General features: G+C 64.6%; 426 protein-coding genes, 9 tRNA genes and 3 pseudogenes (2 of these 438 running past the window's edge). 177 read left to right on the forward strand and 261 right to left on the reverse strand.

Going from position 1 to position 451442, the window contains the following annotated elements:
- Nucleotides 1-175, forward strand: partial view of a saccharopine dehydrogenase C-terminal domain-containing protein gene (locus LDZ27_RS06950; RefSeq protein WP_244815946.1) — the final stretch only. 959 nt of this gene lie to the left of the window's left edge; only the last 175 of its 1134 coding nucleotides appear in the window; its start codon lies beyond the left edge, outside the window; its stop codon occupies nt 173-175.
- Nucleotides 176-181: 6 nt separating this feature from the next.
- Here LDZ27_RS06950 and LDZ27_RS06955 read toward each other — a convergent pair whose 3' ends face one another.
- Nucleotides 182-775, reverse strand: coding sequence for an ATP-binding protein (locus LDZ27_RS06955; protein WP_244815947.1), 594 nt, complete (start codon nt 773-775; stop codon nt 182-184).
- A 52-nt stretch (nt 776-827) separates the two neighbouring features.
- Complete coding sequence (locus tag LDZ27_RS06960) at nt 828-2141, reverse strand: sodium:proton antiporter (RefSeq protein ID WP_244815948.1); 1314 nt, start codon at nt 2139-2141, stop codon at nt 828-830.
- A 185-nt stretch (nt 2142-2326) separates the two neighbouring features.
- Here LDZ27_RS06960 and LDZ27_RS06965 point away from each other — a divergent pair, with 185 nt between their 5' ends.
- Nucleotides 2327-3727, forward strand: a complete 1401-nt coding sequence (locus tag LDZ27_RS06965; RefSeq protein ID WP_244815949.1) for an FAD-containing oxidoreductase — start codon at nt 2327-2329, stop codon at nt 3725-3727.
- 5 nt (nt 3728-3732) lie between these two features.
- Here LDZ27_RS06965 and LDZ27_RS06970 read toward each other — a convergent pair whose 3' ends face one another.
- From LDZ27_RS06970 to LDZ27_RS06980, 3 genes are all read right to left on the reverse strand, one after another.
- Entirely contained in the window at nt 3733-4971 is a 1239-nt protein-coding gene (locus tag LDZ27_RS06970; RefSeq protein ID WP_244815950.1) for an MFS transporter, read from the reverse strand.
- Between the two features lie 32 nt (nt 4972-5003).
- Entirely contained in the window at nt 5004-6197 is a 1194-nt protein-coding gene (locus LDZ27_RS06975) for a hypothetical protein (RefSeq protein WP_244815951.1), read from the reverse strand.
- Nucleotides 6198-6324: 127 nt separating this feature from the next.
- On the reverse strand, nt 6325-6891 hold the full coding sequence (locus LDZ27_RS06980; protein ID WP_244815952.1) for an ankyrin repeat domain-containing protein: 567 nt from the start codon (nt 6889-6891) through the stop codon (nt 6325-6327).
- Nucleotides 6892-7198: 307 nt separating this feature from the next.
- Here LDZ27_RS06980 and LDZ27_RS06985 point away from each other — a divergent pair, with 307 nt between their 5' ends.
- The 4 genes from LDZ27_RS06985 (at nt 7199) to LDZ27_RS07000 (ending at nt 11206) form a co-directional block, all read left to right on the forward strand.
- The gene (locus tag LDZ27_RS06985; RefSeq protein WP_244815953.1) at nt 7199-7834 is read left to right on the forward strand and encodes a DUF938 domain-containing protein; all 636 of its coding nucleotides are present in this window, start codon (nt 7199-7201) and stop codon (nt 7832-7834) included.
- Between the two features lie 154 nt (nt 7835-7988).
- Entirely contained in the window at nt 7989-9167 is a 1179-nt protein-coding gene (locus LDZ27_RS06990) for an aromatic ring-hydroxylating dioxygenase subunit alpha (RefSeq protein WP_244815954.1), read from the forward strand.
- Between the two features lie 118 nt (nt 9168-9285).
- Nucleotides 9286-9567, forward strand: coding sequence for a hypothetical protein (locus LDZ27_RS06995; RefSeq protein ID WP_244815955.1), 282 nt, complete (start codon nt 9286-9288; stop codon nt 9565-9567).
- Nucleotides 9568-9952: 385 nt separating this feature from the next.
- A complete protein-coding gene (locus LDZ27_RS07000; RefSeq protein ID WP_244815956.1) occupies nt 9953-11206 on the forward strand; it encodes a porin in 1254 nt (417 codons plus the stop codon).
- A 102-nt stretch (nt 11207-11308) separates the two neighbouring features.
- Here the strand turns inward: LDZ27_RS07000 and LDZ27_RS07005 are convergent, their stop codons facing one another.
- Entirely contained in the window at nt 11309-12067 is a 759-nt protein-coding gene (locus LDZ27_RS07005; RefSeq protein WP_244815957.1) for an SDR family NAD(P)-dependent oxidoreductase, read from the reverse strand.
- Nucleotides 12068-12252: 185 nt separating this feature from the next.
- On the opposite strand from LDZ27_RS07005, the gene LDZ27_RS07010 reads away from it, so the two are divergent.
- A complete protein-coding gene (locus LDZ27_RS07010; RefSeq protein WP_244815958.1) occupies nt 12253-12660 on the forward strand; it encodes a hypothetical protein in 408 nt (135 codons plus the stop codon).
- A gap of 10 nt (nt 12661-12670) precedes the next feature.
- Here the strand turns inward: LDZ27_RS07010 and LDZ27_RS07015 are convergent, their stop codons facing one another.
- Nucleotides 12671-13714, reverse strand: coding sequence for a DUF2235 domain-containing protein (locus LDZ27_RS07015; protein ID WP_244815959.1), 1044 nt, complete (start codon nt 13712-13714; stop codon nt 12671-12673).
- Nucleotides 13715-13984: 270 nt separating this feature from the next.
- Between LDZ27_RS07015 and LDZ27_RS07020 the strand changes: the two genes are divergently transcribed.
- The 5 genes from LDZ27_RS07020 to LDZ27_RS07040 all read left to right on the forward strand — a co-directional run bounded on the left by LDZ27_RS07020 (nt 13985) and on the right by LDZ27_RS07040 (nt 21611).
- The gene (locus tag LDZ27_RS07020) at nt 13985-14173 is read left to right on the forward strand and encodes a hypothetical protein (RefSeq protein ID WP_244815960.1); all 189 of its coding nucleotides are present in this window, start codon (nt 13985-13987) and stop codon (nt 14171-14173) included.
- A 167-nt stretch (nt 14174-14340) separates the two neighbouring features.
- Complete coding sequence (locus LDZ27_RS07025) at nt 14341-15432, forward strand: hypothetical protein (RefSeq protein WP_244815961.1); 1092 nt, start codon at nt 14341-14343, stop codon at nt 15430-15432.
- A 273-nt stretch (nt 15433-15705) separates the two neighbouring features.
- Entirely contained in the window at nt 15706-18882 is a 3177-nt protein-coding gene (locus LDZ27_RS07030) for an efflux RND transporter permease subunit (RefSeq protein ID WP_244815962.1), read from the forward strand.
- Between the two features lie 15 nt (nt 18883-18897).
- Entirely contained in the window at nt 18898-20100 is a 1203-nt protein-coding gene (locus LDZ27_RS07035) for an efflux RND transporter periplasmic adaptor subunit (protein ID WP_244815963.1), read from the forward strand.
- A gap of 5 nt (nt 20101-20105) precedes the next feature.
- On the forward strand, nt 20106-21611 hold the full coding sequence (locus LDZ27_RS07040; RefSeq protein ID WP_244816064.1) for an efflux transporter outer membrane subunit: 1506 nt from the start codon (nt 20106-20108) through the stop codon (nt 21609-21611).
- 49 nt (nt 21612-21660) lie between these two features.
- Here LDZ27_RS07040 and LDZ27_RS07045 read toward each other — a convergent pair whose 3' ends face one another.
- From LDZ27_RS07045 to LDZ27_RS07055, 3 genes are all read right to left on the reverse strand, one after another.
- Nucleotides 21661-22347 carry a bifunctional 2-polyprenyl-6-hydroxyphenol methylase/3-demethylubiquinol 3-O-methyltransferase UbiG gene (locus LDZ27_RS07045; protein WP_244815964.1) on the reverse strand — a complete coding sequence of 229 codons (687 nt, stop codon included), beginning with the start codon at nt 22345-22347 and terminating at the stop codon, nt 21661-21663.
- Between the two features lie 229 nt (nt 22348-22576).
- Nucleotides 22577-23206 carry a hypothetical protein gene (locus LDZ27_RS07050; protein WP_244816065.1) on the reverse strand — a complete coding sequence of 210 codons (630 nt, stop codon included), beginning with the start codon at nt 23204-23206 and terminating at the stop codon, nt 22577-22579.
- A gap of 11 nt (nt 23207-23217) precedes the next feature.
- Complete coding sequence (locus tag LDZ27_RS07055) at nt 23218-24612, reverse strand: selenium-binding family protein (protein ID WP_244815965.1); 1395 nt, start codon at nt 24610-24612, stop codon at nt 23218-23220.
- Nucleotides 24613-24765: 153 nt separating this feature from the next.
- On the opposite strand from LDZ27_RS07055, the gene LDZ27_RS07060 reads away from it, so the two are divergent.
- Nucleotides 24766-25593, forward strand: a complete 828-nt coding sequence (locus LDZ27_RS07060) for a DMT family transporter (RefSeq protein ID WP_244815966.1) — start codon at nt 24766-24768, stop codon at nt 25591-25593.
- 69 nt (nt 25594-25662) lie between these two features.
- Nucleotides 25663-25821 carry a hypothetical protein gene (locus LDZ27_RS07065; protein WP_244815967.1) on the forward strand — a complete coding sequence of 53 codons (159 nt, stop codon included), beginning with the start codon at nt 25663-25665 and terminating at the stop codon, nt 25819-25821.
- Nucleotides 25822-25858: 37 nt separating this feature from the next.
- Here LDZ27_RS07065 and LDZ27_RS07070 read toward each other — a convergent pair whose 3' ends face one another.
- Nucleotides 25859-26176 carry a hypothetical protein gene (locus LDZ27_RS07070; RefSeq protein ID WP_244815968.1) on the reverse strand — a complete coding sequence of 106 codons (318 nt, stop codon included), beginning with the start codon at nt 26174-26176 and terminating at the stop codon, nt 25859-25861.
- A gap of 66 nt (nt 26177-26242) precedes the next feature.
- A pseudogene (locus LDZ27_RS07075) lies at nt 26243-26595 on the reverse strand (Lrp/AsnC family transcriptional regulator); the annotation flags it as partial.
- A gap of 58 nt (nt 26596-26653) precedes the next feature.
- Between LDZ27_RS07075 and LDZ27_RS07080 the strand changes: the two are divergent.
- A complete protein-coding gene (locus tag LDZ27_RS07080) occupies nt 26654-27565 on the forward strand; it encodes a recombination-associated protein RdgC (RefSeq protein ID WP_244815969.1) in 912 nt (303 codons plus the stop codon).
- Between the two features lie 117 nt (nt 27566-27682).
- On the opposite strand, the gene LDZ27_RS07085 is transcribed toward LDZ27_RS07080, so the two are convergent.
- From LDZ27_RS07085 to LDZ27_RS07100, 4 genes are all read right to left on the reverse strand, one after another.
- Nucleotides 27683-28747 (reverse strand): GGDEF domain-containing protein, encoded by a 1065-nt coding sequence (locus LDZ27_RS07085; RefSeq protein ID WP_244816066.1) that lies wholly within the window; start codon nt 28745-28747, stop codon nt 27683-27685.
- Nucleotides 28748-28844: 97 nt separating this feature from the next.
- Nucleotides 28845-29564: a hypothetical protein gene (locus tag LDZ27_RS07090; protein ID WP_244815970.1), complete on the reverse strand. Its 720-nt coding sequence runs from the start codon at nt 29562-29564 to the stop codon at nt 28845-28847.
- A gap of 657 nt (nt 29565-30221) precedes the next feature.
- Entirely contained in the window at nt 30222-31133 is a 912-nt protein-coding gene (locus tag LDZ27_RS07095) for a YihY/virulence factor BrkB family protein (protein ID WP_244815971.1), read from the reverse strand.
- A gap of 116 nt (nt 31134-31249) precedes the next feature.
- Nucleotides 31250-31453: a hypothetical protein gene (locus tag LDZ27_RS07100; RefSeq protein WP_244815972.1), complete on the reverse strand. Its 204-nt coding sequence runs from the start codon at nt 31451-31453 to the stop codon at nt 31250-31252.
- Nucleotides 31454-31682: 229 nt separating this feature from the next.
- Here LDZ27_RS07100 and LDZ27_RS07105 point away from each other — a divergent pair, with 229 nt between their 5' ends.
- Nucleotides 31683-33161 (forward strand): NCS1 family nucleobase:cation symporter-1, encoded by a 1479-nt coding sequence (locus LDZ27_RS07105; RefSeq protein ID WP_244815973.1) that lies wholly within the window; start codon nt 31683-31685, stop codon nt 33159-33161.
- A 16-nt stretch (nt 33162-33177) separates the two neighbouring features.
- Here LDZ27_RS07105 and LDZ27_RS07110 read toward each other — a convergent pair whose 3' ends face one another.
- Nucleotides 33178-33498: a hypothetical protein gene (locus tag LDZ27_RS07110; protein WP_244815974.1), complete on the reverse strand. Its 321-nt coding sequence runs from the start codon at nt 33496-33498 to the stop codon at nt 33178-33180.
- 223 nt (nt 33499-33721) lie between these two features.
- Here LDZ27_RS07110 and tehA point away from each other — a divergent pair, with 223 nt between their 5' ends.
- The gene (gene tehA, locus LDZ27_RS07115; RefSeq protein ID WP_244815975.1) at nt 33722-34711 is read left to right on the forward strand and encodes a dicarboxylate transporter/tellurite-resistance protein TehA; all 990 of its coding nucleotides are present in this window, start codon (nt 33722-33724) and stop codon (nt 34709-34711) included.
- A gap of 61 nt (nt 34712-34772) precedes the next feature.
- Here the strand turns inward: tehA and LDZ27_RS07120 are convergent, their stop codons facing one another.
- Complete coding sequence (locus tag LDZ27_RS07120) at nt 34773-35690, reverse strand: LysR family transcriptional regulator (protein WP_244815976.1); 918 nt, start codon at nt 35688-35690, stop codon at nt 34773-34775.
- Nucleotides 35691-35938: 248 nt separating this feature from the next.
- On the opposite strand from LDZ27_RS07120, the gene LDZ27_RS07125 reads away from it, so the two are divergent.
- The 3 genes from LDZ27_RS07125 (at nt 35939) to LDZ27_RS07135 (ending at nt 37232) form a co-directional block, all read left to right on the forward strand.
- Nucleotides 35939-36292, forward strand: coding sequence for a hypothetical protein (locus LDZ27_RS07125; protein ID WP_244816067.1), 354 nt, complete (start codon nt 35939-35941; stop codon nt 36290-36292).
- Between the two features lie 27 nt (nt 36293-36319).
- The gene (locus LDZ27_RS07130) at nt 36320-36580 is read left to right on the forward strand and encodes a hypothetical protein (protein ID WP_244815977.1); all 261 of its coding nucleotides are present in this window, start codon (nt 36320-36322) and stop codon (nt 36578-36580) included.
- Between the two features lie 118 nt (nt 36581-36698).
- A complete protein-coding gene (locus tag LDZ27_RS07135) occupies nt 36699-37232 on the forward strand; it encodes a cupin domain-containing protein (protein ID WP_244815978.1) in 534 nt (177 codons plus the stop codon).
- Between the two features lie 23 nt (nt 37233-37255).
- Here LDZ27_RS07135 and LDZ27_RS07140 read toward each other — a convergent pair whose 3' ends face one another.
- Nucleotides 37256-38203 (reverse strand): DMT family transporter, encoded by a 948-nt coding sequence (locus LDZ27_RS07140; RefSeq protein ID WP_244815979.1) that lies wholly within the window; start codon nt 38201-38203, stop codon nt 37256-37258.
- 362 nt (nt 38204-38565) lie between these two features.
- Between LDZ27_RS07140 and LDZ27_RS07145 the strand changes: the two genes are divergently transcribed.
- Nucleotides 38566-39108, forward strand: a complete 543-nt coding sequence (locus LDZ27_RS07145) for a YqjD family protein (RefSeq protein WP_244815980.1) — start codon at nt 38566-38568, stop codon at nt 39106-39108.
- A 399-nt stretch (nt 39109-39507) separates the two neighbouring features.
- On the opposite strand, the gene LDZ27_RS07150 is transcribed toward LDZ27_RS07145, so the two are convergent.
- Complete coding sequence (locus LDZ27_RS07150) at nt 39508-39777, reverse strand: DUF1488 domain-containing protein (protein ID WP_244815981.1); 270 nt, start codon at nt 39775-39777, stop codon at nt 39508-39510.
- Nucleotides 39778-39941: 164 nt separating this feature from the next.
- The gene (locus tag LDZ27_RS07155) at nt 39942-40166 is read right to left on the reverse strand and encodes a zinc ribbon domain-containing protein (protein ID WP_244815982.1); all 225 of its coding nucleotides are present in this window, start codon (nt 40164-40166) and stop codon (nt 39942-39944) included.
- Nucleotides 40167-40298: 132 nt separating this feature from the next.
- On the opposite strand from LDZ27_RS07155, the gene LDZ27_RS07160 reads away from it, so the two are divergent.
- Nucleotides 40299-40844 carry a DUF4142 domain-containing protein gene (locus tag LDZ27_RS07160; protein WP_244815983.1) on the forward strand — a complete coding sequence of 182 codons (546 nt, stop codon included), beginning with the start codon at nt 40299-40301 and terminating at the stop codon, nt 40842-40844.
- Nucleotides 40845-40916: 72 nt separating this feature from the next.
- On the opposite strand, the gene LDZ27_RS07165 is transcribed toward LDZ27_RS07160, so the two are convergent.
- Together LDZ27_RS07165 and LDZ27_RS07170 are read right to left on the reverse strand one after the other, a co-directional pair.
- A complete protein-coding gene (locus LDZ27_RS07165) occupies nt 40917-41609 on the reverse strand; it encodes a carbonic anhydrase (protein WP_244815984.1) in 693 nt (230 codons plus the stop codon).
- A 157-nt stretch (nt 41610-41766) separates the two neighbouring features.
- Nucleotides 41767-42543, reverse strand: coding sequence for a hypothetical protein (locus tag LDZ27_RS07170; RefSeq protein WP_244815985.1), 777 nt, complete (start codon nt 42541-42543; stop codon nt 41767-41769).
- A gap of 753 nt (nt 42544-43296) precedes the next feature.
- Here LDZ27_RS07170 and LDZ27_RS07175 point away from each other — a divergent pair.
- The 3 genes from LDZ27_RS07175 (at nt 43297) to LDZ27_RS07185 (ending at nt 48436) form a co-directional block, all read left to right on the forward strand.
- Complete coding sequence (locus LDZ27_RS07175; RefSeq protein ID WP_244815986.1) at nt 43297-44646, forward strand: hypothetical protein; 1350 nt, start codon at nt 43297-43299, stop codon at nt 44644-44646.
- A 1-nt stretch (nt 44647) separates the two neighbouring features.
- Nucleotides 44648-45961 carry a cellulase family glycosylhydrolase gene (locus tag LDZ27_RS07180; RefSeq protein WP_370653377.1) on the forward strand — a complete coding sequence of 438 codons (1314 nt, stop codon included), beginning with the start codon at nt 44648-44650 and terminating at the stop codon, nt 45959-45961.
- A gap of 135 nt (nt 45962-46096) precedes the next feature.
- Nucleotides 46097-48436: a polysaccharide biosynthesis tyrosine autokinase gene (locus LDZ27_RS07185; protein WP_244815987.1), complete on the forward strand. Its 2340-nt coding sequence runs from the start codon at nt 46097-46099 to the stop codon at nt 48434-48436.
- On the opposite strand, the gene LDZ27_RS07190 is transcribed toward LDZ27_RS07185, so the two are convergent.
- From LDZ27_RS07190 to LDZ27_RS07200, 3 genes are all read right to left on the reverse strand, one after another.
- Nucleotides 48417-49832 carry a glycosyltransferase family 9 protein gene (locus LDZ27_RS07190; protein WP_244815988.1) on the reverse strand — a complete coding sequence of 472 codons (1416 nt, stop codon included), beginning with the start codon at nt 49830-49832 and terminating at the stop codon, nt 48417-48419. The genes LDZ27_RS07185 and LDZ27_RS07190 overlap by 20 nt on opposite strands.
- 205 nt (nt 49833-50037) lie before the next feature.
- Nucleotides 50038-50520 carry a hypothetical protein gene (locus LDZ27_RS07195; protein WP_244815989.1) on the reverse strand — a complete coding sequence of 161 codons (483 nt, stop codon included), beginning with the start codon at nt 50518-50520 and terminating at the stop codon, nt 50038-50040.
- Nucleotides 50521-50840: 320 nt separating this feature from the next.
- On the reverse strand, nt 50841-51035 hold the full coding sequence (locus LDZ27_RS07200; protein ID WP_244815990.1) for a hypothetical protein: 195 nt from the start codon (nt 51033-51035) through the stop codon (nt 50841-50843).
- A 151-nt stretch (nt 51036-51186) separates the two neighbouring features.
- Between LDZ27_RS07200 and LDZ27_RS07205 the strand changes: the two genes are divergently transcribed.
- Nucleotides 51187-51345 (forward strand): hypothetical protein, encoded by a 159-nt coding sequence (locus LDZ27_RS07205; RefSeq protein WP_244815991.1) that lies wholly within the window; start codon nt 51187-51189, stop codon nt 51343-51345.
- A 96-nt stretch (nt 51346-51441) separates the two neighbouring features.
- On the opposite strand, the gene LDZ27_RS07210 is transcribed toward LDZ27_RS07205, so the two are convergent.
- The 4 genes from LDZ27_RS07210 to LDZ27_RS07225 all read right to left on the reverse strand — a co-directional run bounded on the left by LDZ27_RS07210 (nt 51442) and on the right by LDZ27_RS07225 (nt 55181).
- Nucleotides 51442-52917 carry an ISNCY family transposase gene (locus LDZ27_RS07210; protein ID WP_370653378.1) on the reverse strand — a complete coding sequence of 492 codons (1476 nt, stop codon included), beginning with the start codon at nt 52915-52917 and terminating at the stop codon, nt 51442-51444.
- Between the two features lie 151 nt (nt 52918-53068).
- A complete protein-coding gene (locus LDZ27_RS07215) occupies nt 53069-54295 on the reverse strand; it encodes an RNA polymerase sigma factor (protein WP_244816070.1) in 1227 nt (408 codons plus the stop codon).
- Nucleotides 54296-54354: 59 nt separating this feature from the next.
- Nucleotides 54355-54753: a VOC family protein gene (locus tag LDZ27_RS07220; protein WP_244815992.1), complete on the reverse strand. Its 399-nt coding sequence runs from the start codon at nt 54751-54753 to the stop codon at nt 54355-54357.
- Between the two features lie 74 nt (nt 54754-54827).
- Nucleotides 54828-55181 carry a YciI family protein gene (locus LDZ27_RS07225; RefSeq protein ID WP_244815993.1) on the reverse strand — a complete coding sequence of 118 codons (354 nt, stop codon included), beginning with the start codon at nt 55179-55181 and terminating at the stop codon, nt 54828-54830.
- 313 nt (nt 55182-55494) lie between these two features.
- On the opposite strand from LDZ27_RS07225, the gene LDZ27_RS07230 reads away from it, so the two are divergent.
- Nucleotides 55495-57420, forward strand: coding sequence for a hypothetical protein (locus LDZ27_RS07230; RefSeq protein WP_244815994.1), 1926 nt, complete (start codon nt 55495-55497; stop codon nt 57418-57420).
- Nucleotides 57421-57453: 33 nt separating this feature from the next.
- On the opposite strand, the gene LDZ27_RS07235 is transcribed toward LDZ27_RS07230, so the two are convergent.
- Complete coding sequence (locus LDZ27_RS07235; protein ID WP_370653379.1) at nt 57454-59193, reverse strand: tannase/feruloyl esterase family alpha/beta hydrolase; 1740 nt, start codon at nt 59191-59193, stop codon at nt 57454-57456.
- Nucleotides 59194-59260: 67 nt separating this feature from the next.
- A complete protein-coding gene (locus LDZ27_RS07240; protein ID WP_244815995.1) occupies nt 59261-60145 on the reverse strand; it encodes a LysR family transcriptional regulator in 885 nt (294 codons plus the stop codon).
- Between the two features lie 130 nt (nt 60146-60275).
- Between LDZ27_RS07240 and LDZ27_RS07245 the strand changes: the two genes are divergently transcribed.
- A complete protein-coding gene (locus LDZ27_RS07245) occupies nt 60276-61661 on the forward strand; it encodes a DHA2 family efflux MFS transporter permease subunit (protein WP_244815996.1) in 1386 nt (461 codons plus the stop codon).
- 82 nt (nt 61662-61743) lie between these two features.
- On the forward strand, nt 61744-62739 hold the full coding sequence (locus LDZ27_RS07250; protein WP_244815997.1) for an aldo/keto reductase: 996 nt from the start codon (nt 61744-61746) through the stop codon (nt 62737-62739).
- Nucleotides 62740-62746: 7 nt separating this feature from the next.
- On the opposite strand, the gene rarD is transcribed toward LDZ27_RS07250, so the two are convergent.
- The gene (rarD, locus tag LDZ27_RS07255) at nt 62747-63625 is read right to left on the reverse strand and encodes an EamA family transporter RarD (RefSeq protein WP_244815998.1); all 879 of its coding nucleotides are present in this window, start codon (nt 63623-63625) and stop codon (nt 62747-62749) included.
- A gap of 224 nt (nt 63626-63849) precedes the next feature.
- Here rarD and LDZ27_RS07260 point away from each other — a divergent pair, with 224 nt between their 5' ends.
- Entirely contained in the window at nt 63850-64905 is a 1056-nt protein-coding gene (locus LDZ27_RS07260; RefSeq protein ID WP_244815999.1) for an AI-2E family transporter, read from the forward strand.
- A gap of 55 nt (nt 64906-64960) precedes the next feature.
- Here LDZ27_RS07260 and LDZ27_RS07265 read toward each other — a convergent pair whose 3' ends face one another.
- From LDZ27_RS07265 to LDZ27_RS07315, 11 genes are all read right to left on the reverse strand, one after another.
- On the reverse strand, nt 64961-66616 hold the full coding sequence (locus LDZ27_RS07265; protein WP_244816000.1) for a SpoVR family protein: 1656 nt from the start codon (nt 66614-66616) through the stop codon (nt 64961-64963).
- Nucleotides 66613-67878: a YeaH/YhbH family protein gene (locus tag LDZ27_RS07270; RefSeq protein ID WP_244816001.1), complete on the reverse strand. Its 1266-nt coding sequence runs from the start codon at nt 67876-67878 to the stop codon at nt 66613-66615. Before LDZ27_RS07270 ends, LDZ27_RS07265 begins: the two co-directional genes overlap by 4 nt.
- Nucleotides 67879-68065: 187 nt before the next feature.
- Entirely contained in the window at nt 68066-69988 is a 1923-nt protein-coding gene (locus LDZ27_RS07275) for a PrkA family serine protein kinase (RefSeq protein WP_244813468.1), read from the reverse strand.
- A gap of 348 nt (nt 69989-70336) precedes the next feature.
- Nucleotides 70337-71098 (reverse strand): 2-keto-4-pentenoate hydratase, encoded by a 762-nt coding sequence (locus tag LDZ27_RS07280; protein WP_244813469.1) that lies wholly within the window; start codon nt 71096-71098, stop codon nt 70337-70339.
- A 144-nt stretch (nt 71099-71242) separates the two neighbouring features.
- Nucleotides 71243-72967: a methyl-accepting chemotaxis protein gene (locus LDZ27_RS07285; protein ID WP_244813470.1), complete on the reverse strand. Its 1725-nt coding sequence runs from the start codon at nt 72965-72967 to the stop codon at nt 71243-71245.
- Nucleotides 72968-73153: 186 nt separating this feature from the next.
- The gene (gene rbsK, locus LDZ27_RS07290; protein ID WP_244813471.1) at nt 73154-74098 is read right to left on the reverse strand and encodes a ribokinase; all 945 of its coding nucleotides are present in this window, start codon (nt 74096-74098) and stop codon (nt 73154-73156) included.
- A 25-nt stretch (nt 74099-74123) separates the two neighbouring features.
- Nucleotides 74124-75170: a LacI family DNA-binding transcriptional regulator gene (locus LDZ27_RS07295; RefSeq protein ID WP_244813472.1), complete on the reverse strand. Its 1047-nt coding sequence runs from the start codon at nt 75168-75170 to the stop codon at nt 74124-74126.
- A 214-nt stretch (nt 75171-75384) separates the two neighbouring features.
- Nucleotides 75385-76392, reverse strand: a complete 1008-nt coding sequence (locus tag LDZ27_RS07300) for an ABC transporter permease (RefSeq protein ID WP_244813473.1) — start codon at nt 76390-76392, stop codon at nt 75385-75387.
- Nucleotides 76393-78009: a sugar ABC transporter ATP-binding protein gene (locus LDZ27_RS07305; RefSeq protein ID WP_244813474.1), complete on the reverse strand. Its 1617-nt coding sequence runs from the start codon at nt 78007-78009 to the stop codon at nt 76393-76395.
- Between the two features lie 260 nt (nt 78010-78269).
- On the reverse strand, nt 78270-79232 hold the full coding sequence (locus tag LDZ27_RS07310) for a sugar ABC transporter substrate-binding protein (protein WP_244813475.1): 963 nt from the start codon (nt 79230-79232) through the stop codon (nt 78270-78272).
- 191 nt (nt 79233-79423) lie between these two features.
- Nucleotides 79424-79705, reverse strand: a complete 282-nt coding sequence (locus LDZ27_RS07315; RefSeq protein ID WP_244813476.1) for a hypothetical protein — start codon at nt 79703-79705, stop codon at nt 79424-79426.
- Nucleotides 79706-79857: 152 nt separating this feature from the next.
- Between LDZ27_RS07315 and LDZ27_RS07320 the strand changes: the two genes are divergently transcribed.
- The 3 genes from LDZ27_RS07320 (at nt 79858) to LDZ27_RS07330 (ending at nt 81755) form a co-directional block, all read left to right on the forward strand.
- The gene (locus LDZ27_RS07320) at nt 79858-80160 is read left to right on the forward strand and encodes a PsiF family protein (protein ID WP_244813477.1); all 303 of its coding nucleotides are present in this window, start codon (nt 79858-79860) and stop codon (nt 80158-80160) included.
- A 235-nt stretch (nt 80161-80395) separates the two neighbouring features.
- On the forward strand, nt 80396-80866 hold the full coding sequence (locus LDZ27_RS07325) for a hypothetical protein (protein ID WP_244813478.1): 471 nt from the start codon (nt 80396-80398) through the stop codon (nt 80864-80866).
- Nucleotides 80867-81164: 298 nt separating this feature from the next.
- The gene (locus LDZ27_RS07330) at nt 81165-81755 is read left to right on the forward strand and encodes a YSC84-related protein (protein ID WP_244816072.1); all 591 of its coding nucleotides are present in this window, start codon (nt 81165-81167) and stop codon (nt 81753-81755) included.
- Nucleotides 81756-81842: 87 nt separating this feature from the next.
- Here the strand turns inward: LDZ27_RS07330 and LDZ27_RS07335 are convergent, their stop codons facing one another.
- From LDZ27_RS07335 to mltG, 9 genes are all read right to left on the reverse strand, one after another.
- Complete coding sequence (locus tag LDZ27_RS07335) at nt 81843-82910, reverse strand: glycosyltransferase family 4 protein (RefSeq protein WP_244813479.1); 1068 nt, start codon at nt 82908-82910, stop codon at nt 81843-81845.
- 239 nt (nt 82911-83149) lie between these two features.
- A complete protein-coding gene (gene otsA, locus LDZ27_RS07340) occupies nt 83150-84535 on the reverse strand; it encodes an alpha,alpha-trehalose-phosphate synthase (UDP-forming) (protein ID WP_244813480.1) in 1386 nt (461 codons plus the stop codon).
- 149 nt (nt 84536-84684) lie between these two features.
- On the reverse strand, nt 84685-85041 hold the full coding sequence (locus tag LDZ27_RS07345) for a Rap1a/Tai family immunity protein (RefSeq protein WP_244813481.1): 357 nt from the start codon (nt 85039-85041) through the stop codon (nt 84685-84687).
- Nucleotides 85042-85127: 86 nt separating this feature from the next.
- The gene (locus LDZ27_RS07350; protein WP_244813482.1) at nt 85128-85865 is read right to left on the reverse strand and encodes an ankyrin repeat domain-containing protein; all 738 of its coding nucleotides are present in this window, start codon (nt 85863-85865) and stop codon (nt 85128-85130) included.
- Between the two features lie 46 nt (nt 85866-85911).
- Nucleotides 85912-86712 carry a TatD family hydrolase gene (locus LDZ27_RS07355; protein WP_244813483.1) on the reverse strand — a complete coding sequence of 267 codons (801 nt, stop codon included), beginning with the start codon at nt 86710-86712 and terminating at the stop codon, nt 85912-85914.
- A 45-nt stretch (nt 86713-86757) separates the two neighbouring features.
- Nucleotides 86758-87288 carry a GNAT family N-acetyltransferase gene (locus tag LDZ27_RS07360; protein ID WP_244813484.1) on the reverse strand — a complete coding sequence of 177 codons (531 nt, stop codon included), beginning with the start codon at nt 87286-87288 and terminating at the stop codon, nt 86758-86760.
- 19 nt (nt 87289-87307) lie between these two features.
- Nucleotides 87308-88345 carry a DNA polymerase III subunit delta' gene (locus LDZ27_RS07365; protein WP_244813485.1) on the reverse strand — a complete coding sequence of 346 codons (1038 nt, stop codon included), beginning with the start codon at nt 88343-88345 and terminating at the stop codon, nt 87308-87310.
- A gap of 30 nt (nt 88346-88375) precedes the next feature.
- A complete protein-coding gene (tmk, locus tag LDZ27_RS07370) occupies nt 88376-88996 on the reverse strand; it encodes a dTMP kinase (RefSeq protein WP_244813486.1) in 621 nt (206 codons plus the stop codon).
- Nucleotides 88997-90007 (reverse strand): endolytic transglycosylase MltG, encoded by a 1011-nt coding sequence (gene mltG / locus LDZ27_RS07375; protein WP_244813487.1) that lies wholly within the window; start codon nt 90005-90007, stop codon nt 88997-88999.
- A gap of 160 nt (nt 90008-90167) precedes the next feature.
- On the opposite strand from mltG, the gene LDZ27_RS07380 reads away from it, so the two are divergent.
- Together LDZ27_RS07380 and LDZ27_RS07385 are read left to right on the forward strand one after the other, a co-directional pair.
- Nucleotides 90168-91154: a folate-binding protein YgfZ gene (locus LDZ27_RS07380; protein WP_244813488.1), complete on the forward strand. Its 987-nt coding sequence runs from the start codon at nt 90168-90170 to the stop codon at nt 91152-91154.
- Between the two features lie 6 nt (nt 91155-91160).
- Complete coding sequence (locus tag LDZ27_RS07385) at nt 91161-91991, forward strand: NRDE family protein (RefSeq protein ID WP_244813489.1); 831 nt, start codon at nt 91161-91163, stop codon at nt 91989-91991.
- Nucleotides 91992-92009: 18 nt separating this feature from the next.
- On the opposite strand, the gene LDZ27_RS07390 is transcribed toward LDZ27_RS07385, so the two are convergent.
- The 8 genes from LDZ27_RS07390 to LDZ27_RS07425 form a co-directional block, all read right to left on the reverse strand.
- Nucleotides 92010-92966, reverse strand: a complete 957-nt coding sequence (locus tag LDZ27_RS07390; protein WP_244813490.1) for an alpha/beta hydrolase — start codon at nt 92964-92966, stop codon at nt 92010-92012.
- A 50-nt stretch (nt 92967-93016) separates the two neighbouring features.
- Nucleotides 93017-93874 (reverse strand): SDR family oxidoreductase, encoded by an 858-nt coding sequence (locus LDZ27_RS07395; protein ID WP_244813491.1) that lies wholly within the window; start codon nt 93872-93874, stop codon nt 93017-93019.
- A gap of 26 nt (nt 93875-93900) precedes the next feature.
- The gene (locus LDZ27_RS07400) at nt 93901-94905 is read right to left on the reverse strand and encodes an NADP-dependent oxidoreductase (protein WP_244813492.1); all 1005 of its coding nucleotides are present in this window, start codon (nt 94903-94905) and stop codon (nt 93901-93903) included.
- A gap of 27 nt (nt 94906-94932) precedes the next feature.
- Nucleotides 94933-95415 (reverse strand): PaaI family thioesterase, encoded by a 483-nt coding sequence (locus LDZ27_RS07405; protein WP_244816073.1) that lies wholly within the window; start codon nt 95413-95415, stop codon nt 94933-94935.
- 14 nt (nt 95416-95429) lie between these two features.
- On the reverse strand, nt 95430-95732 hold the full coding sequence (locus LDZ27_RS07410) for a Dabb family protein (protein ID WP_244813493.1): 303 nt from the start codon (nt 95730-95732) through the stop codon (nt 95430-95432).
- 39 nt (nt 95733-95771) lie between these two features.
- Nucleotides 95772-96413: a bifunctional nicotinamidase/pyrazinamidase gene (gene pncA, locus LDZ27_RS07415; protein ID WP_244816074.1), complete on the reverse strand. Its 642-nt coding sequence runs from the start codon at nt 96411-96413 to the stop codon at nt 95772-95774.
- Between the two features lie 7 nt (nt 96414-96420).
- A complete protein-coding gene (locus tag LDZ27_RS07420) occupies nt 96421-98505 on the reverse strand; it encodes a 3-hydroxyacyl-CoA dehydrogenase NAD-binding domain-containing protein (RefSeq protein WP_244813494.1) in 2085 nt (694 codons plus the stop codon).
- A 133-nt stretch (nt 98506-98638) separates the two neighbouring features.
- Nucleotides 98639-100297: a 3-(methylthio)propionyl-CoA ligase gene (locus LDZ27_RS07425; RefSeq protein WP_244813495.1), complete on the reverse strand. Its 1659-nt coding sequence runs from the start codon at nt 100295-100297 to the stop codon at nt 98639-98641.
- Between the two features lie 222 nt (nt 100298-100519).
- Here LDZ27_RS07425 and LDZ27_RS07430 point away from each other — a divergent pair, with 222 nt between their 5' ends.
- From LDZ27_RS07430 to LDZ27_RS07450, 5 genes are all read left to right on the forward strand, one after another.
- On the forward strand, nt 100520-102046 hold the full coding sequence (locus LDZ27_RS07430) for a YdiU family protein (protein ID WP_244816075.1): 1527 nt from the start codon (nt 100520-100522) through the stop codon (nt 102044-102046).
- A 43-nt stretch (nt 102047-102089) separates the two neighbouring features.
- Nucleotides 102090-102512, forward strand: coding sequence for a peptide-methionine (R)-S-oxide reductase MsrB (gene msrB, locus LDZ27_RS07435; protein ID WP_244813496.1), 423 nt, complete (start codon nt 102090-102092; stop codon nt 102510-102512).
- A 142-nt stretch (nt 102513-102654) separates the two neighbouring features.
- On the forward strand, nt 102655-103191 hold the full coding sequence (locus LDZ27_RS07440; protein ID WP_244813497.1) for a septation protein A: 537 nt from the start codon (nt 102655-102657) through the stop codon (nt 103189-103191).
- Nucleotides 103188-103502, forward strand: a complete 315-nt coding sequence (locus tag LDZ27_RS07445) for a BolA family transcriptional regulator (RefSeq protein WP_244813498.1) — start codon at nt 103188-103190, stop codon at nt 103500-103502. The genes LDZ27_RS07440 and LDZ27_RS07445 overlap by 4 nt, the downstream gene beginning before the upstream one ends.
- 98 nt (nt 103503-103600) lie before the next feature.
- The gene (locus LDZ27_RS07450; protein ID WP_244813499.1) at nt 103601-104383 is read left to right on the forward strand and encodes a peptidylprolyl isomerase; all 783 of its coding nucleotides are present in this window, start codon (nt 103601-103603) and stop codon (nt 104381-104383) included.
- A 90-nt stretch (nt 104384-104473) separates the two neighbouring features.
- Here LDZ27_RS07450 and purL read toward each other — a convergent pair whose 3' ends face one another.
- A complete protein-coding gene (gene purL / locus LDZ27_RS07455) occupies nt 104474-108508 on the reverse strand; it encodes a phosphoribosylformylglycinamidine synthase (protein WP_244813500.1) in 4035 nt (1344 codons plus the stop codon).
- A 407-nt stretch (nt 108509-108915) separates the two neighbouring features.
- Between purL and LDZ27_RS07460 the strand changes: the two genes are divergently transcribed.
- From LDZ27_RS07460 to pgi, 3 genes are all read left to right on the forward strand, one after another.
- Nucleotides 108916-110214, forward strand: coding sequence for an FAD-dependent oxidoreductase (locus tag LDZ27_RS07460; RefSeq protein ID WP_244813501.1), 1299 nt, complete (start codon nt 108916-108918; stop codon nt 110212-110214).
- A gap of 80 nt (nt 110215-110294) precedes the next feature.
- Entirely contained in the window at nt 110295-111863 is a 1569-nt protein-coding gene (locus LDZ27_RS07465; RefSeq protein WP_244813502.1) for an NAD(P)H-hydrate dehydratase, read from the forward strand.
- Between the two features lie 195 nt (nt 111864-112058).
- Nucleotides 112059-113681, forward strand: coding sequence for a glucose-6-phosphate isomerase (pgi, locus tag LDZ27_RS07470; protein ID WP_244813503.1), 1623 nt, complete (start codon nt 112059-112061; stop codon nt 113679-113681).
- A gap of 50 nt (nt 113682-113731) precedes the next feature.
- Here the strand turns inward: pgi and LDZ27_RS07475 are convergent, their stop codons facing one another.
- The gene (locus tag LDZ27_RS07475) at nt 113732-114433 is read right to left on the reverse strand and encodes an ABC transporter ATP-binding protein (RefSeq protein WP_244813504.1); all 702 of its coding nucleotides are present in this window, start codon (nt 114431-114433) and stop codon (nt 113732-113734) included.
- Between LDZ27_RS07475 and LDZ27_RS07480 the strand changes: the two genes are divergently transcribed.
- Entirely contained in the window at nt 114432-115136 is a 705-nt protein-coding gene (locus LDZ27_RS07480) for an arylesterase (protein ID WP_244813505.1), read from the forward strand. The genes LDZ27_RS07475 and LDZ27_RS07480 overlap by 2 nt on opposite strands.
- Nucleotides 115137-115243: 107 nt before the next feature.
- The gene (locus tag LDZ27_RS07485) at nt 115244-115585 is read left to right on the forward strand and encodes a hypothetical protein (RefSeq protein WP_244813506.1); all 342 of its coding nucleotides are present in this window, start codon (nt 115244-115246) and stop codon (nt 115583-115585) included.
- A 130-nt stretch (nt 115586-115715) separates the two neighbouring features.
- Here LDZ27_RS07485 and LDZ27_RS07490 read toward each other — a convergent pair whose 3' ends face one another.
- From LDZ27_RS07490 to LDZ27_RS07530, 9 genes are all read right to left on the reverse strand, one after another.
- Nucleotides 115716-117638 (reverse strand): SurA N-terminal domain-containing protein, encoded by a 1923-nt coding sequence (locus tag LDZ27_RS07490; RefSeq protein ID WP_244816076.1) that lies wholly within the window; start codon nt 117636-117638, stop codon nt 115716-115718.
- Between the two features lie 231 nt (nt 117639-117869).
- A tRNA-Asp gene (locus LDZ27_RS07495) sits at nt 117870-117946 on the reverse strand.
- A 26-nt stretch (nt 117947-117972) separates the two neighbouring features.
- Nucleotides 117973-118048, reverse strand: a tRNA-Val gene (locus LDZ27_RS07500).
- A gap of 54 nt (nt 118049-118102) precedes the next feature.
- Nucleotides 118103-118375, reverse strand: a complete 273-nt coding sequence (locus LDZ27_RS07505) for an HU family DNA-binding protein (RefSeq protein ID WP_244813507.1) — start codon at nt 118373-118375, stop codon at nt 118103-118105.
- A 217-nt stretch (nt 118376-118592) separates the two neighbouring features.
- Nucleotides 118593-121016, reverse strand: coding sequence for an endopeptidase La (gene lon / locus LDZ27_RS07510; RefSeq protein WP_244813508.1), 2424 nt, complete (start codon nt 121014-121016; stop codon nt 118593-118595).
- A 184-nt stretch (nt 121017-121200) separates the two neighbouring features.
- Nucleotides 121201-122472 (reverse strand): ATP-dependent Clp protease ATP-binding subunit ClpX, encoded by a 1272-nt coding sequence (clpX, locus tag LDZ27_RS07515; RefSeq protein WP_244813509.1) that lies wholly within the window; start codon nt 122470-122472, stop codon nt 121201-121203.
- Between the two features lie 168 nt (nt 122473-122640).
- Nucleotides 122641-123294, reverse strand: a complete 654-nt coding sequence (gene clpP / locus LDZ27_RS07520; RefSeq protein WP_014191278.1) for an ATP-dependent Clp endopeptidase proteolytic subunit ClpP — start codon at nt 123292-123294, stop codon at nt 122641-122643.
- A 138-nt stretch (nt 123295-123432) separates the two neighbouring features.
- A complete protein-coding gene (tig, locus tag LDZ27_RS07525) occupies nt 123433-124779 on the reverse strand; it encodes a trigger factor (protein ID WP_244813510.1) in 1347 nt (448 codons plus the stop codon).
- 195 nt (nt 124780-124974) lie between these two features.
- A complete protein-coding gene (locus LDZ27_RS07530) occupies nt 124975-125208 on the reverse strand; it encodes a hypothetical protein (RefSeq protein WP_244813511.1) in 234 nt (77 codons plus the stop codon).
- Between the two features lie 56 nt (nt 125209-125264).
- Here LDZ27_RS07530 and LDZ27_RS07535 point away from each other — a divergent pair, with 56 nt between their 5' ends.
- On the forward strand, nt 125265-126410 hold the full coding sequence (locus LDZ27_RS07535) for a glycerate kinase (protein ID WP_244813512.1): 1146 nt from the start codon (nt 125265-125267) through the stop codon (nt 126408-126410).
- Nucleotides 126411-126690: 280 nt separating this feature from the next.
- Here the strand turns inward: LDZ27_RS07535 and LDZ27_RS07540 are convergent, their stop codons facing one another.
- The 3 genes from LDZ27_RS07540 to LDZ27_RS07550 form a co-directional block, all read right to left on the reverse strand.
- Nucleotides 126691-128139, reverse strand: a complete 1449-nt coding sequence (locus LDZ27_RS07540) for a PepSY domain-containing protein (RefSeq protein WP_244813513.1) — start codon at nt 128137-128139, stop codon at nt 126691-126693.
- A gap of 54 nt (nt 128140-128193) precedes the next feature.
- Entirely contained in the window at nt 128194-130551 is a 2358-nt protein-coding gene (locus tag LDZ27_RS07545) for a TonB-dependent receptor (protein ID WP_244813514.1), read from the reverse strand.
- Nucleotides 130552-130644: 93 nt separating this feature from the next.
- The gene (locus tag LDZ27_RS07550; RefSeq protein ID WP_244813515.1) at nt 130645-131058 is read right to left on the reverse strand and encodes a DUF2946 domain-containing protein; all 414 of its coding nucleotides are present in this window, start codon (nt 131056-131058) and stop codon (nt 130645-130647) included.
- 232 nt (nt 131059-131290) lie between these two features.
- On the opposite strand from LDZ27_RS07550, the gene LDZ27_RS07555 reads away from it, so the two are divergent.
- Nucleotides 131291-131377 (forward strand) — tRNA-Leu (locus LDZ27_RS07555).
- A gap of 70 nt (nt 131378-131447) precedes the next feature.
- Here the strand turns inward: LDZ27_RS07555 and LDZ27_RS07560 are convergent.
- Nucleotides 131448-131834, reverse strand: a complete 387-nt coding sequence (locus LDZ27_RS07560; protein ID WP_244813516.1) for a hypothetical protein — start codon at nt 131832-131834, stop codon at nt 131448-131450.
- A 229-nt stretch (nt 131835-132063) separates the two neighbouring features.
- On the opposite strand from LDZ27_RS07560, the gene LDZ27_RS07565 reads away from it, so the two are divergent.
- A complete protein-coding gene (locus LDZ27_RS07565) occupies nt 132064-132900 on the forward strand; it encodes a squalene/phytoene synthase family protein (RefSeq protein WP_244813517.1) in 837 nt (278 codons plus the stop codon).
- A gap of 9 nt (nt 132901-132909) precedes the next feature.
- On the opposite strand, the gene LDZ27_RS07570 is transcribed toward LDZ27_RS07565, so the two are convergent.
- Entirely contained in the window at nt 132910-133863 is a 954-nt protein-coding gene (locus tag LDZ27_RS07570; RefSeq protein WP_244813518.1) for a DUF1501 domain-containing protein, read from the reverse strand.
- Between the two features lie 20 nt (nt 133864-133883).
- Nucleotides 133884-134294 (reverse strand): hypothetical protein, encoded by a 411-nt coding sequence (locus LDZ27_RS07575; RefSeq protein WP_244813519.1) that lies wholly within the window; start codon nt 134292-134294, stop codon nt 133884-133886.
- A 241-nt stretch (nt 134295-134535) separates the two neighbouring features.
- Between LDZ27_RS07575 and ompR the strand changes: the two genes are divergently transcribed.
- The 4 genes from ompR (at nt 134536) to LDZ27_RS07595 (ending at nt 138066) form a co-directional block, all read left to right on the forward strand.
- Nucleotides 134536-135261, forward strand: a complete 726-nt coding sequence (ompR, locus tag LDZ27_RS07580; protein ID WP_008349770.1) for a two-component system response regulator OmpR — start codon at nt 134536-134538, stop codon at nt 135259-135261.
- Between the two features lie 84 nt (nt 135262-135345).
- Nucleotides 135346-136716, forward strand: a complete 1371-nt coding sequence (locus LDZ27_RS07585; RefSeq protein WP_244813520.1) for an ATP-binding protein — start codon at nt 135346-135348, stop codon at nt 136714-136716.
- Between the two features lie 179 nt (nt 136717-136895).
- Nucleotides 136896-137444 (forward strand): peroxiredoxin, encoded by a 549-nt coding sequence (locus LDZ27_RS07590; RefSeq protein WP_175940269.1) that lies wholly within the window; start codon nt 136896-136898, stop codon nt 137442-137444.
- A gap of 97 nt (nt 137445-137541) precedes the next feature.
- Nucleotides 137542-138066: a carboxymuconolactone decarboxylase family protein gene (locus LDZ27_RS07595; RefSeq protein ID WP_244813521.1), complete on the forward strand. Its 525-nt coding sequence runs from the start codon at nt 137542-137544 to the stop codon at nt 138064-138066.
- Nucleotides 138067-138113: 47 nt separating this feature from the next.
- Here LDZ27_RS07595 and ispF read toward each other — a convergent pair whose 3' ends face one another.
- The gene (gene ispF / locus LDZ27_RS07600) at nt 138114-138605 is read right to left on the reverse strand and encodes a 2-C-methyl-D-erythritol 2,4-cyclodiphosphate synthase (RefSeq protein ID WP_244813522.1); all 492 of its coding nucleotides are present in this window, start codon (nt 138603-138605) and stop codon (nt 138114-138116) included.
- Between the two features lie 32 nt (nt 138606-138637).
- The gene (gene ispD / locus LDZ27_RS07605; RefSeq protein WP_244813523.1) at nt 138638-139387 is read right to left on the reverse strand and encodes a 2-C-methyl-D-erythritol 4-phosphate cytidylyltransferase; all 750 of its coding nucleotides are present in this window, start codon (nt 139385-139387) and stop codon (nt 138638-138640) included.
- Between the two features lie 114 nt (nt 139388-139501).
- On the opposite strand from ispD, the gene mfd reads away from it, so the two are divergent.
- From mfd to LDZ27_RS07620, 3 genes are all read left to right on the forward strand, one after another.
- Nucleotides 139502-142984: a transcription-repair coupling factor gene (mfd, locus tag LDZ27_RS07610; RefSeq protein WP_244813524.1), complete on the forward strand. Its 3483-nt coding sequence runs from the start codon at nt 139502-139504 to the stop codon at nt 142982-142984.
- Between the two features lie 805 nt (nt 142985-143789).
- The gene (argE, locus tag LDZ27_RS07615; protein ID WP_244813525.1) at nt 143790-145016 is read left to right on the forward strand and encodes an acetylornithine deacetylase; all 1227 of its coding nucleotides are present in this window, start codon (nt 143790-143792) and stop codon (nt 145014-145016) included.
- Nucleotides 145017-145044: 28 nt separating this feature from the next.
- The gene (locus LDZ27_RS07620; RefSeq protein WP_244813526.1) at nt 145045-146046 is read left to right on the forward strand and encodes a threonine/serine dehydratase; all 1002 of its coding nucleotides are present in this window, start codon (nt 145045-145047) and stop codon (nt 146044-146046) included.
- Between the two features lie 55 nt (nt 146047-146101).
- Here LDZ27_RS07620 and LDZ27_RS07625 read toward each other — a convergent pair whose 3' ends face one another.
- The 4 genes from LDZ27_RS07625 to LDZ27_RS07640 all read right to left on the reverse strand — a co-directional run bounded on the left by LDZ27_RS07625 (nt 146102) and on the right by LDZ27_RS07640 (nt 150221).
- The gene (locus LDZ27_RS07625; protein ID WP_244816077.1) at nt 146102-146920 is read right to left on the reverse strand and encodes an ABC transporter permease subunit; all 819 of its coding nucleotides are present in this window, start codon (nt 146918-146920) and stop codon (nt 146102-146104) included.
- On the reverse strand, nt 146920-147828 hold the full coding sequence (locus LDZ27_RS07630) for an ABC transporter permease subunit (protein WP_244813527.1): 909 nt from the start codon (nt 147826-147828) through the stop codon (nt 146920-146922). The genes LDZ27_RS07625 and LDZ27_RS07630 overlap by 1 nt, the downstream gene beginning before the upstream one ends.
- Nucleotides 147825-148997 (reverse strand): ABC transporter ATP-binding protein, encoded by a 1173-nt coding sequence (locus LDZ27_RS07635; protein WP_244813528.1) that lies wholly within the window; start codon nt 148995-148997, stop codon nt 147825-147827. The genes LDZ27_RS07630 and LDZ27_RS07635 overlap by 4 nt, the downstream gene beginning before the upstream one ends.
- A 120-nt stretch (nt 148998-149117) precedes the next feature.
- On the reverse strand, nt 149118-150221 hold the full coding sequence (locus LDZ27_RS07640) for a polyamine ABC transporter substrate-binding protein (RefSeq protein WP_244813529.1): 1104 nt from the start codon (nt 150219-150221) through the stop codon (nt 149118-149120).
- Between the two features lie 515 nt (nt 150222-150736).
- On the opposite strand from LDZ27_RS07640, the gene LDZ27_RS07645 reads away from it, so the two are divergent.
- The 3 genes from LDZ27_RS07645 (at nt 150737) to LDZ27_RS07655 (ending at nt 153730) form a co-directional block, all read left to right on the forward strand.
- A complete protein-coding gene (locus tag LDZ27_RS07645; protein WP_244813530.1) occupies nt 150737-152071 on the forward strand; it encodes an Nramp family divalent metal transporter in 1335 nt (444 codons plus the stop codon).
- A gap of 200 nt (nt 152072-152271) precedes the next feature.
- Entirely contained in the window at nt 152272-153474 is a 1203-nt protein-coding gene (locus LDZ27_RS07650) for a phospholipase A (RefSeq protein ID WP_244816078.1), read from the forward strand.
- Between the two features lie 52 nt (nt 153475-153526).
- Nucleotides 153527-153730, forward strand: a complete 204-nt coding sequence (locus tag LDZ27_RS07655) for a DUF1289 domain-containing protein (protein ID WP_244813531.1) — start codon at nt 153527-153529, stop codon at nt 153728-153730.
- Nucleotides 153731-153802: 72 nt separating this feature from the next.
- Here the strand turns inward: LDZ27_RS07655 and LDZ27_RS07660 are convergent, their stop codons facing one another.
- The 4 genes from LDZ27_RS07660 to LDZ27_RS07675 all read right to left on the reverse strand — a co-directional run bounded on the left by LDZ27_RS07660 (nt 153803) and on the right by LDZ27_RS07675 (nt 159650).
- Nucleotides 153803-155395, reverse strand: a complete 1593-nt coding sequence (locus tag LDZ27_RS07660) for an ABC-F family ATPase (protein WP_244813532.1) — start codon at nt 155393-155395, stop codon at nt 153803-153805.
- Nucleotides 155396-155609: 214 nt separating this feature from the next.
- Entirely contained in the window at nt 155610-157055 is a 1446-nt protein-coding gene (thrC, locus tag LDZ27_RS07665; RefSeq protein ID WP_244813533.1) for a threonine synthase, read from the reverse strand.
- Between the two features lie 15 nt (nt 157056-157070).
- Nucleotides 157071-158387 (reverse strand): homoserine dehydrogenase, encoded by a 1317-nt coding sequence (locus LDZ27_RS07670; protein WP_244813534.1) that lies wholly within the window; start codon nt 158385-158387, stop codon nt 157071-157073.
- A 24-nt stretch (nt 158388-158411) separates the two neighbouring features.
- Complete coding sequence (locus LDZ27_RS07675) at nt 158412-159650, reverse strand: pyridoxal phosphate-dependent aminotransferase (protein WP_244813535.1); 1239 nt, start codon at nt 159648-159650, stop codon at nt 158412-158414.
- 522 nt (nt 159651-160172) lie between these two features.
- On the opposite strand from LDZ27_RS07675, the gene LDZ27_RS07680 reads away from it, so the two are divergent.
- From LDZ27_RS07680 to LDZ27_RS07735, 12 genes are all read left to right on the forward strand, one after another.
- Nucleotides 160173-160547: an Mth938-like domain-containing protein gene (locus LDZ27_RS07680; RefSeq protein ID WP_244813536.1), complete on the forward strand. Its 375-nt coding sequence runs from the start codon at nt 160173-160175 to the stop codon at nt 160545-160547.
- A 366-nt stretch (nt 160548-160913) separates the two neighbouring features.
- Nucleotides 160914-162587, forward strand: a complete 1674-nt coding sequence (locus LDZ27_RS07685; RefSeq protein ID WP_244813537.1) for a glycosyltransferase family 39 protein — start codon at nt 160914-160916, stop codon at nt 162585-162587.
- 100 nt (nt 162588-162687) lie between these two features.
- Nucleotides 162688-163059 carry an SMR family transporter gene (locus tag LDZ27_RS07690; protein WP_244813538.1) on the forward strand — a complete coding sequence of 124 codons (372 nt, stop codon included), beginning with the start codon at nt 162688-162690 and terminating at the stop codon, nt 163057-163059.
- A gap of 34 nt (nt 163060-163093) precedes the next feature.
- Nucleotides 163094-164263 carry a DegT/DnrJ/EryC1/StrS aminotransferase family protein gene (locus LDZ27_RS07695; RefSeq protein ID WP_244813539.1) on the forward strand — a complete coding sequence of 390 codons (1170 nt, stop codon included), beginning with the start codon at nt 163094-163096 and terminating at the stop codon, nt 164261-164263.
- Nucleotides 164264-164279: 16 nt separating this feature from the next.
- A complete protein-coding gene (locus LDZ27_RS07700; RefSeq protein WP_244813540.1) occupies nt 164280-165320 on the forward strand; it encodes a glycosyltransferase in 1041 nt (346 codons plus the stop codon).
- Nucleotides 165317-166303 carry a formyltransferase gene (locus LDZ27_RS07705; protein WP_244813541.1) on the forward strand — a complete coding sequence of 329 codons (987 nt, stop codon included), beginning with the start codon at nt 165317-165319 and terminating at the stop codon, nt 166301-166303. The genes LDZ27_RS07700 and LDZ27_RS07705 overlap by 4 nt, the downstream gene beginning before the upstream one ends.
- Nucleotides 166300-167355: a bifunctional UDP-4-keto-pentose/UDP-xylose synthase gene (locus tag LDZ27_RS07710; protein ID WP_244813542.1), complete on the forward strand. Its 1056-nt coding sequence runs from the start codon at nt 166300-166302 to the stop codon at nt 167353-167355. Before LDZ27_RS07705 ends, LDZ27_RS07710 begins: the two co-directional genes overlap by 4 nt.
- A 9-nt stretch (nt 167356-167364) precedes the next feature.
- Nucleotides 167365-168261, forward strand: a complete 897-nt coding sequence (locus LDZ27_RS07715; RefSeq protein WP_244813543.1) for a polysaccharide deacetylase family protein — start codon at nt 167365-167367, stop codon at nt 168259-168261.
- Nucleotides 168262-168322: 61 nt separating this feature from the next.
- Entirely contained in the window at nt 168323-168784 is a 462-nt protein-coding gene (locus LDZ27_RS07720; protein WP_244813544.1) for a peroxiredoxin, read from the forward strand.
- Nucleotides 168785-169185: 401 nt separating this feature from the next.
- A complete protein-coding gene (locus LDZ27_RS07725; protein WP_244813545.1) occupies nt 169186-171090 on the forward strand; it encodes a PhoH family protein in 1905 nt (634 codons plus the stop codon).
- Nucleotides 171091-171280: 190 nt separating this feature from the next.
- A complete protein-coding gene (locus LDZ27_RS07730) occupies nt 171281-172567 on the forward strand; it encodes an NlpC/P60 family protein (RefSeq protein ID WP_244813546.1) in 1287 nt (428 codons plus the stop codon).
- A 116-nt stretch (nt 172568-172683) separates the two neighbouring features.
- Nucleotides 172684-173490, forward strand: coding sequence for an SDR family oxidoreductase (locus LDZ27_RS07735; RefSeq protein ID WP_244813547.1), 807 nt, complete (start codon nt 172684-172686; stop codon nt 173488-173490).
- 48 nt (nt 173491-173538) lie between these two features.
- Here LDZ27_RS07735 and LDZ27_RS07740 read toward each other — a convergent pair whose 3' ends face one another.
- From LDZ27_RS07740 to LDZ27_RS07775, 8 genes are all read right to left on the reverse strand, one after another.
- A complete protein-coding gene (locus tag LDZ27_RS07740; RefSeq protein WP_244813548.1) occupies nt 173539-174549 on the reverse strand; it encodes an inorganic phosphate transporter in 1011 nt (336 codons plus the stop codon).
- Nucleotides 174550-174652: 103 nt separating this feature from the next.
- Nucleotides 174653-175279: a DUF47 domain-containing protein gene (locus tag LDZ27_RS07745; protein WP_244813549.1), complete on the reverse strand. Its 627-nt coding sequence runs from the start codon at nt 175277-175279 to the stop codon at nt 174653-174655.
- A 136-nt stretch (nt 175280-175415) separates the two neighbouring features.
- Nucleotides 175416-176807: a replicative DNA helicase gene (locus LDZ27_RS07750; RefSeq protein ID WP_244813550.1), complete on the reverse strand. Its 1392-nt coding sequence runs from the start codon at nt 176805-176807 to the stop codon at nt 175416-175418.
- A 112-nt stretch (nt 176808-176919) separates the two neighbouring features.
- A complete protein-coding gene (gene rplI, locus LDZ27_RS07755) occupies nt 176920-177375 on the reverse strand; it encodes a 50S ribosomal protein L9 (protein ID WP_244813551.1) in 456 nt (151 codons plus the stop codon).
- A 29-nt stretch (nt 177376-177404) separates the two neighbouring features.
- Nucleotides 177405-177680, reverse strand: a complete 276-nt coding sequence (rpsR, locus tag LDZ27_RS07760) for a 30S ribosomal protein S18 (protein ID WP_007000150.1) — start codon at nt 177678-177680, stop codon at nt 177405-177407.
- Nucleotides 177681-177682: 2 nt separating this feature from the next.
- The gene (gene priB, locus LDZ27_RS07765) at nt 177683-177982 is read right to left on the reverse strand and encodes a primosomal replication protein N (protein ID WP_244813552.1); all 300 of its coding nucleotides are present in this window, start codon (nt 177980-177982) and stop codon (nt 177683-177685) included.
- A 31-nt stretch (nt 177983-178013) separates the two neighbouring features.
- Nucleotides 178014-178385: a 30S ribosomal protein S6 gene (gene rpsF, locus LDZ27_RS07770; RefSeq protein ID WP_244813553.1), complete on the reverse strand. Its 372-nt coding sequence runs from the start codon at nt 178383-178385 to the stop codon at nt 178014-178016.
- A 114-nt stretch (nt 178386-178499) separates the two neighbouring features.
- Nucleotides 178500-179462 carry a LysR family transcriptional regulator gene (locus LDZ27_RS07775; RefSeq protein ID WP_244813554.1) on the reverse strand — a complete coding sequence of 321 codons (963 nt, stop codon included), beginning with the start codon at nt 179460-179462 and terminating at the stop codon, nt 178500-178502.
- Between the two features lie 155 nt (nt 179463-179617).
- On the opposite strand from LDZ27_RS07775, the gene gcl reads away from it, so the two are divergent.
- Genes gcl through LDZ27_RS07790 form a run of 3 tightly spaced genes read left to right on the forward strand, consistent with a single transcriptional unit; the run spans nt 179618 to nt 183172 of the window.
- Nucleotides 179618-181393, forward strand: coding sequence for a glyoxylate carboligase (gene gcl, locus LDZ27_RS07780; protein ID WP_244813555.1), 1776 nt, complete (start codon nt 179618-179620; stop codon nt 181391-181393).
- A gap of 42 nt (nt 181394-181435) precedes the next feature.
- A complete protein-coding gene (gene hyi / locus LDZ27_RS07785) occupies nt 181436-182236 on the forward strand; it encodes a hydroxypyruvate isomerase (protein WP_244813556.1) in 801 nt (266 codons plus the stop codon).
- Nucleotides 182237-182263: 27 nt separating this feature from the next.
- Complete coding sequence (locus LDZ27_RS07790) at nt 182264-183172, forward strand: 2-hydroxy-3-oxopropionate reductase (protein ID WP_244813557.1); 909 nt, start codon at nt 182264-182266, stop codon at nt 183170-183172.
- A gap of 196 nt (nt 183173-183368) precedes the next feature.
- On the opposite strand, the gene LDZ27_RS07795 is transcribed toward LDZ27_RS07790, so the two are convergent.
- From LDZ27_RS07795 to LDZ27_RS07820, 6 genes are all read right to left on the reverse strand, one after another.
- A complete protein-coding gene (locus LDZ27_RS07795; RefSeq protein ID WP_244813558.1) occupies nt 183369-184376 on the reverse strand; it encodes an asparaginase in 1008 nt (335 codons plus the stop codon).
- A gap of 43 nt (nt 184377-184419) precedes the next feature.
- Complete coding sequence (locus LDZ27_RS07800; RefSeq protein WP_244813559.1) at nt 184420-185346, reverse strand: CysB family HTH-type transcriptional regulator; 927 nt, start codon at nt 185344-185346, stop codon at nt 184420-184422.
- Between the two features lie 37 nt (nt 185347-185383).
- Nucleotides 185384-186463, reverse strand: a complete 1080-nt coding sequence (locus tag LDZ27_RS07805; protein WP_244813560.1) for a sulfate/molybdate ABC transporter ATP-binding protein — start codon at nt 186461-186463, stop codon at nt 185384-185386.
- Nucleotides 186460-187371 carry a sulfate ABC transporter permease subunit CysW gene (gene cysW / locus LDZ27_RS07810; protein WP_244813561.1) on the reverse strand — a complete coding sequence of 304 codons (912 nt, stop codon included), beginning with the start codon at nt 187369-187371 and terminating at the stop codon, nt 186460-186462. Before cysW ends, LDZ27_RS07805 begins: the two co-directional genes overlap by 4 nt.
- On the reverse strand, nt 187368-188258 hold the full coding sequence (cysT, locus tag LDZ27_RS07815; protein WP_244813562.1) for a sulfate ABC transporter permease subunit CysT: 891 nt from the start codon (nt 188256-188258) through the stop codon (nt 187368-187370). The genes cysW and cysT overlap by 4 nt, the downstream gene beginning before the upstream one ends.
- 104 nt (nt 188259-188362) lie before the next feature.
- Nucleotides 188363-189409 (reverse strand): sulfate ABC transporter substrate-binding protein, encoded by a 1047-nt coding sequence (locus LDZ27_RS07820; protein WP_244813563.1) that lies wholly within the window; start codon nt 189407-189409, stop codon nt 188363-188365.
- A gap of 245 nt (nt 189410-189654) precedes the next feature.
- Here LDZ27_RS07820 and lexA point away from each other — a divergent pair, with 245 nt between their 5' ends.
- The 3 genes from lexA (at nt 189655) to LDZ27_RS07835 (ending at nt 191476) form a co-directional block, all read left to right on the forward strand.
- Nucleotides 189655-190323 (forward strand): transcriptional repressor LexA, encoded by a 669-nt coding sequence (gene lexA / locus LDZ27_RS07825; protein ID WP_244813564.1) that lies wholly within the window; start codon nt 189655-189657, stop codon nt 190321-190323.
- Between the two features lie 149 nt (nt 190324-190472).
- Nucleotides 190473-190808, forward strand: coding sequence for a hypothetical protein (locus LDZ27_RS07830; protein WP_244816079.1), 336 nt, complete (start codon nt 190473-190475; stop codon nt 190806-190808).
- A gap of 86 nt (nt 190809-190894) precedes the next feature.
- On the forward strand, nt 190895-191476 hold the full coding sequence (locus tag LDZ27_RS07835) for a DUF2939 domain-containing protein (RefSeq protein WP_244813565.1): 582 nt from the start codon (nt 190895-190897) through the stop codon (nt 191474-191476).
- Between the two features lie 28 nt (nt 191477-191504).
- Here LDZ27_RS07835 and LDZ27_RS07840 read toward each other — a convergent pair whose 3' ends face one another.
- Complete coding sequence (locus LDZ27_RS07840; RefSeq protein WP_244816080.1) at nt 191505-192014, reverse strand: universal stress protein; 510 nt, start codon at nt 192012-192014, stop codon at nt 191505-191507.
- 318 nt (nt 192015-192332) lie between these two features.
- Between LDZ27_RS07840 and nodI the strand changes: the two genes are divergently transcribed.
- A complete protein-coding gene (gene nodI / locus LDZ27_RS07845) occupies nt 192333-193283 on the forward strand; it encodes a nodulation factor ABC transporter ATP-binding protein NodI (protein ID WP_244813566.1) in 951 nt (316 codons plus the stop codon).
- 87 nt (nt 193284-193370) lie between these two features.
- Nucleotides 193371-194174, forward strand: a complete 804-nt coding sequence (locus tag LDZ27_RS07850) for an ABC transporter permease (RefSeq protein ID WP_244816081.1) — start codon at nt 193371-193373, stop codon at nt 194172-194174.
- A gap of 54 nt (nt 194175-194228) precedes the next feature.
- Here LDZ27_RS07850 and gnd read toward each other — a convergent pair whose 3' ends face one another.
- From gnd to LDZ27_RS07865, 3 genes are all read right to left on the reverse strand, one after another.
- Entirely contained in the window at nt 194229-195209 is a 981-nt protein-coding gene (gene gnd, locus LDZ27_RS07855) for a phosphogluconate dehydrogenase (NAD(+)-dependent, decarboxylating) (protein ID WP_244813567.1), read from the reverse strand.
- A 6-nt stretch (nt 195210-195215) separates the two neighbouring features.
- Nucleotides 195216-197309, reverse strand: a complete 2094-nt coding sequence (gene tkt / locus LDZ27_RS07860; protein ID WP_244813568.1) for a transketolase — start codon at nt 197307-197309, stop codon at nt 195216-195218.
- 311 nt (nt 197310-197620) lie between these two features.
- Entirely contained in the window at nt 197621-198673 is a 1053-nt protein-coding gene (locus tag LDZ27_RS07865; protein ID WP_244813569.1) for an NADP(H)-dependent aldo-keto reductase, read from the reverse strand.
- 175 nt (nt 198674-198848) lie between these two features.
- Here LDZ27_RS07865 and LDZ27_RS07870 point away from each other — a divergent pair, with 175 nt between their 5' ends.
- Together LDZ27_RS07870 and LDZ27_RS07875 are read left to right on the forward strand one after the other, a co-directional pair.
- Complete coding sequence (locus LDZ27_RS07870) at nt 198849-200291, forward strand: MFS transporter (RefSeq protein WP_244813570.1); 1443 nt, start codon at nt 198849-198851, stop codon at nt 200289-200291.
- Between the two features lie 31 nt (nt 200292-200322).
- The gene (locus tag LDZ27_RS07875) at nt 200323-200520 is read left to right on the forward strand and encodes a hypothetical protein (RefSeq protein ID WP_244813571.1); all 198 of its coding nucleotides are present in this window, start codon (nt 200323-200325) and stop codon (nt 200518-200520) included.
- Nucleotides 200521-200541: 21 nt separating this feature from the next.
- Here LDZ27_RS07875 and LDZ27_RS07880 read toward each other — a convergent pair whose 3' ends face one another.
- The 7 genes from LDZ27_RS07880 to dusA all read right to left on the reverse strand — a co-directional run bounded on the left by LDZ27_RS07880 (nt 200542) and on the right by dusA (nt 204183).
- Complete coding sequence (locus tag LDZ27_RS07880; RefSeq protein WP_244813572.1) at nt 200542-200871, reverse strand: hypothetical protein; 330 nt, start codon at nt 200869-200871, stop codon at nt 200542-200544.
- 117 nt (nt 200872-200988) lie between these two features.
- Complete coding sequence (locus LDZ27_RS07885) at nt 200989-201726, reverse strand: SDR family oxidoreductase (protein WP_244813573.1); 738 nt, start codon at nt 201724-201726, stop codon at nt 200989-200991.
- A gap of 124 nt (nt 201727-201850) precedes the next feature.
- The gene (locus tag LDZ27_RS07890; RefSeq protein WP_244813574.1) at nt 201851-202054 is read right to left on the reverse strand and encodes a hypothetical protein; all 204 of its coding nucleotides are present in this window, start codon (nt 202052-202054) and stop codon (nt 201851-201853) included.
- A 55-nt stretch (nt 202055-202109) separates the two neighbouring features.
- On the reverse strand, nt 202110-202499 hold the full coding sequence (locus LDZ27_RS07895) for a DUF5594 family protein (RefSeq protein WP_244813575.1): 390 nt from the start codon (nt 202497-202499) through the stop codon (nt 202110-202112).
- 21 nt (nt 202500-202520) lie between these two features.
- Nucleotides 202521-202823 carry a hypothetical protein gene (locus LDZ27_RS07900; RefSeq protein ID WP_244813576.1) on the reverse strand — a complete coding sequence of 101 codons (303 nt, stop codon included), beginning with the start codon at nt 202821-202823 and terminating at the stop codon, nt 202521-202523.
- Between the two features lie 136 nt (nt 202824-202959).
- Nucleotides 202960-203035: transfer RNA gene (locus LDZ27_RS07905), tRNA-His, on the reverse strand.
- Nucleotides 203036-203178: 143 nt separating this feature from the next.
- Nucleotides 203179-204183: a tRNA dihydrouridine(20/20a) synthase DusA gene (gene dusA, locus LDZ27_RS07910; protein WP_244813577.1), complete on the reverse strand. Its 1005-nt coding sequence runs from the start codon at nt 204181-204183 to the stop codon at nt 203179-203181.
- A gap of 171 nt (nt 204184-204354) precedes the next feature.
- On the opposite strand from dusA, the gene LDZ27_RS07915 reads away from it, so the two are divergent.
- Together LDZ27_RS07915 and LDZ27_RS07920 are read left to right on the forward strand one after the other, a co-directional pair.
- Nucleotides 204355-204597: a hypothetical protein gene (locus tag LDZ27_RS07915; protein WP_244813578.1), complete on the forward strand. Its 243-nt coding sequence runs from the start codon at nt 204355-204357 to the stop codon at nt 204595-204597.
- Nucleotides 204598-204705: 108 nt separating this feature from the next.
- Nucleotides 204706-205131, forward strand: coding sequence for a hypothetical protein (locus tag LDZ27_RS07920; protein WP_244813579.1), 426 nt, complete (start codon nt 204706-204708; stop codon nt 205129-205131).
- Nucleotides 205132-205162: 31 nt separating this feature from the next.
- On the opposite strand, the gene LDZ27_RS07925 is transcribed toward LDZ27_RS07920, so the two are convergent.
- From LDZ27_RS07925 to LDZ27_RS07950, 6 genes are all read right to left on the reverse strand, one after another.
- Nucleotides 205163-206275: an enoyl-CoA hydratase/isomerase family protein gene (locus LDZ27_RS07925; protein ID WP_244813580.1), complete on the reverse strand. Its 1113-nt coding sequence runs from the start codon at nt 206273-206275 to the stop codon at nt 205163-205165.
- A gap of 27 nt (nt 206276-206302) precedes the next feature.
- Nucleotides 206303-206884, reverse strand: a complete 582-nt coding sequence (locus tag LDZ27_RS07930) for a TetR/AcrR family transcriptional regulator (RefSeq protein WP_244813581.1) — start codon at nt 206882-206884, stop codon at nt 206303-206305.
- 130 nt (nt 206885-207014) lie between these two features.
- Nucleotides 207015-207203, reverse strand: a complete 189-nt coding sequence (locus LDZ27_RS07935; protein ID WP_244813582.1) for a hypothetical protein — start codon at nt 207201-207203, stop codon at nt 207015-207017.
- A 223-nt stretch (nt 207204-207426) separates the two neighbouring features.
- On the reverse strand, nt 207427-207714 hold the full coding sequence (locus tag LDZ27_RS07940; RefSeq protein ID WP_244813583.1) for a DUF1488 domain-containing protein: 288 nt from the start codon (nt 207712-207714) through the stop codon (nt 207427-207429).
- Between the two features lie 129 nt (nt 207715-207843).
- Nucleotides 207844-208200: a hypothetical protein gene (locus LDZ27_RS07945; RefSeq protein ID WP_244813584.1), complete on the reverse strand. Its 357-nt coding sequence runs from the start codon at nt 208198-208200 to the stop codon at nt 207844-207846.
- Nucleotides 208197-208457, reverse strand: coding sequence for a hypothetical protein (locus LDZ27_RS07950; protein WP_244813585.1), 261 nt, complete (start codon nt 208455-208457; stop codon nt 208197-208199). The genes LDZ27_RS07945 and LDZ27_RS07950 overlap by 4 nt, the downstream gene beginning before the upstream one ends.
- 367 nt (nt 208458-208824) lie before the next feature.
- Between LDZ27_RS07950 and LDZ27_RS07955 the strand changes: the two genes are divergently transcribed.
- Nucleotides 208825-209181 (forward strand): hypothetical protein, encoded by a 357-nt coding sequence (locus LDZ27_RS07955; RefSeq protein ID WP_244816082.1) that lies wholly within the window; start codon nt 208825-208827, stop codon nt 209179-209181.
- A gap of 52 nt (nt 209182-209233) precedes the next feature.
- On the opposite strand, the gene LDZ27_RS07960 is transcribed toward LDZ27_RS07955, so the two are convergent.
- Complete coding sequence (locus tag LDZ27_RS07960) at nt 209234-209731, reverse strand: heme-degrading domain-containing protein (RefSeq protein WP_244813586.1); 498 nt, start codon at nt 209729-209731, stop codon at nt 209234-209236.
- Between the two features lie 269 nt (nt 209732-210000).
- On the opposite strand from LDZ27_RS07960, the gene LDZ27_RS07965 reads away from it, so the two are divergent.
- Nucleotides 210001-210993 (forward strand): hypothetical protein, encoded by a 993-nt coding sequence (locus tag LDZ27_RS07965; RefSeq protein WP_370653275.1) that lies wholly within the window; start codon nt 210001-210003, stop codon nt 210991-210993.
- A 270-nt stretch (nt 210994-211263) separates the two neighbouring features.
- On the opposite strand, the gene LDZ27_RS07970 is transcribed toward LDZ27_RS07965, so the two are convergent.
- A tRNA-Met gene (locus tag LDZ27_RS07970) sits at nt 211264-211340 on the reverse strand.
- 207 nt (nt 211341-211547) lie between these two features.
- Here LDZ27_RS07970 and LDZ27_RS07975 point away from each other — a divergent pair.
- The 3 genes from LDZ27_RS07975 to LDZ27_RS07985 all read left to right on the forward strand — a co-directional run bounded on the left by LDZ27_RS07975 (nt 211548) and on the right by LDZ27_RS07985 (nt 212849).
- On the forward strand, nt 211548-211928 hold the full coding sequence (locus LDZ27_RS07975) for a DUF2946 domain-containing protein (protein ID WP_244813587.1): 381 nt from the start codon (nt 211548-211550) through the stop codon (nt 211926-211928).
- Nucleotides 211929-212035: 107 nt separating this feature from the next.
- On the forward strand, nt 212036-212398 hold the full coding sequence (locus LDZ27_RS07980; RefSeq protein WP_244813588.1) for a copper resistance protein CopC: 363 nt from the start codon (nt 212036-212038) through the stop codon (nt 212396-212398).
- A 7-nt stretch (nt 212399-212405) separates the two neighbouring features.
- The gene (locus LDZ27_RS07985) at nt 212406-212849 is read left to right on the forward strand and encodes a copper chaperone PCu(A)C (RefSeq protein WP_244813589.1); all 444 of its coding nucleotides are present in this window, start codon (nt 212406-212408) and stop codon (nt 212847-212849) included.
- Nucleotides 212850-212926: 77 nt separating this feature from the next.
- On the opposite strand, the gene LDZ27_RS07990 is transcribed toward LDZ27_RS07985, so the two are convergent.
- A complete protein-coding gene (locus LDZ27_RS07990) occupies nt 212927-215500 on the reverse strand; it encodes a penicillin-binding protein 1A (RefSeq protein WP_244813590.1) in 2574 nt (857 codons plus the stop codon).
- Between the two features lie 536 nt (nt 215501-216036).
- Here LDZ27_RS07990 and LDZ27_RS07995 point away from each other — a divergent pair.
- The 3 genes from LDZ27_RS07995 (at nt 216037) to LDZ27_RS08005 (ending at nt 218733) form a co-directional block, all read left to right on the forward strand.
- Entirely contained in the window at nt 216037-216438 is a 402-nt protein-coding gene (locus LDZ27_RS07995; RefSeq protein WP_244813591.1) for a hypothetical protein, read from the forward strand.
- Nucleotides 216439-216701: 263 nt separating this feature from the next.
- Nucleotides 216702-217382 (forward strand): PspA/IM30 family protein, encoded by a 681-nt coding sequence (locus tag LDZ27_RS08000; RefSeq protein ID WP_244813592.1) that lies wholly within the window; start codon nt 216702-216704, stop codon nt 217380-217382.
- Nucleotides 217383-217497: 115 nt separating this feature from the next.
- Entirely contained in the window at nt 217498-218733 is a 1236-nt protein-coding gene (locus LDZ27_RS08005) for a M48 family metallopeptidase (protein ID WP_244813593.1), read from the forward strand.
- A gap of 341 nt (nt 218734-219074) precedes the next feature.
- On the opposite strand, the gene glgX is transcribed toward LDZ27_RS08005, so the two are convergent.
- Nucleotides 219075-221288: a glycogen debranching protein GlgX gene (gene glgX, locus LDZ27_RS08010; RefSeq protein WP_244816084.1), complete on the reverse strand. Its 2214-nt coding sequence runs from the start codon at nt 221286-221288 to the stop codon at nt 219075-219077.
- Between the two features lie 220 nt (nt 221289-221508).
- Between glgX and LDZ27_RS08015 the strand changes: the two genes are divergently transcribed.
- The 4 genes from LDZ27_RS08015 to LDZ27_RS08030 all read left to right on the forward strand — a co-directional run bounded on the left by LDZ27_RS08015 (nt 221509) and on the right by LDZ27_RS08030 (nt 224762).
- Nucleotides 221509-222894 carry a DUF2252 domain-containing protein gene (locus LDZ27_RS08015; RefSeq protein ID WP_244813594.1) on the forward strand — a complete coding sequence of 462 codons (1386 nt, stop codon included), beginning with the start codon at nt 221509-221511 and terminating at the stop codon, nt 222892-222894.
- Between the two features lie 185 nt (nt 222895-223079).
- Entirely contained in the window at nt 223080-223523 is a 444-nt protein-coding gene (mscL, locus tag LDZ27_RS08020) for a large conductance mechanosensitive channel protein MscL (RefSeq protein ID WP_244813595.1), read from the forward strand.
- Between the two features lie 348 nt (nt 223524-223871).
- Nucleotides 223872-224363 carry a hypothetical protein gene (locus LDZ27_RS08025; RefSeq protein WP_244813596.1) on the forward strand — a complete coding sequence of 164 codons (492 nt, stop codon included), beginning with the start codon at nt 223872-223874 and terminating at the stop codon, nt 224361-224363.
- A 189-nt stretch (nt 224364-224552) separates the two neighbouring features.
- Nucleotides 224553-224762: a dodecin gene (locus tag LDZ27_RS08030; protein ID WP_244813597.1), complete on the forward strand. Its 210-nt coding sequence runs from the start codon at nt 224553-224555 to the stop codon at nt 224760-224762.
- Nucleotides 224763-224839: 77 nt separating this feature from the next.
- Here LDZ27_RS08030 and LDZ27_RS08035 read toward each other — a convergent pair whose 3' ends face one another.
- From LDZ27_RS08035 to LDZ27_RS08050, 4 genes are all read right to left on the reverse strand, one after another.
- Nucleotides 224840-225925, reverse strand: coding sequence for a BMP family ABC transporter substrate-binding protein (locus LDZ27_RS08035; protein ID WP_244813598.1), 1086 nt, complete (start codon nt 225923-225925; stop codon nt 224840-224842).
- Between the two features lie 99 nt (nt 225926-226024).
- Nucleotides 226025-226954 carry an ABC transporter permease gene (locus tag LDZ27_RS08040; RefSeq protein WP_244813599.1) on the reverse strand — a complete coding sequence of 310 codons (930 nt, stop codon included), beginning with the start codon at nt 226952-226954 and terminating at the stop codon, nt 226025-226027.
- A 13-nt stretch (nt 226955-226967) separates the two neighbouring features.
- Nucleotides 226968-228074 (reverse strand): ABC transporter permease, encoded by a 1107-nt coding sequence (locus LDZ27_RS08045; protein WP_244813600.1) that lies wholly within the window; start codon nt 228072-228074, stop codon nt 226968-226970.
- A gap of 2 nt (nt 228075-228076) precedes the next feature.
- On the reverse strand, nt 228077-229648 hold the full coding sequence (locus tag LDZ27_RS08050; RefSeq protein WP_244813601.1) for an ABC transporter ATP-binding protein: 1572 nt from the start codon (nt 229646-229648) through the stop codon (nt 228077-228079).
- 284 nt (nt 229649-229932) lie between these two features.
- Between LDZ27_RS08050 and LDZ27_RS08055 the strand changes: the two genes are divergently transcribed.
- Complete coding sequence (locus tag LDZ27_RS08055; protein WP_244813602.1) at nt 229933-230865, forward strand: LysR substrate-binding domain-containing protein; 933 nt, start codon at nt 229933-229935, stop codon at nt 230863-230865.
- A gap of 24 nt (nt 230866-230889) precedes the next feature.
- Here LDZ27_RS08055 and LDZ27_RS08060 read toward each other — a convergent pair whose 3' ends face one another.
- A complete protein-coding gene (locus LDZ27_RS08060) occupies nt 230890-232260 on the reverse strand; it encodes an 8-oxoguanine deaminase (RefSeq protein WP_244813603.1) in 1371 nt (456 codons plus the stop codon).
- Nucleotides 232261-232714: 454 nt separating this feature from the next.
- Between LDZ27_RS08060 and uraH the strand changes: the two genes are divergently transcribed.
- A complete protein-coding gene (gene uraH, locus LDZ27_RS08065; RefSeq protein ID WP_244813604.1) occupies nt 232715-233068 on the forward strand; it encodes a hydroxyisourate hydrolase in 354 nt (117 codons plus the stop codon).
- 49 nt (nt 233069-233117) lie between these two features.
- On the forward strand, nt 233118-234311 hold the full coding sequence (locus tag LDZ27_RS08070; protein WP_244813605.1) for a urate hydroxylase PuuD: 1194 nt from the start codon (nt 233118-233120) through the stop codon (nt 234309-234311).
- A 55-nt stretch (nt 234312-234366) separates the two neighbouring features.
- Here the strand turns inward: LDZ27_RS08070 and ltaE are convergent, their stop codons facing one another.
- A complete protein-coding gene (gene ltaE, locus LDZ27_RS08075) occupies nt 234367-235374 on the reverse strand; it encodes a low-specificity L-threonine aldolase (RefSeq protein ID WP_244816085.1) in 1008 nt (335 codons plus the stop codon).
- 153 nt (nt 235375-235527) lie between these two features.
- Here ltaE and LDZ27_RS08080 point away from each other — a divergent pair, with 153 nt between their 5' ends.
- Nucleotides 235528-236658 carry a hypothetical protein gene (locus LDZ27_RS08080; protein ID WP_244813606.1) on the forward strand — a complete coding sequence of 377 codons (1131 nt, stop codon included), beginning with the start codon at nt 235528-235530 and terminating at the stop codon, nt 236656-236658.
- Between the two features lie 5 nt (nt 236659-236663).
- Nucleotides 236664-237131 carry an Imm50 family immunity protein gene (locus LDZ27_RS08085; protein ID WP_244813607.1) on the forward strand — a complete coding sequence of 156 codons (468 nt, stop codon included), beginning with the start codon at nt 236664-236666 and terminating at the stop codon, nt 237129-237131.
- A gap of 62 nt (nt 237132-237193) precedes the next feature.
- Here LDZ27_RS08085 and LDZ27_RS08090 read toward each other — a convergent pair whose 3' ends face one another.
- The 20 genes from LDZ27_RS08090 to guaB form a co-directional block, all read right to left on the reverse strand.
- Nucleotides 237194-237694, reverse strand: a complete 501-nt coding sequence (locus LDZ27_RS08090; protein ID WP_244816086.1) for an ureidoglycolate lyase — start codon at nt 237692-237694, stop codon at nt 237194-237196.
- Nucleotides 237694-238704 (reverse strand): allantoicase, encoded by a 1011-nt coding sequence (alc, locus tag LDZ27_RS08095; RefSeq protein WP_244813608.1) that lies wholly within the window; start codon nt 238702-238704, stop codon nt 237694-237696. The genes LDZ27_RS08090 and alc overlap by 1 nt, the downstream gene beginning before the upstream one ends.
- A 34-nt stretch (nt 238705-238738) precedes the next feature.
- Nucleotides 238739-239260, reverse strand: coding sequence for a 2-oxo-4-hydroxy-4-carboxy-5-ureidoimidazoline decarboxylase (gene uraD / locus LDZ27_RS08100; protein ID WP_244813609.1), 522 nt, complete (start codon nt 239258-239260; stop codon nt 238739-238741).
- A complete protein-coding gene (puuE, locus tag LDZ27_RS08105) occupies nt 239257-240216 on the reverse strand; it encodes an allantoinase PuuE (RefSeq protein ID WP_244813610.1) in 960 nt (319 codons plus the stop codon). The genes uraD and puuE overlap by 4 nt, the downstream gene beginning before the upstream one ends.
- A 123-nt stretch (nt 240217-240339) precedes the next feature.
- The gene (locus tag LDZ27_RS08110) at nt 240340-241074 is read right to left on the reverse strand and encodes an aspartate/glutamate racemase family protein (protein WP_244813611.1); all 735 of its coding nucleotides are present in this window, start codon (nt 241072-241074) and stop codon (nt 240340-240342) included.
- An 89-nt stretch (nt 241075-241163) separates the two neighbouring features.
- A complete protein-coding gene (locus LDZ27_RS08115) occupies nt 241164-242672 on the reverse strand; it encodes an NCS1 family nucleobase:cation symporter-1 (RefSeq protein ID WP_244813612.1) in 1509 nt (502 codons plus the stop codon).
- 356 nt (nt 242673-243028) lie between these two features.
- Entirely contained in the window at nt 243029-243754 is a 726-nt protein-coding gene (locus tag LDZ27_RS08120) for a GntR family transcriptional regulator (RefSeq protein WP_244813613.1), read from the reverse strand.
- A gap of 298 nt (nt 243755-244052) precedes the next feature.
- The gene (ldcA, locus tag LDZ27_RS08125; RefSeq protein ID WP_244816087.1) at nt 244053-244976 is read right to left on the reverse strand and encodes a muramoyltetrapeptide carboxypeptidase; all 924 of its coding nucleotides are present in this window, start codon (nt 244974-244976) and stop codon (nt 244053-244055) included.
- A 2-nt stretch (nt 244977-244978) separates the two neighbouring features.
- Nucleotides 244979-245578: a tRNA adenosine(34) deaminase TadA gene (tadA, locus tag LDZ27_RS08130; protein ID WP_370653394.1), complete on the reverse strand. Its 600-nt coding sequence runs from the start codon at nt 245576-245578 to the stop codon at nt 244979-244981.
- A complete protein-coding gene (locus LDZ27_RS08135) occupies nt 245572-245970 on the reverse strand; it encodes a DnaJ family domain-containing protein (protein WP_244813615.1) in 399 nt (132 codons plus the stop codon). Before LDZ27_RS08135 ends, tadA begins: the two co-directional genes overlap by 7 nt.
- Nucleotides 245971-246222: 252 nt before the next feature.
- Nucleotides 246223-246960 (reverse strand): ABC transporter ATP-binding protein, encoded by a 738-nt coding sequence (locus tag LDZ27_RS08140; protein ID WP_244813616.1) that lies wholly within the window; start codon nt 246958-246960, stop codon nt 246223-246225.
- Nucleotides 246957-247838 (reverse strand): ABC transporter ATP-binding protein, encoded by an 882-nt coding sequence (locus tag LDZ27_RS08145; RefSeq protein ID WP_244813617.1) that lies wholly within the window; start codon nt 247836-247838, stop codon nt 246957-246959. Before LDZ27_RS08145 ends, LDZ27_RS08140 begins: the two co-directional genes overlap by 4 nt.
- Nucleotide 247839: 1 nt before the next feature.
- The gene (gene nikC, locus LDZ27_RS08150; protein WP_244813618.1) at nt 247840-248751 is read right to left on the reverse strand and encodes a nickel transporter permease; all 912 of its coding nucleotides are present in this window, start codon (nt 248749-248751) and stop codon (nt 247840-247842) included.
- A 30-nt stretch (nt 248752-248781) separates the two neighbouring features.
- Nucleotides 248782-249849: an ABC transporter permease gene (locus LDZ27_RS08155; protein WP_244813619.1), complete on the reverse strand. Its 1068-nt coding sequence runs from the start codon at nt 249847-249849 to the stop codon at nt 248782-248784.
- Nucleotides 249846-251390 carry an ABC transporter substrate-binding protein gene (locus LDZ27_RS08160; protein WP_370653277.1) on the reverse strand — a complete coding sequence of 515 codons (1545 nt, stop codon included), beginning with the start codon at nt 251388-251390 and terminating at the stop codon, nt 249846-249848. The genes LDZ27_RS08155 and LDZ27_RS08160 overlap by 4 nt, the downstream gene beginning before the upstream one ends.
- Nucleotides 251391-251460: 70 nt before the next feature.
- Nucleotides 251461-252024, reverse strand: coding sequence for a D-alanyl-D-alanine dipeptidase (gene ddpX / locus LDZ27_RS08165; protein WP_244813621.1), 564 nt, complete (start codon nt 252022-252024; stop codon nt 251461-251463).
- Nucleotides 252025-252184: 160 nt separating this feature from the next.
- Nucleotides 252185-252745 carry an RNA 2',3'-cyclic phosphodiesterase gene (gene thpR, locus LDZ27_RS08170; RefSeq protein ID WP_244813622.1) on the reverse strand — a complete coding sequence of 187 codons (561 nt, stop codon included), beginning with the start codon at nt 252743-252745 and terminating at the stop codon, nt 252185-252187.
- 35 nt (nt 252746-252780) lie between these two features.
- Complete coding sequence (gene guaA / locus LDZ27_RS08175; protein ID WP_244813623.1) at nt 252781-254364, reverse strand: glutamine-hydrolyzing GMP synthase; 1584 nt, start codon at nt 254362-254364, stop codon at nt 252781-252783.
- Nucleotides 254365-254532: 168 nt separating this feature from the next.
- Nucleotides 254533-255378 carry a hypothetical protein gene (locus LDZ27_RS08180; RefSeq protein ID WP_244813624.1) on the reverse strand — a complete coding sequence of 282 codons (846 nt, stop codon included), beginning with the start codon at nt 255376-255378 and terminating at the stop codon, nt 254533-254535.
- Between the two features lie 28 nt (nt 255379-255406).
- A complete protein-coding gene (guaB, locus tag LDZ27_RS08185) occupies nt 255407-256867 on the reverse strand; it encodes an IMP dehydrogenase (RefSeq protein ID WP_244813625.1) in 1461 nt (486 codons plus the stop codon).
- A gap of 196 nt (nt 256868-257063) precedes the next feature.
- On the opposite strand from guaB, the gene LDZ27_RS08190 reads away from it, so the two are divergent.
- A complete protein-coding gene (locus LDZ27_RS08190) occupies nt 257064-258038 on the forward strand; it encodes a DMT family transporter (RefSeq protein ID WP_244813626.1) in 975 nt (324 codons plus the stop codon).
- 12 nt (nt 258039-258050) lie between these two features.
- Here LDZ27_RS08190 and LDZ27_RS08195 read toward each other — a convergent pair whose 3' ends face one another.
- Both LDZ27_RS08195 and LDZ27_RS08200 read right to left on the reverse strand, forming a co-directional pair.
- Complete coding sequence (locus LDZ27_RS08195) at nt 258051-258380, reverse strand: RnfH family protein (RefSeq protein ID WP_244813627.1); 330 nt, start codon at nt 258378-258380, stop codon at nt 258051-258053.
- Complete coding sequence (locus LDZ27_RS08200; RefSeq protein ID WP_244813628.1) at nt 258377-258814, reverse strand: type II toxin-antitoxin system RatA family toxin; 438 nt, start codon at nt 258812-258814, stop codon at nt 258377-258379. Before LDZ27_RS08200 ends, LDZ27_RS08195 begins: the two co-directional genes overlap by 4 nt.
- A gap of 118 nt (nt 258815-258932) precedes the next feature.
- On the opposite strand from LDZ27_RS08200, the gene smpB reads away from it, so the two are divergent.
- A complete protein-coding gene (gene smpB, locus LDZ27_RS08205) occupies nt 258933-259382 on the forward strand; it encodes an SsrA-binding protein SmpB (RefSeq protein WP_244813629.1) in 450 nt (149 codons plus the stop codon).
- A 43-nt stretch (nt 259383-259425) separates the two neighbouring features.
- Here the strand turns inward: smpB and LDZ27_RS08210 are convergent, their stop codons facing one another.
- The 3 genes from LDZ27_RS08210 to ppsA form a co-directional block, all read right to left on the reverse strand.
- Nucleotides 259426-260352 (reverse strand): SPFH domain-containing protein, encoded by a 927-nt coding sequence (locus tag LDZ27_RS08210; protein WP_244813630.1) that lies wholly within the window; start codon nt 260350-260352, stop codon nt 259426-259428.
- Nucleotides 260353-260389: 37 nt separating this feature from the next.
- A complete protein-coding gene (locus LDZ27_RS08215; RefSeq protein ID WP_244813631.1) occupies nt 260390-260818 on the reverse strand; it encodes an NfeD family protein in 429 nt (142 codons plus the stop codon).
- A 93-nt stretch (nt 260819-260911) separates the two neighbouring features.
- Entirely contained in the window at nt 260912-263329 is a 2418-nt protein-coding gene (gene ppsA / locus LDZ27_RS08220) for a phosphoenolpyruvate synthase (RefSeq protein ID WP_244813632.1), read from the reverse strand.
- A 439-nt stretch (nt 263330-263768) separates the two neighbouring features.
- Here ppsA and LDZ27_RS08225 point away from each other — a divergent pair, with 439 nt between their 5' ends.
- Nucleotides 263769-264587, forward strand: coding sequence for a pyruvate, water dikinase regulatory protein (locus LDZ27_RS08225; protein WP_244813633.1), 819 nt, complete (start codon nt 263769-263771; stop codon nt 264585-264587).
- A 13-nt stretch (nt 264588-264600) separates the two neighbouring features.
- Here the strand turns inward: LDZ27_RS08225 and LDZ27_RS08230 are convergent, their stop codons facing one another.
- The 16 genes from LDZ27_RS08230 to rpsB all read right to left on the reverse strand — a co-directional run bounded on the left by LDZ27_RS08230 (nt 264601) and on the right by rpsB (nt 280507).
- Complete coding sequence (locus tag LDZ27_RS08230) at nt 264601-265389, reverse strand: RNA methyltransferase (protein ID WP_244813634.1); 789 nt, start codon at nt 265387-265389, stop codon at nt 264601-264603.
- 24 nt (nt 265390-265413) lie between these two features.
- The gene (rnhB, locus tag LDZ27_RS08235) at nt 265414-266118 is read right to left on the reverse strand and encodes a ribonuclease HII (RefSeq protein ID WP_244813635.1); all 705 of its coding nucleotides are present in this window, start codon (nt 266116-266118) and stop codon (nt 265414-265416) included.
- On the reverse strand, nt 266115-267281 hold the full coding sequence (gene lpxB, locus LDZ27_RS08240) for a lipid-A-disaccharide synthase (protein ID WP_244813636.1): 1167 nt from the start codon (nt 267279-267281) through the stop codon (nt 266115-266117). The genes rnhB and lpxB overlap by 4 nt, the downstream gene beginning before the upstream one ends.
- 13 nt (nt 267282-267294) lie before the next feature.
- Nucleotides 267295-268083, reverse strand: coding sequence for an acyl-ACP--UDP-N-acetylglucosamine O-acyltransferase (lpxA, locus tag LDZ27_RS08245; protein WP_244813637.1), 789 nt, complete (start codon nt 268081-268083; stop codon nt 267295-267297).
- Nucleotides 268084-268139: 56 nt separating this feature from the next.
- Nucleotides 268140-268604 carry a 3-hydroxyacyl-ACP dehydratase FabZ gene (gene fabZ, locus LDZ27_RS08250; protein ID WP_244813638.1) on the reverse strand — a complete coding sequence of 155 codons (465 nt, stop codon included), beginning with the start codon at nt 268602-268604 and terminating at the stop codon, nt 268140-268142.
- Nucleotides 268605-268724: 120 nt separating this feature from the next.
- Nucleotides 268725-269804, reverse strand: coding sequence for a UDP-3-O-(3-hydroxymyristoyl)glucosamine N-acyltransferase (gene lpxD / locus LDZ27_RS08255; protein WP_244816088.1), 1080 nt, complete (start codon nt 269802-269804; stop codon nt 268725-268727).
- A 30-nt stretch (nt 269805-269834) separates the two neighbouring features.
- Entirely contained in the window at nt 269835-270335 is a 501-nt protein-coding gene (locus tag LDZ27_RS08260; protein WP_244816089.1) for an OmpH family outer membrane protein, read from the reverse strand.
- A 105-nt stretch (nt 270336-270440) separates the two neighbouring features.
- Entirely contained in the window at nt 270441-272753 is a 2313-nt protein-coding gene (bamA, locus tag LDZ27_RS08265) for an outer membrane protein assembly factor BamA (RefSeq protein WP_244813639.1), read from the reverse strand.
- 76 nt (nt 272754-272829) lie between these two features.
- Entirely contained in the window at nt 272830-274212 is a 1383-nt protein-coding gene (gene rseP / locus LDZ27_RS08270; RefSeq protein ID WP_244813640.1) for an RIP metalloprotease RseP, read from the reverse strand.
- 7 nt (nt 274213-274219) lie between these two features.
- Nucleotides 274220-275437, reverse strand: a complete 1218-nt coding sequence (locus tag LDZ27_RS08275; RefSeq protein ID WP_244813641.1) for a 1-deoxy-D-xylulose-5-phosphate reductoisomerase — start codon at nt 275435-275437, stop codon at nt 274220-274222.
- 19 nt (nt 275438-275456) lie between these two features.
- Complete coding sequence (locus tag LDZ27_RS08280; RefSeq protein ID WP_244813642.1) at nt 275457-276269, reverse strand: phosphatidate cytidylyltransferase; 813 nt, start codon at nt 276267-276269, stop codon at nt 275457-275459.
- Complete coding sequence (gene uppS / locus LDZ27_RS08285; RefSeq protein ID WP_244813643.1) at nt 276263-277045, reverse strand: polyprenyl diphosphate synthase; 783 nt, start codon at nt 277043-277045, stop codon at nt 276263-276265. Before uppS ends, LDZ27_RS08280 begins: the two co-directional genes overlap by 7 nt.
- 82 nt (nt 277046-277127) lie before the next feature.
- Nucleotides 277128-277688 carry a ribosome recycling factor gene (frr, locus tag LDZ27_RS08290; protein ID WP_035969503.1) on the reverse strand — a complete coding sequence of 187 codons (561 nt, stop codon included), beginning with the start codon at nt 277686-277688 and terminating at the stop codon, nt 277128-277130.
- 90 nt (nt 277689-277778) lie between these two features.
- A complete protein-coding gene (pyrH, locus tag LDZ27_RS08295; protein WP_244813644.1) occupies nt 277779-278492 on the reverse strand; it encodes a UMP kinase in 714 nt (237 codons plus the stop codon).
- A 239-nt stretch (nt 278493-278731) separates the two neighbouring features.
- A complete protein-coding gene (gene tsf, locus LDZ27_RS08300) occupies nt 278732-279613 on the reverse strand; it encodes a translation elongation factor Ts (RefSeq protein WP_244816090.1) in 882 nt (293 codons plus the stop codon).
- 141 nt (nt 279614-279754) lie between these two features.
- A complete protein-coding gene (gene rpsB, locus LDZ27_RS08305) occupies nt 279755-280507 on the reverse strand; it encodes a 30S ribosomal protein S2 (RefSeq protein ID WP_008350088.1) in 753 nt (250 codons plus the stop codon).
- 409 nt (nt 280508-280916) lie between these two features.
- Here rpsB and map point away from each other — a divergent pair, with 409 nt between their 5' ends.
- From map to LDZ27_RS08325, 4 genes are all read left to right on the forward strand, one after another.
- Nucleotides 280917-281726, forward strand: a complete 810-nt coding sequence (gene map / locus LDZ27_RS08310; protein WP_244813645.1) for a type I methionyl aminopeptidase — start codon at nt 280917-280919, stop codon at nt 281724-281726.
- A gap of 85 nt (nt 281727-281811) precedes the next feature.
- Nucleotides 281812-284400 carry a [protein-PII] uridylyltransferase gene (locus LDZ27_RS08315; protein WP_244813646.1) on the forward strand — a complete coding sequence of 863 codons (2589 nt, stop codon included), beginning with the start codon at nt 281812-281814 and terminating at the stop codon, nt 284398-284400.
- A gap of 6 nt (nt 284401-284406) precedes the next feature.
- Nucleotides 284407-286332, forward strand: a complete 1926-nt coding sequence (locus LDZ27_RS08320) for a pseudouridine synthase (RefSeq protein WP_244813647.1) — start codon at nt 284407-284409, stop codon at nt 286330-286332.
- 245 nt (nt 286333-286577) lie between these two features.
- Complete coding sequence (locus LDZ27_RS08325; RefSeq protein ID WP_244813648.1) at nt 286578-286814, forward strand: hypothetical protein; 237 nt, start codon at nt 286578-286580, stop codon at nt 286812-286814.
- Between the two features lie 62 nt (nt 286815-286876).
- Here LDZ27_RS08325 and def read toward each other — a convergent pair whose 3' ends face one another.
- The 5 genes from def to LDZ27_RS08350 all read right to left on the reverse strand — a co-directional run bounded on the left by def (nt 286877) and on the right by LDZ27_RS08350 (nt 295708).
- Entirely contained in the window at nt 286877-287410 is a 534-nt protein-coding gene (def, locus tag LDZ27_RS08330) for a peptide deformylase (RefSeq protein WP_244813649.1), read from the reverse strand.
- Nucleotides 287407-289485, reverse strand: a complete 2079-nt coding sequence (gene ligA / locus LDZ27_RS08335; protein WP_244813650.1) for an NAD-dependent DNA ligase LigA — start codon at nt 289483-289485, stop codon at nt 287407-287409. The genes def and ligA overlap by 4 nt, the downstream gene beginning before the upstream one ends.
- A gap of 203 nt (nt 289486-289688) precedes the next feature.
- Nucleotides 289689-290951 (reverse strand): cell division protein ZipA C-terminal FtsZ-binding domain-containing protein, encoded by a 1263-nt coding sequence (locus LDZ27_RS08340; protein ID WP_244813651.1) that lies wholly within the window; start codon nt 290949-290951, stop codon nt 289689-289691.
- 161 nt (nt 290952-291112) lie between these two features.
- Nucleotides 291113-294628 carry a chromosome segregation protein SMC gene (smc, locus tag LDZ27_RS08345; protein ID WP_244813652.1) on the reverse strand — a complete coding sequence of 1172 codons (3516 nt, stop codon included), beginning with the start codon at nt 294626-294628 and terminating at the stop codon, nt 291113-291115.
- Nucleotides 294629-294751: 123 nt separating this feature from the next.
- Nucleotides 294752-295708: a DMT family transporter gene (locus LDZ27_RS08350; protein WP_244813653.1), complete on the reverse strand. Its 957-nt coding sequence runs from the start codon at nt 295706-295708 to the stop codon at nt 294752-294754.
- A gap of 241 nt (nt 295709-295949) precedes the next feature.
- Between LDZ27_RS08350 and dapC the strand changes: the two genes are divergently transcribed.
- The 6 genes from dapC to cls all read left to right on the forward strand — a co-directional run bounded on the left by dapC (nt 295950) and on the right by cls (nt 302208).
- Nucleotides 295950-297176, forward strand: a complete 1227-nt coding sequence (gene dapC / locus LDZ27_RS08355; protein WP_244813654.1) for a succinyldiaminopimelate transaminase — start codon at nt 295950-295952, stop codon at nt 297174-297176.
- A 37-nt stretch (nt 297177-297213) separates the two neighbouring features.
- Complete coding sequence (gene dapD / locus LDZ27_RS08360; RefSeq protein ID WP_244813655.1) at nt 297214-298041, forward strand: 2,3,4,5-tetrahydropyridine-2,6-dicarboxylate N-succinyltransferase; 828 nt, start codon at nt 297214-297216, stop codon at nt 298039-298041.
- Nucleotides 298042-298043: 2 nt separating this feature from the next.
- A complete protein-coding gene (locus LDZ27_RS08365; protein WP_244813656.1) occupies nt 298044-298412 on the forward strand; it encodes an ArsC family reductase in 369 nt (122 codons plus the stop codon).
- 113 nt (nt 298413-298525) lie between these two features.
- Nucleotides 298526-299665 carry a succinyl-diaminopimelate desuccinylase gene (dapE, locus tag LDZ27_RS08370; protein WP_244813657.1) on the forward strand — a complete coding sequence of 380 codons (1140 nt, stop codon included), beginning with the start codon at nt 298526-298528 and terminating at the stop codon, nt 299663-299665.
- A gap of 32 nt (nt 299666-299697) precedes the next feature.
- Nucleotides 299698-300582, forward strand: coding sequence for a 50S ribosomal protein L3 N(5)-glutamine methyltransferase (gene prmB, locus LDZ27_RS08375; protein WP_244813658.1), 885 nt, complete (start codon nt 299698-299700; stop codon nt 300580-300582).
- A 132-nt stretch (nt 300583-300714) separates the two neighbouring features.
- Nucleotides 300715-302208 carry a cardiolipin synthase gene (cls, locus tag LDZ27_RS08380; RefSeq protein ID WP_244813659.1) on the forward strand — a complete coding sequence of 498 codons (1494 nt, stop codon included), beginning with the start codon at nt 300715-300717 and terminating at the stop codon, nt 302206-302208.
- 5 nt (nt 302209-302213) lie between these two features.
- Here the strand turns inward: cls and LDZ27_RS08385 are convergent, their stop codons facing one another.
- Entirely contained in the window at nt 302214-302705 is a 492-nt protein-coding gene (locus tag LDZ27_RS08385; protein ID WP_244813660.1) for a glutathione peroxidase, read from the reverse strand.
- 154 nt (nt 302706-302859) lie between these two features.
- Between LDZ27_RS08385 and LDZ27_RS08390 the strand changes: the two genes are divergently transcribed.
- Together LDZ27_RS08390 and LDZ27_RS08395 are read left to right on the forward strand one after the other, a co-directional pair.
- Entirely contained in the window at nt 302860-304806 is a 1947-nt protein-coding gene (locus tag LDZ27_RS08390) for an ATP-binding cassette domain-containing protein (RefSeq protein WP_244813661.1), read from the forward strand.
- A gap of 21 nt (nt 304807-304827) precedes the next feature.
- Nucleotides 304828-305859 carry a CaiB/BaiF CoA-transferase family protein gene (locus LDZ27_RS08395; protein WP_244813662.1) on the forward strand — a complete coding sequence of 344 codons (1032 nt, stop codon included), beginning with the start codon at nt 304828-304830 and terminating at the stop codon, nt 305857-305859.
- Here LDZ27_RS08395 and LDZ27_RS08400 read toward each other — a convergent pair.
- The 3 genes from LDZ27_RS08400 to alr all read right to left on the reverse strand — a co-directional run bounded on the left by LDZ27_RS08400 (nt 305856) and on the right by alr (nt 308785).
- Nucleotides 305856-306119, reverse strand: coding sequence for a DUF2866 domain-containing protein (locus LDZ27_RS08400; RefSeq protein WP_244813663.1), 264 nt, complete (start codon nt 306117-306119; stop codon nt 305856-305858). The two genes, LDZ27_RS08395 and LDZ27_RS08400, sit on opposite strands and share 4 nt — an antisense overlap.
- Nucleotides 306120-306274: 155 nt before the next feature.
- Entirely contained in the window at nt 306275-307663 is a 1389-nt protein-coding gene (gene radA / locus LDZ27_RS08405; protein ID WP_244813664.1) for a DNA repair protein RadA, read from the reverse strand.
- Between the two features lie 51 nt (nt 307664-307714).
- Nucleotides 307715-308785: an alanine racemase gene (gene alr, locus LDZ27_RS08410; RefSeq protein ID WP_244813665.1), complete on the reverse strand. Its 1071-nt coding sequence runs from the start codon at nt 308783-308785 to the stop codon at nt 307715-307717.
- Between the two features lie 290 nt (nt 308786-309075).
- On the opposite strand from alr, the gene lplT reads away from it, so the two are divergent.
- From lplT to thiD, 4 genes are read left to right on the forward strand one after another with little or no spacing between them, the layout of a single operon-like run.
- Complete coding sequence (lplT, locus tag LDZ27_RS08415; protein ID WP_244813666.1) at nt 309076-310383, forward strand: lysophospholipid transporter LplT; 1308 nt, start codon at nt 309076-309078, stop codon at nt 310381-310383.
- 45 nt (nt 310384-310428) lie between these two features.
- A complete protein-coding gene (gene thiM / locus LDZ27_RS08420) occupies nt 310429-311244 on the forward strand; it encodes a hydroxyethylthiazole kinase (protein ID WP_244813667.1) in 816 nt (271 codons plus the stop codon).
- A gap of 12 nt (nt 311245-311256) precedes the next feature.
- The gene (thiE, locus tag LDZ27_RS08425; protein ID WP_244813668.1) at nt 311257-311904 is read left to right on the forward strand and encodes a thiamine phosphate synthase; all 648 of its coding nucleotides are present in this window, start codon (nt 311257-311259) and stop codon (nt 311902-311904) included.
- Nucleotides 311905-311912: 8 nt separating this feature from the next.
- Nucleotides 311913-312725 carry a bifunctional hydroxymethylpyrimidine kinase/phosphomethylpyrimidine kinase gene (gene thiD, locus LDZ27_RS08430; RefSeq protein WP_244813669.1) on the forward strand — a complete coding sequence of 271 codons (813 nt, stop codon included), beginning with the start codon at nt 311913-311915 and terminating at the stop codon, nt 312723-312725.
- Here the strand turns inward: thiD and LDZ27_RS08435 are convergent, their stop codons facing one another.
- The 4 genes from LDZ27_RS08435 to tsaB are packed head-to-tail and all read right to left on the reverse strand — an operon-like array spanning nt 312726 to nt 315898.
- Complete coding sequence (locus LDZ27_RS08435; RefSeq protein ID WP_244813670.1) at nt 312726-313700, reverse strand: DUF1853 family protein; 975 nt, start codon at nt 313698-313700, stop codon at nt 312726-312728.
- Nucleotides 313697-314599 carry a uracil-DNA glycosylase gene (locus tag LDZ27_RS08440; protein ID WP_244813671.1) on the reverse strand — a complete coding sequence of 301 codons (903 nt, stop codon included), beginning with the start codon at nt 314597-314599 and terminating at the stop codon, nt 313697-313699. The genes LDZ27_RS08435 and LDZ27_RS08440 overlap by 4 nt, the downstream gene beginning before the upstream one ends.
- A complete protein-coding gene (gene rimI / locus LDZ27_RS08445) occupies nt 314586-315077 on the reverse strand; it encodes a ribosomal protein S18-alanine N-acetyltransferase (protein WP_244813672.1) in 492 nt (163 codons plus the stop codon). Before rimI ends, LDZ27_RS08440 begins: the two co-directional genes overlap by 14 nt.
- Complete coding sequence (gene tsaB / locus LDZ27_RS08450; protein WP_244813673.1) at nt 315074-315898, reverse strand: tRNA (adenosine(37)-N6)-threonylcarbamoyltransferase complex dimerization subunit type 1 TsaB; 825 nt, start codon at nt 315896-315898, stop codon at nt 315074-315076. Before tsaB ends, rimI begins: the two co-directional genes overlap by 4 nt.
- Nucleotides 315899-316054: 156 nt before the next feature.
- Here tsaB and LDZ27_RS08455 point away from each other — a divergent pair, with 156 nt between their 5' ends.
- The 3 genes from LDZ27_RS08455 to aceA all read left to right on the forward strand — a co-directional run bounded on the left by LDZ27_RS08455 (nt 316055) and on the right by aceA (nt 320118).
- Nucleotides 316055-316324, forward strand: coding sequence for an acyl-CoA-binding protein (locus LDZ27_RS08455; protein WP_244813674.1), 270 nt, complete (start codon nt 316055-316057; stop codon nt 316322-316324).
- 429 nt (nt 316325-316753) lie between these two features.
- A complete protein-coding gene (locus LDZ27_RS08460) occupies nt 316754-318406 on the forward strand; it encodes a DEAD/DEAH box helicase (protein ID WP_244813675.1) in 1653 nt (550 codons plus the stop codon).
- Between the two features lie 404 nt (nt 318407-318810).
- Complete coding sequence (gene aceA, locus LDZ27_RS08465; protein ID WP_244813676.1) at nt 318811-320118, forward strand: isocitrate lyase; 1308 nt, start codon at nt 318811-318813, stop codon at nt 320116-320118.
- An 87-nt stretch (nt 320119-320205) separates the two neighbouring features.
- Here the strand turns inward: aceA and LDZ27_RS08470 are convergent, their stop codons facing one another.
- Together LDZ27_RS08470 and LDZ27_RS08475 are read right to left on the reverse strand one after the other, a co-directional pair.
- The gene (locus tag LDZ27_RS08470) at nt 320206-320640 is read right to left on the reverse strand and encodes a universal stress protein (protein WP_244813677.1); all 435 of its coding nucleotides are present in this window, start codon (nt 320638-320640) and stop codon (nt 320206-320208) included.
- A 105-nt stretch (nt 320641-320745) separates the two neighbouring features.
- Complete coding sequence (locus tag LDZ27_RS08475) at nt 320746-321660, reverse strand: LysR family transcriptional regulator (RefSeq protein WP_244813678.1); 915 nt, start codon at nt 321658-321660, stop codon at nt 320746-320748.
- A 138-nt stretch (nt 321661-321798) separates the two neighbouring features.
- On the opposite strand from LDZ27_RS08475, the gene LDZ27_RS08480 reads away from it, so the two are divergent.
- From LDZ27_RS08480 to LDZ27_RS08490, 3 genes are all read left to right on the forward strand, one after another.
- Nucleotides 321799-322578 (forward strand): haloacid dehalogenase type II, encoded by a 780-nt coding sequence (locus LDZ27_RS08480; protein ID WP_244813679.1) that lies wholly within the window; start codon nt 321799-321801, stop codon nt 322576-322578.
- A 43-nt stretch (nt 322579-322621) separates the two neighbouring features.
- Nucleotides 322622-324232: a malate synthase A gene (gene aceB / locus LDZ27_RS08485; protein ID WP_244813680.1), complete on the forward strand. Its 1611-nt coding sequence runs from the start codon at nt 322622-322624 to the stop codon at nt 324230-324232.
- Between the two features lie 164 nt (nt 324233-324396).
- Nucleotides 324397-324657, forward strand: coding sequence for a DNA-binding protein (locus LDZ27_RS08490; protein WP_244813681.1), 261 nt, complete (start codon nt 324397-324399; stop codon nt 324655-324657).
- A gap of 19 nt (nt 324658-324676) precedes the next feature.
- Here the strand turns inward: LDZ27_RS08490 and LDZ27_RS08495 are convergent, their stop codons facing one another.
- Both LDZ27_RS08495 and bamC read right to left on the reverse strand, forming a co-directional pair.
- Nucleotides 324677-324967 carry a putative quinol monooxygenase gene (locus LDZ27_RS08495; protein WP_244813682.1) on the reverse strand — a complete coding sequence of 97 codons (291 nt, stop codon included), beginning with the start codon at nt 324965-324967 and terminating at the stop codon, nt 324677-324679.
- Nucleotides 324968-325462: 495 nt separating this feature from the next.
- Nucleotides 325463-326692 carry an outer membrane protein assembly factor BamC gene (gene bamC / locus LDZ27_RS08500; protein WP_244813683.1) on the reverse strand — a complete coding sequence of 410 codons (1230 nt, stop codon included), beginning with the start codon at nt 326690-326692 and terminating at the stop codon, nt 325463-325465.
- 428 nt (nt 326693-327120) lie between these two features.
- Between bamC and LDZ27_RS08505 the strand changes: the two genes are divergently transcribed.
- Both LDZ27_RS08505 and LDZ27_RS08510 read left to right on the forward strand, forming a co-directional pair.
- The gene (locus tag LDZ27_RS08505; RefSeq protein ID WP_244813684.1) at nt 327121-327579 is read left to right on the forward strand and encodes a DUF2844 domain-containing protein; all 459 of its coding nucleotides are present in this window, start codon (nt 327121-327123) and stop codon (nt 327577-327579) included.
- 16 nt (nt 327580-327595) lie between these two features.
- Nucleotides 327596-328867, forward strand: a complete 1272-nt coding sequence (locus LDZ27_RS08510) for a DUF3443 domain-containing protein (RefSeq protein WP_244813685.1) — start codon at nt 327596-327598, stop codon at nt 328865-328867.
- A 70-nt stretch (nt 328868-328937) separates the two neighbouring features.
- Here LDZ27_RS08510 and pcaC read toward each other — a convergent pair whose 3' ends face one another.
- From pcaC to LDZ27_RS08540, 6 genes are read right to left on the reverse strand one after another with little or no spacing between them, the layout of a single operon-like run.
- Nucleotides 328938-329330 (reverse strand): 4-carboxymuconolactone decarboxylase, encoded by a 393-nt coding sequence (gene pcaC / locus LDZ27_RS08515; protein WP_244813686.1) that lies wholly within the window; start codon nt 329328-329330, stop codon nt 328938-328940.
- Nucleotides 329327-330121, reverse strand: coding sequence for a 3-oxoadipate enol-lactonase (pcaD, locus tag LDZ27_RS08520; RefSeq protein ID WP_244813687.1), 795 nt, complete (start codon nt 330119-330121; stop codon nt 329327-329329). The genes pcaC and pcaD overlap by 4 nt, the downstream gene beginning before the upstream one ends.
- A gap of 4 nt (nt 330122-330125) precedes the next feature.
- Nucleotides 330126-331496 carry a 3-carboxy-cis,cis-muconate cycloisomerase gene (locus tag LDZ27_RS08525; RefSeq protein WP_244813688.1) on the reverse strand — a complete coding sequence of 457 codons (1371 nt, stop codon included), beginning with the start codon at nt 331494-331496 and terminating at the stop codon, nt 330126-330128.
- Nucleotides 331497-331499: 3 nt separating this feature from the next.
- On the reverse strand, nt 331500-332702 hold the full coding sequence (pcaF, locus tag LDZ27_RS08530; protein WP_244813689.1) for a 3-oxoadipyl-CoA thiolase: 1203 nt from the start codon (nt 332700-332702) through the stop codon (nt 331500-331502).
- A gap of 25 nt (nt 332703-332727) precedes the next feature.
- A complete protein-coding gene (locus LDZ27_RS08535) occupies nt 332728-333384 on the reverse strand; it encodes a 3-oxoacid CoA-transferase subunit B (protein WP_244813690.1) in 657 nt (218 codons plus the stop codon).
- Between the two features lie 12 nt (nt 333385-333396).
- On the reverse strand, nt 333397-334089 hold the full coding sequence (locus LDZ27_RS08540; protein WP_244813691.1) for a 3-oxoacid CoA-transferase subunit A: 693 nt from the start codon (nt 334087-334089) through the stop codon (nt 333397-333399).
- A gap of 215 nt (nt 334090-334304) precedes the next feature.
- Here LDZ27_RS08540 and LDZ27_RS08545 point away from each other — a divergent pair, with 215 nt between their 5' ends.
- The 7 genes from LDZ27_RS08545 (at nt 334305) to LDZ27_RS08575 (ending at nt 339894) form a co-directional block, all read left to right on the forward strand.
- A complete protein-coding gene (locus LDZ27_RS08545; RefSeq protein ID WP_244813692.1) occupies nt 334305-335141 on the forward strand; it encodes an IclR family transcriptional regulator in 837 nt (278 codons plus the stop codon).
- A gap of 22 nt (nt 335142-335163) precedes the next feature.
- On the forward strand, nt 335164-336087 hold the full coding sequence (locus tag LDZ27_RS08550) for a LysR family transcriptional regulator (RefSeq protein ID WP_244813693.1): 924 nt from the start codon (nt 335164-335166) through the stop codon (nt 336085-336087).
- A 58-nt stretch (nt 336088-336145) separates the two neighbouring features.
- Nucleotides 336146-337045 (forward strand): LysR family transcriptional regulator, encoded by a 900-nt coding sequence (locus LDZ27_RS08555; protein ID WP_244813694.1) that lies wholly within the window; start codon nt 336146-336148, stop codon nt 337043-337045.
- Between the two features lie 103 nt (nt 337046-337148).
- Nucleotides 337149-337529: a hypothetical protein gene (locus LDZ27_RS08560; RefSeq protein ID WP_244813695.1), complete on the forward strand. Its 381-nt coding sequence runs from the start codon at nt 337149-337151 to the stop codon at nt 337527-337529.
- Between the two features lie 96 nt (nt 337530-337625).
- A tRNA-Pro gene (locus LDZ27_RS08565) sits at nt 337626-337702 on the forward strand.
- A 462-nt stretch (nt 337703-338164) separates the two neighbouring features.
- Nucleotides 338165-339220 (forward strand): acyltransferase, encoded by a 1056-nt coding sequence (locus tag LDZ27_RS08570; protein ID WP_244813696.1) that lies wholly within the window; start codon nt 338165-338167, stop codon nt 339218-339220.
- A gap of 209 nt (nt 339221-339429) precedes the next feature.
- Nucleotides 339430-339894, forward strand: coding sequence for a hypothetical protein (locus LDZ27_RS08575; protein WP_244813697.1), 465 nt, complete (start codon nt 339430-339432; stop codon nt 339892-339894).
- 568 nt (nt 339895-340462) lie between these two features.
- Here the strand turns inward: LDZ27_RS08575 and LDZ27_RS08580 are convergent.
- The 15 genes from LDZ27_RS08580 to LDZ27_RS08650 form a co-directional block, all read right to left on the reverse strand.
- Nucleotides 340463-341062 (reverse strand): short chain dehydrogenase, encoded by a 600-nt coding sequence (locus LDZ27_RS08580; RefSeq protein WP_244813698.1) that lies wholly within the window; start codon nt 341060-341062, stop codon nt 340463-340465.
- 145 nt (nt 341063-341207) lie between these two features.
- Nucleotides 341208-341591: a MerR family transcriptional regulator gene (locus LDZ27_RS08585; RefSeq protein ID WP_244813699.1), complete on the reverse strand. Its 384-nt coding sequence runs from the start codon at nt 341589-341591 to the stop codon at nt 341208-341210.
- Nucleotides 341592-341676: 85 nt separating this feature from the next.
- Nucleotides 341677-342084 carry an integration host factor subunit alpha gene (locus tag LDZ27_RS08590; protein ID WP_244813700.1) on the reverse strand — a complete coding sequence of 136 codons (408 nt, stop codon included), beginning with the start codon at nt 342082-342084 and terminating at the stop codon, nt 341677-341679.
- 62 nt (nt 342085-342146) lie between these two features.
- Nucleotides 342147-344579, reverse strand: a complete 2433-nt coding sequence (gene pheT / locus LDZ27_RS08595; protein WP_244813701.1) for a phenylalanine--tRNA ligase subunit beta — start codon at nt 344577-344579, stop codon at nt 342147-342149.
- 77 nt (nt 344580-344656) lie between these two features.
- Nucleotides 344657-345670, reverse strand: a complete 1014-nt coding sequence (gene pheS, locus LDZ27_RS08600; RefSeq protein WP_244813702.1) for a phenylalanine--tRNA ligase subunit alpha — start codon at nt 345668-345670, stop codon at nt 344657-344659.
- A 183-nt stretch (nt 345671-345853) separates the two neighbouring features.
- Nucleotides 345854-346213: a 50S ribosomal protein L20 gene (gene rplT / locus LDZ27_RS08605; protein WP_008350196.1), complete on the reverse strand. Its 360-nt coding sequence runs from the start codon at nt 346211-346213 to the stop codon at nt 345854-345856.
- 28 nt (nt 346214-346241) lie between these two features.
- Entirely contained in the window at nt 346242-346439 is a 198-nt protein-coding gene (rpmI, locus tag LDZ27_RS08610; RefSeq protein WP_004191477.1) for a 50S ribosomal protein L35, read from the reverse strand.
- 224 nt (nt 346440-346663) lie between these two features.
- On the reverse strand, nt 346664-347191 hold the full coding sequence (gene infC, locus LDZ27_RS08615) for a translation initiation factor IF-3 (RefSeq protein ID WP_244816091.1): 528 nt from the start codon (nt 347189-347191) through the stop codon (nt 346664-346666).
- A 47-nt stretch (nt 347192-347238) separates the two neighbouring features.
- Nucleotides 347239-349146 carry a threonine--tRNA ligase gene (gene thrS / locus LDZ27_RS08620; protein WP_244813703.1) on the reverse strand — a complete coding sequence of 636 codons (1908 nt, stop codon included), beginning with the start codon at nt 349144-349146 and terminating at the stop codon, nt 347239-347241.
- A 289-nt stretch (nt 349147-349435) separates the two neighbouring features.
- Nucleotides 349436-349512 (reverse strand) — tRNA-Val (locus LDZ27_RS08625).
- A gap of 104 nt (nt 349513-349616) precedes the next feature.
- Nucleotides 349617-351839: a bifunctional (p)ppGpp synthetase/guanosine-3',5'-bis(diphosphate) 3'-pyrophosphohydrolase gene (locus LDZ27_RS08630; protein ID WP_244813704.1), complete on the reverse strand. Its 2223-nt coding sequence runs from the start codon at nt 351837-351839 to the stop codon at nt 349617-349619.
- 28 nt (nt 351840-351867) lie between these two features.
- The gene (locus tag LDZ27_RS08635) at nt 351868-352221 is read right to left on the reverse strand and encodes a RidA family protein (RefSeq protein WP_244813705.1); all 354 of its coding nucleotides are present in this window, start codon (nt 352219-352221) and stop codon (nt 351868-351870) included.
- A 77-nt stretch (nt 352222-352298) separates the two neighbouring features.
- Entirely contained in the window at nt 352299-353219 is a 921-nt protein-coding gene (locus tag LDZ27_RS08640; RefSeq protein WP_244813706.1) for an alpha/beta fold hydrolase, read from the reverse strand.
- Between the two features lie 147 nt (nt 353220-353366).
- Entirely contained in the window at nt 353367-354008 is a 642-nt protein-coding gene (locus LDZ27_RS08645) for a CoA transferase subunit B (RefSeq protein ID WP_244816092.1), read from the reverse strand.
- A 2-nt stretch (nt 354009-354010) separates the two neighbouring features.
- Nucleotides 354011-354715 carry a CoA transferase subunit A gene (locus LDZ27_RS08650; RefSeq protein ID WP_244813707.1) on the reverse strand — a complete coding sequence of 235 codons (705 nt, stop codon included), beginning with the start codon at nt 354713-354715 and terminating at the stop codon, nt 354011-354013.
- A gap of 190 nt (nt 354716-354905) precedes the next feature.
- Between LDZ27_RS08650 and LDZ27_RS08655 the strand changes: the two genes are divergently transcribed.
- Nucleotides 354906-355451: a LuxR C-terminal-related transcriptional regulator gene (locus LDZ27_RS08655; protein ID WP_244813708.1), complete on the forward strand. Its 546-nt coding sequence runs from the start codon at nt 354906-354908 to the stop codon at nt 355449-355451.
- 7 nt (nt 355452-355458) lie between these two features.
- On the opposite strand, the gene LDZ27_RS08660 is transcribed toward LDZ27_RS08655, so the two are convergent.
- Together LDZ27_RS08660 and LDZ27_RS08665 are read right to left on the reverse strand one after the other, a co-directional pair.
- Nucleotides 355459-355923: a thioesterase family protein gene (locus LDZ27_RS08660; protein ID WP_244813709.1), complete on the reverse strand. Its 465-nt coding sequence runs from the start codon at nt 355921-355923 to the stop codon at nt 355459-355461.
- A 64-nt stretch (nt 355924-355987) separates the two neighbouring features.
- Nucleotides 355988-356761 carry an SDR family oxidoreductase gene (locus LDZ27_RS08665; RefSeq protein ID WP_244813710.1) on the reverse strand — a complete coding sequence of 258 codons (774 nt, stop codon included), beginning with the start codon at nt 356759-356761 and terminating at the stop codon, nt 355988-355990.
- Between the two features lie 213 nt (nt 356762-356974).
- Here LDZ27_RS08665 and LDZ27_RS08670 point away from each other — a divergent pair, with 213 nt between their 5' ends.
- Nucleotides 356975-358648: an electron transfer flavoprotein-ubiquinone oxidoreductase gene (locus LDZ27_RS08670; RefSeq protein ID WP_244813711.1), complete on the forward strand. Its 1674-nt coding sequence runs from the start codon at nt 356975-356977 to the stop codon at nt 358646-358648.
- 65 nt (nt 358649-358713) lie between these two features.
- Here LDZ27_RS08670 and aroC read toward each other — a convergent pair whose 3' ends face one another.
- The 3 genes from aroC to LDZ27_RS08685 form a co-directional block, all read right to left on the reverse strand.
- The gene (gene aroC / locus LDZ27_RS08675; RefSeq protein ID WP_244813712.1) at nt 358714-359820 is read right to left on the reverse strand and encodes a chorismate synthase; all 1107 of its coding nucleotides are present in this window, start codon (nt 359818-359820) and stop codon (nt 358714-358716) included.
- Nucleotides 359821-359884: 64 nt separating this feature from the next.
- Nucleotides 359885-361837: an MFS transporter gene (locus tag LDZ27_RS08680; protein ID WP_244813713.1), complete on the reverse strand. Its 1953-nt coding sequence runs from the start codon at nt 361835-361837 to the stop codon at nt 359885-359887.
- A 222-nt stretch (nt 361838-362059) separates the two neighbouring features.
- Nucleotides 362060-362527 carry a CBS domain-containing protein gene (locus LDZ27_RS08685; RefSeq protein WP_244813714.1) on the reverse strand — a complete coding sequence of 156 codons (468 nt, stop codon included), beginning with the start codon at nt 362525-362527 and terminating at the stop codon, nt 362060-362062.
- 242 nt (nt 362528-362769) lie between these two features.
- Here LDZ27_RS08685 and LDZ27_RS08690 point away from each other — a divergent pair, with 242 nt between their 5' ends.
- The 3 genes from LDZ27_RS08690 (at nt 362770) to LDZ27_RS08700 (ending at nt 365360) form a co-directional block, all read left to right on the forward strand.
- Complete coding sequence (locus tag LDZ27_RS08690) at nt 362770-364107, forward strand: O-acetylhomoserine aminocarboxypropyltransferase (protein ID WP_244813715.1); 1338 nt, start codon at nt 362770-362772, stop codon at nt 364105-364107.
- The gene (locus LDZ27_RS08695) at nt 364104-364934 is read left to right on the forward strand and encodes an alpha/beta fold hydrolase (protein ID WP_244813716.1); all 831 of its coding nucleotides are present in this window, start codon (nt 364104-364106) and stop codon (nt 364932-364934) included. Before LDZ27_RS08690 ends, LDZ27_RS08695 begins: the two co-directional genes overlap by 4 nt.
- Before the next feature lie 105 nt (nt 364935-365039).
- Nucleotides 365040-365360, forward strand: a complete 321-nt coding sequence (locus LDZ27_RS08700) for an Mpo1-like protein (protein WP_244813717.1) — start codon at nt 365040-365042, stop codon at nt 365358-365360.
- Nucleotides 365361-365369: 9 nt separating this feature from the next.
- Here the strand turns inward: LDZ27_RS08700 and LDZ27_RS08705 are convergent, their stop codons facing one another.
- The gene (locus tag LDZ27_RS08705; protein ID WP_244813718.1) at nt 365370-366683 is read right to left on the reverse strand and encodes a YihY family inner membrane protein; all 1314 of its coding nucleotides are present in this window, start codon (nt 366681-366683) and stop codon (nt 365370-365372) included.
- A 77-nt stretch (nt 366684-366760) separates the two neighbouring features.
- Here LDZ27_RS08705 and wrbA point away from each other — a divergent pair, with 77 nt between their 5' ends.
- From wrbA to LDZ27_RS08730, 5 genes are all read left to right on the forward strand, one after another.
- On the forward strand, nt 366761-367378 hold the full coding sequence (wrbA, locus tag LDZ27_RS08710; protein WP_244813719.1) for an NAD(P)H:quinone oxidoreductase: 618 nt from the start codon (nt 366761-366763) through the stop codon (nt 367376-367378).
- Nucleotides 367379-367385: 7 nt separating this feature from the next.
- Nucleotides 367386-367781, forward strand: coding sequence for a DUF2069 domain-containing protein (locus tag LDZ27_RS08715; RefSeq protein WP_244813720.1), 396 nt, complete (start codon nt 367386-367388; stop codon nt 367779-367781).
- A 169-nt stretch (nt 367782-367950) separates the two neighbouring features.
- Nucleotides 367951-369408: an FAD-binding oxidoreductase gene (locus LDZ27_RS08720; protein WP_244813721.1), complete on the forward strand. Its 1458-nt coding sequence runs from the start codon at nt 367951-367953 to the stop codon at nt 369406-369408.
- Nucleotides 369405-370208: a metallophosphoesterase gene (locus tag LDZ27_RS08725; RefSeq protein WP_244813722.1), complete on the forward strand. Its 804-nt coding sequence runs from the start codon at nt 369405-369407 to the stop codon at nt 370206-370208. The genes LDZ27_RS08720 and LDZ27_RS08725 overlap by 4 nt, the downstream gene beginning before the upstream one ends.
- Nucleotides 370209-370228: 20 nt before the next feature.
- Nucleotides 370229-370939 carry an SOS response-associated peptidase gene (locus LDZ27_RS08730; RefSeq protein ID WP_244813723.1) on the forward strand — a complete coding sequence of 237 codons (711 nt, stop codon included), beginning with the start codon at nt 370229-370231 and terminating at the stop codon, nt 370937-370939.
- Here the strand turns inward: LDZ27_RS08730 and LDZ27_RS08735 are convergent, their stop codons facing one another.
- Together LDZ27_RS08735 and LDZ27_RS08740 are read right to left on the reverse strand one after the other, a co-directional pair.
- Nucleotides 370940-371104, reverse strand: a complete 165-nt coding sequence (locus LDZ27_RS08735) for a hypothetical protein (RefSeq protein ID WP_244813724.1) — start codon at nt 371102-371104, stop codon at nt 370940-370942.
- A 136-nt stretch (nt 371105-371240) separates the two neighbouring features.
- A complete protein-coding gene (locus LDZ27_RS08740; RefSeq protein WP_244813725.1) occupies nt 371241-372179 on the reverse strand; it encodes a LysR family transcriptional regulator in 939 nt (312 codons plus the stop codon).
- A gap of 232 nt (nt 372180-372411) precedes the next feature.
- Here LDZ27_RS08740 and LDZ27_RS08745 point away from each other — a divergent pair, with 232 nt between their 5' ends.
- From LDZ27_RS08745 to LDZ27_RS08760, 4 genes are read left to right on the forward strand one after another with little or no spacing between them, the layout of a single operon-like run.
- Nucleotides 372412-373878, forward strand: coding sequence for an efflux transporter outer membrane subunit (locus tag LDZ27_RS08745; RefSeq protein ID WP_244813726.1), 1467 nt, complete (start codon nt 372412-372414; stop codon nt 373876-373878).
- 10 nt (nt 373879-373888) lie between these two features.
- The gene (locus LDZ27_RS08750) at nt 373889-376084 is read left to right on the forward strand and encodes an FUSC family protein (RefSeq protein ID WP_244813727.1); all 2196 of its coding nucleotides are present in this window, start codon (nt 373889-373891) and stop codon (nt 376082-376084) included.
- The gene (locus tag LDZ27_RS08755) at nt 376074-376274 is read left to right on the forward strand and encodes a DUF1656 domain-containing protein (protein ID WP_244813728.1); all 201 of its coding nucleotides are present in this window, start codon (nt 376074-376076) and stop codon (nt 376272-376274) included. The genes LDZ27_RS08750 and LDZ27_RS08755 overlap by 11 nt, the downstream gene beginning before the upstream one ends.
- Before the next feature lie 59 nt (nt 376275-376333).
- Entirely contained in the window at nt 376334-377197 is an 864-nt protein-coding gene (locus LDZ27_RS08760; protein ID WP_244813729.1) for an HlyD family secretion protein, read from the forward strand.
- Nucleotides 377198-377280: 83 nt separating this feature from the next.
- Here the strand turns inward: LDZ27_RS08760 and LDZ27_RS08765 are convergent, their stop codons facing one another.
- The 13 genes from LDZ27_RS08765 to LDZ27_RS08825 all read right to left on the reverse strand — a co-directional run bounded on the left by LDZ27_RS08765 (nt 377281) and on the right by LDZ27_RS08825 (nt 391286).
- The gene (locus LDZ27_RS08765; protein ID WP_370653280.1) at nt 377281-378093 is read right to left on the reverse strand and encodes an ABC transporter substrate-binding protein; all 813 of its coding nucleotides are present in this window, start codon (nt 378091-378093) and stop codon (nt 377281-377283) included.
- 273 nt (nt 378094-378366) lie between these two features.
- Entirely contained in the window at nt 378367-379380 is a 1014-nt protein-coding gene (gene astE / locus LDZ27_RS08770) for a succinylglutamate desuccinylase (protein ID WP_244813730.1), read from the reverse strand.
- On the reverse strand, nt 379364-380704 hold the full coding sequence (gene astB / locus LDZ27_RS08775) for an N-succinylarginine dihydrolase (protein WP_244813731.1): 1341 nt from the start codon (nt 380702-380704) through the stop codon (nt 379364-379366). Before astB ends, astE begins: the two co-directional genes overlap by 17 nt.
- A 15-nt stretch (nt 380705-380719) precedes the next feature.
- On the reverse strand, nt 380720-382192 hold the full coding sequence (astD, locus tag LDZ27_RS08780; protein WP_244813732.1) for a succinylglutamate-semialdehyde dehydrogenase: 1473 nt from the start codon (nt 382190-382192) through the stop codon (nt 380720-380722).
- A 22-nt stretch (nt 382193-382214) separates the two neighbouring features.
- Complete coding sequence (gene astA, locus LDZ27_RS08785; RefSeq protein ID WP_244813733.1) at nt 382215-383243, reverse strand: arginine N-succinyltransferase; 1029 nt, start codon at nt 383241-383243, stop codon at nt 382215-382217.
- Entirely contained in the window at nt 383240-384295 is a 1056-nt protein-coding gene (gene aruF / locus LDZ27_RS08790; protein ID WP_244813734.1) for an arginine/ornithine succinyltransferase subunit alpha, read from the reverse strand. Before aruF ends, astA begins: the two co-directional genes overlap by 4 nt.
- Before the next feature lie 24 nt (nt 384296-384319).
- A complete protein-coding gene (locus LDZ27_RS08795; protein ID WP_244813735.1) occupies nt 384320-385549 on the reverse strand; it encodes an aspartate aminotransferase family protein in 1230 nt (409 codons plus the stop codon).
- 128 nt (nt 385550-385677) lie between these two features.
- Complete coding sequence (locus LDZ27_RS08800; RefSeq protein WP_244816094.1) at nt 385678-386646, reverse strand: GlxA family transcriptional regulator; 969 nt, start codon at nt 386644-386646, stop codon at nt 385678-385680.
- Nucleotides 386647-386728: 82 nt separating this feature from the next.
- Nucleotides 386729-387529 carry an ABC transporter ATP-binding protein gene (locus tag LDZ27_RS08805; protein WP_244813736.1) on the reverse strand — a complete coding sequence of 267 codons (801 nt, stop codon included), beginning with the start codon at nt 387527-387529 and terminating at the stop codon, nt 386729-386731.
- A 57-nt stretch (nt 387530-387586) separates the two neighbouring features.
- Nucleotides 387587-388300 carry an ABC transporter permease gene (locus tag LDZ27_RS08810; RefSeq protein WP_244813737.1) on the reverse strand — a complete coding sequence of 238 codons (714 nt, stop codon included), beginning with the start codon at nt 388298-388300 and terminating at the stop codon, nt 387587-387589.
- A 16-nt stretch (nt 388301-388316) separates the two neighbouring features.
- The gene (locus LDZ27_RS08815) at nt 388317-389006 is read right to left on the reverse strand and encodes an ABC transporter permease (RefSeq protein ID WP_244813738.1); all 690 of its coding nucleotides are present in this window, start codon (nt 389004-389006) and stop codon (nt 388317-388319) included.
- Nucleotides 389007-389281: 275 nt separating this feature from the next.
- Nucleotides 389282-389680 carry a hypothetical protein gene (locus tag LDZ27_RS08820; protein WP_244813739.1) on the reverse strand — a complete coding sequence of 133 codons (399 nt, stop codon included), beginning with the start codon at nt 389678-389680 and terminating at the stop codon, nt 389282-389284.
- Between the two features lie 19 nt (nt 389681-389699).
- Nucleotides 389700-391286 carry an EAL domain-containing protein gene (locus LDZ27_RS08825; protein ID WP_244813740.1) on the reverse strand — a complete coding sequence of 529 codons (1587 nt, stop codon included), beginning with the start codon at nt 391284-391286 and terminating at the stop codon, nt 389700-389702.
- Nucleotides 391287-391630: 344 nt separating this feature from the next.
- Here LDZ27_RS08825 and LDZ27_RS08830 point away from each other — a divergent pair, with 344 nt between their 5' ends.
- The 4 genes from LDZ27_RS08830 to rpsU all read left to right on the forward strand — a co-directional run bounded on the left by LDZ27_RS08830 (nt 391631) and on the right by rpsU (nt 393497).
- Nucleotides 391631-392158 (forward strand): GNAT family N-acetyltransferase, encoded by a 528-nt coding sequence (locus LDZ27_RS08830; protein WP_244813741.1) that lies wholly within the window; start codon nt 391631-391633, stop codon nt 392156-392158.
- 36 nt (nt 392159-392194) lie between these two features.
- Complete coding sequence (locus tag LDZ27_RS08835) at nt 392195-392788, forward strand: YigZ family protein (RefSeq protein ID WP_244813742.1); 594 nt, start codon at nt 392195-392197, stop codon at nt 392786-392788.
- Nucleotides 392785-393117, forward strand: coding sequence for a 2Fe-2S iron-sulfur cluster-binding protein (locus LDZ27_RS08840; RefSeq protein WP_244813743.1), 333 nt, complete (start codon nt 392785-392787; stop codon nt 393115-393117). Before LDZ27_RS08835 ends, LDZ27_RS08840 begins: the two co-directional genes overlap by 4 nt.
- 167 nt (nt 393118-393284) lie before the next feature.
- Nucleotides 393285-393497 (forward strand): 30S ribosomal protein S21, encoded by a 213-nt coding sequence (gene rpsU / locus LDZ27_RS08845; protein WP_006999077.1) that lies wholly within the window; start codon nt 393285-393287, stop codon nt 393495-393497.
- 313 nt (nt 393498-393810) lie between these two features.
- Here the strand turns inward: rpsU and LDZ27_RS08850 are convergent, their stop codons facing one another.
- The gene (locus LDZ27_RS08850) at nt 393811-395607 is read right to left on the reverse strand and encodes a ShlB/FhaC/HecB family hemolysin secretion/activation protein (RefSeq protein WP_244813744.1); all 1797 of its coding nucleotides are present in this window, start codon (nt 395605-395607) and stop codon (nt 393811-393813) included.
- A gap of 209 nt (nt 395608-395816) precedes the next feature.
- Nucleotides 395817-396920 (reverse strand): annotated as a pseudogene (locus LDZ27_RS08855) (IS256 family transposase); the annotation flags it as partial.
- A gap of 529 nt (nt 396921-397449) precedes the next feature.
- On the opposite strand from LDZ27_RS08855, the gene LDZ27_RS08860 reads away from it, so the two are divergent.
- Nucleotides 397450-398718 carry an IS256 family transposase gene (locus LDZ27_RS08860; protein ID WP_244813746.1) on the forward strand — a complete coding sequence of 423 codons (1269 nt, stop codon included), beginning with the start codon at nt 397450-397452 and terminating at the stop codon, nt 398716-398718.
- 196 nt (nt 398719-398914) lie between these two features.
- Here the strand turns inward: LDZ27_RS08860 and LDZ27_RS08865 are convergent, their stop codons facing one another.
- Genes LDZ27_RS08865 through LDZ27_RS08870 form a run of 3 tightly spaced genes read right to left on the reverse strand, consistent with a single transcriptional unit; the run spans nt 398915 to nt 404668 of the window.
- On the reverse strand, nt 398915-399163 hold the full coding sequence (locus tag LDZ27_RS08865) for a hypothetical protein (RefSeq protein ID WP_244813747.1): 249 nt from the start codon (nt 399161-399163) through the stop codon (nt 398915-398917).
- 1 nt (nt 399164) lies between these two features.
- Nucleotides 399165-400280, reverse strand: coding sequence for a hypothetical protein (locus LDZ27_RS28995; protein WP_370653404.1), 1116 nt, complete (start codon nt 400278-400280; stop codon nt 399165-399167).
- Complete coding sequence (locus LDZ27_RS08870) at nt 400193-404668, reverse strand: hemagglutinin repeat-containing protein (RefSeq protein ID WP_370653281.1); 4476 nt, start codon at nt 404666-404668, stop codon at nt 400193-400195. Before LDZ27_RS08870 ends, LDZ27_RS28995 begins: the two co-directional genes overlap by 88 nt.
- A gap of 334 nt (nt 404669-405002) precedes the next feature.
- Between LDZ27_RS08870 and LDZ27_RS08875 the strand changes: the two are divergent.
- Nucleotides 405003-406106 (forward strand): annotated as a pseudogene (locus tag LDZ27_RS08875) (IS256 family transposase); the annotation flags it as partial.
- Here the strand turns inward: LDZ27_RS08875 and LDZ27_RS29000 are convergent.
- From LDZ27_RS29000 to LDZ27_RS08885, 3 genes are all read right to left on the reverse strand, one after another.
- Nucleotides 405997-406272, reverse strand: a complete 276-nt coding sequence (locus LDZ27_RS29000) for an ESPR-type extended signal peptide-containing protein (RefSeq protein WP_370653283.1) — start codon at nt 406270-406272, stop codon at nt 405997-405999. The pseudogene LDZ27_RS08875 and the gene LDZ27_RS29000 sit on opposite strands and share 110 nt — an antisense overlap.
- A 621-nt stretch (nt 406273-406893) precedes the next feature.
- A tRNA-Met gene (locus tag LDZ27_RS08880) sits at nt 406894-406970 on the reverse strand.
- Nucleotides 406971-407009: 39 nt separating this feature from the next.
- On the reverse strand, nt 407010-408533 hold the full coding sequence (locus LDZ27_RS08885) for a peptide MFS transporter (RefSeq protein ID WP_244813748.1): 1524 nt from the start codon (nt 408531-408533) through the stop codon (nt 407010-407012).
- 11 nt (nt 408534-408544) lie between these two features.
- Here LDZ27_RS08885 and LDZ27_RS08890 point away from each other — a divergent pair, with 11 nt between their 5' ends.
- On the forward strand, nt 408545-408796 hold the full coding sequence (locus LDZ27_RS08890; RefSeq protein WP_244813749.1) for a hypothetical protein: 252 nt from the start codon (nt 408545-408547) through the stop codon (nt 408794-408796).
- A gap of 74 nt (nt 408797-408870) precedes the next feature.
- Here LDZ27_RS08890 and LDZ27_RS08895 read toward each other — a convergent pair whose 3' ends face one another.
- Complete coding sequence (locus tag LDZ27_RS08895) at nt 408871-409512, reverse strand: LysE family translocator (protein ID WP_244813750.1); 642 nt, start codon at nt 409510-409512, stop codon at nt 408871-408873.
- A gap of 21 nt (nt 409513-409533) precedes the next feature.
- Entirely contained in the window at nt 409534-410730 is a 1197-nt protein-coding gene (locus LDZ27_RS08900) for a porin (protein ID WP_244813751.1), read from the reverse strand.
- Nucleotides 410731-410951: 221 nt separating this feature from the next.
- On the opposite strand from LDZ27_RS08900, the gene LDZ27_RS08905 reads away from it, so the two are divergent.
- The gene (locus LDZ27_RS08905; RefSeq protein ID WP_244813752.1) at nt 410952-411701 is read left to right on the forward strand and encodes an SDR family oxidoreductase; all 750 of its coding nucleotides are present in this window, start codon (nt 410952-410954) and stop codon (nt 411699-411701) included.
- A 215-nt stretch (nt 411702-411916) separates the two neighbouring features.
- On the opposite strand, the gene LDZ27_RS08910 is transcribed toward LDZ27_RS08905, so the two are convergent.
- Nucleotides 411917-412621, reverse strand: a complete 705-nt coding sequence (locus LDZ27_RS08910; RefSeq protein WP_244813753.1) for a ribonuclease HI family protein — start codon at nt 412619-412621, stop codon at nt 411917-411919.
- Nucleotides 412622-412779: 158 nt separating this feature from the next.
- On the opposite strand from LDZ27_RS08910, the gene LDZ27_RS08915 reads away from it, so the two are divergent.
- Entirely contained in the window at nt 412780-413289 is a 510-nt protein-coding gene (locus tag LDZ27_RS08915) for a PRC-barrel domain-containing protein (protein ID WP_244813754.1), read from the forward strand.
- A 40-nt stretch (nt 413290-413329) separates the two neighbouring features.
- Here the strand turns inward: LDZ27_RS08915 and LDZ27_RS08920 are convergent, their stop codons facing one another.
- Nucleotides 413330-413575, reverse strand: coding sequence for a hypothetical protein (locus LDZ27_RS08920; protein WP_244813755.1), 246 nt, complete (start codon nt 413573-413575; stop codon nt 413330-413332).
- Nucleotides 413576-413725: 150 nt separating this feature from the next.
- Here LDZ27_RS08920 and LDZ27_RS08925 point away from each other — a divergent pair, with 150 nt between their 5' ends.
- A complete protein-coding gene (locus LDZ27_RS08925; protein ID WP_244813756.1) occupies nt 413726-413950 on the forward strand; it encodes a hypothetical protein in 225 nt (74 codons plus the stop codon).
- 84 nt (nt 413951-414034) lie between these two features.
- On the opposite strand, the gene LDZ27_RS08930 is transcribed toward LDZ27_RS08925, so the two are convergent.
- Nucleotides 414035-414766 (reverse strand): DUF2968 domain-containing protein, encoded by a 732-nt coding sequence (locus tag LDZ27_RS08930; RefSeq protein ID WP_244813757.1) that lies wholly within the window; start codon nt 414764-414766, stop codon nt 414035-414037.
- 1 nt (nt 414767) lies between these two features.
- Here LDZ27_RS08930 and LDZ27_RS08935 point away from each other — a divergent pair, with 1 nt between their 5' ends.
- Entirely contained in the window at nt 414768-414926 is a 159-nt protein-coding gene (locus tag LDZ27_RS08935; protein ID WP_244813758.1) for a hypothetical protein, read from the forward strand.
- Nucleotides 414927-415091: 165 nt separating this feature from the next.
- Here the strand turns inward: LDZ27_RS08935 and LDZ27_RS08940 are convergent, their stop codons facing one another.
- On the reverse strand, nt 415092-415673 hold the full coding sequence (locus LDZ27_RS08940) for a hypothetical protein (protein WP_244813759.1): 582 nt from the start codon (nt 415671-415673) through the stop codon (nt 415092-415094).
- A gap of 214 nt (nt 415674-415887) precedes the next feature.
- Here LDZ27_RS08940 and LDZ27_RS08945 point away from each other — a divergent pair, with 214 nt between their 5' ends.
- Nucleotides 415888-416172, forward strand: a complete 285-nt coding sequence (locus LDZ27_RS08945; protein ID WP_244813760.1) for a hypothetical protein — start codon at nt 415888-415890, stop codon at nt 416170-416172.
- Nucleotides 416173-416377: 205 nt separating this feature from the next.
- Nucleotides 416378-416752, forward strand: coding sequence for a hypothetical protein (locus tag LDZ27_RS08950; RefSeq protein WP_244813761.1), 375 nt, complete (start codon nt 416378-416380; stop codon nt 416750-416752).
- Between the two features lie 688 nt (nt 416753-417440).
- Here LDZ27_RS08950 and LDZ27_RS08955 read toward each other — a convergent pair.
- The 5 genes from LDZ27_RS08955 to acs all read right to left on the reverse strand — a co-directional run bounded on the left by LDZ27_RS08955 (nt 417441) and on the right by acs (nt 422751).
- A complete protein-coding gene (locus LDZ27_RS08955; RefSeq protein WP_244813762.1) occupies nt 417441-417827 on the reverse strand; it encodes a DUF3597 domain-containing protein in 387 nt (128 codons plus the stop codon).
- A gap of 343 nt (nt 417828-418170) precedes the next feature.
- Nucleotides 418171-418260 (reverse strand) — tRNA-Ser (locus tag LDZ27_RS08960).
- A gap of 43 nt (nt 418261-418303) precedes the next feature.
- On the reverse strand, nt 418304-420328 hold the full coding sequence (locus LDZ27_RS08965) for a sodium:solute symporter family protein (RefSeq protein WP_244813763.1): 2025 nt from the start codon (nt 420326-420328) through the stop codon (nt 418304-418306).
- Nucleotides 420325-420687, reverse strand: a complete 363-nt coding sequence (locus LDZ27_RS08970) for a DUF4212 domain-containing protein (RefSeq protein WP_244813764.1) — start codon at nt 420685-420687, stop codon at nt 420325-420327. The genes LDZ27_RS08965 and LDZ27_RS08970 overlap by 4 nt, the downstream gene beginning before the upstream one ends.
- 81 nt (nt 420688-420768) lie before the next feature.
- Complete coding sequence (gene acs / locus LDZ27_RS08975; RefSeq protein WP_244813765.1) at nt 420769-422751, reverse strand: acetate--CoA ligase; 1983 nt, start codon at nt 422749-422751, stop codon at nt 420769-420771.
- A 328-nt stretch (nt 422752-423079) separates the two neighbouring features.
- Between acs and LDZ27_RS08980 the strand changes: the two genes are divergently transcribed.
- From LDZ27_RS08980 to LDZ27_RS09020, 9 genes are all read left to right on the forward strand, one after another.
- Nucleotides 423080-424003 carry a DMT family transporter gene (locus LDZ27_RS08980; protein WP_244813766.1) on the forward strand — a complete coding sequence of 308 codons (924 nt, stop codon included), beginning with the start codon at nt 423080-423082 and terminating at the stop codon, nt 424001-424003.
- A 180-nt stretch (nt 424004-424183) separates the two neighbouring features.
- Nucleotides 424184-424771: a TIGR00645 family protein gene (locus LDZ27_RS08985; RefSeq protein WP_244813767.1), complete on the forward strand. Its 588-nt coding sequence runs from the start codon at nt 424184-424186 to the stop codon at nt 424769-424771.
- A 45-nt stretch (nt 424772-424816) separates the two neighbouring features.
- Nucleotides 424817-426340, forward strand: a complete 1524-nt coding sequence (locus tag LDZ27_RS08990; RefSeq protein WP_244813768.1) for a fumarate hydratase — start codon at nt 424817-424819, stop codon at nt 426338-426340.
- Nucleotides 426341-426543: 203 nt separating this feature from the next.
- A complete protein-coding gene (gene bfr, locus LDZ27_RS08995) occupies nt 426544-427017 on the forward strand; it encodes a bacterioferritin (RefSeq protein ID WP_244813769.1) in 474 nt (157 codons plus the stop codon).
- Nucleotides 427018-427030: 13 nt separating this feature from the next.
- Complete coding sequence (gene murI / locus LDZ27_RS09000) at nt 427031-427906, forward strand: glutamate racemase (protein WP_244813770.1); 876 nt, start codon at nt 427031-427033, stop codon at nt 427904-427906.
- A 176-nt stretch (nt 427907-428082) separates the two neighbouring features.
- A complete protein-coding gene (locus LDZ27_RS09005; protein WP_244813771.1) occupies nt 428083-428325 on the forward strand; it encodes a bacterioferritin-associated ferredoxin in 243 nt (80 codons plus the stop codon).
- Between the two features lie 254 nt (nt 428326-428579).
- Nucleotides 428580-429323 (forward strand): energy transducer TonB, encoded by a 744-nt coding sequence (locus tag LDZ27_RS09010; protein ID WP_244813772.1) that lies wholly within the window; start codon nt 428580-428582, stop codon nt 429321-429323.
- A 28-nt stretch (nt 429324-429351) separates the two neighbouring features.
- On the forward strand, nt 429352-430098 hold the full coding sequence (locus LDZ27_RS09015) for a MotA/TolQ/ExbB proton channel family protein (RefSeq protein WP_244813773.1): 747 nt from the start codon (nt 429352-429354) through the stop codon (nt 430096-430098).
- Nucleotides 430099-430110: 12 nt separating this feature from the next.
- Nucleotides 430111-430533, forward strand: a complete 423-nt coding sequence (locus LDZ27_RS09020; RefSeq protein WP_244813774.1) for a biopolymer transporter ExbD — start codon at nt 430111-430113, stop codon at nt 430531-430533.
- A 348-nt stretch (nt 430534-430881) separates the two neighbouring features.
- On the opposite strand, the gene LDZ27_RS09025 is transcribed toward LDZ27_RS09020, so the two are convergent.
- The gene (locus LDZ27_RS09025; RefSeq protein ID WP_244813775.1) at nt 430882-431844 is read right to left on the reverse strand and encodes a LysR family transcriptional regulator; all 963 of its coding nucleotides are present in this window, start codon (nt 431842-431844) and stop codon (nt 430882-430884) included.
- Nucleotides 431845-431991: 147 nt separating this feature from the next.
- Between LDZ27_RS09025 and LDZ27_RS09030 the strand changes: the two genes are divergently transcribed.
- From LDZ27_RS09030 to hemP, 4 genes are all read left to right on the forward strand, one after another.
- A complete protein-coding gene (locus LDZ27_RS09030; RefSeq protein WP_244813776.1) occupies nt 431992-432858 on the forward strand; it encodes a pirin family protein in 867 nt (288 codons plus the stop codon).
- A gap of 150 nt (nt 432859-433008) precedes the next feature.
- Nucleotides 433009-433407, forward strand: a complete 399-nt coding sequence (locus tag LDZ27_RS09035; protein ID WP_244813777.1) for an OsmC family protein — start codon at nt 433009-433011, stop codon at nt 433405-433407.
- A gap of 50 nt (nt 433408-433457) precedes the next feature.
- The gene (locus LDZ27_RS09040) at nt 433458-433946 is read left to right on the forward strand and encodes an SRPBCC family protein (protein WP_244813778.1); all 489 of its coding nucleotides are present in this window, start codon (nt 433458-433460) and stop codon (nt 433944-433946) included.
- 115 nt (nt 433947-434061) lie between these two features.
- Nucleotides 434062-434304, forward strand: coding sequence for a hemin uptake protein HemP (gene hemP, locus LDZ27_RS09045; protein ID WP_244813779.1), 243 nt, complete (start codon nt 434062-434064; stop codon nt 434302-434304).
- 274 nt (nt 434305-434578) lie between these two features.
- On the opposite strand, the gene LDZ27_RS09050 is transcribed toward hemP, so the two are convergent.
- The 6 genes from LDZ27_RS09050 to uvrB form a co-directional block, all read right to left on the reverse strand.
- On the reverse strand, nt 434579-434992 hold the full coding sequence (locus LDZ27_RS09050) for a heme-binding protein (protein ID WP_244813780.1): 414 nt from the start codon (nt 434990-434992) through the stop codon (nt 434579-434581).
- Between the two features lie 24 nt (nt 434993-435016).
- Nucleotides 435017-436369 carry a 4Fe-4S binding protein gene (locus LDZ27_RS09055; RefSeq protein ID WP_370653395.1) on the reverse strand — a complete coding sequence of 451 codons (1353 nt, stop codon included), beginning with the start codon at nt 436367-436369 and terminating at the stop codon, nt 435017-435019.
- Nucleotides 436370-436434: 65 nt separating this feature from the next.
- Entirely contained in the window at nt 436435-437286 is an 852-nt protein-coding gene (locus tag LDZ27_RS09060) for an FTR1 family protein (protein ID WP_244813782.1), read from the reverse strand.
- A gap of 36 nt (nt 437287-437322) precedes the next feature.
- The gene (locus tag LDZ27_RS09065; protein WP_244813783.1) at nt 437323-437667 is read right to left on the reverse strand and encodes a cupredoxin domain-containing protein; all 345 of its coding nucleotides are present in this window, start codon (nt 437665-437667) and stop codon (nt 437323-437325) included.
- A 32-nt stretch (nt 437668-437699) separates the two neighbouring features.
- Nucleotides 437700-438245 carry an iron transporter gene (locus LDZ27_RS09070; RefSeq protein WP_370653285.1) on the reverse strand — a complete coding sequence of 182 codons (546 nt, stop codon included), beginning with the start codon at nt 438243-438245 and terminating at the stop codon, nt 437700-437702.
- A gap of 301 nt (nt 438246-438546) precedes the next feature.
- The gene (gene uvrB / locus LDZ27_RS09075; RefSeq protein WP_244813784.1) at nt 438547-440643 is read right to left on the reverse strand and encodes an excinuclease ABC subunit UvrB; all 2097 of its coding nucleotides are present in this window, start codon (nt 440641-440643) and stop codon (nt 438547-438549) included.
- A gap of 352 nt (nt 440644-440995) precedes the next feature.
- Here uvrB and LDZ27_RS09080 point away from each other — a divergent pair, with 352 nt between their 5' ends.
- Nucleotides 440996-442195, forward strand: a complete 1200-nt coding sequence (locus LDZ27_RS09080) for an amino acid aminotransferase (protein ID WP_244813785.1) — start codon at nt 440996-440998, stop codon at nt 442193-442195.
- A 91-nt stretch (nt 442196-442286) separates the two neighbouring features.
- Here LDZ27_RS09080 and LDZ27_RS09085 read toward each other — a convergent pair whose 3' ends face one another.
- A complete protein-coding gene (locus LDZ27_RS09085; RefSeq protein WP_244813786.1) occupies nt 442287-442502 on the reverse strand; it encodes a hypothetical protein in 216 nt (71 codons plus the stop codon).
- A 259-nt stretch (nt 442503-442761) separates the two neighbouring features.
- Here LDZ27_RS09085 and LDZ27_RS09090 point away from each other — a divergent pair, with 259 nt between their 5' ends.
- Nucleotides 442762-443259 (forward strand): hypothetical protein, encoded by a 498-nt coding sequence (locus tag LDZ27_RS09090; protein ID WP_244813787.1) that lies wholly within the window; start codon nt 442762-442764, stop codon nt 443257-443259.
- Between the two features lie 74 nt (nt 443260-443333).
- Here the strand turns inward: LDZ27_RS09090 and LDZ27_RS09095 are convergent, their stop codons facing one another.
- Together LDZ27_RS09095 and LDZ27_RS09100 are read right to left on the reverse strand one after the other, a co-directional pair.
- Nucleotides 443334-444746 (reverse strand): lactate utilization protein B, encoded by a 1413-nt coding sequence (locus LDZ27_RS09095; protein ID WP_244813788.1) that lies wholly within the window; start codon nt 444744-444746, stop codon nt 443334-443336.
- A gap of 13 nt (nt 444747-444759) precedes the next feature.
- Nucleotides 444760-445494, reverse strand: a complete 735-nt coding sequence (locus tag LDZ27_RS09100) for a (Fe-S)-binding protein (protein WP_244813789.1) — start codon at nt 445492-445494, stop codon at nt 444760-444762.
- Nucleotides 445495-445642: 148 nt separating this feature from the next.
- On the opposite strand from LDZ27_RS09100, the gene LDZ27_RS09105 reads away from it, so the two are divergent.
- The gene (locus tag LDZ27_RS09105; protein ID WP_244813790.1) at nt 445643-446440 is read left to right on the forward strand and encodes an IclR family transcriptional regulator; all 798 of its coding nucleotides are present in this window, start codon (nt 445643-445645) and stop codon (nt 446438-446440) included.
- Nucleotides 446441-446513: 73 nt separating this feature from the next.
- Here the strand turns inward: LDZ27_RS09105 and pbpG are convergent, their stop codons facing one another.
- Nucleotides 446514-447698: a D-alanyl-D-alanine endopeptidase gene (gene pbpG, locus LDZ27_RS09110; protein ID WP_244813791.1), complete on the reverse strand. Its 1185-nt coding sequence runs from the start codon at nt 447696-447698 to the stop codon at nt 446514-446516.
- A 722-nt stretch (nt 447699-448420) separates the two neighbouring features.
- On the opposite strand from pbpG, the gene LDZ27_RS09115 reads away from it, so the two are divergent.
- A complete protein-coding gene (locus LDZ27_RS09115) occupies nt 448421-448999 on the forward strand; it encodes a phasin family protein (protein WP_244813792.1) in 579 nt (192 codons plus the stop codon).
- 129 nt (nt 449000-449128) lie between these two features.
- On the opposite strand, the gene lpdA is transcribed toward LDZ27_RS09115, so the two are convergent.
- Both lpdA and aceF read right to left on the reverse strand, forming a co-directional pair.
- Nucleotides 449129-451204: a dihydrolipoyl dehydrogenase gene (lpdA, locus tag LDZ27_RS09120; RefSeq protein WP_244813793.1), complete on the reverse strand. Its 2076-nt coding sequence runs from the start codon at nt 451202-451204 to the stop codon at nt 449129-449131.
- Between the two features lie 111 nt (nt 451205-451315).
- Nucleotides 451316-451442: the end of a dihydrolipoyllysine-residue acetyltransferase gene (aceF, locus tag LDZ27_RS09125; RefSeq protein WP_244813794.1), read on the reverse strand. It continues 1529 nt past the right edge of the window; the window shows 127 of its 1656 coding nt (coding positions 1530-1656); its start codon lies beyond the right edge, outside the window; it ends in the stop codon at nt 451316-451318.

The following is a 451442-nucleotide window of genomic DNA, read 5'->3' on the forward strand; positions in this document are numbered from 1 at the left end:
GACAGCAGGCGCGGTCTGCGCGGAACTCGATCTTTTCCGCGAAGGCGTCCTGCCGCAAAGCGGCTTCGTGCGGCAGGAACAGGTTCCGCTCGATGCATTCCTGAACAATCGATTCGGCAAGCTGTACGAAGGCGCCAACGCGCTCACGACGACGCGGCGGCTCGCGGTCGCATGAATCGGCTCACGTAAGTCGCGAGGGCGCAAGGAGCCGCGCGAGAAGGTCCGCGTCGCTCTCTGGCGACGGCGCGCCGTTGTCGACGATCACGAAATCGGCGGCGAGCGCGTCGTCGGGAACGAAGAGACGCTGCCGATACTGTTCCCAGTGCGCGAGCTTGTACGCATCGTTCGGATCGCCGCGCGCGACGATACGTTCGCGCGCCACATCCTCGCTCACCTGCACCCAGACCACGCGAATCGCGACGTCATCGCCGATGCCGAGCCACGCGCGGTCGAAGAGCCGCCGCTCGCGCACTTCGCGCGTCAGCGGCGCGACCACGACCACACTCACGCCCAGCGCGAGATTCTCGGCGGCGGTATCGATGAGACTGCGATATTCCGGGTCGCGCAGCCGGCTCAGGAAAAGCGGGCTGTCGCGGTCGTGCGGATCGCCGGTGAGCGCGCCGATGGCCGCCGCGCTGTACGCGCCGTAGACCGTGTCCTTGTCGAGCAGGCAGAAAGGCTCGCCCGTCGCGCGCATGAGCGGCTTGAAAAGGCGCCTCGCGAGCGTCGTCTTGCCCGCGCCCGCGTGACCGCAAAAGAAGAGCAGATGCTTCATGCGCTGGCCTCCGTGCGCGCGCGTCGTTCGCCGCAAGCGCGGCGCGGCGGCATCACTCGTTATCGAGCGATCGTTGATACCGGTTCATGAGCGGCGTCGACGTCACGCCATGCACGATCACCGATGCCGCAATCGCCGCGACCACGAGCGGCACGAGCGGCGACGCCGCCTGTTTCGGCGCGTTTTCGAGCGCGTAGAGCAGATAGTAGAACGAGCCGACGCCGCGAATGCCGAACCAGCTCATCAGACGCCGCTGCGCGCCCGTCGCGCACGAGCCGACGAGCGAGGCCTCCACCGCGAGCGGACGGATCACGACGAACAGCCCGCCGATCAGCACGGCCGCGCGCCAAGTAAAAAGCTCGCGCCAGAGCGTCGCGAGCACCGCGCCGACGATCAGCATGGTCGCGACTTCGGCGATGCGTTCGAGCTCGATCGTGAAGCCGTGCACGCGCTCGGCCATGAACGCATGCGCGCGATCGGGATCGGATGCGGTCGCGGTGACATCGTCGGCGTCGATGGTGCCGACCGCTTCGCGCGCCGACTTGTCGCCGCTTCGTTTCTGTTCCGCGCGACGCATCGCGAGGCCTGCGGCGAACACCGCGAGGAACGCATACGTGTGCAGCAGTTGCGCGACGCCGTACGACAGCGCGATCAGCCCGAGCGCATAGAAGCCTTCGGAGCCGAGCGCTTCGCCGCGGCGCGTGCGCAGATACGCGACGAGGCGCACCGTGAGCCCGCCGAGCGCCCAGCCGCTCGCGAGCGCGCCCAAGGTTCCCCAGGCGGCCTGCGCGATGAAGCTCAGATGCAGCGCATCGTCGGGCGAGGCTTCGTAGCGGCACACCGCGATGCCGAGCAGCGCGAAGGGCAGCGCGATGCCGTCGTTCAGGCCGCCTTCGCCGGTCAGCGAGAAACGCAGCAGATCGGTGTCGCCGGGCTGTTCCACCTGCACGTCGTGGGCGAGGACGGGATCGGTCGGCGCGAGCATCGCCGCGAGCAGGAGCGACGGCCCCCACGCCATGCCGAGCGCATAGCCGCAAAGCAGCGTCAGGGCGACGATGGTCAGCGCCATCGCGACGAAGCCCAAGCGCAGCGGCAGGAGCCAGCGGCGGTCCGTCGGCGGCACGCGCAGGCGCAGGCCGATCGCGAAGAGCGACACCAGCATGCCGACTTCGGTGACGAGGCGCAGGACGGCCGTGTCGCCGTCGAGCCGGATATGCAGCAGATTCGCGGCGCCCGGCCCGAGCGCGAAGCCGATGGCCAAATAGCACATCGCGGTGCTGATGGGCAGGCGCTTGAACGTCGAACTGGCAAGGCCCATGAAAATGAGCACGCCGCCGACGACGAGAAACCAGATCGTTTCGGTCATGGAAGCCTTTCGGCAGTGAGTAGGCGGGCGATGCGAACGGCCATTCGGTACGCGGCAGCACGCACCATGCCCATCGCCGGCATTGGGCGTAACATGGCCCGGCATCGGCTGGCGCGTCCGGGCGGGTTTCCCGAGTGCCCAGGCATCGTTCGGACGATTCACGCGGACAACCCGGAGGCATACGCATGTCACAGCATTTCGACGCGGTCGTCATCGGCACGGGGCAGGGCGGCTCGCCGCTCGCGGTGCGGCTCGCGCAAAGCGGCAAGCACACGGCCGTCATCGAGCGGCATCTTTTCGGCGGGACGTGCGTGAACGTGGGCTGCACGCCGACCAAGACCTATGTCGCGAGCGCGCGCGCCGCGCACGTCGCGCGCACGGCGGCCCGGTACGGTGTCGTCATCGAAGGCGAAATCAAGGTTGACATGGCGCGCGTGAAGGCGCGCAAGGACGAAGTCATCGGCGCGTCGCGCGAGGGCGTCGAACAATGGCTGCGCGCGACGCCGAACGTCACCGTGTTCAAGGGACACGCGCGGTTCACGGCGCCGCATTCGCTGCGCATCGATGGAACCGACGGCGCCGCGCACGACATCGACGCCGGCATGATCTTCATCAACACGGGCACGCGCGCGGCGGTGCCGGCCATCGACGGCCTGCGCGACGTTCCGTATCTCACGAACGCCACGATCCTCGAACTGACCGAGGTGCCCGCGCATCTCGTGATCGTCGGGGCGAGTTACATCGCGCTCGAATTCGGGCAGATGTTCCGGCGCTTCGGCAGCCGCGTCACGCTGCTCGTGCGCGGTGAGCGCATCCTGAGCCGCGAAGACGCTGATATCGCGCGCGCGATGCAGGACGTGCTCACGCGCGAAGGCATCGAATTCCGCTTCGGAGCCGAGCCGCGCCGCGTCGAGCGGACGAACGACGGCGTGCGTGTTTCGCTCGCGGACGGCAACGGTCACAGCGGCGCGTCCATCGACGCATCGCATCTGCTCTTTGCGACCGGGCGCACGCCGAATACCGACGATCTCGGGCTCGACCGCGCGGGTATCGCGCTGAACCGGCACGGCCTGATCGACGTGGACGGCGAACTGCGCACGAACGTGGACGGCGTGTGGGCGATCGGCGACGTGAACGGGCGCGGCGCGTTCACGCATACGTCGTGGAACGACTACGAGATCGTGGCGGCAAATCTTCTGGATGGCGAATCGCGCAGCGTCGACACGCGCATCATGGCCTACGCGGTGTTCGTCGATCCGCCGTTCGCGCGCGTCGGACTGAGCGAGGAAGAACTGAGAAAGGATGGCCGCGACGCCCTGATCGCGACGATGCCGATGTCGCGCGTGGGCCGTGCGCGCGAACGCGGCGAGACGGACGGCTTCATGAAAGCGCTCGTCGACGCGAACACGAAGCGCATTCTGGGCGCGGCGATTTTCGGCATCGAGGGCGACGAAGTGATTCACACGTTCGTCGACATCATGAATGCGGACGCGCCGTACACGACGCTGCAGCGCGCGATGCACATTCACCCGACCGTGAGCGAACTCGTGCCGACGCTGCTCGGCGACCTGAAGCCGCTCGAGTAGCCGTATCAGGCCTCGACCGGCGGCTTCTCCACTTTTGCCGCGACGTGCGGGCCGCGCGTTTCGGGCATCGCGAACCAGACGAGCGCAACCGCGAGCGCGCCCGCGGCGGCCAGCCCGAAGAAGCTCATCGCCGTGCCGAAGCGGTCGGCGGCGAAACCTGCCGCCGCCGTCGATAGCGTCGCGCCGACGCCCGCCGCCAGCCCGAAGAAGCCGATCGTGAGGTTGTAGTGGCCGCGCCCGCCCGCGACATCGGCGGCGATCAGTGGCAGCATCACGCCGAACACGGCCGCGCTGATGCCGTCGAGCATCTGCACCGGAACCAGCAGATACGGGCTGCTCACGCCCGCGAACAGCAGCGCGCGCAGCGGCAGCGCGCAGAAGCCGAGAATCAGCACCGGACGGCGTCCCCAGTTTTGCGCCTGCCGTCCGACCCACGGCGAAAGCACCGCGACGATGAACTGCGGCACGATGATGCACGCCGCGATCACCAGTTGAACGTTGTCGCCCATGTGCGCCGTGACCTCGCCGGCGGCGAGATTGAGCATCGCCGCATTCGACAGGTGGAAAAGCACGACGCACGCGGCGAAGATCAGCAGCCGCCTGTCCTTCAGCAGTTCGCGCAGCGACTCGCGCTCCTCGCCCTCCGGCGTCAGCTTCGGCTTGCCGGCCGGCGCGCGCGGACGGCTGGGCGGCGCATCGTAGTGGATCATGCGCAGCGCGAAAATTGCCGGCAGCGCGAGCGCGGCGGTCAGGAAGAACACCGAGCGCAACGACAGATATTCCCCGAACGCGCCCATCAGCGCGGCGGTCAGCGCACTGCCGATGGACGCCCAGCGCGCGTTGCGCCCGAGCCGGTCGCCGAGATCGGCGCGCGAGACGAGCGCGAGCGAAATCGCGGCCATCGCGGGGACGAGCATGCAGCTCGCGAAGCCGTGCAGCACTTCGGCCGCGAAAACGGGGATGATCGTCGGGCTCGCGGCGAGCAGCAGCGCGCTCGCGATGATCGCGACGATCGCGGACAGCGCGGCGAACTTCTTGTTGCGCATGGCGTCGACGAGCGCGCCCGCGGGAAGCTGGCTCGCCATCGCGCTGATGGTGCCGACGGACAGCATCAGGCCGATCTCGCCCTGCGTCCATTTGTTGGCCGCAAGGTACGAAGCGATGAACGGGCCGAAGCCAGTCTGCACGTTGGCGACGAAGAAGTTCAGCCAGTCGAGCGCGCGCAGACTTCGTGCAATTACCATGTCGTGAATCGGTTATCCATGTCGTGAGTCTCTCATCGTGCGGGACGCGCGCTCGCGCCCGTTGCCTGCGCCGCGACCGCGCCCGACGCGCTGGTGCCGGATGCGGTGCCGGATGCGGTGCCGGATGTCGTGCCGGACGCGCCCGTTGCGCCCGCCGCCGACGAAACCGGCGCGGGCACGACGGGCGAGACGATCTTGATCGGCTGCTCGGGCGCGTAGGTCGGCGATGCCTTCAGTTGCGCGTCGTCGAAATCCATTTGCAGCGCGAGCTGCTTGTTGCGCGAGACGACGTGCAGATCGCCCCAGTTTGCCGCGACGTGGCGCTTTTCCGCCGCGAGCGAACTGGACAGATCGACGACGAGCGCCTGCGGCTGCGCCTGCGAATCCACGAGGACATCGACTACACGGCCGATGCGCGCGCCGTTTTTCTGCGTCACGGTCGAGTCGACGAGCTGCACGACGTTCGGCGGCGCCTCGTTGACGGGCTGCGGCTTCGGCACCGGCTCCGGCGCCTTGCCTTTCACGGGCGGCGGCGGAGGAACGAAGGTGATCGGCGCGGTCTTCGAGTTCGGCGTGAAACGGAACGCGGTCCACGGAAAATTGACCTTGCGGTCGCCGATACCCATGAAGCCCGAGAGATTCACCATGAGCAGCTTCGGTTTGGCGGCCGCATCGACGTACATGTCGACCGCGCGGCCCACGACCTTGCCGTCGGGACGTTGCACTTCCGCGTCGAGCAGGCCGTGAAGCTGGTCGTGCTGCACGAGACGCGTCGAGATGATCTGCGGCGGCGGCGGCGGCTCGGGCGGCTCCTGCGGCGGCGTCGCGACCGGCTCGGGCGGCTTCGGCCTGACGACGCGGCGCTTCGGCTTGGGCGCGGGCAGGGGCTTCGCCGCCGACGCCGGCTCGGGCACCGCGACGGCCGACGCCGGTTCTTCCGGCTCGGCGCTTTCCGTTTCGTTCGGCGCGGGAATGTACGAATGCTCGACGATGGGCGCGGGCGTCTGCTGAAAGACCCCGCATGCGGAGAGCGCGCAGGCGGCGAGCATGACGAGCGCGGTCGAAAGCCGCGCGCGCGCAAAAGCGACGAGCACCGGCAACAGGGCGATCGCGCGCAATGTGGCGTTCAAAGCCGCGCGCCGCGCGCGTCCTATCGATGACGCGTTCGCGAGTCCAGCCATGCCGATCAGCGACGCATCGCCCGGATGCGGGATACCGCCTGTCATCACAAACGCTCCATGTGTGGGGCCACCTTCCTGAGTCTGCCGATGTCGTCCAGTCGTCTCGACGCCCGCGCCGGCAAGCGCGGTGTCGCGGGATCGTTCGAAGCCATGCGGCGCGTGCGCGAAGCCATCACGCGCCGGAAGCCGGGCCGCGCGCACCCGGCACCTTTGCCAGAAGCGCGGCAGTATCCGCCGCGCCCATTTTCGCGGCCGCTTCCCGCGCGGACAAGCCGCCCGCATCGCGCGCGTCGGGATTCGCGCCGCGCGCAAGCAGCAATTCGACGATGCCGACGCGGTTGAACATCGCGGCGATCATCAGCGCGGTGCGGCCATCGGGCGACGCGCCTTCCACGTCCGCGCCGCGATCGAGCAGCGTTTCGACGACATCCGCGAAGCCCTTGAAAGCCGCGCCGGCAATCGGCGTCTGGCCGTTGTCGTTACGCAGGCCGGGATCGGCGTTGTGTTTGAGCAGCACGCGTACGGCGTCCGCGTGGCCGTGGTAGCTCGAGAGCATCACGAGGCTGTCGCCCTTGTCGTTGCGCAGGTTCGGCGGCAGGCCCTTGTGCAGCCACACGTCGAGCAGCGCGGCATCGCCCCGGCGCGCGGCGTTGAAGACTTCCTGCGCGAAGGCGATGGTTTCCTCGTCCGGCCCTTCGCGGACGGGTTCGCGGGAATCGATGTTCGGGTCCTGCTGCATGTTTCGCTCCGCAACGTTGGGACATCCGACGCGCTCGCGCGGCCGGCTCGTCGTGATGCATCGGACGATGCGCGCCTCGGGAAACGATGAGGCGAGCGGGCGCGGAATCATCGGCAGCATACACAGGTTTGACGACGAGGTTCGACGACGAGGGTTGACGTCACTTCGCGCTTCGCCCCGGCACGCGGGGGACGGGCAGCAGCACGTTCTGCGCCCGCTGGCATGCGCTCGATGCATCGCGCGCCGCTTGACGCGCCGACGCGCGCGCCCTTAGTCTCGATGCCACTTTCTTCCAGGCGCGCCATCCATGACGCAAGTTCCATCCCAAAGCAGTGCCGATGCGCGCCGCCGCGCGAGCGCCGCCGAACGCAATCGCGATGCGATTCTAGCCGTCCTCGCACGCGTGCTGCCGCAAAGCGGCGTCGTGCTCGAAATCGCGAGCGGCACCGGGCAGCATGCGGTGCATTGCGCGGCGGCCTTGGCCGGCATCGTCTGGCAGCCGAGCGACGCGGACCCGGCCGCGCGGAATTCGATCGCTGCGTGGCGCGCGCATGCGGGCCTCGCGAACCTGAGCGCGCCGCTTTCGATCGACGTCACGCAAGGCGACTGGGGCATCGGCGAAGTGGCGGCTGTCGTCTGCATCAACATGATCCACATTGCGCCGTGGCAGGCGGCCGAGGCGCTTGTTCGCGGCGCCGGCGCGCGGCTCGCGCCGGGGGGCGTACTGTACCTGTACGGGCCTTATCGACGCAACGGCGCGCACACCGCGCCGAGCAACGAGGCCTTCGATGCGCAGTTGCGCGCGACCGATCCGCGCTGGGGCGTGCGCGACATGGAGGCGGTCGAGGCGCTCGCGCGCGGCGCAGGATTCGCCCTCGCCGATGTCGTGGCGATGCCGGCGAATAATTTCAGCGTGATCTTCGTGAAAGGCGAGGGACGCTAGGCTCGCGTGCCCGTTGCCGCCGATCGGGAAGCGCCGAAACGCGCACCGCCGTGTAGACTGCGGAAGGTCGTCACCGTAGCCCGTTCATAGCGCCGCAATCGAGCCGCAATCGAGCCGGCGCGTCATCCGATCTCCAGTCACGGAGGCGTTCTACATGCACGCAGCGTTGCCGCAAGGCGCTCAGGAATCCGGTCCGGTCGATGCCCCGCAAGGCCCGCGCGATCTGCGGCGCATCGACATTCATCCCGATCACTGGTATCCGCTCGCATGGTCGCGCGAAGTGAAGCGCGGGCGCGCGCACGGCGTGCGCTTCGCGGGCGATCCCATCGTGCTCGTGCGCACCGGCTCGGGCAAGGTCTTCGCGCTGGAAGACCGCTGCGCGCATCGGCAGGTGCCGCTGTCGGCGGGCGTCGTCGATGGCGAATCGATCCGCTGCTGCTATCACGGCTGGACTTACGACTGCACCGGCCGCTGCACCGACATCCCCTATCTCGGCCGCGAACGGCTGCCCAACGGCGTGCGCGCCTATCCGTGCCGCGAGGAAGCGGGGCTTGTCTTCGTGTTCACGGGCGATCCGCTTGCAGCAGAGCACGCGAAGTTCCCATCGCTCGTCTCCGCCGCCGACAAGGCTTACAAGACGCGGCGCTTCGGCCAGGAAGTGAAGTGCCACTACACCTTCATGCACGAGAATCTGATGGATATGAACCATCAGTTCCTGCATCGGCGGCAGATGGGCAGCATGCGCGCGCGTTCGCTCGGGCGACGCACGGGCGAGGACTGGATCGAAGTGGACTACACCTTCGCGCGCGAAGCGGGCAAGCAGCCGATCGGCGAGGCGCTCGTTTTCGGTCAGAAGCGTGGTGAGAAGCGCGGCGAGAAGCCGGACGAGTCGCAAAAAGACGTGATGACGATTCGCACCGAGTATCCGTACCAGACGCTCAAGATTCGCACGAAGGACGAGACGATGGTCATGGATCTCTGGATCGCCTACGTGCCGCTCGATGCGGAGCAGCGCACGAACCGCACCTTCGGCCTCTTGTCGATCCGCCGCCCGAAGATTGCAGGCCTGCTCGATGCCGCATGGCCGCTGCTCGTGTGGTTCACCGAGCGCATCTTCAAGGAAGACCGGTGGATCGTCGAGCGCGAACAGGAAGCGCATGACCGGCAGGGCGCCGATCACAATCACGAAGTCTTTCCGGTCATCAACGAACTGCGCGCGCTTCTGATGGAGCAGGGCGTGCCGCATCGCACCGCTCAGACGGCGGAGGCGCGCGAGGCCGACGGCCGGCGCGTGCACCGGATCGTGCCGGTCGAGGAACTGCCCGCGTCGTGAGGCCGCGACACCGGGCGCGACACCGGCCGCGACACTGCGGCGCGGCATGACCGGATTGCAGGCGCCGCGCGGCGGCGTTATACAGAAAGCGTGGACCAGCTACCGGAGGCAGACCATCATGAACAGCGACCCGACCGAGCCGCGCGATTCACGCCCGCTTTCGCCGAACGTCGACGAAGCGCATCCCGAGATCGAGCATTTCGATGCAGCCATCACGCACGTCGACGAATCGGTCGCCGCCGGGCGCATGGCGGCGGGCGCGGCGAAGGGCATTCTGTACAGCATCATCGAGACGCTCGGTACGCTCGTCGGCGATCCCGACCTGCCTTCGCACGCGCGCTCGGGCTACGAAGGGCTGCTCGAAACGGCGCGCGAACTGCGGGCGAGAATCGAGCCGTAAAACCGCATTGCGATTGACCTCACGCTGGCGTGGCGCGTGACGGGCGCGCGCCGCGTCGCCGGCGCGCTTCGTAGCCGCCGCAGCCTTCCTTCTATTTCCTCCTCACGACGAGATCACGCGCGCTGCCGCGTCCGGCTCCCGTCGGTTTTCTGTCAGTTTCGCGCCCGGTTGCCCAATATTTGCCGCCCAGCAAATACTGGTTAACCACACGGTGAAAAAAAACGACACCAGTATTCGCGATTCTTTCGAATTCCATCGGCAAGCCATACACTTGCCAGCGACCAAAAGCTACGTTCGACAGCTACCGCGCGCGCGCCACGCCGCCCGACTGCGATGTCGACGACGATCAGTTCGCCCATACCGCACGATGCAAGAGGAGAAAAAAATGAAGGGTTTCAAGATGACCAAGGCCGCCGTCATCGCGGCGACCGCGTTCGCCGCAGCCGCGGCCGCACCGGCGTTTGCCCAAAGCAGCGTCACGCTCTACGGTATCGTCGACGATTCGATCGTCTATCAGAACAGCCAGACGAACCTCGCGCGCACGGCGCCGGGCCGCTCGAACGTCAAGATGGCGTCGGGCATCTGGGCAGGCAGCCGCTTCGGCCTGAAAGGTTCCGAAGATCTGGGCGGCGGCAACAAGGCCATCTTCCAGTTGGAGTCGGGCTTCGACATCAACAACGGCACCGCGCAGTTCACGAACGCCATGTTCGCCCGTCAGGCATGGGTGGGTCTGACGAACGCAGGCTACGGTACGCTGACGCTGGGTCGCCAGTACACGTCCTACTACACGCTCCTGTCGCCGTATAGCCCGACGAACTGGCTGACCGGCTACTTCGGCGCGCACCCGGGCGATATCGACAACATGGACACGATCTACCGGGCGAACAACTCGGTGGTCTATACGTCGCCGAAGCTGTACGGCTTCACGGTGAGCGGCTCGTATTCGTTCGCGGGCGTTCCGGGCAGCGCGTATCAGGGTTCGGCATGGTCGGCTGCGGTGCAGTATGCGCAAGGTCCGGTCGGCCTGACGGTCGCGTTCGAGCGCTTCAACAACGCGCAAAACGGCGGCGGCATCTACAGCGGCAGCTCGGCGATCGTCAACAATGGCGCGGCGACCGACGGTTCGGGCCAGCCGGGTGTCTCCGCGCTGACGGCGGGCTACCAGCGCGCGCAGGCGCAGAACCGCTTTGCGGTCGGCGGCGGCTACGCGTTCAACAGCGCGTGGGACATCTCGGTTACGTACTCGAACGTCCAGTACATTCCGGGCGTCAACTCGCTCTTCACCGACGAAGCCATCTTCAACACGGCGGGCACGGTGCTGCACTGGAAGGCAACGTCGGCATGGGATTTCGCGGGCGGCTACAGCTACACGTGGGCGAGCAAGGCCAACGGCATCACGAGCGCGGCGTCGTACCATCAGTTCAACCTGTCCCAGTACTACTCGCTCTCGAAGCGCACGGGCCTGTATGCGCTGGAAGCATATCAGCGCGCGAACGGCAACACGCTGAGCGCACCGGGCGCGACCACGCCGGGTCGTCAAGTGACCGCGAACGCGACGCTCGGCGACGGCTTCCAGGGCGCGCCGTCGGCTACGCGCAATATGTTCGCAGCGGGCGTGGGCATCATCCACCGCTTCTAAGCGAGCAGTCGTTTTGCGACAAAACTGGACGCCTCGGCGTCCGGTTTTTTTTTGCGCGCGCCCCGGCTCGTGTCAGATCAGGGCAGATCAGGGCAGATCATGTCAGATGAACATCCCGCCCGAAGCCTCCACGCGCTGCGCCGTCATCCAGCGATTTCCCTCCGACAGCATCGCCGCGATCGCGCCGCCGATGTCGTCCGGCTGGCCCACGCGCCCGAGCGCCGTGTTCTGGGCGACGAATTCGTTCACATCGTGGTCGTCGCGCACGACGCCGCCGCCGAAGTCCGTCGCGATCGCTCCCGGCGCGATCGTGTTGACCGTGATGCCATGCGGTCCGAGTTCCTTCGCGAGATAGCGCGTGAGCACTTCGACGCCGCCTTTCATCACCGCATACGCGGCGAAGCCCGGCAGCGCGAACCGCGTGAGCCCGCTCGATACGTTCACGATGCTGCCTTCCTCGTGCAGGAACGGCAGCAGCGCCTGCGTGAGAAAGAACGGTCCCTTGAGATGAATGTCGACCAACTGGTCGAACTGTTCGGGCGTCGTTTCGGCGAAAGCGGCGTGAATGCCTATGCCCGCGTTGTTCACGAGGAAGTCGAAGTTGGTGCGATCGAACGACTGTTCGAGCGCCTTGCAGACTTCGTCCGCGAATGCGCCGAAGGTGTCGCACCCGGCGACGTCGAGCTTGAGCATCGCGCACTTGCAGCCGAGTTCCTCGATCTCGCCTGCGACTTCCTCGGCCGCCGCCGCGTCGCGATTCCAGGTGCCGATGATCCCGACGCCCTGTTGCGCGAGCTTCAGCGCCGTGCTGCGCCCGAGGCCGCGGCCCGCGCCCGTGATGACTGCCACTTTTGCGCTCATGTATCCGTCCACTGGGTGCTCCTTTGCGTTGGGTTTGCGTTGGGCTTGCATTGGGTTGAGCGATCTAGCCACTGTAGGACGGCGCGGCGCGCAAGGGAAACCTTCGCGCGATGCTGCGCCGCACGCGCGGCGGGCGCGGGCCTTGCTGCATCGTCGCGAGGAAAAGCATCGAAGGAGAATGAGCGATGGCAACGCAATCCCAAACGAATCAGGGCGGCAGCGGCGCCCAGGACAGTTCGGGCGACACGCCCGGGCTGGAACGCCCGTTCCGGCTCTTTGCGGTGGAAGAGCGCGTGCTCGCGCAAAACGTCGATGGCAAGGTGATCGACATCGGCGCGATGGAGTCGAAGGGCGGCGAATTCTGCGCGCGTCTCGATGTGGACGATATCGCCGTCGAGCCGAAGCGCAGCCCCGAGCTTGCGCTCAAGGCGCTCGTCGACAAGCTGACCTTCGACTATCTCGATGGCCTTTTTACGAGCGAGGGCGAAGCCGAAGTCAACGGCCGCCTTCAGGACTTCCCGAGCGTCGAATTCGAACTGGAAGAGAAGCTGCCGCGCGACATGGTGGACCGCGCGCCGCCGCACATCTTCTAAGCCGACTGAGTCAACTGCCGCGAGAAAGCGCGCCCAACTGGTCGCGGAAAGTCGGGAAGGCGTCGAGAAAGCCGGGCGCCATGAGCCGCTTCGCGAGACTGTCGTCGATGGTTTCGTTCAGCGCCATGCCCGCGACGCGCGGCTCCTTCCGGCATACGTCCTCGAGGACGGGGTTCGTCTTTGTGAATTCTGAATACGAATCGATGGGTTCACATCCATAGGCCTCTTTCGGAATCTCGATCGGCCTGTCGAACTGCAAACCGTGCGATTGCGCCTTCTGACGCAGCCATTCGGCGGGAATCAGCGGCAGCAGGTCGGCGGGATCGCGCGGCGGACTCAGATAGCCGCCGCCGACGTTGGCATGCGCGCCCGCGAACCAGCGTTGTTCGAGCGGCAACGCGCCGCGATCCTCGGCGCCCGGCGTCCATAGCGTCGGCTTGTAGAGCGAGCGGAATTCGTTGGCGGCGATCGCGTGGTAGGCGGCCTTCGTGCTGTTCGAAAGCGTGGTGTCGTGAAAGCGGTAATAGCTCGAGAACCCGGGCACGGGAAGCCCGTCGATCGGGATGCCGAGTTCGCCGACGGTGTCCCACACGCCGATGAATGCAATATCCACTTCGCGCGAGAACTGCTTGCGATACGCCTGAACGGAATCGTCCGTTGCGCCGACGCTCTGATCGCGGTAGATGCCGTAGGCCTGATCGATGGATGCATCGCTCCAGTCGTTCGCGAGCCCGCATTTGCGGATCAACCCGGCGAGACTGCGAGCGGAATACGCGCCGCGCGAAAAGCCGAAGATGTAGATCGAGGCGCCCGGCTGGTAGCGCTGACACAGCCACGCATAACCGGTCTTGATGTTCGCGGAGAGGCCATCGCCGAATGCGCCGCCGAGAAACTTGTTCGCGAGCGCGAAGAGACCGTTGCCCTGCGTGCCGACGCCCTGAACGTAGAGCGTTTCCTGATCGTCGGTTTCGGGCGCGAGCTTGTAGAGCAGATAGGCGTTGGTGCGATCGTTCGGCTCGTTCCAGGTGCCGTCGAAGAAGAGGGCGAGTTTCATGGCCGTGGTCTCCCGGATGTCTTTGCTGGCCTCGTGCCTAGAAATAGGAAATAGGAAATCGACGCGGGGCCTGCAACCGCTTAACGCGGGCTCCGATGCCGACGGCGCGGCCATGCTCGATTTTGGCGAAAGTCGACGGATCGAATCTTGTGTGCAGAACGCAAAACTCAAAATGCAAAAGGCGCGTCGAGCATCGTTTACGCCGATGTGCGATGCTCGGCATGTCGTCCGGCGGTTGCAGCGGGCGCAGCTCGGCCTCGGAGGTGGGACATGAAAAGCAGGCGCTTTGCCACGGTTGTTTTCATTGCGGCCGCATCGATGGCGGCGACCGCTCATGCACGCGACGATGGTCCGCGCTTCGCGAAAGACCGTCTCGATGCGCTCGTCGCGCATCACGCCGAAGCGAGCCGGCACATCGCGCGTGCCCGCAGCGACGCACCGCCGCCCGAGCGCCGGTAACGCATCCTGAAGGCGCGTGATGATCGCGCGCTGCACTGCCTTCCGTGGCAGCGAAGGCCGGCAAAGTGCGCCCATCGATCAGTGAACGGTATGAGTATTGCTTACGCGGTCCCGCTGTTTCGCGGGCCTTTGCGCCGACGATCCTCCGCTGACCTTACTCCGAGCCTATGAACTGGACGACATCGACGAAGACTTCAAGAAGAGCCTTATCCATCGCGGTACTCAGTGCGTCGTTTCTCGCGGCCGGCTGCTCGGGCATCGGTCCGTCGCGGCTCAAGGCCGATCAGGTCGATTACGCGCGCGCGCTCGGCGACGCGCAAAAGCGTGAAATCCTTGCCGCCATCGTCGGCCTGCGCTTCGCGGATGCGCCGTCGTTCCTGACCGTGAGCAGCATCATCGCGGCTTATACGTTCGATGCCACGGGCGGCGGAATTTTGAATGCAGGATCGGGCGCGCAGCCGAACTATGCGCAGGCGTCGGGCAGCGTGTCGTATTCGAATCATCCGACCTTCACGTTCACGCCGACGACCGGCGACGCCTACGCGAGCGCCTATATCCGCCCGCTCGCGCCGACGCTCGTCCTGCCGCTTGCGGAAAGCGGCATTCCGATCGATCTGCTGTTGCGCATCACCGCGCAGTCCATCGCGGGCCTGCAAAACGGCAATGCGCTCGGCGGCCCGAACGCATCCGGCGCGCCCGAGTTCTTTCTGCTGATTCAGGCATTGCGCCGCTTGCAGCTCGCGGGCGAGCTCAACGTCGAGATGCGCAACGAGGACCATCAAGCGCGCATCTTCATGACGCTCGCCGCCACGCGCAGCGGCGCGAACAGGGAAACCACCGACGATCTCACGCTGGTGCGCAAGCTCCTGCATCTCTCGCCGAAGAGGAAGACTTACGAGATCGTGTACGGCCAGTCCGCGGACCGGAACCGCATTCCAATGGTGACGCGCTCCGTGCTCGGCATCCTGACCGATCTCGGCGCGCAGATTCCGGTGCCCGATCAGCAGGTCGGCAGCGGCGCGACCAAGCCGACGATCGGATTGATCGGCGGCGAGACACGGCCGACGATCGTCGTGAGGGTCGGCGAGAAGGCGCCGCCCGATGCCTACGTGAGCGTGCTCTACGACAAGTCGCAATACTGGATCGACCGCGCGGACTTCGATTCGAAGTATGCGTTCACGGTCGTGCAGAACCTGATGGCGCTGGGCGAAGTCACCGATACCTCGAAGGCGCCCGTCGTGACCATTCCGGCGAACTGAAGCGCGTTTTGCATTCTGCATGCGGCCGAATGCATGCCGCATGCAGAACGCCATCGCGCCCTGGAGTCCACCGCCCGATCCTGATTCAAAGACGGCCAAGACACACTTGGCGCGTTCCTCTGAAGAAAAGCTTCCGCATAAACCCTCGCAACCGTTTGCGCGATTTGTTTTGTAAGCTGCAGTTGTGTCATCGTAGCGGGGCCTTTTCGGCGGCAGCCGGACAGCATCGAAACAGCATCGAACAACGAACAACACGGGGCAGGCGGAACTTAGATGTGGATCGTCAGACTCGCGCTCAGGCGCCCGTACACGTTCATCGTTCTGTCGCTGCTGCTGCTGATCATCGGCCCGCTCGTCATCCTGCGCACGCCGACGGACATCTTCCCGAACATCGATATTCCGGTCGTCAGCGTCATCTGGAGTTATACGGGCCTGCCGCCCGATCAGATGGAGCGCCGCATCACGCTCAACTACGAGCGCGGCCTGTCGGTGGCGGTCAATGACATCGAGCATATCGAGTCCGAGTCGCTGCCCGGCATTGCGGTCGTGCGCATCTATTTCCAGCCGAACGCGAATGTCGATGAAGCCATCGCCGAGATAACCGCGCTCTCGCAGACGCAGTTGCGCTCGCTTCCGCCCGGCATCACGCCGCCCAATATCCTGCGCTTCAATGCGTCGACCGTGCCGATACTGCGGCTCGCGCTTTCATCGGCCGAGCTTACGGAGCAGCAGCTTTACGACTTCGGCAACAGCTTTCTCAAGACGCAACTCGCGACGGTGCAGGGCGCCTCGGTGCCGCTGCCTTATGGCGGCAAGCAGCGGCAGATCATGGTCGATATCGACTCGCGCAAGCTGCAGGCGAAGAACCTCGCGCCGACCGACGTGGTCAACGCGATCAGCGCGCAGAATCTGATTCTGCCGACCGGCACCACGAAAATCGGCTCGACCGAATATTCGGTGGGACTGAACGCGAGCCCGGGCAGCATCGAAGGGCTCAACGACATTCCGATTCGCACCGGTCCCGGCGGCACCATCTACATCAAGGACGTGGCGCACGTGCGCGATGGCTTCCAGCCGCAGACGAACATCGTGCGCGTCGATGGCACGCGTGCATCGCTACTCACCATCAACAAGAGCGGCAATGCCTCGACGCTCGATATCGTCGCGCGCGTGAAGAAGCTCCTGCCGACCTTGCGCGGCATGGTGCCCGAGTCGCTCAAGATAGAACCCGTCGCGGATCAGTCGCTCTTCGTGCGCGCATCGGTGTCGGGCGTGTTGCGCGAAGCGGTCATCGCAGCGGGCCTCACCGCGTTGATGGTCCTGCTCTTTCTCGGCAGTTGGCGCGCGACGCTCATCATCGCGATCTCGATTCCGCTCTCCATGCTCACGTCGATCGTCGCGCTCTCCGCGATCGGCCAGACCATCAACATCATGACGCTCGGCGGTCTTGCGCTTGCCGTCGGCATTCTCGTCGACGATGCGACCGTCGCCATCGAGAACATCAGCCAGAACCTCGAGCAAGGCAAGGAACTGGAGCAGGCGATTCTCGACGGCGCGCAGCAGATTGCCGTGCCGACGCTCGTCTCGACGCTGTCCATCTGCATCGTGTTCATTCCGATGTTCCTGCTCACGGGCGTCGCGCATTATCTCTTCGTGCCGATGGCGGAAGCCGTCGTGTTCGCCATGCTCGCGTCGTACTTCTTTTCGCGCACGCTCATTCCGACGCTCGCGAAATACCTTTTGCGTCATCACGAGCATATGGGCGGCGACGTCGAATCGATGAAGGGTTCGAAGAACATTTTCGTGCGCATTCATCTCGGCTTCGAGCGGCGCTTCGAAGCCGTGCGCGGGCGTTATCGCGCGTTTCTCGAAGCGCAACTCGCGCATCCGGGGCGCTTCGCGTCGCTGTTTCTCGTCTGCTGTCTGTTCTCGCTCGCGCTCGCGCCGTTCCTCGGACGCGACTTCTTTCCATCCGTCGATTCGGGCGTGATCGCGCTGCACATGCGCACGAAAACCGGCACGCGCATCGAGGAGACGGCGGTGCTGACCGATCGCGTCGACAAGCGCATACGCGAACTGATTCCGCGCGGCGAGCTTCGTTCGATCATCGACAACATGGGCTTGCCGGTATCGGGCATCAACCTCTCGTATAACAACACGGGGACGGTGAGCACCGCCGATGCCGATGTGCTCATCAGTCTCGGCGAAGACCACGCGCCGACGGACGACTATGTACGCGAACTGAGAAAGCGCTTGCCGCAGGAGTTTCCCGGCGTGACGTTCTCGTTCTTGCCCGCCGATATCGTGAGTCAGATTCTCAACTTCGGCGTGCCTGCGCCGATCGATATCGCGATCACGGGACGCGACGTGCGCGGCAATCGCGCGTTCGCCAATCAACTGCTCGAGAAGATTCGCCGCGTGCCGGGTCTCGTCGATGCGCGCATCCAGCAGCCGTCCGACCTGCCTGCGATCAACGTCGAAGTGGATCGCACGAAGGCGCTGCAAGCGGGCTTCACGCAGCGCGACGTGGCGAACAACCTGCTCATCACGCTGTCGGGCAGCCAGCAGACGACGCCTACGTTCTGGCTCAATCCGGTGAACGGCGTGAGCTACAACGTCATTACGTCCGCGCCGCAATACGACATGAATTCGCTTCAGTCGGTGGCGAACATTCCGGTGACATCGGCGAGCGGCAAGACCAATATTCTCGGCGCACTCGCGTCGCTATCGCGCGGCTCGCGCGACGCGGTCGTGTATCACTACAACGCGCAGACCACCATCAATCTCTATGCGGGCACCGAGCGCCGGGATCTCGGCGCGGTGTCGGACGATGTCGAGCGCATCATCGACGACGCGCGCGCCCAGTTGCCCAAAGGCTCGACCATCGACATACGCGGTCAGGTCGAAACCATGAACGGCTCGTTCTCGGGCCTGGCGTTCGGGCTGATTCTCGCGGTGGTGCTGGTCTATCTGCTGATCGTCGTGAACTTCCAGTCGTGGCTCGATCCGTTCATCATCATCACCGCGCTGCCGGGTGCGCTCGCGGGCATCGTGTGGATGCTGTTTCTCACGCACACGACGCTCTCCATTCCCGCGCTCACCGGCGCGATCATGTGCATCGGCATCGCGACGGCCAACAGCATTCTCGTCGTGAGCTTCGCGCGCTCGGCGCTCGCCGAACATGGCGATGCCGTGCGTTCCGCGCTCGAAGCCGGCTATACGCGCTTTCGCCCGGTGCTGATGACCGCGCTCGCGATGATGATCGGCATGGTGCCGATGGCGATCGGCCTCGGCGAAGGCGGCGAGCAGAACGCGCCGCTTGGCCGCGCGGTGATCGGCGGGCTGATGGTCGGCACCATCGCGACGCTGTTCTTCGTGCCGGTCGTCTTCTCGATGATCTACAAGCGCATCGAGGCGCGCAGCGCGCGAATGAAGGAAGCACGGTCCTGAAATGACGGAGCCTGAATGGAAGAGCAGTTGACGCAGCGCCCGGTGAGCAGCAAGCGCGGCCGGATAGGAATGGCGATAGCGGTACTCATCGTTGCCGGCATCGTCGCGCAAGGCATCTGGTCGCGCCACGCCGCGCATGCCGAACTGGAACGCGACGCGGCCGAGCACGGCGTGCAGACCGTCGAAGTGATTCAGCCGCTGCGCATGAAAGCGACGCAGGATCTCGTGCTCGCGGGCGATATCCGCGCATTCTCCGACGCGCCGATTTTTGCGCGCACCAATGGCTATCTGAAGCGCTGGACTGTCGATATCGGCAGTCCGGTGAAGAAGGGACAGTTGCTCGCGGAAATCGACGCGCCCGAGATCAACGACCAACTGCGCCAGGCGCGCGCCGATGCGCAGACCGCGCGCGCGAATTATCTGCTCGCGAAAACCACGGCCGAGCGCTGGCAGCAGATGGCGAAGAACAATTCGGTGTCGCGTCAGGAGACCGACGAGAAGAACGGCGACATGCTCGCGAAGGAAGCCGCGTTCAACGCGGCGCAGGCAAACGTCTCGCGGCTGGAACAACTCGTGTCGTTCCAGAAGATCTATGCGCCTTTCGATGGCGTCGTCACCGCGCGAAACACCGATGTCGGCCAGTTGATCGATGCGGGCAGCGGCGCGGCCGGGCGCGAGCTTTTTCACGTTCAGGACGCGAGCACGCTGCGCGTGTTCGTCGATGTTCCGCAGGCGTACGCGCGCATGGTGACGGTCGGCCTGCCCGCCGAACTGCTGCTCAACGAAGAGCGCAATCGCAAGTTCGATGGCGTGACGGTGCGCACCGCGGGCGCCGTCGATCCCGTCGCGCGCACGATGCGCGTCGAAATCGACGTGAAGAATCCGACCGGCGAACTGCTGGCGGGCGCGTATGCGCAAGTGCGCTTTCGCCTGACGAGCGCGAGCCCGTCGTACACGTTGCCGGGCAACGCGTTGCTTTTCAGGCCCGATGGCGTGCATGCGGCATCGGTGGACGCGAACAATCGCGTGAAGCTCCTGCCGATCACGCTCGGCACCGACTACGGCACGCGCGTGTCCATCGTGTCGGGACTGAGCGGCAACGAGCGCGTGATCGTCAATCCGCCCGATTCGATCGTCGATGGCGCGGCCGTGCGAATCGAGCGCGCGAAGGCGGGTGCATCGCCGGGTGCGCCGAAAGCAGGCGGCGAGGCGTCATGAGCGCGATGCGTGCGCGCTACGCGGCGTTGCTTTTGCCACTGTTGCCGCTGTTGCCGCTGATGATCGCCGGCTGCACGGCGGGTCCGGACTACGTGCGTCCCGACGTCGCGATGCCCGCCGCGTATAAATCGACCGTGCCGCAGGGTGCGGCGGCATCGTCGCAAGACTGGAAGTCCGCGCAACCCGCCGACGCCACGCCACGCGCGCCGTGGTGGCAGGTCTACGGCGATCCGCAACTCGATGCGCTCGAGGAACGCGTGGCGGCGTCGAATCAGAACGTGGCGGCCGCAGCCGCGCGTTTTCGCGGCGCGCGCGCAGCCGTGGCGCAGGCGCGTTCGGCCTTCTTCCCGACCGTCACCGCGAACGCGGCGTTCAATCAGTCGCGCGTATCGTCGAACGTGCTGTACAAGTCGAGCGCAGGCGTGACCGTGCCCGACTACGTGATCGATGCGCAAGTCTCGTGGGAGCCGGACCTGTGGGGCCGCATCGCGCGGGCCGTCGAAGGCGGGCGCGCAGAAGCGCAGGCGAGCGCGGCGGACCTGCAGAGCGCGATCCTTGCGATGCAGGCCGAACTCGCGACGAACTACTTCGACTTGCGCGGCACGGTGGAAGAAGAGCGCCTGCTGCAGGAGACGCTGCAAGCCTACGAAAAGGCGCTCGCACTCACGCGCGACCGTTTCGCGGGCGGTGCGGCGGCGGAATCGGATGTCGCGCAGGCCGAGGAGCAGTTGCGCGCGACGCAGGCGCAATTGATCGACCTCGAAACCACGCGCACGAGCCTCGTCAATGCGATTGCGATTCTCGTCGGCGAGGCGCCTTCGAGCTTCACGCTCGATGTCGCGCCGCTCAACGGCGAACACGCGCCGCGCCCATCGGCGGCGCTCGATGCGTTGCCGCTTTCGGTGCCTTCCGCGCTGCTCGAGCGCCGTCCGGACATCGCGGCGGCGGAGCGGCGCGTGGCCGAGGCGAATGCGCGCGTCGGCGTGACGACGGCCGCGTTCTTCCCGAACCTGCTGCTGGCCGCGACGGGCGGCCTCGAAGCGACGCACTTCAGTTCGTGGCTGATGGCGCCGAGCCGCTTCTGGTCGCTCGGTCCGCAACTCGCGTTCACCGCGCTCGACTTCGGCGCGCGCGCGGCGGCCCGCGATGCGGCGCGCGCGGCGTATGACGAAAGCGTCGCCGATTATCGGCAGACGGTGCTGAGCGCGTTCGGCCAAGTGGAAGACAACCTGAACGCGCTCGACGTGCTGCGCCGCGAGAGCGCCGCGCAGCGCGATGCCGTCGATGCCGCGAAGCGCGCGCTCGGCAAGGTCGGCAATCGCTACGAAAACGGGGCGATCACGTATCTCAACGTCGTGGTGACGCAGGCCATCGTGCTGTCCGACGAGCGCGCGGCGGTTCGCATCGAGCGCCGCCGCATGGCCGCGAGCGTCGCGCTCGTCAAGGCGCTGGGCGGCGGATGGACGGCGGCGCAACTGCCTTCGGCGGAAGCCGTGTCGGCGAGGGAATAGGGCGGCGGCATCGCCCCGATGTCAGCCGATGCCGCCGATGCCGCCAGTATCAGCAGCCGCGCGCGCGGCACACCATGAAGTATTGCGAACTCATCCACCACGGCGCATGCGGCACGGGACTCATCTTCTCGGCATCGATATCGAAGCGTTCGCGCACGGTATCGCGTAGTTCGCGGAAATCGAAGCCCTTGTGCGTCGTGCGCGGGTTCGGCGGACGGCTCACGCGAATGCCGGCCATCGCCTTCAGAAGCTCGGTGGCCGAATACTCGGACTTCAGCGTGCGGCTGCGAATCATCGCGTTCGATACCTTCGGGCCGACCGCGAGTCCGTACATGATCGGCACCGAGATGACGAGCGCGCCGCCGGGCTTCAGGATGCGCGCGGCGTCGTCGAGAAGCGCGTCGAGTTCGTTGTCGTAGAGATGCTCGCAGACTTCGAATGCAGTCAGCACGTCGACGCTTTTGGCGGCCACGCTGCCGAGCGATTCCGCATACTTGATCTCGGGGAACGCGGAGGCCATGAACATGTCGTGCCCGATCAGCGTGATGTCCGGCCGCGCCTGCCCGAGCGCATGCAGAAAGAGCCCCGGCCCCGCGCCGAAATCGGCCACCGTGCCGCGTCGCGCGCACAGTCCGGTGACGAGTTCGATCGCCATCGACATGCGGCTTCGATGCGCGAAACGCGCGAGCGGATTGCCTGAGTTGACGGTCTGTTCTTCGTAAGAAATCTCGCGCATTTCGCAATCCCCCGTTGGTATCCGGCTTGTTATCGCTTCGTTCCTGGCTTCACGGACCCTTGCGGTCCGAATGCTTTTTTCTGGCCCCGGCGACTATTCTTTCTATTGGGTTTCGGCTGATATTGCCGGGCTGCCGCGCCGCGTGCAATTGCGCTCGGTAGGCGTTACGCGCCTAAGTTCTGCCGGCTTCCGCCATGTCCAAGCCGGCTGGGTAAGCGCTGCAACGACGCTACACGAGAAGCCACGCGCCGCATGCGACGAGCGCCACACTCCAGAGCCAGTCGACGTTGATCCAGCCGGTGCGCAGGAACGCGAGACCCGTGCGTTCGTGCAGGGACATCGCGAAAAGCGAGATGGCGGCGATGACGGCGAGCATCGCGGCGGTATGAACCGTGAGCGCGAGCGCGCCCGCCTCGAACGCCGTTGCCGACGATGCGCCCGGCGCCTGGCTCCGAATCCCGCCGGATGCGCCCGCGCACAGCGGCAGCAACGCGGGCACGAGCATGAGTCCCGCGCCGTGCGCGCTCGACATCACGAAGGACCAGAGCGCGAGTCCCGCGAGTCCGGTGCGCATGCCGACCGCGGGACGCCCGCGATGCCCCCGCCACGCGCGCCACATGCCCCAGCCGATCAAAAGCGCGCCGCAGCCGCGCGCGAGCGTTCGATGATCGACGAGGGCGCCGAGCGACAGCACGCCGGCCAGCACCAGCGCGACGGATGCCGCGTGCCCGAGCGCGATCGGCACGAGCGACACGAGCACCACGCGCCGGCTATGCGCGTAGAGGCCGAGCGCGAGCGCGAAAAGCCAGCCCATCGCGGGATTCGCGCCATGAAACGCGCCGAGCGCCGCCGCCGTCATCGAAAGCGAGATCACGGATAGCAGTACGAATCCGACGAACAGTCGCCGCCTTGCAGGCGGATCTGATGCGGACGATGCCCCTTCGGCCAGTCGATGAAAAACTTCTCGTCGACGGCAAGGCCGCCGTTCGGATCGGCGTCGAGCTTGACCATCCAGCCGTCGATGCCTTCGGGATAGAACTGCGCATCGACCGCGCCGTACAGCGAATTCGTGAAGTAGACGCGCCTTCCGTCGCGGCTCACTTCGACCATTTGCGGACCGCCGTTCAGCGCGCCGTTCTTCGCGCCCGCATGCGTCGCGCGCGCCACGATGCCGCCGATACGCACCTTGCCCGCGAGCTTCGGCGCGAAAGGATCGGAGACGTCGTATTGCAGCATGTCGCCCGTGCCCCAGCATGAGACGTAGAGGAAGCGGTCATCCATCGAGAGGTCGATGTCGGAGACGAGCGGCGGCACCGCGCCGAACCCTTGAAGAAGCGGCGGCAACACCGAGGCATCGGCGGGCTCGGCGGGAATGTCGATGATCTTCTTCACGGCCCAGCGGTCCTTGTCGCGATACCACGTCCATATGGACGACGACAGGTCCTTCAGGCTGATCACGCAATTGACGAAGCCATACGCCTTCGTCGGATCGTGCGCGGGGCGCAGTTCGAAGACGAGCTGGTATTCGTCGCCGAAGTCGATTTCCTGCACATGCCTGCGCTTAGTGAAGTCCCAGAAATGCAGCTTGCGCCCATACTTCGCGCCGAGCAGCAGTTCCGGCACAAGACCTTCCTCGAAGGTGTCGGGCGTGCCCCATTCGCTCGTGACCATCGTGTCGTAGCCGAGGTGCCACCAGCCGTCGTAGGCGAGCTGTTGCGGCCCGCGATCCACTTCCCAGCGGCCGAGCGGATCGAAGCTCTGCTGATCGAGCAGCAGCACGCCGCCGGGCGCCTGTCCTTGCGCGTTGCCGAGCGCCGTGACATAGATGCCGCCCGGCCCGCAATGCACGGTATGCGGGCGCGTATAGCCGGTTTTCTCGGCGAGTTCTTCCGGCTCGATCGTCTTCACGATGACAGGCCGCCTCGGGTCCGGCTTCGTATCGACGATATGAATGCGCGACGAGCGCAGCCCCGGCACGACGAGATAGCGCCGTTCCATATGCGGATGCGGCGCGTTCGGGCAGAGACACGACGAGCACGCGTTCCAGCCGAAGTGATGCAGTTCGTCGCCGGCATCGGGCATCGGCAATTCGCCGACGATCTGCGCATAGTCCGGCGATTCGGGATCGACGTCGACGACGGCGAGCTTGTCGGGCGTCTTGCGTTCGGGATCGAACGTCGCGACATACGCGAGCGTTTCGCGCGGCGCCTTGGCGGCAAGACGCGGTGAAGGATAGAAGCTCGGATCAGGTTTCCATGTCGCCATGTCGCGTCTCCGTTGAGCGGTCCATCTGCACTATAGGACACGCGTGCGGCGTGCGTGGGAGCGCGCTTATAAGGGATTGCGCAATACAAAGCAGTCGCGTCACGCGCGTGACACGCTTAGACTGAACGCTTCACGCGCGAGGGATATTCGACAATGTTCAGCTACGTAGGCGCTTGCGTGCTTTTCGCGGCGCTGTTGCACGCGACCTGGAACGCGATGCTGCACGGCAATGCCGACCGCTTCCTCTCGATGACGTGGATGAGCATCTGCATCGGCATCGTGTCGGTGGCGGGCATTGCGTTCCTGCCGATGCCCGCGTCGGGCGCATGGCCGTGCATCGTCGCGTCGGGGCTCGTGCACATCGTCTACAACATGGCGCTCGTGCGGGCGTATCAGAGCGGCGACCTCGGCGCCACGTATCCCATCGCGCGCGGTTCCTCGCCGATGCTCGTCGCCCTCGGCGCCGCGCTTTTCGCGCGCGAGCATCCCGGCGTGCTGCCGCTCATCGGCATCGCGCTCGTGTCGGCGGGCATCGTCTGGCTCGCGTTGCAGCGCGGCAATGTCTCGCGAAAAGGCGCGCTCGCCGCGCTCGCCACCGGCGCGACCATCGCCGTCTATACCGTCATCGACGGCATCGGCGTGCGCGCTTCGGGCAACGCTATCGCTTATACGGCGTGGATGTTCGCGTTCTATCTGCTGATGCCGCTTCTTTTCATCGCGATGCGCAGCGTCGATGCGCTGCGCGCGCCCATCGGCGTGATCGGGCGGGGCATCGCCGGCGGGCTGGTTTCGGTGGCGGCGTATGGCATCGTCATCTGGGCGATGCAGTTCGGCGCGATGGGCGCGGTGTCCGCCCTGCGCGAGACGGGCGTCGTGTTCGCGGCGCTCATCGGACGCATGTTTCTGAACGAGCAGTTGACCGTGCGGCGCATGCTCGCGTGCTGCGTGATCGCGGCGGGCGCGGTGTGCATCGGGGCGTGATTCGCTGCGCGCATCCTACAATGTAAGCGTCGCCCCTTGAGCCACGATCGAGCCCCGAAGGAGGTTGCGATGACCGAGCCGATGATCACCCTGATGGTGGGCGTCGTGGTGGTGCTATGCGCCATCGTGATTCTCGTCATGCATCACAAGCACCCGCACATCGATCCGCCCAAAGCGCGCTGGCTGGATACGCATCCGCCGCGCGACTGGATGCATCACAGGCACTGACAGGCGGCGCCGGCTTCGGCCGGCGCTCTTCTGCGCATCAACGGCGCGGGCCTTTCATCGCTTCCGCTTCCATCGCCGCGTGCCATTCCTCGCTGTTCTCGATCGGGTCCATGCCTTCGTCCACGAAGGCCGATGCGCGTTCGGCCGCCGAGCGTGTGTCGTCGCCGGTGTTTTCGTCGGCAGCGTCGTCGTCGCCTGGCGGCTCCAGCATGTCCTGCAGCATCGCGCTCAGTTCCGGCGTATCCCACGGCTCGCCGCGCTGTTTCTTCTTTTTGATGTAGTGCCTGACTTCGGCATCCTGCTCGGTCGTGAGCGGTAGTCCGCGAAACGTGCGGCTTGCGTCGAACTCGATCATGGCGTGCTCCTTGCCTGATACACAGCGCCTTCAGTGTAACGCCGTTGCCGCGTATCGACGATCGCGTCAAAGCGGCGGCAGCCTGCGCGCGACGGGCGTCGTCTTGACGATGGCCGTGCTCGTCGCCGCGCGATCCGTCACGTTGGCGAGGATGTCGTCGAGATGTTCGATGGAGCGCACCCATAGGCGGCAGACGAAGCAGTCGTCGCCCGTCACTTTCACGCATTCGACGCATTCGACGCATTCGGGAATGCGCCTGAGCGCTTCCTCGACGAGATGCAACTGGCCCGGCAGCGGCTGCACGCGCACGATGCCTGCAACGCAAACCCACGCGCGCGCGGAGCGATCTCGATGGTGAAGCCGCGTATGACGCCTTGCGCTTCGAGCCGGCGCATGCGCCCGGCGGATGACGCTGCAGCCGCGCCTGGGTGTCGTATAGAATGGCCCGCTTTTCCGAACAACATCGAAAGCGCCGCCATGTGGTTCAAGAACCTTCAGCTTCATCGCCTTCCCGCTCACTGGAGCGTCACGCCCGATCAGATGCACACATGGCTCGCGCCGCTCGCGTTCAGCGCGGCGTCGAGCGTCGAGAACGAGCGGCGCGGCTGGGTGTCGCCGCGCGGCGACGATGCGCTCGTCTACACGGTGAACCGTCAGTTGCTCATCACGTATCGCGCGGAGAAGAAGCTCTTGCCCGCGTCGGTCATCACGCAATTCACGAAGGAACGCGCGGCCGAACTCGAAGAGCAACAGGGCTTCAAGCCGGGCCGCAAGCAGATGCGCGAGCTGAAAGAGCAAGTGACCGATGAACTCTTGCCGCGCGCCTTCAGCATTCGCCGCGATACGCGCGTGTGGATCGATCCGGTGCACGGCTGGCTCGCGATCGATGCCGCATCGGCGACGCTCGCGGACGACATCATCGGCTTGCTGGTGAAGTCGGTGACGGACCTGCCGCTTGCAAGCGTGCGGACCGCGCGCTCGCCCGTCTCCGCGATGACCGAGTGGCTCCTGAGCGGCGACGCGCCCGCTGGCTTCACGCTCGATCGCGATACCGAGCTGCGTTCGGCGGGCGAGGGCAATGCGACCGTGCGCTACGTCGGTCACGCGCTGGAAGCCGAGGACATGCGCCGCCATATCGAGGCGGGCAAGCAGTGCATGCGGCTTGCGATGACGTGGGACGACCGCGTGTCGTTCGTGCTGACGCCGTCGCTCACGCTCAAGCGCGTGAGTGCGCTCGACGTCATCAAGGAAGCCGCCGATCCGACCGCCGCCAACGACGACGAGCGCTTCGAATCGGATTTCCTGCTGATGACCGGCGAACTCGCGCGCCTGTTCGCCGCGCTGACGGAAGTGCTCGGCGGCGAAGAAGACCTGCGCGCGGCGGCGTAACAGGAAGCGGAGAGCGGGAAGCGGAAAGCAGAAAGCGGAAAGCGGAAAGCGGAAAGCGGAAAGCGGCAAGCCGAAAGCCGAAAGCCGAAAGCCGAAAGCCGAAAGCCGAAAGCGCCTTCAGCCCGCCGCCGCCGACGCGAATGCGTAGCCGTTCTTGCCGTTGCGCTTGACGGCGTACATCGTGTCGTCGGCGGCGGCGACGAGCCGCCAGTAGTCCGTCACGCGGTCCGGGAAGCTCGCAATGCCGACGCTCGCGCGCACGAGCGACAAGCCCATGCGCGCATCGGTTTCCGCGACGCACGCGATGATGCGCTGCGCGATCGCGGCAAGCTCCATGTCGCTCGAAAACTCCCGCACCAGCACCGCGAACTCGTCGCCGCCGATGCGCGCGACCACGTCGCTGTTGCGCACCGTCTGCCGGAAGCGCCGCGACACAGCGATCAGAAATTCATCGCCGATGCGGTGGCCGTGCGTATCGTTCACGCGCTTGAAGCCGTCGAGATCGACATACAGCACCGCGATGCGCCTCGCGTCCGCGCCGCCGCCCAGTCCCTCCGCCGATTCCTCCAGCGCCGCAAAGAGCCTGCGGCGATTGGGCAGTCCGGTCATCGCGTCATGCAGCGACGCATGCTCGAACTCGCTGGAAATGCCGACGAGCTGCCGGTTGCGCTTCGCATACATGCCGAGTGCCGTGATGAGCACGCCGAACACGATGGCCGACAGCGCGATCAGCGTATGCGACACGCTCACGATGCGCGTGCGCACGTCGCTGCTCGCGCGGTCGCGTTCGATGCGCCAGTAGGCATCGGCGGAATCGAGCGCGGCGCTCGCCTGGTCGATATCGGCTGCCGGCGACAGCGCGGCCGGCGGCAGCGTCGGCGCGGGCGTCGGGCTCGACGCGATCAGCGCATGGAGACTCGCGAGGCGCGCGGCGAATTCGATCCGCGCCTCGCGATACGCGGTGCGATGCGGCGCGTCGCCCGTCGATGCATCGCCGCGCAGCGCCAGCGCCGACGCGCGGGCAGTATCCGCGCGCTGCACGGCCTGCTGCACGAGTCCGACATATTCCTGCTGCAGTTGCGCCGAGAAGATCGCGCGCACCTGATACGCGAGAAAGAGCAGGCCGATCAGAAGGCACAGGAGCGCGGCGGCCGCGATCGGCGCGGGGCCGGGCACGCGCAGACGCCGCGCGTGGGCACGCGCCGCGCCAAGGGCGTTGGCCGCGCGCGCGGCCCATGTGTCCGTCGCCGACAGATAGGCGACGGCGTGATGCTCGCCGTCACGGACGGGAATATTCGTCTCGCTGGCCGGATGTGGCATTGCGTCGATAGCTCACTCGATGAAAGAACGCGCCCACGCGGGCAAAGAGTCCCGGCTCGGCTTTCCCGCGCGCCGCGCGGCGGCGGGCCGCCTGAGCGTTTTGCGCCGTGCGGACCGGCTGGGCCGCTGGCGATGACCGGCCCGGGCGGCTTGCCGCGACCTGCTGCGAGCGGGCGCGAGCCTGCGCGGCGGCATCGGGCGGAGCGTCGGCGGCCTGTGCGCCTGCAACGGGACCGAGACGCATCGTGTCGGGCGCATCGGCGGGCGGGTTGTCCGCGAGCGTCGTCGTATCGGCGCGGGCGGCTTGCGCGGTGACGGCGGTGGTCGTCGGCGCTTCGACGACACCCGACGAAAGCGTCTGCGAGGGCTGCGCGCTTCCGATCACGGGCTCGTCGATGCCGAGCGAGCGGCGCGCGCTCGTCATCGCTTCGGCGTAGACGCGCTGGTCGTGGTTGAACCACATGCTGTACGCGACGGTGCCGAGCACGCCGATGCCGAGCGCGCTCGCCGACGCCATCCAGAGCGCGAGCCGCCCGAAGCGCAGCGGCGCGCGCACGGAACCGGCGTCGTCGTCGTAGTCCAGCAGCGGATCGGGCGGACCGACAGGAACGGACGGATCGTTCGCGGGCGACAGGGCGTCCGCGAACGGCTCTTCGGGTAGCTCAGCGTGGTGAGGCATGACAGCGCTCTCCAGAACATATTCGTCGACGGCGGCGGGGCGTTTGCAAGAGCGCGCATCGCTTGCTGTCGCATGCTTGTCGCTTGCCTATCTCTTGCGTACCGCGCGGCCGCCGCAGGAAGCCGGATCAGGCGCCAGCCGAAAACGGCCGTGGGACCGTCTCGCTATGCGCGTCCATTCGAAGGAATGGCCAAACCGATGAATGTGCCGGCACAGCGGCCGGAAGCTGCAAGGCGCTCGGACTTCGCGCGCAACGCGGCTAGGGGGCCGACCGTGAGTGGCAATACTGTAACTCTCGCCGCCAGCCGGAAAAAGCTGCCGTGGCCGCGGCGATGGATGCTGCAAGACAATTTGGCACGCCGCCCGATGCAACGTTGGGCGCCACACAACGCTTGGGTCTCGCGATGGGCTGCCGTGCAAAACTCAGATACTACCCTAGCATCGAGCAGGCCAGCCGCCCGCCCGGACCATTCGTCAGATCAGTGATGCGGCGTTGGTTGCATCGCGCACATACATTCTTTGACGTTTATAGCAGAGCGCGCGGTGTTTAGCGCGCCGCGGACCGATGCACGGCGCAGCGGGCCGGATGGCCTGCTCACATCCGACATCCGGGAAGCGCGTGTCGCCGCGCGCCCAACAACTGAGACGCGCGCCGCTTCACTCGGTCGTGAACGAGGGCGGCGTTTGAGGCTGCGGCAGGCCGAAGCGTTCGAACTCGGAGATGACCTGCGCGCCGAAGAGCAGCAGCGTGGCGAGCGCTTCGAGGCTGAACAGGACGACGATCGACGTGGTGAGCGACCCGTAGACCACGCTCACCTGCGAGAGCGTCGCGAAATACCACACGAGGAAGTGCCGCGTGATTTCCCAGAGCAGCGCCGCCGTGATGCTGCCCAGCAGCGCGAGCCTGAGCGACGGCCGTCCGACCGGCATCACGAGATAGATGGACGTCAGCACGAAAATCTCGCCTGCCAAGCCGAGCAGATACAGCAGAAGCCGCGACGCGCCCTTGAGCGACACGGCGATGCCGAGCAGCTTCACGCTGTTGTCGCCCATCGCCTGAAGGCCGTTGGAGACGAGCGTGACGATCAGCATGCCGACGCCGAGAAACAGGATGTAGCAGTACGGCAGCAGCGCGGAGAGCAGAAAATGCCGCCGCCGGATGGCGACGCGATGCACGAAAATCACCGACATCGCGTTTTCGAGCACGGTGAAGGCGAGCGAGCTGAAGAAGATCATCGTCACGAGCAGCAGCCAGCCGATGACCGCGCGATGCGTCAGAAAATTGGCGAGTTCGCGCACGATCGCGCGCGCCTGCCCCGGCACGAGCCATTCCAGCAGATGCGCGAGCGTCTCCAGCAACTCCTGCTGGCCGACGAACTTCGACAGCACGATCACGATCAGGATCAGAAGCGGCACGATCGACAGCAGCGCGTAATACGCGACCGCGCCCGCGAGCAGCATGCCCTGATTGGCGCGGAAAGACTTGACCGTGCGCAGGAAGAAACCGAAGGGATCGCGCGCGACGCCCCGGATCTGAGGCCCGAGCACCGGGCCGAGAATCTTCGACATGGAACCTCCGCGACGCGCGTGCGTGCGGCAATGGCGCGACGGCCAGCCACATGCCCTGGAGAAAGGTTAGTCGCCGCGAAGCAACTTGTACGCCCGGCGCGCGGTCCGCTCCAGCGTCAGCTTGCGCGATGCGCCTTCGCGCGGCGCGCCGCGGCTTGCTGCGCTGCTTCTTCGAAGGCGATGTCGAGCAGTGTATCGACATCCCGCGCGGGCAGGTCGGCTACGTTGATGTTGCGCAGGCGGCAGAAGAGCGCGAGCGCTTCGGCGGCGGCGGCGAAGGCGTCGCTCAGATTGCGGGCGGGCAGGCGTTTTTTTCTCATGGCACACATATCGGCAAGCGTGCCGTTTTACTTTAATCTGTCTCCAACGGCTGACGCGAGCAAGACGCGGCGTGCAAAAAAAGCACGCCGACAGCGGGCCGTCGCGGCCGGGCCTGCGTTCGGCGTGGGTCCGGTCATTCGCCTGTAGATCGCGGCTTCTTTTGTCTGCCGAACATCGCGCGGGCCATTCATCACACGACGCCCCCGCGCTTCGGTCAAGGAGACGGTCATGCCCGCTTCTCACGTAGCCGATTCTTCCACGCTGCCGCCAGGCGCCGATGTCGAAGTCGTCAACGCGGACGAACGCCTCTACAACCACGACCTCGCGCCCGTGCCGCGCGCGCGGCGCACATGGACCGGCTACAGCATCTTCGCGATGTGGATGTCGGACGTGCACAGCGTCGGCGGCTACACCTTCGCGGCGAGTCTCTTTCTGCTGGGCATTTCGGGCTGGCAAGTGCTGCTCGCCATGACGATCGGCATTCTCGTCGTCTATGTGCTGATGAACTGGGTCGGCAAGCCGAGTCTCGTGCACGGCATTCCGTTTCCGGTGATGGCGCGCGTGTCGATGGGCGTGATGGGCGCGAATCTCGCCGCGCTGATTCGCGGCGTGGTCGGCATCGTGTGGTACGGCGTGCAGACCTATTTCGCGTCGAAGGCGGTGGCGACGCTGCTGCTGCTTTTCGTGCCATCGGCCGCCGCGCTGCGCGATACGAGCTTCCTGCGGCTCGACGCGCTCGGCTGGGTCAGCTTCCTCTTCATGTGGCTGCTGCAGCTCATCATCTTCCAGCGCGGCATGGAGATCATCCGCAAGTTCATCGACTTTTGCGGGCCGGCGGTGTACGTCGTGATGTTCTTCCTGATGGGCTGGATTCTCTATCGCGCGGGGCTCGGCAGTCTCGACCTGACGCTCTCGGGCAAAGTGCTTTCAGGCGACGAGCAACTGCACGCGATGGTCAACGCGATCCTCCTCGTCGTCAGCTACTTCGCCGCGCTGCTGCTCAACTTCGGCGACTTCTCGCGCTTTGCGAAGAGCGAGCGGCAGATGAAAGTCGGCAATTTCCTCGGGCTGCCGTTCAACTTCATTGCGTTCGCGATCATCACGGTCATCGTGACGGCGGGCAGCGAGAAGGTCTTCGGCACGATGATCATGGACCCGGTCGAGATCGTCTCGCGCATCGACAACAAGATCGCGGTGGCGATCGGCAGCATCACGTTCATCGTCGCGACGATGGGCATCAATATCGTCGCGAACTTCGTTTCGCCGGCGTATGACATCGCCAATCTCTTTCCGAAGCACGTCGACTTCAAGAAGGGCGGGCTGATCGCGTCGATTCTCGCGGTGGTCGTGTGTCCGTGGATCTTCGTCGACAGCCCGAAGGCGATCACCATTTTCGTGTCGGTGTTCGGCGCCGTGCTCGCGCCGCTGTACGGCGTGATGATCGCCGACTATTACCTCGTCAAGCACCAGCAAGTGAACGCCGCCGAGCTCTACACCATGCAGCCCGGCTCGCGCTTCTATTACGACGGCGGCTGGAACAAGGTCGGGCTCGCGGCGCTCGTCGTGGCGGGCGTGATCTCGGTCGGCTGGGAACTCTCGACGCAACTGCTCAAGATTCTTCCCGCCAACAATCTGGGCTGGCTCATCGGCGCGGCGGCGGGCGCGTTGCTCTACGTCATGATGATGCGTCTCGCGCGGCGCACGTAGGCGCTGTCTCGAGTCTTCATTTCAGCCAGCGGCGCGCGTCCTGCTCCCACTCGGGCTGGCCGCAGTTGGGCGGATTCTCGGGGCCGAGCACGGTGATGTAGCCCTGCGTCTTCATGCACGCTTCGTAAGCGCGGACCTGCGTGCATCGGCCCGGGCCGGCTTTGCGGGAAGCGGCCTTGCAGCCGTCCATCGCGCGGTCCATGCCGCTGAAGTCGGCGTCGACGGATTCGGTGGCGGGCGGCGGATTCGCGCTCGCCGAGAATTCGACGGGACCGGTGCAAGACGCCAGCGCGAGCGTGGCCGATGCAAGCAGGATGCGGGCGGGGCGATGGCTCATCGTGCGGGTCTCCTTTCTCGTGGCGCGCGCAGGCAATGATGCACCGTGTCTCGCCCGCGCGCTCTTTTTTATCGCGTCTGGCGCGGCGGTTCAACTTGAGACGATCGAGCAGCCGAACGAGACGCTGCCGCATTCGCGCCGCGCCCGCGCGCCACTAAGCTCTCTTCAACGACGACGAACGCATCCGCGTTGGTCCGGTTTCCGAAAGGAATGGAGAAGGCTCATGAACAACGACGAATCCGCAAATCGCCGCGCCCCGATGCCGGTGGCGTTCTTCGGCATAGCCGTGGGCGCGCTCGCGCTCGCAGGCGCGTGGCGTGCCGCCGCGCAGGTGTGGCGCATTCCGCAGCAGCTTCCGGCGCTCCTGACGGCGCTCGCGCTCGTCGTGTGGATCGCGCTTCTCGTCGCCTACGCGCACAAGTGGCTCACGCAGCGCGACGACGCGCTTGGCGAGTTGCGGCATCCGGTGCAATCGTCGTTCGCGGCGCTCATTCCCGTCTCGACGATGCTCGCCGCGCAAGCCGTGCAGACGTACTCGCGCGACGCCGCGATCGCGCTCTACGTCGCGGGCGTCGCGAGTCAGCTTGCGCTCGGCGCCTATCTGCACGGACGCTTCTGGCAAGGCGGCCGCAATCCCGAACTGACGACGCCCGCCGTCTATCTGCCGACGGTCGCGCCCAGCTTCGTCGCGGGCACCGCTGCGGCGGGCCTCGGCTGGACACAACTCGGCGCGCTTTTCTTCGGCGCGGGCGTGTTTTCGTGGCTCGCGATCGAATCCATCGTTCTGCATCGCGCGGCAGTGCACGAGCCGCTTCCCGAAGCGCTGCGCCCGAGCCTCGGCATCCAGCTCGCGCCGCCGGTGGTGGGCGGTGTGTCGTATCTCGCGATCACGCATGGCGTGCCCGATCTCTTCGCCTATATGCTGCTCGGCTACGGGCTGTATCAGGCGATCATGCTCGCGCGCCTCGTTCCGTGGATTCGCCAGCGCGCGTTCTCGCCTTCGTACTGGGCGTTCAGCTTCGGCGTGGGCGCGCTGCCGACGATGGCCATCCGCATGCTCGAGCGCGGCGCGCAGGGTCCGGTGGAGTGGATCGCGCCGGCGGCGTTCGTCGCGGCGAACGCGATCATCGCGATGCTCGTCTTCGGGACGCTCAAGGCGGCAGCGAGCGGCCAGCTGATGCCGGTCGTCCCGAACCGGACGAAGGCAGCTTGAATGTGGGCGCGCCGTGAGCCGTTCGCTTCTTCGATCGAATCCGCATCGGGCAGCGACGCGCTCACGCGCGCTGTTCCGCCAGCGTCCCTTCGACGAACTCCTTCAGGAACGCGAGCCACGTCTTGATCTTCGCGTCGAGATACTGGCGCGACGCGTACATCGCGTAGATCGTCATGGTTTGCAGTTCCCACTCCGGCAGCACGCGCACGAGTTCGCCGCTTCTGATGGACGGCAGCGCGGAGAGCGCGGGCAGCGGCGCGATGCCGAGACCATCGGCGACCGCGACGGCGAGCGCATCGGCCGAGTTCACGCGCAGGCGGCCCGGCGGAAGATCGATTTCGACGTTCCCGTTCGGGCCTTCGAACGCCCAGCGGTCCACCGGAAAGAACGTCGTGACGAGTTGCAGACACGTATGTTCGGACAACGCCTCGATGCTTTGCGGCACGCCGTGGCGCTCCAGATAGCGCGGCGACGCGCACAGAATGCTCGGCATCGTGCAGATGCGCGTGGAGACGAGCGCCGAGTCGGGCAGCGCGGAGGTCGTCACCTGCACAAAGACGTCGTAGCCTTCGTCGAGCATGTCGGGGACGTTCTGCGACAGCGTGAGTTCGACGCGCACTTGCGGATGCGCGTCCAGATAGCGGGTGAGCGCGGGCACCACGTAGTGATGCCCGAACGTGATCGGCGCGTGCATGCGCAGCACGCCGCTCGGTGAGATTTTCGCGTCGCTCGCCTCCGCCTCGGATTCGTCGACGAGCGCGATCACCTGCTTGCAGCGCGCGAGGTATCGGTTGCCGGCGTCCGTCAGCGCGACGCGCCGTGTCGTGCGATTCAGAAGCCGCGTGCGCAAATGCGTTTCGAGATCGGTGACGGCACGCGACGCCTGCGCCGTCGTGATGTCGAGTTGCTGCGCCGCCAGCGTGAAGCTCGACGCTTCCGCCACGCGCGAGAAGATCCGCATGCTCCGCAACAAGTCCATTCGCCCGCTTTCCTATTTTGACGAAGCCCGCACTATCCCATGTGCGCCTCCGTACCCGCAACCGGCGCGCCACCCTGCGAAGGGGCGCGCGAGCGGGGCGCGCGGAGGGCCGGGCGTTCGTTTCAGCGTTCACATCTGTTACAGGCGTTGTAACGCAAGCGCGGACGGGCGTGCTTAACATGTCCTCATGGCCGCGATGCGCTTGTTTCGGCCGAACCAAGATTGTTTCGCCAGAGGAGCACATGAAGATCAAGAGTGTCATCGGAGTGGGATTGGCCGCATGCGCGGGGCTTGCATGCGAGGCGGCGCTGGCAGGCGTGAGCGTCGGGGTCAATCTCGGCGTGCCCGTGTACGCCGCGCCGCAGCCGGTGTATGCAGCGCCCGCGCCGGTCTACGCCGAGCCGCCGCCACCGCCGCCGCCCGTCGTGTATCAGCCCGCGCCGCCGCCGCCGGTCGTGTATCAGCAGGCGCCGGTCGTCGTGGCGCCCGCGCCGGCCATCGCGATCGGCTGGTACGGCGACCGCTACTGGGACGGTTATCGCTACTGGGATCGCCGCGACTGGTACGCGCATCACGGCGGCTATGGTCATCGTCACTGGTAACGCGGTGCATCACGGGGAGCGGTTCTCATGAAAGCACGAACGCAAACGACACGCACCGGGCGCCGGGCGAAGGTATCGCGCTGGCTGGTTCTGCCAGTCACGCTGGCTATCGCGGCTACGCTCACCGGCTGCGTCTATGCGCCGCCTTACGGCTATGCGCCCGCTCCGGCCTACGGGTACGCGCCGGCTCCAGCCTACGGCTATGCGTATGGACCGGGGTATTACGCGGCGCCGTCGGTGTCCGTGGGCGTCGGCTTCGGCGGCTACGGGCATTGGCACGGGCGTTGAGTCGTCCGGGGAGCAAACGCGGCGGCGGGTGAACGCCCGCCGCCGTGAAAGCGGCCTCGCGCTTCGGCCACTGGAACGGCCGTTGCTGCGCTCTTCGGAACTTCCTGGAGATACGCATATGGCCGAGCACAGCGTAACCGAACAGGCAGCCGATGCGCGCTGCGAATCTTTCGTCCTTGGGGCGAACGGCTGGGTGCCGAACAATGCCCGCTTGCCGGTGCTTCTCTGGCACGGCGCGATCGACCCTCAGGGAAGCGACTGCGGCAGCCGCTTCGAGGCGCTTTTCGCTCAGAACGGCTGGCCGCCGCAATGGCGCGACAGCGTCTTCGACTATCACCATTTCCATTCGACGGCGCATGAAGTGCTCGGCGTAGCGTCGGGTGAAGCGGAGCTCATCATCGGCGGACCCAAGGGGCGCGTGATCGCCGTGCGCGCCGGCGATGCAATCCTGTTGCCCGCGGGCACGGGTCATTGCCTCCTTACGAGCGGCCGGCGCTTTCAGGTGATCGGCGCGTATCCGCCTAACCAGCAATGGGACATCCGGCGCGATGCGCTTACCGACGACGAGCGCCGCGCGATGGAAGCGCTGCCGTTCCCGAAGAGCGACCCCGTCGGCGGCGAAGACGGACCGCTCACGCGATTGTGGCGCTGACGGCGCCGCCTGGCGCGATGACGTTATTGCTTCGCCGCCTGCGCGCGGCGCGCACGCAGGCTCGGCAGGCGCTTCACGGCGCCCGTGGCGAGCGCGGTTCCGGCTAGCACGACCGCGCACGCCGCCGCCATCCCCACGGATACACGCTCCGACAGGAACATCGCGCCCCACAGGATGCCGAAAATCGGAATTACGAAGGTCACGGTGATTGCCCGCGCCGGTCCCGCCACCGCGATCAAGTGAAAGAACAGCATGTACGCGACGCCCGTGCACGCGACGCCCAGCCCTAGCACCGCGCCCCACGCGTTGAACGACACCGGTCCCGCAGGCCAGGCGACGAGCGCGAAAGGCAGCAGCACGAGGGTCGCGGCGCTCATCGTGCCGGCCGCGACCGTCAGCGAATCGACGCCCATCAGATGCCGCTTCGTGTAGCTCGCGGCGATGCCGTAGCAGAGCGTCGCGAGAAGCGCGGCGAGCGCCGCGAGCGCGGTGGCCGCCGGCGTGATGTGCGATGCGAGCGCGCTCGCGTCGTGCGCGAACATCTGATCCCAGACGAGCGCCAGCACGCCCGCGAAACCGATCGCGAGGCCCGCGACGCGCAGCCGGTTCAACCGGTCGCCGAGCCACAGGAACGCGACGAGCGCGCCCCAGAGCGGCGTCGTCGCGTTGATGACGGACGTGACGCCCGCCGACAGCGTCAGTTCGGCATACGCGAATAGACAGAACGGCGCCGCCGAATTGAACACACCGACGACGAGCAGCGGCCACGCGCGCTCGCGCATCGTCGAAAACGCCCGACGCGCCGAGCCGCGCAAGACCAGCACGATTAGCAGAAACAACGCGCCGATCCCCACGCGCAGCGCCATGAGCGGGGCCACGCCGAGATCGCTCACGCCGACGCGGATGAACAGAAACGAGCCGCCCCATAGCGCGGCGAGCAGCAGCAGTTGAGCCAGATTGACGGGGTTCATGGCCGGTATCGAGAAAGAGTCGGGAGGAAAGTCATCGTATCGGCGCGCACGCGCGCAATGCTTCGGCGCGGCATGAAACGAACGATGCGGCCTCAACGGGACTTCCCTGACGGAAAAACATCGTAGGCGCGCGGACGGCAACGCGGCAAACGAGCAATTCTCACCGGTATGTGAAAGAAATTGCGATATGCCGAATGGCCGATGCTTGCGCAATGCTCCGCGATGCCATACATGGTTGCAATCCGCCGAAAGGCCTAGTCCGAACGGCCGAGTTGCCGGCGTCGCGCTTCGGTGCGAGTCTTGCGTATGGAACGTGGCAGCGACGAGTGGACTGTCATCAACGGAGCGAAAGGGAGAACGCGATGAACAACGCGATGAACAACGCAAACGGGAACGCGTCCGCATCGAATGCGGGCGACGCATCGGGCAGGGCAACGGCGCCGGGCGGCGAGCCGCCGCTGTCGCGCAGCGCCGTGACGAGCGCGATGGAAGCCGCGCTCGGACCGGGGATGGAGCACGGCAACGAGGGCAATGCCGTGCCGCTTGCGCCCGGCGCGGCGCACAAGCCCCCGCAGAACGCCCAAAGCACGCGCGGCACGCAGAACGCGCCGTATCCGGCGCCCTACCACGCACACGGCAGCGCGCTGGAGGGCGGCGACAGCCCGGCCGTGCTCGCGCAGCCGGCGTCCGCTGCCGCCGAAGGGCAGGGCAGCCGCTTTCACCCGGACCGCGTATCGACGGGCAAGCGCGCGAAGCGCGTGATGGCGGGCGCGCAGGATGTCGCCGTGGCGCGCTACCGGCGCGTGAGCGAGGGCACCGATGACTTCGTGCACGACAACCCGTGGAAGTCCATCGCGCTTGCGGCGATCGGCGGGCTGATCGTGGGCTTGCTCGTGTCGCGTTGATCGGTGAACAAGGCGCGGTGTTCAACCAGCAAGGCACGCGTTCGCCGCGCTAGACCGACGGCTGCAGTTCGCATGCGCGGTTTCTTGGATGCGCCGCGCCAGGCGTTATCCGTCGATGTCGTCGAACTTCGGCTTTGTCGACGGCACGATCACGCGCGGCGTCGCGCTGTCGAAAAATGGGGGCAAGCTGACGCAATCGAAACTCGCTGCCCGGCGCAGATGCGCTTCGCGACGCCCGCGCGCAGTATCCGGCTGAACAGTCAGCGATCGCCTTCGCGCAATGCGCTTTCGAGTTTATGTGGGTGGATTTGGGAAAGCACTTCAACGCACGAAAAGCGGCTCGGCGTCGACACCGGACGCCGCTCTTTGCAAGCGCGCGCCAGCGTCGACTGCCCAGTGTCAGGCGGTTTTCTTGAAGTCGTTCGTTTCCAGTTCGACCGATTGACCGCCATTGCGCTCGAGCGCACGGCGCGCGGCTTCCTCGATTTGCAGGCGTCCTCCCTCGAACGCGCTCAGAATGGCGTGCGACGACGTGCCGGTGTTGCCGAAGTGGTCATTCAGCGCATCGAGCGAAACGCTGCACCAGACTTCGCGTCCGTCCACGGTGGACTCGAATGCGACACGCGCTGCCGCAACCACATGACGTCGCCCGCTGAACTCTATCGTCATCCTGATTACCTCCAGTTATTCGTTTGAGAAACGCTGACCGCGACGGTTGCGGCGAAGGCGCGGGCCGCCTCGAAGCGGCGGGCGCTGTCGTCTGCATCATACGCCGCGCGGCGCGTCCGGGCGACGTTGCAACGCCTATGCCCGCCGCGCGCGACCGTGACGTATCAGCCGCAGCACAGACAGCCGCCGCGGTGCCGCATGCCGTAACTGCCGGCGTCCTCCGCCATCGCGGGCGCGCCTGCGCCGCTGCCGACGGACGGCGCACCGATCGTCACGCGCTGGGCCGTCGCGCCGCACGCGGGACAGGCGGCCGGATCGTCGCGCTCAGCGATGCGGCGCACTGCTTCGAACGCGCCGCATTCGGCGCACGCGTAGTCGTAGACAGGCATGGTTGGGTCGAGAGGAGGTGGACCTAAGAGCGTAGCAAGGCGCGTTCCGGTACGCGCGGAGGACTCGTGCGAAGCGCTTGGCACCGCCATTGCTATAGTGGGGGAGCTATCACACCGCCAAAGGAGGCCTCAATGAAACGCAATGCAGTTCTGCTCACCGCGCTGGCATCGGCGCTCTTCGCCGCTGCGCCGGCAGTCGCGCTCGCGCAGACGCAGGCGGCCAGCACCACGATGGCCAACGACTTGCCCTCGCCCGACAAGGAATTCGTGCAGGCGGCATCGATGTCCAGCTCCACCGAAATCGACGCCAGCAAGCTCGCGACCAAGCAATCGCAGGACAAGGATGTGAAGAATTTCGCACATCACATGATGGTCGATCACACCAAGCTCACCATGCAGCTCAAGATGGCGGCGCCGCATGGCGTGGCCGTGCCGAAGGACAATTCGGACACCGCCGTGCTGGACTCGCTCAAGGGCTTGCAGGGCAAGGAGTTCGACACCGCCTATATCCAGAAGGTCGGCCTACAGGGACACCAGCAAGCGGTCGAGGCGTTCCAGAAGGAAGCGCAGGGCGGCCAGAACGCGGACCTGAAGAAGGCCGCTCAGAAGGCCTTGCCGACCATCCAGCAGCACTTGAAGATGGCGCAGGATCTCGCCGCGAAGAAGGGCGTGCAGTAGGGCGTCCAGTAAGCGCCGGCAGTGAATGGCAAGCGGCGCGCGCATCGCGTAGCGCCGCTTGCGGACGGCTTGTTATCGCGTGCCGCTCCTCAGCAGGCGTTCGCGCGCCTGCGGGATGGACTCGAACGCGCCCGCGCCTTCGTCGAAAACGGACACCTTGCCGTGCCCGATGTCGTACACCCAGCCCTGCACCTGCAACTGATTCAGCGCGAGGCGTCCCGCCACGGCGGGGTGCGTGCGCAGATGCGTGAGTTGCAGACGGATGTTCTCCTCGACCATCGCCTGCACGACGCGGGCTTCCTCCAGCTTTCTCGCCGTCACGACGCTGCGCGCGGCTTCGGCATTGCGCAGCCATGCGTGGACCGTCGGCATTTCATCGGCGATGGTCGCGCCTGAGGCGAGTCCTTTCATTGCGCCGCAGTCCGAGTGGCCGCAAATCACGATCTGCCGCACGTTGAGCGCGAGCACCGCGAATTCGACCACCGCCGACACGCCGCCCAGCATCTCGCCATAGGCCGGCACGATATTGCCGATGTTGCGGCACACGAACAGCTCGCCGGGACGCGTCTGCGTGATCATCTCCGGCGATACGCGCGAATCCGCGCAGGTGATGAAAAGCGTGTGCGGCGCCTGTTGGTGCGCGAGACTTTTGAAGAGTTGTTCGCTCTCGGGAAAGACGAAGCGGCTGAAATCTTCGGCGCCTTGCAGCAGGTAAAGCAGATCGGAGCCTTCGCGTTCTCCGTTCGTCGTGGATTTGTCGGACATGGGACCTCTCGATTCGCAGATCGGCGCGCGCTGCTGCGCCGCCAACCGAGAGCTTGCGGGGTTTTCCGACGAACCGCAAGCGGCATGCGAGAAGCGCGCGCATGTCGAGGAGACGACACGCGCGCTCGGAACGGCGCCTCACGTCGCGGCAATAGCGTCAGGTCGCGTCGAAACCGGCTGCCGGCTCGACCGGATGCACGGCATCGGTCGGAACCGCGGCCGCGTGGCGGCGCAATCGGTTGATCGCGGACAGCCCCATCGACAGGCCGGGATCGAGATAGTGAATGACGAGACTGCGCCGCTCGCCCTGCGTCACGTCGAGATTGCAGTGCTGCATCAGAAAGCCGTTGAACACGTAGACGCTGCCCGGAAGTCCGCGAATGCGCGAGCAGAGTCCGCGTTCCAGATGCCGTTGCGTGCGTGCCGCGCGCAGCGGAAAAGGCAGCCCGCGTTCGCCCCACTGCACGCTCTTGCGCAGCAGGTTGTCGTGAGGCCGCGGCACGCCGCGCGGCTTCGAGTACACGATGAGATCGCCGCTCTTGTCTTCATCCTTCGCGGTCTGCAACACGATGACGAGCGTGAGCACGTGCGAATCGAAGTGGCGGCAATGGCTGCCCACGGTCGATGTGCTGCTGCCGACTCTCAGCCCGAACCACGGCCCCACCGTTCCGCTCACGTTCATCGTCGAGCGCAGCCAGTCGGACGCGGCGCGCACGGCCTCTTTTTCCAGCTCCCTGAATGCGGGAATGTCGCGCAAGGTGTGCACGACGTCCTTTGCACTGCCAAAGAACTGCTTGTGATCCGATGAGGCCGCATAAGCGGCATCGAGCATGTGATTGATCGACGACAGCGTCGTCTGCGGCACCATCGATTCGAACACGGCGAGGTGGCCTTTCGATGCCCGCGTCAACGCGGCACGGTCTTGTGCGTTCATATGCGCTCTTTGAGATGACGTAGTGGATATACGGCGATTCTTTTGCGGCGCGAGATGCATCGGCGGCCTGCTCGACGAGCCTGGTCGCGAGTCATCCCTGTGATGACGCTCGGGCGCTCATGTGGAATTGCGCGGTGCAGGCGCTACGCGCGCAGTTTGCCGTGCGGGGACAAAGAGGGCGTTGCGATATGACGCCCGTGCCGTGGTCGACGCGCTGGTCCTGGTCTCGCTCATGGCGAATCTCTTCGAGTTGTTCGAATCGTTGGAGCCTTTCGATGCGCTCTCGCGCCGCGCCGATCCCCATCGGCTCATGCGGTGCGATTATTTTTTCCGGCACATTGGTAGGCAATCCTATAGGTAGCGATTCGCCTGCTATGTGCGAAGCCGCACGACATTGCGGGGCGCGGAGTCCGCGTACAAACCCGTAGCGGTACGACCATAACCGCGCTTATGTGCGCTTGCGCGCGCTGCAAACGTTTCGGGCCGTGGCGTATCGCGTGCTCGTTGCGCTAATCGAAGGGACGTCGCCTCGTCTATGCGCGCAAGCCGACATAGCAAACGTGAATGGACACGAACGCGCACCATCAGCGTGCGACTGCGCACGGTTCGTCGATCGGCGCGCCGGTAACTTTTCGGCAAACGGGGGCGAACCTGGCCAGGTTCGTTGCAATACCAACCAAGCGTGCAACAACAAAAGGGGATCGCCGGTTGTCCGCAACCGAAGATCACCCGGCGACATGCGACGGTGAATCAATGGACAGGGCATCGAACAGGGCATCGCTGGAAGACAAGCTGTGGGTCGCGAGCTTCCTCGCCGCAGTGGGAAGCGACGTGCTCTCGGGCGTCGTGCGTTACTACACGTCGATGATCGGCGTGCCGCAAGCCGCCTATCTCCCGAAGGTGCTGATGCTCGCGTGGGTGCTGCTTGCGCTGACGCGGCGTCCGCGTGCGAGCCACGCGCTCATTGCGCTCTACTTGCTCGCCGAGTCGTTCGTATCGCTGTCGCACGGCGTGGTGCCGCAGGCCGTCGCGTTCTGGATGTGGACCGTCACGCCGATGCTCTTCGCGCTCACCGCGACCCCGCACGCACTCGCGCTTCTGAACGGACGCGCGGCGACCGCGGGCTTCGTCGCGCTCGCGGCGCTCTGCGGTATCGGCATTCTCGCGAACAGCATGATGACGCTGCCGTGGGTCGGCGCAAGCGTGTCGGTCGGCGGGCATAACGTGCGGGTCGCGGTGTCGTCGTATGTGGGCATCGCTTCGCGGCTCTCCGGCTTCGGGCGCGACAGCGCATCGACCGGTCTCATGGCGGGTCTCCTGACGACGTGGCTGCTCACCCGCACCGACAGGCGCTGGTTGCAGTGCGCGCTGCTCGCGGCGGCAGGCGCGGCGATCCACGCCACCACCAACAAGACGGCGCCCGTCGCGCTCGCGCTCGTGGTCGTCGCGCACTGCCTCTTTTCCACGATGACGATGAAACGCGCATGCCTTTGGACGACCGCTTTCGCCATTGGCTTTCCGCTCGCTTCGTTCATCGCGGCATCCGCGTTCAATCTTTCCGGCACCGGCTACATGACGCTCGCGTCGTTCCAGGACCGTATGTTCAACACCTGGCCGATCCTGATGGAAGGACTGCTGAAGAATGGCCGCATCTGGCTCGGGCTCGGGCCGGGCGGGTTCGGGTCCGCATCCACGTATTACGAGAACGCGTTCGGCTTCAACGTCGCGTATGCGGACAACACCCTGCTTTACGCGCTCGCGAGCTTCGGCGTGTTCGGCGCGGTGGCGCTCGTCGGCTTCTTCGTGCGTCTCATGTTGAAGGCGCAGCCCGAAGACCGGCCGTCCTGGGCGATGATGCTTTATCTGCTTTTCGGCTGCGCGACGACCGATATCTGCGAGTCGATCGGCTGCCTGCTGTTCCTCGGCGTCACCATCGCGTATCTGCGTCAGGGCGCGCTCTCGATGGAGCCTGCGCCGTGGCGCATGCCGATGCGCTTCGCGCCGGCTGGCTGGCGGCCGCGCATGCCTGCGGCGCATGGGCTGTCGGCCGTTCACCACGACGCGATGCTCGAAGCGCCGCATGACGCGCTCGGGAGACTCTGACATGATGCGCTTCCACGACGGCCTCGCGCGGCGCCTCACGGCAGCGGCGCTCCTTGCGATGTGCGCGGCGATGCTGCCCGCATCGGCGACGCCGAATCTCGCGCTCGACGGCTCGCCGGCTTCGCTCGAACGCGCCTATGTCGCGCTGCCTGCGTTCGCATCGGCGCGGGCGAACACGGGCGTCGCGATTCATCAGATCGCCGATAGCAAGCTCCTCGATGCGGTGAAGGACGCGGGCTTCTCCTTCGTGCGCACGGATCTTTTCTGGGAAGCGGTGCAGGCGCCGGATGGCTGGCACTTCGGCGAGTTCGACGGCCTCGTGAACAGTCTGAAGGCGCGCGGCCTCGGCGCGCTTTTCATTCTCGGCTACAAGCATTACGCGTACAGCCCGGATCAGCCGCCGACTTCCGCGCCGCAACTGGCCGCGTTTCGCACGTATGCGTATCAGGCCGCCTACCGCTATCGCGATGCGCCGGTGCGCTTCGAAGTCTGGAACGAAGAAGATCACAAGGACTACTGGCTCGCGCCGCCATCGCCCGCCGCGTATCGCGCGCTGCTCGAGACGGCCGTGAAAGCGGTGCGCGCGGCGAACCCGGACGTGATCGTCGCGACCGGTGGCGTACAGCAGGTCGATCGCGACTTCATTCGCGCCGTGGGCGACATCAGCACGACGCAGAACGGGCCGGATGCCGTGAGCGTGCATCCGTATCGGCAAGAGGAACCGGAGACCGTCCTCGACGACTATCGCGCGCTGCGTGCCGATCTTTCCACGTATGCGAAGCGCCCGCAGGTGTGGGCGACGGAGTGGTCGTATCCGAGCGTCGCCTATCGCTATGTGAAGGACATCGGCGACGGCCATTCGCCCGAAGCGCGCGCGCGGCAGGCGAAGTACGCCGTGCGTCTGCTGCTGATGAACTGGATCGCGCAAGTGGGACTCACGTCTTATTACGACATGCGCGACGACGGCACGGACCCGAAGGAGATGGAACATAACTTCGGTCTGCTCGATGCGCAAAACGGCAAGCTGCCCGCATACAACGCGGTGAAGCATCTCTTCGCGTTCACGGCCGATGCCAAGAACGCGCGGTACTTCATCGACGAAGCGGACAAGTACATCGTGCTCAAGCTCGACGATGCGCACGCGACGAAGTACGTCGTCTGGTGCTATGGCGCGGGCAATGTCATCAATCTCGATGTGTCGCGCCTGCCTTCGGGCGCGGTCATCTCCGACCTTTACGGCGCACGGCAAAGCGCTCGCAATCTGTTGGCGGTGACGGAATCGCAGGGGCCGGTGTTCATCACAGTGGGTTCGTGAACAAGGTAGTAGTACGAATGAGATTCAGGCGGTGCGTGCGAGGGAACGCGCCGTCGCGGCAATGCAATTGACGTCCTTGGTTTTCACCTTCTTCGTTAGGGATATAACATGCTTTCATATAACATGCGCCCCGCCATGACGCCAGTTACGCAACGCGGCGACGGGCTGCTCGATCTCTGGCGCAGCGTAGTGCGTCACAAGACGCTGCTTGGCGCAGTCACCGGTACGTGCTGCGCGGCAGGCGTGGTCTACGTGCTGCTCGCGACGCCGCAATATCGCGCCGAAGCGCTTCTGCGCGTGCAAAGCAAGGCGGGCACGTCGATCAGCGCGCTGTCCGACGTATCCGGCTCGATGGCCGCCGACGCCTCCGCCAACGACGAGAGCGACGTGCTCACATCGCGCTCGGTCGTGAGCGCGGCGATCGCGCAGACGGGCGCCGATGTCGTCGTCGAGACGAAGAGCCACTTTCCGCTGATCGGCAGCTATCTCGCGTCGCGCCATGCAAGCGACAACGAACTCGCGCCCGCGCTGTTCGATCTAGATCAGTATGCGTGGGGCGGCGAGCGCCTGAAGCCGGGCGTCTTCACGGTGCCGGAAGCGGCGTACAAGGCGAAGTTCCACGTCGTCGCTGGGGAAGCGGGGCGCTGGACGCTCTACGACAAGGACGATCATCAGCTCGCGCAGGGGCGCGTCGGCGAGACAGTATCGTTCGAGGTGCCGACGGCGGACGGGCAGGCGCCCGGCGAACTGCGCATCGACACGTTGCGCGCCCGCTCGGGCGTCACGTTCGAACTGCGCAAGTACTCGCAGCAGATGACTTTCGACAATGTCATCGCGCGGCTGCGCACGTCGATTCCGCCGCGGGAATCGTCGCTGCGCGATCCGTCGCTCATCCATCTGAGCTATCAGGCCGAATCGCCGCTGCTCGCACAGGCGATGGTCAACGCGATCATCAAGACGTATCAGGAGCGCGATGTCGAACGCCGCGCCGCGCAGGCGCAGACGAGCCTCGACTTCCTGAAGAAGCGCCTGCCCGCGCTCAAGCGTGATCTGGAAACCGCCGAGAGCCGCCTCAACGCGTTCCGCACGCAGACCGGCACCGTCGACATGGCGCAGCAGAACACGGCGCTCATCACGCGCATGAGCCACCTCGAGGAACAGCAGACGACGCTGCAACTCGCGCTCGATGCCGCGCAGCATCGCTATCGGCCCGACAACGAGAACTATCAGAGCGCGCTCACGCAACTGAACCAGGTGAAGCACGAGATTGCCGAGGCGTCGAAGATCGCGTCGAACCTGCCGACCGTGCAACGGCAGTATGTCGAGCTAGCGCGCGATGTCGCCGTGACCACGCAGCTCTATACGAGCGTGCTCACCAATGCGCAGCAGCTCGAAGTCGCGGCCGCCAGTACGCCGCCGGGCGTCGCGGTGGTGGACTGGGCCGTCGCGCCGGAGAAGCAGTCGTGGCCGCGCGCGTGGATCGTGCTGCTCGGCTCCATTTTCGGCGGCTTGTTCGTGAGCACGGTGTCGATCTATCTGATTGCGATGAATCGCCGTGAACTTCGGAGTCCGGAAGAAATCGACCAGTTCTCGCAGTTGCCGCGTCTTGCCGTGATTGCGCGTTCGTCGGCGCAGCTTCGACAGGATGCGCGCGCGCTCACGCATAACGCCGCGCCCGCCAAGCTGCTCGCGATGACGAGCCCGACCGATCCGAGCATCGAGGCGCTGCGCTCCTTGCGCAACAGCGTGCGCGCGATGTTGAGCGGCATGCCCGTCGCAATGGGTCATCCGGGCCTGAGCGGAATGAACCCGCTCAATCCGATGAACGCGATGTCCTTCGGCGGGACGACGAGCGTGATGAATCCCGGCTATATCGCGAACGCGAACCAGCCGGGCGGCAAGGTGATTCTCTTCACCGGCCCGACGCAGGGTGTCGGCAAGAGCTTCGTGTCGTCGAACTTTGCGCATCTGCTCGCCGAAACGCGCGCGTCCGTGATCCTGATCGACGCCGACATGCGGCAGGGCCGCCTGCGTCATCTCGTCGATGGCCGCGTGGGTCCGGGGCTCGCGGAAGTGCTGGAAGGCTCGGCCCGCGTCGATGAAGCGATCGTATCGCTCGGCGACGGCCTCTCGATGATCGACGCGGGCGCCTTCTATCCGGAGAATCCCGCCGAACTGCTCGGCCGGCCCGCGTTCCAGGACATGCTGACGATGCTTCGCGACATCTACGACTACGTGGTGATCGATTCGCCGCCGGTGCTGCCGGTGAGCGACGCGCTCTCGATCGCGATGCAGAACTGCGACCTCGTGCTGCTCGTATCGCGCGCGGATCGCACGGGCGCGCGTCAACTGGAAGAAACGTTGCGGCGGCTGGAGAACGTCGGCGCGAAGGTCGGCGGGCACGTCTTCAACGGCTTTGCGCCGGGCCGCTACGGCGCGCGCGAGGAGTACGGCTTCAAGACGGTTGCGCGCTGACGGATAGGGCGCTGGCCTGGCGAGCGTCGGTGCCGAGCACTCGTTGCAAGGCGCCGACGACTTCGCCCCAGCCGCCCAGCTCGCGCGCCCGCACGAGCCGCATGCCGGGATACCAGGGCGTCGTCGTGGCTTCGCGTTCGTAACGCCATTCGGCCACCTGGTTCAGGAACATGCAGGTGCGCTTGCCGAGCGCGCCCGCGATATGACTCAGGCCGCCGTCGTTGCCGACGAACGCATCGAGCCGGTCGATGAGCGCGGCGGCCTCGCTGAAGGACATGTCGGCGTCCACGGTCGTGAAGCGGTTGAGGTCGGCGGAGCGCGGATCGTTCAGCCAGCGTTGACGTTCGGCGCCGCGCTGCATGATGACCCAGTAGACATCGCTTGCGCTGTCGAGAAGCGGATCGAGTTCCGGCAGGCACAGGCTTCGGCCCGCGAAGTTGTTGGCCGACTCGCACGACGACCAGAACACGCCGACGCAGCGCCGGCCGCGCGCGCGATGCCAGATGCGGTCGACGAGGGCATCGACGCTGGAAGGATCGGCCGGTTCGATATAACGGTGCGACGGCGCATAGCCGAGCACCGGAAAAAGCGACGTGAAGAGACTGAACGGATCGGTCCACATTTCGCCTTCGCCGGACGGCGAAACGAAGCCAGCGGCGTGCATCGCGCGCGCCATGTCGGCCTGTTCCGACTCCGGCATCGCGACACGAAAGAGGTCGGCGTCGTAGTCGACGTGCACGCCCATGCCCTGCAGCGCGCCGATGTAGCGCGCCCAGTTCGCGAGGTCGCCGTAGCCCGACGCAACGAGGCGCACCGTCATGCGGGCGGGCAGGGCGCGCTGGCCCGTCCAGTAGCCCGCACGGTCGATATCGGGATACAGCACGCGCCGCGCGTCGTCGGACGACCAGTACCGATGCATCGCCTCGACGCCTTGCGCGATGCCGTCGCGCCGCATCCGGCTGCGCGCCTGATGATGCCCGAGCACATAGGCCGAATGCTCGTCGAGGCCGTCGGGGGCGAGCTGGAGCACGCGGTCGTCTTCGCCCAGATAGTGCCAGCCGTAGACGCGCCACAGATAGGCCGCGATCGGCGCGGTGGACGGCTTTTGCGCGAAGCTTTCGATGCCCGCGAGCGCGACTTCGCGCAAGCCGAGGTGCGCGCAGGCGTCGGCGAGACAGTGAATCTGAAACGCGAAGGAATCCGACTGGCGCGTGAGCATGAAACAAATGTCGAGCGCCTGTAGAAACTGGCCGGCGCGCAAGTGCGTTACCGCGCGCCAGTGCCAGTGTTCCGCCGAATTGCCGTCCGCGGCGCGGCGTTCGTCCAGAAAACGGAAGCATTCGTCGAGGTCGCCGGCGTAGAGCTTGGCGTGAAGGTCGTTGTAGTGCTGAATCATGCTGTCGGGCGCAGAAAAGGGTGTCCGCAAGCGGTTTGGCCGAACGCGGCGGAATGAGCACGGGACTATGCACGCCGCGGCGGAAAGTTTCGCTATCTCGATGAATCGTCAAAGAAATTTGACGATTCTGTTTCGCCGCTCGAGGCAAGTATAGGTGGCGGGCGGCGTTTCGCCGATAACACGCCGCGACGCAGCGGCGCGCGAATTAGTAAATGACCGAATCCGGCAGAATTTGGCGAAAGCGGTCCGCAGCGCGTATCAATTCGGATATTTTCGGCGACACGACCGGGCAATTGCGATTGAAAAGAGATTCGAAGACGTGAATCAGGTCGGGCATTTCATCGGTTTTGCTCGCGATACCGATTCCCGTTATGGAGGTCATAGCGTCGAGAACCACGGGGTCCGTGACTGTCGTATAGAGCAATAACGGCAAAGCAGGGAATCGGTTCCTGAATTCGACGAGCGAATCGGTGTTTCCCAAATCGAGGTCTTTCTGAACGAATGCGGGATCGAGAATCAGCAAATGCGGCGCGCGATGCTCCAGACGGTCGTTTAGCTCGATATTGCACGATGCTAATTCCAGAGAACCCGGTAACACACTGCCGCCGAACAGGATCTTCAGACCGAATGCGTGCATCGGAGTCGTATCGGCGATAAGCAACTGCTGCGTAAGAGCCTTTCGTTTCATTCTCGTCCCTGATTAAGCGTTAAAAGATGTGCAGCGCGGTGACGAGGATATCCGATCGATTCAAAGTGCACATCGATATTTTTCGATATTTTGATCGATTAGATATGATTCGTCGGCTTTACAATGACCATGTTTTGCGGCAAATAATCGGTATAACAGCTTTCGCGCAATGAGCCGGAGCGATTTAATCCTGAATGACAATAAAGCGGCGCATTTTGCTTGCGCTTTTGACAGCGAATCCGGTGCGGCTTTGAAAGGGCGCGGGATTCAATTGCGATGCGGCGTTTTCCAGCATTCGCACATTGCCCGCGCTTAGGGAATCAACGCTTCGCGTCGCGCGCGTCGCTGTCTTCATCGGGCGGCACGCCCGCAGGACTGGGCGGATCGCGCAAATCCGCGCCTTCTTGCGGACGATGCGGCGGATTTTTCGGTTGCGCCGGTCCGAGGTCGGTCAAGCCATCGGAATCGACAGGATTCTCGGGCGGATTGCCTGAGGCGTTCGAGACTCCAGACATAGGTGCTCCTCGTGAGGTTATCAGCGGGATTGCCGGACGAACGGCAAGCAACGGGTGTTCCGCCGCAGGCATCGTCCGTGCTGAATGTCGTTGCGCTCGCAGCGCATCGTCGGGCGCCGACGCTTTCTTCACTCACCGATGGGAGTCCACCATGTCGATCCCGCAGAACGAGCCTGGCACCGATGTCGTCGATAACGAAAAGGCGGCGCAGACCGCGCCCGAGGAAAGTCCGGAGAGCGATTTGCCGCTCACCGAAGCCGACGATGGCAATACGCGCACGCCGGACGAGTCCGGTCAGCAAGGAGGCTGAGTCGATGACGCGGCTGGCGCGTGTCCGCCAGCCTTCATCCAGCGTTCATTAAGCGCATAACAATGTCCCCGCTAAGTTCAAATGTCGCGGTGCCAGCTAAATACAAATGTCGCGTTTTGCACCGATGTTTGGCTTACTTTCATTCCGGTTGCGGGGTCGGGGCGGCGCAGCCGCCTCCCGTTCCCGCATGGCTTTTGCGCTGACTTCGAGAATCGCTTCGTTCATGTCGGTGATGCTCAGTGCACGTTGCTTCTTCAGTCCTTCAAGCGCTTTCTTGGCTCGAACCTGTTCACCACGATGCGTGCGTGACGGCGCATCGGAGGCACGACGATCATCGCGTTTGGCCTGCAGGAGTCGCGCAGCTTCGAGTGCATGTGCCAGCCGCTTGTTCTCGACTTCCGCACCCTGATCGATCCGTGCAATGCGGTCATACGTGGCGCAAGCGAGCACTTCGCCATCCGCCTGCACCTCGACCTCACCATCCGGGTACTCGACCACTTCAACCTGCTGGTGAATCAGCCGGCGGTTCGCAGGCGTGTCTTCCAACAAGTACATCACTCGGTCGTATTGCACCGTCAGCGCGTGCGTGACCTTGCGCCAGACGCGGTGCGTCAGGGACTGGCGGAGATCGTCATCGTCACGCAGCGGTCGATGGGCATCGTGATCGCTCTTGGGCGGGCGACCAAAACGGCGATTGAAATCGGCGATGAAGGAGGGCGCATAAGCGTTGGCTGCCTCCCAAGTGCTGATGTCCCGTAGCCGAAGCTCCTTGACCAGCCGGTCCTGTAGCGTCAGGTTGGCGCGTTCCACCCGTCCCTTGGCCTGACTCGTGTTCGCACAAAACGCGTCGATGTTCAGCTCGTACAAGGCCCGGCCGAATTGCGTCACGCCTTTGCCTGCCGTGCTCGAGCGGTTCTTGACGTAGAAGACGCCGGCCTTGTCGCTGTAGAAGGCGATCGGCTTGCCGTGGGTCGTTAGATACTTCGAGAGCGCCTCGAAATAGCTGAAGGTCGACTCGGTCGCGGTGAAATGCAGCGTCATCAGCCGACCCGTCGCATCGTCGATGAACACCAGCAGCGTGCAGGGCGGCGCCCGGTCTTCGAACCACCGATGTTCGCTGCCATCGATCTGGATCAGCTCGCCCAGACACGCCCGGCGATTACGCGGCTGATGAATCCGCGGCGGGCGCTGCTTGCGCGGCACCCAGAGCCCCGCGGCCGTCATCAGCGCGCGAATGGTCTCGACCGCCAGCTTGATACCGTGACACTCGGCTAACTTCTCGGCCGCCAGCGTCGGACCAAAATCCGCGTAACGCTCGCGGATCAGCGCGATCGCGCGCTGCGCCACGCCTTCAGGCAGCCGATGATTCCCCGCGCGCCCGCGCTTGCCCGACACCAGACCGCGCGCACCGTCTGCACAATAGCGCAGCACCAGGCGCTCGATCTGCCGCACACTCAGCCCCAGCCGTTCGGCAGCTTGCCCGGGCTTGAGCCGCCGCTCGGTCACGGCCTGAATCACTCTGAGCCGGTCCAACTCGCGCATCGACATCGTGATGGTCCCAGTGGTGTTCATCGCCAGCGCTCCTGAAACGCTTGTCTGGCAATGAACCTACGTCGAAACACGACATTTCTATCTGGCGGAAATGCGACATTTCTATCTGGGACCTACAAACAAAACATCGCTAATTTGTCTTATGTCAACTTAGTTAATCGCGCCGGAAGCATCACTTCATCTCCCGCACGCGCCCCAGCAAGAACGCCTTCTCGCGCGCATTCCTGGCAAGCGCCGCCGCGCGCGCAAACTCCTCGCGCGCCTCGTCCCGCCGTCCGAGCCGCGCGAGCAAATCCGCGCGCACGCCCGGCAGCCAGTGATAGCACTTCAGCGCATCGACGCCGCGCAGCCGGTCGACGATTCTCAGCGCCGCCAGCGGTCCATCCGCCATGCTCACCGCGACCGCGCGATTCAGTTCGACGACCGGCGTCGGCGCGACGTGCATCAACGCATCGTAAAGCGCGACGATCGCCGGCCAGTCCGTGTCGGCGGCGCTCGCCGCGCGCGCGTGACAGGCCGCGAGCGCCGCTTGCAGCGCATACACGCCGCGCGCACCGCCGAGCGCCTCGGCCCGAGCGAGCGCGGCGAGTCCGCGCCGGATCAGCAGCGGGTCCCATCGGCTGCGATCCTGATCCGGCAACAGGACCGGACGGCCTTCGCGATCCACACGCGCCTTCGTGCGCGACGCCTGCAATTCCATCAGCGCGACAAGTCCGTGGACCTCGCTTTCGTGCGGCATCAGTTCGGCCAGGATGCGCCCGAGCCGCAGCGCGTCCTCGCACAGCGCGGGACGCATCCAGTCGTCACCGGCCGTCGCCGCATAGCCTTCGTTGAAAATCAGGTAGATGACTTCCAGCACGGCCGAAAGCCGCGCCGTGCGCTGCTCCGCCTTCGGCACCTCGAACGGCACGCGCGCGGCCGACAACGCGCGCTTCGCCCGCACGATGCGTTGCGCGATGGTCGGCTCCGGCGCGAGAAACGCACGCGCGATTTCGTCGGTAGTGAGGCCGCCGATGAGCCGCAGCGTCATCGCCACGCGCGCATCCAGCGACAGCACCGGATGGCACGCCGTGAACACCAGCCGGAGCAGATCGTCGCCGATGTCGTCCTCGCGCGCGGCGTCGAGCGAATCGACGAAATCCGGGGTGATGTGGCGCTCCTGCGCGTCGAGATCGCGGCCCAGCTCTTCGTGTTTGCGCGCGTGGAGCGCGTGTTGCCGCAGCCTGTCGAGCGCCCTGTTCTTCGCCGTCGTCATCAGCCACGCTCCCGGTTTGTCGGGCACGCCCGCGACGCTCCAGTGCTCGAGCGCCGCGACGAACGCGTCCTGCGCCAGCTCTTGCGCGAGCGCCACGTCCCGCACGACGCGCGCCACGCTCGCGATCACCTTCGCCGATTCCATGCGCCATACCGCGTCGATGGTTCGCCGCGTCGCCGTTTCGCGCTCGTCCAATGGACCGCTCACGCCGCTTCCGCGCTCATGTGCACGAGTTCCCAGATGTGGCCGTCGAGGTCTTCGAAGCCGTGGCCGTACATGAAGCCGTGATCCTGCGGCGCGCGAGGCGCGCGTCCGCCGGCGGCGAGCGCCTTCGCGACGAGTTCATCGACTTCCGCCCTGCTCTCGCACGACAGACAAATCAGCGTTTCCACGCTCTCGTGCGCATCGACGAGCGCCTTATCGGTGAAAGTGCGAAAAAACGGCTCGACGAGCAGCATCGCGAAGATGTTCTCACCGATGACGAGGCACGCGGCGTCTTCGTTCGTGAAGGCCGGATCGAACGCGAGGCCGAGCGCCTTGAAGAAGGTCATCGAACGCTTGAGGTCCCGAACCGGGAGATTCACGAAGATCTGCTTGTGCATGGCGCGGCTCCGGTGTGACTGCTGTGCTTCCACGACGATCGGGCGAGGTAAAAATCGACATCGCGACATCGCCCTCACAAATAACACGGTCCGACCTTGCGGACTTCGACCGCACACCATGCCGCCGCCGGGCATTGCGCCGCGATCGCGACGGCTTCGGCGTGCGTCTCGCAGTCGAGCAGGAAAAAGCCGCCGATCATCTCCTTCGTCTCGGCGAACGGCCCATCGATGATTCTCGCGCGGCCATCGACGTTCGCCACGCGCGATGCATCCGCCAGGGACGTCAACGATTCGCATGCCCGCAGCACGCCGCGCGAACTCAGTTCCCCGGCGAACTCCGTCATCGCGCGATACGCCTCGCGCCCTTCTTCCGGCGTGCGCTCCGCACGCTGCCCGACCGGTTCGACGATGAGCAACAGAAAAGCCACGGCGGTCTCCTTTTTGATCGTTCGTGCCCAAATGAAGGTAAACCGTCAGGCGCTTATGGGCAACTCGCAATTGCAGGAAATGGTAGGACAATAGTCTCTATTTATCCTACGTTACACGAAGTTACGCCCTTTTGCGTGCCGACCGGCAGCAATCCGCGTACTATTTGCCCGCGTTTCGGAGCTGTCCCGCTTTCTGCGTAACCTCTACCGATTTCGCATCTGACCATCCGATGCCGTGCGCGCGCTGACGCCAACGTTTGCGCGCGCATGCTGTCTCGCCGGCCATCGCGTCCGGCACCTCTCCCAAAGAAAAATGAAGAAGAATCCTTTCCTGCTTTCGACGCTCGTCGTCGCGCTCGCCGGTTGCGGCGGCAACGACGCCTCCTCGCCCGCTTCGGTCACGAACGCGCAAAACGCATCCGCCGACGCGGCGTCCCCGAACACCGCCGACGCCGTCGCCAAGGCGAGCGCCAAAACCGCGCTGACGTGCGGCTCGCCGGCGGTGTCGTCGGCATCGGGCGGCGGCGCGAAGATCACCGCGGACACGCCCAGCAGCGACGGCTCGCGCATGTTCGCAACCGGCGCGAAGTTCCAGGTGGCGATCGTCACGCGTCCCGGTTCCGCCGACACGCTCAAATGGACCATCGCCGATGCGCTCGGCAAGACGGCCGCGAGCGGCAGTTTCGCCGCGCCCGCCGCCGCCACGAAAACCACCCTCACCTGCTCGTCGACGATCGCGGGCTACTTCGCGGTGTCCGCGACGCTCGCCGCTCACGGCGGACAAGTGCAGACGGCCGGCACGCGTCCGAACGGCATCGCGACCTTCGGCGTGATCCCGAACCTCGCGGGCGTGATTCCCGCCGTCACGTACACGAAGCAGGAGCAGCATCGCTTCGGCATGCAGGGCTTCAACGACAACGGCACGATGCTCGACGCGCTCGGCATTTCGTCGACGATCGACGACCGCCAGATGTTCGTGATGGAGCCGAACGGCCGCAACACCTTCAACCCGAACGCGAACAACCTCGACCCGTTCTACACGTCCGGCAAGATCATGCGTCTCGTTCGTCTCGACGGGATTCCCGGCAGCGCGAGCTCGCACGGCCTCAACCCGGACTACAGCTACGCTCCGAACGACCTCTCCTACTTCGCGAACTACATGAGCCGCGTCGGACAGGAAACGGAAGCGATCCGCGCGCGCTATTACCCGACGATGTCGGCGAACTACTATCAGGTGACGTGGGAGCCGATCACCACCTGGCAGGACACGGACGCGAACTTCGTCGCGCTCTACAAGGCGGCGTATCAGGGGCTGCATGCGAAAGATCCGCACGCGGTGGTGATGGGGCCGGCCGAGCCGTTCCCGTCGCTCACGACGGACCGCCTGAAAAGCCTCGCGCCGCTCGGCTACGCGAAGTATCTCGACGGCATCGCGACGCACGGCTATTACGACGCGGGCACGTCGCCGTCGCATCCGCCGGAGCGTCATCACACCGACGCGAATCCCGCCGATGCCGCGAACTCGCTGCTCAACGAAATGCGCAATCTGCGCGCGGAAATGGCGAAGGACTACAAGCCGAACATGAAGCTCTTCGTGACCGAGACGGGCATCAGCTACGACACGGGCGCGAAGTACGGCCCGAACTATCCGTCGCAGAACATTCTGTTCGCGCACGGCGCGGTGACGGCGCGCGCGCACATCATTCTGCTCGGCGAAGGCGCGGATCAGACCTACGTGTTCTTCGGCCCGGACTTTCCCGGCGAGCCGGGCTACGGCACGTTCTTCGATCTCGATCATCCGCAGGCGGAGTTCGGCACGACGAACATGAGCCCGAAGCCCGCCGCGATGGAAGTCGCCGCGATGACGCGCGTGCTCGACGGCACCACGACGCTCGGCCCGGTCAACCCGTTGCCCTCGGGCGTCTACGCCTACGCGTTCCAGCAACTCGGCAACGGCAAGATCATCACCGCGCTCTGGACGCACAACAACGCGGTCTGGCCGGCATCGAACGGCAGCTTCAGCGCGACTTACAGCACCGCGTACAAGCTGAATGTCGATGCCGCCGGCGCGAGCGGCACGGTGCAGATCATCGACGCGATGGGCAACGTATCGAGCGCGCCGTACACGAACGGCGTGGTGACGCTCACGCTCACGGAGTCGCCGCAGTATGTCGTCTCGACGAACGCGGACGTCGCGAAGAAGAACGCGACGAAGCCGCAGGGCTATGTGGGCATGTAAGTCGGCGTAAAGGCGCGCGCCGCGTTCCGCGATTCAGGGCGCGGCGCAACGAAAGCTCGCCGCGAGGCTGACGCTTCCCTTGCCGGCATAACGCGGATAGCCGGGATACCGGCAGATGGGCCGCGTGCGCCCGTTCGTGGCGGGCGCGATGTCGCTGCCGACGAGCGTCTCGGGCGCGACGCCGTTGGTCACCCAGTCGTCGAGCGCGCCGAGTTCGTCCCACGCGGGAATGAATACGCCGTTGCCGTGCTGAAAGCCCGGCACCATGTAGAGCCGCATGAACGAATCGACCGCTTCCTGTCCGTAACGCTCGATGAGCGCGCGGAAGAACGCGATCGTCTGGTTCGGGCTGATGACTTCGTCGGCGAGGCCGTGCATCGCGATGAGCTTGCCGCCGTGCGCGATGAACGCCGTGAAATCCGGGTTCATCGCGCCGACCGTGAAGGCGAGCGTGACGAGCCGCTGACGGTAGCGGCCCGGGTTGTCGATGTCGAAGGCGAGCGCGCTGTAAGCGGGATCGCGCGTGACGAAGTGGCGGATATAGGCATCGCCCTGCGCGAACAGATAGCCGTTGGCGGCGAACGTGGGCGGGTTCAGGAGCGTCGGTGAATCGCCGAGACCGAGCACGCCGGAGAAATCGACGCCCTGGAACACGTTGTAGCCGGGATAGTCGTCCACGCCATACGCGAGCGCATACGGCATCGTGAGGCCGTCGCGCAGCAGTTCGAGCGTGTCGAGCTGCGCGTCGGAAAGACAACTGTCGCGCAATGACGGACGCTGTCCGTTCGCGCATCGCAGCGACGCGATGATCTGCGGCTCCAGTTTCCTGCACGCTTCCACGTTCCCGACGATGCCGTCCGCGAGGCCGTCGAGCCTGTCGCACTCGTGCATGACCGTCTCGAACACGCGCCGCTGCTGCGCGAGCCCGACGAAGCCGCCCGGCTTCGCATACGACGCCTGTCCCACTTTCACGCCCAGAAGCCGCACGCCCGAGAAGTTGATGGCGGGCGCATTGGCGATCACGCCGTCGTAGTCGTCGGGAAAGCGTTCGATCACCGTGAAGCCTTCGCGCCCGCCCGTCGAGCCGCCCGCGAAATAGATCTTGTCCGGCTTGCGCCCGTAGCCCATGTCGATGAGCGCTAGCGCGACATCGCGCGTTTTCTTGAGATGCGCGAAGCCGAAATTGACGATGGCTTCGTCGTTCACCGCGAAGTCCGCGCGGCGCGAACTGCCGACGTGCCCGGAGTCCGACCCGAAGGTCGCATAGCCGCGCGCGAGCGGCGTCGAGTCGGGCGCGAAGGGCATCGGCTCCGTGCCGGAGACGAGCACGCCGTTGTAGCCGCCGCCGCCCATCTGCAGCGCGCGGCCGTTCCATCGGCTGGGCAGGTTCACTTCGAAGCGGATATCGGGCGTCGTCTCCTGAATGGCGCGCACGATCCCGGTGATGCGGCAGTACTCGCCGTTGCGATTGCCCGGCGCCGCCGCCTTCACGACCGACGCCGTGACGATCAGCGCGCCGCGCGTCGGCAGCCCGATGATCGCGGCGGGAACGGTCTTGCCGGCGAGGTCGTCGCAATGTTTCGTCACGTAGGCGGCGGCGTGCGCGCGGGCGAGCGGCATCAGCGCGAGCGCGGCGGCGAGCAATAGCGCGTACACGCGGCGCCAGGCATCTGCGGCAAAGAGACGGCGAACGGAAGGCACGGGCTGGAGTGGAGACCTGAGTGGACGGCTCAAGGGCCGCTCAATATATAAGAAGCGCTCTGCGATGACCATTCGGAGCCGCCATCCGGCGTTGCAGCGGCACAACCGCGCGCAAGCACGCTGCATGCCATAGCGTGCGCTACTCGCCGTCCCAGGCGCCGTCCCAGGCGCCGTCCCAGCCGCCGCGCAAGTCGCTGTCCTGCAATAGTTGAAGCAGCGTTTCGGCGGGCCGGCTCAGATGCTTCGCGCCGAACGCGATGAATTCGACTTCCGGCAAGTCCGGCAACTCCGCACGATTGACGGGCGGCGCGAGCCCGCGCCCGGCGAGGAAATGCGAGCGCACGGTAAGCCCGAGGCCGCCGCGCGCCGCCGCGATGCAGCCCGCGTGACTGCTGCTCGTGCAGACCATTTGCCAGCGCGCGCCGGTCATCGCGAGGGAATCGAGCACCACGGCGCGCGTGACGCTCGGTTCCGCGACGAGAATCAGCGGCAGCGGCAGACTCATATCGACGACGGTCCCCGGTTTCGCGAGCCATTCCAGCCGGCCGCTGAAAAGCCGCGTTCCGCGCGCATCGCCGAGACGGCGCTTGCCGACCGCCAGATCCAGTTCGCCCGCATCGAGCAGTTGATACAGCCGCCCGGTCATGCCGATGGTGATCTCCAGTTCGACGTCCGGATGCGTGTCGCGAAACGCCGCCAGCACGCTCGGCAGCGGCCCGAGCGCGAGATCGTCCGACGAACCGAGCCGCACGCGCCCGCGCAGCCGCGGCGAGCTGAACTGCGATTGCGCATGCGCCATCGCTTCGAGGATCACGCGGGCGTGGACGAGCATCGCCTCGCCGTCGGCGGTGAGCGCGAGCGAATGCGTGTCGCGCACGAGAAGCCTGCGCCCGACGCTCTCCTCCAGGCGCCGGATATGCTCCGACACGCTGGACTGCCGCAGGCCGAGTTGACGGCCCGCCTCGGTGAAGCTGTTCGACCCGGCCACGGTCGCGAAGGTGTTCAGCCAGAGCGGATTGAGCATGGCGGCATTGTCATCGGAAAATCCGATCGCAGTCAATGCGGTTAGCGGGCTTCCCGATAACGTGCCCGGTCACTAAAATTTCACGGTCGCGCTGCAACCGGCCGCGCGCCCCGCCTCATCACTTCTCCCCATGACAAGACAGTCTTCGCACACGGCGCTTCTCTGGATCGTCGCCGTGGGCTTTTTCATGCAGGCGCTCGACACGACCATCGTCAATACGGCGCTGCCTTCCATCGCGCGCGATCTGCACGCCGCGCCGCTCGCGATGCAGTCGATCGTCGTCGCCTACACGCTCACGATGGCGCTCTTCACGCCCGCCTCCGGCTGGCTCGCCGACCGCTTCGGCACGCGCCGCGTGTATCTGGTGTCGATCACGCTCTTCGTGATCGGCTCGCTCGCCTGCGCAAGCGCGCATTCGCTGAATCAACTCGTGGTGGCGCGCGTGCTGCAAGGCATCGGCGGCTCGATGCTGCTGCCGATCGGCCGACTCGCCATTTTGCGTGCCGTAAGCGGCGAAGCCTACGTCTCCGCACTCGCGATGATTTCGGTGGCCGGACAAGTCGGCCCCATTCTCGGTCCGACGCTTGGCGGCTGGTTCGTGCAGTCGTTCACCTGGCACTGGATCTTCCTCATCAACGTGCCGATCGGCGCCGCCGGTCTCTACGCGGTTCAGCGTTTCCTGCCGAACGACACGCTGCACGACGCCCCGCCTTTCGATTTCATCGGCTGCGGATTGCTGTCGCTGTGCATGGTGGCGTTCTCCCTCGCGCTCGACGGTCCGTTCGAGACGCATCGCGGCGCGGCTTCGGCGGTGCTGTTTCTCGTGGCGGCCGCCGCGGCGTTCGCCTACGTGCCGTATGCGCGGCGCCGGCGCAATCCGCTCTTTCATCTCGCGCTCTTTCGCGAGCCGAACTTTAGCGTGGGACTGATCGGCAACCTGCTGTGCCGCATCGGATCGAGCGCGGTGCCGTTTTTGCTGCCGCTTCTGATGCAGCTCGAGCTCGGTTATAGCCCGCTGCACTCCGGCATGATGATGCTGCCCATCGCGATCAGCGGCACGATCTCGAAGCGCTGGATCGCGCGGCTCGTCAAGCGCTTCGGCTACGACATGTTCCTGCTCGTGAACACGGCGCTCGTCGGCGCGTCTATCGTCGCGTTCGCGGCGTTTTCGCGGTCGCTGCCGCTCGCCGTCGAAATCGCGATCCTCGTGCTCTTCGGCGCATGCAATTCGATGCAGTTCGCCGCGATGAACAGCGTGACGCTCAAGGGCTTGTCGAAGAAGGATGCGGGCAGCGGCAACAGCCTCTTCTCGATGGTGCAGATGCTCGCCATCGGGCTGGGCGTGTCGATCGGCGGCTCGCTCGTGCAGGTCTTCGAAGGACACTTCGGCTCGACTTCCATCGGCTTCCGGCTGAGCTTCGTCTGCATGGGCGTCGTGACCCTGCTCTCGGGCGTCGTGTTCCGCCGGCTCGATGTCGAGCCGCGCACGCCCGCGCGGGCATCGGCGGCTCGCTGATCGGCGCGCTCTGCGGGCGGCCCGCATTGCGGCTATCCTGCGCGTTTCGACAGCCGTCTCACCCCTCTCCTGGAGCGCAACCGTGCAATACCGCAAATTCGGCAACACCGGACTCACCGTTTCGCGCCTCACGCTCGGCACCATGACCTTCGGCCTGCAAACGGAGGAAGCCGTATCGCGCAGCATCATGGACCGCGCGAGCGAGGCGGGCGTCAATTTCATCGATACCGCCGATGTCTATCCGCTCGGCGGCACGCACGATATCGTCGGGCGCACGGAGGAGATCGTCGGGCGATGGCTCGCGGGCAAGCGCGACCAGTTCATTCTCGCGACGAAGGCCGTCGGCGTGATGGGCCCGCTCGCGTGGAACAAGGGCGCGTCGCGCAAGCATCTGCTCGATGCGATCGATGCTTCGCTCACGCGCCTGAACACCGATTACGTCGATCTGTATCAATTGCACATGGACGACCGCGACACGCCGCTCGACGAGACGCTCGAAGCGCTCGATGTGATCGTGCGGCAAGGCAAGGCGCGCTATATCGGCGTGTCGAACTTTCTCGCGTACCGGCTCGCGCGGGCGCTCGGCCGCGCGGATGTGCTGCGCCTCGCGCGCTTCGTTTCCGTGCAGCCGCGCTACAACCTGCTCTTTCGCCAGATCGAGCGCGAACTGCTGCCGCTCGCGACCGAGGAAAGTCTCGCGGTCATTCCGTACAACCCGCTCGCGGGCGGTTTGCTGACGGGCAAGCACCGGCACGACGCCGCGCCGTCCGAGGGGCGCTTCACCGCGACGGTCGGCAAGGCGGGCGAGATGTATCAGGCGCGCTACTGGCACGAGCGCGAGTTCCAGACCATCGAGAAGCTGAAGGAAGCCGTCGCGCCGACCGGACGCTCGCTTGCGAGCACGTCGCTCGCGTGGGTGCTCGCCAATCCGGCGGTGACATCCGCGATCATCGGTGCGAGCCGTCCCGAGCAGCTCGACGACACGCTCGCCGCCGCCGATCAGCCGCTCGATCCCGAAATCAAGGCGAAGCTCGACGATGTGACCGCCGAGTATCGCTGGGGCGACGCGCAGCGCTGAGAGCGGCTCACGACGCTCGCGCCTGCCGCGCGCGGTACACGCCATCGAGCGAATAGAGCGCGAGCGCGCCCCAGATTGCGCCGTAGCCGAGCAGCTGATCGTGCCCGAACGCTTCTCCATAGATCACGACGCCGATCAGCAATTGCAGCGACGGCGTGATGTACTGGATGAGGCCGAGCATCGAAAACGGAATGCGCCGCGCGCCGGCGGCAAAAAGCAGAAGCGGCACGGCGGTGATGGGGCCCGCCGCCGCGAGCAGCACTTTCACGCCGAACGACGCCTGCCCGAAACCGCTCGCCCCATGCGAGCCGAGCAGAAAAAGATAGAGCAGCGCAACCGGGCATAAAAGCATCGTTTCGAGCGTCAGTCCTTCCAGTGCGCCGAGCGAAGCGGTCTTGCGCAAGAGGCCATAGCTGCCGAAAGTGAGCGCGAGCGCAAAGCTGATCCACGGCGGCGCGCCGTTCGCCCAGGTAAGGTAGACGACGCCGAGCGCCGCGACGATCACCGCGATCCATTGCACGGGCCGCAGGCGCTCGCGCAGAAACGCCATGCCGAATAGCACGTTGACGAGCGGATTGATGAAGTACCCGAGACTCGCCTCGACGATGCGCCCGTCGTTCACGGCCCAGATATAGATGCCCCAGTTCGCCGAAAGCAGCACCGCGCTCGCGGCGAAGCGCGCGAGGAGCCGCCTGTCGCGCACGACGGGAATGAGCCATTGCCAGTGCCGGCGCGCCGTCAGCACGATCAGCAGAAAAGCCATGGACCACGCCATGCGATGCGCGAGCATCTCGATGGCGCCGATCGAATGCAGCGCCTTGAAGTAGATCGGAAAGAGGCCCCAGATGGCAAAAGCCGCGAATGCGTAGACGACGCCAGGATTCATGGTTCGATGCGTGGCGCAGATGCCAGCGCTTTGGAGTTGCGCGCAAGGCATCTGCAAGGAATGGAACGCGGACTTTAGTCGACGCCGGCGCCTCTTTCGGCGAAATCCGCGGACCGCACGCGCACGCCGGGCGAGATTCCTGCTCGAAGCCATGCGCGAAAGCGCGCCCAGAGCGCGTGCTAGCATGACCCGCTAACCTTGCCCGTCTCCGGCGCCCCTCGCTAATGAACAACAATCCATCGGTTCACCAGAGCTTTTTCCATATCCTGCTGTTCGTCGTCACGTTCGCGCTCGGCTGGGTGCTGCTGCCCTTTTTCGGCGCGATTTTCTGGGGCGCGATCCTCGCCCTGCTCTTTCAGCCGATGCAGCGCTACCTCACCGTGCGCTTCGGGAAGCGCCGCAACCTGGCCGCGCTGGCGACGCTCGCTGCCGCGATCCTCATCGTCATCATTCCGGTGTCGGTGGTCGCGGTGACGCTCGTGCAGGAAGTCGCCCTCGTCTATACGCGCATCAAGAGCGGCGATCTGAACTTCGGCATGTACTTTCAGCATGCGCTTCATGCGCTGCCGGTTTCGGCCCAGCAACTGCTCGGACGCTACGGCCTCGACGACATCCCCGGCGTGCAGGCCAAGCTGATGGAAGGCGCTTCGCGCATCAGCCAGTTCGCGGCGGCGCAGGCGCTTCTGATCGGCCAGAACACATTTCAGTTCATCGTGAGCTTCGGCGTGATGCTCTATCTCGTGTTCTTTCTGCTGCGCGACGGCGGCGAAATCGGGCGACGCATCCGCCGCGCCATTCCGCTCGATGCCGCGCCGAAGCAGCACCTCATCGCGAAGTTCACCACCGTCGTGCGCGCGACCGTCAAGGGCAATATCGCGGTCGCTGCCGTGCAGGGTTTTCTCGGCGGCATGATCTTCTGGATACTCGGCATCAACGGCTCGCTCTTGTGGGGCGTGCTGATGGCGTTTCTTTCGCTGTTGCCGGCCGTGGGCGCGGCGCTCGTCTGGGCGCCCGCCGCGCTCTACTTTTTCATGACCGGCGAAATCTGGCGCGGACTGATTCTCGTGATCTTCTGCGTGGTCGTCATCGGCCTCGTGGATAACGTGTTGCGCCCGATTCTCGTCGGCAAGGACACGAAGATGCCCGACTGGGTCGTGTTGATCTCGACTCTCGGCGGCATGGCGCTATTCGGCATCAACGGGTTCGTGATCGGACCGCTCGTCGCGGCGCTCTTCATGGCGAGCTGGGACATCTTCACGCAGGACGAGGAAGCGCAGTAGCGCAAACACGAACGGCTCCGCGAAGGAGCCGTTCGTTTATTCGCAGCACACGGATTCAGCGCGAATTGGGCGCCGTGTACCGGCACTCGAAGCGCTTTCTCACGGTGCCGTTTTCATCGACGCTCTCCAGGTACACGTCGAATTGCCACAAGCGCGCCATGTGCTTGAGCACTTCGTCGCTGTCGTTGGAGAGATGGCGGTTGTCCGTCATGAAGTGACGCAGCGTGAGGCTGCGGTCGCCGCGCGTGTTGACCGAATAGACTTGGATGTTCGGCTCGCGATGATGAATGTCGTACTGCCTCGACAACGCCTGCCGCACATAGCGGTAGCCGCTTTCGTCGTGGATGGCGGAGACTTCGAGCGCATCGCGCATGTCGTCGTCGAGAATCGAGAAGAGGCGCATCTCGCGAATCAGATGCGGCGACAAATACTGCGCGATGAAGCTCTCGTCCTTGAAATTGCGCATCGCGTAGTGCAGCGATTCGAGCCAGTCGCTGCCGGCGAGGTCCGGGAACCACTCGCGGTCTTCGTCCGTCGGGCTCTCGCAGATGCGGCGAATGTCGCTCATCATCGAAAAGCCGAGCGCGTAAGGATTGATGCCGCTGTAATACGGCTTCGTGACGGGCGGCTGATACACCACGTTGCTATGCGAATGCAGGAACTCCATCATGAAGCCGTCTTCGAGGCGGCCTTCGTTATAGAGCGTGTTGAGCAGCGTGTAGTGCCAAAACGTCGCCCAACCTTCGTTCATGACTTGCGTCTGCCGTTGCGGATAAAAATACTGCCCCACCTTGCGCACGATGCGAATGACTTCGCGCTCCCACGGCTCCAAAAGCGGCGCGTTCTTCTCCGCGAAATACAGCAGGTTTTCCTGCGGCTCCGGCGGATAACGGCTTTCCATTTCTTCCGCGGACGGCGCCTTCCTGTTGGGCAGCGTGCGCCACAATTCGTTGACTTGTGATTGCAGATACGCTTCGCGCTCGCGCCGCATCGCGGCTTCTTTCGCAAGCGAGAGTTTCTGCGGGCGCTTGTAGCGGTCCACGCCGTAGTTCATCAGCGCGTGGCATGAATCGAGCAATTCCTCGACGCGGTCCAGCCCATGACGTTCCTCGCACTCCGCGATGTAGTTCTTCGCATAGACGAGGTAGTCGATGATCGCGTGGGCATCCGTCCACAGCTTGAACAGATAATTGCCCTTGAAAAACGAGTTGTGCCCGTAAGCGGCATGCGCGATGACGAGCGCCTGCATCGTCATCGTGTTCTCTTCCATCAGATACGCGATGCAGGGATTCGAATTGATGACGATCTCATACGCGAGGCCCATCTGCCCGCGCCGATAGCTTTTCTCGGTCGAAAGAAAGTGCTTGCCGAACGACCAGTGCCGATAATTCACCGGCATGCCGACGGACGCATACGCGTCCATCATCTGCTCGGCGCTGATGATCTCGAGTTGAATGGGATAGACATCGAGCCCGTATCGGTTCGCGACGCGCGAGATCTCCGCGTCGTATTCCTCGATCAGCTCGACGCTCCAGTCCGATGGGCACGGCAGCGGCCGCCGTTGTTCTGCAACGTTCATCCTGCCTTCCTTGTGCGCCCCGTCGGACGCATTGCGTTGCCCCGCTTCCGGCCCGAGTTTCGAAGGCGCACGATCGTCCGTGCCGTCCAGATGATACCCACGCGCTTCGTTGTTCAAGTGCCCTGTCGTCATGCGGCCGCCTGTTGTTTTTCGAAGAGTTCGCGGAACACCGGATAAATGTCCGAGGCCGAATCGACTTTCTTCATCGCCAGTTCGGGCGCGCCGGCTGCCAACTGAGCATACTCCAACCAGAGATTCTGCTCCTCTGGCGCCACCTGGATATAGGCAAAATACCGTACCTTCGGCAGGATGTCGTCGGCCAGGAGCTTGCGGCACTTCGGGGAATCGTCGGTCCAGTTGTCGCCGTCCGAGGCCTGCGCGCCGTAAATGTTCCATTCGGTCGGCGAGTAGCGCTCGTCCATGATCTTCTTCATCAGTTCGAGCGCACTCGACACCACCGTGCCGCCGCTTTCGGTCGAATGGAAGAACGTGTCCTCGTCCACTTCTTCGGCGCGCGTATGGTGCCGGATGAACACCACTTCGATCTTCTCGTAGTTCCTCTGCAGAAAGAGATACAGGAGGATGAAGAAGCGCTTCGACAGGTCTTTGCGCTGCTCGTCCATCGAGCCGGAGACGTCCATCAGACAGAACATCACCGCCTTGCTCGACGGCGTGGGCTGCTTCACGCGATTGACATAGCGCAGATCGAACGGATCGATGAACGGAATGCGCGTGATGCGTCCCTGCAGGATGACGATATCCGCTTCGAGCCGCGCGATGTCGTCGGGATTGCCGTCTTCTTCCTTGAGCTGTTCGAGCTGACGCTCCATCTCTCGCAACTGGCTCGCGAGCGGCCAGCCGAGCGCGATGCGACGCCCGAGCGCCGAGCGCAGCGATCTCACCACGTCGATGTTGTTCGGCGTGCCTTCGGCCGCCCAGCCCGCGCGCACGTTCTTCCATGTCGGCACGGCGAGCAGTTGCGTCTTCACGAGGCGCGGCAGTTCGAGATCGTCGAAGAAGTACTGCATGAATTCCTCGCGCGAAAGCTCGAAGACGAAGTCGTCCTGCCCTTCGCCTTCGTTGCTCGCGCTTTTTCCGCCGCCGCCCGAGCCGCCTTGCGGACGCGGTATCTTGTCGCCGCGTATGTAGTCGGCGTTGCCCGGATGCACATATTCACGCTTGCCGCCCGGCCCGTGCCGGAACGACGGCTCCGCGATGTCCTTCTTCGGAATCGTGATGCTCTGCGTGCTTTGAATGTCCTTGATGCTGCGATCGCGCACCGCGTCGGAGACCGCGCGGCGAATGTAGTTCTTCACGCGTCGCAGAAAGCGTTCGCGGTTCGCGATGCTCTTGTTCTTGCCGGCTAACCTGCGGTCGATGATTTGGTGCAGCACATTCAGTCTCCCGCTTGATTGGCGAATGTGCGAGGCGCTTCATGAACTGCCGGGCGCACCGCGCGACCTGCCGGCGTCTCTTGCCGGCGTCGCTCATTCGCAAAGTGCCCGCGCCGCCGTCCGTATTTCAACGACGCATGCCAACGACGCATGCCAGCGGCGCGGACCTGCAACTACGGCTTCTCGCTTACGACGACTTGCGCACGCGCAGATACCAGTCGCACAAGAGCCGAACCTGCTTCGGCGTATAGCCCTTCGCGACCATGCGATTGACGAAGTCCTCGTGCTTCCTCTGCTCTTCCGCGGAACCCTTTGCATTGAACGAGATGACCGGCAGAAGTTCTTCCGTGTTGGAGAACATCTTCTTCTCGATCACGACGCGCAGCTTTTCATAGCTGATCCAAGCGGGATTCTTGCCACCGTTGGCCGCACGCGCGCGCAACACGAAGTTCACGATCTCGTTGCGGAAGTCCTTCGGGTTGCTGATGCCCGCGGGCTTTTCGATCTTCTCCAGTTCCGCATTGAGCGCGGCGCGGTCGAAGCTCTCGCCGGTGTCGTGATCGCGGAATTCCTGATCCTGAATCCAGAAGTCCGCATACGTCACGTAACGGTCGAAGATGTTCTGCCCATACTCCGAATACGACTCCAGATAAGCCGTCTGAATTTCCTTGCCGATGAACTCCGCATAGCGCGAAGCGAGGACGTCCTTGATGAAGGACAGATACTTCTGTTCCGTCTCCGGCGGGAACTGCTCGCGCTCGATCTGCTGTTCGAGCACGTACATCAGATGCACCGGATTGGCGGCGACTTCCGTCGAATCGAAGTTGAAGACGCGCGAGAGAATCTTGAACGCGAAGCGCGTGGACACGCCCGTCATGCCTTCGTCGACGCCCGCGAAATCGCGGTACTCCTGATACGACTTCGCCTTCGGGTCCGTGTCCTTCAGGTTCTCGCCGTCATAGACCTGCATCTTCGAGAAGAGGCTCGAATTCTCCGGCTCGTGCAGACGCGTGAGCACGGCCATCTGCGCCATCATCTTGAGCGTGCCCGGCGCGCATACGGCTTCGGCGAGCGACGAATTGCGCAGGAGCTTCTCGTAGATCTTCACCTCTTCGCTATAGCGCAGGCAGTACGGCACCTTCACCACGAAGATGCGATCGAGCAGCGCCTCGTTGTTCTTGTTGTTGCGAAAAGCCTTCCATTCCGATTCGTTCGAGTGCGCGAGGATGACGCCGTCGAACGGTATCGCGCCGAAGCCTTCCGTGCCCTTGAAGTTGCCTTCCTGCGTGGCGGTCAGAAGCGGATGCAGCACCTTGATCGGCGCCTTGAACATTTCGACGAATTCGAGCAGGCCCTGATTCGCGAGGCACAGGCCACCCGAATAGCTGTAAGCATCGGCGTCGTCCTGCGAATAAGTTTCGAGCTTGCGGATATCCACCTTGCCGACGAGCGAGGAGATGTCCTGATTGTTCTCGTCGCCCGGCTCCGTCTTCGCGATGCCGATCTGACGCAGTATCGACGGATAGCGGCGCACGACGCGGAACTTGCGGATGTCGCCGTTGTATTCATGCAGGCGCTTCACGGCCCACGGCGAGAGAATGCTCTTGAGATAGCGGCGCGGAATGCCGTATTGCTCCTCGAGCACGGGACCGTCTTCGTCATAGTCGAAGAGTCCCAGCGGCGATTCGTTGACGGGCGAGCCTTTCAGCGAATAGAACGGCACGCGTTCCATCAGTTGCTTCAGACGCTCGGCGATGGAGGACTTGCCGCCGCCCACCGGACCCAGCAGATACAGGATCTGCTTCTTCTCTTCCAGACCCTGCGCCGCGTGCCTGAAATACGACACGACGTTCTCGATCACATCCTCCATTCCATAAAACTCGCGGAACGCCGGATACACCTTGATGACCTTGTTCGCAAACACACGCGATAAACGCGGATCGAGGCGAGTGTCGACCATTTCCGGTTCCCCGATGGCCGTCAGCATGCGTTCGCCCGCTGTTGCATATGTGGCAGGATCTTCCTTGCAGAGCGCGAGATACTCTTCGAGCGAGAATTCCTCCTCGCGGGTTTTTTCGAAGCGGGTCGCGAAACTGCTGTAGATATCCATGCTACCTCCTCGCCGAAGTCAGAAAGCCTTGATCGTCTCAACGCGCGTTATCGAAACGACATCGCTTGAATTCATCCTAAACCCTTTCGAATTTTTTTTCACGCACTTGCTTGGGTGATTTGCCTGGAAGGTGCCCGGAACAATCACCAGCTTGGTGAGTTATTTTCGTTCACCTACAATCCATAGTCCCAGAGCAGTGAAATGCAACGTCACACTGCAACGCTTCACTCCATCACGTCATCCTATGCTTGCAGTGCGCGTTGCATGTTCGCTGTGCCGCGCGTCGCTCGCCTCTTCATCGCGTCCTTCCGCCAAAGCGTGCGCAGTGCTTCGAGCGCTCAGGAGCGGCTAAGTCAATACGAGTTCCAGTTCGCCGATGCGATCGATCGCGCCATGCACCATCGCCGGCCCTTCGACGCGATACGCGCCCGTATATGAGCCTGTCGTGATGGTCCAGAACGGCTCGACGGTGAGCCCCATGCGCGAGCAATGATTGACGAGCCACGGCAGCAGTTCGCGCGGATCGCCCGCCGGATTGCCGAGGGCTTCCGGAGCAATCCCCACGCCATCGAGCGTCAGTTCGAGGCGCGGCGCAAGAAAGTCGAAGCCTGGCGCGACGACGTCGTAAGGTTCCATGCCGCTCACGATGAGCGCGCCGTTGTTCTGCGAATCCGCGAGTTGCGCAAGGGGATCGAGATTGGGCCATTGCGCGAAACGGCTATCGACTATTTCTAGCGCGACGGCAATGCCCCCTATCGACGCAAGGACTTCGGCGCGCGTGTACGGATCGTTTTTCGGCGGCAAGGCGTAGGCGAAGCGAAACGCGATCTCGAGTTCCACCAGCACGCGAAAGAAGCCGTCGAACGGCAGCCGCGCGGGCGAAACATAGACGCATTCGGCATCGATGGGAGCGCCTGTCGCGAGCGCATCGGGCGCGCGCGCGCCGATCTTCCATGCGCCGATGCGTGCCTTCGTGCCGCGCAGGACTTCGTGCTGGATCGCATAGGCCGTGGGCGCATCGGCGGGAACGTCGCGTTGTTCGAGCGTCGCGATCCATTCGCGCTGACGCCGCGCCGCGACGAGCATCGCGGCAAGTGTCGATCCGGTCATGTCGATATCCCCTCGCGTGGACGGTGATGGACGGTGATGGACGGTCCCGCACAGTGTCATCAGTGTACGGGTTACCGGACCGAAGTCGCGCTCGCGAACTCCGCATCGATCAACGAGCGCGATGCGGGCGCCGTCATGCCACCGTCAGAAGGTTTCCCAGTCGCCGCCCGCCGTCGACATTGCGGCAGGCTTCGCAGCGGCGGCCAGCGGTGCGCGCACAGGCGCCCTCGCCGTGCGCGGCGCGGCGCGCTTTCTCGCGGCATCCGTTGCAGTCGCTGTAACAGACAACGCAGCACTCGACGCAGCAGATGACGCAGCAAGCGGCGCGCCTTCCGTCATCTGAAAGACCGTGACGGCATCGCGAAGGCGCGCCGCCTGATCCTCGAGCGATTGCGCCGCGGCCGCCGCTTCCTCGACGAGCGCCGCGTTCTGTTGCGTGACTTCGTCCATCTGTGTGACCGCGCGCGACACCTGTTCGATGCCGCCCGTCTGTTCCGCCGACGCCGCCGCGATCTCGCCCATGATGTCGGTCACGCGCTGCACCGCGCCGATGATCTCGCTCATCGTGCGGCCCGCTTCGTCGACGAGCGCGGTGCCCGATTGCACGCGCGCGACGGAATCGTCGATCAGTTCCTTGATTTCCTTCGCCGCCGTCGACGAACGCTGCGCGAGATTGCGCACCTCGCCCGCGACGACCGCGAAGCCGCGCCCTTCCTCGCCCGCGCGCGCCGCTTCCACGGCCGCGTTGAGCGCGAGGATGTTGGTCTGGAACGCAATGCCCTCGATGATCGCGATGATGTCCGCGATCCGGGCCGAACTGCGGCTGATCTCGCCCATCGTATCGACGACCTGCGTGACGACCGCGCTGCCCTTGCCCGCGATCTGCGACGCATCGGCGGCAAGGGTGCTCGCCTGACGCGCGTTGTCCGCGTTCTGGCGGACCGTGCCGGTCAACTGCTCCATGCTGGATGCCGTTTCCTGCAACGCCGACGCCTGTTCTTCCGTGCGCGAAGAAAGGTCCGTGTTGCCCGCCGCGATCTGCTGCGTCGCCGATGCGATCGACTCGCTGCCCGAACGCACCGCGCGCACGGTGGAGAGCAGACTCGCGCGCATCTTCGCGAGACCTTCGAGCAAGAGGCCCATTTCATCGCGCGTGGTCACGACGACTTCGCGGCGCAGATCGCCCGCGGCGATGGCTTCGAAATGACCGAGCGCGGTTTCGAGCGGACGCGCGATCGCGCGCCGCAGCGATACCCACGCGAAAGCCGCCGCCGCAATGCCGAGCGCGATGGCCGCGAGACTCAGCGCACGGAACGACGCATAACGGCCTTGCGCGTCTTCGTAGCTCCCGCGCGATGCGTCGGTCAGAAACTTGCGCAGCGCGTCGTTGGCGTTCGAGAGATCGTTGTAGGCGAACTGCATCGCCTTGGCGGTTTCGATCATGCCCGCGTGATCGTCCGCCGCGATAGCCGCGAGTCCCTTATCGATGAGTCGCCGAAGCGCGAGCCGCTTCTCCTGCGACGCCTCGGCGAGCGCGCGCTCGCCCGGCGCCTGCGGCAGCGCCATGTAGTCCTTCCAGAACGCGTCGGCGCGCTCGCGCATCATGCGGGAACGTTCGACGGTCGCGGCGGTGTCGGCGGTGCCGGCGAGCAGCGCCGCGCGGTCGAAGACGAGCCGCTCGCGCGCCGCATACAGCTCCGTGTTGGCGACCGCCATCGCGCTCGGCATGTGCACGGAGTAGGTATCGCGGAAGGCGTCGTTGGTGCGGCCCATGCCGATGAGCCCGAACGCGCCGATCGCGATGAGCAGCGCGCCGAGAAACGCCATCGAGATGCCGATGCGGGCCTTGATCGTCAAAGCATTTTTCATGGATGTGTCCTGGTGCCGGGTTCGGATGCCGCGCGACGGATGCGCCGCAAGGCCGCGACGCGCGCATACCGGTGCGCAGCCGCTGATGATGTCAACGGCCGGCGGCGACAGGACTTGAGAAGGTTGTTTCCCTGATAGGGAAAACGACGCGTTGGCAGGCGCCGTTATTCAGCGGACGGTGAAAACTTATGCTGCGATTTCGCCGCGATGCGGAATGGAAGGCTGGGCGCCTTCGCGGGTGACGGCGAGCGCGGCGGCGCGCTGGCCGAAGGCGATCGCATCGGCGACGGCGCTGCCGCGCGCGAGTTCGGCCGCGAAACCGCCGATGAACGTATCGCCGGCGGCGGTGGTATCGACCGCTTCGACTTTCGGCGACGGCATGTGCTGCCCGGCGTCGTCGCCGTCCAGCAGCGCGAACACGCCCTGCGCGCCCAGCGTAATCACGACGTTGCGCGCGCCCTTTGCTTTCAGCGCGAGCGCGGCGCGGCGCGCGTCGTCGGGCGTGGCGATATCGATGCCCGAAAGCGTCGCCGCTTCGAGTTCGTTCGGGATCAGATAGTCGATGAGCGCGAACCAGTCGGCGGGCAACGCGCTCGCGGCGGGCGCCGGATTCAGAATCGTCGTGCGCGCGAGACGCCGTCCGGCCTCGAGCGCGGCGCGCACCGTCTCGGGCGGCGTTTCGAGCTGGCAGACGATCACGTCGGCGCGCGCGAGCATCGCTTCCTGCGCGTGCACGCTCGCCGGGCTCACCTGCGCGTTGCTGCCCGCGACGATCACGATCGCGTTCTGGCTCGCGTCATCGACGATGATGAGCGCCACGCCCGTCGGCGCGTCGGGGCTCGTCGCGAGCGCCGCGCAGTCGATGCCTTCCGCTTCGAGGCTCGCCTTGAGGATCGCGCCGTTCGGATCGTTGCCGACGCAGCCGATCATCGTGACGTGCGCGCCGAGACGCGCTGCCGCGACGGCCTGATTGCCGCCCTTGCCGCCCGGCACCTGCGCGAACGCGTGGCCGGCTAGCGTTTCGCCGGGCATCGGCAAACGTGGCGCGCGCGCGACGAGGTCCATGTTGAGGCTGCCGACCACGGTCACGCGAGCGCTCGCGCCGGAGCCGGAAAGTGCGTTGTCGCTCATCGCGATAGTTTCCTGCTTGCGTTCGTCATGCGGCATTGTCCGCGACGTCGCTGCCGTGCCCCGCTCGCGATTCGGGCGCCACCGCCGTCGATTCGCGGCGCACGAGGCGCGGCGCGACGACGCGGCGGCGCGTCGTGCCGGCGAGCTTGCCGACGATGCGCTCGATCAGCGTCTGCGCGGCCATTTCGCCGAGCGCGCGCACCGACTGGCCGACCGTCGACAGCGCGGGATACGTGTAGCGCGACAGTTCGACATCGTCGAAACCGATGATGGAGCAGTCCTCCGGCACGCGCACATGCCGCTCCGCCGCCGCCCGCAGCGCGCCAATGCCCATCATGTCGTTGCACGCGAAGATGGCGGTCGGCTTCATCGCGTCGAAAAGCTGTGCGGCGGCGGCATAACCGCCCGTCGCGGAAAAGTCGCTCTGGACGATGGCATTCGGCGCGATCTCGATGCCACGCTCGGCCATCGCGCGGATGAAACCGTGCAGGCGCATGGCGCTCACCGCCGTGACGACCGGCCCCGTGATGCAGCCGATCCGCGAGTGGCCGAGTTGCAGCAGGTGCTTGGTCGCGAGATACGCGCCCTTTTCGTGGTCGATCTGCACGAGATCGGCCGAGACGCCTTCGATGTTGCGGTCCACGATCACGAGCGGCTCGCGCGCCCCCGCTAGACACTGGGCGAGCACCGAATCCTCACCCGCCGATGCGATCACGAGGCCGTCGATGCGCTTTTCCTGCAACACACGCAAGTAGCTGCGCTGCTTCGCGGGATCGTCGTCGGAATTGCAGAAGAACACGCAGTAGCCGTTCTTCGCGCAGCCGTCCTCGACGCCGCGCGCGAGTTCGGCGAAGTACGGATTGGTCGCGTTCGGCACGAGCAGCCCGATGGTCGCGGTCGATTTCGCCTTGAGCGAGCGCGCGACCGCCGAGGGCACGTAGTCCAGCTCGCGGATGGCGCGCTCGACCTTCGCGCGCACGTCGGCCGATACGGGCCTCGAATTGTTCACTACGTGGGACACCGTCGTAAACGACACCCCGGCAATGGCTGCCACGTCTTTGATCGTCGCCATACATCGTCCTTCGCTTTTCCTGGTCCAACTGCTTTTATCGATCCGAGGCGTCCGCGCGCACGGCCCTCCCGTGCGCGTTGATTTCTGCCCGCTTGACCGCGTGCAAACGGATCGCCCGATCTCTCGTTTTTGCTTGCTGCCTGTTACCGCTTCACCGCGCCGCCTTCCCCGTGTCAGGCGGATGCTGCTTTTCCTGTCTCTTCGTTTCTCTTCGTCAGACGCGCTTGCGCCTGCTGCGATACGTGTCGAGCACGACCGCCACCACGATCACCGCGCCGGTGATGATGCGCTTGGTCGGCTCGTTCGCGCCGATCTGCGCGAGTCCCGCCGCCAGCACCGAAATGATGAGAACGCCGAAAAACGTGCTGATGACCGAGCCGCGCCCGCCCATGAGACTCGTTCCGCCGATCACCACCGCCGCGATCACCTGCAGCTCGACGCCCGCGCCCGCGTTCGGATCGGCGGCTTCGAGCCGGGAAATCTGAAAGAGCGCGGCGAGCCCGGAGAGCGCGCCCATCAGCGCGAACACGATCACCTTGTACGGACGCGGATCGACGCCCGCGAGCCGCACCGCTTCCTCGTTCGTGCCGATGCCTACGAGATAACGGCCGAAAATCGTCCGGGTCAAGACCCAGTGCGCGAGGATCATCACCGCGACCGCGATCAAAAACGCGGGCGAGATGCCGAACGCGATCGGATTGGACAGAAAATCGAAGGCATCGCCGATGTAGGCGGTGCGCGAGTTCGTCATCTGATACGCGAGCCCGCGCGCCGCTTCCAGCACGCCGAGCGACACGATGAACGACGGAATCCGCCACGCGACCGTAACGAGACCCGTCACCGTTCCGGTGAGCGCGGCGGCGGCGAGGCCGATCAGCGCCGCCGGAAACGCCGGCCAGTGCCATTTCAGCGCGGCCACGCTCACGACCGACGCGCCGAGCGCGAGCACCGAGCCGACCGACAAGTCGATTCCCGCGATGATCAGCACGAAGGTCATGCCGACCGACATCACGACGAGATCGGGAATCTGGTTCGCGATCGTGCTGAACGTGTCGTAGGTCAGAAAGTGCGAACTGAGCACCGAAAAGAGCGCGATCATCGCGGCAAGCGCGCCGGCGAGCCCGAGATAGTTCGAAAATCCGAGGCGCGTGCCCGCGCCTTTCGCGGTCTTGCCGCCCTTTTGCGCGTCGGCTGGCAAATTGGCCTGAGTCTCGCCTGTCATTCAGTGCTCCACGATGTTGTCTTGCGCGGGCGGCTTCGCGTCGGGCGCGAGCGGCTCGTGCATGATCGCCTCGCGCTTCGCATAGCCCGCGAACGCGGCGGCGAGCAGCGCGTCCTGCGTCCAGTTCGCGCGCTCGAAGATGCCCGTCATGCGTCCCGCCGACATCACGCCGATGCGGTCGCAAATCAGCATCAGCTCGCGCAGGTCGCTCGACACCACGACGAGCGCGCGGCCTTCGCGGGCGAGCGCGCCCATCAGCCCATAGATGTCGAATTTCGCGCCGACGTCGATGCCGCGCGTCGGTTCGTCGAAGAGCAGCACGCTGCCGGTTTGCCGCCCGCTGCGTGCAAGCCAGCGGCCGATCACCACTTTCTGCTGATTGCCGCCCGACAACTCCGATACCGCCTGCGCCGGGCCGGACGTGCGGATACGCATCGCGTCGATCTGCCGCTCGGCGAGCGCGGCTTCGCGGCGCGCGTCGATCACACCCTGGCGCGCCACCGCGCCCACGTTGCCGAGTGAAACGTTGGCGGCGATGGGCAGGCCGAGCAGCAGGCCCTCGCCCTTGCGGTCCTCCGTGATGAGCGCGATGCCGTTCGCCACCGCGTCGGATGGCGAGTCGATCTTCACACGGCGCAGTCCTCCGCCCGCGCGCGCAATCGACACGCTGCCCGCGTCCGCGCGGTCCGCGCCGTAGATGAGGCGCATCAGTTCCGTGCGGCCCGCGCCGATCAGCCCGCTCACGCCGAAAATCTCGCCCGCCCTGACTTCGAAGGACACATCGCGGACCGCGTGGCCGCGCGTCATGCCTTCCACTTTCAGCGCGACGCCGCCGATCCTGCGCTCGCCCAGATCGATGCGCTCGCCCAACTCGCGGCCGACCATCAGCGTGACGAGCTGATCGCTCGACAGCGCGTCCATCCTCCCGGCGTGCACGAGGCGTCCGTCGCGCAGCACGGCCACGCGCTCCGCGATGCGGCGCAATTCCTCCAGCCGGTGCGAGATGTAGACGAGCGCGACGCCGCGCGCCTTCAGCCGCGCGATCTGCTCGAAAAGCAGATCGACTTCGCGCGCGGTGAGCATCGCGGTCGGTTCGTCGAGAATCAGCACGCGGCAATCGCCGATCAGATTGCGCGCGATTTCCACCATCTGCTGATGGCCGATGCCGAGATCGCCGACGAGCGTGGCCGGGTCGATCGCGTCGAGGCCGACTTGCGCCATCGCGTGACGCGCGTCGTCGGCAAGACGCTTGCGGTCGATCCAGCCGATCTTCACGCGCCCTTTCTGCGGCAGCCGGTTCAGAAACAGGTTTTCCGCGACGGAAAGCGTCGGCAGAAGATTGAGCTCCTGCATCACCATGCGCACGCCGAGCGCTTCGGCTTCGGTGCGGCTTTGCGGGGCGTAAGGCGCGCCCGCGAGCGTCATCGTGCCCGCGCTCGGATGCGTGAGCCCGCCGATGATCTTCGAGAGCGTGCTCTTGCCCGCGCCGTTTTCGCCGGTCAACGCGAGGACCTCGCCAGGCATGAGCCCGAGCGATACGTCGGCGAGCACCGGCTCGACATACGTCTTGCCGATGCCCGTGACCGTCAGCACGCTGGCGTGGTCTGCGTCGTTCATAGTGGCAAAGGGTCGCTCAAGGCTCGTGCTGCATCCTCGCGGGTGGTTCGGTGGACGCCCGGCGACGGCGGCGCTCGATGCCTCGCGCCTTCGTCATCCGAGCGGGTTCGCGTGCGGTTTGCGTCGGGTTCGCGTCTGGTTTGCGTCGGGTTTGCGTCGGGTTTGCGTCGGGTTTGCGTCTTTAACGGCATGATGGCCGCGAACTTGAGGACGAACGGTTCGCCGCCTCACGCTCGCAGCCACGCATCACGCGTTGCCGCTCACTTCGTCACGAGATCGACGGGCGTTTCGACGACCGTCGAGAGTTCCGACTGCTTCTTGTGCCCCGCGATCGCTTTCAGCGCCACGTCGATGCCGAAGACCGCCTGCTTCGCCGCGTACTGGTCGGCGGTGGCGAGCACGCGGCCGTCCTTGAGCATCGGCTTGATCGCGTTGATGTTGTCGTAGCCGACCACCTGCACCTTGCCCGCCTTGCCCGCCGCGCGCACCGCCGACACCGCGCCGATCGCCATGTTGTCGTTGCCGCACAGCAGCGCCTTCACGTTCGGATTCGCGTTCAGAATCTGCGAGGCGACCGCGTTGCCCTTGTCGATTTCCCAGTCGCCCGACTGCAGCGCGACGACCTTCATGCCGGCCGCGTCCATCGCGTCCTTGAAGCCTGCGGTGCGCTGCTGGGCGTTGGTCGTCGTCGAGACGCCCTCGATGATGCCCACTTCGTCGCCCTTCTTGAGCCGCTTGGCGAGATAGTCGCCGACCTGGCGAGCGCCCTTGCGGTTGTCCGGCCCGACGAACGGCACGTTCAGGTCCTTCGACTTGAGCACGTCCTGATCGAGCCGGTTGTCGATGTTCACGACGATGATGCCCGCATCCGCCGCCTTCTTGATGACGGGCACGAGCGCTTTCGAATCGGCTGGCGCGATCACGATCGCATCGACCTTCGAGACGATCATCTGCTCGACGATGCGGATTTGCGCGGCCGTGTCGGTCTCGTCCTTGATGCCGTTGGTGATGAGATCGAACTTGCCGCTGTTGTGCTGCTGATAGTCTTTCGCGCCGTTTTCCATCGTGAGGAAAAACTCGTTGGCGAGCGATTTCATCACGAGCGCGACCTTGGGCTTGCCGCCGCTCTGCGCGAACGCGGGCGACGACGCAAATGGCAGCGCCGCGCACGCGGCGAGCGCGACGGCGGCGGACAGGACGCGACGGCGAATGGTCGAATTCATGCGGATCTCCTCCAGGCTTTCGTTTGTGTTGTCGGCGCATGGCGTGAACCGGGCGCGGCTTCTCCAGCGCGCGGGCGCGGCGGTTCAACGTTTGCCGTCGTCGATTCTCGTTGGTGGCGCGTGCGCGGTCAATCGGGCTAACGTGTACTGCGCGCTTAGGACACGCTTGGCGCTTGCCCGATCGCGCGCGGCTACAGTTCTCCGACGGACTCGCCTTCCACTTCGCCGTCGACGATCCGGCGTCCGTAATCGATGCCCGCGCGCGTGGCGTCGATCGGGCTTTCGAACGGTTCCTGATCGGGCACGCCGAACATCGCGGAGCGGCCGCTTTCGCCCGCTGCGCTGCGGGAAATGGTAACGAAGATGTCGAAGTGGCGCGGACCGTCTTCGGGTTCGTCGCGCTCTTTCGCGCGGCGCATGGCCTGAACATGGATTTCAAAGCCCTTGTAATGATCGGCGAGCGGCGTAGACATGAAGCGGCTCCTTCTTTCGTGAGGGAAGCGGCGAGCGCCTGCGGAAATGACGTTATCGCACACTCAGTTGAAAATCGCTTTGCCATAATGCGCGGGCGAGTGCCGATACTCGCTCATTCAACAAAAATCGTCATTCACTCAGGGAGCGTTACATGAGCATTCGAGCTACTGCCGTCATCGCCGTTTTGAGTCTCGCGCTGGGCGCGAACGCCTCGTTTGCGGCCAACAGCCAGCAATCGAAAATGTCCGACTGCAACAAACAGGCGAGCGACAAGAAAGGCGACGACCGCAAGGCGTTCATGAAAAGCTGCCTGTCGAGCGCGTCCGCGCCCGCCGCCGCGTCCGCGCCGATGACCCAGCAGCAGCGCATGAGCGCGTGCAACACTCAGGCGTCGGGCAAGAAAGGCGACGACCGCAAGGCGTTCATGAAGAGTTGCCTGAGCAGCAAGGGCTGAAACGTTTCGCGCTTTCGTTCGTAGAAGACGCGCCGCGCCGTTCGCGCGCGGCCACGCTCTTTCCGCTTTGCGCTGCCTGCCAGCGGATATTGCACTGCACCCAAGCAAGTGATTCGCAGCGTCGTCGTTTTCTCATAAGATGGCGCGAAGGCGGCCCTTCGAAGATCAATACAAGAAACACGCCATCGGCCGCCGTTCGTCTAGCGTGGCGCGAAGCCTCGCGTGGAGGCAACGGATGGCATGGAAACAGAAGAACCGCTGGTTCCGGCGATGGCTGGTGACGATCACCTTCTGGGCCGTGCCCGTGATGATCGTCGCGGTCAACGAAGTGCGCGAGGAGATGGCCTACAACACGGTGGATCTCCAGAAGTCGCTCTCGACATGGGAACTGACCGACGCGCAGCGGGCCACCGGTGCCGCCGCGCGCTGTCACGGCGCGCCGGACGAGGCGCGCGCCGCGGGCTGCCCCGCCGACATCCTGCTGGCCAATGCGTCGAAGCACCAGGAAGCGCTCGACGAATACGCGCATCGCAAGGCGACGCTCGCTGACTATCTGTGGCACGCGTTCGTCGGCTATTGGGTGGTGCCGGCCCTGTTTCTGCTTGCCGTCGGCATGGTGATCGGCGGCATCAAACGGGCGTTGAGACGCCCGCAGCGCGCGACTGCGCCTACTCCTCCTACGAAAGTAAAAACGACGAGCCAGTGAAACGACGCGTCCGGGTACGGTCGTTGCTACTCGCTACGGCGGCGTTTTTGCCGTCACCGTGAACGGCGAGGCGAAATCGATGCAGGGCTTCAGGCAGCGGCGACAAGGAAAGCGGTCAAAAGTGGGAGATTGTCACGTCACGGCAATGTTCCGGACGAGGCGAGGCGCGTTGCGCGCGCCGCACACGGGCGATCCCTGCCCCGGCGAGACTCGCGTTTCCTTGTCGCTGTGCTATAACTTGGCGTGCCTCACCCTCCCGCTCTATGGGGTTTCCTAAATTCCACGATGGAGAACAATGATGCAAAGACGAAACTTCATGCTCAAGTCGACGGCCGTGTTGGCGCTGGGAGGCCTCGCGCTTGCCGGTTGCACGACGAATTCGAACACCGGCGCTGAAAAAGCGGCCGGCAACGCCGACGACCGCCGCTCTATCGACGCCGATGTCGACGGCACGATCCAGCGCCTCTACGCAACCGTTCCCGGCTCGCGCGAACTGGTCGCGAAGTCGCGCGGCATTCTGGTGTTCCCGTCGGTGATTCAGGCGGGCTTCATCGTCGGCGCGCAATACGGCAAGGGCGCGCTGCGCGTGGGCGGCGGCACCGTCGGCTATTACAGCACGACCTCCGGCTCGTTCGGCCTGCAGGCGGGCGCGCAGTCGAAGGCGCTGATCTTCCTGTTCATGACGCAGGACGCGCTCGACAAATTCCGCAATTCCGATGGCTGGTCCGCGGGCGCCGACGCATCGGTTGCGCTCGTGAAGATGGGCGCGAACGGCGCCGTCGATACGACCACCGCCACGAAGCCGGTCGAAGCGTTCGTGCTGACGAACGCGGGCCTCATGGCCGACGTGTCGCTGCAAGGCACGAAGGTGTCGCGCCTCAAGATGTAACGCACGCGCGTTCTTCGGTCGGCTAAAAGCATGACCGCCGTGCGGCGCGACTCAGGTCGCGCCGCACGGCGGTTTTTTTCTTGGCGATCAAGTGCTGGCGCGATCGATCAGCTTGAACCGCGCGCGCTTCTGGGCGCGGACGACTGCCTGATACGCATCGAGATACTGGCGCGCCATCCGATGCGACGTGAAGCGCTCCTCGAAGCGCCTGCGCACGCCCTCGCGCGGCAGCGTATGCAGCCGGTTCACGGCGGCGACCGCGCCGATCTCGTCCTCGACGATGAACCCCGACACGCCCTCGTCCACCACTTCCGGCACCGCGCCGCGATTGAACGCGATCACCGGCGTGCCGCACGCCATCGCCTCGATCATCGCGAGGCCGAACGGCTCCGGCCAGTCGATCGGAAACAGAAGCGCGTGCGCGCCCGAGAGGAAGTCGGCTTTCTGGCTGTCGTTGATTTCGCCGATGAATTCGACGTAAGGCAGTTCCAGCAGCGGCGCGATCTCGCGCTCGAAGTACTCGTGGTCGGCGGCATCGACCTTGGCGGCGATCTTGATTGGCAAACCGCAGCGCCCGGCGATGCGAATCGCCGTATCGACGCGCTTTTCCGGCGAAATGCGCCCGAGAAACGCCAGGTACTTCTGCTCGACCGGTTGCGGCACGTAGAGCTTTTCGGGCAGCCCGTGATACACGGTCGAGATCCACTTCGCCTGCGGCAGCGGATGACGCTGCGAATCCGAAATGGACACGACCGGCGCGGTGTTGAACGTGTCGAACACCGGCTGCTGCTCGGGCAAGTCGAGCCGTCCGTGCAGCGTCGTGATGAAAGGCGTCTCCTGCCGGTTGAACAGCGAAAACGAGTAATAGTCCATGTGGAAGTGCAGCACGTCGAACTCTTCGGCGCGACGGCGCACCAGTTCCATCAGCAACATGTGCGGCGCGATGCGGTCCCGGATGGCCGGATCGAGGCGCAGCGCGCGCGGCCAGACGGCTTCGAGCTTCGCCGTGGTCTGCGAATCGCCGGTTGCGAAGAGCGTGACATCGTGGCCTAGCTCGACGAGCGCCTCGGTGACATAGGACACGACGCGTTCGGTGCCGCCGTACAGCTTCGGCGGGACGGATTCGGTCAGCGGGGCAATCTGGGCAATTCTCATCGTTCTCGTCTCCATGCGATTTTTCGAGCCGCAGGCGTGCGTGCGCGCGCTCGTGTGTTCGTCGCGCGGAATCGAGTATGACAGCAGGCCGTAAGCCGGGCTAACGAGGTTTCCCCGAAGTCGCCTGTGCGTCCCGAACGCGCGATGACTGATTATCGCGGGGCAAACGCCGAGCGTAGACACCGGCTTGCACTTTCAGCCCTCTGTTACAGGCGGGAAACAATCGTTTCCAGCGGCTGTTACCGGCGCCGCACGCCGCGCAGGTCGGCGATGAAGTTGTCGCGCCAGACGCCCAGATTGTGCTTGCGCAGCGCCGCCATGTTGGTTTCGTAGCGCTCGCGGCGCTCGGCGAGCGGCATCGCGAGGGAACGCCCGAGCGCGTCGCTCATGCCGACGACATCGTGCGGGTTGACCATCACCGCGCCCGTCATCTCGCCCGCCGCGCCCGCGAACTGCGAGAGCACGAGCACGCCGGGATCGTCCGGATTCTGCGCCGCGACGTATTCCTTCGCGACGAGATTCATGCCGTCGCGCAACGGCGTCACCAAGCCGATCTGCGACTCGCGAAAAAGCGACATCAGTTTCCAGCGGTCGTAGCGCTGATTGAGGTAGCGGATCGGCGTGTAGTCGAGGCCGGAATACCGCCCGTTGATGCGCCCCGCTTCGTATTCGAGGTTCTGGCGAATCTGCTGATACGTTTCGACATCCGAACGCGTAGGCGGCGCGATCTGCACGAGCGTGACGTTGCCGCGCCATTCCGGCGACTTCTCCAGAAAATGCTCGAAGGCGCGAAAGCGTTCGACGAGGCCCTTGGAATAATCGAGCCGGTCCACGCTCATGATGAGCTTGCGGCCTTCGAGACTTTGCTTCAGATCCATCACGTCCTGCCGCGCTTCGCCGCGCTGCGCCTGTTCCGCGATTTCATCGGGAAATACGCCGATGCGATACACGCCCGTCTTCAGGCTCCGCCCGAACGCTTCGACGCGGCCATCGTCGGTCGCGGTGCCGTGCGCGTGCCGCACGACGTAGTCGTGAAACGCGATCTGGTCGCCTTCGGTCTGAAAGCCCACGACGTCGTAGCAGCACAGCGAACGCACGAGTTCCTCGTGCGGCGGAATGTTCAGCAAGATCTGCGGCGACGGAAACGGAATGTGCAGAAAGAAGCCGATGCGGTTGGTGATGCCCGCGCTGCGCAGCGCTTCGGCGGACGGGATCAGGTGATAGTCGTGCACCCAGATGACGTCGTCGGGCTCGAGCAGCTTGATGAGCTTGTGCGCGAGCCACGAATTCACGCGGCGGTAGCCCGCGTACTCGTCGCGATCGTAGACGGCGAGATCGTTGCGATAGTGGAAGACGGGCCATAGCATCGCGTTGGAGAAGCCGCGATAGTACTGGTCGTAGTCCTTCTTCGGCAGCCCCACGGTGGCGAAGGTCACGGCGCCGTCCTGCACGAGCGCCGGGCCCTGATTCGCGACGCTTTCGCTCACTACGTCCCCGCTCCATCCGAACCAGACGCCGCCGCTGTCCTTGAGCGCGCCGAACACGCCGACGGCGAGCCCGCCTGCGGAGCCCTTGGTTTCGGTCGGCGTGGCGACCCGGTTGGATACGACGACGAGACGGCTCATGTGCATTCCTCTTGCGATTTTTTGTCTGACTTGCGTGACCAGTGTCTTCTTTTTCGACTAGCAAACCCCGTGCGGGTTTCCAAACTGGTGCGCAGTGTCAGGCTGGCGAGAAGCGGCCCGAGCCGAATCGGAGGCGCGCCCGCCTCAAGTCAGCGTTCCACCTTGCACGGAAACGCCTTGCCAAGTCCGAGCGAGACCATCGTGGTGGCGTTGAAGCTCGCCCTGTCGGGATTATCGGCGATGTACTTGCGCACCGCGTCCGTGAGTTGCTGCGGCTTCACGTCGGCCGGCAGGCAGAAGTACTGGCCGACCTGCGGCCCGGTCGTCCCGCCGATCGCTTCGATGGTGTTGTACACGCCATCGGCCGCGCCTTCGATGTAGGCGGCGCAGGCCGTGCGCGAATTGGGATCGGTCTTGGTGCACAGCTTGTTGAGATCGTTGCCGGTGAAAGCGAACGCGCAAAGCGGCGTCGCGAGTGCACAGGCGATGACGAATTCCCGCAGCATGATCTTCCTTTTCTGTTGAGCGGCGGCTCGATGCGGCGGGTTCGCCGCGCCTCGCCGCTCTTCGCCTGTTCTATGGGGTTGCGGCGTTATTTTGACCCATTTGCGCCGCTTTGCGCAGCGCCGCCCTGCATGGCGTCGAGGCGCGCCTGCAGGCCCTCGGCGACATCCTTTTCGTTGTATTTGCGGGCGAAGTCCACGGCGGTCATGCCGAGCTGGTTCTTCACGCGCAGGTCGGCGCCCTCGTCGAGCAGCAGCTTGCATGTCGACAGATGCCCGCCGCGCGCCGCCATCATGAGCGGCGTGGTGCCGTTGGGCGACGCCGCGTCGATATACGCCGAATGGTCGACGAGAATCTTCACGATGTCGTCGTGGCCGTTGGTCGCCGCGTAATGCAGCGGCGTCCAGCCCTTCTTGTTCACTTCGGCTTCCTTCGCGATCAGCAGGTTCACGAAGTTGGCGTCGCCGTTGAGCGCGGCGATCATCATCGCGTTTTCGCCGGCGGCGTCGAGTTTTTCGAGGTCGATGTTCGGGTTGTCGGCGAGCAGCTGGCCGACCTTGTCGGATTTCTCGCGCGCCGCGATCACGAGGATCGGCGCGCCGGTGTTATCGACGGTATTCGGGTCCGCGCCTTGTGCGAGTTGTTTCTTGACCGACGAGATGTCGTCGAACTTCACGGCCTTGATGAGCGAGTCCACGGACGCGGCCCAGACCGGCTGGACGAATGCGCAGGCGGCGACGAGCGCGCCCGCGAAAAGGCCGCGCACGGCGGCGCGGTTGCGCGCGCCCGTTGCGCCGCGAGTGGAAACGATCGGGGAATTGTTCATGATGGACCTTCGGATTGCGTTGAGACAGCGGTTCGCCGGGGGCTTGTCACGCGAAAGCGGGATTCGCCGGGCGAGGGATCTTGAAAAGCCGGAAGAAGTTGTCGGTCGTGGCTGCCGCGACCGCTTCGTCGGTTTCCTCGCGCAACTGCGCGATGAAACGTCCGACATAACTCACGTAAGCAGGTTCATTCGGCTTGCCGCGATACGGCACCGGCGCGAGATACGGCGAATCGGTTTCGATCAGAAGGCGCTCGAGCGGCACGCGCCGCGCGACATCCTGCACGTCGGTGGCCTTCTTGAACGTGACGATGCCCGACAGCGAGATATGAAAGTTTTGCGCGAGCGCGGCTTCGGCCACTTCCCACGGCTCGGTGAAGCAGTGCATCACGCCGCCCGGCACGCTCGCACGCTCTTCCTGCATGATGCGCAACGTGTCGTCCGACGACGAGCGCGTATGGATGATGAGCGGCTTGCCCGTCGCGTGCGCGGCGCGGATGTGCGTGCGAAAGCGCTCGCGCTGCCATTCCATGTCGGCGATGCTGCGGCCTTCGAGCCGATAGTAGTCGAGCCCCGTCTCGCCGATCGCGCAAACTTTCGGATGCGCCGACAGTTCGACCAGTTCGGCCACGCTCGGCTCCTTCGCGTCCTCGTGGTCCGGATGCACGCCGACCGACGCGTACACGTTCTCGCAGCGCTCGGCGATATCGAGCACGGAAGGCAGCGTCTCCAGATCGACGGAAACGCACAGCGCATGCGTGACCGCGTGCTCGCGCATCTTGTCGAGCACGTCGGGCAGGCGGTCGGCGAGCCCTTCGAAGTTGATGTGACAGTGCGAATCGACGAACATCCGGTGCTCCTTTTGCCTCTATTGCTTCACTTTGTGGTCTGCGCTTCAGGCCGCAGCCGCCATGCCAGGCTTCGCCGCGCCATCGAGCCGCAGGCCGAGAATGACGAGATCGCGCTCGACGCCATCGAGCATCGCGACGCGCGGCAGCGTCCCCCACGCCGTGAAGCCGAAGCTCGCGAAGAGCCGCATGCTCGGCTCGTTATGCCCGAACACGAAGCCGAGCACCGTATCGACATCGAGCGACGGCGCGCGGTCGATGGCTTCGCGCAGCAGCTTCTTGCCGAGACCCTTGCCGCGCGCGCGTTCGTCCAGATAGATGCTGACTTCGACGGTGCGCGCATAGGCCGGGCGGCCATAGAAATCCGAAAAACTCAGCCACGCGATGACGTCGCCGCCCTCTTCCACGACCCACAAGGGCCGGGCGTGCGGGCCGTGCGAATGGAACCACGCGAGGCGGCTTTCGACGCTGACCGGATCGAGGTCCGCCGTCACCTGCCGCGAGGCGATCGTCGAGTTGTAGATGGCGACGATGGCGGGAAGATCGTCGAGCGTGGCGTCGCGGTACGTGAGGCTCATAGGCGAATAGCGTGAGAGATCAGGCGGTGAAAATCCCGCGATACGCGAGAAACAGTTCTTCGAACACGAGCCGCGCGTTCAGCGGATGGTTTTCCACCGCGCGCTGCCGCGTGACCGTCTTGATGCAGCGGGCGAGCGCGGCGGGATCGGCGCTTTGCGCGCAGCGCGCGAGCGCCTTGGACGCGCCGGGGAAATAGCGCGGCCGGCCGGCCGTGCGCTCCGCGAGCACGTCGTACAGCCAGCGCTGCAGCCAGCCGAGCACCATCGGCACCGGCAGCTTCTGGAGGTTTTCTCCGCACGCGAAGGCATCGCAGTTCGGGCCGGCCGCGAGTTGCGCGAGCGCGAAATCGCGCAGCGCGCGGTTTTCGTCGCGGGCCAGCGCGAGCGCGGCGAGCGGCGCGCCGCCCGCTTCGGCGAGCAGGCCGGCGGCATCGTCGATACCTTGCGAGGCGAGCCACGCGCGCGCCGCGTCCGGCTCCGGCACGCTCATCGGCCACTGACGGCAGCGGCTGATGATGGTCGGCAAAAGCCGGTCGATGCGCGCCGACACCAGCAAGAAAACGACGCCCGCAGGCGGTTCTTCGAGCGTCTTCAGAAGCGCGTTCGCCGCCGCGACATTGAGCGCCTCGGCCGGATACATCAGCACGACGCGCATGCCGCCGCGATGCGAGCCGACGCCGCAGAAGTCCAACAGCGCGCGCACCTGCTCGATCTTGATTTCCTTGCTGGGCGCGCGGGTCTTCTTGCCTTCGCCGTCGTCGGATTTATCGGCGGATGGGTCGTCAGTACCGGCGACAGCCGCGAGCCCGGCTAACGCCTCGGGCAGCACCGCGCGGTAATCCGGATGATTGCCCTGCGAGAACCACAGGCACGCCGGGCACGTCCCGCACGGCTCGCCATTCGCGGCGGGCTGCTCGCACAAAAGCCCCTGCGCGAGATGCTGCGCGAACTGCAGCTTGCCGATGCCCGCCTCTCCGTGCAGCAGGAGCGCGTGCGGCCAGTGCGCGCGCAGTTGCGCAATGCGTTGCCAATCGTCGGTTTGCCAGGGGTAGATCATCGCTTCGGCGGTCGGTTTGGTCGGTCGGGATCAGAGGCTTGCGATGACGTCGCCGAGCTGCTTGCGGATCGCGTCGATGGACTGCGAGGAATCCACGACGGCGAAGCGCTGCGGCGATTCCGCCGCGCGGCGCAGATACTCGGCGCGCGTGCGCTCGAAGAACGCCTGCGATTCGCTCTCGAACTTGTCGGGCGCGCGTGCGGACGAGCGGCGCTCGCTCGCGGTGTCCGTGGGAATGTCGAAGAGCACGGTCAGATCGGGCTGGAAACCGCCCTGCACCCAGCGCTCGAGCGCCTCCAGCTTGTCGCGCGGCAGGCCGCGCCCGCCGCCCTGATACGCGAAAGTGGCATCGGAGAAGCGGTCGGACAGCACCCAGTCGCCGCGCGCGAGCGCTGGCTCGATGACCTGCGCGAGATGCTCGCGGCGCGCGGCGAACATGAGGAGCGCTTCCGTCTCCAGATCCATCGGCTGATTCAGCAAAATGCCGCGCAGCGTTTCGCCGAGCGCGGTGCCGCCGGGTTCGCGCGTCATCACGACATGGCGGCCGCTCGCCGCGATCCGCGCTTCGAGCTGCTCGCGGAACCAGTCGAGATGCGTGGTCTTGCCCGCGCCGTCGATGCCTTCGAACGTGATGAACTTGCCCCGCGCCATTCATTGACCCCGGATGTACTTGTCGACGGCCCTGTTGTGGTCGCCCAGATTGTCGGAAAAGAAGCTGCTGCCGTCGCCGCGCGCGACGAAATAGAGCGCGCTGCTCGCAGCCGGGTTCAGTGCGGCGTTGAGCGCGGCCACGCCGGGCAGCGCGATCGGCGTCGGCGGCAGGCCCATGCGCGTGTAGGTATTGTACGGAGTGTCGGTTTGCAGGTCTTTTTTCTTCAGATGACCGTCGTAGGCGGGGCCTAACCCGTAGATCACGCTCGGATCGGTCTGCAGCGGCATGCCGATGCGCAGCCGGTTGGCAAACACCGCGGCCACGAGGGGCCGGTCGGATGCGCGCCCCGTTTCCTTCTCGACGATCGACGCCATGATGAGCGCGTCGTAAGGCGTCTTGTAAGGCAGGTTCGGCGCGCGCGTCGCCCAGGCTTCGGCGAGGCGCTTTTGCATCGTGCGATACGCGCGCTTGTAGACGGTGAGATCGCTCGTGCCCTTGTCGAAGAGATACGTGTCCGGGAAGAAGAGGCCTTCCGCGCACGCCTTGTCCACTTCGCTCGCGCCGATGGCCCGCAGCAGGTCGACATCGCTCATGCCGGCCGTGTCGTGCGCGAGCGCGGGATTGCCGTCCAGTTCGCTGCGCATTTTCTGCAGCGTCCAGCCTTCGATGACGGTCGCGACATATTCGTTCACGTCGCCGCGCGCGATCTTTTGCAGCACTTCGTAAGGCGTAATGCCGCTCTTGAATGCGTAATTGCCGGATTTCAGTTGCGCGGACAGGCCGAGCGCGCGGGTCATCAGCACGAAAAGCTCCGGCTCGACGGGCACGCCGCCGCGAATCAATTGCGCGCTCACGCTGCGCAGGCTGCTGTGAGGCTTGATGGTGACGTCGAGTTCGGCGGGCGACAAGGTCATCGGACGATTGGCCCAGTAATAGACGCCGCCCGCGACGGCCACGGCAAGCATCGCGGCGAACACCGCCGCCACGACGCATTTCTTCAGAAAGGACATGCGAAACACGCTCGAGATAAGACCAATATAATAACTTGCCCGTCTGTGCCGGCGCGGGATTGGCCGGCACCGTTTGCATCGACCGTTTGCATCGACCGTTTGCATGTCCCTTCGCACCGATGCTTTGCATCGACACCTCGCATCGACACTTCGCGACCTCATGAATTCCCAGACCACTTCCCTCGCCGCCGCCGATTTCGAAGCCGTCCGGACCGCGGGCGTCCACATTCCGCTCACGCAGTTCGGCGTGATCGACGTCAGGGGCGAAGACGCCGCTGCGTTCCTGCACAACCAGATCACCAACGACGTCCAGCATCTCGACGCCTCCACCGCGCGTCTCGCGGGCTACTGTTCGCCCAAGGGCCGCCTGCTCGCTTCGTTTCTGATGTGGCGCACGGCCGACGCGGTGCGTCTTCTGATTCCGCATGACGTTCAGGCGCCCGTGCAGAAGCGCCTGTCGATGTTCGTGCTGCGCGCAAAGGCGAAGCTCGCGGACGCCTCGCCGGAAGTCGCCGCCGTCGGCTTTGCGGGCGACGTGCGCGCCGCGCTCTCCGGCATCTTCGACGCACTGCCCGATGGCGTGCACGTCAAGGTCGAAGGTCCGCATGGCGCGCTGATCCGCGTGCCGGATTCGGCGAACCGTCCGCGCTTTCTGTGGGTCGGCCCGAAAGCGGACATCGAGGCGCAATTGCCGAGGCTCGACGAAAAGCTCCACCGCGGGAGCGCCGAACTGTGGGACTGGCTCGACATTCACGCGGGCGAGCCGCGCATCACGCAAGCGACGGTCGAGCAGTTCGTCCCGCAGATGGTCAATTTCGACGTGCTCGGCGGCGTGAACTTCAAGAAGGGCTGCTATCCGGGACAGGAAGTGGTCGCGCGCAGCCAGTATCGCGGCACGATCAAGCGGCGCACCGCGCTCGCGCACGGCGAGGCGGCCACGCCCGGCGCGGAGCTTTTCCATTCCGACGATCCCGGCCAGCCGTGCGGGATGGTCGTGAACGCGGCCCCCGCCGAGCGCGGCGGCGTGGATTGCCTCGTCGAAATCAAGCTCGCGGCGCTCGACAACGGCGCGGTGCACGTCGGTTCCGCCGATGGCCCGCGCCTCGAATTCCTGCCGCTGCCCTACGCGTTTCCCGCCGACGCCTGAGCGATCATGTGCCTCATCGTCTTCGACTGGCAGCCGGACGCACAATCCGACGCGGGTGTGCACGACGGCCGCGCGCTGCTGACGCTTTCTGCGAACCGCGACGAGTTCTTTCGCCGCGACGCCGACCCGATGCACTGGTGGACCGACGCGCCCGGCGTGCTGGCGGGCCGCGATCTGGCGGGCGGCGGTACGTGGCTCGGCGTGAGCCGCGACGGGCGCTTCGCCGCGCTCACGAACTATCGCGCGCCCGCCGACATGCGCGCCGATGCGCCCACGCGCGGCACGCTCGTGAGCGGCTATCTCGCCGGCGAGCGGATCGCGCCGCTCGATTATCTGCGGCGCGTGGCGGAAAACGGGCATCGCTACAACGGCTTCAACCTGCTGTGCGGCGACTTCACGCGGCGCGAACTCGGCTGGTACGGAAATCGCGCCGACGCGCCGCCCGCATTGCTCGACGCAGGCGTGCACGGCTTGTCGAACAGCCTGCTCAATACGCCGTGGCCGAAGCTCGTCGCGCAGCGCGACGCGCTCGCCGATCTCATCCACGCCCGCGAGCATCCGCCGCTCGACGTGCTGATCGACACGCTGCGCGATCCGCGCATGGCCGACGACGCGTCGCTGCCGTCCACCGGCATTTCCGTCGAGCGGGAGCGCGTGCTATCGGCGGCGTTCATCGAGACGCCGGAATACGGCACGCGCAGCACGACCGCACTACGCGTCGCGCCGCGCGCGTCGGGTCTTGCGCTCGACATCAAGGAGCGCAGCGACGACGACGGCTCGCATCGCATCGTGCGGCCGGGGCGCTTCGAGCGGGCGTTCGCGTTCGATATCGCCTGAGTCGGGACCGGGCAAGCGTCAGCTCGCGAGCGCCGCCCGCAACGCCCTCACCGCGTCTTCATGCGCGCGCGCCACTTCCGGCACGAATCCGCCCATTTTGAAGAACTCGTGGATCATGCCTTCGTAGCGCGCGAGCGTGACCGGCACGCCCGCGTGCTCGAGCTTCGCGGCATACGCGAGGTCTTCGTCGTAGAGCGGATCGTGATCCGCCGCCGCGATCCACACGGGCGCGACGCCTGCGAAATCCGGCTGGCCGCCCGCCGCATCGAGCGGGGCGAAGCGCCAGTCGTCGCGATCGCGGTCATCGCGCAGATATTGCGCGAAGAACCACTGGATCGTCTCGCCCGAGAGCAGATAGCCTTGCGCGAGCCGCGCATGCGATTCGCTCGCCTGATGCGCGCTCGTGCCGGGATAGATCAGGAGTTGCAGCCGCAGCGCGATGCCCGCGTCGCGCGCAAGGACCGCGCAGACGGTGGCGAGCGTGCCGCCCGCGCTGTCGCCGCCGATCGCGAGCCGCGCAGCATCGATGCCGAGCGTCGGCGCTTCGCGCGCGAGCCATTGCAGCGCGTCGAAGGCATCGTTCACGGCAACCGGAAACTTGTGTTCGGGCGCGAGTCGGTAATCGACCGATACGACCGCGCAAGCCGCGTCATGCGCGAACTTGCGGCAGAGCGCATCGTGCGTCTCGATACTGCCGACCGTGAAGCCGCCGCCATGCAGATAGAGCAGCGCGGCGGCAGGCTCGGCCCAGTTCGGCGTGACCGGATGATAGACGCGCACGCCGATTTCGAAGCCATCGCGCGTGGGAATGCGCAAGTCTTCCACGGCATGCATCGGCAGCGGCGCGATATCGAGGATCGGCGCGCTCATCGCGTAGGCGGCGCGCGCCTGTTGCGGCGTCAGCGTGTGATACGGCGGGCGGTTCGCGCGCGCGACCATCTCAAGGATTTGCGCGATTTTTGGATTGAGCGGCATCGAGGAAGCAGGCAGCGAGGCAGAAGGGTCACGATAATGCCACGAAGCCTTCAGCCACGGTGTTTGAGCGACATCGGATCGGTCGGGTTGCGCAGTTGCGCGATGTCGTCGAGCCGAAGGTGAACGGACGGCATGATGTTCGGATGCGTGATGACGTAGAAACGGCCCTCGCGCACGGCATCGAACGTCATGTCGGCGACGTCGCGCGCGGACAGCCGCCCGCCTTCGACGGCCCGCGCGAGTTGCCTCGCCGCCATCTTCTGCGAAGCCGTGAGCGGCGCATCGTTGGCGAGCGCGCCGGGACGCGAGCGCTCGGCATCGGCGATGCCGGTCGGCACGAACGCCGGGCACAGCAGCGACACGCCGATGGACGCGCCCGCGAGCCGCAAGTCGTGATACAGCGTCTCCGTGATCGCGACGACCGCATGCTTCGATGCGTTGTAGACGCCCATCGCGGGCGCGGCGAGCAGGCCCGCCACAGACGCCGTGTTGACGATATGCGCGGGTTCGCTTTGCTTGAGCATGATCGGCGTGAAGGCGCGCAAGCCGTTGACCACGCCCATCACGTTCACGCCGAATACCCATTGCCAGTCTTGCGCGCTGTTCTCCCACACGAAGCCGCCCGCGCCGACGCCCGCGTTGTTGAAGAGCAGATGCACGGCGCCGAACGCATCGAGCGTGGCGAGCGCGAGCGCATCGACCTGGCTTGCGTCGGATACGTCGGTCGGCACGGCGAGCGCTTCGGCGCCCTGTGTGCGTGCTGCATCGACGGTGGCGGCGAGCGCGGCGGCGTCGACATCGGCGAGCACGAGCTTCATGCGGAGCGACGCGCCTTTGAACGCGAATTCGCGGCCAAAGCCGCTGCCCGCGCCGGTGATGACGGCGACCTTGCCCTCGAAACGATCCACGCGATTCTCCTTCTTGCGTCTTGCGCTCAGACGAGCTTCACGAGCTGCTTGCCGAAGTTCTTTCCGCGCAAGAGGCCGAGGAACGCTTGCGGCGCGTTTTCGATGCCCTGCGCGATGCTCTCGCGATACTTGAGCTTGCCGCTCGCGATGCCTTCGCCGAGTTCCTTCAGCGCGCGCGGCCACACGTCCATGTGTTCGCTGACGATGAAGCCTTGTACTTTGAGGCGCTGAGAGAGAATGAGCGCGGGCGCTTTCATCGGCAGCGGCTTGCCGTCGTAGCCCGAAATCATCCCGCATACCGCGATGCGCCCGAACGCGTTCATGCGCGCGAACACCGCATCGAGCACTTCGCCGCCCACGTTCTCGAAGTAGCCATCGACGCCGTCCGGCACGGCGGCCTTGAGATCGTCGTAAAGTCTGCCGGCTTTATAGTCAACGCACGCGTCGAAGCCGAGCGTCTCGACGACATAGCGGCACTTCTCCTCGCCACCCGCGATGCCGACTGCGCGGCATCCCGCCGCCTTCGCGAGTTGCCCGACGACGCTGCCGACCGCGCCGCTCGCCGCCGACACGACCACCGTCTCGCCCGCTTTCGGCTCGATGATGCCGTTGAGCCCGTACCACGCGGTCACGCCCGGCATGCCGGCCGCGCCGAGATACGCGGAAAGCGGCACATGCGTCGTATCGACGACGCGCAGGCCACTGCCGTCCGACGTGCCGTATTCCTGCCAGCCGAACATGCCGACCACCCGATCGCCCGCTTTGAACGCCGGATTGCGCGACTCGATCACTTCGCCCGCGGTGCCGCCGATCATCACTTCGTCGAGCGGCTGCGGCGGCGCGTAGGACTTCGTGTCGTTCATGCGTCCGCGCATGTAGGGATCGAGCGAGAGAAAGTGGTTGCGCACGCGCACCTGGCCGTCTTCGAGCGGCGGCAGCGGCGTCTCCACGAGCCTGAAGTTGTCGACCGACGCCTCGCTTTGCGGACGCGAAACGAGCAGCACCTGACGATTCATCCGTGCGTCTGCCATACGATTTCTCCTTGCTTGCGAAAGATGTCAGGCGTCGCTCGGGCCGGGCGTGGCCGCCGGATCGGAGCGCAGCTTCTGGCGCACGACATCGCGCCCGACCGCGAGCCGCTTCATGTACTTGAACGTGCCGAGCGCCTTCGCGACGAAGTGCCCTTCGCTGTCGCGAATCTCGCCTTCGCAATAGGCCATCGTGGTCGAGCGGTGCAGCACGCGCCCATAGCCGCGCAATTCGCCGCGCCCCGGCTGCATGAAGTTCACTTTCATCTCGACGGTGACGACGCCCACGCCATCGCCCGCCAGACTGCGCGCCGCGATGGCGAGCGCGGCGTCGAGCAGCGTCATCGTCACGCCGCCATGCGCGATGCCCCACGTATTCATGTGCGATTCGCCAAGCGGCAGGCGCACTTCGCCTTCGCCGTCGACGGCCTTCACGAGCTGCACGCCGAGCGCGTCGATAAAGGGGCTTTCGATCGCGACGCCGTTGCCGGCCTTCTTCTGCGTATCGGTCATATCGGTCATGGCGCTCACACTTCGTAATCGACGCACTGGCGCGCTTCGCGGACCGCGGCCACGAAGTCCTTCAACGCGAGATGCTTCGGATGCACCTGATACGCGTCGAGCGATGCCTTGTCGTCGAAATCGGAGACGAGCACGACGTCATACGTGCAATCGAAACCCGGTTGCGCCGTGCCGACTTCGAAGTGCCCTTGCCCCTTGACGATGCTGCGGCACGTTTCGAGCTTCGCCTTCAGCTTTTGCGCGTTCTCCGCGCGATGTGCGCCCTCGGCGAAGTCCTTCAGTTTCCACATGACGATGTGACGTAGCACGGCGACTCCCTTGTTCGATGAAGCCGCAAGCGTAGCAAACTACGCTTCGCGGCGGTTCATCGCAATCTCGTCCGAGCGTGCGCGCGCGACGCCCGCTTCGCGCATGTCGCGCCATGCGCGCTCGAGCGAGCCGTTCAGGTCGATGGCGCGGCATGCGTCTTCGACGACGGTCGCTTCGAAGCCCGCGGCGCGCGCATCGAGCGCGGACCACGCGACGCAATAATCGGTGGCGAGTCCCGCGAGCCACACGCGCCTAGCGCCGACTTCGCGCAGATATCCGGCGAGGCCCGTGGGCGTCGTGCGATCCGCTTCGACGAATGCCGAATAACTGTCGACCTGTTCGTGATGCCCTTTGCGTATCACGAGGCGCGCGTGCGGCACGTCCAGATCGCGATGCAGCGCCGCGCCCTCGGTGCCCTGCACGCAATGCGCCGGCCAGAGCACCTGTTCGCCATACGGCAGCGCGACGGTCTCGAACGGCGCGCGCCCCGCATGATTGGACGCGAACGACACGTGCGACGCCGGATGCCAGTCCTGCGTCAGCACCACATGCGAGAAGGCGCGTGCGAGCCGGTTGATGACGGGCACGACTTCATCGCCGTGCGCGATGGCAAGCGCGCCGCCCGGCATGAAGTCGTATTGCACGTCGACGACGAGGAGCACGTCTTCCACGGGTTTCATCGCGGCTTCACGCATTGAAGCGTCCATTGGCCGCCGCGAGCCGGCTCACGCGCGCGGCCGGCTGCCATGCTTCGCCGTTGGGCTGCGCTGCGTACTTGCGCATCGCGCGCTCGACGTGGCCAAGGCCGACGCTGTCCGCGTAGAACATCGGGCCGCCGCGCCAGAGCGGAAAGCCGTAGCCGGCGAGATACACGATATCGATGTCCGATGCCTTCGCGGCGATCCCTTCGTCGAGAATCTTCGCGCCCTCGTTGACGAGCGACAGCACGAGCCGCTCGACGATCTCTTCATCGGCGATACTGCGCCGCGCGATGCCCTGTTCCTTCGAATACGCGAGGATCATGCCGTCGACGATCGGCGAAGGCTTCGCCTGCCGCGAGCCGGGCGCGTAGTCGTACCAGCCCGCGCCGGTTTTCTGTCCGAAGCGGCCCATTTCGCACAGCCGGTCCGCGATGCCCGAATAGCGCATCTGCGGCATCTGCGCATAGCGGCGCTTGCGGATGGCCCAGCCGATATCGTTGCCCGCGAGATCGCTCATGCGAAACGGCCCCATCGCGAAGCCGAACTCTTCGATTGCGCGGTCGATCTGCGCGGGCAGCGCGCCTTCTTCGAGCATGAAAAGCGCTTGCCGCACGTATTGCTCGATCATGCGATTGCCGATGAAGCCATCGCACACGCGCGCAACGACCGCCGTCTTGCCGATCTTCTTCGCGAGCTGCATGACGGTCGCGAGCACGTCCTTCGCGGTGTGCTCGCCGCGCACGACTTCGAGCAGCTTCATCACGTTGGCCGGACTGAAGAAGTGCATGCCGACGACATCGCCGGGACGCTTCGTGAATGCGGCGATTCGATCGAGATCGAGCGTCGAGGTGTTGGACGCCAGGATCGCGCCCGGTTTCGCGATCTCGTCGAGCTGGCGGAACACCTGCGCTTTCACGTCGATGTCCTCGAAAACCGCTTCGACGATCAGATCCGCTTGCGCGAGGCGCGCGTAATCGAGCGTCGGTTCGATGAGACGCATGCGCTCTTGCGCGCGCGGCGCATCGAGCTTGCCTCTCTCGACTTGCGCTTCATAGTTGCGGCGAATCGTGGCGATGCCGCGATCCAGCGCGTCCTCTTTCGTTTCGAGCAGCACGACGGGCAAGCCCGCGTTGGCGAAGTTCATCGCGATGCCGCCGCCCATCGTGCCCGCGCCGATCACGCCGACGCGCTCGATCTTTCTTGCGGGCGTCGGCGATGGCACGTCCTCGATCTTGCCCGCCGCGCGCTCGCTGAAGAACGCGTGCCGCAGCGCGCGGCTCTCGGGCGTCTGCACGAGAAAGAGAAAGCATTCGCGCTCGAACGCGAGTCCGCGCTCGAAGCCTTCGTTCACCCCTTTCTCGACTGCATCGATGCACTTGTGCGGCGCGGGGAAATGCTTCGCCCTGATTGCGATTTCGTCGCGTGCGGACTGGATGACGCGCGCGGCATCGGCATGGTCGATCGCGCGATCGCGAACCTTCGGATGCGGGCCACTTCGAGCGCCCGCGCGTATCGCGAAGCGCACGGCGGCATCGAGCAAGTCGCCTCGTGCGATCTCGTCGAAAAGCGCGGTATCCGCGAGCTTTTCCGACTTGACCGGCGCGCCCGACACGATCATGCGAAGCGCCGTCTCGAGACCCACCGCGCGCGGCAGACGCTGCGTGCCGCCCGCTCCGGGCAAGAGGCCGAGTTTGACTTCGGGCAGCGCGATTTGCGCACCGGGCGCAGCGACGCGGTAATGCGCGCCGAGCGCGAGTTCGAGACCGCCGCCCATCGCAATCGCGTGGATCGCCGCGACGACGGGCTTCGCGCTTTCCTCGACGCACTTGATGACGGTGGCGAGCGTCGGCTGTTGCGTGGCCTTCGGCGTATTGAATTCGGTGATGTCCGCGCCGCCCGAGAATGCCTTGCCCGCGCCGATCAGAACGACTGCGCGCACGCTCGCATCGTCGCGCGCGCGTTCGATGCCTTCGACGATGCCGAGCCGCGTCGAATGCCCGAGCCCGTTCACGGGCGGATTGTCGAGCGTAAGTACGGCGACGCCGTCGCGGATGCTGTAGTGCACTGCCATGAGCGTTTTCCTCTGAATCCGCGCGAATGCGGATGATCGATCGAGAATACAGGAAAGGCGAACACCCGTTCAACGCAGGCAGCAAAACGCCCCGGCGATGCGGGGCGTCGGGCTTCATGCGATTCTCTCGCCGCTACGTCGCTCTTTCGACGGCGTCCGGCAAGACGTGATCGCGATACTGCTCGCGCAGCCGCACTTTCTGCAGCTTGCCCGTCGCGGTATGCGGAAGTTCGTCGGCGAACGCGACGTCATCCGGAATCCACCACTTCGCGACCTTGCCCTCGTAGTACGCGAGCAACTCCTCGCGCGTGAGCGTCGCGCCCGGCCGCCGCACCACGACGATCATCGGCCGCTCCGTCCACTTCGGATGCGAACACGCGATGCACGCCGCTTCCGCGACTTGCGGATGCGACATCGCGATGTTCTCCAGATCGATCGAGCTGATCCATTCGCCGCCCGACTTGATGACGTCCTTGCTGCGATCGGTAATGTGCATGAAGCCGTCGGCATCGATGGTGGCGACATCGCCCGTCGGGAACCAGCCGTCGACGAGCGGAGAATCGTCGCGGCGGAAATAGCGGTCGATCACGCACGGCCCGCGCACATGGAGATCGCCGAACGACTTGCCGTCCCACGGCAGTTCGCGGCCGTCGTCGCCGACCACTTTCATATCCACGCCGAAAAGCGTATGCCCCTGCTTTTCGCGCGATGCGCGCTGCTCCTGCGGCGAGCGCTGCTTTTGACGGAACGACAGGCGCGCGAGCGTGCCGAGCGGCGACATCTCCGTCATGCCCCACGCGTGAATCACCTCGACGCCGTATTCGTCCTCGAAGGTTCGCAGCATCGCGGGCGGACACGCGGAACCGCCGATCACCGTGCGCCTGAGCGTCGAAAAGCGCTTGCCCGACTGTTTCAGATACGCGAGCAGGCCGAGCCAGACGGTCGGAACGCCCGCCGAGTACGTGACGCCCTCCGCTTCCATGAGCGCGTACAGGGATTCGCCGTCGAGATCCTTGCCGGGAAAGACGAGCTTCGCGCCGACGAGCGGCCCCGCGTGCGGAATGCCCCACGCGTTGACGTGGAACATCGGGACCACGGGCAGGATCGCATCGCTCGACGAAGCGCCCATCGCATCGGGCAGCGCGGCGGCATACGCGTGCAGCACCGTCGAGCGATGCGAGTACAGCGCGCCCTTGGGATTGCCGGTCGTGCCCGATGTGTAGCAGAGAAACGAAGCCTGGCGCTCGTCGAGCACCGGCCATCGATAGTCGCCGTCCTGCTGCGCGATGAGGCTTTCGTAGCTCATCACCGGCACGCTCATGTCGCCGAGATGCCCGGCGATGCACGCCGCGTCGCCCAGCGCGATCCAGCCCTTCACGTTCGGGCACTGCGGCGCGACGATCTCGACGAGCGGCGCGAACGTCATGTCGAAGAAGACGTAGGAATCGTCGGCGTGGTCGATGATGAACGCGATCTGATCGGGGAAAAGGCGTGGATTGATCGTGTGGCACACGGCGCCCATGCCGCTCACGCCGTAATAGCACTCGAGATGCCGGTAGCCGTTCCAGGCGAGCGTGCCGACGCGCTCGCCCTGTTGCACGCCTAGCGCCGCGAGCGCCTGCGCGAGTTGCTTCGCGCGCTTTTCGCAATCGCGATACGTGTAGCGATGGATGTCGCCCTCGATGCGCCGCGACACGATCTCCGTATCGCCGAAGTGACGCGCTGCATGCGACAGAAGCGACGACGCGAGCAGCGGTATGTCCATCATCTGACCGTAAAGCGGCGACGCCATATATGAAGTCCTCGACGAGTGGAACGCACGACTGGAACGCACGACTGGAACACTTTTGGCTGCGCGATGCTGAGTGCAAGCCCGGGAGCCTTCCTGCAGGCCCGCGGGCGCGGAATTACAATATCGTTTAACTCAGAGGCGCTCAACATGTCGTTTTCCCCAAGCAATGCCGTGCGTGCAACGACCGGCGAAGCCGATGAGCTTCAGTCCCGCGCGCAGTCCATGCAGGCAGTCGCGGATGCCACCCAGAGCGGCCGTCCCGGTTCCTTCGCCGCGCTCGGTCCCGCGTTCCTCACGCGCCTTCCCGCCACGCCCGTTCCGGACCCGTATGTGATCGCGGTGTCGCGCGAGGCGGCCGATAGCCTCGGTTTCGACGCGCGCATCGCGCAGGACGATGAAGCGCGCGCTTTCGCCGACTACTTCGCGGGCAATCCCACGCGCGAGTGGCCCGCCGACGCGCTGCCCTACGCGGCGGTCTATTCGGGACATCAATTCGGTGTATGGGCGGGCCAGTTGGGCGATGGCCGCGCGCTCACGCTCGGCGAAGTCGAACACGGCGGCGAGCGTCTCGAAGTGCAATTGAAGGGCGCGGGCCGCACGCCGTATTCGCGCATGGGCGATGGCCGCGCCGTGCTGCGCTCGTCGATCCGCGAGTTTCTGTGCTCGGAAGCGATGCACCATCTCGGCATTCCGACGACGCGCGCGCTCGCCGTCGTCGGATCGGACTTGCCGGTGCGGCGCGAGACCATCGAGACGGCGGCCATCGCAACGCGCATCGCGCCGAGCTTCGTGCGCTTCGGCCATTTCGAGCACTTCTATGCGAACGAGCGCGTGGACGATCTGAAGACGCTGGCGGATCACGTCATCGAGCGCTTTTATCCGCAGTGCCGCGATGCGGACGATCCCTATCTCGCGCTGCTCGACGAAGTGTCTCGCCGCACCGCCGATCTCATGGCCCAATGGCAAGGCGTCGGCTTCTGCCACGGCGTGATGAACACGGACAACATGTCGATTCTCGGCCTCACGATCGACTACGGTCCGTTCGGCTTCATCGACGGCTTCAACGCGCATCACATCTGCAATCATTCGGATACGCAGGGCCGCTATGCGTACAGCCGGCAGCCGCAGGTCGGCTACTGGAACCTCTTCTGTCTCGCGCAGGCGCTGGTGCCGCTTTTCGGGGCGAATCTGCCGGAGGAAGGCCGCGCGGAACGTGTCGTCGAGGAAGCGCAGAAGATGCTCGAACGCTACAAGACCTATTTCGCGCCCGCGCTCGAAGCGACGATGCGCGCGAAACTCGGACTCGACACCGCGCGCGACGGCGACGACACGCTCGCCAATGGCCTGCTCGAAATCATGCACGCGAACCGCGCGGACTTCACGCTGACGTTTCGCAATCTGTCGAAGATGTCGAAAGCCGATGCCGCCGGCGATGCGCCCGTGCGCGATCTGTTTCTCGACCGCGCGGCTTTCGACGCGTGGGCGGTGCAGTATCGCGAGCGCCTCGCGCACGAATCGCGCGACGACGCGGCCCGCGCGCAGGCGATGAACCGCGTGAATCCGAAGTACGTGCTGCGCAATCACCTCGCCGAGCAGGCGATTCGTCAGGCGAACGAGAAGGACTTCTCGGAAGTCGCGCGTCTTCTCGACGTCCTGCGCCGCCCCTACGACGAACAGCCCGAGAACGAGGCTTATGCCGGCCTGCCGCCGGACTGGGCGAGCGATCTCGAAGTGAGTTGTTCTTCGTAGCGCCATCCCCAACTACACAGCCTCACGCAAACGAAGGAAAGCCATGAACAGAGACGACACTCCCGATACTGCGTCCCGCCCGCTGCAAAAGGACGACGCCACCTATCGCCGCGAACTCGACGACATGCAATATCAGGTCACGCGCCACGCGGCGACCGAACGGCCGTTCTCCGGCAAGTACTGGGATCACTTCGATCGCGGCGTCTACGACTGCGTGTGCTGCGGCACGCCGCTGTTCGAATCGGACACCAAGTTCGACGCCGGCTGCGGCTGGCCGAGCTACTTCAAGCCGATCAACGGCGAAGTGATCCAGGAGAAGACCGACCGCTCGCACGGCATGCTGCGCATCGAAGTGCAGTGCAAGAACTGCGGCGCGCACCTGGGCCATGTGTTCGAGGACGGCCCCGCCCCGACCGGCCTGCGGTATTGCATCAATTCGGCTGCGCTACAATTCGAAGCCAAGTAAGCAAGCGGGTCTCGATGCCGGCACGTCCGGGCGCTCGAAGCCCGTGCATCGCTTCATGCTCGCCCGCTCGCATCGAGCGGGCGTTCGCTTTCGCCGGCATCGCGCCGCGCACCCTCCGCTGCCCTTCACTGCCGCCACGCCAATGAAATTTCTGTTCGATCTGTTTCCGATCATTCTCTTCTTCGTCGCATTCAAGATCTGGGGCATCTATACGGCGACGGCCGTCGCGATCGCGGCGACGCTGGTGCAGATCGCGTGGGTCGCGTTCCGTCACCGTAAGGTGGATCCGATGCTCTGGGTGAGTCTCGGCGTCGTCGTCGTGTTCGGCGGCGCCACGCTCGTGCTGCATAACGACACGTTCATCAAGTGGAAGCCGACCGCGCTCTACTGGCTCTTCGCGTTCGCGCTGATCGTCGCGCAAGCCGGCTTCAGAAAGAACCTGATCGAAGCGATGATGGGCAAGCAGATCGTGCTGCCGCATCGCGTATGGGGGCAGCTCAACGTCGCGTGGGCGGTGTTCTTCGCGCTGCTGGGCGTGGTCAATCTCTTCGTGGCGTATCACTTCACCACGGATCAATGGGTGAACTTCAAGCTCTTCGGCGCGACGGGCTGTCTCGTGCTGTTCATCGTCGCGCAGAGCCTGTGGCTCGCGAAGTACATGAAGGAGGACAATCAATGAGCGCATCGTTCGATTTCATGAATGCGAGCGCGCAGGAAAAGATCGCGCATCTCGAAGCGCGTCTGGCTGCGGCGCTCGATCCGCAGTCGGTGCATATCGAGGACGACAGCGCCGCGCACGCCGGGCACGCGGGCGCCGCTTCCGGCAGCCATTACACGGTGACGATCGTCGCGCCGTGCTTTGCAGGGAAGGCGCGCGTGGCGCGGCATCGGTTGGTTTATGATGCGCTGGCCGATGAAATGCGGCGCAGTGTGCATGCGCTCGCCATCCGCGCCTACACGCCGCAAGAGTTCGCAGAACAATTCGAATAAATCGCGGTCTGCCGGTCATCTCCGACCGGTGCCTGAACCTCAATTCCCGCTAATCGCGCCTTCTGAGGGCGTCTTTTTTTGCTATTTAGGAACCTCCGATGACTTTGAAAAAAAACCGCGTCTGCGTGTTGCTGGCTGCGTTCGCGGCGGCTCCCGTGTTTGCGCAGAACATTGCCGTCGTGAATGGCACGCCGATTCCCACGTCGCGTGCGGATGCGCTCGTGAAGCAACTCGTTCAGCAGGGTCAGCAGGATTCGCCGCAACTGCAGCAGGCGGTGCGCGAAGAACTCATCAACCGCGAAATCCTGATGCAGGAAGCCGGGCGCGAAGGCATCGCGAATCGTCCGGATGTGAAGGCGCAACTGGCCGTCGCGCAGCAGACGGTCGTGTTGCGCGCGCTGATCGAAAACTTCGCGAACAAGAACAAGCCCACCGATGCCGAAGTCAAGGCGCGCTACGACGACCTCGTGAAGCAGCAAGGCGGCGGCAAGGAACTGCATCTGCATCACATCCTCGTGGATAACGAGGCGCAGGCGAAAGACCTGATCGCGAAGATCAAGGGCGGCGCGAGCTTCGAAGACCTCGCGAAGCAGTATTCGAAGGACCCGGGATCGGGCAAGAACGGCGGCGATCTCGACTGGTCGTCGCCGTCCGCATATGTGCCGGAATTCGGCGCGGCGGCCGAGAAGCTCAAGAAGGGCGAAGTCACGGCCGCGCCGGTGAAGACGCAGTTCGGCTGGCACATCATCCGTCTCGACGATACCCGCGATGTCGCGCCGCCGCCGTTCGAGCAAGTCAAGGCGCAGATCGCGCAGCAGATGCAGCAGGAAAAGCTGCAGGCGTTCGAAGAGGACCTGCGCAAGAAGGCGGTCATCAAGTAAGCGCTTCTCGCCGCGAGTCCGCTGAACATACGACAAAGCCGCCCTCGGGCGGCTTTGTCGTTTTGGGCGTTGACTTCCGGCCGCTCGCGATCAGCCGAGGAACCGCCGCGCGTTCTGGAAGACGCGCAGCCACGGGCTTGCGTCCGTCGTCCAGTCGGCGGGCGTCCAGCTCATCTGCACGTTGCGATGCACGCGCTCCATGTGCGGCATCAGCACGGTGAAGCGGCCATCGGGCGTCGTCACCGACGTGATGCCCTGCGGCGAGCCGTTCGGATTGAACGGATACTGCTCCGTCGCGTTTCCGCGATGATCGATGAAGCGCATCGCGACGAGCGCGTTCGCGGCATCGCCCTGTTGCGAGAAGTCGGCGAAGCCTTCGCCGTGCGCGACCGCCACCGGGATGCGCGAGCCTTCCATGCCCGCGAAGAAGATCGACGGCGAGCTTTGCACCTCGACGAGCGAGAAGCGCGCTTCGAACTGCTCCGACTTGTTGCGCGTGAATTTCGGCCAGGCTTCGGCGCCCGGAATGATCGACGCGAGGTTCGACATCATCTGGCAGCCGTTGCAGATGCCGAGCGCGAACGTGTCGGGACGCGCGAAGAACGCCGCGAACATGTCCGCGAGACGCGGATTGAAGCGAATGGTCTTCGCCCAGCCCTCGCCCGCGCCCAGCACGTCGCCGTAGGAAAAACCGCCGCACGCCACGGCGCCTGCGAAGTCGGCCAGCGTCGCGCGGCCCGCGAGCAGGTCGCTCATGTGGACGTCGTGCGCGTCGAAGCCGGCGCGATCGAACGCGTAAGCCGTCTCCAGATGCGAGTTCACGCCCTGTTCGCGCAGGATCGCGACGCGCGGCCGCTTGTTCGTCGCGATGAACGGCGCGGATACGTCTTCCGCCGGATCGAACGTCAGCACGGGCGACAGACCCGGGTCGCTGGCGTCGAGCAGCGCGTCGTATTCGGCGTCGGCGCACGCGGGGTTGTCGCGCAGACGCGCGATGCGCCAGCTCACCTCGCTCCACGCGCGATGCAACTCGACACGCGGCGCATCGAAGATTTTCTTCGCGTCGCGATAGACCTCGATCGCATCGCGCTCGTTCGGCTTGCCGATGACGTGCGAGCACGCCGACAAGCCATGTTCACGCAGCGCGCCCAGCACCGCGTCGCGGTCCGATGCGCGCACCTGCACCACCGCGCCCAGTTCTTCCGCGAACAGCGCGCGGATCGTGCGGTCGTCGCGCCGGCCGCTCGTCTGCTTCGCCCAGTCCTTCGCGTCGCCGTAGTCCGATTCGTGGTTCGCGTCGAGCGTGAGCATGTCCACGTTCAGCGACACGCCCACGTGCCCCGCGAACGCCATTTCGCAGACCGTCGCCCACAGCCCGCCGTCCGAACGGTCGTGGTACGCGAGCAGCTTGCCCTGCGCGTTGAGCGACTGGATCGCGGCGAAGAAGCGCTTCAGGTCTTCGGGATCGTCGACATCCGGCACCGCGTCGCCGACCTGCTGCGTCACTTGCGCGAGGATGCTGCCGCCGAGACGATTGCGCCCGCGCCCGAGATCGATCGCGATGAGCACGGTGTTCGTGTCGTTGACGAGCTGCGGCGTGAGATGCCGGCGCACGTCCTCGACCGGCGCGAACGCCGAGATGATGAGCGAGACCGGCGACACGACTTCCTTCGCGATGCCGTCTTGCTGCCACTTGGTGCGCATCGACAGCGAATCCTTGCCGACCGGAATGCTGATGCCGAGCGCCGGGCACAGTTCCATGCCGATGGCTTTCACCGTGTCGTACAACGCGGCGTCTTCGCCCGCGCTGCCGCACGCGGCCATCCAGTTGGCGGACAGCTTCAGCTTGTTCAGCGATTCGATGGGCGCGGACGCGATGTTCGTCACCGCTTCGCCGACGGCCATGCGGCCCGACGCGGGCGCGTCGATGACGGCGAGCGGCGTGCGTTCGGCCATCGTCATGGCTTCGCCGCGATAGCCCGCGTAGTCCATCGTCGTAATCGCGCAATCGGCGACGGGCACCTGCCACGGACCGACGAACTGGTCGCGCGCGGTCGTGCCGCCCACCGAGCGGTCGCCGATGGTGATGAGAAACGACTTGCTCGCGACGGTCGGATGTTTCAGCACATCGACGGCGACTTCGGACAGCAGAAGCCCGGTCACGTCGACAGGCTCGAACGCGGCGTGCTCGCGCGTCACGTCGCGATGCATCTTCGGCGGCTTGCCGAGCAGCACGTCCATCGGCATGTCGACGGGTTCCTGGCCTTCGTTCTCGTCGTCGATCAGCTTCAGTTCGCGCTCGTCCGTCGCCACGCCGACAACGGCCACCGGGCAGCGTTCACGCTCGCAGATCGCTTCGAACGCGGGCAGATCGGCCGGCGCGATGGCCAGCACATAGCGCTCTTGCGCTTCGTTCGACCAGATTTCGCGCGGCGACAGGCCCGTCTCTTCGAGCTGAACCTTGCGCAGCTCGAAGCGCGCGCCCTTGCCCGCGCCATCGACGAGTTCGGGGAACGCGTTCGAAATGCCGCCCGCGCCGACGTCGTGAATCGAGAGAATCGGATTGCGCTCGCCCTGCTGCCAGCACGCGTTGATGACTTCCTGCGCGCGCCGCTGAATTTCAGGATTGCCGCGCTGCACGGAATCGAAGTCGAGTTCGGCGGTGTTCGCGCCGGTCGCCATCGACGATGCCGCGCCGCCGCCCATGCCGATGCGCAGGCCCGGCCCGCCGATCTGGATCAGCAGCGTGCCCGCCGGAAGGTCGTCCTTGTGCGTGTGCTGATCGGAGATATTGCCGATGCCGCCGGCGATCATGATCGGCTTGTGATAGCCGCGCACGCGGCCCGCGACGTTCTGCTCGTAAGTGCGGAAATAGCCGCCGAGATTGGGCCGGCCGAATTCGTTGTTGAACGCCGCCGCGCCGATAGGACCGTCGATCATGATCTGCAACGGCGACGCGATGCGATCCGGACGGCCATACGGCTGCTGTTCGTCGGCGGGATTGCGCGAGGACGGCGGCGTCGCGCTGTCGCGCGCGTTTTCCCACTTCTGGCGCGCGTCGGGCAGATCCAGGTTCGATACCGTGAAGCCCGCGAGACCGGCCTTCGGACGCGCGCCGCGGCCGGTCGCGCCTTCGTCGCGGATTTCGCCGCCCGAACCCGTCGCCGCGCCCGCGAACGGCGAGATGGCGGTCGGATGGTTGTGCGTCTCGACTTTCATGAGCGTGTGCGTCAGCTCGACATGGCGCTCGTAATGTTCGCGCTCGCCGCGCGGAAACCAGCGCGCCGCGATGCCGCCCTGCATAATCGCCGAGTTGTCCGAATACGCGACGATGGTTCCCTCGTGATTCAGCTTCTCGGTATTGCGGATCATCTGGAACAGCGACATGTCCTGCTTCTCGCCGTCGATGGTCCATTCGCCGTTGAAAATCTTGTGGCGGCAATGTTCGCTGTTAGCCTGTGCGAACATCATCAGCTCGACGTCGGTCGGATTGCGCTTCAGGTCTTCGAACGCGTTCACCAGATAGTCGATTTCGTCGTCCGCCAGCGCGAGGCCCAGTTCCGCGTTCGCGGCTTCGAGCGCGCGGCGCCCCGTGCCGATGATGTCCACCGTCTGCAGCGGCTTCGCGGGCAGTTCGTCGAAGAGATGCAGCGCGAAATCGCGCGAAGCGACGACGCTCTCGGTCATGCGGTCGTGCAGTGCGGCGGCGACCTGGGCGCGCGCTTCGTCCGACAACAACTTCTTGCCGCCGAGAAAGCCGCTTTTCATGACGACCGAATACTCGACGCCGCGCTCGATGCGCCGCACGTGCGCCAGCCCGCAATGATGCGCGATGTCGCTTGCCTTGCTCGCCCACGGCGACACGGTGCCCAGGCGCGGCACGACCATGAAAGTCTCGATGTGGCCGCGTCCTTCCGGCGCTTCGAACGGCGCGCCGTAGTGCATCAGCGCGTGAATGCAGTTCGTGTCTTCATCGGTGAGCGGCGCCGACGAATTCACGAAATGCAGGAATTGCCCGCGCACGCCGACGATATTCGCGTCGATGCGGCTGAGCGTTTCGACAAGGCGGGTCTGACGGAAATCGGAGAGGGCCGAAGCGCCGGGGAAACACGAGAAGTGGGCCATTGTGACGGTGCGTCGATGACGTCTGTGAGCCGCTTGCCGGCACTCGGAGCGCCGAGTGTGCAAGGCGGCGTGAGGCGAAAGGAAGACCGCGATTATAACCCGGAAGCGTCTCGAAATCGGCTGGCGGCGGCCGGCGGCGCGCCTGGACCGTTGCGCGCGCCGAAACGTTCGCTGCCTTTTCGCCGCGTTCGCGAACGAGCCGCATCGTGCTTCGGCGCGCGCCCGCCGGCGGTCCCCGCGCCGCGAATTTGGCGCTATCATGGCGCGCTTTCTTCGGGCCGGCGCACCGCCGCGTCCGCCGTTTCACCGTCAAGACACGCGGCCCTCTCCGGCGCTATCGGCCTTCGGCCTTGCGCCCGCTGCGCCACCGGGCGCGTGCAATCTCCCGCCTGCGGGCGCAAAGAAATATGGATGTCATCGTCATCGGCGGAGGAATCGCCGGCATTGTCACCGCCTACGAGCTGCACGCGGCCGGGCATCGCGTCTGCGTGATCGAACGTCACGCGACCGTCGCCCAGGGCGCGACCTACGGTCAGGGCGGCGCGCTGCTGCCTTCGCCGCTCGACGTCTGGTTCGGGCCGACCTTCATGGCGTCGAGCCGCGCGAAGCAGAGCGGCATGATCGCGAAGACGGCCTTCGACGGCACGGCGCGCGACTTCCTGAAGCAACTCGCCCGCCTGCGCGACCCCGAGGCGTTCGCCGCGCAATACGCGCTGTTGCAGCCGCTCGTCGAGCTATCGCGGCGCGCGCTCGGCCTCATCGAAACGCAGCGCGAACTGGACTACGAACAGCGCGTCGGCATGCTGCACGTCTTCCGCCATGCGCGCGAGCTCGACGAAGCGCAGCCCGCCATCGACTTGCTCAAGCGCTTCGGCGTCGCGCATCGCGTGCTCTCGCCGGAACAATGCGTCGAGGCGGAGCCTTCGGTGCCCGACGATCCCGCCTTCGCGGGCGGCGTGCTGCTGCCGGCCGAGCGCACCGGCAACTGTCCGCTCCTCACGAAGCAGCTCAAGCAACTGCTCGAAGACGGCGGCGTGCAGTTCCGCATGAGCCGCCAGGTCGCCGCACTGCAACTGGACGAGCGCCGCGCGGCCGTCCAGCTCGCGAGCGTGGGCGTGGGCGATGAGCGCAAGCGCGCGGCGGATGTCGAAGTCATCTCGGCCGATGCGGTCGTCGTTGCGGCGGGCGCGGGGACGCCCGCGCTCGTCGGCGGCTTTGCGTCGACGCCTTCGCTCCATCCGCTGCGCGTTCACACGCTGACCGCGCCGGTCGCCTACGAGGAGCGCGCGCCGCATGTGACGGTGGTCGATTCGGTGAAGCGCATCACGATGACGCGCGTGAACCAGCGGCTGCGCGTGGGCGGCGCGGGCGTCTTCCAGAGCATCGCGAAAGCCGACAAGCCCGCTGACGCGGGCCTCGCGCGCCGCGCCTTCGATCTGCTCGGCCAGGGCACGCACGACTGGATTCCGGGCGCCGCGCGCGTGTCGGCGGCGCGTTCGTGGGACGGCGTGCGCCTGCTTTCGGCGGACGGCTTGCCGGCGGTCGGCGCGACGCCGCATCCGCGCCTTTTCGTCAATGCGGCGCACGGTCCGGCCGGCTGGGGGCTTGCGTGCGGCTCTGCTAAAGTGGTCGCGGATCTCGTCTCCGGCCTCACGCCCGACATTCCCGCCGACACGCTCGCGGCGCTGCGCATCGATCGCTTCTGACGCGCGAGCACACGCGCCGCGTGATCGTGGCATGAAGGCTGCGGCCGGAGCGCTTCTGTCGATCACTCGCCCGCGCCGCCATGACACCTTCCGCTCCGTACTTCACTCCCGACGACCACGCTATCGCGCTCCTGACACTCGCGGAGCTGCGCATGCTCGAAGCGCGCTCCGCCGCCGCGCTGCCACCGCATGCGCTGATGGCGCGTGCGGGCGCGTCCGCCGCGCAATGTCTGCTCGATGCCCTCGAGCGCGATCCCGATGCGCGCGCGCTGCCCGTCTGGATCGCGGCGGGCCCCGGCAACAACGGCGGCGACGCGCTCGTGATGGCCGAGCGTCTTCATCGCGCGGGCGTGGCTGTGCGGGTGTGCATGCCCATCGAAGTGAAGCCCGACGACGCGCGCTGGGCGCTGGATTCGGCGCGCGCGGCCGGCGTCGCGATCGAAAGCGAGCCGCCCGCTTCCTCCGATGCTTCCGACGCGTTCGATCGATTCGGCTGGCTCGTCGACGGCATGTTCGGCATCGGCCTCACGCGCCCGCTCGACGGCGTCTTCGCGACGCTCGCCGCGCACATGACGCGGCGCGCGCGGCAGTCCGGACGCGTGCTCGCGCTCGATGTGCCGAGCGGACTCGACAGCGACACGGGCGCGCCCGTCGGCGGCGGGGAGGCGCTGCGCGCGAACGCGACGATCACCTTCATCGGCGCGAAACCCGGCCAGTACACCGCGCAGGGCCGCGATCTGTGCGGCACGCTTCACGTCGCGACGCTGGACGTGGAACCGCCCGCCGCGCCGTCCATCGCGCTAAACGCGACGCCCCTCTTTCGCGCGCACATGCCGCCGCGCGACTACGCGACGAACAAAGGCACGTTCGGCACGCTCGCGGTCGTCGGCGGCGATACCGGCATGTGCGGCGCGCCGATCCTCGCCGGGCGCATGGCGCTCTACGGCGGCGCGGGCAAGGTGCACGTCGCGTTTCTGGGCGAAGGCGGCCCGCCCTACGATCCGCCGCATCCGGAACTGATGCTGCATCACATCGACGGCTTCGCGCTCGACAAGATGGACGCGCTTTCCATCGGCTGCGGTATGGGCAGGAGCGATCGCGCGAAAAAAGTGCTCGCCGATGTACTCGCGCTCGACATGCCGAAACTGCTCGATGCCGACGCGCTCAATCTCGTCGCGCAAGACGACGCGCTCGCCGCCCAGGTCGCGGCGCGCGGCGGCGCGGGCGATCCCTGCATTCTGACGCCGCATCCGCTGGAAGCCGCGCGTTTGCTCGGCACCGACGCGAAAGGCGTTCAGGCCGACCGCATCGCCGCGGCGCGCCGGCTTTCGGCGCGCTATGCCGCGGTTGTCGTGCTGAAAGGATCGGGGACCGTGATCGCTTCAGCGGATGGCCGCGTCGCCGTGAATCCGACCGGCAACGCCGGACTCGCGACGGGCGGCACCGGCGACGTGCTCGGCGGTCTGATCGGCGCGTTGCTCGCGCAGAAACTGCCGCCTTACGAGGCGTCGCTCGCGGGCGTGTTTCTGCATGGACTCGCCGCGGAGACGTTGACCGGCGAAGGCGTCGGCCCGGCCGGACTCACGGCCGGAGAACTCGCGCCGCAGGTGCGCAGTCTCATCAACCGCCGCTTCTATGCGCCGCGCTAGCCGCACGCGCGACGCATTCCGAGCGGCGGTTCATGCATCGTCGCTATACTCGCTTTTGATTCGCCTTTTCTTCGATTCGGGCATCCGCGGGCGCCGCTTTTCGCGCTCACGCACCTTCGAGGGTCGCGGCGCGCGAGTCGCCTGCCCGCATCGCACGGACGTTTCCCACTGTCACTTCTGGATTATCAGACCGCTATGACGCTCAATTCGCTTCCTGCCTGGTCGGCGCTGCAATCGCACTACGATGCCATCTCTGGCGAGCGCCTGCGCGACTGGTTCGCGCCGCAAAACGACACCGCGCCGACGCGCGCCGAGCGCCTGACGTTCGAAGGCGGCGGACTCGCGATCGATTTCTCGAAGAACCGCATCACCGACGCCACGCTCGAACTGCTGGTCCAGCTCGCCGAGCAGGCCGGCGTCACGAAGCGCCGCGACGCGATGTTCAATGGCGATATCGTCAACGTCACGGAAGGACGCGCCGCGCTCCATACCGCGCTGCGCGCGCAGTCGCCCGACGCGCCGTTTCACGAGCAGGTGCAAAGCGAGAAGGCCAAGATGGCCGCGTTCGCCGACAAGGTGCGCAACGGCGCCTGGACGGGCTATACCGGCAAGCGCATTCGTCATGTGGTGAATATCGGCATCGGCGGATCGGATCTCGGGCCGAAGATGGTCGTGCATGCGCTGCATCATCTCGCGTCGAAGGAACTGGACACGTACTTCGTCTCCAACGTCGATGGCGCCGATCTCTACAACGTGCTGCAACAGGTCGACGCCGAAGAGACGCTGGCGATCGTCGTCTCGAAGACCTTCACCACGCTCGAGACGATGACCAACGCGCATTCGATGCGCGACTGGTTCATCCAGCAAGGCTGCCCGGAAGGTCAACTGTCGAAGCACTTCGTCGGCGTGTCGGCGAATCCGGCCGAGGTCGTGAAGTTCGGCATCGCGAAAGAGAACATCTTCGAGATGTGGGACTGGGTCGGCGGGCGCTATTCGCTGTGGTCGGCGGTGGGGCTCTCGATCATGCTGTCGGTCGGGCCGCAGAACTTCGATGCGCTGCTGCAAGGCGCGGACGCGATGGATCAGCACTTCCGTACCGCGCCGCTTGCCGAGAACCTGCCGGTGCTGATGGGCATGATCGGCATCTGGTATCGCAATTTCTTCGGCTCGCAAAGCGATCTCATCGCGCCGTACTCGCAGGCGCTGGACTACCTGCCGTCCTATCTTCAGCAACTGGAGATGGAAAGCAACGGCAAGTCGGCGACGCTTTCAGGCGGCATGGTCGACTACGCCACCGCCGCCGTGATCTGGGGCGAGCCCGGCACGAACGGCCAGCACGCGTTCTTCCAGATGCTGCATCAGGGGCCGACGATCATCCCGATCGACTTCATCGCCGTGCTGACGCCCGAGCATCCGCTCGTCGATCATCATGCGAAGCTGCTCGCGAACTGTTTCGCGCAAAGCGAAGCGCTGATGCTCGGCCGCACGCTCGAGGAAGCGAAGAAGGTCGCGGGTCCTGGCAAGGAAGAGCTGGCGACGCACCTGAGCTTTCCGGGCAACCGGCCCACGACGACCATCATGCTCGATGCGCTCACACCGCAGTCGCTCGGCGCGCTGATCGCGCTTTACGAGCATAAGGTGCTGGTTCAGGGAACGGTGTGGGACATCAACTCGTTCGATCAGTGGGGCGTGGAACTCGGCAAGATTCTCGGCAAGGTGGTCGAAGCCGACATCACCGCGCCGAGCGTCGATGCCGCGAAGCACGATTCGTCGACGTCCGCGTTGATCGAGCGTGCGCGCAAGGCGCTCAAGCGCTGATTCGTCGCGTTTGCCATGAAGCCCGTAGCGTTCGCGCGCTGCGGGCGTCTTTATACGCTCAGGCCGTTGACGAGCCGCCCCGCTTCGATCGTCACCGTGGCATCGCAGCGCTCCGCGAGTTCGGCGTCGTGCGTGACGAGCACGAGCGTCGCGCCATTGCGCTTGTTCATTTCGAACATGAGATCGATGATCGCGTAGCCGGTCGCGGCGTCGAGGCTGCCGGTGGGCTCGTCGGCGAAAAGCACCGCCGGGTGCGTCACGAACGCGCGAGCGAGTGCGACGCGCTGCTGCTCGCCGCCCGAAAGCAGCTTTGGATAATGGCTCGTGCGCTGCGACAGCCCGACCTGTTCCAGCAGCGAACGCGCACGCTGCGCGATCTGATCGTGCGGAATCTCGGCGCGCAATTCGAGCGGCAGCATGACGTTCTCAAGCGCGGTGAGATGCGGCATCAACTGGAACGACTGAAATACGAATCCGACCGCGCCGCTTCTGAGCGCGGCGCGTTCGTCTTCATCGAGCGTCGAGAGTTCCTTCCCGAGCAGGCGAACCGAGCCCTCCGTCGCGCTGTCCAATCCCGCGAGCAAGCCGAGCAAGGTCGACTTGCCCGAGCCCGATGCCCCGACGATGGCCACGCTGCTTCCCTTCGCGATGGACAAGTCGATTCGATCGAGAATCGTCAGCTCGCCCGTTGCGTCCTTTACCCGCTTGCTCAATCCCCGAACTTCGATGACCGGCTCGATATTGTTTTGCATGGACACCTTGAAAAAGAACTGGACCGCGCGTGGCTTCGTCGTGGCCGCGATCGCGAATGCCGCGTTTGCGCTGACGGCATCGCCGAGCGCCGAAGCCGCCGACGCGCAAGCCGCGCAAGTCACACAAGTCACACAAGCGAAGCCCGCAATCGTCGTGCTGGGCGACAGCCTCTCAGCCGAATATGGCTTACCGCGCGATACGGGCTGGGTGAATCTGCTGCGCGAGCGCCTGGCGAAAGAGCGTTTCGATTATAGCGTCGCGAATTCGAGCATCAGCGGGGACACGACGAGCGGCGGCCGCGCGCGCCTCTCGACCGTGCTGGCGCGCATGAAGCCGGCGGTCGTCATCGTGGAACTCGGCGCGAACGATGCGCTGCGCGGCGTGCCGCTTTCCACGACGGAGACGAACCTTCGCGGCATCGTCGATGCATCGCAGGCGGCGCACGCGAAAGTCGTGCTCATCGGCATGTATGTCCCGCCCAACTACGGCCCGGACTATTCGCAGAAGTTCCACGCGGTGTATGAACGCATCGCCCAGGAAAAGAAGGTGCCGCTCGTGCCCTTCCTGCTCGCGGGCATCGAAAACAAGCCGTCGATGTTTCAGGCCGACCAGATGCATCCGACGGTGCAGGCCCAGCCCTTGCTCGTCGACAACGTCTGGCCAACGTTGAAACCCTTGCTGAGCGCAGGCGCGTCGCATTAGCCGACGCGAGTGCGACAGCGCTTCGAAAGAACGCGGAACACGGCCAGGATTTTCTCGCGTCACTCTTATAACCCGCTCATCAGAGAGCGACTCTACAAGGAGGTCACGTGAAATATTTCTCCCTGCTCGCATTGACCGTCGCTGTTTCGGCTTGCGCGGCGCAGCCGCCTGCTGGTGTCCAGCAAGTCGGCACGAGCCAGAAGACGCCGAAGGTCGTCGCTCAATGTATCGCCGAGAAATGGTCGACCAAATCGCAGCAACAGGTCGTATCGCAGGACACGCTCGCCAACGATCAGGCCATCGACGTGTTCGTGCCGGGCCAGCAGCCGCCCAATGGCGCGGCCGCAGTGGTGCGTCCGTCGTGGTCGGGTCCGGGCTCGTGGGTCGGCTTCCGCGCTGCGGGCGCAGCGGGCAGCGACGCGACGGGCGACATTCAGGGCTGCCTGTAACGGCGACATTGCGCCGATGATTCCGAGCATCGGCGCGTTTGGTCCGCTGACGACGCGCAACGAAAAAGCCCCGCTTCCTTTCGGAAGCGGGGCTTTCTTCTTGGAGCGCGCGGTTTTCGCGTTCGCCCGCTTACTCAGCCGATGGCGCGGGCGCCGCGCTCAGCTTGACCTTCGAGCGTGCCTTCAGGGAGTCGATGAACGCTTCCATATCGGCTTGCGCATACACCTGCGCCACCTGCTGCTGCGCACCCGCGAGTCGGTCCGCGGCCACGGGCGCGGCCTTCTCGATTCCGTTCACGCGATAAATCGCGTAGCCATCCGCGCCGAGATCGACGCCCACATAAGCCGGCAGCTTCGACGCGTCAGCCTTGAAAATGGCGCCGAGCGCCGCGGGCGGCACGCCTTGCGCGTCATTGCGCGAGACCGTGACCGCGGGCGTGAAGCCGTCCGTGGACTTCGACTTCTGCAGTTCCGCGAGCTTCGCTTCGCCTTCCTTGCGCGCCATCGCCGCTGACTGCTCCGCGACGACTTTCGCGCGCACGGCGTCCTTGACGACGTCGAATGCGGGCACCGTCGAGGCCTTGTAATCGGTCACGCGCGCGGCGACGAGCGTGTTGTTGCCGACATCCACGGCTTGCGTGTTATTGCGCTCCTTCACCGAATCCGGTGCGAAGACGGCCGCAAGCAACTTGGCGTTGTTGAGCGGGCTGTCCTGCGGCAATTGCGGGTTCGGCTTCGGCCCGACCGTTGCCGTCTGGATGGTGAGCTTGTACTTGTCGGCGGCGGGTTGCAGCGACTTCGCCTTTTCGTAGACGAGATCGGTGAAGCCCTGCGCGCTGTCGGCGAAGCCTTTCGTGCCTTGCTGCGCGGCGTAGTCTTTCGCGACGGCGTCTTTCACTTCGTCGAAGGACTTCGTGACGGACGGCTTCACGTCCGTCGCCTGGATGATGTGATAGCCGAAATCCGACTCCACGATGCCGCTCACTTCGCCCTTCTTCAGGCTGAACGCGGCGTCGTCGAAAGCCTTGCCGCCCGCGATCTGGCCCGGCGCGAAGTAGCCGAGATCGCCGCCCTTGGCTGCGGAGCCGGAGTCGTCCGAGTTCTTCCGGGCGATTTCCGCGAACTGGTCGGGATGCGCCTTGACCTGCGCGAGAAGTTCTTCCGCCTTCTGCCTGGCTTTCGCCTTGTCGGCAACGCTCGCGTCCTTGGGCGCGTTCACGAGAATGTGGCTCGCGCGCACTTCGCCTTGCGTCTTGTAGCGCTGGATGTTGTCGTCGTAGAACTTCTTCAGTTCGGCGTCGCCCGGCTTCGCTGCGGCAGCGAGCGTCGACGGCGACAGTACGAGGTACTGGATCGTCGCGGTTTCCGGCGTCGCGAAGTCGCTGCGATGCGCATCGTAATACGCCTGAAGCTGCGCGTCCGTCGGCTGCACTTTGGCCGCGAAGTCGGTCGCGCGCAGCACGATGCCCTGAACGGTGCGGCGTTGTTCGGCCAGTTCCGTCAGGTTTTGCGCCAGCGACTTCGACGTGAAAGAAGTCTGCTGAATGCTCGCCGGAATCTGGTCGTTCGCGAGCGTGTAGCGCATGCGCTCGTCGTACTGCGCGGGCGTCATGCCTTGCATCGCGAGAAGCTGCTTGTAACGATCGACGTCGATGCTGCCGTCCGGCTTGCGCAGCGACGCGATGACCGGATCGGCGAGGAGCGCGCGGCGCACGGCGTCGTCCGATGCGGTGAGGTGCAGGCGTTGCGCTTCGTCGGCGAGCGCGCGCTGCTGCACGAGGCTGTCGACCATGGCCCTGCGGGTTTCGGGCGAATCGAACATCTTGGCGTCGAACTGCGCGCCGAGCATCGAGCGGGCACGTTCGACTTGCTGCCGGAAGGCGCTTTCGTACTCGGCGCGCGTGATCTTGTGGCCGTTCACGCTCGCGACGTAGGCGCTTTCGTCGAAGAAGTTGCTGAAGCCCTGAATCCCGACGAAGCCCAGTCCGGGCACGATGATGAGAAGCAACAGGGCCATCATCAGGCGCTGGTGATTGCGGAAATAGTCGAGCATGCGTAGCGCTACGTGATTAGACAAAACGCTCGATATTACAACAGCGGGAGGGGAAAAGGCGAAAGGCGGTGGGGTTTCGCACTTTTTCATGAGCGCGTCCGCCGAATGCGCCCGCGCGCGACGACTCGTTGCATGTCGCGCAAGGAAGCTGCGATATTTAGGAAACTTAAGTAACGAGCGCGCAAAGAAAAATCCCGTAAGCCGCAAGGCCTACGGGATTCTCAGTGATTCTGGCGGAGCGGACGGGACTCGAACCCGCGACCCCCGGCGTGACAGGCCGGTATTCTAACCAACTGAACTACCGCTCCCGGATGATGCGTGATGCCGCTGGAACTGGTGGGTGCTGAGAGGCTCGAACTCCCGACCTACGCCTTGTAAGGGCGCCGCTCTACCAACTGAGCTAAGCACCCGGCTTCCGCTTGTGCGGAGGAACCGGTAAAACAGCACCGTTCCCAGCGAGTCAGCTAGTTTAGCGCATCCTTCAGAGCTTTGCCAGCGCGAAATTTCGGGATTTTCGCCGCTTCGATAGTGATCGCGGCTCCGGTACGCGGATCGCGGCCAGTGCGCGCGAGGCGCTCGCCCACCGCGAACGTGCCGAAGCCGACGAGCGTCACGGAGTCGCCCTTCTCGAGCGTCGCGCGCACGCCGCCGATCACGGCTTCGAGCGCGCGGCCGGCTGCGGCCTTGGAGATATCGGCTTCTTGCGCGATGTGGTCGATGAGTTCCGTCTTGTTCATTGAAATCCCCGAATCTGGTTTGGCACGTTGTAATCGATATTGTCCGCATCCGCGATGAACGCGATGCGCGCGCCATTAGAAGCAGCCGAAACGCGCGTGTCAACGAGGGTTGCGCCGGATTCCACGCCCGCAACGAACGCACCGCACGCTCGCCAAAAAGAAAAACCCGCGGACGATGCCGCGGGTTTTCTTGGCTTGCCTGCTACGTTGCGATGGGTCAGTGCTTCACGACATCGCCCGTTGCCGGCTGGTCCTTCTGCGCTTCGGCGGCGACCGGCGTTGCCTTCGTTTCTTCTTCGGGCAGCGGCTCCGGCGTCCGTTCGAGCGCCAGTTCCAGCACACGATCGATCCAGCGCACCGGCACGATCTCGATGGCGTTCTTCACGTTGTCGGGGATGTCGGCGAGATCCTTCGTATTCTCTTCCGGGATCAGCACGAGCTTGATGCCGCCGCGATGCGCCGCCAGCAGCTTCTCCTTCAATCCGCCGATTGGCAGCACTTCACCGCGCAGCGTGATTTCGCCCGTCATCGCGACATCCGCGCGCACCGGAATGCCGGTGAGCACCGACACCAGCGCCGTCGTCATCGCGATACCGGCGGACGGACCGTCCTTCGGCGTCGCGCCTTCGGGCACGTGAATGTGGATGTCCTTCTTCTCGAACGATTCATCCGTGATGCCCAGACGCCGCGAACGCGACCGCACGACCGAGCGCGCGGCTTCGACGGATTCCTTCATCACGTCGCCGAGCGAACCGGTGCGGATCACGCCGCCCTTGCCGGGCATGACCGCCGCTTCGATCGTCAGCAGATCGCCGCCCACTTCCGTCCACGCGAGACCCGTCACCTGACCGATCTGGTTTTCCTTCGCGGCCAGACCGAAGTCGTACTTGCGCACGCCGAGGAAGGTATCGAGGTTGGAACCATCGACCTTCACCGCGCCTTCGGCCTTCTTCAAGAGCAGCATCTTCACGACCTTGCGGCAGATCTTGGAGATTTCGCGCTCGAGCGAACGCACGCCGGCTTCACGCGTGTAGTAGCGAATGATGTCGCGGATGGCTTGCTCCGTGACGTCGATCTCGTCTTCCTTCAGGCCGTTGTTGCGCTTCTGCTTCGGCAGCAGATAACGCTGCGCGATGCTGACCTTCTCGTCCTCCGTGTAACCCGAGAGACGGATGACTTCCATCCGGTCGAGCAACGGCGGCGGAATGTTCAGCGAGTTCGACGTCGCGACGAACATCACGTCCGACAGGTCGAAGTCCACTTCGATGTAGTGGTCCGCGAACGTGTGGTTCTGCTCCGGGTCGAGCACTTCGAGCAGCGCGGATGCCGGATCGCCACGGAAATCCATGCCCATCTTGTCGACTTCGTCGAGCAGGAAGAGCGGATTACGCACGCCGACCTTCGCGAGGCTCTGCAGAATCTTGCCAGGCATCGAGCCAATGTACGTGCGACGGTGGCCGCGGATCTCGGACTCGTCGTGCACGCCGCCCAACGCCATACGCACGAACTTGCGGTTCGTGGCGCGCGCGATCGACTGCCCGAGCGAAGTCTTGCCGACGCCCGGAGGCCCGACGAGGCACAGAATCGGCGCCTTCACCTTCTCGACGCGTTGTTGAACCGCGAGATATTCGAGGATGCGTTCCTTGACCTTTTCGAGACCGAAGTGGTCTTCGTCGAGCACGCGCTCGGCATTCGAGAGGTCGTTGTTGACCTTGCTCTTCTTGCGCCACGGCAAGCCGATCAGCGTGTCGATGTAGTTGCGCACGACCGTCGCTTCCGCCGACATCGGCGACATGAGCTTCAGCTTTTTGAGTTCGGCGTCGGCCTTCTTCTTGGCTTCCTTCGGCATGCGCGCGGCGGCGATGCGCTTCTCGAGTTCCTCGAGATCCGCGCCCTCTTCGCCTTCGCCCAGTTCCTTCTGGATGGCCTTGACCTGTTCGTTCAGGTAGTACTCGCGCTGGCTCTTTTCCATCTGACGCTTCACGCGCCCACGGATGCGCTTCTCGACCTGGAGAATGTCGATTTCGGCTTCGAGCTGGGCGAGCAGATGCTCCAGCCGCTCGACGACCGGAAACATTTCCAGAATGTGCTGCTTCTGATCGAGCTTGAGCGGAAGATGCGCGGCGATGGTATCCGCAAGACGACCCGCTTCGTCGATGCCCGACAGCGACGTCAGGATCTCGGGCGGAATCTTCTTGTTGAGCTTCACGTACTGATCGAACTGGGAGACGATCGCGCGGCGCAGCGCCTCGGTCTCGGCGCTGTCGGCGTGATCCGGTTCGAGCGGCATCACGTCGCAGGAAAACTGCGTTTCCTGCTCTTCAATGGAGAGCGTCTTTGCGCGCTGCAAACCTTCGACGAGCACCTTCACCGTGCCGTCCGGCAGTTTGAGCATTTGCAGGATGTTGGCGATACATCCCACTTCGTACATGTCTTTTTCGGTCGGCTCGTCCTTCGCCGCCGTTTTCTGGGCGACGAGCATGATGTGCTTGCCGCCTTCCATCGCGGCTTCGAGGGCCTTGATCGACTTGGGCCGCCCAACGAAGAGCGGAATCACCATGTGCGGGAACACGACTACGTCGCGCAGCGGGAGCAGCGGCAGCGTGATGCGTTCCTGCGGGAGGAGTTGGGTTCCTGACATTTCATTTCCCCATTAATGGAATCGGTTCGTTCGTAAGTAAGGCCGTTAAGAGCTATTGCAAGCCTTTATCGGAAGGGAAAAGTCGGTAGTCCAAGATCGTCAGTAACGTCCACAACATAACCGAAAAATAAACAAAGGCCGTTCACGTTGCCATGAACGGCCTCTCGCCGACACACAGCCCGGTTTAATTCGACCCTGCTACTTTCGGCGCATCTTCGTAAATGAGCAGCGGCTTGCCGTCGCCGTCGATGGTGTTGTCATCGACGATCACTTCCGAAACGCCCTTCATCGTCGGCAGTTCGTACATGACGTCGAGCAACGCCTGTTCCAGAATCGAGCGCAGGCCGCGCGCGCCGGTTTTGCGGCGGATTGCCTTTTGCGCGATGGCCTGCAGCGCGGCCGGGCGAATCTCCAGTTCCACGCGCTCCATGGCAAAGAGCTTGTGATACTGCTTCACCAGCGCGTTCTTCGGCTCGATGAGAATCTTGACGAGTGCGGCTTCGTCGAGCTTGCCGAGCGTTGCCACGACCGGCAGGCGGCCGATCAGTTCGGGAATCAGGCCGAACTTGATCAGGTCTTCCGGCTCGACTTCGCGCAGCACCTCGCCCGCGTCGCGGTCCTGCTTGCTCTTCACGCTCGCGCCGAAGCCGATGCCCGTTTTCTCCGTGCGATCGGTAATGACCTTTTCGAGCCCGTCGAACGCGCCGCCGCAGATGAACAGGATGTTGGTCGTATCGACCTGGATGAAATCCTGGTTCGGATGCTTGCGTCCGCCTTGCGGCGGCACCGACGCCATCGTGCCTTCGACCAGCTTCAGAAGCGCCTGCTGCACGCCCTCGCCCGACACGTCGCGCGTGATGGACGGGTTGTCGGATTTGCGGCTGATCTTGTCGATTTCATCGATATAGACGATGCCGCGCTGCGCCTTGTCGACTTCGTAGTTGCAGTTCTGCAGCAGCTTCTGAATGATGTTCTCGACGTCCTCGCCGACGTAGCCGGCTTCGGTGAGCGTCGTCGCGTCCGCGATCACGAACGGCACGTTCAGCATGCGCGCGAGCGTTTGCGCGAGCAGCGTCTTGCCGGAGCCGGTCGGCCCGATCAGCAGAATGTTGCTCTTCGACAGCTCGATGTCGTCCTTCTTGTCGAGATGCTTGAGCCGCTTGTAGTGGTTGTACACGGCCACCGCGAGAATCTTCTTCGCGCGTTCCTGGCCGATCACGTACTGATTGAGGATATCGCTGATTTCCTGCGGGCTCGGCAGGTCGGACTTGGACAGCCCGGCCTCTTCCGCCGCGCCGGCCGCCTCATCGCGAATGATCTCGTTGCACAAGTCGATGCATTCATCGCAGATGAACACCGACGGGCCCGCAATGAGTTTCTTGACCTCATGCTGGCTCTTTCCGCAAAACGAGCAATACAGCAGCTTTTCGCTGCTGGAACCTTTCTTGTCCGCCATAAATGTGTAAGCCTCCGGACACTCTTGTTACATGATACGCCCTTCGTTCCGGCCACGCAGATTGGTTCCGCGTAGCCGGCCGAAGCACGTTTTGGCGTTGCGCCGCATGCGCCATCCGCATCTGGCCGGCCTCTTCCGAGGACCGGCGCGGCGCCGCTCCGGACGCCTTCAGGGACGCTTGTGCAGCACCTGGTCGACGATGCCGTAAGCCTGCGCGTCGTCGCCCGACATGAAATTGTCGCGATCCGTGTCGCGCGCGATGCGCTCGACCGGCTGACCCGTGTGATGCGACAGCAACTGGTTGAGACGTTCCTTCAGGTACAAAATTTCGCGCGCCTGAATTTCGATATCCGACGCCTGGCCGCGTGCGCCGCCGAGCGGCTGGTGAATCATCACGCGGGCGTTGGGCAGCGCGACGCGCTTGCCTTTCGCGCCCGAAGCCAGCAGAAACGCGCCCATGCTGGCAGCAAGCCCCATGCACAGCGTGGAGACGTCCGGCTTCACGAACTGCATGGTGTCGTAGATCGCCATGCCGGCAGAAACCGAGCCGCCCGGACTGTTGATGTACAGGCTGATGTCCTTGTCAGGGTTCTCGCTTTCGAGGAACAGTAACTGCGCGACGACGAGATTCGCCGACTGGTCGTTGACCTCACCCACGAGGAACACCACGCGCTCCTTCAGGAGCCGGGAATAGATGTCATAGGCACGCTCGCCGCGGCCGCTCGTTTCCACGACCATCGGGACGAGGCCGAGCGCCTGGGCTTCGAAGTCCCGCGGAGCATGGGACGCCAACGTGTCGAGCAATTCAGCGCGAAAGGTCATGCAATTTCCTTGTTCGGAATAGGGATACTGAACGACGAAGGAACATCGATAAGAACGGCATGCACACGCGCAAACTTTAATGCAAAAAAGGCGTGCGGGCCGCCGTCCGACGACCCCGCACGCCCCTTGCCAATCGCGTCAGGCTTGCGCCGTTGCGCTGGCCAGTTCCTCGAAGCTGACTTCCTTGTCGGTCACCTTGGCCTTGTCGAGCACGAAGTCCACGACGTTGCTTTCCACGACGTAGGCTTCCATTTCAGCGAGGCGCTGCTGGTTCGAATAATACCAGCGGACGACTTCCTTCGGGTCTTCATAGCTTTTCGCGAATTCGTCCACTTCGGCGCGAATCTGCTCGGGCTTCGCCTGCAGGTCGTTGGCCTTCACGAGTTCGGCGAGAACCAGGCCGAGCTTCACGCGGCGCTCAGCCTGCTCGGCGAACATCTCGGCCGGAATCGGCGCGTCGGCGGCATTCGGCACGCCGCGTTGCTGAAGGTCCTGGCGCGCCATTTCGACGAGGCGCTGTTGGTCCTGTTCGATCAGCGCCTTCGGCACGTCCAACTCCGAGATCTTCAGAAGCGCGTCCATGACCTGGTTCTTCACGATCTGCTGCGTGCGGCGCTTGGCTTCGCGCTCCAGGTTGTCCTTGATTTCGGCGCGCATCTTCGTGAGATCGCCGTCTTCGATTCCGAGCGACTTCGCAAATTCCGCGTCCACTTCCGGCATGTGGGGCCATTCGACCTTTTTCACAGTGATCGTGAATTGCGCCGTCTTGCCGGCGACGTCCTTGCCGTGATAATCGTCCGGGAACTTGAGGTCGAATTCGCGCGATTCGCCGGCCTTCAGGCCCGTTGCCGCTTGTTCGAATTCAGGCAGCATGCGGCCTTCGCCGAGCACGAACGCGAAGTCCTGTGCGCTGCCGCCTTCGAATTCGACGCCGTCGAGCTTGCCGACGAAGTCGAGCGTCACGCGGTCGCCGTCACGCGCTGCCGTGTCCGCGCCGCCGTCGCCATGCTCGCCGCCTTCGCCGCGCGGATGGAAGTGCACGCGCTGCTTGCGCAAAATGTCCAGCGTGCGGTCCACTTCCGCTTCCGAAATGGTGGTCACGGTGCGCTCGATTTCGGCATCGGCCACGTCGCCCAGCTTCACTTCCGGATACACCTCGAACGTGGCGTCGAACGCGTAGGCGTTGTCGGCGGCTTCGATCTTGGGCGCGAAGCTCGGCTGGCCCGCCACGCGCAGGTTCTCGGCGCGCGTCACATCGAAGAACTCCTTGCCGACCTTGTCGCTCAGCACTTCGGCTTCGACCTGGCCGCCGTACTGCTGCGTCACCATCTTGAGCGGCACCTTGCCCGGGCGGAAACCCGGCATGCGCACGTTCTTGGCCAACTGACGGATGCGCGAATCCACTTCCTTCTGCACGGTGTCCTTCGGCAGGGAAATGGTCACGCGGCGTTCGAGCTTGCCCAGGTTTTCAACTACGTTAGCCATGGCTTCAATCGTCCTAGAGTAATTCGGTGTGTTCGGTGTTCGGTTCTTCCGCGGTTCTAAAGGCGCGGGTCCGTTGAGATTGCCGGCGCTCGTTCGTTCGGCATCCGGCGTTCGGCGTTCAGGGAGCGCATACATCGCGCATGTCCGACGATGCCCGGACGTCGCCGAGCGAGTCAGCCAACAGAGCCAAGCATTTTAGCAAACAAATCGAAGCCGCCGCCTTGCGGGAACATGCATGCGGCGTTTCACGGCGTTTTCGCTGATTTCGGGGCCAATTCGGCGTAAATCCGCGTTTTCGCAATGAACGCGGTCGCGCACAATTCCGGCTATCGCGGCGGCGCTATTCTGCTGCGCGCGGCGCGCTGATAAGCTTGGCCGCGCATCGTCGACGACGCGTACCGCATGCGCCGCAGCGTTGAGCGCGATCATCGTGCGTTGCCGCGGCGATCGAACGCCCTTCCTCAACCAGAACATTTCGAGACACCATGCCTAACGCCACGCCTGCACCCGTAGTCGTCATTGCGCCCGATTCGTTCAAGGGATCGCTTTCCGCCGAAGACGTCGCGAACGCGATCGCGGAAGGCATCAGGCGCGCGCGGCCGGATGCGCAGATCCGCATCCTCCCGATGGCCGATGGCGGCGAAGGCACGCTCGACGCGATGCTGGCCGCTGGCGGCGAGCGGCGCATGCTCGATGTGCGCGGGGCGGCGGGCGCACGCCGCAACGCCGCGACCGGACTGCTCGCCGATGGCAGCGCGATGATCGAGACGGCCGAAGTGGTCGGCATCACCGATCCCGACGGCATGGCGGCGCCCGTCACCGAGCGCAGCACGCTCGGCATGGGCGAGGCGATCCGCGCGCTGCTCGACTCGGGCGCGCGCAAGTTCTTCGTGGCGCTCGGCGGCAGCAGCACGAACGACGGCGGCGCCGGACTGCTCGTCGGGCTCGGCGTGAAACTCTTCGATGCCGACGGCAACGAACTGCAGCCGGTGCCCTCGGCGCTCGCGAAAGTCGCGCGCGTCGACGCATCGGGGCTCGATGTTCGCGTGAACGAGGCGCAATTCGTCGGCATGTCGGACGTCGACAATCCACTCACCGGCGAGCACGGCGCGACCGCTGTTTTCGGTCCGCAAAAGGGTGTCACGCCCGACCAGATTCCTGTGCTCGACGCCGCCCTCGCCCATTTCGCGGATCGGCTGGAACCGGCGCTCGGTTTCGCCAAACGCAACGAACCCGGCGCGGGCGCGGCGGGCGGCCTGGGCTTCGCGCTGCACATGCTGGGCGCGCGGTTCGAGACGGGCGCGGAAGTCGTCGCGCGCGAAATCGGACTCGATGCCGCGCTCGAAGGCGCGGACTGGCTCATTACCGGCGAAGGTCGTTCGGATGTGCAGACGCTCCATGGCAAGGCGCCTTTCATCGCGTGCAAGCATGCGCGCGCGGCGGGCGTGCCGGCATCGCTGCTTTCGGGCGCGGTCGATCCGGCCGCCCTGCCGCGGCTGTCGGCGCATTTCAGCGGCTGCTTTTCGCCGGCGCCCGGTCCCATCACGCTCGATGTCGCGATCCGCGACGCCGCGCGTCTCCTCGCGAACGAAGCGGAACAACTCACGCGGCTGCGCTTCGGTTCGCTTTGACCGGCGACGGCTACATACAGCGTCGCCCCGCCCGCGCGAGCTTGAGCCGCCGGCGTTTTTTGAAGGAACGAGCTGGATGATTCGCCCGCCGTACCGCGTCGGCTCGAGAAGCGTTGAGACAAGCGCGCGGGCTTGCGGCATCGCGCGTTCGCCACGGATGAGGCGGCGAAGAGCGTTGCGAAAAGCGCGCTAGCTTGCGCATCGCGCGTTCGCCGCCGACGAAGCTCGGTTCAAGCTCCCGCGTACCTCACGCATGCCGCCGAGCCGATCAAAAAACCGCTCACGCCCGCGCGCCGATGCCCGTTCGCCGTCCGAACGCCACGCGATCCAGACACCAGACCGCGAGCATCGTCAGTCCCATCAGCGGGAAAACGACGCCCACGAGCGCGAGTGCGCCGCGCCACGCGCGCATCGGCGGGCGCTTGGCGGGACGCGACGGCGCGCCGAGCGTGCGCGACGGACGGCGCTTGAGCCACATCACGAATCCGGTCACCGAGAGCGCCGCGAGCCCGAGCGAAATGACCGAGCAGACAATCTGATTCGCCACGCCGAAGTAGCGTCCCATGTGCAGCGACGTGCCGTAAGAAATCGCCCGGGCGACCGTGCCGTAAGTCCGGTACGAGATGTCGGAGAGCACGCGCCCGCTGTACTGGTCGATGTGCAAGGTCCGCTCGTCGCGCGGGTCCGCGGGAAAGTACGACACGGTGTAGACGCCCGTCCGCGATGACGGCAGCGCGATGCCGTAGTCATCGACGACGCCGGACTTCGCGGCAAGCGCGATCACATCGTCGAGCGACAGGCGCGAGCCGGCCGTCGCGTTGTCCGTCGCGCCCGCGCTCTCGGGCATGGCCGTCGCGCCGACGGCCCACGGCGTCTGATGCAGCGGCAAGTCGTCCATTTTCATCGCCATGCCGTGCATCGCGTGCGCGTCGTGCGGCGCGTTGCCGGGCGCGGTGGAATGCACATGCGCCTCGCCCCACGCGCCTTTCGGATATCCGAGCGACGCGGACGTGGCCAGCGCCTTGAACTGCTTGCCCCACGATCCGGACCACGGCAGTCCGCTCAGCACGAAAAAGAGCGCGCCGATGGCAAGCCACACGCCGCCCACCGCATGCAAATCGCGCCACCACGCGCGCCCCGCGAGCGACAGTCGCGGCGTCCACACGCCGCCCGTGCGGCGGCTCCCCGCGCTCCAAGGCCACCACAGCGCAACGCCTGTGCCGATCATCACGAGCGTCCAACATCCGGCCAGTTCCATCAGCAGCTCGCCGGGCTTGCCGAGCATGAGCCCGCGATGCAGATTGCGAATCTGCTTCATCAGCCGATGCTCGACGCTCAGCTTGCCGAGCACCGCGCCGTCATACGGGTTCACATAGACGCTCTCGCTTTCTCCCGACGCGAGCCGAAACACGAACTCCGCGCTGCGCGTACGGCCGGCTTCGATCTGCGCGAGCGTCGGCACCGCATCGCGCGGTTCGGCGGCGACGGCCTTCGCGAGAAGCGCGTCGGTGGAAAGACGCGGGGCGTGCGTATCGGCGACGACCATGCGATCGCGATACAGCATCGGCTCGATCTGCGGCTGGAAGCAATACAGCGTGCCGGTGATCGCGAGCACGATGAGAAGCGGCATCACGAAGAGGCCGGCATAGAAGTGCCAGCGCCATAGCGTGCGGCGCTCGGCGACGATCTCGCCATCGGTCGGGGCGAGCGTGGATTGGGTTGCTTGCATGACGTGTCCCGTGGAATCGATTGAATAGGCAGGAATAGGCAAAAATAGGCAGGTTCAGATGCCGATGCGCCCTTCGACGTAAATCGTGCGCCCCGCATACGGATGGAACACGTAATACCGGCGATCGAAGAGATTGTCGACGCCGATGCCGAGCTCCGTCTGCTTCGACGGCTTGTAGGTGAACTTCGCATCGATCACGGCATACGTGCTCGTGCCGCCATACGTGTTGGGATTGACGTCCGTGTTGGTGAGCGTGTTGTACTGGCGGCCGGAATAGCGCAGCGCGAGCGTCGCGGCGGCTTTGGGCGTGACGCGGTACGTCGCCACCGCGTTCGCGCGCCATAGCGGAATGCGATAAAAGTACATCCCCACCGACGCCGGATTGCCGCTGTTCGCCAGAATCTTCGACTGCGTGTACGCGACGTTCGCCGCGAGATCGAGCCCGCGCAGCAACACGTCCTGCCCTTCGTAAGCGGCTTCCGCGCCGCGCGAGCGCACCTTGCCGATGTTCTGGAAGTTCGTCACGTTCGGAATCACGGTCGTGTTGGTCTGGCTCAGAATCGTGTTCTTCACGTCGTCCTGAAAGAGCGTGAAGCGATAGAGACCGTTGCCGTGCTGCCATTCGGCCGTGAGTTCTTTCGAGAGATCATCCTCGGGCTGAAGGTTCGGATTGCTATTGATGATCGACACGCCGTTTATCTGTCCCTGAAACAGTTCGCCGACGGTCGGAAATCGATACGCCCGCCCGATCGATGCGCGCAGCGTCAAGTCGTTGGTCGCATCGAAAGAAAGCGACGCCTTGGGCGACCAGTGGCTCTGGCTGACATCGGCATACGAAAGCGATGTCGCGCCGAGCGCGCGCGTGCCGTCATACGCGTTCCAGTTCTCGTAGCGCACGCCGTAGGTCAACGCCCAGCGCGGCAGAAAGCGCCACGCATCCTGCGCGTAGAAAGCCTGCGTGCGCGTGCGGCCACCGAACGCATTCGCGAACGAGACGCCCGCGCCATCGCGCCATGCGTCCGTGTTCGAGGTCACGTTGTCGAGGAAATAGTTGTCGTAGTGATAGCCGAACGAGAGCGCGTGCGCCGCGAGTCCCGCGCGCGCGGTCGGCGTCCAGCTCGTGCGCAGATCGAGCGACTTCCATCCCGAGCCGGAGCCATCGGTGAGCGTGCCGGGTCCGTCGCCGGGCACGCCGGAGTTCGCCGTGCGCGCGATGCTCTGCGTGATGTCGAAGTACGACGCGATGGCTTCCGCGTTCCAGCCCGTCGCGTTGTGCGTGCGCAAGGACAGGCCGTACAGGAAGTTTTCGCTCGATCCCATGCTCGGCGCGAAGGTCGCGGCGGGAACCGTGTATTCGAACCCGCCGATGTTCACGCGTCCGCTATACACAGGATTTCCAACCGCATCGCGCAAAAAGGTGGCGGTGTCGCTGTTGTATTTCTGATGCCAGTAGCCGAGCGTGAACCCGGCTTGCAGCGTGTCGGTGATGTCAAACGCGAGCTTCACGCGGAACTGATCCTGAAACGTGCGCTCGATGCCCTCGGCCGCCGTGCCGAGCACCGCCGTGCGCGCGTTGTTCTGATCGTTGTAGAACGTCGCACCGGTCACGGGCGTGTCGGCGGCGGTTGCGCGCGTCGCCGATTGCGCGAGTGTCGCGAATTGCAGCGGCTGGCCCGTGTTTTCCAGATGATCCGCGCCGACCAGAAACGACAGCTTGCCGATGCGATCGCCCACGGTCGCCGTCGTGTTGGTGCCGTTGAAACTGCGGTTGATGCCGAAGAGATCGAAGTGCTGCGTGAAGGCCTGCACTTTCGCGTCGGCCTCCAACTGCGTCGGCATGCGCGTCGTGATCGCGACGGTCGCGCCGATCGAGTTGCCCGGATAGAGCGCCGAGTACGGGCCGTAGATGACATCGGTGCGCGCGATGTCGTCGGCGAAGACCATCGACCAGCGCGGCGCGAACGTCCATGTATTGCCGAGGAAGTTGCTGAGCAAGAGGCCGTCCGCATAGACGAGGCCGCGCGCCGTCTGCGCGTTGCTCGTGCCGCGCACGGCGATGGTCGCGTTCGGGTCGCCGATGAAGCGCTTGCGCACGGCCATGTTCGGCGCGTACTTGAGCGCGTCTTCGGGCGTGACGACGTTCCAGTACTGCGACTGATCGGCGGTAATCGTCGCGACGCTGGCGGGCCGGTTCGGGTCGAGCGGCGAGCGCACGGGCGTCGACTGCGCGGTGACGACCACGGGCGCGAGCGTCGTTTCGGTCTCGGATGCCGGCGCGGCGGCGTCGGCCGGGGCGACGGGCGCGGCGGACCAGGCCGCATGCGCGAGCAGCGAAAGCGGCAGCGCGGCGTGCAAAGGCGTGACGGCGCGACGGCGCGAATGCCGGCGCGCTCGCGAGAGGAGCGTGAACATCGTGAATTCCTGAATGAGCTGACGAGCGATCGCGCGCGTCGCCAGGCGCTCGGATGCGCGGCGAACGTCAGGGCGACCGGACGGGAAACGGCTTCAGGAAAAAACGGGCGGCGCGCGCGGCGAGGCCGCGTTGAAAGACTTCGTCGAGACGACGCGTGTCTGCGCGACCGACACGACGCGCACGACGCGCTCGATGTACGCGACGGACTGCGCCGCGCCGGATGCCACCGGCAGATGATGCGCCAGCAGCCCGCAGTACGAGCAGGCGTCGAAATGACCGGCGGCATCGTGATGGGCGCGATGTTCGTCGGCGTCGGAATGGGAGGCGTGCTCGTCGGCTTCGGACAGCACGCCCGCGAGCGTATCGACGGTACAGAGCGCGGCTTGCGGATCGAGCGCGGCATTGCGCGCCGCGATGCTCTGGCTCACGACCGGCGCGACAATGGCGAGCCACATGGCGGCAATGCCGAGCCATGCGACGAAGCGATTGCGCGCGTTGCGGGTCATGGGAGTCGCGTGTGAGAAAGAAAAAAGCGGAGGGATTTCGAGATTCTAGGCAGAGCTTGGAAGCGCCGCAACGTTGCGATGCACAGGCCGTTCAGTGTCCCGGGCAGCCGCGAGCCGAGGACGTCCGCATGCCACGCAAATTGGCAGACATCCCCCAACGAATGCGCTAGAATGCCCGGCTTGGCACAGTGGAACGGTGCCGGACACGGCGCGCGACGAAGCCCGCCGTGCTGCGAGGATGGCGAAATTGGTAGACGCACCAGGTTTAGGTCCTGACGCCAGCAATGGTGTAGGGGTTCGAGTCCCCTTCCTCGCACCACATGAACCCCTTTGATCATCTCTCTGATCCGCAAAGGGGTTTTTTCTTTCTGGCCTTGCGGTGAACGAAGCTACAGCGCCATGTCGCCGAGTTCCACCATCATCACTTCGCCGTTCGCCTGCGAGCGGCCCGCGAAGTCCACGCCCGTCATCCCCATCATCTTTCTGATCTCTTCCGGTATGCGCTCGCTTGCACGCGCGGCTGCGATCGGCCGGTCGAGGTTCGACAAGAACTGCCGCACGCCGAAAGGCTGCAGGAACACGAACACGTTCAGCGGATACGACAGCTTCGCGTCCGCGCGACGCGCCGCCGTGATATGCAGCCCGAGCGTCGGCGAAACGGACATCTGTCGCGGGCATACGCGAAAGTCGAATCCGAAGTCGCGCGCCACGCTCTTCACGAGAAACGGCACGCACTTCTCGCCGAACTGCTTGTTCTCCGTCTTGCTAAGCGGCATGACCGTCTCCGAAGACTTGCGCGATCAGTCTCGCGCTGTATGGTTTTGCGCAGTGTCGCGCGCGCCGCGAGTGTTGTCGGTGCTTCGGCGCACATCTGCCAGGCGCGGCGTACGATCTGCGAAGCATCGGCCGGGCGGATAAAATGGGCGCCCGCCGCGCGAAGCGTCTTGCGAAGCCGCGCGCGCGAGACGCCCTTTTCCGCCTTCGACACCCCATAAGCCCCGTTTCGTGAATTCCGACGACTACTGCCAGCAAAAGGCTGCCCCCGAAGGCTCCAGCACGTACTACGCGCTGCGCCGCGCGCCGGCCCCGCGCCAGCCGCTTCTCACCGCGCTCTACGCGCTTTATCGCGAGCTGGAGGAAACGGTCAAGAAGACGAGCGATCCGACCATCGGCCGCACCAAGCATGCGTGGTGGCGCAGCGAACTCGACCGGCTCGACCGCGGCGAGGCGACGCATCCGGTGACTCAGGCGCTGCAGGCGCATGCGGCGGACAGCGGCGCGCTCGACGACGCGGGCCGCGCATCGCTTCTTACGCTCGTCGATGGCTTCGGCATGGATCTCGATCAGGCGCGCTACCTCGACTGGCCAGGACTCGCGCGCTATCTCGATCAGACGGGCGGCGCGTTCGCCACGGCTGTCGCGCGCTCGACGGCGGTGAATCGCGCGGATGCATCGGCGTGGGCGGCGCCGCTCGGTTCCGCGCTGCTCCTTGCCGAACGCGTGCAGGACATCGGCGACGATGCGCGCAATGGCCGCGTCTACGTGCCGATCGATGAACTGCAGCGCTTCAACGTGACCGCCGCGGACATCATCAATCGCAAGTACAGCGATGCATTCAGCGATTTGATGCGCTTTCAGACCGAGCGCGCCCGCCGCTCGATCGACGCAGCGCTCGCCGCCATTCCGCCCGCCGAGCGCGCGTCGCAGCGCGTGTTGCGCGCGCAGGCCGCGCTCGCCCAGGCGCGCTTCGGCGAGATCGAACGGGAAGGCTTCCGGGTGCTGCATCAGCGCATCTCGCTCACGCCAATCCGCAAGCTCTGGATCACCTGGCGCACGCGCTAGACGCGCGGCTCACGTGTGGATGAGGGGCATCGGCTCGAAGGCGCGCCCGAGAATCGCGGCGTGATCGGCGTTGCCGCATGCCTGAAGTACCGTTGCGCAGAGCCTTCTGAAATCGACGGAAGCCGTCACGCCGCCCTCTTCGTCCAGCCGGCCGAGCAACGGCGGTTCCCCATATAGCCCGCCGCGAACCGCGCCGCCCAATACGAACTGCGGGGCGGCCGCGCCGTGCTCGGTGCCGCGCACGTCGTTTTCCCGCGCGGATCGTCCGAACTCCGAACGAGTCATGACGAGCGTGCCCGCCCAGTCGCCGCTCGCGATCAGCGCGGCACGCAGCCGCGCGATGCCATCCGCGAATTGCAGCAGCAACGACGCGTGGCGCTTCGCCTGATGCGTGTGCGTGTCGAAACCATCGAGCGCGAGGCGGATCACCGTGACGCCGTTGCGTGCGCGGTTTGCCGCGATGAGCCTTGTGGCCGCATCGCACGATACGGCGAAGGAACGCGCTTCGAATGGAGAACTGGCTGGACGCGCGAAGTCCGCGCGCGACGGACCGACGCGCGCGAGCCATGTGTCGCGCCGATACTCGTGCGCGTCCGATGCCGTGGTCCAGATCTGCTGTGCGCGGTAGTGCGAGCGGTTCGGCTGCGCATAGCCGACGCCTTGCACGATCGCCCATTCGCGTGCGGTCCACGCGGGCATGAGCGCACGCAGCGACGGATGCAGCGCGGTGCGCTCGTCGATAGCGAGCGCGTGGTCGCGGGAAATGGCGAGCGTGGGCCTCAGCGCGCGATATTGCGCGTCGGCGATGGGAATGACCGTATTGAGCCCGTCGTTGCCGCCAGCGAACTCGACGACCACGAGCGCCTCGATCGGACGCGCGGGCGTCGCGGCGCGAGCGTAAGAGAAAGAAACAGGTCCGGCAGCGAAGACGCTCGCGATCGACAGGAATTCACGTCTGTTCATCGCGTTCGTCCCTCGGCGCGCTAGCGCTTGTAGAGATCGCGCACGGCCTCTTCGATGTGCTGACGCAAGAGGCGCCGCTCATCGGCGGTCATGACTGTGTGGCGCGGCGGGCGCGCGGGCGGGGTATCGTCGACTTGCTGCACCGGTTGCAGCGCGGGCGGCTTGTTGTCGCGCTCGAGCCGCTTCGAGCCTCTGCCGGTGCGTTGCTGCGTGCGGATCATCGCGCCGTCGTAGTGGCCGGCGGGCGCATGCACGGAGCGGTCGAACGCGTCGTCGGAACGGGAGTAGTCGGCAAGACGCGCGGAAGAATGCGCGGAAGTTTGGGCGTAGGCATGGGGCACGCTCAGCACGGCGTACAGCGCACTTGCGATCAGCGTCTTTCTGAAGATGCGCTCGGTGCGCAATGGTACGCGCTGCCGCGCTCCCTTCATGTTGTTCCCTTCGTTGCTCGACAACCGGACAGCCTCATTCTTTTCATGCGCTTCTGACGGCCTGGTCTTGCCGCATGAAGCGCTGGTCTAATGGAGTATCTACCGAATGGCGGGCTCAGGTAAAGCAGTGTACTGACAGAACATCTGTGCCGTGCCACAGGCCCCGTAAATTTTGTAACGAACTGTTACACTCGCTTTTGTTACAAACTCGGCGCTCGAACAAACGCGCTAAGATGCCGCCATGGAAACCAAGAATCCCTCGAAAATACTTGTTGTCGATGACGATCCGCGCCTGCGCGATCTGCTTCGACGTTATCTCGGCGAGCAGGGCTTCAACGTGTATGTCGCGGAAAACGCCCCGTCGATGAACAAGCTGTGGGTGCGCGAGCGGTTCGATCTGCTCGTGCTCGATCTCATGCTTCCCGGCGAAGACGGTCTTTCCATCTGCCGGCGTCTGCGCGGCAGCAACGACCGCACGCCCATCATCATGCTCACGGCGAAAGGCGAGGATGTCGATCGCATCGTCGGTCTCGAAATGGGCGCCGACGACTATCTTCCGAAGCCGTTCAACCCGCGCGAACTCGTCGCGCGCATTCACGCGGTGCTGCGCCGTCAGACGCCGTCCGAGTTGCCGGGCGCGCCATCCGAAACGACGGAAGTCTTCGAATTCGGCGAATTCGCGCTGAATCTCGCCACGCGCACGCTGACCAAGAACGGCCAGGAAATCCCGCTGACCACGGGCGAATTTTCGGTGCTCAAGGTGTTCGCGCGCCATCCGCGCCAGCCGCTCTCGCGCGAGAAGTTGATGGAGCTCGCGCGCGGCCGTGAATACGAAGTGTTCGACCGCAGCCTCGACGTTCAGATTTCGCGTCTGCGCAAGCTGATCGAACCGGACCCGAGCAGCCCGCGCTTCATTCAGACCGTGTGGGGCCTGGGTTACGTGTTCATTCCCGACGGCGCCGCATAAGCCGTTTTTCGCCGCGTCGTCCTACGCATTCCAAGCGAGTCCGATACGCTTTATCCCCTTCACCGAGCGGAACCCGAAAGACCCATGCGAATCGACAGGCGGCTACTGGCGCTTGCGTTCGGCGGCCTGTTCTGGCGAACCTTTGCGCTGATCGCGCTGCTCATCGCGGTCAGCCTCACCGCCTGGTTCCAGAGCTTTCGCGTGATCGAACGCGAGCCGCGCGCGCAACGCGTCGCGCTGCAACTCGTCGCCGTCGTCAAGCTCACGCGCACCGCCCTTCTCTATTCCGATCCCGACCTGCGCCGCGCGCTGCTTCAGGACCTTGAAAGCAACGAAGGCGTGCGCGTCTATCCGCGCGAGACCACCGACAAGTATCGCTTGCAGCCCGACGAATCGCTCAATCGGTTGATCGAGCGCGACGTGCGCGGACGGCTCGGCAACGACACCATCATCGCGCAGTCGGTGAACGACATCCCCGGCGTGTGGATCAGCTTCAAGATCGACGACGACGATTACTGGGTCGCGCTCGACCGCGATCAGCTCGACACCGTCACCGGCCTGCAGTGGGCCGGCTGGGGCGTGTTCGCGTTGGCGCTGTCGCTCTTCGGCGCGGCGTTCATCACGAGTCTCGTGAACCGGCCGTTCGCCCGGCTCGCGCTTGCGGCGCGCAAGGTCGGCTCGGGACAGTCGCCCGAACCGTTGCCCGATCGCGGCATGGGCGTCGCCGCCGAAACGAATCGAAGTTTCAACCAGATGGTGCAGAACCTGGAGCAGCTCGAAGCGGATCGCGCGCTGATGCTCGCGGGCATCTCGCATGACCTGCGCACGCCGCTCGCGCGTCTGCGTCTGGAGACGGAAATGAGCCCGTCGGACGAAGCGACCAAGCTCGCGATGATCGACGACATCGAGCAGATGGACATGATCATCGGCCGCTTTCTGGACTACGCGCGGCCGATGCAGCGCATGCCCGAAGCCGTCGACCTCTCGATGATCGCGAGCGAACTCGCCGCACGTTTCCAGGCCGACGAAGGCGTCGTGATGCGCACGGATGTCGCGCCGGGCGCCATCATCGAGGGCGATCCGACCGATGCGCGGCGCGTCGTCGGCAATCTGCTCGAAAACGCGCGCAAATACGGGCGCAGCGAAAAGGACGACATCGCGCGCATCATGCTGCAGACGCGCGTCGCGCACGGCCGCGTGGAACTCTCCGTGATGGACGAAGGACGCGGCATTCCGGACGATCAGGTCGGGCTCATCACGCGGCCTTTCTATCGCGTCGACGCGGCGCGCACGCAGGCGAACGGCACGGGACTTGGCATGGCGATCGTGCAGCGGCTCGTCACGCGCCAGCGCGGCACGCTGCGGCTGCGCAACCGCACGCCGCTTGCCGGCTTCGAAGTCACCATCGATTTTCCGCAGATGAAGGGCGCGCGATTCGACGGCCCGCGCGACTAGCCCGCGCGTTCGAAAAAAGCTATCCGCGCCATTAGGCAAACCTTTTGTAACGTCCTGAGGCGCGGGGTTATGATGGATCGGTTCGGCGCGCGGCATCGGCGGGTCGCCTATCATGCGCGCGTTACCGCTTTCCGGTAGTCTCGTTTCAGTCGTCCTTTCAACGAACACAGGAGCGCTGCATGAAGACCGTTGGCGATAAAGTCGAAGCATTCACCGTCACCGCTGCCAAGCCCGGTTTCAACAACCACGAAGAAAACGGCCAGTCCGCCTTCGAGGAAATCACCGAACAGTCGTTTCCGGGCAAGTGGAAAATCATCTATTTCTACCCGAAGGACTTCACGTTCGTGTGCCCGACGGAGATCGTCGAATTCGGCAAGCTCGCGAAGGACTTCGAAGACCGCGACGCCGTGCTCATGGGCGGCAGCGTCGACAATGAATTCGTGAAGCTCGCATGGCGCCGCGAGCACAAGGACCTCAACAAGCTGAATCACTATTCGTTCGGCGACGTCAAAGGCGAACTCATCGACCAGCTTGGCGTGCGCGACAAGGAAGCGGGCGTTGCGCTGCGCGCGACGTTCATCGTCGATCCGGACAACGTCATTCAGCACGTTTCGGTCAATAACCTGAACGTGGGCCGCAATCCCGAAGAAGTGCTGCGTATTCTCGACGGCCTGCAGACCGACGAACTGTGCCCGTGCAACCGCGCGGTCGGCGGCGCGACGCTCTAAGCGCGAGTCGTTCGAACGTATGCGCGAGCCCGCCGTCTTTCGAGTGCACGCTCGGAAGACGGCGGGCTTTTTTGACGCCATCGAATAGGAGAAATCAATGGAATTTCTGTCCTCGATCAAGGAGCTGGTCCCCGACTACGCAAAGGACATTCGCCTGAACGTCGACGGCACGATCGCCCGTTCGTCGCTGCAAGGCAACGACGCGGTCGGCGTGGCGCTCGCCGCTGCTTACGCGGCGAAGGCGACGAAGCTCGTCTCGATCATCCGAAACGCGGGCGTGCTGTCGCCCGAAGAGACCAACGCGGCGCTCACCGCCGCCGCGCTGATGGGCATGAACAACGTCTGGTATCCGTATCTGGAAATGGCCGACAACGCGGACCTGAAGACGCAGCCCGCGGGCCTTCGGATGAACGCGTATGCGTCGCATGGCGGCGTCGACAAGCGGCGCTTCGAGATGTATGCGCTCGCGGCATCGATCATCGGGAAGTGCCACTTCTGCGTGAAGTCGCACTACGAGAATCTCGTGACCGAAGGCATGACGACGACGCAATTGCGCGATGTCGGCCGTATCGCGGCGGTGATCGGCGCGGTTGCGCTGACGATCGAGGCGGAAGGCAAGTGAGTCTCTCGACGCCGCGCCCGCCGCGCGTGGCGTCGATCAGTTATCGCTCAGTGGTCGATCGACGTGCGCCGCAAAAGCACCGCCGCCTGCGCCTCGATGCCTTCCTTGCGGCCGAGATAGCCGAGTTTCTCGTTCGTCTTGGCCTTCACGTTGACGCGGTCCACCGGCAATTCGAGGTCCGCGGCAATGTTCGCGCGCATCGCCTCGATATGCGGCGCGAGCTTCGGCGCCTGCGCGATGACGGTGCTATCGACGTTGGCAATCGCAAAGCCCGCGTCCGACACGCGCTTCACCGCTTCGCGCAGCAGCACGCGGCTATTCGCGCCCGCGAATTCGGTCGCCGTGTCCGGAAAATGCCGGCCGATATCGCCGAGCGCCGCCGCACCGAAAAGCGCATCGGTGATCGCGTGCAGCAGCACGTCGGCGTCGGAATGGCCGAGCAAGCCGCGTTCATACGGAACCGTCACGCCGCCGATGATGAGCTCGCGCCCTTCGACGAGCTGATGCACGTCGTAACCTTGTCCGATTCTGAAATCCATCGATGCCAACCTTGCAGTAGAGGGTGAGCGGCTTACGGGCGCGCGGAAAGGATCGCGCTCGCGAGGCCGAAGTCTTCCGGATAAGTGACCTTGAAGTTGCGCAGGCTGCCCTGCACGAGCTTCGGCGAGTGACCGAGCCATTCGATGGCGCTCGCTTCGTCGGTGAGGTCGTGACCGTCGTGGCGCGCGCGCTCGATCGCCTCGCGCAACATGCCGACGCGAAACATCTGCGGCGTCTGCGCCTGCCACAAGCCGTCGCGCGATTCGGTCCGCGCGATGCGCGCGCCGTTCGCCGGCGCATCGGGCATGTTCGGTGCGACGCGCTTGAGCGTGTCCGCCACCGGAAGCGCGAGAATGCCGCCCACGGCATCGTCGCGCAATTCCGTGACGAGCTTGCGAATGAGCTCCGGCGTGATGCCGGGCCGCGCGGCGTCGTGCACGAGCACCCAGTCGCCGTCGCGCGCGCCGAAGTTCGCGAGCGCGACGAGGCCGTTGTACACCGACGCCTGTCGCGATGTCCCGCCGCAGCGCTCGACGACGAAGCGCAGGCCCGCGAAACGGCGCGCGTCGAAGTGATGATCGTCCGGTGCGAGGACGACGAGTGTCTGCGAGAATTCGGAGCACGCGTCGAATGCGGCGAGCGTGTAGCCGAGCATCGGCCGGCCCGCGACCGTCTGATATTGCTTGGGACTCGGCGCGCCGGATCGGCTGCCGGTGCCGGCGCAGGGAATGAGCGCGAAAAGACGCGCAGCAGGAGTAGACGGGGCGGCGGGCGAAGTCACGAGAAAATCATGTGGCCAAGTCAAAGTGAAGCCCGGATTTTATAATAGGTCTTTCGCGACCACGTCCGGCGCGCGGCTTTTCAGGGCTCGCGCGGGCGGTTCAATGCACATCTTATGTCTTCGAAAGCCGTCAACGCGCAGTCCAGTTCTCCCATCGCGCTCGTCAAGGCAGGTCAGCGTTTCGTCTTCGATGGCGCGTCCGGCTCCGCCGATGCGCTCGCCATCGCGCGCTACCTCGCCGCTCATCGCGAAGCCGTTTCGCTCCTGACCGTCGTATGCGCGAGCGCCGTCGATGCGCAGCGCCTCGCCGCCGAACTGCCCTACTTCGCGCCCGACGCCCGCGTGCGTCTTCTGCCCGACTGGGAAACGCTGCCCTACGACACGTTCTCGCCGCATCAGGACCTCGTCTCCGAGCGGCTCGCAACGCTGCACGATCTCGGCGAAGGACGCTGCGACATCTTGATCGTGCCGGCGACGACGGCGCTGTATCGCATGCCGCCGGCATCGTTTCTCGCGGCCTACACGTTCTCGTTCACGCAGGGCGAGCGTCTCGACGAAGCGAAGCTCAAGGCGCAACTGACGCTCGCGGGCTACGAGCACGTGAGCCAGGTCGTGCGCCCCGGCGAGTATTGCGTGCGCGGCTCGCTGATCGACCTGTATCCGATGGGCTCGCCGCTGCCTTATCGCATCGATCTCTTCGACGATCAGGTGGATTCCATCCGCGCGTTCGATCCCGACACGCAGCGCAGCCTGTATCCGGTGAAGGACGTGCGCCTTCTGCCGGGCCGCGAGTTCCCGTTCGACGAAGCGGCGCGCACCGCGTTTCGCAGCCGCTGGCGCGAAGTCTTCGAGGGCGACCCGAGCCGCTCTCAGATTTACAAGGACATGGGCAACGGCGTGCCGTCGGCGGGCATCGAATACTATCTGCCGCTCTTTTTCGACGAGACGGCAACGCTCTTTCACTATCTGCCGGAAGGCTCGCAACTCGCGTTCATCGGCGATCTGGATGCCGCGATCAAGCGCTTCACGCACGACACGAAGCAGCGCTACGAATTTCTCTCGCATGACCGCGAGCGTCCGTTGCTGCCGCCGAAGCGTCTTTTCCTGTCGGACGACGACTTCTTCACGTTCGCGAAGCCTTTCGCGCAGCTCAAGCTCCCCGCGACGCCTGAAGGCGGCTGGGCCGTGCCGCTCCCCGGTCTCGCGATCGACCGCCACGCCGACGAGCCGCTTCTCGCGCTGCGTCACTATCTCGAACAGACGCCGAACCGCGTGATGCTCGTCGCGGAATCGGCGGGCCGGCGCGAGACGATCCAGCAATTGCTCGCGGACAACGGCTTGCGCGGCGAGCTTCACGACACGTTCCAGGAATGGCTCACGACCGACGCGAAGTTCACGCTCGGCATCGCGCCGCTCGCGAACGGCTTCGCGCTGCCCGCCGAAGAACTCGCGATCGTCACCGAGACCGAGCTTTACGGGCCGCTCGCGCGCCGCGCGGGACGTCGCCGGCAGGAGCAGGCGAGCAATGTCGATTCGATGGTGCGCGATCTCGCCGAACTGAAGGTCGGCGATCCGGTCGTGCACGCGCAGCATGGCATCGGCCGGTATATGGGACTCGTGTCGATGGATCTCGGCGAAGGCGAAACCGAGTTTCTGCACCTCGAATATCAGAACGACGCGAAGCTGTATGTGCCGGTCGCGCAGTTGCATGTGATCTCGCGCTATAGCGGCGCGGACCCGGAAAGCGCGCCGCTGCATACGCTCGGCTCGGGCCAGTGGGAAAAGGCCAAGCGAAAGGCCGCGCAGCAGATCCGCGATACCGCCGCCGAGTTGCTGAATCTCTACGCCCGGCGCGCCGCGCGCGAAGGCTTCGCGTTCAAGCTGGAGCCGCGCGATTACACGAAGTTCGCGGAGAGCTTCGGCTTCGAGGAAACACCCGATCAGGCGGCGGCCATCGCCTCGGTCATCGCGGACATGACGAGCGGCAAACCGATGGACCGGCTCGTGTGCGGCGACGTCGGTTTCGGCAAGACGGAAGTCGCCTTGCGCGCGGCGTTCATCGCGGTGATGGCGGGCAAGCAGGTGGCGATTCTTTCGCCGACGACGCTGCTCGCCGAACAGCACACGCAGACGTTCACCGACCGCTTCGCGGACTGGCCCGTGCGTATCGCGGAACTGTCGCGCTTCAAGAGCACGAAGGAAGTCTCGACGGCGGTGCAGCAGATCAACGAAGGCTCTGTCGATATCGTCATCGGCACGCACAAGCTCTTGTCGAGCGATGTGAAGTTCAAGCGGCTCGGACTCGTCATCATCGACGAGGAGCATCGCTTCGGCGTGCGTCAGAAGGAGGCGCTGAAGGCATTGCGCGCCGAAGTCGACGTGCTGACGCTCACCGCCACGCCGATTCCGCGCACGCTCGGCATGGCGCTCGAAGGCCTGCGCGACTTTTCGGTGATCGCGACCGCGCCGCAGAAGCGGCTCGCGATCAAGACTTTCGTGCGCCGCGAGGAAGACGGCGTGATTCGCGAGGCGATGCTGCGCGAACTCAAGCGCGGCGGACAGGTGTACTTCCTGCACAACGAAGTCGAGACCATCGAGAACCGGCGGGCGATGCTCGAGGCGCTCGTGCCCGAGGCGCGCATCGCGGTCGCCCACGGCCAGATGCACGAGCGCGAACTGGAGCGCGTGATGCGCGATTTCGTCGGCCAGCGCGCGAACGTGCTGCTGTGCACGACGATCATCGAAACGGGCATCGACGTGCCGAGCGCGAACACGATCATCATGCACCGCTCCGACAAGTTCGGCCTTGCGCAGCTGCATCAGTTGCGCGGGCGCGTTGGGCGCTCGCATCATCAGGCGTATGCGTATTTGCTCGTGCACGATCCGCAGTCGCTGACGAAGCAGGCGCAGCGCCGGCTCGAGGCCATTCAGCAGATGGAGGAACTCGGTTCGGGCTTTTATCTCGCGATGCACGATCTGGAAATTCGCGGGACCGGCGAAGTGCTTGGCGACAAGCAGTCGGGCGAGATACACGAAATCGGTTTCCAGCTTTACACCGACATGCTGAACGACGCGGTGCGCGCGCTGAAGGATGGCCGCGAGCCGGACCTGAACGCGCCGCTCGCGGCGACGACCGAGATCAATCTGCACGCGCCGGCGATTCTTCCGGCCGACTACTGCGGCGACGTGCAGGAGCGTTTGTCGCTGTACAAGCGGCTTGCGAACTGCGAATCGAGCGATGCCATCGACGGCATTCTCGAAGAACTCGTCGACCGCTTCGGCAAATTGCCGCCGCAGGCGCATGCGCTCGTGGAGACGCATCGGTTGCGGCTTGCGGCCAAGCCGCTCGGCATATCGAAGATTGATGCTGCGGAGGTTTCCATCGCGCTCCAGTTCGTGCCGAATCCGCCCGTCGACGCGATGAGGATCATCGAGATGGTGCAGAAGAACAAGCACATCAAGCTTGCCGGGCAGGACAAGTTGCGCATCGAGACGCGCAGTCCGGATCTTTCTGTGCGGATTGCTACTGTTAAGGAGACTTTGCGGGCGCTTGGGGGGCCGGTTCGGAAGGGTTCTGCTGCTTCTGCGGTTCGGTGACGTTTTTTCGGGTGCTCGTTTTTTCTTCGTTTGTTCGTGTCGGTCTGTTTGGCTGCCCCTGTGCGGGGCGGCAGTCGCTTTCTTTTTATTCGTGTCGGTCTATTGGGCTCACCCTGTGCGGGGCGGCAGTCACTTTTCTTAATTATCCGTGTCGGTCTATTCGGCTGCCCCTCCCCGGGGCGGGGGTCACTTTCTTTGCGGCTGCAAAGAAAGTAACCAAAGAAAGCAGCTTCTCGAGCCCGCAGCATCTAACGGGTAGGCAGCTTGCGAATAGGCATTGGCACTCGGTCAATGAACAGCCTTGAATCACCTTCCGCGCCCACTGAGCGCCACGTCCTGCGAGCCCCTTGGCTCGTTAACACCACATCCCCGTTTTGCACTCATACCTGCGGTCCGGTCCTGTTGGAGCGAACCGCATTTGGCGTTTGAGATACCGGCAGTTTGCTTGCTGTAGACGCTAACGCGAGCAAGCGCGCTTACCGTTGCAAACCCTGGGTGTTAACGAGCCAAGGGGCTCGCGGGACGTGGCGCTCAGCGGGCGTGGAAGGTCATTCAAGGCTGTTGATTAGTTAGATTGCCACCGTCTTGCCGGAAGCTGCTCACGCACTAGCTGCTGCGGGCTAGAAAGCTGCTTTCTTTGGTTACTTTCTTTGCAGCCGCAAAGAAAGTGACCCCCGCCCCGGGGAGGGGCAGCCGAATAGACCGACACGAACACTAAGCACCGAACAAAAACCCGAAAACGCCCCCGTGCGGCCAGCACAATACTTTTGGGCTATGATCGAACCCTACCCGCAGGAGTAAAAAAATGTCACAGATCGCTGATCCGGCGCATCTCGAAGCCTCATCGTCGTCGAAGAATCCCGCCTCGTTGCCGTGGATCGAACGTCTCGTATCGTTCGATACCGTGAGCCGCAATCCCAACCTCGGCCTCATCGAAACCGTGCGCGACGAGCTGCGCAAGTCGGGCATCGAAGCGACGATCACCACCGATCCGCGCGGCCAGTGGGCCAATCTCTTCGCGACCGTGCCGGCGCACGACGGTGAGACGCACGGCGGCATCGTGCTGTCAGGTCATACGGATGTCGTGCCGGTCGACGGCCAGGACTGGGCAAGCGATCCGTTCAAACCCGAAGTGCGCGACGGCCTGCTCTACGGCCGCGGCGCGTGCGATATGAAAGGCTTCATCGGCGCGGCGCTCGCCATGCTCCCGACCATGCAGGCGACGAAGCTCGCGAAGCCCATCCACTTCGCGCTGTCGTTCGACGAGGAAGTCGGCTGCGCGGGCGCGCCGCTCATGATCGCGGATCTGCAAAAGCGCGGCGTGCGGCCCGACGGCTGCATCGTCGGCGAACCGACGTCGATGCGTCCCATCATCGCGCACAAGGGCATCAACGCGTTCCGCTGCTGCGTGCGCGGCGCGGCGGCGCACTCGTCGCTCACGCCGAAGGGCTTGAACGCAATCGAATACGCCGCGCGGCTCATCTGCTACATCCGCGATGTCGCCGACGAGTTCCGCGCCAAAGGCCCGTTCGACGAACTATACGACGTGCCCTTCACCACTGCGCAGACGAGCACGATCAAGGGCGGCAACGCGCTCAACACCGTGCCCGCGGAATGCAGCTTCGACTTCGAATTCCGCAATCTTCCGACGATGGACCCCGAAGCCATCTTCGCGCGCATCGAGTCGTTCGCACGCGAAACGCTCGTGCCGAAGATGCAAAAGGAACACGCGAACGGCGCCATCGAGTTCTCGAAGATCGCCTCCGCGCCGGGACTCGATGCCACCGAGCAAGCCGCGATCACGCAGCTCGTGCGCGCGCTCACCGAGAACCAGGAGAAGCACAAGGTCGCCTACGGCACCGAAGCCGGCCTCTTCGCGCTCGCTGGCGTGCCGAGCATCGTGTGCGGCCCGGGCAGCATCGAGCAGGCGCACAAGGCGAACGAGTACGTGTCGCTCGAACAGCTTGCCGCGTGCGAAGCGTTCCTCGGCAAGTTCATTCACAGCATGTCGGTCGAGGCGCAAGCGCGCTGACCGGCTTCATCGAAACGCACCGCACGCCATGTCCACAGCCACGCATTCCGACAATACGATCGACGGCACGCCCATTCCCACGCTCGACGACATCGCCGAGCAGCACATGGCCCTGACGCCGTGGGTCGCGCGCACGCCGGTTTTCGAGCGGCACGACTTTCCGGGGCTGGAAGGCACGCCCGTCACGTTCAAGTTCGAACTGCTGCAGGCAAGCGGCACATTCAAGGCGCGCGGCGCGTTCTCCAATCTGCTCGCGCTCACCGAGAGCGAGCGCGCGGCGGGCGTCACGTGTGTCTCGGCGGGCAATCACGCGGTCGCGGTCGCGTATGCGGCGCAGCGCATGGGAGTCGGCGCGAAGGTCGTCATCATCAAGACCGCGAATCCGGCGCGCGTCGCGCTCTGCCAGCGCTTCGGCGCGGAGATCGTGTTCGCGGAGAACGTCGCGGAAGCCTTCGACGTCGTGCGGCGCGTCGAGGCGGAAGAAGGACGCGTGTTCATCCATCCGTTCAACGGCTATCGCACGGTGCTCGGCACGGCGACGCTCGGCTACGAGTGGACATCGCAGGCGCCGGACCTCGATGCGGTGATCCTGCCGATCGGCGGCGGCGGGCTGGCAGCGGGCGTATCGACCGCGATGCGTCTTGCGAATCCGTCGCTGCATGTTTATGGCGTCGAGCCGGCGGGATCGGATGCCATGAGCCGCAGCTTCGCGGCGAACCATACGGTCAAGATGGGCGCGATGCAAAGCATCGCCGATTCCCTGATGGCGCCGCATACCGAGCAGTACAGCTACGAGCTGTGCCGCCGGCATATCGATGAAGTCGTCACCGTGTCGGACAGCGAGTTGCGCAACGGCATGCGCCAGTTGTTCAGCGAGCTGAAGCTCGCGGTCGAGCCGGCATGCGCGGCGGCCACCGCCGCCCTGCTCGGCCCGTTGCGCGAGCGCTTGCAGGACAAGCGCGTAGGCGTGCTGCTTTGCGGGACGAACACGGACGCCGACACGTTCGCGAGGCACATCGCAACGCCTTAATAGCAAAGCGGCCCCTCTTGGGGCCGCTTTGCGCTTCCGCGAACCAGCAAAGTGGTCACATGACGGCCGCGAGCCGCCGCCGCTCGCTTCGTTGCATGAAGTAATTCGCCGCGATCACTCCAGCCGTCACCAGTGCGATGAAGAGCGTCGCGAGCGCATTCATCTCTGGATTGAGTCCCAGCCGCACGCGCGAAAATACGACGAGCGGCAGCGTCGTCGATCCCGGCCCGGAGAGAAACGCCGAGAGCACGAGATCGTCGATCGACAGCGTGAACGAGAGCAGCCAACCCGCCACCAGCGCCTGAGAAATGAGCGGCAGCATGATCGAGAAGAACACGCGCAGCGGCGTCGCGCCGAGATCGAGCGCGGCTTCCTCGAGCGACGGATTCAGCTCCCGCACGCGCGATTCCACGATGATCGCGACATACGAAATGCACAGCATCACGTGCCCGATCCAGATCGTGAACAGCCCGCGACCCGCCGGCCAGCCGATCAATTTCGCCATCTCGACGAAGAGCAGCAGCAGCGAAATGCCCTGGATGACTTCGGGAATCACGAGCGGCGCGTTGATCATGCCGGTATAGAGCGTGAAGCCGCGAAAGCGTCCCATGCGCGCGAGCACGAAGCCCGCCCACGTTCCGATCACGACCGACGCGCACGCCGTCAGAAACGCGATGCGCAGCGAGAGCCACGCAGCGTTGATGAGTTCGTCGTCGGACCAGAGCGCGCGGTACCACTTCAGCGAAAACTCGGTCCACACGGTGACGAGCGGCGAGTCGTTGAACGAATACACGACGAGGCTGATGATCGGGATATACAGAAACGCAAACCCTATTCCGAGCGATGTGATTTGCAGCGAACGGCTCGGCTTGATCATCGATTCTGCTCCAGTTGCTTCGCCTGAAAGTGCTGAAATAGCGCCATCGGCACGAGCAGCAACAGGACCATCGCGCACGTGACGGCGGAGGCCATCGGCCAGTCGGCGTTGTCAAAGAATTCGTTCCACATGACGCGGCCGATCATGAGCGTATCGGCGCCGCCGAGCAGTTCCGGAATCACGTACTCGCCCACCGCCGGAATGAATACGAGCAGACATCCCGCGATGATGCCGTTCTTCGATAGCGGCAGCGTGATCTGCACGAACGCTTTGAACGGCTTCGCGCCGAGGTCGTAGGCGGCTTCGAGCAGCGTCAGGTCCATCTTGACGAGGTGCGCATAGAGCGGCATCACGAGAAACGGCAAATACGAATACACCATGCCGATATACACCGCGATATTCGTGTGATAAAGCTCGATCGGCGTATGAATGAGGCCGATGGACATCAAGAAATTATTTAGCAATCCGTTGTTTTTCAGAATGCCGATCCACGCATAGACGCGGATCAGAAACGATGTCCAGAATGGCAGCATCACGGCCATCATCAACAAATTGCGTGTCGCCGGGTTCGACCGTGCGATGTAATACGCCATCGGATAGCCGATCAGGAGGCACAGCACCGTCGAGACCGCCGCGACCAGCAGCGAATTCATGTAGGTCGCGAAGTAGAGGCTATCGGTCAGAAGAAACGCGTAATGCGAGAAATCGAGCGCGATGTTCATCACGCCCTCCTTCATCGCGACGAGTTCCGTGTACGGCGGAATCCCGAGCTGGCTGTCCGCGAAACTGATCTTCACCACGAGCAGGAACGGCACGGCGAACAGCAGCAACAGCCAGAGATACGGCCCGGCGATGACCGCCGTGCGGCCGCTCACGTTCAGGCGCCTGAGCAGATTCGTCATCATGACGTCAGGACGACGCCCGCCGACGCGCTCCATCGCACGTAGACTTCATCGTCGAATGTGGGCGAATCGAGTTCGCCGAGCGCGAGGCTCGACAGGTTCGCGACCACCGTCTTGCCGCTATCGAGCGTCACGTGATAAAGCGTATAGCCGCCCATATACGCGATGTTCGTGATCTTGCCGCGCCCCCAGTTGAACGCGCCTTCGGGCGGCTTGCGCGTGAGCGCGATGCGCTCCGGCCGCACGGAGATCGTCACCGGCATGCCGAGCGGCCCGGTGATGCCGTGGCTCACATAGAGACGCACGGGCAACTCCGCCGATTCGACGAATATGTGATCCGGTTCGTCCTCGACCACATTGCCATCGAAGAGATTCGTCGAGCCGATGAACTGCGCCGAAAAGCGGCTGTTCGGGTACTCGTACACCTCATGCGGCGTGCCGATCTGCACGATGCGCCCTTCGCTCATCACCGCGAGGCGATTGGCCATCGTCATCGCTTCTTCCTGATCGTGCGTGACCATGATGCAGGTGACGCCGACCTGATCGAGAATATTGACCAGTTCCATCTGCGTGCGCTGGCGGATCTGCTTGTCGAGCGCGGACATCGGCTCGTCGAGCAACAGCAGCTTCGGGCGCTTGACGAGACTGCGCGCGAGCGCGACGCGCTGCTGCTGACCGCCGGAAAGCTGATGCGGCTTGCGCTTTGCGTATTGCGCCATCTGCACGAGCTTGAGCGCATCATGCACGCGGTCTTTGAGCTCGCCGCCGCGCACGCCTTCCTGCTTCAGCCCGAATGCGACATTCGACTCCACGCTCATGTGCGGAAAAAGCGCGTAGGACTGGAACATCATGTTGACCGGCCGGCTGTACGGCGGCATCTTCGCGAGGTCGACGCCTTCGATCAGAATTTGCCCTTCGGTCACGGATTCAAGCCCCGCGAGCATGCGCAGGAGCGTCGACTTTCCGCAGCCGGAACTGCCGAGCAGCGCGAAAAGCTCACCCTTCTTCACCGACAGATCGACGCCCCGAACGGCCACCGTCTCGCCGAATTTCTTGACGACATTCACGATCTGCACGAAGTTCTCGTCCGTGCCCGAACCCGATGCCGACGTGCCCGGCTGCGGCCGGCCCCATTGTGGCGCTGCCTTCAACGCGCTCGACTGCTCACTCATGATTGCCTGTTCGACTCCTGCATCTGTCGTTCGCGGGTCCGTCCGCGCGGGACGGATCACGAACAAAGCCCCCGGAAATCCGAGGGCTTCGTCATTTCAATGAATAACCGGCTTCGCCACTTAGCGGCCGGACTTGAACTCGGTCCACAGCCGCGTCTGCAGGCGCTGGATCTCGGGCGGCAAGGGCTTCAGCAGGAACAGCGTCTTGATGACGTCCTGCGGCGGATACACGGCGGGATCGTTCGCCACGTCCTTGTCCACGTACTTGCGCGCTTCAAGGTTCGCGCTCGGGTAGTAGACCGCGTTCGTGATCGCGGCGTGCACTTGCGGCGTCTCGATGTAGTTGATCCACTCGTGCGCCGCGTCCTTGTCCTTCGCGTCCTTCGGAATCGCCATCACGTCGAACCAGACGGGCGCGCCGCCCTTCGGAATGTAGTACTCGATCTTGAACGGCTTCTTCGCTTCGACGGCGCGGTGCTTCGCGATGACCACGTCGCCCGACCACCCGTAGGTAAAGCAGATGTCGCCGCCGACCATGTCGTTGATGTAGCCCGACGAGTTGAACTGCGTGATGTACGGGCGAATCTTCTTGAGCATCGCGAGCGCCTCGCGATAATCCGCCGGGTTCGTGCTCATCGGATCCTTGCCGATATAGTGCAGCGCGGCGGCGAACATCTGGTCCGGCGCGTCGAGCACGGAAACGCCGCAGGCCTTCAGCTTCGAGATGTTCTCCGGCTTGAAGAGAATGTCCCAGTTGCTCAGGTCCGCGTTCGCGCCGAGAATCTGCTTCGCCTTGTCGACGTTGTAGCCGAGACCGGTCGTGCCATACGCCCAGGGCACGACATATTTGTTGCCGGGGTCCGCGCCCGCGACGAGCTGCATCAGCGCCGGATCGAGATACTTGAGATTGGGGAGCTTCGATTTGTCGAGCGGCGCGAAGATGTTCGCGGCGATCTGCTTGCCGGCGTAATTGCTCGTCGGCACGACGATGTCGTAGCCCGAATTGCCCGTCAGCAGCTTCGCTTGCAGCGTGTCGTCGCTGTCGTAGTTGTCGTACTTCACCTTGATGCCGGTCTGCTTGGTGAAGTTGGGAATCGTGTCCTTGGCGATGTAGTCCGACCAGTTGTACACGTTGAGTTGCGTATCCTTCGCGGATGCCGCAAGCGGGATCAGCGTCGTCGCGCATGCGAGCGCGCCCGCGAGCTTCGCCAGTTTCTTGTTCATCTCCATTCTCCCTTGTTCCGACTTCTCGACGGCGTTGCGCCGCGCGGTTCCGATGTTGCCGATGATGTGCAAAGGGCCCGCGACTCCCTTCAAAAACCCGAAAACTACCACTAAACCGAAGTGCGACAAAAAATAATGCGCCGCCTGTCGCGCAAAGCACACGGGGCAAGCGTTTGGCAGACGCCCGCGCGCTATGCCGCGCCCCCGAAAGTGCGCGCATTTTAGCCCCTAATCGGCCCCGGCGGCACGTCGACAAGACCATTCGTCGAAGTGAGACGCCGTCCGCGCCCCGCACGGCGATCTCGTCTTCCAAAGCGGCCGTGCGTGCAGAAATGCCGGCGCGCGCAGGCCGCGGACAGGCAGCGGAACGGTCGTTGCTAACCCTTTCGGGGTGCGTCGCGACAAGCGCGTCGCCGCTATCGCATCCCGCCTGGGATTTTCACGCACGCTGCCAGTGGCGGCCTCGGGACCCGCCCGGGCGCGCCGTTGCACCGATCTTCGAGGCCAACGTCCGCATGAACACCAACCCCTCGGCGCTTGCCGAACTTTCCGCCTCGAAGTCCGGCGAACCGTCCCGCTCCAGGCCTCACGGGCGCCTTCCCCGCCCGCCGGGCGGCCGCCGCTGGTACTCGTTCGCTGGAGCGGGCGCGCTCGTCGCGGTCGGCTACATGGACCCCGGCAACTGGGCGACGGCGCTTTCGAGCGGCGCGCGCTATGGCTATCAGTTGCTCTTCGTCGTGCTGCTCGCGAGCCTGATGGGGATGCTGCTGCAATGGGTTGCCTCACGCGTGGGCGTCGTCACCGGACGCGATCTCGCGCAACTGTGCCGCGAGCGCTACAGCCGCCGCACGACGCTCGTGCTGTGGCTCGCGTGCGAAGTCGCGATCATCGCGTGCGACGTGGCGGAAGTCGTCGGCAGCGCGGTGGCGTTGCAGATGCTCTTCGGCGTCTCGCTGACGGCGGGCGTGCTGATGTCGGCGGTCGGCACCTTCGCGATGCTCGCGCTGCAAAGCCGCGGCAAGCGGCCGTTGCAGCGCGCCGTGACGGCGCTGATCCTGTTCGTGAGTTTCTGCTTCGTCGTGCAACTCGCGCTCGCGCATCCGGACTGGGGCGACGCGCTCGCCGGCTTCGCTCCGCCGCGCGCGCTGCTGCGCGACGTCGGCATGCTGTGGCTCGCGGCCGGCGTGCTTGGCGCGACCGTGATGCCGCACAACCTTTATCTGCACTCGTCGCTCGTGCGCGATCACGCGCCCTCGCGCGACGACGACGCCATCGGCGAGGCGCTCAAGGGCGTCAATATCGATACGTTCGCGTCGCTCGGGCTTGCGTTCGTCGTCAATGCGTCGCTGCTGGTGGTCGCGGCGGCCGTGTTCCATGCGGCCGGTCACGCCGAAATCAACGATCTCGCCGACGCGCACCGGCTCATCGCGCCGCTCGTCGGCAGCCACTGGGCGGGCATCGCATTCGCGACGGCCCTGCTCGCGTGCGGGCTGAACGCGACGGTCACCGGCACGCTCGCCGGCCAGGCCGTGATGGAGGGCTTTTTGCAACTGAAGGTGGCGCGCTGGGCGCGGGCGCTGCTCACGCGGGGTCTTGCAATCGGTCCGGCGCTCGTGGCCGTCGCGAGTTTCGGGCAGCATGGCTCGAATGCGCTGCTCGTCGCGACGCAGGTCGTCCTGAGCCTGCAACTGCCGCTCGCGGTGATTCCGCTCGTGCGCTTCGCCGCCGATGCCCGGCTGATGGGCCGCTGGCGCATCGCGCGCCTGCCGCTCGGACTCGCGTGGGGATGCGCGGGCGTCATCGTCGCGCTGAACGTCGCGCTTCTGTCGCAGGCGGCAACGGGTCATTGAGGGCGGGCGACGCTGGGCGGATCGGGCGGGTCGGGCCGCAGCGGGTTAGGATCGAACCTTTGTTCGCATCGCCCCCACGCGCGCGGCGGTGCTCCCGTCTCTACCAAAAGGACGCCGATTACATGGCTCAAGGCCCGCGATCGCTCTTGTTCTCGCTCGTTCGCATCCACACGCGCACCCGGCGCCTGCGCGCGGCGCTGATGCTTGCACTCTTCTCGAGCGCCGCAGCGCACGCGACTGTCGCCGTGCTGCAACCGGCGCGCGAGGCGGCCGCCGCGCAACCGCTCGACCTGACGCTCCTCTACACCGACGACGACACCGCGCCGCTCACCGTCGACGTGCCGAAGCAGTTGACCGTGAACCTCACGAACGGCGATCTCCCGCCCGCCCCGCTGACGCTGCAACGCGATCCGGCAACGCCCGATCGCCTGCAGCTCGCGCCGGGCCAGTACCGCCGTGTGCGCTATGCGGCGCCGTGGCCCGCGTCGGCGCGCGGAACGGTGAAGATCGATCCGGTCGGCTTCGACGCTTCGCCGATGCTCGTCACGCTCAACCGCGGCGAGAACCAGACGCAGATCGCCGCAGCCGAAGCCCGAGAGACGCAGGCGGCCACGCCGACGCAACTCGCAAGCGCGACGGCCGCCGCGGACACGGCCGCCGTGCCGACGACGACCATCGACACCATGCTTTCCGGGCGCTTCTCGACGTTCGAGCCGATCTATTTCGCCGACGGCAGGAACGGCGACAACCTCGCGAAGTTCCAGTTCAGCTTCAAGTACCGGCTGCATCTGCCCGACGATCCGCGCTCGCGCGGCTTTCTCGACAACCTGTATTTCGCCTACACGCAAACGTCGATCTGGAATCTTTCCGCGCCCTCCGCGCCGTTTCGCGATACGAGCTACCAGCCGCAGCTTTTCTATTACGTGCAGGACACCGGCTGGAAGAGCCCGCTTTTCACGCGCATGGGCGTGGCCGCGGGCATCGGGCATGAATCGAACGGCAGGAGCGGCGCTGAGTCGCGCGCGATCAACATCGCGTTCGTGCGGCCGACGTGGGATTTCGGCGACCTCGGCGGCAATCACCTGACGCTCTCGCCGAAGTTCTATTACTACCTTTCGAAAAGCGGGAACGAGGACATCGCGGACTATCGCGGCTACGTCGACTTCCTCGTGAAGTACGGCAGCCCCGACGCCTGGCAGCTTGCCACGACACTGCGCAAGGGCACGAAGCACTGGTACGGCAGCGTCGATACGCAACTCACCTATCCGCTTGCGAAGCTGATCGGCAGCGCGTGGGGCGGCTATCTGTGGGTCGGCTACTTCAACGGCTACGGCGAGGACATTCTCGACTACAACCAGCGGCATCACTGGATTGCGCGAATCGGCTACAGTATTGCCCGCTGAACCTTTCCACGATTGCCCGTCCGCGCGCGCCGGCGCGTTTCAAGTGAACGCTATGTCTTCGAATCTGCACGACCTTCCCGACAGCCCTTGCATCGGCGTCTGTTCCACGCTTTTCGACGAAGTCTGCAAAGGCTGCGGCCGCACGGCGGGCGAAGTCTCGAACTGGGTCTTCCTGACCGACGACGAAAAGCGCGCGATCTGGGAACGCATCACGCGCGAAGGCACGGCCATGCGCTTTCGCAACGACAGGCTATAGGCGAAAAGCTCGCCAAACGAAAAAAAGCCGCACACCCGTGCGGCTTCCTCATGACGGCGACGGCGCGCCGGATTACTGAATTCCCTGACTCGACAGAAAATCCTCGTAATTTCCGCCGAAGTCGCGCAGCGAGCCATCGGTTTTCACTTCGATGATCCGGTCCGCCAGCCCGCTCACGAACTCGCGGTCGTGCGATACGAAAATCAGCGTGCCTTCGAACTTCTCCAGCGCGATCTGCAGCGACTCGATGGACTCCATGTCCATGTGATTGGTCGGCTCGTCCATCAGCAGGACGTTGTGACGGCCGAGCATCAGCTTGCCCCAGATCATGCGGCCCTTCTCGCCGCCGGACAGCACCTTGACGTTCTTCCTGATGTCGTCCGCGTTGAAAAGCAGACGCCCGAGCGTGCCGCGCACCATCTGGTCGTCGTCGCCTTCCTGACGATATTGATCGACCCACTCGGTCAGCGTTTCGTCCTTCGGAAACTCTTCGTAAGTGTCCTGCGGCATATAACCGACGTTCGCGTTCTCCGCCCACTTGACCGAACCGCCGTCCAGTTGCAGCGCGCCCTTGAGCGCCTTCAGCAGCGTGGTCTTGCCCGCGCCGTTCTCGCCGATGATCGCGATGCGTTCGCCCGGCTGCACGCTCAGGCTGAAGTTCTGGAAGATCGTGCGGTCGTATTTCTTGGTGATGCCCTCGGCCACCACCGCGATGTTATGCAGCTTCTTCTCGTACTCGAAGCGAATGAACGGGTTCTGACGCGACGACGGCTTGAATTCCTCGATCTTGATCTTGTCGATCATCTTGAGGCGGCTGGTTGCCTGACGCGCCTTCGACTTGTTCGCCGAGAAGCGGCGCACGAAGTCCTGCAGATCGGCCACGCGCTCCTTCGCCTTCGCGTTGGCGGCCTGCTGGCGCTCGCGCGCCTGCGTGCTGGCGAGCATGTAGTCGTCGTAGTTGCCCGGATACACCTTCAGCGTGCCGTAATCCATGTCCGCCATGTGCGTGCAGACCTGGTTCAGGAAGTGCCGATCATGCGAGATGATGATCATCGTCGAGTTGTACTGGTTCAGCACGTCTTCCAGCCAACGGATCGAGTTGATGTCGAGGTTGTTGGTCGGCTCGTCGAGCAGCAACACGTCCGGCTTCGAGAACAGCGCCTGCGCGAGCAGCACGCGCAGCTTCCAGCCGGGCGCGACGTTGCTCATCGGCCCGTTGTGATCGGCGATATTGATGCCGATGCCCAGCAGCAGCTCGCCCGCGCGCGCTTCGGCGGTGTAGCCGTCGTATTCCGCGAACTTCGCTTCGAGTTCCGCGGCGCGCATGTAGTCGTCGTCGGTCGCGTCGGGGTTCGCGTAGATCGCGTCGCGCTCGGTCATCGCGGCCCACATTTCGGTGTGGCCCATCATGACGACGTCGAGCACGCGCATGTCTTCATACGCGAACTGATCCTGACGCAGCTTGCCCAGGCGCACGTTCGGCTCGAGCATGACATTGCCCGAACTCGGCTCCAGGTCGCCGCCGAGAATCTTCATGAACGTCGACTTGCCGCAGCCGTTCGCGCCGATCAGTCCATAGCGGTTTCCTTCGCCGAACTTGACCGAGATGTTCTCGAAGAGGGGCTTGGGCCCGAATTGCATGGTGATATTGGCGGTAGACAGCACGGCGCGTCCTTTTGATGTGTGTACGGCGAAAAACCTAGAATTTTAGCAGCTTTTGACGGCGGATTCGCCGTCCGGAACATGTCCCCGCCCGATGCGCGCGCGGCGCGCGGCAAAAATGTCCGCTGCGCCCGCTGCGAAGGGGCGCGCCCAAAGCGGCGCGGGGCGCGGCCCTTGTCAGGCCGCGCCCCGCGCGTCGCACACCCGGCGTTGCCGCTCAGGTGCGCTCGGCGATGTACGCCTTCACGACGGCCGCATCGGCAGGAACGATATCGAACCTTTGTGGCAGTTTTTCAAGTCCCACAAACGCGGCGGGCCGTTCCGGCTCGCGATCGAGCGCCTCGCGGATCGTCTCGCCGAATTTGATCGGCTGCGCGGTTTCGAGAACGATCATCGGCACGCCCGGCTTCAGGTTTTCGCGCGCGACCTTCACGCCGTCCGCCGTATGCGTGTCGATCATCGTGCCGTAGCGCTCGAACACGTCGCGGATGGTGTTCACGCGGTCGTCGTGACCGCTCTTGCCCGACACGAAGCCGAATTCCTTCACGCGCACGAAGTCGCCGCTCGCCGCGAGATCGAAGCCGCCCTTCTCCTCGACGTCGCGGAAAAGCTGCACGACGCGCGCTGGATCGCGCCCGAGCAGGTCGTAGACGAAGCGCTCGAAGTTCGACGCCTTCGAGATGTCCATGCTGGGACTCGTCGTGTGATACGTCTCCGCCGCGCCGCGCACGCGGTACACGCCGGTCTTGAAGAATTCGTCGAGCACGTCGTTTTCGTTCGTCGCGACGACGAGCTGCTCGATCGGCAGGCCCATCATGCGCGCGATATGTCCCGCGCAGACGTTGCCGAAGTTGCCCGATGGCACCGTGAACGACACGCGCTCGTCGTTGCTCTGCGTCGCGGCGAAATAGCCCTTGAAGTAATAGACGACCTGCGCCACCACGCGCGCCCAGTTGATCGAATTCACCGTGCCGATCTTGTGCGCGGCCTTGAACGCGTGATCGTTCGATACGGCCTTCACGATGTCCTGGCAGTGATCGAAATTGCCTTCCACGGCGAGATTGAAGATGTTCAGGTCCTGCAGCGAGAACATCTGCGCGGTCTGGAACGCGCTCATCTTCCGGTGCGGCGAAAGCATGAAGACGCGCACGCCGGTCTTGCCGCGCATCGCGTATTCGGCGGCGCTGCCCGTATCGCCCGATGTCGCGCCGAGAATGTTCAGCGTTTGTCCGTGCTTCGCGAGCGCGTACTCGAAGAGATTGCCGAGCAGTTGCATCGCCATGTCCTTGAAGGCGAGCGTCGGACCGTTCGACAGTTCCAGCAGCGAAAGCGGCGTGCCGTTCTCGACGCCGAGCGTCTTGAGCGGCGTGATCTGCACCGCGCTTTCCTCGTGGCGCACGTTGCTGTACACCTGCGCCGTGTACGTCTTGCGCGTGAGCGAGCGCAGATCGTCGGCGGGAATGTCGTCGCTGAACTTCGACAGCACTTCGAAGGCGAGGTCCGCATAGGACAGCGTGCGCCAGCGCGCGAGTTCGTCGGCGGATACGCGCGGATACTGCGCCGGCAGATACAGGCCGCCGTCCTTCGCGAGCCCGCCGAGCAGAATGTCCGAGAACGTGTGGCGCTCGTTGGAGCCCGCGCCGCGCGTCGAGATGTAGTTCATGATTCGCGTACCCGATTAATTGAGCGCTGCCATGCGCAGTTTCGTCACCTTCGACACGACCGTCGACAGCGCCTCGATCTCCGCGATAGCGGCATTCGCGTTCTTCTCGACGGTCTCGTGCGTGATGAGAATGATGTCGGTCTCGCCCTTGCCGCCGCCGTCGACCTGCTCGGATTCCTTCTGCAGCAGCGCGTCGATGGAAATGCCCTTGTCCGCGAGAATGCGCGTGATGTTCGCGAGCACGCCCGTCACGTCCGCTACGCGCAGGCGCAGGTAGTAGCCGCTCGTCACTTCCTCGATCGGAAGGATCGGCGTGTTCGACAGGCTCTCCGGCTGGAACGCCAGATGCGGCACGCGATGCTCCGGGTCGGCCGTATGCAGGCGCGTCACGTCGACGAGATCGGCGACGACCGCCGACGCCGTCGGCTCCGCGCCCGCGCCCTTGCCGTAGTAGAGCGTCGTGCCGACGGCATCGCCGATCACGACGACGGCGTTCATCGCGCCCTCGACGTTGGCGAGGAGCCGCTTTTCCGGCACGAGCGTCGGATGCGTGCGCAATTCGATGCCCTTTTCCGTGCGCCGCGCGATGCCGAGCAGCTTGATGCGATAGCCGAGCTCGCCCGCGTAGCGAATGTCGATGGCCGCGAGCTTGCTGATGCCTTCCACATACGCGCGATCGAACTGCACCGGCACGCCGAACGCGATCGCGCTCATGATCGTGACCTTGTGCGCGGCGTCGACGCCTTCGATGTCGAAGGTCGGATCGGCTTCCGCGTAACCGAGATCCTGCGCGCCCTTGAGCGCGGTCGCGAAGTCGATGCCGCGATCGCGCATCTCCGACAGAATGTAGTTCGTCGTGCCGTTGATGATGCCCGCAATCGCTTCGATGCGATTCGCCGTCAGCCCTTCGCGCAGCGCCTTGATGATCGGAATGCCGCCCGCCACCGCCGCTTCGAACGCCACCATCACGCCCTTTGCGCGCGCCGCTTCGAAAATCTCCGTGCCGTGCACGGCGAGCAGCGCCTTGTTCGCCGTCACGACATGCTTGCCGTTCGCGATCGCGCGCAGCACGAGTTCGCGTGCGAAGCCCGTGCCGCCGATCATTTCGCACACGATGTCGATGGAAGGATCGTCGACGACGGCGAGGAAGTCGTCGGTGATCGCGACGCCTTCGGCGGCTTGCGCTTTCGCCGGCGTGCGCACCGCGATGCGCGCGATCTCGATGCCGCGGCCCGCGCGTCGTTTGATTTCTTCCTGATTGCGGCGCAGCACCGTGAAGGTGCCGCTGCCGACCGTGCCGAAGCCCAAGAGTCCTACTTTGATCGGTTCCATACAGCGCGAGTCTTTAATGAGAGATTAAGCGGAGTGGCGTTTGCGATAGCCGTCGAGAAAGCGCGCGATGCGGTTGATCGAATCGGCCAGATCGTCGACGTTCGGCAGGAAAACCACGCGGAAGTGGTCCGCCGTCGGCCAGTTGAAGCCCGTGCCTTGAACGAGCAGCACGCGCTCCTCCAGCAGCAGGTCGGTGATGAACTGCTGGTCGTCGGCGATCGGATACATCTTCGGATCGAGCTTCGGGAACATGTAGAGCGCGGCCTGCGGCTTCACGCAACTGACGCCGGGAATGGCCGTCAGCATGTCGTAGGCGAGATCGCGCTGCTTGAAGAGCCGCCCGCCCGGCACGATGAGATCGTTGATGCTCTGATAGCCGCCGAGCGCGGTCTGGATCGCGTACTGGCCGGGCACGTTCGGGCACAGGCGCATCGACGCGAGAATGCCGAGGCCTTCCAGATAATCCTTGGCGCGGCGGCGGTTCTCTTCGATGAGGCCCGAAATGGCCATCCAGCCCGCGCGGTAGCCGCACGAGCGGTAGCTCTTCGACAGGCTGTTGAACGTGACCGTGATGACGTCTTCCGAGAGCGCGGCCATCGACGTGTGCGTCTTGCCGTCGTAGACGATCTTGTCGTACACCTCGTCCGCGAAAATGATGAGACCGTGCTCGCGCGCGATGCCGATGAGCTGCACCAGCAGTTCGTCCGAATACAGCGCGCCGGTCGGGTTATTCGGATTGATGACGACGAGCGCCTTCGTGTTGGGCGTGATCTTCGCGCGGATATCGTCCAGATCGGGCATCCACGCGTTGCTCTCGTCGCACATGTAATGGCGCGGCGTGCCCGCCGACAGGCTGACCGCAGCCGTCCAAAGCGGGTAATCCGGCGCGGGCAGCAGCACTTCGTCGCCGTCGTTCAGAAGCGCCTGCATCGCCATCACGATCAGTTCGGACGCGCCGTTGCCGATGAAGATGTCGTCCAGTTCGACGCCCGTCACGCCCTTTTCCTGCGTGTAATGCATGATCGCCTTGCGCGCCGCGAACACGCCTTTCGAATCCGAATAGCCCGAGGAGCCGGGCAGATTGCGGATCATGTCCTGAATGATCTCGTCGGGCGCCTCGAAGCCGAACGGCGCGAGGTTGCCGATATTGAGCTTGATGATGCGATGCCCTTCCTCTTCGAGGCGCTTCGCGTGTTCGAGCACGGGACCGCGAATGTCGTAGCAGACGTTCTGGAGCTTGTTGGATTTGAGAATCGGTTTCACGGCGGGCGGCTCTTTGATGGACGGTCGGTCGGGTTCGCTTTTTGCGCTTTCGTCGATGCACGCGGCATGCGCGACGGCGACTTGCGCCCGAGGCACAGGCGCGCGCCGCTTCGAAGCCGCGGTGCACCGCTCGAAAGTATCGACGAAAAGGCGCCGAACAGGCAAAACGGAGTGCTTCTGGTGGTGCGCAAACCGGCGCGCGTTCTGGATGGACGCGCATGCGGGCGCGGCGGGTGGCGCCGGGCCAGACGAAGGCGCCGACACTGCCGGCTTGGATTGCGTGTCGGCGGCGGCTTGTGGCGGCACGCGAGCGCAAAGGAACAAATGACGCAAGGACGCAGTGGGCGCATCCGGCCCCGAGCGAACCCGGCGGCCGGAAAGCTATAATTTACTGATTATGGCCCAGTTCCGCAATGCACCAAAGGGCGGCGGCTAAGCTGCTTTCGCAGGCGCTTCGGTCGCATCCTCGCCGCGCTGGGCTTTCGCTTTTCTTTCGCCCTCTTTTCTTGCCGGATCATCGTTTTGAAACTTCATCAGGAATCCAGCGGCGCGCTCAACACCATTACGAGCTACGGAGACGGCTTCGTGGCGATCAATCTGGAGCGGCACGAAGGCAGTGTCATCGTCATGCCGGATGCGCCCGTCGAAAGCTGGCCGGTTTCGTCGTTCGACGCCCTCACCCCCGAACACTTCGATGCGCTCGCGCAAGCCGCGCCCGAGGTCGTGATCTTCGGCAGCGGGTCGAAGCTGCGCTTTCCGCATCCCCGGCTGCTCGCGAATCTCGCGAAGCACCGCATCGGCGTGGAAACGATGGACTTCGGCGCCGCCTGCCGCACGTACAACATTCTGATGTCCGAAGGCCGGCGCGTCGCCGCGGCACTTTTGATCGAAGCGTGAACAAAACGGTAGCGCCGGAATCGGCTCGCGGATAAGCGTCCGATAAGGCGCGATGCGGCAGACTCGCGCGGGCTTCGACGGCGCCGAGCGCGCACGCCATGCGCCAAAGTGACGATTCTCGCGGGTCCTTGCGATACACTCCCGCCCGGCATGCGCCGCGCACACTGCCGGCGACGCGGTTTTGGTGCGCGCGGCGCTTTCTCCACCGGATGCGCGCCGCGTCGCGCCGCGAGAACTTGCGGCGCAATTTCGTGCCTGAGCATGCGGCACGGCGCGCGAGCCGCATCCCGAATGCGCGCGTCGCGCGCGTTCCGCCCATTTCGTTTCAATAGCGCCGCATACAGCGGCATCGGACAGGTCGACTTCATGAACGATACGCCTTCGCGGCTACCGCTCACACGTCTTTCGCTCATTCTTCTGATCCTCGCGCTCGCGATCGTCTGGTTCGCGCCGCTCGGCCTGCGCCATCTCGTGCCGAGCGACGAAGGACGCTACGCCGAGATGGCGCGCGAAATGTTCGTCACCGGCGACTGGATCACGCCGCGCTACAACGGCTACAAGTATTTCGAAAAGCCGCCGCTGCAGACGTGGGCCAATGCGCTCACGTTCGCGTGGTTCGGCATCGGCGAATGGCAGGCGCGGCTCTATACCGCGCTCACAGGCTTCGCGGGCGTGCTTCTCGTCGGCTATACGGGCAAGCGCGTGTTCAACGCGATGACCGGCTTCGCCGCCGCCGTGATCCTCGCGACGTGCCCGTACTGGAACCTGATGGGGCACTTCAACACGCTCGACATGGGCTTGTCCTTCTGGATGGAAGTGACGCTCTGCGCGCTTTTGCTCGCGCAGCGCCCGGGCGTCCCCGCCCGTCGAGTGCGCCTGTGGATGTGGGTCTGCTGGGCCGCGATGGGCGCCGCCGTCCTGTCGAAGGGCCTCGTCGGACTGATTCTGCCGGGCGCGGTGCTCGTCATCTATTCGCTCGTTTCGCGCGACTGGGCGCTGTGGAAGCGGCTTTATATCGGCAGCGGGCTGATCGTGTTCCTGGTCGTCACGGCGCCGTGGTTCGTGCTCGTGCAGATGAAAAACCCCGAGTTCTTCGACTTTTTCTTCGTCGTTCAGCAATTCAAGCGCTATCTGACGCCCGAGCAGAACCGGCCGGGAGCCTTCTATTACTTCGTGCCGGTGCTGGTCGTCGGCTTTCTGCCGTGGCTGTCGATCGCGTTTCAGAGCGTGCGCCACGGCATCAAGACGCCGCGCCAGCCGAACGGTTTCGCGCCGGTCACGATGCTGCTCGTCTGGTCGGCGTTCATCTTTCTGTTTTTCAGCGCGTCGCACTCGAAGCTCATCTCCTACGTGCTGCCGATTGCGCCCGCCATCGCGCTCGTGCTCGGCCTCTACCTGCCCTCGCTCACGCGTAATCAGTACCGCAAGCACCTGATCGGCTATGCGGTGTTCCTGATCGCCGCGGCGTTCGGCGCGGTCTTCCTCGGACGCGCGGGCAGCGCGAACACGCCGAACGCGCTTTACCGCGCGTTTCAGGTCTGGGTGTATGCGGGCATCGCGGTGGCGTTCGTCGTCACGATTCTCGCGTTGTGGCTGAACCGGCGCAGCGTGCTCGCGGGCGCGGCCGGTCTGGGCGCCGCGTGGCTGCTCCTCGGAACGATCGCGGGCACCGGCCACGACGTGTTCGGCACCGACAGCTCCGGCGTGAAGCTCGTGCCCGCCGTGAAGGCGGCGATGGCGAAACTCCCGCCCGACACGCCGTTCTACTCGGTCGCGAAGCTCGACCACACGATGCCTTTCTACCTCGGACGCACCATGACGATGGTTCAGGAAGCCGACGAGCTGAATTTCGGCGTGCACGCGGAACCGCAAAAATGGTTGCCGACCATCGACGACTGGATCAAGCGCTGGGACGCGGACCGCTACGCGCTTGCGCTGCTGCCGCCGTCGCGCTATGACGAGATGCTCGCGCGCCATGTTCCGATGCAGGTGATCGCGCGCGACGCGCGCCGCGTGATCGTCGAGAAGCCGCAGCCTTGACCATGCGCCGGGCGCGGGGCGCCGGGCGCCGCGCGCTGCGCTTCGCGCGCACGGCCGTTCGGCATCCGGCGACGAACCGAGTATCCTTATTTCCCAATCGATGAACCCGATTTCCCTCACTTGCATCGTCATCGGCGTATTGTTGAACGCGTGCGCCCAGTTGCTGCTCAAAGCGGGCGTGAACGCCGTCGGCCATTTCGATCTCACGACGGCGAACATTCTGCCGGTCGGTTTCAGAATCGCGACGCAGTGGCCGATCATCGGCGGGCTCGCGTGCTACGTCGTGAGCGTCGTCGTGTGGATCGTCGGGCTGTCGCGCGTCGACGTGTCGATCGCCTATCCGATGCTCTCGCTCGGCTACGTCGTCAACGCGTTCGCGGCATGGTATTTGTTCGGCGAAGTGCTGTCCGTGCAGCGGCTGGTCGGCATCGGCATCATTCTCGTCGGCGTGGCCGTGCTCGCGCGCGGCTGATCCCGTTTCATTCCACTTGTTAAGCAAAGACTCCATGACTCAGACCTCGCGGCCGTTCCTGCCTTTCGTCAAGCCTGAGATCGACGAGGAAACCATTCAGGGCGTCGTCGACGTGCTGCGCTCCGGCTGGATCACCACGGGACCGCAGAACCAGCAGTTCGAAGCGGAGTTGTCGGCCTACTTCGGCGGCCGGCCGGTGCGCGCGTTCAATTCCGGCACCTGCACGATGGAAATCGCGCTGCGCATCGCGGGCGTCGGTCCCGGCGACGAAGTCATCACCACGCCGATGACCTGGGTTTCCACCGCGAACGTGATTCTCGAAGTGGGCGCGACGCCGGTGTTCGTCGATATCGATCCGGCCACGCGCAACATGGACCTGAACTTGCTGGAACAGGCCATCACGCCGCGCACGAAAGCCGTGATCCCGGTGTATCTCGCGGGCCTGCCGGTGGACATGGACCGCCTGTACGACATCGCGCGCGCGCATAAGCTGCGCGTGATCGAGGATGCGGCGCAGGCTGTCGGAGCGAGCTGGCGCGGCAAACGCATCGGTTCGTTCGGCGATCTCGTGTCGATCAGCTTTCACGCGAACAAGAACGTGACGTCGATCGAAGGCGGCGCGCTCGTCATGAACAACGAAGAGGAAGCCGAACTCGCGCGCAAGTACCGGCTGCAAGGCATCACGCGCACGGGTTTCGACGGCATGGACTGCGACGTGCTGGGCGGCAAGTACAACCTGACCGATGTCGCCGCGCGCGTGGGTTTGGGCTCGCTGCGCAAGATCGAGTCGATCACGGAGCGCCGCCGCGAACTGGCGCGCCTCTACTTCGACGCGTTCGAAGGCGGCGCGGCGGTGCGGCTCGGCGTCGGCTTGCCGATGAAAAATTTCACCGACAGCAACTGGCACATGTTCCAGATCGCGCTGCCGCTCGAGAAACTCGCGCTCACGCGCGCCGAATTCATGGCCGAACTGAAGGAACGCGGCATCGGCAGCGGCGTGCACTATCCGGCGCTGCATCTGTTCACGCTTTACCGCGAGCGCGGATTCGGGGAAGGCATGTTCCCGCACGCGGAACGGTTCGGCGCGAGCACGGTGACGCTGCCGCTTTTCCCCAGCATGAGCGCGGACGATGTCGCGCACGTCGTGAAGTCCATCGACGAGATCTGCGAGCAGTTCGCACAGGAACACGGACACAACCGTTAAGGAAACGCACAGCCACATGAGTCATACGGAATTTCCGGCGAGTTCGCCCGAGGTCTCGGTCATCATCCCGGTGTACAACGAGGCCGACGGTCTCGCCGCTCTGTTCCAGCGCCTGTATCCGGCGCTCGATGCGCTGGGTGCGTCGTATGAAGTCATCTTCATCAACGACGGCAGCCGCGACAAATCCGCCGCCCTGCTCGCGCAACAGTTCCACGCGCGCCCCGACACCACGCGCGTGATTCTGCTCAACGGCAACTACGGCCAGCACATGGCGATTCTCGCGGGCTTCGAGCAGTCGCGCGGCGAGATCGTCGTCACGCTCGACGCCGATCTGCAAAATCCGCCCGAGGAAATCGGCAAGCTCGTCACGAAGATGCGCGAGGGCTACGACTACGTCGGCACCATTCGCCAGCAGCGCCAGGACAGCCTGTGGCGCCGAAAGGCGTCGCGGGCGATGAACCGGCTGCGCGAGCGCATCACGAAGATCAAGATGACGGACCAGGGCTGCATGCTGCGCGCCTACAGCCGCCACATCATCGATACGATCAACCGCTGCGGCGAAATCAACACGTTCATTCCGGCGCTCGCGTACACGTTCGCGCAGAACCCGATCGAGGTCGATGTCGCGCACGAAGAGCGCTTCGCGGGCGAATCGAAGTATTCGCTCTATAGCCTCATCCGCCTGAACTTCGATCTCGTCACCGGGTTTTCGGTCGTGCCGCTGCAATGGCTGTCGTTCATCGGCGTGATTCTGTCGGTCGGCTCGGCGGCCCTCTTCCTGCTGCTGCTGGTTCGCCGCTTCATGTTCGGCGCGGAAGTCCAGGGTGTGTTCACGCTCTTCGCCATTACGTTTTTCATGCTCGGCGTGATCATCTTCGCGCTCGGACTGCTCGGCGAGTACATCGGGCGCATTTATCAGCAGGTGCGCGCGCGGCCGCGCTATCTCGTGCAGACCATTCTCGAGCAGCGCGACGGCCTCTCGATCGCGAACCATCCGATGCAGGAAGCGATGCAGCCCATCGCGGCGGTCGTCAGCCGCGAGGGCAACGGTCGATGAAGCCGCGCGCCGTCGTCTTCGCCTATCACAACGTCGGCGTGCGCTGCCTGCAAGTGCTGCTCGCGCGCGGCGTCGAAGTCGCGCTCGTCGTCACGCACGAGGACAGCGCGAGCGAGAACATCTGGTTCGGCAGCGTCGCGCAGGTCGCGGCGGAACATGGCATCGAGGTCATCACGCCCGCCGATCCGAAATCGCCCGATGTGCACGAGGCCGTCGCGAAAGCCGCGCCCGACTTCATCTTCTCGTTCTATTACCGGCACATGCTGCCCGTCGCGCTGCTCGCGCTCGCGAAGCGCGGCGCGTACAACATGCACGGGTCGCTTTTGCCGAAGTACCGGGGCCGCGTGCCGACCAACTGGGCGGTGATCAACGGCGAAACCGAGACCGGCGCGACGCTGCACGAAATGGCGGAGAAGCCCGATGCAGGCGCCATCCTCGCGCAAACGCCCGTGCCGATTCTCCCCGACGACACCGCCGCGCAGGTCTTCGACAAAACGGTCGTGGCCGCCGAGCAGACGCTCTGGCGCGTGCTGCCCGCGCTGATCGCCGGCGAGGCGCCGCATCTGCCGAACGATCTCGCCGCCGGCAGCTATTACGGCGGGCGCAAGCCGGAAGACGGCCGCATCGACTGGACGCAGCCGGCAGCGCGCGTCTATAACCTCGTCCGCGCCGTGGCGCCGCCGTATCCTGGCGCGTTCACGGATATCGGCGAGCATCGGTTCATCGTGGCGCGTGCGCGTCTCGTGCCCGAAACCGGCGCGCCCCGCGTGCCGCTCGCCCTGCTCGCGCAATTGCGGAGTTTGCCGCCCGGCCTCACCGTGACGGATAATGCGCTGTTTGGCGTCTGCGGCGACGGCCGCGTGATCGCCGTGCACGAACTGCGCCATCGGCTGCTGGATGCCGCGTCCCGACCCGTGGGCGACGAGCACGCCATCGACATCGCCGAATTTGGCCGAATCATTCAATCCTCTCGTCATTCATGAAAAAAGTTCTGATCCTGGGCGTCAACGGCTTCATCGGCCATCACCTGTCCAAGCGCATCCTCGAAACCACCGACTGGGAAGTCTTCGGGATGGACATGCAAACCGATCGCCTGGGCGACCTCGCGAATCACGAGCGGATGCACTTCTTCGAAGGCGACATCACCATCAACAAGGAGTGGGTCGAGTATCACGTCAAGAAGTGCGACGTGATCCTGCCGCTCGTCGCCATCGCCACGCCCGCGACCTACGTGAAGCAGCCGCTGCGCGTGTTCGAACTGGACTTCGAAGCGAACCTGCCGATCGTGCGTTCGGCCGTGAAGTACGGCAAGCATCTGGTGTTTCCGTCGACCTCCGAGGTCTACGGCATGTGCACCGACGAGCAGTTCGACCCGGAAAACTCCACGCTCTCCTACGGCCCCATCAACAAGCCGCGCTGGATCTACGCGTGCTCGAAGCAACTGATGGACCGCGTGATCTGGGGCTACGGCATGGAAGGCCTCAACTTCACGCTCTTCCGTCCGTTCAACTGGATCGGGCCGGGCCTCGACTCCATCTACACGCCGAAGGAAGGCTCGTCGCGCGTGGTGACGCAGTTCCTCGGGCATATCGTGCGCGGCGAGAACATCAGTCTCGTCGATGGCGGCGCGCAGAAGCGCGCGTTCACCGATATCGACGACGGCATCGGCGCGCTGATGAAGATCATCGAAAACAAGGGCGGCGTCGCGACGGGCAAGATCTATAACATCGGCAATCCGGAGAACAACTTCTCCGTGCGCGAGCTCGCCAACATGATGCTCAAGCTCGCGGGGGAATTCCCCGAGTACGCGGACAGCGCGAAGAACGTTCAACTCGTCGAGACGTCGTCGGGCGCGTATTACGGCGCGGGTTATCAGGACGTGCAGAACCGCGTGCCGAAGATCGACAACACGATGCAGGAACTCGCCTGGGCGCCGCAAGCCACCATGGACGACGCGCTGCGCAAGATTTTCGAGGCGTATCGCGGGCATGTGGGTGAAGCGCGCAAGCTCGTCGAACAGGCCGACCAGGCATAAGGCGCCGGCGTGGCCCGCATCGTTCTCAAGATCGACGTCGATACGCTGCGCGGCACGCGTGAAGGCGTGCCGAACCTCGCACGCCTGCTCGACAAATACAGCGCTCGCGCCACGTTTTTGTTCAGCCTCGGCCCCGATCACACCGGCTGGGCGCTGCGGCGCGTGTTTCGCCCCGGCTTTCTGAAGAAAGTCTCGCGCACGTCCGTCGTCGAACACTACGGCGTGAAGACGCTGATGTACGGCGTGCTGCTGCCGGGGCCGGACATCGGCCGGCGCGGGGTGTCCGACATGCGCGCGATCCACGAAGCCGGCTTCGAATGCGGCATCCATACGTGGGATCACGTCTACTGGCAGGACAACGTCCGCTCGCGCGACCGCGCGTGGACCGTCGCGCAGATGCAGCAAAGCCATGCGCGCTTCATCGAAATCTTCGGCGCGCCGCCGCTCACGCACGGCGCGGCGGGCTGGCAGATGAACGACTACGCCTTCGAGCAGATCGACGCCTGGGGCATGCGTTATGCATCCGATGGACGCGGGCACGCGCCGTACATTCCGGTGCTCGATGGCCGCACGCTCGGTCACGTCCAGATGCCGACCACGCTGCCGACGCTCGACGAAGTCCTCGGCGTGGACGGCATCGACGTGAGCAATGTCGCGGCGCATCTCTTGCGTCACACGGCGAACAATCCGCGCGATCAGGTCTTCACGCTGCACGCGGAACTCGAAGGCCAGAAACTCGCGCCGGTGTTCGAGCAATTGCTCGCCGGCTGGCGCGCGCAGGGACACAGCTTCGCCACGATGGGCGACTATCATGCGTCGCTCGACCGTTCGGCGCTGCCTTCGTATCCGGTGACGTGGGGCGAGATTCCCGGCCGCGCCGGTGAATTGATCGTGCAGCCGGGCTGAAACTGCGTTCGAACGCGCGCCCAGCACCGATTCAGACAAGCCAACAACAGGAGAAACCTTCGTGCCAGTCGCAGTCGACCAGCCCGTTCCCGATTTCACCGCGCCCGCGACGGGTGGCGAGTTCACGCTTTCGAGCCTGCGCGGCAAGAAGGTCGTGCTCTTCTTCTATCCCAAGGACAACACGCCGGGCTGCACGACCGAGAGCCTCGGATTTCGCGACAACTACGAGCAATTCAGGGCGGCGGGCGCGGAAGTCGTCGGCATCTCGCGCGACAGCGTGAAGTCGCACGACAACTTCAAGGCGAAGCTGGAACTGCCCTACACGCTCGTCTCGGATGCCGACGAAGTCATCTGCTCACTCTTCGACGTCATCAAGAAGAAGAAGATGTACGGCAAGGAAGTGCGCGGCATCGAACGTTCCACCTTTCTGGTGGACGCCGACGGCGTGCTGCGCCGCGAGTTCCGCGGCATCAAGGTGCCGGGGCACGTCGAGGCCATCGTCGAGGCTGTACAAGCCATTTGAGGCACGCTATATTGGTTCGCAATGAGCGCCTGTCCACCCCATTCCCTTTGCCTTCGCGCGAGCCGCCGCGTGCCCATCGGCACGGTCGGCAGGGACCCGGGCTATGTGGAACGGGCAAGGCGCAGGCGCTCTGAAAGAGTAGTCAGCCGCTGGTTCCGGTAGCCGGAACGGCGGCTTTTTTATTGGCGTCGCGCTGGAAGATCGGGTTGTTCCGACCACTGCGCGGCGCACCGAACGACGCAACTCCAAGGAGCAGATCGAAACTTAGGCGAACCGGCGTTTTCGACAACGAAGCGCGCCACCGGGCGCAAACTGCGGGACACGTAGCGCTTTTCGGGCGGACGAGCAGGATGCGACAGGCGGCGCACGATACACGACCCGATTCCTTTCGAGGGAACACCATGCCTTTGCCTACCGCCCCGGCCAAGCTCGGCCATCTCCTTCCGGCCGAAGAGTACAAGGCCAAAGCCCGGCCGTCGAAGCAGTCGAAGAAACAGGCTGCGGCGAGCGACGACGACGCCAACGGCGCGGTCGAAACCGTTGCCGCCGAGCGTCCCGCAGCCGCGAACGCTGCGAACACGCTGCGCTCCATCGCGAGCGATGTCCTCGCGCAACCGCCGCAGGACGCGTCGGCGGAAACGAGCGCGCCCGCTGCGCCCGCCACGCGCGGCCGTCGCACCAAACAGACCGCCGCGCTGCTGCAGCCCGTCGCCAATGCGCGCGCGAAGCAGGAAGAAGCGGTGAAAGAAGCGGTGAAAGAATCGGCGGAAGAAACCGCCGAAGAAGCGCGCCCGGTCAGGCGCGAGGCGCGCACCGAAACGCCCGCGTCGACGCCCGCCTCACGCGGCGCGACGCCGGCCAACGAAGCGCGCGCGCAGACCAGACGCCGCCAGCGCACTCAGGTCGAGGACGAACTGCGCAAGCTCTTCGTGCTGGACACCAACGTGCTGATGCACGATCCAAGCTCGCTTTTCCGGTTCGAGGAACACGACGTCTATCTGCCGATGATGACGTTGGAAGAACTCGACAACCACAAGAAAGGCATGTCGGAAGTGGCGCGCAATGCGCGTCAGGTGAGCCGCACGCTCGATGCGCTCGTCGCGCACGCGGGCCAGATGTCCGAAGGCATTCCGCTCGCGGCGCAGGGAAACCGCGACGCGCTCGGCCGCCTCTACTTCCAGACGACGCTCACCGACATCGAACCGGTGGAAGGTCTGCCGGTCGGCAAGGCGGACAACCAGATTCTGGGCGTCGTGCGCGCGCTGCAGAAGGAGCGGCCGGATCGTCAGGTCGTGCTGGTGTCGAAAGACATCAACATGCGTATCAAGGCGCATGCGTTGGGCCTTCCCGCCGAGGACTATTTCAACGATCAGGTCCTCGAAGACAAGGACCTGCTCTACTCCGGCGTGCGCGCGCTCTCGCAAGACTTCTGGACGAAGCACGCGAAGGGCATGGAAAGCTGGCAGGACACCAAGACCGGCACGACCTACTATCGCGTGACCGGGCCGCTCTGCGCGTCCATGCTCGTCAACGAATTCGTGTATCTCGAACCGCAGAACGGCGAGCCGTCGTTTCATGCGGTCGTGCGCGAGCTCAACGGCAAGACGGCGCTCCTGCAAACGCTGCGTGATTACGGGCATCACAAGAACAACGTGTGGGGCATCACGGCGCGCAATCGCGAGCAGAACTTCGCGCTGAACCTGCTGATGAACCCGGAGGTGGATTTCGTCACGCTGCTCGGTCAGGCGGGCACCGGCAAGACGCTGATGGCGCTCGCCGCCGGCCTCGCGCAAGTGCTCGACGACAAGCGCTACAACGAGATCATCGTCACGCGCGCGACGGTGCCAGTCGGCGAGGACATCGGCTTTCTGCCCGGCACCGAGGAAGAAAAGATGCAGCCGTGGATGGGCGCATTCGACGACAACCTCGAAGTCTTGCAAAAGACCGACGATGCCGCCGGCGAATGGGGCCGCGCGGCCACGCAGGAACTGATCCGCTCGCGTTTGAAGGTCAAGAGCATGAACTTCATGCGCGGCCGGACGTTCGTCGACAAATACGTGATCATCGACGAAGCTCAGAACCTGACGCCCAAGCAGATGAAGACGCTCGTGACGCGCGCGGGTCCGGGGACGAAGATCGTGTGCCTCGGCAATATCGCGCAGATCGACACGCCTTATCTCACCGAAGGCAGTTCCGGCTTGACTTATGTCGTGGACCGCTTCAAGGGCTGGACGCACAGCGGTCATGTGACGCTCGCGCGCGGCGAGCGCTCGCGTCTCGCGGACTACGCGTCGGACATTCTGTAAGCCAATTCGCCGTTTGTTCGATGGCCCGCCGGAGAAATCCGGACGGGCCATTTTTTCGTCCGGTCGTCCCGGCTCTGCAACACTTACGGCACAAACTTAAAGTGAAATGTCACGAAGTCTTGCCGCACGCGCGTGCGGCGGGCTAGTATCGGCGGACTGACTACTCCGGCGAGCGCGCTCGCCGCCCGAAATGCGTCGAATCTGGCTGCCGTTGACCCTCACCGTACTGCTCGCCGCGTGTGGCACCGCGCCGCAGCAGACGGCGCGCAAGCCTGCCAGTTCGACGGGCACCGCGCTTCGCAGCTACAGCAAGCCGCCGCCGGGCTTTCCCGAGTTCGTCGATCACAGCGTCGGGCGCGAGGAAATCTCGATTCAGGCGATGGCGCTCGTCGGCGTGCCCTACCGCTGGGGCGGCAACACGCCGGATGCCGGTTTCGATTGCAGCGGACTCGTGCGCTATGTCGTCGACCGGGCGGCGTCCGTCAATCTGCCGCGCACGACTGCCGAAATGAGCGGGCGCGGCGAATTCATCGAGCCGGACCAGGTCGCTCCCGGCGATCTCATCTTTTTCAACACGACAGGCCGGCCGCATTCGCACGTGGGCATCTACGTCGGCAAGCTGCGCTTCGTCAACGCGCCGTCGACGGGCGGCACCGTGCGGCTCGACTATCTGACGAATCCTTACTGGGCGAAGCGCTTCGACGGCATTCGCCGCGTCGCGCCTCCGAAGGCCGCGCCGACGCCCTTCGATGCGCCGACTTATGTGGCCTCGCCTGCGCAGCCGGTTGCGCCCGCTGCTTCGTCGAATGTTTCGTCCTACGCGCGCCAGGCATCGTCCGCTTCGGGCGATTCTGGCGCGGCGCTGCGTCCATCGTCTGCCAGTGCTTCCGTTGCGGCGTACTCGCGCCAGCCGGCGGCGCTGGCTTCGGCGCATAGCGCAGACGCCTTCGAGCCGCCGCCCGTGTCGCTGAGCGCGGCGCAGCGTCAATCGGGTGCGTCAGCTTCCGCCGACGCTTACCCGCGTCAGCCGGCGCTGGCTTCGGCGCACGGCGCGGACGCGTTCGAGCCGCCGCCCGCGTCGCTGAGTGCGGCGCAGCGTCAATCGGCTGCGTCAGCTTCCGCCGACGCTTACCCGCGTCAGCCGGCGCTGGCTTCGGCGCACCGCGCGGACGCGTTCGAGCCGCCGCCATCCTCGCTCAGCGCCGCGCAGCGGCAAGCACAGGCGGCAGGCGCCAGAGCGTCCGCCGCGATCGAAGCGGCTCCCGATCCGATCCAGGCCGCCGCCGATGCCTTCGAGCCGCCTCCACCCACCTCGCGCATGGCGCGGCAACAGGCGCAGGCCGCGCAGACGGCGGTATCGCCCGAACCCGCCGAACCGCCCGTTCGCGTGATGCGCGCGTCGACGGGTTCGCTCACGGCGCCCCGCGCCGCACCGAATGACGATCCCATCGCCCGTTTCGCCAACGGCAGCAACTGACCCGCGCCGGCTGCATCGGGCCGTCCACCGATGCATGGGCCAGAAACCGACCGCGCTCTGCTATCGTGTCCGATACTTCCTCAACAGCGGCACCAAAGAACCGATAGGAGCACGACATGGATCTGGGTCTTGCGGGTAAGGTCGTCCTGATCACGGGCGGCAGCAAGGGAATCGGCTTCGCCTGTGCAAGAGCGTTCGCGAGCGAAGGCGCGAAAGTCGCGATCGTCTCGCGAGACGCTGCCAACCTTGCCCGCGCGCGCGAGCAACTCGCCGCCGACGGCCACCACGTTCATCTCGCCCGCGCGGATCTGCACGAGGCGCACAGCGCCGAAGACGTCGTCGAGGAAGCGAGCGCGGCGCTCGGCCCCATCGACATTCTGATCAACAGCGCGGGCGCGGCACGCCGCTACGACCCCGATTCGCTCGATGCCGCAGCCTACAAAGCGGCGATGGACGCGAAATACTTCTCCTACGTCTATCCGCAGCAAGTGGTGCTCAAGCGCATGGCCGAGCGCCTGCGTAGCCAGCCGGACACGGAACCGGGCGTAATCGTCAACATTGTGGGAATGGGCGGGAAGATCGCGTCGGATATCCACATCGCGGGCGGCGCGGCGAACGCGGCGCTCATGCTCAATACCGTCGGCCTCGCGCATCATTATGCGAAGCTCGGCATTCGCATCAACGCGATCAATCCGGGCGCGACGCTGACCGAGCGCGTCGAGGAAGCGCTCGCGCTGGAGGCCCAGCGGCAAGGCGTGACGCGCGATCAGGTGCTAGCCGATAGCCAGGCCAAGGTGCCGCTCGGACGCTATGCAAAACCGGAGGAAATCGCCGACGTGGCGCTCTTTCTCGCGAGCCGCCGTGCAAGCTACGTGTCGGGCGCGATCATTCCGATGGACGGCGTGTCGTCGCCGATCATCTGAAGCGCCGCGGCCCCGTTCGCGAACGGGGCTGCGGGCTCGGGACGATGCTTACAGAAAGTGGCGGCCGACCCACCAACCCGCCGCCGCGAGCGCGGCGGACGCCGGAATCGTGAGAACCCACGCCCAGACGATATTGCCGGCGACGCCCCAGCGCACCGCGCTGAACTTCTGCGTCGCGCCGACGCCGACGATCGCGCCGGTAATCGTGTGCGTGGTCGAAACCGGAATGCCGAGGAACGACGCCAGGAAGAGCGTGATCGCCCCGCCCGTTTCGGCGCAGCAGCCGCCCACGGGCTTGAGCTTGGTGATCTTCTGGCCCATCGTCCGCACGATGCGCCAGCCGCCGAACAAGGTGCCGAGACCCATCGACAGATAACAGAGGCCGATCACCCAGAGCGGCGGCGCGTCCGAGCCGGCGGACGCATAGCCGGTTGCGATCAGAAGCATCCAGATGATGCCGATGGTCTTCTGCGCGTCGTTGCCGCCGTGTCCGAGCGAATAGAGCCCCGCCGAGAAAAGCTGCAGGCGGCGAAACCGCCGGTCGACCTTCGATGGCGGCGTGCGGAAATACATCCATGACACGAGCAGCATGAAGAACGAGCCGAGCACGAAGCCGAGCAGCGGCGAGATGAAGATGAACGCCACCGTTTTGAGCAGCCCGTCCCAGTTGAGCGAAGACCAGCCGGATTTAGCGAGTGCCGAGCCGACGAGCCCGCCGATCAGCGCGTGCGACGAACTCGACGGAATGCCGTACACCCACGTGACGATGTTCCAGCCGATTGCGCCGACGAGCGCGCCGAAGATGACGTAATGATCGACGATGCCGGGGTCGATCGTCCCCTTCCCGACTGTCGCGGCGACCTTCAGGTGAAAGATGAAATAGGCAATGACATTAAACGCGGCCGCAAACGCGACGGCTTGCTGCGGCTTGAGCACGCCCGTCGAAACGACCGTTGCGATGGAATTGGCAGCGTCGTGGAAGCCGTTCATGAAGTCGAACACGAGTGCGACTAGAACGAGCGTGGCGACGGCCCAGATGGCGAGTTGAATCGAATGCATCAGTTGGTGTTGTATTGACCGGGCGTCGGGATGCGGCGCCGGTCTGTGTCGTCATCGCCCGCCGCGCGATCCAAAGCTGCGCCTGCGGGCTCGGGCGGCATGATCACGCGTTTTCCAGCACGATGCCTTCGATGATGTTCGCGACATCCTCGCACTTGTCGGTGATCGTCTCCAGAAGCTCGTAGATGGCCTTGAGCTTGATGAGGTTCTTCACGTCGTCCTCCTCGCGGAAGAGCTTCGACATGGCCGAGCGCAGGACACGGTCCGCGTCCGACTCGAGGCGGTCGATTTCTTCGCAGATTTTCAGTATCTCGCTCGCGCGCTTCATGTCCGCGAGCAGACCGACCGCCTGCTGCACGCGCAGGCAGGTGGCCGTGCAGATATGCGCAAGCTGGCTCGCCTCGGATGTCACGGCGCGCACGTCATAGAGCGAAATGGCGGTGGCGACGTCCTCCATCAGGTCGAGGATGTCGTCCATCGTGGTGATGAGCTTGTGAATCTCGTCGCGGTCGAGCGGCGTGATGAACGTCTTGTGCAGCAGGTCGATGGTCTCGTGCGTGAGCTTGTCGGCACGCTTCTCGTTCGTCTGGACGTTCTGCTTGTGGACTTCGGCTTCGTCCAGGTTGTCGATCAGCAGTTCCAGCTCGCGGCTCGCATCCACCATGCACTTCGCGTGCGCGTTGAAAATCTCGAAGAATTTGCCCTCAGTGGGCATGAAACGACCGAACATGAAAGTCCCGATAGATGGGTCAATGAGGCTGACATCAAACCGACATATTGTACCCGCGCCCAGCACCCCGCGCACCGCGCGCTGGTGCCGCGCGTCCGGGGGCCGACGATGGCTTGACAGGTGACGGGGGAACGGGTTACTCGCCGCCGTAGAAGTTCTGCACGCCTGCGAAGTTGTCAAACTTCGTGTATTGGCCGTGGAACGTGAGGCGCACAGGCCCGATCGGACCGTTACGCTGCTTGCCGATGATGATTTCCGCCGTGCCCTTGTCCGGGCTGTCGGGGTTGTAGACTTCGTCGCGGTAGATGAAGAGGATCACGTCCGCGTCCTGTTCGATAGCGCCGGATTCGCGCAGGTCGGACATGATCGGGCGCTTGTTCGGCCGCTGCTCCAGACCGCGATTGAGCTGCGACAGCGCGATCACCGGCACGTCGAGTTCCTTCGCGAGACTCTTGAGCGAACGCGAGATTTCCGAGATCTCCGTTGCGCGATTCTCGCCGCCGTTGCCCGAGCCCGACATGAGCTGCAGATAATCGACGATGATCAGTCCCAGCTTGCCGCATTGACGCGACAGGCGCCGCGCCCGCGAGCGCAGTTCCATCGGATTCAGACCGCCCGTTTCGTCGATGAAAAGCTGTGCCTCGCTCATTTTCTGCACCGCATGCGTGAGCTTCGGCCAGTCTTCGTCGGTGAGGCGGCCGGTACGCATTCTGTGCTGATCCAGCCGTCCGACCGAGCCGAGCATACGCATGGTCAGTTGCGTGCCCGGCATTTCCATCGAGAACACCGCGACCGGCAGGCCGTACTCGACCGCCACGTATTCGCCGACGTTCATCGAGAACGCGGTCTTACCCATCGACGGCCGCCCCGCCACGATGATCAGCTCGCCGCCGTGCATGCCCGATGTCATCCGGTCGAGATCGACGAAGCCTGTGGGCGTGCCGGTCACGTCGCTCGGATTCGCGGTGTGATAGAGCGTGTCGATGCGCTCCACCACTTGCGTGAGGAGCGGCCCGATTTCGAGAAAGCCCTGGGTGCCGCGCGCGCCGTCCTCGGCGATGGAAAACACGCGCGCTTCGGCTTCGTCGAGAATCTGCCGGACTTCCTTGCCTTGCGGATTGAAAGCGTCGGCGGAGATTTCGTCGGCGACAGAAACGAGGCGGCGCAGCACCGCCCGGTCGCGCACGATTTCGGCGTAGCGGCGAATGTTCGCCGCGCTTGGCGTGTTCTGCGCGAGCGCGTTGAGGTACGCGAGGCCGCCCACTTCGTCGGCTTTGCCGGCCATCGTGAGCGCTTCATACACGGTGATGACGTCCGCCGGGCGCGTCGCCGCGATCAGCTTGCCGATGTGTTCGAAAATAATGCGATGGTCATAGCGATAGAAATCGCCCTGCGACATGACATCGGCGATGCGGTCCCATGCCGCGTTGTCCAGCAGCAAGCCGCCGATGACCGATTGCTCGGCTTCGATGGAATGGGGCGGGACCTTCAGCGCGTCGAGTTGCGGGTCTTTGGACGGTGCGTTCATGGGGTGGGATTATCGAACAATGGCCGTGCGTGGACAATAAAAAATGGCAGGAGCCGAAAAGCTCCTGCCATTCTTCGTCCTGCTCGCGAGGCGCGAGACCTCGCGTGAAAACTTACGCGTGTTCGCCGAGCACCGACACCGTAACGTCGACCACGACGTCCGTGTGCAGCGCCACTTGAACCGGATGGTCGCCGACCATCTTCAGCGGGCCTTGCGGCAGACGCACTTGCGCCTTTTCCACTTCGGCGAAGCCTTGCTTCTTCAGCGCTTCAGCGATGTCCGCGTTCGTGACCGAACCGAACAGACGGCCGTCGACGCCCGCCTTCTGCGAAACCTGAACCGTGGAGCCGTTCAGCTTTTCGCCTTGTGCTTGCGCGGCGGTCAGCTTTTCAGCGGCAACCTTTTCCAGATCGGCGCGGCGCACTTCGAATTCGGCGATTGCGTCCTTCGTTGCGCGGCGAGCCTTCTTGCCGGGGATCAAGAAGTTACGTGCGTAGCCGTCCTTGACCTTGACGATGTCGCCGAGGTTGCCCAGGTTGACGACTTTTTCCAAAAGAATGATTTGCATTTTGGCTTGTCCTTAGTGCGTCGTCTGAATTAGGCCTTGTGCAGGTCGGTGTACGGCAGCAGCGCGAGGAAACGCGCGCGCTTGATTGCCGTGTCGAGCTGGCGCTGATAGTGCGCCTTCGTGCCAGTCAGACGAGCCGGCGTGATCTTGCCGTTTTCGCCGATGAAGTCCTTCAGCGTTTCAGTGTCCTTGTAGTCGATGTACTCGACACCGGCTGCCGTGAAACGGCAGAACTTCTTGCGCTTGAAGAGCGGGTTTTGTTGCTGACGACGCTTGTCGAATTTCTTACCAGTCGGGCGGGGCATGATTAGTCCTTTCCAATGTCCTGCAATTCTGTGATGTGAAACACCAGGGTTCGCGCGTTACGGCTTCTCTTCGCCAGAAAGCCGGTGAAGCGTGTTTCGACGCCCATCGGACAGCTTTCCAGCTTGCCGCTCGCTTCGCCGGCCGCGACCGCCTGCAGGGTCAGTTCGATTCTCCGGGCGATGCCCGCTTCGACGACTTCCGCGGCGTGTTGCAACGTGCAGCTCGCGATGGGAATGCCGGCGGGCGTGTACCGCACCGGTTCGCGTTCCACGACGCTTGCTGTGAGTTGCAGCCGGTTCACTTAAACCTTGGTGGCTGTGGCGATGTTCGCCTTAAGCCTGCGCTTCGGACGGCTGGCTGGCCGCCTTCTTGGCTTCTTCGCGCTGCACTTCCTTCATCATCGGCGACGGGCCGGTTTCGGCCTTCTTCATCTTGACGATGAGGTGACGCAGAACGGCGTCGTTGAACTTGAACGCGTGCTCCAGCTCTTCGAGCGTGGCCTGATCGCATTCGATGTTCATGCAGACGTAGTGAGCCTTCGCGAGTTTCTCGATCATGTAGGCCAGTTGGCGACGGCCCCAGTCTTCGATGCGGTGGATCTGGCCGCCGTGCGACGTGATCGTGGTCTTGTAGCGCTCGATCATGGCGGGCACTTGCTCGCTCTGATCGGGGTGCACGATGAAGACGATTTCGTAATGACGCATGTATCACTCCTTAAGGATAGAAGCCACCCGGGCGTCGGACCGGTGCGGCAAGTGAGAAGCCGAAGATTATAGCTTTTTGTATCGCCGCGCGCAATTGCAATTTCGGGCGCCTTTTCAAGCAGTTAGGGCGCGCGTCCGGGTTCCGGGGCGCGGCTCGCCGGGCAACGCGAGCGGGCGGCTCCAGTAGCCGGGCTGCGCATAGGTTTCCTTCAGGAAATCAATGAAGTAGCGCACGCGCGCCGGCACGTAGCGCTGCTGCGGGTAGACCGCGAGAATGTCGTAATCGGGCAGTTCGTAATCGTCGAGCACGGTTTCGAGTTCGCCCGCTTCGAGCTGCCGCTGGATTTCCCACGTCGAGCGCCAGCCGAGTCCGAGCCCTTCCGACACCCAGCGATGCAGCAGTTCGCCGTCGTTGCAGTCCAGATTGCCGGACACGCGCACCGTCACGAGCTTGCCGTTGCGTCGAAAATACCAGCCGCGGTTCTGTCCGCCTTGCAGGTTGAACGCGAGGCAGTTGTGGTTCGGCAGGTCGTCGAGCGATTTCGGCTTGCCGTGCTTCCGGAAATACGCGGGCGTGCCGCAGACCACGCGCCGATTGCCCGCCAGCTTCACCGCGACGAAGTTCGGGTCCACCGCCCCGCCGATGCGGATCGACAGATCGTAGCCCTCGCGCACCAGATCGACGACGCGGTCGGTCAGATTGAACGACATCTGCAATTCGGGCTTGTCCGCGAGGAACGCGGGCGCGTGCGGCGCGACGTGCATGCGCCCGAACGCCGCCGGCGCCGACACGATCAGATGCCCGCCCACCGCGCGCCGTCCCGCCGCCAGTTCGTTCTCCGCCTGATCCCATTCCGCGAGCAGATTCCTGCAGCGGTCGAGATACGCCGCGCCCTCCTCGCTCACCACGAGCCGCCGCGTCGAGCGATACATGAGCTTCACGCCGAGGCGCTTTTCCAGCGCGTCGATGCGCCGCCCGAGGATCACCGGCGAGACGCCCTCTTCGAGCGCCGCCGCCGCGAGACTGCCCGCCTCGGCCACGCGCACGAACGTTTCGATTTGCTTGAAGCGGTCCATGCCCTGTCTCCTTCGAAGTCGCGCGGGGTCGTCATTCGATACTTTTTGTTTAGGAAAAAACGACTCGCGCTGATCTTATCAAACCTTTTTCACGATTTTAAAGTTCAACGGAAGCGTGCATCCAACTTTCGATTCGAGACCCCAAGGAGACAACCATGCCCAAGATGAGAGCCGTCGACGCCGCCGTCCTCGTGCTGGAAAAGGAAGGCATCGACACCGCGTTCGGCGTGCCGGGCGCGGCCATCAACCCGTTCTATTCGGCGATGAAGAAGTCGGGCGGCATCAGCCACGTCCTCGCGCGTCACGTCGAAGGCGCATCGCACATGGCCGAAGGTTATACCCGCGCGGCGCCGGGCAATATCGGCGTTTGCATCGGCACGTCCGGGCCGGCGGGCACGGACATGATCACCGGCCTCTATTCGGCGCAGGCCGACTCCATCCCCATTCTCGCGATCACCGGCCAGGCGCCGCGCGCGCGCCTCTACAAGGAAGATTTCCAGGCGGTCGATATCGAATCGATCGCGAAGCCGGTCACGAAATGGGCCGTCACCGTGCGCGAGCCGGCGCTGGTGCCGCGCGTGTTCCAGCAGGCGTTCCATCTGATGCGCTCGGGCCGTCCGGGTCCGGTGCTGGTCGATCTGCCGATCGACGTGCAACTCGCCGAGATCGAATTCGATATCGACACCTACGAGCCGCTGCCCGTCTACAAGCCGAAAGCGACGCGCGCGCAGATCGAAAAAGCGCTCGCGATGCTGAACGACGCGGAAAAGCCGCTGATCGTCTCGGGCGGCGGCGTGCTGAACGCGGCGGCGGAAGACCTGCTCGTGGCGTTCGCGGAAACGCTCGGCGTGCCCGTCATTCCGACGCTCATGTCGTGGGGCGCGATCCCCGACGATCACCCGCTCATGGCCGGCATGGTCGGCCTGCAGACGTCGCACCGCTACGGCAACGCGACGATGCTCGCGTCCGACTTCGTGCTCGGCATCGGCAATCGCTGGGCGAATCGTCATACGGGTAGCGTCGAGGTCTATACGAAGGGCCGCAAGTTCGTGCACGTCGATATCGAGCCGACGCAGATTGGCCGCGTGTTCGGTCCGGACCTCGGCATCGTGTCGGATGCAAAGGCCGCGCTCGAATTGTTCGTCGAAGTCGCCAAGGAATGGAAGGCCGCTGGCAAGCTGAAAGATCGCGGCGCGTGGGTGGCGGACTGTCAGCAGCGCAAGCGCACGATGCTGCGCAAGACTCACTTCGAGAACGTGCCGATGAAGCCGCAGCGCGTGTACGAAGAGATGAATCTCGCGTTCGACCGCGATACCTGCTTCGTAACGACGATTGGTCTCTCGCAAATCGCGGGCGCGCAATTCCTGCATGTGTTCAAGGCGCGCAACTGGATCAATTGCGGGCAAGCCGGCCCGCTCGGCTGGACGATTCCGGCTGCGCTCGGCGTGCGCGCGGCCGATCCGCAGCGCAAGATCGTCGCGCTTTCGGGCGATTACGACTTCCAATTCATGATCGAAGAGCTGGCGGTGGGCGCGCAATTCAAGCTGCCGTATGTGCATGTGGTCGTGAACAACTCGTATCTCGGCCTGATTCGTCAGGCGCAGCGCGGCTTCGACATGGACTACTGCGTGCAGCTCGCGTTCGACAACATCAACGCTCCCGAACTCGAAGGCTATGGCGTGGATCACGTCGCCGTCGCAGAAGGGCTCGGATGCAAGGCGCTGCGCGTGTTCAAGCCCGAAGACATCGCGTCCGCACTGAAGCAGGCAGAGGCGCTGATGGCGGAGCACCAGGTGCCGGTCGTCGTCGAGATGATTCTCGAACGCGTGACGAACATCGCGATGGGCACCGAGATCGACGCGATCAACGAGTTCGAAGCGCTTGCTGAGAACAAGGCGGACGCGCCGACGGCCGTCACGCCGCTCGACTGAACTTGAAGCCATTCCACTGACCGACCATCAGGACAACCAATAATGCCGAAATTCGCCGCGAACCTGACCATGCTGTTCAACGAAGTCCCATTCCTCGACCGCTTCGCGGCAGCGGCGAATGCGGGCTTCAAGGCGGTCGAGTTCCTGTTTCCGTATGCCTATTCGATCCGCGATCTCGAGGCGCGCGTGAAGGACAACGATCTGCAAATCGTGCTGCACAACCTTCCCGCCGGCAATTGGGAAGCGGGCGAGCGCGGCATCGCGTGCCTGCCCGATCGCGTCGATGAATTTCGCGAGGGCGTGCCGCGCGCAATCGAATATGCGAAGGCGCTGAACGTGCCGCAACTGAACTGTCTCGTCGGCATTCCGACGGCGGGCGTTTCGGCACAGCAGGCGCGCGAGACCATCGTCGAGAACTTGCGCTTTGCCGCCGATGCACTGAAGCAGGAAGGGATCAAGCTGCTCGTGGAACCATGCAACGCATACGACATTCCGGGCTTCGCGCTGAATCGTTCGCATGAAGGACTCGACGTCATTCGCGCAGTCGGTTCGGACAATTTGTTCCTGCAATACGACATCTATCACATGCAGCGCATGGAAGGCGAACTCGCCGCGACCATCAAGAAGAACCTGCCGTCGATCGCGCATATCCAGCTCGCCGACAACCCCGGCCGCAACGAGCCGGGCACGGGCGAAATCAACTATGCGTTCCTGTTCCAGCTGCTCGATTTGATCGGCTATGACGGCTGGATCGGCTGCGAATACAAGCCGCTCAACGGAACGGAAGCGGGCCTGAACTGGCTGCAGAACATCGGCGGCGTGAAGCATCGCGCGACGGCATAAACCCGACACACAGGAGGAGCGAGAAGTATGGCAACCATCGGTTTCATCGGACTCGGCATCATGGGCGCGCACATGGCGCGCAATCTCATCAAGGGCGGACACGCGCTCGTCGTGAACGGCAAGTATCCGGTGCCGGACGATATCCGTGCGCAAACGCAAGTGCTCGCGGATTCGACCGCGGTCGCACAGGCTAGCGAGATCATCATCACGATGGTGCCCGACACGCCCGATGTCGCCAACGCATTGTTCGCCGATGACGGCATTGCCAACGGACTGAGCGAAGGCAAGCTCGTGATCGACATGAGTTCGATCAACCCGCTCGACACGCAGGACTTCGCGAAGAAGATCAACGCGCTCGGCTGCGATTACCTCGATGCGCCCGTTTCCGGCGGCGAAGTCGGCGCACGCGATGCAACGCTCACGATCATGGTCGGCGGCCCGGAAAAGTCGTTCGCCATTGCCAAGCCGCTTTTCGACCTGATGGGCAAGAACATCTCGCTCATCGGCGACAACGGCGCGGGTCAGACGTGCAAGGTCGCCAATCAGATCATCGTCGCGCTGAATATCGAAGCGGTGGCGGAAGCGCTGTTGTTCGCCGCGCGCTCGGGCGCCGATCCGGAGCGCGTGCGTCGCGCGTTGATGGGCGGCTTCGCTGCATCGCGCATTCTGGAGTTGCACGGCGAGCGCATGACGAAGCGGACGTTCGATCCGGGCTTTCGCATCGAGCTGCATCAAAAGGACCTGAACCTTGCGCTCGATGGCGCGCGCAAGATGGGACTCGCTCTGCCGCATACCGCGAGCGCGCAGCAGTTGTTCAGCGTATGTGCGGCGAACGGCGGCAAGGCGTGGGACCATTCGGCGCTCGTGCGTGCGCTCGAGATCATGTCGAACTTCCAGGTGGCGCAAGAGCCGCAGCAGGCGAAGGCTGCTGCGTGAGCATCGCTGCCTGAATCGTGGGGCGTCCCGCGTATGGGCACGCGGGACAAATGCCGCTCTGGGCTGAGGGCGGCACGTAGGGTCCGGGAGCGGCACCCGGCGGTGCGCCGGTCAAGCCTTGGTCGGTCAGACGGTTCGCCGTCGGGTGTCCGCGTCGGATTCTTGCAGCGGGTTTTGCTTCAATGCGCGATGCGCGTCAGTACGTATCGAAGAGACGTTGCAGGACAACTGCGTCTTCGCTGCCGGCTGCAAGCGCGAGCATCAGCAGCACGCGCGCCTTGTACGGATTGAGCGTACCCGCGCTGACGGTGCCGAGCGCATCGTCGGAGGCCGCGCCGTTTCGCATCACATGCCCCGAGCCGACGCGCGACGCGCGCACCACGGCGACGCCCGCCTTCACCGCATCCATGAGCGCCTGCGTGAGCGTCGCGTGTATCGAGCCGTTCCCTGTGCCCGATACGACGATGCCCTTCACGCCTGCCGCAACGAGCGCATCCACAGTCACGCGCGAAGCGTCCGCGTAGCTCGCGACGATCTCGACCATCGGCCACGCTTCCGTCACGACGAACTGACTTGCCGTGGTGTGCGGCTTCGTCACCGAGCGCTGGAATTCCACGCGGCCATCCTGCACGAAACCGAGCACGCCGGTCTCGGGGGAACGAAACGCATCGACGGCGTAAGTGCTGATCTTCGTCACATCGCGCGCGCTATGAATCTGGTTGTTGAACGCGACGAGCACGCCCTGTCCCGCCGCATCGTTCGACGCCGCGACCGTCACCGCGTTGAGCAGATTGAGCGGGCCATCAGCGGAGAGCGCCGTGGATGGACGCATCGCGGCGGTCAGCACGACAGGCTTCGCGCTCTTCACCGTCAGATGCAGCATGTACGCGGTTTCTTCGAGCGTATCGGTGCCATGCGTGACGACGACGCCATCGATATCGTCCTGCGCGAGCAGCGCGTTGATTCGCGATGCCAGCGTCGTCCAGAGCGCGGTGCTCATGTCCTTGCTGTCGATGCTCGCGATCTGTTCCGCGTGAATGCGTGCGACGGCGTCGAGTCCCGGCACGGCATCGAGAAGATCGTCCACGCCGACGACGCCCGCTTTGTAGCCCGCCGTTTTCGATGCATCGCCGGCGCGGCCCGCGATGGTGCCGCCCGTCGCCAGCACGGCGATTTGCGGAAGTGAGAGTGTGTGCGTATTCATGCCAGCGATTGTAAATCAGCCGGCATGCGCGCCCGGACGTGCATCAGGCGGCTTCGCGCAACTGCGCGGCGATCTGCGCTTCGTCGAGTTGCGGCGCGAACATCTCGATCAGCCGGTACGCGTATGCGCGCAGGAACGCGCCCTTGCGCAAGCCGACGCGCGTCGTGCTCGCTTCGAACAGATGCTGCGTATCGAGCGCGACGAGTTCCGTGTCGCGCTTCGCGTCATACGCCATCGCCGCGACGATGCCGATGCCCATGCCAAGCTCCACATACGTCTTGATGACATCGGCGTCGATGGCGGTCAGCACGATGTCGGGAATCGCGCCGGCGCTTGCGAACGCCTGATCGACGTGAGAGCGCCCCGTGAAGTCCTGGTCATACGTGACGATCGGATACTCCGCGATCTGTTCGAGCGTGATGTTCTCCCGCCCGACGAGCGGATGATCCTTCGGCACCACGACCGTGTGATGCCACGAATAGCAGGGAAACGTCACGATATCCGGGTAACGGTCGAGCGCTTCGGTGGAGATGCCGATGTCCGCTTCGCCATTGACGATCATCTGCGCGATCTGTTGCGGGCTGCCCTGCCGCAGCGCGAGATGCACCTTCGGAAATACTTCGGTGAACTGACGGATGACCTTCGGCAAGGCGTAGCGGGCCTGCGTGTGCGTCGTCGCAACGACGAGGTGGCCGTTGTCCTGATCCGCGAATTGGCGCGCGACGCGGCGCAGATTCTCCGCATCGAGCAGCATGCGCTCGATGAACTGATGCACTTGCTTGCCCGGTTCGGTCAGTCCCGTGAGCCGCTTGCCACGGCGAACGAAGATATCGACGCCGAGTTCGTCTTCGAGATCCTTGATCTGCTTCGATACGCCCGATTGCGACGTATAGAGCACGTTCGCGACTTCGGTGAGATTCATGTTCTGGCGCACGGCCTCGCGCACGAAGCGCAGTTGCTGGAAGTTCATTGTCCGCCTCTCTTTTTTGATGCCGTTTTATCAATGTTCATTGCGCGGGAAACACGCGCAGCGCGCGCGGCACGGCGCGCACGCCGTCGCCGATGCCGAGCTTCAATGCGCGCCATGCTTCGCGGTCCAGTTCGGCTTCGAGCACGCCGCCCGCGGCGCCTTCCAGTTCGACGCGAACAGAGCCGCCAAGCGTGACCACGCGCCGCACGTCTACCACGATGCCGTCGCGGTGCGCGTCATCCGCGTGATCCGCGCCATCGTCGGCGCGATAGAGCGCGAGATCGTGAGGACGCACATACGCAAGCGCCCGGCCGCTGAAATGGGCGTGCGCCTGGATCGATTGCGCGGCGCCATCGGCGATGAAGCCGTTTGCATCGACGTGTCCCTGCAGGCGGTTGGCCGCGCCGAGAAACTCGTACACGAACGAGGTCTGCGGATGATCGTACACATCCTGCGGGCTGCCCACCTGCTCCACGCGCCCATGATTCATCACGACGATGCGGTCCGCCACTTCCAGCGCCTCTTCCTGATCGTGCGTGACGAAAAGCGTCGAGATATGCAGGTCGTCGTGAAGACGACGCAGCCAGCTGCGCAGTTCCTTGCGCACCTTGGCGTCGAGCGCGCCGAATGGCTCGTCGAGCAGCAGCACTTTCGGTTCGACCGCGAGCGCGCGTGCAAGCGCGATACGTTGCCGCTGCCCGCCCGATAGTTCGGAAGGAAAGCGCTGCGCGAGCCAGTCGAGCTGCACGAGCTTCAGCAGTTCATGCACTTTCTCGCGGATCGCCGCTTCCGACGGACGCTCGCGGCGCGGCTTCACGCGCAAACCGAACGCGACGTTTTCGAACACCGTCATATGCCGGAACAGCGCGTAATGCTGGAACACGAATCCAACTTGCCGTTCGCGCGCGCCGACTTGCGCAACGTCTTCGCCATTCAGCACGACCTGGCCTGCATCGGCATGTTCGAGGCCTGCAATCACGCGCAAAAGCGTGGTCTTGCCGCAACCCGATGGCCCGAGCAGCGCGACGAGTTCGCCCGCCCGAAAGTCGAGCGTGACGTTGTCGAGGGCGGTGAAATCGCCGAAGCGCTTCTGCAAATTGCGAACGATGATGCTCATGATTGCGTTCCTTGGTTCTGTGCGCCAGCGCCGACATCGGCGAGCGATTGCGACATGCGCCGCTCCGCGATCAGCTTGAGCCCGAGCGTGACGAGCGCAAGCAGCGCGAGCAGCGAGGCCACTGCGAACGCGGCCGAGAAGTTGTATTCGTTATAGAGAATTTCGACGTGCAGCGGCATGGTGTCGGTCTGCCCGCGAATATGGCCCGAGACGACCGATACCGCGCCGAATTCGCCCATCGCGCGCGCGTTGCAGAGAATCACGCCATAGAGCAGGCCCCAGCGCACGTTCGGCAGCGTGACGCGGCGAAAGATCTGCCAGCCGGACGCGCCGAGAACGTGCGCGGCTTCTTCCTCGTCGTTGCCTTGCGCCTGCATCAGGGGAATCAGTTCGCGCGCGACGAACGGGAACGTCACGAAGATGGTGGCGAGCACGATTCCCGGCACCGCGAAGATGATCTGCACGTCATGCGCGGCGAGCCACGGACCGAACCAGCCCTGCGCGCCGAACATCAGCACGTAAATGAGGCCTGAAATCACGGGCGAAACCGAAAACGGCAAGTCGATGAGCGTGGTCAGGAGCGCCTTGCCGCGAAACTCGAACTTCGCGATTGCCCATGACGCCGCCAGCCCGAACACGACGTTGAGCGGCACCGCGATTGCGGCCGTCGTCAGCGTGAGCTCGATGGCCGACCACGCGTCCGGGTCCTTCAGCGATTCGAAGTAATAGCCGATGCCTTTCGCGAACGCCTGCGCGAACACCGCGACGAGCGGCACGACGAGAAAAAGCGCGAGAAACAGGAGCGCAATGCCCGTGAGCAGCCAGCGCACGGCGCGCGGCTCGGTGACGGGATCGAGCTTGCGCGCGCTGCGCGCGGCGCTCGTATCGAGCGGCAGTACCTTGCTCATGCGTCACCTCGCGCGACATGAAGCGACGGCGCGGTCGCGGGCGCGGCGCCCGTCCTGCTCGTGCGCCGCTGCAGGAGCCATTGCAGCGTGTTGATGAGGAGCAGCATCAGAAACGACACACACAGCATCACGACGGCGAGCGCGGTCGCGCCCGCGTAGTCGTATTGCTCGAGCTTCGTGATGATGAGCAGCGACGTGATCTCGGACTTCATCGGCACGTTGCCGGCGATAAAAATCACCGAGCCGTATTCGCCGAGCGCACGCGCGAACGCGAGCGCGAAACCCGTCAGCAAGGCCGGAAGCACGGAGGGAAGAACGACGCGGCGAAACGTCAGCCAGCGCGTCGCGCCGAGGCACGCGGCGGCTTCTTCCTGCTCGCGCTCGAAGTCTTCGAGCACGGGCTGCACTGTGCGGACGACGAACGGCAGCCCGATGAACGTGAGCGCAACGAGCACGCCGAGCGGCGTGAACGCGATCTTGATGCCGAGCGGCGCGAGATACTGGCCGATCCATCCGTTGCCCGCGTAGACCGCTGCGAGCGAGATGCCGGCAACCGACGTCGGCAGCGCGAACGGCAGATCGACGATGGCATCGACGATACGCTTCATCGGGAACGTGTAACGCACGAGCACCCACGCGACCAGAAAGCCGAACACCGCGTTGATGAGCGCCCCGCCGAGCGCCGCGCCGAACGTCAGCCGGTAAGAAGCCAGCACGCGCGGCGCCGTGACCGCGCGCACGAATTGCGCCCAGTCGAGCGTCGCTGTCTTGGCGAAGGTCGCGGCGAGCGGTATCAGCACCACGAGGCTCAGATACGCGAGCGTGATGCCGAGCGTCAAGCCGAAGCCCGGCAGTGCGCTCGGCTTGCGCAGAGTGAAAGTCGTCATCCTTGGAACGTCCTATTTCCAGTGCGCCGGGGAGCGCGTGTCGCTACGGGCTTGTGTTGCCGGCGGCGTCGTGGCGCGCCGCTCGGTTTCTCATCTGGTCGCGCTTACTGCGGCTGATAGATCGAATCGAACACGCCGCCATCCGCGAAATGCGTCTTCTGAGCCTTCGCCCAGCCGCCGAAGGTATCGTCGATGGTGTAGAGCTTGAGCTTCGGGAACTGCTTCGTGAGTTCGGCGGGCACTTTGTCCGAGCGCGGACGATAGAAATTGCGCGCGGCGATCTGCTGGCCTTCGTCGCTATAGAGATACTTCAGATATGCCTCGGCGAGCTTGCGCGTGCCGTGCTTGTCGACGACCTTGTCGACCACTGCGACCGGCGGCTCGGCCAGAATGCTCACCGACGGCACCACGATCTCGAACTTCTCCGGACCGAATTCCTTCAGTGAGAGAAACGCCTCGTTTTCCCACGCGATCAGCACGTCGCCCTGACCGCGCTGCACGAAGCTCGTCGTTGCGCCGCGCGCACCCGAGTCGAGCACGCCGGCGTTCTTGTACAGCTTCGCGACGAAATCCTTCGCCGTCTGCTCGTTGCCGCCCGGCTTGTGCTGCGCATAGGCCCACGCCGCGAGATAGTTCCAGCGCGCGCCGCCTGACGTTTTCGGGTTCGGCGTGACGATGGAGACGCCCGGCTTCGTCAGATCGTCCCAGTCCTTGATGTGCTTGGGATTGCCCTTGCGCACGAGGAAGACGATCGTCGAGGTATAGGGCGATGCGTTGTCCGGAAGACGCTTCTGCCAGTCGCCGCCGACGAGACCCTTGCTCGCGAGCGCGTCGATGTCGTAGGCGAGCGCGAGCGTCACGACGTCGGCCTGCAAGCCGTCCAGAACCGCGCGCGCCTGACCGCCCGAGCCGCCGTGCGACTGCTTGAACGTGACCGTTTCGCCGGTCTCGGCTTTCCATTTCTTCGCGAAAGCCTGGTTGAAGTCCTGATACAGCTCGCGCGTGGGATCGTAGGAGACATTCAGAAACGACGTCTCCGCATGCGCCGGAACGCTCGCCCCCACAGTCGCGCCGACGCTCGCCGCCGTCAGTGCGAGCGCCGTCAGCAGTTTCCTCGCGCTGGTTCCCAATCCCGTCCTCGTGCTTTGCATTCCCCGTTCTCCGTCTTATCGAATTGACGGATTCAGTCTAACGAGCCTCCTATATGAACAGAAATAATCGTTTTTCACTTTTTTATATCCGATGATGCTAAGGCCGCAGCGACATCTCACGAGCGATCGGCGGCGGGTGTGCGTCGGGCGCTGCGGCGAGAACTTAAAGTAAAGCTTGAAAACCGCGAAATACTGTATAAAAATACAGTCATTGTTCTTCCACCGTTGCACAGAGGCCCGAGCCAGTGACCAGAACCTCCAAACTAACCGCGCGGCAGCAGCAGGTCTTCGAATTGATCCAGCGCGCGATCGAACGCACCGGCTTTCCGCCCACGCGCGCGGAGATTGCCGCTGAATTGGGCTTCAGTTCGGCGAATTCGGCGGAAGAACACCTGCGGGCACTGGCGCGCAAGGGCGTCATCGAACTGGCGGCGGGTTCATCGCGGGGCATCCGGCTGATCGCGGAAGCGAGCCGGTCGGAGGAACTGCCGCATCAGTTCACGCTGCCGCATCCGAGCATCATGCAGTTGTCCCTGCCACTCGTCGGGCGTGTCGCGGCGGGCAGTCCTATCCTCGCCCAGGAGCACATCGCGCAGCACTACGCGTGCGATCCCGCGCTGTTCTCCAGCAAGCCGGACTATCTGCTGAAGGTGCGCGGCCTGTCCATGCGCGATGCCGGCATCCTCGACGGCGACCTGCTCGCCGTGCAAAAGCGCACGGAGGCGAAGGACGGGCAGATCGTCGTCGCGCGTATCGGCGACGACGTCACCGTGAAGCGCTGGAAGCGCCTGCCGGATGGCGTCGAACTGATCGCGGAGAACCCGGACTACGAGAACATCTTCGTGCGCTCGGGCAGCGGCGAGTTCGCGCTCGAAGGCATCGCGGTGGGCCTGATTCGCTCAGGCGAGTTTTAACGGTCGAGCGGCGACGTCGACGCAAGACGCGCCGAGAGCGTTCGCCTCACCTCACGCCACGCACGACGCGGCGCGTTTCGAATACATCGAGCATGGTCGGCAGCCGAACGCGGCTCGCCGCAGTGCGTCCTATCGTCTGGAGAGTCATGATGGAACGTTTTGCCCGTTTGCTGCCCTTCCGCCAGTTCGGCCGCCTGCGTCATCTGCGCGCGTTGATCTCCTGCGGTGCCACAGCGCGTCCGCGCGCCGAAGCCGCGCCTGATCTCTTCGACGAAATGCCGGCGCTGCCTTCGCGGCAGCCCGCGTTCGCGCGTGTATCGCTTGCTCAGCCCGTCTATGCGGAACCGGCGCCGCGTGCCCCGGTGCGCGTGTACCGCAGCGAGTCGCGGCTCATCATGGTCGGGAAGATCGGCGAAGTGTCGCGCATGATCGACCGCTGTATCGACGAGGAACGCGCGGCGCTGTCGGGCGGCACGCTCGCGTAACTTCGCGTTTGTTTAAATCGCGGGATCGTTCGCGCGTGCGTGTGGTCAATCGGAAAACCGCATCCACGAAGAGGCGCTTTCGCCGCATGTCCCGCACTACCCGTTCTATTGCCGTCAGCCTTGCGGTTCTTGCGCTCGTCGCCGCGCTCGGACTGGTGTACGCGTCGCCGTATATCGCGTTGGAGCGCGTCAAGCGCGCTGCCGATGCGCGCGACGCGCAGACCGTCAATGAGTACGTCGACTTTCCGGCGCTGCGCACGAGCCTGAAGGATCAGGTCGCGGCGCTCCTGACCCGGCGCATCGATGTGCAGAAGAACGGCAATCCGCTCGCCATCATCGGCGCGATGATCGGCGCGGCGCTCGTCGGGCCGCTAGTGGACTCATATGCGACGCCGGACGGCGTAGCCGCCATTCTCAATGGCATCCCGCCTCGCGGCGAGCCCGGCGAACGGCCGCCCGCGCCACGGCAAACCGATAGCCCGACAACCGCCGGCAGCGCGCCAGGAATTGACGCGGAGCAACCGCCGCAAACGACGGCCGGATATCGCGACATCGACACGTTCGTGGTGACGTATCAGCACGGCGTCGGCGATGCCCGCTATTCAGCCATCTTTCATCGCAGCGGTCTGATTTCGTGGAAGCTCGTCGCCGTCGATCTCAACGGCTGACGCGCCTCCGAACGCACGCGCGAACGGCTCACGCGCCGGCTTCGGCCTTCACCGGCTTGGCCGCGTAAGCCGCCTCGTCTTCCGCTTCGGCGGATTCTCCGGCCTGGCAGACGGCCACGAGAATGCTGCACGAGACGCGGTCGAGCAAGGGCGTGTTGCCCGCGCCCATCCACCATCGCGCGAGTCCGCTGCGGCAGCGATGCCCCACGACGACGAGATCCACCTTGAGGTTTTCGGCCAGCGCCGCGATCTCGTCGATCGGATGCCCGAACGCGAAGTGCCCTTGCGCCTGCAAGCCGCGCTCGCGCAGCCATTCGACGCCCTCCTGCAGGATGTCCCGCGCGGCGTCCTCGAAACGCCCGCAGGCCACGTCGGTCAAGAGCCCGGCGCTTTGCGCAATGCTCGAGCGCATGTCCACGACCGCGAGGACGTGCGTTTCGGCGTTGAGATCGAGCGCAAGATTAGCGCCCTGACGCAGTGCCTTGCGGCCTTCTCTGGAGCCGTCGTAGCACAGCAGAATCTTTCTGTAACTTGTCATCATGCCTCCCTGCCGCATCGCGGATTGACTGCGGCGTAAGCTCATCATCGTGCGCCGCGGCAGGCGTGGCAACGATGGAAAACGCTAACCCAATGCGAGGGCGCGCGAGACTGCCCTTTTGACGCTAGCTTGTGCCGTGCCAGATACCCGCACAGCCCCGCCTGGCAAGGCGCCGGCTACGCGTGCCGCATCGCATCGTAAGCGTCCCGCACCGATTCGACTCGCGCGCGCAGCGTGCGGTTGCATGCCGGCGTTGCCCTGGTGCATTGGATTACACTAGCCCGCTGTATTTCCCAGTCAGGCTCGGCAGGCGAACGCATGACAAACCCGAACAGGCCAATCGCAGCGGACGAAACAAGCGCGCCCGCGATCGAATTCAGCGAAGTCAGAAAACAGTACGGCTCGAGAAACGTGGTCGACGGGCTTTCGTTCGACGTGCGCCCGGGCGAATGCTTCGGCTTGCTCGGCCCGAACGGCGCCGGCAAAACGACGACGCTCAAGATGCTGCTCGGCATCACGTCGCCGGATGGCGGCGCGATCAGACTCGTCGGCGAACCGGTGCCGTCGCGGGCGCGCTTCGCCCGCGAGCGCGTCGGCGTCGTGCCGCAGTTCGACAATCTCGATCCCGATTTCACCGTCCGCGAAAATCTGCAGGTCTTCGGCCGCTATTTCGGCATCGACGGGGCGCGCATGAACGCACTCGTGCCGTCGCTGCTCGAATTCGCGCGGCTCGAGAGCAAGGCCGATGCGCGCGTCGGCGAACTGTCGGGCGGCATGAAGCGGCGGCTCACGCTCGCACGCGCGCTCGTCAACGATCCCGATGTGCTCGTGATGGACGAGCCCACGACGGGCCTCGATCCGCAGGCGCGCCATCTCATCTGGGAGCGCTTACGTTCACTGCTCGCGCGCGGCAAGACCATCCTTCTCACGACGCATTTCATGGAAGAAGCCGAGCGCCTGTGCGACCGGCTCTGCGTGATCGAGGAAGGGCGCAAGATCGCGGAAGGCCGGCCGCACGACCTGATTGCTTCGGTAATCGGCTCGGACGTGATCGAAATCTACGGACCCGATCCACAGGCGCTCGCGGTGGAACTCGCGCCGCTCGTCGAGCGCATCGAAGTGAGCGGCGAGACGCTTTTTTGCTACGTCGACGATCCGCAGCCCGTGCACGCGCGCGTCAAGGGACGCGACGGCGTGCGCTACCTGCATCGTCCGGCGAATCTGGAAGATGTATTCCTGCGCCTGACCGGGCGCGAGATGGTGGATTGAAAACCGGCGGACTAGAAACGGGTGGATCAAACAGCGATGGAAACTTTCGACGAAGCGCGCGTCGGCGCGAAAAAGCCTCGCCGCAGCATGCCGCACGCGGACAGCGCCACGCCCTTCTCCGCTGCGCTGCCCGCCAACGCGACGCACTGGATGTCGGTCTGGCGGCGCAATTACCTCGTGTGGAAGAAGCTCGCGATTGCATCGATGATCGGCAATCTCGCCGACCCGATGATCTATCTCTTCGGTCTCGGGCTCGGCCTCGGCCTGATGGTCGGACACGTCGATGGCGTCTCGTACATCGCGTTTCTCGCGGCGGGCACGGTCGCCTCGAGCGTGATGATGTCCGCGAGCTTCGAAGCGATGTACTCGGGCTTTTCGCGCATGCACGTCCAGCGCACGTGGGAGGCGATCATGCACACGCCGCTCACGCTCGGCGACATCGTGCTCGGCGAAATCGTCTGGGCCGCGAGCAAGTCGGTGCTCTCGGGCGTCGCGATCATGCTAGTCGCGGGCGCGCTCGGCTACGCGAGTTTTCCGTCGATGCTGCTCGCGCTGCCCGCGATTGTGCTGACGGGGCTTGCGTTCGCGAGCACGGCGATGATCGTGACCGCGCTCGCACCGAGCTACGACTTCTTCATGTTCTATCAGACGCTCGCGCTCACGCCGATGCTCCTTCTCTCCGGCGTGTTCTTTCCCGTCGCGCAACTGCCCGCGCTCGCGCGGTGCGCGACCGAAGCGCTGCCGCTCTTTCACGCCGTCGAACTGATTCGTCCCGCGATGCTCGGCCGTCCTCTCACCGACGTCGCGCTGCATGCGGGGGTGCTGATCGCGTATGCGGTGCTGCCTTTTTTCGCCTGCGCATGGCTCTTCAGGCGTCGCATGATGAAATGAAAAAGGCGATGGCCCCGCGCGGTCCATCGCCCGATCGCAGCTAAAAACGACGCGTTACTTCACCGGAAACTCGTTGTGACCGCCGAAGCCGAAGCGCATCGCGGAAAGCAGCCGCTCCGGAAAAAGGTCGGCGTCGCGCGAGCGGAAGCGCGTGTACAGCGCCGCCGATAGCACCTGCGCCGGCACCGCTTCCTCGATGGCAGCCTGAATCGTCCAGCGCCCCTCGCCGCTATCGGCCACTTCGCCCGAGAAGTGTTCTAGCCCGCTATCGCCCGCGAGCGCGCCCGCCGTCAAGTCCAGCAGCCACGACGACACCACGCTGCCGCGCCGCCACACTTCCGCGATATCGGCGAGATCGAGCGTGTAGCGCTCGTTTTCGGCGAGATCCGTCGATTCCTTGTGCTTCAGGATGTGGAAGCCTTCGGCATACGCCTGCATCAGCCCGTACTCGATGCCGTTGTGCACCATCTTCACGAAGTGTCCCGATCCGACCGGCCCGCAGTGCATGTAGCCGTTCTCGACGCGCGGATCGCGCCCTTCGCGGCTGGGCGTCGCGGGAATGTCGCCGCGTCCCGGCGCGAGCGTCGCGAGGATCGGATCGAGCCGGCGCACGACGGCTTCGTCGCCGCCGATCATCATGCAGTAGCCGCGTGTCAGGCCCCAGACGCCGCCCGACGTGCCGACATCCACGTAATGCACGCCCTGCTCGCGAAACCGCGCCGCGCGGCGGATGTCGTCCTTGTAGAAGCTGTTGCCGCCGTCGATCACCACGTCGTCGGCCTGCAGGATGTTGTGCAGGTCGTCGAGCGTGTCCTCGGTGATCTTGCCCGCGGGCAGCATCAGCCAGATCACGCGCGGCGCGCCGAGCTTCGAGACGAGATCGCCCAGGTTTTCCGTGCCGGTCGCGCCTTCGCTTGCGAGCGCGTCCGTCGCCTGCGGATTGTGGTCGTACACGACGCAATCGTGTCCGCCGCGCATCAGACGTCTGCCGATATTGCCGCCCATACGCCCCAAACCTACGATGCCGATTTGCATGGTCGATTACTCCGCCGGATTGGACTTGACGCGCTCGAGCTGCTTTTTCGCAGCCTCGTAGACGCCTTCGAGCGTGAAGCCGAACTTCGTCTTGAGCGCCTTGAGCGGAGCCGATGCCCCGAACGTGTGCATCACGATGGTCGCGCCGAAGCGCCCGACGTAGCGATCCCAGCCGAGCGTCGCGGCCTGCTCCACCGCGACGCGCGCGTGTACGTCCGGCGGCAGCACCGAATCCTTATAGGCGTCGTCCTGCTTCTCGAAGATGTCCCAGGACGGCATCGACACCACGCGCGCCGCGACGCCCTCGCTCTTCAGCTTCTCGTAGGCCTCGACGCACAGCGACACTTCGCTGCCCGTCGCGAGCAGCAGCACCTCGGGCTTCTTGCCGCCGTCGGCATCGGCGAGCACGTAGGCGCCGCGCCGCACGCCTTCGGCCGACGCGTACTTCGTGCGGTCGAACGTCGGCAGCGGCTGGCGCGTCACGACGATGCACGACGGCTCCTTCGAAAACGACAGCGCGACGCGCCATGCTTCGGCCACTTCGTTCGCATCGGCGGGACGCAGCGTGCATAGCCCCGGCACGCCGCGCAACGAGGCGAGCTGCTCGATCGGCTGATGCGTCGGACCGTCTTCGCCCACGCCGATGGAATCGTGCGTGAACACGTAAATGACCGGCACTTCCATGATCGCGGAGAGGCGGATCGGCGGCTTCATGTAGTCGCTGAAAATCAGGAACGTCGACGCGAACGGCCGCATGTTGGAAAGCGCGAGCCCGTTCGCGACCGAGCCCATGCCGTGCTCGCGAATGCCGAAGTGCAGGTTGCGCCCGGCGTAGTTGTCGTGCTCGAAGCTGCCCGCGCCTTCGAACTTGAGGTTCGTTTTCGTCGATGGCGACAGGTCCGCCGCGCCGCCGATCATCCACGGAACGCGTTGCGCGATCGCGTTGAGCACCTTGCCCGACGATTCCCGCGTCGCGATGCCTTTCGCATCCGGCTCGAACGTCGGAATGTCCGCGTCCCAGTTGTCGGGCAGCTTCGATTGCAGCATCTGCCACAGTTGCTTCGCGAGTTCGGGGCTTTCCTTCTCGTAATCGTCGAAACGCTGCTTCCATTGCGCGTGCGCCGCCTTGCCGCGCGCGCCCATGCCGTCGGCGAAGTGCTGCATCACGCCCTCGGGCACGAGAAACTGCGCGTCCTCCGGCCAGCCGTAGAACTTCTTCGCCTGCCGGATTTCCTCTTCGCCGAGCGGCTCGCCGTGCGCGGACGCCGTGTCCTGCTTGTTCGGCGCGCCCCAGCCGATGATGCTTTTCACGACGATCAGCGTCGGCCTGTCGGTCGTCGCCTTAGCCTGATTGAGCGCGGCTTCGAGCGCGGCGGCGTCGTTGGCGTCGTCGACATGCAGCGTGTTCCAGTTGTAGCCGCGAAAGCGCGATTCGACGTCGTCGCTGTAGGCGAGATCGGTGTGGCCTTCGATGGTCACGCGGTTGCTGTCGTAGATCCAGATGAGGTTCGATAGCTGGAGATGCCCCGCGAGCGATGCCGCTTCGTGCGAGACGCCTTCCATCATGTCGCCGTCGCCGCAGAGCGCGTAGACGCGGTAATCGAAAAGCGGCGCGCCCGACTTGTTGAAGTGCGCCTCCTTCCAGCGCGCGGCCATCGCCATGCCGACGCTGTTGCCGAGACCCTGGCCGAGCGGTCCGGTCGTCGTCTCGACGCCCGACGTCATGCGGAACTCGGGGTGACCCGGCGTCTTGCTGTCGAGCTGGCGGAACTGCTTGATGTCGTCGATCGACACCGCGGGCTTGCCGGTCGGATTGCCGTGCTCGTCCACTTCCTTCACGCCCGCGAGATGCAGCAGCGAATAGAGCAGCATCGACGCGTGCCCGACCGACAGCACGAAGCGGTCGCGGTTCGGCCAGAGCGGCGCGTCGGGGTCGTAGCGCAGATGGTTCTGCCAGAGATGGAACGCGACCGGCGCGAGCGCCATCGGCGTGCCGGGGTGGCCGGAATTGGCTTTCTGCACGGCGTCCATCGACAGCGTGCGGATGGTGTCGATCGCCAGGCGATCCAGATCTTGGGACTGCGGCGTTGCTTGAGACATGAGCGACGACTCCTTTGCTAAGAGCGCGCTGGGGCACGAGGGGCGCCGCAGCGGGCAACCAGGACCATCGAGCAAGTGCGGTGCCTTGCAACACGCGCCGCACCCGGTGCGAGAAGCCGCGCGCCCGGTCGGTCGAGCGCGCGCGGCTTTCAGAAGGACGCGGACGCGCGCTTTTCAGGTGCGCGTCCGGTGAATCAGCCGGGCGAGTTTTTCATCGCGTGATGCGGTGAAGAGGCAACGCCCGGATACGTCAATGCTGACAGATTCGCGTGACAGCGTCGCATGACAGCGTCGCGTGACAGCGGCTGTCGTCACGGCGCCGGGTTCGGCTGGCGTTCGTGCAGCGCGTCGATCTCGGCGAGAATTTCATCGGACAGTTCGATTTCCACGCTCGCGATATTCTCCTTCAACTGCGCCATCGATGTCGCGCCGATGAGCGTGCTCGTCGTGAAACGCCGCGAGTTGACGAACGCGAGCGCGAGCTGCGCCGGCGTAAGGCCGTGGCGCTTCGCGAGTTCCACGTAGGACGACGTCGCGGCGATCGCCTGCGGCTTGCTGTAACGCTGGAAGCGCTCGAAAAGCGTGATGCGCGCGCCCGCCGGACGCGCTCCGCCCTCGTACTTGCCGGACAGCCAGCCGAACGCGAGCGGCGAATACGCGAGCAGGCCGATGCCTTCCTTGTGCGTGAATTCGGAGAGGCCCAGTTCGAAAGTGCGGTTCACGAGGCTGTACGGATTCTGAATGCTGACGATGCGCGGCAGGCCCGCCTTCTCAGCCGCGCGCAGGAATTGCGCGACGCCCCACGGCGTTTCGTTCGATACGCCGATGTGACGAATCTTGCCCGCCTTCACGAGACGCCCGAGCGCGTCGAGCGTTTCCTCGATGGGCACCGTGTATTCGTCGTCGATGTACGGGTACGCCGCGCGGCCGAACGTCATCGTGCTGCGGTCGGGCCAGTGCAACTGATACAAGTCGACGTAATCGGTTTGCAGGCGCTTCAGGCTGCTGTCGACGGCTTCGTCGATGTTCTTGCGGTCGAACTGATTGCCCGCGCCGCGAATGTGACGCGGATTGTGCGGCTGGCGCGCGGGACCGGCGATCTTCGTCGCGAGCACGATATCGCCGCGCTTGCCCGGATTCTTCGCGAGCCAGGTGCCGATGTATTCCTCGGTGCGGCCTTGCGTCTCGGGGCGCGGCGGGACCGGATACATTTCGGCGGCATCGATCAGGTTCACGCCTTGCGCGAGCGCGTAGTCGATTTGTTCGTGCGCCTCGCTCTCGGTGTTCTGCTCGCCCCAGGTCATGGTGCCGAGCCCGATGAGGCTCACGTCGACGCCCGAATCGCCCAGTTTCCGATACTTCATCGCTTCGTTCCTTTTTTCGTTGACGCCCGCTGGCGAAGTTCACGGCAGACTTTGCCGACAACCGCAGAAACTACCATAGGCGCGCGAGGTCTGCTCCCGCGGCTAGAATGGCGAGCCGCCTTCGCGAGCGAAGCTTGCGGATGGCTTTCCGCCCGAACATTGCGCATCCGACACGATGTCCTCTTCCACTCTCTCAACCGAGCCGCAGCCCGACGACGCGAAGCGCGGTTCGTCGCTGATCGTGACGCTCGTCGCCGCGACGTTCTTCATGGAGAACCTCGACGGCACGATCATCGCGACCGCGCTGCCGCAAATGGCGCGCTCGTTTAACGTGCATCCCGCGGACATGAGCCTCGGCATCACGTCCTATCTGCTGACGCTCGCGGTATTCATCCCGATCAGCGGCTGGGCCGCCGACCGCTTCGGTCTGCGCACGGTGTTCGGCAGCGCGATCGCGGTGTTCACGGCGGCGTCCGTGCTGTGCGGCGCGACTTCGACATTGCCCGCGTTCACGGCGGCGCGCGTGCTGCAGGGCATCGGTGGCGCGATGATGGTGCCCGTCGGCCGTCTCGCCGTGCTGCGCGCGACTCCGAAAGACGGCCTCATGCGCGCGATCTCCATCATCACCTGGCCGGGACTTGTCGCGCCGGTCATCGGACCGCCGCTCGGCGGCTTTATCACGACCTATTCGTCGTGGCGATGGATTTTCTATCTGAACGTGCCGCTCGGCATCATCGGTTTGCTGCTGACGCTGCGCCATGTCGGCAACGTGCGCGAGGGCGCGACGCGCCGCTTCGATTTCTCGGGCTTCGCGCTGTGCGGCATCGCGTGCACGACGCTCTTGTACGCGATGGAACTCATCGGCCGCAACGACGCGCCGTGGGCGCTTGTCGGCGCGCTCGTCGCCGTGGGCGTGGCGGCGGGCTTCGCGTCATGGCGGCATCTGCGGCGCGTGACGCAGCCGGTCGTCGATCTGTCGGCGCTGAAGGTGCAGACCTTCGCCGTCGCGATGGGCGGCGGCTCGCTTTTCCGCATCGCGATCAGCGCCGCGCCGTTTCTGCTGCCGCTCATGTTCCAGGTCGGATTCGGCATGAACGCGTTCGAATCCGGGCTGCTCACGCTCGCCGTGTTCGCCGGCAATCTTGGGATGAAAGTCGTCACCACGCCGGTCATGCGGCGCTTCGGCTTCCGGCCCGTGCTGATGGTGAACGGCGCGCTCGCGGCCCTCTCGCTCGCCGCGATGAGCCTGCTCACGCCATCCACGCCGAAGCTCCTGATCGCCGCCGTGCTCTTCGCGAGCGGCCTGTCGCGCTCGCTGCAGTTCACGGCAATCAACACGCTCAGCTTCGCGGACGTCCCCAAAACGCAGATGAGCGGCGCGTCGGCGCTTTCGAGCACGCTCTTTCAGATGTCGATGGGCGTGGGCGTCGCCATCGGCGCGATCGCGCTGCGCATCGGCGAATGGCTGCACGGACACGACGCGCATTCCATCGCCGCGAACGATTTCGACGTCGCGTTCGTGATCGTGGCGATCGTGGGCGCGCTGGGCGTGGTCGACTTTCGGCGGCTGCCGAAGGACGCCGGTGCGCTGGTTTCGGGACACGCGAAGGGACGCTAAAGAATGGGCGCGGGCAGCCGTTAAACGGCCCATGAACCTGCAAAGCCTCGACTCGATCGCCGCGCTGAGCGAAGCGGTCGCCGCCATCCGCCATGCGCGCGGACTGAAGAATCCAGACGACGTGCCAGGCGGCACGCCGGAATGGAAAGCCGTGAGCGACGCCTTCGCCGACGACTTCCTGCGCGCCCTCGACGGCGAACCGAGCGTGCGCGCGTGGTGGGCGTTCTAGGCAGGCGCGCGTTGCTGCCGTTCAGCGCCTGAGCCCGTCGAGCCATCCGAGCGCGATCGCCGCGTTGACGATCACGCCGGCAGCCGCCGCGAGCGCGGCGATCATCGTCCAGAACGCGGACCGGCGCGACGCCTCGGCCGACTCGCGTGCGAGCCGCGCTGCATCGTTCGCGGACGACACCGACGCGAACATCGCGCGGAACTGTTCGTCCTGACGCGCGGCCTCGTTCTCGCGCAGCCGCTCGCTGGCGGAGGATGCTTCGGCGTCGGCGCGCATTGCCGCTTCGCCCACTGCTTCGTCGCGCCGCTGTCGCCCTTCCTGCGTTCTCTTTTTCGCTTCGTCGTCGCTCATCGTCTTGGCCCTGTCGTGACCTTTCGCGATTGTGTCGTCGCGCCGATGAACGCGCGCGACGGCTCCGCGATTTCCCGATATGGCTAGAGCGCCCGGCGAGCGATCGGCGACGCGCGCTCAGAGCTGACTCATGCCGCCGTCGATCACGATTTCGGTGCCGACGATGAACCCCGCTTCCTGCGATGCGAGCAGCAGCACCGTCGCCGCCACTTCGCTCGCCTTGCCGAAGCGGCCGAGCGGAATCTGGGCTTTCAGGCCGGCGGCGGCTTCATCGACGAGACCGAGCTTCGCGTGCAGCGGCGTCGCGACAGGACCGGGGCTCACGACGTTCACCCGCACGCCGCGCGGCAGCAGTTCGGCCGACAGCGTCTTCGCGAGCGACGCGAGCGCGGCCTTGCTCGCCGCATACACCGACGACGCCGGCATGCCGATATGCGCGTTGATCGACCCGTTGAGCACGATCGACGCGCCGTCGTTGAAAAGCGGCACGAGCGCCTGGATCTGGAAGTACGGGCCTTTGACGTTGATCGCGAAGGTCTCGTCCCAGGCGCGTTCGTCGATTTCGGAAAATGGAGCGAACGTGCCGACGCCCGCGTTGACGAACATCGCGTCGAGTCTCACGTCCTCGTTTTTCAGATGTTCGGCAAGCTTGCGCGCCGCCGCGACCGTGCCGGCGACATTGCGTATCGCGATGGCGTCGTGGCCGAGCGATGCGCGCGCCGTCGCGAGCGAGGCCTCGTCGCGGCCCGTTATGACGACGCGCGCGCCTTCGGCCGCGAACGCCTGCGCGGCTGCCAGCCCGATGCCGCTGTTTCCGCCGGTGACGAGCACCGTCTTGCCTTCGAAGCGATTCATGACGTTCTCCTGTGAACGTTGATCAGTGTGAAGGCATTATCGGCGGGCGTTGCGCGCGTGCCGTGCGGCGTTCGCGATGCACTCGTGCGAAGGCGTCGAACGTCTTGCGAACGCGCCGACGCGCTCAGCGATCGCTCGACATGGCCTTGAGGCGGTCGTTGCCGGCGTCGCGGGCGGCGTCGGCGGTGGCGAAGTTTTCTTCCGAGACCATCGCGCGCTTGACGTCGCCCGCCGCGAAGTCGACGAGCGCGATAACCCACACGAAACCGCCCGCCTGCTCCGCCGTTTGCACGAATGCGCGCAGCTTCCCTTCATTCGACGATGCCATTTCATCCTCCGAACTGGTGAACGAACCTGTTTGACGGCGATACGAGCGATACTGTTCACGCCTCGAAGTCGAGGCCGCCGAGCAGCACGGACGGCTCGCTTTGCGAACGCGTCGCGATGTCGACTTCGCGCGCGCCTTCCCAGGCGTCGAGCTTGCGGGCGAGCGCGTCCAGATACCGCTGCAGGCGCGCGTCTCCGCCTGGGCGCAGAAGGCGCTCGATTTCGTCGTCGTCCCAGGTGAGATACACGTTGAGATCGAACGGATAGCGGCGCGCGCGTTCGCCGTCGTGATGCGGCGCGGCGCTTACGCGCAGTCGTGTCGGCTGATGTGGATAGTCGCCCGGCACGATCTCGACTTGCAGTGCGCGACCCAACTCCCGCGCGATGCGCTCGGCGATGCGCGGCATCCATTCCGTTTCGAAGCTAAGTGCCTGTTCGCGATTCAACGTGGCTCCTCCGGTCGATGCTCATACCGGCGGCAAATCTTCGAGCGATTTTTCGATCTGCCCTTCCTGCACGCGCGCCTCGATGCCGACGTGGCCGTTCGCGTAAGGCAAGGCGGTGACTTTTGGGCCGAGAAAGGTCCGGCCGCCGAGCGTGAAGAGCGTGCGCACTTCCTTGCCGCTCCTGATGGCGTCCACGACTTGGCGGACGTCCACGATGGTGGTCGGAGCCGCCCACTTGTTCGTGGCGGAATCGAAGCTGCCCCAGCGGACGTTGGTCACGCGGTCGTTGACCCAACGCACGCCGTCGATCGCCAAAGTAGCCATAGGTGCCTCCATGGTCGTCGTTCGGGGTGGTGGTTCGAAGATGCTAGCACGGTGGGGCGGGAGTGGCGTGGAGCGCGTGCCGAGAGCAGAAAAACAAAAAGCCCAGTCATCGGACTGGGCTTTTGCTTGAATGCTTTGGGGTGGCTGATGGGACTCGAACCCACGACGACAGGAATCACAATCCTGGACTCTACCAACTGAGCTACAGCCACCACTGAACAACGATCTACTGCTTCTCCCTTCGACAAGATTGCCTGCCGATCGAGAAGCGAGATTATACGAACAAACTTTCCGGTTGCCTAGCCCTTCGCGAGCATTGTTTTTCGATGACTCGATAACATCCGCGTCCGCGGTTCTACGACTCGATCGCCTCGACGGCATCGCGCAAGTGACTGCGCGCTTCGTCGAAAATAGAGAGATCGCCCTTCGCCAGCCGGCGACTGTCCGACAGCACGCGCCGCCATCCCCGTGCACCCGCGACGCCCCGATACAAGCCGAGCGCATGACGCGTCACCGCGCCGAGATACGTGCCGCGTGCGAGTTCCGCGCGCGCATAGTCGATCAGCCCGGCCTCAATTTCCTCGCGCGTCGGCACGGGCGTGGCGGCGCCGTAAAAGCGCGTGTCGACGTCCGCGAGCACATACGGATTGTGATAAGCCTCGCGCCCGAGCATGACGCCATCGACGTGCTTCAGGTGCTCTTCGACTTCGTCGAGCGTCTTGATGCCGCCGTTGATCGAAATCTCCAGATGCGGAAAATCGCGCTTCAATCGGTACGCATAGTCGTACTTGAGCGGCGGAATTTCGCGATTCTCCTTCGGGCTCAGTCCCTTCAAAATCGCATTGCGCGCGTGGACGATGAACACTTCGCAGCCCGCGTCCGCGACCGTGCCCACGAAGTCGCGCACGAACGCATAGTCCTCGACGGCATCCACGCCGATGCGATGCTTGACCGTCACCGGAACGGACACGGCGTCGCGCATCGCCTTCACGCAATCCGCGACGAGCCGCGGCTCTTTCATCAGGCATGCGCCGAATGCGCCGCGCTGCACGCGCTCGGACGGGCAGCCGCAATTCAGGTTGATCTCGTCGTAGCCCCATTGCTCGCCGAGCTTCGCGCATTTCGCGAGATCTTCCGGCTCGCTGCCGCCGAGTTGCAGCGCGACGGGCGCCTCTGCGGGCGTGAACGCGAGATGCCGCGCGACGTCGCCGTAGAGGAGCGCGCCCGTCGTCACCATTTCGGTATAAAGCCAGGCATGACGCGATATCAGCCGATGCAGCGAGCGGCAATGGCGATCCGTCCAGTCCATCATGGGCGCGACGGACACGCGGCGGGGGCTGCTTTTGGACACTGCGGACATGGCGAGGGGAGATGTCGATTTTGCGGGCGAATCGAGAATTTTACCGCAGCGCGCCAAAACGGATCGAGCGCACGTCGGGTCGTCGGCGGGACGAATCTTTCGCGCCGACGGCTGTCACACGTGAACGTGCGGCGCATCGCGCGGCACTCACGCGGAGTCCGGGAGAAAGAGATGACGAAGCAACTGATGGCGGCGACCGCCGCGCTCTGCGTAGCGCTGGCAGCAAACGCGCAGACCGCGCGCCCGGATGATGGCGCATCGATGGTGAAGCCGCCGGACGCGCCCGGCTCGCCCGCAGCCAGCGCGACGCGTCCGGATAATCCCGACAACATGCCCGTCAAGCGGCCCGCGCCGCCGCCCAATAGCGATCGAATGCTGCATCACAGCCCGGCGAGCGACGCTATCGCGAAGTAAGCGCCCGTGAGCCGGTGTGACGGCCGCCGGCGGTCGAACGCGCGCCCCTATAATGGCGCTCGTCATTAATCGAGCGAACCGCGCCCTCGTCCGCAAGCGGTCCAGCCCATGCAAAAACTCATTCTGCCGTTAGTCTCCGGTTTTCTTGCCGCCCTGTTTTTCCGCGAATCGACGCTCGCGCTTCTCCATGCTGCCGGCTTGATCGATCCGGCCGGTTTCTCCACCGCCCCGTTTCTTCCGCTGGGTCTGCCCGAGTTCATCGCCAATGCGCTGTGGAGCGCGGTCTTCGCCGTGCTGATGGCCTGGCTGCTGCGCGTCGCGCCCGAGCGCCGCGCGCCGTGGATCGGTGCGCTCGTGTTCGGCGGTATCGTGCTGACGGCGGTGAGCGTGTTCGTCATCGACCCCGTACGCGGCATCTGGCCGAGCGGCAACATGCTGCCGCGCCTGGCCCCAGGCTTTATCGCGAACGCGATCTGGGGCTGGGGCGCGCTCGTGTTCATGCGCGCGTTCATGGCAGGCAGCGAACGCGACTGAGCCGGCGGCACGCTTCGCGCCCCCCCTTCCCTCAATCCTTCAAAAGCCGCAGCGGATGCGCCGCCGGCGTCCACGCACTTTCGAACATGCGCTCGACGTCTCGCGACTGAACATCCTCGGCGCACGCGACCTTCCAGCGCGGCTGATCGTCCTTGTCGACGATGCGCGCGCGAATGCCCTCCGCCACGTCGCCGCGAGCGAACACCGAACGCGCGAGATCGAGGTCGCGGCGCAGCGTTTCGGCCATCGTCGAGAAGCGCGCGCGATCGACCTGCTGAAGCGCCACGTCCACCGAGAGCGGCGAACGCTCGCGCAACTCCGCCGCCGTGCGCCGCGCCCACTCGTGACCGCTCGTCTCCGCTTCGCGCTGGAGCGAGGCCAGTATCGCCGCGCCGTTGCCGGCCGCGAAGTGCTTGTCGATGAGCGAGCGCGCCCGGGCGAGCGCGCTCGCGTCGGGAATCGGCGCGACCTTGTGCTTCGTCGTCTCGTTTTCGACGAAGCGCACGATATCCACGCCATCGAGAAAACGCTGATGCCGCAGCGACTCGACGAGACCTGGCAGCGCGCCGTCGTCGAGATAGGCGTCGGCCATGCGCGCATACAGCGCGTCGGCGGCGCCCATGCTCGCGCCCGTGGCGGCGAGATAACGGCCGATCGCACCCGGCGTGCGCGCCAGGAACCACGTCACGCCGACGTCCGGAAAGAAACCGATGCGCGTCTCGGGCATCGCCATCTTCGTGGACTGGGTAACGATGCGCAGGCCGCCCGTATGGTGCGCGCCCTGCGAGATGCCCATGCCGCCGCCCATCACCACGCCGTTCACCACGGCGATGTAGGGCTTCGGGAACGTGAAGATCGCGTGATTGAGCTTGTATTCGTCGGTGAAGAACGCGTCGATGGCATCGCGGTCGCCCGCCTTCGCCGCTTCGTGCAGAAAGCGGATATCGCCGCCCGCGCAAAACGCGCGGACGTGCGGGCTATAGACGACCACGGCGCGAATCGCCTGATCGTGACGCCATGAGCGCAACGCCTCGCTGATGGCGCGCAGCATCGGCGCGGTCAGCGCATTGAGTGCCTTCGGACGATCGAGCGCAATGAAGCCGATGCCGTTGGCGGTGTCGATACGGATGTCTTCGGTGGTCATCGTGTTGAAGTCGAAACGTTCCTTCGGTCAATTCGAAGCGCACGCGGCAAGCCATGTATCGAGCGACAACTCGACGAGCTGCCCCGCCGTCGTCCCGGGCAGCGCCGCACCGCTCAATTCCAGCGCGACGATGCCGTGCAAATTCGCCCAAAGCGCCTGCGCCCACGCGGCAGGCGCGGCATCGCGCGGCAGGCGGCCCGCTCTGCGCAACTCCGCGAAAGCATCGGCGACGAGGGCGAGCGTTCCACCGCCGGCGTCTTCCGCCTGCTCTGCCGCCTCCATGAACATGAGCCGATACGTTTCCGGCTCGGCAAGCCCGAAAACGACATACGCGCGGGCCAGCGCCCTCACGCGCGCCGCTGCATCGGCGATGCCCGCGTGCGGCGCGAATGCGGCACGCAGTTGCGCGTGCCCTTCTTCGCGCAGCGCCCGGGCGATTTCCGCGCGGCTCGCGAAATGAAGATACAGCGCGGCCGGCGAGTAGTCGATGGCGTCCGCGAGCTTGCGCATCGATAGCGACGCGAGGCCCTCGCTTCGAACGATGCCGCGCGAAACTTCGAGTATGCGCTCACGGAGCGCCTCGCGCTGCTGCCGCTTATGTTGTCGCAATTGCCGTGTCCGCTCTACGTCCTGACTCATGCGAGGCATTGTCGGCACCGCCATATTGACGCCGGTTGTGGAAGTCGGCTCGGGAATCGGCTCTGTTCTGGACTGCGATGCGCGACGCCCCACGCGCGCGTCAGACGATCATCGGGCCGTCGTCGTCGCGGCGTGCCGCGGACGCCGCGCGATACAGCGGCTCGTCGGAATCGCCGAGAACGACCGACGCAAACACGATGCAAAAGCCAAGAATCAGCACACCGACAGCCGCCCAGATGAGCCAAAGCGCGTTGGACTCGGCGAGCGAGTGGAGAAAGGAATGAAACATGACGACCCCGGGCGATTTTTATAATGGATGCTCTGTGCAGCAGTGGCTGCCGAGCAAGTTGCATGCCGTGCGAATCGCATCGCGTGCGGCATATTGACGCCGTCATGGTACTCCGATGGCGATGCGCGCGAAAGCACGCCCAGCGAGGTTTTCGCGGTGAACAACATCGCTCCTTCGGCGCAATGCAGGCCTTACACCGTATGCGTGTAAGAGAGGCGCGCCCTCACCCGGCGATGACGCGTCCCGGCGGAAAATGCCCACTCTTGAGAAGCACGGGCATGCCGTTCGTCACGCTCAGGTGCTCGCGCGCGACCGCCTCGATGTGCGCGCGGCCTCGAATGAACGCGTCGATCCAGCCGGTGCTGTCATACGTCTGCGCGCCGAAATGGTCTTCGAGGGCCTCGACGGAAATGGCGCACGGCACACGCCGTCCGTCGACGAGCGCGGCGAATTCGACGGTGAGGTTGGATTCGCGATAATCGGGCGCGTCGGGGAGAAAGCGAATGTCCATGATGATCTCGTGACTCGGGCGCGGCTGGCCCGACAAGCCAGCGCGATGACGTTCAGCGCTGCGCATCATGCGAACAGCGACAAGCAGACTATGGTACCCGCGCGGCCGCCGCCCGGTCCAGCGATGCGCCTATGCATTCAGCACGTCCTCGCCGACATCGACGACGAGCAGCGAACTCGCGCGCGGATCGGCGTAATCGAAGTCCAGATGACGGCTCAGTTCACGCACGCGCTCGCAGACGCGCTGCCGCGCGTCGTCCGGAAGATGCGGATAGCCGTGCAGCACGCGGGCATCGAACCGGTAGTGCACGCCCCACGCAATGTTGCCCGCATGGTCCGCCACCCCGCCCGTGCGCCAGCTCACGAAGAGCGCGGGCGTCGCGTCGGCTCCGACTTCGATGATGTCCGCGCCGTCCGGGAACAGATCGACGAGGCAGCTCGCGAGGTCATAGAGCGCGGGATGACGCAGATGGAGCGGACGCATCATGTCGGTTGCAGCAGCCGGTCGATGTATTGCCGCGCCGCTTCCTCGACGTGCGCGAGCGCTTCTTCCTCGGTCGCGAAGCGCCGCTCGGGTCCCAGATCGACGAGCGCCTCGAAGCGATGCACGTCGTCCGGTCCACCTTGCGCGAGATTCACCGAGCCGACGTAGATGGGCGCGCCGCCGGCATCGTGCGCCGGAACGAGCCGCGCCGATGCGCTGATGTAATAACCCCGATACGGTCCCGTCACTCTTTCGGCCATTGGGTGTGCCTCCGTGATGTCGTCATGTCTCTTTTCTCGAATCGCGCGTTGGCAAGATGGCGCGCAAGCGGCGCCACGCCTCGGCGGGCATTCAACGGGTCCAGCGTTGCATAAGGCGCGCGATGCGGGAAATAGTTCAGCGCGCAACCCTCATGCAGAGCCTCTTCACACGCCTTCTCACGCCTTCCGCAAGCCCCGCGCCCGCATGCGCGCACCCGGAGCGGTTTCGCGTCGCGTTCGCAGCGTATGGGACAATGCGCATCTCCAAAACGCGCGCCGGACTCGTTCGATCCGTGGCGCGCATGCATCGATGTGTTTTGTTCAGGCAGCTTTCGACGAGGTAAAGATGAAGCGACACGATCGGCCCATGCGCCGGCTTTCGACGCGCGCGAGCGCCCTATTCGACGCCGGGCGCTGCGCCCGCGTAGCCGCGCTGGGCGCGGCGGCTTTGGCGATCGCGAGCCTGGGCGCGTGCGCGTCGTCCAACGAAGCATCGCTCATCAACCTGCCCGATGGGCAGACGGGTTATGCCGTCAACTGCAGCGGCGCGGACGCCGGATCGAGCTGGGCAAGCTGCTACGTGCTCGCGGGCAAGGCGTGCGGCGCGACGGGTTACGACATCGTGTCGAAGGACAACGAGGAAGGCGGACCCACGGGCGGCGGCATCAGCAACGTCATCTCGGCCAACGTCAAAAACCGCTCGATGATCGTGCGCTGCAAATAGGCGCCTTTTCTTTCTCTCGCGCTCCGCCCTTTCCCTGCGGCGAGGGCGACGATCAGACGTGATCGAGCGACAGCGCGGCGAAGCTCTGGCCGAGCACGGCACAGAGCGCTTCGACGACCATCTGATGATCGTTGCGCTGCGGCAGTCCCGACACGGCGACCGAGCCGACGACGCCCACGCTCGCGACGCGGATCGGGAACGCGCCCCCGTGAGCCGCGTAATGCGCGGGATCGAGGCTGAACTTCTGCGCGAGCGTCGTGCCGGCCTGTTGCAACGTAAGGCCGATCGCATACGAGCTGCGACGGAAGTGTTCGACGGTCCTCGCTTTGCGCTCTGCCCAGCGCGCGTTGTCGGGCGTCGCGCCGTCGAGCGCCGCGAAAAACAGACGGTGTCCGAACGTGCGCACGTCGATGGCGACCGCCGCGTCGCGTGCGAGCGCCATTTCCCTCAACTGCGCACCGAGTTGCCACGCGTCGGCGGCGTGAAACTGCGGGAAGACGAGCGTGTTTTCCTGATGCGCGATGACCTGAAGGTCGCGGGTGATGTCCATGAGTGAGGCGTCTCCGTTGCGGGTGCGTGAGGCGAATCGAGCCATGTGCGATTTTGACATGCGCTTGCAGGCGTCGCCGCTGCTTTGAACCGGTAGCCGGTCGGTAACGTCGAGGTTGGGCATCGCTGGCAGACCGAATGCGCTTGATACAATAACGCTTAGGTCGACGAATAAAGCAGGCGACCACGGCCTCGCGTGCGATGGACACCTCCGCGCAGCCGCATTCATCGACAACTATCAAAAGCTCGCGGCGCGAACGCGCGTTGAACATGCCGACTTTGTGCCTTCCTGCCCGCTTGTTGCGTGCACTGCCATTCACCTTGCTATTGCCGATGCTCGCCGCCGTGCCGAAGCCTGCATTCGGCGAAAGCACGCGCGCAGCCGCGCCGGACCGCGCGTTGGTGGCCGCTAACGTGCGAAGCCGCGCGAACGCCGTGCTTGCCATCATGTCGTACACGGCCGTGCCGGATGTGACGACGAGTTCCCTGTCGATCGACAACGGCACGACCGGCAATCCGGGATTCGGTCAGACGCAGTTCGGCGGCGGCTTTACCGTCAGCAAGTCGTTTCCGCTCTATCTCGAAGGCACCGCCGCCTATAGCCGGTACGATCCCATCTTCGTCGCGACGGACGGCCACCAGCAGCGCGCCTTGCCGACGAGATGGAACACCTTCAGCACGACGGTCGGCATTGGCTGGGACTTCCCGATCACCGAGGAGTTGCGCTTGCGGCCGATCGTGAACGGCATGGCCGGGCGCGTCGCGAGCGATGTGCGGCTCGCGCAGACCGCTTTCAATTACCTCGCGGATACGGACCTGCAGTTTCTCAAGAACGGCGCGATCAACGCGTATGGCATCGGCGGCTCGCTCATGCTCGATTTCGAGCACTACCGCGAGCACTATGAGATCGATACGGAACTCCGCGCAACCGATATTTATCTGCGCAGTTTTGGTTCGTCGTCCGAAGCGGTGCAAGGTTCGGCGACCGCGCAACAGCTCAGCTTGTGGGCGCGATGGCGCGCGCCGACGGGTTTGACCGCGCTCGACAAGCCCGTTCGTTATGTGCTCGAGACTGCGTATTCGCATTATTTCGGCGATAGTGCCGGCGCGCTCGGTTTCAACGATCTGACGTCGCTTGGCGTTGGGCTCGAGCTTGATAGCAGCAAGTATCCGGTCGTCGTCGCGCGGACGCGCGCGATGCTGCGCTATGTGTTCGGGCGGAATGTGCGAGGCGTGTCGTTCGGGTTGGCGGCTAATTTCTGATGGGGGTGAAGTCGGCTTTCTGGACTCGGATGGACCCGTTCACGCGTTGAGTGCTTGATTCAAGCGACGTCAGAACGTTGGGCTGGCGCGACTGGGCAGGCGTCGATAGCGGACCAATGCGTAGGGGAGTCACAAGAAGTGCGCGAAGACCGCGCAAGGGCAAGAAAACAAAAAACCCGCCGAAGCGGGTTTGATGTGATGGCGGCTTTTCAAGCCTTGCGCAGAGTGTTTGAACTTGCGCCGTTGAATCGCGGACAACCATGCTGGCGTTGGTTGCGGGGGTAGGATTTGAACCTACGACCTTCGGGTTATGAGCCCGACGAGCTGCCAGACTGCTCCACCCCGCGTCCGTCGAAGAAAAGATTATAGGGCATCGTTAGATGAAAAGCAATCGCTCGTTTCATTGCAATCGAAGCCCGCCGCGTCGAAACGTCTCGTGCCGCCCGCGCCCGCGCACAAAACCCGCCTTGCCGTGCATGGCATAATCGGCGGCTCGGCGGCATCGAAGTTCGTCATTGGCTGCATCGGTCAACGTAGGCTATCAAGAGCACGGCATGCATCGTCTGCGTCGGGGCATCATCGGGAAGACGGGCAGTATCGCGGCGCTCTGCGCGATGCTGCTGCTCTCGCTCGCGCCCGTCGTATCGCGGCTCTTGGCCCCGCAGAACGTCGATGCCTGGCTCGTAGCCACGTGCGCCTCCGTGCCCCAGGCGACGCACGCCTCGGGCGACACGCACCTCCACACGTCCGCGCGTCTAGATGCTTGCGGCTATTGCGATCTCGCCGCACACACGCCCACCCCGCCGATCGTCTCCCACGCACCGCCTGCTTTCGGATTCGCGCGCGATTCGTTCGTTGCAGCCGATGTCGCCAGCGCCCCGCGTCGGCCCTTGTTCGGCGACGCCCGGCCGCGCGCCCCGCCCGCTTTCGCCTGAGTCATCGCACTCATCGCACTTATCGCACTCGTCACACTCGTCGCACGCGCTTGCCCGCCGCATGAAAGGCGAGCAAGCGCCGACATCCCGCTCACGAAAGGACACACATGACGTTTCCATCGGCATTGCGCGGCGCGCTCGCGTTCGCACTCGTCGCCGCGACGCAACTCGCGCACGCGCACGCGCTTCCGAAGCAGCAACAGCCCGGCCCCGGCGCGACCGTCAGCGCTCCGCATGAAGCCTCCATCGAATTCGGCGAAGCGCTGGAACCGGCCTTCAGCTCCATGCTCGTCACCGACGCGCGCGGCACGCAGGTGAACACGGCGAAATCCGTCGTCGATAACGGCGACAAGAAGCACATGAGCGTCGCGCTCGGCGATCTCGCGCCGGGCGTCTACAAGGTGCAATGGACGGCGGTTGCCGCCGACGGCCATCGCACGCAAGGTCACTACAACTTCACGGTCAAGTGAGGCCGCAATGAAAAAAACCGCAGCATTCATCGGCGCGCTCGCCGCTTTCTCCGCCATGTTCTCCACCGCGCACGCGGCCACGCTCGAAGCGCGCGACTGCTGGGTCCGCGCGATGCCGCCGAACCTGCCGTCGTCGGGCTACTTCGTCGTCGCCAATGACGGCGACAAGCCCGCGACGCTCACAGCCGCCGACACGCCCGCATTCGGCATGACGATGATGCACAAGTCGGAAAACAAGGGCGGCACCGCGACCATGTCGCCCGTCGCGTCCGTCGACGTGCCCGCGCACGGCACGTTGCAGTTCGCGCCCAAGGGCTATCACCTCATGATGGAAGAACCGGGCAAGCCGCTCAAGATCGGCTCGACCATTCCCCTCACGCTTTCCTTCGCGGACAAGAGCAGCGTCAAGGTGGATTGCGCCGTCAAGTCGGCGGCCACGCTCGGCAAGTAAGGCGCACGCAAAAGAACGCGCCGGCATCGGTAGGACCGAAGCCGGCGCGTTTTTCATTGCGCTGAAGACTGCCCCGTTCAGGGCCGGTTGAAGAGATCCATAATCTGCTTGCGCTCGTCGCTGTTGACTTGCGGCACCGGCGGCGCCTGCATTCCCGCAGGGCCTACGCCGCCCGCCGTCGTCGAATCGCCCGCCATCGGATTGCTGTTGTCGAGGCCGATGCTCGCGACGAAGCCCGCGCCCGGCGTCCGGTCCGCATAGAACAGTTCGCCGTCGATGGTCGTCACGCCATCCGGACGGTCCATCTGCTGCTGCGGAATGCCGCGCAGAGCGCGCCCCATGTACTCGACCCAGATCGGCAACGCGAGTTGCGCGCCGAATTCCTTGCTGCCGAGCGATTTCGGCTGGTCGTATCCCATCCACGCCACCGCGACGAGCTGATGCTGATAACCCGCGAACCAGCCGTCCTTCGCGTCGTTGGTCGTACCCGTCTTGCCCTGCAAGTCGTTGCGCTTGAGCACATTGGTGCCCGAGCCGGTGCCGGCCGTCGCCACGGTATGCAGCAGGCTGTTCATCACGTAGGCGTTACGCGGCTCGAGGGTTTGCGGCGCATTCGCGCCCGCCGTCAGCGGATCGGCGCGCGAAATGACCGTGCCGCGCGCATCGGCGACCTGCGCGATCAGATACGGATTGATGCGATACCCGCCGTTCGCGAACACGGAATACGCGCCGCTCAGTTGCAACGGCGTGACGAGCCCCGCGCCGAGCGCGAGCGGCAGATACGGCGGCGTCTTGTCCTTGTCGAAGCCGAATTTCTGCGTGACGAAATCCTGCGCGTAGCCGGTTCCGATGAAGGACAGAATGCGGATCGACACCAGATTTTTCGACTTCTGCAGGCCGGTGCGCATGGACATCGGGCCGTCGGGCTGGTCGTCGTCCTTCGGTTCCCACGCCTCGCCGCCCGCCGGCGCGGGAAAGTACAGCGGCGCATCGTTGATGATGGTCGCCGGTCCGAGGCCCTTGTCGAGCGCCGCCGAATAGATGAACGGCTTGAAGCTCGAACCCGGCTGGCGCCACGCCTGCGTGACGTGATTAAACTTGTTCTTGTTGAAGTCGAAGCCGCCGATGAGCGCGCGAATCGCGCCGTCCTGCGGGACCATCGAGACAAGCGCGCCCTCCACTTGCGGCAATTGCGTGATCTGCCAGTTGTTCTTCGCGTCCTTCGTGAGCCGGATGATGGAGCCGGGCCTGATCGCGAGCGCCTTCGACGCGTTGCCGCGCAGCGCCGCCGCCACGAAGCGCAGTCCGTCGCCTGCGATGGTCGCCGAATCGCCGCCGACGAATTGCGCCGTCACCTGCTTCGCGTTTGCCGCCGTCACCACGGCCGCGACGAGATCGCCGTTGTCCGGATGATCGACGAGCGCGTCTTCGATGGCTTCCGCGCGATCGTCCGCCGCCGCCGGGAGATTGACGCTGCCTTCCGGCCCGCGATAGCCGTGGCGTCGCTCGTAATCCATCACGCCCTTGCGCACGGCGCGGTACGCGGCATCCTGATCGGCGGAATCGATGGTCGTCGTGACCGTCAGGCCGCGCGTGTACGTCTCTTCCTTGTACTGCGCGTACATCATCTGCCGGACCATTTCCGCGACGTACTCGGCATGCACGCCGTACTCGGTGCCCGCCGACTTCGTATGGATTTCCTCGGCGACGGCCTGATCGTACTGGTCGCGCGTGATGAAGTTGAGATCGAGCATGCGCTTCAGGATGTACTGCTGGCGCACCTTCGCGCGCTTCGGATTCACGACCGGGTTATACGCGGACGGCGCCTTCGGCAAGCCCGCGAGCATCGCGGCCTCGGCGAGCGTGACGTCCTTCAGGTCCTTGCCGAAGTACACGCGCGCGGCGGCCGAGAAGCCGTAAGCGCGCTCGCCCAGATAAATCTGGTTCATGTACAGCTCGAGAATCTGGTCCTTCGTGAGCGCGCGCTCGATCTTGTATGCGAGCAGCATCTCGTAGATCTTGCGCGTGTACGTCTTCTCGCTCGACAGGAAGAAGTTGCGCGCGACCTGCATCGTGATCGTGCTCGCGCCCTGCGACGCGCCGCCGTGCAGCAGGTCGGTGACGCCCGCGCGCAGGATGCCGACGAAGTCGACGCCGCCGTGATCGTAGAAGCGGTAGTCCTCGATCGCGAGGACCGCTTTTTTCATCTGATCGGGAATATCCTGAAAGCGCACGAGGCTGCGCCGCTCTTCCCCGAACTCGCCGATCAGCACGTGATCCGCCGTATAGATGCGCAGCGGCACCTTGGGCCGGTAGTCGATGAGTGCGTTGAGCGAAGGCAGGTTCGGCTCCATCACGACGAGCGCGTAGCCGACGATGAGCGCGCCCACCACCGCCGCGATCGCCGCGATGCCCGCGAGCCACAGCGCGATGCGTCCGAACATGGAGCGTCCGTTAGGTCGATTGCGCCTGTCGCGTCCGTCGCCGCCGTTGGAACCGTCGCGACCGTTGCGGCCATTGCCGCCGCCGTCGCGGCCGCCGTCGCGGCCGCCGTTGCGGCTCGCGCCCGAGTCGTTGCGTGAGTCGTTCCAGCGGGGCTCGCGATCGTGACGCGATGATTGAGAAGAGTCGGGACGTTTGATGATAGGCATGACTGGGATCGTTCAGCGCGCTTATTTCGCGCGCACTGCGCCGCGTCTCGATGCCTGCGCGAATGCCTGAAGCACAGCGCGGCAGACATGCGGCGAGCGGATGAGCGGGTCGGTTTCGACCGAAGGGTAACAGCACATTTTAAATAATTCGGGCGACGCTCTACAGAACGCGCGCGCTTTTTTTGTAAGTAAATTCGGCTCGGCGCGCTTTCCCCGGCTCGCGGGCGTCCGCACGCACCTGTGTGCGGTTACCCACAGAAATTGTTGAGAGCCTTGTGGACAACCCTATGAGAAAATAGCCAAGCTGTTGATCCGGCGGCTCTTTTCGCGCACGCTCAAGCGTTGCCCCGAAAGACGTGCACGGTTCGTCATGCGAGGCCGCGGGCGCGCACAGCGGTCCCGCGAACCGATATGATGGATACATTCTTTCCCGGCGTTCTCCGGCCGGCGCAGCACCCGCGTAAGAGAAGCAACCGTTCCGAATTCGGGACCGCGCTTGCGATGTTTGCAATCGCCTTACTGTTTGCGAGCCGCTCATGACGACCAAGCCTACCGAACGCATCGTTGTTTTCGTGACTCCCGCGCAGAAGCTCGCCATCAGCAAGACCGCGGACGACCTCGGCATCAGCGTGAGCGAACTCATGCGGCGCGCGGTGCTCAATTTCAACGCGACGAGCGAGCAGATCAAGGTAGCGGGCATCGTCGATCGGCTGCGCGCGCCGAAGGCACCTGATCCGCTCAATGTGGCGCTCGCCAGCGTCGCTGCGAAGGCAGCCGCCCGCGAAGCGCGCGAAGCCGCGGCCACCGCCACCAAGAACCTCGCGCGCGCTGCATCGGCGAAAGCGGCCGCGACGCCCGTTCATCCAGACGAAGCGGACAATCCTCAGAGCGTCGGCGAAGATGCCTCGCTCACCGGCGAAGGGCGTCTCGGCCGCTAAAGGCGCCGGACGTTTTTCGTCGGCGTCGCACGCTTCATCCCATCGCGGCGCGCGCTCGCGCGCCGTTACACTCCTTAACGTTGGCTCACTCCACGCTAAGCCGCCGCATGCTCTAATAAGCGGGTAAACCCGTTGCGGCCGAGCGAGTGCCGGTGCGCTTGCAATCCGCGCGGGACGCCTCACATTCGACGCGCGCAACGTCGCATTAGAAATGCAGCGCACGGCGTGCAGCAGGCGCGTCGCGGTCTTCAAAGGAGAAACACATGTCGCTTTTCGATTCCATCACGCGCACCGTCAAAGGCCTTCTGAACGATGCCGCCGACACGGTGCAGGACCCTTCCCGCGACGCGCGCCAGATCGTGCGCGAGCTGGACGACAGCATCGCGAAGGCGGAGAACTCGCTGATCGAGATCGAGGCGCAGGTCGCCACGCAGCAAAGCAAGCGCGACGCCGCCGCCGAGAAGGCCAGGAAGTACGAGGATGGCGCCAAGCGCGCGCTGCAATCCGGCGACGAAGCCCTGGCGCGCGAGGCGCTCGCGGCGCAGGCGAACGCGGAAACCGAGCGCGATGCGCTCGCCGCCGAACTGCAGACGCTCGTGCCTTCGGTGGATCACCTGAAGCAGCAGATCGGCGACATGCGCCAGCGCCGCAACGACCTCAACGCGCGCTCGAACATCCTGCAGGCGAAGCAGCAGATCTCGCAAGCGAAGGACACGGCGGCCACCGCGCTCGGCGGCATCGGCGGGAAAAATCTGTCCGAAGACTTCCAGAAGCTCGAAGACAAGGTGCAACTCGCGAACGCCCGCTCCGACGCGCGCCTGAATTCGGCGGATCAGAAATCCGGCAAGGCGCTCGAGGACAAGCTCGCGGCGCTCAACCGCGGCCCGTCCGTGGAAGACCGTCTCGAAGCGCTGAAGAAGCAGTTGAACACGCCGGCGCAGTAACGCGGGGATGCCGGCCGTCGCGAACGGATGCCTTACAGGTATTCGCCTTGCGACGATCTGGCATACACCGATCGCTGGCTCGAATGGAGACGGGCGCCATGCGCCCGGCCCGCACATGAAAAAGACTCTCACGGCTCTTGCCTTATCGATGTCGCTTGCCTTGTCGGTGGCATCGCCGCTCGCGTTCGCGGTTCCGACCGCGCAGCAGGTCGAGCAATCGATGACGCAGGGCAACTGGCGGCAAGCCGACGCGCAGTTGAGCGAAGTGCTCGACGCGCATCCGAAGAACGCCCACGCTCACTATCTCTACGCGCAGGTGCTCGACCGGGAAGGCCGCTCTAGCGATGCGCTCTCGCAGCTTCAACAGGCGAAGTCGCTCGATCCGAGCCTGAGCTTCACCGATCCGTCGCGGTTCGCATCGACCGAGGCGCGCATCCGCAACGACGCGGGCCGCGCCGATGCCACGGCGAATCGCGGTTCCAACGGTTCCGTCGCGCTCAATCCGTTCAATCAAGGCAATGTGGGCGCGGCCGCCGCGCCGCAGAAACATGGCCCGTCGATGGGCATGTGGATCGGCCTGGCCGTGCTGATCGCCGCAATCGCGCTCGTGCTGCGCTGGGGCCTGCGACGCGCCCGCGCACGCGACGACGGCCGCGCGGAGGACGATCGCCGCGGGCAGATCAAGCGCGCAACGGAACTGCTCAACGACGTTCGCACGCTCAAGCTCGACGTGAAGCTGTCCACCGCGCCCGGCCACGAAGCGTTGCTGCGCGATGTCGAAAGCGCGGAAACGCAGCTGCGCGAAATGGTCGAAGCGTTGTCGAACGCGAAGAATCCCGTGCCGCCGTATGCGATCGAGGACTTGGAGAATCAGGTCGCGAGCCTGAAAGCGCGCGCCGAAGGCCGGCCCGATCCGAATGCGGCCAATGCGTCGAACGCCGGCCCGCAGGGGCAATCGCCGTTCGCGCAGGAAGCCGAGCGCTTCGGACGCAGCCAGCCGCCGTATGGCCCGCAAGGTCCGTATCCGCAGCAAGGGCCGTATCCGCCGCAGCCGGGGCAGCAGCCACCCGTCATCATTCAGCAAGGCGGCGGCGGATTTGGCGGCGGCATGGGCGGGCTTCTCACGGGTGTCTTGCTCGGCGAAGCCATGTCGCATGGACGCGATCGCGTGATCGAGCGCGAGGTGCCGGTCGAGCGGCGCAACGAGCGCGATGACGGCGGCGGCCTCGACTTCGGCAACAACAACGGCGGCGGCCTGGACTTCGGCAGCGGCTCGAACGACTGGAACGACGGCAGCGGCGGCTCGGGCCTCGATCTCGGCAGCAACGACGACGGCTGGCGCGACACCTGATTTCGCGGTTGCGTCGCTTCACACCGAAGGCCCCGCTCGCGCGGGGCCTTTTCATTGCGGCAACGGATTTGAAAAAGCGCGGCGCTGGTTCCGAAGAAGCGCGCTGGCACGCAATTCACCCGCCGCCGAGAAACCGCAACAGCGCCCAGAGGAACTTGAAGAACCCGACGATGAATTCCCAGATGCGTTCGAGCTGATCCCAGGTCGCCACGCGCATCAACGTGTGCAGGATCATGCGGGCTTGCTTGAAAGAGGCATCGTGCAAAGAAAAGAGGCGGCTTTCGCCGCCTCGGTCGCGATTACGAAAATCGCATCATACGCAATCGCCGCGCGAACCCCGCTCAGCCGCCGGACGTGTCCCCGCCCTGCTCCGGCGGCACTTCGTCCGTCAGCGCTTCTTCGAGCCGGTCGAACACGCGCTTGGTCGCGCCGCGCGCCTGCAGCGCGAAGAGCAGCAGCGAGCGCCCCGTCACTTGATACACGTCGCCGCTATCGAATTGCGGCAACTCCTCGCGCACGGGCGCGTTGGTGTCGATGAGACAGCTCCACTGATCGGGACCGGGAATGTCCGGCAGCGTGAAGTCGACGACATCGTGATACGCGTTGAAAATCATCAGCAGCGTCGCGTCCGATGCCGGCTTGCGGATGCCCGTTGCCTGCGCGCGGCCATCGATCACGAGGCCGAAGCAGTGCATGCCGGGATCGTCCCATTGCTCGGGCGTGAGCGGCGTGCCGCTCGGACTCAGCCATTGCACGTCGGCCAGTTGCAGGTCTTCGCGGAATTCGCCGGTCAGAAAGCGCTGGCGTCGCAAGACCGGCAGCGTGTGACGCAGCGTCGTCAGCTTGCGCACGAATTCGGTGAGCGCGCGGCCGTCGTCGTCGATACCCTCCCAGTCCACCCAGCTGATCTCGTTGTCCTGACAGTACGCGTTGTTGTTGCCCTGCTGCGTGCGGCCGAACTCGTCGCCGGCGAGGACCATCGGCGTGCCTTGCGAGAACAGCAGCGTCGCGAGCAGATTGCGCTTTTGACGTTCGCGCAGCGTGCGGATTTCGGCATCGTCAGTCGCGCCTTCGACGCCGCAGTTCCACGATTTGTTGTCCGAATGACCGTCGTTGTTGTTCTCGCCGTTCGCGTCGTTGTGCTTGTCGTTGTAGGAGACGAGATCGTTGAGCGTGAAGCCGTCGTGCGCGGTGATGAAGTTCACGCTCGCCCACGGACGACGCCCGCGCTTGTTGAACTTGTCGCCCGACGCCGTGATGCGCTTCGCCAGTTCCGCCGATTCGCCCTCGTCGCCCTTCCAGAACCCGCGCACCGTGTCGCGATAGCGGTCGTTCCACTCGGCCCAGCCGGGCGGGAAGCCGCCGACCTGATAGCCGCCCGGACCGCAATCCCACGGCTCCGCGATGAGCTTCACGCTCGAGAGAATCGGGTCCTGGCGGCAACTGTCGAGAAAGCCGCCGCCTTCGTCGAAGCCATACGGCTCGCGCCCGAGGATCGTCGCGAGATCGAAGCGGAAGCCGTCCACGTTCATCTCCGTCACCCAGTAGCGCAGGCTGTCGGTGACCATCTGCAGCACGCGCGGATGCGAGAGATTGAGCGTGTTGCCGGTGCCCGTATCGTTGATGTAGTAGCGCGTCTGATCGGGCATCAGCCGGTAGTACGACGCGTTGTCGATGCCGCGGAACGACAGCGTCGGCCCGCGCTCGTTGCCTTCGGCCGTGTGATTGTAGACCACGTCGAGAATGACTTCGAGACCGGCTTCGTGCAGGCGGTCGACCATTTCCTTGAATTCCGCGACGACGCCCGGCCCGCGCGAGAAGAAGCGCGGATCGGCCGCGAAAAAGCCGATCGTGTTGTAGCCCCAGTAGTTCGTGAGGCCCTTGTCGAGCAGATAGCTGTCGTTCACGAACGCGTGAATCGGCAGCAGTTCGACCGACGTCACGCCGAGGCTCTTGATGTAGTCGACCACTTCCTTTTGGCCGAGTCCTTCGAACGTGCCGCGCATGTGCTCTGGAACGGCCGGATGCCGCTTCGTGTAGCCGCGAACGTGCGTCTCGTAGAAGATCGTGTGTTCCCACGGCACGCGAACGCGCGTCGCGTGCGTCCAGCTGAAGCTCTGATCGACCACCTGGCATTTCTGCATGAAGGGCGCGCTGTCGCGCTCGTCGAACGTGAGATCGTCGCCTTCCGCGTTGAGCGTGTAGCCGAACACGGCCGGGTCCCATTTCAGCTCGCCGACGTGCGCCTTCGCGTAAGGGTCGAGCAGCAGCTTGTTCGGATTGAAGCGATGGCCGTTCTCCGGCTCATACGGCCCATGCACGCGATAACCGTACACCGCGCCGGGCGCGAGACCGTGCACGTAGACGTGCCAGACTTCGTCGGTGTATTCGGGAAGCTCGATGCGCTGCGTTTCTTTCTCGCCTTTATCGTCGAAGAGGCAGAGTTCCACCTTCGTCGCGTTGGCTGAGAACAGGGCGAAATTGACGCCCTTTCCGTCCCACGTCGCGCCAAGGGGAAACGGGGATCCTTCGGCAATGCGGAATTCGTTCGGCATGAGATGATCGACCAAGAATGACGCTCGATGCGTCGGGATGATGGGTGGCCGCATTGCACGGCGTAAGCGGAATCGCTTTGAGCAAGCACTGTGCCCGGCGCGCAGCGTGCAGGCGCGCTGCAAGCGGCGTGCGGGCAGTGTAAAAATCGACAGGCGCGCAACGTGCTCGCTCTGCTTCACCTACGATATCGCCCGCTTGCCGCGCCGAAGGAGAGCCCGCTTGTCCACGCGCCTCACCCCCATTTCGACGATGTCGCCCGCGAGCGGCACCGCCGACGAAAGTCGCGAAGCCGGCCGCGCGCTGCGCGACGCCATCCCGTTCGACGCGCACGCGAACTGGCAGCCCGAACCGGACCGCCCCGACCCCGTCGAGCGCGTGCTCGCGGGCAACGCCGGGCGGCAGCAGCGGCTCATCCCGCTGCGCATGGCGCGCATGGCGGAGTCGCCGTTCGCATTCCTGCGCGGTTCGGCGACCGTCATGGCGTGGGATCTGGCGAAGTCGCCCTCGATTGGGCACAACGTCATCATCGACGGCGACGCGCACGTCAACAACTTCGGTCTCTTTCGCACGCCGCGTCAGGACGTCGTCTTCGATCTGAACGACTTCGACGAAACCCTCGTCGGGCCGTGGGAATGGGACTTGAAGCGCCTCACGGCGAGCATCAACGTCGCGGCGCGCGAAAACCGCGTGGACGGTGCTGGCCGCGAGCGCGCCGTGCGCTCGGCGTGCGCGGCGTATCGCACGTCGATGGCCGCGCTGCGCCAGGTGAGTCCCTACGACCTCTGGCACATGCGCTCCTACGCGAGCGCGCTGCACATCGATGCGCCGACGCAGCTCACCGCCGACGAGAAAGCCACGGTCGAAAAGACAGTCGAGCGCGCGATGAAGCGCTCGCACGCGACGATGCTCGCGAAAGTCGCGGAGCCCGCCGGCCAGAGCTGGCGCTTCAAGGTCGATCCGCCGATTCTCACCGCGCTCGACGCCGCCGAGAAGAACCACGTCATCGACGGCTTGAAGGCGTATTTGCAGACCATCGCGGGCGAGTGGCGCATGATGCTCGAACGCTACGACGTGGTGGATGTCGCGCACCGCGTCGTCGGCGTGGGCAGCGTCGGCACGCGCGCCTATCTCGTGCTGATGATGGGCCGCGCGCTCGGCGATCCGCTTTTCATGCAGGTGAAGGAAGGCATCGTGCCGGCTGCGGCGCCCTTCGTTGCGCCGCTCGACGAGCCGTTTCGTCATCAGGGAAGACGCGTCGTGCATGGACAGCGGCTGATGCAAAGCTCCTCCGATGCGCTGCTCGGCTGGACGACCATCGCCGGCCGCCATTTCTACGTGCGCCAGATGAAGCAGATTCGCGGCTCGATTCCCGTCGACTGGCTGCACGGCGCGACCTTCGATCTGTACGCGTGGTGCCTCGGACTCCTGCTCGCCCGCGCGCACGCCCGCACCGGCGATGCGGCGCTCATTGCGGGCTATTGCGGCACATCGGACAAGCTCGACGCCGCCTATGCGGTCTGGGCCGAGCGTTACGGCGCGCAGACGGTCGCGGACCATGCCGCGTTCTGCGCGGCCATCAGCGTCGGGCGTGTGAAGGCGGCTTGAAGGCGGCCTGAAGGCGGCATGAACGCGCTCGCATGCGCCTTCACGCGTCTCGTCTGAACAGTCACGTTCCGCGCGACGCGCGAACGTATTGACTATCATTGGCATGCCCGCGAGCGAAACGTGCGGCGGTTCGTGCCGCACGGCGCTCGTCAATCGTTTCGGACTTCAACAGGAGGAAGCACCGCATGAGCATGATCCAGGAATTCAAGAACTTCGCCCTCAAGGGCAACGTCATGGACCTTGCGGTCGGCGTCATCATCGGCGGCGCGTTCTCGACGATCGTGAACTCCATCGTCAAGGATCTGATCATGCCGGTGGTCGGCCTCGCGACGGGCGGCCTCGACTTCTCCAATCTCTTCATCCGGCTCGGTCACATTCCGCCGACGTTCAAGGGCAATTCCGATTCCTACAAGGACCTGCAGACCGCGGGCGTCGCCGTGTTCGGATACGGCTCGTTCATCACGGTGCTCATCAATTTCATCATTCTCGCGTTCATCATCTTTCTGATGGTCAAGTTCATCAACAATCTGCGCAAGCCCGCCGAATCGGCTGCACCGGCCGCGCCGCCCGAAGACGTGCTGCTGCTGCGCGAAATCCGCGATGAACTGAAGAAGACGCCGCGCCTCTAGAGCGCGTATCGCCCTTTCGTTCGCACGCATCGGCCATCGCTCAGGCGGCGCGCGCCGCTTTCTCGACGCGCCGCGCCCGTTTGGTTCGCCCGCCCGCTTTTTTCTTCGTGAAGGCTATTCGCGCGGCTAGCAGCAGGACTATTATTGAGACAGAAGTCGGATAGTACCCATAGAGGATACCGAGGGGATGCCAGCGGGCCGCCAATTGGTCACCGGCACGATTCGTGCGCTCCGGATGCGTATCGGCGATGAGCCGGTCGGGCGTCCTGAAGGCCGATTCACCGTGACCCGATCACATCGATGCGCTATAAAAGATCGACGTGCGGCACGCAGAACGGGAGTGGCCGCATGAGGACGCTGCGTTTCTTGCAATTCTTTTTCAGGCGAGTTTTTATGTCCTTCCCGAAAAAGCGTAGACGCGTGAAGGCCGACGGCGATGAGTCTTTCCTCGCCGTGCTGCGGCATTTCAAGCCGTTCGGTCAGCTCGACACCAAGATTGCACGCGCTCGCGCGCAGGACGAACCGGTGCTGTATGCACACGTATTGCCGGGGCTCGACGTGCTCCTGTGCAGCGTGCGCGGCGCGCAGCCGCCGTATCCTGCCATCGACGAACTGCACAGGCGCTGCGTCGAATCCATCACGAATGCGCTCGAGCAGCCGCTCGACGGGCTCGAGAACGGCGGCTACTGGTACGAGGCGAACGGCTTCGGCTTTCTCGTGTTCGCGAGCCGCGCCCGCACGCAGATTCTGAGCGAGTTCGGCGCGACGGTGACAGCGCGCAGGCGTCGCGGCACGCGCCGTCAGGATGCGGGCGACGCCGCTTCGCGCCCGCTGCGCTGACCGGCGGACACGGTCCCTGTCCGATGCGCGCCGAAGTCCTCGACGCGCTTTCTCTTCTTTCCCGCGCTTTCCTGTCCTTTAATGGAGCTACGCGCCCGCGCTCGTGAGCGGCGCGAGCGCATCCAGAGCCGCAATCATGGCGCGCGCCTTGCTGTAGAGCCATCCCGAGCACATCACAAGGAGAACACCATGTCGGAACACGTCTATAAGCAGATCGAACTCACCGGTTCGTCGACACAATCGAGCGATGACGCCGTGCGCGTCGCGCTCTCGAAGGCATCGAAGACGTTGCGCAACATGCACTGGTTCGAAGTGACGGAGACGCGGGGGCATATCGAGAACGGGCAAGTGCTGCACTGGCAGGTGACGATCAAGGTCGGCCTGCGCATCGAGGACTGACTGCCCCCCTCGCGCTCGTAGTTGCAAAAAAACCGCGCCCGAAGGCGCGGTTCTCTCATGGGGCATCGGTCGTCCGCTTACTTCGGCAGCGAGCCGTCCACGCCTTCCACATACCAGTTGATGCGCTGCAGTTCCGGGTCCGACAGCGTCTTGCCCGCCGGAATCTTTTCCGCGCCCGACTGATCCTTGATCGGGCCGCTGAACACGTCCCACTTGCCCGAGTGCAGTTCGTCGCGTTTCGCGGACACGGCCTGCACCGCTTTCGCCGGAATCGCGCCCGTGTTCAGGTCTTCGAGGTCCACGGCCTTTTGCGGAATGCCGAGCCAAACCGGATCGTTCTTCCACTTGCCGTCGATCACCTTCTGGATCACGTCGCTGTAATACACGCCCCAGTGCGCAACGACCGAGCCGAGATGCGCGTCGGGGCCGAACTTCTTCATGTTCGAATCCCAGCCGAACGCATGAACATGCTTTTCGTTCGCGGTGTTGAGCGTCGCGTTCGAATCCGTGTTCTGCAACAGCACGTCCGCACCCTGCCCGATCAGCGTTTCGGCAGCCTGCTTTTCCTTGCCCGGATCGAACCAACTGTTGATCCAGATGACCTTCGTGTGGATCTTCGGATTCACCGAACGCGCGCCGAGCGTGTACGCGTTGATGTTGCGCACCACTTCCGGAATCGGCACCGAAGCGACGAAACCGAGCGTGTTCGTCTTGGTGACGTAGGCTGCGGCGACGCCGGCGAGGTAGGCGCCCTGATACATGCGCACATCATAGGTGCCGAAGTTCTTCGCCTTCTTGAAGCCGGTCGCGGTCAGGAAGATCGTGTCGGGAAAGTCCTTCGCGACCTTCAGCGCGAAATCCTGATAGCCGAAGCTCGTGGCGAAGATGACCTTGTTGCCCTTGTTCGCGAGATCGCGGAACACGCGCTCCGAATCCGCGGACTCGGGTACGTTCTCCACGCGCGTGATCTTGATCTTGTTGCCGAACTTCGCTTCGGCCTCCTTGCTGCCTGCGTCGTGCGCGAAGGTCCAGCCCGCATCGCCCGGATTGCCGAGATAGACGAACGCGACGCCCGGCGCATCGGCGGCTTGCGAGCTTGCGGCCGCCAGCGTGGCGGACAGCGCGACAGTGGCCGTGATCGCCTTCAGCCAAGGTTGATTCATCGTGTGATTCTCCTCATCGATGTTGTGATTCGAGACGGGTAAGCCGTGACCGAGTGTCGTCGGCCAAAAATGTGAGCGATACAGCCGCGAAGCGCGCGCTCAGTTCGCCCCGAAGAAGGGCTTGCCGAGCGATGCCGGCGCGTTGAGCTTGATCGTGTTCGGATTGCGCGAAATCAGCACGAGCACGACGATGGTCGCGAGATACGGCAGCATCGCGAGAAACTGCGTCGGCACCGGCACGCCGATGGCCTGCGCGTAGAACTGCAGCGCCATGACCGCGCCGAAAAGCAGCGCGCCGATCAGAAGACGCCCGGGCCGCCACGTCGCGAAGACGACGAGCGCAAGCGCGATCCAGCCGCGCCCCGACGTCAGTTGCTCCTGCCAGACGTGCAGATAGACGATCGAGTAATAGCCGCCCGCGATGCCCGCCATGCCGCCGCCGAAGAGCGTCGCGCCATAGCGCACGCCGACGACCGGAAACCCGACCGAATGCGCGACCGCCGGCGATTCGCCGACCGAGCGCAACACGAGCCCCGCGCGCGTCTTGTACAGGAACCAGCCGAGCAGCCCGAACATGACGAACGCGAGATAGCCGAGCGGCGTGAGCGAGAAGATCGCGGGGCCGAGGACGGGAATCGACGAAAGACCGGGAATGGGCATCACGTCGATGGTCGCGCGCACCGCAGCCGACGTGTACGGCTTGCCGACATACGCCGAAAAGCCGATGCCGAAGATCGTCAGCGAAAGGCCGGTGGCGACCTGATTCGCGAGCATCGTGATGGTGAGAAAGCCGAAGAGCAGCGCCATCGCGAGCCCGGCGAACACCGACGCGACGACGCCGAGCCACGGACTGCCGGTGACGGCCGTCACCGCGTAGCCCGTGACCGCGCCCATCAGCATCATTCCTTCGACGCCGAGATTGAGCACGCCCGACTTCTCCGCGACGAGTTCGCCCGCGCCCGCGTACATCAGCGGAATCGCCGCGACGACCGCGCTCGACGCAAGATTGCTGGCTTGATTGATATCCATCTTCGTGTTCTCGTTATGCGGCGTGATGCGCGCTCGTGCGGCGCCTGATGCGGTAGTTCACGAACAGGTCGCAGCCGAGCAGACAGAAAAGCAGCAAGCCCTGGAACACGCCCGCGAGCGCTTGCGGCAGTTGCAGCGATGTCTGCACCGCCTCGCCGCCGAGATACAGCAGCGCCATCAGGAGACTCGCGAGCACGATGCCCACCGGATGCAGCCGCCCGACGAACACGACGATGATCGCGGTGAAGCCGTAGCCCGGCGACCAGCCTGCCTGAAGCTGGCCGATCGGCCCGGCGACCTCCCCCATCCCGGCCAGCCCCGCTAGAGCGCCGGACAAGAGCAGCGAGGTCCAGATCGTCTTCTTGTCGGAAAAGCCCGCGTAGCGCGCGGCGAGCGGCGCGAGACCGCCGACGTTCATGCGAAAGCCCGCGAAACTCTTGCGCATGAAAAGCCAGACGAGGGGTATCGCGATCACCGTCAGGAACACCGACGCGTTGATGCGCGTGCCCTTGAGCCACGTCCAGTGCCAGTCGCCGTAGAGACGCGGGAAGAGCGCGTCGTCGGCGAACATCGCGGAAATCGGGAAGTTCATGCCTTCCGGATCGCGCCACGGCCCGCTGACGAGATAAATGAGCAGTTGCGTCGCGACGTAGGTGAGCATGAGGCTCGTGAGAATCTCGTTGGTGTTGAAGCGGCTCTTGAGCAGCGCGGGAATCGCCGCCCACGCCATGCCGCCCACGACGCCGCCCGCGACCATGAGCGGCAGCGTCCACCAGCCGGACGCGTCGCCCGCATGGATCGCGATGCCGCCCGCCACGATGCCGCCGAGCAGCATTTGCCCTTCCGCGCCGATGTTCCACACGTTCGCGCGATACCCGAGCGCGAGCCCGAGCCCGATCAGGCACAGCGGCGACGCCTTCAGCACGAGTTCGGACCAGCCGTTCACGGTCGAAAGCGGTTCGATGAAGAACGCGTGCATCGCGCGCAGCGGGTCCTGCCCGACCACGCTAAAAATCAGAAAGCCGATGACGAGCGTGGCCACGGCGGCAATCACCGGCACGGCGAGCTGCATGACGCGCGAGGGCGTCGGGCGCGCTTCGAGTCGATAGGGAACGATCATGCTTATTTGCTCAGGGAATCGAGTTCGGCTGCGCTCGCGCGCCGGCCTTCGAAGAGGCCCGCCATGAAGAGGCCGATTTCCTCGGCATTGGTCTCGCCCGTCGCGCGCACCGGCGAGAGCTTGCCGCGCGCGAGCACGGCGAGCCGGTCGCAGATATCGAAAAGCTCTTCGAGTTCTTCGGAGATGACGAGAATCCCCACGCCGCGCGAGGCGAGATCGAGCAACTGCTGACGGATGAAACCGGCCGCGCCGACATCGACGCCCCAGGTCGGCTGCGCGACGACGAGCGCCTTCGGCGCCTGCAATATCTCGCGTCCGACGATGAACTTCTGCAAGTTGCCGCCCGAGAGACTTTGCGCGAGCGCGCCGCTGCCGCCGCAGCGCACGTCGAACGCTTCGATGCAGCGCTCGGCGAAGCCGCGCACCGCGCCCGAGCGAATCCAGCCGCCGCGCACCATGTTTTGCCGATGCGCGGTGAGCAAGCCGTTTTCCGCGAGCGACATGGCCGGGACCGCGCCGCGCCCGAGCCGTTCTTCTGGCACGAACGCGAAGCCGAGCCGCCGCCGCGCGCCCGCCGTCAGCCGCGCGGCCGGCGTGCCGCAGATGGAAACGGCATCCGGCGCGACGCGGCGATCGCGGATTTCGCCCGACAGCGCGGCGAGCAGTTCCGCCTGTCCGTTGCCCGACACGCCCGCAATGCCGAAAATCTCGCCCGCGCGCACGTCGAAGGACACGTTGTCGAGCGACGTGCCGAACGGGTCGGGGCTTGCCACCGAGAGGTTTTTCACCGCGAGCCGCACGTCGCCGGGCGTGTGGGCGCGGCGCGTGTAGTCGGGCAGCGAATGGCCGACCATCAACTGCGCGAGCGACGCGTGCGTTTCCTTGCGCGGATCGACGTTGCCGGTCACGCGGCCGCCGCGCATCACGGTGGCGTTTTCGCAGAGCGCCTGGATTTCGTCGAGCTTGTGGCTGATGTAGAGAATGCTGCAGCCTTCCGCCGCCAGCCGGCGCAGCACCGTGAAGAGCTTCTGCACCGCTTGCGGCGTGAGCACGGAAGTCGGCTCGTCCATGATGAGCAGCCGCGGATTCTGCAGGAGGCACCGCACGATTTCCACGCGCTGCCGCTCGCCCACCGTGAGGCTGTGAACGTGCCGCTGCGGATCGACGTCGAGCCCGTAATCCTTCGACACTTCGCGAATGCGCTTGCCGAGCGCTCGCATGTCGAACTTGTCGTCGAGCGCGAGCGCGATGTTCTCGGCCACCGTCAGCGTCTCGAACAACGAAAAGTGCTGGAACACCATGCCGATGCCGAGCTTGCGCGCCGCGGCCGGGCTGCCGATCTCGACGGCCTCGCCCTGCCAGCGGATCTCGCCTTCGTCGGGACGCACCGCGCCGTAGATGATCTTCATCAGCGTGGACTTGCCCGCGCCGTTTTCACCGAGAACCGCATGGATCTCGCCCGGCATGACGACGAGGTTCACGCCGTCGTTGGCCTTGACGGACGGATACTGCTTGCTGATGCCGGACAACGCCAGGCGCGGTGGCGTCGTCGACGTGGAAATGGCGTCGCCCATTGAGCTCTTAGGATGCGCCCGGCCACCGAGCAGGCCGGACTGGAAAAAAGTACCGCGAGCGTGAGCGCTCTGTGCGCCCACCGTCCGGTTACGCGCACGAACTCATATCGCGGGCAGAATTTACAGAATTCGAGCCACTAAGTCGATATCTCCAAAATAGCGCGCATATCCCCGCGCAACGAGCACTTGCGGGTTAGCCACACCTTGACTCCATTTCGCGACCATATTAAAAACGATATGTCGCGTCCCTGCGTCGATCAGCCAGAACATATAGTGGAGATAACATGAGTCAGCAACGCGAGGCGATCGATACGTACCTGCTACGCGTCCTGCATACCTTGCTGATGGAGCGCAGCGTCACGCGCGCGGCCGTCAAGCTCAATCAGTCGCAACCCGCCATCAGCGCCGCGCTGCGCCGTCTGCGCGACATCACCGGCGACCCGCTTCTCGTGCGCGGCAAGTCCGGCATGGTGCCGACCGAATACGGCCTGCGCCTGCTCGAACCGACGCAGAACGCGCTGCGCGAAATCGAGCGCATCAAGGTTCAGCAGCACAACTTCGATCCGTCGACGTCCGTGCGGTGTTATCGCATCGGCTGTCCGGATTATCTCAACGTGCTGTTCGTGCCGACGGTCGTCGAGCGCTTTCGTCAGGCCGCGCCGGACGCGACGCTCGAATTTCATTCGCTCGGCCCCGCGTTCGACTACGAACTCGCGCTCGAGGACGGCAAGCTCGATATCGTCGTCGGGAACTGGCCCGAGCCGCCCGAGCAATTGCACCTGTCGAACCTTTTCGTCGACAAGATCGTGTGTCTCGTGAGCAACACGCATCCGTTCGCCAAACGCGGCGGCCTCACGCTCGACCAGTATCTCAACGCGCCGCATCTCGCGCCGACGCCCTATTCCGTCGGCCAGCGCGGCGCCATCGACGTGCATCTCGCGCGCGAGCGCCTGAAGCGGCATGTGGTCGTGACGCTGCCGTACTTCAATCTCGCGCCTTACGTGCTCATCAAGTCGGACCTCGTCTTCACGACCACGCGCCTCTTCGCCGATCATTACGCGAAGTTCCTGCCGCTCGCCGTCGTGCCCGCGCCGCTCGACTTCCCGCCGATGCAGTATTACCAGCTCTGGCACGAGCGCTGCCACTATTCCGACGAAGTCCGCTGGCTGCGCGGACTCGTCGCCGAAGCGACGCGCTCGCTCATCGATCAGCCCTGAGCCTGCCGCGCGCGCTGCATTTCGTTAATGCGCGCGGTTAGCCAGATCGCGGGCGAGCGCATTGTGCCGCCCGATCACCGCGCGCAAATCCACCGTCGTCAGCCGCCCTTCCTTCACCACGACCTTTCCATCGATGACGCTCGTCGCCACCTGCGACGGCGCGCAGAACACGAGCGCCGCGACCGGATCGTGCAGCGCGCCGGCAAACGCGGGCTGAGACAGATCGAACGAGACGAAATCCGCCGCCATGCCCGGCGCGAGCGCGCCGATGTCATCGCGATTGAGCACGCGCGCGCCGCCTAGCGTCGCGATTTCGAGCGCTTCGCGCGCCGTCATCGCGTCGGGGCCGAAGCCCACGCGCTGAAGCAACAGCGCCTGCCGAACTTCGGCGACCATCTGCGCGCCATCGTTCGACGCGGAGCCGTCCACACCGAGGCCGACCGGCACGCCCGCATCGCGCATCGCACGGATCGGCGCGATGCCGGACGCGAGCCGCATGTTCGAGCACGGACAATGCGCGACGCCGGTTCCCGTGCGCGCGAAAAGCTCGATGCCGGGCTTGTCCAGCTGCACGCAGTGCGCGTGCCACACGTCGCGGCCGACCCAGCCGAGGTCCTGCGCATATTCCGCGGGCGTCATGCCGAATTTCTCGCGGCTATACGCGACGTCGTTCACGTTCTCGGCCAGATGCGTGTGCAGCGACACGCCGTACTCGCGTGCGAGCGCGGCGGCATCGCGCATCAACTCGCGGCTCACCGAGAACGGCGAGCACGGCGCGACCACCACGCGCAGCATCGCGTATCGGCCCTCGTCGTGATACGTCTCGATCAGGCGCTGCGAGTCTTTCAGAATCGCGTCTTCTTTTTCCACGACGGAATCGGGCGGCAAGCCGCCGTCCTTTTGCCCGACGCTCATGCTGCCGCGCGCCGCGTGAAAGCGCATGCCGATCTCGCGCGCCGCCGCGATGCTGTCGTCGAGACGGCTGCCGTTTGGGTAGATGTACAGGTGATCACTCGATGTCGTGCAGCCGGAGAGCAGCAGTTCGGCCATCGCGGTCGTCGTCGAGACGGAGATCATTTCGGGCGTCAGATGCGCCCAGATGCGGTAGAGGTTCGTGAGCCAGCCGAAGAGTTCGGCGTTCTGCGCGGCGGGAATCGCGCGCGTCAGGCTCTGATACATGTGGTGATGCGTATTGACGAGGCCCGGAATCACGAGATGCCCGCGCATGTCGAGCACGTCGTCGGCGGTTTGCGGCAGTTCGCTCGTCGGCCCGGCCGCGACGATGCGGTTGCCTTCGATATAAAGCCCGCCATCGGCGATTTCGCGGCGTTGCGCGTCCATCGTGACGAGCATGTGAGCGTTCTTGACGAGCAGGCTGTGCGGTGTCGGCATCATCGAACTCTTTCTCCAAAAGACGGTTGAAACAGGGAACCAAGGACCGTGAAAGCCCCGGTTACCCAGCGTCGGACGCCGTCTTCGGGACGCGGCATGAGTGCGCGCCGTGTCACTGTCCGCAGCCAAAAACACAGCCGCAATCACCGGGCCGTCATGGTCGTATTCAGGCCAGCAATATATTCGCGAATTTTGGCGCGGGTAGCATCGCACCGGAAGCCGCGACGCCGGACGTTTGCGCGCGGCCCGGCGCTCATGCGCCCGGCATTATCTTTCCTATCGCGCGCGCACAGCGCATCTCGAATTTCTACAATGCTGTACACGGCGCGCATCTGAAACGCCGACGGGTATGTAGCCACTGACGTGGAGCCTCGATCCGCCGCCGCCGCACTCGTCCCCAGTGCGGATTTCGGATCGATGCGCGAGCCGGACATCGCACAACACAAGGAACATGCGAATGGGCAAGCTCACCACCCACGTCCTCGACACCGCGCACGGCCGCCCCGGCGCGAACATCAAAGTCGAGCTGTTCGCGCTCTCCGGCGACACCCGGCGCGCGATCAAGACCACCCTCACCAACGACGATGGCCGCTGCGATTCGCCGCTGCTCGAAGGCGCGGAACTCGAAGCCGGCGAGTACGAACTCGTCTTTCATGCGGGCGATTATTTCGCCTCGCTCGGCGTGACGGTGCCCGAGCCGCGCTTCGTCGATCGCGTGGTGCTGCGCTTCGGCGTCGCGGATGCCGCCGCGCACTATCACGTGCCGCTACTCGTGTCGCCCTGGGCGTACAGCACGTATCGCGGCAGCTAAAAGACACTCGCAAGAGCGCGCATATAACGAATCGGTAGTGGAGGAGTACATGGAAGGCTTTATCACCGACTGGCTCAACCTCGCGTTGCGCTGTCTGCACGTCATCGTCGCAATCGCGTGGATCGGCGAATCGTTCTACTTCGTCGCGCTCGACAACAGCCTGAAACCGCCGCAGGACCCGAACGCGCGGCGGCGCGGCGTCTTCGGCGACTTCTGGCACGTCCACGGCGGCGGTTTCTATCACATGCAGAAGTATTCCGTCGCGCCGCAGGACATGCCGGAGAGCCTGCACTGGTCGTTCTGGCCGTCCTACACCACGTGGATGTCCGGCTTCGGCCTCTTCTTCGTGCTGTATCTGCTCTCGCCGAGCACGTATCTCATCGACAAGAACGTGCTCGACATGGGGCCCGTGGTTGCGGTCGCCGCCGCGCTCGGCTTTCTGATGGCCGGCTGGATCGTGTATGACTCGCTGTGCCGTCTGCTCGGCAACAACGACCGTCTGCTCGGCATTTGCGTCGGCGTGTACGTGCTGATCGCGGCGTTCGTCGCGTGTCACGTGTTCTCGGGCCGCGCCGCGTATCTGATCACGGGCGCGATGATCGCGACGATCATGTCGGCGAATGTGTTCTTCGTCATCATCCCGGGCCAGCGCAAGATGGTCGCCGCGATGCTCGAGGGCGAAACGCCGAACGCGATCTACGGCAAGCGCGGCAAGCAGCGCTCGGTGCACAACACGTATTTCACGCTGCCGGTCGTCTTCGCGATGCTGTCGAACCACTACGCGATGACCTACACGCACAAGTTCAACTGGGTGATTCTCGTGCTCATCATGCTGGCGGGCGCGCTGATCCGTCAGTTCTTCGTGATGCGGCATCGCGGACAAGTGCTGTGGTACATGCCGCTCGCCGGTCTCGTGCTCGTGCTGGGCGCGTTCGCCTGGACGATGCCCGCGCCGACCGTGCCGGTGGCGCAAGCCGCGGGCGCTCCGTCGATCAAGGTCGCCGATATCCAGCCGATCATCCAGCAGCGCTGCGCGGTGTGCCATTCCGCGCATCCGACGATGATGGGCAGCGCGCCCGCCGGCGTCGTGCTCGACACGCCCGCCGAGATCAAGCAGAACGCGCAGCGCGTGCATCAGCAGGCCGTCACGCTGAAGGCGATGCCGCTTGGCAATGTCACCCAGATGACGGACGCGGAGCGTCAGAAGATCGCCGCGTGGTTCGATTCGGGCGCGGTGCAGTAAAGTCTCGCGCTCCAAAGAAAATGGCCCGACCGGTTTGCGCCGGCCGGGCCATTTCTCATTGCGCGGCGAAGTACGCTTTCACCGCGCCGACGACCGTGTCGATATCCGCGCGCGACACATCGCGATGCGTGACGAAGCGCGATGCATAGAGCATCTGCGTGAGAATGCCCCGGTCCTTCAGCCACGTTTCGAGCGGCGCGCAGTGCGCTTTCGCGATCTGCGCGAACACCATGTTGGTGGCGTGCGACTGAATCACGATGCCGTCGATGCCCGCGAGCCCCGCCGCCAGCCGCGCCGCATTGTCGTGATCCTGCGCGAGTCCGTCGACGTGATGATCGAGCGCGTAAAGACACGCCGCCGCGAGCACGCCCGCCTGCCGCATGCCGCCGCCCAGCACCTTGCGCCAGCGATGCGCGACATCGACGAGCGCCTTGCTGCCGACCAGCACCGAGCCGACGGGCGCGCCCAGCCCCTTCGAGCAGCAGATGGAAACGGTATCGAACGGCGCGCACAGTTCGCTCGCCGGCCGGTCGGACGCCACGACCGCGTTGAAGAGGCGCGCGCCGTCCAGATGCGTCGAGAGGCCGTGACCGCGCGCGAGCTGCGTCGCTTCCTTCACATACGACGCCGGCAGCACCTTGCCGCCGATGGTGTTCTCCAGCGCAAGCAGTTTCGTGCGCGCGAAGTGATCGTCGATGGGCTTGATGGCCGCCGCGATCTTCTCGAGCGGCAAGCTGCCGTCCGGCGCATTCTCGACCGGCTGCGGCTGGATGCTGCCGAGCACCGCCGCGCCGCCGCCTTCGTATTTGTACGTGTGCGCCGCCTGCCCGACGATGTACTCGTCGCCGCGCGCGCAATGCGCCATCAGCGCGGCGAGGTTGCTTTGCGTGCCGCTCGGAAAGAAAAGGCCCGCTTCCTTGCCGGTGCGCTCGGCAAGCGTCGCCTGGAGTTTCAGCACGGTCGGATCGTCGCCCCAGACGTCGTCGCCGACTTGGGCTGCGGACATGGCGGCGAGCATCGCCTGGCTCGGGCGGGTGACGGTATCGCTGCGTAGATCGATCATGCGTTCGGGCATCGTGGGTCGCTCGTCGGGGGGAAATTGCTTATGGTAGCGCGCAATTGAAAAGACCGGCCAAATTCAAATTTTGTCGCGTTCGAATCCGAATTCGTTCGTTATCCTACGATTCGTGATTCTGTCTCTGTTGGAGAGAAAGACGTGTATCCAGATTGGGGATTCTCCTATAGCGCGCTTTACGTGCCAATCGGCCGCAATACCTGGCAATGCGCTTTGATGGTGCCAAGTGAGATTCAAAGTGCCTTGCAACGCCGCTCGCGGAACCAATTCGAGAAAAAGGTGCGGCTCGTCCGCAACTATCGCTACTCAGCTCAATCTCAGCCTTTCAAGACACCCTCTCGATACCGGTCCTCATCTTGGGGCTACTCGACTCTTGATGAAGATGATGGAAGCGAACTGTGGATGACGAACCGGCTGAAACTCGACCGTGACGACTTCATACAGTGGTTTGATGTAAGAATCGACGAACGAGAGAGCCGCGGGTCCTATGAATCAGACCACTACATGCGTTTCCTACGAGATCGTCTAAGACTCTCGAGATGGAATATGCCGGTCGATGGCGCAGGTATCGCGCGCATTCTGAAAGATGCCGTTCGCGATGGCCGGCTGATCGCGGTGATGAATCGTAATTACTCGGGGAACAGAAAGGTATGTCGACACTACGCGCCCCAACGCTGGCCGGCATTTGGAGGCGGTCTACGCAGCGCCAAGTCGATTAAATCCATCTCTTGGGCCGAGTTCTCCGCACTTCGCGAAGCCCATGGCGAATTAGGCGCGTCCCTTATCAGCGTATCGGACCTTTCATCGAAGGCTGCGGGGCTGGAGGCTGCCGCGTCCGCGTCTGATCGTTTCGGTGCCACGGTAGGCCGCATCCGTTCGGCGGGAACGGACTGGCTGGGCACAGCACTAGAAGTGGCTAGCACGGTAGCCGAAGAAATGCCCGGCACGACCGATGTTGAAAGCGGAAATCCGTTGCTGAAGAGTCTTTCGGATGGTGATACACCGCTATCGGATGCGAATTCGTTCGACTATGTGCCTGATGGACTCAGCGACGATGTGCTCGAGGTCGCCGCGCGCGGAGTCAAGATGACTGGCAATGAACCGGGCGGATTTCGACTCAATCCGAACGGACTCGATACCGACTATTTCGACGGTAACGGCAATCTATCCGCTCAGTACCATGAGAGTCATGGTGCTGAGCATGGGCACAATTTCGATAACGGCAAGCGAGACGACACCCACTTGCCGATGTCTCCAATCCGCTGGAATTGATTACGATGAACGACGACGAAAATACATTCGGTTGGGAACTGGCAAAGTACGGAGATCTGCTGCGCAAGGTGCTAGGTTCATACCCGTCATTTCACGATTCAGCCGTCAGAGCACTTACCATACAACGCGCACGACTGTCATACAGGGATGAGAACGGCGAGGCGTTACTGCCGGGGCAGTCACGCGATCTGGTTGATGTCAGCCTTGAAATCTTGCACAACCGTTACGGGCCGCGTCCTGAAACCGGTCAACCGGACTACATTGTGAAGTTGCAATTACGCACGGTGCGGTCTGGCGAGATCGACTTGAACGCAATGCTAGAGGAAGCGTGGATCCGGGACATCACCTTGACGAAGGCAGAAAACGGATTGGTGAAGTTCGACTTGAACCCCAACATCGGCCTCGATCTCGTGTTGCTTTGTGAGGAAGTAATCGTTCAGTCGATCGAGCCCTACGAGCGACATCAGTTATAAAAAGCCCCGCACGAGGCGCCGGTCATTCTGTGGTCGATGCCTCGGCGCAGCGCGCGATCAACTCATTGCAAGGCCTCGCTTGTCAGCCACAACGTTTCTCTCAGGTCCTGCTCGTTCAGATTCGTCCCTTCTCCGCCGCGATCGACGACGATGAAATCGCTGACCTCGCCAAGCGCGATCAGCGGATGATGCCAGACGCCCTTCGCGTAGTTCACGCCCTGCCAGCCGCGCGTGACGAACGCGCGAATCTCCGATTCGTCCAGCTTGCCCGCCGGCGCGACGACGACGAGATACGGCCGGTCGTTGAGCGGCACGAACGCCTGCGAGCCGAGCGGATGCCGCTCCATCATCTTCACTTCGAACGGCAGCACGCGCGGCTGTCCGCGAAAGAGATTGACGAGCGCACGGCCGCCCTCGTCGGTCACGTCGACCTTGCAGAGATCGTGAAAGCGGATCGTCGTGCCGAGGTTGATCGGGATCTGCTTCGCGCCGTCGAGTTCGATCACATCGCCGAAAGGCTCGAACGCCGCGCGCGTCAACGGTTCGATCGCGAGCGTCTTCATCATGCAAGCGTTCCGAAAAGACGCAGGCGCGACACGCCGCCGTCCGGGTAAATGTTGAAACGCACGTGCGTCACCGGCCCGAGCGCCGCCAGTTCGGACTCGAAGAAGTGCTGCTTGTCCATCTGCAGTTTCTGCTCGCTGAGCAGCACCGGCCAGAACATGGCTTGCGTCACGAGCGAGCTGTCCGTGCCGCCTTTGACATAGGCCGCCTGCAGCGAGCAGCGGTCCGGGAAGTTGCCCTTGAAGTGCGCGGTATCCACTTCGACTTTCTTGATGATGCCCGGCTGCGCCAGCGCGACGATGCACCAGTCGTTGCCCGGTTCGCGGCGACGGCGCGTTTCCCAGCCATCGCCCATGTTCACGCCGCGGCCCGGCATCAGCAGTGTCGACGCGAGGCCGAAGTGCTGATTGTTCGTGCCGACCATGTACGCGCCGTTTTCCATCGCGGCGAGGTCGAACAGTTCGTTGCGATCCGCGTTGCGCCAGTCGAGCTGCGGCTGGCCGTACACCCGCAGCCGCGCGATCCCGCCATCCGGATAAATGTTCACGCGCAAATGCGTAAACGGCTCGTCGGAGGCGACTTCGAGGTAGTGGTGGCTATTGCCCTGCAGCGTCGTCGAAGGGACGATCTCCGTCCATTGCGTCGACTGGTTCGGCGCGCCGTCCGTCACATGCGCGCCTTCGATCGACGCCGCCGGCGGGAAATTGCCCGTGAAGTGGCTCGTATCCAGATCGATGCCCTGAATCACGCCCGGCCGCGCCAGCTTGACGATGCACCAGTCGTAGCCCGTCGTGCGCTTGCGCCGCGTTTCCCAGCCGTCCATCCACTTGCCATGCTCGTCGTATTTGCCGGGGATGAACACGGCCGGCTCGGGGTTCAGCATGCGTTCCTTCGGCGCGAAGAAATCGTCGCTCGCCTCGAGCGCCTGCGCGCCCAGACGCGGGTCCGCGAGATTCACATAGCGGCGCGTGAAATCCGGCGCGTTGGGGTCGAGTGTCGGAATTGCCATTGTCTTCGTCCTTGTCTTTACGATGGAATGCGGCTCACTGCGCAATCAGGTCGTCGAGCCTGAAGCGCGCGATCCGGTAAATCTGTTCGAGACTCGTGCGAAGCTCTTCGGCGCGGCTGTGATTCACGCGCGCTTCGAAGTTCGCGATGATGCCGTGACGGTCGTACCCGCGCACCGCCAGAATGAACGGGAAGCCGAACTTCTCGCGATACGCGCGGTTGAGCGACTGCAGCTTGTCGAACTCTTCCTGCGTGCAGAGGTTGAGGCCCGCGCCGCTTTGTTCGCGTGTCGATTCGGCCGTCAGTTCGCCGCGCACCGCCGCCTTGCCCGCAAGTTCCGGGTGCGCGTTGATGAGCGCGAGCTGCTTGTCTTCGCCCGCCGTTTCGACTGTTTGCGACATGGTCGCGTGCAATTCGTCGATGCTCGAAAACGGGCGCCTGGCCGCCGCGATCTCCGCGACCCACGGCGAGTGCTCGAAGATGCCGCCGAGCACGGTCACGAACGCATCGGCGGGCATGGTGTTGAGTTGGTCGAGTGTGGTTTGCATCGCCTTCATGCCGTCGTCCCGTTGTCGGCGCGCTGCGCCTGTTCGTAAGGATGATGCTCGCGCCAGTGCCGCGCGATATCGACGCGCCGCGTCACCCACACGCGGTCGTGCTTTTCGATGTGATCGAGGAACTTCTGCAGTCCGCGCAAGCGCCCCGGCCTGCCGAGCAGCCGGCAATGCATGCCGATGGAAAGCATCTTCGGCGTCTCTTCGCCCTCTTCGTAGAGGACGTCGAACGCGTCGCGCAGATACGTGAAGAAGTGCTCGCCCGTGTTGAAGCCCTGCGGCGTGGCGAAGCGCATGTCGTTGGTGTCGAGCGTGTACGGCACGATCAGTTGCGGCGTGGTCTTGCCGCCCGCCGTTTCGACGTCCATCCAGAACGGCAGGTCGTCGCCGTAATAGTCGGAGTCGTACAAAAAGCCGCCGTATTCCGCCACCAGCCGATGCGTGTTCGGGCTGTCGCGGCCCGTGTACCAGCCGAGCGGACGCACGCCCGTCACGCGCTCGATCGCTTCCATGCCGAGGCGCATGTGTTCGGCTTCGCGCTCCGGCGACATGTCCTGATAGTGAATCCAGCGATACCCGTGACACGCGATCTCATGTCCCAGTTCGACAAAGGCGCGCGCCACGTCGGGATGCCGCTCGATGGCCATGCCGACGCCGAAGACGGTGAGCGGCAGACCGCGCTTCTCGAACTCGCGCAGGATGCGCCAGACGCCCGCGCGCGAGCCGTATTCGTAGATCGATTCCATGCTCATGTGACGCGCCGGATACGACGCCGCGCCCACGATCTCCGACAGGAACTGCTCGGAACCGGCATCGCCGTGCAGCACGCAGTTTTCGCCGCCTTCTTCGTAATTCAGCACGAATTGCACGGCGACGCGCGCGCCCCCCGGCCAGTTCGCGTGCACGGGATGGCGACCGTAGCCGATCAGGTCGCGTGGATAGTTCGGATCGAGTGACATGGCGATAGGCGTTGAATGACGGATGGTCGACGATTCAGTGTAGCGAAAACACCCTGGCGCGCCCATACAGCGGCGCAGATATTGCGGGTCACGTCGCCGGTATGTGTTCGGGATTTCCCGCCATCAGCGCGGACTGAAATCCGAGAGCACGCCGTCGTAACGTTTCGCGAGCGGCCGCGCGAAGTCACCGCGTTTCGCCGTGTTCAACTTGAGCGCGACGAGCGCCTCCGTCCACTTGACCGCGGCTGTCACGCCTTCGACCACCGGCGCGCCAATCGCGTCCTCGACTTCGCGGCAGAACTCGGCCATGCCCGCGCAGCCGAGCACGATGGCATCCGACCCGTCTTCGGCCAGCGCGCGCCGGCATTCGTCGATGATCGTCTGCCGCGCGGCCGACCCCGGCTCGTCGAGTTCCAGCACGGCAACGTCCGTCGCACGCACGTTCTTGCAAAAACGCGCCATGCCGTAGCGCTCCGCCAAATGCCACGCCATGCCGCACGTGCGCCGCAGCGTCGTCACGACGGAAAACCCCGGCGCGATCACGCTCGCCGCATGCATCGCCGCTTCCGCGATGCCGATGACCGGCCCGCGCGCCAGCTCGCGCGCCGCGTAGAGCGCCGGATCGCCGAAACACGCGATCACGTAGCCGTCGAAGCCTTGCCGCTCGCCCGCTTCCACTTCGGCGAGCAGCCCGAGCGAGGCAACGGCTTCGTCGTAATAGCCTTCGATGGAAGGCGGGCCCATCGTCGGACTGACCGCGACGATTTCCGTCCCCGGCGCGGCGACTTCCCGCGCGCAGCGGGCCATCGATTCGGTCATGCGTTGCGTCGTGTTCGGATTGATGAGTTTGATGCGCATTGCCTTCTCCTTCTGCTTTGAGCGCCGCTGCATGGCGTGCTGGCGGCAGCTCGTCTGTCGTGCTCTCATGTTCCCTGACTTTGCGCGCTTCACGCCGCGCGCTTGCGATCCGCCAGCATCGCGTAGAACAACGCACCCAGCCCCGCGCCGATGAACCACGAGAAGTTGGCGGCGCCAGCGAGCGACGGCAGCATCACGCAGAGAATCGCGATTACGGCGGCGGGCAGGAGCGCCATCACCGCGCGGCGATTCACGCCCTTCGTGTACCAGTACTTCCCGGTTTCGGAGATCGTGTAGAGATCGTCGACGGCGAGCTTGCCGCGCTTCACCAGATAGAAATCGAGAATCAGCACGCCATACAACGGCCCGATGAAGCTGCCGAGAATGTCGAGCGTGTAATGGATCACCGCCGGATTGTTGAAGAGATTCCACGGCGTGATGAAGATGGATGCGGTCGCGGCCATCATCCCGCCCATGCGCCAGCTGATGAGGCGCGGCGCGACGTTCGAGAAGTCGAAGGCCGGCGAGACGAAGTTCGCCACGATATTGATGCCGATGGTCGCGATGGTGAACGTGAGCGCGCCGAGAATGACCGCCGTCGGATGATCGATGCGGCCGACCGTTTCGACCGGATCGGTAATCAGTTGTCCGAACACCGGCAGCGTCGCGGCTGTCGTGATGACCGTCACGAGCGAGAACGCGAGGAAGTTCACCGGCAGGCCCCAGAAATTGCCGCGCTTCACGCTGCGAAAGCTCTTGCCGTAGCGCGAGAAGTCGCCGAAGTTGAGCATCGGACCCGAGAAGTACGAAACGACGAGCGAAATCGCGGTAATCATCACCGGCACCACTTCCATGCCGTGATACTTCACGCCGCCGAGATTCAGGCCGATGTTCTTGATGCCCGCGCGCCAGACCATATAGCCGGCAAGCAGGAACATGACGACATAAACGGCGGGACCGGCGAAGTCGATGAACTTCTTGATCATCTCCATGCCGCGCCAAAACACGATGGCCTGCAGCACCCACAGCAGCATGAAGCCCGCCCAGCCGAGCGCCGACAGGCCGACGAAGCCGTAGCGATGCACGTCCGCATACGGCATCAGCGAGGGCACGAACTTGAGCACGACGATCACGAGCGCGCTCGACGCCAGATACGTCTGAATGCCATACCACGCCACCGCGATCAGGCCGCGAATCACGGCCGGAATGTTCGCGCCGAGCACGCCGAACGTCGCGCGGCATGCAACCGGATACGGCACGCCCGCGACCTGGCTCGGCTTCGCGATGAGGTTGCACAGCACATTCACGAGACCGATGCCGATGAGCAGCGACACGAGCACTTGCCAACTGGTCAGGCCCAGCGCGAAAAGACTGCCCGCGAACACATAACCGCCGACGCTGTGCACGTCCGACATCCAGAACGCAAAGATGTTGTACGCGCCCCAGGTCTGATTTTTCAGCGGCGCGAGGTCTTCGTTGTACAGACGATCGCTGTAACCGGCGGGCATGCCAGCGTCATGTTCGGGGGATTGTCCTTCGTACTGCGATTCATACGGCGGCAGTGCCGAGCTGCCGGGCGTTGCACTGAACTGGGCCATGACATCTCCTTCGATGGGCGGCTTGCGTAATGAAAAAGCGGCAATCGCTCGCGGTGACGAGCGTCGATTCGATACCTTCGCAGCGCCGGCTCTTCGAGAAAGGCCAAGGCTCGCGCAGTACTCTTCGGATTCGCTTCAACGCCTGCGGCATGATTCGGAGAGCGAACGGGCTTCTGCCCATTGCTCGCCGCGAGGCGGTTTTCATTGCACGCTCTTTTCGAGCGTTTCGTTCAGTGCCGCGCATGCTGCGAGCTTCGTCGCGCATGCGTCTTGCCACGCGCCCGGCGCATGAGCGCGGGGCGCGGTCTCCAGTTTCTTGTCTTCGTGCTACGGCTCGCAGATTTGCCAGAAGGCTCTTACGATTCGACGGGCCGTGCAAACACTTCTTTTAGATCGACGGCGCCGCGTGCGGGCCGCTCCAGCATCTTCAATTCGACGTCGCGCAGATGTTGCGCCATCAAGTCCGCGGCTTTCGCTGCGTTGCCGGCGTCGAGCGCGGCGAGAATCGCTTCGTGATCCTCGAACGAGCACGAACTCTTGCCGAGCGATTCGTACAGCGCTGAAATCAGCGTCGAGCGCGCGACGAGGCCGGACAGGCAATCGCACAACACCGTGTTGCCGGTGAGCGCCGCGAGTTCGGTGTGGAATTCGCCCGAGAGACGAATCCACGAGGAAAAATCGTGGCTTTCGAAAGCCCGCTTCTCTCTGCCGATCGTTGCGCTGATCGACTTCAGACGCCGCATGCCATGCCCCTTGCAGATGCGCTCCACCACCGCCAATTCGATGATCCGCCGCATCTCGAAGACTTCGTGGACTTCCTGTAGCGACGGGCTGGCGACAAAGGCGCCGCGATTCGGTTCGAGATCGACGAGCCGTTCGTTCGACAACTGCGCGAGCGCCTGGCGAACCGGTCCGCGCTTCACGTCGAACACGTCGCACAACTGCGCTTCGGTGAGCTTCGCGCCCGGCGCGAGCCGATGTTCGAGGATCGCGGCGCGGATGTTCTCGGCGATCGACTCTGCATTGGCTCCCGATGCCGCGCTCACCGATCCGGCTGAAGCGCTCGATTTACGTTCGGACATTGATGTGCTCGCTTGCATGTTGACTATCTTAGAAGCGACATAAAGATTGTCAACAATTTAAATTAAAAGGAAGGCGTCGATGGACGGTTGCGCCGGGCTGCCGGTCGTCTGAATGCTTTAAACACGGGCGTTACAGCCGATTAGCGCACTCTTTGTTAGCATTGCTCGCACCGTTTTGTTGACAATCAACGCCGCGAATTGGTGCGTCGCGATATGCGGGTGGTGCAATCAAAAGACCGTTAGTTGCGAGAAGCGGTCCATAGAAAGGCGCTCGTACTGAGCGCCTTCCCTGTCTGCGTCACGCCAGATGCGGATAGTCCGACATCGCCAGCGTGAATCCGCGCTCGTTGGCGACCAGATGCGCGGTCGCACCAAAAGGCAGCGTCAGCAGATTGTCGACGTGCCCGAACTGCAGGCCGGTGACGAACGGCACGCCCGTCGCCGCCCTCACCTGCTCGATCATCGCGTCGAGCGTGTAACCGTTGTCGTAGTCGGACAGGCGCCCGCCCGAGAATTCGCCCATCACGACGGCCTGCTGCCGTCCGAGCACGCCGGCCTGATGAAGCTGATAAATCATCCGTTCGATGCGAAACGGATGCTCGTTCACGTCCTCGATGAAAAGGATGCCGCCATCGACGGGCGGCAGATACGGCGTGCCGACGAGCGCGGCCAGCATCGCGAGATTGCCGCCCCACAGCATGCCGGTCGCATCGACGGACTGGCGCTGCGGCGTGTGGCTCGTGACCGTGAAGCTCGGCTGCGAGATCGCGTGCCAGAAGTTCTGCATCGTGAACGCGCTGACGTGCTCCGCGCCGAAATCGCCCGCGAACATCGGGCCGCCGAAGCTCTTCACGGCCGATTGCGCGTAGAGCGCGCATTGAATCGCGGTGAAATCGCTATGGCCGACGAGCGCGACCGGCTGATCCGCGAGCCGCCGCAAGCCGTCGTAGTCGAGTCCATGAAGGATGCGCGATGCGCCGTAGCCGCCGCGCACCGCCAGCACGATGTCCGGCAGCGGCCGCGATTGGTCCGCGAGGCGGTTGAGATCCGCGGCGCGCTCGCTGTCGGTGCCGCCGAAGCGCTGATAGCGCCGCCGGGTCGCATCGAGATTTTCCAGCCGATGACCTTGCGCCCGCAATCGCCCGATGCCCCGTTCGACGGCCGCTGGATCGTGCGGATAACCGGAAGGCGCGATGAGATCGATGGTGCGTGATTTCACGATGTTCAGTTCGTTCTGGTGAGGGAATCGGCGGCGGCACCGTCCGGATGTGCCTCGCGGGCGGCGCGCGCGGCGCGTTCTTCGCGTGCGAGGCGGCGGCGCTCCGCGAAGAAGTTCTTCAGCATGTGCCCGCATTCGTCGGCGAGCACGCCGCCCGTGACCGCCGTATGGTGATTGAGCCGCTCGTTCGCGAACACGTCGACGACACTGCCGCACGCACCGGTCTTCGGATCGGCGGCGCCGTAGACGACCCGCGCGATGCGCGCGTGCATGATCGCGCCCGCGCACATCAGGCACGGCTCGAGCGTCACATACAGCTCGCAGCCGGGCAGACGGTAATTTTCGAGCGCCTGCGCCGCGGCGCGCAGCGCGACCATCTCCGCATGCGCGGACGGATCGTGCCCGCGAATCGGATGATTGAATCCGGTGGCGATGACATCATCGCCGGAAACGATGACCGCGCCCACCGGCACTTCCCCCGCGCGCCGCGCTTCGTCGGCGGCGCGCTGCGCGAGCGCCATGAAGCGGCGATCGCGCTCGCTCGCGAAAGCGGCGTCCGCGGACGATTCGAGGAAAGCGCCGGGCGGCTCGGTCGGCGTCAAGATGGGTCCGGCTCGGTGTCGCCACGCGCGGCGGCGCGCTCCGACAGCCGCTCCGCGATGCGGCGGCGGTACTCGTGCGGCACGCAGCAGCCGCCGCGCAGCGATTCGATCGCCATGTCGAGCGCGAGCATCTTCGCCTGCATGCGGCAGCGCGCGGCGGGGTCCGTGACCTCGTCGAGTTCGTCCTGCAGGCCGCGCAGCGCGCGTAGCTGCTCGACGGCGGGCGGAACGAAGCCCGCATTCTTGAGGATACGATTGGCGACGCGAACTTCCTCGGGAACGAGGAGATCGTCGTCGAAGTGAAGCGGAGCGCCTCTGCCGGGCAAGCCGTCGAGGTCGCCGCGAGCCACGGCTTCGTTGATCCGCTGTTCGACTAGAGCATCTAGCAATTTCATCGGGGATTACGACCTGCTTTCACCTGAACGGGAGCGGTCTGTCACGATTTGCGTGGGTTAGCCTGAAGTCGGAAGGCAGCCGGAATACCACGCTCACGCGTTGTTCGGCACGTCTCGACAATCCATCTCGTATTCTATCAGCGGCTACCGCAGTCGTTTCGGCGCGCGCACGGCCGTTCGGAGTCGTTCGCGAGATAGCGCGGCGATGCCGCTTTTGCGCCACAGCGATTGGCGCAGCGCGCGAAAGTGTGCTTATGAGCGCGCGTAGCCTTGCGTCGCCTGCAGCAGCCGCAGCGTGTACTCGTGTTCCACCTCGCGCGCCCTCACCGCTTCGATGCCCAGTTGCTCGACGACTTCGCCGTTGCGCATGACCGCGACCCGCTGGCACAGAAAGCCGACGACCGCGAGATTGTGGCTCACGAGGATCATCGTGAGCTTGCGCTCGCGATGCAGACGCCGCAGCAGGTTCAGGATTTCGGCCTGCACGGAGACATCGAGCGCGGACGTGGGCTCGTCGAGCAGCAGCACGCGCGGCTCGACGATCAGCGCACGCGCAATCGACACGCGCTGCCGCTGCCCGCCCGACAACTGATGCGGGTAACGAAAGCGAAACGCCGGACCGAGTCCGACTTCCGCGAGCGCATGAAGAATGCGCGCGTCTTCATCGCCGATGCGGCTGATCGCGAGCGGCTCGCGCAAGGTCTTGTCGACCGTGAAGCGCGGATGCAGCGAGCCATACGGGTCCTGAAACACCATCTGCACATCGCGTCGCGGAAGGCGCGCCGACGCCGCGCCGCCGATACGCATCGCGCCGCCCGCAAGCGGGACGAGGCCCGCGAGCGCGCGCAGGAGCGTCGATTTCCCGCTGCCGGATTCCCCGACGAGGCCGAACACTTCGCCCTCTTCGATGCCGAGCGACACATCGCGCACGGCGTCGACGTGGCCGGTCGCCGTGCGAAAGCGGATATGCGCGCGGTCGATCTCGATCATCGCGACGCATCCCCGAACGTTTCGGTGAGCCACGACGGATCGCGCTGCAACGTCGGCAGCGCGTCGGGCGGGTTCACGAGCGGCGGACTGGCCGCGAGCAGCCCGCGCGTGTACGGATGCCGCGCGTTCCCGAGATCGCGCGCGGCGCACGTTTCGACGATGCGCCCGCCGTACATCACCGCGACGCGGTCGCAGAAGGACATCACGAGCGGCAAGTCGTGGCTGATGAAGACGAGCCCGGTGCGATGCCGCTCGATCATCTCGTCGAGCACGGAAAGCACCTGCAAGGAGACGAGCACGTCGAGCGCGCTCGTCGGTTCGTCGGCGATCAAAAGACGCGGGCCGGCGCTCACCATCATCGCGATCATCACGCGCTGGCCCATGCCGCCCGACAGTTCGTGCGGATACGCGTTGGCGACGCGCTCGGGATCGCGGATATGCACGGCGCCGAGCGCCTCGACGATGCGCGCGCGCATCGCGCGGCGGCTCAGACGTTCGCCCTGACGCGCGATGGTCTCGCGCATTTGCTGCGCGACGGTCATCACCGGATTCAGCGAAAACTTCGGGTCTTGCAGGATCATGCTCATCTGCGTGCCGCAGAGCCGCCGGCGCGCTTTCGGCTTCATCGCGAGCAGGTCGTGGCCGTCGAAGCGCAAGCCTTTCGCGGACCACTTCGCCTCGGGCGGCAGCAGACCAAGCAACGCGCGCCCCGTCAGAGACTTCCCCGACCCCGACTCGCCGACGATGCCGAGCCGCTCGCCGCGCCGCACGCTCAGCGAAACCCCGCGCACGGCGGGCATGGCGAGCCCGTCGTGTCCTGGGAACGCCACTTCGAGACCGTCGATTTCCGCGAGCGGCGGGTTCGTCTCAGACGCCATGTTAGCCTCCGTGACGCGGGTCGAAGACGTCGCGCAGACCGTCGCCGAGCAGGTTGAACGCGAGGCTCACCGCGAGAATCGCGAGGCCGGGAATCGTCGCGACCCACCACGCGTCGAGCAGCACGTTGCGGCCCGACGCGACCATGTAGCCCCACTCCGGACTCGGCGGCTGCGCGCCCAGTCCCAGAAAGCCGAGACCCGCGACGGCGAGAATGATGCCGGCCATGTCGAGCGTCGCGCGCACGATCACCGACGACGAGCACAGCGGCACGATATAGCGCAGCAGAATGCGCGTATGCGACGCGCCCGAGAGCCGCGCCGCGTGGATGAAGTCCGCCTGCGCGAGCCGCAGCGATTCGGCGCGCGCGAGCCGCGCGTACGGCGGCCACGCGGTAATCGAGATTGCGATGACCGCGTTCAGCACACCCGGCCCGAGCGCCGCCGCGAACGCGAGCGCGAGCACGATCTTCGGGAACGCGAGCGCGACATCGGTCACGCGCATGAGCGCCGTATCGACGAAACCGCCGCAATAGCCCGCCAGCGTGCCGATCAGAAGACCCACGGGCACGACGAGCACCACGACGAGCATCGCGATGCTCAGCGTGAGCCGCGAGCCGTGCACGAGTCGCGACAGGATGTCGCGGCCGAGCTGATCGGTGCCGAACCAGTGCGCGGCGCCGGGCGGCGTGAGGCGCTCGGCGAGCACTTGCCGCAACGGGTCCTGCGCGACGACGAACGGCCCGATTGCCGCCACGACGACGAGCAGCAGCAAGATCGCGAGCCCCAACATGCTCAGCGGATTCGACGAGAATCGCCGCCAGCGCCGATACGCGCGGCCGAGCGCGGCCTGCCGCGGCGAGCCGGGCGTATCGGTGAGCAGCCACGCGCGCCACGATGCGTTCGCGCGGTTCATGGGCTCTTGCATACGGAAACGTTGTCCATGTCAGCGTGCGCGCGGATCGAATACGCGGTAGAGCGCATCCGTCAGCAAGTTGAGTGCGATGAAGGTCGCGCCGATCACGAGCGTGCTGCCGAGCACCGCGTTCATGTCGGCGTTCAGAAGCGCGCCCGTCAAATACGAGCCGATGCCCGGCCACGCGAACACGATTTCGGTGAGCACCGAGCCTTCGAGCAAATAGCTGTAGGCGAGCGCGATGACCGTGAGAAGCGGCACCGCGATATTGCCGAACGCGTGACGCCAGATCACGCGACGCTCGGGCAGGCCCTTCGCGCGCGCGGTCGTCACGTACTCCTGGCTCAGTTGCTCGAGCATGAACGAGCGCGTCATGCGCGAAAGATAAGCGATCGAATAGAACGCGAGCACGGCCGCCGGCAGCGCGATATGCGAAAACGCGTTGGCGAACACGTCCCATTCGCGCGCGATCAGCGCATCGATCAGCAGGCTGCCGGTGCGCGTATCGACCATGCCGTCGTAAAGCGGATCGATGCGCCCCGGCCCCGACACCCAATGCAGCCGCGCGTAGAAAAGGAGCAGGCCCATCAGCGCGAGCCAGAACACCGGCACGGAGCTTCCCGCGAGACCGATCACGCGCGCGAGATGATCGACGATGCGGTTGTGGCGCACCGCCGCGATCACGCCGAGCGGCACGCCGATCATCACGCCGATGAACGTGGAAAGTGTCGCGAGTTCGAGCGTCGCGGGAAAGACGCGGCGGATGTCGTCGATGACGGGATTGGCCGTCAGCAGCGATACGCCGAGATTGCCGTGCAGCACGTCGCGCGCGTAGATCAGGAATTGCTCGACGAGCGGCTTGTCGAGCCCGAGCTGCACGCGCGCCGCCGCATAAGCAGCAGCGGACGCGCGATCGCCGAGAATGGCGAGCACGGGATCGATCGGAATCTTGCGGCCGATGAAGAACGTGATGGCAAGCAGCCCGGCGAAGGTGACGGCGAGCATCGCGATCCATCGTGCGAGCGCGAGCAACGCCCGCACGCCGGTCTTCTGAGCGCGCGCCGCGCGCAATCGGTCGAGAAACGCCGCCGTGCTCACTGCTTCTTCAGGTTCCGATACGACACGAGATCGTTGATCGGCCCGACTTCGAGGCCGCTCACGCCCGGACGCGCCGCCACCTGCGACACCTTCTGGAACATGATGACGAACGGCGACTTAGCCAGCATCTCGCGCTGCATCTTCTCGTACATTTGCGCGCGTTTTGCGGTCGAGCCTTCCGCGAGCGCCGCGTTGGTTTCCTTCGTGAGATCGGGAATGTTCCACGCGTTGCGCCACGCGAGCATCTTGTAGCTGGATGCATCCGAGTTGTCCGGATTCCACGCGAAGCCCTGCGCGTTGCTGTGCGGATCGATATAGTCTGCCGACCATTCGCCGATATAGATGTCGTGGGCGCGCGCGCGATAGCGTCCGAGCGTCTGCTTGTTGTCGCTCGGAACGAGTTGCACCTTGATGTTCGCGAGCGCGAGATTCGCCTGCACCGCCTGCGCGATTTCGCTGTACGGATAGTCGTTGCGCACGTCCATCTTCACCGTGAAGCCATCCGCGAGGCCGGCTTTCGCGAGCAGCGCCTTCGCTTTCGCGACATCCTGGTGATACGGGTTCTCGTTGAGCGCGCCGAGAAAGCCTTCGGGCAAAAACGTCTCATGCACCTTGTACGTCGTGCGGATGACGTTCTTCTGAATGCCCTGATAGTCGATCAGCCACTTCATCGCTTCCCACACTTCGGGCTTCGCAAGATACGGATTCTTGTTGTTGAGGCCGAGATACATCAGCGTGGCCTGCGGCACGGCCGTTGCCTTGATGACGCCGTTCTTCGAGAGCGTGTCGAGGTCGTCGGGAGAGAGATCGCGTGCCACGTCGATGTCGCCGTTCTGGATCATCAGACGCTGGCTCGCGGCTTCGGTGACGTGACGCAGCACGATGCGTTTCATCGCGAGCGGCAAGCGATAGCCGTCGAAGCGCTGCAGCACGATGCTCTCATTCGCGGTCCATTTGACGAGCCTGTACGCGCCCGATCCGGCCTCGTTGGTCTTCAGCCATTCGTTGCCGTAGTCGCTGCCCTTCTGATGCGATTCGACGACCTTGCGATCCACTACCGATGCCGGCCACGATCCGAGCACGTTAAGCACGAAGGTCGGCGCGTAACGTTGATCGGTGGTGATGGCGACCGTCGTGTCGTCGATCTTCTTCACGTTCGCGAGCGCGTTGGCCTTTGTGACGCCGATGCCCGCGAGCACCGCCGCCGCGCCCTTGTCCAGAAGCGCGGTGCGCTGGATGGACCACGCGACGTCGTCGGCGGTGAGCGGATTGCCCGAATGGAACTTGAGGCCGGGCCGGATCTTGAACGTGAACGTGAGTCCGTCGGGGCTCACCGTCCACGACTGCGCGACATCGCCATTGAAATTCGACGGGTCTTTCAGATCGACGCGCACCAGCCGGTCATACGTATTGGCGACGTACTCTTCCGGCACCAGTTCGTAGATTTCGCCGGGATCGAGCGTGGTGAATTCGTCGAGCAGCGTCGCCATCACGAACATGTCTTTCGGTGTCGCCGCGTGCGCCGCGCTCGTGAACGTCATCGTGGACGCCAACCCCAGCGCGATCGCTGCCAGTGCCTTTCGTGCGCTCGATCTCATAGTCGATATTCCCTCACATCAGCCTGAAAGGGCCGCTTTCTTCGTTGTCGATCAAAGCAAGATCGCGCGAGCCTGGCAATTCGTAATGCCACCACTCGCTCGCAATATGCGTGAATCCCGCGCCGAGCATCACGCCGAGCAGCAGCGTGCGATTGCGCTGGACATGCGCCGGCAAGCCCGCGTGGAAATGCCCGGACTCGGGCAGCATCGCGTCGAAGGCGGTGCCCATGTCGAGTTCGATGCCATCGGCATCGACGAGCGTCAGGTCAACCGCCGTGCCGCGGCTATGATTTGAGCCGCGGTCGAGCGGCGCGATGAACGTGGCATCGGGCAGGAAGTCCCAGAGCGCCTGCTGCGCCTGCGGCGGCCGGTAGGCGTCGAAAATGCGCAGCGTCATGCCGAAGCTCGCGGCCATTGCGACGGCTTTGCGCAAGGCGGCCTCCGCCGGCTCCAGCAACAGGCAATGCGCGGCTTTGAAAATGGGCTTGCCCGTGAAATTGCGATCGGTCGCGTAGACGAGATCGATCTGAACGCGATGGGACTCAGGCGTGATAGGCAACAGGCGGGATCGGGTCATTTAATCGGAATCCTGGCGTAGCGGCCCTGCATGCGGCGCTTGTTATTGGATCGTGCGATGCGCGATACGCGTTACCCATCGGGATTGCGTCGTGCATCAGCCCGTCAACCATAACCCGGACGAAAAATTCGCGAAACGTTTAATCCGATAATTCTGGGCGCTAAACCACAAGCGGCCAGCGTGCCAGCACGCGATGCTCCGAGCGCCCGAGCAGGCTTTGCACGAGCGCGAACTCGCGCACGGTCCATGCGATCGGCTCGATGGCCTCTCGCGCCACGCGATGCCCATCGTAGAGCAAGGTCGCGTGCGGAATGAAATGGGGATGCGATTTGACGAAGATGCCGTTCGCTTGCAGCGCGCGGTCGAGTTGATCGACGAAGGCGCTGAACCCCGCGTTCGGCTCGCCGGCGATTACGAGCGGGCGCTTCGGACGGCGGCTCGCGAAGGTCTCGACGCGATCGAGCGTCACGTCGAACGGCGGCGCCGCGATGGATACGGCAGCGGCTCGCGCCCGCGCGAGGGTATCGGCGGGCACGCCCGCGAACGCGCCGAGGTAATGCAGCGTGATGTGCAAGCGGTCGGCGGGAATGGGCCTCGCCTTCAGCGCGTGTTCCGCGCGAACGCGCGCCGCTTCTTTCCCGATGCGCGCGGCGGCGGCGGCATCGGGATAGACGGCGAAGAAAAGGGAGTCGGTGACGCGTTGCGTTTCAACCGTCGCCATGCGTTCCGCTCCCTTTCAGTTCGGGGGAAGCGCGCTCACTCCCACTCGATCGTCGCGGGCGGCTTGCCCGAGATGTCGTACACCACGCGATTGATCCCGCGCACTTCATTGATGATGCGGTTGCTCACATGCCCGAGCAGTTCGTGCGGCAAGTGCGCCCAATGCGCGGTCATGAAGTCCATCGTCTGCACGGCGCGCAGCGCGACCACGTACTCGTAGGTGCGGCCGTCGCCCATCACGCCGACGCTCTTCACCGGCAGGAACACCGCGAAGGCCTGGCTCGTCAGGTCGTACCACGACTTGCCCGTCTCCTTGTCGATGGTATTGCGCAGCGTCTCGATGAAAATCGCATCGGCGCGGCGCAGCAAGTCCGCGAACTCGCGCTTCACTTCGCCGAGAATGCGCACGCCAAGGCCGGGACCGGGGAACGGATGGCGATACACCATCGCGGGCGGCAGGCCGAGCTTCACGCCCAGTTCGCGCACTTCGTCCTTGAAGAGTTCGCGCAGCGGTTCGAGCAGCTTGAGGTTCAGCGTCTCGGGCAGCCCGCCGACGTTGTGGTGGCTCTTGATCGTGTGCGCGCCCTTCTTGCCCTTGCCCGCCGATTCGATCACGTCCGGATAGATGGTGCCCTGCGCGAGCCATTTGGCGTCCGTCAGTTTTTCCGACTCCGCGTGGAACACTTCGACGAACTCCGCGCCGATGATCTTGCGCTTCGCCTCCGGATCGGTCACGCCCGCAAGCTTCTTGAGGAACACTTCGCTCGCATCGACATGAATGACCTTCACGCCGAGGTGATCCGCGAACGTGGACATCACCTGTTCGGCCTCGTTTTCGCGCAAGAGTCCGTGATCGACGAACACGCAGGTCAGCTGATCGCCGATCGCGCGATGCAGCAGCGCCGCCGCCACCGACGAATCCACGCCGCCCGACAAGCCGAGAATCACATGCTCGCCGCCGACTTGCGCGCGGATTTTTTCCACCGCTTCGTCGATGTAATGGCCCATCTCCCAGTCCGCTTGCGCGCCGCACAGTTCGAGCACGAAACGGTCGAGCATCGCGCGGCCCTGCACCGTATGCGTGACTTCCGGATGCCATTGCACGCCGTAGAAGCGGCGGTCGTCGTCGGCCATCGCGGCGATCGGGCACGCGGGCGTCGAAGCCATCAGCTTGAAACCGGCCGGCAGGTCGGCCACCTTGTCGCCGTGGCTCATCCAGACCTTGAGCATCGACGCGCCGTTCTGATCCGTGAAGTCTTCGATGCCTTCGAGAAAGCCCGTGTGATTCAGCGCCTCGACTTCCGCATAGCCGAACTCGCGCACCTTGCCGAGTTCCACCTTGCCGCCGAGCTGATCGGCCATCGTCTGCATGCCGTAACAGATGCCGAGCACCGGCACGCCGAGGTCGAAGACGATCTGCGGCGCGCGCGGCGACTTCGCCTCGGTGACCGAATTCGGCCCGCCCGACAGGATGATGCCCTTCGGCGCGAACTCGCGGATGAACGTCTCGTCGACGTCATACGGATGAATCTCCGAGTAGACGTGCGACTCGCGGATGCGCCGGGCGATCAGCTGGGTGACTTGAGAGCCGAAATCGAGAATCAGGATTTTGTCGTGCATGGCTGCGGCCAAAGGCTAAGTGAACGAGTGTGGTATGTCATGCCGGCCCGATGCTGCAAGGTCCGTCCTGCCAATAAATCGACGGCCGGCGCGAAGGCCGACCGTGCTTGTCTTTCCTGCTTGCGCGCGACTGGCGCGACTGGCTTGCCACGCTTCTCGCGGCAGGCGTCAGCGCGGCGCGCCGCTGGTCGGGTCGGGGACGACGCGGCCCGTGAGCGGATCGACGCGACGGCCCGTTGCCGGATCGATATCGCCGCCTATCACCGGATCGATGCGCTTTCCGGTGACCGGGTCGATCTCGCGGCCCGTCTGCGGATCGATGGTGCGGCCCGTGACCGGATCGACCACGCCGGCTTCGGTGCGCGAGCGCAGCGGCGTTGCGCTCGCCGATGCGCCAACCGGCGCTTCGACCGTGCGCCCGGTTGCGGGATCGATGGCCGTCGCACCCGGCGCGCGCGCCGTCGGGCGCGTGGCGATATCGGGCGGCGGCGCAACCGTCGTTGCGGGCGGCCGCGCTTCATCTGGCATTCCGTCGCGCTTTACATCGTGCTTTTGCGCCGCCTTCTTCTCCGCGCGCTCCGCCGATGCCGCGCCCGCCAGCGCCGCACGCTCGCGCCGACGCACCGCCGACGACAGCCTCACGCTGCCGAGCCCGAGCACCAGCAGCACGATACCGACGGCCGCCGCACCGACCTGCCCCAACGCATCGACATCCGGAGCGCGCAGCCCGAGCAACCAGACCAGCACGACGATGCCCGACAGCCATTGCACATGGCCCGACACCTTCGCCGCTGCGGCGGTCAGCGCGCCGTCGATCGCGGCGTGCAGCGAGAGCCACGACAGACCGATCAGCGCGATGCCGAGCAGTTGCCCGGCGAACGCGGGCTCGACGCGCATCGCGCCGAGTTGCAGCGCGTCGTACAGACCGGCCCAGGGCGTCAGCAGAAACAGCACGCCGAACACCACGAAAATAAGGGCATTGACGACCAGCACGACCCGCAGCAACGGTTTCATGATCAGTCCAGTGGTCTATTCGACCGGTTTAGTCGACGTGATAGTTCGGCGCTTCCTTCGTGATCTGGACGTCATGCACATGCGATTCGCGCATGCCGGCCGCCGTGATCTGCACGAATTCCGCTTTCTCATGCAGTTCCGCGATGGTGCGGCAGCCGCAATAGCCCATGCTCGCGCGCACGCCGCCGACGACCTGGAACAGGATGGCGTTGACCGAGCCCTTGTAGGCCACGCGGCCTTCGATGCCTTCCGGCACGAGCTTGTCGATGTTCGCGGAGTTGTCCTGGAAGTAGCGGTCCGCCGCGCCGTCCTTCATCGCGCCGACCGAACCCATGCCGCGATACGCCTTGTACTGGCGGCCCTGGAACAGGAACACGTCGCCGGGCGACTCTTCGGTGCCCGCGAGCATGCTGCCCATCATCACGACATTCGCGCCCGCTGCCAGCGCCTTCGAAACGTCGCCGGAGAAGCGCACGCCGCCGTCCGCGATGACCGGCACGCCGCTGCCGCGCAGCGCATCCGACACGTTCGCGATCGCGGTGATCTGCGGCACGCCCACGCCCGCGACGATGCGCGTGGTGCAGATGGAGCCCGGACCGATGCCGACCTTCACGGCATCCGCGCCGTACTCGACGAGCGCCTTCGCCGCCGCCGCCGTCGCGATATTGCCGCCGATGACCTGCACGCGCGGATAGTTCTGCTTGACCCAGCGCACGCGTTCCAGCACGCCCTGGCTATGGCCGTGCGCGGTATCCACGACGATCACGTCCACGCCCGCCTGCGCGAGCAGGTCGACGCGCTCTTCGTTGTCGGGACCCACGCCGACCGCCGCGCCCACGCGCAGCTTGCCGTCTTCGTCCTTGCACGCGTCCGGATTCTCGGTCTGCTTGGTGATGTCCTTCACCGTCATCAGGCCGCGCAGTTCGAACGCGTCGTTGACGACGAGCACGCGCTCCAGGCGATGGCTGTGCATCAGCGCCTTCGCCTCTGCGAGCGACGTGCCTTCGCGCACCGTCACGAGACGCTCGCGCGGCGTCATGATGTTGCGCACCGGCTCATCGAGACGCTCCTCGAAACGCAGATCGCGGTTGGTGACGATGCCGATGAGTTGCGCGCCCTCGACGACCGGAAAGCCCGAAATGCCGTGCTGCTGCGTGAGCGCGATGACATCGCGCACGCGCATCTGCGGCGGCACGGTGATCGGATCGCGCACGACGCCGGATTCGAAACGCTTGACCTTGGCGACTTCGCGCGCCTGTTCCTTCGCCGTGAGATTCTTGTGGACGATGCCGATGCCGCCCATCTGCGCCATTGCGATGGCGAGCCGGCCTTCGGTGACCGTGTCCATGGCGGCGGACACGAGGGGCATGTTCAGGGAGATGTTGCGAGTCAGCTGCGATTTCAGGCTGGTGTCGCGGGGAAGAACGCTGGAGAACGCGGGCACGAGGAGCACATCATCGAACGTGAGTGCTTTCTGGATCAGACGCATGGCAAATCCTATGGGCGCAAAAGCAGATTATACCGATAGTTCCCCGCATTTTCACTGCCCGAACAGCAGGTTAGGGCATGCCTGCGCAAAAAGCGGACCCCGGTCGACGCCGCTTCGTTGCACGTTTAAACAAGACGCGCGAGTGCGGCATTGCTAATGTGCGCCGTCACGGAATTGGAAAGTCGGGAGCCGGTCGATGCAGCGCGGTGTGATGTACGGAATGCTGGCGGGAGCCATCTGGGGGTTCATTTTTCTCGCGCCGCGCCTGCTGCCTGACTTCTCGCCGCTCGCGCTGAGCGTCGGGCGCTACGTGATGTACGGCGTCGTTTCGCTCGCGGTCGCGCTGCCCTTCGCGCGGCGGCTCGCGGCAAAGCTCACGCGCGCCGATGTCGTCGCGCTCGTGAAGCTGGCGCTCGTCGGCAATCTGCTGTACTACGTGCTGCTCGCGAGCGCGGTGCAACTGGTCGGCGTGGCGCCGTCGTCGCTGATCGTCGGCATTCTGCCCGTGACCGTCACGCTCGCCGGGCGGCGCGATCACGGCGCCGTCGATCTGCGGCGGCTCGGCGGGCCGCTCCTGCTCGTGCTCGCGGGCATCGCGTGCATCAATCTCGACGTATTCCGCGACGTGCTCACGCATCACGCCGACGCGCCGGCCGCGAGCGTGCTCACGCGCATCGCCGGGCTCGCGTGCGCGCTCGGCGCGCTCGCGTCGTGGACGTGGTACGCGGTCGTCAACGCGCGTTATCTGCAGGCCAATCGCCACTTCGACGGCAACGAATGGTCCGTGCTGTGGGGCATCGTCACCGGCGTGCTCGGCGCGGCGCTGGGCGCGCTGCTGTGGATGCTGCCCGCCGGCACCGTGCAGGCGAGCCTGCCCGCCGCGCGCTGGCATCTCTACTGGATCGTGTGTTTTGCGCTGGCGAGCGGCGGATCGTGGCTCGGCAACATGCTCTGGAACGCGGCGTCGAAGCGGCTGCCGCTCACGCTCTCCGGTCAGATGATCGCCTTCGAGACGCTATTCGCGCTGCTTTACGCGTTTGTCTATGACGGGCGCTGGCCGCGCGTGCCGGAAGTGCTGGCTATCGTGCTGCTGCTCGCGGGCGTGAGCTGGTCGGTGCGGCAACATGCCGTCGAGCCTGCGGCGGATGGGAAAGAAGCACCGGCGCATTGATGCGCTTCACCGTTAGCGCGAATCCTTCGACTGCCACTTGCGCCCTTCGATCGATCCCGCCTTGCGCGTTTTCTCGACGCGGCGCTGGCGCGCCGTCTTCGGGTCGACCTTCAGCGGCCGGTAAATCTCGACGCGGTCGAAATCCGCGAGCGCTGCGTCGAGCGTCTTCAGCTTGCCAAAAACGCCGACTTTCTGCGTCGTCAGATCGATTTCCGGATGCGCCGCGAGCACGCCGCTCGCCGCAATCGCGTCCTGCACGGTCGCACCGTCGCCGAGATCGACGTGCGCGAAGAAATTATCGCCGCCGGGCAGTCCGTAGCAGACATCGATATGCAGATTCATTTCTTTCCGTAACGCTGGTCGGCGCGCTTCACGAAGGAATCGACGAACGTGTTGGCGATATGGCTGAACACCGGCCCAATGATCTTCTCCAGAATCAGATTGGAAAACTCGTAGTGCAGCGCGAACTCGATCTTGCACGCGTCGGCGCGCAACGGCGTGAAGCGCCAATAGCCCGTAAACCTCTTGAACGGGCCGCTCAGAAACTCCATATCGATATGCGTCGGCCGCTTTTGCACGTTGCGCGTCGCGAAGTGCTGCCGGATGCCCTTGAAGTTGATGTCGATCTTCGCTTCCATGCCGCTCTCGTCCTGACGCCCGATTTCGACGCCGCCGCACCATGGCAGGAAGTTCGGGTAGTCGGCGACATCGGTGACGAGGTCGAACATTTCTTCCGCTGAATGGCGGATCAATACGGTTTTCTGGACGTCGGCCATAAGGGCGCAGCGGTGGCTTGAATGAGTGGCGGCGCATGCGGCCCGGGCGTCTGGCTTCGTGCGCCGGGCAACGCGCTGCTAAAATCGTGATTTTAAACGAGTTGGGCACTTTCCATTCATGAGCATCATTGACAACAGAAAAGCCTTCTTCGATTACTTCATCGAGGAACGCTACGAGGCCGGTCTCGTGCTCGAAGGCTGGGAAGTCAAGGCGCTGCGTGCGGGCCGCGGACAGATCAAGGAAGGCTATGTCGTGATCAAGAACGGCGAGCTGTATCTGATCGGCACGCATATCAGCCCGCTGCCCGAGGCGTCGAAGTTCGCCAACCTGGACCCGGTGCGCACGCGCAAGCTGCTCTTGCATCGCGAGCAGATCGACAAGCTGATCGGCAAGGTCGAGCAACGCGGGCACACACTCGTGCCGCTGAACTTCCATTACAAGGAAGGCCGCGTGAAGTGCGAGATTGGCCTCGCGAAAGGCAAGAAGCTGCACGACAAGCGCGAGACCGAAAAGAAACGCGATTGGGATCGCGAACGCGCACGCCTGATGCGCTCGGCGACGCGTTGAGACACATCGGGGCGCTCTTTAGCGCCCCGATTGCATTGCTGCATCAAACTTTTTTGATAACCCCGCCGCCCTCGCCTTTCACGATGGCAAGCGCCGACGCGATCATCGAGCTCATGTCCGACATGTTGCCCGGCACGATCAGCGTATTCCCGGCCTTCGCAATGTTCGCGAACGCGCCCACATACTGTTCCGCGACCTTGAGGTTCACGGCCTGCATGCCGCCCGCCGCCTGAATAGCCGTGCCGATCTTCTCGATGGCCTGCGCATTCGCTTCCGCGACGGCCAGAATCGCCGATGCCTCGCCCTGCGCCTGATTGATCGCCGCCTGACGCTCGCCTTCCGACTTCTGGATCGCGGCTTCGCGCGCACCCGACGCGAGGTTGATCTGCTCCTGCTTGCGCCCTTCCGATGCCGCGATCAGCGCGCGCTTTTCGCGCTCGGCGGTGATCTGCGCCTGCATCGCGTGGAGAATTTCCTTGGGCGGCGTCAGGTCCTTGATCTCGTAGCGCAGCACCTTCACGCCCCAGTTCGACGCGGCTTCATCGAGCGAATTGACGATGCTCTGGTTGATGAAATTGCGCTCCTCGAACGTCTTGTCCAGTTCCAGTTTGCCGATGACCGAACGCAGCGTCGTCTGCGAAAGCTGCGTGATGGCGAGCACGAAGTTGCTCGATCCATACGATGCCTTCATCGGGTCTGTGACCTGGAAATACAGGACGCCGTCGACCTGAAGCTGCGTGTTGTCGCGCGTGATGCAAACCTGGCTCGGCACGTCGAGCGGGATCTCCTTGAGGACGTGCTTGTACGCGATGCGATCGACGAACGGCAGCACGATGTTGAGACCGGGCGTAAGCGTACCGTGGTAGCGCCCGAGCCGTTCCAGCACCCACGCGTGCTGCTGCGGGACGATCTTAACGGTATTGACCACGATCACGATTGCGATCACGAGCAGGACAGCGGCGTAAATCATTGTGTGACTCCTTCGGTTCTATAGCGGACGTGCGTGTTCAGCGTTTGGCGGCGACCACGAGCCGGCTTCCGTCGAGCGCGGTGATGCGGTACCAGCGCGCGCCTTCCGATTCGCCCGGCGCAAGCTCGACATCCCACTGTGCGCCTCGATACATCGCGCGGGCGCGGCCATCGTGCCATTCGGCGACTTCCAGCGTCGCGCCGATATCGAGATTCACCGCGGAATCGCGCGAAGCATCGCGCCGCTTCCAGCTTCCGAAGCGCGAACGGCGCAGCGCGACGACAGCGATCAGCGCGACCAGCGCCGCCACGCCAAGCTGCACATGCAGCGCGAGCCCGACCGCGAACGCAATGCCGCCCGCGATCAGCCCGAGCGCGATCATCAACAGATAAAAGGTGCCGGTGAAAAGCTCGGTGACGATCAGCGCGCCGGCTGCAATCCACCAGATGAGTCCATTGGTCGCCATGCCAGTCTCCAAACGAAAACACCCCGGAAAGTCCGGGGTGTTTTTTATAGCATGCGGCGTCTCACCGAAAGCATCGGGAAAGCCGCGACGCACTTATTTTGACAAGGTCGTCGCGAGCTGATTCCAGGTGTCGATGATCGTGTCCGGATTCAGCGACATCGATTCGATGCCCTGCTTCGCCAGCCACTCGGCGAGGTCCGGATGATCCGACGGACCCTGACCGCAGATGCCCACGTACTTGTTCAGCTTGAGGCACGTTTCGATGGCGCGCTTGAGCATGAACTGCACGGCTTCGTCGCGCTCGTCGAAGTCGGCCGCGAGCAGTTCCATGCCCGAGTCGCGGTCGAGGCCGAGCGTCAACTGCGTCAGATCGTTCGAACCGATCGAGAAGCCGTCGAAGTACTGCAGGAACTGTTCGGCGAGAATCGCGTTGCTCGGCACCTCGCACATCATCACGAGCTTGAGACCGTTGACGCCGCGCTTCAGGCCGAACTTCTCCAGCAGCCCGACCACGCGCTCCGCCTGCTTCAGCGTGCGAACGAACGGCACCATGATTTCGACGTTGTCGAGGCCCATCTCCTCGCGCACCTTCTTGAGCGCGATGCACTCCATATGGAACGCCTCGGCGAAGTCTTCCGCGATATAGCGCGACGCGCCACGGAAGCCGAGCATCGGGTTCTCTTCGTCCGGCTCGTAGCGCGAACCGCCGATCAGCTTCTTGTACTCGTTCGACTTGAAGTCCGACAGACGCACGATGACGGGCTTCGGATAAAACGCCGCCGCAATGGTGGCGATGCCTTCGGTCAGCTTGTCGACGTAGAACGCACGCGGCGACGCATGACCGCGCGCGACGCTTTCGACCGCCTTCTTGAGATCCGCATCGACGTTCGGGTACTCCAGAATCGCCTTCGGATGCACGCCGATGTTGTTGTTGATGATGAACTCGAGCCGCGCGAGACCGACGCCCGCGTTCGGCAACTGCGCGAAGTCGAACGCGAGTTGCGGATTGCCGACGTTCATCATGATCTTGACCGGAATCTCCGGCAGTTCGCCGCGCTGGACTTCGGTCACTTCGGTTTCGAGCAGGCCGTCGTAGATCTTGCCTTCGTCGCCTTCCGCGCACGACACGGTGACGAGCGCGCCGTCCTTCAGCACGTCCGTTGCGTCGCCGCAGCCGACCACCGCCGGCACGCCCAGCTCACGCGCGATGATCGCCGCGTGGCAGGTGCGCCCGCCGCGGTTCGTCACGATGGCCGATGCGCGCTTCATCACCGGTTCCCAGTTCGGGTCGGTCATGTCCGCGACGAGCACGTCGCCCGGCTGCACGCGTTCCATCTCGGACGGATCGTAGATCACGCGCACGGGGCCCGCTCCGATCTTCTGGCCGATCGCACGGCCCGTAGCCACCACGTTCGATTGCCCTTTCAGCTTGAAGCGCATTTCGGCCTTGCCCGCGGCCTGGCTCTTCACCGTTTCGGGACGCGCCTGGAGAATGAACAGCTTGCCGTCGCGGCCGTCCTTGCCCCACTCGATGTCCATCGGACGCTGATAGTGCTTCTCGATGATGACCGCGTATCTCGCCAGCTCGATCACGTCTTCGTCCGAGATCGAGAAGCGGTTGCGCTGCTCGTGCGCGACATCGACGGTCTTCACGCGGCCCGGCTCGCCCGGCTGCGTGAACTCCATCTTGATGAGCTTGGAGCCGATGGAGCGGCGGATGATCGGGTACTTGCCCTGTTCGAGCGTGGTCTTGAAAACGTGGAACTCGTCCGGATTGACCGCGCCCTGCACGACGGTCTCACCGAGGCCGTAGCTCGACGTGATGAACACCGTTTCCTTGAAGCCGGATTCGGTGTCGATCGTGAACATCACGCCCGCCGCGCCGACGTCCGAGCGGACCATGCGCTGCACGCCCGCCGACAACGCGACTTCGGCATGCGTGAAGCCCTTGTGGACGCGATAGGAGATGGCGCGGTCATTGTAGAGCGACGCGAAAACGTGCTTCATGCGATCGAGCACGTCTTCGACGCCGACCACGTTCAGATAGCTTTCCTGCTGACCCGCGAACGATGCGTCGGGCAAGTCTTCCGCTGTTGCCGACGAACGCACGGCGAACGAAAGCTCTTCCGGCGAGCCCTTTTGCAAGACTTCGAACTGACGGCGGATTTCGTCTTCGAGACGCGGCTGCAGCGGCGCGTCGACGATCCACTGACGGATTTCCTTGCCCGCTTCGGCGAGCGCCTTCACGTCGTCGACGTCGAGCGTCTCGAGACGCTTGGCGATGCGATCGGTCAGGTCGTTATGCTGGAGAAAATCGCGAAACGCGAGCGCGGTGGTGGCAAAGCCCGTCGGCACGCTGACGCCGGCTTCGGAAAGCTGGCTGATCATTTCGCCGAGCGACGCGTTCTTGCCACCGACGATCTCCACGTCGATCATTCGCAACTGCTCGAATGGAACTACATACGCCTGATCCTTTGCGACATCGTTCGCAACATTGACTGCGTTAGTCATACAAGCCCCTAAGGTGGATGGAATTCACGATTGCACGAGTGGGCTCGCATGCGGGGCGCTCATTGGAAGCGCCGCCGCATCTCGTGCAACCTGTTTGATAAGCCTTCGCTCAACGCTTGATCCGAACGACGATTTCGACCGGTTGCGGCGGGTTCGTGCGGCAAAAACCCACAACTACCGGTAAATCGACGAAAATCCGGCTCAAATTGTCCGCAATTGCTTATCGAACAGGTTTGCCGCTATTCTACCGTGCCGATTCTTGATTTTGTCTCGGCACAGACAGTAATTCCACGGCAAAATCAAGGTCTTTGACGCCTCATGTTCGCCTGCACACGCTAGGGCCGCCCAATGTAACACAGGCCTTTGCATGCACGCCGGACGCCTGGCGTTACCGTTTGAGCACACCGCTCCCAACTCGTTCCCACTGGTTCACCCGCCGATGCCGCCTTCCGTATTCATCGTTTCCGACGGTACCGGGATCACCGCCGAAACGTTCGCGCATTCGATCCTCGCCCAGTTCGACCAAAAGTTCCGGCTCGTGCGCGTGCCGTTCGTCGATTCCATCGACAAGGCGCATGCCACCGTCGAGAAGATCAACGAGGTCGTGTCCCTCGATGGCCGGCGCCCGATCGTCTTCACGACGCTCGTGGACAGCGCGTCCAACGAGATCGTCAAGCGCTGCAACGCGCTCGTGCTCGACATGTTCCAGACCTTCATCGAGCCGCTCGAGATCGAACTGGATATCAAGTCGACGCACGCAATGGGCCGGGTTCACCAGAACGCGGATACCGAGGAATACAAGAATCGCATCGAGGCGATCAACTTCTCGCTCGCGCACGACGACGGCCAGTCGAACCGCAATCTGACCGAAGCGGACGTGATTCTGGTCGGCGTGTCGCGCAGCGGCAAGACGCCGACGAGCCTCTATCTCGCCATGCAATACGGCGTCAAGGCAGCGAACTATCCGCTGATTCCGGAAGACTTCGAACGCGGCAAGCTGCCGACGCCGCTTCTCGAGCATCGCGACAAGATGTTCGGGCTGTCGATCGACCCGCAGCGGCTCGCCGAGATTCGCAACGAGCGCCGACCGGGAAGCAAGTACGCCGCGCTGGAGAACTGCCGCTATGAGATCAACGAGGCGGAAAGCATGATGAAGCGCGAAGGCGTCAAGTGGCTCTCGTCGACGCACAAGTCGATCGAGGAAATCGCCACGACGATTCTTCAGGAAATCAAGCCGGAACGGCCTTCGTATTATTGAGTCAGCGATCGAGTCAGCGATTGAGTCCGCGCTGCTGGCGGCACTGTTCGAAAAGACAGATCGCCGCGGCAGCCGCGACGTTGAGCGATTCCATGCCGCCGGGCTGCGGGATCGTGACGCGGTGCGTGACGGCATCGCGCCATATCTGCGAAACGCCCGCGCCTTCGTTGCCGAACACCCACGCGAGCGGCGACGCGAGATTGCAATCGTAGATGGCCACCGCGCCGTGAGAATCGGTGATCGTCACGGGCACGTCGAGCCGCGCGATCAGATCGGCGGGCTCGACGTCTTCGAATACATCCAGCAGAAAATGCGCGCCCATGCCCGAGCGCAGCACCTTCGACGACCACGCATACGCGGTCCCCGGCGCGCAGAACACACGCGCGATGCCCGCGGCGGCCGCGCTGCGCAGAATCGAGCCGACATTGCCGGCGTCCTGTACGCCGTCGAGAATCACGCACGTATCGCCGACTCGCTCCGGCCACGCGGCTTCGATTTTCTCGACCAGCAGCAACATGCCGACGCCGTGCACGACGCTCGAAAGCTGCCCGAAGAGCGCGTCCGGTAGAACCATCACACGCTTGTCCTCGATGCGCGCGACGATATCGCGTGCCTCCGCGTGCGCGAGCGCGCCCTCGGTGACGACGCAGGTTTCCGGTTGGCCGGCCGCATCGAGATAAGCGGCGGCCAGATGCAGCCCTTCGAGCAGCGCGTGGCCGCTTCTGCGCTGCTGCGCGGTCGAGCCGGCGAGCGCCTTCAGGCGCTTGTAGAGCGGATTGTCCCGCGAAGTGATGGATTTCACGTTGGAATGAAACGGCGAGGCCGCTCAGAACGGAAGCGCGTCGGCGTCGGCATCGAGCGCGGCGGCGGCCTGGATGACTTCGGGCGCAATGTCGGGCAACACGGAGCCGAAGCGGATATGCGCCTCACGCACCGGCGCAAACGAGCGGCGATGATGCTCGCACGGGCCATGCTCGCGCAGCGCCGCGAGGTGCTGCGGCGTGCCATAGCCGGAATGAACGTTGAATCCATACATCGGATGCACTTCGTGCAACTCGACGAGCATGCGGTCGCGCGTGACCTTCGCGAGAATCGACGCCGCCGAGATCTGCTTGACGAGCGCGTCGCCGCCGATGACCGCTTCCGAGCGAATCGACAGCATCGGGCAGCGGTTGCCGTCCACCTTCACGAGCGTCGGCGCGACGGACAAGCCTTCCACCGCGCGCTTCATCGCGAGCATCGACGCGTGCAGGATGTTGATCGTGTCGATCTCCTCCACGCTCGCGGATGCGATGCAATAAGCGAGCGCGCGATCGACGATCTTCTCGAACAGCTCCTCGCGCCTCTTCGCGGACAGCGCTTTGGAATCGTCCAATCCGTTGATGCGCGGTTTCGCGGGATCGAAGATGACCGCCGCCGCGACCACCGGCCCGGCGAGCGGCCCGCGCCCGGCTTCGTCCACGCCGCACACGATGTCGAACGGCGAACTGAAGTCGAGGCCGTGCTGCGCCGAACGTTTCGCCGCTTTCATGACGGCCTCCGCGATTCGAGCACCCGCGCCACGGCTTCGGCCGCTCGCTGCGACGTGTTCTGGCGCAGCGCGATGTGCATGTCGGTGAAAATCTCGGTCAGGGTACGGCGGTTTGCGTCGTCGTTCAACTGTTTCAGCGTGGCGTCGGCGAGCGCTTCGGGTGTCGCGAAGTGCTGGAGAATTTCCGGCACGACGAAACGCCCCGCCAGAATGTTCGGCAAGCCCACGTAGGGCAAATACCCCTGCCGCTTCATGATCTGCCCGGTGAGCCAGGGCACCTTGTACGAAATCACCATCGGCTTCTTGAGCAGCGCGGCCTCCAGCGTGACCGTCCCGCTTTTCACGAGTATCGCGTCCGCGGCGGTCATGGCGGCTTGCGCGCGGCCATCGGTAATGGTCAGCGACAGGTGCGGATGCGCGGCCACGAGCGGCTGCAGCAACTCGCGCAGCGCCGGATTCGCGGCGGGCATCAGAAAACGCACGCCCGGCTCGCGAAGCTGCATCAGTTCCATCGCGTCGAAAAAGGTCGGGCCGATCAGCGCGATCTCGGAACGGCGGCTGCCAGGAAGCACCGCGATCACCGGGCCGCCTTCCGTGATGCCCAGTTCACGCCGCGCGCCCGCGACATCCGGTTCGAGCGGGATTTCATCGGCGAGCGGATGGCCGACATAGCTCGCCTTCACGCCCGATTTTTCGAGCAGCGCCGTTTCGAACGGAAACACGCAGAGCATGTGATCGACGGCCTTCACGATCTTCTTGATGCGCCCGCCGCGCCACGCCCAGATCGACGGACACACGAAATGCACCGTCGGAATGCCCGCTTCGCGCAGCGGCTGCTCCAGCCCGAAGTTGAAATCCGGCGCGTCCACGCCGATAAACACCGACGGCGGCTCCGCCAACAACTGGCGCTTGATTTCGTTGCGAATGCCGAGAATTTCGGGAATGTGCCGCAGCGCTTCGACATAGCCGCGCACGGTGAGCTTGTCCATCGGCCAGTGCGCTTCGAAGCCCGCCGATGTCATGCGCGGCCCGCCGATGCCGCTGTAACGCGTGCCGGCCGGCAGCCGCTCTTGCAGCCCTTTGAGCAGCGAAGCCGCGAGCAAGTCGCCGGAAGGCTCGCCCGCGACCATCGCGATACGCGGTGCAGTGGTGATGAGCGTCATCTAGGAATTGCGTTCAGCGGATGATGCCGCGCTGCGACGTCGCGATGAAGTCGGTGAATGCCTTGACGGGTGCGTCGCCCTCGCCGCCCGCCGTGCTCAGTTCCCTGAGTTGCGCCTTGGCTTCCTCGAGCGACAGGCCGCTCTTGTAGACGATGCGATACGCCGAACGCAACGCGGAAATGGCGTCGGGCGTGAAGCCACGGCGACGCAGGCCCTCCACGTTGATGCCGTGCGGCTCCGCCTTGTTGCCCGCCGCGATGACGAACGGCGGCACGTCCTGCACGAGCGCGGACGCGCCGCCGAGCATCGAATGCGCGCCGATGCGCACGAACTGGTGCACGCCCGACATGCCGCCGACGATCGCGTGGTCGCCCACCGTGACGTGCCCCGCGAGCTGCGCGTTGCTCGACATGATGACGTTGTTGCCTAGACGGCAATCATGGCCGACATGCACGTAAGCCATGATCCAGCAGTCGTCGCCGATCGACGTCAAGCCCTGATCCTGCACCGTGCCGGTATGCAGCGTGGTGAATTCGCGGATGGTATTGCGGTCACCGATTTCCAGCCGCGTCGGCTCGTCCTTGTACTTCATGTCCTGCGGACGGCCGCCGACCGACGCGTAATGGCCGATGCGGTTATCGCGCCCGATGGTCGTGTGCCCCTCGATCACGCTATGCGAACCGATGGTCGTGCCCGCGCCGATGACGACATGCGCGCCGACGATCGCATACGGGCCGATCTCGACGGAATCGTCCAGTTGCGCGCCCGGCTCGATGATCGCGGTGGGGTGAATGATGGTCATGCGCCTCGCCTCTGAATGCTGTGTTTCCATGCCGCGTCGCCCGATTACGCGGGCGATTACGCGCTCGCGTCCGTGTTCTTCACGGTACACATCAGCACGGCTTCCGCGGCCACCACGCCATCCACTTCGGCGCGCGCCTTGAACTTCCAGATGCCTCGCATGTACCGTTCGAAGTCGACGTTGAGGATCAGTTGATCGCCCGGCTCCACCACGCGCTTGAAGCGCGCGCCATCGATGCCGACGAAGTAATACAGCGTGGTCGTCGGATCGTGCGGCTCTTCGGCGAAAGTGAGGAGCGCCGCGGTTTGCGCGAGCGCTTCGAGAATCAGCACGCCGGGCATCACGGGCCGCGTCGGGAAGTGTCCCTGGAAAAACGGCTCGTTGATCGTCACGTTCTTCAGCGCTTTGATGCTCTTGTGCGGCTCGAGTTCGAGCACGCGGTCCACGAGCAGGATCGGATAGCGATGCGGCAGCAGCGTGAGGATCTTATGGATATCGAGGTTGATTTTTTCTGTGCTCATGGTCGTTCTGCTCACGCGCGTCTCGTGCGCGATAGTGACTGCGGACGCCGTGCGCCCGCGTGAAAAACTGTCCTTGTGTCGCCCGGTGATTGCGTGCGCGCCGGCTATGCGGCCAGGCGCTCAGGCATCATCGCTCTTTTTGTCGTCCAGCGCGGCTTCGAGCGCCTTGATGCGATCGCGCAGCTTGTCCAGATTGCGCACGAGCGCCGCGCTCTTGTTCCAGTCGGCGTGGCTCACCGCGGGGAACGCGCTCGTGTACATGCCGGGCTTGTTGAGCGATTTCGACACGCCCGACTGCGCGGTGACGATCACGTAATCCGCCAGCGTGACGTGACCCGCGATGCCCACTGCCCCGCCGATCATGCAATGCCGCCCGATGTTCGTGCTGCCCGCGATGCCCGAGCAACCGGCGATGACCGTGTACGCGCCGATGCGGCAGTTGTGTCCGATCTGCACCAGATTGTCGATCTTCACGCTTTCTTCGATGACCGTATCGGCCATTGCGCCGCGATCGATCGTCGTATTCGCGCCGATTTCCACGTCGTCGCCGATATTCACCGCGCCGACCTGCGGAATCTTCACCCAGCTTCCGGTGCGCGCATCGCCTTCACCGACGAAATCCGGCGCGAATCCGAAACCGTCCGCGCCGATCACCGAGCCCGCGTGAACGATCACGCGCGCGCCCAACTTGCAACCATGATAGACGGTGACGTTGGGATACAGATGCACATCATCGCCGAGCGTCACGCCGCGGCCAATCGAAACGCCCGCGTTCAGCTTCACGCGCTCGCCGACGACCGCGCCCGCTTCCACGCTGACGTGCGGCCCGATGACCGCGCTCGCCGCGACTTTCGCGGCCGGATCGATGTACGCGGTCGGATGCACGCCCGGTATCGCTTTCGGCGCCGTCAGATCGATGAACGCCTGCGCGACGCGCGCGAAATAGGCGTAAGGATTCGGCGTGACGATGAAATTACTGTCCGCGCGCGGCGTCGCGAGCTTGTCGAGATCCGCGCGCGAAATGAGGACGGCGCCCGCGCGGGTCGTTTCGACCTGCGGCAGATACTTCTGATTCGCGAGGAACGCGAGCTGCGCGGGCCCGGCCTTGTCGAGCGGCGCAAGGCCTTCGACGCGATGCGCGCCCTGGCCGACCACCTCGCCGCCAAAGCGCTTGACCAGTTCGTCGAGCGTGATCGCCATGCCTGATGCCATGCGTATGAGAACTCCTCGTCAGTTCGGGCTCGCGCCGCCGTTCTGCGTCGTGGCTGCGAGCGCCTTCAGCACCTGATCGGTAATGTCGATGCGCGGGCTCACGTAGACCGCTTCCTGCACGATCAGATCGTAATGCTGCTGCTCGGCAATCTGCTTGATGACCTTGTTCGCGCGATCCAGCACCGCCGCCAGTTCTTCGTTGCGGCGCTGATTGAGGTCTTCGCGGAATTCACGCTGCTTGCGCTGGAAGTCGGTGTCGAGCTGCGCGAGATCGCGTTGACGCGCGGCGCGGTCGGTCGGCGCCATCGACGGGCCGTTCTTGTCGATGTTGTCCGACATCGCCTTGAGCCGCTGCGCCATGTCCTGCAGCGCCTTGTCGCGCTTGGAGAACTCCTGTTCCAGCTTCGTCTGCGCGGCCTTCGCCGCCGACGACTCGCGCAGGATGCGATCGGAATTGACCGCTGCGATGCGCGCTTCCTGAGCGTCCGCTTTCGCGACCGCGCCCAGGCCGAGGACCATCGACAACGCGAGCGCGAGCGCCGCATGTTTCGAAAGCTTACCGGTTCGCAAAGTGTTCCTCACGTTACGTCGAAATAATGAAGTTCGTTCGCGTCACGCGTCCGCTTAGAACGCTGTACCGATCTGGAACTGGAACTTCTGGTACTGGTCGCCCGTATGCTTCTGCAGCGGGAAGCCGAGGCTCAGTTTCAGCGGGCCGATCGGCGAAATCCACGCGAGACCCAGACCGTAGCCGTAGCGCAGCCCGTTCGCGCCCGAAGTCGTGCCGCCCTGGTTCGGATCGCCCCAGACGTTACCGGCATCGAGGAACGTGAACACGCGCAGCGTGCGGTCGTAGCCCGTGCCCGGCAACGGGAACGTCAGTTCGATATTGCCGACCGCCATGCGCGAACCGCCGATCGGGTCGTTCGTCTTCGAGTCGCGCGGACCGAGCGAACTCGGCGAGTAGCCGCGCACCGAACCGATACCGCCCGCGTAGTAGTTCTTGAAGATAGGGTACGTCTGCCCGTCCAGGCCCTTGCCGTAGCCGCCTTGCAGGTTGAAGCCGAGCACGAAGCCGCGCGCGAACGAGTAGTAGTACTGGAACTGCGCGTCGAACTTCGCGTAGGTCGTGTTGCCGAGCGGCGTGCCGTATTCCGCGTTCGACTGCAGGTAGTACCCGCGGCTCGGAACCAGCGCGCTGTCGCGATTGTCGCGCGACCAGCCCACCGTCAACGGATAGTTGTTCACCACGCGTCCGAACTCGTGGACGTAGTTGATGTACGACTGCGGCGTCGACGAATCGGTGTCCATCGTGTTCTGCTCGGCGCCAACGCCGAAGAACACCGTGTCCTGCTCCGAGAACGGGATGCCGAACTTCGTGTCGGCGCCCATCGTCACGATCTTGAAGCTCGAATCCGTCGAGTAGTAGAGCGGCTGATACGTGCGGTAGTAGGCGTCCGTAATGCGCTTGATGCCGTCGATGGTGAAGTACGGATCGACTTGCGTGACGGTCAGCGTGCGGTACGTCTTCGCCGTATTCACGTTGACGGAAAGGCTCGTGCCCGAACCGAACACGTTGTCCTGCGACACGCCCGCCGAGAGCACCACCTTGTCCGTCGACGAGAAGCCCGCGCCCAGCGTGATCGCGCCGGTCGGCTTTTCGGCCACCTTGACGTCGACGTCCACCTGGTCGTTCGTGCCTTCGACCGGCGACGTGGTGACATCCACGTCCGTGAAGTAGCCGAGACGATTGACGCGGTCCTTCGACAGCGCGAGGCGGCTCGAATCGAACCAGGAGCTTTCGAGCTGGCGCATTTCGCGGCGCACCACTTCATCGCGCGTGCGCGTATTGCCGACGATGTTCACGCGACGCACATACACGCGGCGGCTCGGGTCCACCTGCAGCGTCAGCGCCACGGTGTGATGCGCCTGGTCGATCTCCGGCTGCGCGTTGACCTGAGCGAACGCATAGCCGTATTCGCCGAGCTTGTCGACGATGGCCTTCGTGGTGGCCTGCAGCTTTTCAGCCGAGAACAGTTGCCCCGGCTTCACGGTGATGAGCTTGTTGAGCTCGGCTTCGCGGTCGAGCAGATTGCCCGAGAGCTTCACGCTGCTGACCTTGTACGGCTCGCCTTCGTGCACGGCGACCGTCAGGTACATGTCCTTCTTGTCCGGCGAAATCGACACCTGCGTGGAGTCGATGCTGAACTCCAGGTAGCCGTGATTCAGATAATACGAGCGGACGTTCTCGAGGTCGCCCGTCAGTTTCTCTTTCGCGTAGAGATCGCTCTTGGTGTACCAGGAGAACCAGTTCGGCGTCGAAAGCTGCATCTCGCCGAGCAGCGTGCCCGTGCTGACCGCCTTGTTGCCGACGAAGTTGATCTGGCGAATCTTCGCGCTCGGGCCTTCGGCCACCGAGAAAAGAATCGACACGCGGTTGCGGTCCACCGGCGTGACCGTCGTCGTGACTTCCGCCGCGTAGTAGCCGCGCGTCAGGTACTGGCGCTTGAGTTCCTGCTCGGCCTTGTCGAGCAGCGACTTGTCGTACGAGCGGCCCTGCGAGAGACCCACCGAACGCAGCGCCTTGGTGATCGTATCTTTGTCGAATTCGTGCAGGCCCGAGAATTCGATGTCCGAGATGGCCGGCCGCTCCTGTACCTGCACCACCACGACGTTGCCTTCCGTTGCGACCTGGACGTCGTTGAAGAAGCCCGTTGCGTACAGCGCGCGAATCGCTTCGGAGGCCTTGTCGTCGGTGAACGTGTCGCCTTGCTTGATCGGCAGGTAAGCGAATACGGAGCCCGGCTCGATGCGTTGAAGACCTTCGATCCGGATATCCTGCACGACGAACGGCGTGGTGGCGTGTGCCGCCATGCCCGTTGCGGCGAGCGCCGCGGCCACAGCCGACTTAGGAACAAAGCGATGAGGTTTGAACAACGTGCTTCCCCAGTATTAAAGCTGCATTCGTTCCGGCGGGCGCTTCGCGAGCGCCGCCAGAAATTATCAAAGTGGATCAGAAACGGATCAGGCGCGTGAGGTCGTTGAACAGCGCGATCATCGACAGAGCGACGATGCAGACCAACCCCGCCCGCTGCAGAACCAGCTGCCAGCGATCGGACACCGCCTTGCCGGTAACGGCTTCAACCAAATAATATAACAGATGCCCACCGTCCAGAACCGGAATCGGTAACAAGTTCAACACACCCAGACTGATGCTCACGAGCGCCAGAAACGACACGAACGCCGTCACGCCGAGCCGCGCGCTCTTGCCCGCGTAGTCCGCGATGGTCACGGGCCCTGAGAGGTTCTTGAGCGACGCTTCCCCGACGATCATCCGCCCGAACATGCGCAGCGAGTACACGCTGATGTCCCATGTGCGGTTCACGCCGAGACGCAGGCTTTCGATCGGGCCGTAACGCACGTCGACCGTCGGCAACTGGTTGGCGAGCGCCGCGCCGATGCGCCCGATGTCTTTGCCCGTCGACGCGTCGCGTTTCACGTCCGGCACGATCTGCACCGACTCGCTTTTGATGCCGTTGCCCGCGCCGCGTTCGATCAGAAGCGTGACTGGTTTGCCGCCGTGCGCCTTCACGTAGTCGATGAAGCTCGTGGCGTTATCGACCGCGCGGCCGTCGATCGCGCGCAGCTTGTCGCCGGCGGCGAGCCCGCTCTTCTGCGCCGCGCTGCCCGGCTCGACGCCCGCGACCGTCAGCGTGCCGCCGCCCGGCGCAAAGCCGAGCTTGTCCATGAAGTCCTGATCGGCGTCCGGGTCGGTGATGCCCGCGACGCTGACCGGAAAGTCGAACGTGCCTTCGTGCGTCTTCGCCGTCAGCACGATGCGCCGATGATCGAACGACGCATCGAGCAGCTTCCAGCGCAGGTCGGACCACGAGCGGATGGGGTGTGTCTCGCCGCCTTGCGAATCGCGCATCGACACGATCTTCTCGCCGCCTTCGAAGCCTGCGCGCGCGGCTGCCGTGCCGGGCGCGGGCGCGGAGACAATCGCCTGCGGCTCCGTCACGCCGCCCGCGAACACCGCGGAAAAGAGCGCGATCGCGAGCAGAAAATTCGCGGCCGGTCCAGCCACGACGATGGCGATGCGCTTGATGACCGGCTGCCGGTTGAACGCGCGCGGCAGGTCTTCCGGCGCAATGCCGTCTTCCGCTTCGCGCTCGTCGAGCATCTTCACGTAGCCGCCGAGCGGCAGCGCGGAGATCGTCCATTCGACGCCCGTTTTCCTGCTGACCCAGCGCACGAGCGGCTTGCCGAAGCCCACCGAAAAGCGCAGCACCTTCACGCCGCACATTCGGGCGACGCTGTAGTGACCGAATTCGTGGACGACGACGAGCACGCCTATCGCGACGACGAAGGCGACGATTTCGGTCAGGAAGTTCATGACGGCCTCAATGGGCGATGGGTTCGGCGCCGGACGCGCTCGCAGTGAGTTCCGCGACGAAACCGGACGCGAGACGGCGCGCGTTCGCATCGGCGGCGATGACGTCGTCGAGCGTGGCGGCGCTCGCGTTCGGCAGCGCGTTCAGCACGCGCTCCACGACGCCGCCGATCGACATGAATCCGATGCGGCGCGCGAGGAAGGCTTCGACGGCGATTTCGTTCGCGGCGTTCAGTGCGGCGCTCGCGGTGCCGCCCGCTTCGAGCGCTTCGATGGCAAGCGCGAGGCACGGAAAGCGCGCGAAGTCCGGCTTCTCGAACGTGAGCGATGCGATTTGCGCCAGGTCGAGCGGCGCGACGCCCGAATCGACGCGCTCAGGGAACGCCAGCGCGTGCGCGATGGGCGTGCGCATGTCCGGATTGCCGAGCTGCGCGAGCACGGAGCCGTCGGCGTAGGACACCATCGAATGGATCACGCTCTGAGGATGAATCAGCACTTCGATGCGCGAACCGGGCACATTGAAGAGCCAGTGCGCTTCGATCACTTCCAGACCCTTGTTCATCATCGTCGCGGAATCGACGGAGATTTTGCGGCCCATCGCCCAGTTCGGATGCTTGCAGGCTTCGTCGGGCGTGACGTCGACGAGCGTGGCCGGCTCACGCGTGCGGAACGGGCCGCCCGACGCGGTCAGAATGATCTTGGAGACACCGCCGTGGAGTTGCGCCTCCTTCTCGCCGCAAGGCGGCAGGCACTGGAACACGGCGTTGTGCTCGCTGTCGACCGGCAGCAGGACGGCGCCGTTGTCGCGCACCGCGTCCATGAAGATCTGCCCGGACATGACGAGCGCTTCCTTGTTCGCCAGCAAAATGCGCTTGCCGGCGCGGGCTGCCGCGAGACTGGGCGCGAGGCCCGCTGCGCCGACGATCGCCGCGACGACCGTATCGCACTGCGAAGAACGCGCCACGTCGACGAGCGCGTCGGGACCGTGCGTCACCTCGGTCTTGCAGCCGGCCGCGCGCAATGCCGCGGCCACGCGCGCGGCGGTTTCGGCGTCGCCGACGACCGCCACTTCGGGCGCAAATCGCAAGCATTGCGCGACGAGCTTGTCGCCGTTTCGGTGAGCGGTGAGCGCGTAGACCGAGAACCGGTCGGGATGCCGCGCCACGACGTCGAGCGTGCTGTCGCCGATCGAGCCCGTGGAGCCGAGCAATGTAAGACGTTTTTGCATGAATTCTTCTCTAGCCGAATCAGCCGAGCATCAACAAGGCAATCGGCAATACAGGCAATAGTGCGTCGATGCGGTCGAGCACCCCGCCGTGGCCGGGCAGAAGACCGCTCGAATCCTTCACGCCCGCCTGGCGCTTCAGGAGCGATTCGAACAGATCGCCGACCACGCTGAACGCGACGAGCACGGTCAGCGCGACCAGCGCGCGCGCCCAGCCGAGATGTCCGACGAATGCGGTGAACAAAGTCGGCGCGTACAGGCCGGTGGCGGCAGCCAGCGAGCCGATCACCATGACGGCCAACCAGCCGCCCATTGCGCCTTCCCACGTTTTGCCGGGACTGATCGACGGCGCGAGCTTGTGGCGGCCCAATGCTTTTCCGGCGAAGTATGCGCCTATGTCCGCCAGCCAGACGACTAGTAGAAGCGATAGCACAAAAGCCACGCCGACCGTGCGCGCCGCGACAACGGCGTGCCAGCACGCGACGAACACGACGATCCCGGCGAACAGCAAAAATGCGCGCCACGCGCCGCCCGCGAGCACCGGCTTACGCAAGAGCGCATAAGGCCCCGCCAGCACCCAGAAAATCGCGGCCATCTGAAACACCGCTTTCGGCGCGACGCCGAGATAGGTGCTGAAAATGAGTGCGAGTCCCGCGACCAGCGCATAAGCCACCGGGCCGGCGCCGTTGAGCTTGAGCAGGCGCCCCCACTCCCACGCCGCGAACACGACGACGAACCCGATCAGCGCGCCGAAGGCGCCGATCGGCGCAAACAGCGTGACTGGCACGAGGATCGCGAGGAGGACGATTGCCGTGATGACACGCGTCTTTAGCATGAAAGGGTGTCGGCCTTCTGCGATTGGGAAGCGAGTTGCGCGCTGGTGCGCCCGAAGCGGCGCTCACGGTCGCCATACGATGCGATCGCGCGGTCGAGCGCGTCGGCGTCGAAATCGGGCCAGTAGGTATCGGTGAAATAGAACTCGGTGTAGGCAAGCTGCCACAGCAGGAAATTGCTGATGCGCTGCTCGCCGCCCGTGCGGATGAAGAGATCCGGCTCGGGCGCGTAAGCCATCGCGAGATGTTCGGCAAAGGACTCGTCGTCCACGCGCGCGGGCGTGCCCTGTTCGAGCGATTGCGCGATGAGCTTTTTCGTCGCCTGCATGATGTCCCAGCGCCCGCCGTAATTGGCGGCGATGGTGAGCGTCAGGCGCGTATTGCGTGCGGTCTTGGTTTCGGCGCGCTGAATGAGCGCACGGATGCGGTCATCGAACATCGCAACGTCGCCGACCACGCGCAGACGGATGCCGTTCGCGTGCAGCTTGCCGATTTCGCGCTCGAGCGCGGTCACGAACAGGCGCATCAGAAACGACACTTCTTCCGTTGGACGGCGCCAGTTCTCGGAACTGAACGCGAAGAGCGTCACGAACTCGACGCCGCGCCGCGCGCAGCTTTCGACGGTGGCGCGCACGGCATCCACGCCGCGCGTATGACCGGCGACGCGCGGCAAACGCCGCTCGGTCGCCCAACGGCCATTGCCGTCCATGATGATCGCGACGTGGCGCGGGACAGCCGCGACATCGGGCACGCGAACGGTAGAGCTGGTATAGGTCATGGCCGCTGAATCTTGTAATCGACGGGAAGTGAAACGCCAGCCTGCGGGCATGAGCGCGCGGCCGGCAGGACCGGTTACGGCCTCACACCGTCATGATTTCGGCTTCTTTCGTCTGAACGAGCTTGTCGATTTCGGCGACGAACTTGTCGGTGAACTTCTGCACGTCGTCGCTTGCGCGGCGCTCGTCGTCTTCCGAGATTTCCTTGTCCTTCACGAGCTTTTTCAATTGCTCGTTGGCGTCGCGGCGCAGATTGCGCACAGCGATTTTCGCCGACTCGCCTTCGCTTTTCACGACCTTGGTCAGCTCGCGGCGGCGCTCTTCGGTGAGCGCGGGCATCGGCACGCGGATCAAGTCGCCCTGCGTCGCCGGGTTCAGCCCGAGATCCGATTCGCGGATCGCTTTCTCGACGACCGGGACCATCTTCTTTTCCCACGGCTGCACGCCGATCGTGCGGGCATCGACGAGCGTCATGTTCGCCACTTGCGAGATGGGCACGTTCGAGCCGTAGTAGTCGACCTGGATGTGATCGAGCAGGCCAGTATGCGCGCGGCCCGTGCGGATCTTGGCGAGATCGGCCTTGAATGCTTCGATCGACCGCTGCATCTTCTGGTCGACGCCCTTTTTAATGTCAGCCACACTCATTTGAACCTCCAAACCTGAGTTTTACCTGCGATAGCTGCGTCTTGCGCGCATGGCCCATGCCACGGCGCGCCGCGCCGATACCGCGAGAGTTTACACATGCACGAGCGTGCCTTCGTCGTCGCCCTGCACGATGCGCTTCAGCGCGCCCGCTTTCATGATCGAGAACACGCGGATCGGCAGCTTCTGGTCGCGGCACAGCGCGAACGCGGTGGCGTCCATGACCTGAAGATTGCGGCCGATCGCCTCGTCGAAGCTGATCGTGCTGTAGCGCGTCGCGCTCGGGTCTTTCTTCGGGTCGGCGGAGTATACGCCATCGACCTTCGTCGCCTTCAACACCACTTCGGCGCCGATTTCCGAGCCGCGCAGCGCAGCCGCCGTATCCGTCGTGAAAAACGGGTTGCCCGTACCGGCCGCGAAAATGACGACCTTGCCCTCTTCCAGCTGGCGAATGGCGCGCGGACGAATATACGGCTCGACCACCTGATCCATGCGCAGCGCCGACTGCACGCGCGCCTCGATGCCCGCATGACGCATCGCGTCCTGCAGCGCGAGCGCGTTCATCATGGTGGCGAGCATGCCCATGTAATCCGCGGTTGCGCGATCCATGCCGGCCGCGCCGCCCGCGACGCCGCGAAAGATATTGCCGCCGCCGATCACGACGGCCAATTGCGTGCCCAACCGCACCACTTCAGCGACGTCCGCCACCATCCTTTCGATCGTTGCGCGATTGATGCCGAAAGCATCGTCGCCCATCAGGGCTTCGCCGGAGAGTTTGAGGAGTACGCGTTTGTAGGCTGTGGGCATATGAGTTTCCGATCGCGCCGAGGAGGGTTGCAACAACGTAGAACTGTAGGGGTGAAACAATCATTACCGCAAGCGGCCCGGTCGGGACGACGGGCGCGGCGCGTACGGGAAAACCCGAACTCGCCGCGCCCGCCGTTCGATGCGATCCGATCGCTTCACTGCTGCGGCGGACGCAATCCGCCGCGAATACTGCTTTAGCGCCTGGCTGCGTTGAATCAGCGCAGGCGCCGCAGAACGCCTTACGACTGCTTGGCCGCCGCGACCTGAGCCGCCACTTCCGCCGCGAAGTCGTCCTGGCGCTTTTCGATGCCCTCGCCCACCACGAACAGCGCGAACTTCTGCACCGACGCGTTGGCCGCCTTCAGCATCTGCTCGATCGTCTGCTTGTCGTTCTTCACGAACGGCTGGTTCAGCAGCGACACTTCCTTCAGATACTTCTGAACGGAACCGTCGACCATCTTTGCGACGATTTCAGCCGGCTTGCCGGATTCTGCCGCTTTCTGCTCCGCGATGCTGCGTTCCTTCGCGATCAGGTCGGCCGGCACTTCGTCCGACGACAGCGAGACCGGCTTCATCGCGGCGATGTGCATCGCCACGTCCTTGCCGACTTGCTCGTCCGCGCCGGTGAACTCGACCAGCACGCCGATGCGCGTGCCGTGCAGGTACGACGCGAGCTTGTTCGTGGTTTCGAAGCGCACGAAGCGGCGGATCGACAGGTTCTCGCCGATCTTACCGACGAGCGCGAGACGCACTGCGTCGACCGTCGTGCTTTCGAGCGGCAGCGCCGACAGCGCGGCCACGTCGGCCGGATTGCTCTTCGCGACGAGCGCGGCGATGCCCTTGGCGAACGCCATGAAGTCGTCGTTCTTCGCGACGAAGTCGGTTTCGCAGTTCAGCTCGACGAGTGCGCCCACGCCGCCTTCGACGTGCGCGACGACGATGCCTTCAGCCGTCACGCGCGATGCCGCCTTGCTCGCCTTGTTGCCGAGCTTCACGCGCAGAAGCTCTTCAGCACGCGCCATGTCGCCATCGGCTTCGGTCAGCGCCTTCTTGCATTCCATCATCGGCGCATCGGTCTTCGCGCGCAGTTCTGCCACCATGCTTGCGGTAATTGCCGCCATCATTCGCTCCTTGAGTCTGTTTGATACGTGCCGCCGGCCTTCCAGCTCGCCGCGGCAGAAAAAAATGGCATGTCTATCGCGCCGGCTTAAAAAAAAGGGGCCTTTCGCAAAGCCCCCTTTTGTGCCAGCCGCAGGGCGCGATTACGCCTCTGCGTTGACCTCGACGAACTCGTCGCCTTCACCGTTACGCACGGCCTGAACGACGTCGTTCACCGCGTTCGCGCGGCCTTCGAGGATCGCGTCCGCCACGCCTTGCGCGTACAGCGCCACGGCCTTGCTCGCGTCGTCGTTACCCGGGATGACGTAGTCGATGCCTTCCGGCGAGTGGTTCGTGTCGACCACGGCGATGACCGGAATGCCGAGCTTCTTCGCTTCGGTCACGGCAATCTTGTGATAGCCGACGTCGATGACGAACATTGCGTCAGGAATGCCGCCCATGTCCTTCACGCCGCCGATCGACTTTTGCAGCTTGACCATTTCGCGTTCGAACAGAAGCGCTTCCTTCTTGCTCATGCGCTCGGTTTCGCCCGATTCCAGCGCCGCTTCCATGTCCTTCAGGCGCTTGATCGAGACCTTCAGCGTCTTGAAGTTGGTCATCATGCCGCCGAGCCAGCGGGCGTTGACGAAAGGCATGCCGGCGCGCGCTGCTTCTTGCGCGATGGTGTCGCGCGACTGGCGCTTCGTGCCGACGAAAAGGATCGTGCCGCGATTCGCTGCCAACTGGCGCACGTACTTCAGCGCGTCGTTGTAGAGCGGCAGCGTCTTTTCGAGGTTGATGATGTGAATCTTGTTGCGATGACCGAAGATGTACGGGGCCATCTTGGGGTTCCAGAAGCGCGTTTGGTGACCGAAGTGGACACCGGCTTCCAGCATTTGACGCATCGTGACTGCCATGAAATTCTCCGCGAGGGTTGGGTCTTAAGCCGGCTGCCGCATCCCGCGCCCGGAATCGTTTCCCGGACGCCGGACACCCTGGGTGCGCCGGCTTGAGTGTCTAAAAAAGCGCCGCTGAACAATACCGGCGCTTCCGAAGTCCGGGCCATCCGCGCGGCTGCCGCGCTTTTTTGCCGCTCTTTGCCGCTTCCTTGCCACACGGCAGCAATACGGGATGGACCAAGACTTAGCCGAAGAGTATAGCATGTGACGATTACACCGCTCAAGGCGCTTGCCGCTTCCGAATGAGCGCAAGCAGCGGGTTGGTTTGCCATGAACGCCCTGCGCCACCTCTTTCCAGGTGCGATAATGCCGGTTTCGCGGCTCGCGTCCGCGTCTCACGCCAATCCTGCGCATTTCGAGCCAAGTCATGTCCATCACGTTCAAGAACGATCACGATATCGCGCAGATGCGCGTCGCCTGCCGGCTCGCCAGCGAAGTGCTCGATTTCATCACGCCGCATATCGTTCCCGGCGTGACGACCGAGGAACTCGACCGCCTCTGCCACGAATATATGGTGAAGGAACAGGGCACGGTTCCCGCACCGCTGAATTATCAGCCGCCCGGCTACCCGCCGTACCCGAAGGCGACGTGCATCTCGGTGAACGACGTCATCTGCCACGGCATTCCCGGCGAGAAGGTGCTGAAAAACGGCGATGCGCTCAATATCGACATCACCGTCATCAAGAACGGCTATTTCGGCGACACGAGCCGCATGTTCATCGTCGGGGAAGGGTCGATTCTGGCGAAGCGCCTCGTGCAGACGACGTTCGACTGCATGTGGCTCGGCATCGATCAGGTGCGCCCGGGCGCGCATCTCGGCGACATCGGCGCAGCTATTCAGAAGCATGCGGAAGCGCAAGGCTATAGCGTCGTGCGCGAATATTGCGGCCACGGCATCGGCCAGGTGTTTCACGAAGAGCCGCAAGTGCTCCATTACGGGCGCGCGGGCACGGGCATCGAACTGCAACCGGGCATGATTTTCACTGTCGAGCCGATGATCAACGCCGGCCGCCGCGAAATCCGCACGATGCCCGACCAGTGGACCGTCAAGACGCGCGATCGCAGTCTGTCGGCGCAATGGGAGCACACGGTGCTCGTCACGTCGACGGGCTATGAAGTGCTGACCGTGTCGGCCGGCACGCAGGCGCCCTCGCAACTGATCGCGGCGACGGCCTGATTACCCCGCTTCGCCTTATTGCTTGCGCCCGCCGTTCGTCACTAGTGGCCGGCGCGTTACTGGACCTCTTCGTCTCTATCGCCCCATGAGCGTCACTGCCGTCGCCACGCCTTGCGAAACGCTGCGCGCCGCCTACAAGACGGCGAAGGCCGCGCTCATCGAACGTTTCCGGACGGCGTCGAGCGTCGAACCGTTGATGCAGGCGCTCGCCCGCGCGACCGACGACGCCCTGAAAGGCGCCTGGTCCGCATGCGACATGCCGGCCGAGGTCGCGCTCGTCGCGGTCGGCGGCTACGGGCGCGGCGAACTCGCGCCCTACTCCGACGTCGACATTCTCGTGCTGCTTCCAGACGCATCGCAGCCGGGCGACGCGGCGATCGACGGCATCGACGCGCGCGTCGAGCGCTTCATCGGCATGGCGTGGGACCTCGGGCTCGATATCGGCAGCAGCGTCCGGTCGGTTGCGCAATGCATCGACGAGGCAGCCAGCGACGTGACGGTGCTGACGTCGCTGCTCGAGGCGCGGCGTATCTGCGGCGACGCGGCGCTCTTCGGACGCTTCGCGGAGCGCTACCGCGAGACGCTGGACCCGCGCGGCTTTTTCCAGGCGAAAGTGCTGGAAATGCGCCAGCGGCACGCGAAGTTTCAGGACACGCCCTACAGCCTCGAGCCGAACATCAAGGAAAGCCCCGGCGGGCTGCGCGACTTGCAGCTGATTCTCTGGATCACGCGCGCGGCGGGCTTCGGTTCGAGTTGGCGCGAACTCGATGCGCGCGGTCTCATCACCGAGCGCGAAGCCCGCGAGCTTCGGCGCAACGAGGCTTTTCTGAAAAGCCTGCGCGCGCGGCTGCATGTGATCGCGAAGCGTCGCCAGGACATTCTCGTATTCGATCTTCAGACGCCGCTCGCCGAGAGCTTCGGCTTCAACGCGACCGCCGCCAAGCGCGCGAGCGAGCAGATGATGCGCCGCTACTATTGGGCGGCCAAAGCGGTCACGCAACTCGCGACCATCCTGATTCAGAACGTCGAAGCCCAGCTTTTTCCGTCGACTTCGGGCGTCACGCGCGTTCTTTCGGAGCGCTTCGTCGAAAAGCAGGGCATGCTCGAAATCGCCGACGACGACGTCTTCGCGCGCGAGCCGCACGCCATCCTCGAAGCCTTCCTGCTTTACGAGCAGACGCGCGGCGTCAAGGGGCTGTCGGCGCGCACGCTGCGCGCGATCTACAACGCGCGCGATCTCATGGACCGCAACTGGCGGCGCGATCCGAAGAACCGGCGCGTATTCATGGAGATTCTCAAGCAGCCCGAGGGCATCACGCATGCGCTCAGGCTCATGAATCAGACGAGCGTGCTCGGGCGGTATCTGATCAACTTCCGGCGCATCGTCGGGCAGATGCAGCACGACCTCTACCACGTCTACACGGTCGATCAGCACATCCTGATGGTGTTGCGCAACCTGCGCCGCTTCGCCATTGCGGAACACGCGCACGAGTATCCGTTCTGCAGTCAGTTGATGGGCAACTTCGAGCGGCCGTGGGTGCTTTACGTGGCGGCGCTTTTTCATGACATCGCGAAAGGACGCGGCGGCGACCACTCGACCCTCGGCATGGCTGACGCGCGCCGCTTCTGCCGCGAGCACGAGATCGGCCACGAAGACACCGAACTCGTCGTGTGGCTCGTGCAGCAGCATCTGACGATGAGCCACGTCGCGCAGAAGCAGGACACGAGCGATCCCGAAGTCATTAAGCAATTCGCGTCGGTCGTGAAAACCGAGCGGCGGCTGACCGCGCTCTATCTCCTGACGGTGGCGGACATTCGCGGCACGAGCCCGAAAGTCTGGAACAACTGGAAGGGCAAGCTGCTGGAGGACCTCTTTCGCGCGACGCTCGCCGTGCTGGGCGGCGCGCAGCCGGACGCGCATTCGGAACTCAAGTCGCGCCAGGAGTCGGCGCTTGCGCTGCTGCGGCTCGAAACGGTGCCCGAAGGCGCGCAAAAGCGGCTTTGGGACCAGCTCGACGTCGGTTATTTCCTGCGTCACGATCCCGCGGACATTGCTTGGCAGACGCGCGTGCTGTACCGGCACGTCGAAAGCGAAGCGCCGATCGTGCGCGCCCGGCCCTCGCCCATCGGCGCGGCGCTGCAAGTGCTCGTCTACGTGAAGGACCGGCCGGACCTCTTCGCCGGCATCTGCGCGTATTTCGACAAGAACGGCCTGTCCGTGCTCGATGCGCGCATCACCACCACGCGCCACGGCTACGCGCTCGACAACTTTCTCGTGGCGCACCCGGACCACGACGGAAGTTATCGCGACATCGCCAATCTCGTCGAGCAGCAACTGAGCGCGCGACTGACGGACGAAAGCATTCTGCCGGAGCCGTCGAAGGGCCGTGTGTCGCGGCTCGTGCGCACTTTCCCGGTCACGCCGCGCGTGGACTTGCGTCCCGACGAGCGTGGCCAGTACTACATCCTGTCCGTGTCGGCGAACGACCGGCAGGGCCTTCTTTATTCGATCGCGCGCGTGCTCGCGCAACACCGGATCGGCGTGCAGGCGGCGCGCATCAACACGCTCGGCGAACGCGTCGAAGACGTGTTTCTGCTCGATGGCAAGAGCCTGTCGTCGAACCGCACCCAGATCCAGGTCGAAACCGAACTGCTGCGCGCGATCGCAGCCTGAGACTTTATGCGCGTCAAACTGACAGCCAAACATCCGCGTCCCACGTCGGCGACGCGATCGCCGGTTCGCTCCGGCACATCCACCGGGCGCAAGCCGGTGCGCGAACAGCCGCCCGCGCAGGCGCCGGTCAAACGCGGAAAGCCCGCGGATGCGCGTGGCACGTCCACCGGCCGCAGCGACGAACGGCGGCCGTTCAAGTCGCGCGGCGACGATTCCCGCCCGGCATTTGGTGATCGCGGCCCGCGCAAATCGACCGAAGGACGCGCGCCTGTTCGCGGCGAGCGCGACTCTCGCTCCGACGAACGCCGCCCTTTCAAGCCGCGCGGCGACGATTCGCGCGCGGGCTTCGGCGATCGCGGCCCGCGCAAACCGACCGAAGGACGCGCGCCCGTTCGCGGCGACCGCGACTCCCGCTCCGACGAACGCCGCACCTTCAAGCCGCGCGGCGACGATTCACGCCCCGCGCTCGGTGATCGCGGTCCGCGCAACTCGACCGAAGGACGCGCGCCGCATCGCGGCGACCGCGACTCCCGCTCCGACGAACGCCGCACCCTCAAGCCGCGCGGCGACGATTCGCGCCCCGCGTTCGGCGATCGCGGTCCGCGTAAATCGACCGAAGGACGCGCGCCCGTTCGCGGCGAGCGCGACTCTCGCTCCGACGAACGCCGCCCTTTCAAGCCGCGCGGCGACGACGCACGCCCCGCGTTCGGCGATCGCGGCCCGCGCAAATCGACCGAAGGACGCGCGCCTGTTCGCGGCGACCGTGACTCCCGCTCCGACGAACGCCGCACCTTCAAGCCGCGCGGCGACGATTCGCGCCCCGCCTTCGGCGATCGCGGTCCGCGCAACTCGACCGAAGGACGCGCGCCCGTTCGCGGCGACCGCGACTCCCGCTCCGACGAACGCCGCACCTTCAAGCCGCGCGGCGACGATTCGCGCCCCGCCTTCGGCGATCGCGGTCCGCGCAACTCGACCGAAGGACGCGCGCCCGTTCGCGGCGACCGCGACTCCCGCTCCGACGAACGCCGTCCTTTCAAGCCGCGCGGCGACGATTCGCGCCCCGCATTCGGCGATCGCGGTCCGCGCAAATCGCCCGAAGGACGCGCGCCGCATCGCGACGACACCGACCGCGCCAGTCCAACGACACAAGCTCCCAAAGCCCACGCGCACGGCGACGGCCTCGTGCGCCTGTCGAAGATCATGTCGGAAATGGGTCTCTGCTCGCGCCGGGAAGCGGACGAATGGATCGAGAAAGGCTGGGTGCTCGTCGATGGCGAAGTCATCGACACGCTCGGCACGCGCATCCGTCCCGAGCAGAACATCGAGGTGCTGCCCGCCGCACGCTCGGCGCAATCGCAACTGGTCACGATTCTTCTGCACAAGCCGGTCGGCTATGTGTCCGGCCAGGCCGAAGATGGGTACGAGCCCGCCGTCACGCTCGTCAATCCCGCGAACCATTGGGACGAAGACCGCGCGGGCATCCGCTTCGCGCCCGGACACTTGCGCACGCTCGCGCCGGCCGGCCGTCTCGATATCGACTCGACCGGGCTGCTCGTCCTCACGCAAGACGGCCGCATCGCGAAGCAACTGATCGGCGGGCACTCGGAAGTGGACAAGGAATACCTCGTGCGCGTGCGTTACGGCGAGCATACCGTCGACATCGACCGGCATTTCCCCGAAGACAAGCTCGCGCTGCTGCGTCACGGTCTGGAACTCGACGGCGTGCCGCTCAAGACCGCGCAGGTGAGCTGGCAAAACGGCGAGCAGCTTCGCTTCGTGCTGCGCGAAGGCAAGAAGCGCCAGATTCGGCGCATGTGCGAGCTCGTCGGCCTGGAAGTCGTCGGGCTCAAGCGCATTCGCATGGGGCACGTCACGCTCGGCGCCCTTCCGCCCGGCCAGTGGCGCTATCTCGGTCCGAACGAGACCTTCTGACGCGGCGAGCGGCGAACATCCGTTCGTCGCGAAAAGACGAAGCCTGATTGCATCGAACGGCGCTTTCGCTTACGCGAACGGCGCCGTTTTTTTGTCCGCATCCTGGCTAAAGAAAATGCCCCGCGCGTCCGTTAGGCATCAGTGTGGGCGGCGATTCCCGCGGTCCGCACGCGACGCGTGATGCGCGGCTGTCGGCGTCGTCGCGCAACAGCATTGGCAATCAGCACGGCTTCAGGAGAATAACGATGTCAGTACAGATCATCATCCGCGAGACGAGAACCGGTCTCGAAATCGTCAGCGGCCAACGACGGCTCGACGCCTTGCTCGCCCTGCGCGACGAGGTCGTCGTGACGAGTCCCGGCATTGGGGAAATGGTGATCGCGCGTCTGCCCAATGGGCGCCTGCAGGGTTCGGCCAAGCCCGAGCATGTCGCTCTCTTTCGCCAACCCGATACGAGCGGCAACGCGAAAACGTTCGCCTAAAGAAAAACCCGCTCGCGGGGAGCGGGTCTCTCGCAAAAGAAAGTCTTGCGCGGCCGTTTCGGTCAGTCGTCGCGCGCCGGGTCGAGTCCGGGAAACAGCACGTCGGTGAACCCGAACTTCGAGAAGTCGGTGATACGCATGGGATACAGCTTGCCGATCAGATGATCGCACTCGTGCTGCACGACGCGCGCGTGAAAGCCTTCGGCGAGCCGCTCGATCGCGTTGCCGTACTGATCGAAACCCTGATAGCGGATCATGGAAAACCGCTGCACCGCGCCGCGCAGCCCCGGCACGGACAGGCACCCTTCCCAGCCCTCCTCCATGTCGTGCCCGTTCGGCGTGATGATCGGGTTGATGAGCACCGTCTCGGGCACCGGCGGCGCGTCGGGATAACGCTCGTTGTGTCCGAAACCGAAGATGACGACCTGCAGGTCGACACCGATCTGCGGTGCCGCGAGCCCCGCGCCGTTCGCGTCGCGCATCGTGTCGAACATGTCCTGCACGAGCGTGTGCAGTTCCGGCGTGTCGAAATGTTCGACAGGCTGAGCAATGCGCAACAGGCGCGGATCGCCCATCTTCAGGATTTCTCGGATCATGGCGTGACTCCTTCCAAAAGCTTCTTCATGCCGTCTTCGTCGACAACGGGAACCCCGAGTTCCTCCGCCTTCGCGAGTTTGCTGCCCGCTTCGGCGCCCGCCACGACGTAGTCGGTCTTTTTCGATACGGAGCCGGACACTTTCGCGCCGGCCGCTTCCAGCATTTCCTTCGCTTCTTCCCGCGAAAGCGTCGGCAACGTGCCCGTCAGCACGACGGTCTTGCCGGCCAGCGCGCCCTGCGGCGCTTTCGGCGCGGGCGGTCCCTCCGGCCACGACACCTTCATGCGCAACTGCTCGATGACATGCTGGTTGTGCGCTTCGCTGAAGAAATTATGGATGGCCTCAGCGACCACCGGCCCGACATCGTTCACTTCCAGCAACTGCTCGACGGACGCCGAAACGATCGGATCGAGCGATCCGAAGTGCTTCGCGAGATCCTTCGCCGTCGATTCGCCCACATGCCGAATGCCGAGCGCGTAAATGAAACGCGCGAGCGTCGTATGGCGCGCCTTCTCGAGTGAACCCAGCAGATTCTGCGCCGATTTGTCGGCGAAACGGTCGAGCGCCGCGAGCGTCGAGAAGCCGAGATGGAAGAGGTCGGCCGGCGTGCGAACCAGATTCTGCTCGACCAGTTGATCGATGATTTTTTCGCCGAGACCGTCGATATCGAGCGCGCGGCGCTGCGCGAAGTGCCAGAGCGCCTGCTTGCGCTGCGCCGGACAAAAAAGCCCGCCCGTGCAGCGCGCCACCGATTCGTCCGGCAGCCGCTCTATCTTCGAGCCGCAGACCGGGCATTCGGTCGGCATCACGAACTCGCGCGCATCGGCGGGACGGCGATCGAGAAGCGCGCCGACGACTTCGGGAATCACGTCGCCCGCGCGACGCACCGTGACCGTATCGCCGATGCGAATGTCCTTGCGCCGCACTTCGTCTTCGTTGTGCAGCGTGGCGTTCGTCACGGTCGCGCCGCCGACGAACACCGGCGCGAGGCGCGCGACCGGCGTGATGGCACCCGTGCGGCCGACCTGCACGTCGATGGCGAGCAGCTGAGTGAGCGCTTCCTGCGCCGGAAATTTGTGCGCGAGCGCGAAACGCGGCGCGCGCGAGACGAAGCCGAGCCGCTCCTGCTCCTCGCGACGATTCACCTTGTAGACGACGCCGTCGATGTCGTAAGGCAGTTTCTCGCGCTTCTCGCCCGTCTTGCGATAAAAGCCGAGCAAGCCTTCGGCGCCTTGCACGACGGCGCGCTCCGCGTTCACCGGCAGGCCCATTTCCTTGTACCAGTCGAGCAGCGCCGCGTGCGTGTCCGGCATTTCAGCGCCTTCGAGCACGCCGATGCCATACGCAAAAAACGACAGCGGCCGCTGCGCGGTCATCCGTGGGTCGAGCTGGCGCAGGCTGCCCGCCGCCGCGTTGCGCGGATTGGCGAACTCGCGTTGCCCGGCATCGCGCTGGCGCGCGTTCAGACGCTCGAAGTCGCGCTTGAACATAAGCACTTCGCCGCGCACGTCGACGCGCTTCGGCGCGCGCGCGCCTTTCAGCGTGAGCGGGATCGAGCGGATCGTGCGTACGTTCGCGGTGACGTCTTCGCCGGTCGCGCCGTCGCCGCGCGTCGAAGCCTGCACGAAGCGGCCGTCGTCGTAGCGCAGCGAGATTGCGAGGCCGTCGAACTTGAGTTCGCATGCGTATTCGACCGGCGCGGTTCCCAGCGCGTCCGATACGCGTTTGTCGAACGCGGCGATGTCTTCGTCCGCAAAACCGTTGTTGAGCGAGAGCATGGGCACGTCATGGACGACCGGCGCAAAGCCCTCGGCGACTTTCCCACCGACGCGCTGAGTGGGCGAATCCGGCGTGACGAGATCCGGATGTTCCGCCTCGATGCTCTGCAGTTCCTTGAACAACGTGTCGTATTCGGCGTCGGGCAAATCCGGCTGATCGAGCACGTAGTACGCGTAGTTCGCGCGCTCCAGTTCCGTGCGCAGCCAGGCCGCGCGCTCGGCCGGCCGGTCGGCGCTCGGCACGGCGGCGTGTGACCGCGCGGTCGCGGCGGATTCGGCTTTCGTTTTTGCGGACATGCGGCTTTCGGGGAATGAAGTAAGTCAGTCAACCGACCGTTCGATTGTCTCAGAAGATCGGTAAATCGTGGCATCGGCCGGACGGCATAGGCCGCGCGCAGCGTGCGGTGGCGCGCAGGAAACGGAAAGCGCCCCGGCGAGGGGCGCAATCAGGACTTCCACACGCGCCGCCCGATGCGGCGCATCGGGCGTGAAACGCGGCGTTACTGGCTAAAGAGTCTGCGCGTCGCGGCAGAGCCGGCCGGCATGCCTGCCTGCTCGAGCTTTGCGTAGAGCGTCATCAACTGCTTCTCGATGGCGAGCAGCGCCGATTCGGGCAACGGACGGCGCTGATCGTCGACGACGCGCGCCCCGATACGCTCCGACAGCGACTTCGCGTAATCGCACATGAGACGGAACGGCAGAATGTCTTCGTCGGCGACGGGCACGTCCAGCACCAGCGTGATCATCTGGCCGCCCTTGTACGTCAGGTCATCGCGCAGAAAGTTCGTGTCGCCGAACTGGAGCATGAACACCGGATTCTGCTTGCCGTCGAGCTTCACGAAACGCGTGCCGTCGCGCGAGAGCAGCAGGCCGTCTTGCGACGCCACCGCCTGCACGTAGTTCGCGGACCACGGCGCGCCGTCGGAGAGAATGTTGATCGAGAGTTGCGCGTCGCACTGCGCGGCGAACGCGTCCAGCTCGCGCGCCATGCCGACGGTTTCCATCATGTCGGGAAATTCGGGCGCGCCGTCGATGGCGTCCGCGAGACGCTGCACGCCGGTCACGAATTCGGAAAACTCCAGTTCATTGAGCGGGCCGCTGCGGTTCGCAAGCTGCGCGGCCGCGCGCAGCTCGTCGTATCGAACGCCGTGGCGCAGCAATTCCCACGCGTTCTCGCCTTCGGCCTTGCCTTCGATCGTCACGGGCTTGGTTCCCGCGCGGCGCAGGCGCTGCGCGAGCGGAATCACGCGATCTCCGGCGACGGGCGCGGCGAGACGAACCGGCACCACGCAGTCGATGCGCCGGTCGACGACCGCGGGCGGCGTCGACGAAACGGTGGTCGCGGCGGGCATCACCGGCTCGCTGCGCTCCTCGTCGATGACCGCGGGTTCATCGGCCACGCCGTTCGCGGACGTGGCTTCCGCCTGCAGATCGACGGGCATATCCGCCGGCGCGACGGCTGGGGCAACGGCCGCCGGCTCACTAGATTCGGGCGCGCCGCCGAAGCTCGGCTCGACGCGCACGTCGCGCGGCGCTTCGTCGGCGAGTTCGCCCGCGACCGGCTCGCGCCGCGTCGGGCGCACCGGTTCGATGAACGGCTGCTCGTCGTCGGTTTCCTGGCGCGCGAGCGCATCGGCGGCTTCGTCGGGCATCGGGCGGGGCATCTTGCGCCGCACCTTCGCCGTCTGCCATGCGTTGTACACCACCACGCCGCCCACCACCACGGCGCCCGCTCCGATCAAACCGAGTGTCAACTCGTCCATGCACGCTCCATCATTCTTTTGAGTTAAGAAGCGCCGCGCGATCTGTCGCATGCATCCGTTTGCGTTCCGGCCTGTTCGCCGCGTCGCCGATGCACGCCACTCCGCGCCTGCGCGCCTGGCCGGATGCGAACTCCGGCCTTTCATCCGTTCAAGAACCGGCGTCAGCCGTTCTGTGCGAAGCCCGCGGCGGATTCCATGTCCACCGCGACGATGCGCGACACGCCCTGCTCCTGCATCGTCACGCCAATCAACTGCTGCGCCATCTCCATCGCGATCTTGTTGTGCGAGATGAAGAGGAATTGCGTCTTGCTCGACATCGCCCGCACGAGATTGGCGAAGCGCTCGGTATTCGCGTCGTCGAGCGGCGCGTCCACTTCGTCGAGCAGACAAAACGGCGCGGGATTGAGCTGGAACATCGCGAAGACGAGCGCCGTCGCGGTGAGCGCCTTTTCGCCGCCCGAAAGCAGGTGAATGGTCGAATTCTTCTTGCCCGGCGGCTGCGCCATGACCTGCACGCCGGCATCGAGAATTTCGTCGCCGGTCATGATGAGCTTCGCCTGGCCGCCGCCGAAAAGCCGCGGGAACAGTTCGCCGAAGTGACGGTTCACCTCGTCGAACGTGCCTTGCAGGAGCGCGCGCGTTTCCTGGTCGATCTTGTGGATCGCGTCCTCGAGCGTGCCGATGGCGTCGTTCAGATCCGCCGATTGCGCGTCGAGGAAGTGCTTGCGCGCGGTGGCCGCCGCCAGTTCTTCGAGCGCGGCCATGTTGACCGGCCCGAGCGCGACGATCGCGTTGTTCAGCCGCGTGACTTCGCCTTGCAGATACGACGGCTTCATGTCCGGCGAGAGCTTCGCCTGCAACTCGGCTTCGTCGACGCCCGCCGCCTGCAACTGCTCGACGAACTGCTCGCCGCTGATGCGCGCCGCCTGCTCCTTCAACTGCAATTCGTTGATCTTGTCGCGCAGCGGTTGCAGCGAGCGCTCGACAGAAAGACGCTGCTCGTCGGCCTGACGCAGGCGCGCGGTCAGATCGTCCAGTTCCAAGCGCGCCGCGTGCAGCGCTTCCTCGCGAGCCGCGCGCACTTCGAGCGCGTCCTGCAGCCCGGTGTGCGCCGTCTGCTCGTTGATGGTTTCGAGTTCGGCGCGCGCGTCTTCGAGCGCGCCCGCGACACGCTCGCTCTGCTCCTGTGCCGTGCCGATATTGCGCTCGTATTCCTCGATCTTCGCCGCGAGACCGCGCACCGCGAAGTTCGCATCGCTCGCCGCGCGTTCGAGTTCGCGCAGTTCGTGACGCGCGCCGGTGAGCGTTTCGTCGAGCGCTTCGAAGGCGAGCTGGTTGTCCTCGAAGCGCGCCTGCAATTGCGCGATCTCGCCGTCGTGCTGCTCGAACGCGGCTTCGGATTCGGCGCGCAGCGCGCGCTGTTCCTCGATCTGCGCGGCGATTTCCTCGAGTTCCTCGCCGATCTGCGTGGTGCGCTGCGTATAGCGCTCGTGCGCCTGCGCGAGCTTGAGCGCGTCCATCTGCAAGGCGTGAACGCGCTGCGTGGCGCGATCGGCGGCGGCGCGCGCATCGGCGAGAACTTGCGATGCCTGCGTGTGCGCGGCGTCGGCGCGAACCGCGCTGGCCTTCGCTTCGTCGGCGAGAAGCGCTTGTGCGCGCACCTGTCGGGCGAGATTTTCGATTTCCTGCGCACGCGCGAGCATGCCCGACTGCTCGGAATCCGACGCATAAAGCTGCACGCCGACGCGCGTCACGAGATGGCCGGCTTTCACGACGAACGCGCCGCCTTCGGGCAACTGATTGCGCATCGCGAGCGCCTGCGCGATATCGTCGGCGATGAACGTGGCGCCGAGCCATTCGTTGAGCACCGCGCGGATGCCCGGATCGTCGATGCGCAAAAGCGATGTCAGCGGCCGCAGGCCCGGCGGCGCGTCGAGCGGCTTGCCAGCGGCGGGCGGCGCATAGAAGGCGAGCTTCGCGGGCGGCGCGTCGGTCGCGAAAGCCTTGATCCAGTCGAGATTCGAGACTTCGAGCGCGGAGAGACGCTCGCGCAGCACGGCTTCGAGCGCCGGCTCCCAGCCCGCTTCGACGTGCAGCTTCTTCCAGAGGCGCGGCAACGCGCCGAGTTCATGCTTGTCGAGCCACGGCTGGATTTTGCCCTCGGTCTGCACGCTTTCCTGCAGCGCCCTGAGCGCGGCAAGGCGCGCTTCGAGCTGATGAATCTGCGCGCTCTCCGCCTGCACGCGCTCTTGCGCCGCGCGGCGTTCGGCGTCGAGGCGCGGCACGGTTTCCTGCGCGTCGGCGAGGCGCGCCTGCGCTTCGGCGAGAATCTCTTCGTTCTCGGCAAGCTGCATGCGCAATTCTTCGAGCTGCGCTTCGTCCGGCGCGTCCAGTCCGCCGGCTTCGTTCTTCAGGCGTTCTTGACGTTGCTGCAATTGCTGAAGCTGCTGGTCCGCGTTGCGCTGATGCGCCGCTTCCAGCTTGAGCGCCTGCTCCGCGCGCGCGATGCCCGCGCGCTCTTCGTTCAGTTGCGTCTGCGCATCGCGCCAGCGGGCTTCGAGCGCGGGCAGCGCGTCGTGCTTCGCGGCGGCGGCGTCCGTAGCGATGGCGGCTCGCTCTTCGCCTTCGGCGAGCGCTTCCGATGCGCTTTCGATTTCGTCGCGCGCCTTCTGCGCCTGCATCTGCCATTGTTCACGCTGCGCGGTGAGCGCGGCGATCTGCGCCTGCACGCGATTGCGCGACTCCACGATGAAGCGAATTTCCGCTTCGAGCCGGCTCACTTCGGCATTCGCTTCGTAGAGCGCGCCCTGCGCGCCTTGCATGGCATCGCTTGCGCTGTAGTGCGCGACGCGCAGCGTCTCCAGTTGCGCTTCGACTTCGCGCAGACGCGCGGTCTGCGCTTCGAGTTCGATCTGCGCCTCGCGAATCGCGCGCTGCTGGCGCTCGGCCTCGTTGCCCGCTTCGTTCTTGCGCAGCAGCCACAGGAGGCGCTGCTTCTCTTCGCCCTCGGCCTGCAGTGCCTTGTATTTCGTCGCGACGACAGCCTGCGCTTCCAGCTTCTCGAGATTGGCCGTCAGCTCGCGCACGATGTCTTCCACGCGCGTGAGATTCTCCCGCGTATCGTGCAGACGATTCTCCGTCTCGCGCCGCCGTTCCTTGTACTTCGACACGCCCGCCGCTTCTTCGAGAAACACGCGCAGCTCTTCCGGCTTCGCCTCGATGATGCGGGCAATCATGCCCTGCCCGATGATCGCGTAGGCGCGCGGACCGAGACCCGTGCCGAGGAAGATGTCCTGAATGTCGCGGCGTCGCGCGGGCAGATTGTTGATGTAGTAGCTGGACGTGCCGTCGCGCGTGAGCACGCGCTTGACCGCGATCTCGCCGTAGGCGCTCCACTGGCCGGCGGCGCGGCCGTCGCCGTTATCGAAGATCAGCTCGACGCTTGCGCGGCTGCCGGGCTTGCGCGCGGTCGACCCGTTGAAGATGACGTCCTGCATCGACTCGCCGCGCAACTCCGATGCACGCGATTCGCCGAGCACCCAGCGCACGGCATCGATGATATTGGACTTGCCGCAGCCATTCGGCCCGACGACGCCGACGAGCTGGCCCGGTACCTGGAAATGCGTGGGATCGACGAAGGACTTGAAACCAGCGAGTTTGATCGAAGTGAGACGCACGGCGATATCGCTGTTTGAAGTGAATGACGGAGGATGAACGGCTGACGGGCCGAGGCGTGGCCCGTCGCGGATGATCGTCTCATGTGCGCCTGAGCCTGCCGGCCGCGGCGCGAGCGGACACCATCATACCATCGCGCGTGTCGATTTCTTTTTGCCTTCAGGGTCGTGCGGCGGCCTCTGCGAAGGCTCGCCGCGCGGTCGATGCACCCACGCCGACAGCACGCAGGCGGCCACGATGCATGCGCCGCCGGCCCATTCGCGCGGCCCCGGCGCCTCGTTCGCGATGAGCCACGACGAGAGCGCCGTGACCACCAGTTCGAACAGCATGATGATGGACGCGCGATTGGCCGGCACGCGCGCGAGCCCGATCTGCACGATTACGTTGTTGACCGCGAGCACGACGCCGAGCCCCATCACGATGAACAAAACGACGCCCATCTGCGAGGCGGCGGGCGCGGCGCGCATCGGCTCGAAGAAGCTCGCGAGCGTCGCGACGATGGCCGCGCCGCCGAAGATCACGGCCGTTCGCATTTCGGGCTTCATGCGGGGCAAGGTCCGCGTGATCCTGACGACGAGCACGTTGCTCATCGCGAAGCCCATGCCGCCCGCGAGACCGGCCCATTCCGCCGCATTCGCCGGCAGCGGCATGCCGAGTTCGGGCGACCAGAGCATCGTGACCGCGCCCGCGAGCGACAGCAGCGAAAGCGCGGCGTCGGCGCGCGTGAGGCGGTCCTTCAGGATGAAATGCGCGAAGATCGCGGTCCACGCCGGCGTCAGATAGAAGAGCAGCAGCACGCGCATCACCTGGCCGTGGATCGCTCCCCACACGAAGCCGACGCTCGTCACGCCCGCCGCGATGCCCAGGCACACGAGCAGCCAGTGCCATGAAATCGTGCGGATCGAGCGGTGTTTCAGCGCGAGCACGAAGAGGCACGCGGCGCCGCTCGTCGTCGCGCTGGCGGCCGTGCCGGTGAGCCCCATCGACGCGAGCAGGCGCATCGGATACCAGACGAAGCCCCATACCGATGCGCCGAGCATGATCGCGAGCGTCGGCAGCGCGTCGTGAACACGGCGCGTCATGGATGCGCTCCCGCGCGCGTGGTTTTTGTCGATTCGAAGCTCGTCATGCCGTATCCGGTTTTTGCCGCCGTGCGCCTTCGGGCGCGAAGGGCGCGCGGTATAATCGCCCGCTTATCGTCCGATTATCACCCGCTTCCCTGCTGTCTTTTTCATGCCGCCGCGCCGCGCGTTCGGGCGCATCCGCAGCGGCGCGCATGGCGCCTGCGCGCCGCCCGACGTTCATCGCTCAAACCGACACGCCGTGAATCCACTTCTTCAGACACTCCAGTCGTATCCATTCGAAAAACTTCGCGTGCTGTTCAAGGGCATCGAGCCGCGCGCCGGATTCACGCCGATCAGCTTCGGCATCGGCGAGCCGAAGCATCCGACGCCCGCGTTCATCCGCGATGCCGTCGTCAACGCGCTCGACGGCCTCGCCGCATATCCCGCCACGCTCGGCAGCGAGCCGCTGCGCGAAGCCATCGCCGCGTGGGTCAAGGCGCGCTACGGGCTCGCTTCCATCGATGCCGCGACCGAAGTGCTGCCGGTTTCCGGCTCGCGCGAAGCCTTGTTCGCGCTCGCGCAGACGGTCATCGACAGCCGCAGCACGCCCGCGTTGTCGGGCGGCCAACCGCCGATCGTACTCTGCCCGAACCCGTTCTACCAAATCTATGAAGGCGCGGCGCTGCTCGCGGGCGCGCAACCCTTCTTCGTCAATAGCGATCCGGCGCGCAACTTCGCGTGCGACTACTCGACCGTGCCCGAGGATGTCTGGGCGCGCACGCAACTGCTCTATGTCTGCTCGCCGGGCAACCCCACGGGCGCGGTGCTCACGCTCGACAACTGGCGCGAACTCTTCGCGCTCTCCGACAAGCACGGCTTCGTGATCGCATCCGACGAATGCTATTCGGAGATCTATTTCGACGAAGCGCATCCGCCGCTCGGCGGCCTCGAAGCCGCGCGCCTGCTCGGTCGCGGCTTCGAGCGGCTCGTCATGTTGTCGAGCCTGTCGAAGCGCTCGAACGTGCCGGGCATGCGCTCGGGCTTCGTCGCCGGCGACGCGTCGGTGCTCAAGAGTTTCCTGCTGTATCGCACGTATCACGGCGCGGCGCTCTCGACCGTGTTTCAGCGCGCGAGCATCGCGGCCTGGCAGGACGAGGCGCACGTGCGCGAGAACCGCGCGCTCTATCTGAGCAAGTTCCAGACGGTCACGCCGATGCTCGCGGACGTCCTCGACGTGCGTCTGCCCGATGCCGCGTTCTATCTCTGGGCGAACGTTTCGCGCACCGGACTCAGCGACACCGAGTTCGCGGCGCGCCTCTACGCCGACTATAATGTGACGGTTCTGCCGGGCTCCTACCTCGCTCGTCCCGCGCATGGCACGAATCCCGGCGAGGGGTTCGTCCGCATCGCGCTCGTCGCCGGGACCGGGGAATGTATCGAAGGCGCCCGCCGCATCGTCGAATTTTGCCGCACGCTTCCTTCCTGACGCGCTGCCGGTCCAACTCTCCATTCTTGATATCACTATGTCGGAACAACTTCAGAGCATCATCGACAACGCCTGGGAAAACCGCGCGGAGCTGTCGGCCAAAGCCGCGCCCGCCGACGTGCGCGACGCCGTCTCGCATGCCATCGAACAACTCGACAAGGGCGCGCTGCGCGTCGCCGAGAAGCGCGACGGCGACTGGGTTGTCAACCAGTGGCTCAAGAAAGCGGTGCTGCTCTCGTTCCGTCTCGAAGACAACGTGCCGATGCCCGCGGGCGGCTACTCGCAGTTTTACGACAAAGTGCCCTCGAAGTTCGCGAACTACACCGCCGAAGACTTCGCGGCAGGCGGCTTTCGCGTGGTGCCGCCCGCCATCGCGCGCCGCGGCTCGTTCATTGCGAAGAACGTGGTGCTGATGCCGTCGTACACGAACATCGGCGCTTACGTCGACGAAGGCACGATGGTCGATACGTGGGCCACCGTCGGCTCGTGCGCGCAGATCGGCAAAAACGTGCACCTGTCGGGCGGCGTCGGCATCGGCGGCGTGCTGGAGCCGCTGCAGGCGAACCCGGTCATCATCGAGGACAACTGCTTCATCGGCGCGCGCTCGGAAGTGGTGGAAGGCGTGATCGTCGAAGAGAACTCGGTCATTTCGATGGGCGTGTACCTCGGACAGAGCACGAAGATCTACGATCGCGAAACGGGCGAAGTCAGCTACGGCCGCATTCCGGCGGGCTCGGTCGTGGTCGCGGGCAATCTGCCCTCGAAGGACGGCTCGCACAGCCTGTACTGCGCGGTCATCGTGAAGAAGGTCGACGCCAAGACGCGCGCGAAAGTCGGCCTGAACGAACTGCTGCGAGGCGACTGACCGTGGCGCGATCCGCTGCGACAACCGTCGTCTACGGCATTCCCAACTGCGACACCGTGAAGAAGGCGCGCGTCTGGCTCGAAGAGCACGGCGTGCCCTTCGAGTTTCACGATTTCAAGAAAGCCGGCGTCTCGAATGCGCTGCTTCAGGACTGGCTGAAGGACGTGTCGCTCGACCAGCTCATCAACAAGCGCGGCACGACGTGGCGCGGCTTGTCGGATGTGCACAAGGCCGAAGCCGACACCACCTCGGGCGCAATCGCGCTGATGATCCACAAGCCGTCGATCATCAAGCGGCCAGTCGTGGTCGTGAATGGACGCGTCAAGACGCTCGGTTTTTCGGCCGAGCAGTACGAGACGCTCTTCGCGTGAGCGCGTGCGATGGCTGCGAACGTCATGCCATCGCACGCATTGCACCGACGCCGAATCGCCTGCCGGCCGCGCGCCGGCATTTTTTATCGCTGTCCAGGAAGCAGGCTCCAACCATGTCCGGCACACTCTCCCTCACCGAAGCCCTGATCGGGCGCGCGTCCGTCACGCCCGACGATCGCGAATGCCAGTCGCTCATGATCGAGCGCTTGTCCGCCATTGGCTTCGACTGCGAGACCATCGCGTCGGCCGGCGTCACGAATCTGTGGGCGGTGAAGCGCGGCACGGACGGCGCGCAAGGCAAGCTGCTCGCGTTCGCCGGACACACCGATGTCGTGCCGACCGGCCCCGTCGAACAATGGAGCTCGCCGCCCTTCACGCCGACGCATCGCGACGGCAAGCTCTACGGGCGCGGCGCGGCGGACATGAAGGCATCGCTCGCGGCGTTCGTCATATCGAGCGAGGAATTCGTCGCGCGGCATCCGCGGCATCGCGGCTCGCTCGCGCTGCTCATCACGAGCGACGAGGAAGGCCCCGCCACCGACGGCACCGTCAAGGTCGTCGAAGCGCTGAAGGCGCGCGGCGAGCGGCTCGACTACTGCATCGTCGGCGAGCCCACGTCCAACGAAACGCTCGGCGACATGGTGAAAAACGGGCGGCGCGGCTCGATGTCCGGCAAGCTCGTCGTGAAGGGCGTGCAGGGACACATTGCGTATCCGCATCTCGCGAAGAATCCGATTCATCTGCTTGCGCCCGCGCTCGCCGAACTCGTCGGGCAGCGTTGGGACGACGGCAACGAATACTTTCCGCCGACGACCTGGCAAGTGTCGAACCTGCGCTCGGGCACGGGCGCGACGAACGTGATTCCCGGCCATGCCGAGCTGATGTTCAACTTCCGCTTCTCGACAGCGAGCACCGTCGAAGACCTGCAAAGCCGCGTGCACGCGATTCTCGACAAGCACGCGCTCGACTACGAACTCGCATGGACGGTTAGCGGCCTGCCGTTTCTGACGCCGCGCGGCGCGCTGTCGAACGCGCTCGAAAAAGCCATCCATGACGAAACCGGCGTGCGTCCGGAATTGTCGACGACAGGCGGCACGTCGGATGGACGCTTCATCGCGCGCATCTGCGAGCAGGTCGTCGAATTCGGTCCGCCCAACGGCAGCATCCACAAAATCGACGAACATGTCGAAGTACGATTCATCGAGCCGCTCAAGAACGTGTACCGCCGCGTGCTCGAAGAACTGATCGCCTGAATCCTCACCCGCAAAAGAACAAGGAGCCTGCGATGGCGCTACCTTTCACCACTCTTCGCGACCTGCTTCGCTTCGGCGTATCGCGCTTCACCGAGGCGGGCTTGTCGTTCGGTCATGGCTCGACCAACGCCTACGACGAAGCCGCGTACCTCATCCTGCATACGCTGCACCTGCCGCTCGACACGCTCGAACCTTTCCTCGACGCGCGCCTGCTCGACACCGAAATCGACGCCGTGATGCAGGTCATCGAGCGCCGGGCGAAAGAGCGCGTGCCTGCCGCGTACATCACGCAGGAAGCGTGGATGCACGGCCGGCGCTTCTATGTGGACGAGCGCGTGATCGTGCCGCGTTCGTTCATCGGCGAGTTGCTGCAGGACGGCTTGCAGCCCTATGTGCCGGACCCGGACCACGTCACACGCGTGCTCGAGCTTTGCACCGGCTCTGGATGTCTCGCGATTCTCGCGGCGCAGGCCTTCGAGAACGCCGATGTCGATGCCGTCGACATCTCCGCCGATGCGCTCGCCGTCGCACGCCGCAATATCGACGACTACGCGCTGCAAGACCGCGTGACGCTTCACGAAGGCGACCTTTACGCGCCGCTGTCCGCCGCGCGCTACGAAGTCATCGTCACGAACCCGCCGTATGTCAACGCGACGGCGATGCAATCGCTGCCCGAGGAATATCGTCACGAGCCGGAACTCGCGCTCGCGGGCGGCGCGGACGGCATGGACGTCGTGCGGCGCATCGTGCGCGATGCCGGCAAGTGGCTCACGGAAGATGGCGTGCTCGTCGTGGAAATCGGCAACGAGCGCGCGAACGTGGAAGCGGCGCTGGGCGGCCTCGAACTTGTCTGGCTTTCGACGAGCGCCGGCGACGACAACGTGTTTCTCATCCAGGCGGCCGATCTGCCCACCTGACCAAACGCGCCGACGCATTTCGACGGCGTCGCGCGCTCGACGTTCGGTAAGATGACGCATCGCCGCTTCGGGCGGCGTTCGTCATCCCGCTGCGCGCGCACTGCGCGCAGCGTTTCGAACCAGCGCATCTCTATGCAAGCAGCAGACTGGCTCCACGTCGGCACGCTCGTGATGGCCGCGCATGTGCTCGGCGTCATCGCCGCCGTGCATGCGATCATCAATACCCGCACCTCGCAGGGCGCGGTCGCGTGGGCGGTGTCGCTCGTCGCGATGCCTTATCTCACGCTCATTCCTTATCTCTTTCTCGGCCGCAGCAAGTTCGCGGGTTACATCGACGCGCGCCGCCTCGAAATTGAAATCCTGCGCAATCGCTCGAAGCCGGTGGAGTGGGAATCGCCCGAGCGCAGCGATGCCTCGCACGGCGACCTGGCGCTCGCCGATGCTTCGGGCGTGCGCGGCGAACTCGCGCCGGGGCCAGCCGAATATCTCGGCAATCCCACTATTCGAACGCTGCAACGGCTCTCCGGCATGCCGTTTTTGCACGGCAACTCGGTGCGCGTGCTCGTCAACGGGGACGCCACGTTCGCCGCGATCCTCGAAGCGATCGAAGCCGCCGAGCGCTATGTCGTCGTGCAGTTCTTCATCGTGCGCGCGGATGCGCTCGGCGAGTTGCTGAAGGACGCGCTCATCGCGAAGGCCAAGGCCGGTGTGCGCGTCTATTTCCTCTACGACAGCATTGGCAGCTTCGACCTGCCGCATCGCTACGTGCATGCGCTGCGCGCGGGCGGCGTCGAGGCGCATCCGTTCGCGACCAAGCGCAAGTTCGTGAACCGCTTTCAGATCAACTTCCGCAATCATCGGAAGATCGTCGTGGTGGACGGCAAGCGCGCGTTCGTCGGCGGGCACAACGTGGGCGTCGAATATCTCGGCGGCAATCCGCGTCTCTCGCCCTGGCGCGACACGCACGTCGAAGTGCGCGGGCCGGCCATCGCGAGCATCCAGTTCGTGTTCACGGAAGACTGGTACTGGGCGACGCAGCGCCTTCCCGAACTCGGCCCCGCTCCGCACGCCGACGACAACATGCACTGCATGGTGCTGTCGAGCGGTCCCGCCGACAAGCAGGAGACCTGCTCGCTCTTCTTCGTCGAGGCGATCAACGCGGCGCGCGAGCGCATCTGGATCACGTCGCCGTATTTGATCCCGGACGAAGCCGTGTTTTCCGCGCTGAGGCTCGCCGTGATGCGCGGCGTGGACGTCCGTATCCTGATCCCGAGCCGGCGCGATCATCGCGTCGTGTTCGCCGCATCGAAGCTCTACGCCTACGACCTCGTGCTGGCGGGCGTGCGAATCTTCCGTTACGTGCCGGGGTTCCTGCACCAGAAGGTCGTGCTCGTCGACGACATCGCCGCCTCGGTAGGCAGCGCCAATCTCGATAACCGCTCGTTCCGCCTCAACTTCGAGATCACCGTGCTGACGGTCGACCGTCATTTCGCGCGCGAAGTCGGGCGCATGCTGCTCGCGGACTTCGCGCATGCGTATGAAATCGACGGCGACGATTATCGCGGCGCCGCGTTCTGGCGGCGCATGGCGATGCACGTCGCGCGGCTTTTCTCGCCGATCCTCTAACTCGCTCAGAGCAGCTTTTCGACGTCGTCCGCGATCGAATCGGGCTTCGTGATCGGCGCATAGCGCTTCACGATCCGGCCGTCGCGGTCGATCAGGAACTTCGTGAAGTTCCATTTGATCGCCTCGAGACCGAGCACGCCGGGCTGGCTCTGCGTCAGATACTTGAAGAGCGGGTGCGCCTTCGGTCCGTTGACGTCGATCTTCGCGAACATCGGAAAGCTCACGCCGTAATTCGTCTCGCAGAAGCTGCCGATCTGCGCGGCGTCGCCGGGTTCCTGCTTGCCGAACTGATTGCACGGGAAGCCGAGCACTTCGAAGCCGCGCGCGGCATACAAGGTGTACAACTCCTGCAAGCCCTTGTATTGCGGCGTGAATCCGCATTCGCTCGCCGTGTTCACGATGAGCAGCACCTTGCCGCGATATGCGTCGAGGCCGACGGTCGCGCCGTCGAGCGTTTCGGCCGTGAAGCCATAGATGCTGTCGGTAGTTGAACTCATGCCATGCTCCGCGCAGTGAAATGTCAAAGTCAGGCGATGCTACTACCGCGCGCGTTCGCCCGCCATCGGCCGAACGGACGATCCTCGGCGAGCCGCCCGCCCGGTCTAAAATAGCGCTTTCCTCCAGTCCGCGCCCTTTCGCCGCCATCCCGACGTGATTCGCTTCAACCAGTTCAGCCTGTCCCGCGGCACGAAGCCGCTTTTCGAAGAGACGAGCTTCACGCTCAATCCGGGCGAGAAAGCCGGGCTCGTCGGCGCGAACGGCGCGGGCAAGTCCACACTTTTCGCCGTGCTGCGCGGCGAGCTGCACGCGGACGGCGGCGATTTTTCGATGCCGCCGTCGTGGCGTATCGCGCACGTCGCGCAGGAAACGCCTGCCGTCGATCGTTCCGCGCTCGACTACACGCTCGACGGCGACACGAATCTGCGGGCCATCGAGGCGCGCATCGCGGCGGCGTCCGCGTCCCACGACGGCGCCGCCGAAGCGGAAGCGCACGCCGCTTTCGCCGACGCCGACGGCTACACCGCGCCCGCGCGCGCCGAAACGTTGCTGCTGGGCCTCGGCTTCACGCTGGAACAGACGCGCGAGCCGGTCACGAGCTTTTCGGGCGGCTGGCGCATGCGCCTGAACCTCGCGCAGGCGCTGATGTGCCCGTCGGACCTGCTGCTTCTCGACGAGCCGACCAACCACCTGGACCTCGACGCGATCGTCTGGCTGGAAGACTGGCTCGGCCGCTATCCGGGCACGCTCGTGGTCATCTCGCACGACCGCGAATTCCTCGATTCCGTCTGCAACGTCACGCTGCACCTGGAGAACCGGCAGGTGAAGCGCTACGGCGGCAACTACAGCCAGTTCGAAGTGCTGCGCGCGCAACAACTGGCGTTGCAGCAGAGCGCCTACGAAAAGCAGCAGAAAACGGTCGCGCATCTGCAGAGCTTCATCGACCGCTTCAAGGCGAAGGCGACGAAGGCGAAGCAGGCGCAAAGCCGCGTGAAGGCGCTCGAGAAGATGGAGCTGATCGCGCCCGCGCATGCGAGTTCGCCGTTCACATTCGAATTCCGCACGCCCGATGCCGCGCCCAATCCGATGATGGTGATGGAAAGCGTGCGCTGCGGTTATCGAAGCGATGAAGGCGCCGAGATTCCGATCGTCGAGGGCGTCACGCTTTCGATCCAGAACGGCCAGCGCATCGGCTTGCTGGGCGCGAACGGTCAGGGCAAATCGACGCTCATCAAGACACTCGCGGGCACGATCGAACCGCTCTCGGGCCATGTCCGGCAGGGCAAGGGCCTGCAAATCGGCTACTTCGCGCAGCATCAACTGGAGACGCTGCGCCCCGACGATTCCGCGCTCGCTCATCTCGCGCGCCTCGCACCGGACACGCGCGAACAGGAATTGCGCGACTTTCTCGGCAGCTTCAATTTCTCGGGCGATATGGCCACCGCGAAGATCGCGCCGTTTTCCGGCGGCGAAAAGGCGCGGCTCGCGCTTGCGCTCATCATCTGGCAGAAGCCGAATCTGCTTCTGCTCGACGAGCCGACCAATCACCTCGATCTCGAAACGCGTCACGCGCTAACCATGGCGCTCGCGCAGTTCGAAGGCACGCTTATTCTCGTGTCGCACGACCGGCACTTGCTGCGCGCGACCACCGACACGTTCATGCTCGTCGCGAAACATCGGCTGAGTCCGTTCGACGGCGATCTCGACGACTATCGCGACTGGCTCCTGCAGCACGCCGCCGAAACCCGCGCGGCGGCGAAGGAAGCGAGCGGCGCGGCTTCAGCCGCGGGCGATGCGCAGGACAGCGCGCAAAATCGGAAGGAGCAGCGCAGGCTGGAGGCGCAGGAGCGGCAAAAGCTGTCGCATCTGAAAAAGCCGCTGCAATCGCGCATCGCGAAAATCGAGAAGGAAATGGAGACGCTCAACGCGGAGAAGTCGGCGCTCGATGCGTTCGTCGCCGATCCCGCGAGCTACGAAGCCGCGCAAAAAGCCAAGCTGACGGAGACGATTCGGCGTCAGGGCGAAGTCAACGCCCGGCTCGAAACGCTCGAAATGGCCTGGCTCGAAGCGCACGAGGAACTGGAACAGATCGGTTCATAAGGACCCACGGAGACCTGCGACTTGACGAATCCTCCCGCCCTCGCCGGCCTTCGTGTTCTGGACTTGACGCGGCTTTTGCCCGGCCCCGTCGCGACGCTGCGCCTCGCTGAACTGGGCGCGGACGTGCTCAAGATCGAGCCGCCCGGCGAGGGCGACTACGCGCGCGCGATGCTGCAAAGCGACGCCGACCGAAAGAGCGGGACGCCCAGCGCGTTCTATCGCATCGTGAATCGCGGCAAGCGGTCGCTCACGCTCGATCTCAAGAGCGCGGAAGGCCGCGCGAAGCTGATCGAACTGGCGCGCGACGCCGACGTGCTCATGGAGAGCTTCCGGCCATCGGTCATGACGCGGCTCGGCGTCGGCTACGACGTGCTGCGTGAGGCAAATCCGAAGCTCGTGTACTGCGCGATCACGGGCTTCGGCAGCGAAGGCCCGTTCGCGGACAAGGCCGGACACGACCTCGATTACATCGCGTATGCGGGCGTGCTCGACCAGCTCGCTGCGCCCGATGGTTCGCCCATCGTGCCGAACTTCCAGCTTGCCGACTTGCTCGGCGGTGCGCTCGCGGCAGTCGTGGAAACGCTCGCGGCGCTCTGGCACGTCGCGCGCGGCGGCGACGGGCGCCGCATCGATATATCGATGACCCACGCCGTCCATGCGCACAACGTCATGGCGCACATCGCGCTCGCCAATGGCAACGAGGCAAGCACGCGCGCGGGCGCCGGCCTGCTCAACGGCGGCGTGCCCTGCTACAACGTGTATCGCACGCGGGATGAGCGCTTCGTCGCGGTGGGCGCGCTCGAACTGAAGTTCTGGCAAAACCTGTGTCAGGCGCTCGGACGGCCGCACTGGGCCGCGCAACATTGGAGTCTTGGTCAAGCCATCGGCGGCGCGGACGCGAAAGCGCTGACCGCGCAAGTCGCCGCGCGCTTCGCCGAGCGCACGCGCGACCAATGGATCGCACTTCTCGAACCGCTCGACTGCTGCGTGGCGCCCGTGCTCTCGCCCGCCGAAGCCGCAGTGCATCCGCTCTTCGCGGGCCGCGAAGCCTAGCGTCGCGGCAAGGTCTGTCGCGGCTGGCGCTCGTCGTCGACGAGTACGTGCTTGCGCCCCGTGACGTGACGGCGAATGGTGGCGACGACTTCGTCCTCGGTCACGTCCGCAGCCACGACGCGCCGCGAAATCTGCCCTTCGCCGTCGATCCATTCCACGATCCGGCAACCGCTGCCCCACGGCTGCTGCAAGGGCGCCGAAACGCGGCATCCGCGCAGATGAAACGCGGGCGTCGGCCGGGCAGTTTTGGCATGTTTCAAAGCGTGGTCCTCTCGATGCGTCCAGTCGCTGCGGTTTCACTGCGTCCGCAGCCCCGAAAGCATATGAAAACCGCGCGTGCGTTGGGTTACAGCGCCGCGCGACTTTCTTACGGCCCGTTACCGAGGGTCCGATCCGTTCATCGCGCGCGGCGAGATCATTCGAGATCACGCACGCGATCGATCGCTTCCTCGATGCGGTCGACCGCAATCACCTCGAGGCCTTCGACAGGCTGCTTCGGCGCGTTGGCCTTCGGAATCAACGCCACCGAAAAGCCCAGCTTGGCTGCCTCCTTCAGACGATCCTGCCCGCGCGGCGAAGGACGGATCTCACCGGCAAGCCCGACTTCGCCGAACGTGATGAGGCCTTTGGGCAGCGGCTTGTTGCGCATCGACGAGTGAATCGCGAGCAGCACCGCGAGGTCGGCGGCAGGCTCGGTTATCTTCACGCCGCCGACGGCGTTCAGGAACACGTCCTGATCGAAACACGCGATGCCCGCATGCCGATGCAGCACCGCGAGCAGCAGCGCGAGCCGGTTCTGTTCGAGGCCCACCGCGAGTCGCCGGGGATTCGGCACATGCGCGGTATCGACGAGCGCCTGCACTTCCACGAGCAGCGGCCGCGAGCCTTCCTGCGTGACGAGCACGCACGATCCCGCGACGCTCTGCTCGTGCTGCGACAGAAAAAGCGCCGAAGGATTCGCCACGCCGCGCAAGCCCTTCTCCGTCATCGCGAAGACGCCGAGTTCGTTCACCGCGCCGAAGCGGTTCTTGAATGCGCGCACGAGGCGGAAAGACGAGTGCGTGTCGCCTTCGAAGTACAGCACGGTATCGACGATATGCTCCAGCACGCGCGGTCCCGCGAGACTGCCTTCCTTCGTCACATGGCCGACCATGATGATCGAGGTGCCCGTCTGCTTGGCGATGCGCGTCAGTTGCGCCGCGCATTCGCGGACCTGCGCGACGGAACCCGGCGCGGACGTGAGCGCTTCGGAGTAAATCGTCTGGATGGAATCGATGACGGCGACTTCCGGACGTTGCTCGTCGATCGTCGCCTGAATCTTTTCGAGCTGGATTTCCGCGAGCAGCGAAAGATCGGCCGCCGCGCTCGCCGAACCGCCGAGCAGTCCGAGCCGCTGCGCCCGCAGCGCGATCTGCGCGCCGGATTCTTCTCCACTGATATAGAGCGCTGGCCGCTCGCGCGCGATTTCCGCGAGCGATTGCAGGAGCAACGTGGACTTGCCGATGCCCGGATCGCCGCCGATCAGCACCACGCCGCCCGCCACGAGACCGCCGCCGAGCACGCGGTCGAATTCGCCAACGCCGGTGGTGAAGCGCGGCACGTCCGACGCTTCGATATCGGCGAGACGCTGCACCGGCGAGTTCTTCGCGAGCGCCTGAAAGCGATGCGCCGAGGGCGCCTGCTCCACCGATTCCACCAGTGTGTTCCACGCGCCGCACGACGCGCACTGCCCCGTCCACTTCGGCGATTGCGCGCCGCATTCGCTACAGATATAGAGCGCTTTTCCCTTTGCTGCTTTCGCCACGTATTGCCTTTTTTCGTATTCGATTCTTTCGCGCGGATCAGTCGCCCGCGCTTATTCCGCCCGCACCGGCACGCGCTGGGCGATGGCGCACATCAACTCGTAGCCGATAGTGCCGCATGCGCTCGCCACGTCGTCGATGGGCAGATTCGCGCCCCACAGTTCGACGCGCGAACCGACGCCCGCGCCCTGGCACGGCGTGAGATCGACGGTGAGCATGTCCATCGAGACGCGGCCGACGAGCGCCGTTCTCACGCCATCGACGATGACCGGCGTGCCTTCGGGCGCGACGCGAGGATAACCGTCCGCGTAGCCGCACGCGACGACGCCGATGCGCATCGGCCGGCTTGCCGTGTAGGTCGAGCCGTAGCCGATGCTATGCCCCGCTTGCACCGTCTGCACCGCGATCAGTTCCGAGCCGAGCGTCATCGCGGGCTTGAGGCCGGTATCGGCGATGTCGGCGGTCACGCCCGAGGGCGACGCGCCATACAAGATGATGCCGGGCCGCACCCAGTCGAAATGCGCGGACGGATGCCACAGCACCGCCGCCGAATTCGACAGGCTGCGCGCGCCCGCGATGCCTTCCGCGCCCCGCTCGAACGCTTCGAGCTGGTGCGCGATGCCGCGCTCGCTGTCGGCGTCCGAAAAATGGGTCATGAGCGTAATCTGCCCGACGCCCTGACACGCGCGCGCCCGCTCCCACGCGGCGCGATAACGCTCCGGCGTATAGCCGAGGCGGTTCATGCCGCTATTCATCTTGAGCTGGATGTTGACGGGCTTCGAGAGCCGCGCCATCTCGAGCATGCGCAGCTGTTCGTCGCAGTGAACCGCCGTGGTCAGGCTGTAGCGGTCGATCACGTCGATGTCGGTCGGACGGAAAAAGCCTTCGAGCAGCAGGATCGGGCCGGCCCAGCCGAGCTCGCGCAACTTCGCGGCTTCTTCCAGGTCCAGGAGGCCGAAGCCGTCCGTCGCGCGAAGTCCGGGGAACACTCGCGCGAGTCCGTGGCCATACGCATTAGCCTTGACGACGGCCCAGATCTTGGATTTCGGCGCGTACTTGCGCGCAACGGCGAGATTATTGGCAAGTGCAGGGGTATGAATTGTGGCTGAAAGGGGGCGCGGCATGAGCGTTCAATGGAAATACGGTTCAGGCGGAAAGGCAAGCATACGCCATCGGGGCGATGGGCCGCTGCGCCGATCAAGACACCTTGGGAATCAGTACCTTATGACGAATTTCGCGCGCGGAGCCTTCAGTTCGCACGCGATCGAGATTACTGCTAGTCAGAATGCGCCTATTTTCGTGTTATAAAGCCGTGCACACAACCCATTTCGAACGGCATAAGCCCGAACGCAAGACCGGCGGTATCCGGAGCGTCGGGGGCGGATCACCCGCAGTGAGGAAAGCTTCGGATCAGATGAAAAAAGGTTTTTACACCATCATGGCCGCGCAGTTTTTCTCATCGCTGGCCGATAACGCACTACTGATCGCTGCCATCGCACTGCTGAAAGACCTTCACGCGCCGAACTGGATGACGCCGCTGCTCAAGCTGTTCTTCGTGCTCTCCTATGTGGTTCTCGCGGCGTTCGTCGGCGCTTTCGCGGATTCCCGGCCCAAGGGCCGCGTGATGTTCGTGACCAATTCCATCAAGGTAGTCGGCTGCATCACGATGCTCTTTGGCGCGCATCCGCTGCTCGCTTATGGCATCGTCGGCTTCGGGGCGGCGGCGTATTCGCCCGCGAAGTACGGCATTCTCACCGAACTCCTGCCGCCCGACCGGCTCGTCGCGGCGAACGGATGGATCGAAGGCACGACGGTCGGCTCCATCATTCTCGGCACCGTGATGGGCGGCGCGCTCATCAGCCCGCATATCGCGAGCCATCTTCTAAGCCTGCACATTCCGCGCATCAAGACGCCCGCCGAAGCCGCGATGCTCGTCATCATGACGATGTACGTCGTCGCCGCGATCTTCAACCTGCGCATTCCCGACACCGGCGCGCGCTATCCCAAGCAGGAAACGCGGCCGGTCAAGCTCATCACCGATTTCGCCGACTGTTTCCTCACGCTCTGGCGCGACAAGCTCGGCCAGATTTCGCTCGCCGTCACGACGCTCTTTTGGGGCGCGGGCGCGACGCTTCAGTTCATCGTGCTGAAATGGGCGGAAGTCTCGCTCGGCATGACGCTCTCGCAAGCGGCCATCCTGCAGGCGGTGATCGCGGTCGGGGTCGCGGTGGGCGCGGTGCTCGCGGCGGCGCGCGTGCCGCTCAAGCGCTCGCTGTCGGTGCTGCCGGTCGGCATCATGATGGGCATCGCCGTCATGCTGATGGCGTTCTACACGCGCCATCTCTTTCCCGCGCACTGGGGCATCTATTTCGGCAAGCTCCATTTCCCCGGTTATCTGCTGATTGCGTATCTGTTCCTGATGATCGTCGGCGGTCTGTCCGGCTTCTTCGTGGTGCCGATGAACGCGCTGCTTCAGCATCGCGGGCATGTGCTGCTGTCGGCGGGACACTCGATTGCCGTGCAGAACTTCAACGAGAACCTGTCGGTGCTCGTCATGCTGTGTCTTTATGCGGTGCTCGTCTGGCTCGACGTGCCGATTCAATTCGTGATCGTGCTGTTCGGCTCGTTCGTGTGCCTCATGATGTACTTCGTCATGCGTCGCCATCAGGCGAATCAGCGCGCGTTCGATTCGGTCGCGCTCATCGGCGAAGCGCATCACTGATTCGTTCCCGCGCGCGTTGCGCGTATCGGCTAATCTCTTTTCATCATGCAATCAGCCGATCTCTTCTCGTTCGTCACGCGCCTGCGCGAGCGCGCGCCGCTCGTGCATTGCCTGACGAACCTCGTCGTCACGAATTTCACCGCGAACGTGCTGCTCGCGATCGGCGCCGCGCCCGCGATGGTCGTCGCGCGCGAAGAAGTCGCCGAGTTCGCGCCGGTCGCGAATGCGCTCCTGGTCAATCTCGGCACGCTCGATGTCCCGCAGACGCGCGCGATCCGCGCCGCCGTCGAAGCGGCCAACGGCGCGGGCACGCCGTGGGTGCTGGATCCGGTCGCGGTCGGCCCGCTCGCGTTTCGCACGCAGTTCGCGCAGGAACTGCTCGAAGCGAAGCCCGCCGCGATTCGCGGCAACGCGTCGGAGATCATCAGCCTGTCCGGTGGAACCGCGAGCGGACGCGGCGTGGACAGCACCGCCGCCACGGACGCCGCGCTCGATGCCGCGCAAATCCTCGCGCTGGAAACGCAGGCGGTCGTCGCCGTGACGGGCGAAACGGACTACGTCACCGATGGCCGGCGCGTGATCGCGCTCTCGAACGGCTCGCCCTTGATGACGCGCGTGACCGGCGTCGGCTGCGCGCTTTCGGCGACGGTCGCAGCGTTCGTCGGCGTGGCCGCATCGCGCGATGAGCACTGGGCGGCGACGGTCGCGGCCATCGCCTATTCGACGGTGGCCGGCGAACTCGCCTCGCGCGACGCCGCGCTGCCCGGCAGTTTCGCGGTCGCGTATCTCGATCGCCTCGCGTCCGTCGACGCGCACACGTTCGACGCGACGCTCGTGCAGCGCGATGTCGCGCTTTCCTGACGCGCGCCAGCCATGCGGCAAACCTTCGACCTTTCGCTCTATCTCGTGCTCGATCCGGTGCAGTGCGGCGGACACGACGCGGCGCTCGCCGTCGCCGCTGCCGCGCTCGAGGGCGGCGCGACGCTCGTGCAACTGCGCGCGCCCGAGTGGCACAAGCGCGCGTGGCTCGCGCTCGCGCTCGATCTCCTGCCGCTCACGCGCGCGCACGGCGTGCCGCTCGTGATAAATGATCACGTCGATGTCGCGCTCGCCTCGGGCGCCGATGGCGTGCATGTCGGCCAGCGCGATCTGCCTGCGGAACTCGCGCGGCGGCTGCTCGGGCCTGACGCGCTGATCGGCCTGTCGGTGTCGAACCTGACCGAAGTCGCCGATGCGAACCGGCTCGAAGGCATCGTCGATTATCTCGGCGCGGGCCCGGTCTACGCGACGCCGACCAAAACCGACGCGTCGGCGCCGGGCGGCATCGACGGTCTCGCGGCGATGTGCGCGCAGTCGCGTTTCCCGACGGTCGCGATCGGCGGCATCCAGGCGCACAACGCCGCCGACGTGATGCGCGCGAATCCGGCGGGGCTCGCGGTCGTGTCCGCGATCTGCAAGGCGCGCGATCCGCGCGACGCCGCTCGTCTGTTGCGCGAAACGATCGCGCGCGCTCAATCCTAATTTCTCTCATGGCTTCGACACAACGCATTCCCAACCTCCTGACGGTCGCCGGTTCCGATTCCGGCGGCGGCGCGGGCATTCAGGCCGACCTCAAGGCTTTCTCGGCGCTCGGCGCATACGGCGCGAGCGTCGTCACGGCGCTGACCGCGCAGAACACGCGCGGCGTCACGGCGGTGCACGCGCCGGACCCGTCGTTCGTCGCCGCGCAACTCGACGCCGTGTTCGACGACATCCGCATCGATGCGGTCAAGATCGGCATGCTGGCGAACGCGGGCATCGTGCGCGCCGTCGCGGATGCGCTCAGGCGCCATCGCCCGGCGCACGTCGTGCTCGATACCGTCATGATCTCGAAGAGCAACCACGCGCTGCTCGCGCCGGAAGCCGTCGCCGCGTTGCGCGACGAATTGCTGCCGCTCGCGACGCTCGTCACGCCGAATCTGCCCGAAGCGGCCGCGCTGCTGGGCGCCGAGCCCGCCGCCGACGAAGAGGCGATGGTGCGCCAGGGCGAAGCGCTGCTCTCGGCGGGCGCGCGCGCCGTGCTGATGAAGGGCGGTCATCTCGCGTCGACGGAAAGCCCGGACTGGCTCATCGAGGCCGCAGGCGCGCTGCGGCTGCCCGGCGCGCGCATCGCACTGAAGAACACGCATGGAACCGGCTGCACGCTGTCGTCGGCCATCGCCGCGCTGATTCCGCAGACCGACGACCTCGCGAGCGCGACCGCCGAGGCGAAGCGTTACCTGAGCGGCGCAATCGAAGCGAGCGCGCGGCTCGACGTCGGGCACGGCGTCGGGCCGGTGCATCACTTCTTCCGGTGGTGGTAATTACTCAGCCATCACGGGCGATGCGGCGAACGCCCTCGCGCGTTCGGGCCAGTCGTCGGGCACGATGAATCCGCGCGATTCCTCGCGCCAGCCGGCGCCATCGCGGACGTAGGCGGCAACCATCGTCGGCGACGACACCGCCGTCAGATGCGCGCGGATCGCAGCGGCGTCGCGCGTGAGCGATTTGGCGTCGTCCGCGTGCAGACGGCGCGAAGCGAGCCACGCGAGACGCGGCTGAACCACCCACGCGCGGCTGTCGTCGATCACGTCGTTGCGCTCGCTCCATTCCGACGCCGTCAGCCACCAGCCGCGCACATGCTGCGCGCCGACTTCCGGCGCGGGCTCGACGGCTTCATCGCGATAAAAGAGCCGCCCCTTGACGAACGCCTGCGCCTGCCACGGCCCACCGAGGCCGAGCGCGGCGAACTCCGGGCGCGACGTCAGCGCGAGCTGATGCGTCAGCAAGCGCGCGTGCTTGAGGTCGAAGCGGTCCTGCAGGTTCGGGCCGACGTAATCGGATAAACGCGCGGATAACGGCGCGGATAAACGCTCATCGTCGCCGATATGCAGATAGAACTTCACCGCCAGTTCCCAATGCAGCCGCGCGCCGCGCGCCGTCTCCAGCAGGAAGTCGCACTCCCCGATGGTCCGCCGTTGGCGCCTGAGCGGAACATTCGCCGCGATCAGCCGCGCGGCGGGCCCTTGCGCGAGGAAAAATTCGAGCAGACTTTCGGCGTAAATGCCGAGGCGCGTGGACTTGGGATTGCGCGAGCGGACGTGGAGCGCTTGCGGAGCGGCATCGAGCGCGGCGAGCCAGGCGAGCGTCGCGTCGCGCTCCTCTGCCGATTCGAACGGCTGCGCGAGCGGCGCGCCCGCCGCGCGCGCGCGCAGAAGATCCGGCGAGAAAAGCAGCCACGCGAGATCGCGCACGGTCGCGTCCTCGAATCGATCGACGAGACGCGACAGGTCGGTCATCGGCGCGCGGCCTTGTCGGCTCCTGCTTCGACGCCGAGTGCGGCGAGCGCATCGGCGTAGGTCTTGCGCGCGAGGCAGAGATCGGCCCAGGCTTTCGCCTTGTCCGGCAGGCTGCGCAGCAGATAAGCAGGGTGATAGGTGACGACGACCGGCACCCCGCGATACTCATGCACCTGCCCGCGCAGCGACGCGATGCTTCCCTCGCTCCGGAGCAGACTTTGCGCGGCGAAGCGCCCGAGCGCGACGATCACCTTCGGCTTGACCAGTTCCACCTGACGCCGCAGATACGGCTCGCAGCGCGCGACTTCATCCGGCTCGGGATTGCGGTTGCCGGGCGGCCGGCACTTGATGACGTTCGCGATATAGACGTTCGATTCGCGCGACAGCGACAGCGCGCGCAGCATGTTGTCGAGCAGCTTGCCCGCCTGCCCGACAAACGGCTCGCCTTGCTTGTCCTCGTTCTCGCCGGGCGCTTCGCCGATCAGCATCCAGTCGGCTTCGGGATCGCCGACGCCGAACACGGTATTCGTGCGGCGCTCGCACAGGCGGCAGCGCTCGCAACCCGCGACGCGCTCGGAGAGCGTGGCCCAGTCGAGCGCGTCGATGTCCTCGGGAACGTCGACGGTGACGGCCGGCGCATGCGATGGCGCTTCGTCGGTCCACGGAAGATCGTCGTCGGGTGCGACCGGCGGCTCGGGCGCGCGTGCATCGGCCGTATCCGCTTGATTTTCCACGGCGACCGGTTCGGCTTCCATTGCCGCGCGCACTGGCGCGGGTTGGGTCTCAATAGGCGCTTCGCCGGAACCGGCGGGCGCGGGAACGGCATCGGCATGCGTGCCTCGCCGGACCCACACCGGACCGAATCCGAGTTCCTCGACCAGCCATTCATCGAGCGCCATGCGCACTCTCCTTGAACGACAGACGCATGACGATTGCGTCCTCGCGCGATCGATGCCGCGCTGGGTAATAGTTCTTGCGGCGCCCGATGGCGGTGAACCCGAAGCGCTCGTAAAGCTGGATCGCACGCGGATTCGAGGGCCGCACTTCGAGCAGCATGCCATCGAGCTTCTCGGCGCGCGCGATACGTACCGCTTCGCGCAGCAGCGTGAGTCCCGCGCCGGCGCGCTGCGCGGACGGCGCGACGCAAAGGTTGAGCAGATGCATCTCATCGACGACCGGCATCAGCACGCAATAGCCGATGAGCGTCCCGGTGACGTGACGCAGGCACACGCCGTAATAACCGTTGCGCAGCGAGTCCTGGAAATTGCCGCGGCTCCACGGGAATTCGTAGGCGAGCTTCTCGACGGCGGCGACTTCGTCGAGGTCGGCTTCGGTCATCGGCGTGAGATACCGATCCGCGAGCAGGACGCCGCTCACCGCAGCGCCTCCTCATTCGACGCCTGTGCGTTGCGGCCCGCAGCCGCGCGCGCCTCGGTGCGCTCGGCGGTTGTTTGCGCAACCTTGTTGCGCACGTACTCGGGCGCGGCCAGTTCCGGCGCGATGGCGCGGCCGGCGCGCCACGCCCGCAGCGCGAGCAGTGCGACGGGCAGCGCGTGCGGCAGCGCGTCGCGATCGACGTGCGATGCCGCGGCGAGCGCCGGCAGTCGATCGCCGAAAGCCGCCGCTGCGTTCCCGGCGAGCGCGAAAGGCGCATCGGGAAGCGGCAGCGCGGCGGGCGCATCGAGCGATGCGGGAAATATCGTGCGCCATTCGCCGGTGTCACTGCTCGCGTCCGGTCCGGACGCATATTCGTATTGCGCCCAGTAGACCTCGTCCATGCGCGCATCGAGCGCGGCGAGCACGCGCGGCGGCAGCGAAGGATCGCGAAGCCGCGCAAATTCCGCGCACGCGAGCAGCGTGCTCACCGGCACGACCGGAACGTTCAGCCCGAACGCGAGCCCTTGCGCGACGCCCGTCGCGGTGCGCAGCCCGGTGAACGACCCCGGCCCCGCGCCGAACGCGATCGCGTTGCATTCGGCGAGCGCGAGTCCGGCTTCGTCGAGCAATTCGCGCACGGCGGGCAGAAGGCGCGTGCTCGATACCGCGCCGGTCGCTTCGTGGCGGACCCAGACATGAATGCCGCCGTTCGCATAATGCGGCGCGGCGGCGGGAGATTGCGCGGCGGGATCGTCGAGCAGGAGCGCGACGGAGCAGAATTCCGTCGATGTATCGAGGGCGAGCAATACGGAGCGTGTCATAGGCGACATTGTAATGCGGGACCGTCCCGGCTTTCGCGCTGCCGGTGCGCGACGCACCACCGCCAGATGCCGGCGCGGATTCGAGGAAAGACTCCATGGCCGCTCGCGCACCGCTTGCTAAGATCGTCGGCCAATCACGATGCAAAGGACCCGCGCATGACCGACATCGACCAGCAATTCGCTCAAGCCCAGGCCGACGTGCAGCAATTGCCCGAGCGTCCCGGCAATCTCACGCTGCTGCGTCTCTATGCGCTTTACAAGCAGGCGAGCCTCGGCGACGTGCAGGGCGAAAAGCCCGGTTTCGCCGATATCGCCGGCAAGTACAAGTACGAGGCATGGGCCGCCCTCAAAGGCACGCCCGCCGACACGGCGAAACAGCATTACGTGGAACTCGTGGAATCGCTGAAAAGCGGCGACGCCGCCTGAAGCCGCGCACCGCGCCCCGCATGCCCCGCAATGGCGAGCGATGCGTCAATATGTGGCGCGGTGCAGCAAAATACGATATACTGCTCGTCAAGCATTGATTGCGAGTTACCCGCCAAAAAGCAGGAATCTCGCGACAAGAGCTTCGTAGCGTTTTGCTCCAATCCAGTTTAGAAACTGTCCCTTCCCTGCCAGGCCGTAGCGCACCGTTTTTTGCGCTGCTTCATTCGCGGCCCGTCATGCACCAGGCTGACGTCAGCGCTCTTGCCGAGCCTGCCGTATCCGATACAGCTTCTAACAACGATACTCGCCCTCCGTTCGTGCGAGTTGCCCCCGTTTTTCGATTTGCTCGCTGTTTTTTCGCTCGCTGAATCCAACGACTTGGGTATGCCGATTGGCGCCGACGCCTCATTCCCCGTTTCAAGGATCGACATGACTTCGAGCATCACCCAAAGCCCGTTGGACAACATCGCAGCACAAGCGCTTGACATCACCCGCGCGACGGATGCACCCGCCGCAGCCCCGGCCGCCGAAGCCCCCGCCGGCCCCACCTTCGAATCCCTCGGCCTTTCCGCCGATATCGTTTCCGCACTGACGGCCGCCGGCTATCAGGCGCCGACGCCCGTGCAGCAGCGCGCGATTCCCGCTGCGCTCGCCGGACGCGACCTGCTCGTGTCGAGCCCGACCGGTTCGGGCAAGACCGCGGCGTTCATGCTGCCGGCGATCGAAAAGTTCGCGCAACTCGAGAAGCTCTCGGCGCAGCAGCCGCGCCAGCCGCGCGATCCGAACGCGCGCCCGGGCCGTCGCCCGCAGCCCGTCGCCCGCCCGCAACTGCTCGTGCTCACGCCGACGCGCGAACTCGCGATGCAGGTCTCCGCTGCCGCGACCACGTATGGCCGCCATCTGCGCCGCCTGCGCACCGTCAGCATTCTCGGCGGTGTCGCGTATGGCCAGCAATTGATGCTGCTCGCAAAGAATCCCGAGATTCTCGTCGCGACGCCGGGCCGTCTGATCGACCATCTGGAGCGCGGCCGTATCGACCTGTCGAGCCTCAACATGCTCGTGCTCGACGAAGCCGACCGCATGCTCGACATGGGCTTCATCGAAGACATCGAGACGATCGTCGCGGCAACGCCGGCTTCGCGCCAGACGCTGCTTTTCTCGGCGACCATCGACGGCAAGATCTCGTCGCTCACGGGCCGTCTCCTGAAGGATCCCGAGCGCATCGAGATCGTGCAGAAACTCGAAGCGCGCACGAACATCGCGCAGACCGTGCATTACGTCGATGACCGCGATCATAAGGATCGCCTGCTCGACCATCTGCTGCGCGACGCCGGGCTGGATCAGGCCATCGTGTTCACGGCGACCAAGAGCGATGCGGACCTGATCGCCAATCGTCTCTCCGACGCGGGTTTCGAATCTGCCGCGCTGCACGGCGACCTGCCGCAAGGCGCGCGCAATCGCACGATCCGCGCGCTGCGCGAGCGGCGCGTGCGCGTGCTGGTGGCAACGGACGTGGCCGCGCGCGGTATCGACATTCCGGGCATCACGCACGTTTTCAACTACGACCTGCCGAAGTTCGCCGAAGACTACGTGCACCGCATCGGCCGCACGGGTCGCGCGGGACGCAGCGGCACGGCGGTGAGCCTCGTGCATCACGCCGAAACGGGTGCGTTGAAGCGCATCGAGCGCTTCGTGCGCGCGCCGTTGCCGGTGAACGTCGTCGTCGGTTTCGAACCGCGCAAGTCGCCGCCCAAGAGCGGCTTCGGCGGCCGCGGCCGTCCGGGCGGCAGCAACGGCGGTCGCCGCTTCGGCAGCGGCAGCAGCAGCAACGGCGGTGGCAACGGGCGCGGCTACGGCCCGGGCAATGCGAGCGGCTACGGCAACAAGTCGAACACCGGGTCGCGCGAAGGTGGCTATCGTGAAGGCGGTTATCGCGATGGCGGCTATCGCGGCAGCAACGCGGGCAGCGGCGATCGCGACGGCGGTTATCGCGGTGGCAATCGCGAAGGCGGTTTCGGCCAGCGCGACGGCTACAGCGCACGCCGCAACGACGGTCCGCGCGCGCCGCGTCGTGGCAGCTGATCGGGCCGCGTAACGGTCGATCACTGGAGGGCTTCGACGCCCTCCTCGATACTCAAAGAAAACCGATGCCTTGCGCATCGGTTTTTTTTCGTCCGTCGCTTTATTTCACGATATGCAACGGCTTTTTGGGTCGCAAAAGACGTGCTGCGCGGCACAACGGCTTCCCTTGCGTCATGGGAAAGCCGTTTTCACATTATGCAACTCCACGTTCAAGCTGTTGATTATACGAGCCTAATTTCGTAGCGAATTCTCCGAAAGACCGCTTCTTTTCGCGTTCCGACTTCCCTAGACTCTTATATAAGAGTTCAGCAAACGCACGCCGCCGACCACGGGGCCGCGACGCTCAAAGCTCAACCGCTTCGAAACAGGTTTCGTCGTAACGCCCAATCTCAAGGAGAAACGCCATGACGTCACGTCAACAGCAGGCCCAGCAACTCCATCAGCAGTGGGAAACCGATGCCCGCTGGAAAGGCATCAAGCGCGGCTATTCGGCGGAGGATGTCGTGCGCCTGCGCGGATCGGTGCCGGTCGAACATACGCTCGCGCGCCGTGGCGCCGAGAAGCTCTGGGCGCTGATTCACGATGAGCCGTTCGTCAACGCGCTCGGCGCGCTCACCGGCAATCAGGCGATGCAGCAGGTCAAGGCCGGCCTGAAGGCGATCTATCTGTCGGGCTGGCAAGTGGCGGGCGACGCGAACATCGCGGGCGAAATGTATCCGGATCAGTCGCTGTATCCGGCGAACTCTGTGCCGCTCGTCGTGAAGCGCATCAACAACACGTTCACGCGCGCCGACCAGATCCAGTGGTCCGAAGGCAAGAATCCGGGCGACGAAGGCTATATCGACTACTTCGCGCCGATCGTCGCCGATGCGGAAGCGGGTTTCGGCGGCGTGCTCAACGCGTTCGAGCTGATGAAGGCGATGATCGAAGCCGGCGCCGCGGGCGTCCACTTCGAAGATCAACTGGCGTCGGTCAAGAAGTGCGGCCACATGGGCGGCAAGGTGCTCGTGCCGACGCGCGAAAACGTCGCGAAACTGGTCGCTGCGCGTCTCGCCGCCGATGTCTGCGGCACGCCGACGCTGCTCGTCGCCCGCACGGACGCGGAAGCCGCCGATCTCGTGACGTCGGACATCGACGAAAACGACAAGCCGTTCCTCACCGGCGAGCGCACGGTCGAAGGCTTCTACCGCACGCGGCCGGGCATCGATCAGGCCATCTCGCGCGGCCTCGCCTATGCGCCGTATGCGGACCTCGTCTGGTGCGAAACGGGCAAGCCAGACCTCGAATACGCGAAGCACTTCGCCGAAGCCATCCACAGGGAATTCCCCGGCAAGCTGCTCTCGTACAACTGCTCGCCGTCCTTCAACTGGAGGAAGAATCTGGACGACGCGACCATCGCCAAGTTCCAGCGCGAACTGGGCGCGATGGGCTACAAGTTCCAGTTCATCACGCTCGCGGGCTTCCACGCGCTCAATTACTCGATGTTCAACCTCGCGCACGGCTACGCGCGCACGCAGATGAGCGCGTTCGTCGAATTGCAGCAGGCCGAGTTCGCCGCCGCCGACAAGGGCTTCACGGCGGTCAAGCACCAGCGCGAAGTAGGCACCGGCTATTTCGACGCGGTCACGCAGACGGTCGAGCGCGAGGCATCGACGACCGCGCTGCACGGCTCGACGGAAGACGAGCAGTTCTTCGACAAGAAAGTGGCTTAATGGCAGGCTGAATCAGGGAGAGCGGTGAACAGAGCGGCGGTGCTTGGCGCGACAGCTTGAACGCGCGCCGCGCACCGCCGTTTCACATCAGCGATACACGATGACGGGAATCTTCGTATGCGTGAGTACGCGCTGCGTTTCGCTGCCGATGAGAAGGCTGCCGAGCCCGCGACGACCGTGCGACGCCATGAGGATGACGTCACAGCCGTTCTGCTCGGCGGCGTCGATGATGCCGATGTAAGGCGCGGCCTCGATGCTCGTCACGCTCGTACACGCGACGCCCGCGACTTCCGCCGCGCGTTCGACGGCCTGCAGATGGTCGCGCGCCTCGCGTTCGGCGCGTGCGTGGAAGTCGTCGGGCGGCTCGACGGCGACGTCCGCGAACGGCGAATACGGATACTGCGGCAGGCACGCGTACGCGGTGATGCGGGCACCGACCGATTGCGCCAGGTCGATGGCGCCGTCGATGGCCTTCTGCGACAGTTCGGAGCCGTCGGTCGGCACCAGAATGTGCTTGAACATGGCGTCCTCCTTCGAACGTCGGGTCACGTTTCATTGTAGTCAGGCAGCGGACTCGGCAACAGAACTCGATTTCGGCGGAAGGCGCCAGACGCATAGGAATCCGCACTATTGGATACCTTCGCCCCAATACCCCGGAGCGCTATACGTATGTTTCAGGAGATCGAGAAAGAGCCGCACGCGCAACGGCAAATGCCGCCTCTGGGGGAACACCGCATGAATGCCGATCGGCGGCGCGGCGAAGGCGTCGAGTACCGTAACGAGCCGTCCCGCGCCGATATCCGCGCCCACTTCCCACCACGACCGCCATGCAAGACCGCGCCCTTCGATACACCATTCGTGGAGCACCGCGCCGTCGGAGCATTCCATCGTTCCGGACACCTTGATCGTCACGACCTTGCCGTCTTGCTGGAATACCCAGCCGCGCTGCTGATTGGCCGACGCCCCGAGCGCAAGGCAGTTGTGATCGGCGAGCGCGGCGAGTGTCGCCGGATTGCCGCGTCGCGCGAGATAGTCGGGCGACGCGACGCACACGCGCCGGTTTTCGCCCAGCTTGAGCGACACGAGCGACGAATCCGGCAGGTCGCCGAGCCGCACCGCGCAATCGAAGCCCTCGTTGACGAGATCGACCATGCGGTCCGTGAGATCGAGGCTCACGGAGACGTCTGGGTGCAGCGTCGTGAATCTGGGCACGAGCGACGCGACGTGACGCCGCCCGAAGCCCGCGGGCGCGGACACGCGCAAGTGGCCGCTCGCCTTCACGCCGCCCGCCGACACGCTCGCCTCCGCGTTCTGCATGTCGTTGATGATGCGCTGGCAGTCTTCGAGAAAAGCCGAGCCTTCGAACGTGAGCGTGATCTTGCGCGTCGTTCGCACGAGGAGCTTGACGCCGAGCCGCTCCTCGAGCGCGTCCAGTCTCCTGCCGATGACGGCCGGCGCGATGCCCTCTGCCTGCGCCGCCGCCGACAAGCTGCCCTTCGCCGCAACCGAGGCGAACGTCTCTATCTGTTTGAACCGATCCATGCGTCTTGTTCGTCAATGCGTGTCATCGCGAACAGATTAGGTATGTAAAAGTAAAAGATCAAGTGATCCGTCGATGCTTTTTCCATCACTTCGATCACCAATAGAATCGACCCCGACCTCTTCATGGAGCGCACGGCTATGTCGGCCATAACGACACACGCATCGTCATCCGGTTCGCCCGCCCTTCCCCGCGCAGTCATCTTCGACGCCTACGGCACGCTCTTCGACGTTCACTCCGTCATGGCCGCCGCCGAGCAGCTTTTTCCCGGCAACGGCAGCGCGCTGTCACAGCTTTGGCGTCAGAAGCAGATCGAATACAGCCAGGTTCGCACGCTCGCCGATCCGTCCGGTCGCCGCTACGCGCCGTTCTGGGACATCACGATCGACGCGCTGCGTCACGCCGCCGCGCGGCTCGGCCTCGCGCGCTCGCTGACCGCCACGGCCGAAAAGCGCCTGATGGACGAGTACGCATGCCTCTCCGCGTTCCCCGACGCGCTGCCCGCGCTCAACGATCTGCGCGAACGCTTCGGCCTGCCGCTCGGCATCCTGTCGAACGGCAATCCGCCGATGCTCGACATCGCCGTGAAAAGCGCCGGCATGACCGGACTGTTCGACCACGTCCTATCCGTCGATTCCGTGCGCGCGTACAAGCCCGCACCGGCCGCCTATGAACTCGGCGTGCGCGCGTTCGGCGCGGCGGCGCGGGAGATCGTCTTCGTGTCGTCGAACGGCTGGGACGTCGCGGGCGCGGGCTGGTACGGCTACGCGACGTTCTGGCTCGATCGCGCGGGCTTGCCGGTCGAGGAACTCGGCATCCGGCCGCGCGCGACGGGCCGCGACATGAGCGAACTCGTCGCGTTCATCGAAGGCGGCTGCGAGACAACGGGCGCTCGGCAGACGCCGGGCGCCGGCACTTAATAATCCCAACCAGAACCGTCTGACCGACCAAGGAGAAAACCACATGACGCAATCATCGGCTTCCATCGCGCTTCCGCAAGGCATGGCGATTTCCGGGGACATCGCGCCCGGTTTCGACGCGATCCTCACGCCCGAGGCGCTCGCGTTCGTCGCCGCGCTGCATCGCCAGTTCGAACCGCGTCGCCAGGAGCTGCTCGCCGCGCGCGTCGAGCGCACGAAACGGCTCGACGCCGGCGAACGCCCCGGCTTTCTCGAGGAAACGAAAGCTATCCGCGAAGGCGACTGGAAGGTCGCACCGCTGCCGAAGGATCTGCAATGCCGCCGCGTGGAGATCACCGGGCCGGTCGAGCGCAAGATGATCATCAACGCGCTCAATTCCGGCGCGGATTCGTACATGACGGACTTCGAGGATTCGAACGCGCCCGTCTGGGGAAACCAGATCGTCGGCCAGATCAATCTCAAGGAAGCCGTGCGCCGCACGATTTCGCTCGAACAGAACGGCAAGTCGTACGCGCTGAACGACAAGGTCGCGACGCTGATCGTGCGTCCGCGCGGCTGGCATCTCGACGAAAAGCATGTCACGGTAGACGGCCAGCGCGTGTCGGGCGGCATCTTCGACTTCGCGCTCTTTCTCTTTCACAACGCGAAGGAACTGATCGCGCGCGGCAGCGGGCCTTACTTCTATCTGCCGAAGATGGAGAGCCATCTGGAAGCGCGCCTGTGGAACAACATTTTCGTCGCGGCGCAGGAAGGCGTCGGCATCGCGCGCGGCACGATCCGCGCGACCGTGCTCGTCGAGACCATTCTGGCCGCGTTCGAGATGGACGAAATTCTGTACGAGCTTCGCGAGCACAGTTCGGGGCTCAATGCGGGCCGCTGGGATTACATCTTTTCGGCGATCAAGAAGTTCAAGAGCGATCCCGAGTTCTGCCTCGCGGACCGCTCCCAGATCACGATGACGGTGCCCTTCATGCGCGCCTACGCGCTCGAACTGCTCAAGACGTGCCACAAGCGCCAGGCGCCGGCGATCGGCGGCATGTCCGCGCTCATTCCGATCAAGAACGATCCCGCCGCGAACGACAAGGCGATGGGCGGCGTGCGCTCGGACAAGGCACGCGACGCCACCGACGGCTACGACGGCGGCTGGGTTGCGCATCCGGGTCTCGTGCCGGTTGCGATGGAAGAGTTCGTGAAGGTGCTCGGCGACAGGCCGAATCAGATCGACAAGCAGCGTCCCGATGTGCAGGTGACGGCACACGATCTGCTCGACTTCCGTCCCGAAGCGCCCATCACCGAGGCCGGCCTGCGCAACAACGTGAACGTCGGCATTCACTATCTCGGGTCGTGGCTCGCCGGCAATGGCTGCGTGCCGATCCACAACCTGATGGAAGACGCCGCGACCGCCGAAATCTCGCGCTCGCAAGTGTGGCAATGGATTCGCTCGCCGAAGGGCAAACTCGATGACGGTCGCAAGGTCACGGCGGCGATGGTGCGCGAGATCATCATCGACGAACTGGAAAAAGTGAAGCAGAGCGTCGGCGGCGGGGCAAGCGTCACGAAACCGTATGAACGCGCGGCGAAAATCTTCGAAACGATGTCCACGTCGGAACAGTTCACCGAATTTCTGACGCTGCCGCTGTACGAGGAAATCTGAAACGCGCGCGAGGAGCCGCGTCGCGATGAACGGCTCGCGGGTTCGCGCCCGCGAGCCGTTTGTTCATGCGGCGCGCGCCACGGACGGAGCATGGCGTGTGCTACATTGCGCATCGTCTTTTTCAACGATTCAACCGTGGAGCGCACTCGCGTGCGAACGACAGCATGAGCAATATCCAGCTCGATATCGAATGGACCGAAGCGGCATCGCGCAAAATCGAAAAACTGATGCCGCGCAATGCGAACAAGGACGCGTATCTGGCGCTGCCGCCGGTCGAATGCCTGCCGATGGAAGGCGATGTGCTCTTTCTCGGGCCGACCGGCAAGCAGCAGCCGTTCATCGTTGCCGAGCGTCAGTATCATCACGACGGCGACGCCGACTGGACCATCATTCTGATCCTCGACGTCCCGCACGAGACGCACTGACGCGCGCGTTTCGCTCCGCTTAGAGCAGTTTGCCGGCGACGTGCACTTCGCCGTGTTCGTAAAGCTCGGGCGCCTTCGCGCGGAACGCCTGAATGTGCGCCGACTGGCCGTGCTCCGCGAGCGCGGCTTCGCTTTCCCAGCGCTCGACGAAAATGAACCGGCGCGGCTCCTTGATGTCCCGATGCAGGTCGTACTGGAGCGCGCCGCGTTCCTTGCGCGTCGGTTCGACGTTGGCTTCCAGCACTTTCCTCAGTTCCTCTTCCTTTCCGGGCTTGGCCACGAATATGGCCACGACGGCGACTTCCTGCATACGTTTCTCCTCTTTCAAAAGCAATTAAAACCGGAAGCATAAACGCGGGCTGAAAAGCGCGCCTGCGCGCCGTTTAATGCGCGGAAAAGAAAAAGCCCGCGTTTCGATGAAACGCGGGCAAAAGCCGTCGCCCTACGAGGATAGGCGACGGGGCCATCGGGGCTCGCGTGCCACGAGCCGTCATCTGTTGTCTGATTCGGAATGCTTGACTGAAGGTTCTGGTGCGCCGCATCGAGCGAATCGCGCCATGCACGCAATGTACTGGCCCCGCCGATTTTTTTATAAGCTATTGCGCACATTTCGCGATAAAAAGAATCCTCTGCGCAATATGCGAGCAGAAATGCATAGCAGGCATATCAAAAGCTTTAATCCGCGGCCATAGCTTCGAAATGTCGTGCGAAGAAAGGAACGCATAAAAAAACCGCCTCGCGAGGAGGCGGTTCGCATGCGATGGCAGCGGCAACGCGCGAGTCGAAACGCGCGAAGCCGACGCGCTCAGCTGATCTGGCCTGCCAGCAGCGCCATGATCTGCCGGGCTTGAGGCGAGGAATCCACCTGCCCCTTGTCGTCGACAATCGCGACGCGCGTTTGACCTTCCGTGATCGCTCGCACGTTCACCTGATATTGCTTGGCCTTGATCTCCATGCGGCCATGAAAGACCTGGCTCCAGAAGCCCTGTTCGCGAGCGGACTTGTCGTTCGGATCGACATAGCGCACGTAATACACGCCGCGCGCGCGGTCGCGATCGTCCACCGTGAAGTTCGCACGATCGAGCGCGGTGCCCACGTGCAGCCACGCGCGGTCGTAGGCTTCCGGCAAGGTCATTTGCGCGGACGTGGCGGCGGGCACGGCCTCATTATTGACCGGGCTATTGGCCGCGTTCGTCACGTTTTGCGCGGCGATAGCGGCGGCTTTCGCATCGCCGGCCTTCGCCTGTTGCGCATTACCGGCGTTCGCCGTGCTACCGGCGTTGGCCGAAGCGCCCGAATCGGTCGCGCCGGCGGCGCCCGACGCCTGACGCGAATCCGCCATGGCGAGCGACGACATCATGCGCTTCAGATATTCGTTCTCGAGCGCCGGATCGTTCGGGCGGGCTTGCCACTGGCTCGAATCGTTGTTGACGCCCGTCAACGCCTCACGCATCCCCTTCTGGCTGATGAACACGTAGGTGCCGCCGTTCGGCGCGGCTTCGAGACGCGTGCGGTACTTGTTGCGCTCGGCCGTGACATACGAATTGCCCGTGGCCTTCGCGAGCGTGTCGCGAATGAGGCCGTCCGAAATCTGCGGATGCGTTTCGTTCCAGTCGGTCTCCATCACGCCCTTGTCGCGCGAATCGACGACGAGCAGAAAGCCCTGCTCCTGCCAGAAACGGCGAATCTGCGGCCAGACCTGATCGGGCGACTTGCCGTCCACGACGAGCCAGCGCTCGGCGCCGTCGCGCTGAATACGCAGGCCCGAGACGGGCGGCACCACGGTGGGCGCGCTCGGCGCGACTTTCTGAACCTGCTGGAGGTCCGACAGCGACGCCTGTCCGCTTTGCGGCGGCAGCGAGCGCTGGTCGACCGCTTCGTCGAGAAGGTTCGGCGGAACGGCGAGCGACGATTGCTTCGAGCGCTGATCGCTCTTGTAGTTGATCGCGGTGGGGGAAGACGTGCCGCATCCCGCCACGATTCCGGCCACCGTAAAGAGCGCAGCCACCCGCTTGGTTACACGAAAATCTGTCATGTCTGGAAAGTCCTTCCGCTACGCCACGGGTTCGTCCGTGGATCAACCCAGCATTTTACCGGTCCCGCGCAGCGCCGTGCAAAAACACGGTTGAGCGTCTTGCGCGCCGGCATCCGGAAAATCGCTGCGATTCGTCAATTGCATGTTCGTCGCGCCTTGCGTCATCGCGCATTCGGTCGCGAGCAAAGTCCGCCCTCGCCATGACGATTACACTCCTCCGGCCAAGAATTGACAATTTATGACACTCGCGAAAATCGTCAACGGGCCGCGCCGATTTTCGCAACGTCTTGTTTTGTCGAAGCATTCGCCTTCCCGCATCAGCGATCACCGGCTTTTTTGACGCCTTTGTCCCCGTATCGGCGGATCACGCATTCGTCCTAGAATCCAATCTCAAAAATAGGACTACTCCCAAAACATTCGGAGAGACGATGCGAAACATAAGACATCCTCACTACATCGGGGCGGCTCTGGCGGTGCTCGCGCTCGGGGCAAGCGCGCTATGCCACGCACAGCTCGGCGCGACTTCGCCGGCGAATGCATCGGATGGTGCGGTCATGCATCACGCGCAAGACGGGCTGCTTGCCTACCGGGAGACCACCGACGCGTACGGGACCGTCGTGCGCGAATACGTCGATCCGGCCGGCACCGTGTACGCCGTCTCGTGGCGCGGCCCTTCGATGCCGAACGTGCAGGCGCTGCTCGGCAGCTACTTCCAGCGCTTCCGAGACGGCGCGAGCGCATCCGCAGCGGATGCCGGCTTGCACATGACGCGCGTCGCCGACGGCGATCTCGTCGCCGAAAACCGTGCGCGGCTGCGCGAATTCAGCGGGCGCGCGTGGCTCGCGAATGCGCTGCCGCCGGGCGTAACGCCCGCCGATATCCAGTAAGCGCGGGAGACCAAAAATGACGACTCGCACGCTTCGCCTCTTCTCCTCGATCTTGCTCTGCTTCGCGCTCCACGGATGCGGCGGCGGCGGATCGGACGCTCCCACGGCATCGCCGAGCGCCCCGCCCGCCGCCAGCACGCCGGTGCAGGCCAGCGCGCCAGCCACCGCAAGCGCCCCCGTTGCAGCCAGCAACGCGGTCGCTCAGTCGACGACGCCCAACGTGCAGCCGATCCAGGTCACGAAAATCGCGACCGGCACCCGCAACATGCTTCAGACGAGCGTGACGCTGTGCGTGCCGGGCACGAACACATGTCAGACCATCGACAACATTCAGGTCGACACCGGATCGCAGGGGCTGCGCGTGCTGGCATCGGCGCTCGATCCGGCGATCGCGCTGCCGCTCGTCAAGGCCGGCGCGTCGGGCGCCGCGCTCGCCGAATGCTCGGTGTTCGGCTCCGGCTACACATGGGGCGCCGTGCGCCAGGCGGACGTGCGGCTCGCCGGACAGCTCGCGAGTTCGATATCGGTTCAGTCGATCAGCGATTCCGCCGTGCCCGCGACGGCGGCCGATTGCAGCCAGTCCGGCCTGCCGATGCTCACCGCGTCGAGCCTGCGCGGCAACGGCATTCTCGGCGTCGGCCCGTTCGTCGCCGATTGTGGCGGCGGGTGCGCGGCGTCCGCGATGCCGCGCTGGTACTACGCATGCGCATCGGGCGCGTGTTCCGCGAGCGCGCTCGCAGCCGACCAGCAGGTGACCAACCCGATCGCGCGCTTTGCCGCCGACAACAACGGCGTGCTGATCGAGTTGCCCGCCGTGCCGCCGGAGGGCGCATCGGCCGTGGCGGGCACGATGACATTCGGCATCGGATCGCAGGCGAACAACGCGCTCGGCTCCGCGACGGTGCTGAAATCCAACTCGATCACGGGCTACGTCACGACGAGCTTCTCCGCGAACCAGTACGCGTCGAGCTTCATCGACAGCGGTTCGAACGGCCTCTTCTTTCCCTCGACGACGCTCAAGAGCTGCGGCGCGTGGTACTGCCCGGCCACGCCGCAATCGTTCAGCGCGACGCTGCGTTCGACGAGCGGCGTCACGGCCGACGTATCGTTCAGCGTCGCCGCGTCCACGGGTCTGCTGACGAGCGGCAACAACGCGTTCAGCAATTTGGCGGGGCCGGCGAACGGCTTCTTCGACTGGGGACTGCCGTTCTTCTACGGCAGGCGCGTGTTCACGGCGCTCGAAGGCCGCGCGACGCCAGCGGGGAACGGGCCGTACTACGCCTTCTGAAAACGAAAAAGCCGTCTCCCGCATGCCGGAGACGGCTTTCCTGACTGCGTCGAGCGCGCGATTCAACCGCTCACTGTCCGCCCGCGCTCTTCTCCTCGTCGAAGATTTTCTGCGCGAGATGGAACGCCGAGTTGGCCGCCGGCACGCCGCAATAGACCGCGGTTTGCAGCAGCACTTCCTTGATCTGATCCTGCGTGACGCCGTTGTTCTTCGCGGCGCGCAGATGCAGCGCGAGTTCCTCGTTGCGATTGAGCGCGACCATCATCGCGATGGTGATGAGACTGCGCGTATGGCGCGGCAAGCCGTCGCGCGTCCAGATCTCGCCCCACGCATAGCGCGTGATGAAGTTCTGAAATTCGGTCGTGAGTTCTGTGCGGTTCGCGAGCGACCGGTCCACATGCGCGTCCGACAGCACCGCGCGGCGCACCTGCATGCCGGCTTCGTAACGTTCGTCATCAGTCATCGTTGCTCTCCGAGGAAGTCGAGCACGGCGTGCGTGTAGTCGTCGTGTTTCTCGATGTTCGACAAGTGCGCGGCGTCCAGTTCGACAAAGCGCGCGCCTTCGATATAACCCGCCAGTTCGCGGCCCTGCGCCGCCGTGGTCGAGAGATCGTGCGTGCCGGCGATGACGAGCACCGGCAGCGCGATGCCCTTCGCTTCCTCGCGAAGGTCGGCGTCGCGGATCGCTTCGCAGTTCGATGCGTAGCCCTCGCCGGACGTATGACGGAACACGTCGCGGATATTCGCGAGCACGAGCCGCTCGCGCTCGATGAACGGCGCGGTGAACCAGCGCGCGATCACGCTGTCGGTCAGCGCGGCCATGCCGTCGTGCTCGCGCGCCTTGGCTGCGCGCGGCGTCCAGACGGCGTCCGAACCGATCTGCGCGGCCGTGTTCGAGAGCACGACGCGCGAAAAGCGCTCCGGATGACGCGCGGCAAGACCGATGCCCGTCAGTCCGCCCATCGACAAGCCGCAGTAGTTCGCGCGCTCGATGCCGAGGTGATCCATGAGGCCGATCACGTCGCCGATCAACTGGTCGATCGTGTACGGGCCTTGCGGCGCGTCGGAATGGCCGTGGCCGCGCGTGTCGTAGCGCACGACGCGAAAGCGCTTGGCGAACGCTTCGATCTGCGGCGTCCACATCGAGACATCGGCGCCGAGCGAATTCGACAGCACGAGCCACGGCGCCTGGTCACCGGCGGTCGCGTCGACGCGGTAGTGAATGCGGGTTCCGTTTATAGCGGCGAGAGGCATGTTCTTATTGCTCCATAGTTCCATTCTGACGATGCAGCGCGATCGCCGCATCCACGAACGCCTGAGCCTGACCGACGTAGTTCGCCGGATCGAGCAACTGCTGCAACCGGTCCTGCGAAAGATGCGCGCTGACGGTCTCATCGGCGGCGAGCACGTCGAAGAGCGATTGCCCGCTCGCGACCGCCGCCTTCGACGCGCCCTCGACGAGCTTGTGCGCGTCGAGCCGGCCGATGGCGTCGCCGAGCGCGAGCATCACCGCTTCGCCGAGAACGAGGCCGTTGGTCGCGTCGAGGTTCGCCGCGAGCCGCGCGACGTTCACTTCCATCGAAGGCACGATCGCCAGCATGTTCGACAACGCGCCCGCCGAGAGCCGCGCAAGATCGGGCAACGCTTCCCATTCGGCCTGCCAGCCGCCGAGCGCGCGCTCGTGCTCCTGCACCATGCCCGCGAAAATCGTCGCGACGAGATTCGGCGCGCGCGTCGCCGCCGTCAGCACGGCCGCGCAGCCGACCGGATTGCGCTTGTGCGGCATCGTCGACGAACCGCCCTTGCCCGCGGCAGCGGGTTCGGCCACTTCGCCGAGTTCCGTCTGCATCATGAGCGAGATGTCGCGCGCGATCTTGCCGAGCGTGCCCGTCAGCATGCCGAGAAACGACGCGCTCTCCGCGATGCGATCGCGCTCGGTGTGCCACGGCAGCGCGGGCAGCGCGAGGCCGAGATCGTCGGCGAGCGCGCGCGCGGTCGGCAACGCCTTGTCGCGCAGGCTCGCGAGCGTGCCCGCCGCGCCGCCGAATTGCAGCACGAGCGCGCGAGCGCGAAGTTCGGTGAGACGCGCGCGATGCCGCGTGATCGCATCGAGCCATTGCGCGAACTTGAGGCCGAGCGTGATCGGCAGCGCCTGCTGAAGCCACGTGCGGCCGATCATCGGCGTCGCGCGATGCTTGTGCGCCTGATCCGCGAGCGAATCGCCGAGCGCGCGCAAGTCGGCGTCGAGCAGATCGAGCGCGGCGCGCAGTTGCAGCACGACGCCCGTATCGATGATGTCCTGGCTCGTCGCGCCCCAGTGCACGTACTTCGCGGCCTCGGCGTCGCGCGCCTTCACGACGGCCGTGAGCTGCTTGACGAGCGGAATCGCGAGATTGCCGCCGGCTGCCGCGCCGGTCATGAGCGCGGCGGCGTCGATGTTGTCGGCGTTGCACGCGGCGACGATGGAATCGACCGCGCTCGCCGGGATCACGCCCGCTTTCGCCGATGCGCGCGCGAGCGCCGCTTCGACATCCAGCATGGCCTGCACCGTCGCGCGCGGCGACCATATCGCGTTCGCCGCTTCGCTGCCGCAGATCAGATCGGTCAGACGTCCGGTGGATTCGAACATGTCTTAGACGCGCTCGATGACCATCGCGATGCCCTGTCCCACGCCGATGCACATCGTGCAGAGCGCAAAGCGCCCGCCGGTGCGCTCGAGCTGGTACGTCGCCGCCGTGACGAGCCGCGCACCCGACGCGCCGAGCGGATGCCCGAGCGCGATCGCGCCGCCGTTCGGGTTCACGCGTGCGTCGTCGTCGGCGACGCCGAGCATGCGCAGCACCGCGAGACCTTGCGACGCGAACGCTTCGTTCAGCTCGATCACGTCCATCTGGTCGATGGTCATGCCGAGGCGCGCGAGCAGCTTCTGCGACGCCGGCGCCGGGCCGATGCCCATCACGCGCGGCGGGACGCCCGCCGTCGCCATGCCGAGAATGCGCGCGCGCGGCGTGAGGCCGTGGCGCTTCGCGCTGTCTTCGTCGGCGATCAGGAGCGCGCACGCGCCGTCGTTCACGCCGGACGCGTTGCCCGCCGTCACGCTGCCGTCGGGACGCACGACGCCCTTCAGCTTCGCGAGCGCTTCCAGCGTCGTTTCGCGCGGATGTTCGTCGCGGTCGACGACGATCGCATCGCCCTTTTTCTGCGGGATCGTGACCGGCGTGATTTCCTGCGCGAGCGTACCGTCCTTCTGGCCGCGCGCCGCCTTCTGCTGGCTGCGCAGCGCGAACGCGTCCTGATCTTCGCGGCTCACCTTGTAGTCGTCCGCGACGTTCTCGGCGGTCTCGGGCATCGAATCGACGCCGTACTGCTTCTTCATCAGCGGATTGACGAAGCGCCAGCCGATGGTCGTATCGTGGATTTCGGCGGCGCGCGAGAACGCGCTCGTCGCCTTGCCCATGACGAACGGCGCGCGGCTCATGCTTTCGACGCCGCCTGCGATGAGCAGCCCCGCTTCGCCCGACTTGATCGCGCGCGCCGCGGTGCCGATCGCGTCCATGCCCGAACCGCACAGACGATTCACCGTCGAGCCGGGCACGCCGACCGGCAGCCCCGCGAGCAGCGCCGACATGCGCGCGACGTTGCGGTTGTCTTCGCCCGCCTGGTTCGCGCAGCCGTAGATGACTTCCTCGACCGCTTCCCAGTCCACTTCCTTGTTGCGCTCCATCAGCGCGCGCAGCGGCACCGCGCCCAGATCGTCGGCGCGCACCGACGACAGCGAACCGGCGTAGCGGCCGAACGGCGTGCGGATCGCGTCACATACGAATGCTTCTTTCATCGCTTGCTCCAGATTGTTGTGTCTCTCACGCTGCCTCGGAAACCGGCGCGTATTGCAGCGGCACGTTCGCGAGCTTTTGCAGCTCCTCGAACGACAGGCCGTCCACGATTTCTCGCACGACGAAGCCTTGCGGCGTCACGTCGAAGACGGCGAGATCGGTATAGACGCGGTCCACGCACTGCACGCCCGTCACCGGATACGAGCACTCGGCGACGAGCTTGCTTTCGCCCTGCTTCGTGAGCAGTTCCATCATCACGTAGACCTGTTTGGCGCCGATGGCGAGATCCATCGCACCGCCGACGGCCGGAATCGCATCCGGTGCGCCGGTGTGCCAGTTCGCGAGGTCGCCCTTGGCCGACACCTGGAACGCGCCCAGTACGCAGAAGTCGAGATGGCCGCCGCGCATCATCGCGAACGAATCCGCGTGATGGAAGAATGCGCCGCCCGTGAGGAGCGTGACGTGCTGCTTGCCTGCGTTGATGAGTTCGTCGTCTTCCTCGCCCTTCGCGGGCGCGGGGCCCATGCCGAGCAGACCGTTCTCGCTGTGCAGGAAGATTTCGCGGTCCGCCGCGAGATGATTGGCGACGAGCGTCGGCACGCCGATGCCCAAATTCACGTAAGCGCCTTCGGGGATGTCCGCGGCCACGCGCCTGGCCATTTCGTCGCGAGTCAGTTTCTTCATGGCTTCGTTCCTTTAAGCAGCGAGTTCGGCCGCGTGCACGGCTTGCGGCACTTCCACGACGCGCTGCACGAAGATGCCGGGCGTCACGATGTTTTCCGGGTCGAGTTCGCCGAGCGGCACCACCTTCGACACCTGCACGATGGCCGTCTTCGCGGCGCTCGCCATGATCGGCCCGAAATTGCGCGCAGTTTTACGATAGACGAGATTGCCCCAGCGGTCGCCCCTGAACGCCTTCACGAGCGCGAAATCCGCGTGCAGCGGCGACTCCAGCACGTAATGCTTTCCGTCGATCTCACGCGTTTCCTTGCCTTCGGCGAGCTTCGTGCCGTAGCCCGTCGGCGTGAAGAAACCGCCGATGCCCGCGCCCGCCGCGCGGATGCGCTCGGCGAGATTGCCCTGCGGCACGAGTTCCAGTTCGATTTCGCCGGCGCGGTAGAGCGCGTCGAACACGTGCGAATCCGTCTGACGCGGAAACGAGCAGATGATCTTGCGCACCCGCCTGGCCTTCAGAAGCGCGGCGAGGCCCGTGTCGCCGTTGCCTGCGTTGTTGTTCACGATGGTCAGCTCGCGCGCGCCCTGCTCGATGAGCGCGTCGATCAGCTCGGACGGCATACCTGCCGTGCCGAAACCGCCGATCATGATGGTCGCGCCGTCGTGGACATCCGCGACGGCGGACGCGAGCGAATCGAAAATCTTGTTGATCATTGCCGTTGTTCTCCGGTCCCGTTCGAAAGAGCCCGCTCGGCGCTTCGAACTTCGGGTTTACCTGCGCGTCGATGACGCTTGCATGGAAATGTTCGTCATGCGAACATGGATTCGTTTAGCGAACATCGGCATGGTAGTCCCGCGTTCGTTGCCGTGTCAACGAAGCCCGCGCAAATCGCGGGTTTGTACGGAGCCTCGCTCTATTAAAGAATGTCATGAAGAAGTTTTCGACGCCCTCTCTCGACGCCGACGCACGAGACGCACAAGACGCACAAGACGCGCCCTCCCGCCCCGGCGATGCCTATGTGCAGTCGTTCGCGCGCGGGCTCGCGGTCATCCGTTCGTTCGATGCGAGCCGTCCCGCGCAGACGCTCACCGATGTCGCCGCCGCAACGGGCCTCACGCGCGCCGGCGCGCGGCGCATTCTGCTGACGCTGCAATCGCTCGGCTACGTGGACGCCGACGGCCGGCTCTTTCAGCTCACGCCGAAGATTCTCGACCTCGGCTTCGCCTATCTCACGTCGATGCCGTTCTGGAACCTCGCGGAACCGGTCATGGAAGACCTCGTCGAACAGGTGCACGAAAGCTGCTCGGCGGCAGTGCTAAACGGCGCGGAAATCGTCTACGTGCTGCGTGTGCCGACGCACAAGATCATCACGCAGAATCTGTCGATCGGCAGCCGCCTGCCCGCGTTTTGCACGTCGATGGGCCGCGTGCTTCTGTCCGCGCTCGATGATGACCGCCTCGACGCGGCGCTCGACGCGAGCGACATCGTCGCGCGCACGCCGCACACGATCACCGATCGCGATGCGCTGAAGGACGCGATCGCCGTCGTGCGCCGGCAAGGTTGGGCGATCGTCGATCAGGAACTCGAAGAAGGACTGATTTCGATGTCCGCGCCGATCCGCGACCGGCAAGGCCGCGTGATCGCCGCGCTCAACATCAGCGGCAACGCGCAGCGCAAGAACGCGAAACAGATGGCGAAGGCTTTCCTGGAACCGCTGCAGGACGCGGCGCAGCGCGTGTCGGACATGGTCGCGCGGCGCGGCTGACGCGAGCCGCCATGCACATGTCATGAACGATCTCGACCTGAACCTGATCCCGTTTCTCGTCGCCATCGACGATACGCGCAACGTGAGCCGCGCCGCCGAACGGCTGGGCGTGAGCCAGCCGCGCGTATCGACGGCGCTCGGGCGGCTGCGCGAGTACTTCAACGACCCGCTCTTCGTGCGAACCTCGCGCGGCATGGAACCGACGCCGCGCGCGCTCGTCATCGTGCCCGCGGCACGCGAGGCGCTCGTGCGTATCGAGCGCGGTCTTCTCGATACGCAGCACTTCGATCCCGCCTCGAGCACGGATACGTTCGCGATCGCTCTGTCCGATGTCGGCGAGATCGTGTTCCTGCCGCGCCTGTTGCAAGCCTTCGCGAAGAACGCGCCCCGCGCGAATCTGCGCTCGGTGTCGGCGTCGCACGGCGAAGTGGAACGCGGGCTGGAGTCCGGCGACATCGATCTGGCCGTCGGCTATTTTCCCGACCTTCACGGCAACAATTTTTTCCAGCAGCGGCTCTTCTCGCATCGCTTCATCTGTCTCATGCGGCGCGACCATCCGTTCGCGAATGCGCCGCTCACCGTCGAGCGTTTTGTCGAGTGCGGGCATGCGGTGGTCCGCGCCGAAGGCCGCAGCCAGGAAATTCTTGAGAATTATCTCGACAAGGAGCGCGTGCGCCGGCGCGCCGTGCTGGAGACGCCGCACTTCATGAGCCTGCCGTTCATCCTGTCGCGCACCGATCTGATCGCGACCGTGCCGCACGCGATCGGCTTCGCGTATGTCGCCGAACACGCGTCGATCACGCTCGCGGAGCCGCCGTTTCCGCTGCCGCGCTTCGATCTGAGGCAGCACTGGCATCGCAAGTTTCATAACGATCCGCGCACGACGTGGCTGCGCGGCGTCGTCGCGTCGCTCTTCAACGACGCGCTCGACGAATGGCCGAAGTAATCGTCGCGCGGGGAATCGGGCTAACATCGCCGTTTTATTCCGAGGCGGACACCGATCGATGGATGCGCTCACCAGCCTGCGCGTGTTTCGCGAGGTCGTCGAAGCCGGCAGCTTCGTGAAGGCTGCCGAGCGGCTCGATATCTCGACGGCGATGACGAGCAAGCACCTCGCCAATCTCGAACGTCAACTGGGCGTGCGCCTGCTCAACCGCACGACGCGCCACCTGAGCCTGACCGAAGCGGGCAACGTCTATTACGAACAGTGCCGCGAGGCGCTCGACATCCTGCGGGCGGCCGAGGCCGCCGTCGGTGCGGTCGGCGCGCAGACGGCCGAGCCGCAGGGCGTCCTCAAGGTGACGGCGCCGGGCTGGTTCGCGAACCGGCGCTTCGCGGATTTGCTCGTCGGGTATCAGGCGCGCTATCCGGGCGTGCTCGTGGACTTGCGGCTCGAAAACCGCATCGTCGATCTCGTCGAGGAAGGCTACGACATGGCCCTGCGCGCGACGTCCGAGCCTTCGCCTTCGCTGATCGTGCGGCCGCTGTGCAGCATGCCGTTCCTTCTGGCCGGCTCGCGCGCCTATCTGGACCGCCACGGCGACTTGCTCCATCCGGACGATGTGGCGCGGCATCGCATTGTCTTGCCGACGTATGCGAACATCGATTCCGTCACGCTGACCGGCCCGGACGGCGCGTTCATCGTAAAAAATCATGCGGTGTTGAAAACGAACGACACCTCGATGGCGATGCAATTGGTGCGCGCGGGCATCGGGCTCGCCTATTTTCCGGCGTGGATCGTGGAGCCGGAGTTGGCTTCCGGGGCACTGGTGCGCGTGCTGCCGGCTTATTCGGCGTTCGCGCCATCGGTCTATGCCGTCTACACGAGCCGCAAATACATGACGACGAAGGTCCGCACGTTCATCGACTTTCTCTCCGAGTCGCTCGCCGACCCGCCAAACTGATTAGGAATACTCTTATTCAAGCGAAGTTTGCTGCGTGTGAAGATCGCGCCGGCCTCCGTTACCCGGACGGCCGACCTTCTTCATTGCATAGGCTCTCGCGCACATGGACTTCCCCTGGATTCCGTTGATTTTCAATATGGTGATGCTCGGCATCGTGCTGTTCGTCTGCCGCACGATCAACGCGGCGAACGGCCAGCTCCTGTGGAACGGCGCGCTCATCTACTTCGTCTTCGCCGTGCTCGCGATGGCGCTGGACTTCGCGTTGACGATGATCTTCGCGTCCGCGAGCTTTCACGACAACATTCAATATGAGCGGCTCGCCTCGCGCACGGCCTGGAGCGATCGCATTCTCGGCTACGTGATTCCGTGCGCCGTGTCGCTCGTGCTGGCACGCAGCTTCCGCAAGCGCCAGCGATCGGCAAAGCCGCATTCGGCGGGTGAATCTGCGGACGCGTCTTACGCGCCGTCGCAAGCGGCATCGTGATGAACCGGCTCGCGGAAGTGAAATCAACGAATAACGCCGTACAAAACGCAGAAGCAGTTCTACATTTCGTTTCTCTCTGATATACTTTCGCTCTTTCGGGGCGTAGCGCAGCCTGGTAGCGTACCTGCATGGGGTGCAGGTGGTCGGAGGTTCAAATCCTCTCGCCCCGACCAGAATAAGCCCGCGTAATCAACAGATTACGCGGGCTTATTGCTTTGCACGTCCGCCCAAGAATGGGGCATTTTGGAAGTCTTCCAAAACAAACCGCCGGTCAGGAGCTGGCACTACCGTACGCATATACGGTGCGGGTCAATGCCATGGCATCGTTCGAGGTCGTGCTCTTTTGCTTGCGTGGTGACAGCGAGCAAGTGAAGGCGCAGCCGGCTAGACGCATCTTCCCGAGTCAGCAAGAGGACTCGCTCCATATCTTGCACCGCTTCCGAAGTTGGCTGGTCAATACCTCCACAAGTCGCAGCTGAACGACAAGAAACTCAAGCCGGCTCAGCTGGTGAAACCGGTTCAGTCATGCAATCCCTCAAGAGCCGCCCGAAGGCGGCTGAGTGCACTTGCATTCGACGCCGTCAAACCTGCTTGAAGTAAGATGTGTGCGCCGAAGAATTTACGACCATTACAAATTGACGACAGACATCAAGAGAATCCCGCGGAGCCGCGATCCGTCTCTAGACTTCGTGAAGTTCGTCGCGATCATCTTGGTGATAATGGTCCACGTCACAGCGGTAGGATTTCTTTACCCGCTGAGAGATTGGTGGCATGCCGCGTCAGCGTATCGATGCATATCGGCAGCTTGCGTACCACTGTTCTTTATGGCGACGGGCGCGGTGATCCTTGACCGTCCCACCTCGCTTTTATCAAGCCTGAAGAGAATCGCTCGCGTCGGCGTGCCTTTAGTACTTTGGTCATGCATATACTTAGCGTGGTACCAATTCGCTTTGGATGCAAAGGTCGGAAACTGGCTGCTGGCAATTCTCCTGAATAGGGCGGCGGCACACCTTTGGTTCGTATACGCGATTATTGGCTTGTATATATTCCTGCCGGTCCTTGCGGTTTTTTACACGCAATCCACCGCCGGGCAAAAGGCGATTTTCTTGGCAGCTTGGTTCATCGGTGCAAGCCTGAACCAATTCTCAAGCAGAGTCTTCGGTCATCCGATCATCGCCATTGATCTTTCATACGCTCCGCTCTATAGCGGGTACGTGATCTTGGGAGCGGTTTTATATCGCTGGCTTGAGAATCACCGCGACCGCCATTGGATGCTCATTTCATGCACACTCGCGCTTATAGCCTTATGCGCGGCAATTCGACTGACGTGGGCTTGGCCCGTGTCACATCGGTCGACATCAACCGTTTTTTTCGATTACCAGTCACCCCTGACTGTTGTCGCAGCCATAGCCTTATTCGTCGCGCTGCAGCTCATGTTCGACCGCGTGGCCATCTCGTGGATTCGATCTACCGTTTCTTTCTTCGCGCGCCGGACGTTCGGGATCTACCTGTCTCACTTTCTGCTTTTCCAGTTCTACTTCACCTATGCGAAAGGCGATTTCCTTTACATCGATCAAATCGGCGCGTGGATATGGTTTCCAGGTGCGACCATTGGCGCCCTGATTCTAAGCGGGGCGCTCGTCTGGACGATACAGAAAGTCCCAGTGCTCAAGATGTTGAGTCCCGACTGACATCAACGTTTCGAGGGGACTGTGACCAGACAAGAGCCACGCGCCAGTTCATGCTGACGCGGGTTTTCTCTTTCGGGCGATGGGAAGGCTTTTATTGCTCTGATGGGGTGCGTCATCCATTGCGCCCCGCTCTCGCTACGCGCACTCGTCTATCAGCGCGATGAAGACAAGCCGCCGTTCGACAAACAATTGCGCTGCCCACGCAGCCGATGGAACCGCAGCGCCGCTCCTCCGCGCGGAAAACAGCCCCAACGTTTACGGTAGACTCCGCGCAATTGGTCACCTTCCCCGTTCCCCACTCGCCGATGACGCTCTCGCGACGCCTCTCTCCAGTCCTTCTTCTACTGCTTCTCTGTGCCGGCTGCACCGTCGGCTATAAGAACGCCGATCTGTGCAAGCAACGGATGATCGCAACTTATCCGAACACGGCTCCGAAGCTCACCTATGACCAGGCGAAGACGGCCAACCGTGGCGTGCGCGTCGTCGTTCAGGCCACTTATAAAATCCCGGTCGGGAATAGCTCCGCTGAGAAGACGCTCGTCAAGCGAAAGACTTCGGAGGGCGCCGCCGCAGTCGAATGCACCTTCGACGGCGAGACGATGAAGACATTTGCCTGGCTCACGCCTCCCGACATGGCCACGCGCTATCCGCTCACTTCCGCAGAAGACCGATAACATCCGCACGCGATCAACAAGGAAAACGCTCGGCAAAAAGTCGTATAAGGGCGAACGCGCGTCCGATCGATCCGCTCGATTCACCCGCCGACCGATCACCTTAGAGCCGGCGTCCAAAAAACGCAATTCTGGCTGCGCAGCGCCGGAAAATCACTTGTGTGTCATCGTCTTAACCTCTATTCTTCAAGCGACACATAAGGAGCGCCCCTTCGATGCTTTCGTCAGTTCGTGCCCCTTCCCGGCGAAGGCACGCGCCGCCCGATCGCGGCGCCTCTTCGCTGCGCGCCGAAATCGCAAAGTGGTTCGACGCCGAAAGCTCAGCGCGGGTCACGCGCTTCGGACGCATCTACTTGGGCGGTAGCCGCTATGTGTGCGTGAGCGCGCCGGACCGCGTTCGCGGCGGCTCCCATTCGCTCTACTTCTTCCATCACGGAAAAAGCGACTGGCGCGTCTACCCGCCGGCCGGCGTCGGGCCGAGCATCGTGTACTGCTCGATCGCAGCGCCAACAGCCAGCGCAACGGGCACAACGGGCGCAACCGATGCAAAGGCAGCGCCCGGCTAACGATCTCACGACTTCGCTGCGAGAAGTACCTGCCCGGTGATCGCTTCGTCGATCGTGCGCTTGTATGCCTTGGCGACTTCCGCCGCCGCAATGCCCTGCGACGCGTCCTTGCCCATCGCTTCGAGCGTCTCCGCGACCCATCCGGGACTCACGACATTCACTCGCATCCTGCCGTGAAGCTCCAGCGCGGCCACGCGCGCGAATGCTTCGACGCCCGCGTTGACGATGCTCACCGCCGCGCTGCCGACCATCGGTTGCTGCGCGAGGACGCCGCTCGTCAATGTGATGGCGCCGCCCTCATCGACGTGGCCCGTCGCGCAGCGCACGAGGTTCACCTGACCCATCAGCTTGTTGGCGAGACTGAACGCGTAGTCGTCGTCCGAGAGCGTATCGAGCGGCGCAAACTTCGCCGTGCCGCCGACGCACAAGACCGCGCCGACCTTTCTTACTTGCGCGAACATCGCCGCGATGCTCGCTTTGTCCGACAAGTCGACCGCGACATCCGAACCCTTGCGGCTCGCCGTGACGATCTCGTGCTCGGCTTCGAGCAATCGCGCGATCTGCGTGCCCAGCAATCCCGTTGCACCCACGATCAGCACTCGCATAAGGCCTCCTGAAGATAGAACGACAGAGATAGACAGCGATCATGCTACCGCCCTCGCCCGCTTCGCGCTCGTTGGGGCAGCGACAAAAAAAATGCCGCGATACGCGATCGCGGCATTTACATGGTGCGTATATCGGGCGTCGAACTCATCCGCCCAGGAGATCGATCACCTGCATGATCTCGCTGCGCAACTGATCGACATCGACGGCGGGCTGCTGCGCCTGTGCGGCTCCGGGCGACTCGTCCATCTCGGCGGCGTCGCCGTTGGCGCGCCCTTGCGCATCGAGGCGATTGCGCGCGCCGTTGATCGTGAAGCCCTGTTCGTACAGCAGCTCACGAATGCGCCGGATCAGCAGGACTTCATGATGCTGATAGTACCGGCGATTCCCGCGTCGCTTGACCGGCCGCAGTTGCGTGAACTCCTGCTCCCAATAGCGCAGCACATGCGGTTTGACGCCGCATAGTTCGCTGACTTCGCCAATCGTGAAATAACGCTTGGCTGGGATCGGAGGCAAGACGACTTTTTCCATCGTCGATCAACCATCGTTTGAGTGATGTCGATTGAAGCACGGCAGTCGAAGAGCGATGCGCTCACGCACCGGCGCAGGAAACGCGTCAACGGGAAAGACTCGTCTCCGCTCCGGTTTCGACCAGCGCCTTCAGTTTCTGGCTTGCATGAAATGTGACGACGCGACGCGCCGCAATGGGAATGGCTTCGCCGGTCTTGGGATTGCGGCCCGGGCGCTGCGGCTTGTCGCGCAACTGGAAGTTGCCGAAGCCGGACAGCTTGACGCTGTCGCCGCTTTCAAGCGCATCGCGGATGACTTCGAAGAACGCTTCGACCATGTCCTTCGCTTCGCGCTTGTTCAGACCGACGTGGTCGAACAGCATTTCCGCGAGCTCGGCTTTGGTGAGCGTCGGCGTGTCGTTCGACACCGCGCCCGAAGTCGTGTTGTCTCGGGTCATGGCGCTGCGCTGCGCCGAAAGAAGGGCTTCGAAATCACTCGAGTTCATTTGGTTCATATCGGTAAGACGGCGCGACACATTTTCAGACTTGAGGATTGAGACGGAGGCCTCATTGCAGGCTATCCGCGCAGCCGCGCGCCGTGTACTCGAGCCAGGCGATCCACCAGCGTTTTGATAGCCGTATCGACCGTTTCGTCCTGAAGCGTGCCGCCAGTATCTTGCAACGTTACACGGAAGGCAAGACTTTTCTCATGCACTCCCAAACCGCCGGAAGTGTTTGATTTTGGACGGAATTCGTCGAAAAGCGCAACCCTCGTCACATGCTTGCAGGCAGGCTCCGAACGCGCGTTTTCCAGCTCGTCCAGCAGCGCCTGCACCGGCACGGACTGGTCGACGACGACCGCGATATCGCGTCGCACCGGCGGGAATTTCGATACCTCGGAAGGCGTCGGCAGTGCGCGGTCCATCAGCGCGTCGGCTTCGACCTCGAAGAGAATCGGCGCGTGCGGCAGATCGTATTTCTGCAGCCAGCGCGGATGCAGTTCGCCGATCCAGCCGACCGCGCGCCCCGCTACTTCGATGCGCGCGCTGCGTCCCGGATGCAGCGCCGAATGCTCGGCCTTCACGAAACGCGGCGCGACCGGCGCGAAGAGCGCTTCGACGTCGCCCTTCACGTCGAAGAAGTCCACGTTGCGCGAGGCCACGCCCCATTGCTCGTCGAGCGCCGGACCATACGCGAGCGCGCCGATCATCTTCGGCTGCGCGAAGCCTTCGACTGCCAGTTCGCCCGCCTTCACCGACGCATCGCGCAGGAACACGCGCCCCGCCTCGAACACGCGGATGCGATCCGCGCGACGATTCAGGTTGTAGCGCAACACGTCGATGAGGCTGCCGAACAGCGTCGTTCGCATGACCGAATGCTGGCTCGCGATCGGATTGACGAGCTTCACCGGATTGTCGTTGCCGGCGAAGTCCTGCTCCCACTGCGCATCGACGAAACTGAAGTTCACGGTCTCCGCGTAATCGCGCGCGGCCACGGCATGACGCAGCGCGTGGATGGAACGCTTGGTCTCGTCGGTGCGACGCATCTCGCTCGCCGCCACCGGCGGACGCGCGGGAATCTTTTCGAAGCCGTAAATGCGCGCGACTTCCTCGATGAGGTCTTCCTCGATCTCGATGTCGAAGCGATACGGCGGCGGCGTCACCTTGAACGTGTCGCCGTCGCGCTCGAACGCGAGATTCAGCCGCGTGAAAATCTGCGCGATCTCTTCCGCGCCGATCTCGACACCGATGATGCGATGCGCGCGCGAGACGCGCATCGAAACCGGACGGCGCTCGGGCACGTTGAGGATCTGATCGTCGACGGGACCGGCTTCGCCGCCGCAGATATCGAGGATCAGTTGCGAGATGCGCTCGATGTGCTCGACCGTCGTCGCGTAATCGACGCCGCGCTCGAAGCGGTGCGCCGCATCCGTCGAGAAGTTGTACTTGCGCGCACGGCCGCGAATGGCGTCCGGCCACCAGAACGCGGCTTCCAGATAGATGTTGGCCGTATCGAGCGATACGGCGGTGCTGTCGCCGCCCATGATGCCGGCGAGACTTTCGACGTGGCGATCGTCCGCGATCACGCCGACGGTTTCATCCAGCTCGACAGTATTGCCGTTAAGCAGCTTGAGCGACTCGCCTTGTCTGCCCCAACGCACTTCGATCCCGCCGTGAATCTTGTCGAGATCGAAGACGTGCGTCGGGCGACCGAGCTCGAGCATCACGTAGTTCGAAATATCGACGAGCGCGGAAATGCTGCGCTGGCCCGAGCGTTCGAGACGCTCGACCATCCATTGCGGCGTCTTCCCGTGTGCGTTGACGCCACGGATCACGCGGCCCGAGAAGCGGCCGCACAGGTCGGGCGCGAGCACCTTGACGGGCAGCTTTTCGTCGAGCGTCGTCTTGACGGGCGGCATGTCGAGCGCCTTCAGCGGTGCGCCGGTGATCGCCGCGGTTTCGCGCGCGACGCCGAACACCGAGAGACAGTCCGCCTTGTTCGGCGTCAGCTTGATCTCGAAAACAGTGTCGTCGAGACTGAGCGCCTCGCGGATGTCCTGCCCGATCTTCGCGTCGGCGGACAGGATCAGCAGGCCGCTGTGATCTTCGGACAGCTTGAGTTCGCGCGCCGAGCACAGCATGCCCTGGCTATCGACGCCGCGCAGCTTCGCCGGCTTGATGGCGAATGGCTCGCCGCCCGCCTCGACCGGCGGCAGAACCGCGCCGATCAGCGCGACCGGCACCTTGATGCCCGGCGACACGTTCGGCGCGCCGCAGACGATGTTCAGACGCTCGCCCGTGCCGGCGTCGACCTGGCAGACGTTGAGCTTGTCGGCGTTCGGATGCTTGGCCACTTCCAGCACTTGCCCGACGACGATCTTGGTGGTCGGCGGCGCGACCGGCCGCAGGTCTTCGACTTCGAGACCGGCCATCGTCAGCGCGTGAGCGAGTTCGTCGGTGGAGAGCTTGGGATCGACGAAGCTGCGGAGCCAGGATTCGGGGAATTGCATGTGTGTCTACGTTCGAAATGTGGAGTTCTCGTCCGGCGCGTGCCGCGTGGCCGGACGTCGCATGGCGCGCGGGCGTTTCAGGCGAACTGTCGAAGGAAGCGCAGATCGTTTTCGAAGAAGAGGCGCAAGTCCTGGACGCCGTAACGCAGCATCGTCAGACGCTCGAGGCCGCTGCCGAACGCAAAGCCGATATAGCGCTCGGGATCGAGGCCCATGTTGCGGATGACGGTCGGATGCACCTGACCCGAGCCCGAAATCTCCAGCCACTTGCCCGCGTTCTTGCCGTGCTCGAACATCATGTCGATCTCGGCCGACGGCTCGGTGAACGGAAAGTACGACGGACGGAAACGCACGAGAATGTCGTCGCGCTCGAAGAACTTCTTGAGGAAATCGGTGTAGACGCCCTTCAGGTCCGCAAAGCTGATGTTCTCCTCGATCCACAGGCCTTCCACCTGATTGAACATCGGCGAATGGGTGGCGTCGCTGTCCACGCGATACGTGCGGCCGGGCACGATCACCTTGATCGGCGGCTTGTTCATGCGCGCGTAGCGCACCTGCATGGGGCTCGTGTGCGTGCGAAGCAGAAGCGGGCGTCCTTCGGCGTCCTTCCCGTTGACGTAGAAGGTGTCCTGCATCGAGCGCGCCGGATGGTTCTCGGGGCTGTTCAGCGCGGTGAAGTTGTACCAGTCCGTCTCGATCTCGGGACCGTCGGCAACGTCGAAGCCGATCGAGCCGAAGATTTTCTCGACGCGCTCCCAGGTTCGCATCACCGGATGCAGCGTGCCCGCGCCAGCGCCGCGCCCGGGCAGCGTCACGTCGATGGCTTCGGCTGCGAGCCGCTGGTTCAGAAGCGCATCGGCCAGCGCCTGACGACGCGCATTGAGCGCCGCCTCGACCTGCTGCTTCGCTACGTTGATGCGCGCGCCTTCCGTCTTCTTCGCGTCCGGATCGAGCTTGCCCAGGCCCTTCAGCAGCTCCGTCAGCGCGCCCGCCTTGCCGAGAAAGCGAGCCTTCTCGTTTTCGAGCGTGGTGGCATCCGTGGCGTTTTCAAAGGCGCTTTTCGCGTCGGCGACAATCTGGTCCAGATCCATTGATCCCATCTTTCCAAGTTCTGACTGAATGCGGTTTTGCGCGCGTCCTGGCGATGTTCAAGCCGCGCGCAAAACCGTCCGACCAACAAAAACGGGGCTCGGTGAGAGCCCCGTTTTCTGCCCTTGCGCCGCCGTCAACAACCCGGCGACGAAAAGGCGAACCACGCAGTACTAATTTCGCAATTAGGCTGCAACGGCGGCTTTCACCTGCTTGACGATCGCAGCAAAAGCAGCCTTGTCGAACACAGCCATGTCAGCCAGCACCTTGCGGTCGAGTTCGATCGACGCCTTCTTCAGGCCGTTGATGAACACGCTGTAGGTCATGTCGTGCTGACGCACCGCCGCGTTGATACGCGTGATCCACAATGCGCGGAACACACGCTTCTTGTTGCGGCGATCGCGATAGGCGTACTGGCCTGCGCGCATGACCGCCTGCTTGGCGATGCGATAGACGTTATTGCGACGGCCGCGGTAACCCTTGGCCAGACGGATGATCTTCTTGTGACGGGCCCGTGCGGTAACCCCACGTTTTACTCGAGGCATGTTGCTCTCCTTTGAGTGTTAGTTGAGGTTACGCGAACGGCAGCATTGCGCGGACGGAGTTCAGATCGGAATCGTGAACAGCCGTGGCGCCACGCAGATGGCGTTTGTTCTTGGTGGTTTTCTTGGTAAGAATGTGGCGCTTGAAGGCCTGACCGCGCTTGACGGTACCGCCCGGACGCACCACGAAGCGCTTTGCAGCACTCTTCTTGGTCTTCATCTTCGGCATGACAACTCCAGTTTATTAGATGGTCATGGGTGTGCGGTTGATCCCTCCGTACCGGCCAGAACCCCTTTCCGCCCTTCGAAACCCACGCTCCACTTGTGTGCGAACGGTCTACTAGGACCGCCGCCTTCATGAACGGCGCCGCTTGACGCGACGCCCTTCTGAACTTTCCGGCAATGCCGCGGCAGCCGTCTTGCGACGGCGCGCGATCCATTGCTCTTGCTTCCTTACTTGCCCTTCTTCTTCGGCGCCAGGACCATGATCATCTGGCGGCCTTCCATCTTCGGCATCTGCTCGACCTGGCCGACTTCGTCCAGGTCCGACTTCAGGCGTTCGAGCATGCGCATGCCAATTTCCTGGTGCGCCATTTCGCGGCCGCGAAAACGCAGCGTGATTTTCGTCTTGTCGCCGTCTTCGAGGAAGCGCGTGAGGTTGCGCAGCTTGACGTTGTAGTCACCGTCATCCGTGCCGGGGCGGAATTTGACTTCCTTCACCTGCACGATCTTCTGCTTGAGCTTCGCCTCGTGCTGCTTCTTCGCTTCCGAGTACTTGAACTTGCCGTAGTCCATCAAACGGCAGACAGGCGGTGAGGCCTGCGGCGCGATTTCGACGAGATCCACATCGAGCTGTTCCGATTGACGGAACGCCTCGGCCAGTTTCACGATCCCGAGCGGCTCGTTGTCCACTCCGACCAAGCGCACTTCCGGTGCGGAAATTTCACCGTTGATGCGATGTGACGACTTATCAGTAGCGATGTTACGTTTCCTCTAAAAATGAAAAAACAAGCCGCGCTGCGAGTGACTTACTTGAACGCCCGCACTTCCTCTTGCAGACGTTCGAGGAATGCGCCGACCGGCATGACGCCCAGATCGACACCGCCACGAGCACGCACGGCTACGGTTTGTGCCTCACGCTCCTTGTCCCCGACGACCAGCAAATAGGGAACCTTTTGCAGCGTGTGCTCGCGTATTTTATAGCTAATCTTCTCGTTGCGCAAATCGCTCTCAACTCTAAGCCCTTGTTTTTGCAACGATTGGGCGAGAGAAGCAGCATATTCGGCCTGACTTTCGGCAATATTCAGCACGACAGCCTGCACGGGCGCGAGCCACGGAGGCATTGCCCCGGCGTGGTGCTCGATCAGAATGCCGAGGAAGCGCTCCATCGACCCGACTATCGCGCGGTGAAGCATCACCGGACGACGGCGGCTATTGTCTTCCGCGACATACTCCGCGCCGAGACGCTCCGGCAGCACCATGTCGAGCTGCAGCGTGCCGCATTGCCAGGACCGTCCGAGCGCATCCTTGATGTGGTACTCGATCTTCGGACCGTAGAACGCGCCTTCGCCCGCGAGCTCTTCCCACTGTAGCCCGCACGCGGTGAGCGCCTCGCGCAGACCCTGTTCCGCGCGATCCCAGGTTTCGTCGGTGCCCGCGCGCTGCTCCGGGCGCAACGACAGCTTGATGTCGATGTGCTCGAAGCCGAAGTCCTTGTAGACGCTCATCGCGAGCGTGTTGAACGCGATCGATTCCGCGATGAACTGGTCTTCGGTACAGAAGATGTGTGCGTCGTCCTGCACGAAACCGCGCACGCGCATGAGCCCGTGCAGCGCGCCCGACGGCTCGTTGCGGTGGCACGAGCCAAATTCCGCGTAACGCAGCGGCAGATCGCGGTACGAGCGCAGACCGTGGTTGAACACCTGGACGTGGCCGGGGCAGTTCATCGGCTTGATGGCGTAGTCGCGCTTTTCCGATTCGGTCGTGAACATGTTTTCACGATAGTTCTGCCAGTGGCCCGACGCTTCCCAGAGCGACCGGTCCATGACCATCGGCGTCTTGATTTCGAGATAACCGGCCTCGTTCACGCGGCGGCGCATGTACTGCTCGACCTGCTGCCACAGCGACCAGCCCTTCGGATGCCAGAACACCATGCCCGGCGCCTCGTCCTGCAGATGGAACAGGTCGAGCTGCTTGCCGAGCTTGCGGTGGTCGCGCTTCTCCGCTTCCTCGAGCATGTGCAGGTACGCGTCCTGGTCTTCCTTCTTCGTCCAGGCGGTGCCGTAGATGCGCTGCAGTTGCTCGTTCTTCGAATCGCCGCGCCAGTACGCGCCCGCGAGCTTCATCAGCTTGAAAACCTTGAGCTTGCCGGTGGACGGTACGTGCGGGCCACGGCACAGGTCGGTGAAACCGCCGTGAGAGTAGAGCTTGATTTCGTCGCTGGCGGGAATCGACTCGATGATCTCCGCCTTGTACTTTTCGCCGATGCTCTTGAAGTAGTCGACGGCCTCGTCGCGCGAAACGACGCGGCGCGACACCGGCTCGTCTTTCTTCACGAGCTCCTGCATGCGCTTTTCGATCTTTTCCAGATCTTCGGGCGTGAAGGGACGGCTGTACGCGAAGTCGTAGTAGAAGCCGTTGTCGATGACCGGTCCGATGGTGACCTGCGCCTCGGGAAACAGGTCCTTGACCGCGTAGGCCAGAAGGTGCGCGGTGGAGTGACGAACGACATCGACGCCTTCCGGGTCTTTGTCGGTGACGATGGCGAGCGACGAATCGCGGTCGATCACGAAAGATGTATCGACGAGCTCGCCGTTCAGCTTGCCGGCGAGCGCCGCCTTGGCGAGGCCCGCGCCGATCGATGCCGCGACTTCCGCGACGGTCACCGGGTGGTCGTATTGGCGGACCGACCCATCAGGCAAACGTACCGAAACCATTTCGTTCTCCAGGACGCCGGCGCACGCCGAGCGAATTCGAATAACCACTGCCCCGCGACATCGATGAAACGGAAATCGAGGAACAAAAAAAATGCGGCCCCACTACCGAGGGGCCGCATTCACTTTTTACATACCGCGAGACAATTTGGCACAAGGCGAATTAGGTCCTCGACTAGCGTCGCTCCGAAGTTGTTTCGGTCAACGTTCGACGTGCCATTTTCGTATCGCCTTTTGCGCAATGCGCTTCTTGCGGATTGAAGCCTCGGAGAACCGGGACTTCGCTTTTCGTTGGTAGGCTCGATTGGACTCGAACCAACGACCCCCACCATGTCAAGGTGGTGCTCTAACCAGCTGAGCTACGAGCCTGAAAGAAGTGAGATTATATGGAGCGTTTCGAATCTTGGCAAGTCTTTCTGAACACGAATTCGAGATTCAACCGCAGAAACGCCCAAGTCCTCGCGTCATGCGGCTCAAGCACGCCGCGACGCCCGTATCACCCCGCCGATCTCCGCGAGCAACGTGCACGCGCGCTGTATCTGCGCAGCGCTCGACACCTCGACGGTGAACTGCATGTACGCGACGTTCCTGCGGCTCTGGCTTTTCACGCCGATCACGTTGATCTTCTCGCGCGCGAAGACCTCCGAAATATCCCGCAGAAGCCCCTGCCGATCCGCCGACTCGACCGCAAGATCGACCGGATACACCGACGATCCGCGCCCGTTGAGCACATCCGCCGACCACGTCGTATGCAGCACGCGCTCGGGCGAGCGCTGCGCCATGCGCTGGAACGTCGCGCAGTCGGTGCGATGAATCGACATGCCCTTGCCGCGCGTCACGAACCCCGCGATCGGATCGGGCGGCGCCGGACGGCAGCAGCGCGCGAGCTGCGTGAGCAGCGCGTCGACGCCGACGACGAGCACGCCCGTCGACGCGCCGTGGGCCACGCTCTGCCCGCTGCTGCGCTTTTCGAAGTGCGCGGGCGCTTCGGGTGCGGGCTCGGGCGGCGGTGTGTCGGAAAGCGCGTGTTCGATGTTGCGCAGGCTGAACTCGTCCTTCGCGACGACCGCGTATAACTCTTCCGGCGCCTTGAACCCGAGCTTGGCCGCGAGCTGATCCAGATTGACGGACGTCTTGCCCTCGCGCTGCAGCGTCTTTTCGACGATCGCGCGGCCCTGCGCGATGTTCTCTTCGGCATCGACCGCGTTGAACCACGCGCGCACCTTCTGCCGCGCGCGCGGGCTCTGCAGATAGCCGAGCTGCGGGTTGAGCCAGTCTCGCGAAGGCCCGCCCTCCTTCACCGCGATGATTTCGACGGTCTGCCCGTTCTGCAGCGGTGTGTTGAGCGGCACCATCGCGCCGTCGACGCGCGCCCCGCGGCAGCGATGCCCGAGTTCGCTATGCAGGTGATATGCGAAATCGACGGCGGTCGCGCCCTGCGGCAGTGCGATCACGCGCGCCTGAGGCGTCAGGACATAGATGTGATCGTCGTCGAGCGTGGCGTCGCGCAGATGCTGCCAGCCGGGACGATCGCCTTCGACATCGTCTTTCCATGCGAGAAGCTGGCGCAGCCACGCGATCTTCTCGTCGTATTTCTCGTTCGCCGTGACCTGGCCCGCGTAGCCGCGCGCGCCGGCTTCCTTGTAGCGCCAGTGGGCGGCCACGCCGTATTCGGCGAACTGATGCATCTCGTGCGTGCGGATTTGCACTTCGAACGCGCGGCCATCGTCGCCGACGACCACCGTATGCAGCGACTTGTAGCCGTTCGGCTTCGGCCGCGAGATGTAGTCGTCGAATTCGCGCGGCACCGGCTGCCACAGGTTGTGCACGATGCCGAGCACCGTGTAGCAATCCTTGATATCGCCGACGATCACGCGAAACGCGCGCACGTCGTTAAGCTCCGAGAAGTCGAGATGCTTGCCGCGCATCTTCTTCCAGATGCTGTAGATGTGCTTGGGCCGGCCGCTCACCTCGGCCTTGATCTGCGCGGTGTCCAGTTCCTTTTGCAGCCGCGCGATGGCGCCGGTCACATACGATTCGCGCTCGACGCGTTTCTCATCGAGCAGCTTCGCGATGCGCTTGTAGGTGACGGGGTCCTCGAAGCGGAACGACAGGTCTTCGAGTTCCCATTTCAGTTGCCAGATGCCGAGCCGGTTGGCAAGCGGCGCGTAGATTTCGAGCGTCTCGCGCGGCACGTCGGGCGACGGGTCGGTCTTGTGCGCCGCGTGGTAGCGCAGCGTCTGCAAGCGGGACGCGAGGCGGATCAGCACCACGCGTATGTCCTGCGCGAAGGCAAGCAGCATCTTGCGCAGCGATTCGACTTGCGCGCGCCGCGCCGCCTGCGCATCGCGCGTGTTGTGCGGCAGTTCGGCGAGCGTCGCGCGGGAACTCAGCGAGCCGAGCCGCAAGAGCTTGCGCACGTCGCCGACGAGCCGCTGCACTTCCGCACCGAAGCGCTCCGCGATCAGCTTCTCCGGATCGTCGAGATGCGGCGCGAGCGCGAAGAGCGCGGCGGCGGCGATCGCGTGCGGATCGACGTTGAGCGTCTGCATGATGCGCGCGGTGCCGGCCGCATGTTCGGCGAGCAGTTCGCCGGTCGAGAGCCGCGCATCCTTCGCGTGATCGCGCACGAACGCGAGCGCGTCGTCGATGGACGGCTCAGGCAACGTATCGGCGGGGACGGCGGTCTCGGTCATGCGGGCACACTACGGCGGCGGACGTGCTTTAGCTGCGCTGCGCCGCCACCACGACGACTTCCACGAGGCAAGCGGGGTTCGCGAGCTTCGCCTCGACGGTCGCGCGCGGCGGCGTGTGGCCGGGCGCCACCCACGCGTCCCAGACGGCGTTCATGCCGGCGAAGTGCTCCATGTCCGAGATGTAGATCTGCACCGACAGCAGATGCGACTTGTCGCTGTTCGCCTCCTCGAGCAGACGGTCGATATGACCCAGCACTTCGCGCGTCTGGCCCGCGATGTCCTGGTTCGTGTCTTCCGCGATCTGCCCCGCGAGATACACGGTGCCGTTGTGAATCGCGATCTCGGAAAGCCGCGCGCCGACGTGATGACGAGTAACTGCCATGAGAATATCCGGTCCTTATGGGGTGATAAAAACGGGGTGACAAAAAGCGGGGCGAGCGACGGGCGCCCGGCCCCATATTATGCCCGGCTGCCGTTGTTTTCGAGAAAGAACGCCCGCGCGATGGCAATCTGGTCCGCTGCGAGAAACGCGGGCGCGTGACCCGCGTTCGGCACTTCGGCGCTCGTCACGGCCTGCCCTTTCTCGACCATCTGCCTGACGGTCTCGCGCGAGAGCAGGTCGGAGCTTTCGCCGCGCACGACGAGCACCGGCGTTTCGATCGACGCGAGCGAGTGCCACAGGAACGCTTCGCCCGCGGCGTGGTCTTCGTCGGTGCTCGCGGAAAACGGCGCGGCAATGTCGGGGTCGTAGCGGAAAGTCCACGCGCCGTCGCGCTCGTGCAGAAGCGGCGTGTTGATGCGCGTCCACTCGTCGTCCGTGAGCGGGCCGAACGAAGCCGCGAGCGCCGCCGCGTGGCGCACGCCTTCCTCGAGCGACGCAAAGCGCGCGGGCTTGCCGAGGTAGCTGCGGATGCGCTCGAGCGCGACCGGTTCGATATGCGGCCCCACATCGTTCAGCAGCATCTTGCGGATCGGCGTATTCGGGAGCCCGCCGAGCGCCATGCCGATCAGCCCGCCCATCGACGTGCCGAACCAGTCCACCGTCTCGACGTTGAGCCGCGCGATCAGCGTGACCATGTCCGAGACGTACTGCGCGACGCCGTAATAGCGAGCATCCGCGAGCCAGTCCGATAAACCGCGGCCCACGACATCCGGGCACACGACGCGATAGTCGCCCGCGAACGCTCTCGCGACCTCGTCGAAATCGCGGCCCGAGCGCGTCAGCCCATGCACGCACAAGAGCACGCGCGGATTGGCCGGATCGCCCCATTCGGTGTAGGCGACGCGATGCAGTCCCGCCGGGCTCGCGCACTGGACGAAGCGCTGGCGCGGCTCGGTGTGCGTGGAATGCGATGCCTCGACGACGATGGATGCGCTCATGAAATGTCCTTCGTGGAAGATGTCCAAACGATTCTAAACGTCCGGCGCGCGGGAAAGTGCGCGTTGGCCGAACGGACGATGGCGCGCCCAAAACGAAACGGGCGAAGCCATTGCCTCGCCCGCTTCGGTCCGCGCGCTAGCGCGAGCTCACTTCACGTCGCTGACATCGAGCGGTGCGCCGGTCTTGCGCTGAATCTCCTCGACGGTCACGCCATCGGCGAGTTCGACGAGCTTCAGGCCACCTTCGGTGACGTCGATCACGCCGAGATCCGTGATGATGCGATCGACGACGCCCACGCCCGTGAGCGGCAGCATGCACTCTTCGAGAATCTTGTGCTGGTCGCCCTTCGCGACGTGCTCCATCAGCACGACGACGCGCTTCACGCCCGCGACGAGATCCATCGCGCCGCCCATGCCCTTGATCATCTTGCCGGGGATCATCCAGTTGGCCAGATCGCCCGTCTTGCTGATCTGCATCGCGCCGAGAATCGCGAGATTGATGTGGCCGCCGCGGATCATGGCGAACGAATCCGCCGACGAAAAGATCGACGAGCCCGGCAGCGTCGTCACCGTCTGCTTGCCGGCGTTGATGAGATCGGCGTCGACCTCGTCGTCATACGGCGACGGTCCGATACCGAGCAGTCCGTTCTCCGACTGCAGCCACACTTCGACGCCCTGCGGCACATGATTGGCGACGAGCGTCGGCAAGCCGATGCCCAGGTTCACGTAGAAGCCGTCCTGCAGTTCCTTCGCCGCGCGCGCGGCCATCTGGTCACGAGTCCAAGCCATCATTACTCTCCTTTCGCGCGGACGATGCGTTGTTCGATGCGCTTTTCCGGATGCGCGTTCAGCACGAGCCGTTGCACGAAAATGCCCGGCGTGTGGATCGCGTCCGGATCGAGTTCGCCGACTTCGACGATCTCTTCCACTTCGGCGACGGTGATCTTCCCGGCCATCGCGCACATCGGATTGAAGTTGCGCGCCGTGCGGCGATAGATCAGGTTGCCCGACTTGTCGGCCTTCCACGCCTTGACGAGACCGATGTCCGCCGTCAGCGAATGTTCGAGCACGTAATGGTTCTCGCCGAACTGGCGCGTTTCCTTGCCGTCCGCGATCACGGTGCCGTAGCCGGTGTTCGTGAAGAACGCCGGAATGCCCGCGCCGCCCGCGCGCAGTTTCTCGGCGAGCGTGCCTTGCGGCGTGAATTCGAGTTCGAGTTCGCCAGCGAGATATTGCCGCTCGAATTCCTTGTTTTCGCCCACGTAGGACGAAATCATCTTCTTGATCTGGCGCGTTTCGAGCAGCAGGCCGAGCCCGAAGCCATCGACGCCCGCGTTATTGCTGATGCACGTAATGTCCTTCACGCGCGAATCGCGCAGGGCGGCGATCAGCGCTTCGGGAATCCCGCACAGCCCGAATCCGCCGACGGCGAATGTCTGCCCGTCTCTGACGATGCCATCGAGCGCCGCTTTCGCGCTGGGATAGACCTTGTTCATCTGTATGTCCCTTCCATGTTGAACCCGACTGAGAATCTTTTCTTGTACGCCACGGAAAGCGTCCCGGCGGCGTGATGACTCGCGCAAAAGGGTACGCCGCGCGGTCGATCCGGCACAATACGCAAAAATACATAAGTCTTTGCCCGCGCCCGCCGATTCCTTGCGGGGCGCGCGCGAGCGCCGATTCCACATGCGTGAACTGGATTATCAAACCGCGTTTCATCTCGCGCCCGTCGGCCTCGTGCTTTCGCGCGAGCGCATCATCGAGGATTGCAACGAGCAGCTTTGCGCGATCTTCGGCTTCGCGCGGGAAGCGCTCATCGGCCAGTCGTTCGAGGTGATCTATCCGACGCCCGACGAGTTCGCGCGCATCGGCGAGCGGATCGCCGCGCATATCACGAGCCGCGGCACCTACAGCGACGACCGCATCATGAAGCGATCGAACGGCGAACTGTTCTGGTGCCATGTGACGGGCCGCGCGCTCGACCGCGCAGCGCCCCATGCCGCGGGCGTCTGGACTTTCGAGGATTTGAGCGCGACGCGGCGGGTCGCGATCGAACTGACGCCGCGCGAGCGGGAAATCGCCGCGCAGCTCGTAACGGGGAAGACGAGCAAGCAGATCGGCCGCGTGCTGGATATCAGCCCGCGCACCGTGGACATTTACCGCGCGCGGCTCATGCGCAAGTACGACACGGGCAACGCGACCGAGCTGCTTCAGCGGCTGCTCGGCAACTAATTCGCGATTAGAGTTCGACGGCCGCGCCCGTCTCGATGATCTGGCGCAGCAGATCAGGGATCGGCACCGACTTTCCGGCCGCATAGTCGATCCACACGATTTTGGCCGCGCCGCGCGCGTAGGGCGTGCCGGGCGCATCGGCGCGATACAGCTCGAAGCGCGTGTCGAAACTGCTGCGGCCGGGCTTGCCGACCGACATGCGCGCGATGACATCGCCGGGATAATGCAACTGCTTCAGAAACTCCATCGACGCATTTACGATCACCGGCCCCTGCCCTTCGCCGTTGCCGCCCGCGATGCCGAGGCGCTCGAACCAGGAAATCCGCACTTGCTCCATGTAGCGGAAATAGACGGTGTTGTTGACGTGCCCGAAGGCGTCCATGTCGCCCCAGCGGATCGGCATGGACATCTCGAAGACGGTGTGAAAGTCGCTTTCTGTGTTGGTGCTTGCGGATGTGGCGGTAGTGCTCATTGCGTGGTCGTTCCAGTGTCGAAAACAGGGCGGCGCGGCACTGGACGAACCATGCACGCGACGCTCAGAGTGAAAAACCGTCGTCCGCCGAGATCACCGAGCCGTTCATGAACTGCGATTCGTCCGCCGCGAGCAGCAGCAGCAGGCCGTCGAGGTCCTCGGGCGCGCCGACGCGCCGGCGCGGCAGCATCGACACGAGCTTCTGGCCCTGCTCGGTCTTCCAGTGGTGATGATTGATCTCGGTGTCGATATAACCCGGGCAGATCGCGTTCACGTTGATGCCGTGGCGGCCCCATTCCAGCGCCATTGCCTTGGTCATTTGCACGACGGCGGCCTTGCTCATCGAATAGAGACCGATTTGCGGAAACACGCGCAAGCCGGCCACCGACGCCACGTTGATGATCCGGTACGCCGGCTTCGACGGTCCGTTGCCGCGCATGATCATGCGCTTGGCGACTTCCTGCGCGACGAAGAACGCGCCGCGCACGTTGGTGCCGAAGACGAATTCGAAGTCGGCGGGCGTGACCTCGGTCAGCTTCTGCGTGGTCGAGACGCCCGAGTTATTCACGAGAATGTCGATGGTACCGGCTTCCGTCTCGGCGTGCGCGACCGCGGCCTTCACGCTCTGGTAATCGGTGACGTCGAGCGAGACGACATGCGCCGCGCCGCCGGACGCCTCGATCTCCGCGCGCAGTTCCTTGAGCCGCTCCGTGCGGCGGCTCGCGAGCACGACCTTTGCGCCCGCCTGCGAGAGCACCTGCGCGAAACGCTTGCCAAGTCCACTGGACGCGCCGGTGATCAGCGCGACCTTGCCTTCCAGGTTGATCGAACGGCCCATTGTGCTTCCTTCTTTTACGGTTGATTCAGCCTTGGCGTGAGCGTGGCCAGCACGACGCGCGCCGCGGGGAGACATGGCGTTCACACCGATATGGCGGCGTCACGAAAAATAGTACGCTCGTGCCAATCCGGACACCTTCGGTTGCAGCCCGCCTGACGTTCGCTGACAATACGCGATCCTGAAAGGCCATTCTAACGGTAGAGAGGAGCATTGATGACCCCGGCGAGCCTTATCGACCAGTACGGTCCCCGCGAATCGATGGAATACGACGTCGTGATCGTCGGCGGCGGGCCAGCCGGTTTGTCGGCCGCGATCCGCCTGAAGCAACTGGCCGAGGAGAAAGGCGTCGAAATCGGCGTCTGCGTGCTGGAAAAAGGCTCGGAGATCGGCGCGCACATCCTGTCGGGCGCGGTGATGGACCCGCGCGGCCTCTCGGAACTGATTCCCGAGTGGAAGGAAAAAGGCGCGCCGCTCGACGTCGAAGTGACCGAAGACCGCTTTCTCTTTCTGTCGCCGACGGGCGCGAAGCAAGTTCCCAACTGGCTGCTTCCCGACAACTTCAAGAATCACGGCAACTACGTTATCAGCCTCGGCAACGTCACGCGCTGGCTCGGTCAACAGGCCGAAGCGCTGGGCGTCGAGATATTTCCGGGCTTTCCCGCCGCCGAAGTGCTCTACGCCGAAGACGGCTCGGTGCGCGGCGTCATCACGGGCAACATGGGCGTCGGCAAGGACGGCGAGCCGACCGAGAATTTCCAGCTCGGCATGGAATTGCATGCCAAGTACACGATCTTCTGCGAAGGCGCGCGCGGGCATCTCGGCCGTCAGCTGATGGAGAAGTTTAGGCTCAACCAGAACGCCGATCCGCAGGTGTACGGCATCGGCATCAAGGAATTGTGGGAGATCGATCCGGTCAAGCACAAGCCGGGGCTCGTCATCCACACGGCGGGCTGGCCGCTCGAGCCGGACACCTATGGCGGCTCGTTCCTCTATCACATGGACAACAACCAGGTGGTGGTCGGCTTCGTGGTCGGGCTCGGGTACTCGAATCCGTACTTGTCGCCGTTCGAGGAGTTCCAGCGCTACAAGACGCATCCGTCGATCCGCGCGTTTCTCGAAGGCGGCAAGCGCATTTCCTACGGCGCGCGCGCGATCACCGCGGGCGGGCTGATGTCGCTGCCGAAGCTGGTGTTTCCGGGCGGCGCGCTCGCCGGCGACGACGCGGGCTTTTTGAACGCATCGCGCATCAAGGGCAGTCACGGGGCGATCAAGTCCGGCAAGATGGCCGCCGAAGCCGCGTTCGACGCCGTGCAGGCCGGACGTCAGGGCGACGAACTGACAGCCTACCCGGAAGCGTTCGACAACTCCTGGCTCAAGACCGAGCTTTACCGCGCGCGTAATTTCAAGCAATGGATGAGCAAGGGCCTGTATCTCGGCACGTTCATGGTCGGCCTCGAACAGAAAGTGATGGGCGGCAACGTTCCGTGGACGCTGCATCATCAGCACTGGGACCATGAGATGCTGAAGCCGGCGTCCCAGTCCAAGCCGATCATTTATCCAAAGCCGGACGGCAAGCTCACGTTCGATCGTCTTTCGTCCGTTTTCATTTCGAACACGAATCACGAAGAGAATCAGCCCGCGCACCTCACGCTCAAGGACCCGAGCGTGCCGGTCAACGTCAACTTGCGCACGTATGCCGGACCCGAAGGCCGGTATTGTCCGGCCGCCGTCTACGAATTCGTGAAGTCGGACGACGGCAGCGACCGCCTGCAGATCAACGCCCAGAACTGCGTGCACTGCAAGACGTGCGACATCAAGGACCCGACGCAGAACATCGTCTGGGTCACGCCGGAAGGCGGCGGCGGGCCGAACTATCCGAACATGTAACGCATAAGCGGTAAACGAAAAAGGGCGCCGGTCTCATCGACCGGCGCCCTTTTTTCATGCGTGCGTCACTCGCGCGGTGCGTGCGCCGCGATTCTGGGGGTATCGACGGCCACATCGCCACATTGCGCGCGATGCCGCAGCGCGTGGTCGATCAGCACGAGCGCGAGCAGCGCTTCCGCGATGGGCGTCGCGCGAATGCCGACACAGGGATCGTGCCGGCCGAACGTTTCGACGGTTGCGGGCGCGCCGGCCTTGTCGATCGACTGGCGCGGCGTGCGGATGCTCGACGTCGGCTTGATCGCGATGGACACGGTGATGTCCTGCCCGCTCGAAATGCCGCCGAGAATGCCGCCCGCGTTATTCGTCGCGAAGCCTTCGGACGTCATCTCGTCGCCGTGCTGCGAACCGCGCTGCGAAACGCTCGCAAAGCCCGCGCCGATCTCGACGCCCTTGACCGCATTGATGCCCATCATCGCGTGCGCGATGTCGGCGTCGAGCCGGTCGTACAGCGGCTCGCCGAGGCCGACCGGCACGCCGCTCGCCACCACTTCGATGCGCGCGCCGACCGAGTCGCCATCGCGGCGCAGCCCGTCCATGTACGCTTCCAGTTGCGGCACGATGTCCGCGTTCGGCGCAAAGAACGGATTCTCGCGTACAGCGTCCCAGCCGACGAACGGAATGGGAATCTCGCCCAGCGCGCTCATGTACCCGCGCGTCTCGATGCCGAACTTCTCGCGCAGCCATTTCTTGGCGACCGCGCCCGCCGCGACCGTCGGCGCCGTCAGCCGCGCGGACGAGCGGCCGCCGCCGCGATAATCGCGCACGCCGTATTTCTGCCAGTACGTGTAATCCGCGTGGCCGGGGCGAAAGGTTTCGGCGATGTTGCCGTAGTCCTTGCTGCGTTGATCCGTATTGCGAATCAGGAGCGCGATCGGCGTGCCGGTGGTCACGCCTTCGAATACGCCAGAAAGAATCTCGACTTGGTCCGCTTCCTGCCGCTGCGTGACATGCCGCGACGTGCCGGGACGACGGCGGTCCAGCTCCACTTGAATATCGGCTTCGGTCAGCGCCATGCCCGGCGGGCAGCCGTCGATCACGCAGCCGATCGCCGGACCGTGCGATTCGCCAAAATTCGTGACGGTGAAGAGCGTGCCAAGGGTATTGCCGGACATGAGTAGACCTGAGAGGAGTGTCGGGGGAGATCGTTATTATGCCAGCGCAGGCGCTCGCGGCCTTCTACCGGCGCGCGCCGCGCAAGGCCGTCACCGCCTCCTGCAGACGTTGCGGCGTCGCGTCTTCCGGCGCTATCGGCTCGCCGACCGCGAGCGTGAGACGCGTCATCACGCCACGCCTGACCGGACGCGGCCACTGCGCGTCCTGGTGACGCGAGAACACGCTTCCCCACAGGCCGCGCAGCGCCATCGGCACGACGGGCGCCGGATGCCGCCGCAAAATCTCCGACACGCCATGCCTGAACGGATTGATGTCGCCGGTCCGCGTAAGCTTGCCCTCGGGGAAGATGCAAACGAGATCGCCCTCGTCGAGCGCGCGCTGGCAGGATCGATACGCGCGTTCGAGCATCGGCGCGTCTTCGTGCGCGGGCGCGATCGGAATGGCTTTCGCGTGCCTGAAGAGCCAGCCGACGAACGGCGTGCGAAAGATGCGGTGATCCATCACGAAGCGGATCGGGCGCGGGCTTTCGGCCATGATGACGACGGCATCGACGAAACTGACGTGATTGCAGACGAGCACCGCCGCGCCGTGCGACGGGATGCGCGCCGCATCGACGAGGCGGATGCGATAGAACGTGTGCGCGAGCACCCACGCCACGAAGCGCAGCAGAAACTCCGGCACGAGCGAATAGATATACACCGCGACGACCACGTTCAGCAGCGCGGTGACGAGAAAGAGCCCGGGAATGCCGACGCCCATCGACGTGAGCGCAAGCGCCATCAGCGACGAAACGATCATGAAGAACGAATTAAGAATATTGTTCGCCGCGATGATGCGCGCGCGATGCGTCTGCGGGCTGCGCGCCTGAATCAGCGCGTAAAGCGGCACGCTGTAGAAGCCGCCGAACATCGCGAGCAGAAAGAGGTCCGCGAGAATGCGCCAGTGCGGCAGCGCGAGAAGGAACTCGCCGACGTTCAGCAGATGCGTAGCCGGCGCGATGCGATGACTCGCGAAAAACAGGTCGATGGCGAACACGCTGATGCCGATGGAGCCGAGCGGCACCAGCCCGATCTCGACGCGCCGCCTGGAGAGCCGTTCGCACAGCAGCGAGCCCGAGCCGATGCCGAGCGAGAAGGTCGCAAGCAGAATCGTCACCACATCGGGATTCGCGGAGAGCACGTCCTTCGCGAAACTGAAAAACGACGTGAGAAACGTCGCGCCGACGAACCACAGCCACGAAATCCCGAGCAGGCTGAGAAAAACGGTGCGGTCCGCTTTTGCCAGCTTGAGATTGCGCCACGTTTCCGAGACCGGATTCCAGTTGATGCGCAAATCCGGCTGCGACGGCTCCGACTTCGGCACGAAGACCGACGCGACACGCCCGATAATCGCCAACGCGAGACACGCGAGCGCGAGCAGCAGCGCGCCATGCCCGGCCTCGCCCGCCGCCGCGCCGCCGACGATCGTGCCGATCAATATCGCGACGAACGTGCCCATTTCGACGAGCCCGTTGCCGCCGACGAGTTCGTCGTCGCGCAGATGTTGCGGCAGGTAGGCGTACTTCACAGGCCCGAAGACGGTGGAATGCACGCCCATGAGGAACGTGCAGAGGTAGAGCAACGGCGCGCTGTGCAGCACGAATCCCGCGCCGCCGATCAGCATCACGACGATCTCGAAGCTCTTCACGAGCCGCGCGAGCACGGCCTTGTCGAACTTGTCGGCGATTTGCCCGGAAGTCGCGGAAAACAGCACGAATGGCACGATGAAGATGGCGGAAATCAGGAACGCGGCCGTCTTCGGATCGACGCCAGAGAAGCGCGCGGACTGGAACGTGACAAGCGACGTGAAGCCGACCTTGAAGACGTTGTCGTTCATCGCGCCCAGAAACTGCGTCCAGAAAAACGGCGCGAAACGACGCTCGCGCAAAAGCCCGAACTGGCCTCCGCCTTCGCCGTGGCGAGCGCCGGAAGCAGGCGCCGGCGCGTCTTGCGAAGCGGGCAACGGATTTTCACTCATGGGATTCTCAGCGTAATGGCTCCAGTGTTGATCGCATGGCGGCGCACCACGCGTTGCCGCGATCGAATCTGAAGAAAAATGAAAACGTAGCTTTTTGTACGCGAACGTCAGGCGAAAAAAAACGCGCCGTTTCGGGCGCGCTGCGGATGACAGCCTCGGTTTGAATTCAGTGGTTGAGAAGGCGCACACGGAACGATACCGGTGCCCCGTGACGCGACGATTTCAGCGGGCGGCGTCCTGCTGCTGTTGCTGCTGCTCTTCCGGCCAGTCGCGGATATACGCCTTCAACATGCGATTTTCGAAACCTTGCTCCTCGACCACGGCCTTCGCCACGTCGTAGAACGAGATGACGCCCATCAGCGCGCGCTTTTCCATGACGGGCAGATAACGGACGTGATGTTCCAGCATCATGCGGCGGACTTCGTTCACGTCCGTTTCCGGCGTGCAGGTGAGCGGATGGTCGTCCATGACCTTGCGGATGGTCGTGGTGCCGACGCCGCCGCCGTTGTCGCGCAAAGTGACGATGATCTCCCGGAAAGTCAGCATGCCGACGAGATCGCCATATTCCATGACGACGAGCGAGCCGATATCGTGCGCCGCCATCACGTTGATCGCGTCGGAGAGCGGCGTATCGGGCGTAACGGTGAACAGCGCGTTGCCCTTCACCTTCAGAATGTCGCTGACTCGCATGACTTTCTCCTTGCGAAATGCCGGTACGGATGCTGAATCGTTCGTGAAACCATGCGTCGATGCTATCGGAAAGGCTCGCAAAAGGAAAGCAAGCGACGCCCGCCCTGGCCGTTCGGACAAGGCTTCGCGCCGCGCGTCGCGCCTTTTACGCACGCGTTCGCCCTAGGTTTGCGCGTGCCGCCCGAATGCTACGATGATCGGCCCACATTTACGCCGGATGCTGACGCGCCCGGCCGCCGACGATGCCAGCCAACCGTTTCGATACGCTCGCGCTGCACGCGGGCGCCGCGCCCGATCCCGTCACCGGCGCGCGCGCCACGCCGATCTACCAGACCACCTCGTTCACTTTCCGCGACACCGACCACGCCGCCGCGCTCTTCAACATGGAGCGCTCGGGGCACGTCTATTCGCGCATATCGAACCCGACGGTCGCGGTGTTCGAGGAGCGCGTCGCGGCGCTGGAGAACGGCGTCGGCGCCATCGGCACGGCGAGCGGACAGGCGGCGCTGCATCTAGCCATCGCCACGCTGATGGGCGCGGGCTCGCATGTCGTCGCGTCGAGCGCGCTTTACGGCGGCTCGCACAATCTGCTTCACTACACGCTGCGGCGCTTCGGCATCGAAACGACTTTCGTGCCGCCGCACGACCTCGACGCCTGGCGCGCGGCGGCGCGGCCGAACACGCGGCTGTTCTTCGGCGAGACGCTCGGCAATCCCGGCCTCGACGTGCTCGACATCGAGCGCGTCGCGCAGATCGCGCACGCGCACGGCGCGCCGCTCCTCGTCGATTCCACGTTCACGACGCCTTATCTGCTGCGTCCGTTCGAGCACGGCGCGGACCTGGTCTATCACTCGGCGACGAAGTTTCTCGGCGGTCACGGCACGACGATCGGCGGCGTGCTCGTGGATGGCGGCACGTTCGACTTCGCCGCAAGCGGCCGCTTTCCCGAATTCACCGAGCCCTACGACGGCTTTCACGGCATGGTGTTCGCCGAAGAGAGCACGGTCGCGCCGTTCCTGCTTCGCGCGCGTCGCGAGGGCTTGCGCGACTTCGGCGCATGCCTGCATCCGCAGGCCGCGTGGCAGTTGCTTCAGGGCATCGAGACCTTGCCGTTGCGCATGGATCGGCATGTCGCGAATACGCGCAAGGTCATCGACTTCCTGCTGGGTTCGCCGGCCGTGGAAGGCGTGGCTTATCCCGAACTGCCGACGCATCGCGATCACGCGCTCGCGCAACGCCTGCTGCCGCGTGGCGCGGGCGCGGTGTTCAGCTTCGACTTGCGCGGCGGCGTGCCGGCCGCGCGCCGGTTCATCGAATCGCTGTCGCTTTTCTCGCATCTCGCGAATGTCGGCGACGCGCGCTCGCTCGTGATCCATCCCGCCTCGACGACGCACTTTCGCATGGACGCGGCCGCGCTCGCCGCCGCGGGCATCGGGCCGGGGCGCATTCGTCTGTCGATCGGGCTGGAAGACGCCGACGATCTCATCGACGATCTGAAGCGCGGTCTCAAAGCCGCGCAAAAGGCCGCGGAAAGCGGCACCGGAAGCACCGCGAAAAGCCCGCTCGGGAGCCGCGCATGATCCTCGACCTCGACGGCCGCCGCGCTTACGCGTACACCGGCGGCAAGCCTTTCGACGCGGCGCGGCCCGCCGTCGTCTTCGTTCACGGCGCGCAGCACGACCATAGCGTGTGGGGACTGCAAACACGCTACTTCGCGCATCACGGCTTCGGCGTGCTCGCGCTCGATCTTCCCGGCCACGGGCGCAGCGACGGTCCCGCGCTGCGCGACATCGGCGCAATGGCCGACTGGCTGATCCGCGTGCTCGACGCAGCGGGCGTGCAACAGGCGATTTTCGCCGGACACAGCATGGGCTCGCTGATCGCGCTGGATGCGGCCGCGCGCCATCCCGAGCGCGCCGCCGGGCTTGCGCTCGTTGCCACCGCCGCGCCGATGACCGTCTCCGACGCCCTTCTCGACGCCGCCCGCGAACGCGAGCCGGAAGCCATCGGCATGGTGAACCAGTGGTCGCATTCGACGATCGCCGCGAAGCCATCCAGCCCCGCGCCCGGCTTCTGGCTTCAGGGCGTGAATCAGCGTCTGATGGAGCGCATCGGCGCAACGGGCGAGGCGCAACTGTTCCACACGGATTTCAGCGCGTGCAACGGCTACGCCGGTGCGCTCGACCGCGCCGCGTCCGTGCGCTGCCCCGTGTGCGTACTGAGCGGCAAGCGCGACGTGATGACGCCGCCGCGCGCTGCCCGCGCGCTCGTGGACGCCATGCGCGAAGCGGGCGCCGCCGTGCGCACAACGGAGCTCGACGGCGGCCACGCGCTGATGACGGAGCAACCCGACGCCGTCCTCGATACCCTCTTCGCGTTCGCCCTCGACTGCGCGAAAGGCGCCTGAGCGGACGACGCTTGCGCGGCACGGCGCGTCGTCGCAGAATGAATTTTGCTGCAGTCGTCAGACAGATCGGCCGGCGGCATCCTCGTGACCGGCACGGAGGGCATCATGGCGCACACCGCACACGGAGAGCATTTCGCGAATTTCGCCGAGTTCTATCCGTACTATCTGGACGAGCATCGGCATCCCGTATCGCGCAGGCTGCATTTCATCGGCTCGCTGGGCGTGATCGGATGCCTCGCGATGGCGCTCGCCACCGGCGACTGGCTGTGGCTGCCCGCGGCCATCGTGTGCGGCTATGGCTTCGCGTGGATCGGGCACTTCTTCTTCGAGAAAAACCGTCCGGCCACGTTTCGCCATCCGCTCTACAGCCTCATGGGCGACTGGGTGATGTTCAAGGACATCTGCATCGGCAGGATCTCACTGTGAGCGCGGCGCTCAAGCCGGCTGCTGCGGCATCGGCGAGCGCGCCGTCTCACTCTCGCGCAGCCGCGCGTTGGCGAGCGCCTGCGTTCGCGCGGCGATCAGCGAGGCGAGCGTGACCTGCAGCTTCTCGTTCTCGAGCGCGTTCATGAGCGTGTCGCGCTCGATTTGCGTCGCGTCGAGCCGTAACTGATAGTCCAGTTCCTCGCGATCGACGACGAATTCCTGGAAAAGCATTGTCAGCGTGATCTGGCTCGGATTAGCGATCAGCACATAGCGCGGCATGCGCGCATCCTCCAGACGGCCGATCCAGCCGAGCGCGTCCAGCCGCGCGATGATGCGCGTGGATGTATCGACGTCGCAGCGGACCATTTTCGACAATTCGAGCGCCGTGTAACCCGGCTTGCCTTCGTCGCGGGCTTCGACCAGGCGCGCGAGAATTTCGAGCGCATCGAGCAGATCGCTGCCCGGAAACGCGCGCCGGTGATACTGCCCGATGCGAATGGCCGGCAGCGCGGACGTGACCATGGCGCCGACGAGCGCGATCATCCAGCACAGATACACCCAGAGCAGGAACACCGGCAGCGACGCGAACGCGCCGTACACGGCGGTGTAGGTCGGAATGCGCCGCACGTACAGGCCGAAGCCGCGCTTGCCGAGCTCGAACGCGACCGCGGCAATGAGTCCGCCGATGACGGCATCGCGCCATTCGACCTTGCAGTTCGGCATGTAGACGTAAGTGATCGTGAAGCCGAACACGGTGAGCGGCAGCGAAACGCCCGTCAGCAGCCATTCGACGACGGGCGGCATCAGGTTGTGCGAGCCCGCGAACGCGACCGAATGCGCAAACACGTAAGACGAAATGGAAAGGCTGCAGCCGAAGAGAATCGGCCCGAGCGTGATGATCGACCAATAGACGAGCACGCGCTGCGCGAAGGGCCGCGACTTCTTCACGCGCCAGATGACGTTGAACGCGGATTCGACCGTCATCATCGTCATGACCGACGTGACGAACAGGATGATCATGCCGACGGTGGTGAGCCCCTTCGCCTTCGATGCGAATTCGTTCAGGTACTTGAAGATCTGGCTATTGATCTGCGCGGGCATCAGGTGATCCGCGAGAAAGTCCTGCAGCGAAGCCTGGAACGAACTGAAGATGGGAAACGCCGTCAACAGCGCGAAAGCGACAGTGGCGAGCGGCACGAGCGACAGCACGCTCGTGAACGTGAGGCTGCCGGCCACTTGCGCGACGCGATCCTCGCCGATGCGCCGCGCGACGAATCCGGCGAGGCGCTTGACTGCGGCGAAATCGATGGAAAGGTGCTGCAAAAGTCTTCTCCTGACGAGCGAGCCGCGCGCGGGGCGCAAACCCAATCCCTATAATAGCCGTTCACTGAAAAGCTCATATGAACGACATCCTCGTGCTCTATTACAGCCGCCACGGTGCGACGCGCGAACTCGCGCTCGCCATCGCCCAGGGCGTCGACAGCGTCCCCGGCATGCAGGCGCGCGTGCGCACGGTGCCGCCGGTCTCGGCCGTCTGCGAAGCCACGCAGCCCGACATTCCCGCCGACGGCCCGCCGTATGCCGAACTGCGCGATCTCGAAGAATGCGCGGGCGTGGCGCTCGGTTCCCCGACGCGCTTCGGCAACATGGCCGCGCCGCTCAAATACTTCCTCGACGGCACCACGCCGCAATGGCTCTCGGGCGCGCTCTCCGGCAAGCCCGCTTGCGTCTTCACGTCCACCGGCAGTCTCCACGGCGGCCAGGAAACCACCCTGCTCTCGATGATGCTGCCGCTTCTGCACCACGGCATGATGATCGTCGGCATTCCGTACACCGAATCGCGCCTCACGACGACGCAAACCGGCGGCACGCCCTACGGCGCGTCGCACCATGCGCGCACAGGCGACGACGCCAATCGCCACGGCATCTCGGCCGACGAAAAAGCGCTCGCGATAGCGCTCGGCGCGCGCCTCGCGCGTACGGCACGCGACCTCGTTCGCGGCGCTGAGAAGAACTGAGCGCGCCATGAACACGCGCCCCGCCGACACCACCGCCTCGCGCGGCTTTGCATCCGGCGCGTTCGCGTGCCTTTGCGCCCTCGTCGTGCTCACGCTTCTGTGGGAACTGTGGCTCGCGCCGCTGCGCCCCGGCGCGTGGGTGCTCGCCTTGAAGGCGCTGCCGCTCGCATGCGCAATGCCCGGCGTCGCCAGGCGCAACGTCTATACGCTGCAATGGGCGTCGATGCTCGCTCTCGTCTATTTCGCCGAAGGCATCGTGCGCGGCATGACGGATGCGGGCCTCTCGGCGCGTCTCGCGTGGATGGAGGCGCTCTTGGCGCTCGGGTTCTTCCTCTGCGCGCTCGCGTATGTCGCGCCGTTCAAGCGTGCCGCCCGCCGTCTCGCACGCGAGAAGAAACGCTAGCCCGCGCCGTTCACGGTTCGCTTCGATTCGTGGGGCGGCGTGGTGCTTTGTAGCACGAATCGCAGCGCGAATCGCACGACGCGCGCCTGCCTATGCCATTCGGCCGATGCCTCGCATCGCGTCTCTGCGCGATACTGTCGGCTACGTTCTACCGGATCTCCCCTCGCCCATGACCGCTTTCGCCGCCCCCTTCATCGACGCCTGCGCCCGACTCATCGGCGCGTCCCACGTTCTCACCGATACGCACGATACCGAGCCGTACCTCGTCGACTGGCGCAAGCGCTATCGCGGCAACGCGTGTGCGGTGCTCCTGCCCGCCGACGCGCAGCAGGTCGCCGGCATCGTGCGGCTCGCGCGGGAGCATCGCGTGGCGCTCGTGCCGCAGGGCGGCAACACCGGGCTTGCCGGCGGCGCGACGCCGGATGCGAGCGGCGCGCAGGCGCTCGTGAGCCTCAGGCGCCTGAACCGCATCCGCGGCATCGATCCGCACAACAACACGATCACCGTCGAAGCGGGCGTCGTACTCGCCGAAATCCAGGCGCGGGCCGAGAGCGAGCAGCGCCTCTTCCCGCTGAGCCTCGCCGCCGAGGGCAGTTGCACCATCGGCGGCAATCTGTCGACCAACGCCGGCGGCACCGGCGTGCTGCGCTACGGCAACACGCGCGAACTGTGCCTCGGTCTCGAAGTGGTGACGCCGCAAGGCGAAATCTGGGACGGCCTGCGCGGACTGCGCAAGGACAACACCGGCTACGACTTGCGCGATCTCTTCATCGGCGCCGAAGGCACGCTCGGCATCATCACGGCGGCGGTCATGAAGCTGCATCCCGCGCCGGTCGGGAAGGTCACGGCGCTTGCGGGCCTCGCGTCGCCGCACGCTGCGCTGGATTTCCTCGCGATGGCGCAACGTCACGCCGGCGCGCTTCTGACCGGCTTCGAGCTGATGTCGGATTTTTCGATGCGGCTCGTCGGCCGCCACTTTCCGCAACTGCGCTATCCGTTCGGCGAGCCGCACGCGCAGACCGTGCTGCTCGAACTTTCGGACAGCGAGAGCGACGCGCACGCCCGCGCGCTCTTCGAGCGGCTGATGGAAGAGGCGCTGGAAAAAGGCATCGTGGAGGATGCCGTCGTCGCCGAAAATCTCGCGCAATCGCAGGCATTCTGGGACCTGCGCGAACACATTCCGCTCGCGCAGGCCGAAGAAGGGCTGAACATCAAGCATGACATCGCGGTGCCCATTTCGAGTATCGGCCGATTCATCGAGGAAACCGACGCGATCATCGCGAAGGCCGCGCCCGGCGCGCGCATGGTGACGTTCGGCCACCTCGGTGACGGCAACCTGCATTACAACGTGCAGGCGCCGGAAGGCGTCGATCAGAAGCAGTTTCTGGTGGAATTTCAGGCGCCGATCAACGCGCTCGTGTACGAAGAAGTGCACAAGCATCGCGGCAGCATCAGCGCCGAACATGGCCTCGGGCAACTGAAGGTGGACGAGGCCATGCACTTCAAGTCGCCGGTCGAGGTGCGCCTCATGCAGACGATCAAGGCCGCGCTCGATCCTGACAACCTGATGAACCCCGGCAAGGTCGTGCACTGGAATGCGCAGGCCGGCAAGGAGAACGCCGCATGAAAATCCGCGTGCTGTCCGACCTGCATCTGGAGTGCGACGAGCCGCTCGCCGTTCCGTATGCCGAGGCCGATCTCGTCGTGCTGGCGGGCGACATCCACAATCACGCCGAAGGCTTGCGCTGGGCGGCGGAGAACTTCGATAGCGACGCGCCCGTCATCTACGTTCCCGGCAACCACGAATATTACGACGGCGAATTCGGCGCGATGGAAGCCGCGATGCACGCCGCCGCGCGCAGCGTCGACAACGTGCATTTTCTGAACAACGCGGCGCTCGTCGATCGCCGCGGCGCGTGGCGCGTGCTCGGCACCACACTCTGGACCGACTTCGCGCTCTTCGGCGCGAGCGAGCACGACATCGAAAAAGCGAAGTACGCCTGCACACAAGTCATGCTGGACTATCGCGGACTGATTCAACTCGCGTGGCCAGAGCCGGACGGCGAGCCGCGCGCCTTCGCGCCCGACGATTTCCTCGCGCTGCACGTTCAGGCGCGCGCGTGGCTCGAAAGCGAACTGGCGAAACCGTTCGCGGGGCAGACCATCGTCGTCACGCATCACGCGCCGATGCGCGAAAGCCTCGCGCCGCGCTACGCGGAAGACATCGTATCGGCGGGCTTCATCAATCACTTGCCGACGCTCACGCGCTCGCCCGTCGCGCTGTGGATTCACGGTCACACGCACACCGCTTTCGATTACACCGTGAACGGCACGCGCGTCGTCTGCAATCCGCGCGGCTACTTCGACAAACGCACGCGCCAGTGGGAAAACGCCGCGTTCGCGTGGGACAAGGTCGTCGAAATCTGACGCGCAAGCGGAGGAACGCCATGTGCGGCCGAATCAGCCAGTACCGGTTGCCGATGCACTACGCGCAACGCCTGCATCTGAAAAACCCGTTCGTGCTCGTCGATGCCGACGATCGCCGCCCGGGCTATAACCTGTCGCCGGGCACGCACCCGCTCGCCGTCTATCCGGACGAAAGCATCCGCGCCGTGCATTGGGGCTATTGCCCGCCGTGGGCCAGAGAAAAGAAACTGCCGCAGACCATCAACGCGCGCGTCGAAACTGCTTCGACGAGTGCGTATTTCCGCGAGTTGTGGAGAAAGGCGCGCGTTCTGGTGCCCGCCGACGGCTGGTTCGAGTGGCGCGTCGAGCCGCGCGCGGGCGACCCGGCCGCCCGGCCCGTCAAGCAGCCGTATTTCATCCGGCGCGCCGATGGCGAGCCGATGTTTCTCGCCGCGCTCACGAGCGTCACGCGCGACGAACACGCCGGCGTGCCGGGCGCGGGCTTCGTCATCGTGACGTCGAAGGCGGACGAAGGCCTCGTCGACGTGCACGATCGCCGCCCGCTCGTCTTTTCGGCCTCGGCCGGCCGGCGATGGCTCGACGCCGCGACGACGCCGGCCGAGCTTCAATCGCTCGTCGGCACCGATGGCGAGCCGGCGTCGCGCTTCGTGTGGTATCGCGTATCGAGCGACGTCAATCGCACCGCGAACGACGAGCCGCGCCTCATCGAGCCGATCGAAGCGCCGCGATAATCAGCGCCGATAACGATCGCGCTCGTCGTCGATGCGCACGGGCACGAGGCGGCGCTTCGCCGCGCGTTCGGATTGGGCGCGCATCGCGTTGAAGAGATCGCGTGAGGCGGGCACGGCGATGAGAACGAGGAGCGCGGCGAGCGCGAACAGGAGAGGCGTGCTCATGTGACGTTTTCCGAGAGAAACGGTTGTGACGAGTGCAGACAGTAGCAAGCTGCGGTCGAATCGGGAGTAAGCAAGTGTTGCGCCGCGCGCAATTTCGTAACGGGAATGACAAAAGCGCCGACGCGCCCGTCGCGATTCACGTCGCGACGAATTCCTTCAGCGACTCGCAATCGGCCGCGAGCGTTTCGGGCAGCGCCTCGCGCAGGAACTCGACCCACGTCCGGATCTTCGCGTCGAGATACTGGCGCGACGCATAGAGCGCATAGACGTTGAGTTCCTGCAGCGTGTATTGCGGCAGCACGCGCACGAGCGTGCCCGCGCGCAAGGCGGGCAGCGCCGACGACGTCGGCAGCACGCCGATTCCCATGCCCTCGCGAATCGCGACGACCATCGCCTCGGCCACGTTCACCGTGAACGTCGACGGACCGAGGCTCACCGTCTCCTGTCCGTTCGGGCCGTCGAACACCCAGCGCCCCGGCGGGAACACGGGCGTGATGAGGTGCAGGCAGGTATGGCGCACGAGGTCCGAGAGCACGTGCGGCGCGCCGTGTTTCTCGATATACGCCGGCGACGCGCACGCGATGCTGAACGCCGAGCCGAGCCGCGCGGATACCAACCCGGAGTCCGGCAAGTCCGACGCCAGCACGAGCGACACGTCGTAGCCTTCGTCGAGCAGATCGGGCACGCGCTGCGCGAGCGTCAGATCCACCTGAACGGACGGATGCCGCTCCTGGTAGCGCGAAATCATCGGTACGACGTAGTGCTGGCCGAAGCTCGTCATCGCGTGCACTTTCAGGCGGCCGGCCGGGCGCGCATGGGCGTCGCCCGCTTCGGCTTCGGCCTGCTCCACATACGCGAGAATCTGCTCGCAGCGTTGCAGGTAGCGCTCGCCCGCCTGCGTGAGCGCGATGCGGCGCGTCGTGCGATTCAAGAGGCGCGTTCGCAGATGCGCCTCCAGGTCCGACACCGCGCGCGACGCCTGTGCGGTAGTCGTATTCAGGTACTGCGCCGCAGCCGTAAAGCTGCCCGCTTCGACGACGCGCACGAAGACGCGCATGTTTTGTAGCGTATCCATCGCTTCTTTTTCGATGAGTTGTCCGATCCACTGCCGCGTGCATTGTTGCACGCCGAGCAAGACGGATTATCACGCGCCTCGTAAGAATGCTTTATTCAAGCGCCGGTTATTTGAGAATCGTTGCAAAAATATAATCAGCGCTCAAAAGTCAATTCGGGTTTAGGAGAACAACGTGCGAGGCCGGGGGTTTAGACGCGCTGCTTGCGCCGCGGCGCTTACAACAATATTAACGATGGCCGGCTGCGCCAGCACGGGCAAGATCGCACCGCAGGATTCGATGAAGGACGCATCGGCGCTCGATGCGGGCAGCGCGATCGATGCCGCCGCGCGCGCGAACGCCGACGCCGCGTGGCCCGAACAGCAATGGTGGCGCGCCTATCGCGATCCGCAGCTCGACGCGTGGATCGCCCGCGCAACGGCGGGCAGCCCGACGCTCGCGATGGCGGCCGCGCGCGTGCGCGAGGCCCGCGAACAAGCGGGCGTCGCGCACTCGGCGCTCCTGCCGCACGTCGACGGGAACATGGACGTCACGCGCAAGGACTGGCCGGACAACGCCTTCTACGGCCCCGGCCCCTACGCCGGCGCGACGACCTGGGACAACACCGGGGGCGTTTCCCTCTCCTACGACCTCGACCTCTGGGGCCGCGACGAGAATTCCGCGCGACGCGCGCTCGACGTGGCGCACGTCCGCGCCGCCGACGCCCGCGCGGCGCAGCTCGAACTCGAAACGAACATCGTGCGCGCGTACATCGGCATGTCGCAGGTGTTCGCGCTTCTCGACATCGCGCAGGAGACGCTCGCGCAGCAGGAACGCATCGCGGAACTGGCGCGTCGCCGGCTCAAGGGCGGGCTCGGCACGCAGCTCGAAGTGAGTCAGGCCGAAGCGCCGCTGCCCGAGTACGAGCGTCAGGTCGATATCTATAAGGAAACGATTCAGCTCGCGCGCCATCAGCTCGCGGCGCTCGCGGGCGAAGGCCCCGGCGCGGGAGAAGCGCTCACGCGCCCCGCGCTGTCGCTCGCGACGCCGCTGCCGCTGCCGTCGTCGCTGCCGGCGGAACTCGTCGGGCATCGGCCGGACATCGTCGCGGCACGCTGGATGGTCGCGGCCCAGGCGCGCGGAATCGATGTCGCGAAGGCGCAGTTCTATCCGAACATCAATCTGGCCGCGTCCGTCACGCAGATGTTCGCGGGCGGCGCGCTCCTCAGCTTTCTCACGAGCAAGGCGACGGGCTACGCGGTCGGCCCGGCGCTCTCGCTGCCGATCTTCGAGGGCGGGCGCCTGCGCGCGCAGCTCGGCGCGGCGTCGGCGCAATACGATCAGGCCGTCGATCACTACAACGCGACGCTCGTCGCGGCGCTCAAGGACATCGCCGATCAGGTGGTGCGCGTGCAGTCGCTCGATACGCAGCTCGAAGCGTCGGGGCGCTCGGTCGCCGCCGCGCGCAAGAACTACGACCTCGCGAACGAAGGCTACAAGCGCGGCCTCACCGACTACGTCAACGTGCTGATCGCGCAGGCGCAACTGCTGCGCGCCGAGGACGGCCAGGCGCGCGTGCGGGCCGAGCGCCTTTCCGCCTACGCGACGCTGACCGCCGCGCTCGGCGGCGGCATCGAAGATCCCTCGAACGGTCCCGCCGACGCGAAGCTCGCGCCGTCCAAGCATCTCGGGCCGCTCACGCGCGAGCGCGCGGAAGATTGAGGGAGCGCACATGTCATCGGTAATGGTCAAGCCGGCGCGTGAATCGCTCACGGCGGCGTTCGCGGATTGGGCGCGCACCGACGGCCTCGCGTGGGTCTACATCTTCAAGGCGGTGCTCGCCGCGCTTCTCGCGCTGTGGATCGCCATGCGCCTCGACATGCAGCAGCCGCGCACCGCGATGACCACCGTGTTCGTCGTCATGCAGCCGCAAAGCGGCATGGTGCTCGCGAAGAGCTTCTATCGCTTGTGCGGCACGATGGTCGGTCTCGTCGTGATGATGGCGCTGATCGCGCTCTTCGCGCAGCAGCCCGTGCTCTTTCTCTCGGCGACGGCGCTCTGGGTCGGCATTTGCACGGCGGGCGCGGCGCGCAACCGCAATTTCCGCTCGTATGGCTTCGTGCTTGCGGGCTACACGGCCGCGCTGATCGGCATTCCGGCGGCGCAGCATCCGGACGGCGCGTATCTCTCGGCGCTCACGCGCGTGGGCGAAGTCACGCTCGGCATTCTTTGCGCGGGCACCGTGAGCGCGCTCGTCTTTCCGCAGCACGCGGGCGAGCAGATTCGCGCGACGGTGCGGCGGCGCTTTTCGCAGTTCGTCGATTACGTCTGTCGCGCGATGTCGGGCGAGATGGAACGCGCGCAGATCGAAGAGGCGAATCTCGGCTTCGTCGCGGATATCGTCGGGTTCGAGGCGGCGCGCAGCGTCGCGATGTTCGAGCATCCCGAATCGCGGCGGCGCGGCGGACGGCTCGCGCGCCTGAACAGCGAATTCATGACCGCGTCCACGCGCTTTCACGCGCTGCATCAGTTGATGAATCGTCTGCGCGGCGCTGCGTCTGCGGCGACCGTGACCGCGCTCACGCCCTTCATCCACGAAGTGCCGCCGCTTTTTCTGAACGCCGGCGAGCCCGTGCGCAATGCCGCCGATGCCGCGCACGCCGCCGCGCGCCTGCGCGACTACAAGGCCGCGTTGCCCAGGCGCGTGCGCGCGGTGCGCGCGCAATTCGAAGCGGACCAGCAAGCCGATGCGGACGCCGCGTTCGCCCCCCTCGAATTCGATACGGCGAGCGAACTGCTCTACCGCTTCGTCGACGACATGCTCGCGTATGCCGAAACCTACGCGTCGCTCGCGTCGCCGTCGCATGAACGCGAACGCTGGGCCGCGCGCTACGTGCCGAAGACCAATCTGCTCGCCGCCGCGATTTCCGGCCTGCGCGGGGCGGTCGTCATGGCCGCGTTGAGCGCGTTCTGGATCGGCACCGCATGGCCGGGCGGCGGCACGATGGTGCTCAACGCGGCGGCGGTGTGCGCGCTCGCGTCGTCGTCCGCGCGCCCGACACTGATGGCTTCGCAGATGGCGATCGGCACCGCGCTCGCCGCTGTCGTCGGCATGGTCGTGGTCTTCGGCGTCTTTCCGCACATGGACGGCTTCGCGCTGATGTGCGCCGCGCTCGTGCCCGCGCTCCTTCTCGGCACGTTCCTGAGCACGCGCCGCGCGGTGGCGGGCGTGGGCATCGGCTATTGCATCTTCTTCTGCTTTCTCGCGGGGCCGGACAATCTCGTCCACTACGATCCGAGCACCTTCATGGACAACGCGATCGCGCTCGTGCTGTCGATGGTCGTCTCGGCCATTGCGTCCGCGATTCTGCTGCCCACCGATGCGCCGTGGCTGCGGCGTCTGCTGCTCGCCGATCTGCGGCGCGAAGTCGTGCTCGCGCGGCGCGGTGCGCTCGCGAACGTGGCGACGCGCTTCGAAAGCCGCACGCGCGACTTGCTTTCGCAAATCAACGCGCTCGCCGCCGGCCGGCCCGCGCTGCAGCGCGAAGCGTTGCAGTGGCTTTTCGCGGTGCTCGAAGTGGGCAGCGCGGTCATCGACTTGCGGCGCGAAACCGCCGCCCTGCCCGACGCGCCTTCGATGCCCTTGCGACGCGACATCGAAGCGACGCTGGATGCCGTCGCGCGGCTCTTCGATACGCCGAACGCGGCGCGCTTCGCTCGGGCGCTGGAACTGACGGCACACGCGATCGACGAGACGCGCGGCCTGCTCGCCGCGTCGAATCGGCCGCGCGACGACCGGCATCGGCTGCGGCGGATCGCGAGTCATCTGCATTTCATCCGCACGGGCCTGCTCGATCCAGAATCGCCGCTCGCACCTTTCTCCCAGCCGATATCGCAATCAGCACAAGGAGCGCCTCATGCCGCGTGACACCGCCATTCTCGAAGCCTACGTGCCGACGCTGCTCGTCCTGTTCGCCGGGGGCGCGCTCATCACATGGGCGATCGACCGCGCGCTCGCGATGACAGGGCTGTACCGCATCGTCTGGCATCCCGCGCTCTTTCGCGCGAGCCTGCTCGCGTGCATCTGCGGCCTGCTCGGGCTCGCGGTGTATCGCTAGGCAAGGCAAGGTCAGGCACGACACGACTTCCGTTCTCACACGTTCACAAGAGTTGCATCATGGTTCTCAGGAAAATCATCGGCTTCGTCATGACGATCGTCATTTTCGCGGCGGCCCTCATCATCGGACGCATGCTGTGGGTGCATTACATGGACGAGCCGTGGACGCGCGACGGCCGCGTGCGCGCCGATGTCGTCAACGTCGCGCCCGATGTGTCCGGCGCGGTCGTGCAGATGCCCGTTCGCGACAACCAGTTCGTGAAGAAAGGCGACCTTCTGATGGAGATCGATCCGTCGCACTACCGAATCGCGGTCGAGCAGGCGCAGGCGAACGTCGCCGCGCGCGCCGCCGAACTGCACATGCGCCGCGAGGACGCGCAGCGCCGCGCGGATATGGACAGCCTCGTCGTCTCGAAGGAAGCGCGCGAAAACGCGATGCAGACGGCATCGACGGCCGCCGCGCAATTGCAGCAGGCGCAGGCCGCGCTCGATGCCGCGAAGCTCAATCTCGAACGCACGAAAGTCTATTCGCCGGTGGATGGCTACGTGACGAACCTGAACGTCTTTCGCGGCGACTATGCGACGGCCGGCACGGCGAAGCTCGCCATCGTCGACAGCCATTCGTTCTGGGTCTACGGCTACTTCGAGGAAACGAAGCTGCCGCATGTGCGCGTCGGCGACCGCGCGCAGATCCGGCTCATGAGCGGCGGGGAACTCGCGGGCCACGTCGAAAGCATTTCGCGCGGCATCTACGACCGCGACAATCCGCAAAGCCGAGAACTGCTCGCCGATGTCAACCCGACCTTCAACTGGGTACGGCTCGCGCAGCGCGTGCCGGTACGCGTGAAGATCGACGACGTGCCGCAGGGCATGCTGCTCGCGGCGGGCACGACGTGCACGGTGGTGATCGCGCCGTCGATGTGAACGAAGCGCGAAAAAGAAAAAGCCCGCCGGCCGAGCGCCGAAGCGGGCTTCGCGGGCTTGAGCGCCCTTACTTCATAGCGCCCTTACTTCAGAACGACCTTCACGTCGAAATACTTCGCGGCGAGCCGGTCGATCGAGCCATCGTCCTTCAGCTCCTTGAGCGCGCGATTGAGCGCGTCCTTGAGCGGCTTGTCGTTCTTGCGCACGCCGAAGCCCACGCCCGAGCCGAGCAGCTTGTCGTCGCTGACAGCGCCCCCGGCGAATGCAAAGCCCGCGCCCTGCGGCTGTTTCAGAAAGCCCTTCGACGCCGCCTCGGCATCCTGAAACGCCGCGTCCAGACGCCCGGCCGCGAGATCCGCGTAAATCTGGTCCTGCGCCTGATACGACTGCACGTCGACGCCCGCCGGCGCCCACTTCGCCTTCGCGTAGGTTTCCTGGATCGAGCCCTGCAGCACGCCCACGCGCTTACCCTTCAGGCCGTCGACGGTGGGAAGAATCCCGCTGCCCTTCTTCGCGACGAGCTGGTTCGGAATCGAGTAGATCGGATCGGTGAAGTCGATCGCGACCTTGCGCTTGTCGGTGATCGTCATGTCCGAGTTAATGCCGTCGAACTTGCGCGCCTGCAGCGCCGGAATCAGCCCGTCGAACGAATTCTCGACCCAGACGCACTTCATCTTGAGCTTCGCGCAGACCGCGTTGCCGATGTCGATATCGAAGCCCGTCAGCTCGCCCGCCGGCGTCTTCGATTCGAACGGCGCATACGATGCCTCCACGCCGAAGCGCAGCGTTTTCGCTTCGTCGGCGGCGTGCGCGTTCAGCGACGCCGCGCCTGCCGCGACCATCGTTCCCAGCACCGCGACAGCGGCGAGCCTGCGTTTGATCCATTGCGATTTCATCTACTGCGATCTCCTTCCAGTATGTTCGTCGTCTTTCGTCCGATGCGGCTTCGAGGCCAGCGCGCCGAGAATCGCCGCGTCAATAAAAACGCTCAAGCGACGCGCGGCGCATTGGTGCGGCGCACCAAGGACAGGGCCGCGATTGTAGCGCGCGTGACTTCACGCCCGCTGAAGCGACGCCGCGCCGACGATCCGCCAGCGGACTGGAAACGTGGAGAGAAATTTCGCAAGGACGCGTCGCGCTGGAGCAAGTCCGAGCGCGACGCGAGAGACTCATTCGAGCGATGCCAGCGTCGCGTCGGTGGTATCGACGACCATCAGGCCCGCGCGCAAGCCCGGCTTGACCTTCGGATTCGGAAACACGATGCGCTCCTCTTCGTGCGTCACGCGATAGACGTAGTCGCCGTCGCGCGCGAGTTCCGCGCCCGCTGCGAACGGCGTGAAATTCGGCACGTCGCCCGCCACGTTCAGCGTGAACGCATCGCTCTTCTTGTCGATTTGCGCGACGACCGTGAACACGCGCAGCGCCGCGTGTTCCGCCGGCGCATCGCCCGCGATCAGCCGGCGCAACGCCGCATCCGATGCCGCGAAGCGCGCGAGATCGTTCTCGCCGAACGGCCGCACTTTGCCGAGTTCCAGCGTGCACGCGAGCGCGCCGCATCGCTCGGCGGTGAAATGCGTGAACGTGCTGCCCTTCTCCCGATGCAGCAGCACGGCACTCAGACGCGCATCGCGCAGCCAGTCGAACATCGCGCGCGAAAGCGGCGCGCCGGTGAAGGGCAGCAGCGCGAACTGCTCGAAGACAGACGCGCGGATGGCCGTGTGCATGTCGATATGCCACTTGCCATGCGCGATGCCGTCGAAAAAGCGCGTCGCCAAGGTTTCGAGTTCGGCGGCGCGCGGCGCTTCCGCGCTCGACGGCAAGTGCCCGTGACGGCCGCTGAAGAGGCGATTGAGGTCGTCGTCGATATAGCGCACGCCCGCGCGCATCGCGCCGATGTTGCCCAGAATCACGAGCATGCGTGCGGCAAGCGGGGCCGCGCCGCTCGCGATATCCGCGACGAGCCGCGACAGCATTTCGATGGGCGCGGTTTCGTCGCCGTGGATGCCTGCTGAAACGAGCACACTTTGCGTCGCCGTTTGCGCGCCCGGTTCGAAGAGCAGCACGCCTTCGCCCTGCCAAGTCCAGCGCACGCCGGATGCCGCCACGCCCGAGCGCGCCGATGGTGTCTTGCCGGCGAGACAGAACGCGAGGAAATCGTCGAGAAAATCAGCGCTGGAAGTCATAGACGCTGCCGAGTCCGAGAATGCCGGTTAGTTCGTCGAGCGCCGTGCGCGACTGCGCGAGCAGTTGCGGGTCGGCGAGATCGGCGCTTGCGAGGCGGTCGCGGTAATGCGCGTCGATCCACGCGTCGAGGCGCGCGAAGAGCGCGTCGTTCATCCACACGTTCGGATTGACGGCCGCGCGCTCGGCCTCGTTCAGCACGACGCGCAGCCGCAGGCACGCCGGCCCGCCGCCGTTTTTCATGCTCTCGCGCAAATCGAAGACGAGCACTTCGTCGATCGGCGTCGAACGCGTCGCGAGCGAGTCGAGATACGCGGCGACGCGCTCGTTCTCGCGGCATTCCTGCGGCACGACGAGTACCTGCGTGCCATCGGCGCGCGAAAGCAACTGGCTGTTGAAGAGATAGGACGACACCGCATCGGCCACGGTGACTTCGCTCGCCGGCACTTCGAGCACCCTGAACGCCGCGCCGTGTTCTTTCAGCTTCGCCGCCAGTTCCTCGTACATCCTGCGCTGATCGACGAACGCGCGCTCATGGCAAAAGAGCGTCGTGCGATTGCCGACCGCGATGACATCGTTGTGGAAGACGCCGGCATCGATCACATCGGGCGATTGCTGCGCATACACCGTCGATGCCTCCGACAGGCCGTGCAGACGCGCAACCGCACGGCTCGCCTCGAGCGTCTGCCGCGCAGGGAAGCGCTGCGGCTGCGGCCCGCGCCCGTATTCGCTGCGCCCGTAGACGAAAAATTCGACGCCCTTCTCGCCGTATTCGCGGGCAAAGCGCGTGTGGTTCGCCGCGCCCTCGTCGCCGAGCGCGGGCGTGCCGGGCAGCGCGTGGTGAATGCGAAAGCGCGCTTCGTCGGCGAAGATCGCGGCGAGCGAGCGGCGCGTTTCGCCATGCTCGATCGCGCGATGCAGCTTCGCCGCGAGATTCGCGGGCGTGAAGTGCACGCGGCCATCGGCGGTATCGGCGGAAGGGCTGACCGTCGCGGCGTTCGCCGTCCACATGGCCGATGCGGAACTCGCCGCGGCGAGCAGTTCTGGCGCTTCGCGCGCCGCGCGCTCGATCACGGCGGCGTCGTCGCCGGTGAAGCCGACGCTTCGCAAGAGCCGGATCGACGGGCGTTCCAGCGGCGGCAGCACGCCCTGCTGAAAGCCGAGATCCGCGAGCCGCTTCATCTTGCGCAAGCCCTGCTTCGCCGCCGCTTTCGGGTTCGCGACCGTTTTCTCGTTGCTGCGCGACGCCACGTTGCCGAACGACAGCCCCGCGTAGTTGTGAGTCGGGCCGACGAGTCCGTCGAAGTTTGTTTCGAATGCCTGCATGGTGAATCCCGGTGCTTAAAACGTGAGGCCCGGCGATACGCTCGCGGGCATCTGCAATTGCGCGCTTTCGACCGACGCCATCGGATACGAGCAGTAATCCGCCGCGTAATACGCGCTCGGCCGCTGATTCCCCGAGCGCCCGATGCCGCCGAACGGCGCCGCCGACGACGCGCCGTTCGTCGGCCGGTTCCAGTTGACGATGCCCGCGCGAATCGTGCGCTGAAAATGCGTCCAGGCGGCTTCGTCGTCGGCGAGCAGGCCGGCGGAAAGGCCGTAAGCCGTGTCGTTCGCGCGCTCGATCGCTTCGTCGAACGTCTTGTAGCGCGTCAGTTGAACCATCGGGCCGAAATGCTCTTCGTCGGGAACGTCGCGCGCTTCTGTCACGTCGAGAATCGCGGGCGTGACGAAGCCGAGATTCGCCGCGCGCTGCTTCATTTCCAGCACGGGCAGCGCGCCCGCTTCGAGCAATCGCGCCTGCGCTTGCACGAGCCGCGCCGCCGCCTGCGACGAAATCACCGCGCCCATGAACGGCTGCGGCTCGTCGTCGTATGCGCCGATGCGGATGTACGCGCTCACTTCAGCGAAGCGTTGCAAGAAGCGCTCCCCGAACGCGTCGTCGGGAACGAAAAGACGGCGCGCGCAGGTGCAGCGCTGTCCCGCGGACAGGAACGCGGACTGGATCGTGTGATGCACGGCGGCGTCGATGTCCTCGACCGGCGCGACGACGAGCGGATTGTTGCCGCCCATCTCCAGCGCCAGCACGATCTCTGGCCGCCCACCGAACTGGCGATGCAGGAGCGTGCCGGTGTCGGAACTGCCGGTGAAGAAGAGGCCGTCGATCTGCCGATGATTCGCAAGCGCGACGCCCGTGTCCTTCTCGCCTTGCACGAGGTTCAGCACGCCCGCCGGCAGCCCGGCCTCGATCCACAGCGCGACGGTCGCAGCCGCCACGCCGGGCGCGAGTTCCGACGGCTTGAAGACGACCGCGTTGCCCGCGATCAGCGCCGGCACGATGTGTCCGTTCGGCAGATGTCCCGGAAAGTTGTACGGGCCGAACACCGCGACGACGCCGTGCGGGCGATGCCGCAGCACCGCGACGCCATCGGCCATCGGCGCGCGCTTCTCGCCTGTGCGCTCGTGATACGCCTGCACGGAGATGTCGACCTTCGCGGCCATCGATGCCACTTCGGTGCGCGCTTCCCACAGCGGCTTGCCGGTCTCGCGGCCAATGGCGTGCGCGAGCGCTTCCTTGTTCTCGTTGAGCAGCGACGCGAAACGCTTCGCGATGGCGACGCGCTCGTCGAACGGCATCGCCGAAAACGACGCGAACGCGCGCCTTGCCGCCGATACCGCGCGGTCGACGTCGTCGGCGGACGCGCTCGCGCCTTGCCACACGGTTTCGTCCGTCGCCGGATTGCGCGATGCGAACGCCGCGCCCTTGCCTGCCTGCCATTCACCGCCGATGTACAGCTCGCTTCGAATATTCATGACGTCTCTCGCCTGTTCCCGTTTATCGTGCGCGCTGCGATGTCAGCACGCGCACGGTGTCGCCGTCCTTCACGCGCAGCGCGGCGGCCTCGATGTCCGTCAGGAGGAACGCGCCGTCCTCGACCGCGCCGGCGGTCGCGCCGCAGCGGAAGTCGTCGAGCGACGTGTTGGAGACGAGGCTTCTCGCATCGCTTTCCTGCGCGCCGCGTTCGCCGACGCGCACCGTCGCGAGCACGCTTTCGCGCACTGTGCGCAAGTCCGCGATATGGCATTCGAGCACCGGGCCGGCATCGAAAATATCGACGTGGTTCTCGTAGCGCAGACCTTCCGCTTCGAGCATCTTGCGCGCGGGCGCGGTGTCGCGGTGCGTGAGCCCGACCGTGCGTTGCGCGGACTCGGGCAGCAAGTCGAGATATACCGGAAAGCGCGGCATCAGCTCCGCGAGAAACGACTTCTTGCCGTGCGAGCTGAGGTAATCGGCTTCGTTGAAATCGATCTGGTAGAAATGCGAGCCGACCGCGTTCCAGAACGGCGATTCGCCGTTATCGTCGAAATGGCCGCGCAACTCCGCGCACAAGCGCTGCGGAAAGCGTTCGCGAAACTGCGCGATGAACATGAAGCGCGAGCGCGACAGAAGCCCGCCCACGCCCGCCGTGCGATAACGCGGGCTCAGAAAGAGCGAACAGACTTCCGAGTAACCGGTGAGATCGTGCGAGATGTTGAGCAGCGACATGCGCGTCCACACGCCCATGTCCTTGCTCGCATGCACGACCGTCGACACGCGATAGTTGTAGAACGGCTGCTCGAGGCCGACTTCCGTTTCGATGCCGCACACGCCCGCGATATCGCCGGTGGCGGTGTCTTCCATCACGAAGAGATAGCCGGCTTCGAAGGCTTGCGCGTCGCCGGCGAGCGTGCGGCGCGCGCGTTCGACACGCGCGGCGAGCGCACCGCGATCCGGCTTGAACGTGGTGAGCCCCGGACCCGTTTCCAGCGCGAGCGCGACGAGCGCATCGACATCTCCCGGCTGCACGCAGCGCACGACGATCATTGCAATTCTCCCGAGGCTTGATGCAGCGGCACACAGCGCACCGTGTCTTTCAGCGCGACGCCGAGCGCGTCGCGCGCGTCGTCGGTCAGGGCGGCGCCGTCGGCGCGCGTGCCGGTCAACGGCGCGATCGCGCAGCGAAACGCGTGCGCCCCGCCTGCCGCGACGAGATACGGCGTGCCTTCGCCTTCGCCTTCGCCCGCGCCTTCGCGCACCGAGCGCAATTCGCCCGAATGCGCCGATGCGCTCTTGTCGACGGCAATCGTGAGCACCGGGCCGGCGTCGAAGATATCGACGAAACGGTCCGGCTCGAAGCCTTCTTCGAGGTGGATGTCATAAGCGAGCAGCGTGCTCTTGTTCGGCTCGCCGAGCACGCGCTGCGCTTCGCCGGGCAAAAGCGGCACATAGAGCGGATACGTCGGCATGACTTCCGCGATGAACGTGCGGCTGCGCCCGCCCGACTCCAGTTCCACCTGTTCGAAGTCGCGCCCGAAGAAGTTGCGCCCGACCGCTTCCCAGAACGGCGAGACGCCGGCATCGTCGGTGACGCCGAGCATCAGCGAGAACACTTCGTCGGAGAAGCGCTTTCTGTTCGCCGCGATGTACAGCATGCGCGCGCGCGACAGCAGATGCGCCGCCGCTTCGCCTTCGCGCGTGCGCAGCGACGGATCGGCATAGAAGCCCGTGAGCCGGCTCTTGCCCGTGAGTTCGTGCGACATCGTGAGCGCGTGGATCTTGCGGTTCACCTTCAGTTCGCGCGATGCGTGGATGAGCGCGTCGTTGCGAAACGTGTAGAACGGCTCCGAATAACCCGCCGACGCCACGATGCTCGACGTGCCGAAGAGCCGCCCCGTTTGCGCGTCTTCCAGCACGAAGAGATAGAACTCCTCGCCGGGGAAATCGACTTCGGCGCGAAACGAATCTTCGGAGAGCGCGACGCGCGTCTCGAGCGCGCGCCGGTCGCGCGGCAACGAGTGCAGCACGGGCTGCGCCGCGCGCGCCATGCGTTCCAGCTCGTCGACATCGGCGAGTCTTGCGGGACGAACGAATAGCATCGTCGTTTCCTGTTGAGCGAGTGGTTAGCGAGCGGAGAGCGCCGCGCCCGCGACTTCTTCGATCGCCTTTTCGATGCGCGAAAAGCCTTCGTCGAGATCGGCCATCGGCATGACGAGCGACGGCGCGAAACGCAGCACGTTCGGCCCGGCGATCAGCATGATGACGCCGTTTGCCGCTGCCGCGTTGAGCACGTCTTTCGCGCGGTCCTTGTAGGCGTCGGCCAGTTCCGCGCCGATCAAAAGGCCGCGGCCGCGAATTTCTTTGAACATGCCGAAACGCTCGTTGATGCGCTCCAGATGCGCCTTGATCGCATCGCTGCGCACGCCGACGCCTTCGAGCAGCTTCGGATCACTGATCAGTTCGACCACCTTTTCCGCGATGGATGCGCCAAGCGGATTGCCGCCGTATGTCGTGCCGTGCACGCCGACCTTGAAGTGCTGCGCGATCTCTTCGGTGGTGAGCATCGCGCCGATGGGAAAGCCGTTGCCGAGCGCCTTCGCGCTCGTCAGGATGTCGGGCGTGACGCCGTATTGCATGTAGGCGTAGAAGGTGCCCGTGCGTCCGACGCCGGTTTGCACTTCGTCGAAAATGAGAAGCGCGCCGTGCTTGTCGCAGGCTTCGCGCAAGCCTTTCAGGAACGCGGGATCGGCGGGCAGCACGCCGCCTTCGCCCTGCACCGGCTCCACGATCACCGCGCAGGTCTTGTCGCCGATGGCGTCGAGCGCCTGCGCGAGATCGTTGTACGGCAGATGACGGATGCCCTGCGGCTGCGGCCCGAAGCCTTCCGCGTATTTCGGCTGGCCGCCGACGCTCACGGTGAAGAACGTGCGGCCGTGGAAGGACTGCGTGAACGAGATGATCTCGATCTTCTCGGGACCGTACTTGTCGATGGCATAACGGCGCGCGAGCTTGAGCGCCGCTTCGTTCGCTTCGGCGCCCGAGTTCGCGAAGAACGCGCGGTCGGCGAACGTGAGGTCGGTCAGGCGTTTCGCGAGGCGCAACACCGGCGCGTTCGTGTAGCCGTTGCCGATGTGCCAGAGCTTGTCGCCCTGTTCGTGCAGCACCTTCAGCAGTTCCGGATGCGCATGGCCCAACGCGGTCACCGCGATGCCGCCCGCGAAATCGATGTAATCGCGGCCTTCGGTGTCCCACACGCGCGAGCCGCGGCCCTTCTCGGGCACGAAACCGGCCGGCGAGAAAACCGGAACCATTACTTCGTCGAACGTACCGCGATTCACATTGATGTCGGTCATGAGCCACTCCTCTACGGGTTCGTGCTGCAGTCGTGCTGCTCGCGCGTTGCAATGCCTTCGATATTAGGCAATCGCGCGCGTTCCGTCTTGCGCGTTCGCGACATGCTTCAACGGGCTTTCCAGCGCCTTCACGCCGCGTCGGGCGGCTCGATCAACGCGCCGCCGCGCGGTTCGTCGAGCGCGCCGCGCTGCTTTTCGATCCATTTGCGGCGCTCCTCGCGCGGCGTCACGCCGAAGCGGTCGCGATACGCGTTCGAGAAATGCGCCGCCGATGAAAAGCCGCACGCGAGGCTGATCTGCACCACGGATTTGCTCGTGCGCTGCAGTTGCGTGCGCGCTTTGGTGAGCCGCAGGTTGAGGTAGTACTTCGACGGCATCGCGCCGAGATACTGACGAAAAAGCCGCTCCAGTTGCCTGCGCGAAATGCCGATCAGATTCGCGATTTCATCGGTGGCGAGCGGGTCTTCGATGTTCGCTTCCATCAGTTGCAACGCGTCGTAGAGACGCGGATGGCGCTCGCCGGGCGCGGTCACGAACGGAATGCGCTGCCGCTCGGTGCCCGCGCGCAACGCGCCGACGCCGAGCGAATCCGCGATGCGCTCCGCGAGATCCTGGCCGTGATCGCGCGCGATCATCGCGAGCATGAAGTCGATGCTCGCCTGCCCGCCGGAACAGGTGGCGCGGTCGCGATCGATTTCGAAAATCTGCTGCGTGACGATCACGCGCTCGAATTGCTCGGTGAACTGCTGATACGTCTCCCAGTTCACGGCGACGCGGTACTGCGCGAGTTGGCCCGCCATCGCGAGCCACCAGACGCCGTGATGAATGCCCGAGACGAGCGGCGTGCGCGGCGCCACGCGCGCGAGGCTCGCGAGAAAGAGCCGGTAGTCCGCGAACTGCTGATAGCGTTCGGAGAGGACGATCAGCCAGTCGCACTGGATGGCGTCGTTGAAGGCGCAATCGGCGGGAAGCTGCGCGCCGCCCGACAGCGGCACGGCACGGCCGTCCCACGAACAGATGCGCCATCCGTAGAGACGATGACCGTCGATTTCATTGGCGAGACCGAGCGTGTCGATGACCGGGCCGATGGCGCTCATCGACACCGGCGGGAGCGCGACGATCGCCACTTGCAGCGGCCCGCGCGCCGCGCCCGATGCATTCGCCACCTTACTGCCCACGCTACTTGAGACTGCCGGATAGGAACTGCCGCAGACGCTCGCTCTTCGGCGCGGTGAGCACGTCGGCGGGCGCGCCTTCCTCTTCCGTGCGCCCTTGATGCAGGAACATGACGTGATTCGACACGTTGCGCGCGAAGCCCATTTCGTGCGTGACGACGATCATCGTGCGCCCTTCTTCCGCGAGCCTTTGCATGACCTTCAGCACTTCGCCGACGAGTTCGGGATCGAGCGCGGACGTGGGTTCGTCGAAGAGCATGACATCGGGGTGCATCGCGAGCGCGCGCGCGATCGCCACACGCTGCTGCTGCCCGCCCGACAGATGCGACGGATACTGCTTCTCCACGCGCGGCGGCAGGCCCACTTTCTCCAGATACTCGCGCGCGCGTTCCTCGGCTTCCTTCTTCGTTATGCCGAGCACATGAGTGGGCGCTTCCATCACGTTCTCGATGGCCGTCATGTGCGACCAGAGATTGAAGTGCTGAAAGACCATCGCGAGCTTCGTTCGCACGCGCTGAAGCTGCTTGTGATCGGCGACATCGAGATTGCCGTTGCGGTCGGTCTTCGTGCGAACCGTTTCGCCATCGACGACGATCTGCCCCGCGTTCGGCTTTTCCAGAAAATTGATGCAGCGCAGGAACGTGCTCTTGCCGGAGCCGCTCGCGCCGATGATGCTGATGACATCGCCCGCGCGCGCCGAGAGCGAAACGCCCTTCAACACTTCGTTGTCGCCGTAGCGCTTGTGTATGTCCTCGGCGACGAGTTTCGTCGCGGCGGTCGCGACGTCTTTGGCTTTCGGCTCCAACGCTTTCTCCTCGGGTGATGACAGGGTGCCCGGCACGGCTTCGAATTTTACCGCTCGTCAGCCGCGCGCCGGGCCCAGGTAGGCGAGCCAGCGCCGCTCGGCGCGCCGGAACGCGGCCACGAGCGCGAACGAGATCGCGAGATACAGCAGTGCCGCGATGCCGAACGATCCGAACGACTCATACGTGGCCGAATTCGCATCGCGCGCGACCTTCAGGATATCGGGCACGGTGGCGGTGAACGCGACGGTCGTCGCGTGCAGCATCAGGATCACTTCGTTGCTGTACAAAGGCAAGGCGCGGCGCAGCGCGGACGGCAGGATCACGCGGCGATACATCGTGAACGCGCCCATGCCGTAGGCGCGCGCCGCTTCGACTTCGCCGTGCGGAATCGAGCGGATAGCGCCGGCGAAAATTTCGGTCGTGTAGGCGCAGGTGTTCAGTGCGAACGCGAGGACCGCGCAGTTGAATCCGCTGCGAAAGAACGCTTCCAGCAAGGAGTGCGTGCGCACGAATTCGAGGCTGTACAGGCCCGTGTAGAGCAGCAGCAACTGCACGTAGAGCGGCGTGCCGCGAAAGACATACGTGTAGATTCGCACGGGCGTCGAGAGCCAGCGGCGCTTCGAGACGCGGGCGCACGCGAGCGGAACGGCCGCGCAGAATCCGAGCGCGATGGACGCGGCGAGCAGCCACAGCGTCACGACGAGGCCCGATGCGCGCATGCCGTCGGAGTACAGGAAAGGACGCCAGTATTCGGCGAAGATCGAGAACATGGACGTGGCTCCGTCGTCAAAGCTCGGCGTGACGCACGCCGATCGAATAGCGGCGCTCGAGCGCCATCAGCACGACATTCGAGGCGGACGTGATCGCGAGATAGATCAACGCCGCGACGAGGATGAAAAAGAACATGCTGAACGTGCTTTTGCCCGCATCCTGCGCGGCCTTCACGACATCGGCGAGACCGATGATCGACACGAGCGCGGTCGCCTTCACGAGCACCTGCCAGTTGTTGCCGATGCCCGGCAGCGCGAAGCGCATCATCTGCGGGAAAAGAATGCGGCCGAACACGCGCATGCCGCTCATGCCGTAAGCGCTGCCCGCTTCCAGTTGGCCGCGCGGCACCGCGAGAAACGCGCCGCGAAAGGTCTCGGTGAAATACGCGCCGTAGATGAAGCCGAGCGTGAGCACGCCGGCCGTGAAAGGATCGATGTCGAACTGGTCCCAGCCGAAGGCATCGGTGAGCTGATTGATCGCGATCTGGATGCTGTAGAAAAGGAGCAGCATCAGCACGAGATCGGGCACGGAGCGGATGAGCGCCGTGTACGCGGTCGCGACGCCGCGTAAGACGCCGTGCCGCGACAGTTTCGCCGACGCGCCCAAAAGCCCCAGCAGCACGGATACCGCGAGCGACAGAATCGCGAGCGCGAGCGTTTCCTTTGCGCCCGCCCAGAGTAGCGGGCCGAAGCCATGCAGCGACAAAAGCGCCTCCTTTGATGTCGGCGGAAGGCGCAGCGCCTTTCCTGACTGGCGGCAATCGTCGCAAGACGAAACCGATCGTTCAAACGGCGCGCGGTCTTTTTATTGCGACGCAGCATGACTGCGCGCCCGGGCTGGCGCGGCGGTCTCGCCCGCCCTTGAACGGCGGTCAATCGCGACAGCCGTGAAAACCCGCATGCGCGCGCCGGACGAAAACCGCGCGTTTGCGTCGCTTTTTCGATAGCCGCGCGCGGGCCTCAGTGATGGCTCACTCAGCGTCACTCGCGCGCGAGGCCGCGCACGATCTGCACGACATGCCCGTTCGCCACCGCGATGTCGGGGCTTTGCTGAAGGAGCGGCAGGAAACGCTCGGCGAAAGCGGGCTCGCGCGTGTCGGCGCGAAACATCGCGATGACCGCCTTCGCGTGCTCGATGCGCGCGTCGGGCGTGGCGTCTTCGTCGTCGAGCACGTCGTCGATGGCGGCGATCAGCGTCGACAGCGGCGAGAGCCAGCGAAACGCCGAGCCGTTGATCACGATCTGCAGGAACTCGCCCGGCGATACCGGCCCGAATTCGGCTTCGTGCGCCGCGCGCAAATGCGCGAGGATCGCGCGATGCAGCGCGAGCAGCGGATGCCGCACGTCGCGAAGGAAGGAAACGGCGGTGTGATCGTCCATGAGCGTCGTCCGTGAGTAATTAGCCTGCGCGCGTCTTGCCCGCATAGCGGATGAATTCGGCGGCGGTCAGCGGCGGCGAGAAAAGCCAGCCCTGGCCCGACTGCGCGCCGCGCGCCTGCAGATACGCGGCCTGTTCCTCGCGCTCGATGCCCTCGGCGATGACCTGCACGCCGAGCGTCGCCGCCATGTCGATGATATGCGAGGCGACGCTGCTCGATGCCGCGTCCTGCCCGACCGTATCGACGAACGACTTGTCGATCTTGAGGCCGTCGACGCGAAAGTTCTGCAAGTGCGACAGGCTCGAATAACCGGTGCCGAAGTCGTCGAGATAGACAGCGTGGCCCGCGCGCCGGAACGCACTGATGACTTCCTTCGCGGCCTGGGCGTCGAGAAAGCCGCGCTCGGTCGCCTCGATGCGGATCTGCTGCGGCCGCACGCCTTCGCGTGCGAGCGCGGGGACGAGCACGTCGAGAAAGCGCTGCGTCGTGAGATCCGGCGCCGAGAGATTCACGGAAACGTAATACTCCGCGTAGCGCTTGAGGAAGTCGCCGAGTTCGAGCAGCACGGTGTCGAGCACCTGATCGGTGATCGCCTGGATCAGCCCGCGATGTTCCGCGAGCGGAATGAAGTGATCGGGCCGCACGATGCGGTCGTGATGCTTCCAGCGCACGAGCGCTTCGGCGCCGACGCAGCGGCGCGTCGCGAGATCGACGATCGGCTGATACGCGACGATGAACTGGTGCCGCCGCACGGCGTCGCTCAACTGTCCGCGCGGCGAAAGCCGCCTCACGATGAAATAGCCCGCCCAGCCCGCGCACAGCAGGCCCATGGCGACGCCGGCGAGCAGCCATCCCCACGGAAGCGTGCGCACGCGTTGACGCCACGTCTCGCGCGGCACGCTGACGACGACCGCGAGCGGCATCGACGCGGAGCGGCGCACGGCCACCGACGCGCAGTCGAGCGCGGCCGGCGGCGCGCGGTAGACGGCGAGCATCGCGGCGGGATCGGCCGCATCCGTGCCCGCGATGATGCGCCGCGCCTCCGTGTTGATGACGGCGAGACCGGTGACTTGCGCGCGCGCCGTGTCGATGCCGTCCACGTAAAGCGACGGGTCCGCCGCGACATAGAAGCCGTCGCGCCCCATCACGAGCGATCTGCCGCCGCCCGGCAGACGCGCGAGGCCGTACCACGCGCTCACGCCATCGCGGGAACGCCAGTCGGGCGCCGGCAGCGTGAGGCCTTCGGGCGCGCCCGCCGACACCGCGCCGAGCAGCGACGAGCACTGCCAGCGGCCGTCGCGGTCATACGCGCCGGCATCGCGGGCCGGGCCGTGTGCGAGCGCGATGCGCCTGAGCGCGCGCAGATACGGCGCCGAGCATGGCGCGTCGCTCACCTTGCCGATGTCGCCGAGCGCAACCGACAGGCGCCGCGTGAGATCCTCGGCGCGCACGAGCGCGGCATCGGCAAGCGCGTTCAGGCGCTCGACGCGCGCCTGCCGCTCGCTGCGCGCCGCGTAGATGAGGCCGGCGACCGCTGGCGCGAGCGCCGCCATCGTCACCGCGGCGACGAGGAGCGCCCCGATCACGGCACGTTCGAGTCTGTTCATTGCGTGTTATGGTCCGCCGCGCGAGACGTATCGCTCGCGCGCTGTGGTGCGCCTGGTTCGCGGCGGCTTGCGAACATCGAGTGCATCGCCCGGAAGTGGGGAAGCCGCTGCGCGCGGGACGCGCATGCGGCATCGTGGACAAACGGCCTAGTGTAGGGGCGCGCCATTGCGCGATTCAACGTTTTAATTCGGCTAAAAGTCGCGCGTTTCGTGGGCTGGCGCACGGCCCGCCGGCCAAATCTTTGCCTGTCGTCTGGCTGTCGTTTGCCGCTCTGTTCGTGCTTTCTTCGCCCCGCGCGCGACGTGAGAAAATCCCATCCATCCGACTCGGCCCTCCAAGCACCATGACATCGACGAACGCCCGTGCGCCCGTCATCCGCGACGCCGCCTCCGGCGACTTCGAAGCCATCGCGCGCATCTATTCGCACTACGTGCTGCACGCGCTCGCGACTTTCGAGGAGAGCCCGCCTTCCGTCGGCGAGATGCGCGCGCGGCATGCCGCGACCATCGCGGCGGGCCTGCCGTACCTCGTCGCGGAAGTGGATGGCGAGGTGGCCGGCTACGCGTATGCGTCGGCGTATCGGGCGCGCTCCGCGTATCGCCACACCGTCGAGGATTCTGTCTATGTCGCCGATGGCTTCGGCGGGCGCGGCATCGGCTTCGCGCTGCTTTCTGCGCTCATCGCGCGTTGCGAGGCGGGACCGTGGCGGCAGATGATCGCGGTGATCGGCGGCAGCGGCAACGCGGGTTCCATCGCGTTGCACGCGCGGCTCGGCTTCGAGCACGCGGGCGTGCTGCGCGACGTGGGTTTCAAGCTCGGCCAATGGGTCGATTCCGTGCTGATGCAGCGCCGCCTCCGCGCGCCGGCCTGATTTCGCCTGTCCGTTTCCCTTTCGAAGTCACCCGCCTTGCCGACCTACACCCTCGCCTCTCCCGTCAGCGCTGAAATCGATGTGCGCAAGAGCCGCTTCATCGCGCTCGCGCTGCCCGTTGCCGATCGCGACGCCGCCATGCGCGAGATCGGACGCCTGCGCGCCGAACATCCGGCTGCGACGCATGTGTGCTGGGCGCTGCTCGCGGGCGGCCAGTCGGGCATGTCCGACGACGGCGAGCCGTCCGGCACGGCGGGCCGGCCCATCCTCGAGGTGCTGCGGCACCACGAAGTGGACGGCGTGCTGGCGGCGGTCGTGCGCTACTACGGCGGCATCAAGCTCGGCGCGGGCGGACTCGTGCGTGCCTACACCGACGCGATCGCCACCGCGATGCAGTCGGCCGAGCGCATCGAACGCATCGAGCGCGCGCTGCTCGACATCGAAACGGACTATGCCGACGAAGCCCGCGTGCGCCGCTGGATCGAGCAACACGATGCGGAACTCGTCGAGAGCGCTTATGAGATGACCGTGCGCCTCGTCGTGCGCATGCCCGCCGCCGCGCGCGAGCCGGCCGCCGCCGAGTTGCGCGATCTCACGCATGGACGCGCGAGCGTCGCGCCGCGCGCGTGAGCGAGGCCCGCGTTTTCACGATGACGGTCGCGCCGCGCGGCGATGCGGTCGAGGTCCGGCCCGGCGAATCGCTGCTGGAGGCGGCGCTTCGCGCGGGGCTGTCGCTGCCGAGTTCGTGCCGTAACGGATCGTGCCGCGCGTGCATGTGCCGGCTCGATTCGGGCGAGGTTGAATATCGCATCGACTGGCCGGGGCTCACGGTCGAGGAAAAGTCGCAAGACTGGATTCTTCCCTGCGTGGCGCTCGCGCGCTCGGACGTGACGATTCACCAGCCCGAGGCGGCCGTGCGCGAGACGGTCGAACGCCCGCGACATCCGCGAGGCTTCTGAAGGGCCGGGTTATTCGGGATTTGTCGTCTCGATTCAACGACCTACGATGTGAGTCCCGAGTCGGGCGAAGCATACTTTCGTGGAAAGGGGATGCAGCCCGGCTCTCAAAAAGTGTACAATTGCGCTTTGCCCCAATTTCTGGCAGGGCCAGATCAACCGAGATTTCAATGACTAAAGTACTGTTGAAAGAGAACGAGCCTTTCGACGTCGCCATGCGTCGTTTTCGTCGTACCGTCGAACGCACGGGCCTGATTCAAGAGCTCAAGTCGCGCATGGCGTATGAGAAGCCGACCACCGAGCGCAAGCGCAAGAAAGCTGCTGCTGTCGCTCGCCTGCGCAAGCAGATCCGCCGCGCGCAGTTGCCGAAGAAGTTTTATTGATCGATTGCCAGGTCGATTGACGCGGGGTCCACTACTCTCGTCTTTCGTGTCTCGGTGTCGGTCGATTGGCCAGAGGGAACCGGTCGCGGTTTCGTCAGGCGGGCGATGAGCCCACGGGCGGAAGGTCGCGGATTGCACGCCGGGTTCGGATAGGCCAGCAGATTCAAAGGAAAGCCTGCATGAGCGAATGCTCATGCAGGCTTTTCGTGCTTGGGGACTTGGGTTGGCGTTCTTTGGTAGTGCTGCGTTGTTGTTGCGGAGAGGCGAGAGCGTCGTCGGTCGCGGCGCAAGGCGAGCGTTCCGACGGTTGTTCTTAGAGTTGCGCGGTTAACTGGAAGCCTACCGTGACGCGGGAAGTCGGGAAGGCCGAAGGTTTGTAGATCGGCGTGCCGGCGAATAGCTCATAGCTCATGCCGACATACTTCGTCGGCAGCCCGCCGCGGATTCCCACTACCGCGCCGACCAGCTGCGTTCCCGCCAGAAAGGCGGTGTTTGGACCGAACACGCGTCCATAGTCGATGCCCGCGTAAAGCGCTTGCCCCGTCTTGCCGATCGGCGCCTGCAGTTCGTTGCGCCAGTAAAAGCCGCGTTCGGCGGCCAGCATCTGCTCACCGTCGAAGCCGCGCACGGTGTAGCGACTGCCGATGGTCAGGTCGTCGATTAAGTTCAGCGTGTCGTTCGTGTATTGGCCGTGAACGGTTGTGACGTAGCGCAGTGTTTGATTCGCCACCGCGAACGGCACCGACAGGTTCATATCGAGCACCGCCATGTGAAAGCGGTAAGTCGGGCCGCTCGGCTTCGTCGCGGGCGTCGGGGCGATCTCCGGGTCGTAAGGCAGCGATGGATCGGGCTTCGCGCCAAACGCGCCAATGCCCTGCCGGTACGCGAGCGTGCCGTCGAACTGTGCGCCGCCGAAGTAGTGCCGATCGGTCGCGCCGAGTTCGAGGAACGTGTTGTTGCGGCGTTGCAGTTCGATTTCCGTATCGTCGATGAAGCTCGCGCCGAAACGTTTCGACAGTTGCGCGTAGCCGCCGAAAACATCGTTCTGGCTTCGACGCAGTACGCGCGCGATTTTGACGCCTGCCGTCTGCGCATTGCCGCTCGACACGAACGTCTGGTTCACGCCCGCGATCTGCTGGTAGTACGTGTTGGTGTTGCCGAAGAGCGTCGCGGTCCAGTAGCCCCACGGCGCGGAGTACGAGCCGTTGAAGCCATGCGAGCCGAGCGCTTTGTCGCCTAGTTCGAGGTCCTGATTCGCGCCGAGGGTGACGATGTCGTTCAGCCCGAGCGGGTTGTCGATGCCGAGGCTGACGTTGCCTTGCAGCTTGCCCGTCGCGCGGCTGCCCGAGTTGTCGACGGACGCGACGAGCGACCACGGTTTCGAGCGCTTGACCGTGAGCACGACATCGCTTTCGCCCGGTAACTCGGTCGGCTCGATCTTCATGTCGACGTCCTGACTCGCGACACGCTTCATCTGTTCGAGGCCTTGTTCGAGGTCGCGCAGGTCGAGCACGTCGCCGGTTCTCGCGGGGAAGGCGGTCTTCCATGTCCCCCATGAGAGCGGTTCGGCGAAGCGGATGTCACGAATGACGCCGGGAACCAGCGCGAACTTGAGCGCACCACCCGACAGGTCTTGCTCAGGCAACAGCACGCGCGTGGTGATGTAGCCGTGGCTCAGGATCGTCTGCTGCAAGCCTTTGGTCAGCAGGTTCACGCCTTCCTTGCCGATGCATTGGCCCTTGTAGTGGTCGAGCCATTGGCGCGCGAAGGCGAAGGCGTCGAGCGGCAGCGCGGAGGCACCTTTCGTTCGAAGCACTTCGGGAAGTGTCGTCGGGACGTCGAGCGAGAACGTGTCGACGCGAAAGCACGGGGTTTCGTGCGGCAGCTCGGGATAGTCGGCAACCCTTGAGACTGTCGAGCGCGCCGCAGGCGCCTGCACGGCTGTCTCGCGCTGCTGCGCCTCGCGTTGCTGCTGGATTTGCTGGTTCTGCTCGGCGTTGGCTCGTGCGGCGGCGGCTTGGTCGGCGGGCGTCGGCGTTTGTTGCGCGTGAACAGCGAGGGATATCGAGGCTGCAAGCGGGAGAACCGCCAGCCAGTTTGTTACTTTCATGGTCTAACTGTTTTGATTCGAAACTTCAAACAAAAGGCCTAGTTCGGCATGGGCTGACGCGAATGCCCGCGCACGGTCGACCGTTCCACAACGTCTCGTAGCTGAGTTGTGTGCGTCAAGTTGTGCAGAAACCGGATGCCGGTGGTTTCAGTTGATCCTTCTGTGCGGCATGCGGCGCGAAGGGCGTAGCCCGCAGCGCCGCACGCTCGCTATGCAGCAGCGCGCAAGAACTCCTTTTTCTGCTCGGCCAGCAAGGCCATGTTCAGATAACGGCTGTCTTCCAGCCACGTTTCATGCGTTTCGCTACACAGGGCCCTGATCAGCCGAAGGCATGACGCATCGTTTGGGAAGATGCGCACGATACGCGTGCGGCGCCGGATTTCCTCATTCAGCCGCTCCAGCATGTTGGTGGACTTCAGGTGCTTGTGATGCGCGCGGGGCAACCGGTAAAACGTCAACGTCTCAGCGATGTTGCCTTCGACCCAGTCCACCAGCTTCGGATATTTGCCCTGCCACTTGCTGATCCACGCTGCCAGATCTTGTTGCGCTTCCTGCAAGTCGCGACGGTCGTACATCCAGCGCAGCTCCTGCAGGCAGTCGTCGTCGGCCTTGCGCGGCAGATAGTCCAGCGCGTTGCGCAGGAAGTGGACGTAGCAGCGCTGCCAGGCGGCTTCCGGGAGCACCTCACCGATCGCCTTCTTCAGCCCCGCATGGTCGTCCGAGGCGACGAACTCGACGCCTGACAGGCCGCGCTTCTTTAGCGCCAGAAGGAACTCCTTCCAACTCGACTGGCTTTCGCGGTTGGCCAACTCCACAGCCAGCACCTGCCGGTGGCCTTCCCAGTTGATGCCGATGGCGATCAGCACCGCCTGCGAACGGATCACGCCCGACTCACGCACCTTCTCATAGCGCGCGTCGACGATCAGATACGGATACGCTTCTTCGAGCGGCCGGTGTGCAAACTTTGCCAGCGTTGCATCCAGCCCTTTGTTGATCGCCGAAATCGCCGAGGCCGAAAAGCTGTGACCGCACAGCTCTTCGGTAATCGCCTTGACCTTGCGCGTAGACACACCCTGCACGTACATTTCGGCCAACGCCGCCACCAACGCCTTCTCGCTGCGCGCATAGCGCTCGAACAGCGCCGTTGAGAATTCGCCATGTCGATCACGCGGCACGCGCAGCTCGAGTTTGCCGATGCGGGTCACCAGAGCGCGGCCGTAGTAGCCCGCACGATAGCCGCTTCGCGTCTCGCTGCGCTCATTGGGCGCCGCGCCCAGCAGCTCTGTCATTTCCGCTTCAAGCACTTCCTGCAGCGCATCCTTCATGAGCGCCTTCATCAGGTCCCGGTCGCCGGCAACCAGCGCTTCCGCTGGCGGCCGGTTCGTAATACGCTTGGTCGTGGCCATGGCGTAAGCCCTCCCGAGGGCAGGTTGACGAACTGGACATTCATCAACTTACACCACGGCCACCCCTGCCTCTGCGCTCCTGCCGCCTCAGCGTTTTTGCACATTCTTCTGCACACTACCCGTAGCTGGAAGGCGGCTCGTGTCAAGCACGAACGGCCTTTGCCCATTCCGCATATCCGGCTCGTGGGCGAATGGCTTGGAGCGGCCCTGTTCGAACCGCGAAGTCGCGTGTGCGGGCATGTGGGAGACGGCAAGCTCATCACTACGCCTGGTTGAATGACGCTATAACCAACGAACCCAGCGCAAAACTGGGTTCGTCGTTGCTTTAGCAAAGCCGGTCAGCGCCTTCTATCAATCCGTTGGCGATTCCCATCATTGGAGCCTGTCAGATTTTCTGTGTGCCGAGGTCATGAGACGATAAGGGAAATAACGTCCTATGACCGAAGCAATCGTGACAAAGAAGAGTAAGAACCCGAAGGCACCGAAGCTGTTTCCCGATGAGCTGATCGACCAGTTGCTGGCCCAGGTGCAAGGCAAGGATGCTGAGGCGGTCCTGGGCGAATCAGGTTTGGCCGGCCAACTTAAGAAACAGCTGGCCGAGCGCATGCTTGCAGCCGAGTTGAGTCACCATCTGGAAGCCGAGACCGAGCAAGGCCAGTCCGGTAACCACCGCAACGGCACCAGCCCCAAGACGGTGCTCACGCCCAATGGCGAATTGATGCTGGATATTCCGCGCGACCGGCAAGCGACATTCGAGCCGCAATTGGTGGGCAAGTATCAACGCCGACTGCCGGGCTTCGATGACCACGTCATCAGCATGTATGCGCGCGGCATGAGCGTGCGCGAGATTCAGGGTCATTTGCTGGAGCTGTACGGGCTGCAGGTGTCGCCCGATCTGATTTCCACGGTCACCGACGAGGTGCTGGCCGAGGTCGAGCAGTGGCAGCAACGCCCGCTCGAGGCCATGTATCCGATCGTGTACTTTGACGCGCTGCGTCTGAAGATCCGCGACGAAGGCACGGTCAGGAACAAGGCGGTCTATCTGGCGCTGGGCATCCGCGCCGACGGTCGCAAGGAAGTGCTGGGCTTGTGGATCGAGCAAACCGAGGGCGCCAAGTTCTGGCTGAAGGTTTTCAACGAACTGAAGAACCGCGGCTTGCACGACATTCTGATCGCGGTGGTCGACGGCTTGCGCGGCTTCCCCGAAGCGATCGAGGCAGTCTATCCGGCCGCCCAGATCCAGACGTGCATCGTGCATCTGATCCGCAATTCGCTGAATCTGGCGAGCTGGAAGGACCGCAAGCCGCTGGCTGCCGCGATCAAGCCGATCTACCAGGCCGCCACCGCCGACGCGGCGGCAGCGGCACTCGACGCCTTTGCGGGCAGCGAGTGGGGCCGCAAATTCCCTACCGTCGCGGCGATGTGGCAGCGCCAATGGGAGCAGGTGATCCCCTTTTTCGCCTATCCGCCCGAGGTGCGTCGAATCGTATACACGACGAACGCGATCGAAAGCATGCACATGCAGTTGCGCAAGATCGTCAAGAATCGCGGCCACTTCCCAAGCGACGAAGCCGCCAGCAAACTGCTCTATCTGGCCTTGCGTAACATCGAGAAGGACTGGAAGATGCCGCCTATCACCTGGCGACAAGCAGTGAATCAGTTCGCCATTCTGTTCGGCGAGCGCTTCACCAGCGCCATCAGCTGAGATTCCCAACCGGCCTCAGCACACAAGATTTCTGACACGTCCCATCATTGCGATTCGGCTCATCACCAAGTGGCCCCAGCAGGCCGAATTCGCACCGCGCAGCCGCGTATACGTGCACGAAAATGGCACGCTCATCATCGCGCCTGCTTGAACGACTGCTACATACGACCAACTCAGTGGGAAGCTGGGTTTTTATTTACTGCTCCGATTCCTTTGAAGTCGCTTCCTGCTCCTCACGCTTCAGAGCGCGAAGCTCCTTTACGAATTGATATGTAGCTCCTCCAAGCACTAGCAAATACACCGGGATACCGGGAACCAAACCGGCTGCTCCCGCACCCTTGGAAACAGATATCCCGAGAATCATCAGTGGAACTGCCAATAAGCACAAGTAGCCCACCAGAAACTTTCTATAGAGCGCTTTTCTTTTCGCTGACTTGCGTTCCATGCTACCTGCCCTTCTTCGCATTGTTTTCGATGACCGTTTGCGCTGGACCGGGCAATATCTGCATCTCTATATCCCAAGCTTTCGCTAGCGGACCGGGTAAGACGGCTTTCCCACCAGTTCCTAACAATGTCGCCGCCGTGCCAATGCCCCCTGCTAAATCGGGACTACTCGACGGACTCGTAACCGCCACTGCTCCGAATGAACTCGCTCCTGCCCATAGAGCATTGTAGGCACTCACAATAGCCTTTGCGGCTTTGGAGTTTCCGAACATATCAACGGGCAACCCAAATGGCGACGCCACTGCTGCAATTCCGCCTGCCGCTGCCGCAGTTTGATAACTCGGCGGGTCCTTCGATAAGCCCGTTTGGTAACTGATCGCATCACCCGCGTACCAGAAGGCTGTACCCGTTGACCACGCCGTTGCCATATCAGCCAGCAGTTTCGTCGTCGCCAGCCCACCCGCCACCGATCCCGCAAACAGCGTCGCACCCGTGCGCGCGATCGTGTTTCCAATCGGGTCTTTGTCGTAATTGGAGTCAACGAGCTGACTGTACGTCTTACCCGTTTCCAGCTGCGTTCGGCCCATCAGGTTCGCCGGCTGGTTGTCGGCGATGTACTGACTGTTGTAGTTGTGGTCCGCGTAGTGAGGGTCGCTTTTATAGCCGTCACAGTTCAGATTCTGGCAACCGACAATACTCCGCACTTCGTAGTCGTGCACACCACCCGACGCATCAGCCGTCTGCTTGTCGGAGTTGCGCATCATCTCCGCCAGAATTCGCGCCTCGGCTTCACCCTCGCTGATACCGAGTTCCTTTGCAACGGCCGTCGCGTATTTTTCAGCCTTCTTATATTCATCCGGATGCAACTGCCGGTTGAACCGATCCACCGCCGACCCCGCTGTCATTCCTGCAGTCCCGCCGATCGCGCCCGCGCCGGTAGCGATAACGTTCGCCACGATGTTGCCAAGCATCCGGTCTGCGTCGGCGTTGCCCGTCGGGCTCGAATTGGCAATTGAATCGCTCAACTCGTTCAGCTTGTCAGCCGATTTCGACGCGATGAACGCACCCGCCGCACCTCCCGCTGCCCCGCCCAGTCCGCCTGTACCCAGGCCGCCCACGAGCGCCCCGCCTGCCGCTTGCATCTCCGCCCGATAGGTTCCGCCTTCAGCCAGCGTGGGTCGCCTGTTTCCTTGAACTTCGAATCCGCATAGTCGCCGACGCGTCGCGCGACCGCAGCGGCAGCAGCCGTCACCGCGTTCATCAAATCGGCCTGGTTGTTCAGGATGGCGCTCACATCGGGCAGTTTCGTCACGTGGCCGTTCGTATTCATCGTGTCCCGGCTCAGGCTCGCGATGTCCTGCGTCTGATGGTCGTTATCCGTGACGTTGATGGTGCCCGCACTCACCGCGCTTCGCGTCGTAGCGTTTGAGCTTCCGCTGTCATGGGCGAAGGTCGGCAATGCGCCGCCAGTATCTTTACCCGAAGTCTGCCCTGTGGTTGCATAGTTGTTGCCCCCATCGCCCGTGGTCCCGCCCGCGCTGATGCCCGTGCTTGTCGCGGTGTAATCACTGTGATTGTGGATATCGCTAAACGTCAGCGTGCCGGTGTTCAGCGTGTTCTTGCTCGCATCGGCATCGCTTGCAATCACCGCGCCCTTCAGGTCGGTGTTTTTAGCGACGTTGATGTCGAACCCGCCATCGCCCGCATGAATGCCCGATTGCTCTGCAACGCCCGCATAGTCGCCATGCGCGTTGCCGTTCTGCACGCTCACGCTCGCGCTGCCACCGCCCTGACTGATCGAGAACCCGCCGCCCGCGCTGCTCTGATGCGCCGCGCTATGACTCGTATCCTGCTCGCTCGCGATGTTCAGATTGCCGCCAACATCCACCTTCACTTGCCTGGCATCGACGTTCGCGCCGACGATGTTCGTATCGCCACCCGACACGATCGTCGTGCTATTGCCCGCATTGATGTGCGTGTTGTGATGAACGACGGTGTCGCTGTTGCTATTGCCGTTCGCCATCGACATTGATGCGCTCACGCCGAAGCCGCCTGAACCCTGGCCGATGCCATACGACACGCCAATGCTCCCGCTGCTCGATTCATTCGTGCTGCGGTTCGAATCGGTATCAGCGGAACTGACGAGATTGACCTGATTCCTGGCGTTGAGAATCACGTCGTTCGCATTGACGTTCGAGCCCGCGATCGTCACATTCCCGCTTCCGACTTCGGCGTTGCCGGTTGCCTTGAACGATGCCGTGCCGCCTGCGACAACGTTCGATCCGCGGCTCGTCGTCGAGTCTTGTGCGAAGGTGCTTTCGCTATGACTGCTGCCGTAGCTCAACTCGACCTTCGCCGACGGCGCTTGCCCATTTGCAAGCGAGCCAGCCGCACCGCCAGCCGCGCCGAACGCATCCACCGCGCCGCTTGCCGCTGCAATCCCATGCAGCGCCGCCGCGCGATCGTCCTTGCTCTCGCCCGCCGCATGCGCCTGATCGACGGTGTTGGAAATCGCATCGATCACCGGTGCCTTGATCGCAAGCGTAAAGCCGCTCTGACTGACTTCGTGCTTCTCGTCGTGATGCGCGGTGTCGGTGGCCGCATCGATCGTCACGTTCGCGCCCTTGCCGATGAGGTCCTTCGCCGCGATCAATTCGCTGCCCGTCACATGCAGATCGTTCCCCGCCGACAGGTGCACACTGCCATCCGTGCTGCCAATCAAACTGCCGTTGTTCGTCACCGATGCATCGTGCGTCGTGTCCTTTTGATCGTTCGTGCCATAGGAAATGCCTGCGCCGCCCGACGCGCCCAAACCCGTCTTCGTTTCCTGATGAAACGAACTCGACCGGCTCGTATCCTGCGTTGTCGTGATGGTCAGGTCCCGAGCCGCATCGAGCGACACGTCATGGGTCGCAGCGACCGTCGAACCGCTGATCGTCATGTCGCGACCCGCCTTGCCCGTGACCGTATCGCCCGAAATCGTCGAGCCATTGGCGATCACCTGATGTGAGCTGTTCACATCGCTCGTCGTGGTCTTCGACAGAAAGCCCGAACTGTCGCTATGCGACCAGCCTTGCGCATCGTGCGTCTCGCTCACGCTGCCGACAGTCACATCGCCCGTCGAGATCAGCGCCACGCCGCCCTTGTCAGCCGTCACGTTCGACCCGAGCACCGCCAGATTGCCGCCGCCGTTCTGACCGGCAGCCAACACTACGTCACCGCCCGCACTGACGTTAGAAGCATTGGCCTGCTCGTCGTAGCTCGACTTCGCATGCTGGCTCTTGCCGTTGCTGAGCGACTGCTCGCTGTACGTGCGCGTGAGGCCGTCGGCATTGAGCGAGACGATGCGCCCGCCGGTGTTGTTGAGCGATGCGCCTCGTACGTCCGCCCGACGCGCCGCCTGCATGACGCCTTGCGCGTTGTTCAACGCGAGCACGGCCTGCAGCGCGAGCGCGCCATTGGTGACGATCTGGCCTGCGGCGTTCGAGAGCGCGCCCCTCGAATTGACCGTCAACGTGCCGGTGCCGGCGTGCTGAATCGTGCCGCTGTCGTTGGTGACGCTTTGCGCACCGACGCTCAAATTGCTGGCGTTGGACGAGATCGTGCCGCCGGTGTTGTCGAGCACGCCGCCCGCGCTGATCGTCTGATTGCTCGCGCCGAACTGCGTAATCTTGCCGCCGCGATTGACGAGATTGCCGGGCGTCGAGACAGCGAGCGCGTCGCCTTCGATGTCGCCGTTCGTGTTGTCGATGGAAGCAGCCGATACGGTCGCAGTCGCGCCCGAGAGCGTGCCGCCCGCGTTGTTCAACGCGCCCGGGATCGTGACGCCGAGGGCGCCGCCCGCGGTCATGCTGCCCGCGTGGTTGTCGATGCTTTGCGCGTTGACGGTCGCATCGCCCGCTGCGGTCAGTTGCCCCTGGTTCGACAGAGCGCCCGCCGACACGCCGAGCGCGCCGTTCGTGCCGATCAAGCCGCCCGCGCCGTTCACGAACGCGCCGGTCGCGGTTAGGCTCATGCCGTCCGCATTGAGCGAGACGATGCGCCCCGCCGTGTTGTCCAGCGATGCGGCCCGAATGCTTTCGCGCGCTGCCGCCTGCATCGTGCCGCCGCGGTTGTTCACGTTGCCTGCGGTGTGCAAGTCGAGCGTCGACTGCGAGACCAGTTGGCCGTTCGCGTTCGAGACGTTGCCTGCGCTGACTTGCATGGAACCGCCGCTCGATAGCTTGCCGCCGTCGTTGGTCAGCGTGCCGGCGGCGGTGACGTTGAGCGCGCCGCCCGCGGTCGTCGTCGCGTTTGCGAGGTTCATGTCGCCGCTATTGGCCGCCAGCGTCAGCGCGCTATTGGCCGACGTGTTGCTGCCCGCGAGATTGACCGATGCGCCGCGTATCGTCGTGTTGCCGCCGCCCTCATTGCGGCCCGTGGCGACGACTGCGCCGGTGGCCAGCACGTTGAGCTCACCGCTGTTGGCGATCGTGCCGTCCTGGTTGACGCCCGCGCCCAGCGTGCCGGTAGAGGCGACGCTGCCCGCGTTGATCGTCGTATCGTGCTGCGCGGCCAGTATGCCGGTGTTCGTCAACGCGCCCGAGGTCGTCGCGATGACGTTGCCTTGGGCGTAGGTCGTGCCCGTGTTCGCGATGCCATCGCGCGCCGACGCGTTGATGCTGCCGCTCGCGTTCGTCTGTCCAGCCAGCACGAGTTGTCCGTTCGACTTGAGCGTCAGGTCGCCCGCTTGTGCAGCCAGCACGCCGTTGGTCGAGACGCCCACTCCGTATTCGTTCGATGACAGAAAAATACGATTGGCATACATTCCGCCAAGCGCGCTGACGTCGATCGCCACCGACGGCGCAGCGCCGTTGCCTGCGATGGACGTCGCGTTGAGCGAATCATGATCGATGCTGCTCGCGCCCGCGATGACGTTCAGATTGTTCGCGTAGATCGCTGCATTCACCTGCACGGCCCGGGCGAGAAGGTCGACCTGATCGACGTTCGAGGCGTTCAAGCCCGCGCCTTGCACGGTGATGTTGCCACCCGTGACATTGAAGCCCGCGAGACTGCCATTGGCGCCGAAGTTCGGCGTCCCGGTTGTCAAAATAGCGCGCGACGTGTTGATGAAGCCGGCGCCATCGACGACGATTCCGCTCGGATTGGCGATCACCACTTCGGCGCGCGCCCCGGCGACTTCGGTGTAGCCGTGCAACTGCGAAGGCGAATTCGACATCACCTGATTGACGATGATGCGCGCCGATTGTCCGGGCGAGAGATTCGGGTTGCCGTTGATGTAGCCGGCTTGTTGCGTCTGAACGAGAGTCGGCGAGTTGTTGAGAATCGCGCCCTTGGCCGGCACGTCGAATTGCGAGAACGTACCCACCGACACGCCCGCTGCGGACGGCCGGGCGATGTTGACTTGCGCCAAGCCATTCTGTGTCTGAATGACCTGTGCGCCGGAACCAGGCGCAGCCACTATCTGCGCGGCCGACAACGTCGAGGTGGTTCCGAGCAGCAGCATGGCGGCCCACGCCATCGCGCTGACTGAAAGAGTGATGACGGATCCGGCAGACGTGCGACGCGCGACGCCTTCCCCTTGTGCCGACCCATTACCGCGAGCGGTTGCAAACTCAGCCACCGCAGGTAGTGTGCAGAAGAATGTGCAAAAACGCTGAGGCGGCAGGAGCGCAGAGGCAGGGGTGGCCGTGGTGTAAGTTGATGAATGTCCAGTTCGTCAACCTGCCCTCGGGAGGGCTTACGCCATGGCCACGACCAAGCGTATTACGAACCGGCCGCCAGCGGAAGCGCTGGTTGCCGGCGACCGGGACCTGATGAAGGCGCTCATGAAGGATGCGCTGCAGGAAGTGCTTGAAGCGGAAATGACAGAGCTGCTGGGCGCGGCGCCCAATGAGCGCAGCGAGACGCGAAGCGGCTATCGTGCGGGCTACTACGGCCGCGCTCTGGTGACCCGCATCGGCAAACTCGAGCTGCGCGTGCCGCGTGATCGACATGGCGAATTCTCAACGGCGCTGTTCGAGCGCTATGCGCGCAGCGAGAAGGCGTTGGTGGCGGCGTTGGCCGAAATGTACGTGCAGGGTGTGTCTACGCGCAAGGTCAAGGCGATTACCGAAGAGCTGTGCGGTCACAGCTTTTCGGCCTCGGCGATTTCGGCGATCAACAAAGGGCTGGATGCAACGCTGGCAAAGTTTGCACACCGGCCGCTCGAAGAAGCGTATCCGTATCTGATCGTCGACGCGCGCTATGAGAAGGTGCGTGAGTCGGGCGTGATCCGTTCGCAGGCGGTGCTGATCGCCATCGGCATCAACTGGGAAGGCCACCGGCAGGTGCTGGCTGTGGAGTTGGCCAACCGCGAAAGCCAGTCGAGTTGGAAGGAGTTCCTTCTGGCGCTAAAGAAGCGCGGCCTGTCAGGCGTCGAGTTCGTCGCCTCGGACGACCATGCGGGGCTGAAGAAGGCGATCGGTGAGGTGCTCCCGGAAGCCGCCTGGCAGCGCTGCTACGTCCACTTCCTGCGCAACGCGCTGGACTATCTGCCGCGCAAGGCCGACGACGACTGCCTGCAGGAGCTGCGCTGGATGTACGACCGTCGCGACTTGCAGGAAGCGCAACAAGATCTGGCAGCGTGGATCAGCAAGTGGCAGGGCAAATATCCGAAGCTGGTGGACTGGGTCGAAGGCAACATCGCTGAGACGTTGACGTTTTACCGGTTGCCCCGCGCGCATCACAAGCACCTGAAGTCCACCAACATGCTGGAGCGGCTGAATGAGGAAATCCGGCGCCGCACGCGTATCGTGCGCATCTTCCCAAACGATGCGTCATGCCTTCGGCTGATCAGGGCCCTGTGTAGCGAAACGCATGAAACGTGGCTGGAAGACAGCCGTTATCTGAACATGGCCTTGCTGGCCGAGCAGAAAAAGGAGTTCTTGCGCGCTGCTGCATAGCGAGCGTGCGGCGCTGCGGGCTACGCCCTTCGCGCCGCATGCCGCACAGAAGGATCAACTGAAACCACCGGCATCCGGTTTCTGCACAACTTGACGCACACAACTCCACCGCAACGAGCATGCGACGGACTCGGCTGAAAACGAGCCGATAGGACTGCTTATTCATTTATTGTTACTTTTTGTCGACGGACGCCGGACGGAGAGCCAGCTAACCCAATAGTCTCGCCGAACTTACAGGTCGGGCACCATGAGACCCATCCGAATTGGCTGTCACTCTTATGCGACGAAACGAGGCCGACGCATCAAGAGCCACTTGGCGCAACAAGCGATATGGGATCTTGCGCAATGACGACGCGTGCATAGCGCAGCCGGACGCGGCGTATGGGTGTGCACCAAGGAACCGCGCGCATTCGGTGTTGCGCTGTTCGAAACGCCGCAACGCGATGGTCACAATCAGCGGATATTCTTCGCACTGCGTGACAGGAGATGCCGAGAGCATGGCTAGAAAGCGCCTATTACCATCCGATCGCGTAAATACGACGGAAAGCTGCACGAGATACTTCGAGGGAACGTGGAGAAGAGGAAGCGACTGAGGCGATCTTGTCGATTCGCAAACCAACAGTCGAATCGAGAAGTGCCTTGGAGAACCCGAACGAGAAGCGGAAGCTTGCGACCGCTTAGCCTGCCCCGATCAAGATCGTCGAGCAGCACGGCGCCGACTTCGCCAGATATGAAAAATGTCTCCAGGCAACTGATTCAATCAGCCATCTGGAGACATCTTTGAATTTGGTTGCGGGGGTAGGATTTGAACCTACGACCTTCGGGTTATGAGCCCGACGAGCTGCCAGACTGCTCCACCCCGCGTCTGAAGAATTAAATTATAGACCGCATTGCCTCGCCAAGTCAAACAGTCTTTTCAACCCCCATGCCGACACCCGCCTGCACCACCTCCCGCCCCGCCCGATCATGCGCCCGCGAGAGCCTGGCAAGCAGCGGCAACAACGCAATCGCGAAAACCGCCCCGCCCGCCGCGAGCCAGCCGAGCGACATAAAAAGATGCGTATAGAGCGGCAACGAGCGCAGGGGATCGAAGTCGCCGGACGGCACATGCGCCACGTTCGCGACGACGCTACCGAGATATTGCGACACGCCCGTCGCCACGAAGAACGCGCCCATCAGGAAGCCGCTCATTCGCGCGGGCACGTATCGCGCGATCATCGCGAGGCCGAGACCCGACACGAGCAGTTCGCCGAGCGAATAGAGGCCGTATCCCGCCACCATGAACCACGACGACACCCGCCCCTCCACCGCATAGCGCCCACTCACGCCGAACACGAAAAAGCCGATCGCGACGACGACGAAGCCGAGCGCATACTTGAACGCCACCGAAACATCGCGTCCGCCTTTCGCGAGACGCGCATAAGCGAACGCCAGAACCGGACTCATGACCATGATCCAGATTGGATTGAGCGCCTGGAACTGCGCCGCGCTCCAGGTGAAGAGCGGCACGCCCGCGATCGAGAACACCGGATCGACGTTGCGCAGCGCGAAGAGCGTCAGCGATGTCGACATCTGCTGATAGAACACGAAAAATAGAATGACCTGCAGCGTCAGGATGAGCGCGGCGGCGAGACCGGCGCGCTCGCTGCGCTCGCATCGCGCCAGCATGTAGCCGAAGATGCCCAGAATGCCAAGCCCGGCCGCCCAGACGCAGGCGCTCGCCACCGCCTGATGCTGCAAAACGAAGACCGTGGCGGCGGCAACCGCCACGCTGCCCATCGCCACGGCGACGAACCGGCGCCACACGATCGGCAGATCGTCGGGAGCGGAGCCGATACGCCCGAGCGTGCGTCGCATCAGCGCGAAATTGGCGATGCCGAGCAGCATGCCGCCGCAGCACACCGCGAACGCCGCATGCCAGCCCCAGTGGTCCTTGATCCACGGCGTCGCGAGCATCGAAAAAGTCGAGCCGATGTTCACCGCCATGTAATAAATGGTGAAGGCGCTGTCGATACGCGCGTCGTCGCCCTCGTAGATACGGCGCACTAGGTTCGCCGCGTTCGACTTGAAGAGCCCGTTGCCGACGACGACCACGCCGAGCGACGCATACATGAAGCCGAGCGCGTCGATAGGCAGCGCAAGCATGAAGTAACCGATCGCCAGCACGAGCGCGCCGAAAATCATGGTGCGCCGCGCGCCGAGCACTTTGTCGCCGATCCAGCCGCCGATCGACGGCGCGGAGAAAACCAGCGCCGAAAATGCGCCCCACGTGAGGTTCGCGTGATCGTCGGCGAAACCGATCTTGTCGATCATGAACAGCACGAGCAGCGCAGCCATGCCGTAATAGCCAAAGCGCTCCCACATTTCGATCAGGAAAACGGTCGTGAATGAGCGCGTCTGCGACGGCGCGGACGATTGATTAATCATCGGAAAAATCCTTGAACAGCGAAAAGCGACATTGCCCGTTTCTTCGTGCGGACGATTTGCAAAAACATTTGCCTCCGCGCGAGCTGATGCGTGCCGAAAAGCACAGGATTATGTCCTATTACGGCTTCGACGGGCATGCGTATCGCGCAATGCCCATTGCCGAAGGCTGCAAGATGCGCAAGCGGTGTGCGGACCGTCGCCCGCCTGCGCGATTAGAAATAACTCGATTGACGCGGACATTGCAAAGCGGCTATCGCAATTAGCCGACCGCAAACCGTATATCGTTGCGCGTTATCAAAAAAGTAAATACCCGATAATCGCGATGAGAAAATCCGTTTCACGCAGCCGGGCGCCGCACGAGCGCAAGCAAGACACCGAAGCCGATCATCAACGTGCCGCTCACGCGATTGAACCACGAGAATCCGCGCGCGCCACGCGAAAGCGAACCGAGACGCGCGCCGAGCGCCGCGTAAACAACGATGGCCGCAAGCTCCAGCACGAGAAAAATCGCGCCGAGAATCGCGAAGCTCGCCGCATACGCGGTTCTATCGACGAACTGCGGAAAGAAGGCCGTGAAAACGAGAATCGCCTTAGGGTTGCCCGCCGCGACGAGGAATTCCTGGTTCGTCAGGCGCGCGAGACTGGCGCGAGCGAGCGACGCACCGTGCGCGTCATGTGCGCCCGCGGCGAGTTGCGGCCCCGAGCGGATCAGCTTGACGCCGATCCAGACGAGGTACGCCGCGCCCGCGAGCTTGATGACCGTGAAGAGCGCCTGCGATGCGAGCAGCAGTGCGCCAAGACCGAGGCCCGCAATCGCGATCATGATCGCGAAAGCCGCCAGACGGCCGAACGACGCGAGCACCGAAACGCGCACGCCTTGCCGCGCGCCGTTGGACAGCGAAAGCACGTTGTTCGGACCGAACGCCATGTTGATGGCGAAGCACGCCGGAACGAACAGCAACAACGTCTGCATGGACATGGCGCACCTGTAACGCGAGAGTCAGAAACGGTGACGGATGCCGGTGGTCAGCATCAGCTGGTTGCGGCCGCCTGACGCGTCGTTCGTGTTGATGATCGCCGGCGCCTGCGAGGAGGCCCGCTGATAGATGGATTCGATGTACACGTCGGTGCGCTTCCCGAGAAGATAGTCCACTTGCAGCGCGCCTTCGTGCCAATGCGCGCCGCCGCCGTTCGTGTACACGTACATGCCTGCAAGAAGGATGGCCGGCGTGAGCTTGTAAATCCCGTTGATCTCGTAATTGTTCAGACCGAGGGAGCCGAGCGCGTCGCCGGTGTCGGCATCGGTTGCGCCGGTGTTGATCGAGCGTGAGAACGTGCCCGCGAGCTGGAAATCGCCGATTTCGTAGCTCGCGCCGACGCCGAACGTGCTTTGCCGCTGCAGGTTGACCGCAGCCACCGTGGCCGGCGCGGAACCGGGCAGCGCGAGCGAGTCGTAAGCGCCGCCCGCTGGCTGGCCGCGCCCGTCGTTGTGGAGGTACGCCGCGCCGGCGCTGAAGGAGCCGAGCGTGTAGTTCGCGCCGACGCTGTACGCGCGGTTGTCCGCGAACTGCCCCGCCTGATTCGAGAACGCGTATAGGCCGCCGAAGCTGAAGCCTCCGTAAGTCGCGCTCGTGTATTTGACGGAATTGGCGGCGAGGTACGAATTGTTCGCGTTGTCGTTGTCGAGGATGTGCGCGAAGGCCGTGCCGCCCGTGCCGCCCGTCAGCGTGAAGGGCGCGAAATAGTCGTGGATCGAGTCGTATTGCCGGCCGAACGTCACCGTTCCGAGCGCGTCGGTGCCGAGCCCGACATACATCGGATGATCGTTGATGCCCTGCCCCGTCGACACCGCATAGCCGTGTTCCAGCCGGAAAATCGCGCGTGCGCCGCCGCCGAGGTCCTCGGAGCCTTGCAGTCCCCAATAGCTGCCGTCGATGGTGCCGCTCGTCAGCCGATATTGCGCATGGCCGCCGACGTTGTTCACATAGGCGACGCCCGCATCCAGTTCGCCGTAGAGCTGGACCGAACTCTGCGCCCATGCCGCCGCGGGCACGCCGATGAACGCAATGCACGCCGCGATCGCTGCGCTCGTCACGCTCGCGGCGGTCGCCTCGGGCTGTCGGGCTGCGGAGACGCTCGGGCATGCGTCGGTGAGTGCGGGCGTTGCGCGGCGGCGGGCTTTTGGACGAATCGGCATGGAAGGCTCCGGAATTTTTTCTTGGCTCTACAGGATTGTCGATTCGACGATCGATCTTGTCAGGTAAAAAACCGGCGTGCTCGCCTGCTGTGACCTGTAACCAACGAACGGATGGCGCGCCTCTTCCCATCGCAACGAATCAAGGTTATTGAGCCGCCGACGCGCGGTTTGTCCTGCCGCTAGAATCTGAGCGCGTTCACTCCTTTCCGGAACCGACAGACATGTCACAGAAAACCGTTGCCATCGTGACGGGTCACACGCGCGGACTCGGCGCGGCGCTGACCGACACGCTCCTTTCGCTCGAGCCCGGCGCCAGCGTTATCGCGATCTCGCGCAAGCGCAACGCCGATCTCGCCGCGCGCCATGCGGGCCGGCTCGACGAAGTCGAACTCGATCTCGCCGATTTGCCCGCGCTCGCCGCCTGGCTCGCGGACGGCGCGCTCGTGCGCGCACTGGCCGGCGCGGACCGCGTGCTGCTCGTCAATAACGCGGGGATGCTCGCGCCGGTCGGCGCGCTCGCCGATCAGGACGCGGGCGCCGTCGCGCGGGCGGTGAGCGTCAATGTCGCCGCGCCGCTGATGCTCGCCGCCGCCTTCGCCGCCGCCAGCGCAAACGCGGCGGACCGGCGCATCGCGCATATCTCAAGCGGCGCGGGACGCAACGCGTATCCCGGCTGGAGCATCTATTGCGCGACGAAGGCTGCGCTCGACCATCACGCGCGCGCCGTCGCGCTCGACGACAACCGCGGCTTACGCATCTGTAGCGTCGCGCCGGGCGTCGTGGATACGGATATGCAGGCGGAGATCCGCGGCACCGGGCTCGACCGCTTTCCGCTGCGCGAGCGCTTCGACACGCTCAAGCGCGAGGGCCAGCTCGCGACGCCCGAAGAATCGGCGCGGAAGTTGATCGGTTATGTGTTGAGCGACGCTTTCGGCAGCGCGCCGACTGCGGACGTCCGCGAATTCGCCTGAGGGTCAGGCTGCGGATTCGTCGACGCCGCGCGAGTGAGGCGTCGACGCGGGGCAGATTTGCGTGTCCGTTGAGCGACGCTTTCGCCGACGTCCGCGAACTCGCCTTGAGGCTCACGCTATCGATAAGGAGAAGCCGAGCGACCGAGGCGTCGCGCGGAGCAAATCGCTTGTCCGCTGAGCGACGCTTTCCCCGACGAAAGCGACTTACTTGAACCTCAGGCTACCGACACGGCAACGCCACGCGACGCAACCGCGCCAAATGCTTCCCGCGAAAGCCGGTCCGCGTGCGCGTTGCGGGCGCGCGGTATCCATTGCAGCCGAACGTCGCCTATCTCGCCAATGAGCGCGCGCACCCGCGCCGCGTGATGCGCGAGCGAGCGAATGCCCGCGCCTTCCCCGGCGCTCACGTCGTCGATGACGACGCGGCTGTCGCCATGAATCGTCACGCGTGAAGCCCGATCCCGCAACGCCATTTCGAGCAGCGCGATGAGCGCCGAATATTCCGCCGCGCTGCTGTCGCCGGACCCCGCCGTCGCGCTGAATTCCACCACGCCGCCGTCCGGACCCTTCAACACCCCGCCTATGCCGATGCGTCCCGGATTCGGCAGCGCGGAGCCGTCAAACCAGCCGATCCAGGCGTTTGCTTCTCCGGCAGACGAATCCCTCGCACGCGCCGCGATTCCCGCACGCTCCGCACGTTCCGCGCGCTGCAATTGGCGCAAGCGGGCGGCCTCAGCGGCCTTCGCGTGCGCCGCGCGCCGCGCTTCGACGAGATCGCGCAACGGCCGCCCGCGCGCCGCTTTCTCCAGCGTCCTGACGAGCGCCGCATGCTCCGAGAACGCCGCGCTCTTCGCGAGCCGGCGGCTTTGCATGCGCTCTTTCTTGTAGGCGATGGCGAGCAGTTCGTCGAGATCGATCATGGACGCCCAGGCAGGATGAACAAGCGCGCAGCTTAGCAGAGGCCCGTGGCGCCACGGGTACGCGCGTTGCTGCGTGAAGTGACCGGAATGAATCAGGCATCGATCAGCAACCGCCAGGCACATCGTTCGGAATGTCCTGGACCAACAAGGAGCGGATCATGAATCAACCGATGGAGTCGTCTTCCGGTGGCGCAACGATCGTCGGCAAGGGCGCCGCGACGGCCGCGGGCCCAGGTCCCGACGTCATGGCCGCGAGTTCGCTCGACGGCAATTCGGTGCTGTCGAGCGACGGCCACGATGTCGGCGCGCTGAAGGAAATCATGCTGGATGTGCGAAGCGGACGCATCGCGTATGCGGTGCTGTCGAGCGGCGGCTTTCTCGGCATCGGCGACAAGCTGCTCGCGGTGCCCTGGAGCGCGCTCACGCTCGACACCGACAATCGGTGCTTCCGCATCGCCGCGACCGCCGATCAGGTCCGCAACTCGCCCGGTTTCGACAAGGACGCGTGGCCGTCGATGGCCGATCCCGTCTGGGCAAGCTCCGTACACCAGCACTACGGCCGCGAGCCGTACTGGTCGAGCGAGCCGCGTCCGAGCGACATCGGACCGGCCGGCGAGATTCCGCTCGGCGGCGTCGATGCTGCGGAGGCCGGCGGCCTCAAGCTGTAACTGCGCAGGCGCCGGGACGCGCCCGGCGCTGAAGAGAAGATCAGTCGAGCGGGCGCTCGCGGATCGGCACGTCGACGCCTTCCGCGTCGTCGCCCATGAGCGCGCGAAAGACATCGCTCGCGAACTCCTCGACGGCGAAATGCCATTCGAGGGAGCCGACAGGATAGTCGTTCGGATTGCACTTGCCCTGGGCGCGGCGGATCGCGCCGACGGACAAACTCAGCGCGCGTGCGTGCTGGAAGTGCGGATCATTCGAATCGAGAAACGGCAGTTGATCTTTTTCCATGACACCCTTTTGGCCCCGGCCGCTGGTACATGACAACGATATCGGCCGGGTCGATGATTTCTTTAGCTCCGGCTTTTTACCTTATTTCCGCCGCAAACGTTTCACCTTGCGCGAGCGCGCATGCGAACGGCGACGCACGGAGGAACCGCCATGCAGCCTTATCGGAACCTGAACGGCAATTCCGGGGTCACGGCATTCGACATCGTGCCTGACGGGATTTGGGTGCGCTTCGCCAACGGCGTCCGGTACCTGTACAACGGCCGCACGCCGGGTTCCGCGCATGTTGAAGAGATGAAGCGGCGCGCCCTCGCCGGCCGCGGCCTGAGCACCTACATTTCGCAGTCCCGCCTCGCCTACGACGACAAAGACGATTAACGCGCGAAGTTCCCCGTCATTCCCTGTTTTATTCCCCGTTTTTTCCGTGATTGCGCGTTTTCACGCGGTTTCCCATATTTTCGCTCAACGCGCCGATGGCAGATGCGGCACGTTCTCGTTGCTGGTTGCCGTCAACTGATGCATTTGCCTTTGCAGCTTGCTCAATTGCGCCTGCGCGGCGACACGGCGCGCCTCCAGTTGAGCAAGTTCCTTGCGCACTTCCTGCTGCCTGAGCGCGACTTCCTGATCCTGCGCGCCGCCGCGCTGCAAATCGACCCGCGCACGCTCCACGTGCGCTTCGGACTCGGCGATCAGCCGCGCGAACTGGTCGTTTTGCGCTTCGAGGTGCGCCCGCCGCATTTCGGCTTCGGCTAGACGCATGGCCTGCTCGACAAAATGACGAAACGCCGGCTCGGCCGCGTCGACATCGCCGGCCTTCAGAACGCGCCAGACCGCGTCTTCGTGATAAAGCACGGCATAGTAAGTGAGATCGCGCGGATAGAAAAGCAGGCGCGCAGCGTAGGCGAAACTGTGGAACGTGCGGAACGTGGTGAGCGTCGACTGCTGCGTCAGCCATTCCACTTCGGCGATTTGGGCGGCTTGCAGTGCGTGCGCGGCCGATTGCGAGGAAACGCCCACCGCGCGCAGCGGCGTCACGCGGGTGGCTGGCGCCGGGCGCGGCAAGTCGTCCGATGTTGGGTCTTCCTCGGGCATCGCGGGCGCCGGGACGCGCACCGCGCCATTCGGCTTCTGGCGCACGAGAAAGGACGGCGCGTTATCGAGCAATGTGCCTCGTCTGCTCAGCAGGCTTCTCACGATGACTCCCTGGTCGACTTCCCCGCGCGCCGCCGTCGCGAGGGCGGCGCTCGTCAATGGCAGACAGGCGGCATGTCCATTTGCCGTTGAATTTTCTCGACGCGATTTTCTCAACCCGATCTGCTCAACAGCGGCGCCGATTATTCTGGATGCCGAATGACTCGCAATGCCATATGCGATGCGCTTATCGGCTGACGAATCCCCAGTATAGGCGAGCCGTTTGCGGATGCAATCGCGCTGCTGAAAACCGGCGCGACCGTCATTGAAATGGCCGCATTATGGGCAATGGCGACTGCTCGCGAAAACGCGGCAAAGCGGCGATTGATTACATATGCCGGTAGATGGCCTGCATGCCGCTGACTCGCAATTTCGCGAGCTGCGCCGAGCGTGCCTTCGACATTAACGCGACCATTCGCATGATGCGAATGCCCTGAATGCCGCAGGCCATGCCGGGCGTATCCGCAAGACGCGATTCGAGCGTTTTCATCCTTCCGTAGAAATTGATGACCGGTGCGCTCGACGCAATGCCCGTGCTCGCATAGTTGAGGTCGCCGCGCGCTGGCGTGTCCAAGTCGCTGTCTTCGGCAATGGGTTCGTCATCGTCGAACGAATCGGCGAGAATCTCCGACGCCTCGAAATGCACGCGGCCTCCGTCGCGATCGCGGAAATACTGATAAACCATTTCGAGATGCTCGGTCGGCGTGCGCTCGACGCGCCGCGCAGTCGCGGCGCATCGATGCAGCTTCCAGTTTTCCCGCTCGCTCATCGCGGCAATCAAATCGGCGATGCGGCATCTCAAATCTGCCTCGCGCCGCTCGATCAGCCGCTGAAGCAGATGCGCTTCCTCGCTGTCCTGATCGGGCAGGCTCTCGCTCCATGCCAATAAATCGTTCAGTGTGGCCGACATGAAACACTCCGTCGCATTACGCCCATTGACTCGGATTCGGGCGGCTCAAGTTCATTTGGATCGCGAATTGTAATGAATCGGCGTCCATTTGGTATCACCTATTCATCGTAGCCTTCTTGCGCGAAAGCGCCATGTCCGATCTGACGAGTGCGGCACGGTCGATGCTAAAAAGATGGCAGCCGCGCAAGGTGCGCCGGCCCTCAAGGAGACAGCCATGAAAGCGACCGCAGCGATTGCAGGCGCCCTTCTCGCGCTTGCCAGCACAGCTTCCTTCGCGCAGGAAATGACGCGCGACCAATTGAATCAGCGTCCGCAGACGCAGCAGGGACAGGCGAGCGCATCGCCCACGCCCGGTTCCAACGATGCATCGCAGGGCGGCACCACCGCCGGCACTTCAGGCAGCGGCACGCTGATGCAAAAGCGCGAGCAAGGCATGTCTCCCGATTCGTCTGCGGCGCCGGGCACGAGCAAGAAGTCGACCGGCCAGATCAAGCAGTGAGTTCGCGGGGATCGCGGCGCTGGCATCTGGCTGGCGCCGCTCAGTCATCGCTGTGCGTTGCATCGATACGCGCAATGCCGCTGCTTTATCGACACGAAACGTAAAGGATCGTTGCCGCGCACGTGAATAGGAAAAGTCCGGCTGTATTTCGTTGGGCGAGCCGCTTAAATGCCGTGTTTATTCTGAACTACACGAGGCTCACCCAATGAAAGACCTGCACATCTCCGTCGATCCGAACGGCCGCGCAACGATGTCGCAAACGATGGACATCAAGGAACACTGCGTCGGCCGGGCGCGCCTGCTGTCGTCGCTCGTGAATCTGATCGCCGCGCCCGGCGGCTTCGAACACTTCTGCGCGTACCCGGAGTCCGTCCGCCGCGACATTCTCGGCCTGCTCCATTCGACCGCCGAAGAGCAACTGCCGCTCATTTCGGCGCTCGAGGAACACACGGCGCGCGCGTCGTATGACCGCGGCGTCCAGGCCGCCCGCGAGTTCATGGTTCACGAGCAGGCCGCGAACTCCGCGCATCATTTCGACGCCGACCATCGCGAACCGCAACAGTTGGTCGTCGCGCATTGAGCCGGTGCGCGTCGCGCGCAAGCGTGACTCGCTCGCCAACGAACAGCGCCGCTTAACAAAACGCGGCCTGTTCGCCGCATCCTTCGCAATCACAACAAAAAGAAACGCCATGCCTGCACGAAACGCCTTTCCTGCTCTCCTGCCTTGCGCTCGCGGCTCTCGCGATAGCCGACCCCGCCTGCGCGACGTACACGGAAGTGTGGTCCAGCAGCGGTGAAATCGCGCCGACGCAAGCGGTCCAGCATGTTCGGACGAAGGCGGCGGGATCCAGCTCTGCGTCGCACAGTCAAGGCAAGTGGCGCTCGGACAGTTCGCCATTCGCGAGCGACCCGATTGCCGCGTATGCCGACGACCCCATCGCACAATTCGCGCGAATTCAGCCAAAGTCAGTTCGTCGTTGATTCACTGCCGACCGCGCGTCGGGATCGAAAACGCGAATCGTCCGATTCAAGTTCAGGAACGGCTCGAATATTCTTAGAGCTGTCGCAAGGAACGCTTCTCAGGCGTCCCGCCCTGCCATGTGCGCGATTCACCGCGCATTATCAGAGGTATCGGTCCGCATGACCGCTTTCCTTCGCGACGCCGCACATTCCTGCGTTTTCGTCATCGCCGCGCTCAGGCACTCCCAATGAAAAAAGCCCGCGACCGGAGCAATCACCGGTCGCGGGCTTTGCTGCGCTTATCGGGTTTAGCCGACGAGATCGGCCGGCAGCTTGCCGCCATTCGCGGCCAGCGCCTGCATCAGCTGCTTGTGCAGCCAGATGTTCATCGACGCGGAGTCGTTCATGTCGCCGCCGTACTTGAGCTCCGTCGCCAATTGCTTGCGGTGATCGAGACTGCTATCGACTTGCAGCAGCTTCATCAAATCGACGATGGATACGCGCCAGTTCAATTGCTGGCTGCTTTCGCGCGCCAGTTGGTCCATCACGGCAGCGACGTCGATGTCGGACAGCGGCGCAGGCGCGGCTGCATCGACGGCAGGAGCCGGCGCGGGATCCGGCTCGACGACCGGCGCCGGATCGGCAGGCTTCGCCTTGTGGAAGATCTTGCCCACGATGTCACCGAAGATACTCATGTTCTGTGTCCTTTTTTCGAAGAGAAATGCTGCGAGATTCGCGTGCGTCGCGCGTCGGCTACGACGACGCGACCCGCCGCGGTTCAACGCAGGCTTTGCGGACCAGTTGACGAGTCGGGACAATTCGAATGGAACTGCAACGAATTTTTGCAGGCTGTTGATAAGGAATGCGGGGGATTGAACAACGGTTGAAGCGGTGCGTGCGCTGTCGTCGGCGTTCATGGTTGCCGGTGCGCGTGCCATCAGGGCGTTGACAGCGGATCGGACAACGCACGTCGATTTGTGCCGCGCCAAAAACAAAAATCCCGCAAGTCAAGGACTGTGCGGGATTTCGTTGGCGTTCTGGCGGAGAGAGGGGGATTCGAACCCCCGATAGGTTTTACCCTATACACGCTTTCCAGGCGTGCGACTTAAACCGCTCATCCATCTCTCCGGAAGACCGCGATTATACCAAGTTCCCGCTCCCGCGCCAGCCCCTACGGGTGACGAATGTAGTCGACGAGCGCGCGCGTGTAATCGTCCGGTTTCCGGTCGAAGAGGCTCACCGCAATGGCCACCGCGAAACCCGCCGGCACGCCGAACACGCCCGAGCTGATCGGCTCGATCCCGAACCAGCGCGGTCCGCCGAAGCCCGTCAGGTGCGTGAAGAACGGATACGTCGACACGATGTAGTACACACACACCAGCAATCCGGCGATCATCCCGGCAACGACGCCGCGCTGCGTCGTCCGTTTCCAGAAGACGCCCAGCACCAGCGCCGGAAAAAGGCTCGACGCAGCCAGCGAAAACGCCGCGCCGACTAGAAACAAAATATTGCCCGTATTGAGCGACGCGACATACGACGCCAGCAGCGCCACGCCGAGCAGCAGAATTTTCGAGATGGTCACGCGCCGCTGACTCGTCGCGCGCCGGTCGACCATGCAGTAATAGACATCGTGCGAGAGCGCGTTCGCGATGGTGAGCAGCAAGCCATCCGCCGTCGACAGCGCCGCCGCGAGCGCGCCCGCCGCGATCAGCCCCGAGATCACATACGGCAGGCCCGCGATCTCGGGCGCGGCCAGCACCACCATATCCGGCTGCATCTGAATGCCCGCCCAGCGGACGATGCCGTCGCCATTGATATCGCTCACGCGGATCAGATACGGCTCGACGCGCCGCCACTGCGTGACCCACTGCGGCAGATCGGCGAATCGGTGGCCGACGAGCCCCGTCAGAATCTCATGCTTGATGAGCACCGCCAGCACGGGCACCGTCAGATAGAACAGCGCGACGAAAAAGAGCGTCCAGCCGACGGAGCGCCGCGCGGAAGCCACCGACGTCGTCGTGTTGTAGCGCGTGAGAATGTGCGGCAGGCTCGCCGTGCCGATCGACAGACACAGAATCAGCGACAGAAAGTTGAGCTGATGCGCGCGCGGCGTTTCGCCGTCGGCGGAACCGGGCGCGAACGCATCGGTCATCGGCACAGGAGCCGCGACGCGCTCGGTCAGAGCATCGCGTTCGCGGGACCATTTCGCCTGCGCATCGGCGGGATCGCGCGGAAACGACGCCAGTTCGCGCTCGCGTTCGTTGATCTCGCGCAGCGGGCCGTTGTGCCGCCGCAGGTCCGCAATCTCGGCGGCCACGCGCGCGCGTTCGTCGTAGAAAGATCGCGGCAGCGCGTCGATGCGCCGCTGAACGCGCGCAGCCTGCCGCTGGAATTCGGCGCGCACGCGCGCTTCGTCGGGCGAGACGGCAAGCGCGCGCTCCAGCGTCTCCACGCGCGCGAGCACGCGGCCATAGTTCAGTTGCGGGAACCAGCCGAGCCCTTCGCGATGCGCGATCATCGAAACGGGGATGAGCATCGCGCTGATCAGGATGATGTACTGCGCCACTTGCGTCCATGTGACCGCGCGCATGCCGCCGAGAAACGAGCACACGAGAATGCCCGCGAGTCCGCAGAAGATGCCGATCGAAAACTCGATGCCGATGAAGCGCGACGCGATCAGCCCGATGCCCTGAATCTGCGCCACCAGATACACGAACGAACACAAAATCGCCGCGATGGCCGCGAGTCCGCGCACTACGTTGCTCGAAAAACGCGTGCCGAGAAAGTCGGGAATCGTGTAACGCGCGAGCTTGCGCACGTAAGGCGCGAGCAGGAACGCGACGAGACAGTAGCCGCCCGTCCAGCCCATCACATAGGCGAGGCCGTCGTAGCCGCTCGCGTAGATGGAACCGGCGAGCCCGATGAACGACGCCGCCGACAACCAGTCCGCGGCAGTCGCCATGCCGTTGAACGCGGACGGCACGCGCCGCCCGGCCACGTAGTACTCGACGAGATCGGACGTGCGCGAAATGAGGCCGATGACCGCGTACACCGCGATCGGCACGAACAGGAACACATAGCCGACCCACATTCCCGCGCCGGCGTTCCGCTCGATGCGCTCCATCACGAAGATGAACAGCAGAAAACCGAGCGTATAGAGCGCGTAGCTGACGATGAGCCGGTTCGTGAGTTTCATCGCGCCGCGTCTGCGTCGTCTTCCGCGGACTCGGGCGCGCCGGATGAATCGACGGCGCGCTTCAGACGCGCATCGGCGAATTGCATCAGCACGATATACACGGCGATCAGCGTCACGTAGACGAGGATCGCGCCCTGCGCGCCGAAGTAGAACGGCAGCGGAAAGCCCGCGACGCGCACCTCTTCCAGCCGTTGCGCGAAGAGCGGCACGCCGAACGAGACGACGAAGCCGACGGCGAGCAGCACGGCGATCAGCGCGACGTTGAAGCGCCAGTACGCGCGATGCGCGAGCGCGATCGCCGGCGGAACCGGCGGCGGCGCGACGAGAGGGGGATTGAACGGATCGGCGGGCGTGGCCATGCGGTTATGTACCAAAACCGCAGGGCATCGGCAATCGGGATCGACCGCCGCGCATCCGGCGGCGGTCATCTGCGAAACGTGTTACCGCGCTTCGCCGAGTTGGTCGAGGATGGCGGGGTTTTCGAGCGTGGAGACGTCCTGCGTGATCTCCTCGCCCTTCGCGAGCGAGCGCAAGAGCCGCCTCATGATCTTGCCGGAGCGCGTCTTCGGCAGATTCTCGCCGAAGCGAATGTCCTTCGGCTTCGCGATCGGCCCGATCTCCTTGCCGACCCAGTTGCGCAGTTCGGCCGCGATCTGCTTGGCCTCGTCGCCTTCGGGACGCGGGCGCTTCAGCACGACGAAGGCAACCACGGCTTCGCCCGTCGTTTCGTCCGGACGGCCGACGACCGCCGCTTCCGCGACGATCGGATTTGCGACCAGCGCCGACTCGATCTCCATCGTCCCCAGTCGGTGGCCGGACACGTTCAGCACATCGTCGATACGGCCCATGATCGTGAAGTAGCCGGTTTCCTTGTCGCGCACCGCGCCGTCGCCGGCCAGATAGAGCCTGCCGCCCAGTTCGTCGGGGAAGTAGCTCGTCTGATAGCGCTTCGGATCGCCCCAGACGGTGCGCAGCATCGACGGCCAGGGGCGCTTCACAACGAGAATGCCGCCCTGCCCGTTCGGCACGTCCTGCCCGGTTTCATCGACGATGGCGGCCATGATGCCCGGCAGCGGCAGCGTGCAGGAACCCGGCACGAGCGGCGTCGCGCCCGGCAGCGGCGTGATCATGTGCCCGCCGGTTTCGGTCTGCCACCATGTATCGACGATCGGACATTGCCCGCCGCCGACGTTCTCGTGGTACCACATCCACGCTTCCGGATTGATCGGCTCGCCGACGGTGCCGAGAATGCGCAGCGTGGACAGGTCGTAGCTCTTCGGATGCACCTTCGCGTCCGCTTCCGACACCTTGATGAGCGAGCGGATCGCCGTGGGCGCGGTATAGAAGATCGTGACCTTGTGGCGTTGAATCATCTCCCAGAAGCGGCCCGCGTTCGGATACGTCGGGACGCCTTCGAACATCACCTGCGTCGCGCCTATGGCAAGCGGCCCGTAGGCGATATAGCTATGCCCCGTCACCCAGCCGATGTCCGCGGTACACCAGAAGATGTCGCCCGGCTTCATGTCGAAGGTCCACTTCATGGTCTGCGCGGCCCACAGCACGAAGCCGCCCGTGCTGTGCTGCACGCCCTTCGGCTTGCCGGTCGAACCCGACGTGTAGAGGATGAAAAGCGGATGCTCCGCGCTCACCCATTCCGGGTCGCATTGCGCCGCTTCCTTTTCGACGATCTCGTGCAGCCACGCATCGCGCCCTTCGTTCCACGCGACTTTGCCGCCCGTGCGCCGATACACGATGACATCCTTCACCGCGTCGCAGCCGCCCGCGGCGAGCGCTTCGTCGGCAATGCTCTTGAGCGGCAGCGCCTTGCCGCCGCGCATCTGCTCGTCGGCGGTGATGAGTGCGACCGCGCCGACATCGACGAGACGCTCGTTGAGCGACTTCGACGAAAAGCCGCCGAACACCACCGAATGCGTGGCGCCGATGCGCGCGCACGCCTGCATCGCGACGACGCCTTCGACCGACATCGGCAGATAGATCACGACGCGGTCGCCCTTTTTCACGCCGCGCTTCTTGAGCGCGTTGGCGAGGCGGCACACGCGTTCGAGCAGGTCCTGATACGTGACGTCGGTGACGGCGCCGTCGTCGGCTTCGAAGATGATCGCGTTTTCATTGCCGCGCCCCGCTTCCACATGGCGGTCGAGACAGTTGTACGACGCGTTCAGCTCGCCGTCCGCGAACCACGCGTAAAACGGCGCGTTGGATTCATCGAGCACGCTCGTGAAAGGCTTGTGCCACGACAGCGTTTCCCGCGCGAGCCGCGCCCAGAAGCCTTCGTAATCGCGCTCGGCTTCGCTCGCCAGCGCCTTGTAGGCGTCCATGCCGGAAATCGCCGCACCGGACGACGCACTGGCTGACGGCGGGAACACACGTTTTTCATGAAGAACCGATTCGATCGCAGACATCGACAACCCCTCCGATGATGTTTCCAAAAACCTGTGGCGCGCCGGTTTCGCGATGCGAGGCACGCCTGATGTTTATGAGGTCCGGCGTGAGTCGCGCGAGGCGTCTTCATCGACCGAACCGAGTCTCCGTTAGCATGCAAACGTCGCCGCACGGGGCTTTTCGTCCCGCTTCGACTTCAAGATAGGCCGCCCAACTTACCCGCTTCTTACGCGCCGGCGCCAGAGGGGACGGGGTATACACGGAGTCGCCGCGGCTTCTACAATGCGTCCCCACAATCGTAACTGAACTCGCCTTGCCTCTGGCCTTCGCAGACCGCCCAAATTCAGCGTGAACCGCTACGCCCTTTATCTCATCGCGTCGATGCTGCTCGTCGGGAGCAACGTCGGCATCGGCAAGTCGATCGTCGCGTCCGTGCCGGTGCCGCTCTTCGCGCTGCTTCGCTTCGTCATCGCGCTGGCGGTGCTGTGGCCGCTCCTGCGCCCATCGAAGATGAAGCGCGTGCGCCGCGCCGAGTGGATCAACCTCTTCCTGCAGGCATTGTTCGGGACATTCGGCTTCACGCTTCTGATGCTCAACGGCGTCGCGCGCACGAGCGCGGTCGCGGCGGGCGTCATCACGAGCTCGATGCCTGCGGTCGTCGCGCTCTTCGCGTGGATCTTCCTCAGGGAGCGGCCGAGCGGACGCGCGTTCGTGTCGATCGCGCTGGCAATCGCGGGCGTCGTCGTCATCAACGTCGCGCAGAGCGGCGATGCTGGCAGTGGCGTTGGCGGCCATGCCGGCGCGGGCTCGCTCGCCGGCAATCTCATGGTCGTGGGCGCGGTCTGCTGCGAATCGCTCTACGTCATTCTCTCGCGCCGCCTCACGCAGACGCTGCCCGCCATCGACATCTGCGCGTACACGCACGGCCTCGGCTTTCTGCTGATGCTGCCGCTGGGTCTTTCGTCCGCACTCGCGTTTTCGTGGCGCGGCGTGGACTGGACGACGTGGGCGCTCGTCGGATGGTATGCGCTCTCCGCGAGCATCTTCTCGTTCTGGCTCTGGATGAAAGGCATCCGGCATGTGGACGGAAGCCTCGCGGGCGTCTTTTCCGCCGTGCTGCCGATCGCGGCGGCGCTCTACGGCATCGCGTTTCTCGGCGAGCGGCCGACGCTCGCGCATGGCGTCGCGCTCGCGTGCGTGATGACGGGCGTCGTGCTCGCGAGTCTCAGGCGGCCGGCGGGCGCGCCGGCGTCGCGGGAGCGCGGCCTGTAGTCGTCGCGGCGCACGCCATCGGCGAGGCCGGTTCGCGCGGCGCTGCGCGGCATCGCGTTACAATACCGGGCTTTTCCGCGCTCGCTGCGTGCGACGCAGCCCGCTACGCAACGCTCCCGTTTCAGTTCATTCGCTCATCGCATCCGACCGATCCCGCCGATCCGACCGCCACGCCGCCCCATGTCCGCTCCCAAGCACACCTCCGCCTCGCCCGCCCGCCCCGGCACGATGAAGGCGCTGCCGAAAATCATCTTCATGAGCCGCTGGCTGCAGGTGCCGCTCTATCTTGGGCTGATCGTCGCCCAAGGCGTGTATGTGGTGCTCTTTCTGAAGGAAGTCTGGCACCTCGTCACGCACGCCATGACGCTCGACGAAACCAGCGTCATGCTCGTCGTGCTCGGCCTGATCGACGTCGTGATGATCTCGAATCTGCTCATCATGGTGATCGTCGGCGGGTACGAGACGTTCGTCTCGCGGCTCGGGGTCGAAGGGCATCCGGACGAACCGGAATGGCTCGATCACGTGAACGCGGGCGTGCTCAAGGTGAAGCTCTCGATGGCGCTCATCAGCATCTCCTCGATTCATCTGCTGAAGACCTTCATCAACCCCGACCAGCACAGCTTTCATACGGTGATGTGGCAAGTCGTGATCCACATCGCGTTCCTCGTTTCAGCGCTGATCATGGCGTATGTGGACCGGCTCACCACCCACACGCATCCGCGCCATTTCCATAGCGAAACGGTTGCATCACGAAGCGCCCTCGACTGAAGCGTCATAGAACGCAAGCAGACTTTCGTCCCCAGAGCACAAGCCATGACCGTCATCAAGCAAGAAGACCTGATCCAGAGCATCGCCGATTCTCTGCAGTACATCAGCTACTACCATCCGCTCGACTACATTCAGGCGCTCGGCCGCGCCTACGAGCGCGAGGAAAGCCCCGCCGCGAAGGACGCGATCGCGCAGATCCTCACCAACAGCCGCATGTGCGCGGAAGGAAAGCGCCCGATCTGCCAGGACACGGGCATCGTGACCGTGTTCGTCAAGGTCGGCATGGACGTGCGCTGGGACGGTGCAACCATGGGCGTCACCGACATGATCAACGAAGGCGTGCGCCGCGGTTATCTGAATCCGGACAACGTGCTGCGCGCGTCGATCGTGAGCCCGCCCGAAGGCGCGCGCAAGAACACGAAGGACAACACGCCGGCCGTGATTCACTACGAGATCGTGCCCGGCGACAAGGTCGACGTGCAGGTCGCGGCGAAAGGCGGCGGCTCCGAGAACAAGTCCAAGTTCGCGATGCTCAATCCGAGCGATTCGATCGTCGACTGGGTGCTGAAGACCGTGCCGACGATGGGCGCGGGTTGGTGCCCGCCGGGCATGCTCGGCATCGGCATCGGCGGCACGGCTGAAAAGGCGATGGCCATGGCGAAGGAATCGCTGATGGACCCGATCGACATTCAGGACATCATCGCGCGCGGCCCGCAGGACTGGATCGAGGAATTGCGCGTCGAACTGCACGAGAAGGTGAACGCGCTCGGCATCGGCGCGCAGGGCTTGGGCGGCCTGTCCACCGTGCTCGACGTGAAGATCATGGCCGCGCCGACGCACGCGGCGTCCAAGCCCATCGCGATCATCCCGAACTGCGCGGCCACGCGCCACGCGCACTTCACGCTCGACGGATCGGGCGTCGCGAAGCTCGAAGCGCCGTCGCTCGACGCGTGGCCCAAGGTCACCTGGGCGCCGAACACGGAGACGAGCAAGCGCGTCGATCTGAACACGCTGACGCCTGAGGAAGTCGCATCGTGGAAGCCGGGCCAGACGCTCTTGCTGTCCGGCAAGATGCTGACGGGCCGCGACGCCGCGCACAAGCGCATCGCCGACATGCTGGCGAAGGGCGAAAAGCTGCCGGTCGACTTCACGAACCGCGTGATCTACTACGTCGGCCCGGTCGATCCGGTGCGCGACGAGGCCGTGGGTCCCGCAGGCCCGACCACGGCCACGCGCATGGACAAGTTCACCGAGACGATGCTCTCGGAAACCGGTCTCATCTCGATGATCGGCAAGGCCGAGCGCGGTCCGGTCGCGATCGAGGCGATCAAGAAGCACAAGGCGGCGTATCTGATGGCGGTCGGCGGCGCGGCGTATCTCGTGTCGAAGGCCATTCGCGAAGCGAAGGTGCTCGCGTTCGAAGACCTCGGCATGGAAGCCATCTACGAGTTCGACGTGAAGGACATGCCGGTGACGGTGGCCGTCGATTCGAACGGCACGTCCGTGCACAAGACCGGCCCCGCCGAATGGCAGGCGAAGATCGGCAAGATTCCGGTCGCGACGGCGTAACGCACCAAGTCCAAACCGGAAGCCGGATAGCGGCAAAGGCCGGGAAGGCCGGGCGCGACGCCCGGCCTTTTGTTCGAAGCCCCCGCATCCAATAGAGTTTCATTCTCGGTTTGCGCCGGGACAAAAAATTTCTTCCCACGCTTGGCACGGCCACGCTCGCGGTTTATCTTTCCTCCATGCCACGCCCGACACAAGGAACAACCATGCAAGGCGACGCGAAAGTCATCGAATATCTGAACGCGCAGTTGAAAAACGAACTTACGGCGATCAACCAGTACTTCCTGCACGCGCGGATGTACAAGCATTGGGGCCTCGAAAAGCTCAACAAGCACGAATACGACGAATCCATCGGCGAGATGAAGCACGCCGACTGGCTCATCCAGCGCGTGTTCATGCTCGACGGCCTGCCGAACCTGCAAGACCTGCACAAGCTGCTGATCGGCGAAGAGACGAAGGAAATCATCGAGTGCGACCTGAAGCTCGAACAGATTTCGCAGTCGACGTGCAAGGAAGCCATGGCCTATTGCGAGTCCGTGCGCGATTACGTCTCGCGCGACATCTTCGACAAGATTCTGAACGACACGGAAGAGCACATCGACTGGCTCGAAACGCAACTGGACCTGATCGACAAGGTCGGCATCCAGAACTATCAGCAAACCATGATGGGCGAAGAATAAGCCGTCCGTTCCGATGTCCGCTGTCGCCGCACCCTCCCTTCAGCCGAACGCGGGCGCTCCGTCCGATGCGAGCGCGCCCGTCGGCATCTTCGATTCCGGTCTTGGCGGTCTTTCCGTGCTGCGCGCCGTGCGCGCGGTGTTGCCGCACGAACGGCTGATCTACGTCGCCGATTCCCTGCACGCGCCCTACGGCGAGCGCGACGACGCGTTCATCGTGGGCCGCACGATGGCAATCGGCGAATGGCTCGTCGCGCAAGGGGCGAAGGCGCTGGTCGTCGCGTGCAACACGGCGACGGCGCAGTCCATCGCCCACGTGCGCGAGCGGCTTGCGATTCCGCTCGTCGGCGTGGAACCGGGCGTGAAGCCGGCGGCGGCAGTATCGAAATCGCGCGTGGTCGGCGTGCTCGCCACGCAGGTGACGCTACGCAGCGCGCGCTTTCAGTCGCTGCTGGACCGCTACGCCGGGGATTGCCGCTTCGTCTGCCAGCCGGGGCACGGGCTGGTTCAGGCCGTCGAACGCTGCGACACGTCGTCGCCGGAACTGATGGCCTTGCTCGAAAGCTATCTGAAACCGATGCTCGATGCCGGTGCCGACACGCTCGTGCTCGGCTGCACGCACTACCCTTTTCTCGACCGCGCCATTCGCGACATCGCGGGCGAGCGGCTGCATATCGTCGACACGAGCGTTGCCGTCGCGCGTCAGCTCGAACGCCTGCTCGGCGCGAGCGCGCTCAAGAATCCCGATGCGTCCCCCGCCGTCGCGCCGCGCTTCTTTTCTACTGCCGACGGCGAGTCGCAGCGTCAGCTGGCCGCTTCGCTACTGCGAATCGAAATGAGCGTCGAACACGTCGATATTCCCGCGCGTTCCGCCGAATCCCGCACGCTCTGAGTGCTTCCTTCTCCGCGCGCCCGGTCTGACGCGCCGCATTTTCGCGCCCGTCGACGCTGCGCGCGACAAATTGCCTGACTCCTCCGGCGTGTTACAAAAAACACAGACCCTCGCTTGCAAAGCGCGGCACACTGAATGATAATAATTCGCATTAACAGAAGCTATCGCGAGCGATCATGATTGTCTGTGTTTGCAAGTCAGTGTCCGACCGGAAGATCCGCGCCGCCATCGCCGACGGCATCGATACTTTCGACGAACTGCAATTCGAGTTGGGCGTCGCGATGTGCTGCGGCAAGTGCGAAGAAAGCGTCCACGATGTGATGGCACAAAGCGGCGTCTGCGCGTCGCGCTGCGGCGTGACCGAACGCGAGCGTCCGCAGGCCGCGCCGATGACGTTCTACGAGCGTCGAGCAGCCTGAAACACGCTGCGGCGGCGGCACGTCATCGCACCGCACCACGATTTTATGCCACGCAGCTTTGGCGTTTCCCCGTTACCTCAAGGAGCGAACGATGGAATTGCTGATCGGTTTCGTGGCCACGTTGTTCATTTCTTTGCTTATATTCCGTAAATGACGTCGTACGGTTTTTTCCGCGCCCGGCCAGCGGTGTTTCCCGTTCCGGCTGGCGGCGTAATTCGCAGCAAAGCACGCCGCATCGCGAGCAGCGTTTAAAAATGCAGTCCCCGACTACCTCTCCCGCCGTCTTCGAGCCGGCGACGGCATCGAATATCAATCCGCGCGTGCCCGCGGCATGCGCTGTCGTGCTCGCGATTCACGCGGCGCTGCTCGGCGTTGCGCTCACGATGCGCCATGAGCCGCCGCCGCGCCCGGTCGAAGCCCGGTCCATCACGGCGCAGCTCATCAGCGAAACGCCGCAGCCTGCGCCTCAGCCGGTCGCGGTTCAGTCGCCGCCCGTGCCGCAGCCGCCCAAACCTTTGCCGAAGCCGCAGCCCAGGCCGCAGGTCAAGCCGAGCGTCAAACCGAGGATCGAGCCCAAGCCCACGCCGATGCCGGTCACCGATGCGCCGTCGCCCGTGGCCGCGCCCGAGCCGGCGCCGGTCGCTCCGCCGCCGCCCGCTGCGGCACCGGCGGCGCCCGCCGCGCCCGCCATCGGCAAGCCGACGATGGATCTCGCCGCGCCGAAGAACGTCGCGCATCTGTCGTGCAACATCGCGCAGCCGGACTATCCGGCCATGTCGCGCCGCCGCGGGGAAACGGGCACCGCGCTCGTGAAGCTGACCGTGGGCATCGCCGGCAAGATCGAGAACGTGACGCTGCAAAAGAGCAGCGGCTCGCCGCGCCTGGACGACGCCGCGCTCGATGCGGTGCGTTCGAGCGCCTGCACGCCCTACAAGGAGAACGGCGAGGCCATCCGTGCGACGGCCACGGTGCCTTTCGTATTCAGTCTTAACGACTGACCGGTTTTTTAGAGACAAGGAAACAGCAATGCAAAACTACGGAATTGCGCACGTCTGGGCGCAAGGCGATTTCGTGACGCGCGGCATCGCGCTCGCGCTCGTCATCATGTCTGTGCTTTCGTGGACGGTGATCGTCGTCAAGGCGTGGAACGTCTTGCGCCTCAAGCGCCTGACGAAAAATGCCGAACAGGCGTTCTGGCACTCGGACGATTTCAACGACGGCATCAAGAAGCTCGGCAGTCAGTCGTCGAGTCCGGCCGACAACCCGTTCCTCGCCCTCGCGCTCGCCGGTCAGGAAGCGGCCGAGCATCATCATCAGACGCAGCCGCATCTGCACGATCGCATGGACGTGTCGGACTGGATCACGCGCTGCCTCAAGGACGTCATGGACGAGAGCGTCGGCCGCATGCAGGCGGGGCTCGCGGTGCTCGCGTCGATCGGCAGCACGGCGCCGTTCGTCGGCCTGTTCGGAACCGTGTGGGGCATCTATCACGCGCTCCTGACCATCGGCGCGACCGGGCAGACGTCGATCGATCAGGTTGCGGGGCCGGTCGGCGAGTCGCTCATCATGACGGCGTTCGGCCTCTTCGTCGCGATTCCGGCGGTGCTCGGCTACAACGCGCTCACCCGCGGCAACAAGAGCATCGTGACCAAGCTGAACCGCTTCGCGCATGGCCTGCACGCGTTCTTCGTGACCGGTTCCAAGCTCTCGTCGAGCAAGCGCGCGAGCAACGCGCAGTCCGACAGCCTGCGTCTCGCGACGCGCGCCAGCTAAGCGGAGGTTCGCATGGCCATGAGCCCATTCGCCGGCGATGAAGACGACGGCATGATGAGCGAGATCAACATGACGCCGCTCGTCGACGTCATGCTCGTTCTCCTCATCATCTTTCTGGTGACGATTCCTGCGATGCATCACGCGGTGAAGATCGACTTGCCGCACGCGAGCAGCCAGCCGCAGGACGAAAAGCCCTCGCATGTGAACGTCGCGATTCAGGCGGACGGCACGATCCTGTGGGACGACCAGAAGATCGACGACGCCACGCTCAAGGCGCGCCTCGCGCAGGCATCGCAGCAGACGCCGCAACCGGAATTGCATCTGCGCGCGGATCGCAAGGTGGCCTACGAGCGCGTCGCGGACGTGATGTCGGCGGCGCAGGCGGGCGGCTTGTCGAAGATCGGTTTCGTGACGGAGCCGAAAGCCGGCAAATAACGCGGCATCGGAAAAGAAATACGCGCAGCAAAAGTAAAAGGCCTTCATCGACGATGAAGGCCTTTTTCGTGCGCGCTCAGCGCATTCGGGCGAGGCGGTTACTTGGGACTCGAATATCCTGAGCCCGCGGAATCGCCACATGCGGCAGCCGTGGTCGACACGGACAGCGCGATCAGCCCTATCAGGCTAACTATCAGAGTAGCCGTCAGTTTTCGCATAAGAAGCTCCTTAGCGAAAGGAACCCCAATATAACGCTGCGATTTTTCGCGTACAAGATTTGCGCGATTGAATCTGTCCATCGCAAGCGCACGCTTCAATGGCAATAACGATGCGCCCTTTCGCACGCGATCAAACCGTTTCCCGTTCCGTGCGCTCGACGACAGGACATTCTCCCGGAAAGCGCTTGCCGTCATCGATCGATTCGACGAGAAAATCGACGAACGCGCGCACCGCCGGAACCATGCCCTGCCGCGAGAGGAACACGGCGTAAAGCTGCGGCGTCGGGAACGTCCAGCCCGGCATGACGGGCGAAAGCTGGCCGCTTCGGAGCGGCGCGCCGTACATCATTTCCGGCAGCGCCGCGATGCCCACGCCGCGCATCACGGCTTCGCGGATCATCGAGAGATCGGCGGTGACGAGCCGCGGTTCGTGCTCGAACTCGTGCCGCGTGCCGTCCGGCGCGATCAGCCGATAGACGTGCCGGCCATCGGATGAAGGCATGTCGAGCGTGTCGTATTGCGCGAGATCGGCGACGGTCATCGGCGGCGCATTGGGATTGAGCAGCGAGGGCGCGGCGACCAGCATCTGCTGCGTGCGCCAGAGCGGTCGCGCGACGACGTTCGAACTCGCGGGCGGCTCCGAGCGCACGCGCAAGGCGACGTCGATCGCGTCTTCGAACAGATCGACGACGCGGTTCGTCACGCGCAGCACGACGCGCACTTCCGGATAGCGATGCATGAAATCCGGCATCACCGTGGCGAGGAAGGTCTGCGCGATGGTCACGGGCACGCTCACGCGCACGGTGCCGCGCGGCGAATCGCGCAGGCTTTGCACGACGTTCACGGCGGCCTGCGCTTCGGCTAGCATCGCCTGACAATGCTGATAGAACAGTTGCCCCGCTTCGGTCAGCGCGAGCTTGCGCGTGGAGCGCTGCAAAAGACGCACGCCGAGCGACGCTTCCAGCTCCGACACACGCCGCGACAGGCGCGATTTCGAGATACCGAGCACGCGCTCGGCCGCGGAAAACCCGCCGTGCTGGACGACGTGCGAGAAGTACATCAGATCGTTCAGGTCGTGCGAGTCTGGCGTCATGATCGGTTCGGCATGAGTCGTTTGTTTATCGCGGCAGGACAATCCATTGCGTCCGGGCGGCTTTTACCCCGAAATACGGCCCATATAATAGCCGTGTGTTTCAAATTCAGCGCTATTCCCCTAATGGCGACGCGAGGCAAGAACATCATGAGCCGCACCATTTCCAGCATCATTCCCGCGATCCGCACGGTCGAAGGCGGCGGTTTCGTCGTGCATCGTCCGTTTCCCACCCGTCTCCTGATGGACTTCGACCCGTTCCTGCTGCTCGACGAAATGGGTCCCATCGACTACGCGCCCGGCGAGGCGAAGGGCGCGCCCGATCATCCGCATCGCGGCTTCGAGACCGTCACCTACATGCTGGAGGGCGAATTCGGCCACAAGGATTCGGCGGGTCATTCGGGCACGCTGCGCGCGGGCGACGTGCAATGGATGACGGCCGGCGCGGGCGTGCTCCACAGCGAAATGCCCGGCGAAGAATTCACGCGGCGCGGCGGCCGCGTCCACGGATTGCAGTTGTGGGTGAACCTGCCCAGGCGCGACAAGATGATCGCGCCGCATTACCAGGAGATTCCGTCGGAGCGCATTCCCGTCGCGACGAGCGAGGACGGCAAGGTGCGCGTGAAGGTCATCGCGGGCGAAGCGCTCGGCGTGAAAGCCGCGATCGAGACGCGCACGCCGATTCTCTACCAGCATTTTTCGCTGGAGCCGGGCGCGAGAATCGAACATCGCGTGCCGCGCGACTTTCGCGTGTTCGCCTATGGGCTCTCGGGCACGGCGCTTCACGGACCGCAGGATCAGCCGGTGCGCGCGCAACAGATGGTGATCTTCAAGGATGATGCCGACACCATCACGCTCGCCGCCGGCGACGAGCCAGTGGAGGTGCTGCTGTTCGGTGGCGTGCCGCTCAAGGAGCCGGTCGTCCGCTACGGCCCGTTCGTCATGAACACCGAAGACGAAATCCGTCAGGCAGTCATCGACTATCAGGCGGGGCGCATGGGCGCGATCAATCACTGACCGTCGCACGGAAAGCAGCACAAAGCGGCATAAAGCAGTGAAACGGCGCGGCAAGAACGGGCACATTGCGTCACAATGACCGTTCGTCCCGCGCCTTTCGCTTGATCGTTCGTTCCCGGCGCTGCCCTTCATCGAAGCGAGGAAGCTCGTATGTCCGTTCCCGTCGTGATTGCCACCATCGGCGAGGCCGATTACGAAACGCGCCTCGAAGACGGCACGCACACCTGGTTCTCCGATGAGCCCGCGAGTCTCGGCGGCGCCGACAGCGCGCCGCAGCCGGCTGCGCTGCTGCTGTCGAGCCTCGGCGCGTGCACGTCGATCACGCTGCGCATGTACGCCAGGCGCAAGAGCTGGCCGCTGGAATCCGTGCGCGTCGAACTGTCGATGACGAGCACGGCCGAGGGCACCGTCATCGACCGCCGCATCTCGCTCGAAGGCCCGCTCGCCGACGACCAACGGGAACGGCTCTTGCAAATTGCCAATGCCTGCCCGATGCACAAGGTCCTGTCCGGTGCGATTCGCATCGAATCGGGACTGGTCGCCGCCTGAACGTCGGGCATCGGCCATCGGGCGTCACGAACGTCCAAGGAAACGTCGTTTTGAATTTCGAACACCTGATCCAGATCAACGATCCGCAGAACCCGCTCGTCGCCTCGCTCACGCGCGAGCAGTTGTGGGAAGGGCTCGTCCTGCGCGCGGAACAGCCGCAGTTGTTCGTGCTCGGTCTCGATAGCTGCGCGATTCTTTCGCGCGAAGGCGACGTGATGGAGCGCGAACTGCATTACGGTCAGGCCGTGGTGCGCGACCGCGTCACGCTCGACCGGAACAATAGCGTCCGCTACGACATCCTGCCGACGGCCGAACATGTGGGCGGCTCGCTCACGATGGCCATCGAGCAGCCCGACGCGTTGCAGCTTTTCGTGCGCTTCACGTACCGCACGACGCTGCCGGAGAGCGACAACTCGACGCCCGATGAACGTCAGACGCAGGAGATCGTGAAGTCGGCGTATCGCGAGTCGGACATCGACACGGTGCGGCTCATTCGGCAGTACGCGCACGGCCGCACGGGTGAAAGCCCGCTGCATTGAGACATCGAGCGCGACTATCGGATGCCGCGCTTCGATCGGAAAGTTCGCTTGCAAATAGGAATGGTTATCATTTACGATGGAACCATCGAATCAACGAACGCACTCACCGACCGACATGACCGATACGCCGCGATCCTCCACGCTCAGGCTGCGCCGCCCGGTTGTCCGCGATGCCGCCGTCACGCGCCCGAAGCCCGCGCCTGTGACGGTGCAGCCGGCGACAGCGGACGCGAACGGCGAGCGCCTGCTGCGAAGCGACGTGCTGCTGCAGGGCCGCAGTCATGTCGCGATTGCGCATAACGGGGAGACCTATCAATTGCGCGCGACGCGTCTGGGCAAACTGATCCTGACGAAGTAGCGCCAAGAGACAGCAGTAGTACCGGGTATTGTGGGGACCACCTCGCCAGGAGGTGTTTGGCCTTAGCCAGCAAGGACGACTTGCACGCGAGAATTTAGACCCCTTCGTGCAAACACCAGCCAGTCGTCGATAGCCAGCGAAGCCGTTTTTTTGGTTCCTGCGCGCTCGTGCTGTACTTCTGCCGACGCACGCGATCAAAGAATGAAGCGGCGCGCTTTCACACGAAAGCGCGCCGCTTTTTTACATGGCAAGCTTTTGCGCAGAGGAAACAGCGTCAGACGTTCTCGATCCCCAGCGCCGCGATGCCCGCGCGCGCGATCTGCGCATCCTGATCCGACTTCACGCCCGACACGCCCACCGCGCCGACGATGTCCGCGCCCACGAAAATCGGCACGCCGCCTTCGAGCATCGCGGTCATCGGCGCGGAGAGGAACGCGGTGCGTCCCTGCTTGATCGTGTCTTCGTAGACTTTCGTCTCGCGCCGGCCCAGCACGGCGGTGCGCGCCTTGCCCGTCGCCATTTCGGCGGTGCTCGCGCCCGCCCCTTCCAGCCGGTGCAGATGCAGCAGATGTCCACCGTCATCGACGATGGCGACGGTCACGTTCCAGTTGTGTTCCTTCGCGTGTGCCTCGGCTGCGGCGGCCATGGCCTTCACGTCATCGTCGGTCAGTACGGGTTTCGTTCTCACTTGGTGCTCGCTCGTGTGCTGGCGTTATCGGGAAAAGCCCCAAAACATCAGATACCAGGCGCTGTCCGCAACGGCCAGCGCAGCGACAAACCATATCATCGAAAGGAGACGCGGAACAGGCGTCGCGGCGTAGCGCCCCGTCACCCGCCATGCGAGCCACGCGCTCCACAGGTTCGCAATCGCGAGCAGCGCGAGCCGCAAGTCCGTCACCCACCAGAGCGCGACATGCTCGGCGCGCAGCAGCGAGACCGTCGTCGCCGAAAGGCCGAGGAACACGCCGACGCCCGCAATCGGAATGAGCGCGAGCGCGAGGTGATGCACGCGTTTCGCCTCCATCTTGCCGAGCATGCGCGCGCCCATCGCGAGAAGCGCGAGCAGCGCCGTTCCGTAGACGAGGCCGGTCGCGAGCATGTAGCCGATGACCATCGTGCCGTCGAGCCACGAGAAGACGTCGTTCTGCTCGGGGTAATGCGTGAAAAGGAACCACGGCGCGTTGGTGTCGAGCGGCCAGAGGATGTTGTGATCGATCAGCCAGCCCGCGAAGAACTGCTTGAGATCGACGAACCAGGTGCTCACCGTCCAGTGGAATCCGCCGATCGCGATGCCGAGCAGCCCGTACAGAATGAGCGCCGTATCCCACGGATTGGCCGCCTTGTCGCCGAGCTTCACGACTTCCTCGGCGGGCGAGCGCCAGGAAAGCGCGATCGCGTCGCGGTGGCCGCTGCATCGCCCGCACATGTGGCAGTCGGCGGCGCCCTTCATGTTGCGAAGCGGAACGAGCGGCGCGCAGTTGATCGGAATCACGCGATGGCCGTGCTCGCCCTGCTTGTACGAGCGGCGCCACGCGTCCTCGCTTACCTTGTAATGGAACGGCGCGAGCCTCGAGAGCAGCGAGAACACGCCGTTCACCGGGCAGAGGTACTTGCACCAGACGCGCTTTTCGCGGCCATACAGCGCGCCGATGATCATCGCGCCGACCGTCGATCCGCCGAGCACGAGCAGCACCGCCTTCGGATATTGATACACGCTCACCATCTGGCCGTAGATCGTCGTCAGGCCGAACGCGACGAACGGCCAGCCGCCCCAGCGCATCCAGTGCGGAATGGCGCGGCCGCGACCGAAGCGGCTCGCGAACTCCGTCAGCGCGCCTTCCGGACACAGCACGCCGCACCACACGCGCCCGAGCATGACCATCGACAGCAACACGAACGGCCACCAGATGCCCCAAAACACGAACTGCGCGGCGAGCGTCAGGTTGTTCCAGAGATGCGCGGAGCCGTCGGGCAGCGGCATCACGGCGGGAACGAGGATCAGGAACGCGTACACGGCAACGACGACCCACTGAATCGCGCGGATCGTGCTGCCGTGCCGTTGCATCCAGTGGCCGGCCTGCTGGAGCCGGCTCACCGTGGAGGCTTGCTCACGTTGTTGCATCAGGGAACTCATGCTGGTCGGCCAGCCGCCTTCTGTTTTTGCGCGAGCTGACTGTTCGAGCGCCGCAGCAGCAGATAGATGACGATCCAGTACACCGCATACGCGACGAGATTCATGCCCGCCGGATGCGCGCGGTAGCCCGTGAGCGTCGCGATGAGGGAACCGAAGGTGCTGGAGTCGTCGAGGATGGCGGACGTGTTCCACACCTGATTGACGATCACCGGCAGCACTTCCATGTCGATCAGCTTGTCCACGCCCGTCTCGAAGAGGCCGGCGGCGAGAAAGAGCAACATGATTTCGGTGACGCGAAAAAACGCGCGCCACGAGAACACCCTGCCGCCGAGCTGCAGCACGTAGAACGTGAGCAGCGCGAGCGCGAAGCCGATGACGATGGCCGCATATTGCGATGCCGCCACATGCCCCGATTGCCCGAAGCCGACGCCGTACAGGAACACGGCCGTCTCGCTGCCTTCACGCGCGATCGCGAGTGCGACCAGCAGCGCGATGCCCCACCAGTGACCATCGCTCGTGCTCTTTTGCAGCGACGTTTCCATGTCGCGCTTGAGCGTGCGGCCGTGGCGCTTCATCCACAGCACCATTTGCACGATCAGCACGCACGCGACGAGCACCATCGCGGTCTGGAAATAGTCCTGCGCGTTGCCGGACAGCACTTCGCTGAAGCCGACGAGCGCCGCGCCGAGCGCAACGGCGGCGATCAGCCCCGCCGCCACGCCGAACCAGAGATAGGGCAGGCCGCGACGCGCCTGATGATCGCCGTTCTTCAGCCACGCGTAGAGAATGCCGACGACCAGAAGCGCCTCGACGCTTTCCCGCCAAACGATGAAAAGTACCTGCCCCATCTCAAACCCCCTGCCCGTTCCGCCGCATTCGGCGCATTACTTCGCGACGATCACGCCCTGCGCCGTCTGATGGAAATCGTCGAAGAACTTGTATTCGCCCGGATCGAGCGGCGCGATCACGACGAACGAATCCGCGCCCGGCGCGAGCACCTTCTCCTTGCGCAACTGCACGCTTTCGAACTCGGCCGCGCCCTTGCCGACGTTATGCACTTCGATCTTGATGCGTTGTCCCGCCGGCACTTCGATGCGCGCCAGGTTCAGCTTGCCGTCGTTCATTTCGAGCTTGAACGTCGGCAGATCGGCGGCCTGCACCGTCCCCGCGCCCGCCGCGGCGAGAACCGCGAACAGCGCGAGCGCAACCACCTGCCTTTTCGATGTCATTGAGTGCTTCCCGAAAATGAACACGCGCGCGCTCAATATCCGCCCTTCTTGCCGATGCCCGCGAACGGGAAGTCGTATTCGATGGTGAACGGCTTGAACCACGGGCCGACGCCGGTTTCCTTGTCGGTGTGGCGGCCGAACGCCATGTGCCCCGTTTCCGACGGCGGCGAGACATGCAGCTTCAGGTGATACTTGCCCGGCCCGAAGAGCTTCACGTTGTCGCCGTAGTGCGGGCCGTCGCTTGCGACCATCGGCATCAGGTCGCCCTTGATGGTCTGCGTCGAGCCGGCCTTGCTCAGTTCATACGTGACGTTCAGGTACGGCATCCAGTCGCCTTCCGCGAAGCCGGTCGGATTGTTCTTGACCGCGTGAATGTCCGCTTCCAGATGGATGTCCGAATCCGACGCCTTGCGCATCATGCCTTCCGGCGCCATCGTGATCGGCTGAAGGTAGACGGCGCCCGTTTCCATGCCGGCTTCGATGTGCTGCTTGCCGATCGGATATTCGGCGGCGGAAGCGGTCATCATCGCCGTGAGACCAGCGGCGGCGACAAGACCGCGCATCAACGTAGAACCCATCAGATACTCCTTGTTGTTATCGGTTTCGCGCGCCGTTTCTGGAAGCCGTCTTACCACCGGACGACCTTCCACTCCGGCTCGCGCACTAGCACACTCGCGTAACGTTAATACGAACCATTCTCAATGTTCGTCAGTTTATCATCGTTCGAGGGGCGCAACAATTTGACGGAGCTTACAAACCTAGGCGCAGTAAGGGTTTTCGAGCGCCGCGCCGCGTGTGCATAGACAAAAAGAAAACGCGGCGAATCGCCGATGTGCCGATTCGCCGCGCTTTTATCCCGCGTCCGCGCCCGCTGCGCGCCTACTTGCCGCCGATGCCGCCCACGTGATCGCCCACGTTCGCGCCAAAAACGCGCTGCCGCAGCAGCGCCAATTGGTCGCGCGTCTGAGCCGCTTTCTCGAATTCGAGGTTCTTGGCGTGGTCCATCATCTGCTTTTCGAGGCGCTTGATTTCCTTCGCGATCTGCTTCTCGCTCATGTCCTCGAATTTCGCGCGCGCCTGCGCTTCCTTCAGTTCGGCGCGGGCGTCGTCGGCGCTGTAGACGCCGTCGATGATGTCCTTGATGCGCTTCTCCACCCCGCGCGGCGTGATGCCCATCTTCTCGTTGTGCGCGATCTGCTTGGCGCGCCGCCGTTCGGTCTCGTCGATGGCGCGCTTCATCGAGTCCGTCATGTTGTCGGCGTAGAGAATCGCCTTGCCGTTCACGTTGCGCGCCGCCCGACCGATGGTCTGGATGAGCGAGCGCTCGGCGCGCAGGAAACCTTCCTTATCGGCATCGAGAATCGCGACGAGCGACACCTCCGGAATATCCAGCCCTTCGCGCAGCAAGTTGATGCCGACCAGCACGTCGAAAGTGCCGAGCCGCAGGTCGCGGATGATTTCCACGCGCTCGACCGTATCGATATCGCTGTGCAGATAGCGCACCTTCACGCCGTGATCCGCCAGGAATTCGGTGAGCTGCTCCGCCATGCGCTTGGTGAGCACGGTGACGAGCACACGCTCGTGCGCGGCGACGCGCTCATTGATCTCCGAGAGCACGTCGTCCACCTGCGAACGCGCCGGGCGCACCTCGATTTGCGGGTCGACGAGGCCCGTCGGACGCACGAGCTGCTCGGCCACCTGCCCCGCCTTCTTCTGCTCGTAGTCGGCGGGCGTCGCGGATACGAAAATCGCCTGGCGCATCTTGCGCTCGAACTCGTTGAACTTGAGCGGGCGATTGTCGAGCGCGGACGGCATGCGGAACCCGTAATCGACGAGATTCTCCTTGCGCGCGCGGTCGCCGTTGTACATGCCGTTCAACTGGCCGATGAGCACGTGCGATTCGTCGAGCAGCATCAGCGCGTCGGGCGGCAGATAGTCGACGAGCGTCGGCGGCGGCTCGCCCGGCGCCGCGCCCGAAAAGTGCCGCGAGTAATTCTCGATGCCCTTGCAGAACCCGAGCTCCTGCAGCATTTCGAGATCGAAGCGCGTGCGCTGCTCGAGCCGCTGCGCCTCGACGAGCTTGCCTTCGCGGTGAAAGAACTCGAGCCGGTCGCGCAGTTCTTCCTTGATCGTCTCGATGGCGCGCATCACGGTATCGCGCGGCGTCACGTAATGCGACGACGGATAGACGGTAAAGCGCGGAATCTTGTTGCGCACGCGTCCGGTCAGCGGATCGAAGAGCTGCATCGACTCGATCTCGTCGTCGAAAAGCTCGACGCGCACGGCCATTTCCGCGTGTTCCGCCGGAAAAATGTCGATGGTGTCGCCGCGCACGCGGAACGTGCCGCGCTGGAAGTCGGCCTCGTTGCGCGTGTACTGCATCGCGATCAGCCGGGCTATGACGTCGCGCTGGCCGAGCTTGTCGCCGGTGCGCAGCGTGAGAATCATCTTGTGATATTCGGACGGATTGCCGATACCGTAGATGGCCGACACCGTCGCGACGATCACCACGTCGCGCCGCTCGAGCAGGCTCTTCGTGGCGGATAGCCGCATCTGTTCGATGTGCTCGTTGATCGACGAATCCTTCTCGATGAAGAGATCGCGCTGCGGCACGTAGGCTTCGGGCTGGTAATAGTCGTAGTACGAGACGAAGTACTCGACGGCATTGCGCGGGAAGAACTCGCGGAATTCGGCGTAGAGCTGCGCGGCGAGCGTCTTGTTCGGCGCGAACACGATAGCCGGGCGGCCGAGGCGCGCGATCACGTTCGCCATCGAGAAGGTCTTGCCCGAGCCGGTCACGCCGAGCAGCGTCTGAAATGAGAGGCCGTCTTCGATGCCCTCGACGAGCGTCGCGATGGCGCCGGGCTGATCGCCCGCGGGCGGATACGGCTGATAAAGCTGAAACGGCGAGCCGTCGAAGGTGACGAACTTCGACTCGTCCAGTGCGTCGGGCGCTTCGATGAGAGTATCGGACATGGGAAACGGAGTCTTCGCCGGGGCAAACACTTATTCTAGCGGCTGCCGCGAAACTGGCGCAGCGCCCCGACAGGGGCGGAATCGCGCGTCGGGTAACGCGCATCGTGGAAACACATGAGGCTCGTCCCGACGATCTCAAGCGCGTGCGCGCGCGCTTTTAATGTCGGGGCGACCGAGCCGGTAAAAAGCACTGCCGTTTGGCCAATCGTCCGCCGAAATGGCGGACAGTATTCGTTACAATGTGCGACTGGGCCGGACGGCCGGAACGAGCGCCTCCCGCGCGCCCTGCCGTCCGGTTTCGAGCACCGCCCACGCTTCCCGCAGCACGACCTTTTCACACTGCCGATAGATCATGTCTCTTTTCTCTGCCGTCGAACTCGCCCCCCGCGACCCGATCCTGGGCCTCAACGAATCCTTCAACGCCGATCCGCGCCCGACCAAGGTCAATCTGGGCGTCGGCGTCTACACCAATGAAGAAGGCAAGATTCCGCTGCTGCGCGCCGTGCGCGAAGCAGAGAAAGCCCGCGTCGACGCCGCGCTGCCGCGCGGCTATCTGCCGATCGACGGCATCGCCGCTTACGACAACGCCGTGCAATCGCTCCTGCTCGGCCAGGACTCGCCGCTGATCGCGGCAGGCCGCGTCGTCACGGCGCAGGCGCTCGGCGGCACGGGCGCGCTCAAGATCGGCGCGGACTTCCTGAAGCGCGTGAATCCGAACGCGGTGGTCGCGATCAGCGATCCGAGCTGGGAAAACCATCGCGCGCTTTTCGAAGGCGCGGGCTTCGAGGTCGTCAACTATCCGTATTACGACGCCGCCACGCACGGCGTGAACTTCGAAGGCATGCTCGCCGCGCTGAACGGCTACGCGCCGGGCACCATCGTCGTGCTCCACGCGTGCTGCCATAACCCGACGGGCGTGGACCTCACGGAAACGCAGTGGGCTCAGGTCGTCGAAGTCGTGAAGGCGCGCGAACTCGTGCCGTTCCTCGACATCGCGTATCAGGGTTTCGGCGACGGCATCGACGCCGACGCCGCCGCCGTGCGCCTCTTCGCCGCCGCCGAACTGAACGTGTTCGTGTCGTCGTCGTTCTCGAAGTCGTTCTCGCTCTACGGCGAGCGCGTCGGCGCGCTGTCGATCATCACGACGGCCAAGGAAGAATCGGCGCGCGTGCTGTCCCAACTGAAGCGCGTGATCCGCACCAACTATTCGAACCCGCCGACGCACGGCGGCTCGGTCGTCGCGGCGGTGCTCGCGTCGCCCGAACTGCGCGCGACGTGGGAGCAGGAACTCGGCGAAATGCGCGACCGTATCCGCGCGATGCGCAACGGCCTCGTGCAACGTCTGAAGGCGGCGGGCGTCGAGCGCGACTTCTCGTTCGTGGACCGGCAGCGCGGCATGTTCTCGTACTCGGGCCTGACCGCCGCGCAAGTGGACCGCCTGCGCGAGGAGTTCGGCATCTATGCGGTGAGCACCGGCCGTATCTGCGTGGCCGCGCTCAATACGCGCAATCTGGATGTCGTCGCGAACGCGATCGCGAGCGTGTTGAAGTAAGCAGGCGCGGCGCTCTGTTGGCATCGAATGAAAATGGCGTCCTTCGGATGAAGGGCGCCATTTTTTATGCGTGCTGTACGTGCGACTGTCGTCAGAGCGCGCGCGGCGCGGGATGCGCGACGGAGTTTGCATCGTCCGATTCGACGAGGCCGAACGAAATGGCGCGCGCCAGTTCGGCGCTCACGCTCGCAACACCCGTCTGGTGATGACGCGCCGCCGCCCCGCGTTCCTCGGCACGCATGCAGAAAGTCAGCGAGGCGAGCAGCAGGATGGCGAGAGGCCAGTAAGTCGATATTGTCTTTCTCATGAGACTACCTTCGATTCGATGCCGTGGCGGGCGGTCGCCCACCTTCGACGTTTCGGATGGTACGCAATCGACCGATTCCGAAAAAGCCGTGTCGCGAAGAAGGACCGTTGCGCTGACGGTAACGAGCAAGATCCCGGCCAGCCCGTCCAGCGGGAACGCCCCCGCTCCGTCGCCGTCATAAAGCCTTACAAAGTTGTCGGGGACATTAACGCGCGCAAGGTGTCTTAATGGCTACACACGCAACGAATTCCGAAATGCCATGAAAGTCGCTGGTTTGGTGATGTTCTCGTCGGCGCTGCTGTTGGGCGGCTGCGCTGCATATCCGGATGGGCCGGCTTACGGTGGCGGCTATCCCACTGTCTACGACGACCCCGGCTACGCCGCATACGGCTACGGCGGGCCGGTAGTGCAACCGGGCGTCGCGATCGGCGGCGGTTATTACTACGGCCCCGGCCCCGGCCGATACTGGGACGACGGCCCCGGATGGCGTCGCCCCCCGCCTGGCGGCTGGAATAACCGGCCCCACGACGGTCCGCCCCACGGCCACGGCGGCCAGCCCGGCGGCGGCCCGCCGCACGCAGGCGGTGGAGGCCCGCAAGGCGCGCAGCCGCAGGCGGGCGGCGCGCCGCTGCCCAAGGCGGTCGGCGGCGTGCGGCCGCGTCCGCCTCAACCCGCTCCGGCGGGCGGTGGCGGCGGCGGTGGCGGCAACCACGGCGGCGGAAATCAGCGCGGTTATCTCGGGCCGATCGGCGGCTGAGCGCATACGTCGATGAAAAAAGGCCGCGCCGGATCGAGCGATCCGGCGCGGCCTCGTCATTTCCGAAAGACGCTTTAGCCGAGATGCGACCGCTGCGCCTTGTAGAGCTCGCGAAACGTGCGTCCGACCGGCGCGGGCATGTCGCGCGTGCCTGTCCATCCGGCACCGAAGGGCAACCGGGCGATCGTTCGCTTGGCTCCGCCCATGCGTTCGAGCACGCGCACGGCCAGTTTGGTCAGCAATGCATACGCGGCCGGACGCATCGCCAGATAGCCCCACGCCGCGAGCGCGGCGCGTTCGCTCCACGGACGCAGACGCCGTTCCATCTGCTTTTCGCGCAGTTTCCTGAGCAAGTCGGAAATGGGGATGCCGACCGGACACACGCTGTTGCATTCACCGCAGAGCGTGGCGGCCTGCGGCAGGTCGAGCGCCTTGTCGATGCCGACGTAAGCCGGGGTGAGCACCGAACCCATCGGCCCCGGATACACCCAGCCATACGCATGTCCGCCGATCTTCTGATACACCGGACAGTGATTCATGCACGCGCCGCAGCGGATGCAACGCAGCATCTCCTGAAAGTCGCCGCCGATCAAGCCGGTGCGCCCGCCGTCCACGAGAACGAAATACATGTGTTCGGGGCCGTCCGTGTCGCCGGGCGCGCGCGGACCGGTTAACAGCGAGAAGTAGTTCGAAATGGTCTGCCCTGTCGCCGAGCGCGGCAACAGGCGCATCGCCGTCGCGAGATCTTCGAGCGTCGGAAGCACTTTCTCGATGCCCGTCACCGCGACGTGCACGCGCGGCATCACCGTGCACATGCCTTCGTTGCCCTCGTTCGTCACGACGGCCACCGACCCCGTTTCCGCAATCAGAAAGTTGCCGCCCGTCACGCCCATGTCCGCCGACATGAAGTGCGGACGCAGCACCTCGCGCGCCTCGCGCGTCATGGCGGGAATGTCGGTCAGGCGCGGCTTGCCGTGCGTCTTCGCGAAGAGGTCGGCGATCTGCTCTTTGTCCTTGTGCACCACCGGCGCGATGATGTGGCTCGGCGGCTCGTTGTCGTTGATCTGCAGGATGTATTCGCCGAGATCCGTCTCGATCGACTGCACGCCCATTTCGCCGAGCACGCGGTTGAGCTGCATTTCCTCGGACACCATCGACTTGGTCTTGATGACCTTCTTCACGTCATGCTCGCGCGCGATCTCGGCGACGAGGCGCGCGGCGTCCTGTGTCGATTCCGCGTAGAGCACGGTCGCGCCGCGACGCGTCGCCTCGCGCTCGAAGGTTTCAAGCCACACGTCGAGATTGTCGAGCGCGCGATTGCGCCGTTCCTTCAGCGCGGCGCGCGTCGCTTCGAAGTCGATGTCGCGCACGGCGCTCGCACGCGCGCTCACGAACTTCGTCGACAGCTTCGTGAGGTTCTGCTGCAGCCTTTCGTCGGCGAGCTTGCTGCCGGCGCGGGCCTTGAAGTGCATCGTCTGTACTTCCATGAGCGTGTCTCCTTCAGGCGCGACCGTTAGCGTCGCCCGCGAGCACCTGCGCGATATGCAGCACGCGCGTGGCCGTGTCGCCCGTGCGGCGCAGGCGCCCTTCGATGTTCAGCATGCAGCCGAGATCGCCGAGCACCACCGCATCCGCGCCGCTCGCCCGGATATTCGCGCATTTCTCGTCGACGATCGCCGTCGAGATGTCGCCGTACTTCACCGCGAACGTGCCGCCGAAGCCGCAGCAGTGTTCGCAGTTGGGCATTTCCGTCACCGGCACGCCGGCCTGCGCGAGCAGTTCGCGCGGCTGCGCCTTCACGCCGAGTTCACGCAGGCCGGAGCAGGAATCGTGATACGTGACGACGCCCTCGAAAACGCCCGGCTCGATGCGCGCCTTCGCCACCGTGACGAGGAAATCGGTCAGTTCGAACACGCGCGGCTGCATCCGCGAGAAGCGGTTCATGAGTTCGGGATCGTCGCGGAAGAGATCGCCGTAATGCGCGCGGATCATGCCGCCGCATGAACCCGACGGCACCACGACGTAGTCGAAGCGCTCAAACTCGCGCAGCGTCTTTTCGGCGAGATCGCGCGCGATCCGGCGGTCGCCCGAGTTGTAGGCAGGCTGGCCGCAGCATGTTTGCGCGGGCGGAACACTGACTTCGAAGCCGGCGCGCTCGATCAGCTTGATGACGGAGAAGCCGATTTCCGGGCGCATCATGTCGATGAGACACGTGACGAACAAGCCGACTCGCATGGCGTTTCCTTCCTTATGGACGTGGTACGGAACACGCCCGATTATCCGCGAAAAGCGCGCGCGAGCGCCTGTCGCGCCGCGCATTGCTTTTCACATTATGAGATACAATGACGCCTCCGCTGTTTGACGCATCAACCGATCTTCCACGATGAGCGATACGAACCCGGAATCCAAGACATCCATTCAGGTGATCGAGCGCATGATGAGCCTGCTCGACGCGCTCGCCGAGCATACCGATCCGGTCAGCCTGAAAGAACTGTCGCACGACACTCGCCTGCATCCTTCCACCGCGCACCGCATCCTGAACGACATGGTGCTCTGCCGGCTCGTCGACCGTTCCGATCCCGGCACGTACCGGCTCGGCATGCGTCTGCTGGAACTCGGCAATCTGGTAAAGGCGCGGCTTTCCGTGCGCGAAGCCGCAATGCCGCCGATGCGCGAGTTGCATCGTCAGACGGGGCAGACGGTCAACCTCTCCGTGCGTCAGGGCGACGAGATCGTGTATATCGAGCGCGCGTATTCGGAGCGCTCGGGCATGCAGGTCGTGCGGGCCATCGGCGGGCGCGCGCCGCTGCATCTCACGTCGGTCGGCAAGCTGTTTCTCGCCGCCGACGAAGCCTCGCGCGTGCGCGCCTACGCAACGCGCACCGGGCTATCGGGACACACGCAGAACAGCATTACGGATCTCGCGAAGCTGGAACGCGAGTTGTCGTTCGTGCGCCAGCAGTCGTGCGCGCGCGACAACGAGGAATTGGAACTCGGCGTGCGCTGCATCGCCGCCGGAATTTACGATGACACCGGGCGGCTCGTCGCCGGGCTGTCGCTCTCCGCGCCGGCCGATCGCCTTCAGGACGCCTGGCTCACGCAACTGAGCCACACCGCGCTGGAAATCTCGCGGTCGCTCGGCTATCAGCCCGAACAGACGGACGCCCAGGCGCAACGCTGAACGGACCGCGAAAAGCAAAAAGCCGGTTTCGTCTCACGACGAACCCGGCTTTTCTTTTGCCTCGCGGCAAGCGTCAGGGATTCGCCCCGGCGCCCATGTCCGCGCTCATGATGTGCGGCTCGCCGAGCGTATCGAGATACGAACGCAGGCGGCTCGCATCGGCGAAGCGCGAATATTTGCCGTAGGAATCGAGCAGCACGATGATGACCGGCCGGCCATGCACGTTCGCCTGCATGACGAGGCACTCCCCCGCCTCGTTGATGAACCCGGTCTTCTGCAAACCGATGTCCCACGACGCATTGCGGATCAGCGCATTCGTGCTGTTGTACGCGAGCGTGCGCTTGCCCGTGAAGACGTCGTAGCTGCGGTCGGTCGAGAACTTGCGGATGAGCGGGTACTGATACGCGGCGTTCACCATCTTCACGAGGTCGCGCGCGCTCGACACGTTCAGGCTCGTGAGACCGGTGGAATTCTCGAAGTGCGTATCGGTCATGCCGAGCGCCTTCGCCTTCGCGTTCATCGCGGCGATGAACGCCGGGCGGCCGCCAGGGTAATAGCGCGACAGCGCCGCCGCCGCGCGGTTTTCCGATGCCATCAGCGCGATATGCAGCATGTCTTCGCGATTGAGCACCGAGCCGACCGACAGGCGCGAGCCGGTGTACTTCTCGTAGTCGCGGTCTTCGTCCGTCACCGTGATTTCGTCGGTGAGCGGCAAGTGCGAATCGAGCACGACCATCGACGTCATCAGCTTGGTGATCGACGCGATCGGCACGACGGCGCGCGAGTTCTTGTCGAAGAGCGTTTCGGACGTGTCCTGATCCACCACATAGGCGACGCTCGAGCGCAGCGCGAGGCTGTCGGGCGTGTCGTGCAGTCCGAACGCCTGCCCGACCGACGTGGCGCGCGGCTGAAATGCCACCGCGTGCACGGCAGCGCGGCGCGCGTGCGGGTCCATGTGGTAGTTCACGCGACGCTTGCGCGATGCCTTGGGCGCGTCGTCGTCTTCGGCGGCGGCGACTTTCGCGGCACGCGCGCCTTTCGACGCTTTCGCGACGCGCGCGGGCTTCTCGCTCTTCGCGGCGGCCTCGGATTTGACGGGTTTTTTGGCGGTCCTGGTGACGGTTGCGGATTTGGCAAGGGCTTCAGCCGGAGCCGCTGCGAAGGATGCCGCTACGGCGAGCGACACGGCGAGAGACAAAGCAGAGCGCAATGCCACGCCATGCACCACCTTTAGCGACGAAAACATTTCGGTTTTCATTAGTGTTCTGTTGGGCGGCTGGAGAGTACCGCCAAGTGTAGTGAAGCTGCGAAATTTAAGCAATATTAAGCACTTATCGGCGCTCTTTAAACCGAGTTGTAAGCGTTCATTGCTGGTTTGGGCACAATATGGGCATTGATCGGAAAAAACGATCGACGACCGGAAGGAGCCTGCGGCTGAAAACGCGCTTTCGCGGGAGACGACTCACACGTTGTCGGCAAAAACTTCTGAAACTTGAGTCCTGGCTGATGAAACGCGACCGCGAAGCGCGAAGCGGCAAGCGCCCCTCGTGTCGCGCTGCAGCGCATGATTGATGAGCGTGGGATCGACAGTCGGAATGTTAACGGTTCTTCAACAAATTGGTGTACGGCAACATCCTAAAAATAGGACGGATGCGAGACTTATCTTATAAACAATCTCGATGTGCGCTTCACCGTCGGGCGCGCTTGGCTTCGTCCATCACCACCGGGCGCTGTCCGATAAGGTGCAGCGGTTCACGCCCCAAATCCAGCACGCTGACCAATCCGCTTACTTAAGCTCTTGTTTAACCAGCGTTTTCCCTCATTGTGCGGCGCACAAAAACTGCTTGACAACCATAGGAATATCTCTAAAATGGGCTCCATGTTGCGACGCACCAATGCAACGCGTACCGACTAGCAGCGCCTCCGCTGCGTCTACCAAACCACGACCCGCAATGATGGGTCGGCTATCAGGAGCCTGAGATGACCCTGTTGACCCCCGAGCAAATCGCCGCTGCACAGAAAGCCAACTTCGACGCCCTGTTCGGTCTGACGAACAAAGCCTTCGAAGGCATCGAGAAGCTCGTCGAACTGAATCTGCAAGTCGTGAAGTCGACGCTCGCCGAAGGCCAGGAAAACGCCCAGCGCGCGCTGTCCGTGAAGGACGCACAGGAACTGCTGGCGCTGCAAGCGAGCCTTTCGCAGCCGGTCGCGGAAAAGGTGCTGTCGTATGGCCGTCACCTGTATGAAATCGCGTCGGCCACGCAAGCCGAGTTCGCCCGCGTCGCGGAAGCGCAGTACGAAGAGCAGAACCGCAAGGTGCAAGCGCTCGTCGACAACGTCGCCAAGAACGCGCCTGCTGGTTCGGAAACGGCTGTCGCCGTGATGAAGTCGGCCATCACCGCCGCGAACACGACGTACGAAACGGTTCACAAGGCAACGAAGCAAGCTGTCGAAATCGCCGAAAGCAACTTCAACGCCGCCGCTACGGCCGCGACGAAGGCTGCCACGCAAGCGACCGAGCAAGCTGCTCGCGCCACGAAGCGCCCGACGATTGCCTAAGTCTTCATCGACTGGCTGACTCGTTCGAAGAACCCGGCTGCGGCCGGGTTTTTTCATGCGCGAGCGAAATGAAAAAGGCGCGTTGTCCGAAGACCACGCGCCTTTTTCGCATCTGCGCCAACCGCCCGCTTACTTCTTGCGCTGCGGCGGAAGGTCGGTACAGACACCCTCGTACAACTCGGCCGCCATGCCGATGGATTCGCCGAGCGTCGGATGCGGATGGATCGTGCGGCCGATGTCGGTCGCGTCCGCGCCCATCTCGACGGCGAGACACACTTCGCTGATGAGATCGCCCGCGTTCAGCCCGACAATGCCGCCGCCGATCACACGATGCGTCTCCTCGTCGAAGATCAGCTTGGTGAAACCCTCGTCGCGGCCATTGGCGATCGCGCGGCCCGACGCGGCCCACGGGAACACCGCCTTGCCGTACTTGATGCCCTCGGCCTTGCACTGGTCTTCCGTCTTGCCGGCCCACGCGACTTCCGGATCGGTGTAAGCCACCGAAGGAATCTGCATCGCGTCGAAATACGCCTTCTCGCCGTGCGCCGCTTCCGCCGCGACGTGGCCCTCGTGCACGGCCTTGTGCGCGAGCATCGGCTGGCCGACCAGATCGCCGATGGCGAAGATATGCGGCACGTTCGTGCGCATCTGCTTGTCGACATCGATGAAGCCGCGCTGCGTCACCGCGACGCCCGCCTTGTCTGCGCCGATCTTGCCGCCGTTCGGCGAGCGGCCGACCGACAGCAGCACGAGGTCGTAACGCTGCGGCTCCGCCGGCGCCTTTTCACCCTCGAACGTGACGTAGATGCCGTCTTCCTTCGCCTCGGCCTTCGTCGTCTTCGTCTTGAGCATGACGTTCGCGAAGCGCTTGGCGTTGAACTTCTCCCAGACCTTCACGAGATCGCGGTCCGCGCCCAACATCAGGCCGTCGAGCATTTCGACGACATCGATCTCGGCGCCGAGCGTCGAATAAACGGTCGCCATTTCCAGCCCGATGATGCCGCCGCCCACCACCAGCATGCGCTTGGGCAATTGACGCAGTTCCAGCGCGCCGGTGGAATCGACGACGCGCGGGTCATCCGGGAAGAACGGCAGCTTCACCGCCTGGGAACCGGCCGCGATGATCGCCTTCTGAAACTTGACGACCTTCTTGCCGCCCTCGCCCAGCACTTCCATGTGATGCGGATCGACGAACGTGCCGACACCCGTCACCACCTGCACCTTGCGCGCCTTCGCCATGCCGGCGAGCCCACCCGTCAGCTTCTTGACGACGCCTTCCTTGAAGCCGCGCAGCTTGTCGAGATCGATCGTCGGCTTGCCGAAGCTGATGCCGTGTTCGGCCAGCTCGTGCGTTTCGTCCATCACGAGCGCCGTGTGCAGAAGCGCCTTCGACGGAATGCAGCCGACGTTCAGGCACACGCCGCCGAGCGTCGAATAACGCTCGACGAGCACGGTCTTCATGCCGAGGTCCGCCGAGCGGAACGCCGCCGAATAACCGCCCGGACCCGCGCCCAGCACCAGCATGTCGCATTCGATGTCCGCCGAGCCGGAATAGCTGCCGGCTTGCGGCGCGGGCGCGGCGCTCGCCTTTTCCGCAGGTTGCGGCGCGGCGGCGGCCGGAGCCGTCGGAACCTGGGTCGTGCCGCCGCCCTGGCCTTCGAGCGTCAGGATGAGCGTGCCTTCCGAGACGTTGTCGCCGACCTTGACCTTCAGCTCCTTCACCGTGCCCGCGGCGGGCGAAGGCACGTCCATCGTCGCCTTGTCCGACTCGAGCGTGATGAGCGATTGTTCCTTCTCGACGGTGTCGCCCGGCTTCACGTGCACTTCGATGATCGGAATGTCCGTGAAGTCGCCGATGTCCGGCACCTTCACGTCCTGCACGCTGCCGCCCGCCGAAGCTTCCGGGGGCGCGGCGGGCTTCGCCGCCGACGCTTCCTTCGGCGCCGCGCCCGCTGCCGCGCTCGCGCCTTCGGTCTCGATCATCGCGATCACGGTGCCCTGCGAGACCTTGTCGCCCTGCTTGACCTTCACTTCCTTGATGGTGCCTGCCACGTCGGCGGGCACTTCCATCGTCGCCTTGTCGGTTTCGAGCGTGATGACGCCCTGTTCCTTTTCGATGACGTCGCCGGATTTGATATTGACTTCGATGACATCGACATCGGAGAAGTCGCCGATGTCGGGTACTTTTAGTTCGACGAGACTCATGGTGTCCCCTAGAAAAAAGCGGATGGAACCTCGGGCAGCGCCCAGGATTCCGCCGTCGGCCGGAACGCGCGCCCGGACCGTTACGTCCGGACGCGCGCCGCGATCAAGAGATCAAAGAATGACGCGACGGAAATCCGCCAGAATCGCCGACAGATAAGCGTTGAAGCGCGCGGCCTCGGCGCCGTCGATGACGCGATGGTCATACGACAGCGACAGGGGCAGCGTGAGGCGCGGCACG

The sequence above is a fragment of the Caballeronia sp. Lep1P3 genome (genome assembly GCF_022879595.1).
Taxonomy (GTDB): Bacteria; Pseudomonadota; Gammaproteobacteria; order Burkholderiales; family Burkholderiaceae; genus Caballeronia.

Bases quoted from the DNA above. Each gene is read 5' to 3' on its own strand.
- LDZ27_RS08905 (WP_244813752.1), top strand. From the start codon at position 410,952: ATGTCACAGAAAACCGTTGCCATCGTGACGGGTCACACGCGCGGACTC.
- LDZ27_RS07975 (WP_244813587.1), top strand. From the start codon at position 211,548: ATGCATCGTCTGCGTCGGGGCATCATCGGGAAGACGGGCAGTATCGCG.
- LDZ27_RS07430 (WP_244816075.1), top strand. From the start codon at position 100,520: ATGCAGGCAGTCGCGGATGCCACCCAGAGCGGCCGTCCCGGTTCCTTC.
- thiE (WP_244813668.1), top strand. From the start codon at position 311,257: ATGCGGCAAACCTTCGACCTTTCGCTCTATCTCGTGCTCGATCCGGTG.
- gnd (WP_244813567.1), bottom strand. From the start codon at position 195,209: ATGCAAATCGGCATCGTAGGTTTGGGGCGTATGGGCGGCAATATCGGC.
- LDZ27_RS07315 (WP_244813476.1), bottom strand. From the start codon at position 79,705: ATGTCTACGCCGCTCGCCGATCATTACAAGGGCTTTGAAATCCATGTT.
- LDZ27_RS08725 (WP_244813722.1), top strand. From the start codon at position 369,405: ATGAAAATCCGCGTGCTGTCCGACCTGCATCTGGAGTGCGACGAGCCG.
- LDZ27_RS08475 (WP_244813678.1), bottom strand. From the start codon at position 321,660: ATGGATCGGTTCAAACAGATAGAGACGTTCGCCTCGGTTGCGGCGAAG.
- LDZ27_RS08480 (WP_244813679.1), top strand. From the start codon at position 321,799: ATGTCGGCCATAACGACACACGCATCGTCATCCGGTTCGCCCGCCCTT.
- LDZ27_RS08755 (WP_244813728.1), top strand. From the start codon at position 376,074: ATGCCGCGTGACACCGCCATTCTCGAAGCCTACGTGCCGACGCTGCTC.
- LDZ27_RS08630 (WP_244813704.1), bottom strand. From the start codon at position 351,839: ATGACCGAGACCGCCGTCCCCGCCGATACGTTGCCTGAGCCGTCCATC.
- LDZ27_RS07820 (WP_244813563.1), bottom strand. From the start codon at position 189,409: ATGCAAAGCACGAGGACGGGATTGGGAACCAGCGCGAGGAAACTGCTG.
- LDZ27_RS07110 (WP_244815974.1), bottom strand. From the start codon at position 33,498: ATGAGCCATCGCCCCGCCCGCATCCTGCTTGCATCGGCCACGCTCGCG.
- pcaD (WP_244813687.1), bottom strand. From the start codon at position 330,121: ATGCCTCTCGCCGCTATAAACGGAACCCGCATTCACTACCGCGTCGAC.
- LDZ27_RS08200 (WP_244813628.1), bottom strand. From the start codon at position 258,814: ATGGCCGACGTCCAGAAAACCGTATTGATCCGCCATTCAGCGGAAGAA.
- LDZ27_RS08180 (WP_244813624.1), bottom strand. From the start codon at position 255,378: ATGAAACCGTTGCTGCGGGTCGTGCTGGTCGTCAATGCCCTTATTTTC.
- pcaC (WP_244813686.1), bottom strand. From the start codon at position 329,330: ATGACTGATGACGAACGTTACGAAGCCGGCATGCAGGTGCGCCGCGCG.
- smpB (WP_244813629.1), top strand. From the start codon at position 258,933: ATGAGCATCATTGACAACAGAAAAGCCTTCTTCGATTACTTCATCGAG.
- LDZ27_RS07955 (WP_244816082.1), top strand. From the start codon at position 208,825: ATGCGCCGGCTTTCGACGCGCGCGAGCGCCCTATTCGACGCCGGGCGC.
- map (WP_244813645.1), top strand. From the start codon at position 280,917: ATGTCCATCACGTTCAAGAACGATCACGATATCGCGCAGATGCGCGTC.
- murI (WP_244813770.1), top strand. From the start codon at position 427,031: ATGTCCGCTGTCGCCGCACCCTCCCTTCAGCCGAACGCGGGCGCTCCG.
- LDZ27_RS07060 (WP_244815966.1), top strand. From the start codon at position 24,766: ATGTTCAGCTACGTAGGCGCTTGCGTGCTTTTCGCGGCGCTGTTGCAC.
- LDZ27_RS08040 (WP_244813599.1), bottom strand. From the start codon at position 226,954: ATGGATATCAATCAAGCCAGCAATCTTGCGTCGAGCGCGGTCGTCGCG.
- msrB (WP_244813496.1), top strand. From the start codon at position 102,090: ATGAACAGAGACGACACTCCCGATACTGCGTCCCGCCCGCTGCAAAAG.
- LDZ27_RS07175 (WP_244815986.1), top strand. From the start codon at position 43,297: ATGGACAGGGCATCGAACAGGGCATCGCTGGAAGACAAGCTGTGGGTC.
- LDZ27_RS07240 (WP_244815995.1), bottom strand. From the start codon at position 60,145: ATGCTCAATCCGCTCTGGCTGAACACCTTCGCGACCGTGGCCGGGTCG.
- LDZ27_RS07235 (WP_370653379.1), bottom strand. From the start codon at position 59,193: ATGGTCATCGCAGAGCGCTTCTTATATATTGAGCGGCCCTTGAGCCGT.
- LDZ27_RS08110 (WP_244813611.1), bottom strand. From the start codon at position 241,074: ATGCGCATCAAACTCATCAATCCGAACACGACGCAACGCATGACCGAA.
- LDZ27_RS08690 (WP_244813715.1), top strand. From the start codon at position 362,770: ATGCCAGCCAACCGTTTCGATACGCTCGCGCTGCACGCGGGCGCCGCG.
- LDZ27_RS07295 (WP_244813472.1), bottom strand. From the start codon at position 75,170: ATGGCGACGATCAAAGACGTGGCAGCCATTGCCGGGGTGTCGTTTACG.
- LDZ27_RS08060 (WP_244813603.1), bottom strand. From the start codon at position 232,260: ATGATGCCGACACCGCACAGCCTGCTCGTCAAGAACGCTCACATGCTC.
- dapE (WP_244813657.1), top strand. From the start codon at position 298,526: ATGTCCGGCACACTCTCCCTCACCGAAGCCCTGATCGGGCGCGCGTCC.
- LDZ27_RS07030 (WP_244815962.1), top strand. From the start codon at position 15,706: ATGTGGATCGTCAGACTCGCGCTCAGGCGCCCGTACACGTTCATCGTT.
- LDZ27_RS07360 (WP_244813484.1), bottom strand. From the start codon at position 87,288: ATGAGCCTCACGTACCGCGACGCCACGCTCGACGATCTTCCCGCCATC.
- LDZ27_RS07505 (WP_244813507.1), bottom strand. From the start codon at position 118,375: ATGAACAAGACGGAACTCATCGACCACATCGCGCAAGAAGCCGATATC.
- LDZ27_RS07985 (WP_244813589.1), top strand. From the start codon at position 212,406: ATGAAAAAAACCGCAGCATTCATCGGCGCGCTCGCCGCTTTCTCCGCC.
- LDZ27_RS07065 (WP_244815967.1), top strand. From the start codon at position 25,663: ATGACCGAGCCGATGATCACCCTGATGGTGGGCGTCGTGGTGGTGCTA.
- LDZ27_RS08970 (WP_244813764.1), bottom strand. From the start codon at position 420,687: ATGGCCACGCCCGCCGATCCGTTCAATCCCCCTCTCGTCGCGCCGCCG.
- LDZ27_RS08965 (WP_244813763.1), bottom strand. From the start codon at position 420,328: ATGAAACTCACGAACCGGCTCATCGTCAGCTACGCGCTCTATACGCTC.
- LDZ27_RS07650 (WP_244816078.1), top strand. From the start codon at position 152,272: ATGCTTGCACTCTTCTCGAGCGCCGCAGCGCACGCGACTGTCGCCGTG.
- rpsF (WP_244813553.1), bottom strand. From the start codon at position 178,385: ATGCGTCATTACGAAATCGTCTTCATCGTGCACCCCGATCAGAGCGAG.
- LDZ27_RS07365 (WP_244813485.1), bottom strand. From the start codon at position 88,345: ATGATCTACCCCTGGCAAACCGACGATTGGCAACGCATTGCGCAACTG.
- LDZ27_RS07865 (WP_244813569.1), bottom strand. From the start codon at position 198,673: ATGAAGTATCGGAAACTGGGCGATTCGGGCGTCGACGTGAGCCTCATC.
- LDZ27_RS07155 (WP_244815982.1), bottom strand. From the start codon at position 40,166: ATGCCTGTCTACGACTACGCGTGCGCCGAATGCGGCGCGTTCGAAGCA.
- tig (WP_244813510.1), bottom strand. From the start codon at position 124,779: ATGGCTAACGTAGTTGAAAACCTGGGCAAGCTCGAACGCCGCGTGACC.
- LDZ27_RS07735 (WP_244813547.1), top strand. From the start codon at position 172,684: ATGGATCTGGGTCTTGCGGGTAAGGTCGTCCTGATCACGGGCGGCAGC.
- LDZ27_RS09065 (WP_244813783.1), bottom strand. From the start codon at position 437,667: ATGACATCGAAAAGGCAGGTGGTTGCGCTCGCGCTGTTCGCGGTTCTC.
- pcaF (WP_244813689.1), bottom strand. From the start codon at position 332,702: ATGAAAGAAGCATTCGTATGTGACGCGATCCGCACGCCGTTCGGCCGC.
- uvrB (WP_244813784.1), bottom strand. From the start codon at position 440,643: ATGTCCGATACTCTCATCGAAGCGCCCGACGCACTGGACGAGTCGAAG.
- LDZ27_RS07635 (WP_244813528.1), bottom strand. From the start codon at position 148,997: ATGAGTGAGCAGTCGAGCGCGTTGAAGGCAGCGCCACAATGGGGCCGG.
- LDZ27_RS08210 (WP_244813630.1), bottom strand. From the start codon at position 260,352: ATGATTTACGCCGCTGTCCTGCTCGTGATCGCAATCGTGATCGTGGTC.
- LDZ27_RS07595 (WP_244813521.1), top strand. From the start codon at position 137,542: ATGGAATTTCTGTCCTCGATCAAGGAGCTGGTCCCCGACTACGCAAAG.
- purL (WP_244813500.1), bottom strand. From the start codon at position 108,508: ATGGCCCACTTCTCGTGTTTCCCCGGCGCTTCGGCCCTCTCCGATTTC.
- tehA (WP_244815975.1), top strand. From the start codon at position 33,722: ATGAACAACGACGAATCCGCAAATCGCCGCGCCCCGATGCCGGTGGCG.
- LDZ27_RS08340 (WP_244813651.1), bottom strand. From the start codon at position 290,951: ATGGACGAGTTGACACTCGGTTTGATCGGAGCGGGCGCCGTGGTGGTG.
- astE (WP_244813730.1), bottom strand. From the start codon at position 379,380: ATGACTTCCAGCGCTGATTTTCTCGACGATTTCCTCGCGTTCTGTCTC.
- lpxB (WP_244813636.1), bottom strand. From the start codon at position 267,281: ATGACGCTCATCACCACTGCACCGCGTATCGCGATGGTCGCGGGCGAG.
- glgX (WP_244816084.1), bottom strand. From the start codon at position 221,288: ATGCCGAACGAATTCCGCATTGCCGAAGGATCCCCGTTTCCCCTTGGC.
- LDZ27_RS08830 (WP_244813741.1), top strand. From the start codon at position 391,631: ATGACATCGACGAACGCCCGTGCGCCCGTCATCCGCGACGCCGCCTCC.
- LDZ27_RS08640 (WP_244813706.1), bottom strand. From the start codon at position 353,219: ATGAGCGCATCCATCGTCGTCGAGGCATCGCATTCCACGCACACCGAG.
- LDZ27_RS07310 (WP_244813475.1), bottom strand. From the start codon at position 79,232: ATGAATTCGACCATTCGCCGTCGCGTCCTGTCCGCCGCCGTCGCGCTC.
- LDZ27_RS07925 (WP_244813580.1), bottom strand. From the start codon at position 206,275: ATGACCACCGAAGACATCCGTATCGACACCGCCAACGGCATCGGCTTC.
- LDZ27_RS08750 (WP_244813727.1), top strand. From the start codon at position 373,889: ATGTCATCGGTAATGGTCAAGCCGGCGCGTGAATCGCTCACGGCGGCG.
- rnhB (WP_244813635.1), bottom strand. From the start codon at position 266,118: ATGAAAGCGGCGAAACGTTCGGCGCAGCACGGCCTCGACTTCAGTTCG.
- LDZ27_RS07220 (WP_244815992.1), bottom strand. From the start codon at position 54,753: ATGCACAAGCAGATCTTCGTGAATCTCCCGGTTCGGGACCTCAAGCGT.
- LDZ27_RS07915 (WP_244813578.1), top strand. From the start codon at position 204,355: ATGACGAAGCAACTGATGGCGGCGACCGCCGCGCTCTGCGTAGCGCTG.
- bamC (WP_244813683.1), bottom strand. From the start codon at position 326,692: ATGACAGATTTTCGTGTAACCAAGCGGGTGGCTGCGCTCTTTACGGTG.
- LDZ27_RS07090 (WP_244815970.1), bottom strand. From the start codon at position 29,564: ATGCCTCACCACGCTGAGCTACCCGAAGAGCCGTTCGCGGACGCCCTG.
- LDZ27_RS08215 (WP_244813631.1), bottom strand. From the start codon at position 260,818: ATGGCGACCAATGGACTCATCTGGTGGATTGCAGCCGGCGCGCTGATC.
- LDZ27_RS07850 (WP_244816081.1), top strand. From the start codon at position 193,371: ATGCCGCACGCGGACAGCGCCACGCCCTTCTCCGCTGCGCTGCCCGCC.
- LDZ27_RS08735 (WP_244813724.1), bottom strand. From the start codon at position 371,104: ATGAGCACGCCTCTCCTGTTCGCGCTCGCCGCGCTCCTCGTTCTCATC.
- LDZ27_RS07170 (WP_244815985.1), bottom strand. From the start codon at position 42,543: ATGAACGCACAAGACCGTGCCGCGTTGACGCGGGCATCGAAAGGCCAC.
- LDZ27_RS07265 (WP_244816000.1), bottom strand. From the start codon at position 66,616: ATGACGACAGGGCACTTGAACAACGAAGCGCGTGGGTATCATCTGGAC.
- rplT (WP_008350196.1), bottom strand. From the start codon at position 346,213: ATGCCTCGAGTAAAACGTGGGGTTACCGCACGGGCCCGTCACAAGAAG.
- LDZ27_RS06990 (WP_244815954.1), top strand. From the start codon at position 7,989: ATGCACGCAGCGTTGCCGCAAGGCGCTCAGGAATCCGGTCCGGTCGAT.
- LDZ27_RS08650 (WP_244813707.1), bottom strand. From the start codon at position 354,715: ATGAACAAGGTCTATCCCAGCGCGAAAGCGGCGCTCGATGGCATCGTC.
- dusA (WP_244813577.1), bottom strand. From the start codon at position 204,183: ATGTCCGCAGTGTCCAAAAGCAGCCCCCGCCGCGTGTCCGTCGCGCCC.
- LDZ27_RS08280 (WP_244813642.1), bottom strand. From the start codon at position 276,269: ATGCTAAAGACGCGTGTCATCACGGCAATCGTCCTCCTCGCGATCCTC.
- LDZ27_RS06985 (WP_244815953.1), top strand. From the start codon at position 7,199: ATGACGCAAGTTCCATCCCAAAGCAGTGCCGATGCGCGCCGCCGCGCG.
- LDZ27_RS07585 (WP_244813520.1), top strand. From the start codon at position 135,346: ATGCGAATCGACAGGCGGCTACTGGCGCTTGCGTTCGGCGGCCTGTTC.
- LDZ27_RS08035 (WP_244813598.1), bottom strand. From the start codon at position 225,925: ATGAATCAACCTTGGCTGAAGGCGATCACGGCCACTGTCGCGCTGTCC.
- LDZ27_RS07200 (WP_244815990.1), bottom strand. From the start codon at position 51,035: ATGTCTGGAGTCTCGAACGCCTCAGGCAATCCGCCCGAGAATCCTGTC.
- LDZ27_RS09030 (WP_244813776.1), top strand. From the start codon at position 431,992: ATGAGCCGCACCATTTCCAGCATCATTCCCGCGATCCGCACGGTCGAA.
- hemP (WP_244813779.1), top strand. From the start codon at position 434,062: ATGACCGATACGCCGCGATCCTCCACGCTCAGGCTGCGCCGCCCGGTT.
- cysT (WP_244813562.1), bottom strand. From the start codon at position 188,258: ATGACGACTTTCACTCTGCGCAAGCCGAGCGCACTGCCGGGCTTCGGC.
- LDZ27_RS07440 (WP_244813497.1), top strand. From the start codon at position 102,655: ATGAAATTTCTGTTCGATCTGTTTCCGATCATTCTCTTCTTCGTCGCA.
- LDZ27_RS08585 (WP_244813699.1), bottom strand. From the start codon at position 341,591: ATGGAAAAAGTCGTCTTGCCTCCGATCCCAGCCAAGCGTTATTTCACG.
- LDZ27_RS08120 (WP_244813613.1), bottom strand. From the start codon at position 243,754: ATGTCCGAACGTAAATCGAGCGCTTCAGCCGGATCGGTGAGCGCGGCA.
- rbsK (WP_244813471.1), bottom strand. From the start codon at position 74,098: ATGAGCGACAACGCACTTTCCGGCTCCGGCGCGAGCGCTCGCGTGACC.
- LDZ27_RS07880 (WP_244813572.1), bottom strand. From the start codon at position 200,871: ATGAGCGACGACGAAGCGAAAAAGAGAACGCAGGAAGGGCGACAGCGG.
- LDZ27_RS08860 (WP_244813746.1), top strand. From the start codon at position 397,450: ATGACCGAAGCAATCGTGACAAAGAAGAGTAAGAACCCGAAGGCACCG.
- LDZ27_RS06995 (WP_244815955.1), top strand. From the start codon at position 9,286: ATGAACAGCGACCCGACCGAGCCGCGCGATTCACGCCCGCTTTCGCCG.
- LDZ27_RS08665 (WP_244813710.1), bottom strand. From the start codon at position 356,761: ATGGGCCGTTCGATCAACCTGGAAGGCAAGGTCGCGCTGATCACCGGC.
- LDZ27_RS07775 (WP_244813554.1), bottom strand. From the start codon at position 179,462: ATGGACCGCTTCAAGCAAATCGAAACGTTCGTGCGCGTGGCCGAGGCG.
- LDZ27_RS07840 (WP_244816080.1), bottom strand. From the start codon at position 192,014: ATGACAAGTTACAGAAAGATTCTGCTGTGCTACGACGGCTCCAGAGAA.
- LDZ27_RS08555 (WP_244813694.1), top strand. From the start codon at position 336,146: ATGGATGCGCTCACCAGCCTGCGCGTGTTTCGCGAGGTCGTCGAAGCC.
- LDZ27_RS07420 (WP_244813494.1), bottom strand. From the start codon at position 98,505: ATGGCAGTGCACTACAGCATCCGCGACGGCGTCGCCGTACTTACGCTC.
- LDZ27_RS07080 (WP_244815969.1), top strand. From the start codon at position 26,654: ATGTGGTTCAAGAACCTTCAGCTTCATCGCCTTCCCGCTCACTGGAGC.
- aruF (WP_244813734.1), bottom strand. From the start codon at position 384,295: ATGCTATTCGTTCGTCCCGCAAGACTCGCCGATGTCGACGAGCTGGAA.
- LDZ27_RS08260 (WP_244816089.1), bottom strand. From the start codon at position 270,335: ATGGTCCTCGGCCTGGGCGCGGTCGCGAAAGCGGACGCTCAGGAAGCG.
- LDZ27_RS07305 (WP_244813474.1), bottom strand. From the start codon at position 78,009: ATGAACGACGCAGACCACGCCAGCGTGCTGACGGTCACGGGCATCGGC.
- LDZ27_RS08190 (WP_244813626.1), top strand. From the start codon at position 257,064: ATGCAGCGCGGTGTGATGTACGGAATGCTGGCGGGAGCCATCTGGGGG.
- LDZ27_RS07830 (WP_244816079.1), top strand. From the start codon at position 190,473: ATGGAACGTTTTGCCCGTTTGCTGCCCTTCCGCCAGTTCGGCCGCCTG.
- LDZ27_RS07180 (WP_370653377.1), top strand. From the start codon at position 44,648: ATGATGCGCTTCCACGACGGCCTCGCGCGGCGCCTCACGGCAGCGGCG.
- pbpG (WP_244813791.1), bottom strand. From the start codon at position 447,698: ATGAAAACCGAAATGTTTTCGTCGCTAAAGGTGGTGCATGGCGTGGCA.
- LDZ27_RS08435 (WP_244813670.1), bottom strand. From the start codon at position 313,700: ATGACCGACCTGTCGCGTCTCGTCGATCGATTCGAGGACGCGACCGTG.
- rseP (WP_244813640.1), bottom strand. From the start codon at position 274,212: ATGAACTTCCTGACCGAAATCGTCGCCTTCGTCGTCGCGATAGGCGTG.
- LDZ27_RS07205 (WP_244815991.1), top strand. From the start codon at position 51,187: ATGTCGATCCCGCAGAACGAGCCTGGCACCGATGTCGTCGATAACGAA.
- LDZ27_RS08000 (WP_244813592.1), top strand. From the start codon at position 216,702: ATGTCGCTTTTCGATTCCATCACGCGCACCGTCAAAGGCCTTCTGAAC.
- LDZ27_RS07010 (WP_244815958.1), top strand. From the start codon at position 12,253: ATGGCAACGCAATCCCAAACGAATCAGGGCGGCAGCGGCGCCCAGGAC.
- LDZ27_RS08885 (WP_244813748.1), bottom strand. From the start codon at position 408,533: ATGATTAATCAATCGTCCGCGCCGTCGCAGACGCGCTCATTCACGACC.
- LDZ27_RS07245 (WP_244815996.1), top strand. From the start codon at position 60,276: ATGACAAGACAGTCTTCGCACACGGCGCTTCTCTGGATCGTCGCCGTG.
- LDZ27_RS08685 (WP_244813714.1), bottom strand. From the start codon at position 362,527: ATGCGAGTCAGCGACATTCTGAAGGTGAAGGGCAACGCGCTGTTCACC.
- LDZ27_RS07380 (WP_244813488.1), top strand. From the start codon at position 90,168: ATGAATTCCCAGACCACTTCCCTCGCCGCCGCCGATTTCGAAGCCGTC.
- nodI (WP_244813566.1), top strand. From the start codon at position 192,333: ATGACAAACCCGAACAGGCCAATCGCAGCGGACGAAACAAGCGCGCCC.
- def (WP_244813649.1), bottom strand. From the start codon at position 287,410: ATGATCCGAGAAATCCTGAAGATGGGCGATCCGCGCCTGTTGCGCATT.
- LDZ27_RS07260 (WP_244815999.1), top strand. From the start codon at position 63,850: ATGAACAACAATCCATCGGTTCACCAGAGCTTTTTCCATATCCTGCTG.
- LDZ27_RS07990 (WP_244813590.1), bottom strand. From the start codon at position 215,500: ATGCCTATCATCAAACGTCCCGACTCTTCTCAATCATCGCGTCACGAT.
- LDZ27_RS07875 (WP_244813571.1), top strand. From the start codon at position 200,323: ATGAACCTGCAAAGCCTCGACTCGATCGCCGCGCTGAGCGAAGCGGTC.
- LDZ27_RS07165 (WP_244815984.1), bottom strand. From the start codon at position 41,609: ATGTCCGACAAATCCACGACGAACGGAGAACGCGAAGGCTCCGATCTG.
- LDZ27_RS07195 (WP_244815989.1), bottom strand. From the start codon at position 50,520: ATGAAACGAAAGGCTCTTACGCAGCAGTTGCTTATCGCCGATACGACT.
- LDZ27_RS08275 (WP_244813641.1), bottom strand. From the start codon at position 275,437: ATGCAAAAACGTCTTACATTGCTCGGCTCCACGGGCTCGATCGGCGAC.
- LDZ27_RS09060 (WP_244813782.1), bottom strand. From the start codon at position 437,286: ATGGGGCAGGTACTTTTCATCGTTTGGCGGGAAAGCGTCGAGGCGCTT.
- pheS (WP_244813702.1), bottom strand. From the start codon at position 345,670: ATGGATCTGGACCAGATTGTCGCCGACGCGAAAAGCGCCTTTGAAAAC.
- ompR (WP_008349770.1), top strand. From the start codon at position 134,536: ATGGAAACCAAGAATCCCTCGAAAATACTTGTTGTCGATGACGATCCG.
- LDZ27_RS09100 (WP_244813789.1), bottom strand. From the start codon at position 445,494: ATGCGAGTCGGCTTGTTCGTCACGTGTCTCATCGACATGATGCGCCCG.
- dapD (WP_244813655.1), top strand. From the start codon at position 297,214: ATGTCGGAACAACTTCAGAGCATCATCGACAACGCCTGGGAAAACCGC.
- LDZ27_RS07670 (WP_244813534.1), bottom strand. From the start codon at position 158,387: ATGGAACCGATCAAAGTAGGACTCTTGGGCTTCGGCACGGTCGGCAGC.
- LDZ27_RS07330 (WP_244816072.1), top strand. From the start codon at position 81,165: ATGCAAAGACGAAACTTCATGCTCAAGTCGACGGCCGTGTTGGCGCTG.
- otsA (WP_244813480.1), bottom strand. From the start codon at position 84,535: ATGAGCCGTCTCGTCGTCGTATCCAACCGGGTCGCCACGCCGACCGAA.
- LDZ27_RS07900 (WP_244813576.1), bottom strand. From the start codon at position 202,823: ATGGCTACTTTGGCGATCGACGGCGTGCGTTGGGTCAACGACCGCGTG.
- LDZ27_RS08085 (WP_244813607.1), top strand. From the start codon at position 236,664: ATGAACGACGACGAAAATACATTCGGTTGGGAACTGGCAAAGTACGGA.
- LDZ27_RS08900 (WP_244813751.1), bottom strand. From the start codon at position 410,730: ATGCCGATTCGTCCAAAAGCCCGCCGCCGCGCAACGCCCGCACTCACC.
- LDZ27_RS08655 (WP_244813708.1), top strand. From the start codon at position 354,906: ATGCGTGAACTGGATTATCAAACCGCGTTTCATCTCGCGCCCGTCGGC.
- LDZ27_RS08525 (WP_244813688.1), bottom strand. From the start codon at position 331,496: ATGTTCGAATCCACCGGACGTCTGACCGATCTGATCTGCGGCAGCGAA.
- LDZ27_RS07995 (WP_244813591.1), top strand. From the start codon at position 216,037: ATGACGACCAAGCCTACCGAACGCATCGTTGTTTTCGTGACTCCCGCG.
- bfr (WP_244813769.1), top strand. From the start codon at position 426,544: ATGCAAGGCGACGCGAAAGTCATCGAATATCTGAACGCGCAGTTGAAA.
- LDZ27_RS08700 (WP_244813717.1), top strand. From the start codon at position 365,040: ATGGCGCACACCGCACACGGAGAGCATTTCGCGAATTTCGCCGAGTTC.
- LDZ27_RS07275 (WP_244813468.1), bottom strand. From the start codon at position 69,988: ATGGATATCTACAGCAGTTTCGCGACCCGCTTCGAAAAAACCCGCGAG.
- LDZ27_RS08730 (WP_244813723.1), top strand. From the start codon at position 370,229: ATGTGCGGCCGAATCAGCCAGTACCGGTTGCCGATGCACTACGCGCAA.
- mfd (WP_244813524.1), top strand. From the start codon at position 139,502: ATGTCTTCGAAAGCCGTCAACGCGCAGTCCAGTTCTCCCATCGCGCTC.
- LDZ27_RS08825 (WP_244813740.1), bottom strand. From the start codon at position 391,286: ATGAACAGACTCGAACGTGCCGTGATCGGGGCGCTCCTCGTCGCCGCG.
- LDZ27_RS09070 (WP_370653285.1), bottom strand. From the start codon at position 438,245: ATGGGTTCTACGTTGATGCGCGGTCTTGTCGCCGCCGCTGGTCTCACG.
- LDZ27_RS07215 (WP_244816070.1), bottom strand. From the start codon at position 54,295: ATGGAATCGGCGAAGGTGATCGCGAGCGTGGCGCGCGTCGTGCGGGAC.
- LDZ27_RS07445 (WP_244813498.1), top strand. From the start codon at position 103,188: ATGAGCGCATCGTTCGATTTCATGAATGCGAGCGCGCAGGAAAAGATC.
- LDZ27_RS08470 (WP_244813677.1), bottom strand. From the start codon at position 320,640: ATGTTCAAGCACATTCTGGTGCCGACCGACGGCTCCGAACTGTCGCAG.
- uppS (WP_244813643.1), bottom strand. From the start codon at position 277,045: ATGACCTATACCAGCTCTACCGTTCGCGTGCCCGATGTCGCGGCTGTC.
- LDZ27_RS08575 (WP_244813697.1), top strand. From the start codon at position 339,430: ATGGAACCGCAGCGCCGCTCCTCCGCGCGGAAAACAGCCCCAACGTTT.
- LDZ27_RS07400 (WP_244813492.1), bottom strand. From the start codon at position 94,905: ATGGCAGACGCACGGATGAATCGTCAGGTGCTGCTCGTTTCGCGTCCG.
- tkt (WP_244813568.1), bottom strand. From the start codon at position 197,309: ATGTCTCAAGCAACGCCGCAGTCCCAAGATCTGGATCGCCTGGCGATC.
- LDZ27_RS08090 (WP_244816086.1), bottom strand. From the start codon at position 237,694: ATGAAGACGCTCGCGATCGAACCGTTGACGCGCGCGGCGTTCGAGCCT.
- LDZ27_RS08760 (WP_244813729.1), top strand. From the start codon at position 376,334: ATGGTTCTCAGGAAAATCATCGGCTTCGTCATGACGATCGTCATTTTC.
- LDZ27_RS08800 (WP_244816094.1), bottom strand. From the start codon at position 386,646: ATGAGCGCCATCGGCCCGGTCATCGACACGCTCGGTCTCGCCAATGAA.
- LDZ27_RS07835 (WP_244813565.1), top strand. From the start codon at position 190,895: ATGTCCCGCACTACCCGTTCTATTGCCGTCAGCCTTGCGGTTCTTGCG.
- LDZ27_RS06975 (WP_244815951.1), bottom strand. From the start codon at position 6,197: ATGACAGGCGGTATCCCGCATCCGGGCGATGCGTCGCTGATCGGCATG.
- LDZ27_RS09025 (WP_244813775.1), bottom strand. From the start codon at position 431,844: ATGACGCCAGACTCGCACGACCTGAACGATCTGATGTACTTCTCGCAC.
- LDZ27_RS07335 (WP_244813479.1), bottom strand. From the start codon at position 82,910: ATGAGAATTGCCCAGATTGCCCCGCTGACCGAATCCGTCCCGCCGAAG.
- cls (WP_244813659.1), top strand. From the start codon at position 300,715: ATGCAAGCAGCAGACTGGCTCCACGTCGGCACGCTCGTGATGGCCGCG.
- lpdA (WP_244813793.1), bottom strand. From the start codon at position 451,204: ATGAGTCTCGTCGAACTAAAAGTACCCGACATCGGCGACTTCTCCGAT.
- LDZ27_RS07450 (WP_244813499.1), top strand. From the start codon at position 103,601: ATGACTTTGAAAAAAAACCGCGTCTGCGTGTTGCTGGCTGCGTTCGCG.
- cysW (WP_244813561.1), bottom strand. From the start codon at position 187,371: ATGAGCAAGGTACTGCCGCTCGATACGAGCGCCGCGCGCAGCGCGCGC.
- LDZ27_RS07325 (WP_244813478.1), top strand. From the start codon at position 80,396: ATGGCATGGAAACAGAAGAACCGCTGGTTCCGGCGATGGCTGGTGACG.
- mltG (WP_244813487.1), bottom strand. From the start codon at position 90,007: ATGTCCTTTCTGAAGAAATGCGTCGTGGCGGCGGTGTTCGCCGCGATG.
- LDZ27_RS08560 (WP_244813695.1), top strand. From the start codon at position 337,149: ATGGACTTCCCCTGGATTCCGTTGATTTTCAATATGGTGATGCTCGGC.
- LDZ27_RS07560 (WP_244813516.1), bottom strand. From the start codon at position 131,834: ATGCCGCTTAGCAAGACGGAGAACAAGCAGTTCGGCGAGAAGTGCGTG.
- LDZ27_RS09080 (WP_244813785.1), top strand. From the start codon at position 440,996: ATGTCTCTTTTCTCTGCCGTCGAACTCGCCCCCCGCGACCCGATCCTG.
- thrS (WP_244813703.1), bottom strand. From the start codon at position 349,146: ATGGTTTCGGTACGTTTGCCTGATGGGTCGGTCCGCCAATACGACCAC.
- LDZ27_RS08550 (WP_244813693.1), top strand. From the start codon at position 335,164: ATGAACGATCTCGACCTGAACCTGATCCCGTTTCTCGTCGCCATCGAC.
- LDZ27_RS08745 (WP_244813726.1), top strand. From the start codon at position 372,412: ATGGCCGGCTGCGCCAGCACGGGCAAGATCGCACCGCAGGATTCGATG.
- mscL (WP_244813595.1), top strand. From the start codon at position 223,080: ATGAGCATGATCCAGGAATTCAAGAACTTCGCCCTCAAGGGCAACGTC.
- guaA (WP_244813623.1), bottom strand. From the start codon at position 254,364: ATGCACGACAAAATCCTGATTCTCGATTTCGGCTCTCAAGTCACCCAG.
- fabZ (WP_244813638.1), bottom strand. From the start codon at position 268,604: ATGAGCACAGAAAAAATCAACCTCGATATCCATAAGATCCTCACGCTG.
- LDZ27_RS08030 (WP_244813597.1), top strand. From the start codon at position 224,553: ATGTCGGAACACGTCTATAAGCAGATCGAACTCACCGGTTCGTCGACA.
- rarD (WP_244815998.1), bottom strand. From the start codon at position 63,625: ATGAATCCTGGCGTCGTCTACGCATTCGCGGCTTTTGCCATCTGGGGC.
- LDZ27_RS07025 (WP_244815961.1), top strand. From the start codon at position 14,341: ATGAACTGGACGACATCGACGAAGACTTCAAGAAGAGCCTTATCCATC.
- prmB (WP_244813658.1), top strand. From the start codon at position 299,698: ATGGCGCTACCTTTCACCACTCTTCGCGACCTGCTTCGCTTCGGCGTA.
- pheT (WP_244813701.1), bottom strand. From the start codon at position 344,579: ATGCAATTCCCCGAATCCTGGCTCCGCAGCTTCGTCGATCCCAAGCTC.
- pyrH (WP_244813644.1), bottom strand. From the start codon at position 278,492: ATGCCCACAGCCTACAAACGCGTACTCCTCAAACTCTCCGGCGAAGCC.
- LDZ27_RS07980 (WP_244813588.1), top strand. From the start codon at position 212,036: ATGACGTTTCCATCGGCATTGCGCGGCGCGCTCGCGTTCGCACTCGTC.
- LDZ27_RS08925 (WP_244813756.1), top strand. From the start codon at position 413,726: ATGCAGCCTTATCGGAACCTGAACGGCAATTCCGGGGTCACGGCATTC.
- LDZ27_RS08145 (WP_244813617.1), bottom strand. From the start codon at position 247,838: ATGGCGTCTGAGACGAACCCGCCGCTCGCGGAAATCGACGGTCTCGAA.
- thrC (WP_244813533.1), bottom strand. From the start codon at position 157,055: ATGAACTACATCTCGACGCGCGGCGCGGGCTCCAACGAGCGCCACACG.
- guaB (WP_244813625.1), bottom strand. From the start codon at position 256,867: ATGCGTCTGATCCAGAAAGCACTCACGTTCGATGATGTGCTCCTCGTG.
- LDZ27_RS08865 (WP_244813747.1), bottom strand. From the start codon at position 399,163: ATGGAACGCAAGTCAGCGAAAAGAAAAGCGCTCTATAGAAAGTTTCTG.
- LDZ27_RS08950 (WP_244813761.1), top strand. From the start codon at position 416,378: ATGAAAGACCTGCACATCTCCGTCGATCCGAACGGCCGCGCAACGATG.
- LDZ27_RS07750 (WP_244813550.1), bottom strand. From the start codon at position 176,807: ATGAACGCACCGTCCAAAGACCCGCAACTCGACGCGCTGAAGGTCCCG.
- LDZ27_RS07035 (WP_244815963.1), top strand. From the start codon at position 18,898: ATGGAAGAGCAGTTGACGCAGCGCCCGGTGAGCAGCAAGCGCGGCCGG.
- LDZ27_RS08315 (WP_244813646.1), top strand. From the start codon at position 281,812: ATGAGCGTCACTGCCGTCGCCACGCCTTGCGAAACGCTGCGCGCCGCC.
- LDZ27_RS08325 (WP_244813648.1), top strand. From the start codon at position 286,578: ATGTCAGTACAGATCATCATCCGCGAGACGAGAACCGGTCTCGAAATC.
- LDZ27_RS08915 (WP_244813754.1), top strand. From the start codon at position 412,780: ATGAATCAACCGATGGAGTCGTCTTCCGGTGGCGCAACGATCGTCGGC.
- LDZ27_RS07425 (WP_244813495.1), bottom strand. From the start codon at position 100,297: ATGGCGTCGCCGCTTTACGGTCAGATGATGGACATACCGCTGCTCGCG.
- LDZ27_RS08695 (WP_244813716.1), top strand. From the start codon at position 364,104: ATGATCCTCGACCTCGACGGCCGCCGCGCTTACGCGTACACCGGCGGC.
- LDZ27_RS08490 (WP_244813681.1), top strand. From the start codon at position 324,397: ATGAGCAATATCCAGCTCGATATCGAATGGACCGAAGCGGCATCGCGC.
- LDZ27_RS07355 (WP_244813483.1), bottom strand. From the start codon at position 86,712: ATGTTCGTCGATTCGCACTGTCACATCAACTTCGAAGGGCTCGCCGAC.
- ltaE (WP_244816085.1), bottom strand. From the start codon at position 235,374: ATGATCGATCTACGCAGCGATACCGTCACCCGCCCGAGCCAGGCGATG.
- LDZ27_RS08590 (WP_244813700.1), bottom strand. From the start codon at position 342,084: ATGAACCAAATGAACTCGAGTGATTTCGAAGCCCTTCTTTCGGCGCAG.
- lpxD (WP_244816088.1), bottom strand. From the start codon at position 269,804: ATGGCGATCACGCTCGACGAACTGGTCAAGCGCTTTGGCGGCGAGGTG.
- LDZ27_RS08225 (WP_244813633.1), top strand. From the start codon at position 263,769: ATGCCGCCTTCCGTATTCATCGTTTCCGACGGTACCGGGATCACCGCC.
- LDZ27_RS08580 (WP_244813698.1), bottom strand. From the start codon at position 341,062: ATGCGAGTGCTGATCGTGGGTGCAACGGGATTGCTGGGCACGCAGATC.
- aceB (WP_244813680.1), top strand. From the start codon at position 322,622: ATGACGCAATCATCGGCTTCCATCGCGCTTCCGCAAGGCATGGCGATT.
- LDZ27_RS07545 (WP_244813514.1), bottom strand. From the start codon at position 130,551: ATGTTCACGCTCCTCTCGCGAGCGCGCCGGCATTCGCGCCGTCGCGCC.
- LDZ27_RS07145 (WP_244815980.1), top strand. From the start codon at position 38,566: ATGAACAACGCGATGAACAACGCAAACGGGAACGCGTCCGCATCGAAT.
- wrbA (WP_244813719.1), top strand. From the start codon at position 366,761: ATGAACGACATCCTCGTGCTCTATTACAGCCGCCACGGTGCGACGCGC.
- LDZ27_RS07120 (WP_244815976.1), bottom strand. From the start codon at position 35,690: ATGGACTTGTTGCGGAGCATGCGGATCTTCTCGCGCGTGGCGGAAGCG.
- LDZ27_RS09090 (WP_244813787.1), top strand. From the start codon at position 442,762: ATGAAAGTCGCTGGTTTGGTGATGTTCTCGTCGGCGCTGCTGTTGGGC.
- LDZ27_RS07890 (WP_244813574.1), bottom strand. From the start codon at position 202,054: ATGGCATCGTCGAATGAAGGGAAGCTGCGCGCATTCGTGCAAACGGCG.
- LDZ27_RS07745 (WP_244813549.1), bottom strand. From the start codon at position 175,279: ATGTTCGGTCGTTTCATGCCCACTGAGGGCAAATTCTTCGAGATTTTC.
- LDZ27_RS08495 (WP_244813682.1), bottom strand. From the start codon at position 324,967: ATGCAGGAAGTCGCCGTCGTGGCCATATTCGTGGCCAAGCCCGGAAAG.
- LDZ27_RS08350 (WP_244813653.1), bottom strand. From the start codon at position 295,708: ATGACGCGCCGTGTTCACGACGCGCTGCCGACGCTCGCGATCATGCTC.
- LDZ27_RS08440 (WP_244813671.1), bottom strand. From the start codon at position 314,599: ATGGCGCTCGATGAATGGCTGGTCGAGGAACTCGGATTCGGTCCGGTG.
- LDZ27_RS07190 (WP_244815988.1), bottom strand. From the start codon at position 49,832: ATGATTCAGCACTACAACGACCTTCACGCCAAGCTCTACGCCGGCGAC.
- LDZ27_RS07730 (WP_244813546.1), top strand. From the start codon at position 171,281: ATGCGTCGAATCTGGCTGCCGTTGACCCTCACCGTACTGCTCGCCGCG.
- LDZ27_RS09115 (WP_244813792.1), top strand. From the start codon at position 448,421: ATGACCCTGTTGACCCCCGAGCAAATCGCCGCTGCACAGAAAGCCAAC.
- LDZ27_RS08545 (WP_244813692.1), top strand. From the start codon at position 334,305: ATGAAGAAGTTTTCGACGCCCTCTCTCGACGCCGACGCACGAGACGCA.
- clpX (WP_244813509.1), bottom strand. From the start codon at position 122,472: ATGGCGGACAAGAAAGGTTCCAGCAGCGAAAAGCTGCTGTATTGCTCG.
- LDZ27_RS09085 (WP_244813786.1), bottom strand. From the start codon at position 442,502: ATGAGAAAGACAATATCGACTTACTGGCCTCTCGCCATCCTGCTGCTC.
- LDZ27_RS08535 (WP_244813690.1), bottom strand. From the start codon at position 333,384: ATGAAGAAACTGACTCGCGACGAAATGGCCAGGCGCGTGGCCGCGGAC.
- LDZ27_RS07790 (WP_244813557.1), top strand. From the start codon at position 182,264: ATGGCAACCATCGGTTTCATCGGACTCGGCATCATGGGCGCGCACATG.
- LDZ27_RS09095 (WP_244813788.1), bottom strand. From the start codon at position 444,746: ATGGAAGTACAGACGATGCACTTCAAGGCCCGCGCCGGCAGCAAGCTC.
- LDZ27_RS07020 (WP_244815960.1), top strand. From the start codon at position 13,985: ATGAAAAGCAGGCGCTTTGCCACGGTTGTTTTCATTGCGGCCGCATCG.
- LDZ27_RS08850 (WP_244813744.1), bottom strand. From the start codon at position 395,607: ATGAAAGTAACAAACTGGCTGGCGGTTCTCCCGCTTGCAGCCTCGATA.
- LDZ27_RS06970 (WP_244815950.1), bottom strand. From the start codon at position 4,971: ATGGTAATTGCACGAAGTCTGCGCGCGCTCGACTGGCTGAACTTCTTC.
- LDZ27_RS08540 (WP_244813691.1), bottom strand. From the start codon at position 334,089: ATGATCAACAAGATTTTCGATTCGCTCGCGTCCGCCGTCGCGGATGTC.
- tsaB (WP_244813673.1), bottom strand. From the start codon at position 315,898: ATGACACGCTCCGTATTGCTCGCCCTCGATACATCGACGGAATTCTGC.
- astA (WP_244813733.1), bottom strand. From the start codon at position 383,243: ATGATCGTCGTGCGCTGCGTGCAGCCGGGAGATGTCGATGCGCTCGTC.
- LDZ27_RS07710 (WP_244813542.1), top strand. From the start codon at position 166,300: ATGAAAAAAGTTCTGATCCTGGGCGTCAACGGCTTCATCGGCCATCAC.
- LDZ27_RS07015 (WP_244815959.1), bottom strand. From the start codon at position 13,714: ATGAAACTCGCCCTCTTCTTCGACGGCACCTGGAACGAGCCGAACGAT.
- ddpX (WP_244813621.1), bottom strand. From the start codon at position 252,024: ATGACCCGATCCCGCCTGTTGCCTATCACGCCTGAGTCCCATCGCGTT.
- LDZ27_RS08195 (WP_244813627.1), bottom strand. From the start codon at position 258,380: ATGAATCTGCATATCGATGTCTGCTACGGACTGCCCGGCGGCGATAAT.
- LDZ27_RS08740 (WP_244813725.1), bottom strand. From the start codon at position 372,179: ATGGATACGCTACAAAACATGCGCGTCTTCGTGCGCGTCGTCGAAGCG.
- LDZ27_RS07005 (WP_244815957.1), bottom strand. From the start codon at position 12,067: ATGAGCGCAAAAGTGGCAGTCATCACGGGCGCGGGCCGCGGCCTCGGG.
- LDZ27_RS08935 (WP_244813758.1), top strand. From the start codon at position 414,768: ATGACTCCCTGGTCGACTTCCCCGCGCGCCGCCGTCGCGAGGGCGGCG.
- LDZ27_RS07645 (WP_244813530.1), top strand. From the start codon at position 150,737: ATGAACACCAACCCCTCGGCGCTTGCCGAACTTTCCGCCTCGAAGTCC.
- ispF (WP_244813522.1), bottom strand. From the start codon at position 138,605: ATGGATTTCAGAATCGGACAAGGTTACGACGTGCATCAGCTCGTCGAA.
- uraH (WP_244813604.1), top strand. From the start codon at position 232,715: ATGGGCAAGCTCACCACCCACGTCCTCGACACCGCGCACGGCCGCCCC.
- LDZ27_RS07055 (WP_244815965.1), bottom strand. From the start codon at position 24,612: ATGGCGACATGGAAACCTGATCCGAGCTTCTATCCTTCACCGCGTCTT.
- LDZ27_RS08455 (WP_244813674.1), top strand. From the start codon at position 316,055: ATGACCGACATCGACCAGCAATTCGCTCAAGCCCAGGCCGACGTGCAG.
- aroC (WP_244813712.1), bottom strand. From the start codon at position 359,820: ATGTCCGGCAATACCCTTGGCACGCTCTTCACCGTCACGAATTTTGGC.
- LDZ27_RS07620 (WP_244813526.1), top strand. From the start codon at position 145,045: ATGTCCACAGCCACGCATTCCGACAATACGATCGACGGCACGCCCATT.
- LDZ27_RS07935 (WP_244813582.1), bottom strand. From the start codon at position 207,203: ATGTTTCATTCCTTTCTCCACTCGCTCGCCGAGTCCAACGCGCTTTGG.
- LDZ27_RS08895 (WP_244813750.1), bottom strand. From the start codon at position 409,512: ATGTCCATGCAGACGTTGTTGCTGTTCGTTCCGGCGTGCTTCGCCATC.
- LDZ27_RS07700 (WP_244813540.1), top strand. From the start codon at position 164,280: ATGAGTCATACGGAATTTCCGGCGAGTTCGCCCGAGGTCTCGGTCATC.
- LDZ27_RS08945 (WP_244813760.1), top strand. From the start codon at position 415,888: ATGAAAGCGACCGCAGCGATTGCAGGCGCCCTTCTCGCGCTTGCCAGC.
- LDZ27_RS07210 (WP_370653378.1), bottom strand. From the start codon at position 52,917: ATGAACACCACTGGGACCATCACGATGTCGATGCGCGAGTTGGACCGG.
- LDZ27_RS08645 (WP_244816092.1), bottom strand. From the start codon at position 354,008: ATGGCTTGGACTCGTGACCAGATGGCCGCGCGCGCGGCGAAGGAACTG.
- LDZ27_RS07230 (WP_244815994.1), top strand. From the start codon at position 55,495: ATGAAGAAGAATCCTTTCCTGCTTTCGACGCTCGTCGTCGCGCTCGCC.
- LDZ27_RS08385 (WP_244813660.1), bottom strand. From the start codon at position 302,705: ATGAGTTCAACTACCGACAGCATCTATGGCTTCACGGCCGAAACGCTC.
- LDZ27_RS07725 (WP_244813545.1), top strand. From the start codon at position 169,186: ATGCCTTTGCCTACCGCCCCGGCCAAGCTCGGCCATCTCCTTCCGGCC.
- LDZ27_RS07960 (WP_244813586.1), bottom strand. From the start codon at position 209,731: ATGGACATCACCCGCGACCTTCAGGTCATCGCGCATCAGGAAAACACG.
- LDZ27_RS07160 (WP_244815983.1), top strand. From the start codon at position 40,299: ATGAAACGCAATGCAGTTCTGCTCACCGCGCTGGCATCGGCGCTCTTC.
- LDZ27_RS06960 (WP_244815948.1), bottom strand. From the start codon at position 2,141: ATGACCGAAACGATCTGGTTTCTCGTCGTCGGCGGCGTGCTCATTTTC.
- LDZ27_RS07800 (WP_244813559.1), bottom strand. From the start codon at position 185,346: ATGAACTTCCAGCAACTGCGCTTCGTGCGCGAGGCCGTGCGCCAGAAC.
- LDZ27_RS07045 (WP_244815964.1), bottom strand. From the start codon at position 22,347: ATGCGCGAGATTTCTTACGAAGAACAGACCGTCAACTCAGGCAATCCG.
- LDZ27_RS08070 (WP_244813605.1), top strand. From the start codon at position 233,118: ATGGAAGGCTTTATCACCGACTGGCTCAACCTCGCGTTGCGCTGTCTG.
- tsf (WP_244816090.1), bottom strand. From the start codon at position 279,613: ATGGCGGCAATTACCGCAAGCATGGTGGCAGAACTGCGCGCGAAGACC.
- astB (WP_244813731.1), bottom strand. From the start codon at position 380,704: ATGCAGGCATTCGAAACAAACTTCGACGGACTCGTCGGCCCGACTCAC.
- LDZ27_RS07150 (WP_244815981.1), bottom strand. From the start codon at position 39,777: ATGACGATAGAGTTCAGCGGGCGACGTCATGTGGTTGCGGCAGCGCGT.
- LDZ27_RS08920 (WP_244813755.1), bottom strand. From the start codon at position 413,575: ATGGAAAAAGATCAACTGCCGTTTCTCGATTCGAATGATCCGCACTTC.
- LDZ27_RS07705 (WP_244813541.1), top strand. From the start codon at position 165,317: ATGAAGCCGCGCGCCGTCGTCTTCGCCTATCACAACGTCGGCGTGCGC.
- acs (WP_244813765.1), bottom strand. From the start codon at position 422,751: ATGTCTGCGATCGAATCGGTTCTTCATGAAAAACGTGTGTTCCCGCCG.
- LDZ27_RS08660 (WP_244813709.1), bottom strand. From the start codon at position 355,923: ATGAGCACTACCGCCACATCCGCAAGCACCAACACAGAAAGCGACTTT.
- puuE (WP_244813610.1), bottom strand. From the start codon at position 240,216: ATGTCACTCGATCCGAACTATCCACGCGACCTGATCGGCTACGGTCGC.
- LDZ27_RS07885 (WP_244813573.1), bottom strand. From the start codon at position 201,726: ATGAATCGCTTCGAAGGCAAGACGGTGCTCGTCACCGGCGGAAACAGC.
- thiM (WP_244813667.1), top strand. From the start codon at position 310,429: ATGCAATCAGCCGATCTCTTCTCGTTCGTCACGCGCCTGCGCGAGCGC.
- LDZ27_RS08720 (WP_244813721.1), top strand. From the start codon at position 367,951: ATGACCGCTTTCGCCGCCCCCTTCATCGACGCCTGCGCCCGACTCATC.
- thiD (WP_244813669.1), top strand. From the start codon at position 311,913: ATGGCTTCGACACAACGCATTCCCAACCTCCTGACGGTCGCCGGTTCC.
- LDZ27_RS08910 (WP_244813753.1), bottom strand. From the start codon at position 412,621: ATGATCGATCTCGACGAACTGCTCGCCATCGCCTACAAGAAAGAGCGC.
- LDZ27_RS07805 (WP_244813560.1), bottom strand. From the start codon at position 186,463: ATGAGCATCATCGTTCGCAATTTGCAGAAGCGCTTCGGCGATTTCACC.
- aceA (WP_244813676.1), top strand. From the start codon at position 318,811: ATGACGTCACGTCAACAGCAGGCCCAGCAACTCCATCAGCAGTGGGAA.
- LDZ27_RS06980 (WP_244815952.1), bottom strand. From the start codon at position 6,891: ATGCAGCAGGACCCGAACATCGATTCCCGCGAACCCGTCCGCGAAGGG.
- LDZ27_RS07965 (WP_370653275.1), top strand. From the start codon at position 210,001: ATGCCGACTTTGTGCCTTCCTGCCCGCTTGTTGCGTGCACTGCCATTC.
- LDZ27_RS07795 (WP_244813558.1), bottom strand. From the start codon at position 184,376: ATGAATACGCACACACTCTCACTTCCGCAAATCGCCGTGCTGGCGACG.
- LDZ27_RS09015 (WP_244813773.1), top strand. From the start codon at position 429,352: ATGCAAAACTACGGAATTGCGCACGTCTGGGCGCAAGGCGATTTCGTG.
- LDZ27_RS08140 (WP_244813616.1), bottom strand. From the start codon at position 246,960: ATGATCGAGATCGACCGCGCGCATATCCGCTTTCGCACGGCGACCGGC.
- pncA (WP_244816074.1), bottom strand. From the start codon at position 96,413: ATGAAACCCGTGGAAGACGTGCTCCTCGTCGTCGACGTGCAATACGAC.
- LDZ27_RS07640 (WP_244813529.1), bottom strand. From the start codon at position 150,221: ATGAACAAGAAACTGGCGAAGCTCGCGGGCGCGCTCGCATGCGCGACG.
- rpmI (WP_004191477.1), bottom strand. From the start codon at position 346,439: ATGCCGAAGATGAAGACCAAGAAGAGTGCTGCAAAGCGCTTCGTGGTG.
- astD (WP_244813732.1), bottom strand. From the start codon at position 382,192: ATGAATATTCGAAGCGAGCTGTACATCGGCGGTGAATGGCAGGCAGGC.
- LDZ27_RS07100 (WP_244815972.1), bottom strand. From the start codon at position 31,453: ATGAGAAAAAAACGCCTGCCCGCCCGCAATCTGAGCGACGCCTTCGCC.
- alc (WP_244813608.1), bottom strand. From the start codon at position 238,704: ATGGCAATTCCGACACTCGACCCCAACGCGCCGGATTTCACGCGCCGC.
- LDZ27_RS06965 (WP_244815949.1), top strand. From the start codon at position 2,327: ATGTCACAGCATTTCGACGCGGTCGTCATCGGCACGGGGCAGGGCGGC.
- rpsU (WP_006999077.1), top strand. From the start codon at position 393,285: ATGACTAAAGTACTGTTGAAAGAGAACGAGCCTTTCGACGTCGCCATG.
- LDZ27_RS07070 (WP_244815968.1), bottom strand. From the start codon at position 26,176: ATGATCGAGTTCGACGCAAGCCGCACGTTTCGCGGACTACCGCTCACG.
- rplI (WP_244813551.1), bottom strand. From the start codon at position 177,375: ATGCAAATCATTCTTTTGGAAAAAGTCGTCAACCTGGGCAACCTCGGC.
- LDZ27_RS09010 (WP_244813772.1), top strand. From the start codon at position 428,580: ATGCAGTCCCCGACTACCTCTCCCGCCGTCTTCGAGCCGGCGACGGCA.
- LDZ27_RS08505 (WP_244813684.1), top strand. From the start codon at position 327,121: ATGCGAAACATAAGACATCCTCACTACATCGGGGCGGCTCTGGCGGTG.
- LDZ27_RS07630 (WP_244813527.1), bottom strand. From the start codon at position 147,828: ATGATGACGAATCTGCTCAGGCGCCTGAACGTGAGCGGCCGCACGGCG.
- nikC (WP_244813618.1), bottom strand. From the start codon at position 248,751: ATGAACCGCGCGAACGCATCGTGGCGCGCGTGGCTGCTCACCGATACG.
- LDZ27_RS07185 (WP_244815987.1), top strand. From the start codon at position 46,097: ATGACGCCAGTTACGCAACGCGGCGACGGGCTGCTCGATCTCTGGCGC.
- LDZ27_RS09005 (WP_244813771.1), top strand. From the start codon at position 428,083: ATGATTGTCTGTGTTTGCAAGTCAGTGTCCGACCGGAAGATCCGCGCC.
- LDZ27_RS07475 (WP_244813504.1), bottom strand. From the start codon at position 114,433: ATGCAAAACAATATCGAGCCGGTCATCGAAGTTCGGGGATTGAGCAAG.
- LDZ27_RS08160 (WP_370653277.1), bottom strand. From the start codon at position 251,390: ATGACGTTCACGAGCGCGGCGCACGCGGCGACACCGAAAGACATGTTC.
- LDZ27_RS08635 (WP_244813705.1), bottom strand. From the start codon at position 352,221: ATGGCAGTTACTCGTCATCACGTCGGCGCGCGGCTTTCCGAGATCGCG.
- alr (WP_244813665.1), bottom strand. From the start codon at position 308,785: ATGCCGCGCCCCCTTTCAGCCACAATTCATACCCCTGCACTTGCCAAT.
- rpsR (WP_007000150.1), bottom strand. From the start codon at position 177,680: ATGCCCCGCCCGACTGGTAAGAAATTCGACAAGCGTCGTCAGCAACAA.
- LDZ27_RS07385 (WP_244813489.1), top strand. From the start codon at position 91,161: ATGTGCCTCATCGTCTTCGACTGGCAGCCGGACGCACAATCCGACGCG.
- LDZ27_RS08715 (WP_244813720.1), top strand. From the start codon at position 367,386: ATGAACACGCGCCCCGCCGACACCACCGCCTCGCGCGGCTTTGCATCC.
- LDZ27_RS07390 (WP_244813490.1), bottom strand. From the start codon at position 92,966: ATGCCGCTCAATCCAAAAATCGCGCAAATCCTTGAGATGGTCGCGCGC.
- LDZ27_RS08005 (WP_244813593.1), top strand. From the start codon at position 217,498: ATGAAAAAGACTCTCACGGCTCTTGCCTTATCGATGTCGCTTGCCTTG.
- thpR (WP_244813622.1), bottom strand. From the start codon at position 252,745: ATGGCGACGGTTGAAACGCAACGCGTCACCGACTCCCTTTTCTTCGCC.
- LDZ27_RS07405 (WP_244816073.1), bottom strand. From the start codon at position 95,415: ATGACCGATACGCAGAAGAAGGCCGGCAACGGCGTCGCGATCGAAAGC.
- LDZ27_RS07945 (WP_244813584.1), bottom strand. From the start codon at position 208,200: ATGATGCGTCCGCTCCATCTGCGTCATCCCGCGCTCTATGACCTCGCG.
- LDZ27_RS07940 (WP_244813583.1), bottom strand. From the start codon at position 207,714: ATGGACATTCGCTTTCTCCCCGACGCGCCCGATTATCGCGAATCCAAC.
- LDZ27_RS08940 (WP_244813759.1), bottom strand. From the start codon at position 415,673: ATGTCGGCCACACTGAACGATTTATTGGCATGGAGCGAGAGCCTGCCC.
- LDZ27_RS07535 (WP_244813512.1), top strand. From the start codon at position 125,265: ATGCCTAACGCCACGCCTGCACCCGTAGTCGTCATTGCGCCCGATTCG.
- LDZ27_RS07530 (WP_244813511.1), bottom strand. From the start codon at position 125,208: ATGATCGCGCTCAACGCTGCGGCGCATGCGGTACGCGTCGTCGACGAT.
- LDZ27_RS07685 (WP_244813537.1), top strand. From the start codon at position 160,914: ATGAACGATACGCCTTCGCGGCTACCGCTCACACGTCTTTCGCTCATT.
- LDZ27_RS08765 (WP_370653280.1), bottom strand. From the start codon at position 378,093: ATGAAATCGCAATGGATCAAACGCAGGCTCGCCGCTGTCGCGGTGCTG.
- LDZ27_RS07130 (WP_244815977.1), top strand. From the start codon at position 36,320: ATGAAAGCACGAACGCAAACGACACGCACCGGGCGCCGGGCGAAGGTA.
- LDZ27_RS07950 (WP_244813585.1), bottom strand. From the start codon at position 208,457: ATGGCCGAAAGAGTGACGGGACCGTATCGGGGTTATTACATCAGCGCA.
- LDZ27_RS08955 (WP_244813762.1), bottom strand. From the start codon at position 417,827: ATGAGTATCTTCGGTGACATCGTGGGCAAGATCTTCCACAAGGCGAAG.
- LDZ27_RS07300 (WP_244813473.1), bottom strand. From the start codon at position 76,392: ATGACAGGCGAGACTCAGGCCAATTTGCCAGCCGACGCGCAAAAGGGC.
- LDZ27_RS08870 (WP_370653281.1), bottom strand. From the start codon at position 404,668: ATGCTGCTGCTCGGAACCACCTCGACGTTGTCGGCCGCGCAGATAGTG.
- LDZ27_RS07575 (WP_244813519.1), bottom strand. From the start codon at position 134,294: ATGAAGGGAGCGCGGCAGCGCGTACCATTGCGCACCGAGCGCATCTTC.
- LDZ27_RS08510 (WP_244813685.1), top strand. From the start codon at position 327,596: ATGACGACTCGCACGCTTCGCCTCTTCTCCTCGATCTTGCTCTGCTTC.
- LDZ27_RS07350 (WP_244813482.1), bottom strand. From the start codon at position 85,865: ATGAACAATTCCCCGATCGTTTCCACTCGCGGCGCAACGGGCGCGCGC.
- LDZ27_RS07690 (WP_244813538.1), top strand. From the start codon at position 162,688: ATGAACCCGATTTCCCTCACTTGCATCGTCATCGGCGTATTGTTGAAC.
- LDZ27_RS29000 (WP_370653283.1), bottom strand. From the start codon at position 406,272: ATGAATAAGCAGTCCTATCGGCTCGTTTTCAGCCGAGTCCGTCGCATG.
- LDZ27_RS07570 (WP_244813518.1), bottom strand. From the start codon at position 133,863: ATGAACAGACGTGAATTCCTGTCGATCGCGAGCGTCTTCGCTGCCGGA.
- LDZ27_RS08460 (WP_244813675.1), top strand. From the start codon at position 316,754: ATGACTTCGAGCATCACCCAAAGCCCGTTGGACAACATCGCAGCACAA.
- LDZ27_RS07095 (WP_244815971.1), bottom strand. From the start codon at position 31,133: ATGTCGAAGATTCTCGGCCCGGTGCTCGGGCCTCAGATCCGGGGCGTC.
- LDZ27_RS07280 (WP_244813469.1), bottom strand. From the start codon at position 71,098: ATGACCGGATCGACACTTGCCGCGATGCTCGTCGCGGCGCGGCGTCAG.
- LDZ27_RS08670 (WP_244813711.1), top strand. From the start codon at position 356,975: ATGACCCCGGCGAGCCTTATCGACCAGTACGGTCCCCGCGAATCGATG.
- LDZ27_RS07490 (WP_244816076.1), bottom strand. From the start codon at position 117,638: ATGCTCGACTATTTCCGCAATCACCAGCGCCTGATGATGGCCCTGTTG.
- LDZ27_RS08135 (WP_244813615.1), bottom strand. From the start codon at position 245,970: ATGAAATTGCTAGATGCTCTAGTCGAACAGCGGATCAACGAAGCCGTG.
- ligA (WP_244813650.1), bottom strand. From the start codon at position 289,485: ATGTCCGCAAAAACGAAAGCCGAATCCGCCGCGACCGCGCGGTCACAC.
- LDZ27_RS09105 (WP_244813790.1), top strand. From the start codon at position 445,643: ATGAGCGATACGAACCCGGAATCCAAGACATCCATTCAGGTGATCGAG.
- LDZ27_RS08680 (WP_244813713.1), bottom strand. From the start codon at position 361,837: ATGAGTGAAAATCCGTTGCCCGCTTCGCAAGACGCGCCGGCGCCTGCT.
- LDZ27_RS08795 (WP_244813735.1), bottom strand. From the start codon at position 385,549: ATGACCGACATCAATGTGAATCGCGGTACGTTCGACGAAGTAATGGTT.
- LDZ27_RS07740 (WP_244813548.1), bottom strand. From the start codon at position 174,549: ATGCATTCGATTCAACTCGCCATCTGGGCCGTCGCCACGCTCGTTCTA.
- LDZ27_RS07695 (WP_244813539.1), top strand. From the start codon at position 163,094: ATGACTCAGACCTCGCGGCCGTTCCTGCCTTTCGTCAAGCCTGAGATC.
- LDZ27_RS08985 (WP_244813767.1), top strand. From the start codon at position 424,184: ATGTCCGCTCCCAAGCACACCTCCGCCTCGCCCGCCCGCCCCGGCACG.
- LDZ27_RS09055 (WP_370653395.1), bottom strand. From the start codon at position 436,369: ATGCAACGGCACGGCAGCACGATCCGCGCGATTCAGTGGGTCGTCGTT.
- tmk (WP_244813486.1), bottom strand. From the start codon at position 88,996: ATGGCGCGGGGCAAGTTCATCACGTTCGAAGGCATCGACGGCGCGGGC.
- LDZ27_RS07480 (WP_244813505.1), top strand. From the start codon at position 114,432: ATGGACACCTTGAAAAAGAACTGGACCGCGCGTGGCTTCGTCGTGGCC.
- LDZ27_RS07140 (WP_244815979.1), bottom strand. From the start codon at position 38,203: ATGAACCCCGTCAATCTGGCTCAACTGCTGCTGCTCGCCGCGCTATGG.
- LDZ27_RS09020 (WP_244813774.1), top strand. From the start codon at position 430,111: ATGGCCATGAGCCCATTCGCCGGCGATGAAGACGACGGCATGATGAGC.
- lon (WP_244813508.1), bottom strand. From the start codon at position 121,016: ATGTCAGGAACCCAACTCCTCCCGCAGGAACGCATCACGCTGCCGCTG.
- LDZ27_RS07345 (WP_244813481.1), bottom strand. From the start codon at position 85,041: ATGCTGCGGGAATTCGTCATCGCCTGTGCACTCGCGACGCCGCTTTGC.
- LDZ27_RS07550 (WP_244813515.1), bottom strand. From the start codon at position 131,058: ATGACCCGCAACGCGCGCAATCGCTTCGTCGCATGGCTCGGCATTGCC.
- LDZ27_RS07285 (WP_244813470.1), bottom strand. From the start codon at position 72,967: ATGAAAAATGCTTTGACGATCAAGGCCCGCATCGGCATCTCGATGGCG.
- uraD (WP_244813609.1), bottom strand. From the start codon at position 239,260: ATGAAGGCGATGCAAACCACACTCGACCAACTCAACACCATGCCCGCC.
- LDZ27_RS08820 (WP_244813739.1), bottom strand. From the start codon at position 389,680: ATGGACGATCACACCGCCGTTTCCTTCCTTCGCGACGTGCGGCATCCG.
- argE (WP_244813525.1), top strand. From the start codon at position 143,790: ATGTCACAGATCGCTGATCCGGCGCATCTCGAAGCCTCATCGTCGTCG.
- LDZ27_RS08320 (WP_244813647.1), top strand. From the start codon at position 284,407: ATGCGCGTCAAACTGACAGCCAAACATCCGCGTCCCACGTCGGCGACG.
- LDZ27_RS07135 (WP_244815978.1), top strand. From the start codon at position 36,699: ATGGCCGAGCACAGCGTAACCGAACAGGCAGCCGATGCGCGCTGCGAA.
- LDZ27_RS08810 (WP_244813737.1), bottom strand. From the start codon at position 388,300: ATGTTCTCGATCTTCGCCGAATACTGGCGTCCTTTCCTGTACTCCGAC.
- LDZ27_RS07465 (WP_244813502.1), top strand. From the start codon at position 110,295: ATGACACCTTCCGCTCCGTACTTCACTCCCGACGACCACGCTATCGCG.
- LDZ27_RS08025 (WP_244813596.1), top strand. From the start codon at position 223,872: ATGAGGACGCTGCGTTTCTTGCAATTCTTTTTCAGGCGAGTTTTTATG.
- LDZ27_RS07105 (WP_244815973.1), top strand. From the start codon at position 31,683: ATGCCCGCTTCTCACGTAGCCGATTCTTCCACGCTGCCGCCAGGCGCC.
- LDZ27_RS07000 (WP_244815956.1), top strand. From the start codon at position 9,953: ATGAAGGGTTTCAAGATGACCAAGGCCGCCGTCATCGCGGCGACCGCG.
- LDZ27_RS07920 (WP_244813579.1), top strand. From the start codon at position 204,706: ATGCAAAAACTCATTCTGCCGTTAGTCTCCGGTTTTCTTGCCGCCCTG.
- LDZ27_RS07050 (WP_244816065.1), bottom strand. From the start codon at position 23,206: ATGACGGCGGCGGCGCTCGGCGCGTTTCATGGCGCGAATCCCGCGATG.
- LDZ27_RS08055 (WP_244813602.1), top strand. From the start codon at position 229,933: ATGAGTCAGCAACGCGAGGCGATCGATACGTACCTGCTACGCGTCCTG.
- LDZ27_RS08990 (WP_244813768.1), top strand. From the start codon at position 424,817: ATGACCGTCATCAAGCAAGAAGACCTGATCCAGAGCATCGCCGATTCT.
- LDZ27_RS08115 (WP_244813612.1), bottom strand. From the start codon at position 242,672: ATGGCCCAGTTCAGTGCAACGCCCGGCAGCTCGGCACTGCCGCCGTAT.
- clpP (WP_014191278.1), bottom strand. From the start codon at position 123,294: ATGACCTTTCGCGCTGAATTGCTCGACACGTTGGCGTCCCATGCTCCG.
- LDZ27_RS07590 (WP_175940269.1), top strand. From the start codon at position 136,896: ATGAAGACCGTTGGCGATAAAGTCGAAGCATTCACCGTCACCGCTGCC.
- gcl (WP_244813555.1), top strand. From the start codon at position 179,618: ATGCCCAAGATGAGAGCCGTCGACGCCGCCGTCCTCGTGCTGGAAAAG.
- pgi (WP_244813503.1), top strand. From the start codon at position 112,059: ATGACGCTCAATTCGCTTCCTGCCTGGTCGGCGCTGCAATCGCACTAC.
- LDZ27_RS07460 (WP_244813501.1), top strand. From the start codon at position 108,916: ATGGATGTCATCGTCATCGGCGGAGGAATCGCCGGCATTGTCACCGCC.
- hyi (WP_244813556.1), top strand. From the start codon at position 181,436: ATGCCGAAATTCGCCGCGAACCTGACCATGCTGTTCAACGAAGTCCCA.
- LDZ27_RS09035 (WP_244813777.1), top strand. From the start codon at position 433,009: ATGTCCGTTCCCGTCGTGATTGCCACCATCGGCGAGGCCGATTACGAA.
- LDZ27_RS06955 (WP_244815947.1), bottom strand. From the start codon at position 775: ATGAAGCATCTGCTCTTCTTTTGCGGTCACGCGGGCGCGGGCAAGACG.
- lpxA (WP_244813637.1), bottom strand. From the start codon at position 268,083: ATGACCATCATTCACCCCACCGCGATCATCGAGCCGGGCGCGCAACTG.
- ppsA (WP_244813632.1), bottom strand. From the start codon at position 263,329: ATGACTAACGCAGTCAATGTTGCGAACGATGTCGCAAAGGATCAGGCG.
- LDZ27_RS07870 (WP_244813570.1), top strand. From the start codon at position 198,849: ATGTCCTCTTCCACTCTCTCAACCGAGCCGCAGCCCGACGACGCGAAG.
- LDZ27_RS07540 (WP_244813513.1), bottom strand. From the start codon at position 128,139: ATGCAAGCAACCCAATCCACGCTCGCCCCGACCGATGGCGAGATCGTC.
- lplT (WP_244813666.1), top strand. From the start codon at position 309,076: ATGAAAAAAGGTTTTTACACCATCATGGCCGCGCAGTTTTTCTCATCG.
- LDZ27_RS07040 (WP_244816064.1), top strand. From the start codon at position 20,106: ATGCGTGCGCGCTACGCGGCGTTGCTTTTGCCACTGTTGCCGCTGTTG.
- rpsB (WP_008350088.1), bottom strand. From the start codon at position 280,507: ATGGCAGTCACGATGCGTCAAATGCTGGAAGCCGGTGTCCACTTCGGT.
- LDZ27_RS07655 (WP_244813531.1), top strand. From the start codon at position 153,527: ATGTCTTCGAATCTGCACGACCTTCCCGACAGCCCTTGCATCGGCGTC.
- LDZ27_RS08050 (WP_244813601.1), bottom strand. From the start codon at position 229,648: ATGGGCGACGCCATTTCCACGTCGACGACGCCACCGCGCCTGGCGTTG.
- frr (WP_035969503.1), bottom strand. From the start codon at position 277,688: ATGAGTGTGGCTGACATTAAAAAGGGCGTCGACCAGAAGATGCAGCGG.
- LDZ27_RS07320 (WP_244813477.1), top strand. From the start codon at position 79,858: ATGAGCATTCGAGCTACTGCCGTCATCGCCGTTTTGAGTCTCGCGCTG.
- LDZ27_RS08045 (WP_244813600.1), bottom strand. From the start codon at position 228,074: ATGATCGTTCCCTATCGACTCGAAGCGCGCCCGACGCCCTCGCGCGTC.